Source organism: Kosakonia sp. Marseille-Q7440 (assembly GCF_965119485.1).
The window spans coordinates 344,421-805,793 of the sequence record NZ_CBCPLT010000001.1 but is presented as its reverse complement, the minus strand read 5'-3'; the positions used below and the strand labels follow the sequence as shown (position 1 = coordinate 805,793).

Below are 461,373 nucleotides of genomic sequence, written 5' to 3'. Positions count from 1 at the left end.
ATCGAAAAATAAATATTCATCAAATCGCTTATGAAATATGTAATTAGGAAAATTAACCTCACGCTTTATCACATTTTCAAGTAGGGTAATCTCATTATCATATCCATCAGTCACGGTATCACTCTCCCGGGAAACATAGTTTAACTATGATTTTATATTTATTTATACGGCGGCTGATGGCCCCTGGATCCAGAAGAACGCCACAGCTTCAATCCTCAATAAAGGCCTTTCAAACCACCAAACTTATCGGCATATTGTTCACCAATATCTATAAACTTTTTTGCTGAGTATCTCAAACTGATATGCCATAAGCATGCGCATTATCTTATAGCAACAACCGACTACGGGAGCTTTACCTGAGCCCTGATTTATGTAACGAATTCTTCAATCGATATACACTAGTTGATATTCGTTCAAATTCCCCTGAGGCCACCATATTACTCAAAGCATCCTCAATTTTATTTTCATTATTGAGTGGAAAACCACGTCAATATGAAGCATAGCGTTCTTTAAGTCTCACCATAGAGCGTTCTATTGTCTCTTTATTTTCTGGATTCTCAGTTATATAACTATCCGTTATGCCCTGCATTAACTCAACAAATTTCTGAGGTGAAATCGTCGAACTTTCATAGTCACCAAGGATAAAACAAGCACCATCAAACTCGCTTGGATCATCTAGATCTTGATCTAATACGTATTCTACCCCTTCAGAGACAACACTGCCTATTCCTCTTGATGCATCATAAATAAATTGTTGGAAGTTCATTTTTTGTTCTTTATACATCACCTCTAATAAGCAATATAAATCTTCAGCCCCATCATTTAGGAGGCGCTGTTCTACTTTTTTTAACCAAGCTAAATCGTCTATCATTTACTGTTCCTTGGGGGTAAAGTAATGAAAGCATTACTGACTTGCCCTGTTTTAGTATCTTTAGTCACTCTGAACCAATAACCATTAACTTTGACGTCATGAAGATTCTTTGAAGGGTTCGCTTTAAAGTAATCTTGCAGGCTTTGCGTTTAACGTTCGCATATATTTCTGTTAAGGTAGTGAATTTTTGGCCACTAATATCAATTACAATCTCTTGCCGAATTCCCGCATGTCAATTCTCCGCACGCTGGATCGCTTGCTTATAAACATTATTTATCAGCCAAATCTGATTAGCCGCAATGTTATTTTTTTTCACTTCAACAATGCAAACATTTCCCTGACATCAGTCTGGACGAACGCCACCTTTCGTGCAGTAGGGAACCTCTTTGCTGACTTTGAAACTTACTTGTTCGCGCCATCCATCACCGCCCCATTAAATAATGGCTTGTATCGATTATTGTAACTTCCGCTTTAGGGATGAATGCCTGGTTGAACATTAGTTCCGCGTTCTCGCCCATGCCAGGAAAGTCACTAATGACCGACGGAAGAACTATAAATTATGTCGGCCTCATTACTAAGTGAATTATCTGACACCAGCGGAGTTTACAGCGGACTGGCGAATTAAAAAAAAGAAGGTAAACAAACCAGCATTACAAACTGACTATTATTTAATACTGGGGGTAAGTCAGGTGCAGTTAGCTTGTCCGCTCCGTGCCAAATGCAGATATTGATAACATGCTGATAAGATAAGTTTTCACCTGCACTTTTGCCAGCAAGACGTTGACTAAGGTAAGCTCCATAATTCCTGCCATGATGTTATTTTTACCAATTCCATTGGCGATATACGACACCGCATCCTTTGCAAGCGCAGCGTTAAAATTTCCCCCATGCTAGTCCACTGACCGCAGTAGTGGCCGCGGTGATAATCGCTGTACATCACTGCCAGTAAGATCATACAACTTTCAGCAATTAATATCGGTTTACTTACTGCTAACCTCCCGTTTCACTACAACACAGCAAACGTTAGATGGCATCCGACTATTCAGTCTGAATATTGGCGATACTACTTATATTCCTCTATCACCAGTCAACAGCGATTTCTCTGGCCGGAAATTTATCTGTACCTGCTCTCGATCACAATTTGCCAGAACGCGTTTAAATAAAAACTCATAAAAATCTTTTGCATAAAAAACTTCCTCTCCAGAAGGTAATTTGAGATACAAAGGGCACTCTTGTCCATCAATTTTTAAATAATCAAAATAGAATGTTTCGCCAAAATCAGTTTGACTAACAACGATTTGATAACTTTTATTCAACCCACTTTTAAAATCATTTAGATATTGATATACAATATCTCCCCCCCGCGTACTTGATCAAATTCAATCCCGTAAATACTAAATATTTCTTCTCCGCCAACCTCACCACCTGTATAATTTTTCAAAAACCACACATACGATGGAGTTAGCTTGACTCCGAGAGTACTCTCTGCCTTTCTTATCCAATCGTCATCTACTACATTCTCAGAAGTGCCAAAATTCACGATGTCACTGTGAGCATTGAACAGTTCAACAACGTCTGCAGCTGTGATATTTTTCAATTGACTATTTCCCATAATTTTTAGCTCTCTTTTCCCGCTAAAATTTGCCGTAACTTCTCATCACTTACTTTCATTCTTTTCTTCCCCCTGAATGATTTTGTCTTGTAACTTTTTCAGTTTTTCATACCTTACTCCATATTGATCCTTCGCTTTCGTAAGAAGAATAATAATTGGTTTCCAGAAGCGATTAGTTTAATCCTGGTGACCTGCCCCAGTTTTTACCTCAAGGGCAACTGACTGGAAAAGGCGGGGTTTGTGACCGATACACCAGTTACCGTAACGGTTGAGCACGGGCAACTGGTGATCCGGCCTGTAAATGAATGACAGAGAACAATCCCAAGTTGGCGATCGTCTAAACGATTACCGTTAAATATGGTGGGAATTGCACAACATTATTGAAAATATGAAAAATCAATAAAAGATTCTATTTTAAAAAATTAGAATCTTTTTTGTTAATTCATAGGAAATGTTAATTTTCATTCAACTGGTCTTAATGAAACAGCCATTTCTAAAGCTGTTTTTGAATAATTTATACTCCCATCAAAATCTGGTTGTGCTTTCATTTCATCCAAAGCATAAACAATACTTGCCATATATCCCACTTTAAAAAGATTGGCATCTATTTCTTTATTAGTATAAATACCAACAGACTGAGTGGTTCCATCATCAAGTAGTAAATCAATGGTATTATTGAAATCAGAAGGGTCTTGCCCTGCCACATAAGCTCTTTTTATTATTCCAGACTGGAACAATAAAGGCATTTTTCCTTTTTTGATACTATCCCACCATTCCTGAGAACCGAAAAGCCCATGAATACCTTTAAGACCCATCATTGGTTTTGATGAGTTTAAAGTTAGAGCTTGTGTCAGAGCCACTCGCCCGGGATTCATTTTTAATTCTTCTGATAACAAAAAAACCATTTTCATTGGTATTTTTGTTTCTTCCAAATTTAATAGCATAACTTTTCCTTTCATTTAACTTGTTCGAAATGGACAATATTATTATTGAATATTTCCATACCTTTACCTTGTCCAAGCTGAGTTGTCATCTGTCCACCTTCAACCTTAAATCGGGCATTAGTATCCATCCATTTCCCTGTCTGAGTTGACATGTTAGGTAACTCTTTTGCTGCTGCAGAATTTGCTGCAATGCCTATCTTTTCAAGCTCTGAGAATGTGCCAGGCTTAACCACTATTTTTACAGTCACTCCATCATATTTTGACGAATATCCCAATACCGGAGAAACAGAGGTCTCAGTTGTGGCTGGCATAACACCGGTTTCCCTGAATATTTGGTATTGTTTTTCAGACATAGTGCGATAAACAATTTCATTTCCGTGAGCATCATATTGTTGTACTGGATTTAGCGGATTTTTAGACTGAGTTGCAGGTACACCTATTGTTTGTTTCCCTGTCTGAGCCGTTCCCTTTCCGGCAACAATATCATCAATAGCATTCTTATTATTTGACAAATAAGCCAAATCATCCTTATTCGGCGCATCAGGAATCGGTGTAACCGTAGTACTTCCACCTGTACCAGGCGCATCGCTATTATTACCTGTATTATTCGGTCCGGTGTTTACTTGACTACCGTTTCCGGTGTTGTTCGGCCCGGTATCTGGCTGGCCATCATGATTGCCTGTATCGGTAGGCCCTGGATTGGCTGGATCAGTATTCCCTGTATGTCCCGGCCCGCGGGTTCCATCACGGCTCGGATCGCGTACTGCACACTGCTCACGCGTACCCTCACAACTCCCACCGGCATTCCAGTCATCGTCGTTTGCCGAGCCTTTGCTTCCGTTTCCGGTCGCTCCGGCTACTACGGCTGCTGTATTCGCTGCTGCTTCCGCAGCAGCTCCCATCATGCCTAGAGCATTATTCTCAACCGTCGTTTTCCCGGCCTGCGCCGCGGCAACCACACTTGCGCTGCTGTCGCCCACCAGGCCGCCAGCAAGGCCGGATGCCAGAGTTGCCAGTGCAGAAACGGTCTGTTTCTCTTCCTCGCTCAGTTCACCAACGGTTTTATGGTACGCGTCAACGGCAATTATCCCTGCCAGTTCGCCGGTGGCGGCCCCTGCCGCTGCAGTGGTCACATCTTTTTTGCTCGCCGCCGCCAGCGCGGCATTCACCACGGCGTGCGCCAGCACGCGTGCTTGCCAATCTTCTTTGGGAATTAACCTGGCAATCTCATTCGCCAGGTAAGGTGCGGCGCCACCAGCAATCGCTGATTGGTGGAAGTTGCACAACATTATTGACAGTATGAAAATTAATAAAAGATCCTAGTTTAAAAATTTAGGATCCTCTTTGTTAATTCATAAGAACCATTAATTTTCATTCAACTGGTTTTAATGAAACAGCCATTTCTAAAGCGATTTTATTATATTTTTGACCAAAGTTAAGCATTGCCTTTGGTTTAAGCTCATCAAGAACATAGACAATACTTGCCCTATGTCCCTTTTCGAAAAAAATTAAATCTTCATCTTTATTAGTATAAATACCAACGGATTGGATGGTTCCATCATCAAGTAATAAATCGATAGTATTATTAAAATCAGAAGGGTCTTACCCTGCTACATAAGCTTTTTTTATTACCCCAGACAGTGATAGCAACGGCATTTTACCTTGAGTGATACTCTCCCACCATTCTTGTGACCCAAAAAGACCATAAGTTCCATTCAACCCTACATAGGGCCTTGATTTATCTAATGTTAAGGCTTGAGTCAAGGAAACATATTCAGGATCAGCTTTTAGCTCTTCAGAAAGAAGATATACCAGTTTCATGGGGGTTTGTGTGTTTTCTAACGTTTTTCCGGGAGCGCTTGTACACCGGCGATCTGCCGATGTACAAGCGCGGGAACGGGAGTTTTGCCTGATGGTTGACAGCACGATCCCGGCCATTCAGACCGGGCTTTCTTTTAACCGGTATAATTTATCCGATATTTTCTCTAATTCACCTGAGATAACCATATTATTTAAAAACACCTCAAGCTGGTTTTCATCATCAAGCGAAAAGTACTGTAGTAATCGCCATGTATCAGCCAATTCAGGACAACTTATATTATTATGTACATCAACCACTTTATCAATGTGTGATCCTTCCATAAAGAACCTGATTCCCTTTCCATGTTTGGAAAAATTCCATATATCTCCATTAATATGGACACATCCATTTTTTGGAAAATCTAATAACCACTCAATGTCTTTTGCCATTGGATAAGCTTTAAATAAGGCTTTAACCAGCTCATTCTGAAGTAGAAAAAATTGGATAATTTCATCTTTATCAAAAACATTATTCATTTCAGTACCTCGCCCTTGCCTCAGCAGCTTCACGCAGTAATTGATCACCTTGTTCTTTTGTAACAGGGTGAACTCTGACTGGGATATCTTTAATGCCTGCCTTTTTTGCTGCCTCGGCTCTATGATGACCATCGATAATGATCATTTTGCCGTTTACAATAGCGACATCAACAGGCTCATCGGTTTTATAGCCATTTGCTTTCATATCTTTTGCAATGCGTTTTACTTGAGAACCTGACATTTCATTACTATTCTGCCTGCTTATTAATGAGCTTGGATTAACATTTTTAGTAACCACCTGATTAGCATTCACTTTACCAGATGAGTTATTTCCAGCTTTAGAGCCAATAACGCCCATAGCTGTTTCTATCAACATCATATTCCGCTGATCTTCCTTGACTTTCTGAGCCGCGTCTTCCGATGAAAATCCTTGATTTACCAGTTCCTTTTCCCGAAGCTCAGCGTTGAAGAACCCGGACAGAGGGCCGCCACCATTACCCAGCCAGCTCATATATTCAGAGCGACCGACTTTATCGTTATCCACTCTCCCGCCAAAAGCTAACTCTTTGGCTAAATCATGGTTGATAAACGCCAGTTCTTCCCGGCTCAGCTCCCCGTTCAGCGCCATTTGTTTCAGGGTTTCAATGGTCTTGTCGCTGGCTTGTCGGTATTCCTGCCAGACGGTCTGTTTACAGCTGTCATCCTGACAGGCGGCAAGCTTATCGCGCATATCTTCAACAGAAGGCAGATTCTTATCGAGAATTTTCTGGCTTAATTCTTTGGCTTTACCGCAGGCTTCCGCTGACATCGTCCGGCAATTAGCGAGGTCACGGGATGCCAAAGCATTATTCTCAACCGTCGTTTTCCCGGCCTGCGCCGCGGCCACCACGCTTGCGCTGCTGTCGCCCACCAGGCCGCCGGCAAGGCCGGATGCCAGAGTTGCCAGCGCGGAAACGGTCTGTTTCTCTTCCTCGCTCAGTTCACCAACGGTTTTATGGTACGCGTCAACGGCAATTATCCCTGCCAGTTCGCCAGTGGCGGCTCCTGCCGCTGCGGTCGCTGCATCTTTTTTGCTCGCCGCCGCCAGCGCGGCATTCACCACAGCGTGCGCCAGCACGCGTGCTTGCCAATCAGTTTCGGGGATTAACCTGGCAATCTCATTCGCCAGGTAAGGCGCTGCGCCACCCGCAATCGCTGATTTGAGATCGCCTCCCGCCAGCGCCTGCACTGCGGCGGTTGTGGCGGTAATGGCACGCTGAACGCTGCCGCCCGTGCCCTGCTGTGTTTTCGCAAATTCACGGTTATAGAAGGTCTGGTACATCTGGTCACTGATAGCCTCATCAGTAACCGGCTTACCTGCCTTCTGCAGCACGCTGATGGCTGCCGCGCGGTCTTTCTCATCCGCGTGTTGCATGCTGGCTTTGGCGTTTTCCGTCGCGGTGATCTTCGCGTCGGTGCGCACAACATCCGAGACCTGGCTGCCAATCTCGCCAATAAGCTGTGCCGTTTGCAGGCGCCGTTGCTCTTTTTCCTTGTTGAATATCGGGTCGATGCTGCCGTTGGCATGTTCCGTGTCGCGGCTCAGCGTACCGACATCCTGCTGCTGATTCGCGGTATCGCGCACGATCACCGTACCGTCAGCCACCGCTGATTGCGTGGTGCCTTCGGCATGCCCGCTACCGCCGAGCCCGGTCAGCATGTTGCTCGCCATATTGCCGATCACGTTGCCGGCAATGCTTCCCCCGGTGCTGAACCCACCGCCGACGTGTTCGACTTTGTAATCCGCTTTGTTGGCGATATCTGTGAAGCCAAGCGTACCGGTGTCGAGTCGGTTTTTGTCGGCCTCTGCGCGGCTGGCAAGCACTGCGCCATCCAGCTGCGTATGGTTGCCGACCGTGACATCGAAACCACCTTTGCCAGCGAAGATACCCGTCTGCTCCTGCACCGAGTCGTAGTTGCTCTTCATCTTGTCGCGGCTGTAGCTGAAGCTGCCACCCGCTCCGCTGCCGAAGGTGTAATTCAGCCCGCCGCTGACGCTCTGCTGCTTGCTGTTGTAGTTATCGCTGTCCTGCAGGCTGCTCAGCGTCAGGTCACGGCCAACATCCGCCGTCACCTTGTCACCATTAACCTGCGCGCCCTGCAACAGGGTGTCGCGCCCGCTGCTCAGGCTGACATTTTGCCCGGCATCCAGCGTGCTCTCCTTCCAGGTGGTGCCGTTACCTTTCTCGCCGCCCTTCGCGGCGTTGCCGCTGGCGGAAACCGTAAACCCTGCGCCATCTTTTCCGGCAGTAATGCCAACACCAAGGGAGCCGCCCTTGCTGGAGTTGCTGCCGGTGGTTTTCTGGGTATCTGCCGCGCCCGTTAGGGTGATATCCCGCGCGGCATCGAGAGTGAGATCTTTCCCGGCTTTCAGCTGGCTGCCCGCAATAGCAATATCGCCGCTGTTCGCCGCCTGCCCTTTGCCGCTGGCGGTAATAGTGAGATCGTTCCCGGCGTTAAGCGTGCTGCCGGTATTGGTCTCCTGCTCCGAGTGGGAGGTGGATTTCGACGACTGCCCGCCGATGGAGGCCATCACGCCGAACGCACCGTTCTTCGTCATGTCGCCGCCGCTGACAGCGTCCGCCAGGCGGCTCGCCTGCCCCGCCTGAATGCCGGAAAGCGCCGCTTTGGTGGCCTGCAATGCGGCCAGTCGTCCGTCGCTCTGATCTTTGGCTTCCATGGCGGTGGTCGCCGCCGTGTTCACCGCATCGCCGACCGCGCCGGAGAGTGCTACCGTCAGACCGCTGCTCTTCTGCCTGAACGTCTGGTCACTGACGCGTTTGTCACGGCCAGGTTCGACAACCACGCTGTCGCCGGAAAGGGAGAGATCCTTTTTCGCCACCAGATCTGCGCCGCCCACGTGCAGTTGCTCGCCGGCGTTAATCGCGACGTTGCCACCGTTGCTGCCAATGGTGCTCATGCTCTGGCTCTGGGTGGTGCCCTTCTCTTTCAGATCCTGCGTGGTTTTGCTGGTGCCGATGGTGAAACCAATCCCGCCGGAGCCCATCAGGCCGCTCTTTTTCTTCTCTTTAAACTGCCAGTTGGAATCCGTGTTGGTGGCGGCCTCAATATTGACATCGTGACCGGCACTCAGCGCCACATTGCCATCACCCACCACATTCGAGCCTTTCACCAGCAGGTCATTGCCGGATTTGAGGGTGATGTTATCGCCGCTCAGCAATGTGCCGGACTCGCGCGTTGCGCTCTGCTCAGAGATAGTGTGCGTGGTGGTTTTTTTCAGGAACCCTTTCTTGGTTTTGGTTTGTTCCTGGTAGTGGTAATCGCTCTCGGTGGCGGTCGTCAGGTTGATGTCACGCCCGGCCTGCACGCCGATATCGCCCTGCGCTGTCACCTGCGCCGCTTCGGCATTCATATCGCGCCCGGCGATAATCGTCGTGCCCGTGCCGCTGGCAATCTCCGTACCCTGCTGGAGTACCTGTTCGTTAATAACGGTTTTTTTGCGGGCTTTATAACTGTCGCCCTGCGTCGTCTCTGCGGCTTGTAGATCGACATCGCGACCGGCCTGCATCCCGACCTGCTGCTCTGCTGCCAGCCCGGCGGCCTGGGAATGAATATCCTGCCCGGCGGTGAGGATCAGGTTACCGCCCGCGCTGACGGTGGTGCGATCAAGCCCGGTGCTGTGATTTTCGCTGTTGCCGTTACGGCTGTTCTGGCTGGTCTGCTGCGCATTCAGGTTGAGATCATTGCCTGCGGCAAGCGAAGCATCTTTTCCTGCGCGAACATCACTTGCGGTCAGCGTTAAATCTTCGCCTGCCTGCATGGAAAGCGAACCGCCCGCCGTGATGCCGCTGCCCTGATAGCTCACGGTGGACCGGCTGGTCGGCGTTTGCCGCCGGAAGCCGGACTGACCGTAAGCATCGTTAATTTCAATGGCGTTGACGGCAATATTGCCGCCCGCGTCCATCAGCAGGTCGCCGCCTGCCGCCAGGGTAGAGCCGGTGAGCGCGATATCTTTTCCGGCCGTCAGCGATAAGCCATCCAGCGCCGTGATACTGGCGATGCTACCAAGGGTGGTGTCCTTCAGGCTTATTGTGCCGCCCTTGCCCTGCGCGTTGAGCGCAAACTGGTCGGCCAGAGTGATGTTGTTGATGCTGCCGTCGAGGCTCTCAAGCGCTACCGTTTTGCCACTGATGGCAGAGCTGATGTTGTTGATATCGCCAACGGCGCTGAGATCGACATTGCCGCCCGCTTTCAGCAATGCATCGTTAGTGTTGATAATCTGCGAGGCGCTGTTAACGCTGAGATCGTTGCGCGCCAGCAGCGTGCTGCCGCTGTTGGTGACCTTGCCGCCATTGATGGTGACGTTATTCCCGGCAATAACGCTGCCGTTATTAACGGTGACATCTTTTGGCGAGAGGTAAAGTTTCGGGATCATCACCGTTTCGCCGCCAATGGTCGCGCGCTCCCACCAGAGGATGCTGTGGTCCAGCGCTGCAATCTGATCGGCGGTGAGCGCGATACCAAACTGCAGCCCCAGGGATTGCTTCGCGTTGGCGGCGTTATCCATCAGGTAGCGCATCTGCTCCAGATCGGAGCCGATACCGTTCAGGTAGCGGTTACCGGTCTGGTTCAGCATGGCATTGCTGACATAACGCGTATCAAATGCGGCATCACCGAGGAAACGGTAGTCGTAATCCGGTTTCAGGTTGATGCGATCCAGCATGTAGGCTGAACCGAGGAACAGCTTCTCGTCGGTATACTTTGGATTGGTCTCGCGCGGCGCAACCAGTGTGGTCATGCCAGCCTGTACGAAGAGCGGGTTGCCTGCCAAATCAGGCGTTGATACGCCAGCCCCGGCGATACCACCTGGCGCACTGACAAGCTTTACGCCCTCGGACGGCGTCATTCCCTGCGGTAGCGACGGGCCATTTACCTGGCTGACTGGCGTAATGCCGCCAGGTAACCCGGAAGAGTTCTGCCCGGCGGGCTTCGCCGCAGGGTTAACCCCGGCCGGCAGGTTCGCGGCGTTATAACCGGGCGCGGAGGCCGAAGGTGACAGCCCCAGCAATGCATTCAGGTCGCCGAACAGCGCTGGATCTAAATCACCCAGCCCGTCCAGTTTTGGGTTGAGGGTAATGAGATAGGGGCTTTTCGGGTTAGCCGACACCACGAAGTAGCCATTATTACCCGTTGGCAGCGGATAGGCGCTGGTATCAACGGTTTTCCCCTGGTGCTGACCGGGGCCGCTGTTAGCGATATTTTTCAGCGCGGCCTGGGTAACATTGGCACTGGCCAGGCTTCCTGCATTACCGAGGCTGGCGCTGCCTTTCTGCTGACCGCTGACGGTGCTCAGCGCCGTTCCGGCCGTTGTGCCATTATCCAGTGAACCGCCGCCGTTAATCTGCTGCAGCGCGTTTTGTAGCTGATCCTGCCACTGCGGAGAGTTGACGGACGCAGAGCCTGCGGCAAGCGCCTGTTTTGCCACGCTACCGCCAATACCCTGGTTGCTCAGGGTATTCAATGCAGGAGCGGTAATCGTACCACTCACGCCACCCGCGTTGGAGGTGGTAGTTTCGTTACTGATATTGCTACTAAAGTTAGCGGTTACATTACCACCGGCCTGGATAACGGCGCGATAGAGATTGCCATTCTCCTGGGTGGTGACTGGAACTCCGTCCAGACTATAATCAATGCTACGGTCAGATGCTTTATGGGAAGATAAAAAACCAGCAAGACTGTTATTTTTCGGGATGGCCTGTAAGCCATCAACGCACTGCTTGCCGCAATCGTATTTGTATTTCTGCGTCGTTAGCGTCTTACCTGCCTGTACTGATTTATTGTTTAAGCTATTGCCCGAAAGGTTTATATTCTTATCAGACAAGATTGAACTGGTAATATTATCCAGAGTATTAGCGGATATATTAATACTACCTTTTGCATAGAGCCTTGCCACATTCCCGGTTGCGAAAACAATAACTTCACTTTCGCTAAGCTTTATATTTTTAATGTCAGTCTTGAACAGAGGAGAAATGTTAGTGTAATTTCTGCAGGTTACACCACTCCCATTAGCGCCCCCTGAAACAGAACAACTGCGCCCTGATGCATAGCCAATTTCACTTTTGTCGAAACTTGACAGCAAGAAAGATATTATGGGTTCAGCCTTAGTACGATATGTATTCTGATTTGTTGTAACGCTAAAACCATCTCGCTGATTTAAAAAATGCCCGGTTCTGATGGTGATATCACCACTCTGCGTCTCAATATTCCCTGACGTGTTAACCACTTCACTATTCGCATTCCCCGCCGCATCACGCTGCATCGACAGGTTATTCCCCGCCAGCATATCGCCGCGCTGGTTGGTGATACTGTTCGCATAGAGCGCCAGGTTATTCGCCGCGTAGAGCAGCGCGGTGTTAACAATGCTTCCCGGCGCGCTGAGCGTCAGGCTGCCGCGGGTGCCGGTAAAGCCGTTTACCGCGATCGCGCCGCGGCTTGACAGCGTCACATCACCGCCGCCCTGCAGAGAGCCATTACCATTCAGCACAATCGTGCTGCCGCTTAGGGTGCTGCTGCCGTTGCCAGTGGTTATTTGCCCGTTGTTCGTCAGCTGCCCCCCTGCGCTCAGGTTGACCGCCTGGCCCTGCATCACAGACTGGTTATCAATTGCGCCATTGCTGCTGATGTTCAGATTCCTGCCCGCCGCCAGCGCCGTTTTACCGGTAAAGGCATCGGCGAGTTGCAGCGTCAGATTTCCCAGCGCAACCACCTGCCCCAGCGCATTCATGCCGGTTGCGCCAACAAACAGATCGCCGCCGCTGAAGAGCTTGCCGCTGGCGGACTGATTCACTTGTGAGGCATTGACCGTCAGTTGGCTGTTGCCCAGCAGCGTGCCGTTGTTAGTGAGTTGGGCGTAATTCAGCGCCAGGTTGTTGGCCTGGGTGGTGCCCTGATTGGTAAAGGTGTTGCCGGTCAGCGTCATCTGGTCGGCAAGCAGCGTCCCGGTGCCAGCGTTATTGGCCGCATTGAGGATCAGATTGGTGGCCTGTAACCAGCCCGCGCCGCTGTATTGCGGGGTGGTTAAGGTCAGACGCGCGCCGGAGAGGAGTTTGCCCGCATTTATTGCCTGTGCGGTGCTCTCAATGCGGGTTTCGCCCGCCCCCTGAATCAGCCCGTAGTTGAACAGTGACGGTGCGGTCAGCGTTAGCCCCCTGGCGCTCACCAGTTCGGCACCCGCATTGTTGGTCAGCGAGTTTGCCGTAAGCGTAAGATCACCACCCTGGATTTTGCCCTGATTCCCCACGGTTGCGGCAGTCAGCCCCAGCGCACCGTTGCTGGCGAATGTGCCTCGCGCTTGCTGGGTGAATGCGCCGTTGAGCGTCGCGGTCGCGCCGTCGCGCCCGCTGATGGCACCGCTGTTATCGAGGGTATTCCCCTTCAGCGTAAGGGTGGCTGCCGCCCACTGCCCCTGGTTAGTGAGCGAGAGCGCCTGCAATGCCGCCGCGCCCATGGCGGTAATTTTACTGCCCGCCGTGGAGTTGAGATTGCCCGTAAGCGTCAAGTTCAGCGCCCCGGCGCTCTGCACCGCGCCGCCATTCTCCAGCGACTGAGCCGCCAAAATCACCCGGTTCCCTTGCCAGCTCCCGGCATTACGCACCGTCCCGGCGGTAATATCGAGCGTGCCCTGAGTGAGTAGCGATCCCGTCGCGCCGTTGCTCAGCTCAAGCGCCGGTGCCACCAGCGCCATGCGCGCCAGTGTGGTGACAGCGGGTTGACGGTTATCCAGTTGCAGGCCTTTCAGCCCGATCAGTTTGCCGGTGTTGGTAATACGGCTCTCATGTGCAGCCAGGCTGTTGCCCTGAAGCATGCCGGTGTTGGTCAGCGACTGGCCGCTCAGCGTGATATCACCGGCGCTCAGCATCTGCCCGTCGTTATTCAGCGTCTGAGCACGTACATTCATTCCACCCTGGCTGGTTAACGAGCCGGACAAGGCCAGCGTATTGCCAACCCTGGCCGTCAGTTCACCCTGGCTCAACAGCGAGCCGCCGAGCGTCCAGTTATCGGCGGCCACATTGACCCGGCTGCCCTGCAACGTCCCAAGCGTGGTGAGCGATCCGCCATCCAGCGTCAACATGCCGCCGCTCAGGGTGCGCGATCCTGCGCCGGTAGTCAGCGTGTCACCGCTCACCGCCAGGCCATTATTGCCTTGCCATAAGCCGTTGTTGTGCAGGCTTGGGCCCGTTAACGTCAGGGTATTGCCGGTGATGCGTCCGCTGTTCGTCAGGGTTTGTGCGCGTAAATCGGTCGCACCGCCGCTGACCAGTTGCCCGTCATTGATGAGATCTGCGCCGTAAACCCCGGTCAGCCCCTGCAGGCCGTTAACCAGACCGCGGTTGTTCAGGCTCGAACCGTTTAACGAGACGGTGCCACCCTGCACTGTTCCGCCATTTTCCATCTTGCCCGCATTGAGCGTCATGGCATCGCCGGAGAGCAAACGGCCGCCCGCAGTATTGATTAGCGTGTCCGCCGTGGCTTGCAGCCCGTGCGTTCCCTGCATCAGCCCGCTGTTGCTGAGCGCTCTGCCCTCAAGGGTCAGTGACTGAGCGGCGATGTCACCGCTGTTGGTCTGGGTATCGCCACGCAGCACCGCGTCCTGATGGGCAAGCAGAGTTCCGCTGTTGGTCAGCGTGCCGCGCAGTGTGGCGTCGAGAGCGTCAGACTCCACGCTGCCCCCGTTAACCAGCGTGAGCGCATTCAGGGTCAGCCCGCCGTTAACATAGAGCTGCCCCTGGTTCTCCAGCCGATCCAGATTCAGCGCCAGCGCTTTGCCGCTGACCAGTTGACCTTTGCTGCCATTCAGTAGATTAAGGGTGCTGAGTGTCAGGGCGTCGTTGCCCTGCAACAGGCCAGAGTTGGTCAGTTCAGGTGCGGTAAGCCGCAGTACTTTTGCCGCCAGTTTGCCGCCGTTTTGGGTTTGCGCAGTGCGGATATCCGCCGCGCCCTGGCTCAGCATCTGCCCCTGGTTATCCAGCTTGCCGCTTAGCGTGGCGTTAAGATCGTCCTGCGCCTGCAGGGTGCCGCCGTTGTGCAAACTGTCGGCGGTTGCGGTAACGGTGCGGCCCTGCATCTGCCCCTGGTTATCCAGCGTGCTGCCATTAAGCGTAAGGCCGTTGCCGCTCAGCATCTGCCCACTGGCCGCATTCACCAGCGAGGTTCCATTCCAGGCGAGCGTGTCACTGCCCTGAATCAACCCGCTGTTGCGCACATCACCGTGCAGAGCGAGCGCTTTAGCCATCAGCGTGCCGTCATTCTCGCTGCCTGCCGCCTGGAGCGTCATTGCCTGCTGGCTGATGATGCGCCCCTGGTTTTCCAGTTTGCCGCTAACTTCGGCATTCAGACCATTTTTGCCCAGTGCGGTGCCGCTGTTGAGCCACTCGCCGGTGGCTAAGTCCAGCGTATCGCCCTGCAACTGCCCGGCATTGACCAGGCGACCATTTTTCACGGTGACGGCGCCATTGCTCAGCACGACGCCGCGCTGCTCATTGGTCAGGCTGGTGCCGGTTGCCGTCAGGCCGTTTGTGCCCTGCAACGTTCCACTGTTGGTGATATCGCCCTGCTTCAACGTCAGGGTGTTACCCGCCATCAGGCCGCGGTTAAGCAGCGTCGGTGCGCTGAGCGTCAGGCCGCTCTCGCCGATAATGCGCCCGTTATCGTGGTTTATCGCCTGCCGCGTGAGCGTCAGCAGCAGCGAGGTGGCAGTCAGCTCACCGCGGTTCTCCAGGCTCTCCGCCGTCACGCTGCCGGTATCTGCCGAGACAAGCCCATCGTTCACGATATTGGCTGAATTAAAGGTGAGGTTTTTGTCGGCCAGCAGACGCCCGCTGGCGGCGTTGGTCAGGTTTCGGTAATCACTGGAGAGGCTGACGCCATTGATCTCGCCGTCGTTCACCAGCGTGTTGCCACCAATATGCAGATCGCCATCGGTGGTGATGAGACCGCTGTTGGTTAATTCAGGGATGGCGAGAGTGAAGCCCTGCGTGGAGTAGATCGTCCCGCCGGAGAGGTTATCCAGCTTACCGGCCTGAAGATCGAGCACGCGGGTGCCCTGCAACAGGCCGCTGTTGCGGATCTGCCCGCCGTTCATTGCGAGGGTGTCGGCAACCAGCGTGCCGCTATTCTCAAGCGCAGTTTGCCCATTTAAATTGATGCCAGCGGCGCTGGACTTGCCGCCGTGGCTCAGCGAATTGGCTTTAACATCCAGCGTGCCTTTTACCGCCTGCGTCCCGTTTAGCGTGACGCTGTCCGCATCGAGGGTCATATCGCCCCCGCTCTGCAACTGCGCCTGTTGCTGGCTATTCAGCGTCCCGGCGTGAACAGTAAGCGCACCGCCAGCGTTAACCTGCCCGTCGAGATCGGCCCGCGTTTGTGCACGCAGCGCCACATTTCCGATACCGGTAATGGTGGAGCCCGCGCTGCTGGCGAGCGTTCCGGCCTGTACGCGCAGTGCGCCATCGGATGCCAGCGTGCCGCTGTTTTGCACCCGATCGCCAGTGAGATCAAGGGTCTGTCCCTGTACCGTACCGGTGTTAGTAAGCGCCGTGACAGTGGTGGTGAGCTGGCCTTTTGCCGCCACCGCACCGCTGTTTGTTACCTCTCCGCCGCGGATCTGCGCCGCGCCCGCTGCGTTCAGCGTGCCGCTGTTTTGTAGGGTATCTCCGCCGATATCCAGCGTCTGCCCCTGCAACGTGCCGCTGTTGATAAGCGTCTGGCTATTGGCCGTTAGCTGGCCTTTTGCCGCCATCATTGCGCGGTTATCCAGTAGCCCGGCGCGAAGCTGCGTATCACCCGCAGACAAGGTTGAGCCGCTGTTGCGCAGCGTATCAGCGGCGATCGCCAGCGTCTGGCCTTCAAGCGCGCCGCTGTTATCAAGCGTTGCGCCTTCGGTGGTTAAGCGCCCTTTTGCGGTGATCGCGCCGTGGTTATCGAGCGTGTTGGCGCGCAGCAGCGCGTCGGAAGTAAAGGTCAACTCACCGTCGTTGCGTAACGTATCGCCGGTGAAGCCCAGGGAGAGCGCCTGAATGGTGCCGAGGTTATTGAGATGAGGAATATTTAACAGCAGGCCCTGCACCGAATAGATCGAGCCGCCGGTCTCGTTATCCAGTTGCCCGGTGTTCAGGTTCAGCGCCTGGGTGCCCTGGAGCAGGCCACGGTTGGCGATCTGCCGTGCGTTCAGCGCCAGGCTATCCGAAATCAGCGTGCCGCTGTTGGTCAGCCCATCCTGCGCGGTGAGTGCGATACTTCCCGCGCTCGTTCTGCCGCCGTGGTTCAGGGTGTTGGCCTTCACCTCCAGCGTCCCTTTCGCCCACTGCGCGCCGTTAAGCGTGGCGCTGTCGGCGGCGATCGCCATCTTGCCGCCGCTTTGCAGCTGAGCGGTGCTGGTCAGCGTGCCTGCATCAACCTCCAGCGATTTGTCGGCGTTGAGCTGCCCTTGCAGCGAGGCGTCACGTTTTGCTGAAAGCTGAAGGTCACCTTTGCTGTTGAGCGTGGAGTCAGCGGTTGTCGTCACGGAACCGGCATCAATACGCAGCGCGTCATCCGCGACCAGCATGCCGCTGTTGCGCACCTGATCGCCGCGCATATCGAGGGTTTTGCCTTGCAGCGTTCCGCTGTTTTCCAGCAAGTCACCTGCAATGCCGAGCGTCAGCCCCTGCATCATTCCCTGGTTGTTCAAGCGGCCGGCACTGGCGTTCAGGGCACCTTTTGCCGCCACGTTGCCGCGGTTTTCCAGTTGCTGCGCGTTTAGCGACAGACCGGTATCGGCAAGCAGCTTGCCCTCGTTTTGCAGCACATCGCTGGTGGCATTAAGCGACAGCCCCTGGATGGTGCCGCTGTTGTGCAGTTGCGGAGTGTTGAGGATCAGATCCTGAGCGGTGTAGATCGTGCCGGTCGCCTGGTTCTCCAGCCGATCCGCCTGCAAATTGAGAGCCTGCGTCCCCTGAACCTGCGCGGTGTTGTTAATCTGCGCGGCATGTAGCGCGAGATTATCGGCGATCAGCTTCCCGCTATTGTTGATATTATCTTTCGCCGTCAGGGCGACAGCGGCTCCGCTCATCTCTCCGCTGTTGTTGATGCTATCTGTCGCCGTCAGAGTGACAGCCGCCGCACTGGTCTGCCCGCTGTGGTCGAGCGTTTTCGCCTTCACGTTCAGCGCGTCCTGCGCGATTTGCGTCCCGCTCAGCGTCGCGTCATCCGCGCTGAGATCCATGCGGCTCTTGCTTTCCAGACGTCCGGCGTTGCTGAGCCGGATAGCGTTAGCGCTTAACTGGCCTTTTGCAGCAATGTTACCCCGGTTGTCGAGCTGCCCGGCTCTCAGCCAGAGGCCGGTATCGGCAAGCAGCGTGCCCTCGTTTTGCAGCACATCGCCCGTCGTGCTGAGCGACAGCCCCTGGATGGTGCCGCTGTTGTGCAACTGCGGAATATTGAGGATCAGATCGCGGGCGGTGTAGATCGTGCTGGTCGCCTGGTTATCCAGCCGATCCGCCTGCAAATTGAGCGCCTGGGTGCCCTGAATCTGCGCGGTGTTGTTAATCTGCGCGGCATGCAGCGCGAGGTTATTCGCCACCAGCGACCCGCTGTTGTTGATGCTATCTGACGCCGTCAGGGCAACATCAGCCGCGCTGGTCTGCCCGCTGTGGTTAAGGGTTTTCGCCGTCACGCTCAGCGCGTCCTGCGCGATTTGCGATCCGCCAAGCGTCGCGTTATCCGCGCTGAGATCGACACGCCCCTTGCTTTCCAGACGCCCGAGGTTATTAAGCTCAGTCGCGCTGGCGGTGAGCTGGCCTTTCGCCGCGATGCTGCCCTGGTTTTCCAGTTGCCGTGCCTTCAGCCACAGGCCGGTATCGGCAAGCAGCGTGCCCTCATTTTTCAGCACGTCGCCGGTGATACGCAGCGACAGCCCCTGCACCGTGCCCTGATTGTTCAGCTGTGGCAGGGTGAAGGTGAGATCTTTTGTTGAATAGAGGGTGCCGCTGGCCTGGTTATCCAACTGGCTGGTATTCAGGTTCAACGCGTCGGTGCCCTGAACCTGCCCGCTGTTGCTGATGTGCGCCGCGCCGAGAGTCAGGTTATTCGCCACCAGCGAACCACTGTTGGTCAGAGTGTCACGGGCATTGAGGTTGATCGCGCTGGCGCTGGATTTGCCGGTGTGATCGAGCGTGTTTGCCGTAACCTCCAGCGCCCCGTTCGCCTGCTGAGTGCCATTCAGCACTGCATTATCAGCGCCGAGCCGGATATTACCGTTGCTTTGCAACTGCCCACTCTTGCCATTGTTCAGCCAGCTGGTTTCGGCGGTGAGTTGCTGTTTTGCTGCGATGGTTCCCTGGTTATCCAGTTGCCCGATCTTCAGTTGCGTATTGCTTTGCGACAGCAACGTGCCGCTGTTGTGCAGCACATCGCCGGTCAGGTTGAGTGAGCGCCCCTGCACCGTGCCCTGGTTGTTGAGTTGCGGCAGCGTAAGAGAAAGATCCTGTGCGGAGTAAAGCGTACCGCTCGCCAGGTTATCCAGCTGGCTGGTGTTGAGATTCAGAGCCTGAGTGCCCTGAAGTTTCCCGCTGTTGGTAATGTGCGACGCGCCCAGCGCCAGCTCTTCCGCCACCAACGAGCCGCTGTTGGTAAGCGTCTGCTGGCCGGTCAGCGCGATGCGATTCGCCGTTGAGGTTCCGCTGTGGGTGAGGCTTTTTGCTTTAACGTCCAGCGTCTCTTTTGCCACCTGAGTGCCATTCAACGCCACCGCCTGCGTTCCGGCGATGACCATGTTGCCGCCCGTCTGGTGGCTGCCGTTCAGCGTCACACTCTCGCCGCTCGCGGTTAACGATCCGCTGGCGACACTCTCCCGGATGACCATTTTCCCGTTGGCATCAAGCCGGATATCGCCCTGCCGCGCGGCCAGGTTGCCGAGGTTCACCCCGACGCCTTTTTCGGTCGACACCAGATGAATACGGTTGGCATACATGCCGCCGAGCGCGCCGGTATCCACCGCCACGACCGGGGCCGCGCCTTCGCCAGCAATCGGTGTCGCGTTTCCGCTGGCATCGACGCGGTTAGCGCCTGCGGTTACCGTTAACGCTTTCGCATGGATCGCGGCGTTCACTTCAGTCGCGCGGGAGATCAGCGACAGGGCATCGCTCGCGCTGGCGTCCAGCCCCTTCCCTTCCACCGTAATGGTGCCTTTTGTCACCTCCAGCGCAGAGAGATTGCCCGCCGCGTCAAACTGCGGTTTACCGGTTGTCAGCGTTGCATTCGGCGTGTTGATAAAGCCGCAGCCATTACAGGTGATGCCATACGGGTTGGCGACCATGACATTCGCCGCTTTCCCGGCTACTTCGGTATAACCCTGCAACTGGGAACGGCTGCCGCCGGTGACTTCGTTGATAATGCCGCGCGCTTCCTGGCCTGCGCGCAGGTTCGGGTTGTTCTGGACAAGCCCGCCCAGCTGCGTCTGCGTAAGCTGACCGGTGGCGTTATTGAGGATTAACCCCTCGGCACCGACGTTGTAATCTTTGAACTGGTTATGGGAAATACCCGCGCCGTTAGGCGTGGCGATATTAACCACCGGCACGCCATTGGCGGCCTTGTCCATGGTGGCCGGGCCATTCGGCGTGATGGCCGCGGCAAAGGAAGGCGCAACGGGCTGCCAGACCAGCAGGCTGATAATCAGCCAGCTCAGCGCGCGTTGTGAGAAACGAACAGGTTTGACAGTATCCATTGCCTTCTTCCTTAAAATGTCACCGCAACACGCCAGTTAAGTGTCAGATGATCCGGCCCCAGCCAGTCGGGATAGGCGAGTGGCGTCCCTACTGTGATTTGACTTGCGAACCAGCGCCCGGCGCTGCTAAGCGATGCCGCCGTTCCCCACAGCGTGCCCGAGGCGAACTTGTCGAACCGATCCTTTTCCAGCCAGCCGCCGTCCAGCGCGACGGTGGCGCTGATCTGCCCGAGCACCGGCAGGGTAAACAGCGGGTAGTTGAGTTCGTTGCGCCAGTAGCCCCCGTTATCGCCGGAGAGATACTGCTCTTTGAAGCCGCGAACGGAGCTTTCGCCACCGAGGGTCAGCCGTTCGCTGCCATAAAGCCGGTCCGGCGACCACTGCCCGTACAGGCTGGTAAGCCACATAAGATCATTAGTTACCGGGCGCTGGAAACTGGCGTTCAGGTTCCATTTACGGAACTCTGCGCGCGGCACATCACCGATCTTCTCTTCATCGGTTTCAGCGTTAAACCACGGCATACCGTGGCTATAACCGGGATTGAACGTTGCCACACCGCCGAACATTTTCTGTGTGTGGTTAATACCAAGCTGAAGGCTGGAGAGGTTGCGGGTGCTGCTTTTCAGCGGCGCGTCGTTAAGCCAGTTACGGCTGGAGCGCTGGGTTACGCCCGCCGAGAGCGCGGTTTTGATATCGCCATTACGAAACACTACCCATGAACCATTCAGCCGATGGGTTTTCGTATCCCCCGTCGATATCCATGGAAAACCCTGATTCATAATGGTAGTGCGGTAGTTACTCCAGGCGTAGCTGTAATCCAGCAGGCCGTAGCCATAAGGCACGCTGACGCCGGTCTGGAAACTTTGCGCATCATATCCGGTGGCAAAGTCACTGCTGCGCCCACCGCTGACAAACCATTTTTCCGCCAGCCCCAGCAGGTTATTTCCACTCAGTGAACCGTTTAACTGCTCCTCGCCAGTGCTCTTCTGCCCGCTATTATCGAGCGAGAGAGAACCACTTAACGGAAATTCCGGCGTGGCGGTGAGGTTAACGATGGAATATCCCGGCTCGGTATCCGGCACTATTTCTATCTGCACAGGGTTGCTGCGCAAACGGTTTATTTGCTCCATCCCCTGCTCAATATCCCGCAGGTTTAATACCTTGCCTTCCAGACCGGGGAAAACCATTTTCAGCATGCGCGGCGATTCACCGTCGAGGCGGATATGGCTTAATTTCCCTTCCATTACCACCAGGCGTAATTCACCCTGCGACAGATCTTGCTCAGTAAGAAATGCGCGGCTGGTGATATAGCCACGGCTGATATACCAGTCTGAAATGGCGGTGGTTAATTCGGTGATTTTTGCCATATCCAGGCATTGATTCAGCCAGGGAGAGATCAGTTTCTGCTGCGCTTTCGCGCTGATAAGCGTGACGCCTGAAAGGGTGATGGTGTGGATGGTAAAACAGGGGCCCTGAGTTTTGCCGTCGGGCGTACGCACGTCCTGACGCGGCAGCGGCGTGCTTCGCTCCAGCTCATCGCGCTGTTGCTGGCTCTGGCGCAGCAGCTGTTCCTGCTGCTGACGCACCGCATCGCGATCAGCCGGCGATAATGGCGCAGCCTGTGCGGCAGAGATAAATAATATAAACAGCAAGAAATAACGCACTTCTCTCATCCCTGAACAAAACATAGGTCACCCGACCAATATAATTTTGGTTAAGTTGCTTTTAATAATGATTTCTAAGTATTTTCTTATGGATTAATTAAAAAGGCAATACTCGATGAGGCAAATAGATAATGCACTTTTTAATTTAACTTTAGTTCAGGATATATTCTGGAGAAGGTTGAAGTGTGTCGCAGTAGATATAAAAGTTCAGTGATATGGCTGGGTTGATTAATAACATGGTATTAGCATTGGTTATTTGTCGTCATTTGGCTACTTGAATTAGTAGGTTTATATAAAAAAGATATATCAAATATCGCTTTTCTTTATTGGATGTGCTTCTGGTTCATGTCCATTGAGGTAAACGCTTAAGACTGAATTGAAGATTGGGGTTATGAAGGCACGGCTGATGCTTTGCCAGGCAAGGAGAAGTGCAAAAATTGAGCAGCACCGCTCAGTAAATAAGCTCGAGATTGTGCTGGGTGTTGGATTTTTGATTAACAGATTGCGTATAGCTCACAACATGTTTGTAGTTAGCTGCATCCATGTTGGCGCGCAGTTTGTCTGCGGCCTTCCAGAATTTGTTATCCAGTTCGTTCAGGAGCTGTTGCTCAGCGTTGTTCATGAAAATCCTTTACGTTGATCGCAGCGACAGTGCAAAACAACCCTATCGCAAATTCGGTTTTGGAATCTATCTCGCAAAATGATACTCCGAACAAATAGGATTAAAAACGACGCGGCACAAAGAAATTTGCATTTGTTTGGCGAATAATAGGAAACTAGACCGCCGTTCTGTTGGCTTACATCAGCCTTTTCACCTCCATTCGCAGCCGCCACTCGAGCAGCAGAGGCTGTTCTGCAATATAGAAACGAAAAATGGATGGATGTTAAGAGTAAGAAGTTGCAGATAAATTTTGATTAAAGGTAATCAAAATGTGGTCGATGGTTATTTAATCGTATCTTTTTTTTAATATTTTACAGGTGAAACTATGTCCTGGCTTAATTCCATTTTATTGTCACTAACTTCTGTGCAGCCTCATATGGTGCCAATAACTGTTATCGGCTTCGTCATTACCGCTTTCATCCTGTTTATTATCTTTTATTTATCCAGGTCGGTTAAAATTGTTAACCGCTTGAAAAAATACACATACGAAATTAATAACATTGCAAATGATAAGCTTGAGAACCAGCGTGAACTGCTAAAAAATTTATTGGTTCAGCCCGAGTTTAAGCACGCCTGGAGTGAGTTTTCCGAATCCTTGCATCCCCAGAGTGAACTGGTCGGCAGCGAAGAAAAAATTGTTAAAATTCGCGCAACTGCTCCGAGCGCCAGCTTTTTCTCTGAACAACAATTGGTGGATATTCCTCTTAATACCGAATTCTTTAAGCATCTACCCGGAATTCTCACTGGTGTGGGTATTATAGGGACATTTTATGGGCTGATGATTGGCCTGAACCACTTTGACCCCAGCACGCCAGAGCAAGTCACCAGCAGCGTCAATAATCTTCTGCACGATGTGCTTTACGCCTTCCTCGGCTCTGCCTTCGCCATTTTCTTCTCGATCGTTATTACCTGGCTGGAAAAGTTCTCTATTGCAAGTTGCTATAAAAATCTCGAAAAATTCACCGCGGCACTAGATTCCCTCTATGACAGCGGCGTAAGTGCGGAGTACCTTGCCTCGCTAGTAAAATCCAGTAATGAAAGCGCAACCCAGGCACGTCACCTGAAAGAGAGCCTGGTCACCGATCTTCGCGACATGTTGCTACATCTCGCCGAAAGTCAGAAAGTTGAAAATGAACGTCTCGCGAATACATTGAGTAACACTTATCGCGAATCAGGCGCACAGTTTGCCGACCAGGTGAGCGGCGCAATTGAAAATAGCCTGAAGTCACCGCTGGATAAAATTGCGGGTGCAGTTCAGACCGCCAGCGGCGATCAAAGTGGCATGGTACAGAACATGCTGCAGGATGTGCTGACCGCGTTTATGGCGAAGCTTGATACCACCTTTGGTCAGCAGTTTACCAATCTCAACGAAATGATGGGGCAAACCGTCGGTGCGATCCAGACGATGCAAAGCGGGTTCTCCGCCCTGCTACAGGATATGCGTCAGGTCAGCGACGATTCCCGCCAGGGTAGCGCACAGTTAATTGAACAACTTCTCTCTGAAATGAAATCAGGCCAACAGGCCATGCAGGCTGGCATGAATGACATGCTTACCAGCTTACAGTCCTCTGTCGCCAAAATTGGTGCTGAAGGCGAAGGCGCTGGCGAACGCATGGCGCGCCAGCTTGAGAAAATGTTTGCCGACAGCGAGGCGCGTGAAAAAGCCCAGGCAGAACACATGTCTGCCTTTATTGAAGCCATCCAGAATTCAGTGCAGCAGGGCCAAAGTGCAACAATGGAGAAAATGGCGACTTCTGTCGAAGCACTGGGTGAGCAGTTGGGCAGTCTGTTTGGTCAAATTGATAAGGGTCAGCAACAGATATCTGCAAATCAGCAAGCGAACCAGCAGTCTCTACACGAACAGACGCAGCGAGTGATGAGTGAAGTGGACGATCAGATTAAACAGCTGATTGAGACTGTTGCTATGCAGCATCAAGGGATGACGGAAACGCTCAACAAGCTCGCAGAGCAAACTAACCGGCAGATGCAGGATATGCAAAACGGCGCGGACAAAATGCGCCTTGCAGCCGAACGCTTTGAACACGCAGGTGATGAAGTCTCAAAAGCCAATCACCTTACTGCTGACGTACTCAATAAAGCACAATCGGCGGGTTCATCGCTCTCCCTTGCCTCCAGTGAACTGACCTCGGTAGTTGCCGATTACAGAAACAACAGGGAAGCCGTCAGCAAATCCATCGCCATGCTGGAATTGCTCGCAGCTAATACCCAGTCTGAACAGACTACCCGCAGTCAGTTCATTACCGATCTCAAGCAGCATGGTGAGCGGTTACAGAGCTATAATCGGGAAGCGCAGACTTTCATGGAAAATGTCAGCGACGTGCTCGGAAAAGGTTTTGAAGACTTTTCAGAAGGTGTTTCACGCAGCCTGGATAAAACACTGGGCAAACTGGACGTTGAAATGGCGAAAGCCTCAAATCTGCTTGCAGGCTCTGTCGAACAGATCGGAGAAAGCGTCAGTGAGCTTGACGATGTTCTGTCACGCGTTCGTGCCTGAGGGGTGACTGCTGATGTTTGGAAATGCATTTGGCGTTAAAAAGCGCCGCAGTGATGAAGCAGAAAAACCATTCTGGATCTCCTATGCCGACCTGATGACCGCCATGATGGTGTTATTCCTGGTGGTTATGGTGGCATCGTTAAGTTCCGTTACCCAGCGCATTCAGCGTGCGGAGCAAGGAGAAAAAGTCAGAGGACAGGATATTGCCAAGTTATGTGAGCGCCTGGAGCTTCATGCCCGCACTGTGAACAAAACCATCGTGGTAGATTGCCATGATAACCGTATTAGCTTTGGTGAAGCCGGGCGTTTTGACCACAACCGTTTTTTTCTGAATGCTGAAGGGCAAAAAGCACTGCAGGATGTTGTTCCGCTGGTGCTGGAAGCTTCCGACAGTGAAGAGGGCAAAAAGTGGTTTAAGCAGATCGTCATTGAAGGGTTCACCGACACTGATGGCTCTTATCTCTACAATCTACATCTCTCTCTCCAGCGATCTGAATGGGTTATGTGCAGTTTGCTCGATAGCCGCAGCCCTCTGCAAAAAAACATTTCTACAGAGCAACAGATACAAATCCGTAAGCTTTTCCTTGCTGGTGGTGTCTCATTTAATAATGCGAAAGAGAGCAAAGAAGCCAGCCGCCGCGTGGAATTGCGCATGCAGTTCTTCGGGCTTAAGGATAAACGTAATGGGGCCGAAGAGGTGGATTTTCCTCCGGTCGTTAATAAAGAAGTTTGCCAGCTGGTAATGCCACAATGACACCCGCACTGAAGTCTTTATCTCAGCGTATTGCAGCGAAGCTATCTTCCAGCCAACAGGGTGATGATTATCTGCGTAATGATTTTGACGCGCTAGCTTCTGCTGGCCGCGATATGGAAAAGCGTTTTGAAAAAACAGATAGAATCCCTGCACCTCCACATGAAATGCGCCTGGCAGCCCTGCGTCGTTTTCGTCTTGCAGAAAAGTTGAACGAACGTGAGTGGCGGATGGTGTTTTATGGCCTCGCCGATAATGACCCGCTATACCCCGACCGGCCAGTATTACTGGAGGATGATACATTCTTCCCCCTTGTAGACAGTGCTATAAAAAAACAGATTGAGTCTAAAAAATTGAAGCGCAAGGACTGGGCGGCACTCTGCTCAAGTTATTTTGCTTACAGGCACGAGTCTCCTGAAAAAAACCCGCACTGGTGTGTGCTGCGTAGTCATATTGCCCAAGGTTACTCAGTGGTAAAAGCCACCATCCGCAGAGAAAAGTCGTGGATGAAAACCATAGAGTTTTATCACGACATTTTTACGCCTCAGGCTGGCGGCGTGATATCCCAGCAGCTACTTTCCGGTGAAAGCAATTCCCTGTCATCATTAGAAAAAATAGCGCAAATTCCTGATAGCAGCTGGTTGTGGAAGCGTATTTTCACGGTGCTGCTGGCGCAGCTTGATACTCTGGACGATCCTCAATATCTGGAGAAAATCAGTTGGCTATTGGGCCTTGCCGCACAGTGGGTACGTTTTCGCGATGACATCATGACGGCAATACTGACCCGTTACTATCACTCCACTTATCGGGATCAGGCTCATTCAGCTTTAAAACAAGCTGCACTGGAATACTGGGATAACCCGCAACTGAAAAGCCAGCAGAATAAGTGGCATCAATATGTTTCAGAAGCCGTCGCAGCAATGGTGCGAGGCTGGCTGGCTAAACAGGATTTGATGCATTTCTTCGAGCTATTGCGTGGCAATGGTGATGTCGATCAGGCACGACTCCACTATTGGCTGCGTTTCGCCAACCAAATGGGATTCACCCGCATCGTGATGGGGCCTGATGCCTTGCACGATCGTAGCAGCGATTTTGTGAAATTCCGCGACGAGAATAAAGGGCGGTTGAGCCATTTACGTAGTGGTCGTAGTTTTGATAACGCCATGATCATGCAGATTAACGATTATATTTTTGTGGAGTTTTCTGGAACAGGTAACGCGATGTATGCATATCGTGTGGGCCAAGCTCCATTTAATCCAGAGTCGCAATCATTGGATATTAATATCCAGTTAAAAGATAAATACCGTAATGTTCTTCGCCTTCCCCATACCCCACGAGCCGAAGGATACAACAAGATCCGGATCACCGGCTGGATGCTGAAATACGAAGATGAACTGCGCAAGCTGGGTATTCGCTGGATGGCGGAAGAACCGGTCAAATTTGTTGATAAACAAGCGCCCTCTCCCGCCTCTGTATCTAATATAAAAATCATCAATCCATTGCGTGATACGGCAATACAGCGGCTGGTAGAAAACACTTCATGCACCGTCAGCGATAATCGCCCAAAAGGTGGGGGTTTATCTATACAGCTCAAATCTCCCAACGACACAGTGGAAAAAGAGTTGCTAAGACTCGGATTCACCCCTGTGGCTAAAGAACAGCATCGTTACTGGATCAAATAATGCTTAAACGTCTGCTAAGTAAACTGACGGGAAACCGTCAGCAGATAGAACGCCATCTGAAGAATCAGTACCAAATCGAGGAGAGTGGACTCAGCTTCCCACTGTCATTAGTTGAAGACTCACAGCTTTGGGCGCTGGCATCCTGGCTGGAGCAACTGGCTGAAGAAGACTATCTGATATCGCTTACAGACAGATGGTTATTAAGTTGGGAAGCGATGTATCGCCTGCTCGATGATGAAGAACATGCCAGTAGCTTGCCTCTTATTGGGGTACCTGATGTACTGCCTTTACGAGCAAGCCTGTGTTCACGTGGAGCATTAAGCGATAATGACTTTCGTGTCTGGATTGCTGAATGGGCCACGCTTCCTGCCCTTCGCCCCATCCATTTCAGTCGGACTGGTGCCATTTTTACCTACGAAAATCAGCAGCATTTGTTATCGCGGGAGAACTGGGCGCTATTACAAGCAACAGAACAACTTAATGCCCAACAAACCCAGGCTCCTGGTGAAACTACTAACCAGTTGGGATGGGCTACTATCCGCAAATGTGCAAAAAAAGCAGCCGCAAAATTTGATGATTATTTAGATAAAACGCGAGTCGTTAAACCCACCTCATTGTCATTACGTCTGCGTAAAGCAACGGTTGCCGATACTACTGTTATTGAAATTGAACCTCATTTTGATGATCAGCCAGATAACTGGCTAGGCAGTTTCGACAAGAATTCGCAGGTACACAATAGCTACCGCATCCCCGGAGCAAATGGCGAACTCAGCCATGTCATCATCACTCCCGAAGTGAAAGAAGTCCTGAATTCAATACATTCAATTCCCGGTCGTCGAGTAGCGGGAAGCGAAGCGCTTTCCTTTGTTCGCAATCCCTATACCTTTTTGGGCGAAGATGCCGCGGATGTTATCGCTCCGGAAGAACATGAGCAGGCACTGTTTGATGCGAGAATCTTCTTTCATCATTTCAGGTTAATACCCCAGCAGAGTGCTGAGAATAAGATCTCGGAAGTTATGCTGATACTTGAACCTATTTCACCGATTCCGCAGCCTGAGGTCACATTTGTATTCTCCGCCCCCTGGGAGCTTGAAAAATTTCTACAGCAACTCGGTATCAGCGTCGCAGCAAAGATGCCAGCAGGCGCCTGGCAAGGTTACGAACTGGAATTAAGCCAATTTACTGAACAGCAGTGGCACGATTGCCAGGCCTTACTCACTCGCTGGCAGCAAGAGATTGAAGGAAAAGAATTTAGCGATGTGCTGGATATTGCTAAGTATGGCGATCGGGTGATTGGTATTGGTGAATTTGAAAAAATATCCTCGCCCTGGCTGACCAAAGCGCAAAGTGAAAACTGGCTGCCCGATGACATCGATTTCTCGAAATTTTCAGTCGAAACACTGGCTGGTTGGCAACGTGAAAATCTCCATCATCTCGATCAACTACAGCAAAGAATTACTCAGGCAGAAATTGCTGGTGAAGCACAGATCATCGCCCCATGGAATGATAAACCACTGCCGCTTGAAGCAGCCAAAACGTTTATTAAGAATTGGCAAAAGCAAGAGAACACTGTGGATGACTCTCAAAATAACGTTGCAGATAAAACGACGCGGGCCGTACTCAAAATTGAGCAGAATATTGAAGAAGCGGCCTATATCAAACAGCGTCGCGATTCGCTCCTCAATGCCCGTCATGCAGAACCTGAAATTCCGTTGTGCCTTAAAGAGAAAATCCAACTCAAAGATCATCAACGTGAGGGTGTGGCCTGGCTTCAACAACTCTTCCTGCGCTCTCCAGAGGAAACTGCAGGCTGCCTGCTGGCGGATGATATGGGGCTGGGGAAAACGCTGCAAATTCTAAGCTTCCTCGTATGGTTCATTGAAAAATTTCCCCACGAGCCACCAAGTCTCATTGTTGCCCCTGTCTCACTATTAGATAACTGGGAACGTGAGCTGGAAAACTTCTTCTATACCTCAGGAATACAGGTGCTGAAGTTGTATGGCGAGACCATTAAAGCGGTGAAATATCCCAAACAGGCTATTCCTGTTCATCTGCAATCCCAAGGGATCAAAAATCTGCTTAAACCTGGCTGGCAAGGTGAGGCAAAAATCATACTGACAACCTACGAAACGCTTCGCGATCAAGAGTTTTCTCTGGCACGCCAACCCTGGTCCATCATGGTATGCGACGAGGCGCAAAAAATAAAAAATCCTGCTGCGTTAATCACACATGCCGCCAACGCAGTTCAAGCCAGGTTCAAAGTAGCTTGTACAGGTACTCCTGTCGAAAACACCCTTGTAGATTTGTGGAGCCTGTTTGATTTCGCACAACCGGGCTTATTAGGGGCGCTCAATGAATTTGGCAAATATTATGTTCGCCCTATCGAAAACGAAGCGGGCCGTGATACGGAACGACTAGAAAGTTTACGAGCGTTGATTGAACCTCAAACATTGCGCAGAACTAAAGAAGAGGTAGCACGGGATTTGCCGCAAAAAATTGAAGTGGCCGATTGTAAGCGACTCCCTCTTTCCGCACCTCAAAAGCAACTGTATCTCTCTTCGGTTGCCAACTGGCAGCAACAACAGGCCCTGAGCGAGGGAATGCAGCAGGCAGGGGCGGGGATGCTGGGGTTATTACAGCGGTTAAAACTCATTTGTGCACATCCGGCAGTCGTTAGTCCCGAGCCACGCTATCGAGAAAGCTCACCGAAGCTTAACTGGATGCTGAATAAGCTGGATGAAATAAAACATACCAGTAAAGACAAAGTGATTATTTTTACAGAGCTTCGCAATCTGCAACGAGAAATTCAGCATGCTATTCAGCAGCGATTCGGTTTACGTCCGGTAATTATTAATGGTGATACCAGTACCAAAAGCCAGAGCCAGAATAGCCGCCAGCGGTTGATTGATGATTTTCAGGCTCAACCGGGCTTTGGCGTGATTATTCTTTCCACAGTAGCAGTTGGCTTCGGAATTAATGTCCAGAAAGCCAATCACGTTATTCATTTCACTCGCTGTTGGAATCCGGCGAAGGAAGATCAGGCGACCGATCGCGCCTATCGTATTGGGCAGACAAAAGATGTGTATGTGTATTATCCGACGGTCACGGACAACGATGTCACAACGTTTGAAGAAACGTTGGATGCTTTACTCAACCGCAGGCGCGCACTTGCGCGAGATATGCTTTGTGCTTCCCCAGATTTAAGCGGTGCCGATTTCGAAGAAATGTTCAAAGGAGCATGAATAAGATATCAACACCATTACATTTCGCGCTGGCGTAAACATATTAGAAACCTCAGCATACGGGCTTAGGTTGATTTCGGTAGACCGGGAAAGTTTTGAAGTGGTGCCGATAATAGGAGTCGAACCTACGACCTTCGCATTACGAATGCGCTGCTCTACCAACTGAGCTATATCGGCCCTGCGAGGTGTTCACGAGCGTGAATCACGGGTTAGAAGGTTAAAACTAAGCGGGTGATGCGTCAATGCCCCTGTGAATCAAACGGCTACTTTTGCATCACCCGACTTTATTTACGCACGAATGGTATCGTCACCAAAACCGATCCACTTATAAGTGGTCAGTGCTTCGAGACCCATCGGGCCGCGCGCGTGCAGCTTCTGCGTGCTGACCGCCACTTCCGCGCCGAGGCCAAACTGGCCGCCGTCGGTAAAGCGCGTCGAGGCGTTCACGTACACCGCTGAGGAGTCGACCTCGTTGATAAAGCGGTTGGCGTTGCGCAGGGTGCGGGTGAGGATCGCATCAGAGTGCTGCGTGCCATGCTGGCGAATATGACCGATCGCATCATCGAGATCGGCGACGATCTTCACATTCAGATCCAGTGACAGAAACTCATCGTCATACTGCTCCGACTTTACCGCTTCAACCTTCGCCGGGCCGCTTTGCAACAGGGCGAGCGACTGCTCGTCCGCATGCAGCGTCACGCCGCTCTCCGCCATCTGCTGGCTGAGCGCTGGCAAAAAGGTGCTGGCAATGCCCTGATGCACCAGCACCGTCTCGACGGTGTTACAGGTGCTCGGGCGCTGGGTTTTAGCGTTGACGATAATCTTCAGCGCCGGGGCGATCTCTGCCGTCTCGTCGACCAGAATATGGCAGACGCCGATACCGCCGGTGATAACCGGGATCGTTGACTGCTCGCGGCAGAGCTTATGCAGCCCTGCCCCGCCGCGCGGGATCAGCATGTCGATGTACTTATCCATGCGCAGCATCTCATTGACCAGCGCGCGATCCGGGCTCTCAATCGCCTGTACCGCGCCCGCCGGTAAACCGCACTCCTCCAGCGCCTGCTGAATCACTTTCACCGTCGCGGCGTTGGTGCGCCAGGTCTCTTTCCCGCCGCGCAGGATCGCGGCGTTGCCGGTTTTCAGGCACAGAGAGGCGACATCCACGGTGACGTTCGGGCGCGCTTCATAAATCACGCCGATTACGCCGAGCGGCACGCGGCGTCGCTCGATGCGCAGCCCGCTGTCCAGCACGCCGCCATCAATCACCTGGCCGACCGGATCAGCGAGTTTGCACACCTGGCGCACATCGTCGGCAATGCTTTTTAAGCGCGCCGGGTTGAGCGCCAGGCGGTCGAGCAGCGCCTCGCTAAGACCATTGCCGCGCGCTTCCTGCAGATCCTGCTCGTTAGCCAGCAAAATCGCCTCGGACTGCGCCTCTAAATAGTCGGCAATCTTCTCCAGCACGCGGTTTTTTTCCTGGCTTGTGAGCAACGCCAGCTTGTACGACGCAGCTTTCGCCGCGATGCCCATCTGTTCCAGCATACCTCTGCTCCTTAACGGGTGATCATATCGTCGCGGTGCACCGCGACAGGGCCATACTCATAGCCCAGAATCTCATCAATCTGCTGCGAGTGGTGGCCGGCAATCCGGCGCAGCGCATCGCTGTTGTAACGGCTTACGCCGTGGGCGATATCGCGCCCCTGCAGATTACAAATGCGGATCACTTCCCCACGGGAGAAGTTGCCTGTCACGCTCTTGATCCCTTTCGGCAGCAGCGAGCTACCACGCTCAAGAATGGCGGCGGTTGCCCCTTCATCAACGGAGATCTCACCGGCAGGCGGTGCGCCGAAGATCCAGCGTTTACGGTTCTCCAGCGGCGAAGTCTGGGCATGAAAACGTGTGCCGACCGGCGTGCCGCTCACCACATCGGCAATCACGCCAGGCTTGCCGCCTGCGGCAATAATCGTCTCGATACCAGCGCGGCAGGCAACGTCGGCGGCCTGTAACTTGGTGCCCATGCCGCCGGTGCCGAGGCCGGAAACGCTGTCGCCCGCAATAGCGCGCAGCGCGTCATCAATGCCGTAGACATCTTTAATCAGCTCCGCCTGCGGGTTGTTGCGCGGATCGGCGGTAAACAACCCCTGTTGATCGGTCAGCAAAAGCAGCTTATCGGCTCCGGCCAGAATCGCCGCCAGCGCCGAGAGGTTATCGTTATCGCCGACTTTAATCTCCGTGGTCGCCACGGCGTCGTTCTCGTTAATCACCGGCACGATGTTGTTATCAAGCAGCGCGCGCAGCGTGTCGCGGGCGTTGAGGAAGCGTTCGCGGTCTTCCATATCGGCGCGGGTCAGCAACATCTGACCAATATGAATACCGTAAATGGAGAAGAGCTGCTCCCAGAGCTGAATCAAACGGCTCTGGCCAACGGCCGCCAGCAGCTGTTTTGAGGCGATGGTGGCGGGCAGTTCCGGGTAGCCCAGGTGCTCACGCCCGGCGGCGATAGCGCCGGAGGTAACGATTACTATGCGATGCCCGGCGGCGTGCTGCTGCGCGCACTGGCGCACCAGCTCCACAATATGGGCGCGGTTCAGGCGACGGGAACCGCCTGTTAAAACACTGGTGCCGAGTTTTACCACCAGCGTCTGGCTGTCACTCATGATTCTCTGCCGTTTTTAGAAAAAATAAGAAGTTTATTAGTAATCAGACGTTGTAACAGGAGTGAGCGCGCTTGCCAACCGCCAGCGTGAATCGACCACTTTTTTGTTGCGCGGGATCAGCAAGCGTAGCGGCAGAGTTTGACAATTTTATGGCAAACACAAAAAAACATAACTTTTTCAAATTACTCTTACTTTGTCATAAATCTTTCATTTCAGAGCGTTACAACCCTTCCTGTTTTTCACGGGGCGAGAGCCCAGCGAATAGTGGCGCGTTAGTTCAATCAGGAATTCAAAATGAAAAAGAGCACTCTGGCATTAATGGTACTGGGCGTTGTTGCATCGGCTTCTTCTGTTCACGCGGCGGAAGTCTATAACAAGAATGGCAACAAACTGGACGTGTACGGCAAAGTGAAAGCCATGCACTACTTCAGTGATGACAACAGCAACGACGGTGACAAAACCTACGTGCGTTTCGGCTTCAAAGGTGAAACCCAGATTAACGACCAGCTGACCGGTTTTGGCCGTTGGGAATCTGAATTCGCCGGTAACAACGACGAAACCACCTCGGGCCAGAAGACCCGTCTGGCCTTTGCCGGTCTGAAAATCAAAGATTTTGGTTCTATCGATTACGGTCGTAACCTCGGCGTGCTCTACGACGTGGCCTCCGTGACCGATATGTTCCCGGAGTTCGGCGGCGACTCGCTGGCCCGTACCGATAACTTTATGACCAAGCGCACCACTGGCGTGGCGACCTACCGCAACACCGACTTCTTCGGCATGGTGGATGGCCTGGACATGACCCTGCAATACCAGGGTAAAAACGAAAATGGCCGTAACAGCATCATCAAGCAGAACGGCGACGGCTGGGGCACCTCTCTGGCCTACGATTTCGGCGGCAGCCCGGTCACGATTATTGGTGCTTACGCCAACTCTGACCGTACTAACGCGCAGAACACCGCACTGGCGCTGGGCCGTGGTCAGAATGCCGAAGCCTGGGCGACCGGCGTGAAATATGACGCCAACAACGTCTACCTGGCGACTTTCTACTCCGTCTCATACAACATGACGCCGGTCTCCTCTTCGCTGGGCTTTGCCAACAAAGCGCAGAACTTTGAAGCCGTCGCGCAGTACCAGTTCGACTTCGGCCTGCGTCCGTCCGTGGGCTACGTGCTGACCAAAGGCAAAGATATGGAAAACGGTATCGGCGGCGAAGATCTGGTGAACTACATCGACGTTGGCGCCACCTACTACTTCAACAAAAACTTCTCGGCGATGGTCGATTACAAAATCAACCAGATCAAAGACGATAACAAACTGGGCATTGCTGACGACGACATCGTTGCAGTTGGCGTGACCTACCAGTTCTAAACCCTGTAGTGACCCTCGTTATATGAAATGCCCTCGGTTGAGGGCATTTTTTTCCCGTCTGATGGGAGAAAGCAGGCCAGTGCCTGTTCATGCCCGGCGTGCGAAGAGCAGCCGGGCATTTTTTATCGGGGGCGTTATGCGGGGAGTTTTAACTTCTCTTTGAAGTCATCGGCAGGTTCAAGCTTCAGCTCAAGGGAGGCTAACAGCGTACGCGCGCGCTCGTGGAAGTCGCGCAGCGTTTTTTCCAGACGGTCGACCACTTCCTGGTCTTTGATAGCGGTGGGTTTCCAGTGCCCCTCTTTGTCGAAGAGCCCAAAGTGGTAGCGGTAGGTAAAGCGCTTCTCCTGCGCTTCCATTTCCATCCACCATCCCCAAAACTCGCGTTTTTCCGGCGCGGGTTTCACATTCACGCAAACTGCCAGGCAATCAAAGAAAAAACGGTTTTCTTCGCACTGCTCTTCGCGGATATAAGGTCCTAGCGCAGTAAACTTTTTAATCAACCTGCTTCTCGGATGTCCACTTGGTAACGTCATTGCGATCTCCTTTTGTGATGCAACTGTTTTACCAAATCAATGGAAATTCTCAAAGTATTAACCGAACTGATGGTTGATCCAGTCAACAATCTTTCTCAGCGCAGCGTCAAAATTGCGATAAACCGGGTTAAACGGGATGTCGAGCAGCTTTCCATTACTGGATGAAGAGGTGATTAAGCGCGACTCCGCCTCCGGGCTGAAGGGATCGTTTTGCCAGAAACCGGACAGAATCGGCGTCGGGCAGCGGCGGCCGAGTAACCCCTGCGTTTTTAATGAATAGCGGTTAAGTTCAACGCGCAGCGCCTCATCGGAAGCGTCATGCATGCCTAAGCGGCTGGCGAGCACATCGAGATACATCTCCGGCACATCGCCCTGGCGCAGCGGCTCGCTAAGCAGGGAATGCACCACCGGCCCGAGGCAGGCCACCGCTTTCAGGCGCGACGCTTCGAGATAGGCCAGTCGCACCGCCACGTTGGCACCAAAGCGAAAACCAAATGCTGCCACGCGGGTGTGATCGACCCACGGAATGTTCGGCAATGCCTGGAGCGCATGCTGATGCAGCAGGCTGGAGTCCTGGGTCAGCTTCCATTTAGTAGAGAAGCCCACCGAGGGCATATCGAGCGTCAGCATGGCAATGCCTTTCGGGGCCAGGTAGCGCTCATAGAGGGTGTAGTAATCAATCTGCAAACCATCCAGCCCGCCGCACATCAGCACCGTCGGGAAGGGGCCTTCGCCTTCCGGCATATGCAGAAAGCCGGTAACCGGCGCGCCGCCGGGAATGGCGAACTCCAGCTCTTTAATGCTACCCGGCAGGCGCTGCGCGGCCTCTTCATAGGCGCGGTTAGCCAGCGCCTGCGCCTGCTCGGCCAGGCTATCGCCTTTAATGTGGGGATAGGCCGCGATGCTATATAAGTTGGAGGCGTGCAGCCAGTGGCGGCCGCTCAGCGCACTGTCCGTCTCCTGCATCGCTTTTTGCTGCCAGCTCATCGCCTGCGCGGACCATTCATAGATCCAGTTGCCGTTGCGGTAGCCGACCACCGTATCGAGCAGTTCCGCGTCGGTGCGCTCGGCCTGGCTCATCACGATGCGCGCCTGCACTTCGAGGATCTCGCGCGCGTCGATGCCGCGCCAGATCCACATCAGCCGGTTGATCATCCGGTACCACTGCGGCACGTTTTTGCCATCCAGCGCGGACTGCACGGGCGGCTGCACGCCAGGGTTAAAGCGGCGCACCAGCGTCGAGGTCTCAGGGTATTTAAAGCGGGGTTTGAACAGCGTTTCGCTAAGATTTGACTGGGGCATGGCGCGCAGCTCCTTAAAATTCACCGGAGGGCATTGTAACCCGTGACGCGCCAAAAAGAACAACGCCCGGCAGAACCGGGCGTGTGTACAACAGGAGGGATTAACGGCCGCTGATTGGCGGAACGAAGGCTACGCCCATATCCCACGGCTGTTCAATCCAGGTATCCTGCGGGATATCAATCACATAATCGTTCACCAGCGGGCGACCGGCCGGCTTGGCGAAGATAGTGACAAAATGTGCTTTCGGATACATTTCGCGGATCGCTACGGCGGTGCCGCCGGTATCCACCAGATCGTCAATCACGATAAAGCCTTCGCCGTCGCCTTCCGCGCGCTTCAGTACTTTCAGTTCGCGCTGGTTGTCGTGGTCATAGCTGGAGATACAAACGGTATCGACATGACGAATACCCAGTTCACGCGCCAGCAGCGCGCCTGGAACCAGACCGCCACGGCTTACGGCGATAATGCCTTTCCACTGTTCTGAAGGCATTAAACGGGCAGCAAGTTTGCGGGCGTGAATCTGCAACATGTCCCAGGTGACGACGTATTTTTCGCTCATGTGAAGTGTCCCAGCCTGTGTTTTACGGCTTAAAAAGTGTTCGAGGGGGAAATAGGTTGCGCGAGATTATAGAGATCTGACGCGCTAAAAACCAGTGTTACCCGGCATCGCCGCCGCTTTTTCCCCAATCCCGTGCTCGCGCTGTCGCCATAAAGTGGTATTCTCAACCGCATCTCGCAAGAGGGTCTTGCGATTCGTTTATCTAACCCGCGACCTGCACGCAACCTGTTCGCAGGCGCTTTTAAGGAGACTCATCGTGTCTGAACTGTCTCAACTATCTCCGCAGCCGCTGTGGGATATTTTTGCCAAAATCTGCTCTATTCCGCACCCGTCTTACCATGAAGAACAGCTCGCCGAACACATTATGGGCTGGGCGAAAGAGCAAGGCCTGCACGCAGAGCGCGACCAGGTGGGCAATATCCTGATCCGCAAACCGGCCACCGCCGGGATGGAAAACCGCAAGCCGGTCGTGCTGCAGGCGCACCTCGATATGGTGCCGCAGAAAAACAACGACACAGAACACGACTTCACCAAAGACCCGATTCGCCCCTATGTTGACGGCGAGTGGGTAAAAGCGCGCGGCACCACGCTTGGCGCGGATAACGGCATCGGTATGGCCTCTGCGCTGGCGGTGCTGGCAGATTCCACCGTGCAACACGGTCCGCTGGAAGTGCTGCTGACCATGACCGAAGAAGCGGGCATGGATGGCGCATTCGGTCTGCAACCCAACTGGTTACAGGCAGATATCCTGATCAACACCGACTCTGAAGAAGAGGGTGAGATCTATATGGGCTGCGCGGGCGGTATCGATTTCATCACTACCCTGCCCCTGACCCGCGAAGCGGTGCCTGCCGGTTTTGAAACCGTCAAACTGACGCTGAAAGGGCTGAAAGGCGGCCACTCCGGTGCCGATATCCATTTAGGTCTGGGCAACGCCAACAAACTGCTGGCGCGCTTCCTCGCCGCGCACGCCGCCGAGCTGGATCTGCGTCTGCTCGACTTCACCGGCGGTACGCTGCGTAACGCCATTCCGCGCGAAGCGTTCGCCGTGATCGCCCTGCCGGCGGATAAAGCCGCACAGCTGAAAACCCTGGCGGATGAGTACCAGGCGATCCTGAAAAACGAGCTGGAAGCGAAAGAGAAGAATCTGGTGGTGCTGGTCGATAGCGTAAGCAGCGACAAAGCGGCGCTGACCGCGCAGTCGCGCGATGCCTTTGTTCGCCTGCTGAACGCCACGCCGAACGGCGTGATCCGCAACTCCGACGTCGCCAAAGGCGTAGTGGAAACCTCGCTGAACGTCGGCGTGGTCACGTTGCAGGATGAGAGCGCGGAGATCATCTGCCTGATCCGCTCGCTGATCGATAGCGGTAAAGATTACGTGGTAAGCATGCTGGAATCGCTGGGTGCGCTGGCCGGTGCGAAAACTGCGCCGAAGGGCGGCTACCCGGGCTGGCAGCCGGATGCCCAGTCGCCGGTGATGGCGCTGGTGCGTGAAACCTATCAGCGTCTGTTCAACAAGATGCCGAACATTCAGATTATCCACGCCGGTCTGGAGTGTGGTCTGTTCAAAAAACCCTATCCAGAGATGGATATGGTGTCGATTGGGCCGACCATTACCGGCCCGCACTCGCCGGATGAGCAAGTGCATATCGAAAGCGTGGGCCACTACTGGACCCTGCTGACCGAACTGCTGAAATCTATCCCGGCTAAATAAGCCTGCTGTCCGCGCCGCCCGGCGCGGACATTTTCCTTCTTTTACTGCGCTTTAAACCCTGGCCCCTTAAAGGTGCGTACCGGGTTGCCGCGCTCTATCTGATGATGAAACAGCCTGCGTTCCGACTTAAGCGCCGCGCGCTCGTCATCCTGCGCCTGCTCCAGACGGTGTGAAATCAGCAGCATCGCCAGCCGCTTATTCGCATGCTGGCTGCGCTCCGACTGCACTTTTACGCTAATGCCGGTGGCAATATGCGTGGCGCGCACAGCGGAATCGGTTTTATTCACGTGCTGGCCGCCCGGCCCGGATGAGCGCAGCGTCTCAAAGCGAATCGCACTATCCTGCAACGCCGTCTGCGGAATGAACTCCGCCACGCCGATAAACCAGTTCTTCCGTGCATGATTGGTGCGATAGGGGCTCGGGCAGATCCACTGCACCGTGCCGCACCAGCGCGCACTCAGCGCCTGCGCGTTTTCGCCATCGAGTGAGACCAGCACCGAGCGGTAGGCGCCCGGCTGGCGCGCCGCTTCCGTTTCGATCACCGCCAGCGACACCTTTTGCGCCTCAGCCTCTTCCATCAGCCGCGCTAACGCTTTACCCACTGCCAGGCAGCACTCATCAGGCCCCTGCGCGGAGGAGAGTTGCAACAGTCTCATTCGCCCGCCCCTCCGCTCACTTTCAGGGTTAACACCGGGCGCAAGCGCGCAACCGGCGTCACTAAATCGGCATCGACCAGGCACTCAAGCACGCTCTCAACCGACTTATACGCCTGTGGCGCTTCTTCATAGATCAGCTGACGATCGCGGCAAATCACCCGGCTGCCGAGCGGCGTGCGCGCCAGCTGTGCCGGGGTGAATTTCCCGGACAGACGCCCTTTGCACTCGGTGCGCATCCATTTGCGTCCCGCGCCGTGCGCCAGCGAATAGAGGCTCACCTCGCTCACTTTTGGCATCACCAGCCAGCTGTGATCGCCACGTGAACCGGGGATCACCACCAGGCCCTGCCCGTCCGGCGTCGCCCCTTTGCGATGCAGCCAACCGGCTTCACCGCCCACGGTGCAGGCTTCAACAAAGTTGTGCGCCACATCGAGCAGCGCTTCGCCATCGGCGTTGAGATGATCGAGAATGCGCCGCACAATCAGCGCCCGGTTGATGCGGGCAAAGTTGAGCGCGTCATCGTGCTCGGCAAGATAGTGGCGAGCCGCGTCGCTCCCCTCCACCAGCCCGGCGTGCGAGAAGGCGTCGACGTGGCGGCGCAAAATCTGCTGCCCCAGTCCGCGTGAACCGCTGTGGGCCAGTAACAGCAGGCGCTGCTCATCGAAACCGCTTTGCGCGAACAGCGCCGCATCGGTCACGCTATCGACCTGTTGCAGCTCGGCAAAGTGGTTGCCACCGCCAATCGATCCCAGCGCGGCGCGCCAGGGGTGGTTTTGCCACGCATCCGGCACCGCTTCATCCAGCCAGTCGGCAGAGGCGCTATCGCCCAGCGCGCTGAGGCGTTTTTCGACCTTATCGGCGTTATATTTGCGCCGTACCAGGTCGGTCTGCCACAGCGCCATGCCGCAGCCGATATCGTTCCCGACCAGCGCCGGGTAGAAGCGCCCGGTGGAGAAAAAGGCCGCGCCAATCGGGTAGCCACGGCCGGGGTGAAGATCCGGCATGCCGACGACGCGCGTCATACCCGGCAGAGCCGCAGTGGTGTGTAATTGTTGGATCGCTGAACCTTCGATCCACAGGTTTTCCGACGCAATATAGGAGATCGCGTCTGAGATATGACAAACAGAGTTGCCCATATACCAATCCATATGTAGAGAAATAAAAGGAATTGGCAGACGAAACCAGGGGCAAGTTTTTGAAGAATTAAGCCTGGAGAGGTCTGCAAAGAGAAATCAGGGCATGGTGTGTCATGGTGAACCTCCTTTGCAGTTAATAGGGAATGAATAAACGCCGGGGATAATAAAGAAGCGGGCGGGAAATTACCACCGCAAATTCTGGTAGGGTTACAGCCCGAGCACCAGCTGGCGCTCAAGCTGCGGATCGAGCAGTGTGACGTGCAGGCCAACCAGCCGCACGCCACGCCCGCCGCGTCGCTCATCCCACGCCTGACGCGCGGTGGCGAGCAGATCCTCTTTATTCAGACACGGCCAGACATGCTCCTGGGTGGTCTGCTGAAAGTCGTTGAACTTCAGTTTCACCCCCTGGCGGGCGATGCGCAGATCTGGTTTCACCACCGAAAGCCGCCGCTCAAGCTCCGGGTAGAGCCGCTCGATAATCGCTTCGCACTCCTCCCACTGATGAATATCCTCCACCAGCGTGCGCTCAACACCGACCGATTTTCGCAGCCGCTCGCTGCTGATCTCCCGCTCATCGATCCCCTGGCTGCGCTCCCACAACACGCGGCCAAACTTGCCAAACCGCTTAAGCAGCATGGCGAGATCGCTCCTCTGCACATCTTCACAGGTGCGCAGCCCAAGGGTTTCAAGCTTGGCCGCCGACACTTTGCCGACGCCGGGAATTTTGCTTAGCGGCAGGGTGCGCAGAAAGGCCGGCACCTCCGCCGGGGTAATCACATATTGCCCGTCGGGCTTGTTGAGATCGGAGGCGATTTTGGCGAGGAACTTCACCGGCGCGATGCCCGCCGAGGCGGTAAGCTGCGTCTCATTAAAGATGGTCTGGCGGATCTCCTGCGCCATCAGCGTCGCGGAGCCGTAGCAGTGCGGGCTGTCGGTCACATCAAGATAGGCTTCATCCAGCGACAGGGGTTCAATCAGTGAGGTGTAGCGCGAGAAGATGTCGCGGATCTGGCGGGAGGCTTCTTTATAGGCGTCGAAACGGCCGGGTAACAGCGTGAGGTGCGGGCAGAGTTTCAGCGCCATCCCGGTCGGCATCGCGCTGCGCACGCCATATTTACGCGCCGGGTAGTTGGCGGTGCTGATGACGCCGCGCTGCACGCGGCTGCCGCCAATGGCAATCGGAATGTCGCGCAGGGCCGGGTTGTCGCGCATCTCTACCGCCGCGAAAAAGCAGTCCATATCGACATGTATGATTTTGCGCATGCGTACACCCTCACAGAACACTGGATAAGTATACAGCACGTTTCAGGCAAATGAGAAGCCAGCCGAGAAACCGCTGAAAAGAGGGCAATCTGCTGTTTAATTCTCAGCATTTACTTTCATAATAACCGTCGCCAAATTGCGCAGGTGGTTGAAAGGCAAAACAGAACACTTTTTGCGCGATGGCGAAAAGACAACCAACAGGATCGACAGGCGCGGAATCACCGCTATTCGGGGCTTGCGAAAAAATGTCGGAGTGCTAATGTGAGCGCTCAAAACAGAATTGTCCGAATTCTGGGCATCTTTTGCCGTTCTGGCAAAGTCGTATCCGTTTTATCAAGGAAACACGTTGTATGCGCAAAATCGCATTGTTCATTGCGATGCTTCTGATCCCGTGCGTCTCCTTTGCTGGCCTGGTTGGCAGCAACAGTGCCACTAAGCCGGTAAGCAAAGATTTTAAACAGCAGTTGATGGGGTCGCCGGTCTATATCCAGATCTTTAAAGAAGAGCGCACCCTTGATCTCTACGTCAAGATGGGCGAACAGTATCAGCTGCTCGACAGCTATAAAATCTGCAACTACTCCGGCGGCCTTGGGCCTAAACGCCGTCAGGGCGATTTTAAAAGCCCGGAGGGGTTCTATTCGGTGCAGCGCAGCCAGCTTAAGCCGGACAGCCGTTTCTATAAGGCGATCAATATTGGCTTTCCGAACAACTTTGACCGCGCCCACGGTTATGAAGGCAAATACCTGATGATTCACGGTGCCTGCGTCTCCATCGGCTGCTACGCCATGACGGATACCGGCATTGATGAGATCTTCCAGTTTGTTACCGCGGCGCTGATTTTCGGCCAGCCGAGCGTGCAGGTGAATATCTATCCGTTCCGCATGACCGATGCCAATATGCAGCGTCACAAATATTCGACCTACGCGGATTTCTGGAAGCAGTTAAAGCCGGGGTATGACTACTTCGCGGCCACCCACCAGCCGCCGATTGTCGCCGTGGTGGATGGACGCTACGTGGTCAGCAAGCCGCTGGCTACCTCCGTGCAGCCACAGCTGGCGTCAAACTATACGCTCACCGAGGCAAAATAACGCCCACTCGCCTGGCATAATCTTGTGCCAGGTTTCGTTTGCCGTTAACGGCTGCGTCGCAATCACGGTGACCACATCATTCGGTGTGGTCTCACGCTGAAAATCGATCTCCACATCCTGATCCAGCAGCTTCGCCACGCCAAACGGCGCGCGCCGGGTAATGCAGAAGAGATTGGTGGAGCAGAACGCCATCACATAGCGCCCGTCCGACAGCAGCATATTGAACACGCCCTTCTCACGCAGCTCCAGCGCAAGCGTCGCAATGTACTTAAACACTGCCCCCATATTGCCCGGCGTGCGCGGGTAGCGCTGCGTCAGCTTGTGCAGCATCCAGCAGAACGCTTTTTCGCTATCCGTTTCCCCCACCGGGCGGAAGTTGCCGGTCTGCAAAGATTTATAGCCCGTTAACTGACCGTTGTGGGCATACGTCCAGTTGCAGCCCCACAGTTCGCGGGTAAAGGGATGGGTATTTTCCAGCGCCACTTCGCCGCGGTTCGCCTGGCGAATATGGGCTATCACCGAGCAGGACTTGATCGGGTACTCCTGCACCAGCTTAGCGACAGGCGAGTTATAGCTTGGTTGCGGATCTTTGAAGGTGCGACAGCCTTTGCCTTCGTAGAAGGTGATACCCCAGCCATCTTTATGCGGTCCGGTTCCCCCGCCGCGCTGGACGAGACCGGTAAAACTAAAGCAGATATCGGTCGGCACGTTAGCGCTCATCCCGAGCAGTTCGCACATAGTCACCTCCACAACCGCCTCAATCTGAGAAGGCGTTATTGTTGCAGCCCGTCAGATACGGGCAGCGCCGCGATGACCGCGCCTGAGCGCAGGAACGTTGAGCACTGCCCGGCTTGAACAGGGCAAATAAAAAGCCTGCTTTATGCCTTAACCATCTCTTTTTCGATAAGCTGAATCAGGATATGGATCACTTTGATATGGATCTCCTGAATGCGATCGGCATAGCCAAAGTGCGGAACGCGAATTTCGATATCCGCGGTGCCGGCCATTTTGCCGCCATCTTTACCGGTCAGGGTGATCACTTTCATCCCCTTCTCACGCGCTGCGGCAATCGCTTTGATCACGTTGCCAGAGTTACCGGAGGTGGAGATCCCCAGCAGCACGTCGCCCTCACGGCCAACGGCTTCTACATAGCGGGAGAATACATAGTCGTAACCGAAGTCGTTGCTGACGCAGGAGATATGGCTGACGTCAGAAATGGCGATTGCCGGGTAGCCAGGACGGTTTTCACGGTAGCGCCCGGTTAACTCCTCTGCGAAGTGCATCGCATCGCAGTGCGAGCCGCCGTTACCGCAGGACAACACTTTGCCACCGGCTTTAAAGCTGTCGGCCAGCAGCACCGCCGCGCGCTGAATAGCGTGAATATTGGCTTCATCTTTCAAGAAATTCGCCAGCGTTTCCGCCGCTTCGTTCAGTTCGTTACGAATAAGATCCTGGTACATGAGGATATCCTTCAGCATAAATGTAAATAACACTGCGCAGTGTACCGGATAGGCTTTCAGCCGAGAAGCTAAAGCCGCCGCTCCCGCCGCCGTTTTCATTTTCCGTGCGCAAAACGACCTCAACAATGTGAACCAGGTTGTAATTATTTTGTAAACACATTGCTAAAAGAAATGACATCCACTACAAACAATACATCACAAGTGGTCAGACCTCCTACAAGAAGGGAGCTTTTCGTTATGATGATTTTGAGTATTGTCGCAACGCTCGTTCTGCTCGGTGTGCTCTTCTATCACCGCGTTAATCTGCTGCTCAGCAGCGTGATCCTGCTGGCATGGACCGCAGCCCTTGGGCTGGCGGGCATCTGGTCTCTCTGGATGCTGGTGCCGGTGGCGCTTATCCTCCTGCCGTTGAACTTCACGCCGATGCGTAAATCCTTTATTTCCGCACCGGTGTTCCGCGGTTTCCGCAAAGTGATGCCGCCGATGTCGCGCACGGAAAAAGAGGCCATCGACGCAGGTACCACCTGGTGGGAAGGCGATCTGTTTCGCGGTAACCCGGACTGGAAAAAGCTGCACAACTACCCGCAGCCGCGCCTGACCGCAGAAGAGCAGGCCTTTATCGACGGCCCGGTTGAAGAAGCGTGCCGCATGGCGAACGACTTCCAGATCACCCATGAGATGGCCGATCTGCCGCCGGAGCTGTGGGCTTATCTTAAAGAGCACCGCTTCTTCGCGATGATCATCAAAAAAGAGTACGGCGGGCTGGAGTTCTCTGCTTATGCGCAATCTCGTGTGCTGCAAAAACTCTCCGGCGTCTCCGGCATTCTGTCGATCACCGTCGGCGTGCCTAACTCCTTAGGCCCGGGCGAACTGCTGCAACACTACGGCACGCAGGAGCAGAAAGATCACTACCTGCCACGCCTTGCGCGTGGGCAAGAGATCCCCTGCTTTGCGCTGACCAGCCCGGAAGCGGGTTCCGATGCGGGTGCTATTCCCGATACCGGCGTGGTCTGCATGGGCGAGTGGCAGGGCGAGCAGGTGCTCGGCATGCGTCTCACCTGGAACAAGCGTTACATTACGCTGGCGCCGATTGCCACCGTGCTTGGCCTGGCGTTTAAACTCTCCGACCCGGACAAACTGCTGGGCGGCGCGGAAGAGCTGGGCATTACCTGTGCGCTGATCCCGACCTCGACGCCGGGCGTGGAGATTGGTCGTCGTCACTTCCCGCTTAACGTTCCGTTCCAGAACGGCCCGACGCGCGGGAAAGATATCTTTGTACCGATTGATTACATCATCGGTGGCCCGAAAATGGCCGGTCAGGGCTGGCGTATGCTGGTCGAGTGTCTCTCCGTTGGTCGCGGCATCACCCTGCCCTCCAACTCAACGGGCGGCGTGAAATCGGTCGCGCTGGGCATTGGTGCTTACGCCCACATTCGCCGTCAGTTCAAAGTGGCGATTGGCAAGATGGAAGGTATCGAAGAGCCGTTGGCGCGTATTGCCGGTAACGCCTATGTGATGGACGCCGCGGCGTCGCTGATCACCTACGGCATTATGCTCGGCGAAAAACCGGCGGTGCTGTCGGCGATTGTGAAATATCACTGTACCCACCGTGGTCAGCAGGCAATCATTGATGCGATGGATATTGCCGGCGGTAAAGGCATTATGCTCGGCGAAGGTAACTTCCTTGCCCGTGCTTACCAGGGCGCGCCGATCGCCATCACCGTTGAGGGCGCTAACATCCTCACCCGTACGATGATGATCTTCGGTCAGGGGGCAATTCGCTGCCATCCGTATGTGCTGGAAGAGATGGCCGCCGCACAAAACAACGACGTTGATGCATTCGATAAGCTGCTGTTTAAACATATCGGCCATGTCGGCAGTAATGAGATGCGCAGCCTGTGGCTCGGCCTGACGCGCGGTTTAACCAGCGCCTCACCGACCGGGGATGCCACTAAACGTTACTACCAACACCTGAACCGCCTGAGTGCCAACCTGGCGCTGCTCTCGGATATCTCAATGGCAGTGCTCGGCGGTAGCCTGAAACGCCGCGAACGCATCTCCGCTCGTCTGGGTGATGTGTTAAGCCAGCTGTTCCTCGCCTCGGCGGTGCTGAAGCGCTACGACGATGAAGGTCGCCAGGAAGCGGATCTGCCGCTGGTGCACTGGGGCGTGCAGGATGCGCTCTATCAGGCTGAGCAAGCGATGGTCGACCTGCTGGAGAACTTCCCGAACCGTTTCGTCGCGGGCATGCTGAGCTTTGTCATCTTCCCGACCGGCCGCCACTACCGTGCGCCGTCCGACAGGCTTGACCATAAAGTGGCGAAGATCCTGCAAACGCCAAACGCTACCCGTTCGCGCATCGGTCGCGGTCAATACCTGACCCCGAGCGAGCACAACCCGGTCGGGCTGCTGGAAGAGGCGCTGGTTGATGTAATGGCCGCCGACCCGATCCATCAGCGCATCTGTAAGTCGCTGGGTAAAAACCTGCCGTTTACCCGCCTGGACGATCTGGCTAACCAGGCGCTGGCGAGCGGGCTAATTAACCAGGACGAAGCGGCGCTGCTGATTAAAGCGGAAGCGAGCCGTCTGCGCACCATCAACGTCGATGACTTTGAACCGGATGCGCTGGCGACCCAACCGGTGATCCACACGCCGGAAAAGCTGCGCAAGCCCGAAGCCGCCTAAGCGCCTGACGGCTCCCTCCTCCTTCGACAAAACCCGCAACCCTGCGGGTTTTTTTCGTTTTTTGGCGTGCTACAGTGTGCCGATGCTGTCTGAAGGGGAGTCGCGATTGTGCCTGGATTAAAAATTACGCTGTTACAACAACCGCTGGCGTGGATGGATGGCCCGGCGAACCTGCGCCATTTTGATGTGCAACTGGAAGGGATTAGCGGGCGCGATGTGATTGTCCTGCCGGAGATGTTCACCACCGGCTTTGCGATGGAAGCCGCCACGCGGTCGTTATCGCAGGAAGAGGTGGTGAGCTGGATGCGCGATAAGGCGCGGCAGACTAACGCCCTGATCGCTGGCAGCGCAGCGCTGCAAACGGATCGCGGGGCGGTGAACCGCTTTTTGCTGGTCGAGCCGCAGGGCGAGGTGCATTTTTACGATAAGCGCCATCTCTTTCGCATGGCGGATGAGCATCACCACTATCAGCCGGGTGAGACGCGCGTGATATTCGAGTGGCGCGGCTGGCGCATAATGCCGCTGGTCTGTTATGACCTGCGTTTTCCGGTCTGGTCGCGTAACCGCGATGAGTACGATCTGCTGCTCTATGTCGCTAACTGGCCTGCGCCGCGCTCCCTGCACTGGCAGTCGCTGCTGCTGGCCCGCGCGATTGAGAACCAGGCTTGGGTAGCAGGCTGTAACCGCGTTGGCAGCGACGGGAATGGTCACCACTATCGCGGCGACAGCCGGGTGATTAGCCCGCAAGGGGAGATCGTCGCCAGCGCCGACGCGCACCTTGCAACGCGCATCGACGCCGAGATGTCACTCACCGCGCTGAAAGAGTACCGCACCCAATTCCCCGCCTGGCAGGACGCCGATCCCTTCACTCTGGAATAATTCGTAGGCCGGATAAGGCGCAGCCGCCATCCGGCAATGAGCAACAATGAAAATGCCGGATGGCGCGTACGCTTATCCGGCCTACAAAACCGCAGTTCCAGCGATACCGGTTTCGCTTTTATCTGCAATATGAAAGCGAGGGGTTGTGTCCCCGCTGAAATCGGCGAACCGAAGCGTGAATGACAAGGTCTGGACGCCATGGATGGCGGACAGAGGCGAACCGAGACAGGATGTCGAGTCGAGCCGGCCGCAGTCAGGCACGCGGGAGGTGAGCGTAGTGCGCAGCACCGATTTCCTTGCGGGGCCGCGGGGATTGACAAGGGGAGCGCGGCCGCTTCCCTTGTCCCGTTCACCGCACAAGAGATTAATGAAACTCTCTAACGTTTGGTGAACGGGACTCTTCCACCAATGCCCCATGCAAGCCCCATTGCCGGATGGCGCTCACGCTTATCCGGCCTACGGGAGCGGAGCCCCCTTAACTCACCAATGCCTGCCCATCTTTGCGGCTCTCGGTGGCGGCAACATACTGCCCCTCCGGCATCCGGTAAATCACCTGCGCGCCGCCGAAATTGTACCCCGCCTGCGGATCCTCAACGGTAATCTGATGCCCGCGATCGCGCAGCGCAGCGATCACATTGTGTGAGAAGGTCGACTCAACAATAACCTCCCGTCCGCGCACCACGCGCCAGCGCGGAGCGTCAATCGCCGCCTGCGGATTCTGGCCGTGCTGCATAATGCGCAGCGCCATCTGCATATGCCCCTGCGCCTGCATCGGCCCGCCCATCACGCCAAAAGACATCAGCGGCTTGCCGTCTGCGCCCATCGCAAAACCGGGAATAATGGTGTGGAACGGACGCTTACTGCCCGCCAGCGCATTCGGGTGTTTCGGATCGAGCACAAAGCCGCAGCCGCGGTTTTGCAGGCTGATACCGGTCTCCGGCACCACCACACCCGAGCCAAAGCCCATAAAGTTGGACTGAATAAACGACACCATCATGCCGTTTGCATCCGCCGTTGAGAGATAGACCGTGCCGCTCTGCGTCGGCGAACCGTAGACAAAATCGGAGGCTTTATCAGGGTCGATCAGCGCCGCGCGGGTTTTCAGGTAGCTGTCGCTGAGCAGCAGGTCAGCGGCAAACTCGAGGTGATCTTCATCGGCGATATAGCGATCGAGATCCGCCAGCGCCAGCTTCATCGCCTCAATAGACAGATGCAGCGACTGCACCGAATCGGGATCGTAGCGGCCAATATCGCACTGTTCGAGAATGCCGAGGGCAATCAGCGTCGCAATCCCTTGCCCGTTCGGCGGCAGCTCCTGCACCGATCCACCGGCAAAATCACGCGACAGCAGCGAGACCCAGTTGGCTTCGTGATTCGCCAGATCCGCTTCGCTCAGGTGCGCGCCGTGCTGCTTTGCAAAGGCGGCAATCTTCTGCGCCAGCTCGCCGCGGTAGAAGGCTTCACCATTAGTCTCGGCAATCAGCTCCAGCGTGCGCGCCTGCGCCGGGTTACGGAAGATCTCGCCGATTTTCGGCGCACGGCCTTCAGGGGCAAAGCACTCGCTAAAGCCCGGCTGATCTTTCAGCTTGTTATAACCGCGCTGCCAGAGATGGCCAATCAGCGGCGAGACGGGAAAACCGTTACGGGCATACTCAATTGCCGGTTGCGCGAGCGTGGTGAGCGGCAGCGTGCCGAAGCGCTCTGCCAGCGCCACCCAGCCGGAGACCGCGCCGGGCACCGTCACCGCGTCCCAGCCAATCTCCGGCACCGCGTCAAGACCGGCAAAGAGATCCGCATGCCAGCTGGCGGGCGAGCGGCCAGAAGCGTTCAGCCCGTGCAGCTCTTTGCCATCCCAGACGATGGCAAAGGCATCGCTGCCGATACCGCAGCCGGTCGGCTCTACCACCGTCAGCGCCATCGCCGCGGCAATCGCCGCATCCACCGCGTTACCGCCCTGCTGCAACATACGCATTCCGGCCTGTGCCGCCAGCGGCTGCGACGTTGCCACCGCGTTTTGGCCAATCATCGGCGCGCGGTGTGAGGCGTAACCGACGCTAAAATCAATCGCTTTAGTCATGCAAACTCCTTAGTCGTGGCGCGGATCGAGCGCGTCGCGCAGCCCGTCGCCGAGTAAATTGAATCCCTGCACGGTGAGGAAGATCGCCACACCGGGAAAAATCGACATCCACGGCGCCTGCTCGAGGAACCCTTTTGCCGTGTTAAGCATGGCGCCCCACGAGGGGTATGGCGGCTGCTGCCCGAGGCCGAGAAACGAGAGGCTCGCCTCCGTAATGATCGCCGAGGCGATGGCGAGCGTGGCCTGCACCAGAATCGGCGACATCACGTTGGGCAGTACGTAGCGCACAATGATCCAGCGGTCCGGCAGACCGATGGCGCGCGCGCCGTCGATATACTCTTCATTGCGAATAGCGATCACCTGGCCGCGCGTCAGGCGGGCAAAGATCGGCATCGCCGAGAGGCCAATGGCGATCATCGCGTTGGTCAGGCTTGGGCCGAGAAACGCGCCGAGGGCAATCGCCATAATCAGAAACGGACAGGCGAGCAGCGCTTCGATAAAGCGCGAAATCACCCCGTCCCACATCCCCTGAAAATAGCCGGCCAGCAGGCCGAGCGGCACGCCAATCACCACGGCGATCACCACCGAGACGCAGCCCGCCAGCAGCGAGGTGCGTGCCCCCCACACCATGCGCGAGAGAATGTCGCGCCCCAGCTCATCGGTGCCAAACCAGTGGAGCACCGAGGGGGCTTTACGCACCGCCAGAAAATCGGCTTTGACCGGATCAAACGGTGCGATCCACGGTGCCAGCAGCGCGATAAGCACAAAGATGCCGACAATCACCGCGCCAAGCACCGCGCTTTTGTTGGCGAGAAATTTCTTCAGTACCCGGTTTTCATTGCGCGGCAGCGTAGCCGCCGCACCGACAGAGGTGAGTTCCGCCATTATTCGCTCCGCATTTTCGGGTTGATCAACACATACAGCACGTCGGCCAGCAGATTGAGGGCGAGAAAACCGATCGCCACCACCAGCACCACGCCCTGCACCACCGCGTAGTCGCGGTTGAAGACGGAATCGACAATCATCTTGCCGAAGCCGGGAATGGTAAACACCTGTTCGGTGAGCACCGCGCCGCCGAGTAATTCGCCGAACAGCAGCGTTGTCAGGGTGATCACCGGCACCAGCGCGTTACGAAAGGCGTGCTTCATGATCACCGCTTTCGGTAACAGTCCTTTGGCACGCGCGGTGCGGATGTAATCGGCTTTCAGCACCGCAATCATCGACGCGCGGGTGTGGCGCATCAGCGTCGCCGCAAGGCCGGTGCCGAGCACCAGTGACGGCAGCAGCAGCGTGCGCAGGTTTTGCAGCGGATCTTCCGCAAAGGGCACAAAGCCGGAAGCGGGCAGCCACTGCAAATTGACCGAGAAGATAAGGATCAGCAGAATCCCCAGCCAGAAGTGCGGCACCGAAATCCCCGAGATGGCGACGAAGTTGGTGCCGTGATCGATCCAGCTGTTCTTATTCACCGCCGCAAGGATGCCCATGCTGATACCGACCAGCAGCGCGATGATCATCGCCAGCAGCGACATCTCCAGCGTCACCGGCAGCTTGGCGGCAATCAGATGGGTCACCGGCTCCTGCGTGCGTAAAGAGACGCCAAGATCCCCCTGCAACGCGCGGGTCAACCAGTGGAAATATTGCACCGGAATCGGTGCATCCAGGTTCAGCTCCGCGCGCAGATGAGCGATCACCGCCGGATCGCGCTCCTCGCCGAGCATGGCGGTGATCGGATCGCCGGGCAGCAGCTTCTGCAACCCGAACACCATCATGCTCACCAGCAGCAGGGTTGGCACCGCGAGCATCAGGCGTTTGCAAATGAGTTCCAGCATGGTCTCTCCTTACGGCTGACGGGTTATTTGGCGAAGCTCAGACCCGCCAGACGCACAATGCCGTCCGGGTAAGGGGTAAAGCCCTGCACTTTTTTGTTCAGCCCGAACAGGCGCGGCTCAAAGTAGAGGTAGGCAATCGGCATATCCGTTTGCAGCTGTTTCACCACTTTTTCATACAGCGCCTGGCGGGTGGCGGGATCGTTCTGCGTCCGCGCTTCGGTCAGCCATGTGTCGACCTGAGCATTGCTGTAACGGCCATCGTTGAGCGCGCCTTTGCTGTGTACAAAGCCAAAGATGCTGCCATCGGGGTCCGGGCGGCCGGACCAGCCGGAGAAGCTGAGCTGATAATCACCGCTCTGCTGTCTGTCAAGCAGGGTGGCGAATTCCGTCATTTGCAGGTTGATGTTAAAGCCCGCTTCGGCGGTCATCGCTTGCAGCACCTGGCCCACCTGCTGCGAAGTGGGGTTATTCGGCACCAGCAGCGAGACGGTCAGCGGCGTTTTCACCCCGGCGGCCTGCAACAGCGCTTTTGCTTTCTCCACATCACGCGGCGCAACCGGCAGCTTGACGTGATACGGGCTGACCGGCGAGAAGGCCTGGTTTGCCGGGGTATAAAGCCCCTCGAATACCACCTGGTTGAGCGCCTCGCGGTCAATAGCCAGCGAGAAGGCTTCGCGCACGCGCGCATCTTTAAACGGATCGTTGGCCGGCACTTTGCCGTTATTGATATTAAACGTGATGCCCTGATAACCGAGGCCGGTCACCTTCGCCAGTTGCAGCTTGCTGTCGCCCTGCACGGTTTTCACGTCGCTGGCGGCAACGCCTTCCGTCAGATCGAGATCGCCCGCACGCAGGTTGGCCAGCCGCACGGAGGCATCCGGGATTGGCAGATAGACCACTTTGTCGAAGTGGTACGCGCCTTTGTTCCAGTAGTTATCGAAGCGGGTCAGCACAATGCGATCCTGCGCGACGCGGCTGTCGAATTTATAGGGGCCAGAGCAGACCGGGTGTGCGGCGAAATTGGCTTTCTTCGCCGCTTCCGGTGCCAGCATCGCGCCGGCGCGGTCGGTGAGCTGCATCAGCAGTGCCGAGTCCGGCGTTTTCAGGTGCAGGGCGATCTGCATCGGCCCGGTTACTTCAACAGATTCCACCGACGAGAGCTCGCTTTTACGCAGTGAGCCTGGCAGCGTCAGGGCGCGATCGAGGCTGAATTTCGCCGCCGCGGCATCAAACTTCTCGCCGTCGTGGAAGGTGACCCCTTCGCGCAGGGTCATGGTCAGGGTTTTGCCATCTTCGCTCCATGTCCACGCCGTGGCGAGGCCCGGCACTACCTTCAGGTTGGCGTCGACATCCACCAGCCGGTCGCAGAGCGAGGCAAAGACAAAACGCCCGTAGTAGGTACGCGCCAGATGCGGATCGAGCATATCGGGATCGGCGCCGAGGCCCACTTTCAGCACACTTTCAGCGTGGGTCGGCAGCGCCGCGCCCAGCAACATAACGCTTCCCAGAACGGTCAACAGAGAATTTCGCACAATCATTATTGTTTCCTTTAACGGGACGAGTGAGAGGCTGCCTGTTCAAACAGCGCGCGGCGGCGCAGGAAGGCGGCAGAAGGCGGAGCAATCTGGATAACGCTGCGATCGCGGTTAATCTCCTGCCAGCGATGGCAGGCCACCTGACGGCCGCCGTCGAGCAGCTGGTTAATCGGCTCAAGCTGGCGGCACTCATCGCTGACATAGGGGCAGCGGGTGTGAAAACGGCAGCCCTGCGGCGGGTTGGCCGGGTTAGGCAGGTCGCCCTGCAACAGCGGCGTTTGCCGCTCAAGGCCTGGCTGCGTCTGCGGCGCAGAAGCGATCAGCGCCTGGGTATAGGGGTGCAACGGGGCGTCGAAGATCTCTTCAACAGTTGCCATCTCAACAATCTGCCCGAGATACATCACCGCCACACGGTCGCTCATATGGCGGATCACCGCCAGACCGTGGGCGACGATAATCATCGTCAGGCCAAACTGCTGCTTGAGGTTCTCCAGCAGGTTAACCACCTGCGCCTGCACCGAGACATCGAGCGCCGACACCGGCTCATCGCCGAGCAGCAGTTTCGGCCCCGAGGCCAGCGCGCGGGCAATGCCGATACGCTGGCGCTGGCCGCCGGAGAACTCGTGGGGGTAACGGCGCGCCCAGGCGGCGGGCAGCCCGACGGTGGAGAGCAGTTCCGCCACGCGCAGTTGGCGATCGCTTTTGCCCATCTTCTGGTGCAGCCACAGCGGCTCGCCGACGATCTGCTCGACGGTCATGCGCGGGTTGAGGGAGGCAAAGGGGTCCTGAAAGATAATTTGCAGCTCGCGGCGCAGCTGGTTAACGCGCGCGCCGCTGGCATGGGTGATCGCCTCGCCCTGGTAATACACCTCGCCTTCGGAAGCGGCGAGCAGGCGCAGCAACAGGCGGCCGAGGGTCGATTTACCGGAGCCGGACTCGCCGACAATCGCCAGCGTTTCGCCGGGGTAAACCGTCAGCGAGACGCGATCGACGGCGGTGACATACCGTTTTGGCGCAAAGAGGCGCGACGGCCCGGCAAAGCGTTTGCTGAGATCGTGGGCTTCAAGAATCGGTGTGCTCATGCGGTTTCTCCCAGCGCGATATGCTGTTCAAGGGGCGCGCGGAAACAGGCCACCAGGTGGCCTGGCCCCTGCGGCTGTAAGGTCGGTTTTTCCTGATGGCAGCGCGTCTGCGCAAAGGGACATCGGGTGGCGAAGCGGCACCCTTTCGGCATCGCTTCCGGCAGCGGCACCGCGCCTGGAATGGTGGAGAGCGGGCCTTTGCGTGCGCCGAGGGAGGGGATCGAGCCCATCAGGCCGATGGTGTAAGGATGCTGCGGATCGGCAAAAATCGCCTCGACGCTCCCCTGTTCCACCACCTGACCGGCGTACATCACCGCCACCTGCTGCGCCACTTCTGCCACCACGCCAAGATCGTGGGTGATCATCAACACCGCTGTGCCGGTCTCGGCCTTCAGGGTGTTGAGCAGAGCGAGGATCTGCGCCTGAATGGTGACATCCAGCGCGGTGGTCGGTTCGTCGGCAATCAGCAGCCTGGGGTTATTAATCAGCGCCATGGCGATCATCACGCGCTGGCGCATACCGCCGGAGAGCTGGTGCGGGTAGGCTTTCAGGCGCATCTCCGGGGCGGGGATCTGCACTTTTTCGAGTATTTGTAGCGCCGCCGCCATCGCCTGGCTGCGCGAGACGTTCTGGTGGCGCATCACCGCTTCACTGAGCTGATCGCCTAACGTGAATGCCGGGTTGAGGGAGGTCATCGGCTCCTGAAAAATCATCGCCAGCGCGTTGCCGCGCAGGTCGGCGTAGTCACGCGGAGCAAGCTGGCGCAGATCCTGGTCGCGAAAGTGCATCTCGCCGCTGACAATCTGCGCGCTGGTGGGCAGCAGCCCCATTAACGCCAGCGAGGTAATACTTTTCCCGCAGCCCGATTCGCCCACCAGCGCCAGCGTCTCACCGCGTTTTACGCTCAGAGAGATACCATCTAATACGCTGACCGGCGATCCGGCAAACTGCACCTTCAGGTTGGTTATCCGCAGCACCGGCGCGGGATCGTGAAACGGGATCGTCGTCATGGCATATCGTCCTCAATGTGGATGGCCTGGATCAGGGCGTATTGCAGATCGAGCAGGTGTTCGCGCATCGCCATGGCGGCCGCGGCCGGCTTGCGATCGCGGATCGCCTGCATAATGCGGTGATGATGATCGTTGTAGCGGTCGACCTTCGCCGGGGTACGCGCCAGCTCGCGCAGGTGGTGCCAGGCGGGTTCGCGGCGCACGGCGTCGAGGGTGTCGAACAGGCCAAGCAGCAGGCGGTTGCCCGCCGCTTCGGCAATCGCCCGGTGAAAGGCGCTGTCCCACAGTTCATTGAGGTCCGGATCTTCGGCGCTGACGTTATCGATACGCTCAAGCATGCGCTGCATCAGCGCCAGCTGCTCCGGGCTTGCGCGCAGTGCCGCCAGCCGCGCCAGGCCTGGCTCAATTTGTAAGCGCGACTCCATCACTTCCAGCATATTGGTCTGCTGAACCAGCCCTTGTAGCGCAACGGGCGAGGCAGGCGCGGTGGGGCCGGTAAAGGTCCCTTTGCCCTGCTTGCGCCAGATGCGCCCCTCCTCCTCCAGCACGTCGAGGGCGCGGCGGATCTCGCGCCGCCCGACGCCAAACATTTCAGCCAGCTCGCGCTCTGTCGGCAGAGGAGTCCCTGGTGTTGACTCATACTCGTGGATAAGGCCACGAAGCTGTTCGAGCGCTGTACTGGAGTTCGCCAGATAGCGTGAGGGTTTTTCCATATTGGTTCATCCGCGTTCGCGTTATCTTTTTATTTCATAACAGCAAGTTATGGTTTTTATGCCTGCTGCCGCTCAGGGTTTATTAAGCAATTTGCGAACCAATAGATCATTGGTTCAGTTATATTTTTGAAATATTTGTTAATACATTGATTTAAAGATGTTTATTTTTTTCCAGAAATGGCGGGAAAAGCAGCACCTGCGGGGATGAAAAAGGGACGATGCACGGTTTTTGTGCAAATAGCGCACCAAAAAAGAGCGAAACGTTCACAAATGCACCGCCCGATGGCGCGGTGCCTGCGAGGGGTGCGGGAGTTTGTATTGCCCGATGGCGCTGCGCTTATCGGGCCTACGGGTGCGGTGCCTGCGAGGGGTGTTGTAGGCCTGATAAGGCGCAGCCGCCATCAGGCAACGGCTGACGGGCGAGCGATAAGCTGCCCGACCGCGAGGCTAAAGGCGCGCAGCGCCTGGGCGACATCGTCCTCCGCCACGCTCTCCGCCGGATGGTGGCTGATGCCGCCCGCACAGCGCACAAAGAGCATCGCCGACGGCCAGCGTTCGGCAATGGCAATCGCGTCATGCCCGGCACCGCTCGGCAACAACATCGTGCGCCCCTGCACTTCCCGCACCGCGTCGGTTAACTGCGCACGCAGGGCTTCATCGCAGGGCGTGGCGGCAATGGTATAAAAAATCTCATGGCTAAAACTCACGCCGCGCCGCGTGGCAATCACCTCCGCCTGCGCCAGCAGGCGTTGCAGCAGCGCGTCGCGCGCCTCATCCTGCGGGCTGCGAATATCGAGCGTCAGGCTTACCGCGCCAGGGATCACATTCACCGCGCCGGGCTCGCACTGCAAGGTGCCGACGGTGGCGACAATATCCGGCGCGAAGGCCTGGGTGGTCTGCTCAATAAACAGCAGCCATTCGGCGGCGGCGGCCAGCGCATCGCGGCGATGGCGCATCGGCACCGTCCCGGCATGGCCCGCTTCACCGGTAAAACGAGCGTGCAGACGGTGCGCGCCATTAATCGCGCTCACTACGCCAAGGGCGAGATCCTCCTGCTCCAGCACCGGCCCCTGCTCAATATGCAACTCGAGGTAGGCCGAGAAATCCGCCACCGGGCGCTGGGCAGCAAAAATCGCATCGGCGCTCAGCCCGGCAAGGGCTAACGCCTGCGCCACGCTGACCCCCTGCGCATCCTCGCAGGCGAGCCACGACGCGGGCCAGCTGCCGGTCAGTCCACGGCTGCCGAGCAGGGCGATGTTAAAGCGCGTTCCCTCCTCATCAGCAAAGCCGATAATCTCAATCGCCTGCGCCCCGCGAAGCCCGGCGCGATTCAGCGCATCGACTACTTCAATCGCCGCCAGCACGCCGAACATGCCGTCGTAGCGCCCGGCGTTGCGCACCGTATCGAGATGCGAGCCGAGCAGCAGCGCCTGTGCGCCCGGCAGCGCGGCCTCATAGCGCCCGCAGATATTGCCGACCGCATCCTGCCAGGTGGTCATGCCCGCCTGCTGCATCCACTGCGCGACCAGCGCGTTGGCCTGCAAATGCTCCGACGAGAGATAAACGCGGGTCAGCCCCTCGCTGCTTTCACTTAATTGCGCCAGCGCGTCGCAGCGCGCCATTACCCGACCGGCGGCGCAGGCGGCCTCCTCCTGATTCATCATGCGCGCGCTCCTTCATACACATCCCAGGCTGCCTGCATCGCCGCGCCCTGCACGGTACGAAAGCCGAGGCGATTGAGTACCGCTTCCAGCGCGGTGAGGGTTTGCAGGACGCAATCTTTGCGCGCGTTATAGCCCATGGTGCCGATGCGCCAGATCTTGCCCTGTAGCGGGCCGAAGGAGGTGCCAATCTCAATATGGAAATCGTTCAGCAGGCGCTGGCGCACCTCTTCACCGTGTACCTCAGGCGGGATCACCACCCCGAGCACGTTATTCATCTTGTGGCGGATGTCGCCAAACACGCCAAGCCCCATTCCCTGGATACCGGCGAGCAGCGCGCGGCCGTGCAGTTCGTGGCGGGCAATCAGGTTATCCATCCCCTCCTCCAGCATAATGCGCGCGCATTCGCGGGCGGCGAAGAGCATGCTGGTGGCTTCGGTGTGGTGGTTCAGGCGCTCCGGCCCCCAGTAATCCATCACCATGCCGAGATCGAAATAGTTGGAGTAGATCATCTCCTCGCTGCCATCTTCGTGGGCCTCGGTGCGGATCCCCTGCTCAACGCAACGACGGGCGCGGATCGCCGCCTCCATGCGCGGGCTTAAGGTGACCGGCGCGCTGCCGGACGGCCCGCCAAGACACTTCTGCAACCCGGCAGAGACCGCATCCAGCCCCCAGGCATCGCTCTCCAGCGCGTTACCGCCGAGTGACGCCGTGGCATCGGTGTAGAACAGCACATCGTGGCGGCGGCAGATCTCGCCCAGTTGATCGAGGGGTTGCAGCATCGTTGTCGAGGTGTCGCCCTGCACTGTCAGCAGCAGGCGCGGCTTAACGCGCTTGATCGCCTCTTCAATCTGATCCGGGGTAAAGACTTCGCCCCACGGCACCTCAATGGTATGCACCTCGGCGCGGCAGCGGCGGGCGATTTCACAGAGCAGGTGACCGAAGCGGCCGAACACCGGCACCAGCACGCGGTCACCGGGGCGAATGGCGGAGACGAGGATCGCCTCAATACCGGCGCGCGAGGTGCCATCCACCAGCATCGTCCAGCGGTTTTCGGTGCGAAAGACGCCGCGATAGAGCGCCATCACCTCATTCATGTAGCCGGTCATCACCGGATCGTACTGGCCGATAAGCTGGCTCGCCATCGCGCGCAGCACGCGCGGATCGGCATTGATCGGCCCTGGCCCCATCAGCAGGCGTTGAGGCGGGTTGATTTGTGAACTGTGGGAGAGATCAAACATTGGCACGTCCTTCATCCGGTCAATGAAACAAAAGGTTCTTATCTGTTATTTCTGCAACTAATGTGCCATAGACGGAGGGGGCGGGACTGCGTGCTAATCCACAAAATCGGGGGCACAGCGTGCCCCGTGAGGTGTCATCAGCGTGGTGCGAAAGCACCAAAAAAGTGCATCAGCGCGGTTCGAGTTCGTCGAGATCTTGATAGAGCGCAGCGATAGTGTGAATGCGCTGGCGCCCTTCGCTAAGCGTGGTGTGCAGCAGCGCGTTGGCGAGGAGATTCACCAGGCTCATGGCGCTGCTGTAGCTGTCGAAGGCCGAGACGCTCTCCAGCGGCAGGCCGATATGCCAGCGGCTAACGGCTTTCAGCCCGCTGGCCTGCGCTTCACTCAGCACCAGCACCGGCACGCCGCGGCTTTGCAGCGTCTCCAGCAGCGGGCGCACGCCGCGCGGACGGCGGCGAAACGCCACCATCACCACCATATCCTCCTCAGTGAGATCGACAATCTCCTCCGCCAGCGTCTGCCCCGGCTGCGGCATCACCGCCACCTGCCCGCGGCTTTGCAATAACTGCTGGCGCAGATGCAGCGCCACCGGCGCGCTGTTGCGAAAGCCGATAATCACCACCCGCCGGGCGGCGCTCAGGGCCGCAATAACGGCGGCAAACTGTTCCGCATCGAGGCTGTTGATCCACTGGGTCAGGTTTGCCATCTCCTGCTTATAGTGGCGCGCCAGCAGCGTGTTGCCCTGCACCGCCTCGCGGCTTTCCGCCAGCGGCATCCCGCTCTGGCGCAGGGTGCGCAACTCATCGCGCATCGCTTTGAAGTTGTCGTAACCGAGCCGGCGAAACAGGCGGCTGACGGTCGCTTTCGACACGCCGCTTAAGCGGGCAAGCTCCGCGCTGTTGTAGCTCACCAGGTCGTCGAAGTGGTCGAGAATAAAGGCGGCCACCCGCTGCTCCTGCGGCGAGAGGTGGTCGTAACACGCGCGCAAGCGCATATCGAGCTGCTGCATAACGCCTCCTGCAACTTTTGTTTCAGCTAAAGCTGACACAGTGAAACGTATCGCGTCAATCTGGAACAGCTCTTGCTTAGCACTCTGCTATACCCGCAAAAAAGGAAGCGTGACGATGCAGAGTAATATGGCCCCCTCCGGTATGGCGGTAACGCCCCACCACCTTGCCAGCGAGTCGGCGCTCTCGGTGCTGCGCCACGGCGGTGACGCCATTGAAGCGATGGTCGCGGCGGCGGCCACCATTGCGGTGGTCTATCCGCATATGAACGGCATTGGCGGCGACGGCTTCTGGCTGATCGTGCCGCCGAACGGCGAACCGCTGGCGATCGATGCCAGCGGCGCGGCGGGCCAGCACGCGACCACCGCCTTTTATGACGGGCATGCGCATATTCCCCATCGCGGTCCGCTGGCGGCGTTAACCGTGCCCGGCACATTGAGCGGCTGGGAGGAGGCGCTGGCATTCTCCACCTCACTCGGCGGCGGGCAGCTTCCGCTTTCGCGCCTGCTGGCAGATGCCATTCGCTATGCCGCCGACGGTATTCCCGTTACCCAGTCGCAGGCCAGCGCCACCCAGGCGAAGTACGCTGAACTGGTCGATGTCCCCGGTTTTGCCGACACCTTTTTACCTGATGGCAACGCGCCTTTGGCGGGGAGCCGCTTTTGCCAGCCGAAACTGGCGCGCACCCTGACCCGGCTTGCCACCGAGGGGTTAGACAGTTTTTATCGCGGCCCGCTGGCAACCATTATCGCCGCTGAAATGGCGGCCTTAGGCCTGCCGGTGACCGCGCAGGATCTCGCCGCTCATCGCGCCCAGCGCCGCGTGCCGCTGCGCCTCGCGCACAGCCAGGGCGAGGTGTTCAACATGACGCCGCCCACTCAGGGGCTGGTGTCGCTGGCGATCCTCGGCATTACCGACCACCTGGCGATGGAACAGGCCAGCGAAGTGCAGACCATCCACCGAATTGTCGAAGCGACCAAAAAAGCCTTTGGCCTGCGCGACCGCTATATCACCGATCCGCGCCACGTCACGCTGCCAGTGCAGAGCCTGCTGGAGCAGGCACCGCTGGAACAGCTCGCTGCCAGCATTGATGAGCAGCGCGCTGCCCCCTGGGGGCCAGGCAAAGGACCGGGCGATACGGTGTGGATGGGCGTGGTGGATAAAAACGGGCTGGCGGTGTCGTTTATCCAGAGCATCTATCACGAGTTTGGCAGCGGCGTAGTGCTGCCGGAGAGCGGCGTGCTGCTGCAAAACCGCGGCGCGGCCTTCAGCCTCGACCCGCAACACCTGCTGGCGCTGATGCCAGGCAAACAGCCATTCCACACCTTAAACCCGGCGGCGGCGCGGCTTAACGATGGCCGCACCATGGTCTACGGCACAATGGGCGGCGACGGGCAGCCGCAGACCCAGGCGGCGATCTTTACCCGCCATGTGTTGCAGGGAATGGGATTGCAGGAGGCGGTCTGCGCCCCGCGCTGGCTGCTCGGGCGCACCTGGGGGCAGACCTCCGACAGCCTGAAGCTGGAGAACCGTTTTAGCGAAGAGACGGCGCAGGCACTGCGCGCTATGGGGCATGAGGTGGAGTGGCTGCCCGGCTTAAGCGAAGCGACCGGCCATGCCGGTGCGATTGTGCGCCATGCCAACGGCATGCTGGAGGGGGCATTTGATCCGCGCAGCAACGGCAGCGCGGCGGGTTTCTAAGGAGCGATGATGAACAACGACGCAACAGACTGGCCGGCGTGGATCCGGCTGATGGAGCAGATACTTGAGATGCCGCTTGATGACGCGCGCCGCGCGGAGCTTGAGGTGCAGCTGGCGCGCATCGCGGCGATGGCGCAGCCGTTAATGCAGTTTCCCCTGCCCCCTCGTCAGGAAGGGGCGGGAGAGTACCGCTTATGAATCTGTCGATTGAGGATATTCAGCGCGGGCTGCGCGAGAAGTGGTTCAGCGCGCACGAACTGGCGCAGCAGACGTTATCGCGCATCGATCAGCTTAACCTCGGCATTAATGCCTTTACTGAAGTCACCGCCCCGCGCCTGCTTGCCGAGGCGGCGCAGATTGATCGCCGGATCGCGCAGGGCGAGACGCTGCCGCCGCTGGCGGGCGTGCCGTTTGCGGTGAAAAACCTGTTTGATATTGCGGGCGTGACGACGCTGGCTGGTGCGGAGCTGTTCAGCCACGATCCGCCCGCCGCGCAGGATGCCTTTGCTCTGCGCCAGCTCCATCGCGCCGGCGCGCTGCTGGCCGGGGCACTCAATATGGACGCTTATGCCTATGGCTTCACCACCGAGAACAGCCATTACGGCGCGACGCGCAACCCGCGCGATCGCACGCGCGTAGCGGGCGGCTCCTCCGGCGGTTCAGCGGCGGCGGTCGCGGCGGGGATGGTCAATTTCGCCCTCGGCACCGACACCAACGGCTCGATCCGCGTGCCTGCTTCTCTCTGCGGTGTGAATGGCCTGAAACCGACCTTCGGACGTTTGTCGCGCAGCGGCAGCCACCCCTTTGTGCCGAGCCTCGATCATATCGGCCCGCTGGCGCGCACCGTCGACGATCTGACGCGGGTGTATGACGCCATGCAGGGGCACGATCCGGACGATCGCGCCCAGGCGGATCGCCCGACCGAGGCGGCGCTTACGCAGCTTACTCATGACGATCCGCTGCGCTGTGCGGTGCTGGAGGGGTTCTTCACCACCTGGTGCGATAACGATGCCCGCGATGCCTTAAACCAGGTGGCACGCTCGCTGGCAGCGGATCGCGCGATGACGCTGCCGCAGGCGGAGCTGGCGCGTTCGGCGGCGTTTGTGCTGACCGCTGCCGAAGGGGGAAATGCGTACCTGCCCGCCCTGCGCACAGCGGCGGATAAGTTTGAGCCGAACTCGCGCGAGCGCCTGCTGGCAGGTGCGATGACGCCGTCGGCGTGGTATACGCAGGCGCAGCGCTTCCGGGCCTGGTTTCGTGATGAGACGCTGGCGCTGTTTAAGGATGTCGATCTGCTGCTCGCTCCCGCTACGCCGTGCAGCGCCACGCAGATTGGGGACGCGACAATGCGTATCAACGGCTGTGACCTGCCGGTCAAAGCGAGCATGGGGATGCTGACGCAGCCGATTTCGTTTCTCGGCCTGCCGGTGGTAACCGTAGCGCTGAAGAGCGAACGCGGGCTGCCGATTGGCGTGCAGATTATTGGCGCGCCGTGGCAGGAGGCGCGCTGTTTACAGGCAGCATGGCGGCTGGAGCAGGCCGGGCTTCTTTATCCGCAGGAGGGAGCATGAATCGGGACAATATTGATCGCCCGCTGATCCTCAATGAGGTGACGGCGGCGTTTTATCGCTATGAGCAGGCGTTGATCAGTAATGATGTGGCGGTGCTGGATGAGCTGTTCTGGGATGACGGGCGCACGGTGCGTTATGGGGCGACGGAGAATCTTTACGGCATGGCGGCGATCCGCGATTTTCGCCAGGCGCGCCCGTCGGCCGGGTTAGAAAGAGTGTTACGCAATACCACCATCACCACCTTTGGCGATGAGATGGCGGTGGCGAGCACCGAGTTTACCCGCGAAAACAGCGAGCGCATCGGCCGCCAGATGCAGACATGGGTGAAGTTCCCGTTCGGATGGCGGATTGTCGCCGCCCATGTCAGTGTGATGCAGTAAGTGGTGCGGTTTGATTGCCGGATGGCGGCTGCGCCTTATCCGGCCTACAACACCAGGATCTTCATCGTAGGCCGGATAAGCGTTAGCACCATCCGGTAGCGTGATGCGGTGCGGCCCAATTGTACAAAAACCACGGTCATTATTCGTAGGCCGGATAAGCATTAGCGCCATCCGGCAGTGTGATGCGGTGCGGCCCAATTGTATAAAAACCGGGGTCATTATTCGTAGGCCGGATAAGCGTCAGCGCCATCCGGCAGTGTGATGCGGTGCGGCCCAATTGTACAAAAACCACGGTCATTATTCGTAGGCCGGATAAGCGTCAGTGCCATCCGGCAGTGTGATGCGGTGCGGCACGAGTGTTACAAAAACCGCGGTCGTTATTCGTAGGCCGGATAAGCGTTAGCGCCATCCGGCAGTGTGATGCGATGCGGCCCGAGGGTTACAAAAACCGCGGTCATTATTCGTAGGCCGGATAAGCGTCAGCGCCATCCGGCAGTGTGATGCGGTGTGGCCCGAGTGTTACAAAAACCGCGGTCGTTATTCGTAGGCCGGATAAGCGTCAGCGCCATCCGGCAGTGTGATGCGGTGTGGCCCAATTGTACAAAAACCGCGGTCGTTATTCGTAGGCCGGATAAGCGCCAGCGCCATCCGGCAGTGTGATGCCATCAGCCGATGCGGCCTGTTTGCCGGATGGCGGCTACGCCTTATCCGGCCTACAACAGCTGCAAAATCGCGGTGGCCATCCGGCAACGTCTGAAGAGTTACCCTTCGTGCAGCCCGCATTCGCGTTTCAGGCCGAAGAAGCGCGTCTCCTCTTCTGCCATGCCCGGCTCCCACTTGCGGGTGGTATGGGTATCGCCCACCGAGAGATAGCCCTGATCCCACAGCGGATGGTACTTAAGCCCCTGCTTTTGCAGATACTGGTACACCGTGCGGTTATCCCAGTCGATGATCGGCAGCACTTTGAACACGCCGCGCTGAATGCCCAGCACCGGCAGCGCTGCGCGGCTCCCGGATTGCTCGCGGCGCAGCCCGGCGAACCAGGTTTGCGCATTGAGATCTGCCAGCGCCCGGTTCATCGGCTCGACTTTGTTAATCTGGTTGTACTTCTCAATCCCCTCCACGCCCTGCTCCCACAGCTTGCCGTAGCGCGCTTCCTGCCAGGCCGGGCTCTGCTCGGCGCGATAGACCTTAAGGTTTAAGTTGAGCTTCTCTGTCAGCTCATCAATAAACTGGTAGGTCTCCGGGAAGAGATAACCGGTATCGGTCAGGATCACCGGGATATTCGGGCACACCTGGTTGACCAGGTGCAGGCTGACCGCTGCCTGAATACCAAAGCTGGATGAGAGCACATACTCACCCGGCAGGTTCTCCAGCGCCCACGCCACGCGCGCTTCGGCGGTGAAGGTTTCAAGCTGGGCGTTGGTGTCGGCCAGCTGCTGGTCGCGTTCCTCTTTCGCCAGCGCGTTGAGCGCGTTCAGATCGAGTATGGACATAGGTTCCTCACAGTGTTGTTGCCGGGTGGCGTGTTCAATGCCGGATGGCGGCTTCGCCTTATCCGGCCTGCAACGCTTATTCCCAAAAATCGCGCGCCGGATCTAATACCGGGCGGATAATGCCGCTGCGCACGGTGAAATCGCCGAAACCTTCACCCGCTTCGCGCTCCTGCGCCCAGCGACCAACGAGGGTGTCGATCTCGCCTAAGATCTCCGGCTCGGTAATGTTTTCACGGTACATGCGCGGAATACGCGTGCCGCTGCGGTTGCCGCCCAGATGCAGGTTGTAGCGACCCGGCGCTTTACCCACCAGGCCAATCTCCGCCAACATTGCGCGGCCACAGCCGTTCGGGCAGCCGGTGACGCGCAGCACGATATGCTCGTCGCCGACGCCATGTTTCACCATCAGCTCTTCCACTTTATCGACGAAGGAAGGCAGGAAACGCTCCGCTTCCGCCATCGCCAGCGGGCAGGTCGGGAAGGAGACGCAGGCCATCGAGTTTTCGCGCTGCGGCGTTACCGCATCCATCAGGCCGTGACTGCGCGCCAGCTGCTCGATCGCCGCTTTCTGGCTCTCCGGCACGCTGGCAATGATCAGATTCTGGTTGGCGGTAATGCGGAACTCGCCCTGGTGGATCTTCGCGATCTCCAGCAGGCCGGTTTTCAGCGGGCGTCCCGGATAATCCAGGATGCGGCCGTTTTCAATAAACAGCGTCAGGTGCCAGTTGTTGTCGATCCCTTTGACCCAACCGATGCGATCGCCGCGCCCGGTAAACTCATACGGGCGGATCGGCTCAAACTTGATCCCCGCGCGGCGTTCCACTTCCGCTTTGAAGGTCTCAACGCCGACGCGCTCAAGGGTATATTTGGTTTTGGCGTTTTTACGATCGGTACGGTTGCCCCAGTCGCGCTGGGTAGTGACTACCGCTTCCGCCACCGCCAGCGTATGCTCCAGCGGCAGGTAGCCAAACTCGCTCGCCGTGCGGGCATAGGTTTTCTTGTTGCCGTGCTCAATGGAGAGCCCGCCGCCAACCAGCAGGTTAAAGCCGACCAGCTTGCCATTCTCGGCAATCGCCACAAAGTTCATGTCGTTGGCGTGCAGATCAATATCGTTCTGCGGCGGGATCACCACCGTGGTTTTGAACTTACGCGGCAGATAGGTCTGGCCAAGGATCGGCTCTTCATCGGTAGTGGCGACCTTCTCCTGATCGAGCCAGATCTCCGCATAGGCGCGGGTGCGCGGCAGCAGATGCTCGGAGATCTTCTTCGCCCACTCGTACGCTTCGGCGTGCAGCTGCGATTCAAACGGATTTGAGGTGCAGAGCACGTTACGGTTCATGTCGTTGGCGGTCGCCAGCGCATCCAGCCCGACGGAGTGCAGCATCTGGTGCACCGGCTTCACGTTCTTCTTCAGAATGCCGTGAAACTGGAAGGTCTGGCGGTTAGTCAGACGAATGCTGCCGTAAATGGTGTTGTCATGGGCGAACTTATCGATCGCCTGCCACTGTTTAGTGGTGATGACACCGCCCGGCAGACGGCAGCGCAGCAGCATTGCGTGGCGCGGTTCGAGCTTTTGCTCGGCGCGCTCGGCGCGAATGTCGCGGTCATCCTGCTGGTACATGCCGTGGAAACGGATCAGCAGGAAGTTGTCGCCGGTGAAGCCACCGGTCAGACCGTTATTTAAATCTTCGGCGATGGTGCCGCGCAGATAGTTACTCTCAAGCTTCATGCGCTCGGCATCGGCCAGTTTGCCTTCGACCACCAGAGGGCCGGGATGTTTTTCACTCATTAGTAGACATCTCGCTGATAACGGCGCTCAACGCGCAGCTCACTTAAAAATTCATCCGCCGCTTCGGTATCCATGCCACCGAATTCGGCAATCACGTCCAGTAAAGCCTGCTCAACGTCTTTCGCCATGCGATTGGCGTCGCCGCAGACATAAATGTGGGCACCCTCATTGATCCAGCGCCACAGCTCTGCGCCCTGTTCGCGCAGTTTGTCTTGTACGTATATTTTCTCTTTTTGATCCCGCGACCAGGCGAGATCGATACGGCTCAGCACGCCCTCTTTCACATAGCGCTGCCACTCCACCTGGTAGAGGAAATCCTCGGTAAAGTGCGGGTTGCCAAAGAAGAGCCAGTTTTTGCCCGGCGCTTCATCGGCGGCGCGCTGCTGCATAAAGGCGCGGAACGGCGCGATGCCGGTGCCCGGGCCAATCATAATGACCGGCGTTTCCGGGTTGGCCGGCAGGCGGAAGTGCTCGTTATGCTCGATAAAGACGCGCACTTCACCCTCCTCTTCCACGCGATCGGCGAGGAAGCTCGAGGCACCACCGGCACGCGGACGGCCTTCAATCTCGTAACGCACCACGCCAACGGTGACGTGCACTTCGCTCTCCACTTCTGCCTGCGCAGAGGCGATGGAATAGAGGCGCGGCGTCAGCGGGCGCAGCAGGCCAATCAGCGCATCGGCATCGAGCTGCGCCGGGGAGAAGCGCACCATATCGACAATCGGCGTGGTCGCGGCGTAGTGCTGCAACTTCGCTTTATCGCCCACCAGCGGCAGCAGCGATTCGCTGCGCGTCAGAGTGGCGTAGTTCTCAACGATATTGGCGGTGTTAACGGTCAGCTCGAAATGCCACTGTAAAGCTTCAGCCAGCGGCAGGGTTTTGCCGTCTACCATTACCGGCTCGTCGCCCTTCAGCCACAGCAGCTCCACCAGTTCTTTGACCAGCGCCGGATCGTTCTGATACCAGACACCAAGCGCGTCGCCAGGCTGGTAGCGCAGGCCAGAGTCGCCAAGATCGATTTCGATATGGCGGACATCTTTTTCCGAGTTACGCCCGGTAATTTTCTGGTTAACGGAGAGGGTCGCGGCGAGCGGCGCTTCTTTAGTGTAGGGGCTGGAGGTGACTTCATTCACCGCGCCGCTGGTGCTGGCTGCGGTCTGCGCAGGCGTAGCCGCCGGGGCGCGGGCTTTCAGTACTTCGACCACGCGCGCGCGCCACTCGGCGGCGGCGGCCTGGTACTCAACGTCAGCATCGACGCGATCGAGCAGACGCTCGGCGCCAAGCTCCGCCAGCTTGCTGTCGAAATCTTTCCCCGCCTGGCAGAAGAACTCATAAGAGCTGTCGCCAAGGCCAAACACCGCAAAGGCGGTATCGGTAAATTTCGGCGCTTTTTTCGAAAACAGGAATTTATGCAGTGCTACCGCTTCTTCCGGCGCATCCCCCTCGCCCTGCGTCGAGGCAACAATTACCAGCAGCTTCTCGTTGGCAATCTGTTTGAATTTGTAGTCGCCCGCGTTGACCAGGTTGACGCTCAGTTTCGCCGCCAGCAGATCGTCGCGCAGCGCTTCAGCGACGCGGCGCGCATTGCCGGTCTGCGAGGCGGAGATCAGAGTAATCGATGGGGTTTCGGCAACGGGTGCGGCGGTGGCAACGGCCGCCGCGCCGGGCTGCTGATTGAGCACGCCCCAGAAATAGCCGGAAACCCAGGCGAGCTGGGTGGGAGTCAAATCGGTGGTGGCCGCCTGGAGGCGCGCCAGTTGCTCCGGGTTTAACGGGAGCAACGCGGAAGATGGGGCCTGGGTTGTCATGCGTCGTTATGTTCCAGTAGCAAAGCTGTTTTTATGTTTTGAAAAACAGAAGAGAAAGTAAGGTTAACGGCGGGGATAATAACAATTAAAGAAAGGTTGGAAATAATAAATAACCAAAAGGACTAACCTGTTTTAGCTATCATCGTTAACAGTAAAACAGGTTGAATAAGTGACTGAATTTTATTGATAAATCGACTGCAATGTTAAGCATGTGCGGCGGTAATCGTTTTTAGCGGTTTTAGTTAATGCTAAAAAAGGTCATTTCCGCTACCATTCGGCGGTTTTTGTAGCCTGAGAGTGCATTATGTCGACCACCTTGTTTAAAGATTTCACCTTCGAAGCCGCGCACCACCTGCCCCATGTTCCTGAGGGACATAAGTGCGGCCGCCTGCATGGCCACTCCTTTATGGTGCGCCTGGAGATCACCGGCGAGGTGGACCCTTATACCGGCTGGATTATGGATTTCGCCGAGCTGAAAGCGGCGTTTAAACCGCTCTACGACAGACTGGATCACTACTATCTGAATGAGATCCCGGGGCTGGAAAACCCGACCAGCGAAGTGCTGGCGAAATGGATTTGGGATCAGATGAAGCCGGTTGTGCCGCTGCTGAGTGCGGTGATGGTGAAAGAGACCTGTACCGCCGGATGCGTCTACCGCGGCTGATCCTCTGCGTAAAACAACAAACCCGCCGCTGGCGGGTTTTGTTTTTTCAGGCGATGTTGAGATATTTGTGCGTCTGCATCGACAGCCGCCAGTTGCGTGCAATGCAGGTTTCAATGCACAGACGCGTGGCGTCCTCTTTCTGGCTGATCGGCTGCAGGGCGATAACCCGCTGCTTCTGATCGTGCAGCTGCGCCAGCAGTTCATCCAGCGCTTCGATATCGCGCATGCGCCCGACCGGGTGCTTGATCTCATCGGCCCGTTCCAGCGCCTGCTGCAGCACATCATACCCGCCGCGCATATTCACCTTCGGCGAAACCGTTACCCAGGTAGAGTGGGAGGTGCGCACTTCGTGGGTGCCGCTGGTTTCGATCTGGCAGCTAAAGCCATGCTTCTCCAGCAGCGCGGTGAGCGGGATAAGATCGTGAATGCAGGGTTCGCCGCCGGTGATCACCACGTGGCGCGCCGTCCAGCCCTGGCGCTCAATAATGGCGAGCAGATCTTCGCTGCTGGCCGCGCCCCACTTGTCGCTCTCTTTGGTCTTGGCAAGAATGCTGTAGAGCGACACCTCCCGATCCGCGAGCTTATCCCAGGTGTGTTTGGTGTCGCACCAGGCGCAACCAACCGGGCATCCCTGTAAACGAACAAAAATGGCGGGAACGCCGGTGAAGTAACCCTCGCCTTGCAGGGTCTGGAACATCTCGTTAATCGGGTACTGCATGCTGGCTCTTTATCGAAGTGAAAAAAGGGATTATTGCAGATAACACGCCGCCGATCATGTGCCATTTGCGCTTTGCCGCAACATCTCCGGCGGCTACTACGCCATTTATGGCGAATTGTCAGCGGTGAAAGAGTGCCGCTATGATGTGGCGAATCTACCCCAGCCCTGCAAGGAAGTTGCTTTATGGCACGCGTAGTCACCTTATTGCTGCTGTTCGTGAGCATGACGTTTCAGGCTCACGCACTCCCGGTTCCGTCGATGCGCGGCTTCGTCAACGATCCGCACGCCCTGTTTGCGACCGAGGATAAGTTGTCGCTTCTTAGCGAGGTCGCGGAGATTAACAGGCGAACCGGCGCGCAGGTCGCCGTGCTGGTATTGCCCTCCCTTGAGGGGGAGGACCTCGAAACGTTTGCCACGCAAACCTTTAATGAGTGGCGGCTGGGCAGTGCGCAGCGCAATGACGGCGTGCTGATCCTTGTGGCATGGCAGGATCGCCGGGTGCGCGTGGAGGTCGGCCGCGGTCTTGAAACCACCATCAGCGATGCGCTGGCAAGCCAGGTGATCAAAGAGCAGATGCTGCCCTACTTCCGGGAGGGGGATCTGTTCTCCGGCTTACAGCATGGGCTGAAAGGGATTGATGCGTTGCTGAGCGGGCAACCGTTGCCGTCGCCCGCTTCCGCCTCGTGGGCATGGGTGCGCGGAAAGCTGGTTAACTTCTCTTACTGGCAAGGGTTGCCTTTTCTCGCCGTCGGCCTCTTTTTACTGATCCTCAAGCGTAAAAAGAGAACGGTGCGGGTGATCTTTTTTGGCTCTCTGTTGCTGACCCCGGCGCTCGCTATTACCTCTGAGTTTGTCTCCTGGGTAATGCCTTTTGTCTGGCTCAGCTTCTCTATCCCTTTTATCAGCATCTTTTCGGGATTGTTCTTCCTGTGGCTCTACCCGCAGCGCTTGCTGGCTGTCGGCGGCGGCACGGTGCGCGATGACAGCGCCACCTGGACCTCGACCAGCACCAGCCATCTTCACCACCATTCAGGCGGTGATAGCGGCAGCCACAGCAGCAGTGATAGCTCAAGCTCCGGCGACGGCGGCTCCAGCGACGGCGGCGGCTCGTCAGATAGCTGGTGATCTTATTGCGTCGGTAAAACGGCGCGTAATCTGCTGTGGTCGGGTGATGGCACCACCCACGACCACCGCATGGGCACCGAGCGCCAGGCAGCGCGCCGCGCGCTCCGGGGTATCAACATTCCCTTCGGCAATGACCGGAATGGCAACGGCTGCCAGCACTGCTTTGAGCAGGGCAAAATCGCTCTCCGGCAGCGTATGGCCTTTTGTCTGCGGCGTATAACCGTAGAGCGTGGTGCCGACGCAGTCGAAACCAAGCTGCTCTGATATCACCGCCTCTTCAACGCTTGCGATATCCGCCATTAATAACAGTGCGGGCCAGCGGGCGCTGATCCCGGCGACCAGCTGTGCGAGGGTTTCACCACCGGGGCGCGGGCGCTGGGTGGCATCGAGCGCAATCATCTCTGGCGCGGCGGCTATTAACTCTTCCACTTCGCGCAGCGTGGGCGTAATAAACACCTCGCTGTCGGGGTAGTCGCGCTTGATAAGGCCAATCACCGGCAGCGCGACCTGCTGCCTGATGGCCTCAATATCAACCACGCTATTAGCCCGAATTCCCGCCGCGCCTCCCTCTGCGGCTGCCAGCGCCATCTTCGCCATAATAAACGGGCTGTGTAGCGGCTCATTTTCCAGCGCCTGGCATGAGACCACCAGCTTGCCTTTGATTTGCTCTAACATCGTCGGACTCCCTCTGACTTTTTAATGTTATGTTTATTATTGTCGTTAAAAGCGAAAATGCCTGCCCGTTATTAGCGCATGCGAATCGTCTAATCTGCTTTTTAAAAGGGGAAAAAGGATGTAAGCAGAGATTATTTATTTTACATATAGAAATAATTTACACTTTTATTTCACGCTGCTGAAAGGCAATTAAAAATAAATAAAATCAGCGATATAGATAATTTATTTATCTTATCTGGATTTTTTCCCCGGCTTCGCTGTCCTATAAAAATCCCCCGCGACACTTTCCTTAAATTAAGCTTAATTTTTGCTTTTTCACGCCGCGTGTTTATTTATCTGGCGTTTACTTTTCTGCTCCTACAATCCGCCCATTCAACAATAATGGGATAGCATGTATGACCACACTATTAATAACGGGCGCAACGGGTTTTCTGGGCGGAGCAGTATTAGAAAAAATCCTGCAGCGTAATGGAAAGGTCAATTTACTGTTGCTGGTGCGCGCCGCCGATCGCGAAAGTGGGCTGGCGCGCATTGTTAGCAATATGCGCAAATTTAATCTTAGCGAGGTGCAGCTTGCCGCCCTCACCGCCGGGCAGATCCTCTGCGGTGATTTGGGCGAGCCGGAGAGCTTTCTCGACGATCCGCGCCTTGAGCAGGTTACCCATGTGATCAACTGCGCGGCGGTGGCCTCATTTGGCAGCAATCCGCTGATCTGGAAAGTGAACGTCGAAGGTACGCTCGCCTTCGCGCGCCGGATGGCGCAGGTAACGGGCTTGCAGCGTTTTCTGCATGTCGGCACGGCGATGTCCTGTACTCCGGAGCCGGATTCGCTGGTGGCGGAAAATGCAGAGTTCCGTGAAAACGCGGAGCACCTTGTGGCGTATACCCACTCCAAATCGACCATTGAACAGCTGATGCGCCAGCACTGCCCGCAGCTGCCGCTGGTTATCGCCCGTCCCTCTATTGTGGTTGGACACACTTGCCACGGCTGCCAGCCGTCGACCAGTATTTTCTGGGTCTTCAGTATGGGGCTGATGCTGCAAAAATTTATGTGCTCGCTGGAGGATCGCGTGGATGTGATCCCGGTTGATTACTGTGCGGATGCCCTGCTGATGCTGCTGGAAAAAGAGATGGCGCACGGGGAAGTGGTGCATATCTCCGCCGGGGAGGAGAACAGCGTGCGCTTTGCGGATATCGACAGCGCGATGGCGCAGGCGCTGGAGAAAGCCCCGATTGCCGATAACTACGCGCAGGTGAGCTATGAAACGCTGGTGAAGATGCGCCGCGAGCTGAAGGATATCTTCGGGCCGTGCAATGAGCGGCTGATGCTGAAAGCGATGCGGTTATATGGCGCCTTCGCCACGCTTAACGTGCGTTTCAGTAATGATAAGCTGCTGAGCCTCGGCATGCCGAAGCCGCCGCGCTTTACCGACTATATCGCCCGCTGTGTGCAGACGACGCGCGGTTTGACCATTCCGCAGCAGATGGAAGTCGATTTTAAGTAAAAAAAATGCCAGTCATTCGACTGGCATTTCTCTAAGACAAACGCGCAGGGATTATGCCTGGCCTTTGATCTCTTTACGACCGTTGTACGGTGCTTTTTCACCCAGCGCTTCTTCGATACGAATCAGCTGGTTGTACTTAGCAACACGGTCAGAACGGCTCATGGAACCGGTTTTGATCTGGCCAGCCGCAGTACCTACCGCCAGGTCAGCGATGGTTGCGTCTTCAGTTTCGCCAGAGCGGTGAGAGATAACTGCAGTGTAGCCCGCATCTTTCGCCATCTTGATTGCAGCCAGAGTTTCGGTCAGGGAACCGATCTGGTTGAATTTGATCAGGATGGAGTTAGCGATACCTTTGTCGATACCTTCTTTCAGGATCTTGGTGTTGGTTACGAACAGGTCGTCGCCCACCAGCTGGATTTTGTCGCCCAGCACTTTGGTCTGGTATGCAAAGCCGTCCCAGTCAGATTCGTCCAGGCCATCTTCGATGGAGACGATCGGGTACTGTTTGGTCAGCTCTTCCAGGAAGTGAGTGAACTCTTCAGAAGAGAAGGCTTTGTTGCCTTCGCCAGCCAGTACATATTTGCCGTCTTTGTAGAATTCAGATGCTGCGCAGTCCATCGCCAGGGTGATGTCTTTGCCCAGTTCGTAGCCTGCTGCTTTTACCGCTTCAGCGATAACAGCCAGTGCTTCGGCGTTGGAACCCAGGTTCGGCGCGTAGCCACCTTCGTCACCCACAGCGGTGTTCATGCCTTTAGACTTCAGCACTTTCGCCAGGTGATGGAACACTTCAGAACCCATGCGGATCGCTTCTTTAACGCTGGAAGCGCCAACCGGCTGGATCATGAATTCCTGGATGTCGACGTTGTTGTCAGCGTGCTCGCCGCCGTTGATGATGTTCATCATCGGAACCGGCATGGAGTATTTGCCCGGGGTGCCGTTCAGTTCAGCGATGTGCTCGTACAGCGGCTGGCCTTTAGAGGCAGCAGCAGCTTTCGCAGCAGCCAGGGAGACCGCGAGGATGGCGTTCGCGCCGAAGTTAGATTTGTTCTCAGTACCGTCCAGATCGATCATGATCTTATCGATGCCAGCCTGGTCTTTGGCATCTTTGCCAAGCAGCGCCTGAGCAATCGGGCCGTTAACTGCGCCAACTGCTTTGGTTACGCCTTTACCCAGGAAACGGGATTTGTCGCCATCGCGCAGTTCCAGCGCTTCGCGGGAACCAGTGGAAGCACCTGACGGAGCGGCAGCCAGACCAACGAAACCACCTTCCAGGTGAACTTCTGCTTCAACAGTCGGGTTACCACGGGAGTCGATGATTTCACGACCGATGACTTTAACGATTTTGGACATTAGGTTTTCCTCAGTACAAGTTAAACTAAAACTCCAGACAACAATGCACCCGTCGGGTGCACTGTCTTTGTATATTTTACTTCGCCTGGCGCTTTTGATACTCGCTGGCGGCTTTCACAAAGCCGGCAAACAGCGGATGTCCGTCACGCGGCGTAGAAGTAAACTCCGGGTGGAACTGGCAAGCGACAAACCACGGATGGTTCGGCACTTCGATGATCTCGACCAACTGATCATCCCCGGAACGGCCCGCAACGCGCAGGCCCGCAGCTTCAATCTGTTTCAACAGCATATTGTTGACTTCGTAGCGATGGCGATGGCGCTCAACAATCGTTTCTGAGCCATACAGCTGGCGAACCAGGCTCTCATCGCTAAGCTGGCACTGCTGCGCACCAAGGCGCATGGTGCCGCCGAGATCGCTCTTCTCAGAACGCTGCTCAACGTTGCCCTCTTCGTCACGCCACTCGGTGATCAGCGCCACAACCGGGTACTTACAGTCTGGCACAAATTCCGTGGAGTTGGCGTTCTCCATCCCGACAACGTGGCGCGCATACTCAATCAACGCAACCTGCATACCCAGGCAGATGCCGAGGTAAGGAATATTGTTTTCACGCGCAAAACGCGCGGTGGCGATCTTGCCTTCTACGCCGCGGTAGCCGAAGCCGCCCGGGATCAAAATGGCATCGAGGCCTTTGAGGATCTCAACGCCGCGCGTCTCAACATCCTGCGAATCAATCAGCTTGATGTTGACGGTTACGCGGTTTTTCAGACCACCATGTTTCAGCGCTTCAATCACCGATTTATAGGCATCCGGCAGCTCAATGTACTTGCCGACCATACCAATCGTGACTTCACCCGACGGATTCGCTTCCTGGTAAATCACCTGCTCCCATTCGGCGAGATTCGCTTCCGGGCAGGCTAAGCTGAATCGTTTACAAATATAATCGTCCAGACCCTGGGATTTCAACAGGCCCGGGATTTTATAAATGGAATCGACATCTTTCAGAGAAATCACTGCTTTTTCTGGAACGTTACAGAACAAAGCAATTTTGGCTCTTTCGTTGGCCGGAACGGCGCGATCGGAGCGGCAAATCAGGATATCTGGCTGAATACCGATGGAGAGCAGCTCTTTCACAGAGTGCTGAGTCGGCTTGGTTTTCACTTCACCGGAAGCGGCCATGTATGGCACCAGCGTCAGATGCATGTAGAGAGTGCGCTCGCGGCCCACTTCTACCGCCATCTGGCGGATCGCTTCGAGGAATGGCAGGGATTCGATATCACCGACAGTACCGCCGATCTCAACCAGCGCAACGTCGTGGCCTTCGCCGCCAGCAATAATGCGCTCTTTGATGGCATTGGTGATATGGGGGATAACCTGCACGGTCGCACCGAGATAGTCGCCGCGGCGCTCTTTACGCAGCACCTCGGAGTAGATACGGCCGGTGGTGAAGTTGTTGCGACGGGTCATCTTGGTGCGGATGAAACGCTCGTAGTGACCCAAATCAAGATCGGTTTCTGCGCCATCTTCGGTAACGAACACTTCACCATGCTGGATAGGGCTCATTGTGCCCGGATCGACGTTGATGTACGGATCCAGTTTCATCATGGTGACCTTGAGGCCACGGGCTTCAAGAATAGCTGCCAGGGAGGCTGCGGCAATGCCTTTACCCAGAGAGGATACGACCCCGCCGGTCACAAAAATATAGTTCGTTGTCATGCTGAACCTGAGAAGTTAGGTTTAAAAGACGGTGGAATAACCAGGACGGGAAAGCAGTATACCGGATGATGAGTTGCGCCACAAACTTTCATTCCCCCTCCCCTTCTCTCTTCAGGCCGCATTAGCGTTAGCTCTCTTGGCTGACGCCGCTTGTACAACAATTCTGAACGTTTACTGATTCGTGCTGTTGCCGCCCGGAAGCCCTAAGGATAAGCCGAAGCGGCGTTAGCGGAAACGTTTCAACAAACGTAATGAGTGTGAAAATAGCCCCTTTCCAGCAAATGTTTTTGACGCAAATCAAGCGCTTGCTATTTAAAAAATCACACAAATCGCGCTTGTTACCACAAATGCCTTAAAGATCATGTTCCTGGCGCTTTACCTGCTGCCAGATAGTTTCCATTGTTTCCAGATCTACGCCGGTCATTTCCAGGCCGCGCTCCTGAACCAGCCTTTCAACTTCGCGGAAGCGGCGCTCAAATTTGAGGTTCGCTTTTTGCAGCGCCACTTCCGCTTTAACGCCCAGATGGCGGGAAAGATTAACCGTCGCGAAAAGCAGATCGCCCATCTCCTCTTCTACCCGCGCCTGGTCGACAACCGCCTGTTTGGCTTCGTCCATCACTTCGTCGATCTCTTCATACACTTTGTCGAGCACCGGGCCGATGGTGGTCCAGTCAAAGCCCACGGTTGAGCAGCGCTTCTGGATTTTGTGGGCGCGCATCAGCGCCGGTAGGCTGTGGGGAATATCATCCAGCGCCGAGTGCTGCGCTTTCTCCGCCCGCTCGGCGGTTTTGATCTGCTCCCAGCGCTCAAGCACTTCCGCGCTGTTACCCGCCTGCGCGTCGCCAAAGATATGCGGATGGCGGCGCTCCAGCTTGTCGCTGATGGCAGCACAAATATCGTTGAAATCAAAACGCCCCTCTTCCTGCGCCATCTGCGCGTAGAAGACCACCTGGAAGAGCAGATCGCCCAGCTCGCCGCGCAGATCGTCGAAGTCTTCGCGCGAAATGGCGTCCAGCACTTCGTAAGTCTCTTCCAGTGTGTAGGGCGCGATGGTGGCGTAAGTCTGCTCTTTGTCCCACGGGCAGCCGGTTTGCGGGTCGCGCAGCCGTTGCATGATCCCGAGCAGACGATCGATTTGTGTCATGAAAAATCCTTGCTAAAAAGCGATCCTCCCAGGAGATGGGAGGATCGGGTGAAGAGACGATCAGCCGCCGTGCAGGCGACGGGCGTCGATAACGTCAGGCACCTGATTCAGTTTGCCAAGCACGCGGCCCAGCACCTGCAGGTTGTAGATTTCGATATTCATATCGATGGTCGCCAGCTGCTCGCGGGTGTCGCTGCGGCTGGCAACGCCCAGCACGTTGACCTTTTCATTTGCGAGAATGGTGGTGATATCACGCAGCAGCCCGCTGCGATCGTTCGCCGTGACGCGCACCACCAGCGAGTAGCCCGCCGAGTAGCTTTCGCCCCAGACGGCATCCACGATGCGCTCCGGCGCGACGTTGCGCAGCTCTTCCAGCTGATCGCAGTCGGCGCGGTGAATCGAGATGCCGCGCCCCTGGGTGATAAAGCCGACGATTTCGTCGCCCGGGATCGGCTGGCAGCAGCGCGCAATATGGTGCATCAGGTTGCCGACCCCTTCCACCACCACGCGCCCGTTGTCTTTGCTGCGGTTTTGCGGTGCGTAGGTCTTCTGCTGCAACTGCTTGAGCGCAGCGGCATCCTGCTCCTCGGCGCTCGGCTTGTTGAACTGCGCCTGCAGGAAGTTGACCATCTGGTTGAGGCGAATGTCGCCGCCGCCAATCGCCGCCAGCAGCTCGTCCAGCTCGTTGAAGTTATAGCGCGGCAGCAGGTGCTTCTCCGCCTCTTTCAGGCTGATGCCGAGGTGCGCCAGCTCGTCGTCGAGGATCTGGCGGCCGGCAAGAATGTTCTTGTCGCGATCCTGCTTGCGGAACCAGGCGTGGATCTTCGAGCGCCCGCGGCTGGTGGTGACATAGCCGAGGTTCGGGTTGAGCCAGTCACGGCTCGGGTTCGGCTGTTTCTGGGTGATGATCTCAATCTGATCGCCCATCTGCAGCTGATAGGTAAAGGGCACGATGCGGCCACTGATTTTCGCGCCGATGCAGCGGTGACCGACATCGCTGTGAATATGGTAAGCGAAGTCCAGCGGCGTGGAGCCAGCGGGCAGATCCACCACATCCCCTTTTGGCGTAAAGACGTAGACCCGGTCGTCGAAGACCTGGCTGCGCACTTCGTCGAGCATCTCGCCGGAGTCCGCCATCTCTTCCTGCCAGGCAATCAGCTTACGCAGCCAGGCAATGCGATCTTCATGGGCGGAACGCGCGCCGGTCGCCGTCGCGGTGCCCTCTTTGTACTTCCAGTGCGCGGCAACGCCCAGCTCGGCATCTTCGTGCATCTGGCGGGTACGGATCTGGATCTCAACGGTTTTACCGCCCGGCCCGAGCACCACCGTATGGATGGACTGGTAACCGTTCGGTTTCGGGTTGGCGACGTAGTCGTCGAACTCATCCGGCAGGTGGCGATAGTGGGTATGCACAATCCCCAGCGCGGCGTAGCAATCCTGCAACCGTTCGGCGACGATGCGCACGGCGCGGACATCAAACAGTTCGTCGAACGCGAGATGCTTTTTCTGCATCTTGCGCCAGATGCTGTAGATATGTTTCGGGCGGCCATAGACTTCGGCTTTGACGCCTTCGGTCTTCATCTCGGCGCGCAGGTGGCCAACAAACTCATCAATGTAGTGTTCGCGATCGATACGGCGCTCGTGCAGCAGCTTAGCGATGCGTTTGTACTCTTCCGGGTGCAGGTAGCGGAAGCAGTAATCCTCCAGCTCCCACTTCAGCTGGCCGATACCTAAGCGGTTCGCCAGCGGCGCATAGATGTTGGTACACTCTTTCGCCGCCAGCACGCGCTCGTCTTCCGGCGCATCTTTCACTTCGCGCAGATGGGCGATACGTTCAGCAAGCTTGATGACTACGCAGCGGAAATCATCCACCATCGCCAGCAGCATGCGGCGGACGTTATCCACCTGTTCGGAGGAGACGGAATCGGTATGGGTCGCTTTTAACTGGCGGATGGCGGCCATGTCGCGCACGCCGTGGATCAGCTCAACCACCGCCGCCCCGACGTTTTCGCGCAGCACCTCTTCGCTGACCACTTCCGCGTCGGCGAGCGGGAAGAGCAGCGCGGCGCGCAGTGTGTCGGTGTCCATACTCAGCATCGAGAGGATCTCCACCATCTCGATACCGCGTGAAAGCAGGATCTCCGCCTGCGGATGCCCTTGAGTTTGACGCAGACAATAAGCCCAGGTTTCGGTTAAGCGTTCACACGACGGCTGACTGGTAATGCCCAGACTGGCGATCCATTTGGCCGGATCGAATTCACCCGCTTTGTTCAAATGCGCACTGCGTACCGCAACCATTGTCCTCTCCTTTCAGGGACCGGGCCTGCCGAATTCGGCAAGCCGAAATTAATCATTTGTGTTTCACAAACAACACCATCGATTCCAGGTGGCCAGTGTGCGGGAACATGTCCAGCATCGCCAGCCGCTCAATCTGGTATCCCGCACTCAGCAGCGCTTCACTGTCGCGCGCAAGCGTGGCGGGATTACAGGAGACGTAGACCACCCGGCCCGGCGACAATTTTATAATATGCTGCATGACACCCGCCGCGCCCGCGCGCGCAGGGTCGAGTAAAACTTTGTCAAACCCCCGGCTCGCCCACGGCTGTTTTGTAACATCTTCCTCCAGATTTTCGTGAAAGAATGTCACATTGTGCAAACCATTCTGTTGCGCGTTCTCCTGCCCTTTCGCCACCAGCTCAGCAACGCCCTCCACGCCAACCACTTCCGCCGCGCGTTTCGCCAGCGGCAGCGTGAAATTTCCCATCCCACAAAAGAGATCGAGAATGCGGTCCTGCGGCTGCACATCGAGCCACTCCAGCGCACGGGCGACCATCTGCTGATTTACGCCATCATTGACCTGGATAAAATCCCGCGGGCTGAAGTGTAAGGGTAGCCCGTCAGAAGCGTAGCAGGGAGTCTGACCAGTGATCTGCTCAACAATATCGCTTTGCGGCGCGAGATAAAGCGCCAGATGATGGGAATGCGAAAAGCGTTCCAGTTTTGCTCTGTCGGCGGCGTTTAACGGTGCCGTATGGCGCAGCACCATCAGCGGGCCATTATCCGCCTCGACCAGCTCGACATGCCCAAGCTGGCGAGCGCCGCTTAATTCTGCCAGGCAGTCGCGCAGCGGCGTGAGCAGTGCTTCAAGACGGGGCACCAGCACCGGGCATTGTGTGACATTGACGATATCGCTGTCGCCCGCTTTGCGAAAACCCATCTCCAGACGCTGCGCTTTCGGCTGCCAGCTCAGGCTTAAGCGCGCGCGGCGGCGGTAACCCCACGGCTCACCGGCGATCACATCGTCGACATCCTGCTTCATCAGGCGTGCCAGCGCGGCGCGTTTGCTGCGCTGTTGCAGCTCAACGCTGGCATGCTGCTGCTGGCAGCCGCCGCAGACGCCAAAGTGCGGGCAGCGCGGCGCTACGCGCTCCGGGCTGTCGTTCAGCCGACGGCTCACTTCGCCGCGGGCAAACTGGCGTTTATCCTCTTTAAGGATAATCTCCGCCGACTCTGCGGGTAACAAACCGGGAATAAACAGCGCTTTACCATTATGACGCGCCACCCCCTGCCCAAACGGGTCAAGGTCGTTTACTGTTACGGTTATTTTTTGACGAGTCGTCACTCGTCGTTTTGCAGAGTAGAATTGCGCCATTGCGGTGAAAAATCTCAATTACTGATCAATGGCCCCATTCTCCCATAACGGAATTCCATGACCAACTACAGCTTGCGCGCACGCATGATGATTCTGATTCTGGCGCCCACCGTACTTATCGGTGTGCTGCTCAGCGTCTTTTTTGTCGTCCATCGCTATAACGATTTACAGCGTCAACTGGAAGACGCCGGAGCCAGCATTATTGAGCCGCTGGCGGTCTCCAGCGAATACAGCATGACGTTGCAGGATAAAGACGCTATCGGCCAGCTGATTAGCGTCCTGCACCGCCGCCACTCCGATATCGTGCGGGCCATCTCGATCTACGACAATAAGAACGCGCTCTTCGTCTCGTCGAACCTGCAACTCGAGGGCGATTCCCTCAAGCTGCCCGCCAATCAGCCCTTCCCGCGCAAGCTGAGCGTCACCCGGCGCGGCGATGTGATGATCCTGCGCACGCCAATCCTCACCGAAGGGTTTGCGCCCGCCAGCTCCTCGCTGCCGGCGGATAAGATCACCGGCAATCTGCTCGGCTATGTGGCGCTGGAGCTGGATCTCAAATCGGTGCGTTTGCAGCAGTACAAAGAGATATTTATCTCCAGCCTGATGATCCTCTTCTGTATCGGCATCGCGCTGATTTTCGGCTGGCGGCTGATGCGCGATGTCACCAGCCCCATTCGCAATATGGTCAATACCGTCGACCGCATTCGCCGCGGCCAGCTCGATAGCCGCGTCGAAGGCTTTATGCTTGGCGAACTGGATATGTTGAAAAACGGCATTAACTCGATGGCGATGTCGCTGGCGGCCTATCACGAAGAGATGCAGCACAATATCGACCAGTCCACCTCCGATCTGCGCGAAACGCTGGAGCAGATGGAGATCCAGAACGTCGAGTTGGATCTGGCGAAAAAGCGCGCCCAGGAAGCGGCGCGCATCAAATCCGAGTTCCTCGCCAATATGTCCCACGAGCTGCGGACGCCGCTTAATGGCGTGATTGGCTTTACCCGCTTGACGCTGAAATCGGAGCTTAATCCCACCCAGCGCGACCACCTGCTGACCATTGAGCGCTCAGCCAATAACCTGCTGGCGATCATCAATGACGTGCTCGACTTCTCCAAACTGGAAGCGGGCAAGCTGATTCTGGAAAGCATCCCCTTCCCGCTGCGCAGCACGCTGGATGAGGTGGTGACGCTGCTGGCGCACTCGGCCCACGATAAGGGCCTGGAGCTGACGCTAAGTATCAAAAATGATGTGCCGGATAACGTGATTGGCGATCCGCTGCGTTTGCAGCAGGTGATCACCAATCTGGTCGGCAATGCGATCAAGTTTACGGAAAACGGCAATATCGACGTGGTGGTGGAGAAGCGCGCCATCAGCAATAACAAAGTGCAGGTGGAGATGCAGATCCGCGATACCGGCATAGGCATTCCCGAGCGCGATCAGTCGCGGCTCTTCCAGGCATTTCGTCAGGCGGACGCCAGTATTTCGCGTCGCCACGGCGGCACCGGGCTGGGGCTGGTGATCACCCAGCGGCTGGTCAATGAGATGGGCGGCGATATCTCCTTCCACAGCCAGCCTAATCGCGGCTCGACCTTCTGGTTCCATATCAATCTCGATCTTAACCCGAACGCTATCAGCGAGATGCAGCCAACCCGCTGTCTGGTCGGCAAACGCCTGGCCTACGTGGAGCCAAATGCAACGGCGGCGCAGTGTACGCTCGATGTGCTGAGCGAAACGCCGCTGGAGGTGATCTACAGCCCGTCGTTTTCCGCGCTACCGCAGGCACACTACGACATGCTGTTGATGGCGATCCCGGTAACCGTGCGCGAGCCGCTGAGTATGCAGCATGATCGCCTGGCGCGTGCCGCGGCAATGACCGATTACCTGCTGCTGGCGCTGCCGTGCCATGCGCAGGTTGACGCCGAATCGCTTAAACAAGATGGCGCGGCGGCCTGTCTGCTGAAACCGCTCACCTCGACGCGCCTGCTGCCTGCGTTAACGGAATATTGCCGCATCACGCGGCTGGCGGAACTGCCCGCGCCGGATGAGAGCAAATTGCCGATGTCGGTAATGGCGGTGGATGATAACCCCGCCAACCTGAAGCTGATTGGCGCGCTGCTTGAGGATCAGGTTCAGCAGGTGGAGCTGTGCGAAAGTGGTCAGCAAGCCCTTGAGCGGGCGAAGCAGATGCAGTTCGATCTGGTGCTGATGGATATTCAGATGCCGGAGATGGACGGGATTCGCGCCTGCGAATTGATCCGCCAGTTGCCGCACCAGCAGCAGACGCCGGTGGTCGCCGTCACCGCCCATGCGATGGCCGGGCAGAAAGAGAAGCTGCTCAGCGCCGGGATGAACGACTACCTGGCGAAGCCGATTGAAGAGGAGAAGCTGCGTAACTTGCTGCTGCGCTATAAGCCCGGCCACAGTGTCGGCCCATGGCTGACGCCGCTGGAGCCGGAAGCGGATCAGACGCCGCCGGTTATTACCGTGGATGATGAAACGACGCTCGACTGGCAGTTAGCGCTGCGTCAGGCTGCGGGGAAATCGGATTTGGCGCGCGATATGCTGCATATGCTGGTCGAGTTCCTGCCGGAGATCCGCAATATGGTTGAAGAGCAGTTAGTCGGTGAAGCGCCCGCCGGGCTGGCGGAGGGGATCCATAAATTGCACGGCAGCTGCGGTTATAGCGGCGTACCACGCCTGAAAAAGCTCTGTCATTTGCTTGAGCACCAGTTGCGCAGCGGCGTGCGCGCCGAAGATCTGGAGCCGGAGCTTCTCGAATTGCTCGACGAGATGGATAACGTAGCGCGCGAAGCGCACCGGTTGATTGGTTAAGCGCGATCCCATTGCCGGATGGCGCGTAAACGCTTATCCGGCCTACGCGGTTTCAGCAGCTTCGTGACCGTAGGCCGGATAAGGCGCAGCCGCCATCCGGCAAACCCAAAACCCCCGGCATACCGCACCCGTAGGCCGGATAAGGCGCAGCCGCCATCCGGCACAACCAACCATCAGGCATTCGGCAATCCTTACCGTAACCCCTGCCCCGCTTTTAATACCGCCGCCACGTTGCGGGCGGTGAGGCGCACATTCTCCCCGGCGTTGGCTAATGCCTCGTCGAGGGAACAAATGGTGTATATCACGCTGAACACCGCGTCGATACCGTGATCGTGCACCACGCCGACATCGGCGGTCAGGCTGCCGGCAATGCCGATCACCGGAATATCATACCGTTTGGCGACCTTCGCCACGCCGACCGGCACTTTGCCATGCACGGTCTGACTGTCGATTCGCCCTTCGCCGGTGATCACTAGATCCGCATCGGCCACGTGCTTATCCAGCGCCAGCGCATCGGTCACAATCTCAATCCCCTGGCGCAGCTCTGCCCCGCAAAAAGCGTACAACGCCGCGCCCATGCCACCCGCCGCGCCTCCGCCGGAGAGTGTTAACACATCGCAATCGAGATCGCGGGCAATAATCTGCGCGTAGTGCGCCAGCGCCTTATCCAGCCGCGCGATCATCTCCGGCGTCGCCCCTTTTTGCGGACCAAACACCGCCGAGGCCCCCTCTTTACCGGTAAGCGGATTGGTGACATCGCAGGCCACATCAATCCGGCACTGCGCCAGGCGACGATCCAGCTCGCTAATATCTATGCGCGCCAGGCGCTCCAGCGCCGCACCGCCTGCGCCGATCTGCTCCCCCTGCTCATCAAGCAGCTTTGCGCCCAGCGCCTGCACCATGCCCGCGCCGCCATCGTTGGTCGCGCTGCCGCCAATGCCGATAATGATCTGTTTCACGCCCGCATCCAGCGCATGGCGGATCAGCTCCCCGGTCCCCCATGAGGTGGTGATTAACGGATCGCGCTTCGCCGTTGGCACGCGCTCCAGCCCGCTTGCCGCCGCCATTTCGATAAACGCCGATTGCTCATCGCCGGAGAGGCCATAAAAGGCGTCGGCCTCCTCGCCGAGCGGCCCTTTAACCGTCACCTTCACCACCCGCCCCTGGGTGGCGGCGACCATCGCTTCTACCGTCCCTTCCCCGCCGTCCGCCACCGGGATTTTCACGTACTCAGCGTTGGGGTACACCTCGCTAAACCCCGCTTCAATGGCGGTCGCCACCTCCAGGGCCGTTAAACTCTCTTTGTAGGAGTCCGGTGCGATGACAATTTTCATAAGCCGTCCTTACGCATATTCACCACGGTAAGCATACACCTTGCGGGCAGCGGGAAATGCCAGCCCCCGCAAGGAGTGGCAATTTCATTAACGCACCATGCAGGGACGCTTGTTATCAAATTTCCAGTCGGGGATCAGGTACTGCATGCCCATCGCATCGTCGCGCGCACCAAGCCCATGCTTTTGGTACAACGCGTTGGCCTTCATCACCTGATCCATATCCAGCTCAACGCCGAGACCCGGCGTAGTTGGCACCTGCACCATCCCGCCTTTGATTTCAAACGGCGCTTTGGTCAGGCGCTGGTTACCCTCCTGCCAGATCCAGTGGGTGTCGATGGCGGTGATCTTACCCGGCGCAGCGGCGGCGACATGGGTGAACATCGCCAGCGAAATATCGAAGTGGTTATTGGAGTGCGAACCCCAGGTGAGGCCAAACTCATGGCACATCTGCGCCACGCGCACCGAGCCCTGCATGGTCCAGAAGTGCGGGTCGGCCAGCGGAATATCGACCGATTGCAGCGAAAGGGTGTGGCCCATCTGCCGCCAGTCGGTGGCGATCATATTGGTGGCGGTCGGCAGACCGGTGGCGCGGCGGAACTCCGCCATCACTTCACGCCCGGAGAAGCCCTGTTCAGCCCCGCACGGATCTTCGGCGTAGGCGAGCACGCCTTTCAGCTGCTTGCCGATGGCGATCGCCTCATCGAGCGACCACGCGCCGTTCGGATCGAGGGTCACGCGCGCCTGCGGGAAGCGTTTTGCCAGCGCGGCAATCGCTTCTGCCTCTTCCATACCGGCCAGCACGCCGCCCTTCAGTTTGAAATCGTTAAAGCCATACTTCTCCCAGGCCGCTTCTGCCAGGCGCACCACGCGATCCGGCGTCATCGCCTCTTCATGGCGAATGCGATACCAGTCGCACGCATCGTCGGGCTGGCTCTGGTAAGGCAGCGGCGTCTTTTTGGCATCGCCGATAAAGAAGAGGTAACCGAGCATCTCCACTTCGCTGCGCTGCTGGCCTTCGCCGAGCAGGGAAGCGACGTTCACGCCAAGATGCTGACCGAGCAGATCGAGCATCGCCGCTTCGATACCGGTGACCACGTGAATAGTGGTGCGCAGATCGAAGGTTTGCAGCCCGCGCCCGCTGGCATCGCGGTCGGCAAAGGTGTTGCGCACGCTGTTGAGCACATTTTTGTACTCGCCCAGCGTCTTACCGACCACCAGCGCAGCGGCCTCCTCCAGCGTCTGGCGGATCTTCTCCCCGCCGGGGATTTCGCCGACCCCGGTATGACCAGCGTTATCTTTAATGATGACGATATTGCGGGTGAAGAAAGGCGCGTGCGCCCCGCTCAGGTTCATCAACATGCTGTCGTGACCGGCAACGGGAATAACCTGCATCGATGCCACAACGGGCGTGGAACTATAAGTACTCATAATGGTGTCCTTTTGCTCTTTTAATGCCGTCCAAAAACGGGGCGTTTTTTATCAAACGTCCAGCCAGGAATGAGGTACTGCATCGGGCCGGCGTCGTTGCGCGCGCCGCCCGGCAAGGTTTTATAGATCGCGTGCGCTTTCTCAATTTGCGCCCAGTCCAGCTCAACGCCAAGACCCGGTGCGTCCGGCACGGTGATTTTTCCCTCGCGGATCTCTAAAGGCTGCTTCGTCAGGCGCGCGTCGCCCTCCTGCCAGATCCAGTGGGTATCGATCGCCGTTGGCGTGCCTGGTGCTGCGGCGGCGACATGGGTAAACATCGCCAGCGAGATATCGAAATGGTTGTTGGAGTGGCAGCCCCAGGTTAAGCCCCAGTCGTCGCACAACTGCGCGACGCGCACCGCACCGGAGAGGGTCCAGAAGTGCGGATCGGCAAGCGGAATATCGACCGCGTTGAGCATCACCGCGTGGCCCATCTCCCGCCAGTTGGTGGCGATCATATTGGTGGCGACCGGCAGACCGGTGGCGCGGCGAAACTCCGCCATCACTTCGCGCCCGGAGAAGCCCTGCTCCGCGCCGCAGGGATCTTCCGCGTAGGTCAGCACATCGTTCAGCCCTTTACAGAGGCGAATAGCTTCGTCGAGCAGCCACGCGCCGTTGGGATCGACGGTAATGCGTGCATCGGGGAAGCGTTTTTTCAGCGCGCGCACGGTATCGATCTCCTGCTCGCCCGGCAGCACGCCGCCCTTCAGTTTGAAATCTTTAAAGCCGTAACGATCCTGCGACGCTTCGGCCAGGCGCACCACCGCTTCGCTGCTCATCGCCTCCTGATGGCGCAGCCGGTACCACTCGTGGCTGCCCGGCGTCGCGTCCAGATAGGGCAAGTCAGTTTTTGTGCGATCGCCGACATAGAAGAGATAACCCAGTACGGTAACGGCATCGCGCTGTTTGCCCGGCCCCAGCAGTTCGCACACCGGGACATTGAGGGTTTTGCCAAGCAGATCGAGCAGCGCTGCTTCCAGTGCCGCCACGGCGTTAACGCGCAGTTCAAAGGTCCACGCGCCGTTGCCGAAGGTGTCGAAATCCGCCGCCTGGTTGCCTTTGTGCACCCGCTGCACCACTTTGTTCAGCCGGGCGATCTCTTGTCCCACCACCATTGGCGTGGCATCAACCAATGTTTGATAAATCACCTCGCCACCCGGCGCTTCACCCACGCCGGTGTGCCCGGCACTGTCCGTCAGCACCACGATATTGCGGGTGAAGTAAGCGTTATGCGCGCCGCCGATATTCATCAGCATGCTGTCGTGCCCGGCAACCGGGATCACCTTCATGTCGGTGATGACGGGCGTGGCTTGTGTATTCATCATTCGCGTCCTGTTACGGGTTTAAGTTCGATGCGTTTGATATTGCCCACCAGCACCAGGTAACTGAGCACCGCCACCAGTGCATGAACGCCAACGTAAATCAGCGCGCCGTTAAACGAGCCGGTGGTGCCAACGATGTAGCCAATCGCAATCGGCGTGACGATGCCGGAGATATTGCCGAACATATTAAACAGGCCGCCGCTCAGGCCGCTGATCTCTTTCGGCGCGGTATCCGCCATCACCGCCCAGCCGAGCGCACCGATGCCTTTGCCGAAGAAGGCCAGCGCCATAAAGGCGATAATCAGAGTTTCCGAATCGGTGTAGTTACAGAACACCATACTCATCGAGAGCAGCATGCCCAGCACGATCGGCGTCTTACGCGCCACGTTCAGCGATCCGTAGCGGCGCATTAACCAGTCGGAAATAACGCCGCCAAGCACGCCGCCGACAAAGCCGCAGATCGCCGGGATCGAGGCGACAAAGCCCGCTTTCAGGATCGACATGCCGCGCGCCTGCACCAGATAGACCGGGAACCAGGTGATAAAGAAGTAGGTTAAGGCGTTAATGCAGTACTGCCCGAGATAAACGCCGATCATCATGCGCGAGGCGAGCAGCTGTTTGACCTGGCCCCACTTCTGCGAAAAGGGCACTTTCTGCTGGGGGTTCTTCTGATCCATATTGATCAGCGCGCCGCCCTCGGCGATGTACTCCAGCTCCTTTTTGTTGACGCCCGGATGCTGGTTCGGCTCGTGGATCATTTTCAGCCACAGGAAGCTGATGAAGATCCCAAGCCCGCCCATAAAGAAGAAGACGTGCGACCAGCCTACTTCATGGGTTAGCCAGCCCATAATCGGCGCGAAGATCACCGTGGCGAAGTACTGCGCCGAGTTGAAGATGGCGACCGCCGTGCCGCGCTCCTGCGCCGGGAACCAGGCAGCCACTATGCGGCTGTTGCCCGGGAAAGAGGGGGCTTCTGCCAGGCCGACCATAAAGCGCAGGGTAAAGAGCGCGATGATGATGCCAAAGCCGCTGAAGAGATCGACGAACCCTTGCAGCAGGGTAAAGAGCGACCAGGTGAAGATGGACCAGAAGTAGACGCGTTTCGAGCCGAAGCGGTCAAGCAGCCAGCCGCCCGGGATCTGGCCAATCACATAGGCCCAGGAGAAGGCGGAGAAGACATAGCCCATACCGACAGGATCAAGGCCGATGGCCTTGGACATTTCCGAGCCAGCAATCGATAGCGTAGCGCGATCGCCGTAGTTGAAGGATGTGACGATAAATAGCATCACCACGATCCAGTAGCGGGCATTTGTGCGCTTTTCAGCGCCGCTCGCCGCCTGGCTTAATGCACTCATGGTTGTACTCCCGAAGCATAGATGTTCTTTTCAACATGCATCCTGTACGGCGCAACCTGTAGGGGTAGACAGAACGCTGTCGCTCTTTTTATGCCGCGGCCCGTCGCGGTTTTGCTCCACGGCGGGCGGCTTTATTAACTGGCTCAAGGAGTATAAAAAGCGGCCTGGTAACTCTCACCGTGCATCAACACAACATTCGGCGGCAGCTCAGCGCGGGTTTGGGGCATTAGCCCAGGACGATGGGGGGTATTTCACGAAAATTGAAACAGACGATAAACGGCGGGGTAAAAGCGCGGGTCAGGTGCGAAGAGTGTGAATAGCGTCGCTTGACGGTTAATAAAAAGAGGCTAACCCTCCCGGCGAGCGGGAGGGAAACGGACTTATTTCAGCAGGCTTGCCCACTGCTCAACCCACGGATTGGAGACGCTTTCCGGCTCCGGAGCTTCGCTGGCGTCAATCAGCAGTACTTCGCCGATGCGCTGCGCGCCCTGCTCCTGCAACAGCGCATCAAATTTTTTCCCGCCGCCGCAGAAGTGGCTGTAGGTGCTGTCGCCCAGCGCAATCACGCCGTAGCGCAGCTCGGGCTGATAGCCGACGGTGTCGCGCAGGTAGTGAAACAGCGGCGCGATGCTGTCCGGCAGATCGCCCTGGCCAGTAGTGGAGGTGACGACCAGCGCGTAGTTGCCTTTGTTGCTCTCCCACTGCGCCGCCTCAGGATCTTCATACACCTTTGCCGTGTGGCCCTGGGCTTCTAAAATCGCCTGGGCTTCTTCCGCTACCAGCAGCGAATTGCCGTACATCGTGCCGACAAAAATGCCTATATTCGCCATGCTTATCACTCCTTGCGTGATTCCAGATTGCCCTCATCCTGACCGCTGAGGCCGCTAAACTCAACCCTTTCATTCTCAGGGAGAAGGCCCCGCCAGCCGAACTGATCCAGCGCCTGCATCCACACCGCATCGAAGCCGGCGCGCAGGGTCAGCGCCTCGCCGGTAAACGGGTGCGTAAGGCTTAACTGGCTGGCGTGCAGCATCAGGCGGTTAAGGCCAAAATGCGCTGACGCGCTGCGGTTTTGCCGCAGATCGCCATGCTTGCTGTCGCCAATAATCGGGTGGCGCAGATGGGAGAGATGGCGGCGAAGCTGGTGTTTGCGCCCGGTTTTAGGCTCCAGCTCGACCAGCCCATAGCGCGTAGAGGGAAACTTACCGATCGCGACCGGTAATTCGGTCGTTGCAAGACCGCGATAGTGAGTCACCGCAGGCTGCGGATCTTTGTCGGTGCGGGCGAATTTATCCGCCACTTTGTCCAGCTCCTCGACCAACGGATAGTCGAGCAATGCCTCCTCCATCAGCCAGCCGCGCACGATGGCGTGGTAGCGCTTCTGCATCTGGTGCTGCTCAAACTGCTGGGATAAACGCCGCCCCGCTTCGCTGGAGAGCCCCATCAGCAGAACGCCGGAAGTCGGCCTGTCGAGACGATGGGCGGTAAAAACATGCTGACCAATCTGGTCGCGCACGGTCTGCATCACCACCACTTTTTCATCGCGGTCGAGCCAGCTGCGATGCACCAGCCAGCCGGAGGGTTTATTGACGGCAACCAGCCACTCATCCTGGTAGATTATCTCCAGCATCAGCGGCTTTCGTCGCTAAACAGCGCGTCAAGCTGCTGGAGATGAACCAGCATCGCATCGCGGGAGGGGTGAGTTGCATCAAGGGCCATTTCGTAATAAGGCGCGATAGCAAAAGCCTGCGGCAGCGCCTGTTTGCTGTCGAGCAGCGCATGCATGCGTGGGATCAGCACCCATTGCAGCCACTCAAAGGGTGCCAGGGTGTCCATGCAGAAGGGTTGCGTGCTCTCAAAAGCGCTCAGCGCCGGGGCAGTGGTTTGCCAGAGATCGTGCTCGCGCAGCTGCGCTTCAATCAGCTGAAGCTGCTGGCGCACGCGTTGATGTTGAGTCATAAAAGCCCCCGTTTAATCAGACTGGCGCGCAGCATAGCAAAGAGCGGGAGAAATAAAAAAAGGGAGCACTGTAAAAACAGTGCTCCCGGTTCGTTTCGCAGCTATCCGGCTACCCGTGTGCTCCCTGCTCATCCATGAAAACTTTTCCTGCGGTCTCCTGACCCGTTCATCCTTAAACAACGCATCATGCTCACACCACCCCGATGTGACCTGGCCTTATCCTTAAAGCGTGTCCTGGATCCTCCTGATCTACCGTCCATCCTGACCGGCTCTCATTCTCCGTCCTGGAGGTGTCCTTTAACGCACTCCGGCGATATCCTCTCACTTCGTCCTGAAGTCTGTCCGTGAAGCACCTTCCCGGTGTGTCCAGAAACAACATCATCCTGATGTACGTCTCTTAGTCAGACTCCGTGTCGACAAGAGATAGAATTACGTATTACGGCCGGTCTTACAAGGAGACTTAACGACAAAGCTCTGCCGTAGTACGCCATTGACCCCAGGGATTATCGTATTAACATCATGATTTCTAATTGTTTAAATAAAGATAACTCACGTGAGTTATAGAATACGAACAGCCGATCTCCTACAGGCTCTGTAAGAGATCTCTCACACGGGATGTAGGCGATGGGCTTACACGACGGGTTCAAGTTGGGTGAGGAAAGCGGGCAGATCGCTGGCCAGACGCGTGCGTTTACGTGTCCCGAGCGTCTCCTGCATCACCTCGCCGCTCAGGTTACAGACTGAGATGACATCCAGCTCGCTATCGAGCGTGGCAATAAAAAGTGTAGGCGATAATTTGAGCCTTTTCTGCGTCACCAGGTGCCCAATCAGATTTTCCTGTACCCGGACAAAATCCGCTTCGCTCCAGGTTTGCAGCAGCGTCAGGCTGATATTGCCCAGCCGCGCGGTCATATCACCGGCAAACTGCGTGGTATAAAACGCATGAACCGGCGGTTGTACCACAATCTCCATCGCCTGTTCAACGGGGTGAACGTTCTGCTGCGCCGTAAAGGGCTGCGGCTGCCAGAAAACAGCCTCCTCGGTAGAAGAGATGATGCAGGGCGAAGGGACGCCATACAGATCTTCACTCTGTGGCCAACTGCCGTGCGCCGCATGCCACGCATCGCAATAACGTTCCGTAAAGGCTTTCAGCGCCTGAGCCGTCTCTTTTTCCACCGATTTCTCTCTTTACTTAAGCCAGGATAAACTTGCGCCATAGTTTACCTGCAAAATGGCGATGAAACATGTCTTCTTATGATAACCACCAGGCGCTTTCGGGCCTGACGCTGGGCAAAACCACCGACTACCGCGATACCTATGACGCTAGCCTGCTGCAAGGCGTGCCGCGCTCGCTCAACCGCGATCCCCTTGGGCTGAAGGCTGATAACCTCCCCTTTCACGGCGCGGATATCTGGACGCTGTATGAGCTCTCCTGGCTCAATGCCAACGGGCTGCCGCAGGTCGCGGTCGGCCAGGTGGAACTGGATTACGCCAGCCTCAATCTGGTGGAGTCTAAAAGTTTTAAACTCTATCTCAACAGCTTTAACCAGACCCGTTTCGCCAGTTGGGATGAAGTACGCAGCACCTTGCAACGCGATCTCAGCGCCTGCGCGCAGGGTGCGGTAAGCGTCACGCTCTACCGCGTCGATGAGCTGGAAGGCCAGCCGGTTGCCCACTTTGCTGGCCTCTGCATCGACGATCAGGATATCGCTATTGATAACTATGAGTTTGATGCCGCGCTGTTGACCGACGCCGCGCACGGCGAAGTGGTGGAAGAGACACTGGTTAGCCATCTGCTGAAATCGAACTGCCTGATCACCCACCAGCCGGACTGGGGCTCGGTGCAGATCCAGTATCGCGGGGCGCAAATCGACCGGGAAAAACTGCTGCGCTATCTGGTCTCGTTCCGCCATCACAATGAGTTTCACGAGCAGTGCGTTGAGCGCATCTTTACGGATATTCAGCGCTTCTGCCAGCCGGAATCCCTCAGCGTGTACGCGCGCTACACCAGACGCGGCGGCCTCGATATCAACCCGTGGCGCAGCAATACAGACTTCGTTCCGGCAACCGGGCGGCTGGCGCGCCAGTAAAACATGCGTTGGCAGGTTGTTAAACGTCATAAGCCAGGGCTATTGTAATCAGCAGGGAAGATAAAATTTTCGTCCCGTAAGGAGTTCACTTGATTACACATATTAGCCCGCTTGGCTCGATGGATATGTTGTCGCAGCTGGAAGTCGATATGCTTAAACGCACGGCCAGCAGCGACCTGTATCAACTGTTTCGCAACTGTTCGCTCGCTGTACTGAACTCAGGGAGCCAGACCGACAGCAGCAAAGAGCTGCTCTCCCGTAACGAAAGTTTTGATATCAACGTCTTGCGCCGTGAACGCGGCGTCAAGCTGGAGTTGATCAACCCACCGGAAGAAGCGTTTGTCGACGGGCGTCTGATCCGCGCGCTACAGGCCAACCTGTTTGCCGTGCTGCGCGATATTCTGTTTGTGAACGGCCAGATCCATAACGCCAGTCGTTTTCAGCATCTTGATGTGGAGAGTTCGACCCATATCACCAACCTGGTCTTCTCAATTCTGCGTAACGCCCGTGCCCTGCACGTCGGCGAAGCGCCGAGTATGGTGGTCTGCTGGGGCGGTCACTCAATCAACGAAACCGAGTACCTCTACGCACGCCGCGTCGGCACCCAGCTTGGCCTGCGTGAGCTGAATATCTGTACCGGCTGCGGGCCGGGAGCAATGGAAGCGCCGATGAAGGGCGCAGCGGTCGGCCACGCGCAGCAGCGTTATAAAGAGGGGCGTTTTATCGGCATGACCGAACCATCGATCATCGCCGCAGAGCCGCCAAACCCGCTGGTTAACGAGCTGATTATCATGCCGGACATTGAAAAGCGTCTGGAAGCGTTTGTGCGTATCGCCCACGGCATCATTATCTTCCCGGGCGGCGTCGGTACGGCGGAAGAGCTGCTCTACCTGCTGGGTATTCTGATGAACCCGGCGAACAAAAATCAGGTGCTGCCGCTGATCCTCACCGGGCCGAAAGAGAGCGCCGACTACTTCCGCGTGCTGGATGAGTTTATCGTCAACACGCTGGGCGAAGCCGCGCGCCGTCACTACACCATCATCATCAACGATGCGGCCGAAGTGGCGCGCCAGATGAAAAAGGCGATGCCGCAGGTGAAAGAGAATCGTCGCGAAACCGGCGATGCCTACAGCTTCAACTGGTCGATTCGCATTGCGCCAGATCTGCAGGTGCCGTTCGAGCCGACCCATGAAAATATGGCCAACCTGAAGCTCTACCCGGATCAGCCCGTCGAAGTGCTGGCGGCGGATCTGCGTCGCGCCTTCTCCGGCATTGTGGCGGGTAACGTTAAAGAGCACGGCATTCGTGCGATTGAAGCGTACGGCCCGTACAAAATTCATGGCGACAGCGACATGATGCGCCGCATGGACGATCTGTTGCAGGGCTTCGTCGCCCAGCACCGCATGAAACTCCCCGGATCGGCCTATATCCCCTGCTACGAAATCTGCGCCTAATTCTTGCTTCTTACCGGGCGGCCATAAGCCGCCCTTATACCTTCCCGCCTTTCCCGCCGTAATTCCCCTACCCTGCACAAGGTAATGATCCACTCCAGTTGGCTTAAAAGTCGATAAATCACTGCTAATCGGATGATCCACAGCGCTTTTATCGTCTTTCACCGCTGTGAGTTTGATCGCATATCTGGCGGGTGATAGCCTTCGCGCCCATAAATCTCAGATGATTTTTGATAAACAGACAGATGGTCTAAATATGCCCACTTAATAAGTGGATTATTGCAATTGCGATCCTGATCACTGATAGAGTCATAACATACATGTATCTTTCCGCCGCAAATAATTGCGGTAAGAAATTATAAAAATAGCCGCAATCAACCGGATAAAATATTACCGCTGGCGTGGATGGCAAACGATTTGTCTAAATGGCAGCTTTTTGATTTTCCCAGGAGATTTACCAATGGAAACGACTCAAACCAGTAATCTGGCTTCAACCGGAACGCGGAGCGCATGGCGTAAGACCGACACCATGTGGATGCTAGGCCTCTACGGTACCGCGATTGGCGCTGGCGTACTGTTCCTGCCCATCAACGCTGGCGTAGGCGGACTGATTCCGCTGATCATCATGGCCATTCTTGCCTTCCCAATGACCTACTTCGCGCACCGCGGTCTGACCCGCTTTGTGCTCTCCGGTAAAAATCCCGGCGAAGATATCACCGAAGTGGTGGAAGAACATTTTGGTATCGGCGCAGGCAAACTGATTACCCTGCTCTACTTCTTCGCCATCTACCCGATTCTGCTGGTTTATAGCGTAGCGATCACCAACACCGTCGACAGCTTTATGACCCACCAGTTGGGCATGACGCCGCCGCCGCGTGCGATCCTCTCCCTGATTCTGATCGTGGGTATGATGACCATCGTGCGCTTCGGCGAGCAGATGATCGTTAAAGCGATGAGCATCCTGGTGTTCCCGTTTGTTATCGCCCTGATGCTGCTGGCGCTCTACCTGATCCCGCAGTGGAACGGCGCGGTGCTGGAAACCCTCTCCTTCAACAGCGCGTCTGCGACCGGCAATGGCCTGTGGATGACCCTGTGGCTGGCGATCCCGGTGATGGTCTTCTCCTTTAACCACTCGCCGATCATCTCCTCCTTCGCCGTGGCGAAACGTGAAGAGTACGGCGCAGAAGCAGAACGTAAATGCTCGCGCATTCTGGCCTTCGCCCACATCATGATGGTGCTGACGGTGATGTTCTTCGTCTTCAGCTGCGTGCTGAGCCTGGCACCGGCCGATCTGGCCTCGGCGAAAGAGCAGAACATCTCGATTCTCTCCTACCTGGCTAACCACTTTAATGCGCCGGTCATCGCCTGGATGGCACCGATCATCGCGATGATCGCCATCACCAAATCCTTCCTCGGCCACTACCTCGGCGCGCGTGAAGGTTTCAACGGTATGGTGATTAAATCCCTGCGTGGCAAAGGCAAAACCATCGAAATCAACAAGCTGAACCGCATTACCGCGCTGTTCATGCTGCTGACCACCTGGGCGGTTGCCACCTGGAACCCGAGCATCCTCGGCATGATCGAAACGCTGGGCGGCCCGATTATCGCCATGATCCTCTTCCTGATGCCGATGTACGCCATTGCCCGCGTTCCGGCGATGCGTAAATACAGCGGCCACATCAGCAACGTCTTCATTGTGATTATGGGTCTTATCGCTATCTCCGCGATTTTCTACTCCCTGTTCAGCTAATCTCTGCGCGCCGTCCAGCCGGGCGGCGCAATCCCTCTTTGTCATGGATAACGCGTTATGATCAGCGTATTCGATATTTTTAAGATCGGTATCGGTCCCTCCAGCTCGCACACCGTCGGCCCTATGAAAGCCGGCAAACAGTTCACCGATGATTTGATTGCCTGCGGCCTGCTGCACGATGTCACCCGCGTGGTGGTCGACGTTTATGGCTCGCTCTCCCTGACCGGCAAAGGCCACCATACGGATATCGCCATTATTATGGGGCTGGCCGGCAACCTGCCGGATAGCGTCGATATTGATGCGATCCCGGGCTTTATTCAGGATGTGAATACGCACGGCCGCCTGCTGCTGGCGAACGGTGAGCACGAAGTGGAGTTCCCGGTCGATCGCTGCATGAATTTCCATGCCGATAATCTCTCGCTGCATGAGAACGGCATGCGCATCACCGCGCTGGCGGGCGAAACGGTGCTCTACAGCCAGACCTACTACTCGATTGGCGGCGGCTTTATTGTCGACGAAGCGCACTTCGGCCAGACCACCAGCGCGCCGGTTGAGGTGCCTTACCCCTATAAAAACGCGGCCGATTTGCAGCGTCACTGCCAGGAAAGCGGGCTTTCCCTCTCCGGCCTGATGATGAAAAATGAGCTGGCGCTGCACAGCAAAGAGGAGCTGGAGCAGCACCTGGCGCGTGTCTGGGAAGTGATGCACGGCGGCATTGAGCGTGGCATCAACACCGAAGGCGTGCTGCCGGGCCGACTGCGCGTGCCGCGTCGTGCCGCCGCGCTGCGCCGCATGCTGGTCAGCAGTGATAAAACCACCACCGATCCGATGGCGGTTGTCGACTGGATCAATATGTTCGCGCTGGCGGTCAATGAAGAGAACGCCGCCGGTGGCCGCGTAGTGACCGCACCGACCAACGGTGCCTGCGGTATCGTCCCGGCGGTGCTGGCCTATTACGACAAGTTTATCCGCGAAGTGAACGCTAACTCGCTGGCGCGCTATCTGTTGGTCGCCAGCGCCATCGGTTCGCTCTATAAGATGAACGCCTCAATTTCCGGCGCGGAAGTGGGCTGCCAGGGCGAAGTGGGCGTCGCCTGCTCGATGGCAGCTGCGGGTCTGGCTGAACTGCTCGGCGCCAGCCCGGCGCAGGTATGCATTGCGGCGGAAATCGGTATGGAGCACAACCTCGGTCTGACCTGCGATCCCGTCGCCGGCCAGGTACAGGTGCCCTGCATTGAGCGTAATGCCATTGCCTCGGTTAAAGCGGTCAACGCCGCGCGTATGGCGCTGCGCCGCACCAGCGAGCCGCGCGTCTGCCTCGATAAAGTGATCGAGACGATGTACGAAACCGGGAAAGATATGAACGTCAAGTACCGCGAAACCTCCCGCGGCGGGCTGGCGATGAAGGTCGTTACCTGCGATTAACCTGCCTGACAGATGCCTCGTTTTGCGAGGCATCTTCCTGAATAGTCACCGTTTCATAGCCTCATAAAGCGGGCAATGTTACCCTTAGCGCTCGCTTACAAGGAGGGTATCCGTGGCTCATCTGCTTATTGTCGACGCACTCAATCTTATCCGCCGTATTCATGCGGTGCAGGGTTCGCCCTGCGCGGAGACCTGCCTGCACGCGCTGGAGCAGTTGATTGTGCACAGCCAGCCGACCCACGCAGTGGCGGTGTTCGATGATGAAGCGCGCAATCAGGGCTGGCGTCACCAGCTGCTGCCGGACTATAAAGCGGGCCGACCGCCCATGCCGGAGCCGCTGCATCAGGAGATGCCCGCCCTGCGCGTGGCATTTGAGCAGCGCGGCATTCGCTGCTGGGCGACGCCGGGCAATGAAGCCGACGATCTCGCCGCCACGCTGGCGGTGAAAATGGCGCAGGCGGGGCAAGAGGCCACGATTGTCTCGACGGACAAAGGCTACTGCCAGTTGCTCTCACCCACCATCCGCATCCGCGACTACTTTCAGAAACGCTGGCTCGATGCGCCGTTTATTGACCAGGAGTATGGCGTCACGCCGCAGCAGCTGCCGGACTACTGGGGGCTGGCGGGCATCAGCAGTTCAAAAGTGCCGGGCGTCGCCGGGATCGGGCCGAAAAGCGCTACCCAGTTGCTCAGCACTTTTCCCACGCTGGAAGCGCTGTATGACAATCTTGCCGAGGTGCCTGAGAAGTGGCGACAGAAGCTGGAAGCGCACCGCGAAATGGCCTTTATCTGCCGGGATGTGGCGCGTCTGCAAACGGATCTACAGCTTGATGGCAACCTGCAGCAACTGCGCCTGACGCGCTAACCCTCGCCCGCGCATTGGCGGGCAGCAGGCCGGTTACGCTTTATAGGGGTGATGTTTCAGCCAGTGCTCGGCGATCTCCTGGCGGCGGCAGATCCACACCTTGTCGTGGCTCTGCACGTAATCAAGAAAACGTTGCAGGGCACGAAACCGCCCCGGTCGGCCCAGCAGGCGGCAGTGCATGCCGATCGACATCATCTTCGGTGCCGTTTCGCCTTCGGCATAGAGCACATCGAAGCTATCTTTCAGGTAGGTATAAAACTGCTCGGCGGTGTTAAAGCCCTGCGCGGTGGCAAAGCGCATGTCGTTGGCATCCAGCGTGTAGGGCACAATCAGATGCGGTTTCTCACCGACGGTGGTCCAGAAGGGCAGATCGTCGCCGTAGTAGTCGCTGTCATAGAGAAAATCACCCTGCTCCACCACCAGCGCGCGAGTATTTGGGCTGTCGCGCCCGGTATACCAGCCGAGCGGGCGTTTACCGAACAGCGTTTGCAGGATCTCAATCGCCTGCTGCATATGCTGGCGCTCGGTCTGGATATCGAGATCCTGATAGTGGATCCAGCGCCAGCCGTGGCTCACCACGTCATAATCCGCCGCCTTGATCGCCTCGACAATCGCCGGGTTGCGCGCCAGCGCCATCGCCACGCCAAACACCGTTAACGGCAGGCCGCGCTGCTGAAACTCCTGATGGATACGCCAGAAACCGGCGCGCGAACCGTACTCATAGAGGGAGTCCATCGACATATGGCGCGCCGGGTAGCTGGCCGCGCCGATGATGTCGGAGAGAAACTGCTCCGAGCCGCTGTCGCCGTGAAGAACATGGTTCTCGCCGCCCTCTTCAAAATTAAGCACAAACTGCACGGCAATGCGCGCGCCGCCCGGCCACTGTGCGTGCGGCGGCTTGCCAGCGTAGCCCGCCATATCGCGCGGGTAATCGGCAGTAAAGTGCCAGAAGGGAGTCTCGGTTGCTGCTTGCATGCTGATTCGACCTCTTAACCGGGGCCGCTTTCAGCTGAGCATATCGAAGCATCCTGAAAGCGGCTTTTTATTGGGATACGCGAGATCGCCATATTTACTGGTGCCAAAACCGAGGGCGAGCAGGGATTCCACCATCTTAACCGCCGCCGTTACGCCGTCGATCACCGGGATGCCCAACTCCTGCGTCAGCTCACTGGCAAGATTCGCCATACCGCCGCACCCCAGCACAATCGCCCCGCTTCCATCCTCACGTTTGGCTTGTATACAACGCTCGCGTACCTTTTGCTGAGCAAAACCCGTGCCATCTTCCAGCGCCAGCACCGGTAAATCGATGGCGTGCAGCGCGGCGCAGTGATGTTCAAAGCCATACTGGCGCAGTAAATGGCGGGCGATGATCACCGTGCGCGGCAGCGTGGTGACTATCGAGAAGCGTGTCGCCACCAGCGTCGCCATATGCATCGCCGCTTCGGCAATGCCGATAACCGGGCCGCTCGCCAGCTCGCGCGCCGCCAGCAGTCCCGGGTCGCCAAAGCAGGCGATCACGTGACCCTGCGCGCCCTGCGCTTTGCCCTGCTTTACCTGCTCCAGCACGCCGATGGCGGCAATCGCCTCGTCGAAATGCCCCTCAATCGACTCCACGCCCTGCGTCGGGCAGCTGGCGAGAATGGTTGTGCCCGGCGAGGCGATGCGGCGCGCGGCGCTGGCAATGGTTTCGGTCATCTCCGGGCTGGTGTTGGGGTTGATGACTTGTATACAAAATGCGCTCATTGCGGCTCTCCTCGGGTGCCAAACAGGCGGGTAAAATCGGGCAGCGTTTCGCCGCTGCGCTCAAAGCGCAGGCTGGAAACAATGTGGTCGAAGTGGTGCGCCATGGCATGCTCAAGGCCCGCCAGGTCTTTGTTACGTAAGAGTTCGATTAACGCATCGTGATCGTGACAGCGGCAGCCCTGCTGCCACGGCGCGCCCCAGGCGGCAATCACCAGCGAGGAGCGCTGCGTCAGGGTGGTGATAATATCGGTCACCACCGCATTGCCCGATATCGCCTGTAATTGAATGTGGAAAGCCGCCGAGTGGCGAATGGCCGCCGCGCCGTCATGCTGCTGGTGCGCCGCTTCCTCCTCGGCAATGATCGCCTCCAGCGCCGCCAGATGCGGCGGTTGCAGATGTGCCAGCACCTGCGGCAGGTTGGCACACTCGATCATTTTGCGCGTGGCGAAGATCTCTTTTGACTCGTCGATGCCAGGATTAGCGACAAATGCACCGCGCCTGGGCGCGATAGTGATCATTTGCACCGTTGCAAGGCGTGTGAGCACTTTACGAATGCCAGTGCGGCTAACGCCAAATACCTCCGCCAGCGCCTCTTCCGGCAGCTTACTGCCCGGCGGCAACTGATGCTCAACAATGGCCGTTAACAGCGATTGCCAGATGAAATGCTCTCTCTCTTCCCGATCCGCAGGCGCCTGTAGCCCGGTGTAATGATTCATAACCTGATTCCTGTGTGACGCAGCATTGCCTTTTTTGTATACGTTTTTTATCCATCTTGTATACAAGAAATCCAAACCTGGCCTGGTTAATGCAATAGCCGATAGCAGACCTGTGAACGCTATCGCTATTTAAAGGAGCAGATTCCATGCCAAACCCTGAACCGCAGTACGATGCTCGTTATAGCCCAAGATTGACCAATGAGGACCTTGCCCCGACTCGCCAGCAAAACTGGACCTGGTACAACATCTTTTCGTTCTGGATGTCCGATGTGCACAGCATGGGCGGCTATGTGGTTGCCGCCAGCTTCTTTGCCTTAGGGCTCGCCAGCTGGCAGGTGCTGCTCTGCCTGTTGGTAGGGATCTGTATTGTGCAGCTCTGTGCAAACCTGGTGGCGAAGCCGAGCCAGATGACCGGCGTGCCCTATGCGGTGATTTGCCGTCAGGCATTTGGCGTATTCGGCGCCAATATTCCGGCGGTGATCCGCGGACTTATCGCCTTCGCCTGGTACGGGATTCAAACCTATCTCGCCGCCAACGCCCTGATGCTGGTGGCGCTGAAATTCTGGCCTTCGCTGGGCGCGCTGACAAGCAGCCACTTTCTGGGGCTGTCGGCGCTGGGCTGGATCTGCTTCGGCATTATGTGGGCGCTGCAGGCACTGGTGTTCTGGCACGGAATGAACGCGATCAAACGCTTTATTGATGTCGCCGGACCGGCGGTGTATGTAGTGATGATGGCGCTGGCGGGCTGGATCCTCTACCAGACCGGGTTTGACGGCATCTCCTTTACCCTTGCCAGTAAGGCGCTGACGCCGGGTGAGCAAGCGTGGCAGATGATCACCGCCACGGCGCTGGTGGTCTCCTACTTCTCCGGCCCGCTGCTCAACTTTGGTGACTTCTCCCGCTACGGCAAAAGCATGCAGGCGATCCGCCGCGGCAACCGCTGGGGACTGCCCTTTAACTTCCTGCTCTTCTCGATTGTGACGGTGGTGATTGTCTCGGGAACGCAATCGCTGTTTGGCAAAATGATCACCGACCCGATTGAAACCGTCAGCCACGTGGGCAGCGATCTGGCGATGGCAATTGGCCTGCTGACCATGATTACTGCGACTATCGGCATTAATATCGTGGCGAACTTCGTCTCACCGGCGTTTGATTTCTCTAACTGCGCGCCGCAGAAGATCAGCTTCCGTACCGGGGGGATGATTGCGGCGGTCGGCTCGGTGCTGCTGACGCCGTGGAACCTGTTCCAGTCGCCGGAGTTAATCCACTACACGCTGGATGTGCTCGGTGCCTGCATCGGCCCGCTGTTTGGCATTCTGCTGGCAGACTTCTACCTGATTAAACGCGGCCAGGTGTTTGTCGACGATCTCTTTACCGTCTCCCCGAACGGGCGTTACTGGTACAAAAACGGCTTTAACCCCAAAGCGATTGCCGCGCTGCTGCCGTCGGTGATGGTGGGCCTGGTAATCAGCTTTATTCCGGCGCTGCATGAAGTGGCAAACTTTAGCTGGTTTATCGGCGTCTTTCTCGGGGCGGGCTGCTACTGCTGGCTGGCGCGTCATGAGCGTGCGGGCGTGGAGAGCGGATTTATCGCGCAGCGCGCGGTGGTGAAGGAGTAGAAACGACGAAGGCCTGAATCATTGCTGATTCAGGCCTTCTGAATAGTGGCGGAACGGACGGGACTCGAACCCGCGACCCCCTGCGTGACAGGCAGGTATTCTAACCGACTGAACTACCGCTCCGCGTTGTGTTCCTGTTAGGGAACGAGGCGCATATTACGTATTGCGTCTGGTGCCGTCAACGCTTTTTCTCTTGTTTTGAATCGTTTGCTGCAAAAATCGCCCACGGGCTGATTTTTCACGGTTAATAAATGAATTTAGCCGCGCCAGAGGCAACTTCCGCCCTTTTTCTGTACTAAATCGAGGCGCGATTCATGGGCCATCAGCTCTTCATCACTGGCTAAAACAACGCGCAGTTTGTTTGCCTGGCGCACAACGCGCTGGATCCCCGCTTCGCCTGACTGATTCTGACTCTCGCCCTCCATCGAAAATTTTATCGATGTCTGGCCGCCGGTCATCATCAGATAGACGTCGGCAAGAATTTGGGAGTCGAGAAGTGCGCCGTGCAGCGTTCGCTTGCTGTTATCGATTTCGTAACGCGAGCAGAGCGCATCGAGGCTGTTACGCTTGCCCGGAAACATCCTGCGCGCCAGCGCCAGGCTGTCGGTAATTTTGCAGAAGGTTTCGGTTTTCGGAATTCCACGGTTCAGCTTGCTGAACTCATAATCCATAAAGCCGATATCAAACGAGGCGTTATGGATCACCAGCTCCGCGCCGCGGATATAGTCGATAAACTCATCGGCAATATCGCCGAAGGTCGGCTTATCCAGCAGGAACTCGTCGGCGATGCCGTGAACGCCAAACGCTTCCGGGTCCACCAGCCGATCGGGCTTCAGGTAGACGTGATAGTTATTGCCGGTCAGGCGGCGGTTTATCACCTCAACCGCACCGATCTCAATGATCTTATGCCCTTCGTAGTGCGCACCGATTTGGTTCATACCGGTGGTTTCGGTATCGAGGACGATCTGTCGTGTAATTGCAGTGCTCATAGCGGCCATTTATGTCAGACTTGTCGTTTTCAACTCAGGAAGTCTACCAGAGATGCTCAAACAGGTAGAAATTTTCACCGACGGATCGTGCCTCGGCAATCCGGGACCGGGTGGATATGGCGCCATTTTACGTTATCGCGGACATGAACGGACCTTCAGCGAAGGCTATCGTTTAACCACCAACAATCGCATGGAGCTGATGGCGGCGATTGTCTCCCTTGAAGCGCTGAAAGAGCACTGCGAAGTGGTGCTCAGCACCGACAGCCAGTATGTGCGCCAGGGCATTACCCAGTGGATCCACAACTGGAAAAAACGCGGCTGGAAAACGGCGGATAAGAAGCCGGTTAAAAATGTCGACCTGTGGAAGCGGCTCGATGCAGCGCTCAGCCAGCATCAAATCCGCTGGGAGTGGGTGAAAGGCCACGCCGGGCATCCGGAAAACGAACGCTGCGATGAGCTGGCGCGCGCGGCGGCGATGAATCCCACCCAGGAAGATGTCGGTTACCAGCCGGAAACGCTGGCTTAAGACTGCCGTGTCGCGCCAACGGCCTGCGGCACGCGCGCCCGTGAGCGGCTCTGCTTTAACGGGTTGAGCGTCAGCGGAATGGTGCGTTTGCGGGCCACAATCAGCTGCATACAGCCCAACGCCGGCAGATGCGCGCTCAGCAGCTTTCCGCCCTGCTTCGTCCAGGGCAACACGCGAAAGCGGCTATAATGAAGCACTTCAAAATTGAGCAGCGCGAGCCAGTCAAACTGGCGCGTGAGGGTGAACATTCGGCTTTTGACCGCCGGTGAGCGGCGCGCAAACGGCACCGCTTTGCAGACGCCTAACAGGCTAACGGGATTAAACCCGCTCATTACCAGCCAGCCGTCGTCAATCAGCACGCGATCGACCTCCTGCAACAGCCGGTGAGGATCGGGGCACCAGGGCAGCGTATGGGCCAGCAGGCAGGCATCGACGGACTTCTCTGCAAACGGCAAAGAGAGCGGATCCGCGCGTACCTGCGCCGGTTCGCCTGCCAGCGAGACATTAACCTGGTGGGAGATCGCGCAGCTTTCAAGGTTGATTTCCGCGCTGAGGTTGCCAATCTTAAGCAGGTGAAAACCATACATTTTCGCCAGCCACGGCTTGAGCTCCTCCTCCAGCGCCTGGCGGTAATAAGCACCTTTTGGGAGTGCGCCCCAGCTTACGGGCGCGACGAGTTTTCGGGGAGTCCTTGCCGGCTTCATTACAACCTTCCGCTACGCTTTGAGAGGTAATTTATGAATCTTAACAGTATTCCCGCGTTTCAGGACAACTACATCTGGGTGTTGAGCGAGGATGACGGGCGCTGCCTGATCGTCGATCCGGGCGAGGCCGCTCCGGTGCTGCACGCCATTGAAGAGCACCAGTGGCAACCCGAAGCTATTCTGCTGACGCATCACCATAACGATCATGTCGGCGGTGTGCAGGCTCTGCGTGACGCTTTCCCTGATGTAGTGGTTTATGGGCCAGCGGAGACACAACATAAGGGCACGACCCAGGTTGTGGCCGAAGGCGATACGGTCACCGTTTTGGGCCATGATTTCTCGGTCTTCGCCACCCCAGGTCACACTTTAGGACATATCTGTTTCTTCAGTTTCCCTTACCTTTTTTGCGGCGATACGCTCTTCTCTGGCGGCTGTGGAAGATTATTCGAAGGGACGGCAACGCAGATGTATCAATCCTTCTGTAAAATTAACGCCCTTCCCGACGACACGCTGATTTGTTGCGCACATGAATACACTTTAGGGAATATGAAGTTTGCCGTCAGCGTGCTGCCTGAAGATGCAGAGGTTCAGGAATACTATAAGAAAGTGAGTGAGTTACGTGCTAAAAAAGAAAAAACACTCCCTGTAATTCTGAAAAATGAGCGCAAAATAAATTTATTTTTACGTACGGAAGATGCTGATTTAATTGAAGTAATAAATCAAGAGAAGGTATTGCAACATCCAGAGGAGCGTTTCGCCTGGTTACGGGCAAAGAAAGATGCTTTCTGACATTGCGGGTTGCCTTTTGAAAACATCGCCGTTATCATCGCTCGTCTTTTAAGCAACTACTATTGACACACACATGAAGGCAAAAGCGATATTATTCGCCTCTGTCCTGCTCGTGGGGTGCCAGGCGTCGCAGCGCGACGGTTCGGTACAACAGCACGCACAGAGCCTTTCTGCAGCTGGTCAAGGGGAAGCTGGGAAGTTCACAAGTCAGGCACGCTGGATGGACGACGGAACACTCGCCGACCAAACGGATAGCAACTTGTGGACCTCCATAAGCGACGAGCTAAAGATGGGAATTCCGGAAAACAGCCGGATTCGCGAACAGAAACTTAAGTATTTAAACAATAAGAGCTATCTCCACGATGTAACTTTACGGGCAGAGCCGTATATGTACTGGATAGCTGGGCAAGTTAAAAAACGTAACATGCCCATGGAACTGGTACTACTACCCATAGTGGAGAGCGCTTTTAACCCGCACGCAACGTCTGGTGCCAATGCCGCAGGCATTTGGCAAATCATTCCGAGCACAGGGCGAAATTATGGTTTAAAACAGACACGCAGCTACGATGCGCGTCGTGACATTGTGGCCTCTACCACGGCCGCGCTCGACATGATGCAGCGTCTTAACCGTATGTTTGACGGCGACTGGTTACTGACCGTTGCCGCCTATAACAGCGGTGAAGGCCGCGTGCTGAAGGCAATTAAAGCGAACAAAGCGCAGGGGAAACCCACCGATTTTTGGTCGCTCTCATTGCCTTATGAAACAAAGATTTATGTGCCTAAGATGCTGGCGTTGAGCGATCTTCTCAAAAACAGCAAACGCTATGGCATTAATCTGCCGACGCCGGACGAAAGCCGTGCGCTGGCGCGCGTCAGGCTGAGTAGCCCGGTAGAAGTGAATCAGCTGGCTGAAATGGCGGGAATTTCCGTCAACAAACTGAAGGCGTTTAACGCAGGCGTTAAAGGTTCGACGTTGGGCTCAGCCGGTCCGCAGTACGTGATGGTGCCGAAGAAACATGCAGATCAGCTGCGTGAGTCGCTGGCATCCGGCGAAATCGCCGCCGTACAGCCGACGCTGGTTGCGGATAACACCCCGCTCTCCAGCAAGAGCTACAAGGTTCGCTCAGGTGATACGATCTCAGGCATCGCGTCACGCCTCGGCGTAAGCGCGAAGGATCTGAAGCAGTGGAATAATCTGCGCGGCGCGAACCTGAAGGTGGGTCAAAACCTGACGGTTGGTGCAGGCAGCAGCGCACAACGTCTTGCCAGCAACAGCGATAGCATTACCTATCGCGTGCGCAAAGGTGATTCGTTGTCGAGTATCGCGAAACGTCACGGCGTGAACATCAAAGATGTGATGCGCTGGAACACCGATACCTCCAATCTGCGGCCGGGCGATCAAATCACGCTCTTCGTGAAGAACAGCGCGACGCCGGACTCCTGACCTGAAGCAATAAAAAAAGCACCGTTTCCCCACGGTGCTTTTTTTTATCTTTTTTTCGCCCTACTTGCCGGAAGGGAGCGGGCTGAACTCTACCAGCAGCGGATTGTGATCCGATGCGCGGGTCACCAGCACCGACGCCTCATCAACGTTTAAGCCACGATAGAAGACAAAATCGAGCGGTCGGCCAAAGGCTCGCCTGCGGTTATCGTCGGTGAATCGCACCTGCCGCAGCGCCATTTCGCGTGCGAAACGGTAGAGCGCGTTCATACGCGGGCGGCTCCAGGCGTTAAAATCGCCGGCCATAATTACCGGGCCATCGTGGCGGCCAATCTGATCGCCAATCGGCAGCAACTGCTTACTGTAGACATCGACACCGAGACTGAAGTTGACCGCATGCACATTCACCACCATCAGATTACGGCTGTCCGGCAGCGGGTAGACCGTCACCAGCGCTGACTTTGCCAGCCGCAGAATCGGCTCACGCTCGCGCAGAGGGCAGCAATAGACCGGATGGGCAGAAGAGAGCGTCATCACGCCTGAGGGGTGCTGAGGCAGCACAAAGGCGGGTACCTGATCGGCGGCAAGATAGTTGCTGGTCGCGAAGCTCACCAGCTCAGGCGTCGTCTGCGCTTCCTGCAACAGAACCAGGTGCGCATCTTTGCCGAAGCTTTGCAGCACCGAGAGCCATTCTGCCCGCTGCTGCTTGAAGATGTTCCATACCAGCACGCGGATCTTTTCATCCTGGCTGAGTGGAACGCCGGCAGGTAAAGCCTGACCAATACTGGCGAACGATCCCGGCGGTAAAATGCGCTCCGCAGGTTGTCCGGCAACATATCGCATAGCGTAAGTATTTTTCGCCACTTCGGCTTTAAACCTCTTCGATTTCCGCGCCCGAAAAAGGGGCGTCATTCAGTTATAGGGATTGTAGACCATAGTTTCAACGAATAATCACCAGAAAAGAGCCAGCTTGTATAGGTGCCATTGACCTTAAGGCCGCGCGATGGCGTTGCGACACGCGGCGTGGTTAAATACACGCGCATGAATAATCTCGTTGAAATGTTGCTACAGAGGCAATAATGAAAACCACCTCGGAAGAACTCGCCATTTTTGTCGCGGTCGTGGAGAGCGGCAGTTTTAGCCGTGCGGCTGAACGTCTTGGTCAGGCTAACTCTGCCATTAGCCGGGCGGTGAAGAAGCTGGAGAATAAGCTCGGCGTTAACCTGCTCAATCGCACGACTCGCCAGCTTAGCCTCACTGAAGAGGGCGAGCGCTATTTTCGGCGCGTACAAACGGTGCTGCAGGAGATGGCGGCGGCAGAAAACGAGGTGATGGAGAATAAATCGGTGCCGCGCGGCACGCTGCGCATCGATGCCGCCACACCGGTGGTGCTGCACTTTTTAATGCCGCTGATTAAGCCGTTTCGTGAACGTTACCCGGAGATCAGCCTGTCGCTGGTCTCGAGCGAAACCTTTATCAACCTGATTGAACGAAAAGTCGATGTCGCTATTCGCGTCGGCAAGCTGACAGATTCCAGCCTGCGCGCGCGTCCGCTCTTTAAGAGCTACCGCAAAATTATCGCTTCGCCCGAATACCTTGCCCGTTACGGTACACCCGAAACGGTTGAGGATTTGCAAAATCATGTCTGCCTCGGCTTTACGGAGCCGGTATCGCTGAATACCTGGCCGGTAGCGGCAGCAGACGGTCAACTGCTGGAGGTAACACCCACGCTCGCTTCTAACAGCGGTGAAACCCTTAAACACCTCTGTCTGAGCGGCAACGGTATCGCCAGCCTGTCGGATTATATGATTGATAAAGAGCTGGCGAGCGGTGAACTGGTTGCGCTGATGTCAGACAAACTGCTGCCGGTAGAGATGCCCTTCAGCGCCGTCTACTACAGCGATCGGGCGGTGAGCACCCGTATTCGCGCCTTTATCGACTTTGTCAGCGAGCATGTGCCGCAGACGGGCAGATAAAAAAACGGGAGCCAGGCTCCCGTCACGTTGCTGATTAATCCCACTCAGGCGCAAGCCCTTCCGGGCTGACCAGCCGGTCGTTGCAATCCAGCGCGGCGATGGCGGCTCTGTCATCCGCATCCAGTTCGAGCGTCTTCGCTTGCAGGTTGCTCGCCAGGTTCTCGCGTTTGGTTGAGGATGGGATCACTGCGTATCCCTCCCCCATCGCCCATGCCAGGATCACCTGCGCTGGCGTTGCGCTGTGCTTCTGCGCGATGCGGGCAATCGTGGCATCTTTCAGTGCCTTACCATACGCCAGCGTCATATATGAGGTGATGTGGATCCCGTGCTCTTTTGCCCACTGTGTCACTTTACGGTTTTGCAGATAGGGAGAGAGCTCAATCTGGTTAGTGGCAATGTTTTCCGCCCCTACAGCCGCAATCGCCTGTTCCATTAACTCAATCGTGAAGTTGGAGACGCCAATCTGGCGCGTTAGCCCCTGCGCTTTGGCGTTCATCAACTGCTGCATCGACTCGGCAACCGGCACTGCTGCGCCCGGCGACGGCCAGTGAATCAGCGTCAAATCAACATAGTCAGTGCCTAACTTCTTCAGGCTCTCTTGCAGGCTTGGGATCAGCTGCCCTTCGCCCAGGTTTTCTGTCCAGATTTTGGTGGTGATAAACAGTGATTCCCGTGCGACGCCGCTCTGGGCAAGCGCTTCGCCAATGGCGGCTTCATTGCCATAAATCTGCGCGGTATCAATTACGCGATAGCCCAGTTCAAGGGCGGTCTTCACCGAGGCGATTACCGCCTCATCGGTTAAACGGAAGGTCCCCAGACCAAATGCAGGGATAGACATATCAATTCCTCTCTCATTATTTCTTAACGATGGCGTGATTATGGTGAGTTGAGTACGGGGAAAAAGAGGCGGGAATGCAGAGGATATTTGCCGCAGCGGCAATAGTGCTAAAAGTAGTGACTTGCATATTGAAAGTCACTATGTCACTTTGGTGCGGCATGTTTACTACAGCAGATACCACCATGAAAAATGAAGCGCTTTACCAGGCTCCCTGCCCTATTGCCCGAAGTCTGGGACGCATTGGTGATAGCTGGAGCATGATTATCCTGCGCGACGCCTTCGCAGGGTTTACCCGTTTTGATGAGTTCCAGAAAAACGCCAATATTGCGCCGAACATTCTCTCCCGGCGCCTGAAGGAGCTGGTTGAAGAGGGGTTGCTTGAAAAGGTGAGCTACAGCACAACCCCGCCGCGCTATGAATATCACCTCACGCCGCTAGGCTATGATTTTCGTCCAGTCATCATCGCGCTGGCGCAGTGGGGAAACCGCCATTTCTCACCTGAAGGCCCACAGATGATGCTGGTTGAGCGGGAAACCGCGCGCCCGGTTGAAGCGATCCTCGTCGATAAGGCCACCGGCGAAGCCATAACCCCTGAAAAGTACGCCATGGTGCCAGGCCCGGCAGCGTCGCCGGTTCTCCACTATCGTCATCAATATTTGCAACGTAAGCAGGCCGGAGAGACGTCGCTGAAATATGCGCCACAATTACAGATGAATAAGGAGGAGTGAATATGAGCATTTCGCAAAAGCGCGTCGTTATAACCGGTATGGGTATTGTCAGCCCGCTGGGCTGCGGCCTTTCCCACGTCTGGTCATCATTGGTTGAGGGCAAATCGGGTATTTCCCGCCTCGACGATGAAATGGTCGACGATATTGCCTGTAAAGTGGCAGGCCAGGTCCCTTCGATTGAAGAGGATCCGCATCACGGGTTTGATCCCTTAAGCACGATCCCGGCGAAAGAGCGTAAAAAGATGGATCGTTTTATTGAGTTTGCACTGGTGGCAGCGAAAGAAGCGCTGACGCAGGCGAACTGGTTCCCGCAAGAGGAGGCGCAGCGCGATCGAACCGCAACGGTTATTGCCACCGGGATCGGCGGCTTCAGTGAGATCACCAACGCGGTGCGCACCACAGATTCGCGCGGGCCACGTAAACTCTCCCCGTTTACCGTTCCCTCTTTCCTCGCCAACCTCGCAGCTGGCCATGTCTCAATCAACTATGGTTTTCGTGGCCCGATCGGTGCGCCCGTTTCGGCATGTGCGGCTGGCGCGCAGGCAATTGGTGATGCCGCGCGGTTGATACGCAGCGGCGAGGCAGATATCGCCTTATGCGGCGGCAGTGAAGCGGCGATCCATCGGGTCAGCCTTGCCGGATTTGCAGCGGCACGCGCGCTGTCGAGCGGTTTTAACGATCAACCGACGACGGCTTCACGCCCATTTGATCGCGATCGTGATGGATTTGTGATGGGTGAAGGTGCCGGGCTGCTGGTGATTGAATCGCTCGAACATGCGATGGCGCGCGGCGCGACGCCGCTGGCGGAACTGGTAGGGTATGGAACAAGCGCGGATGCGCATCATCTCACTGCCGGCCCGGAAGATGGTAACGGTGCCGCACGGGCGATGGAAGCCGCGATCCGGCAGGCGGGCATTTCAGTCTCCGACATTCAGCATATTAACGCTCATGCGACATCTACTCCGGTTGGCGATAAGGGCGAACTGGCAGCAATAAAGCGTGTGTTTGGTGCGAACAGTACGGTAGCAATCACTTCCACTAAGTCAGCGACGGGGCATCTTTTAGGCGCGGCGGGCGGTATTGAGGCGATCTTCACGGTTCAGGCGTTGCGTGAACAGATTGCTCCACCGACGCTCAATTTACATCACCCGGATGAGAAGGCCGATGGGTTAAACCTGGTGGCGCTTACCGCGCGGCCGCTTGAGATTCGTTACGCGATGTCGAATGGGTTTGGCTTCGGCGGGGTGAATGCCAGTTTGCTGTTAAAGCGCTGGGAAAAGTAAATAACAGGGGCCGTTTGGCCCTTTTTTCACAAATTGCAGACGAAAAAAAACCGTATCTCGTGAGAGATACGGTTCTTAAAATAAGTGGCGGAACGGACGGGACTCGAACCCGCGACCCCCTGCGTGACAGGCAGGTATTCTAACCGACTGAACTACCGCTCCACCGAATTTTTCCACAACCACCGGTTTGTTGCCCCGGTTTACTGCTTAATTTGATGCCTGGCAGTTCCCTACTCTCGCATGGGGAGACCCCACACTACCATCGGCGCTACGGCGTTTCACTTCTGAGTTCGGCATGGGGTCAGGTGGGACCACCGCGCTAGTGCCGCCAGGCAAATTCTTTGTGCCCGGAACGTCTCTTTTACCCTGATGCGGCGTTGGCTGCGCTCGTAAAGTCAGTCACATACTTCAGTATGCTCCTTCCTTTCCGTCACTTGCCGCCTTGCCTCAGCGCAAAAGCGTTCGTTCCTTCAAATCTGGTATCAGCTGAAAATCTGTCTCTCATCGCCAAAACATCTTCGGCGTTGTAAGGTTAAGCCTCACGGTTCATTAGTACCGGTTAGCTCAACGCATCGCTGCGCTTACACACCCGGCCTATCAACGTCGTCGTCTTCAACGTTCCTTCAGGAGACTTAAAGTCTCAGGGAGAACTCATCTCGGGGCAAGTTTCGTGCTTAGATGCTTTCAGCACTTATCTCTTCCGCATTTAGCTACCGGGCAGTGCCATTGGCATGACAACCCGAACACCAGTGATGCGTCCACTCCGGTCCTCTCGTACTAGGAGCAGCCCCCCTCAATTCTCCAGCGCCCACGGCAGATAGGGACCGAACTGTCTCACGACGTTCTAAACCCAGCTCGCGTACCACTTTAAATGGCGAACAGCCATACCCTTGGGACCTACTTCAGCCCCAGGATGTGATGAGCCGACATCGAGGTGCCAAACACCGCCGTCGATATGAACTCTTGGGCGGTATCAGCCTGTTATCCCCGGAGTACCTTTTATCCGTTGAGCGATGGCCCTTCCATTCAGAACCACCGGATCACTATGACCTGCTTTCGCACCTGCTCGCGCCGTCACGCTCGCAGTCAAGCCAGCTTATGCCATTGCACTAACCTCCTGATGTCCGACCAGGATTAGCTGACCTTCGTGCTCCTCCGTTACGCTTTAGGAGGAGACCGCCCCAGTCAAACTACCCACCAGACACTGTCCGCAACCCGGATCACGGGTCCACGTTAGAACATCAAACATTAAAGGGTGGTATTTCAAGGTTGGCTCCACGCAGACTGGCGTCCACGCTTCAAAGCCTCCCACCTATCCTACACATCAAGGCTCAATGTTCAGTGTCAAGCTATAGTAAAGGTTCACGGGGTCTTTCCGTCTTGCCGCGGGTACACTGCATCTTCACAGCGAGTTCAATTTCACTGAGTCTCGGGTGGAGACAGCCTGGCCATCATTACGCCATTCGTGCAGGTCGGAACTTACCCGACAAGGAATTTCGCTACCTTAGGACCGTTATAGTTACGGCCGCCGTTTACCGGGGCTTCGATCAAGAGCTTCACCTTGCGGTTGACCCCATCAATTAACCTTCCGGCACCGGGCAGGCGTCACACCGTATACGTCCACTTTCGTGTTTGCACAGTGCTGTGTTTTTAATAAACAGTTGCAGCCAGCTGGTATCTTCGACTGGTTTCAGCTCCGTGAGCAAGTCACTTCACCTACACACCAGCGTGCCTTCTCCCGAAGTTACGGCACCATTTTGCCTAGTTCCTTCACCCGAGTTCTCTCAAGCGCCTTGGTATTCTCTACCTGACCACCTGTGTCGGTTTGGGGTACGATTTCGTGTTACCTGATGCTTAGAGGCTTTTCCTGGAAGCAGGGCATTTGTCACTTCAGCACCGTAGTGCCTCGTCATCACGCCTCAGTGTTAAAGTGAACCGGATTTACCTGGAACACACACCTACACGCTTAAACCGGGACAACCGTCGCCCGGCCGACATAGCCTTCTCCGTCCCCCCTTCGCAGTAACACCAAGTACAGGAATATTAACCTGTTTCCCATCGACTACGCCTTTCGGCCTCGCCTTAGGGGTCGACTCACCCTGCCCCGATTAACGTTGGACAGGAACCCTTGGTCTTCCGGCGAGCGGGCTTTTCACCCGCTTTATCGTTACTTATGTCAGCATTCGCACTTCTGATACCTCCAGCATGCCTCACAGCACACCTTCGACGGCTTACAGAACGCTCCCCTACCCAACAACACATAGTGTCGCTGCCGCAGCTTCGGTGCATGGTTTAGCCCCGTTACATCTTCCGCGCAGGCCGACTCGACCAGTGAGCTATTACGCTTTCTTTAAATGATGGCTGCTTCTAAGCCAACATCCTGGCTGTCTGGGCCTTCCCACATCGTTTCCCACTTAACCATGACTTTGGGACCTTAGCTGGCGGTCTGGGTTGTTTCCCTCTTCACGACGGACGTTAGCACCCGCCGTGTGTCTCCCGTGATAACATTCTCCGGTATTCGTAGTTTGCATCGGGTTGGTAAGCCGGGATGGCCCCCTAGCCGAAACAGTGCTCTACCCCCGGAGATGAATTCACGAGGCGCTACCTAAATAGCTTTCGGGGAGAACCAGCTATCTCCCGGTTTGATTGGCCTTTCACCCCCAGCCACAGGTCATCCGCTAATTTTTCAACATTAGTCGGTTCGGTCCTCCAGTTAGTGTTACCCAACCTTCAACCTGCCCATGGCTAGATCACCGGGTTTCGGGTCTATACCCTGCAACTTAACGCCCAGTTAAGACTCGGTTTCCCTGCGGCTCCCCTATACGGTTAACCTTGCTACAGAATATAAGTCGCTGACCCATTATACAAAAGGTACGCAGTCACCCCATAAAAGAGGCTCCCACTGCTTGTACGTACACGGTTTCAGGTTCTGTTTCACTCCCCTCGCCGGGGTTCTTTTCGCCTTTCCCTCACGGTACTGGTTCACTATCGGTCAGTCAGGAGTATTTAGCCTTGGAGGATGGTCCCCCCATATTCAGACAGGATACCACGTGTCCCGCCCTACTCATCGAGCTCACAGCCAGAGTGCTTTTGTGTACGGGGCTGTCACCCTGTATCGCGCGACTTTCCAGACGCTTCCACTAACACTCAGGCTGATTCAGGCTCTGGGCTGTTCCCCGTTCGCTCGCCGCTACTGGGGGAATCTCGGTTGATTTCTTTTCCTCGGGGTACTTAGATGTTTCAGTTCCCCCGGTTCGCCTCACAGCACTATGTATTCATGCTGTGATAGTGCAACGGATTGCACTGGGTTTCCCCATTCGGACATCGCCGGCTGTAACGGTTCATATCACCTTACCGGCGCTTTTCGCAGATTAGCACGTCCTTCATCGCCTCTGACTGCCAGGGCATCCACCGTGTACGCTTAGTCGCTTAACCTCACAACCCGAAGATGTTTCGTAAAACACCATCAGTTGCGAAAATTTGAGAGACTCACGGAACAATTCGCATTGTTCTGTGTTTCAATTTTCAGCTTGATCCAGATTTTTAAAGAGCAAAACTTCGCAGCACACACAGAATGTGTACTCTGAAGTTTTTAGTGACGAACAGTGAGGATGGTGGAGCTATGCGGGATCGAACCGCAGACCTCCTGCGTGCAAAGCAGGCGCTCTCCCAGCTGAGCTATAGCCCCATCGTAGTTAAACTCTGTTACCTTGAATTCGTTTCCGGGCGCGGCGTGATGGAGCGAAGCATACGTAACGTATGTGAGCTTCAGCACAACAAAGCACGGGAGCGAATTTGGTAGGCCTGAGTGGACTTGAACCACCGACCTCACCCTTATCAGGGGTGCGCTCTAACCACCTGAGCTACAAGCCTGCAGAGATTTTCACTGCTCGTTATTTTTCATCAGACAATCTGTGTGGACACTGCAGGGAAAGGTTCTTTAAGGTAAGGAGGTGATCCAACCGCAGGTTCCCCTACGGTTACCTTGTTACGACTTCACCCCAGTCATGAATCACAAAGTGGTAAGCGCCCTCCCGAAGGTTAAGCTACCTACTTCTTTTGCAACCCACTCCCATGGTGTGACGGGCGGTGTGTACAAGGCCCGGGAACGTATTCACCGTGACATTCTGATTCACGATTACTAGCGATTCCGACTTCATGGAGTCGAGTTGCAGACTCCAATCCGGACTACGACGCACTTTATGAGGTCCGCTAGCTCTCGCGAGATTGCTTCTCTTTGTATGCGCCATTGTAGCACGTGTGTAGCCCTGGTCGTAAGGGCCATGATGACTTGACGTCATCCCCACCTTCCTCCAGTTTATCACTGGCAGTCTCCTTTGAGTTCCCGGCCTAACCGCTGGCAACAAAGGATAAGGGTTGCGCTCGTTGCGGGACTTAACCCAACATTTCACAACACGAGCTGACGACAGCCATGCAGCACCTGTCTCACAGTTCCCGAAGGCACCAATCCATCTCTGGAAAGTTCTGTGGATGTCAAGACCAGGTAAGGTTCTTCGCGTTGCATCGAATTAAACCACATGCTCCACCGCTTGTGCGGGCCCCCGTCAATTCATTTGAGTTTTAACCTTGCGGCCGTACTCCCCAGGCGGTCGACTTAACGCGTTAGCTCCGGAAGCCACGCCTCAAGGGCACAACCTCCAAGTCGACATCGTTTACGGCGTGGACTACCAGGGTATCTAATCCTGTTTGCTCCCCACGCTTTCGCACCTGAGCGTCAGTCTTCGTCCAGGGGGCCGCCTTCGCCACCGGTATTCCTCCAGATCTCTACGCATTTCACCGCTACACCTGGAATTCTACCCCCCTCTACGAGACTCAAGCCTGCCAGTTTCGGATGCAGTTCCCAGGTTGAGCCCGGGGATTTCACATCCGACTTGACAGACCGCCTGCGTGCGCTTTACGCCCAGTAATTCCGATTAACGCTTGCACCCTCCGTATTACCGCGGCTGCTGGCACGGAGTTAGCCGGTGCTTCTTCTGCGGGTAACGTCAATCGACATGGTTATTAACCACATCGCCTTCCTCCCCGCTGAAAGTACTTTACAACCCGAAGGCCTTCTTCATACACGCGGCATGGCTGCATCAGGCTTGCGCCCATTGTGCAATATTCCCCACTGCTGCCTCCCGTAGGAGTCTGGACCGTGTCTCAGTTCCAGTGTGGCTGGTCATCCTCTCAGACCAGCTAGGGATCGTCGCCTAGGTGAGCCGTTACCCCACCTACTAGCTAATCCCATCTGGGCACATCTGATGGCAAGAGGCCCGAAGGTCCCCCTCTTTGGTCTTGCGACGTTATGCGGTATTAGCTACCGTTTCCAGTAGTTATCCCCCTCCATCAGGCAGTTTCCCAGACATTACTCACCCGTCCGCCACTCGTCAGCGAAGCAGCAAGCTGCTTCCTGTTACCGTTCGACTTGCATGTGTTAGGCCTGCCGCCAGCGTTCAATCTGAGCCATGATCAAACTCTTCAATTTAAAGTTTGATGCTCATCGAATTAAACCGTAATGAATTACGTGTTCACCCGTGAGACTTGGTATTCATTTATCGTCCGAGGACGTTAAGAATCCATGTCACCTGAGTGCCCACACAGATTGTCTGATAAATTGTTAAAGAGCAGTTGCGACGCGCTTCAGCGCTCTGTCGCGAGGTGGCGTATATTACGCTTTCCTCTTTCAGAGTCAACCCTGAATTTCAGGATTTTTTCTCTTCCGACTTAACGTCGCTGCAAGCTGTTGTTTGCTTAGCGCCGTGTCGATGGAGGCGCATTATAGGGAGCCTACGAGGAATGACAAGCGGAAAAATGCATTTTTATTTCAACCGCTCATCTTTTCAACATAACGGCTATTTTTGGTGCTTTTTAATCGCTGCAGGCAGCTCCGCAAGGCTATTTAGCACCCAATCTGCACTTTTTTCAGCCTCTGGCGTTACTGGCTTACCGGTACGCACCAGCACTTTCGTGCCGACGTTCGCTGCCGCACCCGCCTGCATATCTTCCATTTTGTCGCCCACTATATAAGAAGCGGCCATATCAATGTGCAGGAAGTCGCGCGCAGAGATCAGCATCCCCGGCTGCGGCTTACGGCAATCACACTCCTGGCGATACTCTTCTACGCTCGCTTCAGGATGATGCGGGCAATAGTAGATACCATCAAAATCGACATCGCGATCGGCAAGAGACCAGTCCATCCATTCGGTCAGCGTCTCAAATTGCGCTTCACTATATAAGCCACGCGCAATACCAGACTGGTTGGTGACGAGCACCAGCGCATAGCCCATCGCTTTTAATTCACGCATGGCATCAATGACGCCATCGATAAACTCGAAGTTATCAATCTCATGAACATAACCGTGATCGATGTTAATCGTGCCGTCACGATCGAGAAAAATAGCGGGTACTAAAGTTGCCAAAGGTTTACTCCTGATAAAGGCCGTGTTGCGCCGTAGTATCTCATGTTTCGCTACGCAGGAAAGTGCTCATCATAACAGCGCGACATTGATTTAGACGTCTGGATGCCTTACCATCCGCTCTGTTTACGGCTATTTCCCGTAACCGGCAGAACAAAATGCCACGGCTCACTCTTATACGATAAAAATAATCTAATGATTAAACTTTCGAATATCACCAAGGTGTTCCAGCAGGGAAACCGCAAAATTCAGGCGTTAAACAACGTCAGTCTGCATGTGCCTGCTGGCCAAATATATGGCGTGATTGGCGCATCTGGCGCAGGGAAAAGTACGCTGATTCGCTGCGTAAACCTGCTTGAGCGCCCGTCACAAGGTAGCGTGCTGGTCGACGGTCAGGATCTGACCCAGCTCTCTGAAGCGGAATTAACCAAAGCGCGCCGCCAAATCGGCATGATCTTCCAGCACTTCAACCTGCTCGCTTCCCGCACGGTGTTCGGCAACGTGGCGCTGCCGCTGGAGCTGGATAACACCCCGCGCGAAGAGATTAACCGCCGCGTTAAAGAGCTGCTCGATCTGGTCGGCCTCGGCGATAAGCACGACAGCTACCCGGCCAACCTCTCCGGCGGTCAGAAGCAGCGAGTCGCCATCGCCCGTGCGTTAGCCAGCAATCCAAAGGTGCTGCTGTGCGATGAAGCCACCAGCGCCCTCGATCCGGCAACCACCCGCTCGATTCTTGAATTATTGAAAGACATTAACCGTCGCCTTGGGCTGACCATTCTGTTGATCACCCATGAGATGGACGTGGTGAAGCGCATCTGCGACTGCGTGGCGGTGATCAGCAACGGCGAATTGATTGAGCAGGATACCGTCAGCGAGGTCTTCTCTCACCCGAAAACGCCGCTGGCGCAGCAGTTTATTCAGTCGACCCTGCATCTGGACATCCCGGAAGACTATCTACAGCGTTTGCAGCCTGAGCCGCAGGCGGATAGCGTACCGATGCTGCGCATGGAGTTTACCGGCCAGTCAGTAGACGCACCGCTGCTGTCGGAAACTGCCCGTCGTTTCAATGTGAATAACAATATTATCAGCGCGCAGATGGATTACGCTGGCGGCGTGAAGTTCGGCATTATGCTGACCGAGATGCACGGCACCGCGCAGGATACGCAGGCGGCCATCGCCTGGCTGCAAGAACACCATGTAAAAGTAGAGGTACTCGGTTATGTCTGAGGCAATGATTTGGCTCTTCGCCCGCAGCATCTGGGAAACGTTGTTTATGACCTTTGCCTCCGGCCTGCTCGGTTTTGCCGTCGGCCTGCCGTTCGGTGTATTACTTTACGTGACCCGCCCCGGCCAGATTATGCAGAACCTCACGCTCTATAGCGCGATTTCTGCAACGGTCAATATCTTCCGCTCCATCCCCTTCATTATTCTGCTGGTGTGGATGATCCCTTTTACCCGCGTCATCGTTGGCACCTCGATCGGCCTTTACGCGGTGATCGTGCCGCTGACCGTTGGCGCAGCGCCGTTTATCGCCCGTATGGTGGAGAATGCCCTGCTTGAACTGCCGGCAGGTCTGATTGAAGCCTCACGCGCAATGGGCGCCACGCCGATGCAGATCATCCGTAAGGTATTGCTGCCGGAAGCGCTGCCGGGGCTGATCAATGCTGCCACCATTACGCTTATCACGCTGGTCGGTTACTCGGCGATGGGCGGTGCTGTTGGCGCGGGCGGTCTTGGCCAGTTAGGTATTCAGTACGGCTATGTCACCTACAACCCGTTAGTGATGAACACGGTTTTAGTATTGCTTGTAGTTTTGGTTTACTTAATTCAATTCGCGGGCGATCGTATCGTCCGGGCTGTGACGCACAAATAACGTTACACAACATAACGACTCTGACAGTAAGGAATAACTGATGGCTTTTAACTTTAAGACCTTTGCCGCCGTTGGCGCGCTGATCGGCTCCCTGGCGCTGGTCGGCTGCGGCCCGGATGAAAAAGATCCGAATCACATCAAAGTTGGTGTGATTGTTGGCGCTGAGCAGCAAGTTGCCGAAGTGGCGCAGAAAGTAGCAAAAGAGAAGTATGGCCTCGATGTTGAGCTGGTCACCTTTAACGACTACGTGCTGCCGAACGAAGCGCTGAGCAAAGGCGATATCGACGTTAACGCCTTCCAGCATAAGCCGTACCTCGATCAGCAGATCAAAGACCGCGGCTTCAAACTGGTGCCGGTCGGCAACAGCTTTGTCTACCCTATCGCTGGCTACTCGAAAAAAATCAAAGCGATCTCCGAGCTGCAGGATGGCTCTCAGGTTGCCGTTCCTAACGATCCGACCAACCTTGGCCGTGCCCTGCTGCTGCTGCAGAAAGAGGGTCTGATCAAACTGAAAGATGGCGTTGGCCTGATGCCGACGGTGCTGGACGTCACTGAAAACCCGAAAAACCTGAAGATCGTTGAGCTGGAAGCCCCGCAGCTGCCGCGCTCACTGGACGATGCGCAGATCGCGCTGGCGGTGATCAACACCACTTACGCCAGCCAGATTGGCCTGACCCCGGAAAAAGATGGCATCTTTGTTGAAGACAAAGACTCCCCGTACGTGAACCTGATCGTCGCGCGTGAAGATAATAAAGACGCGGAAAACGTGAAGAAATTTGTGCAGGCGTTCCACTCTGACGAAGTCAGCGAGGCTGCCAACAAAGTCTTTAACGGCGGCGCGGTGAAAGGCTGGTAATCTCATCAGTCTGTAATATCATTCAGGGCGGGCGAAAGCCCGCCTTGTCATTTGGGCACGCCCTTGTTTCAATACGGCGTTAAGAAAATTTTTGTGAGGATACTTTTATGCGTGCTTTCCCGATCTGTCTATTAGCACTCACGCTGAGCGGCTGTTCGTTGCTAAGCAGATCACCTGTCGAACCCGTGCAGAGTAACGCAGCGGAACCCAAAGCAGAGCCGCAAAAAGCGAAAGTCTCGCGCGCCGCTCCCGTTCGCATCATTACTAACGCAGAAGAGCTGGTCGGCAAGCCGTTCCGCGATCTCGGTGAAGTGACCGGCGAATCATGCCAGGCCAGCAACCAGGATTCACCGCCGAACATCCCTACCGCCCGTAAACGCCTGCAGATCAACGCCTCGAAAAAAGCCAAAGCGAATGCCGTCCTGCTGCATAACTGCGAAGTTACCAGCGGCACGCCAGGCTGCTACCGCCAGGCGCTCTGCGTCGGCTCTGCCCTGAATATCTCGGACAAATGAGTCATTTTGCTTTCGAGCAAATCGGCGTTATTCGCTCACCCTATAAAGAGAAGTTTGCTGTCCCGCGCCAGCCAGGTCTGGTGAAACACGGCGGCGGCGAACTTCACTTGCTGACGCCTTACAACCAGCCCGATGCGGTTCGCGGTCTGGAGGCGTTCAGCCACCTTTGGGTGCTGTTTGTTTTTCATCAGACGATGGAAGGCGGCTGGCGTCCGACGGTGCGGCCCCCGCGCCTCGGCGGCAACGCCCGCATGGGCGTCTTTGCCACCCGCTCGACGTTTCGCCCCAACCCAATCGGCATGTCGCTGGTTGAGCTGAAGGGCATCCACTGCCATAAAGATCAGGTGATCCTGCAACTCGGCAGCCTCGATCTGGTTGATGGTACGCCGGTGGTCGATATCAAACCCTATCTCCCCTTTGCAGAAGCGCTGCCCGATGCGCAGGCAAGCTATGCGCAGCACGCCCCCGCCGCGACTGTCGTCGTGACCTTTACAGCTGAGCTTGCACCGTCGCTCGCCCTGCTGGAGAAACGCTATCCGCACTTTGCCGCGTTTGTGCAGGAGGTGCTGTCACAGGATCCGCGCCCGGCCTACCGCAAAGAGGAGGAGCCGGGGAAAACCTACGCCGTCTGGCTGCATGATGTGAATGTCCGCTGGCGCGTTGTCGACGGCGGTTTTGAAGTGTTTGCCCTTGAACCACGCTAATTTTGAGCCCCTCTCTTTTGGCATCTCTGCCGGGCTGATAAACTAAACCACTTTTTTGTGTCAGGCCGCCTCCGGCCTGCTCCAATTGTCCAAATGGAACCGTAACAACATGCGTACTAGCCAATACTTGCTCTCTACTCTGAAAGAGACGCCTGCCGACGCCGAAGTGATCAGCCACCAGCTGATGCTACGCGCCGGGATGATCCGCAAACTGGCCTCCGGGTTGTATACCTGGTTGCCGACCGGTCTGCGCGTCCTGAAAAAAGTCGAAAACATCGTGCGTGAAGAGATGAACAACGCCGGTGCGATTGAGGTGTCCATGCCGGTCGTGCAGCCAGCCGACCTGTGGCAAGAGAGCGGTCGCTGGGAGCAGTACGGTCCGGAACTGCTGCGTTTTGTCGATCGCGGCGAACGCCCGTTCGTGCTCGGCCCGACCCACGAAGAGGTGATCACCGATCTGATCCGCAACGAGCTGAACTCCTACAAACAGCTGCCGCTGAACTTCTTCCAGATCCAGACCAAGTTCCGCGATGAAGTGCGCCCGCGTTTCGGCGTGATGCGCTCGCGCGAGTTCCTGATGAAAGATGCTTACTCTTTCCATACCTCTCAGGAGTCGCTGCAAGAGACTTATGACGCGATGTACGCCGCGTACAGCAAAATCTTCAGCCGTATGGATCTCGATTTCCGCGCGGTGCAGGCGGATACCGGCTCCATCGGCGGTAGCGCATCCCATGAGTTTCAGGTGCTGGCGCAGAGCGGCGAAGATGATGTGATCTTCTCTGACTCCTCCGATTTCGCCGCCAACATTGAGTTTGCCGAAGCGCTGGCACCGAAAGCGCCACGCGCGGCTGCAACGCAGGAGATGACGCTGGTCGATACGCCGAATGCGAAGACCATCGCCGAGCTGGTAGAGCAGTTCAACCTGCCGATTGAGAAGACCGTTAAAACCCTGCTGGTGAAAGCCGAAGAGGGTGCCAGCGCGCCGCTGATTGCGCTACTGGTGCGTGGCGATCACGAGCTGAACGAAGTGAAAGCGGAAAAACTGCCGCAGGTTGCCAGCCCGCTGACCTTTGCCACCGAAGAAGAGATCCGCGCGCTGGTCAACGCTGGCCCGGGTTCGCTCGGCCCGGTTAACCTGCCGATCCCGGTAGTGATTGACCGCACCGTTGCCGCCATGAGCGACTTCTCTGCGGGCGCGAACATTGATGGCAAACACTACTTTGGCATCAACTGGGATCGCGACGTGGCGACGCCGGAAGTGGCGGACATCCGCAACGTGGTAGCGGGCGATCCGAGCCCGGACGGCAAAGGCACCCTGCTGATCAAGCGCGGTATCGAAGTGGGACATATCTTCCAGCTCGGCACCAAATACTCTGAGGCGCTGAACGCCGCCGTGCAGGGTGAAGATGGCCGCAACCAGATCCTGACCATGGGCTGCTACGGTATCGGCGTGACGCGCGTTGTCGCGGCTGCCATTGAGCAGAACCACGACGATCGCGGCATCATCTGGCCGGACGCTATCGCCCCGTTCCAGGTTGCCATTCTGCCGATGAATATGCACAAGTCCTACCGTGTGCAGGAGCTGGCGGAAAAACTCTATGCCGATCTGCGCGCGCAGGGTATTGAAGTGCTGATGGACGACCGTAAAGAGCGTCCGGGCGTGATGTTTGCTGATATGGAACTGATCGGCATTCCGCACACCGTGGTGATTGGCGATCGCAACCTCGACAATGACGATATCGAATACAAATATCGTCGCAGCGGCGAGAAGCAGATGATCAAAACCGGCGATGTGCTGGATTACCTGGTAAAAGCCATCAAAGGCTAAGCCAATAAAAAAGCCCCGTTAAACGGGGCTTTTTTTATGTTATCAACGGTTACTCATCGCAGCCTTTATCCGCGCTGAATTTGCCTTTGTTATTCGTCACCAGCACTTTCTGCGCCGCACCGGTATCCGGGTTCGGCTCCAGCGCAAAATGCCCCTCCACCACCAGCAGAATCGGCTTCAGTTCCGTGCCGCGCGCCGCCGCATAATCGCGCTCAAGCTGCGCGTTGCTGGCGACCGCCACCTCTTTTCCGGTCGCGCAATCGGTAAAGACCGCCGCATCCGCCATATATTTGTACATGCCGCGCATCGCCATCGGCGTGGTTGGCAGTGGCGCTTTCACCGGTTGCAGGGTGTAGTTGAGCGACGACTTAATCGGGTTGCCCTCCTGATCCAGCATCTCCAGCGCTTCACCCTTCGCACGGAAATAGGTCTTTTCGCCATGGCTATCGGTGAGGACTAATTTGTCCGCCGTGCGCGCCCAGTTACCATAGGCACCGAAGACCGATGGCGCTTTCCCGCCCTGGTAACGCTGGTTCATTACCCAGCTGCCATCTTTTTGCAGAAACAGTGAGGTTTCAATACCTTCACAATCCGCGCAGGGCAACACACCGCGCCAGCTCTGCTGCATCGGCTTCAGCTCTTCGACCTGGGTCGGCTGCACCATTTCCGTCTCGTTACGGTTATTACAGCCGAAAAGGGCAAAGAGGGTACACCCTGCCGCGACGGCTAAAATCGCTCTGTTCACACTCGTTTCCTTATGCTTGTTTCCGTTGTCTTTATCCGCCGTCATGACGACGGACCTTGCCACGTAGCGCTTTGACCGTCGACTTTTGTGACTTAGTCGATAACCGCCGCTCTTTCGAGGCGCGGGTCGGGCGCGTGGCCCGGCGGCTTTTCTGCACTACGGTTAACTCTTTAATCAGCGCCACCAGGCGGGCTATCGCCGCTTCGCGATTCATCTCCTGGCTGCGGTACTCCTGCGCTTTGATAACGATCCAGCCATCCTGGCTTATCAAATGGTGCGACGCCTCCAGCAGGCGCGCCTTGTAATACTCTGGCAGGCTGGAGGCGCGAATGTCAAAACGCAGATGAATAGCGGTTGAGCTTTTGTTGACGTGCTGGCCGCCCGCACCCTGCGAGCGCACGGCGGTGATATCCAGCTCATCCTCAGGCAGCGAGACGGAGCGGGAGATCTCAATCATGGTTGCTGCCAGGTTTCAAAATGGAACTCCACGTTTTGCGTGGCATCAGAGAGCCAGATTGCGCCATCCTGCAGCGTCGCCTGCAGATTCATAGTGCGATCGTCGGCAAATGCGCTGAGCGCTGCCAGCTGTGCGTCATCCAGATACCAGATACTTAAATTGCTGAAGGCTGCGCAGCGCGCCTGGTTTTGCTGCCACCAGATATTCGCCGCCCGTGAGTTATAGGTAAAGAGCGCCACCTCTTTTGCCTGGTTGCACGCCTTCTTTAACCGCTTTTCATCAGGCAGGCCAAGCTCAATCCACAGATCGATCCCCAGGTAGTCGTTGCGCAGCCACGCTTCCGGCTCATCATCAGCGCTCAACCCGCGCGTAAACTGCAAACGCTCGTCGGCATACTTTATCCAGGCCAGCAGGCGCAGCATCATGCGCTCCTGCGTTTCGGAAGGATGACGGGCCAGCGTCAGGGCGGCGTCTAAAAACTGGTTCCGATCCAGATCGGCCACATTTACCGTCGCCTTATAAATTGTCGCTTTTAACGCCATTACATCCTCCTTCATAAAATGGCCGCCATTGTAGCGAAAATAAGCATAAAGCGCTGTTATCTCTTGCCGCGAGCGTTATTCATCACTCTGATAATGGTAAACAAGCTATGGTATAGTCACCTTGCTAAAGAGAGGTTAACTTCGTAGGCTTAGTGTTATCTCACAGTAAAGCCGGGAGACTGGCAGGAGGTGATGTGGATAATTATTGTGAGCTAGTGCGCAAACGTTATGCGGAAATCGCCAGCGGAGATGTAGGGTATATCCCGGACGCGCTGGGGTGCGTATTGAAGGTCTTGAATGAAATGGCGTCGGATGACACCCTTTCAGAGTCGGTCAGGGATAAGGCAGCTTATGCTGCCGCGAACTTACTGGTGAGCGATTATGTCAATAAATGATGCCTATCAACCCATCAATTGTGATGATTATGACAATCTTGAACTCGCCTGCCAGCATCATCTTTTATTGAAGCTGGAAATGAAAGATGGCGAGGTCCTCAGCGCCAAAGCGAACGATCTGCTGTTACGTAAAAACGTTGAGTATCTGGTGATTGACGCCGCCGGGGAGACCCGTGAACTGCGTCTGGACAGAATCGCCAGCTTCAGCCATCCCGAAATCGGCACCGTTGTGGTGAGCGAGTCCTGAACACCGCGGGCAGCATTGCTGCCCGTTACCTTCTCCAAACCAGACGCACGCCCGTTTGCCCCGCCTCTTTTTCCCCTTCCCGCGTTACAAACCGATCGGCCGCCGCAATCAGCGTATCGCCATAAAAGAGCAGCGGCGTGGCATCGCGCTGCCACGGGGGAACGCCCAGCTCCTGCCACAGTTTTTTCAGCTTCCGCCCGCCGTGACGACCAACAATATGGATCAGGCCGGGTGCCTGAAAGCGCACGGAAACCGCTTCATCGATAGCGGGCGCGCGTAAATCACCGCCAGAGGCCAACGACAGAGATCCCAATCCCTGCGGCAAAGTGAGCGTGGCAAAAGGCGCAGGCCAGGCAAGCTCGGCATCACGCGGATGCGCGGTGCGTTTCACCCACCATAAACACCCCTGATAGCGCCGCACCTCATCGTCGCCAACGCGCAGGCACGGCACCGCATCTTCCCGGGCGAGCGCCACCTCCTGCCACAGGCGATCGAGCATCGCCCGCGAAGGCATCATCGCCCCGCGCTGCGCCAGCCAGCGGCGCAAAAGTGCTCGCCGCCGCGCATCACTGTAACCGGTGAGAGGCGCAATCGTCAGCGCCCCCTCTGCGGTGGTCACTGTTGATAACGACTCCGCCAGCAGTTCATCGAGTAACTGTTCCTGTTCGCCGCAAAGCGCGGCACTGCGCGCCGCCGCATCGGCAAAGTGCGGCCAGCGGGCGTTTAACAGAGGAAGAATTGCCTTGCGCAGGAAGTTGCGATCGAAGCGTGTGTCGGCGTTGCTCTCATCCTCGATCCAACTGAGATAATGATCGCGCGCCCACTGCTCAAGCGACGCCCGGCTCTGATTGAGAAACGGGCGGATCAGCTGCGTATCGCCAAATGGCAAACTCTGTGGCATCGCGGCCAGCCCTGCCGGCCCGCTGCCGCGTTTAAGCGCTAATAGCACCGTTTCAGATTGATCGTCGAGATGCTGCGCGGTGACAAGCACTTCACCCGGAAGCAGCGCATCACGAAACGCCTGATAGCGTGCGGTACGCGCCTGCGCCTCAATCCCCTTCCCCTCATCCACCAGCGTGACACGAACAATTGATAGCGGGATCTGCCAGCGCTCACACAGCGATTCGCAGTGCGCCGCCCAGCGATCGGCATTCGGGCTTAAGCCATGGTGCACATGAATTGCGCGCAGCTGCACGTCGGGGTGATCCTCACGCCAGAGCCGCAGTTGATGCAGCAAAACGGTGGAGTCTAACCCGCCGCTGAACGCCACCAGAAACTGGCGTGATTCGGTCGGCAACGAGAGAAGCAGTGGCGTGGTCATAATGAGTGTTAATACGGGAACAATGCCCGGCACGTTACCGGGCATTCACAGAAGTGGCAAGCCTTACTGCTGGTAAAGCTCCAGCGGCAGGCCGTCGGGATCGTTAAAAAAGGTGAAGCGTTTATCGGTGCAAGGGTCGATGCGAATCTCTTCACACGCCACGCCGTGCGCGGTGAGGTGCGCAACCGCCTGATCAATATCATCAACGCTGAACGCCAGGTGGCGCAGCCCACAGGCTTCCGGCCGGCTGGGGCGCGCGGGCGGAAACGGAAAGGAGAAAAGCTCGATAACGTACTGCCCGTTAAGCGCCAGATCGCCTTTCCAGGAGTCGCGCGCTTCGCGATAGACTTCACTGAGCAGCGTAAAGCCGAGGATGTCGCAGTAGAAGGCTTTGCTCTTCGCATAATCCGTCGCAATGATGGCGATATGGTGAACCTGTTTTAAACCCAGCATAATCTCTCCTTTTTTTGATGCCAGAACGTTACGCCCGCCGCGAAACGCCCGCAACCATTCAGCGCGTTTTTAGGACTCTGACGTAATAACACCCCTCTTCGTCCCGTTTTGCACCGTGAATATCCGTTTCGAAACCCGGATAGTGGCGTCCAATGGCGCAGAGCATCAGTAGGAAGTCGAGCACTGCCCGGCTCTGCTCGGTGATCATCTCGCCCGGCATTACCAGCGGCACGCCCGGCGGATAGGGCAGGATCATATTGGCGGAAACACGGCCGATTAACGCTTCCAGCGCCACCGTTTCGACATCGCCACGCACCTGTCGCTGCCACGCCTGATGCGGCGTTAGCTTCATCTCCGGCAACACGTCGAAGGCCTGCAACATCAGACGCGGCAGATCGTGCTGGCGGATCAACTTATGGATCCCCTGCGCCAGATCCTGAATGCGCATATTGCGGTAGAAGTCCGGATCTTCTGCGTAGAGATCCGGCAGCATATTGCGTACCCGCAGGTTGAGATCGTAGGCGCGCTTAAACTCCATCAGGCCGCGCAGCAGGCCCATCGCCCGCGTTTTATCAATACCGATACTGAAGAGAAACAGCAGATTATAGGGCCCGGTTTTCTCCACCACTACGCCGCGCTCATCAAGGAACTTCGCCACCAGCGCTGCCGGGATCCCTTCGTCGCCCATATTGCCGACCTCATCCATACCCGGCGTCAGGATCGTTACCTTCACCGGATCGAGGAACATATGATCCTCGTCGGCTTCGCGAAAACCGTGCCAATCCGCACCGGGTGCCACCGGCCAGCACTCCGCTTCATCAATCTCTTCCGGCTGCCAGATATCAAAGAACCAGCCATCGGCCTCCTCTTTCAGCCGCTGTACCTCTTTGCGGAAGTGGAGCGCGCGCTCTACGGAGCGGTTAATCAGCCGCTTGCCGGGGTTACCGCGCAGCATCGCTGCCGCCGTTTCGATGGAGGCGACCAGCGGGTAACTTGGCGAGGTGGTGGTATGCATCATAAAGGCTTCGTTGAAGGCATCTTCGTCATACTCACCTTTGATATGAATCAGCGATGCCTGCGAGAAAGCGGCCAACATTTTGTGCGTCGACTGGGTTTCATAAAAGACTTTCCCCGGTACGCGCTCGCCGCTCATGCCGCTCTTACCGGCGTAGATCGGATGGAAGTTGGTATAGGGAACCCAGGCGGAGTCGAAGTGAATCGACGGCACATCCAGCGTCTTCTTGATCCAGTCGGTGTTGTAGAGCAGGCCGTCATAGGTGGAGTTAGTGATCACCGCATGCACCGGCCAGCTTGCGCCTGGCGTGGCAACGATCTTCTGCTCAATACTGGCTGAGGTAAACTCGCGGCGCGGAATACCGCCAAGAATGCCCAGCGCGTTGCGCCCCGGTTTCAGCCACAGCGGCGTGACATCGCTCATCATCAGCAGGTGAGCCAGGGATTTGTGGCAGTTACGGTCGATAAGCAGCGTACTGCCGGTCGGTGCGGCGTACATGCCGACAATCTTATTCGAGGTGGAGGTGCCGTTCGTCACCATATAGCTCTGCTCGGCACCAAAGGTGCGGGCGATATACTCTTCCGCCTCAAGATGCGGGCCGGTGTGATCGAGCAGCGATCCGAGTTCCGTCACCGAGATCGAGACATCCGCTTTCAGCGTATTGCCGCCGAAGAAGTCATAGAAGAGACAGCCGACCGGGCTTTTCTGATAAGCGGTGCCCGCCATATGCCCTGGCGTACAGAAGGTGTACTTCCCCTCCTTTACGTAGGTAAACAGCGCCCGGGTAAAGGGCGGGGTAATGTTTTCGAGATACTCTTTGGTGTATTGCGCGATGCGCGTCGCAATATCATCCGCCACGCTCAGCGCATATTCGAAGAACCACAGCGCCATGCGCATATCCTGGGCACTAACATCCATCGTCGAGTGGGTGTTGATAAAACCGTAGAGCGGGAGGTATTCGTTAAGCTGGTTGATCTCGCAGCACAGGTCGAGGTTGTACTCGTCCCAGTCAAAGATCACGCCGCAGATGCGGGGGTTGTGTTCGATAAATTTCAGTAAGTCGGTACTGTTTCTCGGCCAGATGATCTGAAAGCCCTGTGCCTGTAAGGCCTGTTCCAGCTCCTTAATCGGCTCATCTTTGTAGAAAACGCCATGGGGTCCCATGATGGCAATAATATTCACAACTACCTCCGTTAAAAACCTTAGCTAAGCATAGTTGAGGTAAACAGCAGGTATAAAAAAAGCCGCACCCGGGGTGCGGCTCATTATCGCGTTTTACACAGCGTTTCGCTATCAGGCGTAGCCGTAGCTCATCAGACGCTGGTAACGACGGTTGCGCAGATCGTCTTTGCTCAACCCTTCCAGATCCGCCAGATCTGCCAGCAGCTGCGCTTTCAGCGAAGCGGCAATGGCTTCCGGGTTGCGGTGTGCGCCACCCAGCGGTTCCGGAATGATAGAGTCGATCAGTTTCAGCTCTTTCAGACGCGGTGCAATGATGCCCATTGCATCGGCCGCCAGCGGTGCTTTGTCCGCGCTTTTCCACAGGATCGAGGCACACCCTTCCGGGGAGATCACCGAGTAGGTGCTGTACTGCAGCATATTGACCTTGTCGCCAACGCCAATCGCCAGCGCGCCGCCGGAGCCGCCTTCGCCAATCACGGTGCAGATAACCGGCACGCTCAGGCGAGACATTTCACGCAGGTTGCGGGCAATCGCTTCCGACTGGCCACGCTCTTCCGCGCCAACGCCCGGATAGGCACCCGGCGTGTCGATGAAGGTAATGATCGGCATGTTAAAGCGTTCCGCCATCTCCATCAGGCGCAGCGCTTTACGATACCCTTCCGGCGCTGGCATACCGAAGTTGCGGCGGATCTTCTCTTTCGTTTCACGGCCTTTCTGATGACCAATGATCATCACCGGGCGACCATCCAGACGCGCGATGCCGCCAACGATAGCTTTATCGTCAGCATAGGCGCGGTCGCCGGCCAGCTCGTCAAATTCGTCGAACGCCAGGCGGACATAATCCAGGGTGTATGGACGCAGCGGATGGCGGGCTAACTGTGCAACCTGCCAGGCACCGAGATCGGCAAAGATTTTACGTGTCAGCTCTACGCTCTTTTCACGTAGACGATGCACCTCTTCGTCGATGTTAATATCCAGTTTTTCATCCTGACGGCCAACGGCGGTCAGAGAATCGATTTTCGCTTCCAGCTCAGCAATCGGCTGTTCGAAATCAAGGAAATTCAGACTCATAGTATTCCTGTATTAGTCAAACTCCAGTTCCACCTGCTCCGAACCAATGAGGCCACGCAGATCGTTAAGTAAACGATCGCTCGGAGAGACACGCCAGGTTGCGCCGAAGCGTAACCGCGCGCGCGCATCCGTCCTCTGGTAATAGAGATGTACTGGAATGGTTCCCGAACGGTGGGGTTCCAGAGACTGACGGAGTCGGTTTAAAAGCTGGTCATCAATTTGCCTGTCCGTCAGCGATATAGCAAGCCCGCGGGCATATTTTTCACGGGCCTCGTCAATGTCCATGACTTCACGGGCGGTCATTTTAAGCCCACCGCTGAAGTCATCAAAGCTGACCTGTCCGCTGACGATGAGTATGCGGTCTTTTTCCAGCAGCTGCTGGTATTTATCCAGCGCGTCAGTGAACAACATCACTTCAAGACGCCCGGAACGGTCATCCAACGTACAGATGCCGATACGATTGCCGCGCTTGGTGACCATAACCCGCGCAGCAATGACGAGCCCGGCCGCCGTGGTGACCTTCCCACGTTCGGTCGGATGCATGTCTTTCAGCCTGTAGCCTCCGACATAGCGCTCTATCTCTTTTAAATACTGGTTGATCGGGTGCCCCGTCAGGTAAAGCCCTAGCGTCTCCCGCTCGCCCTCAAGCTGAACCTGCTCCGGCCACGGCTGGCAGCTGGCGTAGGATTGCTCAATCTGCTCAGGCTCTTCCGCCAGCACACCGAACATATCCGCCTGGCCGATCGCTTCCGCTTTCGCGTGCTGATCGGCGGCTTTCAGCGCATCGCCCAGCGAGTTCATCAGCGCCGCGCGGTGCGGGCCAAGGCGGTCGAACGCCCCGGACATAATCAGCTTTTCCAGCACCCGGCGGTTGAGCTTTTTGATATCGGTGCGCGCGCAGAGATCGAACAGCTCACGGAAATAGCCGCCGTTGTTACGCGCTTCGATGATCGCTTCAATCGGCCCTTCGCCCACGCCTTTGATCGCACCAATGCCGTAGACGATCTCGCCATCGTCGTTGACGTGGAAGTGGTAGAGCCCGGAGTTAATGTCCGGCGGCAGGATCTTCAGCCCCATGCGCCAGCACTCATCCACCAGCCCGACCACTTTCTCGGTGTTGTCCATATCGGCAGTCATTACCGCCGCCATAAACTCGGCCGGATAGTGCGCTTTCAGCCACAGGGTCTGATAGGAAACCAAAGCATAGGCGGCGGAGTGCGATTTGTTAAATCCATACCCGGCGAATTTCTCTACCAGGTCAAAGATTTTAATCGCCAGCTCGCCATCGATACCGTTTTTCTTCGCGCCATCTTCAAAAATGGAGCGCTGCTTGGCCATCTCTTCCGGCTTCTTCTTACCCATCGCACGACGCAGCATATCCGCGCCGCCGAGTGTATAACCGGAGAGCACCTGAGCAATCTGCATTACCTGTTCCTGATACAGGATAATGCCGTAGGTCGGCTCCAGCACCGGCTTCAGGCTCTCGTGCTGCCACTGCACGTCCGGGTAGGAGATCTCTTCGCGTCCGTGCTTACGGTCGATAAAGTTATCTACCATGCCCGACTGCAGCGGGCCCGGGCGGAATAGCGCCACCAGTGCGATCATATCTTCGAAGCAGTCCGGCTGCAGACGCTTAATCAGATCCTTCATGCCGCGAGATTCAAGCTGGAAGACCGCCGTGGTCTCCGAGCGTTGCAGCATGTCGAAGCTCTTCTTGTCTTCAAGCGGAATGGCGGCGATATCCAGCGGCGGCTCGCCCTGCTTCTCGCGCCGGGCGTTGATCATCTCCAGCGCCCAGTTGATGATGGTTAGCGTACGTAGGCCGAGGAAGTCGAACTTCACCAGGCCCGCGTATTCCACATCGTTCTTATCAAACTGAGTAACCGGATGCTGGCCGGCTTCATCGCAGTAAAGTGGTGCAAAGTCAGTAATTTTGGTTGGCGCAATCACCACGCCACCGGCGTGTTTACCGGCGTTACGCGTCACCCCTTCCAGCTTGCGCGCCATGTCGATCAGCGCCCGCACCTCTTCATCGGCTTCGTAGATCTCCGGCAGCTGCGGTTCCGCTTCAAAGGCTTTTGCCAGCGTCATGCCCGGATCGGGCGGCACCAGCTTGGAGATACGGTCAACAAAGCCATAGGGGTGGCCCAGCACGCGGCCAACGTCGCGGATAACCGCTTTCGCCGCCATGGTACCGAAGGTGATGATCTGCGACACCGCGTCGCGGCCATACATATCTGCTACGTGTTCGATTACCTGGTCACGTTTCTCCATGCAGAAATCGACGTCGAAGTCGGGCATTGAGACACGTTCCGGGTTAAGGAAACGTTCGAACAGCAGGTCAAACTCCAGCGGATCGAGATCGGTGATCTTCAGCGCATAGGCGACCAGCGAACCGGCACCGGAACCACGGCCAGGCCCAACGGGCACGCCGTTATCTTTCGACCACTGGATAAACTCCATAACGATCAGGAAGTAGCCCGGGAAGCCCATCTGGTTAATAACCTGGAGCTCAATGTCGAGGCGCTCGTCGTAAGGCGGGCGTTTCTCGGCGCGCACTGCCGGATCGGGGAAGAGGAATTCGAGTCGCTCTTCCAGCCCCTCTTTCGATTTCACAACCAGGAAATCTTCAGTGGTCATATCCCCGGTCGGGAACTGCGGCAGGAAGTACTCGCCGAGGCGCACGGTAACGTTACAGCGTTTAGCAATTTCGACGCTGTTTTCCAGCGCTTCCGGAATATCGGAGAAGAGTTCGCACATCTCCTCTTCGTTGCGCATGTATTGCTGCGGCGAGTAGTTACGCGGGCGTTTGGGATCGTCGAGGGTAAAGCCGTCGTGGATGGCGACGCGAATTTCATGGGCGTCAAAGTCGTCCTCTTCGAGGAAGCGGACATCGTTGGTGGCGACAACCGGCAACCCCTGCGCTTCCGCCAGCGCGACAGCCGCGTGCAGGTAGTTCTCTTCGTCCTGACGACCGGTGCGGATCAGCTCCAGATAGTAGCGATCCGGGAAATGGGTTTTATAGAAATCGAGGCACTGCTCCACCAGCGCGCTGTTACCGCGCAGCAGGCTTTTGCCGACGTCGCCCATTCGCGCGCCGGAAAGCAGGATCAGCCCTTCGTTAAGCTCGATTAGCCAGTCGCGATCGATATAAGGGCCCGCCGCGCCGTAGCCGCGCTGGTAGGCGCGAGAAATCAGCAGCGTCAGGTTCTGGTAGCCGGTATTGTTGGCGGCGAGGACGGTAAGCTGCGTCAGCTCGTCACCAATCAGATCGCACTGCACGTGGAAGTCAGCGCCGACGATGGGCTTGATCCCGGCGCCGTGCGCCGTTCCGTAGAACTTCACCAGACCGCAGAGGTTGGTAAAATCGGTGATCGCCAGCGCGGGCGAGCCAAGGGCGGCCGCCTTCTTCACCAGCGGCCCGGTTTTCGCCAGCCCGTCAATCATGGAGTAGTCGCTATGCACCCGCAGGTGTACGAAACGTGGTTCAGCCATTATTCAATTCCAGCCTGTAGTTTCACGTTCTTAAGAGTCAGGAGACGACGCCCAACGCGCGCCTGACCGGCGCAAAGCTGCGTCGGTGATGCTCGGTTGCGCCATGCTCCGTCAGCTTTTCCAGATGAAAAGCCGTGGGATAGCCTTTATGTTGTGCAAAGCCATACTGCGGGAAGATCGCATCCAGCGCGGCCATTTCGGCATCGCGCGTGACTTTGGCGATAATCGACGCCGCGCTGATTTCCGCCACGCGGCTGTCGCCTTTCACCACCGCCATGGATGGCATGGCAAGCGCCGGGCAACGGTTGCCGTCAATCAGCACATACTCTGGCGTGATAGCAAGCCCGGCGACTGCGCGCTGCATCGCCAGCATCGTGGCGTGCAGGATATTAAGCTCATCGATCTCGTGCGGCTCCGCGCGGCCGAGACTCCAGGCCAGCGCTTTCTCTTTAATCTCATCAAAGAGCGACAAACGGCGTTTTTCGGAGAGTTTTTTGGAGTCGTTGAGACCCACAATTGGCCGTGCAGGATCGAGGATCACCGCTGCCGTCACGACCGCGCCAACCAGCGGGCCGCGCCCTACTTCATCCACACCCGCAACAAGATGCGTGTGCGGATAAACAAACTCAATCATTTTGCTAACTCCAGTACCGCGTCCGCCGCCTGCTCATCGGCATTACAGCGGATGCGCTGATGCAGCTCGCGAAACAGGTCATGCATTTCATGGCGGGTTTCACTGTTCGCCAGCAGCGGTTCCAGTGCGGCTGCCAACGCCTGCGGCTGACACTCTTCCTGCAACAGCTCTTTAACCACTTCGCGCCCGGCAAGCAGGTTTGGCAGGGAAACATAGGGCGTTTTCACCAGCCGTTTCGCCAGCCAGAAGGTGAAGGGCTTCATACGGTAGCCGACCACCATCGGGCATTTCGCCAGCATGCACTCCAGCGCCGCAGTGCCGGAGGCCAGCAGCGCGGCGTCGGAGGCGATCATCGCTTCCCGCGCCTGGCCATCAAGCAGATGCACCGTCAAATCAGGCGCGACTTGCGCTTTGATCTGCTCAAACTGCTCGCGGCGTTTCGCATTGACCAGCGGAACCACCACTTCCAGCTCCGGGTAGCGCTCACGCAGCAGCTGCGCGGTACGCAAAAAGTCGGCGCTGAGCATCTCGACTTCTGCACCACGGCTGCCGGGCAGCAGCGCCAGGCAGCGCGCCTGCGGGCTAATCCCCAGGTGCGCGCGCGCCGCATTTTTATCGGGATCAAGCGGCATCGCATCGGCCATGGTGTGCCCGATAAAGCGGCATGGGACATTAAACCGGTCATAAAACGCTTTTTCGAAAGGGAGAAACGCCAGTACCAGATCGGTGGCTTTACCAATTTTGAAAACGCGCTTTTGTCGCCACGCCCAAACTGACGGGCTGACGTAGTGAATCGTTTTGATGCCGCTTTTTTTTAAATTACCCTCAAGGGTAATGTTAAAGTCCGGCGCATCAATCCCGACAAACACATCGGGTTGCAGTTCGCTGAATCGACGGGTCAAATCAGCGCGGATATGCAGCAGGCGACGCAGACGGCCAAGCACTTCGACGATACCCATCACCGCCAGCTCTTCCATCTCATACCAGGCTTCACACCCTTCAGCCTGCATGCGCGGGCCGGCAACGCCGACAAATCGGGCGTTGGGCACGCGCGTTCTCAGTGCGCGGATAAGACCGGCACCAAGAATATCGCCGGAGGTTTCTCCGGCGACAAGGGCTATCGTAAGCGGACGCTTGTCGACCATTAACGGATCAGGCCACGCGTCGAGCGCTCAAAGAACTGCATAAACGCATCAACTTCCGGGTGCTTCGCGGCAAGCTCGGCAATTTCCGGTTTTGCTTCGTCGAGCGTTTTACCGCTGCGATAGAGCAATTTGTACGCGTTACGGATAGCCACAAGCGCTTCGCGGCTGAAGCCACGGCGTTTCAGGCCTTCGATGTTCACGCCATACGGCGTGGCATGGTTGCCCTGAGCAATGACATAAGGAGGTACGTCCTGCGCGACGCCGGAGCAGCCGCCAACCATTACGTGCTCGCCAATAATGCAGAACTGGTGAACCGCCGTCATGCCGCCGATGATCGCAAAATCACCGATTGTGACGTGGCCGCCCAGCGTTGCATTATTCGCGAGGATGCAGCGGTTACCGATAATGCAGTCATGCGCAACGTGCGAGTTGATCATCAGTAAGTTATCGCTGCCCACCTTCGTCAGTCCAGCGTCCTGTACTGTGCCACGATGGATGGTGACGCTTTCGCGAATGCGGTTGCGATCGCCAATTTCCACACGGGTCGGCTCGCCAGCATATTTAAGATCCTGGTTCACTTCACCGATGGAGGCGAACTGATAAATCTCGTTATCACGACCGATTTTGGTGTGGCCGTTAACAACAACGTGAGATTTCAGTACGGTACCTTCGCCGATTTCGACGTGAGGTCCCACAATACAAAACGGGCCAATATGAACGTTGGCGCCAATGACGGCACCCTCTTCAACAATGGCGGTAGGATGAATAAAGGCGGTTTTATCAATCACGTATCAGGCCTCCCGGCTACGTGCACACATCATAGTAGCTTCACAAACAACTTTACCGTCAACCATAGCAACCCCTTTAAAGCGGGTCACGCCACGGCGCGTTTTCTCGAAAGTGACTTCCATGATCATCTGATCGCCAGGCACAACCGGGCGCTTAAAGCGCGCTTCGTCGATGCCGGCGAAGTAGTACAGCTCACCCGGTTCCAGTTTACCAACGCTTTTAAACGCCAGAATACCGGTTGCCTGCGCCATTGCTTCGAGGATCAGCACGCCCGGGAAAATCGGTTTGCCAGGGAAGTGGCCCTGGAAAAACGGTTCGTTTACCGTAACATTTTTGACTGCGCGCAGAAAACGACCCTCTTCAAAATCCAGCACACGATCTACCAGTAAGAACGGGTAGCGGTGCGGCAGAAGCTCCAGGATCTCTTCAATGTGCAGAGTATGAGTGTCAGTAGTCAAAATACTCTTCCTGTCTAAATATACAAAAAAGCAATAATAACACGGCCCGCGGCATTCCTGAGAACGCCAACAGGCCGGGGAGTATATACACTTTATGCGTCGAGTTGCAGAGGCGTTTTGTCGCTTTTTCTGTTAACCCAAACGCTTTTGTGTACAAGCGTCAGGTAAATGAATCACTCGTCTTGTTGAGTTAACTTGCGCTCGACAGCTTTCAAACGCTTACTCATCTCGTCGATATTCATTACCAGGGCTGCGGTTTTTCGCCACGTTTTATTGGGTTGTAACGGAATGCCGGAAGAATAAATGCCTGGCTCAGTGATAGGACGCATCACCATACCCATCCCCGTTACCGTAACCTTGTCGCAAATTTCCATATGCCCGTTGATTACGCTGGCTCCGCCAATCATGCAGTAGCGGCCAATTTTCAGGCTGCCTGCCATGATGACGCCACCGGCAACGGCGGTATTGTCGCCAATCACAACGTTATGTGCAATCTGACACTGGTTATCAATAATTACGCCATTACCGATACGGGTGTCGTCAAGCGCGCCGCGGTCGATGGTGGTACATGCGCCAATCTCGACGTTATTGCCGATAATTACGCGACCAAGTTGTGGGATTTTCACCCAATTTCCGCGATCGTTAGCATAACCAAAGCCGTCCGAACCTATTACCGTCCCCGATTGAACCAGGCAGTTCTCACCGATTTCAATCTCATGGTAAATAGATACGTTGGCCCAAAGACGCGATCCTGCGCCAATTTTCGTATTTTTCCCCACGAAGCAGCCCGGGCCGATCACGACGTTGTCGCCGAGGGTCACCCCGGATTCAATTACCGCATTCGCGCCGATAGAGACATTGCTGCCCAGCGTCGCGGTCGGATCGATAACGGCTCCCGGCGCGATGTTCTGCGCAGGCTGCGGCGTGGTATCAAGAATTTGTGCCATACGCGCGTAGGTCAGATAAGGGTTCTTCACGACCAGTGCGGCGCTGTGGGCAAAAGGAAGATCGTCCTGCGTCATTACAACGGCAGAGGCCTGGCATGCGGCCAGGTGTTCACGGTATTTAGGATTTACCATGAAAGTGATGTGACCTGCTTCGGCAGATTGCATGGACGCAACGCCGGTGATGACGATATCGCCATCACCGTGTAATTCTGCATCCAACTGCTGAGCTAAATCAGCGAGTCGAATTGAAGGCATTACTTATTTAACCTGTTTCAGTACATCAGCGGTGATGTCTTTTACATCATTGCTGTTGTAAATAACGGCATTGGCAGGGATAACCAGATCCACATCCTGATCGGCAGCGACTTTCTTCACTGCGGACTGGATGCGGGTGACCAGCTTGCCGCGCTCTTCGTTAGAGCGGCGAGCCTGATCCTGCTCAAAAGCCTGCGCTTTCTGAGCGAATGCCTGGCGACCGGAATTGATGTCTTTTTCCAGCTTGCTGCGCTCGCTCGCTTTCATGGTAGAACCGTCACGCTGCAAACGCTGTGCTTTTGCTTGCAGGTCGGACTCCATGCTCTGCAGTTCGTTGGCACGGCCGCCGAATTCGTTTTTCATGGTCTGAGAAACGCCGGAAGTCTGTGCGACCTGCTGTAACAGGTTACCCATATCAACAATCGCAATTTTGTCAGCAGCCTGAGCCGACGCGGCCATTGCCAGACTTAAACCTGCAGCTAATAACAACTTTTTCACAATTAACTCCTTACCATCCCGTTTGTACCCGGAGGTACAGCTCTTTGCGAGGCTGGGCTTCTTCGAAGCCGCAGCCATCACTACACTGCTTGCGCATTCCTTTGCAATGCGGCGTTACCAGGTTTTACCGATGTTAAACTGGAACTGCTCCGCTTTGTCTCCATCGTACTTTTTAAACGGCTGGGCGTAGGAGAAGACCAACGGCCCCAATGGGGACATCCATTGTAGTGCGATACCGGCAGACATGCGGATATTGCTCGGATCGCTATAATCCGGAATACCCAGCGCTTTCATCTCCGCGGTATTTTGCCAGTTCGTATCCCAAACGCTGCCCGCATCCCAGAAGAAGGAGGTGCGTACAGAGTTAGCATACTTCTCGCTGATAAACGGCGTTGGCGTGATCAGCTCGGCGCTGACAACGCCCATTGCGTTACCGCCCACCGCATCGTCAGACTTACAGAATTTCGACGTGGTAGTGTTACAGTTTTCCAGACCGCTGCCGCCGTAGTAGACCGCTTTCGGACCAATGTTATTGGACTGGAAGCCGCGCACGGTGCTGGAACCACCTGCATAGAAGTTCTCATAGAACGGCATTTCTTTGCTACCGATACCGTCGCCATAGCCCCAACGTGTACGACCCAGCATCACCCATTTGTGATCGTCGTCAATCGGGAAGTAGGACGCAGTGTCGACAGTGACTTTATAGAACTCGTTATCGGAGCCCGGAATTGTCACTTTACCGTTCAGGTTGACGCGTGAACCTTTCGTCGGGAAGTAACCGCGGTCAAGGTTGTTATACGTCCAGCCATAGTTGAAGGTGAAGTCATCCGCCGAGTAGCCGTTGCTGTCATCCCTGGTGCTGGCATTCTGCCCCACTGAGTCGAGATAACGCCACATCGCAATCTGCGGCTGCATCTTCGACAGGCTGTTGTGCACATAGCCTAAGCCGGTGCGCAGCGTGTTGTATTCGTTAATCGGGAACCCGAGCGTGCCATCCAGACCATAACTTTTGTTGGTGTAGGAGGAGAGATCCGCGTCGTCCGCTTTAAAGTCGTTGTAGAACAGACGACCGCCGAGGCTCACGCCATCAACCGTGAAGTACGGGTTGGTGACCGAGAGTTCCGAGTAGGTCTGGTAGTCGTTCTTGGTGCCGCTGATGCCGACAGAGTAACCGGTACCTAACCAGTTATCCTGCTGCACGCCGACCTGGAAGCTAACGCCGCTTTCCGTGCCGTAACCAACACCGAAGTTGAAGCTACCGGTGTTACGCTCTTTGACTTTGTAGACCACATCAACCTGATCCGGGCTGCCCGGAACGCGCTGCGTTTCGCTATCAACGGTTTCAAAGTAGCCGAGACGGTTCAGACGCTCTTTACCCTGATCGACCAGATCGCTGCCGAGCCATGCCCCTTCCATCTGGCGCATTTCGCGACGCAGAACGGTATCTTTCGAGGTGTCATTGCCTTCAAAGCGGATCTTACGCACGTAGAAACGGTTACCCGCATCGACGTTGATATGCAGCTTAACGGTCTTATCGGCGTCATTAATCTCAGGCTGAGACTGTACGCGCGGATAGGCATAACCATAGCGACCCAGAAGCTTTTTAATATCGTCTTCCATTTTGGTCACTTTGGTGCCGTTGTAGAGCTCGCCCGGCTGAATTTTGGTCAGGCCTTCAATTTCCGCTGAGTGGCCCGCCAGATTACCGGCAACCTGCACGCCAGAAAGCTTGTACTGATCGCCTTCGGTGACGTTAACGGTAATGTAGATGCCTTTTTTGTCCGGCGTCAGGCTGACCTGCGTCGAATCAATGTTGAAACGGGCATAACCGCGATCCAGGTAGTAGCTGCGCAGGGTTTCAAGATCGCCCGCCAGCTTCTGCTTCTGGTATTTACGATCGCCGACCACGTTCCACCATGGCACTTCATCGCGCAGCTGGAAGTTAGAGATCAGTTGTTCGGTCGAGAACGCGTGGTTACCGACGATGTTGATCTGCTGGATCTGCGCGGAGACGCCCTCCTGGAAGACCAGCTTAAGATCGACGCGGTTACGCGGCAGCGGCGTGACGACAGCTTTTACGCTGGCGCTGTATTTACCGACGCTGTAGTAGAAATCTTCCAGCCCTTTTTCAATATCGGAGAGGGTGGTGCGATCCAGTGATTCGCCAACACGCACGCCAGAAGCCTCGAGGTTCTGTTTCAGCATGTCATCTTTTACCGACTTGTTGCCGGAGAAGGTGATGCTGGCGATTGTCGGGCGTTCTTTCACCTGAACGAGAAGGGTATCGCCATCACGCAGGACACGAACATCCTCAAAGTTGCCAGTGGCAAACAGTGCGCGAATGGTGTTACTGATGTCTTCATCATTCACCGTATCGCCTGGACGTACTGGCATACTGAGGAGGGCCGCACCAACGGCGACACGCTGTAGGCCTTCGAAATGAATATCCTTCACTACGAACCCCTCAGCACCGTATACGGTGGCGCTGCTAAACAGCAGCGACGCTATGAGCAACTTTTTCATCGCCATCGTTATTATGCGTTCTTCCTAACAAACTCTCTTACAAGCGAGAGAAATCATTGAAAAGTGCAAGCCCCATTAACAACACCAGCAAAATAGAGCCAATGCGATAACTAAAGTCTTGAACTCGCTCGGATACCGGTCCGCCTTTCAGCTTCTCAATCGCTAAAAACAGCAGATGTCCGCCGTCTAAAACGGGGAGCGGGAACAGGTTGATAATGCCTAAGTTCACGCTTATCAAAGCGAGGAACATCAGGTAGTAAATCAACCCGAACTCTGCTGACATCCCAGCCCCCTGGGCGATAGAGATCGGCCCACTGAGGTTGTTCAGTTTTACATCACCGGTGATCAATTTCCCCAACATACTGACCGTCAGCTTCATCAACTGCCAGGTTTTACCCGTGGCTTCGGCGATGGCGCTGAAAGGCCCGTACTGGCGTACTGTCTTATATTCATCCGGCAGCGGGATAATTTTGGGCACCACGCCCGCAAAACCCTCTGCCTTGTTACCGGGTTTCGTATCCGGTACCAGTGTTACGGACAAGGGAGTCCCCTGCCTGTCCACTTCTAATGCTAACGCCTTACCGGGGTTGTCCCGCACCAGCGTGACAAAGGTCGTCCACTGCGTTAACTGCTGACCCTCGACTTTAACGATCCTGTCGCCTGCTTGCAAACCTGCTTTGCTGGCGGCGGAACCGCTCTGGACTTCAGCGAGCACCGGTTCCAGCTGCGCAGTGCGCGGCCGAATCCCCAGCGACATCACCGGATCGTCCTTGTCAGGCGCAAAGGTCCAGTGGCGCAGGTCCAGCACTTTATCCTGTCGATTGTTACTGCCGAAAGGTGCCACGCTGACGGTCGTCTGACTGTCACCGATTTTTGACACCAGCTGTAAGCGCACTGCATCCCAATCAGGCGTTTCGATACCATCAATGGCTTTAAGTTCCGTGCCGGGTGCAATTTGCGCGCTTGCAGCGATAGAGTTGGGCGTTATTTCACCAATTACCGGGCGAACGCCAGGGACGCCGATGATAAACACCAGCCAGTAAGCGAAGATAGCGAAGATGAAGTTGGCGATGGGACCCGCCGCGATCACCGCGGCGCGCTGGCCGACGGTTTTATTGTTAAACGCGAAGTGGCGCATCTCCGGGACGACCGGCTCGACGCGCTCATCGAGCATTTTGACGTAGCCGCCCAGCGGGATCAGGGCGATAACAAATTCGGTGCCCTGTTTATCAAAGCGGCGCCAGAGCGCTTTCCCAAAACCAATGGAGAAGCGCTCGACGCGGACACCGCAACGGCGAGCAACCCAGAAATGGCCAAATTCATGCACCGTGATCAAAACACCAAGCGCAATAATGAACGCCGCCAGATTCCAGAGAATGCTCAGCATAAAACCTTCCGTCAAATCGTCCTGAAAACCAGCAGTAACAGACAGGCAAATACGGGAACCGCCGCCGTCAGGCTGTCAATGCGATCCAGTATACCGCCGTGGCCTGGAATAAGATGACCACTATCTTTAATGCCGGCTTCGCGCTTGAACATGCTCTCGGTTAAATCGCCCAGTACCGAAGCAAGCGCGGCCACCACAGAGCAGATCAGCAGCGTCGAGTGCGCCACTTCAAGGTTCGCCCATGCGCCGTAGCCCCAGGAGATGATCCCTGCGGTCAGCAGCCCGCCGAGGAAGCCCTGCCAGGTTTTACCGGGCGACACTTTCGGTGCCAGCTTATGTTTGCCAAACAGTTTGCCAAACATATAAGCACCCGAGTCAGCGCCCCAGACCAGAATCATGACGTAGAGCAACCAGATTGCGCCGCTGTAGGGGTTGACCTCATAGTGCCAGACCCGCAGCGCCAACATGCCCCAGAAGAAGGGAATGATGGTGAGAACGCCAAACAGCAGACGCAGCGCCTTAGAGTTGCGCCATAGCGCCGCAGAGGCCGGATAACCCAGCACCAGCCCCAGTGCAGCAAGCCACCACACCAGAGAGGCCCAAAGCGAGCCTTCAACCAGCGGCTGGTGAACGTTGTGATGATACTCCGGCAGCGTAAACAGCATCAGCGCTAACAGCAGCCCACAGAGCACCGCCAGCCAGACGCGCTGTGTGCGCGAGGTTAAGCCGCTCAGCTGACCCCATTCCCACGCGGCGAGCATGCAGACGGCGAGAGTGATAATCGCAAATCCCACAGGAGGCAGCAAAAAAAGCGCCGCGATAACAATGGGTATCAATACAAACGCAGAAATCAGGCGATACTTCAGCAAAAGCAACCCCCATCAGGCTTTGTCGCCACCAGGCTCGGTACCACCGAAACGACGCTCTCGATTAGCAAAGGCATTCAGCGCACCTTCAAAGTCTTGTTCATCAAAATCAGGCCAAAGAACATCAGTAAAGTAAAGTTCGGCATAGGCAATTTGCCAAAGTAAAAAGTTACTTATGCGATGTTCGCCGCCCGTCCTAATCACTAAATCAACGGGAGCCAGCTCATGCATGCAGACTTGCTTATTCAGCGTCTCTTCATCTATTTCGTCCGGGCGCAACAGCCCTTCCTGCACTTGCTCAGCTAAATGCCGAACTCCCTGAACGATATCCCAGCGCCCACCGTAGTTGGCGGCGATATTTAGCGTTAGCCCGCTGTTCTGGGCGGTTAACGCTTCCGCTTTGCGGATTCGCTCCTGCAAACGCGCATTAAACCGGCTGGTATCGCCAATAATGCGTAAACGAACATTATGGCGGTGCAGGCTTTTTACTTCGCTATCCAGCGCCCACACAAACAGTTCCATCAGCGCGCTCACTTCCTGCGCCGGACGGTTCCAGTTTTCGCTACTAAAAGCATACAGCGTCAGCGCGTCGATACCATTGTTGGCGGCAAAAGAGACTGCGCGGCGAACGGATTTCGCTCCCGCTCTGTGTCCAAAGGCACGGAGTTTTCCCTGCCTTTTTGCCCAGCGACCATTGCCATCCATAATTATCGCTACATGGCGGCAGCCATGCGTTGGCAAATTTTCGCTTATCGGTTGGTTAGCAGACAACATAACGCGTTTTAGTCCCTGAAAAGGATTTAGCGGTACTCAGGAATACAAAAGCCTTCACACAAAAAAGCCGCGCAAACCACGGCTTACACAATTCGCCATAATAAAAAGCGGCAATTTTGTGGCGCAGACTATATCACTGAAGCCCTACGCTAACAAATAGCACCGTCACTCCGGACAGCATTATCACTAGCTTGCGAAGCGCATCACTTGTTTTTGCGCAATCTCTCGTGCCAGTACATCGACGGCCAGAACGTCATCAATACTCTGCGGTTCGCGTAAATCCATCTGTTCCAGCACAGAGAGATTGAGAGCGGCAATATCAGTGAAACGAATAGCGGATGCCAGGAAAGCCGAAACGGCCACCTCATTAGCTGCGTTCAGCGCAGTTGTCGCCGCCTGACCCTCGCTGGAGGCGTCAATCGCCAGCTTCAGACAGGGATAACGATCGAAATCGGGGGCGGCAAAAGTCAATGCGCTCAGCTTGCAGAAATCAAGGGCGTTGACACCTGACGACACACGCTCCGGCCAGGCCATCGTGTGTGCGATGGGTGTTCGCATATCCGGCTCACCCAACTGCGCCAACACACTGCCATCCTGATAACGCACCATGGAGTGGATCACCGATTGCGGGTGAATCAGCACTTCCATCTGGCGGGCAGCGGCATTAAACAACCAGCGTGCTTCAATGTATTCCAGACCTTTATTCATCATGGTGGCGGAATCAACGGAGATTTTACGCCCCATCGACCAGTTCGGATGGCGACAAGCCTGATCCGGCGTCATCAGCGCCAGATCCGCCATCGGCGTCTCCCGGAATGGGCCACCAGACCCGGTAAGCAGAATAGACGATACGCCATTCTGTTCGAGATCAGCGTACCCCAGGTTATGCTGGATTGGTTCCGGCAAACTCTGAAAAATCGCATTATGTTCGCTGTCGACCGGCAGCAGCTGCGCCCTGCTCTCTTTCACCGCCTCCATAAACAGGCGGCCGCAGGTGACAAGTGACTCTTTATTGGCAAGCAGTACGCTTTTACCGGCGCGAATAGCCGCAAGCGTTGGCAATAATCCGGCCGCGCCGACGATAGCGGCCATCACCTGATCGACCTCATCAAGCGCCGCCATCTCACAGGCGGCCTGCTGCCCGCTCAGCACTTCCGTGCGGCTGCCATGCTCGCTCAGGGTGCGCTGTAACTGCTGCGCGCTGTCAGCGTCATCCATCACCGCATAGCGCGGAGAGAACTCGAGGCACTGCTCAACCATGCGCGCGACATTTTTTCCCGCGACCAGCGCGGTGACGGTGAAACGATCGGGATTATGACGAACCACAGCAAGCGTGCTGCAACCTATAGAACCCGTTGAGCCCAGAAGAGTTAAATGCTTCATGAAACGCTCGCAACGTTGCAAGGGGGAAAAGCAAAAACGCCGTCAGCAAGCCGCTTGCACGGCTCTCTGGACGGCGTTTTAGTCGTTTTTTATCGAATCAGAACTGCATCAGTTCCGCTTCTTTATCCGCCAGCGCCGCGTCAACTTTCTTGATCGCAGCGTCGGTCAGCTTCTGCACGTCATCCTGAGAACGGCGGTCATCATCTTCGCTGATCTCTTTGTCTTTCAGCAGCGCTTTTACTTTATCGTTGGCATCACGGCGCACGTTGCGCACGGCAACACGAGCCTGCTCAGCTTCACCGCGCACCACTTTGATCAGATCTTTACGACGCTCTTCGGTCAGTGCTGGCAGCGGAACGCGGATATCGCTACCCGCAGAGCTTGGGTTCAAACCCAGATCGGAGGTGAGGATCGCTTTTTCAACGGCCGGGCTCATCGAGCGATCGAAGACGTTGATTTTCAGAGTACGGGAGTCTTCTACCGTTACGCTGGCCAGCTGACGCAGCGGCGTCGGCGTACCGTAATATTCAACAACGATGCCGTCCAGCAGGCTCGGAGAAGCGCGGCCGGTACGGACTTTGCTGATTTGGGTTTTGAAGGATTCTACGCATTTTTCCATGCGTACTTCAGCATCTTTTCTGATATCGCTAATCACGTTACGGATCCTTGAAATCTTGTCGCAGACAGGCCATACGGCGGTTGTGCTAAGTATAGCCTTGTTCCCATGATGGCATCGTAAAGATGCCGGAACGCTCTGCTGGATAAATTAAAGCGGAATCTTACCTTTATTTATTGCTTACGGGAATTATTCCGTAATCAATGTGCCCTCTTTTTCGCCCATTACCACGCGGCGTAGCGCGCCTGGTTTGTTCATATTGAACACGCGAATCGGTAATTTATGGTCGCGAGCGAGGGTAAAGGCGGCCAGATCCATCACTTTCAGTTCTTTATCAAGCACTTCAGTATAGGAGAGGCGCTCGCAGAGCGTGGCGGTCGGATCCAGTACCGGATCGGCCGTATAGACGCCGTCAACTTTGGTCGCTTTCAGCACCACATCGGCTTCGATTTCGATACCGCGCAGGCAGGCTGCGGAGTCGGTGGTGAAGAATGGGTTACCGGTACCGGCGCTAAAAATCACTACGCGGTTATTACGCAGCAGGCTAATTGCTTCTGCCCAGCTGTAGTTGTCACACACGCCGTTTAACGGGAATGCGGACATCAGGCGCGCGTTCACATAGGCACGATGCAGAGCATCACGCATTGCCAGGCCGTTCATCACTGTTGCCAGCATACCCATGTGATCGCCCACAACACGGTTCATGCCCGCTTTCGCCAGGCCCGCACCACGGAACAGGTTACCCCCGCCAATGACTACGCCAACCTGAATACCCAGTTCAACCAGTTCTTTAATTTCCTGCGCCATACGGTCAAGAATGCTTGCGTCGATACCGAAACCTTCAGAGCCCTGAAGCGCCTCGCCACTCAGCTTAAGCAGAATGCGTTTGTAGATGGGTTTTGCATTGGTAGCCATGTTTCTTTCCTGAGACTGTGAACAATTAGACGGGTTTAATCTGGCGCTATGATACGTCGCCTGTCAGCGCTAACACTAGTGTGCCGGCTGTTTTTCAGATGAAGGACATAAAAAGAAGCCGCCCTCAGGCGGCTCCTTTTATTGATTAAGACTGCTTGGACATGGCAGCAACTTCTGCTGCGAAGTCAGTCTCAACTTTCTCGATGCCTTCGCCCACTTCGAAGCGGATGAAGCCAGTCACGTCAGCGTTGTGCTCTTTCAGCAGCTGGCCAACGGTTTTGCTCGGGTCCATTACGAAAGGCTGGCCGGTCAGAGAAACTTCGCCGGTGAATTTCTTCATGCGGCCTTCAACCATTTTCTCTGCGATCTCTTTCGGCTTGCCAGACTGCATGGCGATGTCCAGCTGAACCTGGTACTCTTTCTCAACAACTTCAGCAGACACGTCTTCCGGCTTAACGAATTCCGGCTTGCTTGCAGCAACGTGCATAGCCAGCTGCTTAACCAGCTCCTGATCTGCGCCTTTAGCCGCAACCAGAACACCGATACGCGCGCCGTGCTGGTAAGAGCCCAGTACTTCGCCTTCCAGGGAAGAAACGCGACGGATGTTGATGTTCTCACCGATTTTAGCAACCAGTGCAACGCGCTCTTCTTCGAACTGCGTTTTCAGAACTTCAACGTCGGTGATTTTGCCAGCAACAGCAGCGTCCAGAACTTTGTTAGCAAATGCCTGGAAACCAGCATCTTTAGCAACGAAGTCAGTCTGGCAGTTAACTTCCAGAATGATGCCGTAGGTGCCGTCGATTTTGGTGATGATCACGCCGTCAGCAGCAACGTTGCCCGCTTTTTTCGCCGCTTTGATCGCACCGGACTTACGCATGTTCTCGATTGCCAGCTCGATGTCGCCGCTTGCTTCGGTCAGCGCTTTTTTACAGTCCATCATGCCTGCGCCAGTACGTTCACGCAGCTCTTTTACCAGGGATGCGGTAATTTCAGCCATTCTTTAATCCTCGGGAGAGATATGACCTGCCCGGTTCCAGGAACCAAACAGGCTTGAAAGTGAAAAAGGGGGCCATAAACAGGCCCCCTAACCAAACTCGGTACTACCTGCTCAATAAGGGGCTCAGAGAGCGTGCCTTATTACTCAGCTTCTACGAAGCTTTCTTCCGCCTGAGTAGCCAGATCAGAAGAACGGCCTTCACGAACGGTAGCAGCAACGGCATTCAGGTACAGGCTAACAGCACGGATTGCATCGTCGTTACCCGGGATAACGAAGTCAACGCCGTCCGGATCGGAGTTGGTATCAACGATAGCAAATACCGGGATACCCAGGTTGTTTGCTTCTTTGATTGCGATGTGCTCGTGGTCAGCGTCGATAACAAACAGTGCGTCCGGCAGGCCGCCCATGTCTTTGATACCGCCCAGGCTGTTTTCCAGCTTGTCCAGCTCACGAGTGCGCATCAGCGCTTCTTTCTTGGTCAGCTTGTCGAAGGTGCCGTCCTGAGACTGAGTTTCCAGGTCTTTCAGACGTTTGATGGACTGACGAACGGTTTTCCAGTTAGTCAGCATGCCGCCCAGCCAGCGATGGTTCACGAAGAACTGATCGCAATTCTGAGCTGCTTCTTTCACCGCTTCGCTTGCAGCGCGTTTAGTACCAACGATCAGGATCTTGCCTTTACGAGCAGAGATCTTGTTCAGCTCAGCCAGGGCTTCGTTGAACATCGGTACAGTCTTCTCAAGGTTGATGATGTGAACTTTGTTACGCGCGCCGAAGATGAAAGGCTTCATTTTCGGGTTCCAGTAACGGGTCTGGTGACCAAAGTGAACACCAGCCTTGAGCATGTCGCGCATGGAAACAGTTGCCATGATTAAAACCTCTATATAAAAGTTGGGGTTATGCCTCCACGTATCCCATATTACCGACCCCGAAGGGCACCCCGGAATATGTGCCGATACGTGTGTGTTATTACACAAAGTGAGATTTGTGGCTCCCATTCCAAAACAGGAACGGAAGTCCGGCGCGCTTTATATCACAAAAGCGAACAGGACACCAATAGTTGTTACCGCAGAGTGCTGTTAACGATTCTCAATTTGGCACAACGCTTGCCCGACTGTTACCATTGACAGCACTACTCCTGGTATAGTCGAAAAAATCGACACTGATGGACACTTCTCATGGCTATCTCTATTAAAACACCCGAAGAAATTGAAAAAATGCGCGTTGCCGGCCGTCTCGCCGCCGAAGTGCTTGAAATGATCGAACCGCACATTAAACCCGGCGTCAGCACCGGCGAACTGGACCGCATCTGTAACGATTACATCGTCAATGAGCAACACGCCGTTTCGGCCTGCCTGGGCTATCACGGCTTCCCGAAATCGGTCTGTATCTCAATTAATGAAGTGGTTTGCCACGGTATTCCGGATGACGAAAAACTGCTGAAAGATGGCGATGTGGTCAATATCGACGTCACAGTCATTAAAGATGAGTATCACGGCGACACCTCGAAGATGTTTATCGTCGGTAAACCGACCATTCTGGGCGAGCGCCTCTGCCGCGTTACCCAGGATAGCCTTTACCTGGCGCTGCGCATGGTGAAACCGGGTATTCGCCTGCGTACCCTCGGTGCGGCGATCCAGAAATATGTTGAAGGCGAAGGCTTCTCCGTGGTGCGCGAATATTGCGGTCACGGCATTGGTCGCGGCTTCCACGAAGAGCCGCAGGTGCTGCATTACGACGCTGATGACGGCGGCGTGGTGCTGAAAGCGGGTATGACCTTTACCATCGAGCCGATGGTTAATGCCGGTGATTACCGCATTCGTACCATGAAAGATGGCTGGACGGTGAAAACCAAAGATCGCAGCCTCTCTGCGCAGTATGAGCATACGATTGTTGTCACTGAAACCGGCTGTGAGATCCTCACGTTGCGTAAAGATGACACCATCGAGGCTGTGCTGACCGCCGCCTGATAGCGCCTCTCTGCCAGCTATAACGGTCCGCTTCGCGGGCCGTTTTTTTTGCCCGCTTCCCGGCCGGGTCATACATATAAACGACTTTTCATTTCCATCCATCTCTTTTACTTTGTTTTGCAGTGGATCCGCACGCCAACTGGGTGGCTAATCATGAGCAATATCTCTTCCGAACAATTTGTCAGCAGCGTTCAGCCCACCCTTCCCGGCCAGCCTGAACATCCCGGAGTGTGGCCCGCAGAGGAGCTGCACTGCGCCACCATCAAAGCGCGCATTGATGCTTTTCAGCAGTGGCTGGGGCAGGTGTTTGACGCCGGGATCTCGGCCGAGCAGTTAATTGAGGCGCGCACCGAATTTATCGATCAGCTGTTGCAGCGCTTGTGGCTGCAATATGGCTTTGGCGATGCGGGCGATACCGCGCTGGTGGCCGTTGGCGGTTATGGCCGCGGCGAGCTGCATCCCTTATCCGATATCGATCTGCTGATCCTCAGCCGCAATAAGCTGCCGGATGAGCAGGCGCAAAAGATCGGCGAACTGCTGACCCTGCTTTGGGATGTGAAGCTGGAGGTGGGTCACAGCGTGCGTACGCTGGATGAGTGTCTGCAGGAGGGGTTATCGGATCTTACTGTCGCCACTAACCTTATCGAATCACGCCTGCTGGTCGGCGATGTCGCGCTGTTTCTGGAACTGCAAAAACATATCTTCAGCGACAGTTTCTGGCCGTCGGAGACCTTCTTCCCGGCGAAAGTGGTGGAGCAGAACGAGCGCCATCAGCGCTATCACGGCACCAGCTATAACCTCGAGCCCGATATTAAAAGCAGCCCGGGCGGCCTGCGCGATATTCATACCTTACAGTGGGTCGCGCGCCGCCATTTTGGGGCCACCTCGCTTAATGAGATGGTCGGCTTCGGCTTTCTGACCGAAGCGGAACGCAACGAGCTGAATGAGTGCCTGCATCTGCTGTGGCGCATTCGCTTCGCCCTGCATCTGGAAGTGACGCGCTACGATAACCGCCTGCTATTCGATCGCCAGCTCAGCGTGGCGCAGCGTCTCAACTATGTCGGCGACGGCAATCAGCCCGTTGAGCATATGATGAAGGATTTCTTCCGGGTCACGCGCCGCGTGTCGGAACTTAACCATATGCTGCTGCAACTCTTTGATGAGGCGATTCTGGCCCTGACGCCTGATGAAAAGCCGCGCCCAATCGATGATGAGTTTCAGCTGCGCGGTACGCTTATCGATCTGCGCGATGAGACGCTGTTTATCCGCGAGCCGCAGGCAATTTTACGCATGTTCTCGATTATGGTGCGTAACAGCGCCATTACCGGCATCTACTCCACCACCCTGCGTCACCTGCGCCATGCGCGCCGACATTTAACCCAGCCGCTCTGCTACATTCCGGAAGCGCGCACAATTTTCCTCAGCATGCTGCGCCATCCGGGCGCGGTAAGCCGTGGTCTGTTGCCGATGCACCGCCACAGCGTGTTGTGGGCCTATATGCCGCAGTGGTCGCATATTGTCGGCCAGATGCAGTTCGACCTTTTTCATGCCTATACCGTCGATGAGCACACCATTCGCGTATTGCTGAAGCTGGAGAGTTTTGCTAAAGAGGAGACGCGCAGCAAGCACCCGCTCTGCGTAGAGCTCTGGCCGCGCCTGACGCACCCGGAGCTGATTCTGATTGCGGCGTTGTTTCACGATATCGCCAAAGGGCGCGGCGGCGACCACTCGGTGCTGGGCGCGCAGGATGTGCTGAAGTTCGCTGAACTTCACGGCCTGAATTCGCGCGAAACGCAGCTGGTCGCCTGGCTGGTGCGCCACCATCTGCTGATGTCGGTCACCGCCCAGCGCCGTGATATTCAGGATCCGGAGGTGATTAAGCAGTTTGCCGAAGAGGTGCAAACAGAGAACCGCCTGCGCTTCCTGGTCTGCCTGACGGTTGCCGATATCTGCGCGACCAATGAAACGTTATGGAATAGCTGGAAGCAGAGCCTGTTGCGCGAACTCTATTTCGCCACTGAAAAACAGCTGCGCCGTGGGATGCAGAACACGCCGGATATGCGCGAGCGCGTGCGCCACCACCAGTTGCAGGCGCTGGCGCTGCTGCGCATGGACAATATTAATGAGGAGCGGCTGCACCAGATTTGGGCGCGCTGTCGTGCTAACTACTTTGTCCGCCACAGCCCAAACCAGCTCGCCTGGCACGCGCGCCATCTGCTGCAACACGATCTGACCAAGCCGCTGATCCTGTTGAGCCCGCAGGCGACGCGCGGCGGAACCGAGATCTTTATCTGGAGCCCGGACCGCCCCTATCTCTTTGCCGCCGTCTGCGCCGAGCTGGATCGCCGCAATCTCAGCGTCCATGACGCGCAGGTCTTTACCACCCGCGACGGCATGGCGATGGATACCTTTATTGTGCTGGAGCCGGACGGCAGCCCGCTCTCTGCCGATCGCCACGAGGCGATCTGCTTCGGGCTGAAGCAGGCGATCACCCAGCATACCTGGCAGCCGCCGCAGCCGCGTCGTCAACCGGCCAAGCTGCGCCACTTTACCGTCGATACCGAAGTGAACTTCCTGCCGACCCATACGGACAGAAAATCGTTCCTGGAGTTGATTGCCCTTGACCAGCCAGGGCTGCTGGCGCGGGTCGGGCAGATTTTTGCCGACCTTGGAATTTCGCTGCACGGCGCAAGAATTACAACCATTGGCGAGCGAGTAGAAGATTTATTCATAATCGCTACCGCCGACCGGCGTGGCCTTAATAATGCGCTGCAAAAGGAGGTACAACAACGGTTGACAGAGGCCCTCAATCCAAACGATAAAGGGTGATTATTTTTTTACACAAGATGGAAAGAGTTTAACAATGCAGCAGTTACAGAACGTTATTGAAGCCGCTTTCGAGCGCCGCGCAGAAATTACCCCGGCCAATGTCGATACCGTGACCCGTGAAGCGGTCAACCAGGTTATCGCCCTGCTTGACTCCGGCGCGCTGCGTGTCGCAGAAAAAATCGACGGCCAGTGGGTCACCCACCAGTGGCTGAAAAAAGCGGTTCTGCTCTCTTTCCGCATTAACGATAACCAGGTTATCGACGGTGCGGAGAGCCGCTACTTCGATAAAGTGCCGATGAAGTTCGCTGATTACGACGAAGCGCGTTTCCAGAAAGAGGGTTTCCGCGTGGTGCCGCCAGCGGCAGTGCGCCAGGGCGCGTATATCGCTCGTAACACGGTATTGATGCCTTCTTATGTGAATATCGGCGCTTACGTTGATGAAGGCTCTATGGTTGATACCTGGGCAACCGTCGGCTCCTGCGCGCAGATCGGTAAAAACGTTCACCTCTCCGGCGGCGTGGGTATCGGCGGCGTACTGGAACCACTGCAGGCAAATCCGACTATTATTGAAGATAACTGTTTCATCGGCGCGCGCTCCGAAGTGGTTGAGGGCGTGATCGTTGAAGAGGGTTCGGTTATCTCGATGGGTGTTTATATTGGTCAAAGCACCCGTATTTACGACCGCGAAACGGGCGAAGTGCATTATGGCCGCGTACCGGCAGGCTCAGTGGTGGTTTCAGGTAACCTGCCGTCGAAAGATGGTAAATACAGCCTCTACTGTGCGGTTATCGTGAAAAAAGTAGATGCGAAAACCCGCGGCAAAGTCGGCATTAACGAACTGCTGCGCACCATCGACTAAGCCTTTTCCCTCTCCCGGTTCGGGAGAGGGTGATATATCCCGCCTTTTTTGCATACGTCAGTGGCGAAAATAGATTTTTTCGTTAATTATTCATAGGTTATGTTGAGCTTAAGGGTCCGCTATGTACGACAATCTTAAAAGTTTAGGCATTACCAATCCAGATGAAATCGATCGCTATAGCCTCCGCCAGGAAGCGAATAACGACATCCTGAAAATCTATTTTCATAAAGACCGGGGCGAGTTCTTCGCCAAGAGCGTCAAGTTCAAATATCCGCGTCAGCGCAAAACCGTGGTCGCCGATGGCGTAGGCCAGGGTTACAAAGAGGTGCAGGAGATCAGCCCTAACCTGCGTTACGTGATTGATGAGCTGGATCAAATCTGCCAGCGCGATCGCACTGAAGTGGATTTGAAGCGTAAGATCCTTGACGATCTGCGCCATCTCGAAAGCGTTGTGACCAACAAGATCAGTGAAATCGAATCGGATCTTGAGAAGCTGACGCGCGGGAAATAAGTTTTTTCAGCCGCCATCTGGCCTGTTAAGCCTGATGGCGGCTTTGCCCCGTTACTGAGCCATCCCAAACCGGCACGATCATGTAGGCCGGATAAGCGCAGCGCCATCCGGCAAAAAAGCAGCGCGTAGGCCAGACAAGCGCCTCACCCATATCAAACCGGCACGATCGCGTAGGCCGGATAAGCGCAGCGCCATCCGGCAAAAAGCAGCGCCCAGGCCAGATAAGCACCTCACCCCTATCAAACCGGCACGAGCGCGTAGGCCGGATAAGCGCAGCGTCATCCGGCACAAAAACCACGATTAATGCTGCTCATCCAGCTGCAACGCCACATAGAGCAACAGCCTGTCGTCAAAATTCCCCAAATCCAGCCCGGTCAGCTCCGAAATACGATTCAGGCGATACTCCAGCGTATTGCGATGGATAAATAGCGCCTTTGACGTCGCCAGCGGCTGCACATTGTGGCGAAACCACGCCGTCAGCGTGCGGCGCAGCAAACCATTATTATCCATCGCTTTCAGCCGCGTTAACGGGCGCGCCAGCTCATTGGCCTGCCAGCCGCCGCGCAGGCTGTCGAGCAGCACCGGCAGCATCAAATCCTGATAGAAATAGCTGCGGCTCTCCGGCATCCGCTGTTTACCCACCATCATGGTAGTTCGCGCCGTGCGATAAGAGCGCGCAATGCTGCCGGGGCCGGTAAAGTAGTTGCCCAACGCGACGCGAAAACGCAGCTGACCATTCTCTTTCATCCGCGTAATCAGCTGCTCGACGCGCTTGCGGTGATCTTCTGCATCCCAGCGGCCAAACGGGTTCAGCGCCGGTTTCAGCACCACCATTTCGGTCAGCGAGACGATGGCGATAAGATTATTGCGCTCCGGCGTGGTCAGGGCGTTTTGTAGCTGCTGAAGTTCCGCCATTGCGCTGTCGACGCCCAGCTGGCCGCTATCGACCTCCACCACCGCCACCACGCGCGGCTGATTAAGATCGATACCTAAACGCTGCGCCCATTCGGTCAGCGCTGGCGTGTGCTCCTCTGCCTGAATCAGGTTCATCACCAGCTCTTCGCGCAGGCGGCTATCCTGCGCCAGCAGATGCATCAGCCGCGACTGCTCCAGCATCATCTCCGCCGTCATACAGACCAGCTCGCCATATTTACGCAACGTTTCGGGCTCGCCAGTCAGGCCGATGACGCCGACAATCTCCCCTTCGAGGCGCAGTGGCAAGTTGATGCCCTGGCGCACGCCGTGCAGATGGCGCGCCACCGCATCGTCGATATCCACCACCCGTCCCTGCGACAGCACCAGCAGCGCGCCTTCGTGCAATTCACCAATACGCTCACGATCGCCGCTGCCAATAATCCGCCCACGCGCATCCATCACGTTAATGTTTGTATCGATGATACGCATGGTACGCGCCACGATATCCTGTGCCATTTTGGTATCAAGATGCCAGCCAGCCATGTAACCCTCCCCGGTGCAGAGGCCAAGCATATGGCAGAAAATTGACCCGCGCATTGTGCGGATGCACAAAGCGGCAGCGAGAAGTGTGGAGTTGTGGAAGGGTTCACAAAAAGGGCGGGAAGCCCCTCTTCCCCGCTGCGGAGAAGAGGGTTTTACAGAGGATTACTGCATCAGCAGGTAGATAGAGGTGTCGCCGCGCTGGATGTTCAGCGCCAGCACCGACGGTTTGCTGTCGAGAATTTTGCGCAGTTCAGCAATGTTTTTCACCGGCTGCTGGTTCGCGCCGAGGATCACATCACCTTTTTTCAGGCCGATTTGTGCCGCCGGGCTATTCGGTTTCACCGCATTCACCACCACGCCGCCATCTTTGCCTTTGTTGCTCATCTCCGCCCCTTCGATACCGCTGAAGATGGTGCTGGATTCAACCTGGTTCTGGCTGCTCTGCTGCAGTTCAAGGGTCACGTTGACCGGTTTGCCGTCGCGCAGCATCCCCAGCGCCACTTTGCTGCCAATCGGCATTGAGCCGACTTCTGCGCGCAGCGCCGCAAAGCTGCTGATCGGTTTACCGTTGAGGGTGGTAATCACGTCACCCGCTTTGACGCCCGCTTTCGCAGCGGCAGAGTTCGGCATTACCTGGCTGACAAATGCCCCGCGCTGGGCATCGACTTTCATCGCTTTCGCCAGCTCAGAGTTCAGCTCGGTGCCCATAATACCCAGTTCGCCACGGCGCACCTGGCCGTACTGCACCATCTGGCTGGTGAGGTTTTTCACCATATTGCTCGGGATAGCAAAGCCGATACCGATGTTGCCGCCGTCCGGCGCGAGAATGGCGGTGTTAATCCCAATCAGCTCGCCGTTGAGGTTAACCAGCGCGCCGCCGGAGTTACCGCGGTTAATGGCGGCATCGGTCTGAATAAAGTTTTCATAGTTTTCCGCGTTCAGGCCGCTTCGGCCAAGCGCCGAGACAATCCCGGAGGTGACGGTTTCGCCAAGGCCAAACGGGTTACCAATCGCCACCGTGTAGTCGCCGACGCGCAGCGCATCGGAGTCTGCAAGCTTAATGGCGGTAAGGTTTTTCGGATCCTGAATCTGGATCAGCGCGATATCGGAGCGCGGATCTTTGCCCACCACTTTGGCGTCAAATTTGCGCCCGTCGCTGAGCTGCACTTTGATGGTGCTGGCATTGTCGACCACGTGGTTGTTGGTGACGACGTAGCCTTTCGCTGCGTCAATGATTACGCCAGAGCCCAGCGCCATAAATTTTTGCTGCTGGCCGCCGCCACCCTGCCCATCCGGGCCACCGCCGCCCTGGCAGAAGGGGGAGCTCTGGAACGGCGAACCATCCTGGCAGAAGGGTGAGTTATCACCAAAGAATTGCTGGAAGTTGCGCGGCATGCGCGGTGTATTCACCGTGGTGCTGCCTTCAACGTTAATACTTACGACTGACGGCATAACCTTTTCCAGCATCGGTGCGAGGCTTGGCATCTGCTGCGATGTTGCGGTGGTTGACGAGGCTGTTTCTGCTGCCGTCGCAGACAGAGGAGACAGCGCAAAACTTAAACTTAAAGCCAGTGCACTCATTGCTAACGTCGTTTTTTTCATCTCTCTCAATCTCTTTTCTGATTAACGCGAACTGCTGTGTATGTGTCACTCAGAGTCGATTTATAGCGTGAAGTTCAGGCCTTAAGCCTCTGGAAAAAGTAAAAAAATATTGTCGTTCTTTACAATTCAGCGGGATTATTCCACCGCCATTAAACGACGATATTCATCCCATGAATAAAGATCCGTCATTCCGCTAATATAGTCCTGAATTAATCGACAACGGTGATAATACTCCAGCACCGAATAGTCTTCGTCATCGGGCAATAATTTGCTTACCGCTTCGACGTAGGCTAACCGGTGGCGCGTCGACAGTTTCTGAAACAGGCGCGATTCAATTGGGAAACGGCGCAGACGCTCTTTTTCCACCAGCTCGGTAAAGTCCGCCAGCGATAATTGCAACAAGGGTCGATAAATTTCCAGCAGCCCACTGATAACGCGGTAGCCCTGTAACTCCAGCTGCTCCACGTCGGGGTGGCTGAATACCTGTTTAATGGCGACGTTTTTATATAATTCAAGCAGCTGGCTGAAACTGCTGTCATCTTCCAGCAGCGCGTGGTTGAATTCACCGCTAAAGATTTGCGGCAGGTTGTCAATAAAGCGCTGAGCGGCATAGGGCACCAGCTTATTAAGCGTGTTGACGCGCAAATACATAAAGAATTGATCTTCGGCGCTGCGGCTCATCGAATTAGCGCGCGATTTATCCCACGCATTTTCGACAACCTGAGCAAACAGCGATCCCTTTTCATGCTCGCCCCACGCCTCATAAAGATGCTGATAAAGCTGCTCGGCGGAAAATATTCGCTTCTCAACCGCATCTTCGAGATCGGCCACGCAGTAGGAGATGTCATCCGCGGCTTCCATTATCCAGGTCAATGGAAAACGGCTATAGGTATCGAGGTTTAACTCTTTACGCAGCCGCTCAACGTACGCCTCTTCGGAGAAATAGTAGCCGGGCTTTTTCATTAAATAGCTGTGGGAGGCGGGCGGGTCACCGACCCACCACGCAGGACGGGTATATTTTAAAATACAGCCGACCTGCGCCCAGGTCAGATTCATACGCATCAAGGTATGCACCATGCGAATACCCTGCGCGTTCCCTTCGAAGTGGCTTAAGTCGTGGCGCACTTTACTGCGCAGCGCGTTGAGCGTCCCCTCCCCTTCACGCAGGCGCAGAGCCATCACTTCGCAGCGATCTTCAGCCAGAGGCTCGCCGAGGGCATCATCCGGTGCCAGGCGCTGGCGGAACCAGTCATTAATCGCCGCTTCACCAAAGTGGCCGAACGGCGGGTTGCCGATGTCGTGCATCAGGCAGGCCATTTCGACAATGCTCTCAAATGGCCCGGTTAACTCATCCAGGCCATACTTTTCCAGCAGGCGCTGCTCTTTCAGGCGGCTTAAAATCTCTTTGGCGATATAGCGCCCGACCTGCTGAACTTCCATAGAGTGCGTTAAACGGGTGCGAACCGCCGCGTTACGCTCAAGAGGAAAGACCTGGGTTTTCTGCTGCAAACGCCGGATGGCGGCGGAGTTGATGATACGTCCGCGATCGCTTTCGAAGATGCGCAGGATCTCATGTTCGGTTTTCACGCCCTGCGGCGAGCGATACCGGCGATGCCAGTTGATCTTGTTGCGAAAATCGATGTCGTCCATTTCCTCTCCTCTACGCAGGCGCACGGGGTGTCATGCAATTGTGTATGCCATGATAGACTATGCCCTGTAAACCTATTCCTGCCTTATCACATTAGCGAGTATCTCCATGAAAATTGGCATCATTGGTGCAATGGAAGAAGAAGTTACGCTGTTGCGTGACAAAATCGAAAACCGTCAGACGCTGAATATTGGCGGAAGCGAAATTTACACCGGTACGCTGAATGGCACAGACGTGGCCCTGCTCAAGTCCGGCATTGGCAAAGTTGCCGCCGCGATGGGTGCCACCCTGCTGCTGGAGCACTGCAAGCCGGATGTGATTATCAATACCGGCTCCGCAGGCGGCCTGGCACCGACCCTGAAAGTGGGCGATATCGTGGTCTCTGATGAAGCGCGTTATCACGATGCCGACGTCACCGCTTTTGGCTATGAGTATGGTCAGTTGCCGGGCTGCCCGGCGGGCTTTAAAGCCGATGAGAAGCTGGTGCTGGCGGCAGAAGCCTGCATCGGTGAGCTGAACCTGAACGCGGTGCGTGGGCTGATTGTCAGCGGCGATGCGTTCATCAACGGCTCCGTTGGCCTGGCAAAAATTCGCCACAACTTCCCGCAGGCGGTTGCCGTTGAGATGGAAGCGACCGCTATCGCTCACGTTTGCCACAACTTTGGCGTGCCGTTTGTGGTGGTTCGCGCCATCTCCGACGTGGCGGACCAGCAGTCTCACCTGAGCTTTGATGAGTTCCTGGTGGTGGCGGCAAAACAGTCCAGCCTGATGGTTGAAACCCTGGTGCAGAAACTGGCACGTGGGTAATCCCCTTTTCAGGGCTCTCGCCGCCCTGCTTCTATTTCTGCCGGCGTGGCTCTTCGCTGCGCCGCGCGTTATTTCGCTCTCTCCGGCCAATACCGAACTGGCTTTCGCCGCCGGAATCACACCCGTCGCCGTCAGCAGTTACTCAGATTATCCCCCCGCCGCCGCGCAGATTGAGCAGGTTGCCAGCTGGCAAGGGATAAACCTCGAACGCATCCTCGCCCTGAAGCCTGACGTGGTGCTGGCCTGGCGCGGAGGTAACCCGGAGCGTCAGGTCGATCAGCTGAAAAAGTTTGGTATCCGCGTGATGTGGATCGATGCCATCTCCATTGAAGAGGTCGCGCAGACGCTGCGCCAGCTTGCCCCTTATAGCCCGCAGCCCGCGCAGGCTGAGCAGGCTGCGCAACAGTTGATGAGCGCGTATGAGACGTTAAAGTCCCGCTACGCAGCACAGCCGAAAAAACGCGTCTTTATGCAGTTTGGCACGCAGCCGCTCTTTACCAGCGGCAAAGGTTCGATTCAACACCAGGTGGTGGAGTTGTGCGGCGGGGAGAATATCTTTGCCGAAAGCCGCGTGCCCTGGCCGCAGGTGAGCCGTGAACAGGTGCTGGCACGCCATCCGCAGGCAATTATCCTCGCAGGTGAAGAGAAGGCGCAAACGCGCGTGAAACAGTTCTGGGGCGACCAGCTGAATGTGCCAATTATTTCTCTGCATGATGACTGGTTTGAACGGGCGAGCCCGCGTATTATCCTCGCCGCTCAACAACTCTGTTCTGCCCTTGCGCAGGTGAAATAACCGGGGAATGAACCATGCTGGTCTACTGGCTGGATATTATCGGCACCGCCGTTTTCGCCATCTCAGGCGTTCTGCTTGCCGGAAAGTTGCGGATGGACCCTTTCGGTGTGCTGGTGCTGGGCGTGGTGACCGCGGTCGGCGGTGGCACTATTCGCGATATGGCGCTGGCGCACGGGCCGGTCTTCTGGGTGAAAGATCCCACCGATCTGGTGGTGGCGATGGTCACCTGCATGTTAACCATTATTTTAGTGCGCCAGCCGCGCCGTTTACCGAAGTGGATATTGCCGGTGCTGGATGCGGTTGGCCTGGCGGTGTTTGTCGGTATTGGCGTCAATAAAGCGTTTCTCGCCGGCACCGGGCCGCTGGTGGCGATCTGTATGGGCGTGGTAACGGGCGTCGGCGGCGGCATTATTCGTGATGTGCTGGCGCGTGAAATACCGATGATCCTGCGCACGGAAATTTACGCCACGGCCTGTATTGCGGGTGGCATCGTCCATGCTACGGCGTTCTACGTTTTTGCCGTGCCGCTGGAGTCAGCGAGTATGGTGGGAATGGTCGTCACGCTGGTGATTCGCCTGGCGGCGATCCGCTGGCACCTGAAGCTGCCAACCTTTGCGCTGGATGAAGCGGGGCGTTAAAAGCAGCGTAAATGCCGGGATCGCCCGGCATTTCACGTAATCAGATGCTGAACGACGAACCGCAGCCGCAGGTGCTGGTCGCGTTCGGGTTAGTCACCACGAAGCGGGAACCTTCCAGACCTTCGGTGTAATCCACCGAACCGCCCACCAGGTATTGCAGGCTCATCGGGTCAACCACCAGGCCAACGCCCTGCTTCTCAATGGTCATATCGCCGTCGTTAATCTGATCGTCAAAGGTAAAACCGTACTGGAAGCCGCTGCAACCACCACCGGTGATGTAGACACGCAGTTTCAGATTAGGGTTCTCTTCGTCCGCGATCAGGCTTTTTACTTTATTGGCTGCTGCGTCGGTAAACTGCAGCGGCAGCGCTACGTCATCACTCATGTCTTGCTCCCGTTAATACGTCGACCTGGGCAAATATTGACCCGATCATGGCGGCTATTATCCATTAGGGTAGTAAATCGTTCAAGTATTCTCCCGCGGCAGCGCACGGTCAGCGGCGGCCTCCTGCCTGGCAAGTGTACGTGCCAGGATGGCGGAATAGAGCGGTTTACCGCCCAAAAACTGGGCTAACAGTGTCGCACCAAGGCAGGTAATGATCATTGGCAAAATAAGCTGATAATTGTCAGTCATTTCCAAAACTAGCACAATTCCGGTCAATGGCGCGCGCAGCGAAGCGGCAAGTAACGCCCCCATTCCGGCAACGGCAAAGGTCGCTGCATCAAGCTGATAATGGGGAAAAATCGCCATGCTCGCCGCGCCGAAAGCCATGCCGAGCACCGTACCTAACGACAGCATCGGCGCAAAAATCCCGCCCGGCGCGCCGGAGCTAAAGCAGAGCAGCGTCATCGCCACGCGGATCAGAAAAATAAACAGCAGCGCGCTAACACCATAATTCCCGGCAGACGCGATAGGGATCAGCGCAAAACCGCCGCCGGAGAGCGCGGGTGCCATCAGGCCGAGCACGCCGCAGGTTCCACCAATCAGGCCACCTATCAGCACCCATTTTCCGGTCTTCCCGCCGTGCAGGCGCTGAAACAGATCCTGGGTACGCAGCACCAGCGTGTTAAACAGCGGGCCGATACAGCCAAACACCATACCCAGCAGCAGATAGAGCCACAGGGTGTTTACCGGCGCGTTACTCAACTTACCGACATCAATCACCGCCGCTTCGCCGTTGAACAGGCGAAAGACGATGCTCGACATAATGACGCCGGTAAAGACGGCTTTGATGGAGATAAGGTTGTAGTGAAACTGCGAGCGCATCTCCTCAATGATAAAGAGAATGCCCGCCAGCGGCGCGTTAAAGGCCGCAGAGAGCCCCGCCGCCGCGCCGGTCGCCAGCAGAGTGTGGCGCGCTTCGCCACTGCGTAGACGGAAGAGATCGCACACCATCCGCCCGACGTTGCCACCAATCTGCACCGTTGGCCCTTCACGCCCGAGCACCATGCCCGCGCCCAGCGTGCCCATGCCGCCGAAAAACTTCACCGGCAGCACGCGCCACCAGCGCACCGGGCGCAGATCTTCCAGCGCGCCTTCGATCTCCGGAATCCCGGAGCCGCCCGCTTCCGGCGCGAAGCGGCGTACCAGAAAGTAGCCAATCATCGCCAGCAGTGCCGAGGCGATAAACGCCAGCGGCCAGACGACAGCGCTGTTCGCCACCTGCGCCAGCGCACCAATGCGCAGGTTGATCACCGCGTTAACCGCCTTTTCAAAGGCGACGCCAACCAGCCCGGTAAGCGTTCCCGCCACGGCCGCCACCACAAGGATCGCCAGCGGCGTTTTATCACGTTGCAGCATGCGGCGCAGAATATCTCTGCGTCGGCGTCGTTCAACCTGCTGCTGTTCAAATGAGGGAGTGTTTTCTGACATTGGCTCTGATACGTCATACAAAAGGAGTATTGTAGCCACCCGTTGCCGCCGCGTCGCGGGCAAAATCCCTGCAAAATATGTCGTTCTTCCCGGCAAAACTTTCATCCGCTTCCGGTAATCACATAGAATGAGCGGCAACGATTTTTTCCAGCAACCAGGAATGAAAGCATGAGTAAGTCTGAAAACCTCTTTAATACAGCGCGACAGCTTATCCCTGGCGGGGTCAATTCACCGGTACGCGCCTTCACCGGCGTTGGCGGTACGCCGCTGTTTATCGAGCGGGCTGACGGAGCTTATCTGTACGATGCCGACGGCAAAGCCTATATCGACTACGTCGGCTCCTGGGGACCGATGGTGCTGGGCCACAACCATCCGGCGATCCGCAATGCGGTGATTGAAGCGGCCAGCCGCGGCCTGAGCTTCGGCGCGCCGACCGAGATGGAAGTGAAAATGGCGGAGCTGGTGACCGAACTGGTTCCGACCATGGATATGGTGCGTATGGTTAACTCCGGCACCGAAGCGACGATGAGCGCCATCCGCCTTGCGCGCGGTTTTACCCATCGCGACAAAATCATCAAATTTGAGGGCTGCTATCACGGCCACGCCGACTGCCTGCTGGTGAAAGCGGGCTCCGGCGCGTTAACCCTCGGTCAGCCGAACTCACCCGGTGTACCGGCGGATTTCGCTAAACACACCCTCACCTGCACCTATAACGATCTCGACTCGGTGCGCGCGGCGTTCGAGCAGTATCCGCAGGATATCGCCTGTATCATCGTTGAGCCGGTCGCAGGCAACATGAACTGTGTACCGCCGCTGCCGGAGTTCCTGCCGGGCCTGCGTGCGCTATGCGATGAGTTTGGCGCGCTGCTGATTATCGATGAAGTGATGACCGGTTTCCGCGTCGCGCTGGCGGGCGCACAGGCTTACTACGATGTGGTACCGGATCTGACCTGCCTTGGCAAAATCATCGGTGGTGGGATGCCGGTAGGTGCCTTCGGCGGTCGCCGCGACGTGATGGAAGCGCTGGCACCGACCGGGCCGGTCTACCAGGCGGGCACCCTCTCCGGTAACCCGATTGCGATGGCCGCGGGCTTCGCCTGTCTGAACGAAGTGGCGCAGCCGGGCATTCACTCTACCCTGACCGATCTGACGACTCGCCTGGCGGAAGGTCTGCTGAACGCCGCGCAGGAAGCGGGTATTGGGCTGGTGGTGAACCATGTCGGCGGGATGTTCGGTCTCTTCTTTACCGACGCGCAGAGCGTGACCAGCTATCAGGATGTGGTGAAGTGCGACGTTGAGCGCTTTAAGCGCTTCTTCCACCTGATGCTGGAGGAAGGGGTTTACCTGGCACCGTCCGCGTTTGAAGCGGGCTTTATGTCCGTTGCCCACAGCGTTGAAGATATCGATAACACCATCGACGCCGCAAAGCGCGCTTTCGCGAAGCTGTAATGCCCTGCTGATATCGAGGAAATGCCGGATGGCGTTACGCTTATCCGGCCTACAAAATCGGGTTCTCAGCCTTCGTAGGCCCGGTAAGCGCTAGCGCCACCGGGCATTTTTTTAGCGGCTCTGCTTTCTCAGCAGGTAGATAAAGTACGGCGCGCCGATAAAGGTTGAGAGCAGCCCCGCAGGGATCTGGAACGGAAACAGCACCATCCGCCCGCACCAGTCGGCAAACACCAGCAATACGCCCCCCACCAGCGAGGAGATGACCATATGCGGCATCGTGCGGCGAAAGCCCATCATCCGCGCGATATGCGGAGCCATCAGCCCGACAAAGCTGAGCGGCCCGATGGTCATCGTCGCCGCTGCCGTCAGTGCTGCCGCCAACAGCAGCAGCACCACACGCGACGAGGTCAGGGCCATCCCTACCGAGCGCGCACTCTCCCCGCCGAGCGGCAGGATCATCAGCCAGCGGCGACACAGCGGGGTTAACGCCAGCAGCACTACCATCACCACCGCGCTGCGCACCACCAGTTCACCAGAAGCGTTATAGGTACTGCCGGAGATCCAGGTCAGGATTGTCGCCATGCGCGGATCGCCGCTCGCCTGTAGCATCATCAGCAGCATGGTAAAGGCGGTACTGAGCGCCATCCCGGCCAGCAGCATGCGGTGCGGAGAAAAGCCACCGCGCCCGGCGGCGAGCATAATGATCAACAGCGTCGCCGCCGCGCCCAGACTCCCGGCAGGCAGCAGCCAGCCAAAGGCGTTGCCCGGCACAAAGAAGAGCATCAACACCACGCCAAATGCCGCGCCGGAGCTGATGCCCAACACTTCCGGGCTGGCCATCGGGTTACCGGTCAGGCGCTGGATAATGCATCCGGCCACCGCCAGCATCATCCCGGCGGTCAGCGCGGCAATAATACGCGGCCAGCGCCAGGGCAGCAGTTGATCCAGCAGCGCGCCGCTGGCCCACTGCCAGCCGTGCGCGTCGCGGCCAAAACTGAGCGCCGCCCACATCGCCAGCAGCAGTAACAGCACGCCGCCCAGCGCAAACCACATCACATGCCCGCGCTCGGGGCGGATCTTATCCCCGCCGTCCATCGCCGGTGCGCTCATACTCCGCAGGCGCGGCAGCAGCCACAGCAGCAGCGGTGCGCCAATCAGCGCCGTCATTGAGCCGGTGGAGACCTCCATCCAGACGCGCGTCAGCCAGAGGATCACCTGATCGGAGAGCCAGAGGATCAGCGCACCAATCAGCGGGGCCAGTATCAGGCGCGTCAGTAGACGCCGCGCACCGAGCATCTTCGCCAGCAGCGGCGCGAACAGGCCAATAAAACCAATAATGCCGACGGCGTTAACCAGCAGCGCGCTGAGTGCAATCGCCAGCGTTAACGCCGCCAGCCGCGCCAGCGACAGCGCCAGCCCAAGGTTGCGCGCCACGCCATCATCCAGCCCCATTAAGGTCAGCGGGCGCAGCAGCAGTAGCGTTAACACCGTGCCGCCGAGCAGCTGCGGCCAGAGACGCTGCACCACGCTCCAGTCGGTCTGCGTCAGCGTGCCGGTGCTCCACAAAAACATGCTTTGCAGCTGATCGTGGTGAAACAGCGCCAAAAGCTGGTTGATCGCCCCGCAGTAGAGGCTCACCACCAGGCCCGCAAGAATCAGGGTTACCGGAGAGAGCCGTTTTCCCCATGCCACGCCAAACACCAGCGCGCCGACGCCGCATGCACCGAGCAGCGCCGCAAATTGCGAGGCCATTACGCCCGGGATCGCCCACAGCGTGGTGATAGTAATCCCCAATTGCGCGCCGGTCGCCACGCCAAGGGTGGTCGGCTCCGCCAGCGGGTTACGCAACACCTGCTGGAACAGCACGCCCACCAGCCCAAGCCCGGCGCCGACCAGCAGCGAGATCGCCAGACGCGGCAGCAGGCTGTAGTGAAACAGCATCTGATCGATACGATCGATATTCGGCGTAAACAGCGCCTGCCCCCACTGGGCGCGCGGCAGCGCAAGAGTCAGGTTGTACCAGGTTAGCCCGGCCGCAAGGGTAAACAGCACCGCCAGCAGCAGCGCAGATGAGAGGGAGAAGCGACGGATCATGCCCGGCCTCCCAGCGCGTTATCCAGCACGCGGGTGAAATGCATGGCGGAGAGCGTCGCGCCATAGAACCAGACCGCCGGCACGCGCTGAAAACGCCCCTGGCGCACAAATGGCATCGCCTGCCAGAGCGGTGTCGCCATCACTTTTTGCATATCCTGTTCATTATTGTGATCAAAGCAGATCACATCCGCATCTTTGTAGGCGGCAAGCCGATCGATGCCGACCGCCACGCTGCCCCAGAAGGTCTGCTCGCCCTGCCAGGCGTTACGAATACCGAAATCATCAAGCACTTCCTGGAACAGGCAGTTGGCACCAAAGACCAGCACATGGCGCGGATCGAGCAATGTAATCATCAGCAGCGGGCGATCGCCGCGCCGGGCAAAGCGCGGCTTAGTAGCGCTCATCAGGGCATCGAACTGCGCAAGATGCTGTTTCGCTTGTGGCTCTTTGTTGAGCAACTGCGCCATCTCGTTCAGCGAGCGTCGGGCCATCGCCAGCGGCTTTTTGCCGTCGCTAAAGGTAAACCCGCGCCCCGGCGCAATGGTCGCCAGCTTCGCTTCGGAAGGGCCATAGCCCGCCGACCAGACCAGCAGCGAGGGCTTCATCTGCGTCAGCAGTTCGAGGTTCGGTTCAATACGCAGGCCAACATCAATCACCGACGCTGGCAGCGACGGTTCGTTGACCCAGGTATTGTAATTTTGCACATCGGCGACGCCGTAGGGCATCACGCCCAGCGCCAGCAGCAGCTCAACCGGCAGCCACTCCAGCGCCACCACGCGCTGCGGATCGACGCTGGCGGCCTTCGCACCGCGCATCTGCCAGAGTAGCGGCGAGAGCGCCATTGCCGTCAGTAAACGCCGACGGCTGATTGCAGGTATAGCGGCCATCAGTAGACGAAGCTCACGGGCGCGGCACCGGCCGGGTGTGGCAGGATCCCCATCGGGATACCGTAAATCTGCTCCAGCGTTTCGGCGCGCATTAAGGCTTCCGGCGCACCTTCGGCGATCATCTCGCCGCCGCGCAGCGCCACCAGATAGTCACAGTAGCGCGCCGCCATATTGATATCGTGCAGCACGGCAATCACCGTCAAGCCGCGCTGCTGGCTTAAGCGGTGCACCAGCGCCAGCACATCGACCTGATGGGCGATATCAAGCGCGGAGGTCGGCTCATCAAGCAGCAGGCAGCGGCTATCCTGCGCCACCAGCATGGCAATCCACGCACGCTGACGTTCGCCACCGGAGAGGCTATCCACCAGCCGGTGCGCCAGCGGTTTTAAACCGACCAGCGCAATCGCCTCTTCCACTTTCTCGCGGTCAGCCACACCAAAACGCCCCAGCGCCCCATGCCACGGATAACGCCCAATCGCCACCAGTTCACGCACGGTCATCCCTTCCGCCTGCGGCAGCTGCTGCGGCAGATAGGCGACTTTGCGGGCAAAGGATTTGCTGCTCCAGCTCTCCAGCGGCTGCCCGTCGAGCAGAATATCGCCCTCAGAGGGTGCCTGATGGCGGCCAAGCATCTTCAGCAGCGTCGATTTACCCGAGCCGTTATGACCAATCAGGCCGGTCACTTTCCCGCTCGGGAAGGTCAACGACAGCGGATGCAGCAGCGTGCGTCCCGGCACGCGAAAGGTGACATCGTTCAGTTGAAAGGTGGTATCGGGAAGCGTTTTGTTTTCCTGCATGGTTGCCAACTTGTCAGTGGGCACGGCGAACCGTGCCCGAAGAGAAAAATTAGAAGCGGAAGGTTGCGGTTGCCGTCACCTGACGTTCAGCGCCCCAGAAGCAGCCGTAGCTGTTAAAGCAGCTGGCGACATATTCGCGATCGAACAGGTTATTGACGTGCAGGGCGACATTGGAGCCCGCCATACCGAAGCGCGCCAGATCGTAACGCACCAGCGCATCCACCACGGTGGCGCTACCGACTTTAAAGGAGTTCGCCGGATCGCCGAAGCTTGAGCCGGTGAAGCGCGCGCCGGTACCGAGCGTCAGGCCGGAGAGCGCGCCATCATAGAAGGTGTAATCACCCCACAGCGAAGCCATATGTTTTGGCACCTGAGGCGGGGTATTACCTTTCAGTTTGGTATCGGTGGTGTATTCCGCTTGCGTATAGGTGTAGGAGCCGACCACGTTCAGGTTGGCGGAGAGCGCCGCTTTGGCTTCAAGCTCCACGCCGCGTGAACGCACTTTGCCGCCCTCGACTGACCAGACCGATCCCGCAGGGTCGGCCATCAGGTTGTTGCTCTTGGTCAGCTGATAGAGAGCGCCGGTCAGCACAATCGGCCGATCGCTCGGGCTGTATTTCACCCCGGCTTCGTACTGCTTGCCTTTGGATGGCGCGAAGAGCGCACCGCTCTCGCCAGCGGTGGCCGACGGTTCGAAAGATTCGCTGTAGCTGAAGTAAGGCGTGACGCCATTATCAAACAGATAGTTAACGCCGCCGCGCCAGCTGAACTGGTTATCGTCACGGGTTGTGGTGATGCCAGTCTCGCGGTTAAACGCGCTCTGCTTCGCCCAGTCGTAACGGCCGCCCAGCGTAACCAGCACCTTCTCCCACTGCGCCTGATCCTGCGCATAGAGGCCGGTCTGTTTCTGGCGGTTAAGAATGCGGTAAGCGCCAGACGGGCCAGAGTGGGCAGCGAAATCAAAATCGCCGCGATCGAGGTTATAGATATCCGATGGCGCAACCGATCCCGCATAGCCAAACCACGAGTCGATGTCGTTACGCATACGCATAAAGTCGACGCCGGTCAGCAGCGTATGGTCGACAGAACCAGTGGCAAAGGTGCTCTGCAACTGCGTATCGACCGAGAAGTTCTGCAACTTCTCGTTATCAATCACATACTGGCGCGTCAGGTAGTGGTTCCACTGCGACGGCGCGATGCTGGCACAAGGGCTGTTTTTTGCATCGGCGGTGTAGAGCGGGTCAGAGCACATACCGTAGCCGTAGACGCTGTTTTGCGAGGTTTTGTTTTCGGCGTAGCGCAGGTTCTGGCGCACGGTAAAGGTATCGTCGAAGGCGTGCTCAAAGCTGTAACCGACCATCTTCTGGTTACGGGAGTAAGTGTTGTTCTTCGCGCCTTCGTTGAAGCTGGTCGGCAGGCGTTTGCCGTTCGGTAGCGGTTCAACGGTCCCCTCTTTCGGCAACCAGCCGTAATAGCCGGTGTCAGGCTCATTCTGGAAATAGGAGAGGAAGGTGAAGTTGGTTTTATCATCCGGCCGCCAGCTAAAAGAGGGGGCGATGGTATAACGCTGCTCTTTTTTCCCGTCCTGCTGCGCATTGGCAGAGCGGGCCAGGCCGGTCAGGCGATAGGAGTAAACACCGTCGTCATCCAGCGCGTCGCTGAAATCAAACCCGGTCTGAAACAGGCTATCGGTGCCGGCTTTAAACTGGATTTCGTGCAGCGGCATGGTGGTCGGGCGCTTGCTGACCATATTCATCAGGCCGCCGGGGCTGCTTTTTCCGTAGAGCACGGAGGTTGGCCCGCGCAGCAACTCTACGCGTTCCAGCATATAGGGATCGATCACCGCGTCGTTATAGAAGTTGCCCTGTAACTTCAGGCCGTCGAGGTAGTTATTCTGGCTTTGGTTATCAGCGGCAAAACCGCGGATGATCAGCTGATCGTAAGTATTGGAAGCCCCACGCGTGCCCACGCTGACGCCCGGCGTGTAGCTCAGGGCCTCTTTTGCCGATTTCGGCTGGTGCAGCGCGATCTCTTCGGCGGTGACGACGGAAATGGACTGCGGCGTTTTTTCCAGCGGCATATCCGTTTTTGTCGCGGTCGCGGTATGTTTCGCCGCGATGGTCGCCGCCGGCCCCCACGCATTCTCTTGCGGCGCGGCGGTGGTGACGGTGATGGTTTCTTCTTTTGAGGTGGTGGCAGCCTGTGCATAAACAGACATGCCGCTAACCGCTGTGGCTACTACGACTGCGAGAGTACGCAGCGTAAAAGTGACTGGCTGAGCAGTTGTTGGACGCGCCATGAGTGTATCTCTGATTCAGTAAGTGAACGTTAACGTAAACGAGAATTATTATTATGACCGCAGAATAATATGCGAAGCGCTCAGTGCATAGCAAGCGCAATGCCGCCCGGCGGGGCTTAACAGCAAAGAATTAGTCGCTGTAAAAGCAGGATGTTAATTGCATGAAGAAAGGAATTTAACGCGGCGTTATTTGAATGTATCAGAAAGGACAAAATAAAAACCCCGGTCTGCTGAACCGGGGTTTTTTGTGGCTAGTTACTGCCGAACATATCTTTAATCCAGCCCGCTACGCCGTCGCTCTTCTGCTCCTGCTGCGGCTGCTGTTGCTGCGGCTGTTGCTGCTGTTGCGGTTGCGTAGACTGATCGAACGGGTTGCCCGTTTGCGGCTGCATCATCTGGCTTTGCTGGCACAGCGCGTCCGGATTGGTGGTCCAGACCGGCAGCTGGCGTACGCCACCGCCGCCGCAGATAAAGTTACCCATATCATCAACGCCGATGTTGGTGATATCCTCCGGCGGCGTCAGATCCAGCGGGATCGGCGACTGATTTTGCAGATAACGCTGGTAAATCGCCATTGCGCCGCTGGCACCATACAGCTTGGTCGGCTGGTTATTATCGCGGCCAACCCAGGTGATGGTCACTTCACGCCCGTCGATGCCGGCAAACCAGGTATCAACGTTATTGTTGGTAGTACCGGTTTTCCCCGCCAGGTGCAGGCCCGGATACTTCGCGCCAAGCTGGCGACCCGTTCCGCGCTGAACCACCTGCTGCATAGTCCACAGCGTCATGTAGGCCGCCTGAGCAGGCACCACACGTTCCGCCTGCGGGTAGCTCTGATAAAGCACCGTGCCATCTTCAGCAATCACCGAACGCAGCGCGGAAAGTTGCGCGCGGTTACCGCCGCTGGCGATGGTCTGGAAGGCCTGCGCCACTTCAATCGGCGTCAGGTTGAGCGCACCCAGCAACATTGACGGCATGCCGTTCAGCTGATTTTTTGGCGCACCGAGTTTCTCCCAGGTATCCGTCACCGCCGGTAAGCCTACCGCCATGCCGAGGTTAACGGTCGGCACGTTCATCGAGCGCGTCAGCGCATCCACCAGCATCACCTGACCGCTGAAGCGGCGATCATCGTTCTGCGGCGACCACACCTGGCCGTTGGAGAGGCGCAGCGAAATCGGCGCATCGGCAATCCAGGTATTCAGGCGATAGGTGTTTGGCTGGCTCAGCGCCGTCAGGTAGGTCGCCGGTTTCGCCAGCGAGCCGATAGAGCGACGCGCCTGCATCGCACGGTTATAACCGGCAAACTGCGGTGTCGCACCGCCCACCATTGCGCGGACTTCACCGGTGTAGCGATCGACCACCACCATCGCGGTTTCCAGATCCGACAGCTTGCGCTGTTTGATCAGCAGCGGAATGCCCTCCACCGCCGCTTTTTCGGCGGCATCCTGCGCCACCGAGTCAAAGGTGGTGAAGATCTTCACGCCGGAGAGATCTTTTACCTTATCGCCGAGTTTGCTCTGCAACTCCTGGCGCACCATCTGCATAAAGGCTGGCTGAGGCGAGATCACCCCACCGCGCGGCTGCACGCCGAGCGGACGGGCGCTGAGCATGTCATACAGCTCCTGGTCAATCACGCTCTGCTGTTGCAGCAGGCGCAGCACCAGGTTACGACGCTCAAGGGCCAGTTTCGGGTTACGCCACGGGTTGTAAATCGACGCCCCTTTTACCATCCCCACCAGCAGCGCCTGCTGATCGAGGCTCAGCTCTTCAACCGGGCGGCCAAAGTAGTAGAGGCTCGCCAGCGGGAAACCGCGGATTTCGTTATCGCCGCTCTGACCGAGGTAGACCTCGTTCATATAGAGCTCAAGGATGCGATCCTTGCTGTAACGGGCATCCATGATCAGCGCCATATAGGCTTCGTTGGCTTTACGCCAGTAGGAGCGCTCGCTGCTCAGGAAGAGGTTTTTCACCAGCTGCTGGGTCAGCGTACTCGCCCCCTGCACCGTGCGACCTGCGGTGAGGTTCGCCAGCACCGCACGGCCAATAGAGTAGAAGCTGATGCCGTCATGCTCGTAGAAGTGGCGGTCTTCCGTCGCCAGCAGTGTATCGACCAGCAGATCCGGGAAGCCGTTACGCGCAACAAACAGGCGCTGCTCGCCGTTCGGCGAAGAGAGCATGGTGATCAGGCGCGGATCGAGCCGGAAGAAACCGAACTGGCGGTTGCTGTCCATATTCTCGATCGTCTCCAGGCGATCGCCGTCAAAGGTCAGACGCGCGCGCACCTGGCCCTCTTTGCTGTCCGGGAAATCAAACGGACGGCGGATCATCTCGATGCTTTTCGCCTGCACGGTGAACTCACCGGGGCGCGTCATCTTGGTCACTTCGCGGTACTGCGTCGCCTCCAGCAGCTTGACCATCTCATTTTTGCTGATGGCCATATCCGGCTCGAGGTTGACCATACGGCCATAGACGGCGGCAGGCAGCTGCCACACTTTACCGTCGATACGGGCGCGGATTTTCTGATCCAGGTAGACGCCATAAATGGCAAATAGCACTGCGCAAACAATGAAAATTTTCAGCAGCAGCCAGAACCAGCCGCGTTTACCGCGGGGCTTCTTGCCTCTGCCTCTTCCCTTTTTCGGCACTGCGTTTTCCTCTTCATCATCGTATTCGTCATACTCTTCATCACGAACGCGACGACGACTGATTTTCTCTTTTGCCGGGCGCGCAGGTTTCCCCTTGCGTCCAATTGGCTCGCGGTCATTCCCCGCCATGCTTTACTCTCCGCAACGTTCAGGCGCAAGGGCCCGATTCTCAGCTCTTCGGCCTACAGGCAGAAGAAGAACTCTCTCAATTTATACCACTGCTGAATGACGCTATACGCATCAGCACTATGAATACTTTTTCGTTCGCCGCGTCGGTGCGGTGTTCGCCGGATCGTCCGGCCAGACATGTTTGGGGTAGCGCCCCTTCATCTCTTTTTGCACCTCGCGGTAGGTTCCGGCCCAGAACGCGCCTAAATCACGCGTAATTTGCAGCGGCCGCTGGGCAGGCGAAAGCAGCTCCAGCACCAGCGCCACGCGCTCCTGCGCAATCGTCGGGGTGGTGGCTTCACCGAACATCTCCTGCATCCGCACCGCCAGCGCAGGCGGGTTATCTTCATGATATCGGATGGCTATCCGGCTTCCGGTCGGCACAGTGTAATGCCCAGGCAGCTCACTATCCAGCCGTTGACGCAACGACCACGGCAGCGCCTGCTGCAACGCCTGCCCCACATCAAGGGTCTGTAAATCGCGCAGCGAACGAATGCCGCCCATCTGCGGTAGCAGCCACGTCTCAAGGGTATCGAGCAGCGAGGCGTCATCAACGGCGGGCCAGTCAAACTCCGGCAGCCACTTCGCGGCGCAGAGTAAGCGTAAACGATACTGCGCCGCTTCGCTTGTCCAGTTCAGCACCCGCAGCCCCTTTTCGCGAATGCCGTTTAGCATCGCCTGGTGCAGCTCCTCCTCAGAGGGCTTCGCCAGCGGCTGTGCGCTCAGCGTCAGTTGCCCAATCTGCCGACGGCGAAATGCTTTCAGCGTACCGAGCGTTTCATCCCACTCGACGCTGTCGGACTGGGTAATCAACTGCGGACTGTGGGCAACAAGCGCATCAATATCCAGCGGCAGCGCCAGCAAAATACGCGCATCCGGTGACTGGCTCCCCTGCAACAGCAGCGGCGCGAGCAGCCATTCGTGACGGTTTAGCGCGTCATCGGCATCCAGCGTTGCGCCCAGGCCGTTCGCCAGCTGATAGCGCCCCTGCTGACCACGTCGACGGGCGATACGATCGGCGAACGCGCAGGCGAGAAGCGGTGCCAGAGCGCTGTTATCCGGCTCGCCGCCGCTGCTCTTCAGCCTGCGTGCCAGCTGCCGCGCGCGTTGTTGCCAGTTCCCCTGCTGGCGCGAGAAGGCCGCGCTCAAATCACTATTACTGCCGCGCGGCGGCTCTTCGAGGATCGCCGCAAGCTTTGCGGCGGTGGCAATCTCATCATCGCCCTGCGCACTTGCCAGCATTGCTGCCAGACGTGGATCGTTGCCGAGCGCCGCCATTTTCATGCCAAACGGCGTTAAACGCCCCTCTTCCAGCGCGCGCAGTTGTGTCAGCAGCCTGCGCGCCGCCGCCAGGTTAGCCTCAGGCGGTAGATCCAGCCAATTAAGCTGCGTAGCATCCTGGCAGCCCCACTGCAATAACTCCATCAACAGGCCGGAGAGATCGCTATTAACGATCTCCGGGCTGCTTTGCGCCGCCGCACGCTCCGCCTGCTCTTTGGCGATCAGATGCAGGCAGATGCCCGGCTCCAGACGCCCGGCGCGTCCGGCGCGCTGGGTCATCGACGCCACGCTGATGCGCTGGGTAATCAGGCGCGTTAAGCCGCTGCGGGCATCAAAACGGGCAACGCGCTCCTGGGCGCTGTCCACCACCAGCCGGATCCCTTCAATGGTCAGGCTGGTTTCGGCAATATTGGTCGCCAGCACCACTTTTCGCTTGCCGACGGGCGCAGGCAGAATCGCTTTACGCTGTTCGCTTAACGGCAGCGCGCCATAAAGGGGGCAGAGCAGCACATCGCTGCCGACCCGCGACGCAAGCTGCTCCTGCACGCGCTGGATCTCGCCGACGCCTGGCAAAAAGAGCAGCAGCGAACCCGGTTCGGTGCGCAGCAGTTCAGCCGTGGCCTGTGCCACCGCTTCATCAAAGCGCTGATGGGCGGGCAGCGACTGGTAGCGCTGTTCAACCGGGAATGCGCGCCCTTCGGAGACGATCACCGGCGCATCGGGCAACAGCGAGTGTAGACGCTCATTATCCAGCGTCGCGGACATAATCAGCACTTTCAGATCGTCCCGCAGTCCCTGCTGCACATCGAGCAGCAGCGCCAGCGCCAGATCCGCCTGTAAACTGCGCTCGTGGAATTCATCGAGGATCACCAGCCCGACGCCATTTAGCTCCGGATCGTTTTGGATCAGGCGCGTAAGGATCCCTTCAGTGACCACTTCAAGTCGGGTGTTCGGGCCGACGCAGGTGTCGGCGCGCATGCGGTAACCCACGGTGTCGCCAGGTTGCTCATTGAGAAGCTCCGCCAGCCGCTGCGCAACGTTGCGCGCCGCCAGACGTCGTGGCTCCAGCAGCAAAATTTTCCCTTCAACTACATTCTGTTGCAGCAGTTGCAGCGGCAACCAGGTCGATTTCCCGGCCCCGGTCGGGGCGCTCAGTAGCACCTGGGGCGCATTTTTCAGCGCAGAGAGAAGATCGGGCAGAACGGCGGCAACCGGCAGTAAGGACACAAACGCTCCAGGGGTTAACAGAAGAGGAGCAGCAGTATACCATCCCCACATATTCTTGACCTCGAGCACACTATGCCCGCATCAAAAAGGCTCTTTTTTGCCATTGAACTGCCCGCCGATATCCAGCAGCAACTTGTGCAGTGGCGCGCGCAACACTTCGCGCCGGAAGCGGGACGGCCAATCGCCGCCGCCAATTTACATCTGACGCTGGCCTTTCTGGGTGAGATCAGCGCCGAGAAACAGAAGGCGCTGGAGACGCTGGCCGGGCGCATTCGCCAGCCGGGTTTTACGCTGACGCTGGATGATGCCGGGCAGTGGCTGCGCTCGCGCGTGGTGTGGCTCGGGTCGCGCCAGCCGCCGCGCGGATTACTGCAACTGGCGGATATGCTGCGCGCGCAGGCAGCACGCAGCGGCTGCTATCAAAGCCCGCAGCCTTTTCACCCGCATATCACGCTGCTGCGCGACGCCAGCCACGCGGTTTCGCTCCCGCCGCCGGGTTTTCGCTGGTCGTTTCCGGTCACTGAGTTTGCGCTCTATGAGTCGCAGTTTCTTAATGGGCGTACCCGTTACACCGCCCTGAAGCGCTGGCCGCTTAGCGGCGAGTAAACATTTCGGCGCGTCTTGAGCCACGAACATATTAAGGAAGAGGTATGGAATTCACCCCGCCGTTACAATCCGCCACGCTTGTGACGCGCTATAAACGCTTTCTGGCGGATGTGGTGACGCCCGAAGGCGAAACCCTGACGCTGCACTGCCCTAACACCGGCGCGATGACCGGTTGCGCGACGCCTGGCGATCGGGTCTGGTATTCCACCTCAACAAATCTGAAGCGTAAATATGCCCACACCTGGGAATTAACTGAAACGCAACAGGGCGCGTTTATTTGCGTTAATACTCAGCGGGCAAATATGTTAACGAAAGAGGCGATTATCGCTGAGCGCCTGCCTGAGTTAACGGGATATAGCGTGCTGAAAAGCGAAGTGAAATATGGTGCGGAGCGCAGCAGAATTGATTTTCTGTTACAGGCGGAGGATCGCCGCAACTGCTATATTGAAGTGAAATCGGTCACGCTCGCCGAGCAGCAGTCAGGCTATTTCCCGGATGCGGTCACACTGCGCGGGCAGAAGCATTTACGGGAGTTGATGAGCGTTGCGGCCAATGGTGACCGTGCGGTGATCTTGTTTGCCATTCTGCACTCCGCCGTTGAACATTTCGCACCCGCGCGCCATATTGATGGGGAATACGCACGATTATTGAGTGAAGCGCAACAAAATGGGGTGGAAGTTATTGCTTATAAAGCGGAACTTTCTGCCGATAATATGAGTCTTAGCTTGCCGCTACCGTTCTCGCTTTAAGGCAAGCGCCTGACGAATAAGTGATTTGGTCGCGTGCGCAAATACGCTTTTCTTCACAGGGTTGTCAAGTGTTACGTATGGATATTTGCCATCCGTAAAAGCATCTGCTATTTATAGCGGCCTGATTTTTCCCCCGTACGGGGATCGATAGTGCGTGTTAAGGAGAAGCAACATGCAAGAAGGGCAAAACCGTAAAACATCGTCCCTGAGTATTCTCGCCATCGCTGGGGTGGAGCCGTATCAAGAGAAGCCGGGCGAAGAGTATATGAACGAAGCCCAGCTGGCGCACTTCAAGCGGATTCTTGAAGCCTGGCGCAATCAACTTAGGGATGAAGTCGATCGCACCGTTACGCACATGCAGGACGAAGCGGCTAACTTCCCGGACCCGGTTGACCGTGCTGCTCAGGAAGAGGAGTTCAGCCTCGAACTGCGTAACCGCGATCGCGAGCGCAAGCTGATTAAGAAGATCGAAAAAACGCTGAAAAAAGTAGAAGACGAAGATTTCGGTTTCTGCGAATCCTGCGGCGTTGAAATTGGTATCCGTCGTCTGGAAGCGCGTCCGACTGCCGACCTGTGCATCGACTGCAAAACCCTGGCGGAAATCCGCGAAAAACAGATGGCGGGCTAACCCCGGCATTCCCCAAGACGCCCCGCTGATGCGGGGCGTCTCTTATACGGCGGCGAACGCGCCCGCCCTGTACTTTTTTGCCTGTCGATATGCCTGAATCACACTATATCGGGCGCTTTGCGCCATCCCCATCCGGTGAACTGCATTTTGGTTCGTTAATTGCCGCCCTCGGCAGCTATCTGCAAGCCCGTGCTCAGCATGGTATCTGGCGCGTGCGGATTGAAGATATCGATCCTCCCCGCGAAGTGCCCGGCGCGGCAGAGACAATTTTGCGTCGGCTGGAACACTACGGCCTGCACTGGGACGGTGAGGTGCTGTGGCAATCCCGGCGGCATGAGGCTTATCGGGAAGTGCTGGCACGGCTGCACCGTGAAGGGTTGAGCTACTTCTGCACCTGCACGCGGGCGCGCATTCAAAGCGTCGGCGGTTTCTATGATGGTCACTGCCGTACCCTGAATCATGGCCCGGAAAACGCCGCAGTCCGCCTGCTGCAACGCCAGCCGGTGCTGGAATTTACCGACCGCCTGCGCGGGCGCATCGTTGCCGAAGAGAAACTGGCGCGCGAAGATTTTATTATTCACCGCCGCGATGGATTATTTGCTTATAACCTCGCCGTGGTGGTCGATGACCATTTTCAGGGTGTGACGGAGATCGTGCGCGGCGCGGATCTGATTGCACCGACGGTGCGGCACCTCTCCCTTTATCAACAATTAGGCTGGCCGGCACCTGAGTATGTTCATCTGCCATTAGCCCTTAATGAACAAGGGGATAAGCTCTCCAAGCAGAACCATGCGCCTGCCCTGCCGGAGGGCGATCCGCGTCCTGTGTTGATCCGTGCTTTACAATTTATGAACCAGGATGTAACAAAAGAGTGGCAGGATCTCTCGCTGGAGGATCTGCTGGAAAAGGCGGTGGCGAACTGGTCGCTTTCACGCGTACCTGTAACAGGCGATGCGAATACAGCATTCTCAAATGCTTCGCGCTGAGCTATGATTAGCCGCTATTTTTTTGTCCCGATGACGTCTGACACTACCGAGGTGTACTATTTTTACCCGAGTCGCTAATTTTTGCCGCAAGGTGCTAAGCCGCGAAGAGAGCATGGCCGTTGAGGCAATGGCCAAACCGCAAATGGCGGTTATCCCGCGTGAGCAGCACGCTATTTCCCGCAAAGATATCAGCGAAAATGCGCTCAAAGTGCTCTATCGTCTGAATAAAGCGGGCTATGAAGCTTACCTGGTAGGCGGCGGTGTGCGCGACTTGTTGCTGGGCAAAAAACCAAAAGATTTTGATGTCACCACCAACGCCACGCCGGATCAGGTGCGTAAGCTGTTCCGCAACTGTCGCCTGGTGGGTCGCCGTTTCCGCCTCGCACACGTGATGTTCGGGCCGGAGATTATCGAAGTGGCGACCTTCCGTGGTCATCATGACGATCAACAAACCGATCGCACCATCTCCCAGCGCGGCCAGAACGGCATGCTGCTGCGCGACAACATCTTTGGCTCAATTGAAGAAGATGCCCAGCGTCGTGACTTCACCATTAACAGCCTCTATTACAGCGTTGCTGACTTTACCGTACGTGATTACGTCGGCGGCATGCGCGATCTGCAAGAGGGCACCATCCGCCTGATCGGCAACCCGGAAACCCGCTACCGCGAAGATCCGGTGCGCATGCTGCGCGCGGTGCGTTTCGCCGCCAAGCTGGGCATGCAGATCAGCGAAGAGACCGCCGAGCCGATCCCGCGTCTGGCAACCTTAATTAACGACGTGCCGCCGGCGCGTCTGTTTGAAGAGTCCCTGAAGCTGCTGCAGGCCGGTTACGGTTACGATACCTACCAGCTGCTGCGCGAATATGGCCTCTTCCAGCCGCTCTTCCCGATCATCACCCGCTGCTTTACCGAGCACGGCGACAGCCCGATGGAGCGCATTATTGCCCAGGTGCTGAAGAACACCGATAACCGCATTCACAACGATATGCGCGTTAACCCGGCGTTTCTGTTTGCCGCTATGTTCTGGTATCCGCTGCTGGAGAACGCACAGCGTATCACCCAGGAGGGCGGGCTGGCCTACTACGACGCCTTCGCGCTGGCGATGAACGACGTGCTCGACGAAGCGTGCCGCTCGCTGGCGATCCCGAAACGCATCACCACGCTGGTTCGCGATATCTGGCAGCTGCAGCTGCGCATGTCCCGTCGCCAGGGCAAACGCGCCTGGAAACTGATGGAGCATCCGAAATTCCGCGCCTCTTACGATCTGCTGGCGCTGCGCGCCGACGCGGAGAATAACGCTGAACTGCAGCGCCTGACAAAATGGTGGGGCGAGTTCCAGGTCTCTGCGCCGCCAGCGCAAAAACATATGCTTGATGATTTAGGTGAAGAGCCGGCCGAGCGCCGTCGTCATCGCCGTCCACGCAAGCGCGCGCCGCGCCGTGAGGGCAGTGCGTGACGCTGGCCTTTATCGCGCTGGGCAGCAACCTCGCCTCGCCGCTCGATCAAGTTAACGCCGCGATAGCCGCGCTGGGGGAGATCCCCGACAGCCGGATCGTGGCGTGCTCCTCGCTTTACCGCACTCCCCCGCTCGGCCCGCCGGATCAGCCTGACTATCTCAACGCCGCCGTGGCGCTGGAAACGACGCTCGCGCCGGAAGCCCTTCTCGATCATACGCAGCGCATTGAGTTGCAACAGGGGCGCGTGCGTAAAGCCGAGCGCTGGGGGCCGCGCACGCTTGACCTCGATATTATGCTGTTTGGCGAGATGACGGTGCAGACCGCGCGCCTGACCATTCCCCACTACGACATGAAAAACCGTGGCTTTATGCTGTGGCCGCTGTTTGAGATCGCCCCTGATCTGCACTTTCCCGATGGCGAATCATTACAGGCCGTGCTGACGCGGCTGAACGCGCCAAAACCTCACGCCTGGTAACTCCGCCTGAAAAGGTGACCTGCATCAACGGGTTGCCTAAAGTCATTGCCCCCCTGAATGTTGCTGCTTAGAATGCGCCAGATTCGCCTTCGACTATCAGGAAACGCTATGAAACCGACGACCCTCTCGTGGCTGCTGAAATGTAAGCAGGAGAAGCGCCGCTTCGCCACCATCACCGCCTATGACTACAGCTTCGCCAAACTCTTTGCCGAAGAGGGGATCAACGTGATGCTGGTCGGCGATTCGTTAGGCATGACGGTACAAGGGCACGACTCCACGCTGCCGGTAACGGTGGCCGATATCGCTTATCACACTCAGGCCGTTCGCCGCGGCGCACCCGCCTGCCTGCTGCTCGCCGATCTGCCGTTTATGGCCTATGCCACCCCCGAACAGGCGTTTGAGAACGCGGCTGCGGTGATGCGCGCCGGTGCCAATATGGTGAAAATCGAAGGCGGCCGCTGGCTGGCGCCAACGGTGAAAATGCTCACCGAACGCGCAGTGCCGGTGTGCGGTCATCTCGGTTTAACTCCGCAATCGGTCAACATCTTCGGCGGTTATAAAGTGCAGGGGCGCGGCGATGCGGCGCAGGGCCTGTATGAAGATGCGCTGGCGCTGGAAGCGGCAGGCGCGCAGCTGCTGGTGCTGGAGTGCGTGCCGGTTGAACTGGCACAGCGCATTACTGAGGCGTTAACCATTCCGGTTATTGGCATTGGCGCAGGCAATGTGACCGACGGACAGATTCTGGTGATGCATGATGCCTTCGGCATTACCGGTGGACATATTCCAAAATTCGCTAAAAATTTCCTCAATGAAGCAGGCGACATGCGTGCCGCGGTCAGGCAGTATGTGGCTGAAGTCGAGTCCGGAGCCTATCCGGGCGAAGAACACAGTTTCCATTAAGGAGCCTTGTTGTGTTGATTATTGAAACCCTGCCGCTGCTGCGCCAGCATATTCGCCGCCTGCGTCAGGAAGGAAAACGCATTGCGCTGGTGCCGACCATGGGCAACCTGCACGATGGTCATATGAAGCTGGTCGAGGAAGCGAAACTGCGCGCCGATGTGGTGGTGGTGAGCATCTTTGTGAACCCGATGCAGTTTGACCGCCAGGATGACCTGGTGCGCTACCCGCGCACGTTGCAGGAAGATTGTGAAAAGCTGAACAAACGCAAAGTCGATTTCGTCTTTGCCCCGGCGCCTGCGGATATCTACCCGCAGGGTACGGAAGGCCAGACCTACGTTGACGTTCCGGGCATCTCGACGATGCTGGAAGGTGCCAGCCGTCCTGGTCATTTCCGCGGCGTCTCCACCATCGTCAGCAAGCTGTTTAACCTGGTCCAGCCCGACATCGCCTGCTTCGGCGAGAAGGATTACCAGCAGTTGCAGCTGATCCGCAAAATGGTGGCGGATATGGGTTACGACATTGAGATTGTCGGCGTACCGACCGTGCGGGCGAAAGATGGCCTGGCACTCAGCTCACGCAACGGCTATCTCACCGCTGACCAGCGCAAAATCGCGCCGGGAATGAGCAAAGTGATGAACGCCATCGCCGATAAATTACAGGCGGGCGAGCGCGATACCGAAGAGCTGGTGGCGCTGGCGGAGCAGCAGGTTAACGAAGCCGGTTTCCGCGCTGACGATATTCAGATCCGCGATGCGGACACGCTGCTTGAAGTGACAGAGAGCAGCCAGCGCGCGGTAATTCTGATGGCGGCATGGCTCGGCCAGGCGCGGCTTATCGACAACAAAGTGGTTGAATTGACCCAGAAATAATCTGGCAGAACGCTGCGCCGGTTAAGGCGCGGCAACAACAGACGGGGTTAAGCAGGGAGCCGTCTCCCCGTTTCGGCTTTACTCTCAGTAACGAAGGTTCAACTTATGATTCGCACTATGCTGCAAGGCAAGCTCCACCGCGTCAAAGTGACGCAGGCCGACCTGCATTACGAAGGCTCCTGCGCCATCGACCAGGATTTCCTGGAAGCGGCAGGTATCCTTGAATACGAAGCCATTGATATCTACAACGTCACCAACGGTAAGCGCTTCTCTACCTATGCGATTGCCGGTGAGCGCGGCTCGCGCATTATCTCCGTTAACGGCGCGGCGGCGCACTGTGCGGATGTCGGCGATATTCTGATTATCGCCAGCTACGTCACCATGCCCGATGAAGCGGCCCGCAGCTGGCAGCCGAAAGTGGCCTATTTTGACGGCGACAACGAGATGAAACGCACCGCGAAAGCCGTGCCGGTTCAGGTTGCCTGATGCCCTACCCCTGCGGCTGATTGCTGATCAGCCGCGACATCGTTTCCAGCGAATCCGTCCGTAAGATATAGAGCCGTTTTAACAAGAACGGATTATCCCCCGGCTTCACCTTCCCGCGCACCGTGGTTACCGCCATATGGAAACCGGCGTCATTTGCCGCTTTCACCGCTTTATCGTCATAGCCGCCAAACGGATAGGAGAGATAGAGCACATGCGGGTTGAACTGCGCCAGCGCGCGGCGCGAACGTTTAAAATCAAACAGAATGTTGTGATAGCTGCGGCTAAAGAGGATCGGATGACGCGCGTCGTCAACCCGGTGCAGAAAGTGGGTGTGCGACTGCACATCAAACACGTCACGAATGCCGTTAAGCTCCGACACGCTCATAAATTGCAGCGATTTTGGGTCCCACTTCTGCGGCTTCAGCTTGATACGTGACGAGATAATAAATGCCGTCGCTTTAAAACCATACTGGCGCAGGATCGGGTAGGCGTAGCGGCTGACGGACTTCAGCCCATCATCAAAAGTGATCACCACCGCGCGCGCGGGCAGATTCATGCGATTACGCACATACCCTTCCAGTTGATACATCGACAGCGTGGCGTAACCCTGGTCGCGCAGCCAGGTCATCTGGTTGGTAAAGGCGCGTACCGAGGTGGTGGTCGAGGTGTGGCGAAAGCGGGTGTTCTCTTCGTCATGCAAAATATGGTGGTAGGTCAGCACCGGCAGGCCGTTATCTTCCTGCGCATCGAGGCTGCTGACCCACGCCAGCCGGTTGCCAATGCGGATCTGAAACCAGGTCTGGTTCAGGCGATCTTTGAGCTTATCGATAATCGGGTAGCGCAGGTTTTGCGCCAGCGTGCCGAACTGCGGGCTGGTTTTATCCGGCGCGTTGTAGAGCGGCGTATCCTGCCAGGTGATGAGATTCTGGTTGCTGAGCGGCTTATTAAGATCGCCGAGACTATCCTGCACGCGCTTGTTGCCCGTTACCGTGCCGAGATGGCCTTTATCAATAAATCCCGAGCCAAAACCGAAGCGAAAGGCGTAGTAATCCTCCTCGCCCGGCACCACGCCGATGATCTGCCCGGCGCGAATATTACCGACGGTAATGACCTTATCGCCCACCTGCGCCCAGATGTCGGCATCTTCGGTGGTTTGCAGATAGCGTGCAGGAACAGCTTGTTCGCTGATAATGGCGGCAGAGGCGCTACCGGCCAGCAACAGAAAGAGAAAGGCAATCAAACGAGACATGAGACGAACCGCGTTAGGAAAGTGGCGTGATTGTAACAAAACCTGAGAGATTTAATGGCTTTGTTTAGGTCAAAAAGTGGGCTAACTCGGCGGATTGCCTTCTGGGCAGATGACGTCTGGCGTGGAATGCTCATCTTCTGTTCAAATTTTGCCTTTCCATTTCCGTGGTGTATTTTATTTGTGCAGTTGCACCTTAATAATGGACTAAGGAAATATTATGAACATGGATAAAGCTATCATTCTCGCTCTGCTTTTAGGTTTTTCATCCGCTTCAGGCGCGGCTTTCGCGGGTCAATGCCCGGCAAAAGGAAGCATAACGTCAACGGGAGTGGAAACGGACACGGATGGGATTTCAAGCATGGTTTATTGCTCGCCATCCGCCACTAATTGTAAATGGAAAGGATTCGACCCGATGGCCATCATAGGCAGCAAAGTGAAAGAGCTCTTAAATGCGATGAATCAGCCCACCAGAAACAATGGGCTCACTTATTGTGATTACCGATTAGAGACGGGCGATCAAATAAGAATGTCTTTAAAACAGGATTAATTGCTGTTCATGCATAACAATAAGATCGCCGAAGCGATCTTATTGTTTTTTAAGGTAATGCTGAAAATAGCCGGATAACCGTTAGCTACGTAGCCCGCGCCCGCGCTGAATCAAATACCAGCAGGTCAAATAAAAGCCGAGAATAAAGACTACCAGCACGCCGACCGTGGTGACCAGCGGCACATCGCTGATTCCGAGGAAGCCGAAGCGGAAGCCGCTGATCATATAGACGATCGGGTTCAGGTGCGACAGCGCCTGCCAGAACGGTGGCAGCAGCGTCAGGGAGTAGAAGACGCCGCCGAGATAGGTCAGCGGGGTCAACACAAAGGTCGGGATCAGGCTGATATCGTCAAAGGTTTTGGCGAACACCGCATTCAACAGACCGGCCAGCGAGAAGAGCACTGCGGTGAGCAGCAGCGTCAACCCGACAAACAGCCATGAGTGCACCTGGAAAGGCACGAAGAAGAGCGATACCGCCGTTACCAGCACACCAACGCACAGGCCGCGCGCCACGCCGCCGCCAACATAGCCGACAATAATCACATGCGTCGGCACCGGTGCCACCAGCAGCTCCTCAATGTTGCGCTGGAACTTGGCGCTAAAGAAGGAGGAGGCGACGTTGGCATAGCCGTTGGTGATCACGGCCATCATGATCAGACCCGGAACGATAAACTGCATATAGGTGAAGCCGTGCATTTCACCGATACGCGAACCGATCAGGTTGCCGAAAATAATAAAGTAGAGGGTCATGGTGATCACCGGCGGCACCAGTGTCTGCACCCAGATACGCATAAAACGCTGGATCTCTTTGTACCAGATACTCTTCAGCGCCACCCAATAAAGCTGCATCATGCGCCCTCTCCTTTCCTGTCATGCACCAACGTAACGAACAGCTCTTCAAGGCGGTTGGCTTTGTTACGCATACTCAATACCTGGATCCCCTGCGCGCTCAGTTGGCTAAAGACGCTGTTAATCCCCTGCTCGCGCAGCACTTCAACTTCAAGCGTTGAAGTATCCACCAGGCGATATTGATACCCTTCCAGCTTCGGCAGCGCGCTTTTCGCCGCTAAATCGAGGATAAAGGTCTCCGATTTGAGCTTGGAGAGCAGCGACTTCATCGAGGTGTTCTCCACCAGTTCACCATGCTGGATGATGCCGATATTGCGGCACAGCATCTCCGCCTCTTCCAGATAGTGGGTGGTGAGAATAATGGTGGTGCCTTTGTCGTTCAGATCCTTCAAAAAGCCCCACATTGAGCGGCGCAGTTCGATGTCGACACCCGCCGTTGGCTCATCAAGGATCAGCAGTTTTGGCTCGTGCATTAGCGCGCGGGCAATCATCAAACGGCGCTTCATTCCGCCGGAGAGCATGCGCGCACGTTCGTTACGTTTACCCCACAGATCGAGCTGGTTGAGGTACTTTTCGCTGCGCACTAACGCATCTTTGCGATCGACACCGTAGTAGCCCGCCTGGTTGACGACAATCTGCTGTACGGTTTCAAACGGGTTGAAGTTGAACTCCTGCGGCACCAGCCCAAGCTGGCGTTTGGCGTTCACTACATCTTTTTCCAGGTCATAGCCAAAGACGCTGACCCGGCCAGAGGTTTTATTCACCAGCGAACTGATAATGCCGATGGTGGTCGACTTGCCCGCGCCGTTCGGCCCAAGCAGGGCGTAGAAGTCTCCCGCCTCGACTTGCAGATCGATTCCGCGCAGCGCCTGAACGCCGCCCGGATAGGTTTTTTTAAGCTGCTCAAGCTCCAGTGCAATGGTCATGAATTATCACTTACCTATTTTCTTACACTCGATGTGTGGTTTTAAAAGAGAAAGAGTTGACCTATATTAGGCCTCGCACTTATTTTGCTTACAGGTCGCAAAGCGCTATGAAAGACATAGATACACTCATCAGCAACAACGCACTATGGTCAAAAATGCTGGTCGAGGAAGATCCAGGATTTTTTGCAACGCTGGCGCAGGCACAAAAGCCGCGCTTTCTGTGGATTGGCTGTTCAGACTCACGCGTTCCGGCTGAGCGCCTGACTGGCCTTGAACCCGGCGAGCTGTTTGTTCACCGTAACGTGGCCAACCTGGTCATCCATACCGACTTAAACTGCCTCTCCGTTGTGCAATACGCCGTTGATGTGCTGGAAGTTGAACACATCATCATCTGCGGCCACTACGGCTGCGGCGGTGTTCAGGCAGCGGTTGAAAACCCGGAACTGGGTCTTATCAACAACTGGCTGCTGCACATTCGCGACATCTGGTTTAAACATAGCTCGCTGCTCGGCGAAATGCCGCCAGAACGTCGTCTCGATACGCTTTGCGAATTGAACGTCATGGAGCAGGTTTATAACCTTGGCCACTCAACGATTATGCAATCCGCCTGGAAACGCGGCCAGAACGTGACGATTCACGGCTGGGCTTACGGCATCCACGATGGCCTGCTGCGCGATCTGGAAGTGACTGCCACCAACCGCGAAACGCTGGAACAGCGTTACCGCACAGGTGTACAGAACATCAGCCAGAAGCACATTAATCACAAATAACAATCGGGGCCCGTCGGCCCCGATTTTTTTATTCGTCCAGCATTACCACTTTGCCGACATAGGGCAAATGGCGATAGCGCTGAGCGTAGTCAATTCCGTAACCCACCACAAACTCATCCGGAATCGAGAAACCGACATACTCAACGGTGACATCCACTTCGCGTCGCGAGGGCTTATCCAGCAGGGTGCAGATCGCCAGCGATTTCGGCTCACGCAGGCTCAGGATCTCGCGCACTTTCGACAGCGTGTTGCCAGAATCGATAATGTCTTCAACAATCAATACATCTTTGCCGCGAATATCTTCATCCAGATCTTTGAGGATTTTCACATCACGGGTCGATGACATGCCGCTGCCGTAGCTGGAGGCGGTCATAAAATCGACTTCATGGGAGACCTGCACTTCACGGCAGAGATCGGCCATAAACATAAACGAGCCGCGCAGCAGCCCCACCAGCACCATCTCGCTGCCGCTATCTTTGTAACGTTCAGTGATTTGACGACCCAGTTCGGCGACGCGTGCTTTGATCTCCGCTTCCGGGATCATCACTTCAACTTTGTGTTTCATATTAACTAACCATATGATTTTAGAAGCAAATAATTCAACACCAATCGCTTAAACCGGTGATTGAAACGCAAGCCGTGAAGTATACCAGCAAAACCAATTCAGGTGGGCATGCATCGAGAAAGCTCGATTTGTGATGACGATCACACTTGTTAACACTTATAATTAGTTGCTATCAAAAATTTAACAAACTGATGAGTATTCCTTTTATGGCAGAAACAAAATCGCAACGGTCGCGGCTATTGATAATGCTGACGACGATCTTTGCAGCCTTCTGCGGGCTGTATCTTTTAATCGGTGGTGTCTGGCTGGTCTCCATCGGCGGCTCCTGGTACTACCCCATCGCTGGCCTGGTGATGCTCGGCGTAACCTGGCTGCTGTGGAAAGGGAAGCGTTCCGCGCTCTGGCTTTATGCGGTCCTGCTGCTTGCCACCATGCTGTGGGGCGTTTGGGAAGTCGGCTTCGACTTCTGGGCGCTGACCCCACGTAGCGATATTCTTGTCTTCTTCGGTATCTGGCTGATTCTGCCATTTGTCTGGCGTCGCCTGATTATTCCTGCCCGTGGCGCGGTTGCTGCTCTGTTAGCGGTACTGCTGATTAGCGGCGGCATTCTGACCTGGGCCGGTTTTAACGACCCGCAGGAGATCAACGGCACCCTGAGCGCTGACTCGACGCCTGCTGCACCGATCTCTAACGTTGCTGATAGCGACTGGCCGGCTTATGGCCGTAACCAGGAAGGCCAGCGTTACTCCCCGCTGAAGCAGATTAACGCGGATAACGTGAAGAACCTGAAGGAAGCCTGGGTATTCCGCACCGGCGACCTGAAGCTGCCGAACGATCCGGGTGAAATCACCAACGAAGTGACGCCGATTAAAGTGGGCGACACCCTGTTCCTCTGCACCGCTCACCAGCGTCTGTTCGCACTTGATGCTGCAAGCGGTAAAGAGAAGTGGCACTTCGATCCGCAGCTGAACGCGGACCCGTCCTTCCAGCATGTCACCTGCCGTGGTGTCTCTTACCACGAAGCGACAGCGGAAAACGCCAGCCCGGAAGTCGTGGCTAACTGCCCGCGCCGCATTATTCTGCCGGTCAACGACGGTCGCCTGTTCGCGGTGAACGCCGATAACGGCAAGCTGTGTGACACCTTTGCTAACAAAGGTATCCTCAACCTGCAAACCAACATGCCGGTTACCACGCCGGGGATGTATGAGCCGACTTCACCGCCGATCGTCACCGATAAAGTGATTATCATTGCCGGTGCGGTAACGGATAACTTCTCTACCCGTGAGCCGTCTGGTGTGATTCGTGGTTTCGATATCAACACTGGTAAGCTGCTGTGGGCCTTCGATCCGGGCGCGAAAGATCCGAATGCAATCCCGGCGGATGAACACCACTTCACCCTTAACTCGCCGAACTCCTGGGCCCCTGCGGCCTATGACGCGAAGCTGGATATGGTCTACCTGCCGATGGGCGTTACCACGCCAGATATCTGGGGCGGTAACCGCACGCCGGAGCAGGAGCGTTACGCCAGTTCCATTGTTGCGCTGAATGCGACCACCGGTAAGCTGGTGTGGAGCTATCAGACCGTACACCACGATCTGTGGGATATGGATATGCCGTCCCAGCCAACGCTGGCGGATATCGATGTGAACGGTAAGAAAGTGCCGGTCGTTTATGCTCCGGCGAAAACCGGTAACATCTTCGTGCTGGATCGTCGTAACGGCGAACTGGTTGTGCCGGCACCGGAAAAACCGGTTCCGCAGGGCGCAGCGAAAGGCGATTACGTCACCAAAACCCAACCCTTCTCCGATCTGAGCTTCCGTCCGAAGAGAGATTTGAGCGGTGCGGATATGTGGGGCGCCACCATGTTCGACCAACTGGTGTGCCGTGTGATGTTCCACCAGATGCGTTATGAAGGCATTTTCACCCCGCCGTCCGAGCAGGGTACGCTGGTCTTCCCGGGTAACCTTGGCATGTTTGAGTGGGGCGGTATCTCCGTCGATCCAAACCGCCAGGTGGCTATTGCTAACCCGATGGCGCTGCCGTTTGTCTCTAAGCTGATCCCGCGTGGTCCAAACAACCCGATGGAGCCGCCGAAGGATGCGAAAGGCACTGGTTCGGAATCTGGTATTCAGCCGCAGTATGGCGTGCCGTTTGGCGTCACGCTGAACCCGTTCCTCTCGCCGTTTGGCCTGCCGTGCAAACAGCCAGCCTGGGGTTATATCTCTGCGCTGGATCTGAAAACCAACCAGGTAGCATGGAAAAAACGTATCGGTACGCCGCAGGATAGCCTGCCGTTCCCGATGCCGATTAAAGTGCCGTTTACCCTCGGTATGCCGATGCTTGGTGGCCCGATCTCTACTGCCGGTAACGTGCTGTTTATCGCCGGTACAGCGGATAACTACCTGCGCGCGTACAACATGACCAACGGTGACAAACTGTGGGAAGGTCGTCTGCCAGCGGGTGGTCAGGCAACGCCGATGACCTATGAAGTGAATGGCAAGCAATACGTTGTCATCTCCGCAGGCGGTCACGGTTCGTTCGGTACCAAGATGGGTGATTACATCGTGGCGTTTGCTCTGCCGGATGACGCGAAGTAATTAGCCCCCTGCTGTAGTGTTGCCGGATGGCGGCTGGCGCTTTATCCGGCCTACAAAACAAAGCCCGGCACGCATTGCGCTGCCGGGCTTTTTTATTGTCAAATCTGAACGCATTGCCGGATGGCGGCTGGCGCCTTATCCGGCCTACAAAACCCCGAAACCGATCGCAGAACCGTAGGCCTGATAAGCGCAGCGCCATCAGGCATTTTTGCCGGGCGCAGTTTACGCGACGGTAAAGCCGAGCATCATGCCGGTATCTTCATGCTCCAGCAGATGGCAGTGCGCCATATAGGCAAACTCTTTCGCTGCCGCATGATCAAAGCGCACCAGCACTTCACTGCGCGCACCGTACACATTGACCGTATCCTTCCAGCCTGCGCGATGCGCCGCGGGCGGCTTGCCGTTTTCAGAGAGGATGCGGAACTGCGTACCGTGAATATGGAACGGATGCAACATCATGTCCCCCTCCCCGGAGATCGCCCAGCGTTCAAACTGCCCTTTTTGCACTGCAAATTGCGGCGTCACCATATCAAATGCTTTGCCGTTGATACGGTTGGCATTGTGGAAATCAAACCCCTGGCTGCCGTGATCCATATGGCCATGATCCATCTGCATCCCGTGCATATCGCCGTGATGCATCCCCATGCCCGCCATCGCGCCGTCGCCATACTTCTGCTGTAGCGCCTGCATGCCCATCATATCGAGCATTGGATCCATCGACAGTTGCAGGGTGCGCTGAGTTAAGCCCTCAAGCGCAGGCAGTGCGGGCAGCGAAGCAAGCGTATCCGGCAGATCGCCCGAGGCGGTCACCTGCAACGGTTGAATACGCAGCACCGGTACCGGCTGGTCAAACGGCGCGACGGTCATGCCCATCTGCTTAACTGGCAGCGTCACCAGATCGAAAGTCTTACCATCGCTGATATCCACCAGTACCTCGAACCGTTCGCCCATCAACATCGGCAGTTCAGTCACCTTAACCGGCTCACTTAGCAAACCGCCGTCGCTGGCGATGACATAAAGCGGGCGCTTATCGCTGGTGGCAAAATTGAGCGAGCGCGCATTACACCCGTTGAGCAGGCGCAGGCGCAGCCAGCCGCGCGGAGCCGCATGCTGCGGGTAGACGGCACCGTTGGCGAGCAGCGTATCGCCAAACCAGCCCACCGCCGCGCTCATCACATCGAGCTGGTAATCAATCTGCCCCTGCGCGGTCAATTTTTTGTCCTGCACGATCACCGGCACATCATCGATGCCCCACTGCTGCGGCAGGCGCAGTTTGCGGCTGTTCTCATCTTCGATTAGCACCAGCCCGGCGAGCCCCATCGCCACCTGACGCCCGGTTTTGCCATGCTGATGAGGGTGGAACCAGCAGGTGGCAGCCTGCTGCGTGGGCGTGAAGGTTACCGTCCGGCTACCGCCCGCCTTAATCACGCCCTGCGGCCCGCCGTCGACCTCCCCCGGCACTTCGAGACCGTGCCAGTGCACAGTGGTCTCTTCAGCAAGCTGATTGCGGATATCCACCGTCACCGCTTTTCCCTGGCGCAGCTGAATAGCTGGCCCCAGCAACGCGCCGTTATACCCCCAGGTTGTCGCGCTTTTCTGTGCAAACTGGCTCTCCCCTGCCTGCACCGTTAAGACAATGCGGCTCTCTGCATCCGGGGCAAGCAGCGGTGGAATGGGTAACGTGGGCCGGGTGGCGGCGAAGAGCGAGCGGCTCCAGAGCGGCAGCGCGCTGGCAGCCCCCAGGAGCGCGGAATATTTAAGGAAATCTCGACGTTGCATGGGTATATCCTTATCAAGAGTCGGCGATGCATTAAGCGTAAACCTTTCCCCTGCCGGAAGGTCAAGAAAGCAGACGATAATAAATATCGTCGCGTTAACTGGACTGTGCTAACGTTTAATTTCCGTTACGCCGTGGTAGAGAGAATGAAAACGTTTTTCAGAAGTATCATCCTTGGCAGCCTGCTCGCTGTCTCCGCCAATAGTTATGCCCTGAGTGAATCTGAAGCTGAAGACATGGCCGATCTGACGGCGGTGTTTGTTTTTCTGAAAAATGACTGCGGTTATAACAACTTACCTAACGGGCAGATCCGCCGTGCGCTGGTCTTTTTTGCCCAGCAAAATCAGTGGGATCTCAGCAACTACGATAGCTGGAACATGAAAGCGCTGGGCGAAGAGAGCTACCGCGATCTGAGCGGCATCGGCATTCCAACGGCGAAAAAGTGCAAAGCTCTTGCCCGTGACTCGTTGAGTCTGCTCGCCTACGTAAAATAGCGCTTATCTTTTGACCGTGCATCGTTCGCCAGAGTTGGCTATCATGTTGCGCCCGTTTTTCACGGATGTTAACAAAGGAGCGACGAATGGCCGACAACACCATTTGGCAAGAAACGCTGCACGACAACTTTGGTCAGTACTTTGCCGTTGATAAGGTGCTTTACCACGAGAAGACCGATCATCAGGATCTGATTATCTTCGAAAATGCCGCCTTTGGCCGCGTGATGGCGCTGGATGGCGTGGTACAAACCACCGAACGCGATGAGTTTATCTATCACGAGATGATGACTCACGTTCCGCTGCTGGCGCACGGTCACGCAAAGCATGTGCTGATCATTGGCGGCGGCGACGGCGCGATGCTGCGCGAAGTCTCCCGCCACAAAAATATTGAAACCATCACCATGGTAGAGATCGACGCAGGCGTCGTCTCTTTCTGCCGCCAGTACCTGCCCAAACACAACGCCGGTGCCTACGACGACCCGCGCTTTGAGCTGGTGATTGATGATGGCGTCAACTTCGTCAACCACACGCAAAAAACCTTCGATGTGATTATCTCTGACTGTACCGATCCTGTCGGTCCGGGCGAGAGCCTCTTCACCTCGGCGTTTTATGAAGGGTGCAAGCGCTGCCTTAATCCCGGCGGGATTTTTGTCGCGCAGAACGGCGTCTGCTTCTTACAGCAGGAGGAAGCCGTTGGCAGCCATCGCAAACTGGGCCACTACTTTGCCGATGTCAGCTTCTACCAGGCGGCAATCCCGACCTATTACGGCGGCATTATGACCTTTGCCTGGGCGACGGATAACGAAGCGTTGCGCTCGCTCTCCACGGAGATTATCGCCGCGCGTTTCCACACCGCCGCACTGACCTGCCGTTACTACAATCCGGCAATCCATACGGCAGCATTCGCTCTGCCACAATATCTACACGATGCACTGTCTGCACAGTGACGCTAAGGGGGTGAGAAAAATTGAAAAAGCTTAAACTACATGGCTTTAACAACCTGACCAAAAGCCTGAGTTTTTGTATCTACGATATCTGCTACGCCAAAACCGCCGAAGAGCGCGACGGCTATATTGCCTATATTGATGAACTCTATAACGCCAACCGCCTGACGGAGATCCTGACGGAGACCTGTAACATCATTGGCGCCAACATTTTGAATATTGCCCGCCAGGACTACGAGCCACAGGGTGCGAGCGTGACGATCCTGGTGAGCGAAGAGCCAGTCGACCCGCACCTGATCGATAAAACCGAACATCCGGGGCCGCTGCCGGAAGCGGTTGTCGCGCATCTGGATAAGAGCCATATCTGCGTGCACACCTACCCGGAGAGCCACCCCGAAGGCGGGCTGTGCACCTTCCGCGCTGACATTGAAGTCTCAACCTGCGGGGTGATTTCGCCGCTGAAAGCGCTGAACTACCTGATCCATCAGCTTGAGTCGGATATCGTGACCGTCGACTACCGCGTGCGCGGCTTTACGCGCGACGTGAATGGCATGAAGCACTTCATCGACCACGAGATTAATTCGATCCAGAACTTTATGTCTGACGATATGAAATCGCTGTATGACATGATGGATGTGAATGTTTACCAGGAAAACATCTTCCATACCAAAATGTTGCTTAAGGAGTTCGATCTTAAGCACTACATGTTCCATACCAAACCGGAAGATTTGACGCCGCAGGAGCGGAAAGAGATCACGGAAGCGCTGTGGAAAGAGATGCGCGAGATCTACTACGGCCGTAACATCCCGGCCGTGTAAATGCGCAGCGGGAGCAGGGACGCTCCCCGATTAGCGCTGCTTGAGAAATTGCCGGTAAGCGGCCACCACCTGAAGAAAATCTTCCACGCCGCAGAGGGATAAACTCTCCTCATCGTAGTAGTTCATCCCCTCTTCCATCTCGTCGCCGGTAAACTCCAGCAGATTGGCGCGGATCATCACCTCTTCACCATCCAGCCACAGCGTATACTCATGGCCGACGCGCTGCCACGAGCGCTCGCTGCCCTTCACCGTTTGCGCCGCCTGCTCCACTTCATCCAGTAGGGCGAGGTTCTCTTTCACCTCTTCGTTAAACCAGTGGCCGATCACTTCGTGCCCCATCGACATGCGCACTTTGACGCCGCCGGTGACATCGCGCAGAAATTCGTAATCCATCATTGCTCCTCATGGGGGCCAGAGAGCCGCCAGTGCTTTAATTATCGCAGCACCATACAGGAAAAAAAGCGCGGGGACGGGAAGGAAGGAAAAAAAAGCCACTCCGAAGAGTGGCTTTTTTATTTAGACGGCGGTCTGGAATATCACGCCTTCAGCTTTATCGGTGTATTGATCAAGCTTGTCAAAGTTGAGGTAGCGGTAAGTATCCACGGCGGTTTTATCCACCTGATCCATAAAGGTCAGATACTCTTGCGGCGTCGGCAGCTTGCCGATCAGCGCCGAGACGGCTGCCAGCTCAGCAGAGGCCAGGAAGACGTTCGCGCCGGTACCTAAACGGTTCGGGAAGTTACGGGTCGACGTTGAAACGACGGTCGCACCGTCTGCCACGCGTGCCTGGTTACCCATGCACAGGGAGCAGCCCGGGATTTCGATACGCGCACCGCTCTTACCAAAGACGCTGTAGTAGCCCTCTTCGGTCAGCTGTGCGGCGTCCATACGCGTCGGCGGCGCAACCCACAGGCGGGTCGGCAGCTGGCCTTTGTGGCTATCCAGCAGCTTACCGGCGGCGCGGAAGTGGCCGATGTTGGTCATACAGGAACCGATGAACACCTCATCAATGCTTTCGCCCTGCACATCAGAGAGCAGACGCGCATCGTCCGGATCGTTCGGCGCGCAGAGGATCGGCTCTTTGATTTCGGCCAGATCGATATCGATCACCGCCGCGTAATCTGCGTCCGCATCCGCTTCAAGCAGCTGCGGATCCGCCAGCCATTTCTCCATGCCCTGGATACGGCGCTCCAGCGTACGGCGATCGCCATAGCCTTCAGCAATCATCCACTTCAGCAGCACGATGTTGGAGGTCAGGTACTCGATAATCGGCTCTTTGTTCAGCTTGATGGTGCAACCCGCAGCAGAACGCTCAGCAGAGGCATCGGTCAGCTCGAACGCCTGCTCGACTTTCAGATCCGGCAAGCCTTCAATTTCCAGGATACGGCCGGAGAAGATGTTTTTCTTACCCTTCTTCTCAACGGTCAGCAGACCCTGTTTGATAGCGTACAGCGGAATGGCGTGAACCAGATCGCGCAGGGTGATGCCCGGCTGCATTTGGCCTTTAAAGCGCACCAGCACTGATTCCGGCATATCCAGCGGCATCACGCCGGTCGCGGCAGCAAACGCCACCAGACCAGAGCCCGCCGGGAAGGAGATACCAATCGGGAAACGGGTGTGGGAGTCACCGCCGGTGCCAACAGTATCCGGCAGCAGCATGCGGTTCAGCCAGGAGTGGATAACGCCATCGCCCGGACGCAGCGACACGCCGCCACGGTTCATAATGAAGTCCGGCAGCGTATGGTGGGTGGTGACATCAACCGGCTTCGGATAGGCCGCAGTGTGGCAGAAGGACTGCATTACCAGATCGGCAGAGAAGCCGAGGCACGCCAGGTCTTTCAGCTCATCACGGGTCATCGGACCGGTGGTGTCCTGCGAGCCAACAGAGGTCATCTTCGGTTCGCAGTACGCGCCTGGACGAACACCGTCGACCCCACAGGCGCGGCCGACCATTTTCTGCGCCAGCGAGTAGCCGCGGCTGCTTTCCGCCACGTCTTTCGCCTGACGGAAGATCTCGCTTGGCGGCAGACCCAGCGCTTCACGCGCTTTGGTGGTCAGGCCACGGCCGATAATCAGCGGGATACGGCCACCGGCGCGCACTTCATCAATCAGCACGTCGGTTTTCAGTTCAAAGGTCGCCAGCAGTTCGCCGGTTTCGTGGTTGCGCACTTCGCCTTTGAACGGGTAAACGTCAATCACGTCGCCCATGTTCAGGTCAGAGACGTCGACTTCAATTGGCAGCGCACCGGCATCTTCCATGGTGTTGAAGAAGATAGGGGCGATTTTGCCGCCAAGCACCAGACCGCCGCCGCGCTTGTTCGGCACGTTCGGAATGTCGTCGCCCATAAACCACAGCACCGAGTTGGTGGCGGATTTACGCGAAGAGCCGGTACCAACGACGTCGCCGACGTAGGCCAACGGGAAGCCTTTCTGCGCCAGCGCCTCGATCTGTTTGATCGGGCCAACGCTGCCCGGCTGATCCGGCTCGATCCCTTCACGGGCGTTTTTCAGCATCGCCAGCGCGTGCAGCGGAATATCCGGGCGCGACCAGGCATCCGGTGCCGGTGAAAGGTCATCGGTGTTGGTTTCGCCGGTCACTTTAAAGACGGTAACGGTGATCTTCTCGGCCAGCGGCGGACGGCTCTGGAACCATTCAGCATCAGCCCAGGATTGCATCACCTGTTTGGCGTAGGCGTTGCCCGCTTTCGCTTTCTCTTCCACGTCGTAGAAGTTATCGAACATCAGCAGGGTATGGGAGAGGGCTTTGGCAGCAATCGGTGCCAGCGCGTCGTTATCCAGGGCTTCAATCAGCGGATGGATGTTGTAGCCGCCCTGCATGGTACCCAGCAGTTCAACGGCTTTTTCAGGGCTAACCAGTGGGGAGGTTGCGTCGCCTTTGGCGACCGCTGCAAGGAAACCCGCTTTTACATAGGCAGCTTCATCAACACCGGGCGGGACACGGTTAGCCAGCAGGTCTAACAGGAATTCTTCTTCGCCAGCAGGCGGACTCTTCAGCAGCTCGACAAGCGCGGCCATTTGGGTTGCATCTAATGGTTTTGGCGCAATCCCCTCAGCAGCACGTTCAGCTACGTGCTTACGGTATTCTTCTAGCACGACGGTTCTCCTCGCTCTCATTGTCATAATGCGGCAGGCGTTTCTCTTCACGCTCCTGTGAGACAGCAGTTTGTAGGGTAAATCCGCGAACCGCGCCGGGCAGCATAGCAGGAATTTCAGGGGGTGTTAATCTGTTTACAAAAAAGCAACATTAAATCCCGGCTGAATCGTTACAGATGGCATAAAGCCGACGGCAGAGGGGTTTAGCGAAAAATAATCCTCGAACCGCCGAGAAAACAAACGGCTCCGCAGAGCCGTTACGTTAAGACGATGTTAAAGCTTGCCGAGAATGTCCAGCCCCCAGCTACGGCTATATTTCTCCGGGTTCAGGTTCTCATCAACCAGTTTGCCCAGCAGGTACTTTTTCACCGTTTCACGGTTATCTACTTGCTGATGGTGCTGAACGTTAGCCAGTTGGCCGCGTCCATTGTAGTTGAGCGTGGTGCTGTTCTCCTCGCTGTTTTCGACCACATGGTAGAAGTAGCTTTGTGAGGATTTCTGCGTGCCCAACGCCAGCGGAATCGACGGATCGATCGCCTGGTGCCATGCGGCGCTCAGGTTGCTTCGCGTCGTCTGTTTCACGCTCTTAGTGCTGTCGCTATGGGAATTGGCTTCCGTTGACTGCGAGGCGGTGTAGGCAAAGCGATCTTTCTCCTGCAACTTCGCCGGGTTGACCGACTTCTCCGTCTGCGTCAGCGAGAGCGAGAAATCATTCAAACCGCTCAGCTGTGACGCGCCGTTATCGCCGATGCGGATCGCATTGGTCGCCACGACAGGCATTGTTTCGGCGCTGGTATTGCTGTTAAGCGCCCGGAAGACCGCCTTCATCGCTGCCATCTGGTCATAATTGCCCTGCCCGGCAGTGCGCGCTTTATCGAACTTGCTATCCCACGCGCTTAAGGCGATTTGCTGCTGCGCGGCGTTGCCGGCAAAGGCAGAGTGCGCCATATCGCTGCTCATTTTCAGCGAGAACTCGCCATCTTCATAAGCCGTGGAACGCGTTTTGTTATCCGAATGGAAATTGAGCGACTGCAACGACTTATCGTCGTTACGCAGGTCGGTTTTCAGATCCACCGATTTCAGCAGGCGCGTATCAAACTGGGTTAAGCCGCTGATGTCCAGCTGCGGTTGCTGCTTGCCGAGGCCGCTCAGGGTCTCCCCCAGCGCTTTACCGAGGCCCGCGATGGCGGCCGCTTCGTCGTCATTAAGCGCTTCGCCATCGGTTTTCAGCTGAACGGTCATGCCGTCATCCTGCTGGCTCATCACCAGCTGCACTTTCGTGCCGGACTGGGTGACGATATCCATGCTGATGGCGGAATTATTTGCCGCGCGGGCAATGCCCATATCCGCACCGCGCAGCGTCTGCACGACATCGCCACGGTTATCATTGAGGTTACTCAGCAGCGTGCTGCCAAGCGTGGCGAAAGCGGAGATGGAGGTGCCGCCAGAAGCCAGCCCCATCAGCCCCTGAATCTGGCTATGCTGCTGCTCGGCAATCGCCGGGTTCACTTTCTTAGGGATCAGCGAATAGACGGCGGCGATCTCTGGCGTCTGGCTGCCGAACATCACTTTTGTCGAGGCATCATCCACGGGAGATGCTTTGTTTACAGATGCGGGTGCGGCAATGCCGACTCGCGCCGGGGTACTGACCCGCGCGGCTGATGGCAGTAGCGCAGTAAGGTTAATGCCGTTAATCATGGCGATGAAACTCCCTCTCACCGAAATGGTAAATAAGTAACATCGGCAGCGTGCGGCGAAGGTTTATCGCTTTTGCCTGAAAAGCAGGCATCCGTCACTTTTACGTATAAAAAAAGCGGACCAGTTGCCCGAGCCCGCTTTTTAAGATGTCAGCAATCAACTTACATGATGTTGGCGACAGATTTTGCCAGCTGCGCTTCGAGAGCCGGTTTCGCCTCTTCGAATTTCAGGTTTACTTTGTTGGCGTTAGAGACCACGCGGGTCTGGTATTTCGCGCGGTTACCCTCTTCGGTGCTGGTCTGCAGCTTGATACCGGAGGTGCCCTGACGCAGTGCAGCGATATTATCGGTGGTCACTTTCGCTTTGCTACGCTCGGAGATCTGCAGGTCGGTGATCATAGTGAAGTTCACATCTTCCACCATCGCGTCTGCTGCGAGGCCAATCAGGCCAGCCGCCAGACCCACGCCCAGCGCGGCGCCGGAGGAGTTGCTGTTATAGGCGGTGATACCGGCACCCAGACCGGCACCAATCGCCGCGCCTTCGTAACCGCTTTTCAGGTAGCCCTGAGTTTCACGCAGATCCATTTTGTCCGCTTTCAGCACGTTCGCCTGGATCCAGTAATAGGCCGTATCCGGAGAGGAGGTGACTTTATAGCCTTTATCGCTCAGCTCTTTCGCCAGCAGGGTCTGCAAATTACTCATGTCTTTATCAGAGGTATTTTTCACCTGAATAAACACCGTTTTCTCAGAAGCCGGCTCCAGCCAGATGGTCTGGCTCATCTGGGTTTTCACATCCAGATTGCGTTTTTTGATAGCCGTCGTCATCGCGCCACAGCCGGAGAGGGTAAACGCTGCCAGAACCATACCGACAACAGCGAGTTTTTTAATAGACATTAACGATTCCTTTATATTTCGAACACCAGAAGAACAACAAATGCGGCAAAGGCAGGACGGGAGCGATGAAACGCGGATAAGAGACAAAGTCCATGTCATGACGACGCCAGGCCACCCGCCTGAGGCGAGCGTGCCAACACTATTCTTAAGTGAGTTATCGGCTTCGTTATCAATTGGTTGAGAGGGAATTACCTACTAAATGTGGTGGTTTTCGCCAGGCATAAAAAAAGCAGCCATAAAGGCTGCTTTATTGTCGAACGCACAAGCGGCGTGAAGAGAGTTATTTCTTCTTCGCTTTCGGGTTCGGCAGGTCGGTGATGCTGCCTTCGAACACTTCTGCGGCCAGGCCAACAGATTCGTGCAGCGTCGGGTGCGCGTGGATGGTCAGCGCGATATCTTCTGCATCACAGCCCATTTCGATCGCCAGACCGATTTCACCCAGCAGCTCGCCGCCGTTGGTGCCGACAACCGCGCCACCGATAACACGGTGCGTCTCTTTGTCGAAAATCAGTTTGGTCATACCGTCTGCGCAATCGGAAGCGATAGCACGGCCAGAAGCTGCCCACGGGAAGGTGGCGGTTTCGTAGCTGATGCCTTTCTCTTTCGCTTCTTTCTCGGTCAGACCTACCCATGCCACCTCTGGCTCGGTATAGGCGATAGACGGGATCACTTTCGGATCGAAGTAGTGTTTCTTACCGGCGATAACTTCTGCGGCAACGTGGCCTTCATGCACGCCTTTATGCGCCAGCATCGGCTGACCGACGATGTCGCCGATAGCGAAGATGTGCGGCACGTTGGTGCGCAGCTGTTTGTCGACGCGGATAAAGCCACGGTCGTCCACTTCCACGCCCGCTTTACCAGCGTCGAGGTTTTTACCGTTCGGCACACGGCCGATGGCGACCAGCACGGCGTCGTAACGCTGCGGTTCAGCCGGGGCTTTTTTGCCTTCCATCGTAACGTAGATACCGTCTTCTTTCGCTTCAACGGCGGTCACTTTGGTTTCCAGCATCAGGTTGAACTTCTTGCTGATGCGTTTGGTGAAGACTTTCACCACGTCTTTGTCGGCAGCCGGGATCACCTGGTCGAACATCTCAACCACGTCAATCTCTGAACCCAGCGCATGGTATACGGTGCCCATTTCCAGACCGATGATGCCGCCACCCATAACCAGCATACGCTTCGGTACGGATTTCAGCTCAAGCGCGCCGGTGGAGTCCCACACGCGCGGATCTTCATGCGGAATGAACGGCAGTTCAATCGGACGGGACCCCGCCGCGATGATGGCGTTGTCGAAGTTGATCACGGTTTTGCCGTTTTCGCCTTCCACTTCCAGGGTGTTCGCCCCGGTAAATTTACCCAGACCGTTAACCACTTTGACCTTACGGCCTTTTGCCATACCTGCGAGGCCGCCGGTCAGCTGGTTAATCACTTTATCTTTCCAGGTGCGGATTTTGTCGATGTCGGTCTGCGGTTCGCCGAAGACGATGCCGTGCTCGGCCAGCGCTTTAGCTTCTTCAATCACTTTCGCGACGTGCAGCAGCGCTTTAGAAGGGATACAACCTACATTCAGACAAACACCGCCGAGGGTGTTGTAGCGTTCAACGATGACGGTTTCCAGACCTAAATCAGCGCAACGGAAGGCAGCAGAGTAACCTGCCGGGCCTGCCCCAAGTACGACGACCTGAGTTTTGATTTCAGTACTCATCATGACCTCTTATTGATTTCCGGCGGTCAGGGGTACTTCATGTCGCCCTTCATCCACCGGGACGTTCTATCCGCCCGCAGTTTACAAAATTGTTAACATTTTTGAAACAACAAACGGCTAACGAATTGTCCTTTGCCCCTGATAACCCCAAAAGCGCTATGAGATTAGCAGAAAAAAGCCGGCCGTCAGGCCGGCTTTTCGATTACATCACCAGACGGCGAATGTCGGACAGCATGTTATTGATGATGGTGATAAAGCGCGCCCCATCAGCACCGTCAATCACGCGGTGGTCGAAGGAGAGCGAAATCGGCATCATCAGACGCGGAACGAACTCTTTACCGTTCCACACCGGTTCCATCGCGGACTTGGAGACGCCCAGGATAGCCACTTCCGGCGCGTTCACAATCGGCGCGAAGTGGGTCGTACCCAGGCCGCCGATGCTGGAGATGGTGAAGCAGCCGCCCTGCATTTCGCCGGCAGTCAGTTTACCATCACGCGCTTTCTTGGAGATCACGGTCAGTTCGCGGGACAGCTCGGTCACGCTCTTCTTGTTCACGTCTTTAAAGACCGGAACCACCAGGCCATTCGGGGTATCAACCGCCACACCGATGTTGATGTATTTTTTCAGCGTCAGACGCTGACCATCTTCGGACAGCGAGCTGTTGAAACGTGGCATCTGCTCAAGGGCCGCAGCAACGGCTTTCATGATGAAGACCACTGGGGTGAATTTCACGTCCAGTTTACGTTTCTCGGCTTCGGCGTTCTGCTGTTTACGGAACGCTTCCAGATCGGTGATATCGGTTTTGTCGAAGTGGGTAACGTGCGGGATCATCACCCAGTTACGGCTCAGGTTAGCACCAGAGATTTTCTGGATACGGCCCAGTTCCACTTCTTCGATTTCGCCGAACTTGCTGAAGTCCACTTTCGGCCACGGCAGCATGCCTGGCAGACCACCGCCGGTAGCGGCAGCAGGTGCGGATTCGGCGCGTTTCACCGCGTCTTTCACGTAAGCCTGAACGTCTTCGCGCAGGATACGGCCTTTACGACCGGAGCCCTTCACTTTCGCCAGGTTAACGCCGAATTCGCGCGCCAGGCGGCGGATCAGCGGAGTCGCGTGGACGTAAGCGTCGTTCTCTGCGAAGTCAGATTTGCCTTCTGCTTTAGCCGGAGCCGCAGCAGCTGGTTTCTCAGCTTTTGCAGCCGGTGCCGGAGCCGCTTCCTGTTTCGCTGCCGGAGCAGCGGCAGGCGCAGCGCCTTCCACTTCGAAGACCATGATCAGCGAGCCGGTGGAGACTTTGTCGCCCACATTCACTTTCAGCTCTTTCACCACGCCCGCGAACGGTGCCGGGACTTCCATCGAGGCTTTGTCGCCTTCAACGGTGATCAGAGACTGTTCAGCAGAGACTTTATCGCCGACTTTGACCATCACTTCGGTCACTTCAACTTCGTCACCGCCGATATCCGGTACGTTAACGTCTTTCGCGCCCGCAGCCGCTGCCGGAGCAGAAGCCGCTTCTTCTTTGACCTGCGGTTTCGCGTCAGCAGCCGGTGCAGCACCTGCCACTTCGAAGACCATAATCAGAGAGCCGGTGGAGACTTTGTCGCCGGTGTTGACTTTGATCTCTTTCACGGTGCCAGCGAACGGAGCCGGAACTTCCATGGAGGCTTTGTCGCCTTCCACGGTGATCAGGGACTGCTCAGCGGTCACGCTGTCGCCCACTTTCACCAGAATTTCGGTCACTTCGACTTCATCACCGCCGATATCCGGCACGTGAACGTCTTTTGCGCTTGCAGCAGCCGGTGCGGTAGCTGCCGGAGCGGCTTCTTTCTTCTCTTCTGCCTGAGCAGGTGCAGCGTCAGCTGCACCGTCGGCGGAATCGAAAATCATGATCAGTTTACCGGTCTCGGTTTTGTCGCCGACAGAGACTTTAATCTCTTTCACGACGCCAGCCTGCGGAGACGGAACTTCCATAGAGGCTTTGTCGCCCTCTACGGTGATCAGCGACTGTTCTGCTTCAACTTTGTCGCCCACTTTGACCAGAATCTCGGTGATTTCTACTTCATCAGACCCGATGTCCGGTACGTTGATTTCGATAGCCATTGTCTCTTTACCTCTTACGCCAGACGCGGGTTAACTTTATCTGCATCGATGTTGAATTTGGTGATCGCTTCCGCCACCACTTTCTTGTCGATTTCGCCACGTTTAGCCAGTTCGCCCAGGGCTGCTACAACCACGTAAGAAGCATCAACTTCGAAGTGGTGACGCAGGTTTTCACGGCTGTCGGAACGACCGAAGCCATCGGTACCCAGTACGCGGTAATCATCAGCCGGTACATAAGTACGAACCTGTTCGGCGAACAGTTTCATATAGTCAGTAGATGCTACAGCCGGAGCGTCGTTCATCACCTGAGCGATGTACGGAACGCGCGGAGTTTCCAGCGGGTGCAGCATGTTCCAGCGTTCACAATCCTGGCCATCACGCGCCAGTTCAGTGAAGGAGGTGACGCTATAAACGTCAGAACCTACGCCGTAGTCGTTAGCCAGGATCTGCGCTGCTTCACGAACGTGACGCAGGATAGAACCGGAGCCCAGCAGCTGAACTTTACCTTTGTTACCCGCAACGGTTTCGAGTTTGTAGATACCTTTACGGATACCTTCCTCGGCACCTTCCGGCATTGCCGGCATGTGGTAGTTTTCGTTCAGCGTGGTGATGTAGTAGTAAACGTTCTCTTGTTTCTCACCGTACATGCGCTGCAGACCGTCATGCATGATGACCGCAACTTCGTAAGCGTAAGACGGATCGTAAGAGATACAGTTCGGGATAGTCAGCGACTGAATGTGGCTATGACCATCTTCGTGCTGCAGACCTTCACCGTTCAGCGTTGTACGACCAGAAGTACCGCCTACCAGGAAGCCGCGAGCCTGCTGGTCGCCTGCCTGCCAGCACAGATCACCGATACGCTGGAAACCGAACATCGAGTAGTAGATGTAGAACGGAATCATCGGCAGGTTGTTGGTGCTGTAAGAGGTCGCAGCCGCCAGCCAGGATGCGCCAGCACCCAGTTCGTTGATACCTTCCTGCAGGATCTGGCCTTTCTCGTCTTCTTTGTAGTAAGCAACCTGCTCACGGTCCTGCGGGGTGTACTGCTGGCCGTTCGGGCTGTAAATACCAATCTGACGGAACAGACCTTCCATACCAAAGGTACGCGCTTCGTCGGCGATGATCGGAACCAGGCGATCTTTGATCGACTTGTTCTTCAGCATCACGTTCAGGGCACGAACGAAAGCGATAGTGGTGGAGATCTCTTTGTTCTGCTCTTCCAGCAGCTGAGAGAAGTCTTCCAGCGCAGGCAGATCCAGTTTTTCGGTGAAGTTCGGCTGACGTGACGGCAGGTAGCCTTTCAGCGCCTGGCGACGTTCGTGCAGATATTTGTGCTCTTCAGAGCCTTCAGCGAAGGTGAGGTAAGAGAGTTTTTCAACTTGCTCATCGGTCACCGGAACATTGAAGCGGTCGCGGATATAACGCACGCCGTCCATGTTCATTTTCTTCACCTGGTGGGCGATGTTTTTACCTTCGGCGGTGTCGCCCATGCCATAACCTTTAACGGTGTGGGCCAGGATGACAGTTGCTTTGCCTTTGGTTTCCTGCGCTTTTTTCAGTGCAGCGTAGATTTTCTTCGGATCGTGACCACCGCGGTTCAGTGCCCAGATCTGCTCGTCGCTCCAGTCTGCAACCAGTGCGGCGGTTTCCGGGTATTTACCGAAGAAGTGTTCGCGAACGTACGCACCATCTTTCGATTTGAAGGTCTGGTAGTCGCCGTCAACGGTTTCGTTCATCAGCTGGATCAGTTTACCGCTGGTGTCTTTACGCAGCAGCTCGTCCCAACGAGAACCCCACATCACCTTGATTACGTTCCAGCCAGCACCTGCGAAGATGCCTTCCAGTTCGTTGATGATTTTGCCGTTACCGGTGACCGGGCCATCAAGACGCTGCAGGTTACAGTTGATGATGAAGCAGAGGTTGTCCAGTTTCTCACGGGTCGCGATAGTGATCGCGCCTTTGGATTCCGGCTCATCCATCTCGCCATCGCCGAGGAAGGCGTAAACGGTCTGTTCAGAGGTATCTTTCAGACCACGGTGTTCCAGATATTTCAGGAACTTCGCCTGATAGATCGCACCAATCGGGCCCAGACCCATGGAAACGGTCGGGAACTGCCAGAATTCCGGCATCAGTTTCGGGTGCGGATAAGAAGAGAGGCCTTTACCGTGAACTTCCTGACGGAAGTTGTTCATCTGCTCTTCAGTCAGACGACCTTCAACAAATGCACGTGCGTACACGCCCGGAGAGATGTGGCCCTGGAAGTACACCAGATCGCCGCCGTCTTTCTCGTTACGAGCGCGGAAGAAGTGGTTGAAGCAGACTTCGTAAATGGTTGCGGAAGACTGGAAGGAGGCCATGTGACCGCCCAGCTCGAGGTCTTTTTTAGACGCACGCAGAACCGTCATGATTGCGTTCCAGCGGATAGCTGAACGAATACGGCGTTCCAGTTCCAGATTGCCCGGGTATTCCGGTTCATCTTCAACGGCAATAGTGTTTACGTAGTTGCTCGCCCCTGTGCCAGCTGCCACTTTCACACCGCCTTTGCGGGCTTCAGAAAGGAGCTGGTCAATCAGATACTGAGCACGCTCAACACCTTCTTCACGGATGACCGATTCGATCGCCTGTAGCCAGTCGCGAGTTTCGATCGGATCCACGTCATTTTGTAAACGTTCTGACATGGGGGGTATTCCTTATCTATCTAATCGTTGATTGTCTGGAACCTGTCCCATTGCACTCTGACCGCCTGTAAAGGTTCGTAAAAATGCAATAAGACAGGTTCTGCGTTTAGTTGCCGCGCTCTAAAAGTTGGCGCTGTTGTTACAACTCTTCCAGCACAATTTGCGCCAGAAAATTCTAATTCTTGCGCTGCTCCAGCCGACGCAGAGAGCGTTCACGACGACTCTGTTCACGGCTGCGATCCAGCAAAATCTCTTCGATAAACGCCAGATGGCGGTGCGACGCTTCACGCGCCTCTTCCGGTTTGCCAGCCATGATCGCGGCGAAGATACTCGCGCGATGGTTGCTGACCAGAGGTAGCATCTCGCGGCGGGCGTAGAGCAGTTCGAAGTTTTGACGAACGTTCTGCGCCAGCATCGGCTCCATGCAGCGTAGCAGATGAAGCAGGACTACATTATGTGCCGCTTCCGTTACGGCGATTTGATACTGCACGACCGCGCTCGACTCCGCGTCCAGATCGCCCGACTGTTGAGCCAGCTCGATAGCGCGATGCAGCTCGCCAATCCGCACTTTGTCTTCGTCGGTGCTGCGAAGCGCCGCGTAATAAGCAGCGATACCTTCCAGTGCATGGCGCGTTTCGAGAAGATCAAATTGGGATTCGGGATGATCGGTCAGAAGCTCGACCAGCGGATCGCTGAAGCTCTGCCACAGACTGCTTTGGACAAAGGTCCCGCCACCCTGGCGACGTAGGAGCAGGCCTTTCGCTTCGAGACGCTGGATGGCCTCGCGCAGTGAAGGACGAGAAACGTCGAACTGTTTGGCCAGTTCGCGCTCTGGAGGAAGTTTTTCACCGGGACGGAGTGTGCCCTCGAGAATTAAAAACTCCAGTTGCTGCTCAATCACATCGGAAAGTTTAGGTTGGCGGATTTTGCTGTAGGCCATTGTTCCCTGTCTCTGCCACTCGCCCGGAGTAAATTGGTCTTACCAATTTCATAGTGTTGACGCTAAAGTAACAAAGTATTCACCTTCTGTCCATACAGGTTTTGATTGAAATCAGGAAAGCACGCACATTTTAACAACCAAACAGAAATGGCGTTTCAAAGATGTAACCTTACGCAAATGACTCGTTTACCCCTTAAGAGTGAGTTTTAACTTTCCCGAAACGCAAATTGCTGAATTTGAACCGATTCAGTTGTTCAATAGATGATTTTTTATTCACTTCTTATGAATAAAAAGAGGGATGTTTTCCGATGAGGGGGTAAGAGGGTTATTTGCCGGCGCTCTTTTTTTCGTCAGCTCGTCATGTCCGCGTCATAAAGCAGATGCATTCCCTTTCGCTTACCACTATTCTTTGGCATGCGAAAGGTCTTAACTCAAAATTACCCTGCCGCTTCGTAAAGCAAAAAATACATATAAATGGAACTTATTCATTACACGCTCAAACATAGCGTAAACATAATAACCACACACGAGGTTTCATAATGGAAGGTCAACAGCACGGCGATCAGCTAAAGCGCGGCCTTAAGAACCGCCATATACAGCTTATCGCGCTGGGCGGTGCTATTGGGACTGGGCTGTTTCTGGGCAGCGCGTCAGTCATCCAGTCGGCCGGTCCCGGCATTATTCTCGGCTACGCCATTGCCGGTTTTATCGCGTTTCTGATTATGCGCCAGCTCGGTGAGATGGTGGTCGAAGAGCCCGTTGCCGGCTCCTTCAGCCATTTCGCTTACAAATACTGGGGCAGTTTTGCCGGTTTCGCCTCCGGCTGGAACTACTGGGTGCTCTACGTGCTGGTCGCCATGGCCGAACTGACGGCGGTCGGTAAATATGTCCAGTTCTGGTGGCCGGAAATTCCTACCTGGGCTTCCGCTGCCGTCTTCTTTGTCGTTATCAACGCCATCAACCTGACCAACGTAAAAGTGTTCGGCGAGATGGAGTTCTGGTTTGCCATTATCAAAGTGGTGGCCGTGGTGGCGATGATCCTCTTCGGCGGCTGGCTGCTGTTTAGCGACAGCGCAGGCCCGCAGGCGACGGTTCGCAACTTATGGGAACAGGGCGGCTTCCTGCCGCACGGCATCGGCGGCCTGGTAATGATGATGGCGATCATCATGTTCTCCTTCGGCGGGCTGGAGCTGGTCGGTATCACCGCGGCGGAAGCGGATAACCCGGAGCAGAGCATTCCCAAAGCAACCAACCAGGTTATCTACCGCATCCTGATCTTCTATATCGGCTCGCTGGCGGTGCTGCTCTCCCTGCTGCCGTGGACCCGCGTAACGGCTGACACCAGCCCGTTTGTACTGATCTTCCATGAACTTGGCGATTCCTTTGTAGCCAATGCGCTGAATATCGTGGTGCTGACGGCGGCGCTGTCGGTCTACAACAGCTGCGTTTACTGCAACAGCCGCATGCTGTTTGGCCTGGCAAAACAGGGCAACGCGCCGAAAATGCTGCAAAAAACCGACAAGCGCGGCGTGCCGGTAAACACCATCCTCGTCTCTGCACTCTTCACCGCGCTCTGCGTGCTGATTAACTACCTCGCACCGGAATCCGCCTTTGGGCTGCTGATGGCGCTGGTGGTCTCCGCGCTGGTGATTAACTGGGCGATGATCAGCCTCGCGCACATGCGTTTTCGTCGTGCGAAGCAGCAACAGGGCGTGAAACCGCGCTTCCCGGCGCTCTTCTACCCGCTGGGGAACTGGATCTGCCTGATCTTTATGGCGGCGGTGCTGGTTATCATGGTGATGACGCCGGGTATGGCGATCTCCGTGTGGCTTATCCCGGTGTGGATTGCCATTCTTGGCGTCGGCTACCTGGTACGACAGAAAAATGCAAAAGCGGTGAAAGCACACTAATCCCCTTCTGCCCTCCCCTCTCCCGCCCGGGAGAGGGTTGTTAAACCAATGTTATCTTCCTCACACTTTCCTTTACGTAGCCATTTTGTCCATCTCTGCGGCGTGATCCTGCTACGCAAATAAAAATTTACGGGCGAATAATCGAACTCATACCTCAGAGGGAGACCCGTCGATGGACACCAATAAACTGTCTGTTAAAGAGAAGATTGGTTATGGCATGGGCGACGCCGGATGCAACATCATCTTTGGCGCTATCATGCTGTTTGTGAACTATTTTTACACCGATATCTTCGGTCTGGCTCCCGCGCTGGTCGGCGTGCTGCTGCTGTCGATTCGCGTTATTGATGCCATCACCGACCCGTTAATGGGCGCGCTGGCCGACCGCACGCAAAGCAAATATGGCCGTTTTCGCCCGTGGCTACTGTGGATTGCGGTGCCTTACGCGGTCTTTAGCGTGCTGATGTTTACCACGCCGGAGTGGACCTACAGCAGCAAAGTTATCTATGCCTTTGTCACCTACTTCCTGCTCTCCCTCACCTATACCGCCATCAATATTCCCTACTGCTCACTGGGTGGCGTTATCACCAACGATCCGAAAGAGCGCGTGGCCTGCCAGTCTTACCGCTTTGTGATGGTTGGTATCGCGACGCTGCTGCTGTCGCTGACGCTGCTGCCAATGGCGGAGTGGTTCGGCGGCGCGGATAAAGCCAAGGGCTACCAGATGGCGATGACGGTGCTGGCATTTATCGGCATGTGTATGTTCCTGTACTGCTTTGCTACTGTGCGCGAGCGTGTGCGCCCGGCGGTGCCGACCAATGACGATCTGAAGAAAGATTTCAAGGACGTATGGAAGAACGATCAGTGGGTGCGCATTCTGCTGCTGACGCTGTGCAACGTCTGCCCCGGCTTTATCCGTATGGCCGCCACCATGTACTACGTCACCTGGGTGATGCAGGAGAGCACCCACTTCGCCACGCTGTTTATCAGCCTCGGCGTGGTCGGCATGATGTTCGGTAGCATGCTGGCAAAAGTGCTGACCGACCGCTGGTGCAAACTGAAAGTCTTCTTCTGGACCAATATCGCGCTGGCGATTTTTTCCTGCGGCTTCTACTTCCTCGACCCGCGCGCGACGGTGATGATTGCGGTGCTCTACTTCCTGCTCAACATCCTGCACCAGATCCCCTCCCCGCTGCACTGGTCGCTGATGGCCGATGTCGATGATTACGGCGAGTGGAAAACCGGCAAACGTATCACCGGCATCAGCTTTTCCGGCAACCTCTTCTTCCTGAAAGTCGGGCTGGCGGTAGCGGGCGCGATGGTTGGTTTCCTGCTCTCCTGGTATGGCTACGATGCCGGTGCCAAACAGCAGAGCGCCAGCGCCATCAACGGCATTATGCTGCTGTTTACGGTGATCCCGGGCGTCGGATATCTCATCACCGCAGGCGTGGTTCGTCTGCTGAAAGTAGACCGTGAATTGATGAAACAGATCCAGGCGGATCTGGAAAAACGCCGCATTAACTACCACGAACTGAGCGACAGCCAGAGCGTACCGGCGGCGAAAAACGTAAGGAATGCATAATGAAAACCTGGCCGAACCCCTTTATTGAACAGCGCGCAGACCCGTTTATTCTGCGCCATCAGGACCACTACTACTTTGTCGCCTCGGTGCCGGAGTACGACCGCCTCGAGATCCGCCGCGCCGCCACGCTTGACGGGCTGCGCAGCGCCGAAGGGGCGGTCGTGTGGCGTAAACCGCAAAGCGGGCCGATGAGCGAGCTTATCTGGGCGCCGGAGCTGCATCATATTGAAGGCAAATGGTATTTATACTTTGCCGCCGCTGGAACAAAGGCGCTCGATAAGCTGAATATGTTCCAGCACCGCATGTTTGTGCTCGAGTGCGCCGATGCCGATCCGCTCAGCGGAAAATGGGTTGAGAAAGGCCAGGTTAAGACGCCGTTCGACACCTTTGCGCTGGATGCCACCACCTTTGTCCATCAGGGCAAGCGCTGGTATCTCTGGGCGCAAAAAGCGCCGGATATTGCGGGCAACTCCAATCTCTATCTGGCGGAGATGGAAAACCCGTGGACGCTGAAAGGCGAGCCGGTGATGTTAAGCAAACCGGAGTTCGCGTGGGAGTGCCGCGGCTTTCTGGTTAACGAAGGCCCGGCGGTGCTGTTTCACAACGATAAGCTCTTTATCAGCTACTCTGCCAGCGCGACGGACGAGAACTACTGCATGGGGCTGCTGTGGATCGATCTCGACGCCAACCCACTTGAGCCGCAAAACTGGCATAAATCGCCAGAGCCGGTGTTTAAAACCAGTTATGAAAACCGCCAGTATGGCCCGGGACACAATAGCTTTACGCAGACGCCGGAGGGGGAAGATGTGCTGGTCTATCACGCGCGTAACTACACCGAAATTGAGGGCGATCCGCTCTACGATCCCAACCGCCATACGCGCCTGAAAACGATTCGCTGGCAGGAAAACGGGATGCCTGACTTCGGCATCCCGGCGGCGGATAATCAGTAAACCGGCGGCACGCGGTTACATCAGCGTGCCGTAAATCGTCAGTACCGCCACCACCACGACCACGGCAAACGAGGTCTTCTTCGCCATCGACACCGCCGCTTTCGGCGTGGCGACCTTATCATGATGCGACTCGCGCGCCAGCGAGAACTGCGCCAGCCGCGTTAACACATGATATTGCGAGGTATGGGTATCGCCGAGCGAGGCAAACCAGGCCGGCAGCGCTTTCTCACCATGGCCGATCAGCGCATAGACCACGCCCGCAAGGCGCACCGGTATCCAGTCCAGCAGATGTAAAATCGCGTCGATGCCCGATTGCTGCCGCTCGGTCGGCGTCTGAAAGCGCGCCAGCCAGTATTGCCATGCGCGCAAAAAGGCGTATCCGACCAGCAATACCGGCCCCCAGGGGCCACCCACCACAAACCAGAACAGCGGCGCGAGGTAGAAGCGGAAGTTGATCCACAGCAGCGCATTCTGCAATTCGCGCAGGAACTCTCGCTCGTCGCATCCGGGCGGCACACCGTGAATCAACGTCAGCTCGCTGGCCATCGCCATATGGGCGCGGCTGTCGTTGCGCGCCGCCGCTTTCAGATAGGCGTGGTAGTGCAACCGCACTTTGCCCGCGCCGATGCACAGCAGGCCAATCAGGATCCACACCACCAGCAGCGGGACGTTGAAAAACATCCCCAGCAGCGCGCGCAGAATCAGGAAGGTCACCAGCATGGCTAACGCCGTCATTAACAGCGTTCTCAGCATCGAATAGCGCTTGATGCGCCGGAACAGCACCTCCAGCCGGTGGTCCAGCTGCCAGTGCTCTCCCAGTTTAAACAGCCGCTCCGCTGCCAGTACCAGCAGCATGGTGAATAACGTCATGGCATCTCCTTTTCTGACAACGCGGCGACCAGGGCGCGAAATTTGGCCCAGTCAAACGCAGGGCCGGGGTCGGTCTTACGTTCAGGCGCGATATCGCTATGTCCGGTCATATTGTCGGCAATCGCCGGGTAAAGCTCAATCACCGTTCGTGTCACCGCCGCCAGCTGGCGGTACTGCGCGTCGGTATACGCCAGGTCGTCCGTTCCCTCAAGCTCAATACCGATTGAGAAATCGTTACAGCGCTCGCGCCCCTGATAAGAGGAGACGCCCGCATGCCAGGCGCGCTTATCGAAAGGCACATATTGCACTATTTCTCCGTCGCGGCGAATCAGACAGTGCGCAGAAACGCGAAGATGAGCAATGCCGGCAAAATAGGGATCGGCGCTGGGGTCCAGCGTGCCGGTAAAGAGCGCGTCAATCCACGGGCCGCCAAACTCGCCTGGAGGCAGGCTGATATTATGTACCACCAACAGTGATGGCGACTCATCGTCCGGGCGGCAATCATAATGCGGAGAGGGCACATGCCGCGCCTCCACCAGCCAACCCTTGCGTAACTGCATAAGGAACTCCTTATAGAGGATGGTGCTGAAACACGCTTCAGAGTAGCATGCTTAGGCCGCCTCCCATAATGCCGGAGCTGCACAACCAAACGCTAACTTTGTGATTCGTTACACTTTTTGGAGCCTATCATGCCGCCTCGCCGCTACAACCCCGACCTTCGCCGTGACGCGTTGCTAAAACGCATCGAACTGGATATTCCTGCCGCCGTCGCACTGGCGCTGCGCGAAGATCTGGGTGGAGAAGTCGATGCGAATAACGACATTACCGCGCAATTATTACCGCCAGAGAATCGCTCCCATGCGGTAGTGATCACCCGTGAAGAGGGGGTGTTCTGCGGTAAACGCTGGGTTGAAGAGGTGTTTATACAGCTGGCGGGCGACGACGTGACGCTCACCTGGCACGTTGCGGATGGCGACACGGTGCACGCCGATCAGCCGCTGTTTGAGCTGGATGGCCCTTCGCGCGTGCTGCTCACCGGTGAACGTACGGCGCTCAACTTCGTGCAGACGCTCTCCGGCGTCGCCAGCGCGGTGCGCAACTATGTTGCCCTGCTGGAGGGCACCAAAACACAACTGCTTGATACGCGCAAAACCCTGCCCGGCCTGCGCACGGCGCTGAAATATGCGGTGCTCTGCGGCGGTGGCGCGAATCATCGTCTCGGGCTTTCCGATGCGTTTCTGATCAAAGAGAACCACATTATCGCCGCAGGCTCAGTGCGCAACGCGGTAGAGAAAGCCTTCTGGCTGCACCCCGATGTGCCGGTTGAGGTTGAAGTCGAGACGCTGGAAGAGTTCGATGATGCGCTGAAGGCGGGTGCCGATATCATCATGCTGGATAACTTCGCACCCGAGCAGATGCGCGAAGCGGTAAAACGGGCCAACGGTCAGGCAAAACTGGAAGTCTCCGGCAATGTTACCGAACAGACGCTGCGCGAATTTGCGCAAACCGGCGTCGATTACATCTCTGTCGGCGCACTGACAAAACACGTCCGCGCCCTCGATCTCTCGATGCGTTTTCGCTGATCCGCCGCCACTCTTACGGGCCGCTGGCCCGTTTTTTGCGGCTTATCTCGCAACAACACTGTCCTGTTATGCAACAGCAGTAAAAACGCCGGAAGCCACTTTCCGGGCTGCTCTTTTGCCGCTCGCACCGCTTTTCACCCCCTGACACAGTAACGGCTCTGCATAAGGAGCCGTCTATGAACAGACAACACGGATTTACCCTCATTGAGCTGATGGTGGTGATTGGCATTGTCGCCATTCTGAGCGCCATCGGCATTCCCGCCTATCAAAACTACCTGCGCAAAGCGGCGCTAACGGACATGCTGCAAACCTTTGTCCCCTACCGCACCGCCGTCGAGCTCTGCGCGCTGGAGCGCGGCGGCGTCGATAGCTGCGACGCCAGCAGTAATGGCATCCCCTCTCCAACGACGACGCGTTATGTCGCCGCGCTCAGCGTTGCCAAAGGCGTGGTCTCGCTCACCGGCCAGGAGAGTCTTAACGGTTTAAGCGTGGTGATGACACCGCAATGGAGCAGCGCAAATGGCATTCAGGGATGGACGCGCAGCTGTAATACCGAGGCAGACGGTGCGCTGCAGCAGGCGTGCGAAGACGTTTTCCGTACCGGTCGATAAGGATATCTGATGAAAGAGAACAAACTCGAGGCGCTGTGCCGCCGCCATAACGCGGCATTACTGAGCAAAGATGATGAAGCGCTGGTTATCGCGGTTGTAGGCAGCCCGAGCATGGAGCTAATGGAGTCACTCAGTTTCGTTGCCCAGCAGCGTGTTGATATCCGCTGCTGGACGCAGGATGAAATGGAAAAGCATCAACAGCTCGCCGCGCAGTCACTACCTGCGGCAAGTGCCGCACTCACCGAGGAGAGCGGCTCGGCGGTTGAGATCATCAACCATACGCTGCAACAAGCGCTGATGCTGCGCGCATCGGATATCCATTTCGAGCCGGGCGAGATGCACTACGCGATCCGCCTGCGGGTGGATGGCGTGCTCCATCCGCTGTCGCCCCTGCCCTGCACCCTCTCCGATACCCTGACCGCCCGGTTAAAAGTAATGGGCAATCTGGATATCGCCGAGCGGCGACTGCCGCAGGATGGGCAGTTTACCGTCACCCTCGCCGATCAGCCGGTATCGTTTCGTATTGCTACACTGCCCTGCCGTCACGGCGAGAAAGTGGTGCTGCGGCTGCTGCACCAGGTAAACCAGGCGCTGGCGCTGCCCGCGCTCGGCATGACTGACGCGCAGCTGGCACAGTTCAACGCCGCGCTGGCGCAGCCGCAAGGTTTACTGCTGGTAACCGGTCCCACGGGCAGCGGAAAAACCGTCACGCTCTACAGCGCATTGCAGGCGCGTAATAAGCCGGAGGTTAATCTTTGTAGCGTGGAAGATCCGGTCGAGATCCCGCTGGCGGGTCTGAATCAAACCCAGATAGCTCCACGCGCCGGGCTCACTTTTCAGAGTGTGCTGCGCGCCCTGCTACGCCAGGATCCCGACGTCATTATGGTCGGCGAGATCCGCGATGGTGAAACCGCCGAGATTGCCATCAAGGCTGCGCAGACGGGTCACCTGGTGCTGTCGACGCTGCATACTAACTCCACCAGCGAAACATTGGTGCGGATTGAACAGATGGGGGTGGCCCGCTGGATGATCTCTTCGGCGTTATCGCTGGTGGTTGCCCAGCGGCTGGTGCGTAAGCTCTGCCCCCACTGCCGCAAGCTGGCGACAGAGAGCATTCATCTGCCTGCTAACGTCTGGTCACGCCCGCTGCCACGCTGGCGCGCTCAGGGGTGTGAAGCCTGTTATCACGGTTTCTACGGCCGGGTGGCGCTGTTTGAGATCCTCAACATCACACCGCCGATACGCCAGGCGATTGCCAGCGGCATGAGCGTGAACGAGATTGAGCAGTGTGCGCGTGAAGAGGGCATGACAACGCTCTTTCACCATGGTTGCCAGGCGGTTGAACAGGGGCTGACGACCTTTGAGGAGCTGGTGCGGATACTGGGTTACCCGCATGGCGAGTAGGCAACTCTGGCAATGGTCGGGGCTGGATGATAGCGGTGAACTGCAAGCGGGGCTGCTCTGGAGTGAAAGCCGCGCGGCGGCGGCATTGTGCCTGCTACAGCAACAATGTCATCCGCTGACGCTGAAACGTCGACCGGTGCGCGCGCGTTTGTGGAGCCCCGAGCAGAGTACGCCGCTACTCAACCAGCTTGCCACCCTGCTTAAGGCCGGGCTGACACTGCCGGAAGGGCTACAGCTGATGGCGGAGCAGCATCCGGCCAGACAGTGGCAGGCGCTGCTGCGCAGCCTGTCAGCGGCACTCGAAGAAGGGGAAACCTTCTCTGCGGCGCTGCGTCAGTGGCCGGAGGTCTTTCCGCCCCTCTGGCAGGCGATGATCCGCACCGGAGAACTGACCGGCAAGCTGGACGAGTGCTGCTTCAGGCTCGCTGCGCAGCAAAAAGCGCAGCATGAACTGAAGCTGAAGGTGAAAAAAGCGCTGCGCTACCCGCTGATTATTCTGTCGCTAACCGCGGCGGTGGTGCTGGCAATGATCTATCTGGTGCTGCCGGAGTTCGCCGCCATCTACCAGACCTTCAATACGCCGCTGCCGGCATTAACGCGTGGGGTGATTGCGGGTGCCGGCATAGTGAAACAGTGCGCGCTGCCTTTAATGCTGGTTAGCATGCTGGCAGGCGCGCTGCTACTGCGGCTACGTAATAACGATAACTGGCTTCGTGCCTGTCAGCGGTTGCTGCTTGCCAGCCCGGTCATCGGGTCGCTGGTGCGCGGGCAGCGCCTGAGCCAGATCTTTACCGTCTTGTCGCTCACCCAGCGTGCCGGTATCGCCTTTTTACAGGGGCTGGAGAGCGTGGCCGAAACGGTGGTCTGCCCCTACTGGCGGGATCTGTTAGTGCGCGCGCAGCAGGAGATAACCGAAGGCGCGCCGATATTTGCCGCGTTAAAAGCGAGCGGTGAGTTTCCACCGCTTTGCATACAGCTGGTGCGAACCGGCGAACTGTCAGGCGCGCTCGACAGCATGCTGGATAATCTGGCGCAGTATCACAGTGAACAGACGCAGCGTCAGGCCGACGGGCTGGCGGCGGTGCTGGAGCCGTTGATGCTGGTGGTGACAGGGATAATCATTGGTGTACTGGTGGTGGCGATGTACCTGCCCATCTTTCATCTTGGCGATGCGATGGGCGGTACAGGCTGATGGCGGTACAACGCGTTACACCGCGTTTACCGCAAGCCAGTTACAGGCTGTTGAAAACGCGGTTTTCCTGCTCCTGAACGCGAATAAAGGTGGTGCGTTTGGTCAGCTCTTTCAGACGCGAGGCGCCGACGTAAGTGCAGGCGGAACGTAAACCACCGAGGATATCGCGAGCGGTGTTCTCAACCGGGCCACGCAGAGGAAGCTTAACGGTTTTGCCTTCAGCGGCGCGGTAGCCTGCCACACCACCAACGTGACGGTTCATCGCGGACTCAGAACTCATGCCGTAGAAGAGCATAAACTTCTCGCCGTTCTCTTCCATCAGCGTGCCGCCGCTCTCTTCATGGCCTGCCAGCATACCGCCGAGCATCACGAAGTCTGCGCCGCCGCCAAACGCTTTGGCAACATCGCCCGGCACAGTGCAACCGCCGTCGCTGACGATCTGGCCGCCGAGGCCGTGCGCCGCATCGGCACACTCAATAACCGCCGAGAGCTGCGGGTAACCGACGCCGGTTTTCACGCGCGTCGTGCAGACAGAGCCAGGGCCAATGCCCACTTTGACGATATCGGCGCCGGAGAGGATCAGCTCTTCGCACATTTCGCCGGTTACGACGTTGCCCGCGCAGATGGTTTTGTCCGGCCAGGCTTCACGGGCCTTAGCCAAAAACTGCACGAAGTGTTCGGAGTAGCCGTTAGCAACGTCAATGCAGACGAAATTGAGTGACGGATGCAGCGCGAGGATCTGTTTGGTTTTTTCGAAATCGGCATCGGATGTGCCGGTTGAAACCATCACATGGCGCAGCACAGAGTCGGCCTGCGCCTGCACAAATGCTCGCCACTCTTCAACGGAGTAGTGCTTGTGGACGGCAGTCAGGATATCGAACGAGGCCAGCGCTTTCGCCATGGCGAATGTCCCTACGGTATCCATATTGGCAGCGATAACCGGTACGCCGGACCAGCGCATTCCTGAGTGCTTGAAAGTGAATTCGCGTTCCAGTTCAACATCGGAACGGCTTTTGAGAGTGGAACGTTTAGGGCGGATAAGAACGTCTTTGAAACCTAACTTCAAATCTTCTTCGATACGCATGTAGGGATTCCTGGGGTTAATGGCGCTAAGACAAACTCACAACTCCAGTGACGCTATCATACGCACTAATAAGGACCGCGCAAGACTGCGAAAATCTCTTTTTTTACGCTACAATCCTATAAATTTACCTGGTGAATATGCCAGTTTCAGTTAATTGATTTCTTTATTGTCTGATTGATTTTCAACTTACTGATTCCTATAAATAAAAAAAGAGTGGCTTTGCTTTTTTTCACGCTAAGTCTGCTGCGGTTTCGTTGTGATGAGTGGCGAAAATAACAGCAGAGAATGAGTCTGGCAGCCCCTTACAGGATTAAGCGTTATGAAGTATAAGGTCGCGTTAACGGGCGGTATTGGCAGCGGTAAAAGTACCGTGGCGGACGCGTTCGCCAAACAGGGCGTTAACGTTATCGATGCGGACGTGATTGCCCGCCAGGTCGTGGAGCCTGGCACCCCTGCGCTACGCGCTATTGCCGAAAAGTTCGGCGATGAAATGATCCTCGCGGACGGCTCACTCAATCGTCGCTTACTCCGCGAACATATTTTTGCCTCTGACGTTGATAAGCGCTGGCTCAACGGCTTGCTGCACCCGCTTATTCAGCAAGAGACCGAGCGTCAGATGGCCCGGGCGACATCACCGTATGTGCTGTGGGTCGTTCCACTGCTGGTGGAGAACCAGCTTTACCACAAAGCCGATCGGGTATTAGTCATTGACGTTCCGGTTGAGACGCAAATTTTACGCACCATGCGCCGTGACGGCGTGACCCGCGAACATGCTGAACAGATCCTCGCCGCGCAGGCTACGCGCGATGCGCGGCTTGCGGTCGCGGATGATGTCATTGACAATAATGGCGCACCAGATGCAATCGCATCGGATGTTGCCCGCCTGCATGCGCACTATCTCGCTCTCGCCGCGCAGGCCGTATCACAGGAAAAACCGTAATGCACACCCACATCCTTTTTGAACATCCGCTGAATGAAAAAATGCGCACCTGGCTGCGTGTCGAGTTCTTACTGCAACAACTCTCCGTCCATTTGCCCGTCAGCGACCACGCTGGCGCGCTGCACTTCTTCCGTAATGTGGGCGATCTGCTGGATGTGTTCGAGCGCGGTGATACCCGTACTGAATTGTTGAAAGAGCTGGAGCGCCAGCAACGTAAACTGCAAGCCTGGAGCGAAGTGCCGGGCGTCGATCCCAACCGTATTGAAGAGATCCGCCAACAGCTGAAAGGGAGCGGTGCCGTGCTGATGAATGCGCCGCGTATTGGTCAGATGTTACGTGAAGATCGGTTGATAGCATTGGTACGCCAGCGCTTAAGCATTCCCGGCGGCTGCTGTAGCTTCGATCTGCCGACGCTGCATATGTGGTTACACTTACCGCAGGAGCAGCGCGATGCGCAGGTCAACTACTGGCTGGAGAGCCTGGAACCGCTGCGCGCTACCCTGACATTAATCCTCGATCTGATCCGCAACGCCGCCCCGTATCGTCGCCAGACCAGCCTGAACGGTTTCTACCAGGATAACGGTGATGATGCCGATCTGCTGCGTCTGCAACTGCCGCTCGAGGCGCGGCTTTACCCGCAAATCTCCGGCCATAAAAGCCGCTTTGCCATTCGTTTTATGCCCCTCGACAGCGAACACGGCACGGTGCCGGAGCGGCTCGATTTTGAATTAGCCTGCTGTTAAGGAACCCTGATGACTGATAAGACAATTGTGAATTGCCCGACCTGCGGCAAACCTGTGGTATGGGGCGAAGCCAGCCCGTATCGCCCTTTTTGCTGTAAACGCTGCCAGCTGATTGACCTCGGCGAATGGGCTGCGGAAGAGAAACGCATCCCAAGCTCGGGCGATCTCTCTGACAGCGATGAGTGGAGCGAAGAGCAACAGTAATCCCGGGCTGCCCGCTGGCTGAAGGTCAGCGGGTCTTGCTCAGCGCAATCAGTTTTGTAATGACCGGTTCGTTAGCCGGGGGAAAATCTTCCGCTTTCAGCGCGCTCTGCGCAATCCACTCGCCCGGCTGCCCCTCTTTCCCCCACGGTTCGCCCTGCCATTTATCCACCAGCCAGAACCAGAGCGTGATATGGCGGTCGGGAAATTCATACTCCAGCTTATCGAACAGCGTGGCGCTTTGCGTGGTGATGCCCACCTCTTCCTGAAGCTCACGGATCATCGCCTGCTCAGGTGTTTCACCCGCTTCGATTTTGCCGCCGGGAAACTCGCGCATGTTTGCCATATGCGCATCGGCCGCGCGCCGGGTAATAAAGATTTCGCCCTGCGGATTACGAATAATGCCGACGGCGATATTGAGTATCTTCATGTTGCTGACTCCATAAAAAAGGCGCAGATCTCTGCGCCTTTTCATCTGTTAATTAGCCGTTATGCGAGACGGCCATGGCACTGTTTATATTTCTTACCGGAACCGCACGGGCAAGGATCGTTCCGGCCGACTTTGCGCTCGCCAGATTGATCGGCAAGTGCAGCGGCAGCCGCAGCTTCATCATCCTGATGGCTCAACTGCTGCATCTGTGCCAGACGCTCCGCCTCTTCGCGGCGCTGCTGCTCCATCGCTTCCACCTCTTCCGGCATGCGCACTTGTACCTTGCTCAGGGTGCTGATCACTTCATACTTCAGTGATTCCAGCATCGCGGCAAACATGGCGAAGGATTCACGCTTGTACTCCTGCTTCGGATCTTTTTGCGCGTAGCCGCGCAGATGGATCCCCTGACGCAGATAATCCATCGCCGCCAGGTGCTCTTTCCACAGGGAGTCGAGGGTTTGCAGCATGACGCCTTTCTCGAAGTGACGCATCATCTCCGCGCCAACCACTTCCTCTTTACGCTGGTAGGTCTCTACCGCGCTCTGCAGAATACGCTCACGCAGCGTCTCTTCATGCAGGTTCGGCTCTTTATCCAGCCACTCTGCGATCGGCAGGTCGAGGTCGAAATCATTTTTCAGACGCTCCTGCAGGCCCGGAATATCCCACATCTCTTCCAGAGACTGCGGCGGAATGTGCCCGTCGATGGTCGCTTTGAAGACATCTTCACGAATGCTGTTGATGGTTTCGCTTACGTCGGTCACATCCAGCAGTTCGTTACGCTGAGTGTAGATTGCGCGACGCTGATCGTTCGCCACATCATCATATTCCAGCAGTTGCTTACGGATATCGAAGTTGCGGCTTTCCACTTTACGCTGCGCGTTGGCAATCGCTTTTGTCACCCATGGGTGCTCAATCGCTTCGCCCGGCTTCATACCAAGCTTACGCATCATGCCGGAAACGCGATCGGAGGCGAAAATACGCATCAGCGCATCTTCCATCGAGAGGTAGAAACGGGAAGAGCCCGCATCGCCCTGACGACCGGAACGGCCACGCAGCTGGTTATCGATACGGCGCGATTCATGGCGCTCGGTACCGATGATGTGCAGACCGCCCGACGCCAGCACCGCGTCATGGCGTTTCTGCCACTCGGCTTTCAGCTCTGCAACCTGTTCAGGCGTCGGATCGACAAGCTCGGCCAGTTCAGACTGCCAGCTGCCGCCCAGCACGATATCGGTACCACGGCCCGCCATGTTGGTGGCGATAGTGACCGCGCCCGGATAACCGGCCTGCGCCACGATATCTGCTTCTTTGGCGTGGAACTTGGCGTTCAGAACGTTATGTTTGATGCCCGCTTTGGTTAACTCATTCGATACCACTTCTGATTTTTCAATCGAGATGGTACCGACCAGCACCGGCTGACCGTTGGCGGTACGCTCTTTGATATCTTCGATGATCGCCTGGATTTTTTCCGCTTCGGTCATATAGACCAGATCCGCCATATCTTTACGGATCATCGGGCGGTTAGTCGGCACAACCACGGTATCGAGTTTGTAAATGGAGCTGAATTCGAACGCTTCGGTATCTGCAGTACCGGTCATACCGGCCAGTTTTTCATACAGACGGAAGTAGTTCTGGAAGGTGATGGAAGCCAGCGTCTGGTTTTCGTTCTGGATCTCAACGCCTTCTTTGGCTTCAACGGCCTGGTGCAGGCCATCGGACCAGCGGCGGCCCTGCATCGTACGACCGGTGTGCTCATCAACAATGATCACTTCGCCATCTTTTACGATGTAATCAACATCGCGGGTAAAGAGCACATGGGCGCGCAGCGCGGCGGTAACGTGATGCATCAGCATGATGTTGGTCGGGGAGTAAAGCGACTCACCCTCCTCCATGATGCCCTCTTTCACCAGCAGCTCTTCAATCAGTACCAGACCGCGCTCGGTCAGGGTAACCTGACGCGCTTTCTCGTCGACAGAGAAATGGCCTTCGCCCTGGAAGGTGTCAGAGTCCTCTTTCTCCTGGCGCACCAGGTGAGGAATGATTTTGTTCACTTTTTTGTAGAGGTCGGAGCTATCTTCCGCCGGACCGGAGATGATAAGCGGCGTACGCGCTTCATCGATCAGGATGGAGTCCACCTCATCCACCAGCGCATAGTGCAGCTTACGCTGAACGCGCTCTTCCGGGCTGAACGCCATGTTGTCGCGCAGGTAGTCGAAGCCATATTCGTTGTTGGTGCCATAGGTGATATCCGCGGCATAAGCTTCGCGTTTCGCGACAGATGGCATGCCAGGCAGGTTGATACCGACGGTCAGGCCGAGGAACTCGAACAGCGGACGGTTGTTTTCGGCGTCACGCTGCGCCAGATAGTCGTTGACGGTCACCACGTGCACGCCTTTGCCGCTCAGCGCGTTGAGGTAGGCCGGCAGGGTTGCGGTCAGGGTTTTACCTTCACCGGTGCGCATCTCGGCGATGCAGCGATCGTTCAGCACCATGCCGCCTAGCAGCTGCACATCAAAGTGGCGCATGCCGAAGACGCGTTTACTGGCTTCGCGTACTACCGCGAAAGCTTCCGGCAACAAAGAGTCAACGCTTTCGCCCTTCTCAAGACGCGCACGGAACTCTACCGTCTTGCCTTTCAGCTCGTCATCGCTGAGCTTCTCAAGAGCCGGTTCCATGGCATTGATCTGGTTGACGGTTTTACGCATACGACGCAGCGTACGATCGTTGCGGCTACCGAATACTTTTGTTAACAAATTTAGCATGATAAAAAATCTCTGATACTCCGCTCAGCGAAGCGAAAAAAATGGATGAATAGGGCTTTTTTAGCTGAGGGAGTATGGTCCGGCGCGGATACCCTGCGCCTGGCTAATCCAGTTCGAGACACTGAACGTCGCGAACGGTGTAAAAGAGAGGCGATCCGCAAGGCGTACAATCGCCGGCTGCTTGCTTTCAACGTTAAGCAGCGCGCTTAGCGTATCGAGCAGGGCAAGATGATGTGCCTGAATCGGCAAAGGCTCTTCCGTTGCGGCGGCCAGCGTTTGCGGCGCCATGGCGAACGAAAGATGACGAATAACGGTGCGGATGGCGTGCTGATGCCAGTAATCAACGGTGAAGTTTGGACGGCGTTTCGCTTCCAGCAGCGCGAGGCTGGTAAAATTCGCCGTGGTCGCCGAAGCGTGATTGCGCGTCGTTTCGCGCGTGGCATGGGTTTCGGTATTACTGGCAAGCGCGGGCAAGCCAAAACTCGCCGCGACCATCCCTAATAAGAGATGCGGCCAGAAATAGCGTCTGCCAAATTGTCGCCAACGCGTCAGTATTCCGCTCACTTGCTCCACCAAAAAAGACGCGTCCATGATGTTGCGTCTATGAAAGTCGATTGCGCCCAAATCTTATCACTAATGCCGCCGCCACACAGCAGGAAACAGGCCTGACGCGCGTGAAAACTGGCGAGGAAAGCAGCAATCAAACGCAGGATCGCAGCGTTGAAAAGATTTCCGGAAAGATTAGTCGTAAAGAGAGGGTTTTGCGGCGCGCAAAAAGAAAAACGACTGGTTCCCCTGACCGGAGAGAGTGCCAGGTTAACCAGTCGATTTTTTAGGTTATGGCGTTATGCCAGAACCATTGAAGGTGCTTTGAATGCCAGCGGCAGTTCAGCTTCGTCTTCGAAGGTCACATATTCCCATGCTTCCTGTTTTGCCAGAACAGCCTGCAGAAGTTTGTTGTTCAGCGCATGACCGGATTTATAAGCGGTAAACGCACCGATAATGTTGTGACCACACATAAAGAGGTCGCCGATTGCATCGAGCATTTTGTGGCGCACGAATTCATCTTCGAAACGCAGGCCGTCTTCGTTCAATACGCGATAATCGTCAACTACGATGGCACAATCGAAGCTTCCGCCCAGGCACAGGCCGCGGGACTGAAGGTATTCGATATCACGCATGAAACCGAAAGTACGCGCGCGGCTAATCTGGCGCATAAATGCATCGGCAGAGAAGTTCATCGCGTAACGTTGCGTGCTAGCATCAATCGCCGGGTGGTTGAAGTCGATGGTGAAATCGAGCGTAAAACCGTTATGCGGTTTGAACTCGGCCCACTTATCGCCATCTTCAACGCGCACCGTCTCTTTGATGCGAACGAATTTCTTGGCGCTGTTCAGCTCCTCGACCCCTGCGTCAAGCAACAGGTATACGAACGGTGCTGCACTGCCATCCATAATTGGAATTTCCGGTGCATCGACTTCGACAATGATGTTGTCGATACCCAGCCCCGCCAGAGCCGCATTTAAGTGCTCAACGGTGGAAATCCGCACGTCATGCTCGTTGACCAGACAAGTACAGAGCATAGTATCACGCACAGATTTAGCATCAGCCGGAAAGTCTACCGGTGGATTTAAGTCAGTGCGACGATAGATGACCCCGGTATTTGCCGGCGCAGGGCGCAACGTCAGTGTGACTTTCTTGCCGGTATGTAAACCGACACCAGTCGCCTGAACGATACGTTTAAGAGTCCTTTGTTTGATCATCGTATAATCTCGCCTTATTACCAATCCAACCAAATTGTATAACACAATGGGTGGGCCAGTTTAGCACAAAGAGCGAACATGCCCAACTTCCAGTAAATTCTTAGTCCGCCTGCTTACGCAGAAACGCCGGAATATCCAGATAATCGGGCTCTTTGGTGGTCTGCGGCGTATTGTCGTTAACCACTTTCGCCGGCTTCTGCTCCTGCTGCATCGGCTGCATGCCGTGCTGCTGGTAGCGATCCATAACCGGCTGCTGCGCCTGTTTGTTAGTTACCAGAGTAATCTCAGGACGCTTGTCCATACCGATACCGGTGGCAACAACGGTCACACGCAGTTCGTCGTTCATATCCGGGTCGAGAGAGGTACCGATAACCACCGTCGCGTTGTCAGAAGCGAACGCACGAATGGTGTTACCGACGGTCTCGAACTCATCCAGACGCAGGTCGAAGCCGGCAGTGATGTTAACCAGCACACCACGCGCGCCAGAAAGATCGATATCTTCCAGCAGCGGGCTGGAGATCGCCATTTCTGCCGCTTCTTCCGCACGATCTTCACCGCTTGCCACGCCAGAGCCCATCATCGCGTAGCCCATTTCGGACATCACGGTGCGCACGTCGGCGAAGTCAACGTTCATTAGACCCGGACGGGTAATCAGCTCGGCGATACCCTGCACCGCGCCTTTCAGCACGTCGTTTGCCGCGCCGAACGCGTCAAGCAGAGAGATACCGCGACCCAGCACTTTCAGCAGCTTGTCGTTCGGGATAGTGATCAGGGAATCGACATGTTTTGAGAGCTCGGTAATACCCTGCTCTGCAAAGGCCATGCGCTTCTTGCCTTCAAAGTTGAACGGCTTAGTCACCACCGCAACGGTCAGAATGCCTAAGTCTTTAGCAACTTCAGCTACCACAGGCGCCGCACCGGTACCGGTACCGCCACCCATGCCCGCTGCGATAAAGACCATGTCAGCGCCTTCCAGCGCAGCGCGCAACGCTTCACGATCCTCTTCAGCCGCATTACGACCGACTTCAGGGTTAGCCCCTGCGCCCAGACCTTTGGTAATACCGCCACCGATCTGGATGGTCTGCCCTACCGCCGTCTTACGCAACGCCTGAGCGTCGGTATTCACCGCGAAGAACTCAACCCCTTCGATGCGCTCGCGCACCATATGCTCCACGGCATTACCGCCGCCGCCACCGACGCCGATGACTTTAATCACCGCGTCGTTGGTTAATTCCATTGGTTCAAACATAATCTCTCTCCGTCTTTACGCCTCATCCACCGGGCAGCCCGTGGGCCGCTTATCAGGATTGGCGTATGTGCCTGTCGCCTGAAACCGCTAATTTTCTACGGTCTCTGAAAAAAATTAAAACTCTTTTCGCAGCCAGCTGTTGATTCGTTTGAACCACGAACCGACTGACGTCCGCTTTTCCACTTCTGCTTCACCACTTAAATGGGTCTCTTTCCCGTAGTGCAGCAACCCAACCGCCGTAGAGTAATACGGCTCCTGGGCGTAATCAGTTAAGCCAGTAATATTGAGCGGTGCACCAATACGCACCTGCGTATGGAACACACGTTGCGCGCAGGCCGCCAGACCTTCAATCTGCGCCGCGCCGCCGGTTAATACAATCCCCGCCGCAAGATGATGTTTCACACCCTGCTGGCGAAGCTGCTCCTGCAACTGCAATATCTCGTCGTTGACCAGGTTGAGCAGCTCGGTATAGCGCGGCTCAATCACATCTGCCAGCGTCTGGCGCTGCAGGCTGCGCGGCGGTCGACCGCCCACGCTCGGCACTTCAACGCTCTCATCTTTACCGACCAGCGATCCCAGCGCGCAACCGTGGCGAACTTTAATCGCTTCCGCATCGCTCGGCGGGGTGCCGAAGGCGTAGGCGATATCGCTGGTTACCACATTCCCCGCATAAGGGATCACTTTGGTGTGGCGCAGCGCGCCGCCAGTATAAACGGCCATGTCCATTGTACCACCGCCGATGTCAACGACGCAGACGCCCAGTTCGCGTTCATCTTCCGTCAACACCGAATAGCTGGAGGCCAGCCCGGCAAAGATAAGTTGGTCAACTTTCAAACCACATCGTTCAACGGCTTTAACGATGTTTTTCGCCATATCGTTATGGCAAGTAATCAGGTGTACTTTCGCCTGCATGCGCACGCCGGAAAGGCCTACCGGGTTTTTAATACCCTCCTGGTAGTCAATGGCGTACTCCTGCGGAATCACGTGCAGTACGCGGTGTTCATCACGTACGCGGACTGATTTCGCGGTATGCACCACGTTTTCCACATCTTCCAGCGTCACTTCTTCTTCTGAAATCGGCACCATACCAATTTCGTTCTGGCAACTAATGTGTTTCCCCGAGAGCGCAAGGTAGACCGAGGAGATCTGGCAATCGGCCATCAGTTCGGCCTGATCGATGGCGCGCTGTACGCACTTCACCACCGACTCCAGATCGTTCACCCCGCCTTTGTCCATCCCACGGGATGGGCAACTGCCTACGCCAATGATATTAACAATACCGTCGGGCAGAACTTCCCCTACTAAAGCGGCGACCTTCGCGGTGCCAATCTCCAGTCCAACTACCAGTTTTCTGTCCGTCGCCTTGATCATTGTTGCTCTGCCTGTGCCTGATTCTGTTGTGCCTGATTTTGCTGCTGATCCGCTTGTTCCTGTACAGGGGCAGGCTTCCAGCCTACCGCCGCGCCTGAGTCATAGCGCAAATCCACGTAGCTTATCTCTTTGCCGTCCGTCTGGGCCTGCTGCTGCAGCACCGGATAGAGTTCAACAAAGCGCGCCAGACGTTTCATCGTATCGCCACGGCCCAGGTTGAGCTTGATATCATTGCTCAGCGTGACCTGCCAGGAGCGCCGCGCGGTCATCGCCGCTTCTTTCAGCGTGAACTTATCCTTTGCCAGCACCTGTCCCATATCGCGGTAACCCTGCAGCACTTCATTTTCGCTGCCTTCCGGGCCATACAGCATCGGCAATATCTGCTTGCTGGTGCGTTCCGCCGGTACGCTAAAGGCGTTGCCGTCCGCATCAACCATATGCTGGTCATTCCACCGCGCTATGGGCACATATTCAACCAGATGAATCTTCAATTCGTCCGGCCACTGCTTTCTTACGCTCGCCTGCTTGATCCACGGCAGGCGCTCAATCTGGCTCTGAATGATATTGACGTCCTGGGACATAAAGGTCCCGGGTGCGCCAAGCGCCAGAATGGACTGGCGAATATCATCATTGCGCGTGTAGTGACGATCGCCGGTTAACACCAGCTTCGACAGCGGTAACCGCTGCGCGTCATCCATCCAGCCGAGCACAATCCAGCCACTCACCAACACGGTGCACAGTACCGTCAACAGGAACACAATGCCGGCAAGGCGCGTTCCATTGTTGCGGCGGGAGGTCGTTACCGCCTCCGCTTCGCGATTTCGCGTGTTCAGCGCAGCCTGAGACATATCACTCCGCCAGTTCCAGAATACGAACAACAAGCTGGGTAAAGCTCAGCCCCGCCTGACGCGCCGCCATCGGCACCAGGCTGTGGCTGGTCATACCCGGCGAGGTATTCGCTTCCAGCAAGTAAAATTGACCATCGCTGTCGAGCATGGCATCGATTCGCCCCCAGCCGCGGCAGCCTAAAACCTGCCACGCTTTGGCGATCAGCGCCTGTAAAGCCGCTTCCCGCTCTGCTTCCAGACCTGATGGGCAGAAATACTGCGTCTCATCAGAGAGATACTTCGCCTCATAATCATAGAAGATTCCCGCCGGTTGAATGCGAATCGACGGTAAAATTTCATTTCCAAGCAACGCGACGGTAAATTCCGGGCCACTGAGCCATTTTTCGATCAGAACTTCATCATCGTGTTGAAAAGCAAGCGCTAAAGCCGCCTGCAGATCGCTACTTTCGTTGACCTTTGACATCCCGACGCTGGAGCCTTCACGGCTTGGCTTAACGATCAGGGGCAAGCCCAACGCTTCAATACTTTGAATATCAGACACTTGCAGGCCTGATTCAAACTCGCCGCGCGTCAGCGCAACCCACTGCGCAACCGGTAAACCCGCGCCCTGCCACAGCAATTTGCTGCGCAGTTTATCCATTGAAATCGCAGAGGCCATCACGCCGCTGCCGGTGTAGGGAACGCCGGTCAGCTCCAGCAGACCCTGCAGCGTGCCATCTTCACCGCCGCGGCCGTGCAGCGCGATAAACGCTTTACTGAAGCCCATCTCTTTCAGGCGGGTTACATCAACCTCGCGCGGATCAATGGCATGGGCGTCAACACCACCTTCACGCAGCCCGGCAAGCACAGCCGCGCCTGAATTAAGCGACACATCGCGCTCGGCAGAGGTGCCACCCAGCAGAACGGCAACTTTTTCAGCCACGCTGCACCTCCTCGCTCTGCGGCACCAGTTTGCACTGCGCGAGGCTGCGGGCGATCTTGCCGATATTACCTGCGCCCTGAATCAGGATCAGATCGTTACCGGTCAGCACCGGGGCCAGCATCGCTGCTACCTGATCCGGATCGGAGACCAGGATCGGGTCGATCTTGCCGCGACCGCGGATCGTGCGGCACAGCGAACGGCTGTCAGCACCCGGGATCGCCGTTTCGCCCGCGGCATAAACTTCCAGCATCAGCAGCTTATCCACCTGCGTCAGCACGTTGGCGAAATCGTCATAGAGATCGCGGGTACGCGTATAGCGGTGCGGCTGGAAAATCATCACCAGATTTTTATCCGGCCAGCCGGCGCGCGCGGCTTTAATCGTTGCGTCCACTTCCGTTGGATGGTGACCGTAATCATCAACCAGCATCGCGCTGCCGCTGTTGCCATTCACCGCTTCCAGCGGAAACTCGCCGAGGAAATCAAAACGGCGACCGGTGCCCTGGAAGCTCTCCAGCGCGCGCAGAATCGCCTCGTCGTCAATCCCCTCTTCCGTCGCCACGGCCACCGCCGCTGCGGCGTTAAGCGCATTGTGGCGACCCGGCGCATTGAGCGTTACGCGCAGCGCCGGTTTATCCTGGCGCACCAGCGTAAAGTGGCCCTGCGGCCCCTGCTGGCGGTACTCTTCAATGCGCACATCGGCGTCGTCGCTAAATCCATAGGTGGTAATTTGACGCCCGACGCGCGGCAGCAGCTCGCGGATCACCGGGTCATCAACACACATCACCGCACGGCCATAAAACGGCAGGTTGTGCAGGAAGTTGATAAACGTCGTTTTCAAATTCTCGAAGTCGCCGTGGTACGTATCCATATGGTCGGCTTCGATATTGGTCACAATCGCCACCATCGGTTGCAGGTGCAGGAAGGAGGCGTCGCTCTCATCCGCTTCGGCAATCAGATAACGGCTATGGCCCAGGCGCGCATGCACCCCGGCCGCTTTTACCAGCCCGCCATTCACGAAGGTCGGATCCAGACCCGCTTCCGCGTAGATACTGGAGACCATGGCGGTGGTGGTCGTTTTTCCGTGCGTCCCGGCGATAGCGATGCCGTGACGAAAACGCATTAATTCAGCCAGCATCTCCGCGCGGCGGATCACCGGGATACGCGCTTCCTGCGCGGCAACGATCTCCGGGTTATCGGCAGAGATGGCGCTGGAGACCACAACAACGCTCGCATCAAGCACATTTTCCGGGCGATGGTTGAAGTAGATGGTGGCGCCAAGAGACGTCAGCTGCTGCGTCACCGGGTTTGGCGCTAAATCAGAACCGCTAATCTGGTAGCCTTCGTTGGCCAGCACTTCGGCAATACCGCCCATGCCAGCACCGCCGATGCCAACGAAGTGAATGTGCCGGACGCGACGCATCTCGGGCACGATTAAACGCAGTTTCGCAAGTTCTTGTGTATTCATTTTCTAAACGCCATCAACTTCTAAAAAATTGGCGCGACGCAAACAGGCGTCGCCACGATTTAACCTTGAGCCGCAAGGCTCACTTCATGCGCCACCCGCTCGGTGGCGTCGGGGATGGCTGCCGCGCGTGCGCGTTCCGCCATCTCTCTTAATGCTTCACGATCCCAGCCCGCAAGCGTTGCTGCCACGGCATCAACGGTAAACTGCGGCTGTTCGAGGATCTTCGCCGCGCCCACTTTCTCCAGCGGCAGGGCATTCCAGTACTGCTGTCTGTCTTTGTGCTGGAACGGCACAAACAGCGCCGGCAGACCGGCAGCGGCGATTTCGCTCACCGTCAGCGCGCCGGAGCGGCAAACGACCACATCCGCCCACGCATAGGCTTTAGCCATATCGTCAATAAATTCAGTAACTTTATGCTGCGCCTGCCCGGAAGTGGCATACGCCTGCTCAACATCCTGCTGCGCGCCTTTCCCGCTCTGATGCCAGATGGTGACCGCCGCGCCCAGTTTAGCCGCCACCTGCGGCATGGTCTGGTTCAGCACGCGCGCGCCCTGAGAGCCGCCAACCACCAGCACGCGGATTGGCCCTTCGCGGCCCGGCAGACGCATCTGCGGCAGCGGCAGCGCCAGCACATCAACGCGCACCGGGTTCCCCACCACTTCCGCTTTCGGAAATGCGCCGGGGAATGCCTGCATCACTTTGGTGGCAATCTTCGCCAGCCACTTGTTGGTCAACCCGGCAATACCGTTCTGCTCATGCAGGACAACCGGGATACCGAGCGACCAGGCGGCAAGACCGCCGGGGCCGGAGACATACCCGCCCATGCCCAGCACCACGTCCGGTTTGAAGCGCTTCATAATGTCGCGCGCCTGACGCCAGGCGTTAAAGATACGCACCGGCGCGAGCAGCAGCGCTTTCAGCCCTTTGCCGCGCAGGCCGGAGATGCGGATGAAGTCGATATCGATGCCATGTTTCGGCACCAGGTCAGCCTCCATACGATCGGCGGTTCCGAGCCAGCGTACTTGCCAGCCCTGATCCATCAAATGGTGCGCCACGGCGAGACCGGGGAAAACATGCCCGCCGGTTCCGCCTGCCATCACCATTAACCGCTTAGGTTGACCACTCATCACACACCTCGTGTAAACGCCTGAGCTTTCTTCAGACGCGTTTCATAATCTATCCGTAGCAACAGCGTAATCGCCGTCGACATAATCAATAAACTGGAGCCGCCGTAACTGATCAGCGGCAGGGTTAAACCTTTGGTCGGCAGCATACCGGCTGCCGCACCGACGTTAACCAGCGCCTGGAAGCTAAACCAGATACCTATGGAGCAAGCAAGGAAACCGGAGAAGCGGTGGTCAATCTCCAGCGCTTTTCTGCCAATGGACATGGCGCGGAAAGCGACGAAGAATACCATTAAAAGTGCGGCTACCACACCGATATAACCGAGTTCTTCGCCGATGATGGAGAAGATAAAGTCGGTATGCGCTTCCGGCAGATACTCCAGCTTCTGTACCGAGTTGCCGAGCCCCTGCCCCCACAGCTCGCCGCGGCCAAACGCCATCAGCGACTGGGTTAACTGATATCCGCTGCCAAACGGATCTTCCCACGGGTTCCAGAAGGAAGTTACGCGGCGAATACGATAGGGTTCGGCGAGGATCAGCAGTATCACAGCCGAGATACCCATGCCGATAATGGCGATGAACTGCCACAGCTTCGCGCCTGCAAGGAACAGCATCGCCAGCGTGGTAATAAACAGCACTACCACCGTACCGAGGTCCGGCTGCGCCAGCAGCAGGATCGCCAGCACGAGGATCACGCCCATCGGTTTTAAGAAACCGCGCAGGTTGTTACGCACTTCATCCACTTTGCGCACCAGGTAGTTAGCCAGATAGCAGAAGAGCGACAGCTTGGTGAACTCCGCAGGCTGGAAGCGCATGATGCCAAGGTCGATCCAGCGCGACGCACCGTTGATCGAGCTGCCCACCACCAGCACCACTAACAGCATAATGATCGCCGCGATCAGCATCACCGAGCTGTACTTCTGCCAGAACTCCATCGGCAGGCGCAGCGTGATCATCGCCATACAGAACGACAGGAACAGGTAAAGCCCGTGGCGTTTGGCGAAGAAGAAGGGATCGTCCGTCAGTCGCTGACCGACCGGCATTGACGCCGAGGTCACCATAATGAAGCCGATCGCCGCCAGGCCCAGCGTCAACCACAGCAAGGTGCGGTCGTACATCACCAGGCTGTCGGTATCTTTCTGTCGCGAACCCATGACCCAGCCTTTCAATGCCGCAAACAGCCACGCCAGGATCCCATAACCTGGCAGACGCGGCATTCTCGGGCGGGGAAGCGTTAAACGCATTAGCCTAACTCCTGCGCCAGACGGGTGAACTGGTCGCCCCGTTGTTCAAAATTCTTAAACTGATCGAGGCTGGCACAGGCCGGCGACAACAGCACCATATCGCCCGGCTGCACACGTGCGGCAATTAAGCGCATCGCCTGATCCATAGTTTCTGTCTGCTCAGCCACTTCCGGGCGCAGCGCAGCCAGTTCAGCGCCATCGCGCCCGAAGCAGTAGAGGCGAATACGATCGCCGCTGAGGTAGCGCTTCAGCGGCGAGAAGTCCGCCGATTTGCCATCGCCGCCGAGCAGCAGATGCAGCGTACCTTCCACCTGCAGGCCATTAAGCGCCGCTTCGGTGCTGCCGACGTTGGTCGCTTTCGAGTCGTTGATCCAGCGCACGCCGTTATGCTCAAACGCCAGCTGGAAGCGGTGCGCCAGCCCGCCAAAGGTGGTCAGCGCCTTCAGGCTGCTGGCGCGCGGTAAACCTGCCGCGTCCGCCAGCGCCAGCGCTGCCAGCGCGTTGGTGTAGTTGTGCTGGCCGCTCAGTTTCATCTCTTTGACGTTCAGCACCTTCTCACCTTTTACCCGCAGCCAGATTTCGCCCTGCTGGCGGTTGAGGTGATAGTCACCGACGTCAACGCCAAAGCTGACGCAGCGCTCATCGGCACCGCGAACCGGCATGGTCAGTGCGTCATCAGCATTCACCACGCACACTTTGGCATTTTCATAGATACGCAGTTTGGCCGCACGGTACTGTTGCAGGCCAAACGGGTAGCGATCCATATGATCTTCAGTAACGTTGAGAATGGTTGCCGCCACAGCGTGCAGGCTGGAGGTGGTTTCCAGCTGGAAGCTGGAGAGCTCCAGCACATAGAGCTCGCGCGCTTCGTCCAGCAGCATCAGCGCAGGCAGGCCGATATTGCCGCCGACGCCAACATTTTTACCGGCTGCTTCTGCCATTTCACCGACCAGTTTGGTAACGGTACTTTTGCCGTTCGAACCGGTAATGGCGATGATCGGTGCCTGCGCTTCACGGCAGAAGAGCTCGATATCGCCGACAATCTCGACGCCCGCGTCCGCAGCGGCGCTCAGCGACGGATGCGCCAGCGCCATACCGGGGCTGGCGACAATCAGATCGGCGCTCTGCAACCAGTTATCGTTAAGACTACCAAGATGGCGCTCGACCGTTTCCGGCAGCTTATCCAGCCCCGGCGGCGACGTACGGGTATCCATCACCTTAGGCGTGACGCCGCGCGCGAGGAAAAAGTCCACGCAGGAAAGGCCCGTCAGGCCTAAACCGATAATGACGACTTTTTTACCCTGGTAATCTGCCATGATTAACGTACCTTCAGCGTTGCCAGGCCAATCAGCACCAGCATCAGCGAAATAATCCAGAAGCGCACAATCACGCGCGGCTCCGGCCAGCCTTTCAATTCATAGTGGTGGTGAATCGGTGCCATACGGAAAATGCGCTGGCCGCGCAGTTTGAACGAGCCAACCTGCAAAATCACCGACAGCGTTTCCACCACAAAGACGCCGCCCATGATCACCAGCAGGAACTCCTGGCGCAGCAGCACGGCGATAATGCCGAGCGCGCCGCCGAGCGCCAGCGATCCGACATCGCCCATAAAGACCTGCGCCGGATAGGTGTTAAACCACAGGAAACCGAGCCCGGCACCGACAATCGCCGTACATACAATCACCAGCTCACCCGCGTGACGCAGATAAGGGATGTGCAGGTAGTTGGCGAAGTTCATGTTACCGGTCGCCCACGCCACAAGCGCGAAACCGCCTGCAACAAAGACGGTCGGCATAATCGCCAGGCCATCGAGGCCATCCGTCAGGTTGACGGCGTTACCGGTGCCGACAATCACAAAGTAAGCGAGCAGCACATAGAACAGACCGAGCTGTGGCATTACATCTTTAAAGAACGGCACCACCAGTTCGGTGGCGGGGGTATCTTTTCCGGCAAGGTAGAGCGCAAACGCGACGCCCAGCGCAATCACCGACATCCAGAAGTACTTCCAGCGGGCGATAAGCCCCTTGGTATCTTTGCGCACCACTTTGCGGTAATCATCGACAAAGCCGATGATGCCGTAGCCCACCAGCACCACCAGTACGCACCAGACGTAGGGGTTGGAGGGGTAAGCCCACAGCAACACCGAGACGACGATCGCAGTGAGGATCATAATCCCGCCCATCGTCGGCGTACCGCGTTTGCTGAAGTGCGATTCCGGGCCGTCGTTACGCACAACCTGGCCAAAAGAGAGTTTCTGCAAGCGGGCGATCATGCGCGGCCCCATCCACAAGGAGATGAAGAGCGCGGTCAGCAGGCTGACAATGGCGCGAAACGTCAGATAGGAAAAGACGTTAAAGCCGGAATAATATTTGACCAAATGCTCGGCCAGCCAAACTAACATGTCCCGTTCTCCTGTAAGTCGCGTACCACCTCTTCCATGGCGGAGCTACGTGAACCTTTCACTAAAATGGTAATCATTGGGTGCTCGGCAATCAGCGCTGTTAAACGCGCCGTGGCCGCAGCTTTATCGTTGAAATGCTCGCCAACGCCGCTGGCGTCGCTGAGCGCTTTACTTAATGTGCCGACGCTCAGCACTTTGTCGATACCGACGGCTTTCGCCGCTTCGCCGACCTGAACGTGGCAGGCTTCGCTCTCGTCGCCCAGCTCCGCCATATCGCCCACCACCATCACGCGGTAGCCGGGCATCTCTGCCAGCACGTGCGCTGCGGCGGTCATCGACCCGACGTTGGCGTTGTAGGTGTCATCCAGCAGCAGCTGGTTTTCACCGAGGCGCACCGGGAAGAGACGGCCCGGCACTGCTTTCAGCTTCGCCAGGCCCTGTTTTACCGCATCGAGAGATGCGCCCACCGCCATTGCCAGCGCGGTCGCTGCCAGCGCGTTAGCAATGTTGTGACGTCCCGGCAGGGGTAAAGTCACCTCTGCATTGCCGGTCGGCGTTTGCAGCGTGAACTCGGTACCGTGCGAGGTGATATGCACATTGGTGGCGGTAAAATCACTGTTCGCCGCGTTGGGCGAGAAGCGCCACACTTTGCGATCGCCGATAATGCTCTGCCAGTTCAGCCAGTCATTATTATCGGCATTGAGGATGGCGATGCCGTTGGCTGGCAGGCCGGTGTAGATTTCACCTTTCGCCTTCGCCACGCCCGCCAGCGATCCGAAGCCTTCCAGATGCGCGGCGGCCAGGTTGTTAACCAGCGCCGCTTCCGGGCGGGTCAAACTAACGGTCCAGGCGATTTCACCCTGGTGGTTAGCACCCAGTTCAATCACCGCGTACTGATGCTCTTTGGTCAGACGCAGCAGAGTCATCGGCACGCCGATATCATTGTTCAGGTTGCCCGCGGTGTAGAGGGTGTTGCCGCACTCGCCAAGAATGGCGGCGGTCATCTCTTTCACCGAGGTTTTACCGGAGGAGCCGGTCAGCGCAACGACGCGCGTCGGCACCTGCTGACGCACCCATGCCGCCAGTTCGCCAAAGGCCTGGCGGGTATCACTCACCACCAGTTGCGGCAGATCGGTATCCAGCTTGCGGCTCACCAGCAGCGCGCCCGCGCCGCCCGCTTTGGCTTGATCGGCAAAGTCGTGGGCGTCAAAACGTTCGCCTTTCAGCGCCACAAACAGGCAGCCCGGCGTCAGTTTGCGGGTATCGCTGGTCACGGCGTCAATTGTGACGTCCTGACCTAAAAGTTCACCGTGCAGCGTGCCGGCAAGCTGGCTGAGCGTTACGCTAATCATGCTACTACCCCCAGCAGACGCGCGGCGGTGACACGGTCTGAGTAATCGAGACGGTGGGTGCCGACAATCTGATAATCTTCATGGCCTTTACCTGCCAGCAGCACCACATCGTTCTCTTTGGCCTGCATAATGGCGTTGGTCACCGCTTCGGCACGGCCCTCCACCACATGCGCACGACCGGCGTCGAGCATACCGGCGAGAATGTCATTAATGATGGCGCGCGGCTCTTCGGTGCGCGGGTTGTCATCAGTGACGACCGGCACATCGGCAAACTCTTCGGCAATCGCGCCCATCAGCGGACGTTTGCCCTTGTCGCGATCGCCGCCGCAGCCAAAGACGCACCACAGTTTTCCGGTGCAGTGCAGGCGCGCGGCCTGCAGCGCTTTTTCCAGCGCATCCGGCGTGTGGGCATAATCCACCACCACCGTCGGTTTGCCCGGCGCGCTGAACACTTCCATCCGGCCACAAACGGGTTGCAGGCGGGAAGCGGTTTTAAGCAGTTCGCTGAGCGGATAGCCGAGCGCCAGCAGGGTTGCCAGCGCCAGCAGCAGGTTGCTGACGTTAAACGCGCCCATCAGGCGGCTTTCGATTTCGCCTTCGCCCCAGCTGGAGTCGAAGCGAATGGTCGCCCCGCTGTCGTGGTAATCGACGCTCAGGGTTTTCAGCCAGCGCCCGTGGCAGTCCGGGTTGATATGGCCTTCCATCGACACGGCAACCGCATCCGGCAGGTTTGCCAGCCAGCGGCGGCCCACTTCGTCATCGGCGTTGATGATCGCCTGACCATAGTGGTGTGAGGAGAAGAGCAGCCATTTGGCGGCTTCGTAATGGGTCATATCGCCGTGATAATCGAGATGATCGCGGCTTAAATTGGTGAACACCGAGGCGGCGAATTTCAGCGCCGCCACGCGATGCTGTACCAAACCGTGGGAGGAGACCTCCATCGCAGCAAGGGTAGCGCCCTGCTCCGCGAGACCGGCAATCACATGCTGGACATCAACCGCGGAACCGGTGGTGTTCTCTGTTGGAATCACTTTACCGAGCAGGCCGTTGCCGACCGTGCCCATCACTGCACTGGTTTCACCCAGCAGCTGGCTCCACTGAGCGAGCAGCTGCGTAGTAGTGGTTTTACCGTTGGTACCGGTGACGCCGATCAGGCGCAGCTGGTCTGACGGCTCGCCGTAAAAACGGCTCGCCAGCGCAGAGAGGCGCTCGTTCAGCTGGCTTAAGTAAACCACCGGCACGCCGTGCATTTCACGAATTTCACCGTCATTTGCCTCGTCTTTCGCTTCAGCAATAATGGCAGCAACACCTTGCGCAATCGCCTGCGGGATATAACGACGCCCGTCCGCCTGATGACCGACCACCGCCACGAAGAGATCGCCCGACGCAGCCACACGGCTGTCGAGTGTCATCTCTCGTAGTGCTCGCGCAGGTAGCATTGGTACCCACGGAGCGAGAAGGTCGCGCAAATTACGATCTGCCACCTGATCCCTCGCCTTGATTAATTACAAACTCACTTTTTTCGCCCGTGGTCAGCGCATCCGGCTCAATGTTCATGGTGCGCAGTACGCCGCCCATGATGGCACCGAAGACCGGCGCAGAGACCGCGCCACCGTAGTATTTGCCCGCTTGCGGATCGTTAATGACCACCACCAGCGCAAAGCGCGGCCGGCTGGCAGGCGCGACGCCCGCAGTGTATGCAATGTATTTATTGATGTAGCGCCCATCCGGCCCGACTTTTTTCGCGGTACCGGTTTTGATCGCGATGCGATAGCCCTTGATGGCCGCTTTTACCCCGCCGCCGCCCGGCAGCGCCACGCTCTCCATCATGTGCACCACGGTGCGGACAATGGATTCGTTGAAGACGCGCTCACCCGGTACGGGCGGGTCGACTTTGGTAATCGACAGCGGGCGATAGATGCCATAGCTGCCAATGGTTGCGTAGACTCGCGCTAACTGTAACGGCGTTACCATTAGCCCGTAGCCGAAAGAGAAGGTGGCCCTCTCTATGTCAGACCACCGTTGTTTTTGAGGAAATAAGCCACTGCGTTCCCCGACCATCCCCAAATTGGTCGTTTTTCCCAGTCCAAAACGTGAGTAAGTATCTACTAACGCTGAGGAGGGCATCGCTAACGCCAGCTTGGATACGCCAACGTTACTCGACTTCTGCAGCACCCCGGTGAGGGTCAATTCGCTATAGCGCGCCACGTCTTTGATTTCGTGGCCGTTAATTCGGTAAGGCACGGTGTTAAGCACCGTATTCGGATTAACCACGCCGCGTTGCAGCGCGGTCATCACCACCATCGGTTTCACCGTCGAACCCGGTTCGAAAACGTCGGTGATAGCGCGGTTACGCATCGCGTCTTTGGCAGTGCCGGAGAAGTTATTCGGGTTATAGGAGGGGCTATTCGCCATCGCCAGCACTTCGCCGGTGTTGACATCCACCAGCACGGCGCTGCCGGATTCGGCTTTGTTAAACGCCACGGCGTTGTTCAGCTCGCGGTAAACCAGCGCCTGCAGACGTTCGTCAATGCTCAGCGCGAGGTTGTGCGCCGCCTGGCTGTCGGTCGAGGAGATATCCTCAATCACGCGGCCATAGCGATCTTTACGCACGATGCGCTCGCCCGGCTGGCCGGTAAGCCACTTATCAAAGCTCTTTTCGACCCCTTCAATCCCCTGGCTGTCGACGTTAGTAAAGCCGATCAGGTGAGCGGTCACTTCCCCGGACGGGTAGTAGCGGCGCGACTCTTCGCGCAGATGAATGCCGGGAAGCTTGAGTTTTTTGATGTAATCCCCCAGATCCGGGTTGACCTGACGGGCAAGATAGATAAAGCGCATCTTCGGGTTGGCGTTGATGCGCGAGGCCAGCTGATCGAGCGGCATGTTGAGCGCATCGGAGAGCGCTTTCCAGCGGTTATCCAGCGTTACGCCGCCCGCGTCATGCAGCTCTTTCGGATCGGCCCAGATCGCTTTTACCGGCACGCTGACCGCCAGCGGACGCCCGGAGCGGTCGGTGATCATCCCGCGCGAGGTCGCCACTTCCTGCACGCGCAGTGAGCGCATATCGCCCTGGCGCACCAGCATATCGGGATTGATGATTTGCAGATACGCGACGCGGCCAATCAGGAAGCCGAGCGCCAATAAAATACAGCCGCAAAGCAACGCAAAACGCCAACTTATAAAGTTGGCCTGCTCTTCCTGGCGTTTCGCTTTCACCATCTTCGCCGCGGCTTTCATGCGCTGGGTTGTTCCTTTTTCATCGCTATTTCTGCACCACAATATTTTCCTGTGAAGGATCGACGTGCTGCATCTGCAGTTTCTCGGTAGCAATCCGCTCCACCCGGCTATGATCGCCGAGGGCGTTCTCTTCAAGAATCAGGTTGCGCCATTCGATATCCAGCGCGTCGCGCTCAATCACCAGTTGTTCACGCTGTGCGGTTAACAAACGGGTATGGTGCGCAGTGGTGACGACCGTGATGGCCGTCATGATGATGCAAATGAACAGGCAGAGTGGCAGTTTCCCGAACCGCAAAAGATCGTCGCCGATCACGCCAGGCAAGGCATGGCGCTCGCTGCTTCCTAACGATCCCTTAACTTTGCTGAGGGTCTCTGTCACTCTGCCGATCATGCGTTCGTCCTCTCTGCAATACGCAGAACTGAACTACGGGCACGTGGGTTTTCCGCCACTTCTTCTTCGCCCGGCATCATTTTTCCTAAGGCTCGCAGTTGACGGCCACCCAGCTTGCTGAGTTGCGCTTCGGTCATCGGCAGCCCGGCAGGAACCTGCGGCCCCCGGCTTTGCTCACGCATAAAGCGCTTCACAATGCGGTCTTCCAGCGAGTGGAAGCTGATGACAGAAAGCCGGCCTCCCGGGGCCAGCACATCGAGCGAGTTTTTTAGCGCCTGCTCTATCTCCTCCAGTTCACTGTTCACCCAGATGCGCACCGCCTGGAAGGTACGGGTCGCGGGATGTTTAAACTTATCTTTTATCGGCGTCGCCGCTGCCACCACTTCCGCCAGCGCTTTGGTGCGGGTCATCGGATCGAGGCGATTACGCTCGACGATGGCGCGGGCGATGCGTTTAGCAAAGCGCTCTTCACCAAAGGTTTTCAGCACCCAGGCAATATCCGCTTCGTCTGCGGTTTGCAGCCACTGGGCGGCAGACTGGCCGCGCGTCGGATCCATACGCATATCCAGCGGGCCGTCTCGCATAAAGGAGAAGCCGCGCTCCGGATCGTCAAGCTGCGGTGAAGAGACGCCAAGATCGAGAAGAATGCCATCGATCTTGCCAATAAGATCGCGCTCGCTGACATAATCAGCGAGCGCGGAAAAGGGTCCATGAATGATGGAGAAGCGCGGGTCATTAATGGTCTTCGCAACTTCAATTGCCTGCGGATCGCGATCGATTGCCAGCAAGCGGCCTTCCGCCCCCAGTTGGGAGAGGATCAGGCGCGAGTGTCCACCGCGACCAAAAGTGCCATCAATGTAAATGCCATCAGGACGAATATTCAGGCCGTTAACGGCCTCATCCAGCAGCACCGTTGTGTGTTTAAAATTTTCCATCATCATTAAAGAGACAAATCCTGCAACCGATCCGAAAGTCCTTCGGAACCGGATTGCTCAGCGTCAATATCTTCCCTGACCTGTTGATACCAGGTCGTTTCATCCCACAGCTCAAATTTATTGAACTGTCCGACCAGCATCACTTCTTTGGTTAGCCCGGCGTGCTGCCGTAAGACAGGCGCAATTAAGATGCGACCGGCGCTATCCATCTGGCACTCGCTGGCATGCCCCAGCAATAAACGTTGTACGCGCCGCTCAAGCGGGTTCATGCTCGACAGCCGCGACAGTTTTTGCTCGATAATTTCCCATTCGGGCAGAGGGTAAAGCAGCAGGCATGTGTGGCGAATATCAATGGTACAGACCATCTGGCCGGAGGCACTCTCCTGCAGCGAATCCCGATAACGGGTCGGAACGGATAACCGCCCTTTGCTGTCGAGATTGACTAACGTCGCGCCACGGAACATGTCCGGTTTACCCCCGCATGATCATTTCCACCACTTTATCCCACAAAACCCCACCGAGGGAGTTTACGGAGCGGAGGAAAAGCTTGTCAAGCCAGCGCAAAGGCCAACAAGAACAAAAGATCCCTTATTCGTAATGAATATCAGCGTCGGTGAAATAGTGCTCAGCTTACGAGGCAAATTAACGTCATGAATATTTGCAAGAAAAAAGGGGGGAATATAGGGCCCGGGGTTTCAGACCATTCCGTTTCTGTACGCGAAATATAAAGTGTCAGTTTGCGACGCGGGCGGCATTTTAAGGCATAACGGCGCGACTTAACAGCGCCAGATGCAGGAGCTGGCGCTAACTTAGCCCCGGTTTCGCTAAGGGAATGCCTCGCTCAACAAAAGTGGTTGTTAATTAATCGAAAGCGATCAGGAGATGTAACAATTCAATACAGAAATCATCATCAGTAACTTCTTAACGGGCAGTGAGAAATCGGAAGTAAAGAAACTTAAAGAAATAATAAATCAGAGCATCTTCGTAAATTAAGGATTTATCTGAGGAGTTAAATAGCACTATTTCGATTAAGGCGAAATGTTGAAAAGGAAAAAGGCAGCGGGCGCTGCCTTAATTGCGTTTATTTATACCCGGCTTAATATGCCGCGTCGATAGAGATTACGTCGAATACGGCTTAACCCCGGCTTCGGCTTGCGCGGTTCATCCAGGCTTGCCAGCACAATCTCGAGCACCCGCTCGGCGACGTCGCGGTGACGCTGCGCCACAGCCAGCACCGGGCATTGCAGGAAATCGAGCAGTTCATGATCGCCAAAGGTGGCTATCGACAGATTGGAAGGCAGCTTACCGTCGCGGCGCAGCGTTACATCCAGCACGCCCTGCAGCAGCGCGAAAGAGGTGATAAACATCGCTTCCGGCATCTCGTTCGTTTCCAGCCACTTTTCAAATAACTGGGCGGCGGCTTCGCGTTCATAGCCATTGGCGTAGAGGTACTTCACCTCGCGGGGATCGTCTTTCCAGGCGCTGCGGAAACCCTGCTCGCGCAGGAAGCTTACCGAGAGTTCCGGCAGCGCGCCTAAATAGAGCACGCGCTCCGCCGGCATTTTACGCAACTCCGCCGCCAGCATCTCTGAATCCTCCTGGTCGGCACCCACTACGCTGGTGAAGTGTTCACGATCCAGCGCGCGATCGAGCGCGACAATCGGGAAGGCGTCATTTGCCCAGCGCTGATAGAAGGGATGCTCCGGCGGAAGCGAGGTCGAGACGATAATGGCATCAACCTGCCGTTGCAGCAGATGTTCGATGCAGCGCATCTCATTATCGGGCTGATCTTCAGAGCAGGCGATCAGCAGCTGGTAGCCACGCTGGCGCGCCTGGCGCTCCAGATAGTTTGCAATACGGGTATAGCTTGTGTTTTCCAGATCGGGAATGACCAGCCCAATCGATCGTGTGCGTCCTGCTCGTAACCCAGCCGCCACCGCGTTCGGGTGGTAGTTATGCTCACGAACGACCGCCATAACTTTCTCAACGGTTTTATCGCTGACACGATACTGCTTCGCCTTTCCGTTGATGACGTAGCTTGCCGTGGTTCGTGAGACGCCGGCGAGCCGGGCGATTTCATCCAGTTTCACAATTGCCCCTTAAAATGATGCGCACCATAACCTTTTTAGGGATATAGGTTAATTTCCATAACATCTAAGCGCAGAAAGGTAACTGCGGCAACCGCTTTTCTCTCTGCTTCCGGCTGATTTCGCAAAAAAAAGCCCGGCATAATCAGCCGGGCTTAAAAATGTGGAACCTTGCTCGCATTAGCGCATGATTTTATCGCCGCGTGATAAACCGACCACGCCGGAGCGCGCCACTTCAACAATCTTCGCTACATCACGAATTGTGGCGAGGAACGCATCCAGCTTGTCGCTGGTGCCGGCGAGCTGAACCGTGTAAATCGACGGTGTGACGTCAATGATCTGCCCGCGGAAGATCTCCGCGTTGCGTTTAACCTCTTCACGGCCATAGCCGCTGGCCTGAATCTTCACCAGCATGATCTCGCGCTCAACATACGCTCCCTGCCCCAGTTCGTTTACGCGCAGCACGTCCACCAGTTTGTGCAGCTGCTTCTCGATCTGTTCAAGGACCTTTTGATCGCCCACGGTCTGGATGGTCATCCGCGACAGGGTGGGATCATCCGTTGGTGCGACCGTCAGGCTCTCGATGTTATAGCCGCGCTGTGAGAAGAGGCCGATGACGCGTGATAACGCGCCCGATTCGTTTTCCAGTAAGACAGACAGTATCCGGCGCATAATCAGGTTCTCTCCGTTTTGCTTAACCACATCTCATCCATGCCGCCGCCGCGGATCTGCATCGGATAAACGTGTTCACTTCCGTCAACGGTCACATCAACAAAGACCAGACGATTGTTTTTCACCTGCTCCAGCGCCTCGGCGAGCTTCGCCTCCAGCTCTTCCGGGCGGGTAATGCGGATGCCAACATGCCCGTACGCTTCGGCGAGACGGGCAAAATCCGGTAAAGACTCCATGTAGGATTGCGAGTGGCGACCGGAATAGATCATGTCCTGCCACTGCTTCACCATGCCGAGGTAGCGGTTGTTGAGGTTGAGAACCAGCACCGGCAGTTCATATTGCAGCGCCGTGGAAAGCTCCTGAATATTCATCTGGATACTGCCATCGCCGGTGACGCAAATCACCGTTTCGTCCGGCAGCGCCATTTTTACGCCCAGCGCGGCAGGTAAGCCGAAGCCCATCGTGCCGAGGCCGCCGGAGTTGATCCAGCGGCGCGGTTTATCAAAGCGATAATAGAGCGCGGCAAACATCTGGTGCTGACCAACATCGGAGGTGACATAAGCATCGCCATTGGTCAGACGCCAGACGGCCTCAATCACCGCCTGCGGTTTGATGCTTTCACTTTGCGTGTCATATTTCAGGCACTGGCGCGCGCGCCACTGTTCAATGCGCAGCCACCAGTCGCGGATCTCATCGTGCGGCTGCGACGCGCGCTCCTGCTCCAGCAACTCCAGCATCTGCTCCAGCACCTGGCGCGCATCGCCAACAATCGGCACATCTGCCTGTACGGTTTTAGAAATAGAGGTGGGATCGATATCGATATGCAGCACCGTCGCGTCGGGGCAGTACTTGAGCAAGTTATTAGTAGTGCGATCGTCAAAACGTACGCCGACGGCAAAGATCACGTCAGCGTGGTGCATCGTCATATTCGCTTCATAGGTGCCGTGCATCCCGAGCATGCCGAGGGACTGACGATGGGAAGCCGGGAATACGCCCAGCCCCATTAATGAGGAGACCACCGGCGCATTCAGCGTTTCAGCCAGCTGGCGCAGCGGCGCGTCGCAGGCAGAAGTAATTGCCCCACCGCCGACATAGAAGACCGGCTTTTTCGCGGCAACCAGGGTTTGCAGCGCGCGTTTAATCTGCCCTTTGTGCCCCTGCGTGGTTGGGTTATAGGAGCGCATGCTGACCGACTCCGGCCAGAGATAGGGCAGCTTGTTCGCGGGGTTCATAATATCTTTCGGCAGATCCACCACTACCGGCCCCGGGCGTCCGCTGGCAGCGAGCCAGAACGCCTTTTTCAATACGCCGGGAATATCTTCCGTCTGCTTCACCAGAAAGCTGTGTTTTACCACCGGGCGGGAGATGCCCACCATGTCGCACTCCTGGAAGGCGTCGTAACCAATCAGCGAGGTCGCTACCTGACCGGAGAGCACCACCAGTGGAATGGAGTCCATATAAGCTGTCGCAATACCGGTGATGGCGTTCGTCGCGCCGGGGCCGGAAGTCACCAGCACCACCCCCACTTCGCCTGTCGCACGCGCCAGCCCGTCTGCCATGTGAACGGCCGCCTGCTCGTGCCGCACCAGTACATGCTCGATGCCACCGACGGTATGCAGGGCGTCGTAGATATCAAGTACCGCCCCTCCGGGGTAGCCGAATACCTTCTTTACGCCTTGATCGATGAGCGATCGGACGACCATCTCGGCTCCAGACAACATCTCCATGCTTTGCCTCCAGGCTTACGTTTGTCGACTGACGGCAGAACTCATTTCCGCACTGTCGCTCTGTTCAGAACAGGACATCCTGCTTTCTGATTATGAATGGCAGTTACCATAACCGCTCAAAATCTGGCAGGCAATCCGACCTCCGGCGAGGAAAAGCCGCGCTAAAAGCAGAAATACGACGTCTTAAATGAAGAGCTGGTGAAAACGTCTGTAATAAGCCGCGACGATGACCATTGATCGCTGTGATAAGGGAATGTTCAGTAATTCATGCATTTTTAACGTCGTGCAGAGATTCGTAGTCGGGGCAAATCAGAATAAAATAGTAGTTCGTTCGATAAATGCAGAATAAACCGGAAGTTTGCAACCCGGTTTATTCTGCACGCCGCTTAGTGGCTACAGACCGACACCAGCAGCTCCTCCATCCACTGATGCCCCTTATCGCGACCGGCGGATTCGTGCCACGAGAGACAGCAGGTACGGCTGTTGAGCGTAAGCGGCAACGGCAGCGTATGCAGCGCCAGCCCGCTGGCAAAGCGCTCCACCAGCCAGCGCGGCGCAATGGCAACCAGATGGGTTTGAGAGACAACGTTTAATACGCTGGGCAGCGCCATTCCCTGATAGGCAATGCGGTTGCGCTTTTCAACCGTGTCGTACCAGGGCTGGCTGAAAGAGGCGTAGCGCTCCAGCGAAACAACGGCGTGCTGCTCGTTAAACAGGCTGTTTTCCGTCGTCAGTTCAGCGATGCGCGGATGTTGTTGGCTCACCGCCAGCACCATTTCATCTTTAAACAGCGGGACGCAGGAAAACTCCGGACGACGAAATTCTTCATAGCCGATCACAAATTCTATTTCCTGATAGCGCAACTGATGTTCGGTACTGTGATTTAGATCAGATTTAAATATCAGTTTTATATTTGGTGCGACGGCTTTCACATTATTGTAAATAACCGAAGTCAAGAAATTATCGAGTGGACTGCATACGCAAAGATTAAAAATACGCTCGCTGCTTTGTGGATCAAAACCGGAGCCAGGCAGTTCATTTTGTACCAACTGAAGAGCCTGTCTTATCGCACCAAAAAGCTGATACGAACGCGCGGTAGGTTGAATGCCCCGACCATAACGAACAAAAAGTTCGTCATTAAACATCACTTTAAGACGCGCAACGGCATTACTGACGGCGGGTTGAGACATGCCCAACGCATGGGCTGCACGCGTAATGTTTTGCTCCTGCATAACGGCATCAAAAACGGTCAGCAAATTGAGATCTACTGAACGTAACTGTGGTTTCTCGCCGTCATTAACTTTTTGATTATAAAGACTTTCCCCGGGAAAATTGCAATCCGTCGTCATGATAAACTCCCTTGACTTGTGTAATAATAATATTCAGGAAGATGATTTATCACGCATATAGCATTATTAGAAGCGCAGTGTGAAAATTTAGGAATATATAAAGCTTACATTTAATTTCCTGGATGAAATTAAAAAAAGCATTACTTAGCCCTGTAATATAAATTATTTTTTAACATTTTCACTTCCATAGCTGTTTTGTAACGATAATCATAAGTCGATCGCCCTACCCACCATTTTCTTTAACATCTTGCCGAAAAGGATTATTAATTCTCTGCGCCTTGCCTTCGCTTTTTCTTACGAAAAGTCTTATGAACACAAAAAGCAAGAATGTCGCAATCACGCTAATTAGACAGCAGATTAAACTAAAGCGCGGGGCGATGATTTGCGCTTCAACATAGCCAGTTTTCGCCGGGGGGTTGACATCAAAGTGCGTATCCAGTACCACTAAAAGCATATCGATTTTAACGGGAGCAAGATTCATGATTCGTCACGTTCGTTTCGCTGGTCTACTACTACTAAACGCATCAACTGTGCGCGGTAGACCGGTGGACGACACTCAGAACTGAATCGTCTTCCTGTTAAGACTAAGAACCCGCGCCTTGGCGCGGGTTTTTTTATGCTCGTAGCGAGGCGGCCAAAGCGAACAAGGATCTAAACCATGAGCCAGCAGCAAGTCGTAATTTTCGATACCACCTTACGTGACGGTGAACAGGCATTGCAGGCAAGCCTGAGTGTGAAAGAGAAGCTGCAGATCGCCCTGGCGCTGGAGCGCATGGGTGTTGATGTGATGGAAGTCGGTTTTCCGGTCTCGTCGCCGGGCGATTTTGAGTCCGTGCAGACCATCGCCCGCCAGGTAAAAAACAGCCGTGTCTGCGCCCTGGCACGCTGCGTAGAAAAAGATATTGATGTCGCCGCAGAGTCGCTGAAAGTGGCTGAAGCGTTCCGTATTCACACCTTTATCGCCACCTCGCCGATGCATATCGCTACCAAGCTGCGCAGCACGCTGGATGAAGTGATTGAGCGCGCGATCTATATGGTGAAACGTGCGCGTAACTACACCGATGACGTGGAGTTTTCCTGTGAAGATGCCGGGCGTACGCCGATTGAAGACCTGGCGCGCGTTGTCGAAGCGGCAATCAATGCCGGGGCGAAAACCATCAATATCCCGGACACCGTGGGCTACACCATGCCGTTCGAGTTTGCCAATATCATCACCGGCCTGTATGACCGCGTTCCAAACATCGATAAAGCCATTATCTCTGTCCACACCCATGATGACTTAGGCCTGGCCGTCGGTAATTCGATTGCCGCTGTGCATGCCGGTGCGCGCCAGGTAGAAGGTGCCATGAACGGCATCGGCGAACGTGCCGGTAACTGTTCACTGGAAGAGGTGATCATGGCGATTAAAGTGCGCAAAGACATTATGAATGTGCACACCCGCATCAATCATCAGGAGATCTGGCGCACCAGCCAGACCGTGGCTCAGATCTGCAATATGCCGATCCCGGCCAACAAAGCGATCGTCGGCACCGGCGCCTTCGCTCACTCCTCCGGCATCCATCAGGATGGCGTGCTGAAAAACCGCGAAAACTACGAAATCATGACGCCGGAATCGATTGGCCTGAACCAGGTGCAGCTGAACCTGACTTCACGCTCCGGTCGTGCAGCGGTCAAACATCGTATGGAAGAGATGGGCTATCAGGAGAGCGATTACAACCTGGATAACCTGTATGACGCCTTCCTGAAGCTGGCGGATAAAAAGGGTCAGGTCTTTGATTACGATCTGGAAGCGCTGGCCTTTATCAACAAACAGCAGGAAGAGCCGGAGCATTTCCGCCTGGAGTACTTCAATGTGCAGTCCGGCTCGAACGATATCGCCACCGCCTCGGTGAAACTGGCCTGCGGCGAGGAGATCAAAGCCGAAGCCGCCAACGGCAACGGGCCGGTTGACGCAGTCTACCAGGCAATTAACCGCGTCACCGAATATGACATTGAGCTGGTGAAATACAGCCTGACGGCGAAAGGCCACGGGAAAGATGCGCTGGGCCAGGTTGATATCGTCGTCAATTACAACAACCGCCGCTTCCACGGCATCGGCCTGGCGACGGATATCGTTGAGTCCTCGGTCAAAGCGATGGTCAACGTGCTGAACACCATCTGGCGCGCCGCGGAAGTGGAAAAAGAGTTGCAACGTAAAGCGCAGAACAAAGAAAACAACAAGGAAACCGTGTGATGTCGAAAAGTTACCATATTGCCGTGCTGCCGGGAGACGGCATTGGCCCGGAAGTGATGGCGCAAGCCCTGAAAGTACTGGAAGCCGTGCGCAGCCGTTTCGCAATGCGAATTACCACCAGCCATTACGACGTTGGCGGTATCGCCATCGACCGCCACGGCAATCCGCTGCCGCAGGCGACGGTCGAAGGCTGCGAGCAGGCCGATGCGATTCTGTTTGGCTCCGTCGGCGGCCCGAAATGGGAAAACCTGCCGCCGGCACAGCAGCCGGAGCGCGGCGCGCTGCTGCCGCTGCGTAAACACTTCAAGCTGTTCAGCAACCTGCGCCCTGCCAAACTCTATGCTGGCCTGGAAGCCTTCTGCCCGCTGCGCGAAGATATCGCCGCCAACGGTTTCGATATCCTGTGCGTACGCGAACTGACCGGCGGCATCTACTTCGGCCAACCGAAAGGGCGCGAAGGCAGCGGCCAGCACGAGAAAGCTTACGACACCGAAATTTATCACCGCTTTGAAATCGAGCGCATTGCGCGTATCGCTTTCGAGTCGGCGCGCAAACGCGGCAAAAAAGTCCACTCCATCGATAAAGCCAACGTGCTGCAAACTTCGCTGCTGTGGCGTGAAATCGTCAATGAGATCGCGGGCGAGTATCCGGACATTGAGCTGGCGCATATGTATATCGATAACGCCACCATGCAGCTGATTAAAGATCCGTCCCAGTTCGACGTGCTGCTCTGCTCCAACCTGTTCGGCGATATCCTCTCCGACGAGTGCGCGATGATCACCGGCTCAATGGGCATGCTGCCCTCTGCCAGCCTGAATGAGCAGGGCTTTGGCCTGTACGAACCGGCGGGCGGCTCCGCGCCGGATATCGCGGGCAAAAATATTGCCAACCCGATCGCGCAGATCCTCTCGCTGGCGCTGCTGCTGCGCTACAGCCTGAATGCAGACGAGGCGGCAACGGCCATTGAACAGGCCATTAACCGGGCTTTAGAAGAGGGCGTGCGCACCGGCGATTTAGCGCGTGGCGCGTCCGCAGTCAGTACCGATGAGATGGGCGATATCATCGCCCGTTATGTCGCAGAAGGGGTGTAATCATGGCTAAGAGTTTGTACGAAAAGTTATTTGATGCCCATGTGGTCTATGAAGCACCGAACGAAACCCCGCTGCTCTATATCGACCGCCATCTGGTGCATGAAGTGACCTCGCCGCAGGCGTTTGATGGCCTGCGCGCACACAATCGCCCGGTGCGTCAGCCGGGCAAAACCTTCGCCACGATGGATCACAACGTCTCGACGCAGACCAAAGATATCAACGCCTCCGGCGAAATGGCGCGTATTCAGATGCAGGAGCTGATTAAGAACTGCAACGAATTCGGCGTCGAGCTGTATGACCTGAACCACCCCTATCAGGGCATCGTGCACGTGATGGGGCCGGAACAGGGCATCACCCTGCCGGGGATGACCATCGTCTGCGGCGACTCCCACACCGCCACACACGGCGCATTTGGCGCGCTGGCGTTTGGCATCGGCACTTCAGAAGTGGAACATGTGCTGGCGACGCAGACCCTGAAGCAGGGGCGCGCCAAAACCATGAAGATTGAAGTTAACGGCACCGCCGCGCCGGGCATCACTGCCAAAGATATCGTGCTGGCGATCATCGGCAAAACCGGCAGCGCTGGCGGTACGGGTCACGTGGTGGAGTTCTGCGGCGATGCCATTCGCGCGCTCAGCATGGAAGGCCGCATGACGCTGTGCAATATGGCAATTGAGATGGGTGCGAAAGCAGGCCTGGTCGCGCCGGATGAGACCACCTTTAACTACGTGCAGGGTCGCCTGCATGCGCCGAAGGGCAAAGATTTCGACGAAGCGGTTGCTTACTGGAAGACGCTGCAAACCGATGAAGGCGCCCACTTTAACCGCGTAGTCACCCTGCAGGCAGAAGATATTGCCCCGCAGGTCACCTGGGGCACTAACCCGGGCCAGGTGATCTCGGTCACCGAGATCATTCCCGATCCGGCCTCCTTCGCCGATCCGGTTGAGCGTGCCTCGGCGGAAAAAGCACTGGCCTATATGGGGCTGAAACCAGGCGTACCGCTGACCGACGTGGCGATCGATAAAGTCTTTATCGGCTCCTGCACCAACTCGCGCATTGAAGATTTGCGCGCGGCGGCGGCAATTGCCAAAGGGCGTAAAGTGGCGCCGGGCGTACAGGCGCTGGTGGTTCCAGGCTCCGGCCCGGTGAAAGCACAGGCGGAAGCGGAAGGGCTGGATAAGATCTTTATCGAAGCCGGTTTTGAGTGGCGTCTGCCGGGCTGCTCGATGTGCCTGGCGATGAACAACGACCGCCTGAACCCGGGCGAGCGCTGCGCCTCTACCAGTAACCGTAACTTTGAAGGGCGTCAGGGTCGCGGCGGGCGTACCCATCTGGTCAGCCCGGCAATGGCCGCCGCTGCGGCAGTAACCGGTCATTTCGCTGATATTCGTCATTTGCAGGCTTAAGGAGATCACCATGGCAGAGAAATTTACCCAACATACCGGGCTGGTGGTTCCGCTGGATGCCGCTAACGTCGATACCGACGCCATTATCCCGAAACAGTTTTTGCAGAAGGTAACGCGCACCGGTTTTGGCGCGCATCTGTTTAACGACTGGCGATTCCTCGATGATAAGGGCGAGCAGCCGAACCCGGAGTTTGTGCTCAACTTTCCCGAGTACAAAGGGGCGTCGATTTTGCTGGCGCGGGAGAACTTTGGCTGTGGATCCTCGCGCGAGCATGCGCCGTGGGCGCTGACGGATTACGGCTTCAAAGTGGTGATTGCGCCGAGCTTCGCCGACATCTTCTATGGCAACAGCTTTAACAACCAGCTGCTGCCGGTGACGCTGAGCGACGAAGAGGTGGATGAGCTGTTTGCGCTGGTGCAGAGCAACCCGGGCATTACCTTTGAGGTGGATCTGCAGGCGCAGGTGGTGAAGGCGGGCGGCAAGTCCTACAGCTTTACGCTCGACGCCTTCCGCCGCCACTGCATGCTGAACGGTCTGGACAGCATTGGCCTGACGCTGCAACACGACGACGCTATTGCCGCCTACGAAGCAAAACAACCCGCCTTTATGGGGTGACAGCCTGATGCTCATTGCCGGATGGTTATCCGGCAGTCGGCACGGTGCAGGTTTGTTTGCCGGATGGCGGCGTTGCCTTATCCGGCCTACAGGTAACAATGCAGATGTGAAGACAACCCGCCTTTATGGGGTGACAGCCTGATGCTCATTGCCGGATGGTTATCCGGCAATCGGCATCGTGCGGGTTTGTTTGCCGGATGGCGGCGTTGCCTTATCCGGCCTACGGGTAACAATGCAAATGTGAAGAGTAGGCCGGATAAGCGTTAGCGCCATCCGGCAATTGAACCGCCGCACCGCGCCTTACACATCCTTCACCCGGCTGGTGAGGAGCAGCGTCACCACCGACAGCCCGGCAATTCCCCAATACACCGAGCCGTGACCAAAATATTGCGCCAGCGCGCCCTGGATAACGCCTGCCAGAATCACGCCGGTGGAGATACTGTTGGTAAACAGCGTGGTTGCTGAACCGGCTCGCCCAGGCATCAAATCCTGGAACCACAGCATGCCGATCCCGGCGACAATACCGATAAACACCGCATTGAAAAACTGCAAAAGCAGCAGCGCCGTCTGGCTATAGAAAAAGAGCAGGCCGATATAGAACAGCACGCCGGCTGCAACGGCGATCAGCATCATCAACCGCTTACCGAAACGCTTCACGAAATAGCCCGCGAGGATCATCGCCGGGATCTCCAGGCCTGCGGCAGTACCCATCAAAATGCCCGCCAGCTTATCCGGCAGCCCCAGATCGAGGCTGATCCACAGCGGCATATCAATGATGTACATGGTGTTGCAGGTCCACATCAGCGTCGAGGCGATAAACAGCATGCGCACATTGCTGTCGCGCCAGCCGCTCACCTGCGTAACGGCCACGTCAGCGGGCTGCTCAACCCGCGGCACCGACGGTAGCCAGAAGGCAATCAGCACCAGGCTGACAATAAACAGCCCGGCGGCGATAGAGAACATGGCGACAAAGCCATAATTGAGCGCCAGCATAAACGCCAGCGGTGGGCCGATAACCCACGCCAGCGAGAGCTGCGCACGCATGATCGAACTGAACATCACCACTTCCCGCGCCGAGCTGTCGGCGTACTCACGCGCCAGCGCGAAAAGCTGCGGCATCGCGGTGCTGGCAAGCGAAGCCAGCAGCACGCCGCAGGTGATCAAGGTCAGATAGTGACGGTTAAACGCGAACAGCAGCGCGTTACCCACCGCCATCAGGCAGCAAAAGAGGATCAGCTTGCGCCGGTCGCCCTGGCTGTCGGATCGTTTTGCCAGCGCAAGGCTGACGAGGATCCCGGCAATGGCGTTAACGGTGTAGAACAGCCCGATCCAGAAGGGCTCTGCGCCCACTTCGCGGCTGAGGAACAGGCTCAGCGTCGGTGCCTGTACCGCACCGGCAACACCCATCATAAAGGCGACGATCATAAACGCGACGTAGACGCCATTCATGCGGCGTCCCATCGTCATCAACCAGAGCATGGCATTTCCTTGTTGAAAGCGGAAAACAGCGACGCAAGCTTAAACGAAAAAAGCCAGCAAAAACATTTTGCTGGCGGGTGCATTCGCACTTAATACTCAGTCACACATGATTCGGGCGAGTCAGTTTTTCCACACGCGTCGTCATTCCCCACTCCGCTATGCGCCTCCTCGCTTTCATCGCAGAGAAGTATCGGCTTAATATAGGGATAAATAAATTGCTGAGTTTTTGCCGGGAGTTCCTCTTTTATGTCCTCTGGTCGCCTGCAACAACAGTTCATCCGTCTGTGGCAATGCTGCGATGGAAAATCTCAGGAAACTACGCTTAACGAGCTGGCGGAGCTGCTCAACTGCTCCCGCCGCCATATGCGCACCCTGCTCAACACCATGCAGACGCGCGGCTGGCTCACCTGGGAGGCGGAAGCCGGGCGCGGTAAACGCTCGCGCCTCACCTTCCTCTACACCGGCCTGGCGTTGCAACAGCAGCGGGCGGAAGATCTGCTTGAGCAGGATCGCATCGACCAGCTGGTGCAACTGGTGGGCGATAAAGCCGCCGTGCGCCAGATGCTGGTGTCGCATCTTGGCCGCAGTTTTCGCCAGGGGCGACATATCCTGCGCGTGCTCTACTACCGCCCGCTGCGCAATCTGCTGCCCGGCTCGCCGCTGCGCCGCTCCGAAACCCATATGGCGCGGCAAATCTTCAGCACCCTGACGCGCATAAATGAGGAAAACGGGGAACTGGAAGCCGATATTGCTCACCACTGGAAAGCGATCTCTCCCCTGCACTGGCGCTTCTACTTACGCCCCGGCATCCACTTTCACCATGGTCGCGAGCTGGAGATGGCGGATGTTATCGCCTCCTTACAGCGCGCCAGCGCCCTGCCGCTCTACTCCCACATCCGCGATATCGTTTCACCCACGCCGTGGACGCTCGACATTCATCTCTCGCAGCCCGACAGCTGGCTGCCGTGGCTGATGGGCCACGTGCCGGCGATGATCCTGCCGCAGGAGTGGGAAACGCTGGCGAACTTTGCCAGCCAGCCGATCGGCACCGGCCCTTACGCGGTGATGCGCAACACCCGCAACCAGTTAAAAATCCACGCCTTTGAGGATTACTTCGGTTTTCGCGCGCTGATTGATGAAGTGAATGTCTGGGTGCTGCCGGATGTCGGGGATGAGACCACCTGCGGCCTGACGCTCGAAGGGCCAACGGAGGGCGAAAAAGCGGTGGAGAGCCGTCTTGAAGAGGGCTGCTACTACCTGCTGTTTGACGCGCGATCCAGCCGCGGTGCGAACCCGGCGGTGCGCGAGTGGGTAAGCCGGATCCTTTCGCCAACCAATCTGCTGTGGCACGCCAGCGAACAGAATCAGCGCTACTGGTTTCCCGCCTATGGATTGCTGCCGCGCTGGCATCATGCGCGCCCCGGCAGCGGTGAAAAGCCCGCCGGGCTGGAGACGCTGACGCTCACCTTCTACCGCGAGCACAACGAGCACCAGGCGATCGCCCACACCATGAGCACGCTGCTCGCAGAGCACGGCGTTAAGTTACTGATTCAGGAGGTCGATTATGATGCCTGGCATCGCGGCGAAACAGAGAGCGATATCTGGCTTAACAGCGCCAACTTCACCCTGCCGCTCGATTTTTCGGTCTTCGCCAACCTCTATGAAGTACCGTTGCTGCAAAACTGCATTCCGCGCGACTGGCAGGCAGACGCCGCGCGCTGGCGCGCCGGGGAGATGAATCTGGCGATGTGGTCGCAGCAGTTGCTAGCGAGCAAAGCGATTGTGCCGTTGATCCACCACTGGCTGCGCATCCAGGGGCAGCGCACCATGCGCGGGCTGCGCATGAATACCCTCGGCTGGTTTGACTTTAAATCGGCCTGGTTTGCGCCGCCGGATCCGTAATGCTTTCAGATTGTTTACCAAATCATTACAATAGCGCCGTTCTCAACGGGGTGCTGCGCTTCACGCGCGTGCTGAGAAAATACCCGTCGAACCTGATCCGGATAACGCCGGCGAAGGGATTTGAGGCTCTCTCAAAATCCTTTGCCACCCATTTATGAGGTGCAAAGTGTTAAAAAAATCGTTGTCACTGCTGCTGCTTATTGCCGCGCCCGTTTTCGCTAAACCCGTCCTGACCGTTTATACCTACGACTCCTTCGCCGCCGAATGGGGCCCAGGTCCTGCGGTAAAAAAAGCCTTTGAAGCCGACTGCAACTGCGAACTGAAGTTCGTGGCGCTGGAAGATGGCGTCTCGCTGCTCAACCGTCTGCGCATGGAGGGCAAAAAGAGCAAAGCTGACGTCGTGCTCGGTCTTGATAACAACCTGCTGGAAGCCGCGACCCAGACAAAACTCTTCGCCAAAAGCGGCGTGCCGGATAATGCGGTGAAGGTGCCGGGCGGCTGGAGCAATGACACCTTTGTGCCGTTCGATTACGGCTGGTTCGCCTTTGTTTATGACAAAACCAAACTGAAAAACCCGCCGAAGAGCCTGAAAGAGCTGGTCGAGAGCGATAAGAAGTGGCGCGTGATTTATGAAGATCCGCGCACCAGCACGCCAGGGCTCGGCCTGCTGCTGTGGATGCAGAAAGTCTATGGCGATAAAGCCCCCGAAGCCTGGCAAAAGCTGGCAGGCAAAACCGTTACCGTCACCAAAGGGTGGAGCGAAGCCTACGGCCTCTTTTTGAAAGGCGAAAGCGATCTGGTACTGAGCTACACCACCTCGCCTGCCTACCACATCATCGAAGAGAAGAAAGAGAACTACGCGGCGGCGAACTTCAGCGAAGGCCACTATTTGCAGGTTGAAGTCGCGGCGCGCACCACCGCCAGCAAACAGCCGGAGCTGGCAGAAAAATTCCTTAAATTTATGGTTTCACCGGCCTTCCAGAGCGCCATCCCAACGGGCAACTGGATGTACCCGGTGAGCAACGTCACGCTGCCCGCCGGTTTTGACCAGCTTGAGAAACCACAAACCTCGCTGCAATTCTCGCCGCAAGAGGTGGCAGCCCAGCGCGCAGCATGGATAGCCTCGTGGCAACGCGCCGTCAGCCGCTAATTCCCGGCTGGCTGCTTCCTGGCCTCACCGCCGCCACGCTGATGGTGGCGGTGGCGCTGGCGGCCTTTTTTGCGCTGTGGCAAAACGCACCTGTCGAAGGGCTCTCCGACTTCTTGTCAGATAGCTACCTGTGGCACGTGGTGCGTTTCTCCTTCTGGCAGGCTTTTCTCTCCGCCCTGCTCTCCGTGGTGCCCGCCATTTTCCTTGCCCGTGCGCTCTACCGCCGCCGTTTTCCTGGCCGCCAGTTGCTGCTGCGCTTATGCGCGATGACGCTGATCCTGCCGGTGCTGGTGGCGGTGTTTGGCATTCTCAGCGTCTATGGTCGTCAGGGGTGGCTCGCCACGCTCTGCCAGACGCTCGGCATTGAGTGGACCTTTTCGCCCTACGGCTTGCAGGGCATTCTGCTGGCGCACCTCTTTTTTAACCTGCCGATGGCCTCGCGCCTGCTGCTACAGGCGCTGGAGCAGATCCCCGGTGAACAGCGCCAGCTGGCAGCCCAGCTTGGCATGCGTGGCTGGGCCTTCTTCCGCTTTGTCGAGTGGCCCTGGCTGCGCCGCCAGATCCCGCCGGTGGCAGCGCTGATCTTTATGCTCTGCTTCGCCAGTTTCGCCACCGTGCTGTCGCTGGGCGGCGGCCCGCAGGCAACCACCATTGAGCTTGCCATCTACCAGGCGCTTAGCTTTGACTTCGATCCCGCCCGCGCGGCGATACTGGCGCTGATCCAGATGATCTGCTGCCTCGGGCTGGTGCTGTTAAGCCAGCGGATGAGTAAAGCCTTCGCCGTCGGCAGCCATCATATTCAGGGCTGGCGCGACCCGGAAACGCGCTGGTTTAGCCGCCTCGCCGATACGCTGTTAATCGTGCTGGCGCTGCTGCTCCTGCTGCCACCGCTGCTGGCGGTGATTGTCGACGGGCTTAATGTGAGTTTACTGAAAGTGCTGGCAGAGCCGGTGCTGTGGCAGGCGGTGTGGACCTCGCTGCGCATCGCGCTGGTCGCCGGACTGCTCTGCGTGGTGCTGACCATGATGCTGCTGTGGAGCAGCCGTGAACTGCGCGCGCGCCACCGCACAGCGGCCGGGCAGACGCTCGAACTGAGCGGCATGCTGATTCTGGCGATGCCGGGGATTGTGCTGGCGACCGGCTTTTTCCTGCTGCTCAATAACACCATCGGCCTGCCTGAATCCGCCGATGGCATCGTGATATTCACCAACGCGCTGATGGCGATCCCTTATGCCTTAAAGGTGCTGGAAAACCCGATGCGCGATCTCACCGCGCGGTATGCCCTGCTCTGCCAGTCGCTCGACATTGCCGGTTTTCGCCGCCTGTGGGTGGTGGAGTTACGCGCGCTGAAACGCCCGATTGCGCAGGCGCTGGCCTTTGCCTGCGTGCTGTCGATTGGTGATTTCGGCGTGGTGGCGCTGTTCGGTAATGATGATTTCCGCACCCTGCCCTTCTATCTCTATCAGCAAATTGGCTCTTACCGCAGCCAGGATGGAGCCGTCACCGCGCTGATCCTGCTGCTGCTCTGCTTTTTACTCTTCACTGTGATTGAAAAACTACCGGGCCGCCATGCTAAGACTGATTGATGTCACCTGGCTTTACGAGCATCTGCCGATGCGCTTTACCCTCGCAGCCGAACGGGGTGAGCAGATTGCCATTCTCGGCCCCAGTGGCGCAGGCAAGAGCACGCTGCTGAACCTGATTGCCGGGTTTATTCCCCCTGCCAGCGGCACGATTTTACTTGGCGATGAGGATCACACCCGCACGCCGCCCGCGCGCCGTCCGGTGTCGATGCTGTTTCAGGAGAACAACCTCTTCACCCACCTGACGGTGCGGCAGAATATTGGCCTGGGTTTACATCCGGGGTTGAAGCTGAATGCCGCGCAGCGGGAGAAGCTTAATGAGATTGCCGCCACCATGGGACTGGAGGCACTGCTGGAGCGGCTGCCGGATCAGCTCTCCGGCGGCCAGCGCCAGCGCGTGGCGTTAGCCCGCTGCCTGGTGCGCGAGCAGCCGCTGCTGCTGCTGGATGAGCCCTTTTCCGCGCTCGATCCCGCCCTGCGCCAGGAGATGCTCGCGCTGGTGCAGAGCGTCTGCCGTCGCCAACAGTTAACATTGCTGATGGTGTCGCACAGCGTGGAGGATGCCGCGCGCATTGCCGAACGCGCGCTGGTGGTCGCCGAAGGACGTATCGCCTGGGATGGCGCAACCGACACGCTGCTTAGCGGCAACGCGCCGGTCTCCGCCCTGCTGGGCATTCAGGCTCAGTGACCGCGGATCACTTTGCTGAGAATATCGAGATAGATCGGCATCAGCGGGTGTTTTGCCAGCATCACTACTGAGGCAATAGCAATCATCATCGTGCCCGGTGCCAGCCAGAGCAGGCGCTGGCGCGGCAGGTACGCCGTTAAGCGATCGCTGCCCGATTTGCCCGCGCGCCACAGACGCCAGCAGAGCCAACAGGCCAGCCAGAGCACAATCGCCGTCAGCAGCAGCAGCCATTTAAAACTGCTGCTCTGCATATCGGCAGGGATATCGATCGCCGCACCGGCAAGAATCCCCGGCAGGAAGTAGAAGGGCGGCCACAGCAGGCAGCCAATGATATTCGGCGGTAAAAATTTGCGGATCGGCAGATCGAGCATTCCGGCGACCATTGGCACCAGCGGGCGCGTCGGGCCGACAAAGCGCCCCACCAGAATGGTAAACAGGCTGTGCTCATGCAGCGCGTGTTCGGTTTTATCGAGCAGCGCTTTGTGCTTTTTCAGGAAAGACCAGCGGTGCAGCGGTTTCTTAAAGCGCCAGCCGAGCCAGAAGGAGATCCAGTCACCGAGCAGGCAGCCGACAATGCCCGCCAGCCACGCATGCCAGAAATTAACTTCCCCGCTGCCAATCAGCGCGCCCAGCGCCGCCATCATCACCGTGCCGGGGAGGATCAGCCCCACCAGCGCCAGCGACTCAAAAAAAGCGACCAGCGCAATCGCCACCAGCGAGTACATGGCTGACTGGGTAATAAAGTGTTCCAGCAATGCTTCCATAAAGGGTCCTGTTCAGATTGAACGGCGGATTCTGCGGAGCGCCTCCGCCACCGTCAAGCTTTCAATTATCTGAATCTTTACCACTTATGTCAGATTGAAGAACAGATTATTTCCATTCTTTACGCTTCATTCACATCCTGCACGAAACTCGCTCGGGCTGGCACCGGTGCATTTTTTAAACACCCGGGAAAAGTAGAGCTGATCGTCAAAGCCGACGTTGCGCCCGACGCTGGCAATCGGCATCCGCGTGGTGCTGAGCAGCAGTTTTGCCTGGCTGATGCGCTGATCTTCGCGCCAGCTCAGCACGCTGACGCCCAGTTGCTGGCGAAAGAGATGCGACAGGCGCGACGGCGAGAGGCAGACATGCTGCGCGACGCTGGCAATATCAAAATGGTTATCGGAAAGGTGATCGCTGATGTACTGACAGGCGTCACGCACGCGGTTATCGAGCGGCGGATTGAGGGATTCGTTGATCGCCTCCATGCGCCGCAGCAGCAGCTGTTCGAGCAGGTTGATCGCCAGATGTTCGGCGTAGCGCCCGGCGCTCTGCCCGGCATCGATAATTTGCGCGAAAAGGTCACGAAAACGATCCATATGCGCATCATCAGGGCGGTAAAAACCGGTTTGTGCGAAGAGCGTCGGCCAGTTTAGCCACTCCTGCCAGTAGGCGCGCGGACGGAAATAGACCCACTGGTGATACCACGCCTCGGCGTCAGGATGGCGGCCATAGTGGTGAATCTCGCCGGGGGGAAAAAGGAGAATATCGCCGGGTCGGCAGACAAACTGTTTGCCCTGGTTCATCACCACGCCTTCGCCGCGCACCGTCAGGTTGAGGATATAGCCCTTCATCCCCATCGGTCGGTCAACAAAAAAGTCGAGATAGCTTTCCGATTCAATCGGCGTCAGACCCGCCACCAGGTGCGCGTTAAACGAGTACCCGGGCAGCAGTGGATCATTTTGAGATTCGGCCATAAAACGCATTACTCCCCTACCCGACAAGGAAACCAATTGTCCATATTGTCATTCCCGTTATTTCCCGGCTAATGGCGGGCAAAGCGCGTCAATACTGCTATCACGCGATGCCGCAAGACAAAAGCGATAAGCCCTTTTTAACGCCTTAAAGCAGGGTCAAAACGGATAACGGAAGTGTCTATAAAGGCGACAGAAATGTCCACATCGAATTTTTGCACGGCGTCACACTTTGCGATGCCATAGCAATTTCGTCCATAAGATTAGCGAATCCTGCCTGACGGTTTTCGCCGCCGATCTCTATCGTTTTTCTAACGGTTATTCTTATGGAGCACTAAGCATGGCAATCACGATTGGCCTCGATTTCGGCAGCGATTCAGTACGTGCGCTGGCGGTAGACTGCACATCCGGGGCGGAGATCGCCACCAGCGTCGAGTGGTATCCGCGCTGGCAGGAGGGCCGTTATTGCGACGCGCCGCATAACCAGTTTCGCCATCATCCGCGCGATTACATTGAATCGATGGAAGCGGCGCTCAAAAGCGTGCTGGCAGAGTTAAGCGACGCCCAGCGCGCAGAGATCAAAGGCATTGGCGTAGACAGCACCGGCTCCACCCCTGCGCCGATTGATGCCGAAGGCCGCGTGCTGGCGCTGCGCCCGGAGTTTGCCGACAACCCGAACGCCATGTTCGTACTGTGGAAAGATCACACCGCCGTGGAAGAGGCGGAAGCCATCACCCGCTTGTGCCACACCTCCGGTAAAACCGACTACTCGCGCTACATTGGCGGCATCTACTCCAGCGAATGGTTCTGGGCGAAGATCCTGCACGTGACCCGCGCCGACAGCGCCGTGGCGCAGGCCGCCGCCTCGTGGATAGAGCTGTGCGACTGGGTGCCAGCCCTGCTCTCCGGCACCACGCGCCCGGAAGCGATTCGCCGCGGGCGTTGCAGCGCCGGGCATAAATCCCTGTGGCATGAAAGCTGGGGCGGCCTGCCGCCTGCCGCCTTCTTTGATGAACTCGATCCGATTATCAATAAACACCTGCGCTGGCCGCTCTTTACCGAAACCTTTACCGCCGACCGTCCGGTGGGCACGCTGACCGCCGAGTGGGCGCAGCGCCTGGGGCTGTCGGAATCGGTGGTGATCTCCGGCGGCGCGTTCGACTGCCATATGGGTGCCGTCGGCGCGGGCGCACAGCCTAATACGCTGGTGAAAGTGATCGGCACCTCCACCTGCGACATTCTCATCGCCGATAAAGAGAGCGTTGGCGACCGCGCGGTGAAAGGCATCTGCGGCCAGGTTGATGGCAGCGTAGTGCCGGACTTTATCGGCCTCGAAGCGGGGCAATCCGCCTTCGGCGATATCTACGCCTGGTTTGGCCGCATCCTCGGCTGGCCGCTGGAACAGCTGGCCCAGCAGCACCCGGAACTGAAAGAGCAGATCAAAGCCAGCCAGAAACAGCTCCTGCCAGCGCTTACAGATGCCTGGGTGAAAAACCCCTCTCTCGATCACCTGCCGGTGGTGCTCGACTGGTTCAACGGTCGCCGCACGCCAAACGCTAACCAGCGCCTGAAAGGGGTGATCACCGATCTGAATCTTGCCACCGACGCCCCGGCGCTGTTCGGCGGGCTGATTGCCGCCACCGCCTTCGGTGCCCGCGCGATTATGGAGTGCTTTACCGAACAGGGTATTGCCGTTGACAACGTGATGGCGCTTGGCGGCATCGCACGTAAAAACCTCGGCGTAATGCAGGCCTGCTGCGATGTGCTCAACCGCCCGTTGCAGGTTGTCGCCTCTGAGCAGTGCTGTGCGCTGGGCGCGGCCATCTTCGCCGCCGTCGCCGCAGAAGTACACGCCGATATCCCGGCTGCGCAGCAGAAGATGGCGAGCGCCATCGAGAAAACGCTCCAGCCTTCGGCACAGGCGCAGCAGTTTGAACGGCTCTATCGCCGCTATCAGCAGTGGGCCGTCAGCGCCGAGCAGCACTATCTCCCTTCAGCCGCGACAGTTTCGCCGGCCGCGTTAACCCATTAAGGACACGATCATGACTATTTTCGACAAGTATGAAATTTGGTTCGTTATTGGCAGCCAGCACCTGTACGGGCCGGAAGCCCTGAAGCAGGTGACGCATCATGCCGAGCAGGTGGTTAACGCCCTCAACGCAGAAGCGAAACTGCCCTGCAAACTGACGCTGAAGCCGCTGGGAACGACGCCGGATGAGATCACCGCCATCTGCCGCGATGCCAACTATGACGAGAAGTGCGCCGGGCTGGTGGTGTGGCTGCACACCTTCTCGCCGGCGAAAATGTGGATCAACGGCCTGTCGATCCTCAACAAGCCACTGCTGCAATTCCATACCCAGTTCAATGCCTCCCTGCCGTGGGACAGCATCGATATGGACTTTATGAACCTCAACCAGACCGCGCACGGCGGCCGCGAATTTGGCTTTATCGGCGCGCGTATGCGTCAGCAGCACAGCGTGGTAACCGGTCACTGGCAGGATAAACAGGCTCATTCCCGCATCGGTGCGTGGATGCGCCAGGCGGTGTCGAAACAGGATACCCGCCACCTGAAAGTGGTGCGCTTTGGCGACAACATGCGCGAAGTGGCGGTAACCGACGGCGATAAAGTGGCCGCGCAGATCAAGTTTGGCTTCTCGGTGAATACCTGGGGCGTCGGCGATTTGGTGCAGGTAGTGAATGCGGTGAGCGACGGCGATATCAATGCGCTGGTCGATGAGTATGAGAGCAGCTACCGCCTGACCGCAGCGGCACAGGTGAACGGCGATAAACGCCAGAATGTGATTGATGCCGCGCGTATTGAGCTTGGCCTGAAACGCTTCTTAGAGGAGGGCGGCTTCCACGCCTTCACCACCACTTTTGAAGATCTGCACGGCCTGAAACAGCTGCCGGGTCTGGCGGTACAGCGCCTGATGCAGCAGGGCTACGGCTTTGCCGGCGAAGGCGACTGGAAGACCGCAGCGCTGCTGCGCATTATGAAGGTGATGTCCGGCGGCCTGAACGGCGGCACCTCCTTTATGGAGGATTACACCTACCACTTTGAGAATGGCAACGACCTGGTGCTCGGCTCGCATATGCTGGAAGTGTGCCCCTCTATCGCCATCGACGAAAAACCGACGCTGGACGTGCAGTATCTCGGTATCGGCGGCAAGGCCGATCCGGCACGACTGATCTTCTCCACCAAAACGGGTCCGGCGATCAACGCCAGCCTGATCGATCTCGGGGATCGCTTCCGCCTGCTGGTGAACTGTGTTGAAGCGGTGAAAACGCCGCACGATCTGCCGAATCTGCCGGTGGCGAATGCCCTGTGGAAAGCGCTGCCGGATCTCAACACCGCCTCCGAAGCGTGGATCCTCGCCGGTGGCGCGCACCATACCGTCTTCAGCCAGGCGCTGACCCTTGACGATATGCGCCAGTTCAGCGAGCTGCACGGCATTGAGCTGACGGTGATCGATGAAGATACCCGCCTGCCAGCGTTTAAAGATGCGCTGCGCTGGAACGAGCTCTATTACGGCTCTAAGCGCTAAGCCGATGCCCGGTGGCACTGCGTTTACCGGGCCTACAAAACCCATATGCCGGATAGATGCAGCGCCATCCGGCAATACAGACAAAACGAACCCGTAGGCCGGATAAGCAACGCGCCATCCGGCAATAGAGACAAAACGAACCCGTAGGCCGGATAAGCAACGCGCCATCCGGCAATACAGGCAAAACAAACCCGTAGGCCGGATAAGCGCAGCGCCATCCGGCAATACAGACGAAACGAACCCGTAGGCCGGATAAGCCACGCGCCATCCGGCAATACAGGAGAAACCGATGCTCGACGATCTCAAACGGCAGGTGCTGGAAGCCAACCTGGCACTGCCAAAACATAATCTGGTCACCCTGACCTGGGGCAACGTCAGCGCCGTCGACCGCACCCGCGGCGTGCTGGTGATCAAACCCTCCGGCGTCGACTACACCGTGATGACCGCCGAGGATATGGTGGTGGTCGATATCGCCACCGGCGAAGTGGTTGAAGGGACGAAAAAGCCCTCTTCCGATACCCCCACCCACCGCTTGCTCTACCAGGCGTTTCCGACCATTGGCGGCATTGTCCATACCCATTCGCGCCACGCCACCATCTGGGCGCAGGCCGGGCAACCCATTCCGGCGACCGGCACCACCCACGCCGACTACTTCTATGGCGAGATCCCCTGCACCCGCAAAATGCACGATGAGGAGATCAACGGTGAATATGAGTGGGAAACCGGCAATGTGATTGTCGAAACCTTCGAGAAAAACGGGATCGACGCGGCGCAAATGCCCGGCGTGCTGGTGCACTCCCACGGGCCGTTTGCCTGGGGTAAAAATGCCGATGACGCGGTGCATAACGCCATTGTGCTGGAAGAGGTGGCCTATATGGGCATCTTCAGCCGCCAGCTCAATCCACAACTGCCCGCCATGCAGCAAACGCTGCTGGATAAGCACTATTTACGTAAACACGGCGCGAAAGCCTATTACGGGCAATAGCTGTATAAAACCACAGCATCACCTGCCGAACCAGGCTATAATCTCGCCTGGTTTTGGTTGAGTGAGAGCAAACTGTGGCGCAGGCGCAAGAAGGCTTTATTTTAACCCGTCACTGGCGGGATACGCCCAACGGGACGGAGATCGAACTCTGGCTTGCCACGGATAACGGCCCGCTGCGCGTGGTGTTGCCGCCGCAGGAGTCGGTTGCCTTTATTCCCGCTGAGCAGGCCGACAAAGCCCGCGCGCTGCTGCGCGATGAGCACAACTGGCGCTTAACGCCGCTCTCCCTCAACGATTTTCACCGCCGTCCCGTAATGGGTCTCTACTGTCGCGCCCACCGTCAATTAATGCGTTTTGAAAAGCTGCTGCGCGAAGGCGGCGTTACCGTCTATGAAGGCGATGTCCGCCCGCCGGAGCGCTATCTGATGGAACGCTTTATCACCGCCCCGGTGTGGGTCGATGGCGAACCGCACGGCAACGCGCTGGTCAATGCGCGCCTGAAACCGAGCCCGCACTATCGCCCACCGCTGAAGTGGGTGTCGCTCGATATTGAAACCACCCGCCACGGCGAGCTTTACTGCATCGGCCTTGAGGGCTGCGGCCAGCGCACGGTCTATATGCTTGGCCCGGAAAATGGCGATGCGCAGGGGCTCGATTTCGATCTTATCTATGTCGCCAGCCGCCCGCAGCTGCTGGAAAAACTTAACGCCTGGTTTGCCGAGCACGATCCCGATGTGCTGATTGGCTGGAACGTGGTGCAGTTTGATTTGAAAGTGCTGCAAAAGAGCGCCGAGCGCTACCGCGTGCCGCTAACCCTCGGGCGCAATGGCAGTGAGCTGGAGTGGCGCGAGCACGGCTTTAAAAACGGCGTCTTCTTTGCCCAGGCACCGGGCCGCCTGATAATCGACGGCATCGACGCGCTGAAGTCCGCCTTCTGGAGCTTCTCCTCCTTCTCACTGGAATCGGTATCGCGCGAACTGCTCGGCGAGGGGAAAGCGATCGACAACCCGTGGGATCGCATGGATGAGATCAACCGCCGCTTCGCCGAAGATAAGCCGGCGCTCGCTACCTATAACCTGAAGGATTGCGAGCTGGTGACGCGTATCTTCCACAAAACGGAGATCATGCCCTTTTTGCTGGAGCGCGCGACGGTCAACGGCCTGCCCGCCGACCGCCACGGCGGCTCGGTTGCCGCCTTTAGCCACCTCTACTTTCCGCGCATGCACCGCGCCGGTTACGTGGCACCCAATCTCGGCGATGTCGCACCGCAGGCCAGCCCCGGCGGCTATGTGATGGACTCACGTCCTGGCCTCTATGATTCGGTGCTGGTGCTCGATTACAAAAGCCTCTACCCGTCGATCATCCGCACCTTTCTTATCGATCCCGTCGGCCTGATTGAGGGGCTGGCGCAGCCGGATGCGGCGCACAGCACGGAAGGTTTTCTCGGCGCGTGGTTTTCGCGCGAGAAGCACTGCCTGCCGGAGATTGTCGGGCAGATCTGGCACGGGCGCGATGAGGCCAAACGGCAGGGCAATAAGCCGCTGTCGCAGGCGCTGAAGATCATCATGAACGCCTTCTACGGCGTGCTCGGCACCACCGCCTGCCGCTTTTTCGATCCGAGGCTCGCCTCGTCGATCACCATGCGTGGGCATCAGATCATGCTGCAAACCAAAGCGCTGATCGAAGCCGAAGGCTATGACGTGATCTATGGCGATACGGACTCTACTTTCGTCTGGCTTAAGCATCAGCACAGCGAAGAGGCGGCGGCGAAAATTGGCCAGCATCTGGTCGAAACAGTTAACCGCTGGTGGACGGCGCACATGCAACAGCAGGGGCTGGAGAGCGCGCTGGAGCTGGAGTTCGAAACCCATTTTTGCCGCTTCCTGATGCCGACCATTCGCGGTACGGATCAGGGGAGTAAAAAGCGCTACGCCGGGATGATTCAGGAGGGCGATACGCAGCGCATGGTGTTTAAAGGCCTTGAGACGGTGCGTACCGACTGGACGCCGCTGGCGCAGCAGTTCCAGCAGTCGCTCTATCTGCGTATCTTTCGCAACGAGCCGTACCAGGATTATATCCGCGAGACCATCGCCAGCCTGATGGCGGGCGAGCTGGATGCGCAGCTGGTCTACCGCAAACGCCTGCGCCGCCCGCTGGCGGAGTATGAGCGCAATGTGCCGCCACACGTGCGTGCCGCGCGGCTTGCCGACGAAGAGAACCAGAAGCGCGGGCGCGCGCCGCAGTACCAGAACCGCGGCACCATTAAGTATCTCTGGACCACCAGTGGCCCGGAACCGGTCGATTACCAGCGCTCGCCGCTCGATTACGATCACTATTTAACGAAGCAGTTGCAGCCGGTCGCCGATGGGATCCTCCCTTTCCTTGACGATGACTTTGCTACACTGATGGCAGGGCAGCTGGGACTATTCTGACCGTGATGCTACACGAATCGGTCTATACGAACGAAGTTGGTTCCAGTACCATAGCGCCCTTCCTTTTTCTGGCCCCAAATTTATCCGCCCGCCTGTCGCCAGGCGGTGACGAACTATTGCCTGCAATTAGAGATTAGAGTTCATTTATGCCCTTTACACTTGGTCAACGCTGGATCAGCGATACGGAAAGCGAGCTTGGACTTGGTACTGTCGTTGCGATGGACGCGCGCACGGTCACCCTGCTTTTCCCCGCCACCGGTGAAAATCGCTTGTATGCCCGCAGCGACTCTCCCGTCACGCGCGTCATGTTCAATCCCGGTGACACCATCACCAGTCACGACGGCTGGCAGCTCACCATCGATGAAGTCAACGAAGAGAACGGTCTGCTCGCCTATACCGGTACGCGTCTTGATACCGGGGAGAACAACGTGGTGCTGCGTGAAGTGCTGCTCGACAGCAAGCTGGTGTTCAGCAAGCCGCAGGATCGTCTTTTCGCCGGGCAGATTGATCGCATGGACCGTTTCGCGCTGCGCTTCCGCGCGCGGAAATACCAGAGTGAGCAGTACCGCATGCCGTGGAGCGGCCTGCGCGGGCAGCGTACGAACCTGATTCCGCACCAGCTGCACATTGCCCACGACGTGGGCCGTCGCCATGCGCCGCGCGTGCTGCTGGCCGATGAAGTGGGGCTGGGCAAAACCATTGAAGCCGGGATGATCCTGCATCAGCAGCTGCTGGCGGGTGCCGCCGAGCGTGTGCTGATCGTGGTGCCGGAAACCCTGCAACACCAGTGGCTGGTTGAGATGCTGCGCCGCTTCAACCTGCGCTTTGCGCTGTTTGATGACGATCGTTACGCCGAAGCGCAGCACGATAGCGATAACCCGTTCGAGACCGAACAGCTGGTGATCTGCTCCCTTGATTTCGTGCGCCGCAGCAAGCAGCGTCTCGAACACCTGTGCGATGCCGAGTGGGATCTGCTGGTGGTCGATGAAGCGCACCATCTGGTGTGGAGCGAAAAAGAGGCGAGCCGCGAATATCTCGCCATTGAACAGCTGGCCGAGCGCGTGCCGGGCATTCTGCTGCTGACCGCAACGCCGGAACAGCTCGGTATGGAGAGCCACTTTGCACGTCTGCGCCTGCTCGACCCTAACCGTTTCCATGATTTCGCCCAGTTTGTTGAAGAGCAGCAGAACTACCGCCCGGTGGCCGACGCCGTCGCGCTGCTGCTGGCGGGCGAACGCCTGAGCAATGACGATCTCAATATGCTGAGCGAGCTGGTGGGCGAGCAGGATATCGAGCCGCTGCTGCAAACCGCGAACAGCGATCGCGACGGCGCGGCCGATGCGCGCCAGGAGCTGATCGCCATGCTGATGGATCGCCACGGCACCAGCCGCGTGCTGTTCCGTAACACCCGTAATGGGGTGAAAGGCTTCCCGAAACGCGAACTGCACACGGTGAAACTGCCGCTGCCGACCCAGTACCAGACGGCGATTAAAGTCTCCGGCATTATGGGTGCGCGCAAAAGCCAGGAAGAGCGCGCCCGCGACATGCTCTACCCGGAGCAGATTTATCAGGAGTTTGAAGGCGACAGCGGCACCTGGTGGAACTTCGATCCGCGCGTCGAGTGGCTGATGGGCTACCTTACCAGCCACCGCTCGCAGAAGGTGCTGGTGATCTGCGCCAAAGCGGCGACCGCGCTGCAACTGGAGCAGGTTCTGCGCGAGCGCGAAGGTATCCGCGCAGCGGTGTTCCATGAAGGGATGTCGATTATTGAACGCGACCGCGCGGCGGCCTGGTTCTCAGAAGAGGATAGCGGCGCGCAGGTGCTGCTCTGCTCCGAAATCGGTTCTGAAGGGCGTAACTTCCAGTTCGCCAGCCATCTGGTGATGTTCGATCTTCCCTTCAACCCGGATCTGCTCGAGCAGCGTATTGGCCGTCTGGATCGTATTGGCCAGGCGCACGACATTCAGATCCACGTGCCTTATCTCGAAAAAACCGCGCAGTCGGTGCTGGTGCGCTGGTATCACGAAGGGCTGGACGCGTTTGAACACACCTGCCCGACCGGCCGCGCCATCTACGACAGCGTGCACGGCGAGCTGATTAACTACCTGGCCGCACCGGAAAATACCGACGGTTTTGACGATCTGATTAAAACCTGCCGCGCGCAGCATGATGAGCTGAAAGCGCAGCTGGAGCAGGGCCGCGACCGCCTGCTGGAGATCCACTCCAACGGCGGCGAGAAAGCGCAGGCGCTGGCTGACAGCATCGCCGAGCAGGATGATGACACCGCGCTTATCGCCTTCGCCATGAACCTGTTTGATATCGTCGGCATTAACCAGGACGATCGCGGCGAGAACATGATCGTGCTGACGCCGTCAGATCATATGCTGGTACCGGACTTCCCGGGCTTGCCGGAAGATGGCTGCACCATCACCTTTGAGCGTGATGTGGCGCTGTCGCGCGAAGATGCGCAGTTTGTCACCTGGGAGCACCCGATCATCCGTAACGGCCTGGATCTGATCCTCTCCGGCGACACCGGCAGCAGCACCATTTCGCTGCTGAAGAACAAAGCCTTGCCGGTCGGCACGCTGCTGGTAGAACTGATCTACGTAGTTGAAGCGCAGGCACCGAAACAGTTGCAGCTTAACCGCTTCCTGCCGTCGACGCCGATCCGTCTGCTGGTGGATAAAAACGGTAACAACCTTGCCGCACAGGTGGAGTTTGAGACCTTTAACCGTCAGCTGAGCGCGGTCAACCGCCATACCGGCAGCAAACTGGTCAACGCCGTACAGCAGGAGGTGCATACCATCCTGCAAAAAGGTGAAGCCCAGGTGGCTGATGCCGCGAAGGCACTGATTGAAGCTGCGCGCCGCGAAGCCGATGAGAAGCTCTCTGCGGAGCTGGCGCGTCTCGAAGCGCTGAAAGCCGTCAACCCGAACATTCGTGATGACGAACTGGAAGCGATCGAGAGCAACCGGCTGCAGGTGATGGAGAGCCTGGCGCAGGCCAGCTGGCGTCTGGACGCGCTGCGTCTGATTGTCGTCACGCATCAATAACGGAGCCCGCAATGGTGATGGAGCCCTACAACCCGCCGCAGGATCCCTGGCTGGTCATTCTCTATCAGGATGAGCACATTATGGTCGTCAACAAGCCCAGCGGCTTGTTGTCGGTGCCGGGCCGTCTTGATGAGCACAAAGACAGCGTGATGACGCGCATTCAGCGCGATTATCCGCTGGCGGAATCGGTGCATCGGCTGGATATGGCCACCAGCGGCGTGATAGTGGTGGCGCTCACCAAAGCGGCCGAGCGCGAATTAAAGCGCCAGTTTCGTGAACGCGAGCCGAAAAAGCAGTACCTGGCGCGCGTCTGGGGTCACCCGGAAAAAGCGGAAGGGCTGGTGGATCTGCCGCTGATTTGCGACTGGCCGAACCGACCAAAGCAGAAGGTCTGTTTTGAAACCGGCAAGGCGGCGCAGACGGAGTATGAAGTGCTGTCGTATGACGAAGATGGTAGCGCGCGGGTGCGCCTGAAGCCGATCACCGGCCGCTCGCACCAGCTGCGGGTGCATATGCTGGCGCTGGGTCATCCGATCCTCGGCGACCGCTTTTATGCGACGCCGGAAGCGCTGGCGATGGCACCGCGTTTACAGCTCCATGCCGAAATCTTGACGATTACCCATCCGGCGTTTGGCAACAGCATGACGTTTAAGGCACCGGTGGATTTTTGAGAACGCGCCCCGATCTTGCGGTCGGGGACGTTTTTATTAGCGAAACCCTTTCTGTTCGCGAATCAGTTCGTAGGCTTTCTGGATGTCCTGCGCTTTCTGCTTCGCCATCTCCATCATCTCCGGCGGTAATCCTTTCGCCACCAGCTTGTCCGGGTGATGCTCGCCCATTAAGCGGCGATAAGCGCGTTTAATGGTTGTCGCATCGTCGGTGGCTTTCACCCCCAGCACGTTGCAGGCATCTTCCAGCGTTGGGCCGCGTTGCGACTGCTGCCATCCGCCACCGCCCGCCTGCTGCTGCGAGTTGTTAAAGCCGCCGCCAAACTGCGCCCCGCCCTGCATCATCAGCAGGAACTGATCGAACTGCTGGCGAGAGATGCCCAGCTCTTCGGCGATGACGTAAAGCACCTGGCGTTCGCTCGGGTGGAGCGTACCGTCAGCAAACGCTGCCTGGATTTGAATTTCCAGAAACATCCTAATCAAATCAAAGCGGCCGAAACAGACGCTGCGAAACTGCCGCATCTTGTCGCGTAACGGGTAGTTATCCGTTTTGCCGACGCGGAAAGCGTGCTGCGCCGCGGTGCGCGACTCGCCGTGCAGGTTCAGACGATCCATAAACAGGGTGGCGACCTGAATATCCGCTTCCGTCACGCGCCCCTTCGATTTGGTTAAATGCCCCATCACCTCAAAGGTGGTGGCAAAAAAGAGCGTCTGGCGCTCGCGCTGGTTGGCAAACCACGCCATTTTACGGCTGCGCGATTTGTCAAAAAGATGCCCAATAATCAGCCCCAGCACGGCGCCCCAAAAGCCGCCGCCTACGAAAAGGGCAACGACCACTCCAACCACTTTCCCCCAATACTGCATATACTCCCCAAATCGTCATGCCGTCGGCTAAAATTTGCTTTATCATACCCGTCATTCTATGCCGTGCACAGGCGCAGGCTCTCCTTCTGGCTCGAACGCGGGCAGGATTAAAACTAGCGTTGCAAAGGCGAGTAAGTTAGTCTCAGACCGTTTGCCAGCGTAAAGCCACAGATGACGGAACAACACATAAAACGTATGAAAAAACGTATCCCCACCCTCCTGGCCACCATGATTGGCTACGCCCTTTACAGTCAGCAGGGGATGGCAGCCGATCTTGCCTCGCAGTGTATGCTTGGCGTTCCCAGCTATAACCGCCCCCTGATTAAAGGCGATACCAATAACTTACCGGTAACGATCAACGCCGATCATGCTAAAGGCAACTACCCTGACGACGCCATGTTTACCGGTAATGTCGATATTAATCAGGGTAATAGCCGCATGCAGGCCGATGAGGTTCAGGTTCATCAACAGCAACCGGAAGGTCAGACGGAACCTGTACGAACGGTGGATGCGCTCGGTAATGTGCACTATGACGACAATCAGGTCATCCTGAAAGGTCCGAAAGGTTGGGCTAACCTCAACACCAAAGACACCAATATCTGGGACGGTAACTACCAGATGGTTGACCGCCAGGGTCGCGGTACTGCCGATGTGATGAAACAGCGCGGCCAGAACCGTTATACCATCCTGGATAACGGTACCTTTACCTCCTGCTTGCCCGGCTCCAATACCTGGAGCGTTGTCGGCAGCGAGGTGATTCAGGATCGCGAAGAGCAGGTTGCTGAGATCTGGAACGCCCGCCTTAAGCTTGGCCCGGTTCCGGTCTTCTATAGCCCCTATTTGCAGTTGCCGATTGGTGATAAGCGCCGCTCAGGTTTCCTGATCCCGAACGCCAAGTACTCAACCAGCAACTATTTCGAATTCTATCTGCCCTACTACTGGAACATCGCGCCCAATATGGATGCGACGATCACGCCGCACTATATCCATAAGCGCGGCAACACCCAGTGGCAGAATGAGTTCCGTTATCTGTCGCAGGCGGGCGAAGGCCTGATTGAGTTCGATTATCTGCCTTCTGATAAAGTCTACGAAGATGAGCACCCAACCGAGGGCGATCGCCATCGCTGGCTCTTCTTCTGGCAGCATACGGGCGTGCTGGACAAAGTGTGGCGTTTTAACGCCAACTACACCAAAGTCAGCGATCCGAACTACTTTAACGACTTTTCGTCAAAATATGGTTCCAGTACCGATGGTTACGCCACGCAGATCCTCAGCGTTGGTTATGCGATCGAAAACTTTGACGCCACGGTCTCGACCAAACAGTTCCAGGTGTTTAACCGTAACAACAGTAACTCCTACTCTGCGCAGCCGCAGGTGGATGTGAACTGGTACCACAACGATCTCGGTCCGTTCGATTTCCGCGTGTATGGCCAGGCGGTTAACTTTGTTAACACCAACAAAAACAACCCAGAGGCGACGCGTCTGCATCTGGAGCCAACCTTAAGTCTGCCGGTATCCAATGACTGGAGCAGCCTCAATACTGAAGTCAAACTGTTGGCGACCCATTACCAGCAGACCAATATCGATACCTTTAACGCGGCGAACGCCAACGCGCAGACGGGTCGTTCGTATGACGCGAACGTCAACCGCGTCATGCCGCAGTTTAAAGCCGACGGCAAGCTGGTCTTCGAGCGCGATATGGACTGGGCGGCTGGCTATACCCAGACGCTGGAGCCGCGCGCGCAGTATCTCTATGTGCCGTACCGCGATCAGAGCCATATCAACAACTACGACTCCTCCCTGTTGCAGTCGGACTACAGCGGCCTGTTCCGCGACCGCACCTATGGCGGCCTCGACCGCATCGCGTCAGCGAACCAGGTTACCACCGGTCTCACCACGCGTATTTTTGATAATGCGGCGGTTGAACGTTTTAACGTTTCTGTTGGTCAAATCTACTATTTCACCGAGTCCCGTACCGGTGATGACAATATCAACTGGGAGAAAGACAACAAAACCGGTTCGCTGGTATGGGCGGGCGATACCTACTGGCGTATCTCCGACCGTTGGGGCCTGCGCGGCGGGGTTCAGTACGATACGCGTCTGAATAACATCGCCAACAGCAGCTCCGCGCTGGAGTATCGCCGTGATGAAAACCGTCTGCTGCAGCTGAGCTATCGTTATGCGAGCCCGGAGTATATTCAGGCAACGCTGCCGGAATTCGCGGCGGCAGATCAGTTTAAAAAAGGGATTTCGCAGGTGGGCACCGCCGCAAGCTGGCCGATTGCCGATCGCTGGTCTCTTGTTGGCGCGTACTATCTTGATACCAATACCAAAAAACCTGCGGACCAGATGGTTGGTGTGCAGTACAACTCCTGCTGTTATGCGATTCGCCTCGGTTGGGAACGCAAACTTAACGGCTGGGAGAACGATCAGAGCAAGTATGAAAAAGTTATCGGTTTCAACATTGAGCTTCGCGGCCTGAGCTCCAACTATGGCCTGGGTACGCAAGAGATGCTGCGCTCGAACATCCTGCCGTACCGTAGCTCACTGTGATCTGTTTGATTTGCAACGTAATCCGCACTGCGGTTAATTGAAATGGAAAAGGTATGAAGAACTGGAAAACGCTGCTTCTCGGTATCGCTATGGTTGCGAATACCAGTTTTGCCGCGCCTCAGGTTGTCGATAAAGTCGCCGCCGTGGTGAATAACGGCGTCGTGCTCGAAAGTGACGTTGATGGTTTGATGCAGTCCGTCAAAGCGAATGCTGGCCAGGCGGGTCAACAGTTGCCGGATGACAAGACCCTGCGCCATCAGATCCTGGAGCGTCTGATCATGGATCAGATCATTTTGCAGATGGGCACGAAAATGGGCGTCAAAGTGACTGACGAACAGCTCGATGCCGCTATCGCGGATATTGCGAAACAGAACAACATGACGATGGATCAGATGCGCAGCCGTCTGGCCTACGACGGGATGAATTTCAGCACCTATCGTAACCAGATCCGCAAAGAGATGATCATCTCCGAAGTGCGTAACAGCGAAGTGCGTCGCCGCGTGACCGTGCTGCCGCAGGAAGTGGAGTCGCTGGCACAGCAGGTTGGCAATCAGAACGATGCCAGCACCGAGCTGAACCTGAGCCACATCCTGATCCCGCTGTCAGAAAACCCGACCTCCGCACAGGTTAACGAAGCAGAAGCCCAGGCGCGCTCGATTATCGAGCAGGCGCGTAACGGCGCTGACTTTGGCAAGCTGGCGATCACCTACTCTGCTGACCAGCAGGCGCTGAAAGGCGGCCAGATGGGCTGGGGCCGTATTCAGGAGCTGCCGAGCGTCTTCGCTCAGGCGCTGAGCACGGCGAAAAAAGGCGACGTGCTGGGCCCAATTCGCTCCGGTGTCGGTTTCCACATTCTTAAAGTGAACGATCTGCGCGGTCAGTCGAAGAGCATCTCCGTGACCGAGGTGCATGCCCGTCACATCCTGCTGAAACCGTCGCCGATCATGACCGATGATCAGGCGCGTACCAAGCTGGAAGAGATTGCTGCCGATATTAAGAGCGGTCGCACCACGTTTGCTAATGCGGCGAAAGAGTTCTCTCAGGATCCGGGTTCAGCCAACCAGGGCGGCGACCTCGGCTGGGCGGCAGCGGATATCTACGATCCCGCTTTCCGCGATGCGCTGATGAAGCTGAAACGCGGCCAGATGAGCGGCCCGGTGCACTCCTCCTTCGGCTGGCACCTGATCGAAATGCTCGATTCGCGCAACGTCGACAAAACCGATGCCGCGCAGAAAGATCGCGCCTACCGGATGTTGATGAACCGCAAGTTCTCTGAAGAGGCGGCAACCTGGATGCAGGAACAACGCGCCAGCGCTTACGTCAAAATTCTGAGCAACTGATGAACACGCAGCGCATCGTTATCACTCCCGGCGAACCCGCCGGGATTGGCCCGGATCTGGTGGTGCAGCTCGCCCAGCGCGACTGGCCGGTTGAACTGGTAATCTGTGGCGATGCGACGCTGTTAACCGACCGGGCAGCCCTGCTCGGTCTGCCGCTTACGCTTCGGGAGTACGCTCCCGGGCATGCAGCGGCGCCGCAACAGGCCGGAACCCTTACCCTGCTGCCCGTTGCGCTCAACGCGCCGGTTGTCGCTGGTCGTCTTAATCCGCAAAACGGTGCTTACGTCGTCTCTACCCTTGCCCGCGCCTGCGATGGTTGCCTGAACGGCGAATTCGCCGCGCTGGTCACCGGCCCGGTGCATAAAGGGGTGATCAACGATTCGGGTACGCCCTTTACCGGGCACACGGAGTTTTTCGAGCAGCGCGCTCACGCCGACAAAGTGGTGATGATGCTGGCAACGGAGACGCTGCGCGTGGCGCTAGCGACGACGCACCTGCCGCTCCGGGAGGTTGCAGATGCCATCACGCCCGATCTTCTGCGTGAAGTTATCACCATCCTGCACGGCGATTTACGGCAGAAGTTTGGTATTGCCTCTCCGCATATTCTGGTCTGCGGCCTCAACCCCCACGCGGGTGAAGGCGGCCATATGGGCACGGAAGAGATCGATACCATCATTCCGCTGCTGGAAGCGATGCGTCACGAAGGCATGAACTTGAGCGGTCCGCTCCCGGCAGACACGCTGTTTCAGCCGAAATACCTCGATAACGCCGACGCGGTGCTGGCGATGTACCACGATCAAGGCCTGCCCGTGCTAAAATACCAGGGTTTTGGCCGCGGGGTGAATATTACCCTCGGTTTACCTTTTATTCGCACCTCCGTCGACCACGGTACCGCCCTTGAACTGGCGGGAAAGGGAACCGCGGAGGTCGGCAGTTTTATTACGGCGCTTAATCTCGCCATCAAGATGATTGTTAATACTCAATGAATACTCGCGTCCATCAGGGCCACTTAGCCCGCAAGCGCTTCGGGCAAAACTTCCTCCACGACCAGTTCGTGATCGACAGCATCGTTTCCGCCATCAACCCGCAAAAGGGTCAGGCCATGGTCGAAATCGGCCCGGGTCTTGGCGCGCTGACCGAGCCGGTCGGCGATCGTCTGGATAAAATGACGGTGATCGAGCTTGACCGCGATCTGGCGGCTCGTCTGCAAACGCATCCGTTCCTCGCGCCAAAGCTGACGATTTATCAGCAGGATGCGATGACCATGAACTTCGGCGAGCTGTCGCAAACCCTCGGCCAGCCGCTGCGCGTTTTCGGCAACCTGCCCTACAACATCTCAACACCGTTGATGTTTCATCTGTTTAGCTATACTGATGCCATTGCCGACATGCACTTTATGTTGCAAAAAGAGGTGGTAAACCGCCTGGTTGCAGGGCCGAACAGTAAGGCGTATGGAAGACTGAGCGTGATGGCGCAGTACTATTGCCAGGTGATCCCGGTGCTTGAAGTGCCGCCGACCGCCTTCGCGCCGCCGCCAAAAGTCGATTCCGCCGTGGTGCGCCTGGTGCCGCATACCACTATGCCGCACCCGGTAAAAGAGGTTCGCACCCTGAGCCGCATTACCACCGAAGCGTTCAACCAGCGCCGTAAGACCATTCGTAACAGTCTCGGCAATGTGTTTACCGTCGACGTGCTTTCATCGTTGGGTATCGATCCGACGATGCGCGCAGAAAATATCTCTGTTGCGCAATATTGTCAGTTAGCCAACTACCTGACGGATAATGCGCCGCCGAAGGAGAGTTAACCCATGATCAATTCGCCCCGCGTCTCTGTGCAGGTTCAAAGCCTCTATATCGAGTCACAGTCGCAACCCGACCATGAACGCTATGTCTTTGCTTACACCGTCACCATCCGGAACCTGGGGCGAAGCGCCGTCCAGTTGCTCAGTCGCTACTGGTTGATCACCAATGGAAATGGCCGCGAAACGGAAGTTCAGGGCGAAGGTGTGGTCGGCGAACAGCCCCATATCGAGCCAGGCGGCGAATTTCAGTACACCAGCGGCGCGGTGATCGAAACGCCGCTGGGCACCATGCAGGGCCATTACGATATGATCGATGCGCAGGGCAACCCCTTCCGCGTCGCTATCCCGGTCTTCCGACTCGCCGTTCCAATAGTGATCCATTAATCAATGTCTACATACTTTATTGGCGACGTTCACGGTTGCTTTGATGAACTGATCGCGCTGTTAAACCAGGTGCAGTTTTCACAGGAAAAAGACACCGTATGGCTGACCGGCGACCTCGTGGCGCGCGGCCCTGGCTCGCTCGACGTGCTGCGCTACGTCAAATCTCTTGGCGACAGCGCACGCATTGTGCTCGGCAACCACGATCTGCATCTGCTGGCGGTCTTTGCCGGTATCAGCCGCAATAAGCCAAAAGATCGGCTTAACCTGCTGCTGGAAGCGCCCGACGCCGACGACCTGATTAACTGGCTGCGTCGCCAGCCGCTGCTGCAAGTCGATGAAGAGAAAAAGGTGGTGATGGCCCACGCCGGGATCACGCCACAGTGGGATCTCGACACGGCGAAAAGCTGCGCCCGCGATGTCGAAGCGGTGCTGGCGAGTGACTCCTATCCGCTGTTCCTCGATGCGATGTATGGCGATCTGCCAAACCACTGGTCGCCAGAGCTGAGCGGTCTCGCTCGTCTGCGCTTTATCACCAACGCGTTTACGCGGATGCGTTACTGCTTCCCGAACGGGCAGCTGGATATGTACTGCAAAGATACGCCGCAGAACGCACCGGCACCGCTGAAACCCTGGTTCTCAATTCCGGGTCCGGTCGCGCAGGAGTACAGCATCGTCTTTGGCCACTGGGCATCGCTGGAAGGCGAAGGCACGCCGGAGGGGATTTACGCGCTGGATACCGGCTGCTGTTGGGGCGGGGATCTCACCTGCCTGCGCTGGGAAGATAAGCAGATCTTCACGCAGCCATCGAATCGCCAGATGGATCTGGGTGACGGGGAAGCCATCGCCTCCTGAAATGAAAATCCCCGGCATGCCGGGGATTTTGCTATTAGCGACGCTCGAGAATTTCGAAGCAGTAGCTGTGTGAATTCTGCGCGTCCGCGTCGTGGAATTCACTGAAGACCGAGTCCCACTCGTCCGGATCGTAATCCGGGAAATGGGTATCGCCCTCCACTTCCGCATCAATGTGCGTCAGGTAGAGGCGCTGCGCTTTTGGCAGGAACTGCTCGTAGACGCGGCCGCCACCGATCACCATGATCTCCTGCGCATCGCCGCACGCCGCCAGCGCATCCTCAACGGATTTCACCCACTCAACGCGATCGTCGGTGCCCGGCTGGCTGCTGATGACAATGTTTTTACGCCCCGGCAGCGGGCGACCGATGGATTCCCATGTCAGGCGGCCCATCACAACAGGTTTGTTTAAGGTGTTGCGCTTAAACCAGGCGAGATCGGCAGGGAGATCCCACGGCATGGCATTCTCCATACCGATGACGCGATCCACTGCTAACGCCGCAATCAGACTGATCATTCATTCATTTCCTGGATGCAAAAAATTGTCGCCACTATACGGAAAGCACAATCTTTCGTCGACGGTGCGCAAGGTAAAGAAGAAGAAAAATTTCTGTTCTGCTGGCGGTGACCCTGCACATCTTCGCACCGCCAGCTTTCCATGCCTGATCTATCAAGCCGTTAGCCGTCAAGCAGCCTTAACAGACCACGCGATCAGGGCTGCGGTTTCACCGCGGGTTCATCTGCCGGATCGTCCGTATGCCTTCCCTCTTCCGTCCCCTGCCAGCCATGGCGCTGCGTGACGGAGAGATGCGCACGATCTTCGGCGATAATCTCCGTCAGCATGGCGCTGGTGCGTTTAAACACCGCAACGCGCCCCTGGCCGCCATCTTCCGCATTTGCCATCTCTTCAATCATGTCGTGATTAAAGCGGCGGAAGCGATCGGCGCGCTCCCGCGCCTCATAGGCCCCCAGCCCCAGCCCTTCGAGTGCCTGACGCCCGGTTTTCAGCGCCGCTTCGAAGGTCTCACGTTCAGGATCCTCAACGCCCATCTGACGCAGGCGAATGTAGTGATCGACATCGCGGGCGCGGGCAATAATGCGCAGGTGCGGGAAGTGCTCTTTCGCCAGCTCCGTTAAGTGCAGGCTGGCTTCGGGATCATCAATTGCGTTGATCAATACTTCCGCCCGCGCTGCGCCCGCTGACTCCAGCAGATCGACGCGGGTCGCGTCACCGTAGAAGACTTTCATGCCAAACTTACGCAGCGTCTCGATATGGTCGGGATCGTGATCGAGGATCACCATCTTCACGCCGCTGGAGAGCAACAAGCGCCCTGAAATCTGCCCGAAGCGGCCAAAGCCGGCGACAATCACCCGCGCCTCCTCTTCATCGATCGCATCGGCTTCCTGCTCACGATCGCCGCCGCCCGCCTCCAGACGCGCGAGCAGCACCAGCAGCAGCGGCGTTGCCGCCATCGACAGCGCCACGGTGAGGGTTAAGGCTTTCGCCCATTCGCTGTCCAACACCTGCGCCGTCTGCGCTGCGCCAAATACCACGAAGGCGAACTCACTCCCCTGCCCCAGCAGCGCCGCAAACCACCAGCGCTGCTTACGCGGCACCGTTAAAGGACGCGCGATCAGCCACAGCACGCCGGTTTTAATCACCAGGAACCCGCCCAGCAGCAGCAGAATGCGCAGCGGATGGCTTGCCAGCGTGCCGAAATCAATCGACATACCAACGCCGATAAAGAAGAGCCCGAGCAGCAGACCTTTAAACGGCTCGATATCGCTCTCCAGCGCGTGGCGATACTCGGAGCTGGCAAGCAGCACCCCGGCGAGGAACGCGCCCATCGCCATCGATAACCCGGCCTCTTCCAGCAGTAAACCGAAGCCGAAGACCAGCAGCAGCGCCACGGCGCAGAAGACTTCCCGCAGGCCGGAGCGGGCGACAAAGCGCAGCGCCGGGCGCGCGACATAGCGCCCAATCAGCACCACCAGCGTCAGCGCCGCCACCACTTTCAATGCGGATAATAAAAAGGCGCTGAGGGTCATCGCCCCGCCGCTGGCGGCCAGCAGCGGGATCATCGCCACCAGCGGAATGGCGGCGATATCCTGGAACAGCAGCACTGAAAAGGCGCTGCGCCCCATCTGCGAGGCGGTCAGGTTCCGCTCATTCATCGCCTGCATGGCAATAGCGGTTGATGAAAGTCCCAGCGTCAGGCCAATCAGCAGCGCTACCGGCCACGGCAGCCCGAGCAGCAGACAGAAGCCGCCGAGCAACAGGCCACAGCTGCCCATCTGCAACGCGCCGCCGCCAAACACCGAGGCGCGCAATTTCCATAACCGCTGCGGATCCAGCTCCAGACCGATGATAAACAGCATCAATACCACGCCAATTTCGGCGAAGTGCAGAATAGACTCCGCATCGGTGACCAGCCGTAACCCCCACGGGCCGATAATCCCGCCAGCAATCAGGTAGCCGAGCACTGAACCGAGCCCGAGGCGCATAGCGATGGGTACCACCAGCGCCGCCGCGCCCAGGTAGATCAACGCCTGAATCATTGAGTGACTATCCACGCTGCACCTCCAGCCATGTCTGCAAACGCTGTTTATATTGCCGTGCCTGCGCCTGCAAGGTTTCGTCATCACAAACAAAAGTGCGGTGAATGGCAAAAGGCGGCAGCCACGTCAGGCCGCAGTAGAGCGCCGTGGCCTGCAAAGGCTGAGCCAGCACCTCAAAACCAGGGTGCTCACCCAGATCAAAATGGTGTTCGCCGCCGCCGGTGGTCACCGCCCACATAATGCTTTTGCCGCGCAGCGCGGTGCCGCCATGACCATATGCCCAGCCGTGAGCCAGCACTTTATCGATCCAGAGTTTGAGTAACGGCGTGACGCTATACCACTGCATCGGGTGTTGCCAGATGATGAGATCGGCACGCGCCAGCGCCTGCTGCTCGGCGGCAATGTCGATATTGAAATCGGGATAGAGGTCATAAAGGGAGCGGATCTCCACCTCATCCATCGTCTCAACCTGCTCAAGCATGCGCTTATTAGCATGGGAGTGTTGCGGATAGGGGTGGGCGTAAATAATGAGGATCATCGATTACCTGTTTCACTGATATTTTCAGAGAGTGTAGTCAGTTAATCGATTGGCTAACAGTAGCAATCTGTAGGGGAATTCAGAGGGGGTCGTGCGGCGGCGAAAGCCACCGCACGCTAAGCGTGGCGAATTAGTTATTCAGCTCGCTCATGCCTTTAACCTGGTCACGGTTGATCTGCTGCGTTTTACCGGTTTCGGCATTTTTAATCGAGACCATGCCGGTATCTTTGTCTACCTGCGGTTTGCCGTCGGTGACGATGGTTTTACCATCGGTGGTCTCTACAGCCTGGTTTGAAGAACAACCGGCAACGGTGAACAGCGCAGCGGCAGTCATTACGGATGTGAGCAGAAGTTTAGTTTTCATGGTTCTCTCCCTGTTTTGCAGTCAATTTTAAGCTTCTTGGGAGTAAGTGTAGGGTAACTCGCTGAGGGATGAGGAAAATACAGAACACTCTGAAGGTGGGTAAATGCAGGTAGGATCGCGTAGGCCTGATAAGCGAAGCGCCATCAGGCATTATTGCCGGATGGCGGCAACGCCTTATCCGGCCTACAAACAAATAGTGCAAATACAAAAAATTCGGGCCGGTAAACCGGCCCGCTCTGTTACTTATTGATCTGCGCGTGCATCTCCTGCACGGAGGTCACCTTCTCGGTGGCGTCGGCATTCAGCGCCATCGCGGTGGCGAAGCCGCCGTTCAGGGTGGTGTCGTAATGCACCTTGTACTGCAGCGCGCTGCGGCGAATCAGTTTTGAATCCTCAATCGCCTGGCGGCCTGCGGTGGTGTTGATGATGTAGGTATATTCGCCATTCTTAATACGATCCTGAATGTGCGGACGCCCTTCATGCACCTTGTTCACCAGACGCGGGTTGATGCCCGCTTCGCCGAGCACAATCGCCGTGCCGTGGGTGGCATCCAGCTCAAAGCCCTGCTTCAGCAGCTTGGCGGCGAGGTCGACAACGCGCTCTTTATCCCCTTCACGCACCGACAGCAGCGCACGTCCGCGCTTCTGCATGGTGGAGTTGCTGCCGAGCTGCGCTTTAGCGAACGCTTCAGCAAAGGTGCGACCGACGCCCATCACTTCCCCGGTCGAGCGCATTTCCGGCCCTAACAGTGGGTCAACGCCCGGGAATTTGTTGAACGGCAGCACCACCTCTTTCACCGAGTAGTACGGCGGGATAATTTCGCTGGTGTGGCCCTGCGCAGCCAGAGTCTGGCCGGTCATCACGCGCGCCGCCACTTTCGCCAGCGGAACGCCCGTCGCTTTCGAGACAAACGGCACGGTACGCGCCGCACGCGGGTTCACTTCAATCAGGTAGACGTCGTTATCTTTTACTGCGAACTGTACGTTCATCAGACCGCGCACCTGCAACTCAAACGCCAGTTTCTGCACCTGCTGGCGCATCACATCCTGAATCTCCTGGCTGAGCGTATAGGCCGGCAGCGAACAGGCGGAGTCACCGGAGTGAACACCTGCCTGCTCGATATGCTCCATGATGCCGCCAATCAGCACGCTTTCGCCGTCGCAAATCGCGTCGACGTCCACTTCTACTGCGTCATCGAGGAACTTATCCAGCAGCACCGGCGCATCGTTCGAGACGCTGACCGCGGTCATAAAGTAGCGACGCAGGTCGACTTCGTCGTAGACAATCTCCATTGCGCGGCCGCCCAGCACATAGGAGGGACGCACCACCAGCGGATAGGTGATCTCTTTGGCTTTCTCAACCGCCTGCTCCAGAGCCGTGACCGTGGCGTTGGCCGGTTGCAGCAGCTTCAGGCGCTCTACCGCCTGCTGGAAACGCTCGCGGTCTTCCGCGCGGTCAATCGCATCCGGGCTGGTACCGATAATCGGTACACCCGCCGCTTCCAGTTCGCGCGCCAGTTTCAGCGGCGTCTGGCCGCCGTACTGGACGATCACGCCCTTCGGCTTCTCGATACGCACGATTTCCAGCACATCTTCCAGCGTTACCGGCTCGAAGTAGAGGCGGTCGGAGGTATCGTAATCGGTGGAGACGGTCTCCGGGTTACAGTTGACCATAATGGTCTCGTAACCATCTTCACGCAGCGCCAGCGAGGCGTGGACGCAGCAGTAGTCGAACTCAATACCCTGGCCGATACGGTTTGGACCCCCGCCGAGCACCATGATTTTTTCGCGATCCTGGTTCGGATTGGCTTCGCACTCCTCTTCATAGGTGGAGTACATATACGCGGTATCGGTAGCGAACTCCGCGGCGCAGGTATCAACGCGTTTATAGACCGGATGCAGGTTGTACTGGTCGCGCAGCTTGCGGATCTCCGCTTCGCGTACGCCAACCAGCGTCGCCAGACGCGCATCGGCGAAGCCTTTGCGTTTCAGCTGGCGCAGGAAGTCGGCGTTCAGGCCGTTAATGCCCTGAGCGGCAACCTGCTCTTCCAGACGCACCAGCTCCTCAATCTGCACCAGGAACCAGCGGTCGATATTGGTCAGGTTGAAGACGCCATCAACGGAAAGGCCAGCGCGGAAAGCGTCAGCGATGTACCAGATACGATCCGCGCCCGCGTCTTTCAGCTCGCGGCGGATTTTGGTCAGCGCTTCCGGATCTTCAAGGCTTACTTTCGGGTCGAAGCCGGTGGCGCCCACTTCGAGGCCGCGCAGCGCTTTTTGCAGCGACTCCTGCTGGGTGCGGCCAATCGCCATCACTTCACCAACGGATTTCATCTGCGTGGTCAGGCGGTCGTTAGCACCGACAAATTTTTCGAAGTTGAAGCGCGGAATCTTGGTGACGACATAGTCGATAGAGGGTTCGAACGACGCCGGGGTACGCCCGCCGGTGATATCGTTCATCAGCTCATCCAGCGTGTAACCTACCGCCAGTTTCGCCGCCACTTTCGCAATCGGGAAGCCGGTCGCTTTCGAGGCCAGCGCCGAGGAGCGTGACACGCGCGGGTTCATTTCGATAACAATCAGACGACCGTTTTTCGGGTTGACCGCGAACTGCACGTTGGAGCCGCCGGTCTCAACACCGATTTCACGCAGCACCGCCATCGAGGCGTTACGCATGATTTGGTACTCTTTGTCGGTCAGGGTCTGCGCCGGGGCCACGGTGATGGAGTCACCGGTGTGAATGCCCATGGCGTCGAAGTTTTCAATCGAGCAGACGATGATGCAGTTGTCGTTCTTATCGCGCACCACCTCCATCTCATACTCTTTCCAGCCAATCAGCGACTCATCAATCAGCAGCTCTTTAGTCGGAGAGAGGTCGAGGCCGCGGGCGCAAATCTCTTCAAACTCTTCGCGGTTATAGGCGATGCCGCCGCCGGTGCCGCCCATGGTAAAGGAGGGGCGGATAATGCACGGGTAGCCGACGTCAGCCGCCACGGCCAGCGCTTCGTCCATAGTGTGCGCAATGCCGGAACGCGCGGTATCGAGGCCAATTTTCTTCATCGCGATATCGAAACGGCGGCGATCTTCCGCTTTATCAATCGCATCTGCGGTGGCACCAATCATCGTCACGCCGAACTCTTCCAGCACGCCCTGACGCTCAAGCTCCAGCGCGCAGTTGAGCGCCGTCTGGCCGCCCATTGTCGGCAGCACTGCATCCGGGCGCTCTTTTTCGATGATCTTACGCACCACTTCCCAGTGGATCGGCTCGATATAGGTGGCGTCCGCCATTTCCGGGTCGGTCATGATGGTTGCCGGGTTGGAGTTTACCAGGATTACGCGGTAACCCTCTTCGCGCAGCGCTTTACACGCCTGCGCGCCGGAGTAGTCGAATTCACACGCCTGGCCGATAACAATCGGGCCAGCGCCAAGGATCAGGATGCTTTTTAGGTCTGTACGTTTTGGCATGGCTCTTTTTCTCCTGATTATTTGGCGGTATGACGATACTGCTCAATCAATTCAATAAAGTGGTCAAACAGCGGCGCGGCGTCGTGCGGGCCAGGGCTGGCTTCCGGGTGACCCTGGAAGCTGAAGGCCGGCTTATCGGTGCGGTGAATGCCCTGCAGCGTGCCGTCGAACAGCGATTTGTGCGTGACGCGCAGGTTAGCAGGCATGGAAGCCTCGTCGACGGCAAAGCCGTGGTTCTGCGCGGTGATCATCACCCTATTGTTGTCGATATCTTTTACCGGGTGGTTGCCGCCGTGGTGACCAAACTTCATCTTCACGGTTTTCGCACCGCTCGCCAGCGCCAGCAGCTGGTGGCCGAGGCAGATGCCGAACACCGGAATATCGGTTTCGAGGAAAGCTTTAATGGCGTCGATAGCGTAGTCGCACGGTGCCGGGTCGCCGGGACCGTTAGAGAGGAAGATGCCGTCTGGATTCATTTTCAGCACCTCTGCGGCCGGGGTTTGCGCCGGGACTACCGTCAGGCGGCAGCCGCGATCCACCAGCATGCGCAGGATGTTGCGTTTTGCGCCGTAATCATAGGCCACAACGTGGTAAGGCAGTTCGCTCTCTTGTTTCGCTTCCGGCAGTTCGTCCGCCAGCGTCCAGCTACCCTGCGTCCAGCTGTAGCTCTCCTGGGTCGTCACCTCTTTCGCCAGATCCATCCCGTTCAGCCCCGGGAAGGCTTTCGCTTTCTCCAGCGCCACGGTCTCGTCGAGGTTTTCGCCCGCGATGATGCAGCCGTTCTGTGCGCCTTTTTCGCGCAGCAGGCGGGTCAGCTTGCGGGTATCAATATCGGCAATCGCCACGATGTTATGGCGTTTCAGGTAGGAAGAGAGATCTTCAGTGCTGCGGTAGTTGCTGGCAATCAGCGGAAGGTCACGAATGACCAGACCCTGCGCATGCACCTGAGAGGACTCTTCGTCAGCCGCGTTGGTGCCGACATTGCCGATATGAGGATAAGTAAGAGTGACGATTTGGCGGGAATAGGAAGGATCAGTGAGGATTTCTTGATAACCGGTCATTGAAGTATTGAAAACGACTTCCCCAACCGCCGTGCCCGTTGCCCCTATGGCCCGACCGTAAAACTGGGTTCCGTCTTCCAGAACCAATAGCGCTGACTTAATCAAAACACCCTCCAGAGAATATTCACTCACTTTATTTGCATATTAATTCATATCAGGATGATGAATCAATGCAAATTTGCTGGCCGTGGATTTTTGGCAAACGGCGGCATTCTGGAGAGATGTGGGATAAAAGTCAACTTATGACGCCTATTTTTCTTTCTCTTTTACGCCACTGCCTGCTTTTACAGGGTTTAAGAGATAAAAAAAGAAGATAAGCAGAGCGGGGAAAACGCTTGCGCGGTAAGAAAATTGTATCTCAGTAGCGATCTGGGTGAAAAACCAGACCAGATGGTCAAAATTTACATTTTAGAAACAAAAAATGGCTTATAAAGTATCTATTTCACCGCTTTAAGCTTAAAAATCATTTTTAGAAGGCAAAATAAAAGGGCAATAAATTATTGCCCTTTGCAATCAATCCATTATGACTGCAACAACCACATCACGAAGGGTAAAAATGCTTACAGATTGTTGAGATCGAGGACATCACGCATGTCAAAAAGGCCTCTTTCTTTGTCTTTAAGCCATGAAGCGGATCGCACCGCGCCATTAGCGAAGGTCATGCGGCTTGATGCTTTATGCGTAATCTCGACACGTTCGCCAATATCGGCGAACATCGCCGTATGTTCGCCGACGATATCCCCGGCGCGAACCGTAGCAAAGCCAATAGTGCCGGGAACGCGCTCGCCGGTATGGCCTTCACGTGAATAAACCGCACACTCTTTTAACTCTTTATTCAGTGAGCTGGCGATCGCTTCACCCATCGCCAGCGCCGTGCCTGACGGGGCATCCACTTTATAGCGGTGGTGGGCTTCGATAATTTCGATATCGGTGTAGTCGCCCATCACCTTTGCCGCTTTCTCCAGCAACTTCAGCATGACGTTCACGCCAACGCTAAAGTTGGCGGCAAAGACGATGGCAATCTCCTGCGCCGCATCGCTGATCGCCTGCTTGCCCGCGTCATCAAAACCGGTTGTTCCAATCACCATAGCTTTATGGTGCTGACGGCAAAACGCGAGATGGTGAAGCGTCCCTTCCGGGCGGGTGAAATCGATAAAGACATCGAAATCCTCTTTTACCGCCTCAAGGCTGCTCTGCACCGTGACGCCGCTTTTACCCGCGCCTGCGAGTTCGCCCGCATCGCTTCCCAGCAGAGAGGAACCCTCCCGCTCCAGCGCTGCACCAAGGGCCACGCCCTCCATAGCCAGCGCCGCCTGAATCAGCTGTCGGCCCATTCGACCGCCAGCGCCCGCGATGGCTACGCGGATTGCTGCATCATGCATAGTTGTGCTCTTTTGTTAATTAAATGCGTAAAAATCGTTTCCAGATTAACCAGCCCATCGCTGAGCCACCAGCCGAAAACGCCAATAATTAGAAATTAATGATATACACCAGCAAATATCAGTAAAAGGCATGACAAGAGCCTGGCTTCGTTATTAAGGTGCCAGCGCCAGCACGTCGGCGAACCATGCACGAAAGCCCTCAACATCCATCTCCAGTGCCACCTGCGCATTGGCGGGCAAGCCCAGCTTGCCGTCAATATCCACTACCGTCGCACCCGTGGTGAACTGCCCCTGCGTCTCAACCGCCACAAAGCAGGGTTTTAGGGTAAAGAGATCCGGGCGGACCAGGTAAGCGATAGCGCAGAGATCGTGCATGCGCTGCCCGGTGGCCATGCTGCCGCTGCGATAGTGGCTGAAAAGCGCATGCAACATTTTTCCGGTGCGGTTAAGGGTGGGAAGCGTCGCCAGAAACGCGGGCGCAAGGGTCGCGCGGTTGGTGACATCCAGGCCGCACATGACGATATCCAGCCCGCTGGCAAAAACGCGCGCCGCGGCGTCGGGATCGACGGCGATATTAAATTCGGCGCTCGGCGTAAAGTTACCGCGCCCGGCGGAGCCGCCCATCATCACCAGCCGACGGATGTTGAACTGGCACTCCGGGTAGTGGGTAAGCAGTAGCGCGATATTGGTCAGCGGGCCGATGGTCACCAGCGTAATGGGTTCAGGCGAGGCGAGCAGCATGTCGCGGATTGCCTGAAAAGCCGGGATCGCCAGCGGCTGGCGTGCATGTTCAATAAAGTCGTAGCCATCCAGCCCCGACTCGCCATGCACATCTGCCGCGTTATAAAGCGGGCGCAGCAGGGGCGTGGCGGCGCCCTGCGCTAGCGGGACATCCGCGTTCCAGAAGTGAAGCAGTTGCAGCGCGTTGCGGGTGGTTTTCTCCAGCGAAACATTACCGGCAACGGTGGTGATCAGTTTCAGATCGCACTCAGGCGCGAACAGCGCGGCGGCAATCGCCACGGCGTCGTCAATACCGGGATCGGTGTCGAGAATGATTGGCAGACCCATAGCCCCTCCACGAAAAATGGTCAAAAAAAATGCCAGACTCAGTCTGGCATCTTCGCATAACCCTCGGGAAAAGGGTTACTCGACTTCGCGAACCTCGACCCGCAGCTCTTTTGGCACTTCGAAGACGATATTCTCTTCGCGCCCTTCAAGCGGGATGGCGTCGCCGCCGCCCAGCTCCTGCAGGCGGGCAATCACGTTCTGCACCAGAATATCCGGTGCGGAAGCGCCAGCGGTGACGCCGACACAGGCAATACCCTGAACCCAGCTCTCCTGGATATCAGAGGCATCATCAATCAGATAGGCCGCTTTACCCATCCGCTGCGCCAGCTCGGCGAGGCGGTTGGAGTTGGAGGAGTTTTTCGACCCGACTACCAGCACCACTTCCGCCTGCTCAGCCAGCGCACGCACCGCTTCCTGGCGGTTGGTGGTGGCGTAGCAGATATCATCTTTACGCGGCCCGACGATCTGCGGGAAACGCACGCGCAGAGCGTCAATGACGTCAGAGGTATCGTCGACGGAGAGCGTAGTCTGGGTCATGAAGGAGAGTTTGCCCGGATCTTTGATCTCAAGCGTCGCAACATCATCCGGCGACTCAACCAGGTACATGCCCCCTTTCGGGTTGCTGTACTGACCCATAGTGCCTTCCACTTCCGGGTGACCGGCGTGACCAATCAGGATCGCCTCTTCGCCACGACGGCTGGCGCGCGCCACTTCCATATGTACTTTCGTGACCAGCGGGCAGGTGGCGTCGAAGACCGTTAAATCGCGGCTTTTCGCTTCGTTGCGCACCGCTTGTGAAACGCCGTGCGCCGAGAAGATCAGGATCGCGCCGTCCGGCACTTCGCTTATCTGCTCAATAAAGATGGCACCGCGCTCGCGCAGGCTGTCGACCACGTAGCGGTTATGCACCACTTCGTGACGCACGTAAATCGGCGCGCCGTAGATCGCCAGCGCGTTTTCAACAATGCTGATAGCGCGGTCAACGCCAGCGCAAAAACCGCGCGGGTTAGCCAACAGGATCTGCATCTGTCTCCTCCAGTGCCGGATCGACTTCCAGCACATCGATATCAAAGTGGACGGTTCTGCCCGCCAGCGGATGGTTGAAATCGACGGTAATCGAATCGCCGTTGATTTCACGGATCACGCCCGGCATTTCGCTGCCATCCATTGCGGTAAAGAGCATAATCGCGCCGATTTCAGGCTCGCCGGCGTCCATAAATTCACGGCGCGAGAAGTACTGGATCAGATCCGGGCTCGGCGTGCCGAAGGCAGCATCTGGCTCAAGGGAAAAGACTTTTTTCTCCCCGGCCTTCAGGCCAAGCAGATGTTGCTCCAGCCCTTCGGAAAGGGAACCGTCGCCAAGGCGAAACAGCGCCGGCTTACCGTTGTTGCGAGTGGATTCGGCAAGTGAACCATCTTCGAGCTTGAGCGTGAAGTGCACCAGCACTGCGCTGTCGCTCTGTACGGATTTAGACATGCAGGTTGCTCTTATGTGATAGCGAATGTAGGGCCCGGGCGCGTACTGCATGCCGGATGGCGCTACGCTTATCCGGCTTACCAACCGGGCCTACATCGCTTTATGGCTTACGCCTGTTTTTTCACTGCGGCGGAGGGTAAAAACCCTTCCAGCACGATCAGCGCCGCGCCGATACAGATTGCGGTATCAGCAAGGTTAAAGGTAGCAAAATGCCAGTCGCCCACATAAAAATCGATCATATCGACGACAAAGCCATGCCACAGACGGTCGAACAAGTTACCCAACGCGCCGCCAATAATCAGCGCATAGGCGATGTTATTCAGCTTTTGCGACGCTTTGGCGCGGTACATCAGCACCGTCAGCACCACGCAGATACCGATAGCGATACCTGCGAAGAACCAGCGTTGCCAGCCGCCGCTGTCGGCGAGGAAGCTGAACGCCGCCCCATAGTTACGCGCATAGTGCAGGTTTAGCGACGGGAACAGAGAGACCGTCTCCCCCAGAGCGAAGTTCTGGAGGATCAGGTATTTACTGCCCAGATCGATAATCAGCACCGCCACGACCAGCCATAGCCAGCGCAGCCCTGTTGAAAAGATCGGTTTACTCATCAGGCAAACTTACGTTTTTCGCCGTCACCGGCGACGTTGCTAACACAGCGTCCGCAAATTTCTGCGTGTTCCGCCACCTGACCGACATCATGGGTGTAATGCCAGCAACGCGGGCACTTCTCACCATCGGCTTTACTCAGCGCTACTTTCAGCCCTTTGAGCAGTTCGCTCTGCTGCGCATCCGCAGAAGCGCTGGCATAATCCGCAACCTGCGCGCCTGAGGTCAACAGGACAAATCGCAATTCATCGCCCAGCGCCGTCAGTTTCGCCGCCAGCTCTGGCTGTGCGAACAGCGTAACCGTCGCTTCAAGGGATCCGCCCACTTTCTTATCAGCACGCGCCTGCTCAATCACCTTGTTGACTTCGCCACGCACTTTCAGCAGCTCGGCCCAGTAGGCGTCGTTCATCGCTTCGCTGTCCGCCAGGCCAAACAGGCCTTCGTACCACTCGCCGGTGAAGACATACTTCTCGCGATCGCCTGGCAGGTAGCCCCAGATCTCATCAGCGGTGAAGGACATGATCGGTGCCATCCAGCGCACCAGCGCTTCACAGATGTGATAGAGCGCGGTCTGACAGCTGCGACGCGCGCGGCTCTCCGCTTTCGCGGTGTACTGGCGGTCTTTAATGATGTCGAGGTAGAAGGAGCCCATTTCCACGGAGCAGAAACGCATCAGGCGCTGCACCACTTCATGGAAGTCATAGGATTCGTAGGCTTTCAGGATATCTTCCTGCGCCGCTTGCGCGCAGCCAACGGCCCAGCGATCCAGCACCACCATCTCTTCCGGTTTCACCATATCTTTTGCCGGATCGAAACCGTTAAGGTTCGCCAGCAGGAAGCGCGCGGTGTTACGGATACGACGATAGCTGTCGGCGGCACGCTTCAGGATCTCGTCGGAAACGGCCATTTCACCGGTGTAATCGGTTGATGCCACCCACAGACGCAGGATATCCGCGCCGAGTTTGTTCATCACATCCTGCGGCGAAACGGTGTTGCCGATCGATTTCGACATCTTGCGGCCCTGACCGTCGACGGTGAAACCGTGGGTCAGCACCTGACGATAAGGCGCTTTGCCCTTCATCGCCGTGGAGATCATCAGGGATGACATAAACCAGCCGCGATGCTGATCCGAGCCTTCCAGATACATGTCTGCCGCGTGGCCTGCGAACTCCGGGCGTACGTCGACAACGGAAGCGTGGGTTGAACCGGAGTCAAACCAGACGTCCAGCGTATCCGGCACTTTGACATAGCTGTCAGCGTCATCGCCGAGGATGTCGCGCGGGTCGAGATCCCACCAGGCCTGAATACCGTCAACTTCGACGCGTTTTGCCACCTCTTCCATCAGCTCCAGCGTACGCGGGTGCAGCTCTTCGGTATCTTTATGGACGAACAGCGACATCGGCACGCCCCAGGTGCGCTGACGGGAGATACACCAGTCAGGACGGTTAGCGACCATCGATTCGATACGCGCCTGGCCCCAGTCCGGGATCCACTGCACGCCTTTGATCTCTTGCAGCGACTGCGAGCGCAGCCCTTTTTGATCCATGCTGACGAACCACTGCGGCGTGGCGCGGAAGATGATCGGCGACTTGTGACGCCAGCAGCACGGATAGCTGTGCTGCATCTTCTCGACGTGCAGCAGCGCGCCTTTTTCGGTCAGCAGCGCTACGATGATGTCGTTCGCTTTGAAGACGTTGATGCCATCAAGTGTCGGGTAGGTGCCCGGCAGATAGCGACCGTCCGGGCCAACCGGGTTGGCAATTTCCAGACCGTACTTCTGGCTGATGGTGTAGTCGTCCGGGCCGTGACCGCCAGCGGTATGCACCGCACCGGTACCCGCTTCCAGCGTAACGTGATCGCCGAGGATCGCCGGAACATCGAAATCGAGGAACGGGTGTTTAAAGTGCATCAGCTCAAGCTCAGCGCCGTTGACCGTAGCCAGCACGCGATAATCGCTGATGCCGGTGCGTTTCATCACGCTCTCAACCAGATCTTTTGCCAGGATCACCGCCTGACCGTCAACCTGTACCAGCACGTACTCAAACTCCGGAGAGAGGGAGATAGCGCGGTTAGCAGGGAGGGTCCACGGCGTGGTGGTCCAGATAACCAGCGAAACCGGGCCGTTAAAAGAATCAACGCCGAATTTCGCTTTCACCGCCTGCTGATCGGCAGCCTGGAAGGCGACGTCGATAGAAGGTGAGGTTTTGTCGTAATACTCAACTTCCGCTTCCGCCAGCGCGGAACGGCAGTCGACGCACCAGTGCACCGGTTTTGCCCCTTTCAGCAGGTGGCCGTTACCGATGATTTTGCCCAGTGCGCGGATGATATTGGCTTCGGTTTTGAAGTCCATGGTCAGGTAGGGGTGCGACCAGTCGCCGAGCACGCCCAGACGGATAAAGTCTTTGCGCTGCCCGTCTACCTGCGTGGCGGCATATTCACGGCACTTGGCGCGGAACTCGGCGGCGGTGAACTTCTCGCCCGGTTTGCCGTACTCCTGCTCGACTTTCAGTTCGATCGGCAGACCGTGGCAATCCCAACCCGGAACGTAAGGCGAGTCATAACCTGCGAGCCCTTTGGACTTCACAATAATGTCTTTCAGAATCTTGTTAACCGAGTGACCAATATGAATGCTGCCATTCGCATATGGAGGGCCATCATGCAGAATGAAGGTTTTTTTGCCTTTTTTCGCCGCACGGATGATGCCGTAGAGGTCATCATCAGTCCAACGCGCCAGCATTCCCGGTTCGCGTTTGGCGAGATCGCCACGCATTGGGAACCCTGTTTCCGGCAAATTCAGGGTAGATTTATAGTCACTCATTAGATTCTCGGTTCCGTATTTCGGTTTGATTAATACCACCAGGCCTTAAGAAGCCGGTTTAGATAGCCCAAAAAACTCACGGGCCGCTACCTCATCTCGGGCGATTTGCGCCTTCAGTTCATCGAGGGAAGCAAAGCGCTGTTCGTTACGTATTTTTTTACGCAGTACTACGTCTATATGGCGACCATAAAGGTCCATTGCAACATCCAGCAGGTGCACTTCCAGCTGCTGGCGAATACCTGCCACCGTCGGGCGGGTACCAATATTGGCGACGCCCGGCAGCAGCGTGTCGCCGAGGCCCGCCACTTCAACCGCGTAGACCCCTTTTACCGGGGAGACCTGGCGGCGCAGCGGCACATTCGCCGTCGGAAAACCGATGGTGCGCCCCAGCGCATCGCCGTGGACAACGCGCCCGGAGATGCTGAACGGGCGGCCAAGCAGATTCTCGGCAAGCGCCAGGTCGTCGTTCGCCAGCGCCTGGCGAATCGCGGTGCTGCTCACCCGCACGCCGCCTTCGCAGAAGGTTTGCGTACTGGTGACGTCAAAGCCATATTTCTCGCCGGCCTTCTGTAATAACAAGAAATCCCCCTGGCGACCAGCGCCAAAACGGAAATCGTCACCGACTGCGAGAAATTTCACACCGAGGCGGTCGACCAGCAGGTCGCTGACAAAGGTTTGTGCGGTCAGCGCCGCAAAACGCCTGTCGAAGCGCAGGCAGAGAACATACTCCACGCCGCACTCGGCCAGCCAGCGAAGCTTCTCGCGCAGACGCGTCAGCCGCGCGGGGGATTTTTCCCCGGCGAACAGCTCCAGCGGCTGCGGTTCAAAAATCATCACCACCACCGGCAGGCCGCGCGCGCGCCCTTCTGCGCCCAGCCCCTGTAGCAACGCCTGATGACCGCGATGTACGCCGTCGAAATTACCAATAGTCAGCACACACCCGTGCGGTGCATGACTGAGGTTATGTATGCCGCGTATCAGCTTCATGTCTGGCTCAAAACAGTGAAAATCGTCGGATTATACCTTGTACAGCGGGCAACGTTAACCGGCGATTGCCTTATCGCGCCAGAAAGGAGAGGCTTTTCATCAGGCTGCCGCTGGCTGTGGTGAGAATCTGCCGTTATGCACGATTTTTCTGGTGGAAAAGCTGTATTCGCGACACGCAAGCTGTTAGAATCCTGCGCCATCACTACGTAACGAGCGTCGTTGCTTAACGGCGCTTATTTGCACAAATCCATTGACAAAAGAAGGCTAAAAGGGCATATTCCCCGGCCTTTGAATTGTCCATAAAGATCATATTTGGGAGTTGGACCTTGGCTAATATCAAATCAGCTAAGAAGCGCGCCGTTCAGTCTGAAAAGGCTCGCAAGCACAACGCTAGCCGTCGCTCAATGATGCGTACTTTCGTTAAGAAAGTATACGCAGCTATTGAAGCTGGCGACAAAGCCGCTGCGCAGAATGCATTTAACGAAATGCAACCGATCGTGGATCGTCAGGCCGCTAAAGGTCTGATCCACAAAAACAAAGCAGCGCGTCATAAGGCTAACCTGACCGCGCGTATCAACAGCCTGGCTTAATCGCTTCGCTGTTCGCTTTGTAAAAAAAACCCGCTTCGGCGGGTTTTTTCATTTCTGATGAAGCGCGAAGAGCGCCGAGTAGTCGCGATTGCAGATGCGCTGCACCGCCGGGTGCTGGATCATACGTTCAGCAAAAATCGCGTGATACTCCTCCTGCACATTGTCGAGCCTGCCGATCTCTACCATTCGCGCATCGGCATAGAAGTCGTCGCCATACGAGGTCGGCGCAACAAAGATGGCGTCATGTTTTGCGCCAAAGGCCTTCATCAGCGCGGCATCATCAAACTCGCCGAGGATCTCCACCTGCAGGTTTTGCACATGAAACCAGTTCATCAGCTTGCGGCCAAGCATTGAGCGGCGACCGGGAATTAATAACCGACGCGTTTCAAGGCAGGCGGGAAACGGCAGCTCCGGTGCCGGGCCGCTGCTCCAGAAGCTGACGCTGCATTCGCCAATCTTCACCGAAAAGAGCCCCTCCTGCTGCGCAGAGTCGATGGGGCAATCAGAGATAATCATATCGAGCTTATGCTGGCTTAACTGCTCCAGCAGCAGCTCGTGCGTCGATTCAAAGCAGCGCAGGTGAATCGGCTCGCCTTCCTGCACGGCAGCATCAAGAATGCCGCTCACCAGCCGCTTTGAGAGCGCATCCGCCACGCCAACATCAAACAGCAGGTTCGCCTCTTTGCGGTAGTTGATGATATCGAGCATCTCCTGGCTTAAGGCGAACATCTTATCCGCATAGCGAAACACCAGTTGCCCCAGTTCGGTGGCTTCCAGCCCTCGCCCTTTGCGTTTAAAGAGCTTGCCCTGCAGCCGCTCCTCCAGCGCTTTGATCTGCCCGGTGATGGTCTGCGGCGTTAAGTAAAGCGCCTCCGCCGCGCCAACGACGGAGCCTTCACGGTAGACATGCCAGAAGTAGTACAGATGGTTGTAATTGATATATGACATGGCGCTCTACCTTTGCGTTACTGCGCCGGGCGGATAATGCGCGTACGCAGCAGGCAGTAACCCGCCACGGCCGAGATAACCGAGCCGGTGAGAATGCCCAGTTTGCTCCAGGCGATCATATCGGCATGAGCGTCGCCAAAGGCGAGCGACGAGATAAAGATCGACATGGTAAAGCCGATACCGCACAGCACGCCGACCGCCATAATCTGTTTGAACACCGCACCATGCGGCAGCTTCGCCAGTTTCAAACGCAGCGCCAGCCAGCAGAAGAGCGAAATGCCGAGCGGCTTACCGATCACCAGACCGGCAATAATCCCCAGCGGCAGCACATCTGTCAGACCAGCAAGGGACATACCGTTCAGGGAAACCCCGGCGTTAGCAAAGGCAAACAGCGGCAGAATAAGCCAGGCGACCCACGGGCTAATGGCATCGCTCAGCTGATGTAACGGCGACACGCCGTTCTCTTTCTTCAACGGCACAAAGAAACCGACGATAACGCCCGCAAGCGTGGCATGAACCCCGGATTTCAGCACCGCCGTCCACAGCACGACGCCCACTAACATATAGAGACCGATGCGGCGCACATTGAGCGCGTTCATGATTGCCAGCACAGCGATAGCGGTCGCGGCAACGCCCAGCGCCAGAGTCGAGAGATCGCTGGTGTAGAACAGTGCGATAATCACAATCGCGCCGAGATCGTCGATGATCGCCAGCGCCATCAGAAACACTTTCAGTACCGGCGGGACGCGATTACCTAACAGCGCCAGTACGCCAAGGGCAAAGGCAATATCGGTCGCGGTAGGAATGGCCCAACCGTGGCTTGCCAGCGGGTTATGACCATTAAACAGCAGGAAGATCAGCGCCGGTGCGACCATCCCACCCAGCGCGGCAATCACCGGGAACACTGCCTGCTGACGGCTGGCGAGCGTTCCCTCAACCAGTTCATATTTCACTTCCAGACCGACCATCAGGAAAAAGATCGCCATCAGCGCATCGTTAATCCACAACAGCATGTCTTTATTAATTTCAAGCGCCCCGACTTTCAGCTGGACCGGGGTCTGTAAAAACGAGCTGTAAATCTCCTGCGTCGCGCCGAGGTTCGCGCAGAGCATGGCCAGCGCGGCGGCACAAATCAGCACGATGCCACCTGAGGCATCGCTATTTAAAAAACGGTGCAAAAACTTCATCGGATTCTCCCACTCCCTGTAACGTCGTGGCGGCTATCTTACTCCTCGCTACTCTTCGTTAAAAACAGATTATTATTGCTTATCAGTTCTGTTTTCCCGAGGTATGCCTGCGGACAAAAAAAACCCGGCAGCGCCGGGTTGATAAAGAGAGGTGATGCGGGACGCTTAGCGCGTCAGGTCATCGAAGAATTTTTTGACGCCGTCGAAGAAGCTTTTGGAGCGCGGGCTGTTGTTTTCCCCCGTCGGGCCACCAAAGCTGTCCTGCAGATCCTGCAGCAGCTGCTTCTGCTTCTCGTTCAGGCCGACCGGCGTCTCTACGACCACACGGCACAGCAGATCGCCCTGTGCGCCACCGCGCACGGATTTCACGCCTTTACCGCGCATGCGGAACAGCTTGCCGGTCTGGGTTTCGCTCGGCACTTTCAGCTTCACGCGACCATCCAGCGTCGGCACTTCGATTTCGCCGCCCAGCGCCGCCATGGCAAAGTTGATCGGCACTTCGCAATAGAGGTTATTGCCTTCGCGCTCGAAGATCGGGTGCTGTTTCACCTGCACCTGAACGTAGAGATCGCCTGCCGGCGCGCCATGCTCGCCCGCTTCGCCTTCGCCACTCAGACGAATACGATCGCCGGTATCCACCCCTGCCGGGATCTTCACGGAGAGGGTTTTGGATTTCTCAACGCGACCGTGGCCGTGACATTTGTTGCACGGATCTTTAATCAGCGTACCGCGGCCCTGACAGTGCGGACAGGTCTGCTGTACGGCAAAGAAGCCCTGGCGCATCTGCACCTGGCCGGAGCCATGACAGGTCGGACAGGTCTGCGGCTGGGTACCCGCTTTTGCGCCGCTGCCGTGGCAGATGTCGCACTCTTCCAGCGTCGGGATGCGGATCTCTTTCGTGACGCCGCGTACCGCTTCTTCCAGCGTCAGCTCCATGGTGTAACGCAGATCGGAACCACGCGCCGCGCGCTGACGGCCACGACCGCCGCCGAAGATGTCGCCAAAGACATCGCCAAAGATGTCGCTGAAGTCGGCACCGCCGCCAAAGCCGCCGCCACCGTATCCACCGCCACCGCCGCCCTGCTCAAAGGCTGCATGGCCGTACTGATCGTACGCCGCGCGTTTCTGGGGATCGGTCAGGACCTTATAGGCTTCGTTGATCTCTTTGAATTTGCTTTCGGCCTCTTTATCGCCCTGGTTGCGGTCCGGGTGAAATTTCATGGCCAGGCGTCGGTACGCCTTTTTGATTTCAGACTCTTCGGCCGTTTTCGACACGCCGAGAATCTCGTAATAATCTTGCTTCGCCATCGGTTTATCTGCCCCTTAACATACGAGCACGGGCGTGGAGAAAACTCCGACGCCCGTGCTGGTTATCTACCCTGCATAAGGGCGATTACTTTTTGTCTTTAACTTCTTCGAACTCGGCGTCAACCACGTCGTCATCTTTCGCCGTGTTGGCGTTGTTCGCAGAAGCATCAGCGCCGCCCGCCTGCTGCTGTGCGTGCTGCTGCTGGGCGATTTCCATCAGTTTCTGGGAAACCTGTGCCAGCGCCTGCATTTTGGCGTCGATGGCTGCTTTATCTTCGCCTTTCAGCGCAGTTTCCAGCTCGCTCAGCGCGGACTCGATTGCAGTTTTGTCTTCAGCCGGCAGTTGGTCGCCTGCTTCTTCAACCTGCTTACGGGTGCTGTGCAGCAGATGATCGCCCTGGTTACGGGTTTGGACCAGCTCTTCGAACTTACGGTCAGACTCGGCGTTCGCTTCCGCGTCACGCACCATTTTCTGGATTTCATCCTCGTTCAGACCAGAAGAAGCCTTGATGGTGATCTTCTGCTCACGGTTGGTATTCTTGTCTTTCGCAGAGACGTGCAGAATACCATCGGCGTCGATATCGAAGGTGACTTCGATCTGCGGCATGCCGCGCGGCGCCGGGTTAATACCATCGAGATTGAACTGGCCCAGCGATTTGTTATCGGAGGCGCGTTTACGCTCACCCTGCAGCACGTGGATGGTTACCGCAGACTGGTTGTCTTCCGCAGTAGAGAACACCTGGCTGTGCTTGGTCGGGATGGTGGTGTTTTTGTTGATCAGCGGAGTCATCACGCCGCCCATGGTTTCGATACCCAGCGACAGCGGGGTAACGTCCAGCAGCAGAACGTCTTTAACTTCACCGGTCAGAACGCCGCCCTGAACCGCAGCACCGATAGCTACTGCTTCATCCGGGTTCACGTCTTTACGCGGATCTTTACCGAAGAACTCAGCCACTTTTTTCTGCACCATCGGCATACGGGTCTGGCCACCGACCAGGATCACGTCGTTGATGTCAGAAACGGAGAGGCCCGCATCCTGCAGCGCAACTTTCAGCGGCTCGATAGAACGGCTTACCAGGTCTTCGACCAGGCTTTCCAGTTTCGCGCGAGTCACTTTGATGTTCATGTGTTTCGGACCGGTCGCGTCTGCGGTGATGTACGGCAGGTTCACGTCGGTCTGCTGTGCAGAAGAGAGCTCGATTTTCGCTTTCTCTGCCGCTTCTTTCAGGCGCTGCATTGCCAGCGGATCGTTGCGCAGATCGATACCCTGATCTTTCTTGAACTCTTCCACCAGGTAGTTGATCAGACGGCTGTCGAAGTCTTCACCACCGAGGTGGGTATCACCGTTGGTCGCCAGTACTTCGAAGGTTTTTTCGCCGTCAACATCGTCGATTTCGATGATGGAGATATCGAAGGTACCGCCGCCCAGGTCGTATACCGCGATAGTGCGGTTACCGGTCTCTTTATCCAGACCGTAAGCCAGCGCAGCCGCTGTCGGTTCGTTGATAATACGTTTTACTTCCAGGCCCGCGATACGGCCGGCGTCTTTGGTCGCCTGACGCTGCGCATCGTTAAAGTAAGCCGGAACAGTGATAACCGCTTCAGTTACCGGTTCACCCAGGTAATCTTCCGCCGTTTTCTTCATTTTTTTCAGCACTTCTGCAGAGATCTGCGGCGGTGCCATTTTGTTGCCTTTCACATCAATCCAGGCGTCGCCGTTGTCGGCTGCCATGATTTTGTAAGGCATGATAGATACGTCACGCTGGACTTCTTCGTCCTGGAAGCGACGGCCAATCAGGCGCTTGATCGCAAACAGCGTGTTTTGCGGGTTCGTCACTGCCTGACGTTTAGCCGGCTGACCTACCAGAGTCTCGCCATCCTGTGTGTACGCAATTACGGAAGGCGTGGTGCGATCGCCCTCGGCGTTCTCAAGCACGCGTGCCGAAGCGCCATCCATGATGGCTACACAAGAGTTGGTTGTCCCAAGGTCGATACCAATAATTTTACCCATCTAAACGTCTCCACTAAAAATTCGTCATCAGCTGGTTGTGAACCTGTAATAAGGGCAAACCTCACGGTTTCAACTGCCCTGTATTGATTTTTTTGCAAGCCCACAAAATGCGGTTGACTACAAGATGGGGTCGCCGCGCCGCGCATCAAGGGGGAGACAATAAAAAAATTTTTAATTTCCACCTGTTCAGATCATAGACAGGCCCGGTAGCGCTATTTATGATGCCGCGCCCCGCTTGCAGAAAACGCCCGCGGGGTAATTATTTCTCCCCTTTATCAATTGATTCTTTTGAGGAATTATGGGCAACACTAAGTTGGCTAATCCGGCTCCGCTGGGCTTAATGGGCTTCGGCATGACCACTATTCTGCTTAACCTGCACAATATTGGTCTATTCCCGATGGATGTCATTATCCTGGCCATGGGCATTTTCTATGGTGGTATCGCACAAATTTTTGCCGGCCTGCTTGAGTACAAAAAAGGCAACACCTTCGGCTTAACAGCCTTTACCTCTTACGGTTCTTTCTGGTTGACGCTGGTAGCGATTCTGCTGTTCCCGAAAATGGGGCTGACAGAGGCGACCAACGGCCACTTCCTCGGCGTCTATTTAGCCATCTGGGGCGTCTTTACCCTGTTCATGTTCTTCGGCACGCTGAAAAGCGCGCGCATGCTGCAGTTTGTCTTCCTGAGCCTGACGGTGCTGTTTGCGCTACTGGCGGTGGGACACCTGGCGGATAACGAAAACATCGTTCATATCGCAGGCTGGATTGGCCTCGTCTGCGGTGCCAGCGCGATCTACCTGGCGATGGGCGAAGTGCTGAACGAGCAGTTTGGCCGCACCGTGCTGCCGATTGGCGAAAAACACTGATTCGTTCAGGTGCCAGTATAAAAAAACGGAGCCTGAAGGCTCCGTTTTTTTATAAGGATTCGAGCGGGGTGTCGACCACGCTATCGGCATGATGCAGATCCTGGCGCAGCCAGATGCCTAAGCCAAACCCCATCAGGGAGAGCGCCAGCACGTACCAGGCCGGAGCCATCGGCGAGACGCTCATCAGCATCGTCACCGCAATTGGCGTCAGCCCGCCGAAAATGGCATAGGAGACGTTGTAAGAGAAAGAGATGCCGGTAAAACGCACTTCCGCCGGAAAGGCGCGCACCATCACATAAGGCACAGCACCCACAACGCCGACGCACAACCCGACCAGGCCATAGAGCATAAAGAGTTGTTCCGGGTGGCTGCCAACGCGGTGATAGAAGAGCCAACTGGCGGCGGCGAGTAGCAGACTGCCGACGATAAAGGTGCGGCTGGCACCAAAGCGATCGACTAACAGCCCGGCCGCCAGACAACCGAAGCAGAGCATGATCGTGGCAATGCTATTTGCCTGTAAGGTCAGAGCGGGCGCGAAGCCATACTGCTTTTGCAGCCAGACCGGCGACATCAGAATGACCACCACAATTCCGGCCGAGAGCAGCCAGGTCAGCAGCATCGAAACCACCACTGCTTTTTTGTGCTTCAACACCACAGCTTTTACCGGCAGCTCCTGCGCCAGCGCTTTGCGCTGCTGCATCTCCAGGAAAATGGGCGTCTCACGCAGCCAACGGCGTAAATACATTGCCACCAGCCCGAATGCGCCACCAAGCAGGAAGGGGATACGCCAGCCGCCATCGTGGATCGCCTGCTGCGTCATGCTGGTGTTGACCAGCGTGGCAACCACCGATCCCAGCAGGATGCCAACCGTTAAGCCCGCCGTCAGCGTGCCGCAGGCAATACCGATGCGGCGCGCCGGGACATGCTCAGCGACAAACACCCATGCGCCCGGCACTTCGCCACCAATCGCTGCGCCCTGCAACACGCGCATTAACAGCAGCAGCAGCGGTGCAACAATGCCCATTGAGGCATAGGTCGGCAGCAGGCCAATCGCCAGCGTTGGCAGCGCCATCAGCAGAATGCTAAGGGTGAACATCTTCTTGCGCCCGACCAGATCGCCGAAGTGCGCCATCACAATACCGCCCAGCGGGCGCGCCAGATAACCGGCGGCGAAAATCCCAAAGGTCTGCACCTGACGGAGCCACTCGGGGATATCGGCCGGGAAGAAGAGCTCCCCGACCACGGCGGCGAAAAAGACGAAGATAATGAAATCGTAAAACTCCAGCGCCCCGCCGAGGGCGGCGAGGGTCAGGGTTTTATAATCCTGTTTATTCAGAGGGCGTGTGTAATGTGACATAGCGAACCGTTGATAAGAGTGAACGATTATATTCTTACGGGTTATGTAAAGTAAAAATGACTATACCGTAAAAATATCAATACGCCACTGTCGGGATCGCATATGTCAGAAAAGCGTTACTTTCAGGATAAAGTTTCGCGCCTTGCGCTTTTAGGACGAAAAGCTGCTACGACCTGCGGATCCGTTTCCACATAGGGGCCATCAAGAAGCTGTACACAATACGGTACACTAGCAAAAATCCCCGCAACTTTTACTTCACCGTTTTCGCTTTTCAGCCCTTCGAGGGTCTCTTTAATCGATTTCGGCTGGCCTGGCAGGTTAAGGATCAGCGCCTGTTTACGGATCACGCCCACCTGGCGCGAGAGAATGGCCGTCGGTACAAAGTTGAGGCTGATCTGGCGCATCTGCTCGCCAAAACCGGGCATCTCACGATCGGCAACGGCAAGGGTGGCATCAGGCGTCACGTCGCGACGTGCCGGGCCGGTTCCGCCGGTGGTCAGCACCAGATGACAGCTCATCTCATCCACCAGTTCACACAGGGTCTGCTCAATGATGGTCTGCTCGTCAGGGATCAGGCGCGTTTCGATATGAAAAGGGGTGGTTAAGGCCGATGCCAGCCATGCTTCGAGCGCGGGTAAGCCCTTGTCTTCATAAACGCCGCTGGAGGCGCGATCGGAAACCGAAACTAAACCAATGCGTAGTGTGTCCATAATTATTCCGTTGCATAAAACCGTTTACGGAATGATACACGCTGAGGGGAGAGGCAAACAGAGTGGAGAGAAGAAGCGTGACCGGGAGCCCGGCCACGCCTGATGATTACAGCAGATCGCCGATCATTTTTTCCAGTTTTTCCTGGTCAACGGCAAACTTGCGGATACCGTCAGCCAGTTTATCAACCGCCATCGGATCCTGGTTGTGCTGCCACAGGAATTCCGCTTCGCTGATGCGCTCCGGACGCGCTTTTACTTCGCCGGTATACGACAGTTTACGCTCCAGCGCGCCTTCGCTTTCTGAAAGCTCTTTCAGCAGCGCCGGGGCGATGGTCAGACGGTCGCAGCCAGCCAGCTCAATGATTTCGCCGGTGTTACGGAAGCTTGCGCCCATCACCACGGTTTCATACCCGTGCTCTTTGTAATACTGGTAGATTTCGCTCACGGAAACCACGCCCGGATCTTCTGCCGGTGCGTACTCTTTCTTGTCGGTATTAGCTTTGTACCAGTCAAGAATACGGCCTACGAACGGGGAGATCAGGTAGACGCCCGCTTCGGCACAGGCACGCGCCTGGGCGAAGGAGAAGAGCAGCGTCAGGTTACAGTTGATGCCCTCTTTTTCCAGCTGTTCTGCTGCGCGAATGCCCTGCCAGGTGGAAGCCAGCTTGATCAGGATACGATCGTTGCTGATGCCCGCATCGTTATACATTTTGATCAGGCGTTTGGCTTTGGCGATGGAGCCTTCGGTGTCGTAAGAGAGGCGCGCGTCAACTTCAGTAGAGATACGGCCCGGGATCAGTTTGAGAATTTCCAGACCGATGTTAACGGCCAGGCGGTCAGACGCATCAACCACTTGCTGCGCGCGATCGCTGCTCTGGCTGCGCGCCCAGGTCACAGCTTCGTCAATCAGTTTACGGTATTCCGGGATTTGGGCTGCCCCAAGGATCAGAGAAGGGTTGGTTGTAGCATCCTGCGGCTGATAGAGCTTCATTGCCGCGATATCTCCGGTATCAGCCACGACTGTTGTGTACTGACGCAGGGAGGTCAATTTATCCGTCATGATAATGTTTCTCTTTAAACGATACCCTGAATAAATCACGTCGAGACCGATGACGCCTTTATGGCTTGTCGGGCGCAAAGGCTGCCAGCGCACCTGAACGAGAAGTATGACGAGTATACTTGTTAGGGGGATGTAACCGGTCTGGCAAGATGATAACACGACGCCCTGTCAGCGCAACCGCAGACAATGCAGGTGGCATTGTATGATAAACTCCCTGATTAATTGCCTGCGAAGGGATAAGCCCGTTGTACACGCGCCGTCGCAGGTTACCTCCCCCGGCATCGACAAGAGGGTCGTTAATGCCAGAATTCTTCTCTTTTATCAGTGAGATCCTGTGGGGATCGCTGATGGTATACCTGCTGGCAGCGGCGGGTATCTGGTTTGCATTTCGCAGCCTGTTTGTTCCGTTTCGTTTTTTCCGCGACTTTGGCAAAAGTCTGAAAAGCTGCCGCAGCGTGCCGCCCGGTGCCCTCACCTCGTGGCAGGCGCTCTGCCTGAGCCTGGCGACGCGTTTAGGCAGCGGCAACCTGGCGGGTGTGGCGTTTGCGCTCACTGCTGGCGGTCCGGGCGCGATCTTCTGGATGTGGATCGCAGCGCTTATCAGCATGGCGACCAGCTTTGCCGAGTGCGCGCTGGCCCAGCTCTATAAAGAGCGCGATGCTAATAACCAACTGCGCGGCGGCCCGGCCTGGTATATGGCGCGCGGCCTCGGTATGCGCTGGATGGGCGTGCTCTTCTCCATTTTCCTGCTCCTCGCTTATGGGCTGGTGTTTAACACCATTCAATCCAGCGTGGTGACGCGCGCCGTTCACTTCGCCTGGCAGGTGCCGGGTACGCTGACCGGGCTGGTGCTGGCGGTGGGCTGCCTGCTGTTTATGACCCGCGGCCTGGCGGTGCTCTCCCGTCTGATGCAGTGGATGGTGCCGCTGATTGCGCTGGCATGGATTGCGGTGAGTTTCAGCATCAGCCTCTGGCATGCCAGCCTGTTACCGGAAGTATTCGAAACCATTTTTAAAAGTGCCTTTGGCTGGCAAGAGGCGGCGACCGGCACCATGGCATGGACGCTGAGCCAGGCGATGACCAGCGGCTTTCAGCGCAGCATGTCGACTAACGAAGCCGGAATGGGCTCTTCACCGAATGCCGCGGCGATGGCAGCCTCCTCTCCGCCCCACCCCGTTGCGCAAGGCATTGTGCAGATGATTGGTGTGCTGACGGATACCTTTCTGGTCTGCACCGCCAGCGCGATGATGCTGCTGCTGGCTGGTAACGGGTCGGCAGAGAGCAGCCTTATTGGCATCCAGTTGATGCAGCAGGCGATGGTCTCTCTTGCAGGCGGCTGGAGCGCCGGGTTTCTCGCGCTGGTGGTGGTGCTGTTCGCCTTTACCTCGATCCTCGCCAACTACCTCTATGCCGAGAACAACCTGATCTTTTTAGGCCGTAACAGCCGTGGCAACCTGATGCTGCTGCGGGGCGTGGTGGTGTTAATGGTGCTGTGCGGTTCACTGGTCAGCGTACCGCTGATTTGGCATATTGCCGATGTGGTGATGGCGCTGATGGCGATGATTAATCTGACCGCCATCCTGCTGCTGTCACCGGTGGTTAAGCTGCTGGCGGGGGACTATCTGCGCCAGCGTAAACTCGGCGTTGAGCCGGTGTTTAACCCGCAGCGTTATCCGGAGATTCAGCGTCAGCTGGCGCCAGGCAGTTGGGACTCGCTTCCCCCTTCGTCTCGCTAATCGCAACTATCGATCAAGCCAGGTGATTTTTTTGTTAAAGTCAGCGGAAATTTCTCACACAGCAAGGAGTGAGCATGCTGATTTTGATTTCACCTGCCAAGACGCTCGATTACCAGAGCCCGCTGGCAACCGAGCGTTTCACCCAGCCAGCGCTGCTGGAGCACTCTCAACAGCTGATTAAGACCGCCCGCACGCTTTCCGCGCCGCAGATTAAAAAGCTGATGGGGATCAGCGACAAGCTCGCCGACCTCAACGCCACCCGTTTTCACGACTGGCAGCCCGATTTTACTCCGGAAAACGCCCGTCAGGCGCTGCTGGCGTTTAAAGGCGATGTTTATACCGGTCTGCAGGCGGAGACCTTCAGCGATACAGATTTTGACTTCGCCCAAAAACATCTGCGCATGTTATCCGGCCTGTATGGCGTGCTGCGTCCGCTCGATTTGATGCAGCCCTATCGTCTGGAGATGGGCATTCGTTTTGAGAATGAGAGAGGCAAAGATCTCTACCAGTTCTGGGGCGATATCATCACCGATACGCTAAATGAGGCGCTGGCCCAACAGGGCGATGAGATTGTTGTGAACCTGGCGTCCGATGAGTATTTCCGCGCCGTGAAGCCGAAAAAGCTCAATGCGCGCATCATCAAACCGGTGTTTCTCGATGAGAAAAACGGCAAGTTTAAGGTCATCAGCTTCTACGCCAAAAAAGCGCGCGGCCTGATGAGCCGCTACATCATCGAGCAGCGTCTGACGAAGCCGGAGCAGCTAACGGGCTTTAACCACGAAGGGTACTTTTTTGATGAGGCGGCCTCAACGCCAGACGAACTGGTGTTCAAGCGCCACGAACAGTAAGCGGAAAAGCGTCCCTCACCCGCAGGTGAAGGACGCTTGAGATTACGCTTTTTGCATCATCAGCTGGCGTAATGCCGCAAAATCCGCAGGCAGGGAGTGGGAGAGCAGCGGCAGATCCGCGCGGTCAGCCAGCTCTTTCGGTAGCGGCAGCGTTTCGCCAAGGATCGCTTCTACGCTCTCTTTGAACTTCGCCGGATGCGCAGTGCCGAGGAATAGGCCATATTCACCCGGATGAAGCTGATCGCGCAGGGCGCGGTAAGCAATCGCGGCGTGAGGCTCTGAGACGTAGCCCTTCGCCTTCAGCTCAACGATCGTCGCTTTGGTGGTTTCATCATCCACCGCCGCGTAACCCAGCTCATTCAGACGCCAGATTTTACGCCGGAACAGCTCCTCTACGCGCGGCCAGTTGTTCGGCTGGCTGACATCCATCGCGTTTGACAGCGTCGCCTGCGTCGCTTTTGGCTGCCACTCGCCCTCTTTCAGAAAACGCGGCACGGTGTCGTTGGCGTTGGTGGCGGCGATAAAACGCTTCACCGGCAGGCCGAGTGATTTCGCCAGCAGGCCCGCAGTCAGATCGCCAAAGTTGCCGCTTGGCACCGACACCACCAGCTGGTTGCGCGCCTCTTGCGGCAGCTGCGCCACCGCTTCGAAGTAGTAGCACACCTGCGCCAGCAGACGGCTGATGTTAATCGAGTTGGCGGAGTTAAGGCCCAGCGCGCTTTTCAGCTCTTCATCGTCGAAAGCCTGTTTGACCAGCGCCTGGCAGGCGTCGAAGTCCGCATCAATGGCCACCGTTTCGATATTCCCGCCCAGCGTGCAGAAGAGCTTCTCCTGCAACGGGCTGATTTTGCCCTGCGGATAGAGGATCACTACGCGCACATTCTTCATGCCGTAGAAGGCATGAGCAACGGCCGCGCCGGTGTCGCCGGAGGTCGCAGTCAGAATGGTGACCGGTTTGTCGCCGCTGATGGCGCTCAGCATCTGCGCCATAAAGCGCCCGCCGAAATCTTTAAACGCCAGCGTCGGCCCGTGGAACAGCTCAAGGCAGCCGATATCGTTTTCGACCGGTTTTACCGGTGCAGGAAAGGCAAACGCAGCACGCACGCGGGCTTCCAGCGCTTCCTGCGGGATCTCATCGCCGATAAAGGCGGAAAGGATCTTCGCGCTGCGGCTGACAAAGTCCTGCTCCAGCATCTCGTCGATTTCCGTCAGGTTGAATTCCGGCAGATCGTGCGGGAAGAAGAGCCCCTGATTTTTACCCAGCCCTTGTGTGACGGCCTGCGCGAAGCTGACCTGCTCATTGTGATCTTTTAAGTTGTAGAGTTTCATTGGTTATCCCACTACCCTTGCGCCCGCCGTGTCCAGCCGGCAAATATGAACGAAGCCTTCCTGATTTTGCAGATAATGTTTGCCGAGCCAGTCGGCCACGCGCTGCGCGGTATCCGGCTTGTCGCACAACGCAAACAGCGTTGGACCCGAACCGGAGATGCCGCAGGCCTGCGCGCCAATATCCGCCACCGCCTGACGCGCCTGCTCAAAGCCTGGCAGCAACTTCATGCGATAGGGTTCGGCAATCACATCTTTCATCAATTTCGCCGCCAGCGCGGGCTGGCGCGAATAACAGGCATGAATAAATCCAGCCAGGTGACGCCCGTGAGCAATACACTCCTGACGGCGATACTGCGCCGGTAAAATGGCTCGCGCTTCTGCCGTCGAGACTTTAATACCCGGGTAGGCAAGCACCCATAACCACTCATCAAAGCATGGCACCTGCTGGCTGATAATGCCGCCTTCCTCGATCATCAACTGCATGCCGCCGAGATAACAAGGCGCGACGTTGTCGTAATGCACGCTACCGGAGATACGCCCTTCCAGCTCGCCCATCAGCGCCAGCATGCGCGTCTCATCGAGGGGTTTACCGCAAAACTCGTTCATCGCCACCAGCGCCGCCACGACAGAACAGGCGCTGGAGCCGAGACCGGAGCCGATCGGCATGTTTTTTTCCAGCGTCATCGCCACCGGCACCTGCTTGCCAATCTCCTGGCAGAAGAGCTCCCAGCATTGATAGACGATATTCTCCCGCGCTTCGCTCGGTAATTTACTGGCGAAACGCCCTCTGTTTTGCAGACTAAAGTGGTCGGCGGCTTCCACCGACACCGTGTCCCCTAACAGCGTGCCATCGACCGGCGTTACCGCCGCGCCGAGGACATCAAACCCTACGCTCATATTGGCGCTAGACGCCGGCGCATACACCTTCACCATCTCAGACCCCTAACTTCCACGAAAGCGTACGCAGCAGGTCGGCAAACACGCCTGCCGCCGTAACATCATTACCCGCGCCGTAACCGCGCAGCACCAGCGGCAACGGCTGGTAATAGTGGCTGTAAAACGCCAGCGCGTTCTCGCCGTTTTTCACTTTATACAACGGATCGTTGCCGTCGACTTCAGCGATCTTCACCCGGCAGGTGCCATCCTCTTCAATGTTGCCAACATAACGCAGCACATTGCCAGCGTCACGGGCCTTCGCCACGCGGCTGGCAAACTCATCATCCAGCGAGGGCAGACGCGCCATAAAGCTGTCGACATCGCCAGAATCATCGAAGCTTGCTGGCAGCACCGGCTCGATCACGATATCCGTCAGTTCCAGCTCGCGCCCGGTTTCCCGCGCGAGGATCAATAACTTACGCGCAACATCCATGCCTGAGAGATCGTCACGCGGGTCCGGCTCGGTGTAGCCCATTTCGCGCGCCACTTTTGTCGCTTCCGACAGGCTCATCCCTTCGTCGAGCTTACCGAAAATAAAGGATAAAGAGCCGGAGAGGATCCCCGAGAAACGTTGCAGTTCATCACCGGCGTTAAGCAGGTTTTGCAGGTTTTCAATCACCGGCAGGCCTGCGCCAACGTTGGTGTCATAGAGGAATTTGCGGCGCGATTTCTCTGCGGCGCGGCGCAACTGATGGTAGTAATCCATCGACGAGGTGTTCGCTTTTTTGTTCGGCGTGACGACGTGGAAACCTTCGCGCAGGAAGTCGGCATACTGATCGGCGACCGCCTGGTTGGAGGTGCAGTCGACGATTACCGGGTTCAGCAGGTGATACTCCTTGACCAGACGAATCAATCGACCCAAGTTGAACGGCTCCTTCGCTTCGGCAAGCTCGGCCTGCCAGTTGTCCAGGTTCAGCCCGTGAACATTGGTCAGCAACGCTCTCGAGTTAGCAACGCCGCAGACACGCAGATCGATATGCTTATTCTTCAGCCACGTTTGCTGACGCTTCAGCTGTTCCAGCAATGCGCCGCCGACGCCGCCGACGCCGATCACAAAGACTTCAATCACCTGATCGGTATTGAACAACATCTGGTGAGTGACGCGCACACCGGTGGTGGCATCGTCATTGCTCACCACAACAGAGATAGAGCGCTCAGAAGAGCCCTGGGCAATTGCCACGATATTGATATTAGCGCGTGCCAGTGCGGCAAAGAATTTCGCCGAGATGCCGCGTAAGGTGCGCATGCCATCGCCGACAACGGAGATGATTGCCAAGCGCTCCATCACGGCGAGCGGCTCCAGTAACCCCTCTTTCAGTTCAAGATAGAACTCTTCACTCATCGCGCGCTGCGCACGGGCGCAGTCGGACTGCGGCACGCAGAAGCTGATGCTGTACTCGGATGAAGATTGGGTGATAAGCACGACGGAGATGCCGTTGCGCGACATGGTGGCGAAAACGCGGGCGGCCATGCCGACCATCCCTTTCATTCCCGGGCCGGAAACGCTGAACATCGCCATATTGTTAAGATTGGAGATGCCCTTAACCGGCAATGCATCGTCATCCGAAGTGGCGCCAATCAGCGTACCTGGTGCTTGCGGGTTGCCGGTGTTTTTAATCAGGCATGGGATCTGGAACTGGGCGATGGGGGTAATGGTGCGGGGGTGAAGAACTTTAGCGCCGAAGTAGGAGAGCTCCATGGCTTCCTGATAGGACATCGACTTCAGCAGCCTGGCGTCCGGCACATGGCGCGGGTCGCAGGTATATACGCCGTCAACATCCGTCCAGATCTCACAGCAGTCGGCGCGTAAACATGCGGCCAGCACGGCGGCGGAGTAATCGGAGCCGTTACGCCCGAGCACCACCAGTTCGCCCTTCTCATTGCCCGCGGTGAAACCGGCCATCAGCACCATGTGATCCTGCGGAATACGGCTGGCTTCGATACGGCGCGTGGATTCAGCGATATCGACCGTTGATTCGAGATAGTGCCCGACCGCGAGCAGTTTTTCGACCGGATCGATAACCGTCACTTTATGACCGCGCGCTTCCAGCAGCCCGGCCATAATCGCGATAGAGAGTTTTTCCCCCCGGCAGATAAGCGCAGCATTAATGCTGTCCGGGCACTGGCCCAACAGACTAATGCCGTGCAGAACATGTTTGATCTGCGCGAACTCGGCATCAACGACGGTTTTAAGTTGTGCGAGCGGAAAACCGGGCTGGGCATCTGCAAGCCCCTGCAGCAGTTCGGAGAAAATACGCTCCGCATCGCTAATGTTGGGAATTGCATCCTGTCCGGAGATGGTTTTTTCAATCATCGCGACAAGATGGTTGGTAATTTTTGCGGGAGCAGAGAGTACGGTTGCGACTTGCCCCTGCCTGGCATTACTTTCCAAAATATCGGCAACACGCAGAAAACGCTCCGCATTTGCCACTGATGTACCGCCGAACTTCAACACTCTCATGCTTTACCCCTTGATTTTTGCTCGAAAAAAAAGCCCGCACTGTTCAGGTGCGGGCTTTTTTCAGTATTTCCTGTACGCGTCAGCCCGCACCGTTACCTGTGGTAATGGTGATGGTTGTAATAGTGGTAATCGTGCAGATGCGTGCCATGGATGTTGTGCTCTGTATTATTATCTGTCTGTGCTGTATGCCTATATTGGTTAAAGTATCTGCCTGCTTAAGTCAATTTATTTTTTAATTATGCAGAATTTATTCAATTCCCGTCTGCGCTAAAAGCGGAGCCGTTTACAGCCCGATCAGGGCGATGAGAAATCGATATCGCAGCATCTTCAGCTATAAAAGAATCTTATTACAGCGCGTTACTCGATAAGCTTTTTTTCGATATCGTGAAGCAAACGGTGCAACATGGCGGTGTCGCGCTGCTCCAGCAAGCCAAGCCGCTGATCCAGCCAGTCGACCATTTTCATATCATCAACCACGTCTAATTTTTTGAGTAAATTATGTGCCCGTAAACGCAGTGCGCTTAACTGGTTATTATCAACCTGAGAAATAGTTTGCGGCGCACTTTGCATTAACGCAGATAATTGATAGCAAAATACCATTACCGCCTGGCCGAGATTAAGCGAAGGGTAATCTGCCGCCATCGGTACCCCGGTCAGAATATCCGCCAGCGCTAGTTCATCATTGGTCAGCCCGGAATCCTCGCGCCCAAAAACCAACGCCGCGCCGCTAAGCCAGGCGCTTTTCTCCTCTAATAACGGCACAAGCTGCTCAGGCGTTGCGTAATAGTGGAATTTCGCCCGACTGCGCGCGGTAGTGGCAATACTGAAAGGAATATCGGCCAGCGCATCAGCAAGCGTAGCGTAGTGCTTCGCGTTATCCAGGATGTCGCCCGAGCCGTGCGCGACGCGCCTTGCGGCTTCCTGTAAATGAGCCTCGCTGTCGACAATACGTAAATCAGTAAAGCCCATCGTTTTCATGGCACGCGCCGCTGCGCCGACGTTTTCCGCTCGCGCGGGGGAGACAAGAACTATTGCCAGTTGCATCGAAACCTTCTTTTTTCATGCCCGCTGAAAAATGTGACACCAATCAACATATTACGCGGAGCGAATTTACAATTAGATAACACCAATCGCCGATCTGACCCATCTCTACGCTTAAAAAAAGCTAAACTGTTTATCAGCAATATTACCTGTTAAGATGTTAACAGAACGGGCATATCCCTCTGTTTCTTCTTGGCATTTTAATACAGAAATGTCTGCCTGTGTTGGATTCAGGCTATTTATCAATTAGCGCACGCAACTACTTGGTTTATTGAAAATTTGTAATAGAAGCTAGCAGCTGGCTATCAGAATTTCGCTAAAGTGTTAACGTGCTACAATTGAACTTGATATATGTCAACGAAGCGTAGTTTTATTGGGTGTCATTTGCGTCTTAGCCTGTTATGTTGCTGTTAAAATGGTTAGGATGACAGCCGTTTTTGACACTGTCGGGTTCAGAGGGAAAGTGCCCACGACCAAGCTAATGATGTTGTTGACGTTGATGGAAAGTGCATCAAGAACGCAATTACGTACTTTAGTCATGTTATGCCGTCATGTTAATTTTCGACATGCACCAGGCTGGTCAGGGACTTTTGTACTTCCTGTTTCGATTTAGTTGGCAATTTAGGTAGCAAACATGCAGATCCCGCACATTCTTATTGTTGAAGACGAGTTGGTAACACGCAACACGTTGAAAAGCATTTTCGAAGCAGAAGGCTACGATGTCTTTGAAGCGACTGATGGCGCTGAAATGCATCAGATCCTTTCTGAACACGATGTAAACCTGGTGATTATGGATATCAATCTGCCGGGTAAAAACGGTCTTTTACTGGCGCGTGAGCTGCGTGAGCAGGCAAATGTCGCGCTGATGTTCCTGACCGGTCGCGACAACGAGGTCGATAAAATTCTCGGTCTTGAGATTGGCGCTGACGATTACATCACCAAGCCCTTTAACCCGCGTGAATTGACTATCCGCGCGCGCAACCTGCTGTCCCGTACCATGAATCTCGGTACCATCAGCGAAGAGCGCCGCAGCGTCGATAGCTACAAATTCAATGGCTGGGAGCTGGATATCAACAGTCGTTCGCTGATTAGCCCGAACGGCGAGCAGTATAAGCTGCCGCGCAGTGAGTTCCGCGCGATGCTGCACTTCTGCGAAAACCCGGGCAAGATTCAGTCGCGTGCTGAGCTGCTGAAAAAAATGACCGGGCGTGAGTTGAAACCGCACGATCGTACCGTGGATGTCACCATCCGCCGTATCCGTAAGCACTTTGAATCAACGCCGGATACGCCAGAAATTATCGCCACCATTCATGGCGAAGGTTACCGCTTCTGCGGCGATCTGCAGGAATAAACGAACGCAAACGAAAAAGCGGCGCAGTGCGCCGCTTTTTTTATTTCCAGATCCTTAACTCATCTTCCGTCGCAGGCTCCGCTGCGATCCGTTTTATCCCTGCCGCTGACAATGCATACCAGTCAAATTTACGTGTCAGGAACATTACCGCAGTCAGTGCCACAAACAGCACGCCGGTTCCCAGTAAGAGCGCATTATCCTCAGAGTTGAGCAGCCCCCACATCACCGCATCAAGCAGCAGTAGCGCGGCGGTAAAGCCCAGACTGGCGCGCCAGCTCTTCATCACGCCCTGCAGATAGAAGCCGTTCAACAGCGCGCCGAGCAGGCTGGCGACAATCCACGCGGCGGTAAATCCGGTATGTTCAGAAAGCGCCAGTAATACCAGATAAAACATCACCAGCGACAAGCCAACCAGCAGATATTGCATCGGGTGCATCTGCCGCGCGGTGAGGCTTTCAAACACGAAGAAGGCGAGGAAAGTCAGCACGATCAGCAGGATGGCATACTTTATCGCTCGGTCGGTTAGCTGATATTGATCAGCCTGGGTAACGATATTGACGCTGAATGCCGGCAGTTCCCAGTTGTTCTTACTGGCGAGCACGGCGGTATCGCGCACCTTGCTGTCCAGATTGTTGGCAAACCAGCTACTCTGCCAGTGCGCCTGGAATCCGCTCTCGCTCACTTCACGTTTTTCCGGCAGGAAATCGCCCATAAAACCCGGGTGCGGCCAGTCACCCTTCAGCGCCATCTCGCTATTGCGGCCAAGCGGCACAACGGAAAACTCACCGGTTCCACTCAGGTTGAACGACATCGCCAGCTTGAGTGTTTTTTGCAGGCTCTCCATCGCCAGCGGCATATGAACACCCTGCAGATCGCTCATTAATCCCGTCCCCGGCTCGACGCGCAGCGCTTCGCCGTTCACGCTTGTGCTGCGCACCAGGCCAATGCCGCGAGAATCGCTCACTGCCAGCACGATAAACGGCTCGCCAAGCGTCACATTTTCACTCGGTTTGATATCCAGCCGTTTCGGATCGAACTCGGCGTTAATATCGATGTTGTTATGCCAGAGCTGCCCGTCATAGATACCGATTTTGCGCGTTTCAACCTGCTGATTACCGTTGACCATCAGGGATTCCGGCAACCATAAGCGGATGAAACTCTGCTTGCGGCGTATCTCTTTTGGCGGTTCGTTTTCGCCGCTGCTCTCCAGCGACACCGTGGTTTCCGTCACCGGAATGGCGATCAGTGGGCCAATCAATTTTTGCGAGCCGGCGCTGCTCTGGCGCAGCGTATCGGTCACTTCATGTCGATAATCGGCGCGCTCGCCAATCAGGCTGCTGAGCATGGTCAGCGGGATCAGTAATACACACAGGCAACTTGCCAGCGTAACCATTTTCCAGAACAGGGGGGATTTCAACATAGCCTTCTCCTTAGTGATGCGTGCAGCATAACGAGGCTATGTGTGAAGCATTTGAAGTTATGTGAAGTGAGGGTGAAGTGTCAGACGGGCTTCGCAGCCCCCTTCCGCACGGTTCGACACCGTGACAGCGCCGTGATGCAAACGCGCCACTTCCTGGACAAAGGCCAGCCCTAATCCGCTGCTCTTCTGCCCGTTCCCGCGCGGCAGGGAGTAGAAGCGCTCAAAGATACGCGGCAGCGCGTAATCAGGGATGCCGGTGCCGCTATCGCTCACCCTAATCACCACCTTGCCAGCTTCCTCTGCGGCGCGCAGGACAATATTGCCGCCAGCAGGTGTAAAGTCGATGGCATTATCCAGCAGGTTTCCCACCGCCTGCGCCAGCAGCTCTTTATCACCAGCCACCACCGTATCGTTAGCCTCACAAACCATGTTCAGCGCCTTTGCCGCCGCAACTGCGCTCCGCTCCTCATAAAGCTGGTGAAACAGCTCAGCCATCTCTACAGGCACAAAGGCAATCTCCAGACGGTTCTCCAGCTTCGCCTGATGCAGCAGCTTCTCAACCAGGCGCTGCATACGGCTATTCTGCGCAAGGATATTCTCCGTGAAGCGGGTCGCGACTGGCTGGGGAGGATGTTCACGCAGGATCTCCGCTGCGCCGCGGATCGCCGCCAGCGGACTTTTCAATTCATGGGTCAGGGCGTAAACATACTGCTCGATGTAGTTTTTGCCCTCTAGTTTGACGCGCATGCTCTCCAGCGCCTGCGCCAGTTTGCGCAGCTCACTGCTGCCCAGCTCGGGCAGTGGCACCGGGCGGTCTTCGGTTACCGAATCCGCATAGCGGGCGAGCTTGCCGATCGCACGGTTGATCCACCATACCATCACGCCGCCAATCAGCAGCGCAATGCCAAGCAGCGCGCCGCCGGCCCACAAAATGCGCCGCTCGCTGCGTTTTATCACCGGATCCATGGCACTGTTGGGTTTACCGACACTCACCACGCCAATGATCCGCCCCGCCTCTTTCACCGGCGCGGCGACATACATCACCGTACTTTGCGGATCGCCCGCCACCAATGGTGAGCTACGCGCGCCATACTGCCCGCGCAGCGTTAACCAGACATCGTTCCAGCGCGAATAGTCCTCGCCCAACGCCTTGCCCGTCGAATCGAATACCACGCGCCCGCTCGCGTCCGTCATATAGACATGGTACTCATTGCGCACTTTGTGAATGCCGTTGATATGGGCGTTAATCGGGTGCTGATGAAGGGTGGCAAAGGCCTGCGCCAGCCGCCCATCCTGTGCATGCCCGCTGCGCAGATCTTCGCGGGCAAACTCTGCCAGCAATGTCGCGGTATCAATCAGCGTGCCTTCCGTTGCGCGCCGCACCCCGGGTTTGATCTCCTGCACAAAGATAAACAGCACAAACCAGGCGGCCACTGCCACGATCAGAAAGTAGCCCAGCAGCAGGCGCATACCGATACGCATCAGCGCAGCCCCAGGCTGTAACCCATGCCGCGATGGGTGTTGATCGGCGTTAGTTCAGGATTGATTGCGCGCAGCTTGGCACGCAGCGTTTTGATATGGGTGTCGACCGTACGATCGAAGCTCTCTTGCCCATCGCACCACACCTGGTCCATCAACTGCTGGCGCGAGAAGATCCTGCCCGGTGCCTGCAATAGTGTTTTCATTAACAGGAATTCATACCGCGTCAGATTCAGCGTTTCGCCGCACCAGAGGATAATCGCCGCGGTTTCATCCAGTTCAAACTCGCCGACGCGAATACGGTCGCTGTGCAACGAGGCTTTCTGCATTCTGCGCAGCACGGTGCGCACGCGGGCGCACACTTCACGCGGCGAGAAGGGTTTGGCGATATAGTCATCCGCGCCCATCTCCAGCCCCAGCAGCTTGTCCACCTCCTCGCTGCGCGCGGTCAGAAACAGCACCGGCAGCGCGGGTGCGCGTGCCAGTAGACGCCGACACAACTCAAAGCCGCTGATATCCGGCAGGCCGACATCAAGGATGACCAATTCGGGCAACCGCTGCGCCGCTGCATCCAGTACCGGCAAACCCCGCTCAAATGCGGTGACGGCAAACCCATCCTGTTGCAGCATATAGATTAAGGTTTCAGCGATACTGGCTTCATCTTCTACCAGCCAAATCAGCGGTTGCGGCATAGACACGTTGCTTATTTACCCCACGGCATGATCGGCACAGCGCTGATAGCGTTCTTCGGTGAACCTTCGACCACTTTATCGGAGTAGGCTAAATAGGCCAGCGCGTTACGTTTGGCGTCGTAGAAACGAACCACCTGTAACTTTTTGAAAACTAATGAGGTGCGCTTCTGGAAAACGACGTCGCCCTGCGCTTTGCCGTTCTTGATTTTATCGCTCAGCTCCACCGGCCCTACCTGCTGGCAGGAGATCGCCGCATCGGAGGTATCCTCCGCTAACCCTAACCCGCCTTTGATGCCGCCGGTTTTTGCCCGGCTGATATAACAGGTCACATTCTTCACATCGGGATCGTCGAATGCTTCCACCACAATTTTGTGATCAGGGCCGAAAATCTTGAACACCGTATCCACCGATCCAATCTGCTCCGCCTGTGCGGAAGCCAGTGAGGTCAACAGGAGAGCAGGAATAACAAACTTTGTATATTTCATATTGTTACCATTTTTGAATATTACGTTACGCAACTATTCAGTTTTCATATGAGAAACTGTTTGCAGATCACCCATTTACAAAATTTATGATTAAAATCAGTCACAATGCGCGGGCAAGCACAAAAAAAACACTGCATGCTAAACCCCTTAAAACCCGCTATTATCCCTCCCCTGATATCAAGCGTTCACCGCTGCTGTGCTATGGAAGAGGATATTTTATGGATCAGGCTGGCATCATTCGCGACTTACTTGCCTGGCTGGAAGGCCATCTCGATCAGCCGCTGTCGTTAGATAATGTGGCGGCAAAAGCGGGCTATTCCAAGTGGCATTTGCAAAGGATGTTCAAGGATGTCACAGGCCACGCTATCGGCGCCTATATTCGCGCCCGCCGTCTGTCGAAATCCGCCGTTGCGCTGCGCCTCACCGCCCGCCCGATTCTTGATATCGCGCTACAGTATCGCTTCGATTCCCAACAAACCTTCACCCGCGCGTTTAAAAAACAGTTTGCCGTTACCCCAGCGCTCTATCGCCGTTCACCTGACTGGAACTCGTTTGGCATCCGGCCGCCGCTGCGTCTGGGCGAGTTCGCCTTACCGACGCACAACTTTGTCTCGCTGCCACCGATGAAGCTTATCGGCACTACGCAAAACTACACCTGCGCGCTGGAGGAGATCTCCGATTTTCGTAACCAGATGCGTATCCAGTTCTGGCGCGAGTTTTTAAGCAATGCGCCAACCATTCCGGATGAGCTGTACGGCCTGCACGAGCCGCGGCCGAGCCAGGAAAAAGATGACGAGCAGGAAGTCTTTTACACCACCGCCCTGACGCCGGAGCAGGCGAATGGTTACCTGAACAACGCTCAGCCGGTCGAACTGGAAGGGGGAGACTATGTTGCCTTCTCCTATGATGGCGCACCGGAAGGGTTACAGGAGTTTATCCTGACCGTCTACGGCACCTGCATGCCGATGCTTCAGCTGACGCGCCGTAAAGGCCAGGATATCGAACACTTCTACCCGCAGCGTAACGCCACCAACGATCGTGAACCGCCAACGCACATCCGCTGCGAGTATCTGATCCCTATCCGCCGTTAACGCTGCATCTCATCCAGCGCAGGAGCGTCCAGATGCGAGACGTCGCCTGCGGTTTCCACCACCCAGCCTGACGCCAGCCATGGGCTCTGCTGATAGTCGATGCGGGAGATGGAGCAGTTGCGCAGGCGCAAACGGCGCTCAGCGTAAGCTGGCAGACCAAGAATAGTGCTCACCAGACACCCCAGCGCCATGCCGTGGCTCACCAGCAGCGGGCGGCTGCCCTGTGGCAGTTCGAGACAGGCTGCCAGCGCGGCATGCATACGGTCGCTCAGCTCCTGCATCGACTCCCCTTCAGGAATGCGGCCATCTGCGGTGCCGTTGACTAACTGACGACGCCAGCCCTCTTCCTCTTCGGTTAAAGAGTCAAGGGGGCGTCGCTCCAGCACGCCCATGTCGAGCTCGCGCAGGCGCGGTTCCAGCGTCACGTCGCAGCCGCAAATATCCGCGATAATCTCCGCCGTGCGGCGCGTACGCCCCAGGTCGCTGGTGATAATGTGGGTGATGCCCAGTGCTTTTGCGCGTTCCGCCACCTGTCGGGCTTGTGTTTCGCCCTTGTCGGTTAACGGACTGTCAGACTGGCCTTGAATACGACGCTCGGCGTTCCAAAGGGTTTCACCGTGGCGAACAAGGTATACCTGTAACATGTATTGTTATCCATTATACTGCGATGAATTTATTTCTCTGAGGAAGGCTCAAGTCCGCACGGGAAAAGCACTTTCCTCTCGGACATGCCTTAGATGATTATGCACCAAGTTGTCTGCGCTACCACCAATCCCGCCAAAATTCGGGCGATTCTGCACGCTTTTAACCAGATTTTCGGCGAAGGATGCTGCCATATTGACTCTATTTCCGTCGAGAGCGGCGTTCCGGAGCAACCCTTCGGCAGTGAAGAAACGCGAGCTGGCGCACGAAACCGCGTGCGAAACGCGCGCGTGGCGCAGCCGAACGCCGATTTTTGGGTCGCGATCGAAGCGGGTATTGATGAAGGGAGCACCTTCAGTTGGGTGGTGATTGAAAATGGCGAGTTAACCGGCGAATCGCGCTCGGCAACGCTGCCGCTGCCGGAAGTGATCCTGCGCGATGTTAACGCTGGCGAAGCGCTGGGGCCGGTGATGTCACGCTATACCGGCATTGATGAGATTGGCCGCAAAGAGGGAGCCATCGGCGTCTTTACCGCCGGGGCGCTGACCCGCGAAAGCGTCTATCACCAGGCGGTGATTTTAGCGCTCAGCCCGTTCCATAACGCCGTTTATCGCTGAGCGTTAAGTAACGCTTTTTCCAGCCACAGACGTAAATCCGTCGGCGCGGCTTTCAGGCTGTTGGAGCCGCGCGTGATGGTCGCAATGCCCGCGCCAAGCTCATTTTTCAGCTCGCGCTGGCTCATCTCGCCGCGCAACAGCTCTTCGATAATACGCACCCGCGTACCCAGCGCTTCACGCTCGTCCGGCGTAAGCATCAGGTTAAGCAACGGGATATGCAGTTCGTTGTCGTACGCCTGCCTGAGCAGATCAACAAAGCGTTGCCACTCCTGCTCGCGCTGTTCGGCCATCGCCGCTGAATAGGGGGATTGCTGAGTCATAGTTTGTCGCCGTGTTAGGGATTTTTATGCTGCGTACTCGTGCATGAGTACGCAGCATAGCATAAACCACACTAATCAGTAACGGCGCTGCCATTCAGCGTCACTGAGGATGGTCGCTTTCTCGTCCTGCAGGAAGTAACGGTAGTAGGCATCATAGGCCAGCACGTTTTTCACATAACCGCGCGTTTCCGAGAAAGGAATGCTCTCAATAAACGCCACCGCATCCAGCTTGCCGCCGCTGTTATTAAGCCAGCTACGCACCCTTCCCGGCCCGGCGTTATAAGCCGCCGAGGCGAAAATACGGTTATCGCCAAACTGCTGGTAGACATACTGCAGATAGCTGGTGCCGATCTTGATGTTGGTTTCCGGATCGAAGAGCTGGCTGGCATTGCTGTAGCCGGGGATCGAGAACATCTTCACCGTATGCGTGGCGGTGGCAGGCATAATCTGCATCAGCCCGCTCGCGCCGACCGGCGAGCGCGCCGTCGGGTTCCAGGCGCTCTCCTGGCGGGAGATCGCCATCGCATAACTCGGCGAAATCTCTTTATCGCCGGTATAGCGCGTATAGAGATCGCGATACGCCAGCGGGAAACGCTCCTCTAACTGATCCCACAGCTTGCCGCTGATCGTCGCCTGCACGCTCAGATCCCACCACTGCTGCTCAAAGGCATAACGCGCCAGCTGCGCCTGCTGCTGCTGGCTACGGCTGGAGACCAGATTCGCCCACTCGCCGCGCGCAGTGTTATCCATCTTCCAGTACATCAACTCGCGCACGCGCGCCATCTCTGCGCTCTGCAACAGGGTTGAATCAACATTGCCATCAGCCTTATCTATCTTTAACTGATACGCTTCGCCCAGACGCTGCGCGGCAGCCATCGGGTAGAAGCCGCGCTGCTGCATCAGCGCATGGAGGATCTCTTTGGCGTCGTTTTCACGCCCGCGCTCCAGCAGCAGATCGGCCTGCCAGTAGCGCCACTCATCTTTCTCTTTCGCCTCCATCGGCAGGCGCGAAAGCCAGGTGTTCAGCCCGCGGCGGTCGCCATTGCTGAGCGCCATGCGTACGCGCCGCTCCAGCAGTGAAACGGATTGCGAACGCATAATCGTATCGTCGCGCCAGCGCGCCTGCTCGCTGGTGACATCATTGCCCATCAGTCGCCACGCAACCGTCTCGCGCAGCTGCTGCGTCTGCTCTTCATTGAGTTTTTGCGCCTGCGCCAGCGACGGGATCATCAACCGGGCATTTTCCACATCCTGCCGCGCCACGCTTTCAAACGCTTCTGCCGCCATCTGGCGCGTAAAGTCCGTCGCCCCGGTGGTAGTGGCAAAACTCATCACCGTCATCGGATCGTTGGCGAGCGTCACGATCGCCGACGAGATGGTCTGGTAATCGGGCGGCATCTGGCTCGCCAGCAGCGTGACAAGCCGCGTATTGCCGGCCTTCATCGCCAGACGAATACGTTCCAGGTAAGCGAGCGGATCCTGTTTGCCCGACGCACGCCATGCGCCAAACAGCTGATCGCAGGCGTTGGGCTGGCTTTTGCCGCTCAGCCAGAGATCTTTCGCACCCGCCCAGGCCTCATCTGCCTGGCCGCTGTTCCATTTGGCGAAGTAGTAGTTACACTGCGCCTCGGTGGTCGTGGGTTTGTCCGGGCTAAAGGCCAACAAACCCTGCCAGTCCTGACGCCGCGCCAGCTCATTCACAAAGCGGTTTTTCAGCGTGCGCGCGGCGGGCAACGTCGGATACTGCTGCACAAACTGGGTGACAGTGAGCGCCGGTTCGCTCATCAAATCGTCGGTGATCTGCCGGTATTGCAGATAGGGGTAAAGGGGATAGGTTTGCAGCGTCGGCATTAGCTGCTGCACAACGTCCATCTGGTTGTTGTCCCAGGCGCTTTTGATTTGCGCATACCGATCGCGTTGTTCATCCAGTGAGTCCGCCCGCGCTGCATTGCTGAAGGACAGCAAACACACGCAGGCCGCCGCTAACCGCCAGGCGGCATGTTTAGCTCTCTGCACAGCTCTTTCCTCTTATCTGTCACATTTTTACAGCATCATGCCGCATACAGGGGTTAATGCTAACCGGGCATCCCGTAACGCGCCACGTTACGCACACTTTTTTACCTTTCTGGTGTGATTTAACAGTGTGAGCGTCGCTGGCTGGGATTAGCGCGCGAAAACGGCTACACTCCGCTGTTAAATGCACTACTCATAACAAAGAGGCGAAGTCCACCGTGGCTCAATTCGTATATACCATGCACCGTGTCGGCAAAGTTGTTCCGCCGAAACGTCATATTCTGAAAAATATCTCCCTCAGTTTCTTCCCCGGCGCAAAGATCGGCGTACTCGGCCTTAACGGTGCCGGTAAATCGACGCTGCTGCGCATCATGGCCGGTATTGATACCGACATCGAAGGGGAAGCGCGCGCGCAACCGGGTATTAAAATCGGTTACCTGCCGCAGGAGCCGCAGCTCAATCCTGAGCAGACGGTTCGTGAATCGGTTGAAGAAGCCCTTTCTGAAGTGGTTAACGCGCTGAAACGTCTGGATGAAGTTTACGCCCTCTACGCTGAGCCGGAGGCGGATTTCGACAAGCTCGCCGCTGAGCAGGGCAAGCTGGAAGAGATTATCCAGGCGCACGACGGTCACAACCTGAACGTGCAGCTTGAGCGCGCCGCCGATGCGCTGCGTCTGCCGGACTGGGATGCGAAAATCGCCAATCTCTCCGGGGGTGAACGCCGCCGCGTCGCGCTGTGCCGTCTGCTGCTGGAAAAGCCGGACATGCTGCTGCTCGACGAACCTACCAACCACCTGGATGCCGAATCCGTTGCCTGGCTGGAACGCTTCCTGCACGACTTCGAAGGTACCGTAGTGGCGATTACCCACGACCGTTACTTCCTCGATAACGTTGCGGGCTGGATCCTGGAGCTTGACCGCGGTGAAGGTATTCCGTGGGAAGGCAACTACTCCTCGTGGCTGGAGCAGAAAGATCAGCGTCTGGCGCAGGAAGCCTCTCAGGAAGCGGCTCGCCGTAAATCCATTGAGAAAGAGCTGGAGTGGGTTCGCCAGGGCGCGAAAGGCCGTCAGTCGAAGGGCAAAGCCCGTCTGGCTCGCTTTGAAGAACTTAACAGCACCGAGTACCAGAAACGTAACGAGACCAACGAACTCTTTATTCCGCCAGGCGCACGTCTGGGCGATAAAGTGGTTGAAGTCAGCAACCTGTGCAAAGCCTACGGCGATCGCCAGCTGATCGATAACCTCTCCTTCTCCGTACCGAAAGGGGCCATCGTTGGCATCATCGGCCCGAACGGCGCCGGTAAATCGACGCTGTTCCGCATGATGTCCGGTCAGGAGCAGCCTGATGCCGGTACGATCACCCTCGGTGAAACGGTGAAACTGGCCTCTGTTGACCAGTTCCGTGACGCAATGGATAACAACAAGACCGTCTGGGAAGAAGTCTCCGGCGGGCTGGATATCATGCGTATCGGCAACACCGAAATGCCAAGCCGCGCCTACGTTGGCCGCTTTAACTTCAAAGGCACCGACCAGGGCAAACGCGTTGGCGAACTCTCCGGCGGTGAGCGCGGTCGTCTGCATCTGGCGAAGCTGCTGCAGGTTGGCGGCAACATGCTGCTGCTCGATGAACCGACCAACGACCTGGATATCGAAACCCTGCGCGCGCTGGAAAACGCCCTGCTGGAGTTCCCGGGCTGCGCGATGGTTATCTCGCATGACCGCTGGTTCCTTGACCGTATCGCCACCCACATTCTGGATTACCAGGATGAGGGCAACGTGGAGTTCTTCGAAGGTAACTTCACCGAATACGAAGAGTACAAGAAACGCACGCTGGGCGCCGAAGCGCTGGAGCCGAAGCGTATCAAGTACAAACGTATTACCAAGTAATAAGCAGAGCGAATGGGGAAACCCATTCGCTCACTTTTTTCCGCAAACCCTCAGCAAATTCCTCTTTTTTCCCACGCTAAAAAAGTATTTTTGTTTTTCTATTATTCCGGTCGAATAAGCTACCTCGTTATATTCGCCATAGAAATAAAATAAAAACAAACTGCATCAAACAGAACTAATCGACAGCAGAAATAACTGCGCAATAAATATCGGCAGAATATCTGTTTTAGCCTTTGCTAAAAAAGCCGCATCTTGAATAACGCTACAGCCAGTCGCTACCATTTTGCTTCCTCGCAACAGGCAGTAAACGGAGCCCTCTCATGCACATCATTACGGACGATCGCTTCCTGGCATGCGGTCTGCGGGCGCTGTTTGATCAGGGGCTATTTAATCTTGCCGAAGAGGACGTTATCGTCGATTTTGATAATCACTTTCTGATTATTACCACGCTGCCGACGTTAAAAACGATTATGTCTGGCGACCAGTGCTTCGAGCATTTTTTATTACAGCCCTTTTATAAAATTGAAAAGCGCATCGCCATAAAAGCGTTACCGCTTCAGCTGAAATACCGACCCTGGCGGCAGCGCAAATATACGCCGCCATCACTGCCTCTCACGCGCAAAGAGCGGGCGCTGCTGACGTATGTGATGAACAGTGAATATCAAAACGGGATTTTTGATTATGGCGAACTGGGTAGCAAGACCCTGAGCACTCACAAATACAATCTGCTGCGGAAGGTGAACCTGCGCTCGATTGCCGCGCTGGCGCAGGTGCATATGCGCTGGAAAACGCTCTCTCATCTGCGCTGTTTCTGGCCGGAGAGCGCATGCGCCAGACCGGCCAGAGAGAGCGCTCTACGCGCCCATCAGCTGTTTTACCAGGTCAACACATTGCAGGAAGCGTGAGTCATAATCGGCCTCTTCAACACGAACATAGTCGATATTATTCGCTTCCAGCATCGAGACCAGCAGATCCTGAAACTCACGGCGATCGACAGAGCTGCCGAGGCTGCGCAAGCCGTCGTTGATCCACGGCGTGTTGTTTTCCAGCAGGATCACCAGATCGAAGCGATACTCATCGATCAGCGCCTGCACAAAGGGGTGCTCGCGCCCCTCATACTTTTTACAGAAAGCCTGCGTGGTGACAAAGTCGGTATCGATAAAGGCAACTTTATTGGCGTACTTCACCGCGAAATCAATGTATTGCGCATGGCCGAGGGCGATTTTGTCGTAGTCGGAATATTGCAGCGCAATCTCATCCCCGCCGAGATGGGAGAAGACGTAATCACGGCCAAACTCCCAGGCGCTGGTGGTGTTGAAGATATTGGCAAGCTTGTTCACCAGCGTCGACTTCCCGCTCGACTCCCCGCCAAGGATCGCCACGGTGCGCACAAAGAAGGGCTTCACTTCCGTCGGAATGTACTCCCAGTAGCGGAACGGGTTTTCACGAATTTGTGAACCGCTGATGTTCATAAAGGTGCGCTCGGGATCGACCAGCACCGCTTCCGTGCCGAGATGCTGCAAATATTGCGGCGCATCCGCGGCCTCAGAGGTGTAGATCCAGTTCGGCGTAATGCCCTTTTCCGCCATAAAGGCTTTGATGCCATTGCTCCAGACGTCCCAACCGTGAGGATAGGGCTCCATCCCCTCTTCATTGAACGCATGGATGCGGATATTTTTCTGGTACTTAAAGGTTTGCAGCAGCCAGCGCAGGCGGTCGCTCACCGTCGGCTGCTGCGACATCGCGCTCTCTTCAAACAGCGCGCGGTCGCGGGTTTCATCATAACCGAGGATGATATGCAGCTCGTCAACCTGGCTACAGGCGCGCTGGATCAGGTAGATATGGCCGGTGTGCAGCGGGTAAAACTTGCCGAACACCACGCCGATATTTTTCTCGCGACGCGGAAAATCCAGCCCGAGGAAACGGTGCAGCGCCTCCAGCTTTTGCGCGCTGGGGCTTTTGATTTTGGCATTCAGCAGCTGGCTTAAGTAGCCTTTGGTCATGCCGCTGGCATCCGCGACCTGCTGCAACGTGCAGCCCTTCTGGCGAATGGCGGTTTTTAAGTAGTCGAATGACGACATCGTTGCCTCCTGCAAATGTGATAAGCCAATTATAAGTCGTCAAAGACGCTTAGCGCATCGGCGAGCTTCTTCACGCCAAAGATCTGCATGCCTTCCGGCGCCTTTTTCGGCACGTTTGCCGCCGGAACAATCGCCCGGCGAAAACCGTGCTTCGCCGCCTCCGAGATACGCTCCTGGCCGCTTGGCACCGGGCGGATCTCACCGGCCAGCCCGACTTCGCCGAACACCACCAAATCCTGCGGCAGCGGGCGATCGCGCAGGCTGGAGACCATCGCCAGCAGCAGCGCTAAGTCGGCGCTGGTTTCCGTCACTTTCACCCCGCCGACCACATTGACAAACACATCCTGGTCCGACATCTGCAAACCGCCGTGGCGGTGCAGGACTGCCAGTAAAATCGCCAGCCGGTTCTGCTCAAGCCCTACCGCCACGCGGCGCGGGTTCGACATCATGGAGTGATCGACCAGTGCCTGGATCTCCACCAGCAGCGGGCGCGTTCCTTCCCAGACCACCATCACCGAACTGCCGGAGGTTACTTCATCCCCACGGCTAAGGAAGATGGCCGACGGGTTGCTCACTTCGCGCAGCCCCTGCTCGGTCATGGCGAAAACGCCCAGTTCATTCACCGCGCCGAAGCGGTTCTTATGGCTGCGCAGCGTGCGGAAGCGGGAGTCGGCATCGCCATCGAGCAGTACCGAACAGTCAATACAGTGCTCCAGCACTTTCGGCCCCGCCAGCGAACCATCTTTCGTCACGTGGCCAACCATCACAATCGCCACGTCGCGGGTTTTGGCAAAGCGGGTGAGATACGCCGCGGTTTCGCGCACCTGCGCGACGCTGCCGGGCGAGGACTGGATATCCGCCATATGCATTACCTGGATGGAGTCGATCACCATCAGGCGCGGCTTCTCCTCTTCAGCAATCATGCAGATCTGCTCGATGCTGGTCTCGGAGAGCATATTCAGGTTAGTGGTCGGCAGCCCTAAACGGTGGGCGCGCATCGCCACCTGCTGCAGTGACTCTTCGCCGGTGACATAGAGGGTTTTCATCTGCTCGGCGAGCTTGCAGAGCGTCTGTAACAGCAGCGTCGATTTCCCCGCGCCGGGGTTACCGCCAATCAGAATGGCGCTGCCGGGCACCACGCCGCCGCCGAGGACGCGGTCAAACTCTTTAAAACCGGTGGAGAAACGCGGCAGCGCTTCGAGGCTGATGTCGGAGAGCTTTTGCACCTTCGACACGCCTGCGCTGCCCGCATAGCCGGAGAGGCGCTCGTTGCGCGCAACGGTTGGCGAAGCGGCCACGCGCACTTCGGTAATGGTGTTCCAGGCGTGACAGGCGCTGCATTGCCCCTGCCAGCGCGGATAATCAGCGCCGCACTCATTACAGACAAACGCACGTTTTGGAGCTTTCGCCACATTCACCTCTACTTCTTATTAATACTGCCGGAAAGGATACAAAATACGCCCATCAGGTCGGCGTGACGAATGGTCACTTCCGCCTTCTCATTCACGGTCGGTTTGGCGTGGAACGCGATGCCAAGGCCAGCGGATTTAATCATCGGAAGATCGTTGGCGCCATCGCCAATCGCCACGGTCTGATCCGGGGCGATCTCATACTCTTCCGCCAGCAGCTTCAGCGTTTTCGCTTTGTACTGCGCATCGACGATATCGCCCAGCACCTGGCCGGTAAATTTCCCGTCGACGATCTCCAGCTGATTCGCTACCGCTGCCGTCAGATGCAGCTTGTCGCGCAGGTAGTCGGCAAAGAAGGTAAAGCCGCCGGAGGCGATCGCCACTTTCCAGCCGAGAGTTTCCAGTTTTAACACCAACTGCACCAGACCCGGCATCAGCGGCAGATTTTCGCGCACCTGATGCAGGATAGCAGCATCCGCGCCTTTTAAGGTAGCCACGCGGCTGCGCAGGCTGGCGGTGAAATCGAGTTCACCGCGCATTGCGCGCTCGGTCACTTCAGCAACCTGTTCGCCGGTGCCGGCCAGTTTGGCGATCTCATCAATGCACTCAATCTGGATTGCGGTGGAGTCCATATCCATCACCAGCAGCCCTGGCGAGCGCAGGTGTGGGATTTTACCGAGCGGCGCGACATCCATACCCTCATCGTGCGCCAGGCGCGTTGCGCGCGGTGTCAACGAGCCTGCCAGGCGAATCACCTGATACTCATCCACGCTCCAGGCTGAAACAATCACCATCGCGGCACCCAGCTTGCGCTGATAGGTGGTCAGACGCTGCTTATCAAGGCTCCGGCTATAGAGCAACCAGCCGCTGCGACCAGCGTGATAATCCAGAGGCATCACCTCATCACCACTGAGAGAGAGCGGCAATCCCGGCCACTGAGAAACATCATCGGGCAGGTCGCACCAGGTCAGACTGTTAGGCATTAAAGCTCCTGTAAAAACGTTCGCGCCAGAAAGCACCGGAGGGGAAAATAACGCAAGAGGCTACCTTGTAATCAACGCTTCTGGCAACATTAAGCATCAAATTTACAACAGGTGACACATGAGTCGCGCAAAACTTAAATTTCGGCTGCATCGCGCCGTGATTGTCCTTATCTGTCTGGCGCTGTTGGTCGCGCTGATGCAGGGTGCTTCCTGGTTCAGCCAGAAGCATCAGCGCCAGCGAAATCCGCAGTTTGAAGAGCTGGCAAGAACCCTGGCGCGCCAGGTGACGATCAATCTCACCCCGCTGATGCGCACCGAAACACCCGATGAAAAACGTATAGCCGCCATCTTAGGCCCGCTGACGGAAGAGAGCCGCATTCTCGATGCCGGCGTCTACGATGCGCAGGGCGACCTGGTGGCGCGCGCCGGTGAAGGTATTGAAGTACGTGACCGGCTGGCGCTGGATGGCAAAAAGGCGGGGGCTTACTTCAACCAGCAGATCGTCGAGCCGATCCAGGGCAAAAGTGGCCCGCTGGGTTACCTGCGCTTAACGCTGGATACCCACACGCTGGCGACGGAAGCTAAACAGGTAGATAACACCACCAATATTCTTCGTCTGATGCTGCTGCTCTCCCTGGCGATCGGCGTGGTGCTGACGCGCACCCTGTTGCAGGGTAAACGCACCCGCTGGCAGCAGTCCCCCTTCCTGCTGACGGCCAATAAAGCGGTGCCGGAAGAGGATGAGCAGGAAAAGCGAGAGTAGCCGCAGCGGCTTCCCGTACGCCCCCTGATTTTTTAGCAAGGATATCGCCTATGTCGACGCTTCGTCTTCTTATCTCCGACTCTTACGATCCGTGGTTTAACCTGGCGGTTGAGGAGTCGATTTTCCGCCAGATGCCCGCTACACAGCGGGTGCTGTTTCTCTGGCGCAACGCCGATACGGTGGTGATTGGCCGGGCGCAGAATCCGTGGAAGGAGTGCAACACGCGCCGCATGGAAGAGGACAACGTGCGGCTGGCAAGGCGCAGCAGCGGTGGCGGCGCGGTGTTCCACGATCTCGGCAATACCTGTTTTACCTTTATGGCTGGCAAGCCGGAGTATGACAAAACCGTCTCCACCAACATTGTGCTCAATGCGCTACAGGCGCTGGGCATTAACGCGGAAGCCTCCGGGCGCAACGACCTGGTGGTGAAGACCGCCGAGGGAGATCGTAAAATCTCCGGCTCGGCCTACCGCGAAACGCCGGATCGCGGCTTTCACCACGGGACGCTGCTGCTCAACGCCGATCTCAGCCGTCTGGCGAACTATCTCAACCCGGATAAGAAGAAGTTGCAGGCCAAAGGCATCACCTCCGTGCGCGGTCGGGTGGCGAATCTGGTCGATCTGCTGCCTGGCATCACCCATGAGCAGATTTGCGCCGCCGTTACCGAAGCCTTCTTTGAGCACTATGGCGAACGTGTCGAAGCAGAGATTATCTCGCCGGACAAAACTCCGGACCTGCCAAACTTTGCTGAAACCTTTGCCCGCCAGAGCAGCTGGGAGTGGAACTTTGGCCAGGCTCCGGCCTTCAGCCATTTGCTGGATGAGCGTTTTACCTGGGGTGGTGTGGAGCTACACTTTGATGTCGAAAAGGGACACATCACCCGCGCGCAGATCTTTACCGACAGCCTGAACCCGGCACCGCTGGAAGCGCTGGCGGCACGTTTGCAGGGCTGCCTCTATCGCGCTGATATGCTGGCGCAGGCGTGCGATGCGCTACTGGTGGATTTCCCGCAGCAGCAACAGGAGCTGCGCGAACTGTCAGCGTGGATTGTGCAGGCAGTGCGATAAAGCAATACGCCAGATGGCGCTGCGCTTATCAGGTCTGATACGCGTAGCGCCAGAGAGCTCACGCCATACGGTCTACGCTGCGGGCTGCCTGTTCAACCTTCCCTCTCATATCCCATGCAATTCGACGGAAGCCATCGCTGATGCGCAGATCGTCCGCCACAGCCTGCCAGAACTGGTTTGCCAGCGGGATAGCAACATCCCAGGCCTCTTTCTTCACCTGCGTGTCGACAACCAGATCAACGGCCTCTTGCCGCATCATACCAGCGGTTGCAGGAGCAAAGGCCATCGGTAACATATCGTAGACCGGGGTCAGTTTCATCGGTGGTGTTGAGAGAAAAAAGGAGAGATTACCAGCATGCATATCACTATTAGCAATCAGCCGCCCAAATGCCCAAATCTGCTCCGTGAGTGTTAACGATTCGGCATCTGTTTGCCGCTGTTTCACTAACTCGGCGACAACTTTTGGCCATGCGCCCGGGGAAGAAACAAATTCACTTTGCAGTGACTCCAGGGAGACGATAGCGCGGCGGCCTTCTGTACCAACACAATCAAAGCGGCGCGTTTCGAGAAATACTTGCCGGTTTTCGCCCATCAACGCAACGGAATGCGTGCTTTCAATTCCGGCGTTCGCCAGGGCAGCAAGCGCGAGGGATTCTGCAATCAATAAATCCCCCCAGCGCACGGCAGCTTCAGTGGTCTGCGGAGCGGTAAACTTAACCAGCCGGTGAGCATATTCTGCACCGGTTTGCGCATAACACATAAATTTTGGCTGTTCACCTCCAGCGGAGGAGCCGATGATTTCTCCTTGAAGCGCCTGGAAAGCAAGCTCGGCATAGCAGTTTAGCTTCTCATCTTCTGTTATTGCCGCAGGTGGAGAAGCCGCGATCCATTTTTGATAGCCTGCCTCGCCAATTAACCAGCCGCCGCTCTGCTCGTTCGCACTCATGGCGAGCGCAAAAAGCACATCTTCTTCCTGCCACAGGCGAATATCTTCCGGGAGTTCAAATTGTTGAGCAATGTTGCGTCCCCACGCTCGCCCTAAAAATCCCTGCGGACGTAAATCGGTCAGGTACCAGGGGATGCCATCAAACCATTGCCAGCTACCGTCCTCCATACTCACCAGACAACTTCCCTGCGGCCAGCAGGGGCGTAATTCTCCCCATTTACAGGCCCGCCCATTTTCATCAATACGCCACAACGGGAATAGCTCAATACCGCGAACAGGGCGCAATAAGGCATAACGCGTCGCGCGCGCTTTGCCGAATTGCAGAATATGAGGCTCCGCCGCCGTAAGACGTGAAAACGTCGCCTGGCTGATCTTTAAGGTGCTGCGCAAATCAGCGGCTGTGCGGGGACCCTGTAGTAATGCATCCGAAAGAAGCGACATAGTGAATAGATACCTGAATAGATACTTGAATAGATTTATATCACTATTTTTATGATTTGAAAGGGGAAAAAATGAAAATGAAAAAATTGGTGAATAGATAGTGAGGGGTAAAATGCCGGGCAAGCTTACCGCTGCCCGGCAGGAAAATTACGCGTTGTCGCCCAGCAGGACAGATTCCAGCGCGATTTTGATCATGTCGTTGAACGTAGTTTGACGCTCATCGGAGGTGGTCTGCTCATGGGTGCGGATATGGTCGGAAACGGTGCAGATAGTCAGCGCTTTCGCACCGAACTCTGCCGCAACGCCATAGATACCCGCCGCTTCCATCTCAACACCGAGGATGCCGTACTTCTCCATCACGTCGAACATCTCGCCATCCGGGGAGTAGAAGAGATCGGCAGAGAAGAGGTTACCCACGCGCGCATCGACGCCAAGGTTTTTCGCCGCGTCAACCGCGTTACGCACCATGTCGAAATCCGCGATCGCTGCGAAGTCGTGATCCTTGAAACGCATACGGTTCACTTTGGAGTCGGTGCAGGCACCCATACCGATGACGATGTCACGCAGTTTCACATCCATACGCACGGCGCCACAGGAGCCGACGCGGATGATCTTTTTAACGCCAAAATCGGTGATCAGCTCTTTGGTGTAGATGGAGCAGGAGGGAATACCCATACCGTGACCCATTACAGAGATTTTGCGGCCTTTATAGGTGCCGGTGTAGCCCAGCATGCCGCGCACGTTGTTCACTTCACGATAATCTTCGAGGAACGTTTCGGCGATGTGCTTTGCACGCAGCGGGTCGCCCGGCATCAGTACGACGTCCGCGAAATCGCCCATTTCTGCATTGATATGTGGGGTTGCCATCGTTGCTTCCTTTGACTTGTTAGAAAATGGAGGGCGGGAAAGACCCCGCCCAAAAAGATCAGAACATGGCTTTGCCATACTCCATATCAGAGACGCCGAAGTAGCGGGCGATCGTCTGACCAATATCAGCGAAGGTCTCGCGGTGTCCCAGCGAGCCTGCTTTTACTTTCGGGCCGTAGATCAGTACCGGAATGTGTTCGCGGGTATGATCGGTGCCTTTCCAGGTCGGATCGCAGCCGTGGTCGGCGGTAAGGATCAGGATATCATCTTCACCCACCAGCTCCATCAGCTCCGGCAGACGGCGGTCGAACAGCTCCAGCCCGCCCGCATAACCGGCGACATCGCGACGATGGCCCCAGGATGAGTCAAAATCGACGAAGTTGGTGAAGACGATGGTCTTATCACCCGCTTCTTTCATCTCGGTAATGGTGGCATCAAACAGTGCGTCAAGGCCGGTTGCCTTCACTTTTTTAGTGATACCACAGTTGGCATAGATATCGGCGATTTTACCGACGGAGACCACCTGCCCATCCTTCTCCTCGACCAGTTTTTGCAGCACCGTCGCGGACGGCGGCTCAACGGCCAGATCGTGACGGTTGCCGGTACGCTGGAAGTTACCCGCTTTGTCGCCCACAAACGGACGCGCGATAACGCGGCCAATGTTGTAGCCGCCTTCGGTCAGCTCTTCACGGGCAATTTCGCACAGCTCATAGAGCTTATCGAGACCAAAGGTCTCTTCGTGGCAGGCAATCTGGAACACCGAGTCGGCAGAGGTATAGAAAATCGGCTTGCCGGTTTTCATATGCTCTTCGCCGAGCTGGTCAAGAATGACCGTCCCGGAGGAGTGGCAGTTGCCGAGATAACCCGGCAGGTTAGCGCGCTCGACCAGCTTATCCAGCAGCTCCTGCGGAAAACTGTTTTCGGTATCGCTGAAGTAGCCCCAGTCGAACAGCACCGGTACACCGGCGATTTCCCAGTGTCCTGACGGCGTATCTTTCCCGGAAGAGAGTTCATGCGCCCAGGCATACGCGCCAATGATCTCGGCGTTGCCATCCATACCGGCAGGGATCGCGCCGGTTGCGCCTTCGTGGGCTTTCGCAAGCCCGAGGCGAGTGAGATTCGGTAGATTAAGCGGACCTTTGCGCCCGGTATCTGCTTCACCTTTCGCACAGGCTTCAGCGATGTGGCCGAGAGTGTCGGAACCCGCGTCGCCGAAGCGGTCCGCGTCTTCTGTCGCGCCGATGCCGAAAGAGTCCAGCACCATGATAAATGCACGTTTCATATGTTCTCCGTACCTTGTGCTTTGAAAAAAAGCGATCAGATCAGTATACCGCTATTCAGTAATGCGGCGATAGACCGTCGGTGTCTCTTTTGGTGCGCGGTCGCTCACACTTATTGCCGCTTTCACCACCTGTGCGGCGCTCTGCCAGCTGGCTTCATCTTTGGCGTGAATAATGGCGAGCGGGCGTTGGCCATCAACCTGTTCACCGAGGCGCACCATATCGGTTAAGCCAACGCTGTAATCAATGGTATCGGATGCCTGACGACGACCGCCGCCCAGCGAGACCACCGCCATACCCAGCTCGCGGGTATCCATTGCGCTGACAAACCCTTCATCCTCGGCGTACACCGCTTTGCTCAGGGTTGCCGTTGGTAAATAGCGATCGTAGTTCTCAACAAAATCATGGGGGCCTTTCTGCGCGGCGACCATGCGCCCGAAAATCTCGGCCGCTTTACCGTTATCCAGCACCGCCTGCAATTTGGCGCGCGCGTCAGCGTCATCTTTCGCCAGTTTGCCGGAGATGAGCATTTCGGCGCTGAGCGCCATCGTCACCTCAAACAGACGCGGATTGCGGTATTCGCCCGTCAGGAACTGCACCGCTTCGCGCACTTCGACCGCGTTACCGGCGCTGGAGGCCAGCACCTGATTCATATCGGTCAGCAGCGCGGTCGTGCGCACGCCTGCACCATTGGCAACGCCTACAATCGCTTCCGCCAGCTGTTCGGAACGCTCATAGGTCGGCATAAACGCCCCGCTGCCGACCTTCACATCCATCACCAGCGCATCAAGCCCTTCCGCCAGTTTTTTGGCGAGGATCGAGGCGGTAATTAGCGGGATGGAGTCAACGGTGGCGCTAATATCGCGGGTGGCGTAGAAGCGCTTATCCGCCGGTGCCAGCGAGTTGGTCTGGCCGATAATCGCCACGCCCACCTCTTTGATGATGTCGCGAAAACGCTGGTCGGAGGGGAAAATATCAAAGCCCGGAATCGCTTCCAGCTTATCGAGCGTGCCGCCCGTATGGCCGAGGCCGCGTCCGGAGATCATCGGAATATAGCCGCCGCAGGCCGCCACCATCGGGCCGAGCATCAACGATGTCACATCGCCAACGCCGCCGGTGGAGTGTTTATCAACTACCGGGCCATTAAGATCGAGGCTTTTCCAGTCAAGCACGGTTCCGGAATCACGCATCGCCATGGTCAGCGAGACGCGCTCTGGCATGGTCATATCGTGGAAGAAAATGGTCATCGCCAGCGCGGCGATTTGCCCTTCAGAAACGGTGTTATCGCGAATTCCGTTGATAAAGAAACGGATTTCTTCATCACTCAGCGCGATGCCATCGCGTTTTTTACGAATAATTTCTTGAGCGAGAAACAAGGTAACCCCCTGAGGATAGAGAGGGCCGGGCAACAGGTACAGCCCGGCAATATGGCTAATGATGGCGCAGCGCCATCAGGCAATCATCAGTAAGCGCTGCCGCTTTTGCCGTCGCCGTGACCGAGCGCTTTCAGCAGGCTCGCCAGCAGGCTGGACGCGCCAAAGCGGTAGTGACGCGCATCAGCCCAGTCGGCGCCAAACAGCTCATTGGCAATTGCCAGGTACTGCTGCGCATCTTCCGCCGTGCGCACGCCGCCCGCCGGTTTAAAACCAACGCTTTTTTCCACGCCCATATCGCGGATCACTTCCAGCATGATGCGCGCGCTCTCAGGGGTGGCGTTGACCGGCACTTTACCGGTGGACGTTTTAATAAAATCAGCCCCGGCTTTGATGGAGATTTCAGAAGCTTTGCGGATTAATGCTTCCTCTTTCAGCTCACCGGTTTCGATGATCACTTTCAGCAGCACATTTGCCGCCGCACAGGCCTCTTTACACGCTTTCACCAGATCGAAACCGACCTGCTCGTTACCGGCGATCAGTGCGCGGTATGGGAAAACGACGTCCACTTCGTCCGCGCCGTAGGCGATGGCCGCGCGGGTTTCCGCCAGCGCAATCCCGATATCGTCATTACCGTGCGGGAAGTTGGTGACGGTAGCGATGCGGATCTCTGGCGTCCCCTGCTCGTTCAGGGTCTTACGCGCAATCGGGATAAAACGCGGATAGATGCAGATCGCGGCAGTGTTGCCGACCGGGGTTTTCGCCTGATGGCACAGCGCAATGACTTTCTCATTGGTGTCGTCATCATTCAGGGTGGTCAGGTCCATCAGTTTCAGCGCGCGCAGGCTGCTGGCAGTTAAATCAGTCATATTCTCTCCGACGGCATAATGCCGGTTTCTGTTCGGTTTTGTGAGTATTCTAACATTCACCCACAATTACACTTCGACACGCATCACAGTTAGCAAAAAGTTTGTTCACGCTTGCATAACCACAACGCGACATTGATCAAATTATTTTGCCGCAGAAGAGCGGACACGCGTGAAGGCAATCGCAGCAAGCCCACGCCATTTGAATGTGAGAATTTTAACACAGGAGAGTGTGCCTGCCGATGAAAAAGCGTTACAGCTACTAATCAGGCAGAGCGAAGAGCCGTTGGGTATTGTGAAACAGCGCGTTAGCAATCACATCCGGCGCTTCCGGGCGCAGCTCGCAGAGAGTTGCAAAAACCTTTGCTGCCCGCTCCGGGCGGTTGGGCTGCCCCTGAAAACCGTTCAGCGGCATATCGGGCGCGTCTGTTTCAAGCAGCAGCGAGGCGAGCGGTAGTTGCGCCATCACATCGCGGGTTTTACTGGCGCGCGGATAGGTAATCGTGCCGCCAACGCCGATGCAGTAGCCAAGATCGATAAAGCGCTGCGCCTGTTGCAGGCTACCGGCAAAGCCGTGCACCACGCCGGTTCGCGGCAGGTTATGCTTTTTCAGCTGCATCGCCAGCTTGTCATGGGTGCGGCGGGAGTGAAGAAGCACTGGCAAATCATAGCGCTTCGCCATTTTTAGCTGCGCATCAAGCAACTCCTGCTGGCGTTCAAACTGCGGATTATCGCGATAAAGGTCGAGGCCGATTTCGCCGATGGCTATCACCTTCTCAGGCCGGGTGGCGAGCAGCGCATCCAGCTCTTCCAGACTCTGCTGTGTATGCTCCTCCACCACAATCGGGTGCAGGCCCAGCGCGCCATAGAGGGCATGATGCTGCTGTGCAAGCTTGCAGACGCGGTCAAAATATTGGGTGGCGATGGCGGGCACAATAATGCGCTCGACGCCCGCCTCTGCCGCGCGGGCGATACTGGCCGCTTCATCGCCTTTGAAGGGTGCAAAATCGAAATGGCAGTGGGTATCGATAAAGCGAAAACTCACGCGCTGTCCTCGTTATTGAGCGAAATATCATTGGCCTCCGGCGCGGTCACCAGCGGCAGATCAAGCGCGTCATTCGCCACCTCGGCGGGCGGCACCACGCGCGTTGTCGGCGCAACCACCGGCGTATAGCGCAGCAGCGGCGGCGTCTCGGCAAGCAATTTGCCCACCGTTGCCAGGAAGTAGCGCCCGCATAAGCGTCCAATTTTATAATCTTCCCGCAGCGCCGGTAAACGGCTGCCGAGCGCCATGCTTTTTAACAGCTTCGGCGGGTAGATCTCGATAATGCGCAGCTTGCCCGGCGGCGTTTCGATAAACCGCTGCGTGGCGAGATAACTCTTCTCATGATGCTGCACCAGGTTGACCAGCGACTGCAGGCTGCTTTCGCCGAGCCAGCGCTCCATACGCTTAAACCACTGCGGCGTGTAGTACATCTGCGACGGCACGGTGCGGATCACCACGATGGTGTCGGCTCCGCGCCGCGCCGCTTCCTGCACGGGTATGGCGTCGCTAACGCCGCCATCAAGGTAGTTCACGCCGCTCAGCGCCACGCCGGTGCGATAAAAGCCCGGAATGGCGCTTGAGGCGCGGATCAGATCGAGCCATGTCTGGTGATTGGGTAAAAAATACTCCGCCGAATAATCATCCTGGCGGCAGGCGCACATATAAAAGGCTTTGCCGGCGTCAAAAGCGCGTACGCCATGATCCATTGCCAGTGGCATCTCCGTCGCGGTGGCGTTAACCAGCCAGTCAAGATCGATAAGGTTGCCCCCGCGCACAAAGCGCAGCGGGTCGAAAAATTCCCGTCGCGTGGTGTAGCGCATAATCACTTTACGCGCGTAACCCGGCTGGTTACAGACATAGGCCGACAGGTTCTGCGCTCCGGCAGAGGTGCCAAAGAAGAGATCGAAAGGGTTAAAGTCGGCGCGCATAAACTCATCCAGCACGCCCGCGGTAAAAATGCCGCGCTGGCCGCCGCCTTCGCACACCAGTGCCAGACGTCCCGGTCGAAACGGTTTCAGCGCCAGCGGCGCAATATTGCCGAGCGTGATGGGAATATGTTGCCCCACTTCGTTTTCCTTTTAAGCAATTGTCACAACAAAGTAGCGCAATATTTAAGACCCTGAAACAGCAAAGCCAGTCACGAGGACTGGCTTTAATGTAACCGAAGTTTAAGCGTGTTAAACGCTACGGGCGCCGACGACCCATGAACAGGCTGACCAGGAACAGAACGATACCAACGATGAAGACGATTTTCGCCGCACCGGCTGCTGTACCTGCCAATCCACCAAAGCCCAGAGCGGCGGCAATTAACGCGATAACCAGAAAAATAATGCCCCAACGAAACATAAAACTCTCCTTAACCATAGTTAATGTCGACCGCAAGCGATGGGCTCTCAGATGCCCATCCGCGATATTTCCTGCCAAGTATCTATCGCGCCCGGACATCGCCAGGCGCGGATTTTCTCACGTACTCTTATTTAACTTTCAGGTCGTTCTTCACGCTTTTCACGCCATCAACTGCTTTGGCGATGCTTTCAGCGCGCTCACTTTGAGCCTTGGATTCCACCGTACCGGATAACTGAACAACGCCGTCAGTGGTTTCCACTTTCACCATACGGGACGGGACGTTTTCATCGGCCAGCAGCTTCGCTTTGATTTCGCTGGTGGTGGCGGTATCACCCGCGTAACCTTTTGCAGTGCTCTCTTTCGCATCGCGAACGTGCAGTTTGTCGCTTACAGAAGCTACACCTTCTACACCTTTCGCCACGGAAACCGCCTCTTCAGCCTGTTTCTGGCTTTCGACGAAACCGCTCAGGGTTACCACTTTTTTGTCCGTTTTCACGGAGATATCGGTGCTTTTAATGCTTTCATGATCGACCAGCGCCGCTTTAACTTTTGCAGTAATGGTACTGTCGTCCATGAATCCACCGACTTTATTCATAGAGCTATCAATTTTGTCCCCTGCACTGGACGCGGTGCTTTGCGCTTTATCAGTGGTGGTTTCCGCCGCCAGGGCAGAACCCGTGGTCAGAACAGAGCCCAGCGTAATAGCCAGCAGGGTTTTAGAAAGAGTCAGCTTTGTCATAGTCATCGATGTTATTCCTGTATGTTTGCCCACCATTTGGGCTGAAGCAGCAAGAAGCTGCCAACTGCTGCGGTGAAACTCACCGTATCAACGTCAATGGTTGCGATCACATTCCGGCAAATCGCTGCGCTGATGCAGTTGTTAATGTTATCTTGTGATTAGTTGAGTGGATAAAAGACCATTAAACACGCATTGAGCAGGACTTTCAGCCACACACCTTGTCATCACTTTGTTAAATATAGATCACTCTCGACAAAGATCCTGTTGGAGTGCGTAAAAAGCGAGCAACAGACAGAAAAAGCGAGGGTTTTAAGAACTTTCCGCAAGAAACGGCAGGGTGGAAAAGAGGCCGGAGCGCGGCTTCTGCCGCGCTCCGTAGAGGGATTAGTGTTCGCGGGTTTTGTGGAAGGTCACTTCCGGGTAACGCTCTTGTGTCAGGTTGAGGTTAACCATGGTCGGGGCGATATAGGTCAGGTTATCGCCGCCATCGAGCGCCAGCTGGATCTCGTTCTTACGCTTGAACTCTTCGAACTTCTTCACATCGCTGCTCTCTACCCAACGCGCGGTTGCCACGTTGACGGACTCATAGACCGCTTCGACGTTGTATTCGCTCTTCAGACGCGCTACTACCACATCAAACTGCAGCACGCCGACCGCGCCGACAATCAGATCGTTGTTGGCAATCGGGCGGAAGACCTGCACCGCGCCCTCTTCTGAAAGCTGAACCAGGCCTTTAAGCAGCTGTTTCTGCTTCAGCGGATCGCGCAGGCGAATACGGCGGAAGAGTTCCGGGGCAAAGTTCGGGATGCCGGTGAATTTCATCATTTCACCCTGCGTGAAGGTATCGCCAATCTGAATGGTGCCGTGGTTGTGCAGACCGATGATGTCGCCCGGGTAGGCTTCTTCAACGTGAGAGCGGTCGCCAGCCATAAAGGTCAGCGCGTCGGAGATCACCACATCTTTGCCGGTACGCACCTGGCGCAGCTTCATCCCTTTTTCGTAGCGCCCGGAAACCACGCGCATAAAGGCAACGCGGTCACGGTGCTTCGGATCCATGTTGGCCTGGATCTTAAAGACAAAGCCGGTGAACTTCTCGTCGTCCGCTTTCACTTCGCGCACGTCGGTTTTACGCGGCATCGGCGGCGGTGCCCATTCAACCAGGCCATCCAGCATATGATCGACGCCAAAGTTACCGAGCGCGGTGCCGAAGAAGACCGGCGTCAGCGCGCCGCTCAGGAAGAGATCCTGGTCGAACTCGTTGGAGGCACCCTGCACCAGCTCAAGCTCATCGCGCAGCTGCTGGGCCAGATCCTCGCCAACGGCGGCATCCAGCTCCGGGTTATCAAGCCCTTTGACGATGCGGACTTCCTGGATGGTGTGGCCTTTACCGGTCTGATAAAGGTAGGTTTCATCTTTATAGAGGTGGTAAACCCCTTTGAACAGCTTGCCGCAGCCAATCGGCCAGGTGATCGGCGCGCAGGCGATCTTCAGCTCGCTCTCTACTTCATCCAGCAGCTCCATCGGATCGCGGATGTCACGGTCGAGTTTGTTCATAAAGGTGAGGATCGGCGTATCGCGCAGACGGGTCACTTCCATCAGCTTACGGGTACGATCTTCGACGCCCTTCGCCGCATCGATCACCATCAGGCAGCAGTCAACGGCGGTTAAGGTGCGGTAGGTATCTTCGGAGAAGTCTTCGTGCCCCGGGGTGTCGAGCAGGTTGATCAGGTTCTCGCGGTACGGGAACTGCATCACGGACGTGGTAATGGAGATACCACGCTGCTTTTCCATCTCCATCCAGTCAGATTTTGCATGCTGGTTGGAGCCACGGCCTTTTACAGTCCCGGCGGTCTGGATCGCCTGCCCGAACAGCAGCACCTTTTCGGTGATGGTAGTTTTACCGGCATCGGGGTGCGAGATGATAGCGAACGTGCGGCGCTTCGCCACCTCTTGGTAATAAGGAGACAACGTCATAATTGAGTTCTTCTGTGTAATTGCGCGGCACTGAGCCCCGCGTTAAAGACGAAAAATGCGGCTATTGTACTCAACGGTTGAGTGCAGACAATCAATGTTTACACAGGAGTTGCTCCAGTTCGTTCAGGGACGTTACCGTCCAGGTCGGGTTGATACCTTCAGGCAGCGCGCGGTTGTGGGCATTCAACCAGCAGGTCGAGAGCCCCGCGTTGATGCCGCCCAGAATATCTGACTCCGCCGTGTCGCCAACCATTAAGACGCGATCGCGGGATGGGTTACCGGCCTGCTTCAGTGCGTACTCAAAGATACGCGGATCCGGTTTAGCCACGCCAACCTGTTCAGAAATCACTAACAGATCAAAATAGTCGCGCAGGCCGGTGCGTTCCAGGCGAATTTGCTGCAAGGCGGTAAAACCATTGGTGATGATGCCGATTTTCACTTTGCCCTTCAGGCTGTCGAGCAGCGACACCGCGCCCGGCAGCGGCGCGCAGATTTCCGCCATCGCATTAAGAAACGCCTCATTAAGCATGCCCGGCGGCACATCCAGCCGCTCGGACCAGCTCTGGAAACGCTTATGCTGCAACTGCAGCGCGGTGATCGCGCCGTTCTGGTAATCGACCCATAAAGGTTTATTAACAGATTGATATTCTGCGAAATCCTGATCGGTGAATGTCACGCTATAGTCAAGAAACATCCGTTGTAAGCCGCCAAACGAGTCGAAGGTGAAGAGCGTTTCGTCAGCGTCAAAGAGTATCCAGTCCCATTTCATTACATCACCTTTATTCAATTACAGAGGAAGCGCCATGATGATGGCATCCTCACGCCCGTGGGTCGTGGGATAGTAGTTGCGCCTGATAGTCGCTTCGTTAAAACCTAAACTTTCATATAGGGCAATGGCGGGCTGGTTAGAGGCGCGAACCTCCAGCCACAGCGTCAACACATCGCGCTTTTCCAGCTCGCTGATCAGATGTTCAAGCAACTGGCGGCCCAGCCCCTGGCGCTGCCAGGCGGGATCGACGGCGATATTGAACAGCGTGGCTTCATCAAGCACCACCTGCGTGATGGCGAAAGCGGCCATCTCGTCGCCCACCATCAGCCGACAGTTGAGGTAGCGCTCCCCCTGATTGCTGGCGAGCGTTTTTTCGCTCCAGGGAAAGGCGTGCGCCCGGGTTTCTATTTCGTAAGCGCGGGGCAGATCAGTCGTGCTGAGGGAAGAAATCGTGTTCATGTTCGCAGATTTGTTGCCATAACGCGGCGCGTGCCGCAGGGTTTGCGCGTAGCTCATCAACAGCGGGCGTCGAGACTTGCGCGCCCGACAGCGGCAGCGGCGCATCAATGCCCAGCAGCCAGCTGTTACAATGGCTCTCAGGCGGCAGCATCGCCACGCGATCCGGGGTGAGTTGCAGTACCTGATCTGCCGTTACGGTCAGGGCACGCAGCACGTCGGTGACAAGCGGATCGTTTAATGCAGGCAGCGCCGGCGAGACCATTACCAGACGAATATGCGCGGGCAGCGAAATGGCGATCTCGCCCTGTAACGCCGTCGGGCGGCGCAGGGTCCACTGGGTAATGCCCAGCTGCTGTAATTGCCAGTCGCGTCGGGAAGTCATCGTGAAACACTCCTGTATCAGGCGCGCAAATATAACAAACTCGTCGAAAATGCGCCATCAACACGCGGCGTATAGGGATAAAGACGCAGCCAACAAAGAGGCAGTGCCAAGGATAACGTGTTACACAAAATCATTCGTGTTGCGTCGAGGCGGCAAGGATGAATATCCCCAGGAGCTTACAAGAGTAAGTGACTGGGGTATGAAGACGCAGCCAACAAAGAGGCAGCGCGAAGGATAACGTGTATAATCGCCGGTTCAGTTTAAAGAGGAACACGTAATGTCTGCTTTTACCCCGGCAAGTGAAGTCTTGCTGCGCCACAGTGATGATTTCGAATCTAACCATATTCTTTTTGCCGGTGATCTGCAGGATGACCTGCCTGCTCGTCTGGAGAGTGCCGGGAGCCGTGCCTGGACACAACAGTTCCACCAGTGGCAAACCCTGAGCCAGCAGATGGGCGAGCGCGCCAGTTTTAGCCTGGTGGCGGATAGCGCGATGATTGGCGAGAGCGATACGCTTATCTACTACTGGCCGAAAAATAAGCCGGAAGCGCTGTTCCAGCTGATGAATTTGCTTTCGCTGCTGCCGGTGGGAACGGATATTTTTGTGGTTGGCGAAAACCGCAGCGGCGTGCGCAGCGCCGAGCAGATGCTGGCTGAGTATTGCACGCTGAATAAAGTCGACAGCGCGCGTCGCTGCGGGCTTTATCATGGCCGCCTCGATAAGAATCCTGCCTTTGATCCTGACGGTTTCTGGGGCGAGTACGCGCTGGACTCACTGACCATTAAAACCATGCCGGGCGTCTTTAGCCGCGATGGGCTGGATGTGGGCAGCCAGTTGCTGCTCTCCACGCTGACGCCGCATACCAAAGGCAAAGTGCTGGATGTTGGCTGCGGCACCGGCGTGCTGGCGGCGGCGCTGGCAAGCCATTCGCCGAAAGTACGTTTGACCCTGTGTGATGTTTCGGCCCCGGCGATCGAAGCCAGCCGCGCGACGCTTGCGGCGAACGGGCTTGAGGGCGAGGTTTTCGCCAGTAATGTCTTCTCTGAAGTGACCGGTCGCTTCGATATGATCATATCCAACCCGCCGTTCCATGATGGGTTGCAGACCAGCCTCGAAGCGGCACAAACACTGATTCGCGGCGCGGTTCGTCACCTCAACAGCGGCGGCGAGTTGCGTATTGTGGCGAACGCCTTCCTGCCCTATCCGGACGTGCTGGATCAAACCTTCGGTTTCCATGAAGTGATCGCGCAGACCGGACGCTTTAAGGTTTACCGCACCGTGATGACGCGCCAGGCGCTGAAGAAATAAGTCCTCTCCCCGGCGGGCCTGCTCGCCGGGTGAATTTCCCCACCTGTTAGCCGACGCCCATTTTTGCAGCAATCGACGACTCTGCGCGCAATTAACTGTTGACGAAAAGTTGAAAACATCTAGAATGCGCCTCCGTGGTAACGATACTTCTGGTATCGATGGTATGCGAAGGTGGCGGAATTGGTAGACGCGCTAGCTTCAGGTGTTAGTGTCCTTACGGACGTGGGGGTTCAAGTCCCCCCCCTCGCACCATAAACCACGCAGATATCGCTCGCACTGTGCGAAGGTGGCGGAATTGGTAGACGCGCTAGCTTCAGGTGTTAGTGTTCTTACGGACGTGGGGGTTCAAGTCCCCCCCCTCGCACCAACGAGGCGATATCTACAAGTAAGATGACTGTGCGAAGGTGGCGGAATTGGTAGACGCGCTAGCTTCAGGTGTTAGTGTCCTTACGGACGTGGGGGTTCAAGTCCCCCCCCTCGCACCAGATATCTTGCTCACCCCTCTTCTCTCCCCCCCTGTTACATCATCATTTTCAAATTCAGCAGCATCAAAATGACTCCGCCAATCAGAGCAATGCTTGATGGCAGCAAAACGTAATGACGTAACCTTTTGTGGTAAAGCATTACTGGCGTCAATAACAAACCCAGTAAAATTACCGCGCGCCAGCTGTTGACCGACAGGTCTGCCAGCACTAATGCGGCCACAATCATGCCCGGAAAAACGATCCCCCAACGACTTCCCAACGCGCGCTGCAGCATGGTTTCATCTCTTCAATCACGAATGATAACCAATATCATATGATAGAATTTCTCATTTGTCAGCGAGGTCGTACTGTCTGAAGATTCTGCATCTTCTAATGACAGCCATTCAGTAAGGTGATAAATTAAGCACCGCTTAAATAAAAATTCTTATTACTAATATTTCGCGATGACGATTTCATTGCGTAACTTTATTTTACGACTCATAACGCACTGAAAAACTGCGGATAAATACGACTTATAGGTATGACATCACAAACATGGCAATCTCTTTGTAATAAGAGATATCGATTGTCCCTACGTCTCTTTTTACTGCTCAACGCCATTTCAGCACTCTTTTCTATGATGGTGCCGCTCTACAATCTGCACGCTGTGACCGTGCCGGTTAGCGCGATCTTCACGCTCAGCGCGGTGTTGCCCGCGTGGCACAAATTTTACCCCAGAAGCAAAATCAACATCACACTGATCTCACTGCTGTTTGGCTGCCTTTGGGCGTGGCATGTAGTTCTTAAAGCGAAACTGATAGGAGATGATGCTTCGGCCTATCTGTTAATCGCGCTGCTCAGCGTTCTGTTTATTGGCACTATCGCTTTCTCCAATAATGTCATCGCCTTCCTGCTCCACTCCCTACCGCTTTTTGTGACCTGTTTGTGGCTGAATGAATCTGAAAGCTGCATGCGCCTCATCTATAGCTTCTCTCTACCCGTTATTGGGATTGCTATTCAGCATGCGATTCAGAAGCGTAACGATAGTTTCGCCCGCGCTTTGATGCAGCGCCTGATGCAGGAGCGGAAAACGCTTAACGACCTGAGCATGCTCGACCCGCTCACCGGTCTCTATAACCGCCGCGGATTGCAGCATAAACTCGATAATCTGCTTGCTGTCGATGACAGCAGCCGTTTTGTCCTGCTGTTGGATATCGATCACTTCAAAGCCTATAACGACCATTACGGGCACATGATGGGCGACCAGGCGCTTATCCGCGTCTCTGCTGCGCTGCGCGACGCGGTGCGCTCACGGGATATCGTGGCGCGCTTCGGTGGCGAAGAGTTCATGATTTTGTTGAATAACATCGACCAGGATCAGGCGCGGATGGCCGCAGAGCATATCCGCCAGCGGGTCTACGACCTGAAGATCCCCCATATGTTTAATGAAAGCGTCGCCACCAATGTCACCGTCAGTATCGGCATTGCGCCGTTGCAGAATAACGATATTGATGCCGCGCTGACGCAGGCGGATAAAGCGCTGTATGAAGCCAAGCACTTAGGCCGTAACAGTATTCTGGTCAGCGGAGATTTACAGATCGCCTGATGTGCGCTGGCGCTAACTTTACGATAAACATCTTGCTATCGGTTTCGCCTCTGGATAGGATTGGCAATCATTATCATTTAGATTCCTTCTCCAGCTGGGGCTATGGCATACCGTACCGCATCGATTACGCAACATGTTATCTGGCAAAGCCCGCTTCATGATGAGCGCGACTCGCTGGCGACTGCCATGCGGGACGCCATTGCCAGCACGCGGGCCCATCTGCTCGATTTCCTTCGCCTTAATGAAGATGCGCCTCATCAAGCGATGACCCTGGCGGAGTGGTCGCGCCCGACGGCGTTAAGCTCGCTTATCGCCACCTACTCCGACCATATTTACCGTAACAATCCTACTCAGCCGCGTGAAAGCAAACCGCTGCTCTCGCTGTGGGCGCAATGGTATCTCGGGCTGATGGTGCCGCCACTGTTGCTGACGCTGTTAACGCAAAAAAACGCGCTGGATTTAGATCCCGATAACTTCCACGTCGAATTTCATGAAAGCGGGCGTGCCGCCTGCTTCTGGATTGATGTTCAGCAGGATCATAGCCTGACGCTGAAGAATGATGCCGAACGTATTGCCGCCCTGGTCAACCAGACCATTCAACCGGTAATAAAGGCGCTGGAAGCGACGGGCGATATCAACGGCAAACTTATCTGGAGCAACACCGGTTACCTGATTAACTGGTATCTGGGCGAGATGATGCCGCTTATCGGCGAAGCCCGGCTGGCCGCCCTGCGCCAGATCTGCTTTTTCGAAAAATCGCTTGCTGACGGCAGCGACAACCCGCTGTGGCGCACGGTCGTGCTGCGCGACGGCGCGCTGGTTCGCCGGACGTGCTGCCAGCGCTATCGCCTGCCGGATGTTCAGCAGTGCGGCGACTGCACGCTGAAATAGCGTCGTACGCTGGAATAACAAAGGGGCGATGATTCGCCCCTTTGTTGTATCAGGCAACCTGCCGATTTTCCTCTTCTGCGCGGCGCGCCTCTTCCGCCTCCTGCTCCAGCAGCTGCTTCTCATACACCTTGAAGAAGGGGTAGTAGATAACCGCCGAGATCGCGGCGAGGAGCAGAACCAGCACAGCGGCACGGAAATCCCAGCCTAGTGCCCACGCGGCACCAATCGGCGCGGGTGCGGTCCACGGCACAACCGAAATAACGCGGCCAATCAGATCCATCTTCATCACCGCCCAGGCAATGATCGCGTTGAGCGTCGGTGCCAGCAGGAAGGGGATAAAGAACACCGGATTCATCACAATCGGCGTGCCGAAAATCACCGGTTCATTAATGTTAAACAGGCTTGGCACAACGCTGAGACGGCCAATCGATCGTAGATGGACCGAGCGGCTACGCAGGTAGCAGAACACCAGCCCCATGGTTGCGCCCGACCCGCCGATGACAATAAAGAAGGTCCAGAACGCCTCCATAAAGATGTGCGGCAGCGGCGCGCTTTGCGCCAGCGCGCTCTGGTTGATACCCAGGTTGGTCAGCCAGAACATTTGCAGCATGCCGGAGACAATCGCTGCGCCGTGGATACCGGCAAACCAGAGCAGATGACCAATGATCACCGCCAGCAGGATCGCAGGCAGAGAGTCTGCCGCCGACACAAGCGGTTTAAACAGCGCCATGATCGCCTGCGGGATCAGCATATTGAACTGGGACTGAATCAGCAGGCTGAGCGGATAGAGCGTCAGTACCACCACCAGCACCGGGATCAGCAGATCGAAGGAGTTCTTAATCATCGGCGGCACCTGGTCCGGCAAGCGGATGCCGATATTGTGCGCCTTCAGAAACCGCATCATCTCCACGCAGTAGATTGCCACCAGGATCGCGGTGAAAATCCCGGTGCCGCCAAGGCTATCCACCGGCAGCGTGCCGCTGGTTTTCGGCGCGGCAACCAGTAAAAACGCCATCAGCGAGAGCATTGCGCACATAAAGGGATCAAGCTGATATGACTTCGCGTAGTGCTTGCCGAGGTTGTAGGCGATAGCGGCGCAAATGTAGATCGACATGATCCCCATCGTCATATCAAACGGTGTGAGGATCCGCCCTTCATACTGCTTCGCCAGATCCAGCCAGCCGCGGGCAAAACTCCATGTGGTATCCGGCGAAAAAGGCGGGTAAGCAAACACCAGTAAAAATGAGCCGACGATCATGAAAGGCATCGCGGAGATAAAGCCGTCGCGGATCGCCATAACGTGACGCTGGGAAGAGATACGCCCGGCTATCGGGCTGACGTAGTTTTCAATAAACCGAAAGATAAGGTTAAACGCAGCATGGTTAGCAGACATCGTCGATCTCCTGTCAGAGTTGCAAGGTAATGGCAACAGCAGCGGTGCAGCCGTGCCGCGATCGGTTTCGGATGGTTGAAACCATGCTGATTGTCAGGCCAGCATTACAACTGAGTAGGGTAGGTTTCATAAGAGGCTCTTTTTATTTTAGGGTCAGGGGGAGTGACAAAATGAGTATTAACCTGCCCTGACAACACTGCAACTGGTTCATGTAACCGGTTTCCGCGATTGTGAAGGGGATCGAGAAACGTAATGTAAGCGGTTTGTCATGAAGGATTATTTACAGAGATAACTCGCTTGTGACAGATTAGCTGCGGTCTTTCGCAGGAGAACATCATGAGTTTGCAGTCCGTGCGGCAATTCTTTGCCGATAACGCCCCCGATATCGATATTATTGAACTCAATCAAAGCACGGCAACCGTTGCGCTGGCTGCGGCGGCCCATCGCGTCGAGCCGGGACAGATCGCCAAGACGCTGTCGCTCAAGGTGAAAAACGAGGTCATTCTGGTTGTCGCGAAAGGGGACGCCCGGCTTGATAATAAAAAACTGAAAGATACCTTTGGTGCCAAAGCGCGGATGTTGAGCAGTGATGAAGTGGTCACCATTACCGGCCATCCGGTTGGTGGCGTCTGCCCTTTTGGGCTGGAAACTCCGCTGGCGGTCTATTGCGATGTTTCACTCAGGCAGTACCCGGAAGTGTTGCCGGCGGCGGGCGCTATTCATAGCGCGGTCCGTATCTCACCGGAACGCATGGCGGCACTGACCTCTGCAAAGTGGATTGACGTTTGCCTGTAGTGTTTCTGCGCCAGGCCCGGTCCTGGCGCTTATGCGCAATGTGGCGAGCGTTACATCAGCTCTGATGCCGCCCGGGTACTGGGCGGAATCCAGGTCAGAATATCCGCGGCATCAAGTAAACCGACATCGGATGTCACGCCCAATTTTGTCATGGCATTAAATTTGTGCGCGCGGATGGTTTTCACATTGCGGTCCAGCTGCGAGGCAATCTCTGCAATGGAAAAGCCCCGCGTCATATAGTGCAAAATCTCCCTTTCAGTTGGGCTCAGCATACGAAACTGGCTGACGTAGCCATGATTAATCATGTTTTCGTTAACCCGCCGGGTTTCGCCAAGCAGCGTGGTGAGTTGTTCGAGCAGCATCGGCAGTTCTGATGATTTACTTAAAATGCCGTGCAGGCGCGACGGAGAGAGGTGCCCCACCAGCCGCGCTTCTCTGTCATCTCCCGCCAGCACAATGCGCTGAACGCCCGGGCAGGAGAGCGAGAGCAGATGCAGACACATCAGGCATTCGCGCCGCTCTTTACGCTGACCAAAAAGCGAATAGATGACCGAGAAATAGGCAGACTTTTTTAATGCCTGCCGAAAGGCAATATGATCCTTAAAAAAATGAAAAGAGTAGTTTGCAAAAACGGGCTCGCTGAATAAACTCTGCAACCCTTCCCGACTCATCATGCATTTTTCAATGATGGCTACATGTCCCGCTTGGCTAATGTTTTCCATTCATTATGGTCTCCATATGCTGATCCTAAATTCAGCTCTTTCATACCCTGATGGCTATTAATCCACGTGTACAAATCTGCATTACTGCGCAGCGATAAACGTCGCATTGCGCTATTTTTCTGCGCGCTGACGGTTTTGTTGCTTTTTTTGAGCAACATGGCGATTTGGTTTATTCCCCACCCCTTTCCAAGAAGGCGTAACACTTTCCGTTCGGAAAAGGTGAGTAATTTTCGCGGCGCTGGCGACTCTGCACAGTGCTGCCGTACCGCAGAAAGTAGCGTCGGACTCACTTTAGGAGCGTTTTCATCTCCGCCGCGTAGGGCATTAACCACACTTTCGATCGGCTCAATATCGGCGAGCAGCATGGTTTGCGGCTGGATTAAAAAGTCCACCGCATCAGGATAAAATTCTGGGGAAATAAAGAAGAGCCAGCGCGTTTTATCGCACTGCGAGATTAAGGTGTAGTAGTGTTCACAGCGCTGCTGCGCAGACCGCAACCCACCGGAGAAATCAATGATAACCAAGCCGCTACCCGCTAATTGCGGCAGCGTGACCTCCTCTATCGTGGCGTAATGCGTTACCGGATACTCAGGAAAATGATGCTCAAATATGCTGCCAATACCGGCCCTAAGTACGGGAGCCTGGCTAATAATAATCCCGTGATTGCCGCCTGGTGATAGCATAAAAACCTCCGCTTCCATTTGCGCTCTCTATCAATCCTCGTAATGAGTATTTACTCAATCGGTACCAATATTGCGTAAATAGCAATAATGTTCCGAACCAGCCGTTATAAGAATTGTTGGAGTTTATGATTAGCTATTTAATATAAATATTTAAAATCATAATATTGCCAACGTGCGTGACAACATAGCACAAGGACTCTTCAAATACTTAGTGCCTTATTAAAAATAAAATAATTAAAAGAATACAATCAAATTGTATATAGTTAATAAAAGATCAATAACCTTAATAAATATTTAAGCGCCCGTGCAAAGTAAGAATATTAACGCTTACCAGGATTATCCGTAATATGTCGCCGTAATTTATATGGCCTTTGTAATAATATTCTTAGGTCTATTGATATGGCAAATAATTAAAGGGAACTCATTACCAGAATTTATTGCACACTTCTTGATCTGCGTTAGCGCCAGCCTCACCCGCTCTTGTGCTAAAAAGAGGTGTTCCGTTCCCCCTTTGCGAGCGGTGTGACCAGATAACCAGGGCAAGCATGCAAACAGACCACTCAACGCAGCGAACCATTACGCGCTTGTGTATTCAGTGCGGCCTTTTTTTGTTACAGCATGGCGCAGAGAGCGCGCTGGTGGAGGAGCTGTCGACGCGCCTGGGGAAAGCCCTCGGTATGGACAGCGTCGAGAGCCTGATCTCCTCAAATGCCATTGTGTTAACCACCATTAAAGAGGGCCACTGTCTCACCTCAACGCGCAAAAGCAGCGATCGCGGCATCAATATGCATATGGTGACGGAGGTGCAACATATCGTCATTCTCGCCGAGCATAAGCTGCTGGATCTTCAGGATGTTGAGAAACGCTTCGCCCAGCTAAAACCGCTGCGCTATCCGCGCTGGTTGGTGACGCTAATGGTCGGGCTCTCCTGCGCCTGTTTCTGCAAACTCAATCGCGGCGGCTGGGACGGTGCGTTTATCACTTTTTGCGCCAGCAGCATCGCAATGTATGTCCGCCTGCTGCTGGCAGGAAGGCATATGCATCCGCAAATCAACTTTTGTATTACCGCTTTTGTCGCCACCACCGTTTCCGGGCTGCTGCTCACCCTGCCCGCTTTTCTGCACTCCTCAACGGTGGCGATGGCCGCCAGCGTGCTGCTGTTGGTGCCGGGTTTTCCGCTGATTAACTCTGTGGCCGACATGTTTAAAGGGCATATTAATACCGGGCTGGCGCGCTGGGCGATTGCCAGCCTGTTAACACTCGCGACCTGTATCGGCGTGGTGATGGCGATGACACTCTGGGGGCTGCGCGGATGGATATAATGTCGTTCTTCTACGCACTGGCACAAGATATGCTCCTGGCCGCCATTCCGGCGGTCGGGTTTGCGATGGTGTTTAACGTCCCTCACCGCGCGCTGCGCTGGTGCGCGCTGCTGGGTGCTATCGGTCACGGATCGCGTTTCGCCATGATGCACTGGGGTTTTAATATCGAATGGTCGACATTCGTCGCCTCAATGCTGGTAGGCTGCATTGGGATCCGCTGGTCGCGATGGTATCTGGCGCACCCCAAGGTCTTTACTGTGGCAGCGGTCATTCCCATGTTTCCGGGAATTTCAGCCTATACGGCGATGATCTCGGCGGTAAAAATTAGCCACGTCGGCTACAGTGAAGCATTAATGATCCTGCTGTTGACCAACTTCCTGAAGGCCTGCTCGATCGTTGGCGCGCTGTCGATCGGTTTATCCCTGCCGGGGTTGTGGATCTACCGCAGACGGCCGCGCGTTTAAGTTGCCTAAAAAATAACTTGCAATTAAATCGTGCGCTACCTATATTTAAAACCATGAAGAAAAACTTAACTTCCACCGCGAACGAGCAGCTCGCGTTAGATAACCAGTTTTGTTTTGCGCTCTACTCAACAAACCTGGCGCTGCATAAGCTTTATCGGCAGTTGTTAACGCCGATGAACCTGACCTATCCGCAGTATCTGGTCATGCTGGTGCTGTGGGAGAAGGACGATCTTACGGTGTCGGAGATTGGCGAGCGTCTGTTCCTCGACTCTGCCACGCTGACGCCGCTGTTAAAACGTCTGCAAAGCGCCGGGCTGATTGATCGCCAGCGTTCACGGCATGATGAACGCCAGGTGGTTATCACCCTGAGCGAAAGCGGCCGTGAGTTACAGCAGCAGGCAAAAGCCATCCCCGAAGCGATACGCTGCGCGGTGGCCTGCGATGATGCAACGCTGCGCGATGTCAAAAAGCAGCTGGAGCAGTTTCGCCAACAGTTTCACCAGGCATAAATTCCCTTTCGGGTATTTATGCTGATATATAAATCGCACGCTATTTTATAGCAAACACTCAAGATAATAAGGAACCTGTCATGTCTTTAGAAAAAGTTGTTTACACTGCCAAAGCCAAAGCAACCGGAGGCCGTGACGGCCGCGCAACCTCTTCTGACGGCGTTCTCGACGTCAAACTGGGTGTGCCGAAAGAGATGGGCGGCGCAGGCGGTGAAGTGACCAACCCGGAGCAGCTGTTTGCCGCTGGCTACTCTGCCTGCTTCCTCGGCGCGATGAAGTTCGTGGCTGGCCGCGACAAAATCAGCATGCCGAAAGAGGCCTTTATCGAAGGTGAAGTGGGTATCGGCTCGTTGCCGACCGGTTTTGGTATTGAAGCCAAACTGAACATTCACCTGCCGGGGATGGATGCAGACGAAGCCAAAAAACTGGTCGACGCCGCACACATCGTCTGCCCTTACTCCAATGCCACCCGTGGCAACATCGACGTTACGCTGAACATCATCGCGTAACGCGTTTTTTAGCCAGCACGTTTGGGAAATGACAAAGCCGGGGCAACCCGGCTTTTTTCGTGCTGTGATCCCCTTTCCGCGCGCTGTGTTACTATGTGCCTTTCTGTCGGCGGCCTGCACTGTGCCCGCCACTCTTTCTGTCGTTACCCTGTTTGAGAACGTGTTATGTCTTCCAGAATCCTGACGTCGAATGTTATCGGCATTGATGAATTTATGCGCGATAACGCCGCGATACTGGCGCGCGCGGAAGGCGGTACCGTCGCCGTATTTGCAAATAACAGCCCCGCGTTTTACGCGCTCACCGCCGAACGCCTTGAACAGCTACTGGCGCTGGAAGCGCAGCTTTCGCGCCCGCCAAGCGACGTGTCGCTTGATGCGCAATTCTATGAAGAGCCCACCGCCACGCCGGTAAGCGTGCCGATGGGAAAATTCGCTATGTATCCGGGCTGGCAGCCAGACGCCGATTTTCAGCGCCTGGCCGCGCTGTGGGGCATCGCCCTCTCCCAGCCAGCCACGCCGGAAGAGCTGGCGTCATTCGTCGCTTACTGGCAGGCGGAAGGCAAAGTCTTCCACCACGTGCAGTGGCAGCAGAAGCTGGCGCGCAGCCTGCAAATCGGGCGCAGCAGCCAGAGCGGCGCGGCGAAGCGCGATATCAACACGCTCTCTGAACCGGACAACCACATTCCACCTGGCTTTCGAGGTTAGCGATGAAAAACGTTGGCGAATTGATGAAGCGGCTGCAAAAGATGATCCCGGCTCACGTCGAACCGGCGTTCAAAAACAGCGAAGAGTTGATGGCCTGGCAAAAGCAGCAGGGCGAACTGCGTTCCGCGGCGCTGGAGCGTGAAAACCGCGCCATGAAGATGCAGCGCACCTTTAACCGTTCCGGCATCCGTCCTCTGCATCAAAACTGCTCTTTTGATAATTATCGCGTCGAGACGGAAGGACAGATGCGCGCCCTCAGCCAGGCGCGGCAGTATGTCGAAGAGTTTGATGGCAACATTGCCAGCTTTATCTTCTCCGGCAAGCCGGGCACCGGCAAAAATCATCTTGCCGCCGCCATCTGCAACGAACTGCTGCTGCGCGGTAAATCGGTGCTGATTATCACCGTGGCGGATATCATGTCGGCAATGAAAGAGACCTTCGGCAACCGCGAAAGCAGCGAAGAGCAGCTGCTGAACGATTTAAGCAGCGTCGATCTGCTGGTGATCGACGAAATTGGTATGCAGACCGAGTCGCGCTACGAAAAAGTGATCATCAATCAGATTGTCGATCGCCGCTCCTCCTCTAAGCGCCCGACCGGCATGCTAACCAACAGCAATATGGATGAGATGAATAAGCTGCTCGGCGAACGCGTGATGGATCGCATGCGCCTCGGCAACAGTTTGTGGGTCATCTTCAACTGGGACAGCTACCGCAGCCGCGTCACCGGTAAAGAGTACTAGAATCAGCCGCTTCAACGCCGTGTTACCTCCAACGCGGCGTTTTCCTCCTTTTCTTGCTGTGCGATAGCGATCACCTTTCCCGCTTTCTAAACCAATTCTGAATAAACCGCCGATAAGATGACACTACAATTGCAGGTGTGTGACATCGTCATTAAATTATGCTTCCTGTTACAAATATTCATGACCAGTAATATCTCTGGCACTTTTGAGGAATAACGGTTGTCCGGATTGCTCTCCCTTGCCCTGTTTATCGCCTCGGTGGCGATTTATGCTACGAAAGCGGGCCGCAATAAGTGGTGGTTTAGCGCCACGCTTCTCGTATTAGGCCTGTTTGTTCTATTAAACATCACCCTTTATGCCAGCAACTACTTTACCGGCGACGGTATTAACGATGCGGTAATTTATACCCTCACCAACAGTCTGACCGGCGCGGGTGTCGGCAAATATCTGCTGCCCGGTGCAGGCTTAGTGCTGGCACTGGTCGCTCTGTTTTGCGCGCTCGGCTGGGTGCTGCGCCGTCGCCGCCATATGCCCCACCATTTCGGTTACAGCCTGCTGGCGCTGGCGCTGGCCTTAGGATCGGTGGATGCCAGCCCGGCGTTTCGGCAGATAACTGAGTTAGTAAAATCGCAAACCCGCGAAAGCGATCCCGATTTTGCCGCCTGGTACAAAGTGCCGGCAAAACAGATCCCCAACCCCCAGCTGAACCTGGTCTATATCTACGGCGAAAGTCTGGAGCGCACCTACTTTAATGAGGATGCTTTTCCCGGATTGACGCCGGAGCTTGGCGCGCTGAAAGCCGAAAGCCTCGATTTCAGCCATACCGAACAACTTCCCGGCACCGATTACACCATCGCAGGCATGGTCTCTTCCCAGTGCGGCATTCCGCTCTTCGCGCCGTTCGAAGGCAACGCCTCCGCCTCAGTCTCCAGCTTCTTTCCGCAAAACCTCTGCCTCGGCGATATCCTGAAAAACTCCGGGTATGAGAACCACTTTTTACAAGGGGCGAACCTGCGTTTTGCCGGTAAAGATGTGTTCCTCAAATCCCACGGTTTTGACCATCTGATTGGTGCCGAGGAGCTGAAAAACCAGGTCGCCGATCCCGGTTACCGCAATGACTGGGGCTTTTACGACGATACGGTGCTCGACACCGTCTGGCAGCAGTATGAATCTCTCTCCCGCGCCGGTAAGCGCTTCTCTCTGTTTGCGCTGACGGTGGACACCCACCACCCGGACGGCTTTATCTCCCGCAGTTGCGAGCGCAAAAGCTACCGTTATGACGATAAAGTGAACCAGTCATTCAGCGCGGTGACCTGCAGCCAGCAGAATATCGCCAGGTTGATTAACCGCATCAAAGCGTCGCCGTGGTTTAAAGATACGGTCATTGTGGTCTCGTCCGATCATCTTGCGATGAACAACAGCGCCTGGAAGTACCTGAACAAGCAGGATCGCAGCAATCTCTTCTTCGTCCTGCGCGGCGACCAGCCGCAGCAGGATCTCTCCGGCATTAAGCGCAGCACGCTGGATAATGGCGCGACCGTGCTCGATATTCTCGGCGGCGACAACTTCCTCGGCCTCGGTCGCAGCAGCCTCTCCGGTCAGTCGCTCTCCGGCGTCTTCCTCAACATGAAGCAGAAGGTGCTTGCATGGAAGCCGGATATCATCCGCCTGTGGAACTTCCCCAAAGAGATGAAAGATTTCACCGTCGATGGCGAAAAAGAGACCATCACCTTCTCCGGCAGCCAGTTCCGCCTGCCGCTGCTGGTGCGCGTGTCGGAGAAAATCGAGCCGCTGCCGGAGAGTGAATACTCCGCGCCGCTGCGTTTCCAGCTGGCGGATTTCGCGCCGCGCGACAACTTTGTCTGGGTCGATCGCTGCTACAAAATGGCGCGGCTCTGGGCACCTGAACTCGCCCTTTCAACCGACTGGTGCGTCTCGCAGGGTCAACTGGGCGGTGAACAGCAGGTGCAGCGCGTCGATAAACCGCAGTGGCAGGGTAAAACGGCGTTTAAACAGTCGGTTATCGATACCGATCGCTATCAGAAGAGCGTCGAGACGCTGAAGATCCTTGATAATGACATTCGCTACAAAGCGGACAGCTTTATCTTTAATGTCGCGGGCGCGCCGGAAGAGGTGAAACAGTTTAACGGCATCTCCCGCCCGGAAAGCTGGGGGCGCTGGTCAAATGCGCAGCTCGGCAAAGAGGTAGCTATCGAGTACCAGCAGCCGCTACCGGCGCAGTTCGATCTGGTGATCACCGCGAAAGCCTTTGGTGATAATGCCAATCGTCCGATTCCGGTACGTGTCGGCAATGAAGAGCAGATGCTGACGCTAAGTCATGAGGTGAGCACCACCACGCTCCATTTCACCAATAGCGCAGGCAGTAACAAGCTGGTAATTGTGCCGCCGGATCCGCAGTCGACCAACGAAGGGAATATCCTCGGTCATGCGCCGCGTCAGCTGGGGATTGGTCTGGTAGAGATAAAAGTGGTGAAACGCGAAGGGTAAAAGCGCGCCCTGCAGAGCAGGGCGCAGCGGGAAATCAGAAGGTTTCCCAGTTTTCGCCAGAGGTGGTCGCTACCGCTTTACGCGGCAGTACCGCCGGCGCGGCTTTGTTACCACCGGATGTTTTCGCAGCAGCACGCTGCTCGTTCATCAGGCGGAACACGGCAACCGCTTCGGTCAGACGGCTGGCCTGCTCTTCCAGCGCGGCCGCCGCCGCGGCAGACTCTTCCACCAGCGAGGCGTTCTGCTGTGTCACGCGATCCATCTCGGCAACGGCAAGGCCAACCTGGTCGATACCGCGGCTCTGCTCATCAGAAGCAGAGGCGATTTCGCCCATGATATCGGTCACGCGTGTAACGGCGTTAACGATCTCATCCATCGTTTCACCGGCACTCTCTACCAGCGTGGAACCCACTTCAACGCGTCCAACAGAGTCTTCAATCAGGCTCTTAATCTCACGCGCTGCCTGGGCACTGCGCTGGGCAAGGTTACGCACTTCACCGGCAACCACGGCAAAACCACGGCCCTGTTCACCGGCACGCGCCGCTTCCACCGCCGCGTTGAGCGCCAGGATGTTGGTCTGGAAGGCAATCCCATCAATCACGCTAATAATGTCAGCGATTTTCTGCGAACTGGCGGTGATATCACGCATGGTCTGCACCACGTTATCCACCACTTTGCCGCCTTTCTGCGCCGTTTCCGACGCGCTCAGCGCGAGATTGCTCGCCTGACGGGCGTTTTCGGCGTTCTGTTTCACCGTCGCAGTCAGCTCTTCCATGCTGGCAGCGGTCTCTTCCAGAGAAGCGGCCTGCTGTTCAGTACGTGAAGAGAGATCGTTGTTACCCACGGAGATTTCGCTGGCACCGCTGTAAATCGCGTTAGCGCCATTACGCACATCGCTGACGGTGCGCACCAGTTCGCCCTGCATGTGACGCAGGCTGTCAGCCAGCACGCCCATTTCGTTGGAGCCCTGCACTTCAATGCGCTGGCCCAGATCGCCACCGGCGATATGGCGAATGTTGTCGATCAGGTGGTTCAGCGGTGCGATCAGCGCACGTTTGATACCGACCCACACGGCGATGATCACCAGCAGCACCACCAGCAGCACGCTGATAATGATCCAGATGGCAGAACCGTAGGAGCTCTCACTGTCAGCCACGGCGGCGTCATACAGACGATCGTTCTGCTGTAAGTAGGAGACATACTGCTTCTCGAAGCCATCCTGGTAGCTTTGCGTCGGCTGATCGAAGAACTCGTTGATCTTGCCTGCGCCAAGTAACTGGATCAGATCCGCCAGCGCGTTGTGGTAGATATCGTAATTACGCTTGATCTCCGCCGCCGCCTCTTCGCTCTGACGCGGATCGCGCGGCAATGCCTGGTAGGCATTCCAGTTCACTTCCGCCTGTTTCAACGAGGTGCTGGCAATCTGCATCAGTTCCGGAACGGTCGCGCCGCTGCCGATATTGTTCTGATCCATCATGTAGCGGATACCCGCGCGGTTCAGGGTATTACGGGTTTGCAGCAGCGCAACCCAGCTGCCGTTAAGCGTGGATTGTTGCTGACGAATGGTTTGAAGGACGGTGAAGTTTTCTTTGTCTTGCTTTAGCGAATTAAAGAACAATCCGCCGGAGGTGAGTTGTAAAAGGCCAAATAATCCGAGTACCAGTAACAAGCTGGTCACGATTTTGATGCGCGTTAACATATCATTCTCTTTCCTTATAGATAGTAAGTAGATTTTCGGCCTGGCGGGGAAAAACTTTATGGCTAAATGCACTATTTTGTAGGGATATTATTAGCGCCATCAGCTTGTTACGTTGGCTAAACTGTGGCGATCTTACGTGATCTTGCTCACATAATTTTTCGGAATAGTTGCAGTGTAAAACCTCTTAGACCCACTTCGATACCGCTCACCGCGCTTATATAACCGCTCGGCAAAATCGCCCCCTTTCGCGCGCGTGATTTGCCATCATGGCGGGCAGCATTTGTCCTGTTTAACACCACACACGTCTCTTCCCTATTTCTGATAAAAACCAGGTCTGCTATGGATACAAAAAAACTCTTTAAGCACGTTCCGTGGGTCATCCTTGGGGTCATCGGTGCTTTTTGTCTGTCGGTCGTCGCGTTACGCAGGGGTGAGCATGTCAGCGCCCTGTGGATCGTGGTCGCCTCCGTCTCTGTTTATCTTGTTGCTTATCGTTACTACAGCCTCTACATCGCCCAGAAGGTGATGAAACTCGATCCAACCCGCGCCACACCTGCGGTGATTAATAACGACGGTCTTAACTACGTACCAACCAACCGCTACGTGCTGTTTGGTCACCACTTTGCCGCTATCGCCGGGGCCGGTCCGCTGGTTGGCCCGGTGCTTGCTGCGCAGATGGGCTATCTGCCCGGCACGCTCTGGCTGCTGGCAGGCGTAGTTCTGGCGGGAGCGGTGCAGGACTTTATGGTGCTGTTTATCTCGTCACGGCGTAACGGCGCGTCGCTGGGCGAGATGGTGAAAGAGGAGATGGGCCGCGTACCGGGCACCATTGCCCTCTTCGGCTGCTTCCTGATCATGATTATCATCCTGGCGGTGCTGGCGCTGATCGTGGTGAAAGCGCTGGCAGAGAGCCCGTGGGGCGTCTTTACCGTCTGCTCAACGGTGCCGATTGCGCTGTTTATGGGCATCTATATGCGCTTCCTGCGCCCGGGCCGCGTCGGCGAAGTGTCGGTGATCGGCATTGTGCTGCTGGTAGCGTCGATCTGGATGGGCGGCGTGATTTCGCAAGACCCTTACTGGGGCCCGGCGCTGACCTTTAAAGATACCACCATCACCTTTGCGCTGATTGGCTATGCCTTTATCTCTGCCCTGCTGCCGGTGTGGCTGATCCTCGCCCCGCGCGACTACCTGGCAACGTTCCTGAAAATCGGCGTTATCGTCGGCCTGGCGCTGGGGATTGTGATCCTCAACCCGGAACTGAAGATGCCTGCGGTAACGCAGTATATCGACGGCACCGGCCCGCTGTGGAAAGGCGCGCTCTTCCCGTTCCTGTTTATTACCATCGCCTGCGGCGCGGTCTCCGGCTTCCATGCGCTGATCGCCTCCGGTACCACGCCGAAACTGCTGGCCAATGAGACCGACGCGCGCTTTATCGGTTATGGCGCGATGCTGATGGAGTCCTTTGTGGCGGTGATGGCGCTGGTGGCAGCCTCCATTATCGAACCGGGCCTCTATTTCGCCATGAACACGCCGCCTGCGGGCCTTGGCATCACCATGCCAAACCTGCATGAGCTGGGCACGGAGCATGCGCCGATGATCATGGCGCAGTTGCAGGATGTCACTGCGCACGCCGCGGCGACGGTCAGCTCCTGGGGCTTTGTGATTTCGCCAGAGCAGATCCTGCAAACCGCGAAAGATATCGGTGAACCCTCCGTGCTCAACCGTGCGGGCGGCGCGCCAACGCTGGCCGTCGGTATCGCCCACGTGTTCCACAAAATCATCCCGATGGCGGATATGGGTTTCTGGTATCACTTCGGCATTCTGTTTGAAGCGCTGTTTATTCTGACCGCGCTGGATGCGGGCACCCGCGCAGGCCGCTTTATGCTGCAGGATCTGCTGGGTAACTTCGTGCCGTTCCTGAAGAAAACCGACTCGCTGGTCGCCGGTGTAGTGGGTACTGCCGGTTGCGTTGGTCTGTGGGGTTACCTGCTCTATCAGGGCGTGGTCGATCCGTTAGGCGGCGTGAAGAGCCTGTGGCCGCTGTTCGGTATCTCTAACCAGATGCTGGCCGCCGTGGCCCTGCTGCTCGGCACCGTGATCCTGGTGAAGATGCAGCGCACCAAATACATTTGGGTAACGGTCGTTCCGGCCACCTGGCTGCTGATCTGCACCACCTGGGCGCTCGGCCTGAAACTCTTTAGCAGCAACCCGCAACTGGAAGGCTTCCTCTACATGGCTAACCAGTACAAAGCGAAGATTGCCGCGGGCGGCAGCGAACTGAGCGCAGAGCAGATTGCCAACATGAACCATATCGTGGTGAACAACTACACCAACGCCGGGTTAAGCATTCTGTTCCTCGTGGTGGTTTACAGCATCATCTTCTACGGCATCAAAACGTGGCTCCAGGTACGCAATAACACCACGCGTACCGATAAAGAGACGCCGTATGTGCCGGTGCCGGAAGGCGGCGTCAAAACCTCTTCGCACCACTAATCTCAACCCTGTGCCGGAGCGGGCTCGCCCCTCTCCGGCATTACCAATATCTGGATGCGCGAATGTTTGGTAACTTAGGCCAGGCTAAAAAGTACCTCGGGCAGGCGGCAAAAATGCTGATTGGTATTCCGGACTATGACAACTATGTTGATCATATGAAAACCAACCATCCCGATACGCCCTATATGACCTACGAAGAGTTTTTCCGCGAGCGTCAACAGGCGCGTTACGGCGGCGATGGCAAAGGCGGCGTCCGCTGTTGTTAAAGGAGAGTCCATGACACCTGTTGCAGTTACCCTGCTGACCGGCTTTCTCGGTGCCGGCAAAACCACCCTCTTGCGCCACATCCTTAATGCACAACACGGCTATCAGATTGCGGTTATCGAAAATGAATTCGGCGAGGTCTCCGTTGACGATCAGCTGATTGGCGATCGCGCCACGCAGATCAAAACGCTGACTAATGGCTGCATCTGCTGTAGCCGCTCGAATGAGCTGGAAGATGCGCTGTTGGATCTGCTCGACGGTCTCGATCGCGGCGATCTCCATTTTGATCGGTTAGTGATCGAGTGCACCGGCATGGCCGATCCCGGCCCGATCATTCAGACCTTCTTCTCTCATGAGATCCTCTGCCAGCGCTACCTGCTCGACGGCGTGATTGCGCTGGTCGATGCGGTGCACGCCGATGGGCAGATGAACCAGTTCACGCTGGCGCAATCGCAGGTCGGTTACGCGGATCGTATTCTGCTGACCAAAACCGATGTCGCGCCGGATAACGCGCCGCTGCGCGAACGGCTGGCCCGCATCAACGCCCGCGCACCCATCTACACCGTGACCCACGGCGATATCGATCTGGCGCTGCTGTTTAATACCAGCGGTTTTATGCTCGAAGAGAATGTGGTTACCGCTAAACCGCGCTTCCACTTTATGGCCGATAAGCAGAACGATATCAGCTCAATTGTGGTGGAGCTCGATTATCCGGTGGATATCAGCGAGGTGTCGCGGGTGATGGAAAACCTGCTGCTGAGCTTTGCGGAGAAGCTGCTGCGCTACAAAGGGATGCTGTGGATCAATGGCGAGCCGAACCGCCTGTTATTCCAGGGCGTGCAGCGCCTCTACAGCGCGGACTGGGATCGCCCGTGGGGCGACGAAAAGCCGCACAGTACGCTGGTGTTTATCGGCGTGCAGCTGCCGGAGGAAGAGATCAGAGCGGCGTTTGCCGGGCTGAAAAAGTAACTGCCTGATGGCGCTACGCTTATCAGGCCTACAAAAGCGCACCAGCACGTATGTAGGCCGGATAAAGCAAAGCCGCCATCCGGCAAAACCGAATGGCGGCCCAAAATGGATATGAGGTCGTGCGTAGGCCGGATAAGCGCAAGCGCCATCCGGCAAGCGATGCCAGCTACGGCTACTGACGCACCACTACCAGCTTCTGGTTCACAAACTCTTTGATCCCCAGATCCGACAGCTCACGCCCAAAGCCCGAGCGTTTCACCCCGCCGAACGGCAACTCCGCCGCGGTATCGGTCAGCCAGTTGATGTATACCATCCCGGTTTCAATCCGCGACGCCATCTCTTTCGCGCGCTCAATATCGCGGCTGAAGATTGCCCCGCCGAGCCCATAATGGGAGTCGTTCGCCAGGCGTACCGCCTCATCATCGTCCTGCACCACATAAATCTGCGCCACCGGGCCGAAGAACTCTTCTAAATACGCCGGGTTGTCGCGGGTAATATGGGTCAGAATCGTCGGCTCAAAGAAGTTGCCTTCGCTGTTCACCGGTTTACCGCCGAAGTGGAGTTTTGCCCCCTTCTGCACCGCTTCGCTCACCTGTTTGCTGAGGGTTTCCAGCGCATCTTTCGACGACAATGGCCCAAGCGTGGTGCTCTCATCAAGCGGATCGCCCATCTTCACCTGCTGGAAAGCGTCAGTGAACTGGCGCAGGAACTGATCCGCCACCTTCTGGTGCACAATAAAGCGTTTCGCCGCCGTACAGACCTGCCCGGCGTTAGCCAGACGCGCCTGCACCCCGGTTTTCACTGCCTTCTCCAGGTCGGCATCATCCAGCACGATAAAGACATCGTTACCGCCCAGTTCGAGGGTCGATTTTTTGATGTGCTTCGCCGCCTGCGAAGCGACCGCGCTACCCGCTTTTTCCGAGCCGGTCAGGGCTGCGCCCTGCACGCGCGGGTCAGCGATAATCGCCGAGACCTGATCGGAAGAGATAAACAGGTTAGTCCATGCCCCTTCCGGCGCACCCGCTTCACGCACCAGATGGGCGAAGGCTTCGGCGCAGTGCGGCACGATGCTGGCGTGCTTACAAATTACCGGGTTACCGGCGGCAAGGTTCGGGGCCAGCACGCGAATGAGCTGGTAGTAAGGGAAGTTCCACGGCTCGACCGCCATGATGATGCCGATCGGATGGTGCTCAACCCAGGCATCGCCCAGTTCGGTGTCATATTTCACCGGGGCGAGGAATTTTTTCGCGTTGTCCGCATAGTAACGGGCGATCTGCGCGCAGATTTGCACCTCGCTGCGGCTCTGGGCAATCAGTTTCCCCATCTCCTGGGTGGCGATTTTCGCCAGCTCCTCCTGATGGCTCTCCAGCAGGTCAGCCAGTTTATGCAGTACCGGCAGCCGCTGGTCGATGCTCCCTTTTGCCCACTCAGAGTGGTAAAGGGCGTCAGCCTGGCGCAGCGTCGCCTCAATATCGGCATCGCTATGGTTCGGATACTCTTTAATCAGCTGATTGTTGAAAGGATTCACTGTCTGGTAAGCCATATGGGTCTCCTTAATTTACCGCTTAGGGTAATAAGGGTAGTAAAGCGTCGGCAGACCTGAAGTAAAGTTGAGTATATCCGGAGTGTTCTTATGTTTCATTTAACGTGATATTTTTATCACCCTGAAATATAAACCAAGTATAAATTATTAAAATCAATAACTTACATTAAAGACCAAGTAACATAATCTTTATTTACCCCTGGAATATCTCTGGATAAATAAATAAACGTGCCTGACTGTCACTTTTTGTTCAAATAATCCTTCCTTAACGCCGATTTATTTCCACCTCATCTCCTTCCGCTATGCTTAATACCACACAACTTACAGGAGGAAATATGCAGCAGAGCGTTCGCGGAATTGATCATATTGGTATTACCGTGCCGGATATAAAAGCCGCTACCCGTTTTCTTACCGAGGCATTGGGCGCGGAGCTGATTTACCAGTCCGTCGCACCGGAAGATGAGGATATCGATAGCGAAGCGCAGCAAAAGACGCTGCGGCTGGTGCCGGGCACGGTGATCAAAGCAGTCAGCATGCTCAAGCTGCAACACGGGCCGGGTATTGAACTGTTTGAAATGCAGGGGCCGTCACAGCGTGAACCGCTGCGGGCAAATGACTTTGGCCTGCAACACTTTGCGGTCTATGTCGACGATATCGACGCCGCGCTGAAACAATTTTCTGATGCGGGCGGGGAGGTCTTTACCGAGCCGCAGCCGCTCGGTTTCCCGACCGAGAAGGGCGAGGGCAACTGCTTTTGCTATGGCCGCACGCCGTGGGGCAGCATCGTTGAATTTATCGCTTACCCAACGCCGATGCCCTACGAGCGCGACACGCCGCTGCGCCGCTGGAAACCGTGACCATTAGTCCGAAGCCCCACCCAATGTAGCGGCTTCTGCACAACGCGTTTCGCGATCCCAGGCGCGCTGTGTTATACCGGAAAACCGCCCCCGACCGAGGTGATGAATGGCCGTAACCCGCGATATCGCACAAACCTTTTTCCGCTCCGATGCGCTGCCCGGCGTGGAGCTGCGCAGCACCCGCAACAGCACGCAGGCCTATAAACGTCACCGCCACGCGGAGCTCTCCATCGGCGCGATTATCGACGGCCAGACCCGCTGCGTCTGCCACCAGCAGGAGCACCTGCTGCGCCCAGGCGATCTGATTGTGATTCCAGCCCTGACGCCGCACAGCTGCAACCCGCTTGCCGGGCAGCCGCGCAGCTACCATATGCTCTACCTGGCAGATGAAAACCGCGCCCGGCAGGTGATTCGCGATCCGCAGTTGTTTGAACACTTCCTGCATATTGTCGCGCTGATGGAGAATAACCAGACTCAGGCATTGCAAGGAGCCATCCAGACTCTGCTCGCAGCCCTGCCGCAGGTGCCTGATGATGAACCGCTCCGCGCGATTAGCGAGCAGGTGCAGATGGCATTGCAGGAGAATTTGCAGCAGCCACCGACGCTGGATACGCTGGCCCACGCCTTTTCACTGCGCAAAGAGACGCTGATCCGCACCTTCAAGCGTGACACCGGCTTAACCCCCGGCAGCTTTCTTAACCTCGCCCGCGTTGAGTTTGCCAAAAGCCGGCTGCGCGCCGGGGATAAGCTGGCAGATGTCGGCTACCAGAGCGGTTTTGCCGACCAGAGCCACTTTCATAAAACCTTTGTCAGCTATACCGCCGCCACGCCGCGCCAGTATGCGCTCGGATCAATATCAGACAATAAATAGCGCCGCGCAGCGGCTATGGTGACCGCAATGTTTATGCGAGGTCACTATGGATACCTTTCCCGCCGCTTTTCCCGCCCTGGCACTGGCGCATTTTGTCGCGCTGCTCAGCCCCGGCCCGGACTTTTTCCTGCTGATAGGTTACGCCATCCGCTACCGCCTGCGCGGCAGCGCCGGGCTCTGCCTCGGCATCGCTTTTGGTAACGCGCTCTATATTCTGCTGGTGATTATCGGGGCCAGCGCGCTGCGCCACTTCAGCGGGCTGTTTACCGCCATCGAACTGCTCGGCGCGCTTTATCTGCTGTGGATTGGCTCACACCTGGTGCGCAGCCGCCCGCAAACGCTGGCGCTGGATGAGACGCGTCAGCGCTGCCCCGGCATCGGTAAACAGTTTTTACTTGGCCTCGGCTCGGCGCTGCTTAACCCGAAAAACGCCCTCTTCTACCTGGCGTTAATGACCGCCCTGCTCGGCCCGGATGTGACGCTACTGCAACAATCGGTCAGCGGTGTCTGGATGGTGATGGTAGTACTGCTGTGGGATTTAGCGCTGGTCAGCCTGATTGGCCTGCCTGCGCTGCAACGGCGTCTGAGCCGCAGCATCTGCTGGATAGAGCGCATCGCGGGCGTAGTGCTGATGGTATTTGGCGGGTGGATTGTGTGGACACTGCTGCGCAATCTACTTATCTATTAACCCTTTGCATGAACTCACCGTTGAGTTCTATGCTTATCAGATGGAAAAATTAGCTGAACTGAAGCGCGCCAAACGACTGGCGCTGTCGCTGCTGCTGGTCGCCGCCGCGGTATTTGTTACCACTCTCTTTCTGCCGCCGAACTTCTGGGTGAGCGGGGTCAAAGCCATTGCCGAAGCGGCGATGGTCGGCGCGCTGGCCGACTGGTTTGCGGTGGTGGCGCTGTTTCGCCGCGTACCGCTGCCGTTTATCTCTCGCCATACGGCGATTATTCCGCGCAATAAAGACCGGATTGGCGACAATCTCGGTCAATTTGTGCAGGAGAAGTTTCTTGATACCCAATCGCTGGTGGCGCTGATCCAGCGGCATCAGCCCGCGCAGATGATCGGCGTCTGGTTCAGCCAGCCGGAGAACGCGCAGCGCGTCGGCACGCATCTGTTGCAAGTGATGAGCGGCTTTCTCGAGATGACCGATGACAGCCGTATTCAGCGGCTGATCCGCCGGGCGGTGCATAAAGCGATCGATAAAGTCGACTTAACGCAAACCAGCGCCCTGATGCTGGAGAGCCTGACGCGTAACAACCGCCACCAGAAGTTGCTGGACACGTTAATTACTCAACTGATTGCGCTGTTACAGCGGGAAAGTACGCGCACCTTTATCGCCCGCCAGGTGGTGCACTGGCTGGAGACCGACCATCCGGTGAAGGCGAAAGTGCTGCCGAAAGAGTGGCTGGGTGAGCAGAGCGCAGCGCTGGTCTCCGATGCCGTCAACTCTCTGCTGGATGATATCAATGCCGATCGCACGCACCAGATCCGCCAGGCGTTTGATCGCGCGACGATGAAACTGATCGCTAACCTGAAAAGCGATCCGGAGATGGCGGAGCGGGCGGAAAACATCAAAGAGTATCTGAAGAACGATGAGGCCTTTAACCGCTACGTCGGCGAGATGTGGGGCGATCTGCGCAACTGGATGAAAGCGGATATGCAGTCTGACGATTCAAAGATGCAAAAGCGCATCAGCGAAGCCGGGCTGTGGTTTGGCGAAACGCTGCTGGCGGACGGCGCGCTGCGCGCCTCGCTTAACGAGCACCTTGAGCAGGCGGCCCATCGCGTAGCACCGGAGTTTTCGGCTTTCCTGACACGTCATATCAGTGACACGGTGAAGAGCTGGGATGCGCGGGATATGTCTTACCAGGTGGAGCTGAACATCGGCAAGGATCTGCAATTTATCCGTATTAACGGCACGCTGGTCGGCGGCTGTATCGGCCTGATTTTGTACCTCTTGTCGCAGATCCCGGCGCTCTTAAACCTCTCTGCCCTGTGAGTTGCCGGATGGCGGCTTACGCCTTATCCGGCCTACAAAAGCGCGCTGCACGCGAATCGTAGGCCAGTGCCATACGGCAATTAATCACCTCGCACGGCCAACGACATCACCACACCGTAGGCCGGATAAGCGCAGCGCCATCCGGCAGTGAACTCACTCCTCAATCACAAACCGTGTCGCTTCAAAGCGGTTCAAAATCAGGTGCACGAGATAAACCATCGTAAGCGTCGCCACCAGCGAGACGGTGACGGAGACAATGCGGTACAAATCACTGAACACCAGGTCGGTGTCCGGGTGCAGGTTCTGGCCAAACATAATGCCGATGGTGGTGACGCTGGCGAAACCGACGCCTGCCCCCACCTTCTCCATCACATGCAGCCGCGCGCTAAACGCCAGCCCCAGGCCGATCAGCGGCATCATCAACAACATATGGCTGCTGTGGTTATAGAGAATCAGTTGCACCAGCAAAATGTAGAGACATGCCAGCACCACGCCGACTACGCGCCACAAAGAACTGAGCACCGAGCCGCGATAGTGCATCGGAAAGAGGATCAAAATCCCCGCCATCAATGCCGAAAGCGAATCGCTCAAATCGCTCATCTGGAAGACAACAAAAATCATCGTCGCCACCGTGCCGGAGAGCAGCGATTCATGGCGCACCCGCGCAGCGTTTTTCTCAATCAGCGGCGGGCGGGTACGCGGCTCGACGTCCGGCAGCAGAAAGTGCATCAGCGCGCTAAGGGCGACGGCCATAATACTGGCCTCAATATTGGAAAAGAGCAGTGTGTGCCAGTCGCTTGACGGGTAGCTCATAAAGTTGAGCATCGTGCTCTGGCACACCACGCCTGTAGAACCAAAGAGAAACAGCGGGCCTTTGCTCATAAAGCGAAAACGCATCACATAGAGCCCAAACACCACCAGCGTCATGATCACCGGCCACTGCATCAGATAGCCGATAATAAACACCATTTCGACGCAGTTAATCACCGCGCTGAACACAAACTGTTTGGCGACATGGCGGTTAAAGACCGGCACCAGCGACAGCAGCATCACCGGGTAGATAACATAGAAGACGCCATACTGCGTGTTGTAAAAGCTCGACACGCTCAGGGCGATCATCCCGGAGAAAACGATGCGCAGCGTCTGGCGAAAATCATTCGCCGTGTAGACGATATTGCCGTGCGGCGTAAAGACGCGGGCCAGCGTGTTAATAGACATAGTGCAGCAGGCTTACCAGGCGGATTTGCAGCCCGGAGAAGAAGCGGGCGAAGATCCCTTCGCTGTTATAGAGCTGCACCGTGGCGCGCGCGCCGGTCGGCAGCTCTTTTGGCAACGGCTCATCCAGCGCTACATGAATGCGCATGCGCTGCGCATCGCGCACCCAGCGGTTGGAGGTCTCCGGCTCCGAAAGCTGACCGTTTACCGCTTCCTGCCCGGCGAGGGTGCCCGCGTCGCTGCTGGTGACATGCGCGTGGAACACCTGGCCCGGCAGCGCATCAAACACTACCGCCGCATCGGTGCCAACATGGGTATGGCGCAGGCTCTTTTCACGAAAATCGGCGACGATATCGCTCTTCTCATGCACCAGCGCCAGCGACGCGCCGCCCGCCTGGGCATAAAAACCTGGGCTCAACTGCAGGTTGCTGACCGTGCCGTCTGCTTCGGCGCGCACCTGCGTCCAGCCAAGGTTGAGCTGCGCCTGTTGCAGGGCGTTGCGATATTTTTGCAGCGTGACGTTATGCGCCTCATTACGTTCACCGCGCTGAATGCGCAGCGCTTCAATGCTGGCGTTAAGGTTCGTCACCGACTGCTCGCTCCCCTGCCAGGTGGTGCGCACGTTATCGAGATCGGACTGCGAGACACTCTGCATTTTGCCGAGGCGCTGATAGCGCTCAAAGGTGACGCGATTATTCTGCGCCGTCAGCTGCGCCGTTTTCAGGCTCGCCTGCGCGGCAGCGATCTGCGCGTCGAGCTGTTGATTGGTCAGACGCGCCTGCGCCAGCGCAATCTCCGCGGCTTCCACCTGGTTTTCAAAGGGAGTGGCGTCGAGTCTGTAGAGCAGATCCCCGCGCTTCACCCGGCTGTTGTTCTGCACGTAAACCTCAGAAACATAGCCAGAGACGCGGGCAGAAACCGGCGTCACTACGCGCATCACGGTGGAGTCCGGCGTCAGCGGGATCCAGATATCGGCGACAATAAAATAGACAAACATCAGCAGGAAAGAGGCAATACTGACCCTTACCCAGCGGGCAAATTTTTGTTCAGGCGTCATCATTTTCTTATTCGGTTTTATTATCTTCTTCGCGCATCACGCGCAGATTACAGGCGAGTTGGCTCAGCGTGGCACTGAACTTTTGCAGATCTTCCGCCGGGATACTCTCCGTAGCCCGTAGCTGGCAGGCTTCAATCACTTGCGTGATTTTCTCCAGCAGAGCACACCCTTTGGCGGTCAATTTCAGCAGGCGGATGCGCTTGTCGTACGGCGATGTCGTACGCGCAATCAGCCCCTGCGTCTCCAGTTGGGCGAGCGTGCGCATCAGCGGCGGCAGCTCAATGCCCTGCACTTCCGCCAGCTCGCTGACCGAAATATTGTCCCCCAGTTGCTGCAACTGCATCAGCACCGTCCAGCTCGACTGGGTGATGCCGGTGTCGCGCAGGGCATGATCAATGGTCGCTCGCCACTGGCGCACTACCATTGCCATGCGCATTCCCAGCGGTCGGCGGGCAAACAGTTCATCTTCGGTCATTACGTCCCCTCACATTAGCGGAGGGGCACGATAAAGGTTATCAGGGTAACTATCAAGAAACGGCGGGGCAAAGAGCATGGATTGTGAAAGGCGAGGAGGTCAATCAAAAAACACCATTCCCTTATAGGGCTTCGCGCGACAAGCCGCCAGACGCTGCGCCAGATCGCCGACGTGTGCTTCCAGCTTGTGACCGTCCGGGTCAAGGAAGTAGTACGACGCCCCTTCGCTTTTGTTCACCTTCCAGCTCACCACGCCCGCCTGCTCCAGCCGCGTGATAAACGCCGCCAGTTCGCCCTGGTCAATGCTAAACGCGTAATGGGTGTAATCGCTTTGATCGGCAGGCGTAACCCGGCGCGCCTCATCGACGGAGAGGCAAATCCAGATATCGCCGCAGGTAAGGTACGCGCCGTTATCCCAGCGCGCATGCAGCTTCAGGCCGAGCAACTGATGGTAGAAATCAACGCTGCGCGCCAGGTCGCTGACCGCAAGCGTGAGGTGGTTAAGGGTAGTTAGCACGGTCCCGCTCTCCATTAAAAGTTAAACGCCGAAGCCATTCTTTCCTGCTCGCTACGCGCGATGCCCAGCGTTTCAGCATGGCTGCGCCACTGGCTTACGCTGCTTAGTACTTCTTGTTTAATCGTGTGCGCTTGTGCACGACTCAACTGGAAAAAATCGATAACTGACATCGCCAGTTCAAAATCGAGGCTGCTATCGCTATCGCTGATATTGAGATGCAACCCCTGCGCATCCGGCACCGGGTTAATGTCATAAGCAGGCGACAATCTCCAGCCGCCCGGCTGATAGATGAAACCGTGGTTACGCAGGTGATCGTCGTTATTAGAAACGGCGATATTGAAAACGATGCGTCGCCACAGCTGGGCTAAATCGTCGCGGCTGCGGGCACCTTTCTCCGTCAGGAACTGCGCCAGCTCAAGGTAGGACGCCTCGTAATCACCGTCGTAATAACCAAGCTGCGTCATTGCAGAGGTAAAGTGCAGCCGGGAATTGGCCGTTCTGTCAAAACGCTTAGTCAGAAAGGTATGGTACTCGCGGTCGAAACGCTCAATACGGCATTCAGCCATATCGATTCCCGCATTACGCGCCAGTTGCCAGGTCAGAAACTCCCACGCCGCGATATCGTAATCATCGTAGCGGCTGGGAAATTTGGCGATCCATAAATGATCGTCTTCATCACGCACGCTGGCTTTAGGCCGCGCGCCGCCCAGCGAGGAGCCCGGTGACATCAGCATTTCCAGCCATTTTAGATATTCAGCATCGTCACGCTCGTCATGACGTTCGACCTGCGCTGCCGCATATGCCAGTTCTCTTAACGAGGTCAATGGCGGGGCCGCTAACCGGTGATTATCGTCAAGAAAAGTGCCGTCAGGATCGCGTTTGAAGCGCAGCGCGCCCTGGCGGTGAAAATCATGCACTCCCAGCAGAAAATCGATTTCGCCCAGTTGCCGTGGACGGCGCGCTTCATGCCGGGCAAGAATGGCCTCCCGCCGTTTCATCAGTAGCCGCCCCCAGCGATCCGGGCAGGAGTCGAGAAAAACGCGAAAATTCCGTGATGCCTGGCTGTGCTGCTCGCCGGAGTAGAGTTCCAGGTCGGGATCGACTTTCTGCGCGAAGGGCGAAATTAGCCACTCATCGTCATAGCGAAAACTAAAATGCTCGCCATTGCGTATTCTGTCCGCACGCAGCAAGCCAACCCGCGCAGGCTCGGCAAAATCTTGCCAGTCGGCATACACCCAAACATCCGTTGTCATTAACGCGGCTCTCCTCTCTTCCTTAAAAGCTCAATATCCTGCAACTTGCGTCCCAGTTCATCATCACTGGCAAGCAGCAGAAAATCATCGACCAGCCCGAGTACGCCAAGCACAGCCACATAGTGCCCAAGCGAAACTTTTGGGTCACCCTGCTCGATTTTCCGCAAGGTAAGACGGCTCAACCCCGTTCGTTCCGAGAGCATAGTCTGAGTGAGTTTTCGGCGTTTGCGGGCAAGTTTGATGTTCTCACCAAACTGCGTTAGCACTTGCTGATGGCGGGGAAAGATAACCGCGCTGCGTTTATCTCTTGATGTCATGGTCACTATACTTACCATTAATGTTGAATTTGGTAAGTATAGTGACCATTAAACCGAAGGTAAAGTATATAAAATGAACACCGCCGCGCTTCACGCAACCTGTCGCGGCGGTGCTCAGAGGGTTATTTCGCGGCTTTCACCTCGGCGACAAACTCGGGGAGCTCCCAGGCACCGCCCGCGCGAATGCCGCGGCACAGGCCGGTAGTGCTTCCGCTGCTCTTACGAAACGCTTCGCCGTCCCACACCCACTCGGTTGATGCCCAGCAGTCGCCAATCCCGCGCCCGCGCTGAGCAAGCGTGATGGCACCGTCGCTGTAATCCGTTCCCGAGCTGGTGATGAACTGCGGTTTCTCTTTCAGGGCGTTATCAACCACCCAGTAGCCGTAACCTTCGTTGTAGGCAGCACGCCAGCAGAGTGTGGATACCAGGCCATGTTTTGCGTCCAGCGGCGTCAGGGTGAGATCATTTTCACCTTTGATCACCTCCTCTTCCGGGCTGGAGAGCCGGCCACAGTCATCATCTTTAGCGATGGCCGCCAGCAGCCGGGGCGTGAGTTCTTTTGCTTCAGCGGCGCTAAGGGCGCGCGCGTTATCCTTGCTGACCGGCGCGGCCTGGATCACCGGGGCGGGGATCGCAGCGGTAACCGAGCTTTCGGGCTTATTGCCTTTTTTACTCAGTGCGCCTGGCGTGCCGACGCGCCCCTGCACATCGTCAATCTTCAGCAGCGCGGCAGACGCGCCGTCGCCTGAGAGCACAAACGGTTTCGCACCGCCTTTAAAGACCACCTTGCCGCTGCCCTTCACCGCAGCAATCATCTGCGCTGCCTGCTCGTCCGTCAGACGCCAGGTGTCGTTATCGCCGGGGGTTAACGCGCCGAGGGATTTACCGTTAATCCACAGCGCCAGCTTCGGCGGCGGTTCACTGCCATCCATATCTGCCAGCACCACCTGCACGGAAACCGGCGTCTGCGGCCCCGCTTTACGGGTGATTAACACCGAGCCGGAGGCATCCCCTTCCGTGCTGTAGCCCGCAGCGCGGCAGGTCAGGGTGTTATCGCACACCACTTGCCAGTCTTTATGTTCGAACGAGACGCTGGCAGGTGCCGCCAGCACGGGAAGGCTCAGGGTCGCTGCGGTTATCAGCGCCGCGGTGATACTTTTTTTCATGCCATCACTCCATTGAGAAAGGCGTCAGGGGTGCGAAACAGAATCAGGAAAATGATGAGGCGAGAGAGTTCCCGCCTCAGAAAAGCACAGTCGATTAGTCGAGGTTGAGATCGGCGTAGGAGTTGACCACGCGGGAGACAATGCCGTAATCCATCGCCTCTTTGGTGTTCATCCAGAAGTTGCGATCGGTGTCCTGCTTCACTTTCTCCACCGGCTGGCCGGTCGCGTCAGCAATCATGCGGTTGACGCGCTCAAGGGTGCGGATAATCTCTTTGGCTTCGATTTCGATATCGCTCGCCTGACCACGCACGCCGCCCAGCGGCTGGTGGATCATAAAGCGGGTGTTCGGCAGCGAGTAGCGATGCTCTTTTTTCGCCGCGAGGAAGATGGTGATCCCGGCGCTGGCGACCCAGCCGGTGCCGATGATGTGCACTTCCGGAGTGATAAATTTGATCATGTCGTGGATGGTATCTGCCGCTTCGACATGGCCGCCCTGGCTGTTGAGATAGATTTTGATCGGCGCATCGCTGATGCCCTGTAACAGCAGAAGCTGGGTTACCACTTTCTCTGTCAGCGCCTGGTTGATCTCACCGGAGATGATGATCGAACGCGCATCCAGCAGTTTCTGCTGCATCAGCTGGCTGGCATTGCCCGCTTCTTTCTCTTTTTTGTCGTCATCATCGTGGTTAGTAATAAAATGCATGGGCTCTCTCCCTTCAGGTTATGGAGCTAAGCATAGCCCAACGCAGGGTGGGCGGGAACCACCAGATATTTCCAGCGCCCTTTTCGCCTTCAGCTTATATCGCTGCGTCGTAGTCCCATATCTTTTAACTGTTCGTCACTCAGCCTGCGCAGTTCGCGTCGGGTTTTCGCCAACAGGTGCCAGCGCCGCAGCTGGCGCCAGAGTAAAACAAACCCGGAAAACGGGCGCCGTGGTCGATTTTCGAAAAATTCCATGTTTCTCTCCTCGCCTGAAAAGAGCTCTATCTTCGCTGCGATCGCCCTGCACAATACAGACTCAGAAAATAGTTTTCTTTACCATACAGATGCCGTAAAAAGGGATCTGCACGCCGCTTTCTCGCCCGATCTGTACTGTTTTTCTCAACTGTATGGTGACTTTTTAGGATACAGCATGACCCGCTACCAACATCTGGCCACCTTGCTGGCAGAGCGCATTGAACACGGCTTATATCGCCACGGTGAAAAATTGCCTTCAGTGCGCAGCCTGAGCCAGGAGCATGGCGTCAGTATCAGCACCGTACAGCAGGCTTATCAGGTACTGGAGACGTTGCAGTTAATCACCCCGCAGCCGCGCTCCGGCTACTTTGTCGCGCCGCGCAAAGCCAAACCGCCGGTGCCAGCGATGTCGCGCCCGGTACAGCGCCCGGTTGACGTCACACAGTGGGATGAAGTGCTAACTCTGCTTGATGCGCGCACGGATAAAGAGATTGTCGCTTTCGGCGGCGGCGCACCGGACCTTAACCAGCCGACCCTCAAACCGCTGTGGAAAGAGATGAGCCGCATCGCGCAGCACCAGGTGATGGATGCACTCAGCTATGACCCCCTGCCCGGCCAGCAGGAACTGCGTGAACAGATCGCCCGCCTGATGCTTGATGGCGGCACGTCGTTAAATGCCGAAGAGATTGTTATCACCGCTGGCTGCCACCCGGCGCTGTCGCTGGCGCTGATGGCGGTCTGCGACCCGGGCGATATTGTCGCCGTCGAGTCGCCCTGCTTCTACGGCACCATGCAGCTGCTGCGCGGGCTGGATATCAAAGCGATTGAAATTCCGACCGATCCGGAAACCGGGATCAGCATTGAAGCGCTGGAGCTGGCGCTGGAGCAGTGGCCGATCAAAGGAGTGATCCTGGTGCCCAACTGCCAGAACCCGCTCGGGTTTGTGATGCCGGAAGCACGCAAAAAAGCGGCGCTGTCGCTGGCCCAGCGCCACGATATTGTCATTTTCGAAGATGATATTTATGGCGAGCTGGCCACCGATTATCCGCGCCCGAGCACCATCAAATCCTGTGATATTGATGGCCGCGTGCTGCTGTGCAGTTCACTGACCAAAACAGTGGCGCCGGGCCTGCGCATTGGCTGGATCGCGCCGGGGCGCTATCTGGATCGGGTGATCCATAAAAAATATGCCGCCATCGGCACCAACGTCCCTTCCACCCAACTGGCGGTGGCGGCGTTTATCCGTGACGGGCACTATCACCGCCATGTACGCCGGATGCGCCAGGTCTACCAGCAGCGGCTGGCGATCTACACCTGTTGGGTACGACAATATTTTCCATGCAATATCTGCGTAACGCGCCCACAGGGGGGATTTCTGCTGTGGGTCGAACTGCCGGAAAGCGTTGATATGGTCTGCGTTTCACGCCAGCTATGCCGGTTAAAAATCCAGATCGCACCCGGGTCGCTCTTCTCGGCTTCCGGCAAGTATCGCAACTGCCTGCGCCTCAACTGCGCTCTGCCGCCGGATGAAGAGAGACGGGAGGCAATCAAACAGCTGGGCGCGGCGATCCACCATGCGCTGGAGGAGTAGCCTCAGAGAATCGCCTCGTTAGTCAGAATACGCCGCGCGCCGAGGTAGTGATCCTGCCAGTAATCATTGGTCAGGTTACTGATACGGATCTTCAGCCCGCTGCGCGGTGCTTCGATAAAGGTATTGTTGCCAAGATAGACGCCAACGTGATCTGCCGGGCCGCGCGTTTTACTGCGAAAGAAGACCAGATCGCCGCGGCGAAGTTTTTGGCGGGCTACTTTTTTCAGCCCCTTATCCCTGAACATCGCACGGGTGGTGCGCGGCAGCTTTCGATCCAGCACTTTGTTATAGGCGTAGACCACCAGCCCGCTACAGTCGAACCCCCGCTGCGGTGAGACGCCGCCGCGCACGTAAGGTTTACCGAGCTGTTTCTCCAGACGGTTCATCACCGTAAGTAACGATGCACGAACGCGCGCTTTTCGCTGCGCCTGCTGATGCGCGGCAGTTGTCTGCGCATTCGTCTCAGACGCGGTTGATACTGGCGTCGCCGTACGCGAGGGGGTTTGCACACACCCGGTTGCCAGCGACAGCACAAGAAGAGTAAAAAAAAGCCCCAAAAACCCTCGGAGCAAGCTCCGACTGGGGGCGACGATGGATGACAAAATCACAGCTTTCACAAGAACAACACATTTAAACCAACGAGTTAAACGTAAGCACCGGCTACAGCCAGCACCGCGGATAGCGCGTTTATTGACGAGTAAACGCCTGAACCTTCTGGGCAATCACTTTATTAAGCTGGCAAACACGCGCTTCCGATACGCCGATCACCTGCGCAATCTCTTTCAGGCTCAGTTCATGCTGGTAATAGAGCGCGAGGATCAGCTGCTCACGCTTGTCGAGGCTGGCTACCGCGCTGCGTAACGTGTAGGCGGGAAGCAGTTCATCCTCGAGCTGGCGGCTATAGAGCGCGCTGGCGTGCAGATCGCTCTCCAGCAGGTTATCCAGGCTCTCCAGCGCACTGGCCGAGTGCAGCAGCAGATATTGCTGCCAGGCTTCCGGTGTCACCGACAGCCGTTCACTCAGCTCCTCAAAGCGCGGCTCATACCCCAACTCACGGGTGATCTCGCGGATGGCATCCGTCAGCTTATGCGTCTGTTGACGCAGCCTGCGCGGCCGCCAGTCCTGCTGGCGTAACTCATCCAGCACCGCGCCGCGAATACGCTGAATGGCGTAACCGGCAAACTGCGCGTCCGGCGGGCCATAGCGGCGCAGCGAGGCCAGCAACCCCATCAGGGCAATCTGCCGCATATCCTCTTTGCTCATTACGCTGCTGGTCTGCCAGCTGAACTGTTTGACGACTTTATGTACCAGCGGCAAATAATCACTGATATAACGCGCTTCATCAGCGGGATTTAAGGTTTTTGCGGCAGTTAAATTCATCATTTACATTACGTATGAGGAACAGCGGATAAAACAATTAATAAAAAGTTTCGGCAACACCTAATTAACAAAATGAGAAGAGAAGTAGCGAATAACTCACAAAAGCGCTCCTCAACGGCGTCAAACAATACACCACAAAGGCGTTTTTTAATCCTTTGAAAAGCGGCAACTAATGAAATCACATGTAATTTACCCTTAGCCTTCCGTATTATTAACGCCACAAACCGGTGAACTACGAATATTTATTCTGTTATTTATCCGATTCAGCCGACGACATTATTTCTTGTGATATGCCTCTGCCGGATTGGCCTCAATCGTTAACCTTTTATGAATAAAACCAATTGCACCGTGAATAACTGGGTCATCGTTCCCGCCTCAGGCGCGATCCACCATGTGGTGACCGGCGAGGAGAGACGGTTGGGAACGCACCCGCTCAGACTGCTGGCTGTTTTGCAGCAACACCCCGGCGAGATCCTCTCCCATGAGGCGTTGACTGCGCAGGTGTGGGAAGATCGCGCAGTCAGCAGCCATAGTCTGCCCAACGCTATTCACACGCTGCGTACCGCCCTGGCGGATAACGGCAAGCAGCAGCGAATTATTCGCACCATCCCGAAACAGGGCTACGTGCTGGAGGCAAAATATTGCCGCCCTCTGGTCAGTGGGCCGCCGCCAGACCCGCGCTCTGTAACGCCTGAAATCGATATTCCCCCGCAGGAGACGCCACCTGCCGCGCCTGCGTTACCCGCACCAACCCGGCAACAGACGCCTGTTGCTGCACAACCTTTTCCCTATATAAAGGCCCTGCTTATTATGCTGATCTTTATATTCAGCACTCTCTGTAGCGGCTATCTGGCGCTCACCTGTAACAACAAAATAGTGGCAAAAGAGGTGGCGAAAAATATCTACAGCCATCTGCGTATTTTTGCACTTCTGGCACCGGGCGAGAGAATGAAAGAGCCGACGGCTATTTATGATCGATTAAAAGAGAGCTATACCCGGCTTAATCAGCAGGCAAAGCAGAAGGCGCTGCGTATTGCTATTTACTATCGAAGCCAGAACCAAACTCTGAATTATACCTTCCGCATACATACTCCCTGCGAGCAGCGGGTACTGGTGATGCAAATTGACCACTGGCGCTCCGACACGGCGTTATTAAATAAGCTGATCATGAGTGAGACACGGAGAAAAATGGATGAGATGGCACTTTGTCACCGCCAATAAACAGTCGCTATTACTGCTTGCCGTCACTCTGGCGGCGCTGGCCTGCGGCATCGTTTTTCAGCGCGAACAGCGCGCCCTTTATCAGACGGGGGAGATCGTACAGCAGGTGGGGTTTTATGATTTGATGCTGCACCAACAGGAGATCTACGATTCGCGCATCAGCACGGCGGGCAATATTATTGTCAGCACGCTCAGCAACCCGCACGATGCGGCCTTTATGCTCAAAAGTAACTTTGTCCACACGCGCCAGCGCTATGGTAAACACTATTTTGCCTACGCGCCGGTGCTGTTCAACCCGGCAAAAGGTAACCGCATGGTGACCAACAATGTTGATCTGCTGACCTATTCAGAGAACGCCATGCAGCAGATTGCACCCGACGGTGTGCCGCTGGTCTGTCAGCAAAATGGCATGATTCTTCGCTATCAGCTGGAGCGGGATTAAGCAAAAACCCAGGGATTAAGTTTGCGGCGACGGTGGTCGTTTTAGGTAGCCAGATAGCCGCCAAACGTTAACCGCCCTCTGTGAGACGCACATCATGACAGCGCCCCCATTTTCTGACGCGACCCTCTTTTTACTTAATCAGGCGCAGGCCGACCTTGATCAATTGCCGGAGGTTGACCAGCCTAAGATCGAACGCCTTCGCGCAGCGCTTAACGCTGGCGAACTTGAGCACGATCCGGATGCGCTGGTGCAGGCCATTTTCACTTTTCATCAGCGCTGACGCGCCGCTTAATGATGACTTATGCGCAGCATGAGCAGCGTCACACTCTCGTTTCGCGCCCCGTGTAAGAATAAATTATTCTTAAATCGATAGTTATGAATAATATATTATTCCTTTTTCGGTTGCCGGGGCCGCGCAGCGGCAGGCAGAAAGTCATAACGCAGAGTGAAGTGAGACGTGATGAACATTGATCTATCCACATTGACGACCGAAGGCCGCAACAGCGCCAGTGCCAATATCGACATGCTTGATACCGAGGCGATGTTACGGGTGATTAACCGTGAGGATCAGAAGGTCGCGCTGGCGGTTGAGCAGGTGATCCCGGCGATTACGCAGGCGGTCGATGCGATTGTCAGCGCCTTTAAAAAGGGCGGACGTCTGATTTACTGCGGCGCGGGCACTTCCGGGCGTTTAGGCATTCTGGATGCCAGCGAATGCCCGCCCACTTACGGCACGCCACGTGAGCAGGTTGTCGGCCTCATTGCCGGCGGCCATCGCGCCATTTTGCAGGCGGTGGAGAATGCCGAAGATAGCCTGACGCTCGGCGTCGACGATCTTAAATCCCTCAATTTCAATGCCAATGACGTGCTGGTCGGCATCGCCGCCAGCGGGCGCACGCCCTATGTGATTGCCGCCATGGAGTACGTCAAAAGCCTGCACGCCACCACCATATCGCTGACCTGCAACGCCGGTAGCCCGATGACGCAGATTGCCGATATCGCCATTACGCCGGTGGTCGGCGCAGAAGTGGTTACCGGCTCCTCACGCATGAAAGCGGGCACGGCGCAAAAACTGGTGCTCAATATGCTCACCACCGGGGCGATGATCCGCAGCGGCAAAGTCTACGGCAACTTGATGGTGGACGTGGAAGCGACGAACCAGAAGCTGGTGCAGCGCCAGGTCAACATTGTGATGGAAGCCACCGGTTGCGACAGCGATGAGGCGAAGCATGCGCTACAGGCCAGCAACGGCCACTGTAAAACCGCCATCCTGATGGTGCTGGCGCAGGTTGACGCCGAAGAGGCCGTGCGTTTGCTCGCGGATAACGGCGGGTTTATTCGCCAGGCGCTGGCCCACGCAGGAGTGAAGTGATGGCCAAAATCACGCCGGAACTGATCGCCTCCATCCTGCAACGGGTCGGTGGCGAAGCAAATATCAAAAGCTGCGGCAACTGCATGACGCGCTTGCGCCTGGCGCTGCATGACGATGCGCTTGTCGACAAGGCCGGGCTACAGGCATTGCCGGGCGTACTCGGCGTGGTAAACAGCGACGATCAGTTGCAAATCATCGTTGGCCCCGGCAAAGCGCAAACCGCGGCTGAGATGATGAGTCTCTTAATCAGCCGTGACAATGCGCCCGCAGAATCGGCCTCGCTTAAAGAGGTCGCCCGCGACACCAAACAGCAGATGAAGGCGAAGCAGACCAGCGGCCTGCATCAGTTTCTGGCGAAATTCGCCACCATTTTCACACCGCTTATCCCCGGCTTTATCGCCGCCGGGATGCTGCTCGGCTTCGCCACGCTGATTGAGCAGAGCCTGCTGGTTGGCGCGCAGGATAAGAGCAGCGCGCTCGCGCACGTCGTCGGTTATATGAAAGTGTTCGGCAAAGGGTTGTTCACCTTCCTGCCAATCCTGATCGGCTACAATGCGCAAAAAGCCTTTGGCGGCAGCGGCGTCAACGGCGCAATTATCGCCGCGCTGTTTGTGCTCGGCTACGATGCGAAAGCGACGGTCGGCTACTTCTCCGGGATCGATAACTTCTTCGGCATGAGCATCGATCCGCGCGGCAATATTATCGGCGTGCTGATCGCCACGATCCTCGGCGCATGGATCGAGCGGCAGATCCGCCGGTTTGTGCCTGACAATCTCGATATGATCCTCACCTCGCTGCTGACGCTGCTGATCACCGGCGCGCTCACCTTCACATTGATCATGCCGATCGGCGGCGAGCTGTTTAAAGGGATGTCGTGGCTGTTTCTGCACCTGAACGGCAACCCGTTTGGCTGCGCGGTACTGGCAGGCCTGTTCCTGATTGCGGTGGTGTTTGGCGTGCATCAGGGCTTTATTCCGGTCTACTTCGCCCTGATGGATGCGCAGGGTTTCAACTCGCTCTTTCCGATTCTGGCGATGGCGGGCGGCGGCCAGGTGGGCGCAGCGCTGGCGCTTTACTTCCGCGCGGCGCGTGAATCGACGATCCGCAACCAGATCCGCGGGGCGATCATTCCCGGCCTGCTCGGCGTTGGCGAACCGCTGATCTACGCTGTGACCCTGCCGCGCGTCAAACCCTTTGTTACCGCCTGTATTGGCGGTGCCTGCGGCGGATTTTTTATGGGTGCGGTGGCGTGGCTTGGCTTACCGGTCGGGTTGAATACGGTGTTTGGCCCTTCCGGGCTGGTGGCGTTGCCGCTGATGACGTCCGATCACGGCATCTATGCCGGGATGGCGGTCTATGCGGCGGGCGTGGTGGTGGCCTATCTCGGCGGGTTTATCGTCACCTGGCTCTTCGGCCATAAAGGCGTCGATCTCAGCTAAGAAAAAACCCGGCGCAGCGGCCGGGTTTTTCACATCAGAATGCGTAAGAGAGGCTGCCGACGATGCTGCGCTCGGCGCCAAAGTAGCAGTAATTAGCAGAGTTACACGAGGCGACATAGCGCTTGTCGGTGAGGTTATTCACGTTCACCTGCGCGCTCAGCCCTTTCAGCCCGACATTCGACAGATCGTAGCCGACGGCCAGATCCACCAGCGTGTAGGAGGGCAGCGTGTGGGTATTCTCACGATCGGAGGTGATGCCGTTAACATACCGCACGCCGGAACCGAGAGTCAGGCCATTTAGCGCACCCGCTTTCACGTCATAGCTCAGCCAGGCGCTGGCCTGGTTACGCGGGGCGTAAACCGCGCGTTTCCCCTGCTCCTCGGGGCTGCTTTTCTTATAACGAATGTCGTTATAGGTGTAAGCCGCCTGTAAGCGCAGGTTATCCGTCAGCTGACCCACCGCTTCCAGCTCCACCCCTTCCGATTCAATCTCGCCGATAGCGCGGTAGGGATCGGTCGGCTCCACTTTGGTGGCGATATTGTTCTGGTTGATGCGGTAGACCGAGGCGCTGTACATGGTCTGCGACCCCTCCGGCTGGAACTTCAGCCCCGCTTCCCACTGCTTGCCCTTCATCGGTTGCAGGATCTTGCCGTTCTCATCGGTAAAGCTGGTCGGCGTAAAAGCTGTCGAATAGCTGACGTAGGGCGCAAATCCGCTGTCGAAGAGGTACATCAGCGCCGCACGGCTGCTGATATGATCTTTCTCCAGCGTATCGTGAGTGTCACCGATCTTATTGCTGTTGGTGATCTTCACCTGATCGTGACGGCCGCCAAGGGTCAGACGCCAGCGATCGAGTGACATCTGATCCTGCACATAGATCCCGGTCTGCTCAAGCTTATGCTTTTCGCGGCCATACACGGAAATTGAGAGCGGATCGGCACCGTAGATCGGGTTAAAGGCATCGATCGCCGGGAAGCTGCCATAGGACGAGGTGACATTATTATTGCGATGCTGATAATCGACGCCCACCAGCAGACGGTGGTTAATGGCACCGGTATCGACGCTGCCATCAAGCTGGTTATCCAGCGTCACCGCCGAGAGGGACTCATCCGAGCCGGAGTAACCGCGGTTCAGCTCGGTCTCATTCAGCCAGCCCGAGGCATAAACCTGATTGAGATCGACTTTGGTACGCAGATAGCGCAGCTTCTGGCGCACCGACCAGCCGCTCTCAAACATATGCTCAAAGTTATAGCCGACCATATTTTCACGGCGTTTGTACTTGTCGTACTGATCTTCGCCCTCAAAGAAGGTGTTGGAGATTTTGCCCCCGGCGTGCGGCACCACGGTGCCTTCATAGGGCAGGCCAGAGTGGCTGCCGCCTTCCGGATCGCGATGCAGATAGGCCATCACATCGAGGCGCGTGCTGTCGGTAATACGCCAGGTGACGCTCGGCGCGATGGCGTAACGCTGCTCTTTCAGGTGATCAAACTGGGAGTCGGCATAGCGGGTCATACCGGTTAAACGCACCGCCACGCGATCGTTATCATCCACCGGCCCGGTCACATCAAACGCCGCGCCGCGCTGGTTGTTATTGCCCGCGAAGAGTTTCACTTCACCGCCCGGATCGAACGACGGTTTGCGCGAGTTCAGCGCCACAATGCCGCCCGGCGACGAGCGGCCATAGAGCACGGATGCCGGGCCGCGCACCACTTCCACGCTGTCTAAAAACCACGGGTCGATCACCAGCGAGCTATGGGAGTTGGTATCGCCCATCATCTTCAGGCCGTCGAGATAGACGTTATCGAGGCTGCCGTCGGAAAAGCCGCGCAGCACGATGTAATCAAAGCGGTTAGAAGCACCGATTTGGTTGCTGTAGACGCCCGGTGTGTAGCTGACGGCCTGGCGCACGCTGGTTGCGCCCTGCTCTTCATACTGCTGGCGCGTGACGATCGAGACCGCCTGCGGCGTTTCGATATCCGGCGTCTCCAGCTTGGTCGCGCCGCTCTGCACCTGCGACGTTACCACCACGGTATCTTTAGCGTTTTCCTGCGCCAGCGCCGAAACGCTCATCCCACCGGTTATGCAGCCAATCATCAATGCCAGTCGCGTTTTTGCGAACATGAAACTCTCCAGAAGCGGTTATTATTGTAAATAAGAATTATTACCCTTTTGGATTCGCCAATAGCTATGCGCAATGACAATTCACATATGCGCGGTGACAAAATGGCGCGCAGGGCGAGAGAAAAGGTCTACGGGGAGGCGATCGGCTGGCGCGCTTCACTCGGCGCAATGCCATACCGGCGGCGAAAGGCGGTAGAAAAGTTGGTGGCGTGTTGATAGCCCGACATCCAGGCCGCCTGCTGCACGCTGTAACCTTGTACGAGGTAGCGCCGCGCCAGCGCGAGGCGGCAGTCGCGCAGATAGTCAAACACCGAGTGGCCATACGCCTGGCGGAACTTCACCCGCAGGCTGCTGGTGCTCATCGCCGCCAGCTGCGCCAGCGAATTCAGGGTGTACTCTTTTTCCGGCTGCTGCTCGAGCAAACGGCGCACCGACTCAAGCCGCTGCCCCTCACCGCCGCAGGCGCGCGTACAGCGCTCAACGCCCGCCATCCGCTGTGACAGCGCGTGCCCGACCAGTTGCAGCATTACCCCTTCGAGGATCAGTTCGCGCGACAGTGCGGGCAGCGTTGATAGCTGGCTCTGTTGTAAGCCGGAGAGCAGAAACTCGGGCACCTGCCATAAAAAGGTTGGCGCGCCGTGGGATTCCCACTGCTCCAGCAGTGCGGTAAGCAGCGGCGAGCGCTGGCAGCTGGCCGGATCGACGCCGAGCGACAGCGTGCGCAGGGAGTTATCCGCCAGATGACGGGCGTTCATCACCTGCTGCTCGCTCAGGCGCGACGTAAAGGCCATGCCGGAACGGACGATAAACTCCTCGCCGTTAAGGCGCAGCATTACGCTGCCTTCAAGCACCACCAGCATATAGAGCGGGCAGCTGTGCAGGGAGGTGGTTTCATAGGGTTGCAGAACGCGAATGTCGGAGCGGGTCAGGTTCAGGCCGCTGGAGAAGCGCATCTCCTGCACATCGCCCTGAATCACGATGCGCCGCTCTTCGCTCAGCGAGCGGCAGGAAGCCAGCGCCGGAAAGCGGTAATCGATGCCGTAGCGCTCGCCAAAGCCGATAAAATCTTCAACGGAAAAGTCTCTTTTTTGCATAACCGGCAGCCGTTCGTTCTCGGTCAAACCCAGGCCCCACGCCGGGCGAAACGGCTTACACCTTACCATCCGCACCCGGCTGCTTCAATGCTATTGAGAACGATTCTCATAAAACAGGTAAGAGGGCGTTGCGGGCATCATGGGCAAGAATTGCTCACCCTGTCGGCCTATAACGTCAAATAAGAGTGCCTCCTTTATATCGGGCAATATCACTCTGCCGGGACCCGTTTTATCTCTTTGCAACCTCTCACATTGCCATCACATTAGCTCCGCACTTTCACGCTAATATATCCCTCAATCTTTCCTGCTTATTTTTTCTTTATTTCTCCACATTATGAAATTTCGTAAAACGGACCTATTTATAAATAAAATATTTACCCAAACAACATAATTTCAATTAATGTACTGCGTAATGAGAATGTTCATTCTCATACTTATTTAACCGGGGGTCGCGATGTCGCAAAAAGCACTACAGGAGCAACGCCATCAGCAGCGTAAAGACGAGATCATTGCGGCTGCCCGGCGGCGTTTTCGCATCAGTGGCTTTCATGCCGCCAGCATGTCGCAAATCGCCCTCGAAGCGCAGCTGAGCGTCGGTCAGATTTACCGCTACTTCATCAATAAAGACGCCATTATTGAAGAGATGATTTGCCGCATTATCGACTACCGCATCGCCGAAATGGAGAGCAAAGCCGAGACTACGCATCTACCGGAAATGCTGGCCTGGCGGCACACGCTCAGCCCGGATGACGATGCGTTAATGCTGGAGATGTCCGCGGAAGCGACGCGCAACCCGCAGGTGCAGGCGATGATGATTGAAGCCGATGCCCGCATGTTCAATACCGCCTGCCAGCACTTGCACAACAGCCACCCTCACCTGTCGCAAGAGCGCATACGGTGCTGCGTGGAATTATTGGCAGTGTTAATGGAAGGCAGCACATTTCGCCGCCTGACGCCGCAAAAATGCGACCCGGCACAATTACAGCAGCTCTATCAGGAAATTACCGCGATGTTATTTGCGAAGAAATAAGAAGCCGTAGATGAAAAAGAGCCGGCGATATTTTTAGGGCCGCAGAAATAACGTATTCACTCGCCTGCGCCACACTCCTGTTAATCAAAACGGGCAGGCTTCGCTCATGCCAGGAAAACTGAAATGAAGTTAATAAAAACAACCCTGTTGGCCGCGATCGCTCTTGTCGGTTGCGATAACGCCACGCCACCTGCACAACACCCGCCCCAGGAAGTGGGAATTGTCACCTTAAAAAGCCAGCCGCTGGACGTTACCAGTCAGCTTACCGGGCGCATATCCGCCGCGCAGTCGGCAGAGGTTCGCCCTCAGGTGGGCGGCATCATTCAAAAACGGCTCTTTACGGAGGGCGATACGGTAAAGGCCGGGCAGGCGCTTTACCAGATCGACCCTTCCAGCTATCGCGCCGCCTTTGATGAAGCCAGCGCCGCACTAAAACAGGCGCAGGCGCTGGTCGTTTCCGACTGCCAGAAAGCCACGCGCTATGCGCAACTGGTGAAAGAGGAGGGTGTTTCGCGCCAGGATGCGGAGGATGCGCAATCCACCTGCGCGCAGGACAGAGCCAGCGTAGCGTCGAAAAAAGCCGCGCTGGAGAGTGCGCGCATCAATCTCAACTGGACCACTATTACCGCACCGATTGCCGGGCGCATCGGTATCTCCTCCGTCACGCCCGGCGCGCTGGTGACGGCTGAGCAAACCACCGCGCTTGCCACGATTCGAGGGCTGGAGAGCATGTATGTTGATCTCACGCGATCCAGCGTTGATCTCCTGCGCCTGCGCAAGCAAGCGCTTACCAGCGACGGCAATACGCTGGGGGTGATGTTAACGCTTGAAGATGGCAGCACCTACAGCGAAAAAGGCCGCCTGGCGCTGACGGAAGTCGCCGTTGATGAGTCCACCGGATCCGTTACGTTACGCGCGGTCTTCCCGAACCCGCAGCACCAGCTGTTACCGGGGATGTTTGTCCGCGCGCGCGTCGATGAAGGGGTAATGGCTGATGCCATTCTCGCGCCGCAGCAGGGAATTACGCGCGATGCAAAAGGCAATGCCGTCGCGCTGGTAGTAAACGCGCAGAACAAAGTGGAGCAGCGCACGGTTGAAACCGGCGACACTTACGGCGACAAATGGCTGGTGGTAAAAGGCCTCACCAGCGGCGATAAGCTTATTGTCGAAGGCGCTGACAAAGTAAGCGCTGGCGCAACGGTGAAAGCGGTGCAGGTGCAGGAAGCCGACGGAGGGAAAGCCTGATGTTCTCGCGCTTTTTTGTCCGCCGCCCGGTCTTTGCCTGGGTTATCGCCATTCTTATCATGATGGCCGGTATTCTGGCGATCCGCTCGCTGCCTGTTGCCCAGTACCCGGATGTCGCTCCACCTGCTGTCAAGATCACCGCCACCTATACCGGCGCATCGGCGCAGACGCTGGAAAACAGCGTCACCCAGGTGATTGAACAACAGCTCACCGGGCTGGATAACCTGCTCTACTTCACCTCCACCAGCAGCTCCGACGGCCAGGCGACCATCACCGTCACGTTTGAGCAGGGCACTGACCCGGATACCGCGCAGGTTCAGGTGCAGAATAAAGTCCAGCAGGCAGAGTCGCGCCTGCCAACGGAAGTCACGCAATCGGGCGTCACGGTAGTGAAATCCCAAAGCAACTTCTTGTTGATCATGGGCTTATACGATAAGACCGACCGCGCCAGCAGCTCCGACATTGCCGACTGGCTGGTGAGCAACATGCAGGATTCGCTGGCGCGCGTAAACGGTGTCGGCAGCCTGCAAGTCTTCGGCGGTGAATACGCGATGCGTATCTGGCTGGATGCAGACAAGCTCAAATCCTTCTCGCTGATGCCGTCTGATGTGCAATCGGCCATCGAAGCGCAGAACATCCAGGTCTCCGCCGGTAAAATCGGCGCCCTGCCCGCGTCCGATAAACAGCAGTTAACCGCCACCGTGCGCGCCCAGTCGCGCCTGCAAACCGTGGCACAATTTCGCGACATCATCGTCAAAAGCGAAACGGACGGAGCCGTGGTGCGCGTTAAGGATGTGGCACGCGTGGAGATGGGCAGCGAAGACTACAGCGCTCAGGCAAAGCTGAACGGCCACCCGGCGGCGGGCCTGGCGGTGATGCTGGCACCCGGCGCGAATGCGCTGGACACCGCCACGCTGGTCAAAAACAAGATCAATGAGTACCGCAATAACATGCCGCAGGGCTACGACGTGGCCTACCCGAAAGACAGCACCGATTTTATTAAGATCTCCATTGAAGATGTGGTGAAGACGCTGATTGAAGCCATCATCCTGGTGGTCTGCGTCATGTACTTGTTTTTGCAAAATATCCGCGCGACGCTGATCCCGGCACTGGCGGTGCCGGTGGTGCTGCTCGGCACCTTCGGCGTGCTGGCGCTGTTTGGTTACTCCATCAATACCTTAACGCTGTTTGCCATGGTGCTGGCGATAGGGCTTTTAGTCGATGATGCGATTGTGGTGGTGGAAAACGTCGAGCGCATAATGCGCGACGAAGGCCTGCCTGCCCGCGAAGCAACGGAGAAATCGATGGGCGAAATCTCCGGCGCGCTGGTGGCCATCGCGCTGGTGTTGTCTGCCGTATTTCTGCCAATGGCCTTCTTTGGCGGCTCGACCGGGGTCATTTACCGGCAGTTCTCCGTCACCATTATTTCAGCGATGGTGCTCTCGGTGGTGGTCGCGCTGACGCTCACCCCGGCTCTGTGCGGCGCAGTATTAAAACATAGCGCGCCCCATAAAAAGGGCTTCTTCGGCGCCTTTAACCGCTTTTACAACAACACGGAACAGAAATATCAGCATGGCGTAGTGCGGGTACTGCGCCGCGCGCTATCCGTGCTGGGAATCTATGCCGTGCTGTGTGGCGCGATGGCGCTGGTGATGTGGCGCTTGCCGGGCAGTTTCCTGCCGACGGAGGATCAGGGTTCGATTATGGTGCAGTTCACCCTGCCCGCCGGGGCCACGGCAACGCGTACCGATGCGGTGGCGAAAAAGGTCACGGAGTGGTTCCTCAACAATGAAAAATCCAATACCGATGCCATTTTTACCGTTACCGGTTTTAGCTTTAGCGGCAGCGGGCAGAACGCAGGGATGGCCTTCGTCTCGTTGAAAAACTGGTCTGAACGCGACGGTGCGCAGAACACCGCCCAGGCGATTGCCCAGCGCGCCAGCCAGCAGTTAGCCACCATCCGCGATGCCACCATCTTCGCGATGACGCCACCGTCGGTTGATGGCCTCGGCCAGAGCAACGGTTTCACCTTTGAGCTGCTTGCCAGCGGCAGCACCGATCGCGATCGGCTCCTCACGCTGCGTAACCAGTTGCTGGCCAATGCCAATCAGCGTGCTGAGTTGCAGGCGGTTCGCGCCAACGATCTGCCGCAGATGCCGCAGTTGCAGGTCGATATCGACAGCAACAAAGCCGTGGCGCAGGGGCTCTCCCTGAGCGATGTGAGTGATACGCTCTCCAGCGCCTGGGGCGGCACCTACGTTAATGACTTTACCGATCGCGGCCGGGTGAAAAAGGTCTATATCCAGGGCGATAGCGACTTCCGCGCGTCCCCTTCCGACCTGCAAAAATGGTACGTGCGCGGCAGCGATAACAGCATGACGCCGTTTTCAGCCTTTGCCACCACCCGCTGGGAGTATGGCCCGGAGAGCCTGGTGCGTTACAACGGTTCGGCGGCGTATGAGATTCAGGGCGAGAATGCCAGCGGCTTTAGCTCCGGCGCGGCAATGACCGAAATGGAACACCTCGCCGACAATCTGCCCGCGGGTACCACCTGGGCGTGGAGCGGCCTGTCATTGCAGGAGAAGCTCGCCAGCGGCCAGGCGATGAGCCTCTACGCCATCTCCATCATGGTGGTGTTTTTGTGCCTTGCCGCGCTGTATGAGAGCTGGTCGGTGCCGATCTCGGTGATTTTAGTCATCCCGCTCGGCCTGCTCGGCGCGGCGCTGGCGGCATGGATGCGCGGGCTAAGCAACGACGTTTACTTCCAGGTCGCGCTGCTCACCACCATCGGTTTGTCGTCGAAAAACGCCATTTTGATTGTTGAATTCGCCGAAGCCGCGGTTCAGGAGGGACAGTCACTCTCCCGCGCGGCCCTGCGCGCTGCGCGTACCCGCCTGCGCCCAATCATGATGACCTCGCTGGCGTTTATAGCCGGGGTTGCGCCACTGGCGATTGCCACCGGGGCCGGGGCCAACAGCCGCATCGCCATCGGTACCGGCATTATCGGCGGTACGCTGACGGCAACACTGCTGGCGATTTTCTTTGTTCCCCTTTTCTTTGTGCTGGTGAAAAAACTCGTCACCGGTAAACGCGCGCGTCAGGAGTAATTATGTTGCGTATAAGTGTTCTGTTTCTTGCCCTGCTGAGCGCTGGCTGTGTCTCCCTCGATCCGACTTATCAGCGCCCGCAGGCTCCGGTTCCGGCAACCTTGCCGGGCAGCAGCGGCCAGGCGCAGGCCGTCGCCACAGAGTGGCAGCAGATTGTGAATGATGGTCGCCTCAAACAGGTGGTCAGCAATACGCTGACGCAAAACCGTGATGTTCAAAAAGCGATTGCCGATATCGACACGGCGCGGGCGCTGTACGCTGAAGATCGCGCCGCGCTCTTCCCGGCGGTCAATGCCGAATTGAGCAACACCCGTAGCCGCACCGTGGCGGGCGGGTTAACCAGCAGCGCGGAAGCCGACGGCGCGGTCTCCAGCTTTGAACTCGATCTCTTTGGCCGCAATCAGAGCCTCGCCCGCGCCGAGCGCGAAACCTGGCTTGCCAGTGAATATACCGCGCAAAATACCCGGCTAAGCCTGGTGGGGGAAATCACTACCGCCTGGGTGACGCTGGCGGCAGATAACAGCAACCTTGCCCTCGCCAGGCAGACGATGGAGAGCGCGCAAAATTCGCTGAACATTGCCAAACGCAGGCAGGCGATCGGCGTCGCGGCCGCAGGGGATACCGCGCAAGCGATGGCGGTATTTCAGCAGGCGCGCGCCAGCGTTGCCAGCTATCAGACGCAAGTGATGCAGGATAAAAACGCGCTCAATCTGCTGGCGGGCGACACGGTGCCGGAAGCGCTGTTGCCGGGTACGCTGGAGAGCCTGGCGGATAACAGCATTACGCTGACCCCGGCGGGCGTCTCCTCCTCCGTGCTGCTGCGCCGCCCCGATATTCAGGAAGCGGAGCATAATCTGAAGAGCGCGAATGCCAATATCGGCGCCGCGCGGGCAAACTTCTTCCCGACCATTTCACTCACTGCCAGCGCGGGCGTTGGCAGCAGCTCACTTTCGTCCCTCTTCAGCCATGGCATGAAGGTGTGGTCATTTGCGCCGTCCATCACGCTGCCGCTCTTTACCGGCGGGAAAAATATGGCGCAATTGCGCTACGCCGAGGCGGAGAAAAAGGGGCTGATTGCCACCTATGAGAAGACGATTCAGAGCGCGTTTAAAGATGTTGCCGATGCGCTGGCGCGCCGCGAAACGCTCACCGAGCAGCTGGATGCTCAGCGTGAATATGTGGCAGCCGAGCAAAAAGCGCTGGATATCGCCCAGCGCCAGTACAAAGCGGGAACCGGTGATTATCTCTCGGTTCTGACAGCCCAGCGCTCGCTCTGGTCGGCGCAGGAGTCATTGATTTCACTGCAACAAACCGACCTGCAAAACCGCATCACGCTCTGGCAATCCCTCGGCGGCGGCGTCAGTTGATCCTCTCACCCCTTTTTACCGCCCGGCTTTAAACCCCGGTGAAACTCATTAATGCGTTTCACCGTTTTAATCGCCCGCTGCGAATTGGCTGACGCTACCGACAGGACAATCATCTCCAGGCAGAGCAACACCGTGCCGTGCAGCGGGATTTTGCCTTTCTCGCCGCCGCGCGGGACATGGATCACCACATCCGCTTGCTGGCTGAAGCGCGAGTCGACGGCGTTGGTCAGCAGGATCACCGGAATGCCGAGCCGCCGCGCCTCTTTCAGGGTGGTAAGCCCTTCGCGGTGCGCCGATTTCTGCGCCATCATCATCAGCACATCGCCGCGCTGTAACCCAATCAGCTGCTCGGAGAGAGCGATGCCGGTGCGGTTAAGTTCAATAGCGGGTAAGCCGATGCGGTTGAAAAGCCGCGCGCTGTACTCCGCCAGGATCCCCGATGCGCCAATGCCGAAAATCGCCACCTGGCGGGCATCGACCAGCAGTGCCACTGCCTGCGCGATAGCGTAACGATTGGCGGGCGCGGAGAGCACCTCGCAGGTGTGTTGATGCCCTTCGAGGACAAAATCGATGCCTGAATTGACGTCGCAGGCGAGCGCATTCACCGTGGTGCTCATCTTCTCAGCCGACGACGCCGCCGGGCCAAACCACTGCTCCAGCGTCTGCTTCAGATCGCGTAACCCGGCAAAGCCCAGCGCCTGAATCGCCCGCACCACGGTGGCGTCAGAGGTGTGGGTGGCGGCAGCAATCTCCATCGCCGTCTGCTCCAGCACCGCTTCGCGATGATCGTGGATATAACGCGCCACCGCCTGCAAACGCGGTGACAGCGTCTGCACCCGCGCGCGAAAACGCTCGCCGTACACATCCACCCGGCTTCTGGCCCGCTTTGCGTTCTGCATGTTTATTTCCCTTGTTGTGCCGCTGGCAGCGGTCGCCCGGCAATCTGCGACTGCACCTGCGCCACCATCAGGCTTAACGAGGCAAAGGAGTTTGAGATCGCCTCTTCCCGTGAAATCAGTACATAGCGTCCGTTGTGACAGGCGGTGAGGAAATCGCACCAGCCGGGCATCACCGCGTTCATGGCAGCCATCTCATCCTGCGGCGTGCCGCCGGTATCGCCGCGCCATGTCGCAAAGACAAAGTCCGCATCCAGCTCCGGTAGCCGCTCGGCGCTGACATCCATCCGCCCGCCTTCGGGGATGCTGTCGATAAGCGGCGGGAAGCGAAAACCGGCATCCCGCAGTACGCGGCCCAGCGAGTGATAGCTGTGCAGGACGTTGATTTTGCCGTTGTTCGCCTGGATAACCGACACCGTTATCTTGCGGGTATCGATGGTCTTTTTCAGCGCCGCAATCTGCTCCTGATAGCGCCGCATCAGGATCGCCAGCCGCGCCTGCGTGCCGGTCAGCTGCGCCAGCTTGCGGTAGATCTCCGGCGCGCCACCCTGCAGGTGATCGATGCTCACGGTTGGGGCGATCTTCTCCAGTTGCTCTACAGGCGTATTACGGCTGGGCTCGGTAATGATCAAATCGGGCTTCGCCGCAGCAACGGCTTCCATATCGATATCGGCGGAACCAATAAAGCGAATGTCAGAGTTATCAAAGTCGACGCCGGTTAACAGCGCGCCGGAGCGTAAAACGTGGCGGCCATCCGCCTGCGTGCGCCCGTGGCTGGCGACCGGCGGTACGCCAAGCTCAATCAGCGGAATGGTGATATCAAGATCGTGCAGCGAGACAATGCGTTTTGGGTGCTGCGGCACCTTGACCACGCGCCCTAAGTCGTCGGTAAAACTCTGCACAGGCTCTGCGGCGGCGGCGGTGAAACCGGCCAGCAGCAGCAGGGAGAAGAGGAAGCGCATAGAACTCCTTAAGGTTATAAGCGATCGCGCCGCTGCCAGAGCAACAGCAGGAAAAAGGGGCCGCCCACCAGCGCAATCACAATCCCGGCGGGAAGTTGCAGCGGCGCAAACGCCAGCCGCCCAATCGTATCGGCGGCGAGCACCAGCAAACCACCGAGCACTGCGCTGCCCGAGAGCAGCGCGCGCTCACCGCCGCGCAGCAGAAAGCGCGCCATATGCGGGGCGATCAGCCCGACAAAGCCGAGGCTGCCGACGCAGGAGACGCTGGCCGCGGTCAGCAACACCGGCGCGAACACCCGCAGGCCGTTAAGCAGCATCAGCCGCACGCCCAGCCCGGTTGCCGCCTGATTGCCAAGCTGCGCGACATCCGCCGCGCGGGCGGTGAACAGCAAAATAAGCGCCGCAGGCAGCGCCCAGCAGAGCGCCACGCCGAGCAGCGGCCAGCTGGCGGCCTGTAAACTGCCCGCCAGCCACAGCATCGCGGTCTGTACGTCGCGCACGTCAGCGGTGGTCATAAAGAGGCCGATACCGGCGGCGAAGGTCCAGGAGAGGCCAATACCCAGCAGCACAAAGCGCGGTCGGGAGACATCCCGCGCCAGCGCGATCACCAACCCGGCGGCAAGCAGGCCGCCCGCCATTCCCGCCAGCGGACGCCACATCACGCTTACCGCCGGAAAGCTAAACACCAGCGTTAACACCGCAACGCTGGCTCCCTCTTTCACACCAATTAAACCCGGATCCGCCAGCCCGTTGCGCGTCATGGATTGCATCGCCGCGCCCGCCATGCCAAGCATCGCTCCGCAGAGCAGCGCCATGCAGAGCCGCGGCAGGCGCAGATCCCATACCACATAGTGCTGCTCGCCGCTGAGCATCTGCGGCATAAACAGCGCCCGGGCAAGGCTTGATGTCGGCACAGGCAGCGATCCGTGCGAAACGCCGAACAGCAGCAGCCCCAGCGCCAGCAGCAGCAGGCCGCTCAGCCACAGCAGCGCACGCGGGCGCAGCAGGCGGGAGAAGCCGCCGATCCGAAATACACGCAGCCCGGCGCGATGCAGTTGGTGGCTCATTTGAAGAACCTCGCCGCCAGCAGCATAAACAGCGGCGCGCCGACCAGCGCAGTCATCACCCCGGTTGCCAGCTCCTGCGGCGACAGCAACGTTCGCGCGGCGATATCCGCCAGCAGCAACAGCGCCGCGCCGCCGAGCGCCGAGAGTGGGATCACTACGCGCAGATCGCTCCCCGCCAGGCGGCGCACCATATGCGGCACCACCAGCCCGACAAACCCGACCGGACCGGCAATGGCCACCGCCGTACCGCACAGCAGCGCAATGGCGAATAAGGAGAGCAGGCGAATTCGCGTCAGCGAGACGCCAAGGCCGCGCGCTAGCGTATCGCCAAGCGCCAGCATATTCAGTGCAGGTGCCAGCCCAATCGCCAGCGCCAAGCCCGCGGTGGCAGCCATCGCCGCAGGGGTGATTTGCGCCCAGCTCAGCCCGGCAAGATCGCCCGCCAGCCAGGTGCGCATGCTCAGCAAGGTCTGCTCATCAAGGATCAGGATCGCGGCGGTGATTGACGAGGCAAAGGCCGACAGCGCCACGCCGCAGAGCGTCACCTTCATCGGCGTGAAGCCAGCGCGCCCGGCCGAACAGAGCAGCATCACCAGGGAAAAGAGGATAGCCGCGCCGGTGGCGGCAATCAGCGGTCGGCTAACGGCGACATCGCCCACCGTGATGCCAAGCGCAGCCGTCGCCACCACCGCCAGCGCGGCTCCGGCATTCAAACCGAGGATGTGCGGCTCGCCTAAGGGGTTGCGAATAACCGACTGCAAGAGTGCTCCGGCAACGCCCAACGCGCCGCCGGTAAAGAGCGCGGCGACGAGGCGCAGCAAGCGCAGGCTGATTATCACCCGGTGATCGAAATTGTGCGGATCAAAGGCGATCAGCGCCTGCACTACCGTCGGCGGTGCGATGTAGCGCGCGCCAAGTCCCAGGTGTGCAATGGCTGCAATTATCACCAATAGCAGCAGGCCAAGCGCGGCGATACTCACGCGCGCAGATTGACGAACGCTCATGCGTTACTACCGCCCGGTTTGCGAAAGGGCATAAAGAAGGGTTTGCCGGTCAACGGGTTAACCGACATCTGCACATCGACATCGAACACGCGTTTGATCAGCTCCGGCGTGCAGGCTTCGCCTTCGTTGATCACCCCCTGCAAACTCCCCTGCTTGAGGAAGATCAGCGTGTCGGCGTAATTCACCGCGAAGTTAAGATCGTGCAGCACCACAATCACCGTGCGGCCATGATCGCGGGTTAAGGTGTGCAGCAGTTCGAGGATCTCCACCTGATAGCGAAGATCGAGGAAGGTGGTCGGCTCATCAAGCAGGATCACCGGCGTTTGCTGCGCCAGCGCCATCGCAATCCAGCAGCGCTGCCGCTGGCCGCCGGAGAGACTATCCACGGATTGATGGGCAAACCCGGCGGTGCCGGTCATCTCCAGCGCCTGCTGCACTGCGTTTTCATCCTCCTGGGACCACTGGCGCATAAAGCTCTGCCAGGGAAAACGCCCGCGCGAGACCAGCTCAAATACCGTCAGCCCTTCCGGCACGACTGGCGACTGCGGCAGGATGCCCAACTGGCGGGAAACAGTTTTTGTCGGCTGCTGGTGAATCGCTTTGCCATCCAGCAGCACGCTGCCGCCAAGCGGTTTAAGCATGCGGGCAATGGTGCTAAGCAGGGTGGATTTTCCGGAGCCGTTTGCGCCCACCAGCACACTCATTTTGCCGAGGGGAATGGTCAGGCTGATCTCATCGATAATCAGCTGCTTGTGATAGCCCGCCGACAGACGGTCGAGCACGATACCTTGCCCGCTTTCAGGTTGTTCCACGTGTTGTGGCATGTTGACTCCTGCGCCGCAACAGCGTGGCTACCCGCGCGTGCGTTAGCATCAAATAAAAATAAATCTCATTCTCTTTTGAAATTTTGCAGTTTGCCGCTGTAGTAGTCAAGTATCCTAATCAGCTACTGCACTTACCGGACCTCGCAGATTACGTCCACATATTTGAAAAACAGAATGAGCCATTAAGTTATTTATTTTTAATAATTTAATCAACTAAACCTACTGCACGAACTGCCCTCTTATCGCTGCGCTTCTGCTGTAGTGAATATCTCACTTTTATCATTTACTACTACATAAGCCCATGATTGAATGATTATCAATTACAAATCCGAAGCCGCGCACTACGGCTAACGGATACGCTTTATCCACCAGCAATAACCATAAAAAAACGTTCATGCCTGCCGGTAACGCAGGCACGCTTTGGGAAAGAAGAAGACATGGCAGATTTAACGGGTTGTTATACTTGGCAAAAAGGGCGCGCGCGCCTCTCTGCGCTCATTTTAGGCGCGCTCGTTTCACCGCTCACGCACGCCGCAGATAACAAAGAGGGCGACACCGTAACGGTGGTGGCAGGTGCCGCCGCCGATAAACCGGCGACCTCCGGGTATCAGCCGCTCAGCTCCTCCACCGCCACCCTGACCTCAATGCCGCTGCTGGATATTCCGCAAGTGGTGAACACCGTCAGCGACCAGGTGCTGGAAGATCAACACGCCACTACGCTTGATGAAGCCCTCTATAACGTCAGCAACGTGGTGCAGACCAACACGCTTGGCGGCACGCAGGATGCATTTGTGCGCCGTGGTTTTGGTGCCAACCGCGACGGCTCGGTGATGACCAACGGCCTGCGCACCGTGGTGCCGCGCAGTTTTAACGCCGATGTCTCCAGGGTGGAAGTGCTGAAAGGCCCGGCCTCAACGCTGTATGGCATTCTCGATCCCGGCGGGCTTATCAACGTGGTGACCAAACGCCCGGAAACCACCTTTGGTGGCTCCGTTTCCGCCACCTCGAGCAGCTTTGGCGGCGGCACCGGTGAGTTTGACGTTACCGGCCCGATTGAGGGTACGCGGCTGGCCTGGCGCCTGATTGGCGAATACCAGAATGAAGATTACTGGCGTAATTTCGGCAAGCAGAAAAGCACCTTTATCGCCCCCTCGCTGAGTTGGTTTGGCGATAACGCGACGATCAACGTGCTCTATTCCCATCGTGATTATCAGATGCCGTTCGATCGCGGCACGATCTTCGATCTTGCGACCAAAAAACCGGTCAATGTCGACCGTAAAACCCGCTTTGATGAGCCGTTTAATATTACTGACGGTGAATCTGACATCGCGCAGCTCAACGCCGAATACCGCTTTAACAGCCAGTGGACCGGAAAGCTGGAGTACGGTTTCAGCCAGGATAAATACAGCGATAACCAGTCGCGGGTGATGGCCTATAACGCCGCCACCGGCGGGCTGACGCGCCGAGTGGATGCCACGCAGGGATCGACCCAGCGTATGCACACCACGCGCGCCGATCTGCAGGGCAACGTGACGCTCGGCGGCTTTTATAACGAGATCCTTACCGGCGTCGCGTATGAAAATTACGATCTGCTGCGCACCGATATGATCCGCTGTAAAAACGTGAAAGATTTCAATATTTACAACCCCAGCTACGGTCGTGCGAGCAAATGTACAACCGTCTCGGCCTCCGACAGCGATCAGCGCATCCAGCAAGAGAGCTACTCGGCGTACGCCCAGGATGCGCTCTACCTGACGGACAACTGGATCACCGTCGCCGGGATGCGCTACCAGTATTACACCCAGTATGCGGGCAAGGGCCGTCCGTTTAAGGTCAACACCGACAGCAGCGATGAGCAGTGGACGCCGAAATTTGGCCTCGTCTATAAACTCACGCCATCGATCTCGCTGTTCGGTAACGTGGCGAAAGCCTTTATGCCGCAGTCGTCGATTGCCAGCTATATCGGCGACCTGCCGCCAGAAACGTCGACCTCCTATGAAGTGGGTGCCAAATTCGACCTCTTCGACGGTGTTACCGCCAATATCACGGCGTTTGATATTCACAAACGTAACGTGCTGTATAACGAAATCGTCGGCGATGAGACGGTAGCGAAAACCGCCGGGCGCGTGCGCTCCCAGGGCGTTGAGATGGATGTGGCAGGTGCGCTGACGCCGAATATGAACGTGATTGCCAGCTACAGCTATACCGCAGCGAAAGTGCTGGAAGATCCGGACTACGCCGGGAAACCGCTGCCGAACGTGCCGCGTCACACCGGTTCGCTGTTCCTGACCTATGACATTCACAATGTTTACGCCGGTAATACGCTGACCCTTGGCGGCGGTGGGCACGGCGTCAGCCGCCGCTCGGCCACCAACGGCGCGGATTATTACCTGCCTGGCTATGTCGTCGCGGATGCCTTTGCCGCTTACAAAATGCAGCTGCGCTACCCGGTGACGCTGCAGCTGAACCTGAAAAACCTGTTTGATAAGACCTATTACACCTCATCGATGGGCACCAATAATCTGGGTAACCAGATTGGCGATCCGCGTGAAGTGCAGTTCACGGTGAAGATGGATTTTTAAGGTTTAACCGGTAACCCTTCTGCATTGCCCGATGGCGCTTCGCTTATCGGGCCTACAAAACCATCATCGCTGCGCTTATCGGTCTGAGGCCGTTCTTTTCGTAGGCCGGGTAAGGCGTAGCCGCCACCCGGCACCTCCCCGCATTGCCCGATGGCGCTTACGCTTATCGGGCCTACGTGTTGATGCCTCGCTTTTCGTAGGCCGGGTAAGGCGCAGCCGCCACCCGGCACCTTCCCCGTACTTCCGGTTCATTAAACAGTCACCTGCACGCCATGCTTTTGCAGCATTGGTTTCACACAATGCCCGCTTTCGAAACCCGTGACGTTTTTTTCAGGCAACTATGAAAAAGTACTGGCTTCCCTGGCTTATCCTCTCGCCGTCGCTGCTCTTCCTGGCGCTGTTCACCTACTTTCCCCTGCTGCGCTCGGTCTACGACAGCCTGTTTGATACGCGCATGGCGAGCGACAACCCACCCTTTGTCGGCGCGGCTAACTTTACGCGCCTGCTGGAAGACAGCGTCTTCTGGCAATCGCTGCTTAATAACCTGCTCTATATCCTGCTGACGGTGATCCCGGGCGTCGCGCTGGCGCTGCTGCTGGCCGTCGCGCTATGGGAAAACCACCGCATAAACCGCTGGCTGCGCACCGCCTTTTTCTTTCCGATGATTATCCCGATGGTCAGCGCCGCCGCGCTGTGGCTGTTTATCTTTATGCCCGGCCTCGGCATGCTCGATCACTACCTGGCCACCCTTTTTGGCCCGATGAATAACAACTGGCTCGGTCGCAGCAACAGCGCCCTGTTTGCGCTGGCGCTGATTGGCGTATGGAAATTCGCCGGCTACTACATGCTCTTCTTTCTCGCCGGTTTGCAGGGCATTCCCGCTTCCACGCGCGAAGCGGCGGTGATGGAAGGCGCAACGCCGACCCAGGTTTTCTTCAAGGTCACGCTGCCGCTGCTGCGCCCGACCCTGAGCTTTGTGCTCACCACGGCGCTGATCTACTCCGTAACGCAGATCGATCACGTTGCGGTGATGACTCACGGCGGGCCGGACAACGCCACCACCGTGCTGCTCTACTACATCCAGAATCTCGCCTGGGAGACGCACGATCTCGGTAAAGCGTCGGCGGCCACCTTTTTAACGCTGGTCGGCCTGTTCATCTTTTCGCTGGTTAACCTGAAATTACTGGAAAGAGGAGCGCACTATGAGCGTTGAGATCTCGCCTGCCCTCAACTCGACGGCCGCCGCTGCCCGCCCGCGCTGGCTGCGTCTGCGCCACTCCCGTTCGTTTACCCTCGCGCTGCTGATGAGCTGCCTGGCGCTGCTGTGGGTCAGCCCGTTTATCTGGATGCTGTCGTCCGCCTTCAGCACCACCACCTTCGGCGAAGAGATGGCCTCGATCCTGCCGCGCTTCCCGCTGACGCTGGATAACTTCCGCGAGGCGTGGAACAGCGCCGACTGGCTGAGCCTCTATGGCAACACGCTGATTTTCGCCTTCGGCACCTTCTTCGTGCAGCTTTTTACCATCACGACCGCCGGATATGTCTTCGCCTGCCACGAGTTTCGCGGCAAGCAGACGCTGTTCGTCCTCTTTCTGGTGCAGCTGATGATCATGCCGGTGGTGATGATGATCCCCAATATGCTGACGCTGAAAACCTTCGGCCTGCTCAACACCTTAACCGGCGTGATGATGCCCTACTTCACCTCGGCGTTTGGCGTGTTCCTGATGCGCCAGGCCTTTCTCGCCATCCCGAAAGAGATCGAAGAGGCGGCGCTGATGGAGGGCTGCCGCTGGTGGCAGGTGCTGTTCCGCGTGATGTTGCCGATGTCGTGGCCGTCGCTGCTCGCCTTCGCCACCGTCAGCATTACCTATCACTGGAACGAGTATTTATGGCCGCTAATGATGCTCAACGATCCCGATAAGCAGGTGCTGACGGTCGGGCTGGTCTCCTTCGCCATGGGCGCGGAGTCCGGCGGGCAGTGGGGGGTGATCAGCGCCGGAACGTTGATGGTGTGCCTGCCGCTGATGGTCGCCTTTATCGCGTTTCAGAAACAGTTTCTTCGAAGCTTTGGCTTCTCCGGCATTAAATAAGGAGTGCAGTGATGTTTTTAGCGCAAATTTCCGACCCCCACTTTCGTAGCCAGCATCAGAAGCTGTACGGGTTTATTGACGTCAATGCCGGTAACGCCGATGTGGTGTGCCAGCTAAACGCCCTGCGCGAGCGCCCGGACGCGGTGGTCATCAGCGGCGATATCGTCAACTGCGGCCAGCCGGAAGAGTACCGCGTGGCGCGCCAGGTGCTCGGCAGCCTCGACTATCCGCTGTTTGTCATTCCCGGCAATCACGACGACAAAGCGCACTTTCTCGAGTATATGCACCCGCTCTGCCCACAGCTGGGCAGCGATCCGCACAATATGCGTTACGCGATTGATGAATTCCCCACTCGCCTGCTGTTTATTGACTCCAGTCTCGCCGGGGAGTCAAAAGGCTGGCTGACACCGGAGACGCTGAACTGGCTGGAAGCGCAGCTTACACAGAGTAGAGATCGGCCTACCGCGCTTTTTATGCACCACCCGCCGCTGCAGCTCGGCAATGCGCAGATGGATCGCATCGCCTGCGAAAACGGCCATCTGCTGTTAAATCTGGTTGAGCGTTTCCCGGCGCTGACGCGCATCTTCTGCGGCCATAACCACAGCCTGACCATGACCCAGTATCGCCAGGCGACGATTGCCACCATTCCCGCCACCGTGCACCAGGTGCCGTACTGCCACGAAGATACCCGCCCCTATTACGATATGTCGCCGCCCGCCTGCCTGATGCACCGCCAGATCGGCGAGCAGTGGGTCAGCTACCTGCATTCGCTCTCGCACTACCCTGGCCCGTGGCTCTACAACCCGCAGATCAGCTGCCCGGTGGATGAGCGCTAAGAACATGTTAAGACTCAATCAGGTAAGTAAAAGTTTTGAGGGCAATGCGGCACTGAACGCGGTCTCGCTGGAGATTGCCGACGGCGAATTTGTCGTGCTGGTAGGGCCTTCCGGCTGCGGCAAAAGCACGCTGCTGCGGCTGATCGCCGGATTAGAGAGCGTCAGCAGCGGGGAGATCTGGCTCGATAATCAGCAGATCACCGCCCTTTCGCCGCGCGATCGCAACTTTGCGATGATCTTCCAGAACTACGCCCTCTTTCCGCATCTTTCAGTGCGCGACAACATTACCTTCGGCATGAAGGTGCGCAATGAGGAGCGAGCAAGCTGGCAGCCGCGGCTGGAGCGCGTGGCGCAGATGCTGGAACTCGATACGCTGCTGGAGAGAAAACCGGCGAAGCTCTCCGGCGGCCAGCGTCAGCGCGTGGCGATGGCGCGCGCCATCGTGCGCAACCCGAAGCTCTTTTTGATGGATGAACCGCTCTCCAACCTCGATGCCCGCCTGCGCAGCGACGTGCGCGACAGCATTATGGCGATGCACCAGCAATTACAGATAAGCACCATCTACGTCACCCACGATCAGACCGAAGCGATGTCGATGGCCGACCGCATCGTAGTGATGAACGGCGGGCATGTGCAGCAGGTGGGCCGCCCGGAAGAGCTCTATGCGCACCCGGTGAACCTGTTTGTCGCTGGCTTTATCGGCTCGCCGGCGATGAACCTGCAACGGTTGCCCTGCGCTGCGGGCGATGTGCTGCTGGGCGAGCAGCGCCTGCCGCTGCCGGCTCACGCCCGCCATCATGCTGAGGTGTGGCTCGGCATTCGCCCGGAACATATCTCTGATGTGCCAGAAGCAGGCCATCTGATGCTGCCTGCCACCGTTACTCAGCGCGAACTGATGGGCGCGGATTACCAGCTGCATGTCACCACGCCCATCGGCAACCTGCGCTACATCCGCCGTCACCGGGGTGATGTTCCCAACAAAGGGGACACGCTCAGCGTCGGTTTTTCACCGTTTGATTGCCACCTTTTTGCTGCCGATACGCAGCGTAATTTACACCAGGAGAGAGACCATGCATAAGCTGATGCGAGCGCTTACTTACGGTATAACCCTTGCGATAAGTGCCAATGCGGCGGCGCAGGAGAAGATCGACTTTATGTTTCCGGCCCCCGTCGACGGCAAGCTGACGATGGAGATGACGCGCATCATCAAAGCCTTCAACGACTCGCAAAAAGAGGTTGAGGTGCGCGGCATTTTTACCGGCAACTACGACACTACCAAAATGAAAGCCGAGTCTGCGCAGAAGGCGGGCCAGCCGCCTGCGCTGGTGATCATGTCCGCCAACTTCACCACCGATCTGGCGTTAAAAGATGAAATTCTGCCGATGGATGAGCTGTTTAAATATGGCGATAAAAAAGCGGGCGATTTCCTGCAAAGCGCCTTCTGGCCTGCAATGCATAAGAATGCACAGGTGATGGGCGTCACTTATGCCATCCCGTTCCACAACTCGACGCCGATCCTCTACTACAACAAAACGCTGTTTGCGCAGGCGGGCATCACGCAACCGCCGCAGGACTGGAAAACGCTGCTGGAGGATGCGAAAAAGCTGACGGACCAGAGCAAAGGCCAGTGGGGCATTATGCTCCCCTCCACCAACGACGATTACGGCGGCTGGATCTTCTCCTCGCTGGTACGCGCCAACGGTGGCAACTACTTCAACGAGAACTTCCCCGGCGAGGTCTATTACAACGCGCCGACCACCATTGGCGCGCTGCGCTTCTGGCAGGATCTGATCTACAAAGAGAAAGTGATGCCCTCCGGCGTGCTGAACTCAAAACAGATCAGCGCCGCCTTCTTCTCCGGCAAGGTCGGCATGACAATGCTGAGCACCGGCGCGCTTGGTTTTATGCGTGAGAACAGCAAAGGGTTTGAGCTGGGCGTAGCGATGATGCCTGCCCAGTTGCAGCGCGCGGTGCCGATTGGCGGGGCCAGCCTGGTGAGTTTTAAAGGTATCTCAGACGCGCAGAAAAAAGCGGCTTATACGTTTATGACCTACCTCATTAGCCCTGAGGTTAACGGCGCATGGAGCCGCTTTACCGGCTACTTCTCGCCGCTGAAAGCGACCTACGACACGCCGGAGATGAAGGCTTATCTCAAGCAGGATCCGCGCGCGGCGACTGCGCTGGAGCAGTTGCAATATGCGCACCCGTGGTATTCCACTTATGAAACCGTCGCCGTGCGCAAAGCGATGGAGAACCAGCTCGCCGCGGTGGTGAACGATGAGAAAGTGACGCCAGAAGCAGCGGCCGCCGCCGCACAAAAAGAGGCGGATACGCTGATGAAGCCCTACGTCGATAAAACGGCCCTACAGCCGGTGAAATAGGGAATGTGTCGCCCCGCAGGGAGGCGGGGGCAGATTTATCCAGTAAGTACTCACTAACGCAGCAGTATCATGCTTAGCGTCGCCTCGCGGGTTTGCGCATCGTAAGAGAGTGAAAAGGTCTCTGCTGCGGGGTCGCCGGGTTTTCGCCACTCTTCTGCACTGGTTATCGGGTACGGATCGCGCTTATAGCCGAGGCGTTGAACGTACTGCCGCAGCGCCTCGATACTCTCTTTGCTGGCATTCTCGAAAATAATGCTGTTGATGGAGGGATAACCGTCACCATTATGAAATTCCAAATGATACGTCGCAGTGATACGCGGAGCCTGCGCAATCGCCTTTTCAGTCAACGTATTGTAATCCCACAGATTACGCTCGGTGTAGACCGTGGTTTCCCCCAGCCCGGAGAGCAGCAGCCAGAGCAGAAAGAAGAGCACCAGCGCGAGTGAAACCACCAACAGGCTGCCCCACTTCACTATGCGGAAGATTAACGCGGTGGCTGCGTGGGGCTTGTGCATCATTATTTTTTATCCTGCACCGTAGTTTGACGCGTCGCTCTTTGCCTACTCTTCGCGCGCCATAATCTTTTCGATAAACGCATCAAGCTGGTGGCGTTGCAGATAGGTTTTCACCTGACGCTCCCAGCCGGAGCCATCACCGAGCACCGCGCGGCTGTGCGTTGGGGCGTAGAGATAACGCGTGTCGTAAAGGTTCATCAGCGACTGGTTCATCGCATCGATATTGGCCGGGGTTTTCTTGCTTCTCTCTTGCTGAATAGCCAGCGAACGCAGGACTTTTTCCCGCGACGCTTCATTGGGCGTCCACGACTGCTCGCTCAGTTCGCTCAGCACCAGGAACTGCGGCTGATACTCCTCCGCCAGCGCGGCCTGCAACCGATCGTGGCCGTCAAGGATCACAAACGACGCCAGCCCGGCGATATACCACACCAGAATCGGCGGCAGCGCGTTTTCGCGGCACTTCTTGCGCCACCACTTCACGCGACCGGATTCGGCGTCCACCGGATAGCGGCTGAGCAGCAGATGACCGCCCCACCACCAGTCGACCCACTTCACCTTCTCCGGGTTTTGCAGATCGGGAAAATCTTCACTGTAGAGCGACCAGTTCACGCCGATATAGGTGCTGTAGTCGGGCGTCTCAAAACGCCACTCCTCGCGCGGCACTTTGCGGTCACAAACATAGGGTGCCTTCGGCTTTGCCGCCAGCATCGGGCGCAGCAGCCAGCGACGCGGCGGCAACAGCGGAACGGGCGCTTCCATCAATTCACGGGCAAAGTAGCGGCACCAGTGACTGATCCAGTTCTCTTCGCCCGCCCGTTTGGCGCTCTCCACCTCCGCCGAGTTGATGGCAGGCAGCAGCAGATCCTGGCCGGGGTGCTCGGCGTTAAACACCAGCCAGACGCCGGAGTGGTCGTTTAGCATCGTCGCCCAGAAGAGGGGTTCGCCATTGACTTGCAACGCCATGCGGCCGTTGTTGCCGCTCTGCATCTCCATCGCCTGGCCGTTGCCTTCGCGCACCACCAGCTCCAGCCCCTGCCAGCGATCCTGACGATCGTGCAGATCTTTCCACCAGTACTCACTCATCCTCTTCTCCTTACGTCGTGACCCGCAGAGTGTAAGGCAAAGTTGCCGCAGGGATAACTACCAGAATGTCTTAAACCATGGCTGAGATTAAAGGAAAGGGATCTCCCTGCCGTTTATTACATCTCATTACTTTGTGAAAGGAACCACAATGTTACATGCCATTTTGAACAGCAAAGCGCGGCGCGTGGATGTGAGCGATAAGGCTGCGCAAAGCTGGCGGTCGGTATTTCAAAACTATGAAGATCTCTTAACCGCCGCATTCTGGGGGCGAATAAGCTACCTCTCTCAGGACGCCATACAGGCTTTACTCTCCTCACTGCTCGCAACCGATATACGTCCGTGGGGAAAGTTTGAATCCCTTACGTTCTGGCCTAAATACCCCTTTCCTGACGAACTGGATAGCGCTGTCGCGCCGTGGATCAATGAGCATGATAAGTATGCCGAGCCCGATGTTATCCTGACCTTCGAGCACGCCACGCTGATGGTGGAAGTAAAACCGCCCGAGGGCGGCCAGCAGTATCAGCAGCAGTGGTGTAAAGAGATCTATGCCTGGAAAAACAGCGAAGAAGCCCAGCAGGCGCTGCATTTTCTGGCGATCGGCAACTTACCGAAGCACGCTAACGCTCTGTTTTGCGATTTGCAGAATCTCTTCGATGGCGTGAAGTTCTACGGCTTAGAGTGGCGCGACGTTCGCGCCAAAATGGAGCACCCCACCAGCGGCTGGTCGACAGAGCAGGATCAACGCATTATCGCCGATTGCCTGCGCGCCCTTGAGCTATATGGTATTCGCGCGCCGTTGTTGCCGTGGCAGCCCTTTCTTACGTTTATTCAGCATGCCGACCTGTCGGCTGGCTTCCCCTCTTTACAAGGAAAATCCTGATGTCCGATCCCTTTAGCGTTGTTCGCCAGGCGCACCGGATTTGTGCTGCCTACTATCAGCAGATCCTGCCGCTCATCAATAAAACCGCCTCTCGCCTCGAGGCAGAGTTCTTTCGCCGCGATCACTGGAGCTTCAGCCCACCGCCGCAGCGCAACAGCAACCCCTTTACCTGCTGGGAGTGGGATTTTCTGCCGCTGATGGATGCTTCCTTCGTTTTCGCGCACCAGCAGACCGCCACCAGCAAAATGGGGAGTGAGGATTTCGTTGTTGATTTCCGCCTGGTGACTGACAGCGAACTGGCCTGGGAGCAGCGCAACGAACAGTATGGCGAAGATGAAAAACCGCTCGCCAGTGCGTTGAAAACAGCGCCAGAAAATGCAGCAAGCTTCCTTGAAATTTACCTTTTCGCCGCTTGCAAAAAGGGGATCTACGATTCGCCCTATACGCTGTGGAATAGCTACAGCGGTTATCCGGAAACAGACGGTACGGTCACGCTTGCAGAAGGTGAACCCATCAAAGCGATCGGTTTCAGGGTTCAACTCCACGAGCTGGCGCATGACGGCAGCGTTGAGGAGCTTGTTAAACGCATCGAGACTCATCTGGCAATACTTCGAGCGGATAAAACAGCATAATCCCCGCCAGCAGCGGGATCGCCAGCCGAACCGCTGCTGACACGCCTGCATTACCACTGCGATATTTATCGCGTGAAACATCCGAAAAGAAACCATTTACCTTGAAGCCCCTCCCCCCTTTGCTAATTCTTAAAAATTACCTTCGTACCCCCGTTCGTTTCTCCATCTTTTTGAGCGACCACCTCTTTCATCTTTCAGGCGTAAGATGATGATTATCAGGGGCTTACCATGTCCGACTACGATATTCTTCCTAAAAATATGCCCGACACCACAAGCGAACTGGCCGATCGTTTTGATACGGCGCTGCCGGAGGCATCATTTGAAAATGATTATTCACAGCTTACCGCTGATATTTATGAGCTTTTTCTCGACCCGGCGGATATTACGCACCAGCCCTCAGGCCGCCCGGCAAACAACAGCACCCCGCCTGATGAAAATAAAAAACAACAGCTGAGAGATTTCATTGAAGAGGCGTTAAATAAAAAACTGCCTCAGCTGATGGAATTTCACAGGAAGGGTTATAACCCCGTCAGCCTGGACAGAAACGCACTGCAGAAACTTCAGGATATTCTGCACAATGAACGGCTGAATATCCCTGAATCGCTGCGTCAACCCGCCCGGCGATTTGTCGACACCCTGAATGCCGTGGCCGGTTCAGAAGCGGCGCTCTCCCCTGACCTGCTCCAGGCTTCAGACACCGTTCTTCAGCACCTGCGCGCCGCGCTGGATGACCTCAGCGCCACCCGGAAAATCAGCAAGCTGAACTGGGAGGAGGAAGCTGAACAGACGGCGCGCGAAGCGCGCGGGCAACTGGTCACCCGCGCGGCTGAACGGCTTTTCCCGCAGCAGGGCCAAGCCGCAGAGCGCGAGAAAAGCCGCCAGACACTCGACAGTTTACTCTTCGCACAAAGCAGTGCGCTCAGCGCGGAGTACAAAAAATTCAGCCTGCTGAAAGCCTCGCTGGTCGCGGAAAGCCGCCTGACCCGCCAGCGGCTGGCAGCCCATTTGCAGACCCGGGCACACGCATTAATTCAGGGCGCACGCGAAGCACGCCGTGCAGCACTGGATATGCTGCTCACAGAGTCCGGTACCGGGCAGATGCACCCGGAGCAGCTTATGCACTGGAGCCAGGGATATCAGCAGTATGCCGGCTATCTGCGGGCTGTGGATGCCCGGCCGGACACCGGCGCTGTCGAAGGAAACCCGCTGATTACCGCTGTAAACAGGGCGGCCCGTCAGGGCAAATCGGTGCGCGCCAGGCTTGCCGGCAGCATGGTACCGCTGGCGGATGCGCTGGGCTCGGTTGCCGTGCATCTTTTACAGGAGAAGCAGCGCACGGAACCCGCCCCCGCCGATCCTCAGCCCGGACAGAAGAAAACATTAACGGAGAGAATAAAAAACGTTGTCTGGGACAAGGGGCGTAAAAAGGGGCGTGCGGTCAGGGCAACCTCCGCGTGGCTGGCACAGTCTGCCGGGGGGACAGTCAGCCGCGCAGCCTTTCGCACAAAGCATACCCTGCAGCGGACGCCGCCCCTCAGCGAAGGCACCCGCCAGGCCATCAGCAATACCGCCCTGCTTCTGCTTGATGAGATTCAGCAGGCAGAGCGGCGTCTCAGACTCCTGCCGGGCTATGCCTGGGTACGCCAGGAGGCGGTACAGCAGCAACTGCTGCTCAGCCGGGAGATCGCCGATCCCCATGAATCAGCGTTAATGGATGAAGTGGTTTCCCGGCGACTTGCCCTGGAGAGCGACCACTGGCAGCAGATCGCGGATAATGCCGCCCGACAAATAGAAGCGCTGCTCTCTCCCCTCACCCGCCTCGCGGAAACGACGTGGTTCAATGAATTTTACTTTGCTCTGAGCGATGAGTTGCGGGCCCGCCCGACGCCTGGAAGCGCTGAAGCAATTTCGCGCATGGATGAAACAGTGATCCAGGCCACCGAACAGCTGGCCGGTCTCGGGCGTCAGCTGAACGCCGCCGCCGTGCGGCTGAGCGGCCACGGGCATGAAGGCGGAAAAGCATTGCAGGAAAAGGCCGGGCACTGGCTGATGACGCTGAAAACCCTGAAGAGCCAGGTCAAAACGCAGGCCATTCAGCTCACCGGCCAGGCACCGGATAACTTCTCCCGCAGCGGCATGCTGGCCCGCGGCATCGCAGAGTGGGCGCAGACGCTCCGCCAGGATTATCTTGCGGGCCTGACGGGCGATGAACGCACCCGCGCGAACGTACTCTTCGATCAACTACTCACTGAGCTGCTCAGCGGGCACCGCCAGCACTTTGCAGGACCTGACGATCCGCAGGCAGAGAGCCTGCTGAAACGCGTCGCCATTGCGTTAAAACATACCGCAGAAGGGACAACGGTCTATCCGCCGACGGCGGAGGAGATCCTGGCGGGAACCCGCACTATCTCCGCAGATGTCCAGCACTGGGCGGAGAAAAAGATCCTCACCGGTGCGCTGTCAGCGGCGATTTCAGGCGGCCTGAAACTGCTGACCGGGCCGGTTTCCCTGCCCGTACGCATCGCTCTGCGCGGCGCGAAAACCGGCTGGACGCTGAACAGAAACTTCCGGGCGATGAACCGGGTGCGGCTCGGTGAAGGGCCGGCAAGCGAGCGTGTGAAAAACCGGCTGTTTCATCAGGAGATGTCGAAGCTGGCCTTTCGGCTGACACTCTCGTTATCCCCGGCCGGGGGCTATGGCGTGGCCGCCACGCTTGTCGGTAGCCAGATGATTAAGGGCCAAAAAACCTATGCCCAGGCGCTGGCAAAAAAAGTGGTGGTCGACCTGCCGCAGGAAGCACTGTGGTACGGACTTGCGTATGGTGGCTACGCCGGAGTCAACGCCGTGGTGCGGGCCAGCGCGGAGCGCGCGATGCAGAAAGCCCTGGAGCAGGCGGCTCATGCGCGACGCGAGAGAATTAACCACCTGATACAGCAGTTCAGCCTGATGGATGTACAGGAAGAAGAGGTTTCAGAGTCAGAGGAATTAGCAGACGACACCGAAACTGAATTAAGCGCAGAAACCGTTGACGAGGCCATCACCGAAGACAGAGATGCCAGTGAAGAGAAGGCGGTAGAAACAACCGCCGCAGAAGGTGAAACGCCTGCGACTGCCACCATCGATCAGGCCACGAAAAATAAGAAAAAAGTGCCGTTATTATCCCGCAGCAGCCGGGTAAAAAGATTTGCGCCTGGCGGCGTCCCCCCCAAAGCGGGTATCCCGTCAACCTCCACCTCTGTTACGCCAGATAATAAAATCCTCGCATCTCAGGCTTCAGACAGTCTAAAAGATCTCGTCAATAAAGTGACTACCAGACGTGGATTCTGGAATCCCAATCTTAAAAATGGAGAGGAAGGGGCGGTTTATAGTACAGGCAGCCAATTCTATATTTATATAAATGGAAATTATTGGCCAATTCATTTCAAAGACAATCAACGAGGTGTCGTCACTATTAATCCCTATGCAAAAGAAAATGAAATTAAAATTGAAGTTCATCTCGAGAAAAAAATCTGGTTAGCAACTGCAACAGAAAATGCAAAAAATAATTACCCGCCTCTCCCCATAGAGCCAGTAACATTGGTATCTGAAGGAGATAAAGCCGTTACGGACCCGGACAAAACTGCCAGCCAAAAGGCAACCTCCTCGATAAAATTATCTGGCAGCACAGCATCATCTGAACTTTATCAACAGGCAAATACATGGCCAATAGACGGTGCTTTTTTTTACAGCAATATGATTCGCGGCAAAGAGGCTCAAATTTATAGGGATAGCGAAAGTCAAAAAAATTATATTTATTTAAATAGTTTATACTGGCCAGTAATTTTAACCGGTAACTCAACAGCGACTATCGTACTGAATAATAATGACCCGCAACAGAAAAAAATCATCAACCTAAGAAAAATCAATCAACAATGGGGACTGGCGCAGCCATTCAACTCAAGCCCACTGCCAGTAAAAACAATGGGTAATTTTAGTATAGAAGCCTATATCAACGCTTTTTTCGATATTAAAAGGGCCGCCAAGGTCACATCTGAACAATTACAAAATTCAGACGATGGGTTATTTCTCGATAAATCTACCAGTCAACATTACATACAGGCAAACGGATATTACTGGTATGTCAACTCTATAGACCTTCGTGGCGCTGAAGAGCTGGACACCTGGAAAATACATGAAGCGGGAGGGCGTGAGCACTTAAACATAATTTTTAATGACGCACTTGGTGCATGGATCCCGCTGCAAACAACGGAAGACGAGTATGAAACAGACAACAATATAACACCTAATGTATTATCGGCAGATATAATTGACGAGATGAAAAAATGGGATCTTGATTCATCTGTGCGTCCAGTAAATTCCGGCCCCGGGGAAGAAGGCAAAGTTTATCAAGATAAAACCGGCAACTATTATATTTATTTGCAAAACCGATACTGGCATTTCAGCTGGTTAAAAATTAATGTAGGCGGTGTAACCATCACCACCAGTGGCGTGCGTAAATTTATCATCTTGAGGAAATATGATAATGAATGGCAATATTTTGACGAAGAAAACATAAAAGAAAGCTTCAACCTTGGCGGCTTGCTAGATGATATCAGCGATGCTTTTGTTGATAAAGAGACAGAAGCCGCTCTGGATTCACTATTATGGAGTTCTGGCTTCATCTCGCTGGACAACTTCCTCCAGGACTTACAGAAAATACTTGAGAATGCATTTTATCGGCTCTATGAACAACCGAGCAGTGATGAACTCCGTAATATTATCTTACTAAGTAACAGCGTGTCTGACTTACAAAAGTCTCTTGCTTATTATTCCCCGGACAATGCCGATGAAAAAAATATTTATAAGTGGAATGAAGATCTTCTCGCGCTTTATACTGAAGAATTTTCAGGCAAGGAAGAGCAGAGCAGCTATATTTATGCCGCACGGCAGGCTCGTGTTGCAGCAGAAGAAGCAAAAAAGAGGGTTGCACAATCCGGCACTGAAAAAATCGATCAGCAGCTTAAAGAAAACATCGATGAACTCGCTAAGCTAAAAGATAAGTGGTTTTACTGGGCTACGTTACCAGAAACGCTTTCATTGGATTATAATGTTCAAATAGCCCAATCACATTTAGATTCATTGAAGCCGTTAATCGATGCACTTGAAATTAAAATTAAACAACTTAACACATTAAAAAAGCAATTATCAGAGAGTAGAACTGAGTATCAAAAAGCCATAGACAATTATGAAAAAAACTATCGACTTATAAATAATGGGATCGATTTAGCTAAAAGCTTACTCGCAAATGAGCGGAAAAATGCAGGAATCAATGACAACCTAAAAATAAAAAAATCAGTAATGATTTATCTCACCTTGCAAAAAATTGCCATCAGGAATTCGGCTGTAGACGCTTATACAGAAGTTGAACGCGATCAGTTAAAGATATTGAGCGTAGCACAAACAATGATAAATCAACTCATCGAACGTCAGTCTTTGAGTGAGGAATTAATAGAAAAAATACACGAATCATCAGTTAGGTTTCCTCCTCTGAAGCACAGCTATCAGGATATAGAATGGAGTAATACCGAAGCAGAGAGGATTTATAATGAAAAATTCCCAGCCGATGATAATGAAGAAGCGAACCAACTGTTAGCTCCTTTACTCTATTGGTTACTAAAAAACAAAAGAGATTACAACGCACTGAGAGCGGAAGATATTGATACTATTATTGACGCTTACTACACAGACGCCTATTCATTAAACCCGCTCAAGCAAATTAAAAAAATGCCTCCAGGTTATACACCATTGGCACATTTATTAGGTCGCGAATACTTCACCTCAGATAGTGATTATTACCAGCAATTTATCGACTACAAAGAAAACTTTAGCACTTATGAAGCCAGTGAGAATGCTAAAAATTTACTTTTAGCATCCGATCTTTCTTTAAATGAAATATCATCCAAAGTCAAAAAACGTTTCTATTTTAACGTACTCCAATCCACCGATGTTTATGACACACACGAAGGCGGGATTTTATTTATTGAACTAGATGATGGCCGCTGGGTATTCTTCTCTCTTTTCCCTGAGTCTCTTTTTAGCCGGATATTCTCTCGTGAAGAGATGATGGCAAATATCTGGTTAAAAACCATAGCCACCCTTACTCCAGAACAAACACACTATCACGGCATACAGTCCGTTTTCCTGGAATCTTTTTTTATTAAAAACTTCGACCCTAAGAATAAGAATATATTAACAGGCAAATACCACAAAATTGAAGCAAGGAAGAAGAAAGAATTTGAAGATTTCATCGTTAATACTTTATACAAAAGTAGCGATGATATTACTTACACCAACCCTTTTAAAGATCGCGCATACTATGGATTGACCTATGATTTTTCACTTAATTCTGAGCAGCCACAGGAAACGCTATTAGAGACTCTGAATAAAGCTTTCCGTGATGTACTTAATCGCTCCGCTACTAATCGTAAAACAGCGTTATACCAATCGACAATGTTTCAGAAAATAGCTGATATAGTGGTTCCATTTTATGCGGAGATACGGGGGGCAATAAATGACCCTGAATATAATGTTAACGCTACGTCCATTATGTTAGATGTCATTGGGGTATGCTTTGTCGCATCTCAGGCGGGAACTAAAGCTTCAGCATTGCTTAAAAATGCAAAACAGATTGGGCAAATCATTGGTGAAGGCACAAAAAAAGGTTTCGCGGGAAGAGGGTTACAAAAATATGTCATTAAAGAGATGGGAAAAGAGGGACTTATCAACGCAGCACAGTTGTCAAAAATAAGCGTCAACGCTCTCCTGGATCTTGTCTTACCGATTAATGTCGAAAGTTTATTAAAAAAATCGGCACCCAAAAAGAACTTACTGTCAGCTTTTGACAAAATCCTCGGCACCACGACGCCTGAAAAAACAACGAGAAGAGGGATTGATAGTAAATACATTAATAAAGAAATATCTTTTGACGATTTAACGCCGACTACAGAACACGGTGTCAATGTTTATATATCCCGGGCAAATGGCGAGGGTAAAGATAATTACTATATTAAATCCGATGAAAACATTTATCAGATTCGCTGGGATGATTATGCGCAAACATGGCGAACCGTTGATCCCAAAAACCCGGGTCGATTTAGTTATGGTGAACCGATTGTCTTTGAGGATGGAAAATGGGTGATAAATAAAAATTACGGTGGGTTGCGCGGGGGAGGAATAACGGATCCAGATATCATTATGGGTGAAATGCCGCAGAGAGAAGATTTTCCACTGGAGAAAGTCAAAGAGAATCTTATCAGCACGGGTGATGTTGATGCTCAGGCACACCTTAATGAACTCAAGAAAGACAGAGAGTTGAACAGCGCAATTCTATCGCCTAATGAAAAATGTGAATCCGTTATTTATCCCGTTGGCAAATATATGGAGGAAAAAGGGTTTACTGATATTCGCTGCCGGGCTATGGCCTTTTATGTAAACGGCATGGATGACAGGCCCGGCAACCATTTCCTTCTTATCGGCACTAAAAAAGGCAGAGATTATGCCTTTGACATCACCGCCGGACAATTTCAAGGTCAATTTGAAGAATTAAACGGCCCTATTATCATGCCAGAAGATCTGTGGGCGCAAAAATATGGCAATGTCACATCTGAAAGAAAGCTGCTTATCTATGCTGACTATCCCTTTAAAGATATATCGGACGCAAAAAATGATTTTAGTGCCTATAGCAAATATTTGTCTCAAGGGCCAAATTGCCGGGTACCTAATGCAAAAGTCATTAAACGCCCCGTCTGGTATTACTCTAAAAAACCTGTCGACGACTTTCCTGCCGCTGCGCCAAATAAGAAAGCAGGCGGGACACCCCGATTCAATCCAGTACGCCAGGCCGCAAGACGCAGTGTGCTCACTACACAAAATGCGAGTGTTAGCTGGGACTATGCCACTGAAATACTTGAGAATGCAGAATTACTGGCTAAAGGACCAGCGGCAACACTTCGCACCGGGCTTCGTCAGGCATCCAGGTACCAGCGAGATGCTGCCTCATCTTCTGGCGCTGTCGATGACCTGTTTTCCAGCAGCCAGGTAATTACCAGCCAGGAAAACCTGCTGCATGTGAAACAGGGTGAAATCCTCGTCTTTATGGAAGTTGCTCCCGATTTAGCAAGCAAGGGGCCACGCCCGATTCATGTGATGGTGAGCCTCGGAAACGGGCGCTTCGCCGGAGTGAAAAATGGCGTGCTTAACAGCAGCCTTGGTGATGGCAAAAAAATATTAACCGCAGAGCAGTTGGGAGAATTTCAGAATGGCACCTTCAAACGCAGGGGAAATGCGCAGTTGCCGGACTTACAGATTATTGCCGGCAGGCCGAAAGGACTGCTGCTCGAGTATCCTTCGCTGAAATCGCTGGCTGAAAATGCCTCGTTAACGGCCACTGACGACATTGATATTGCGGCCACTACCGCCGACATACTCAGCCAATCGGGGGAACTGGCAGCGGAACAGGCTAGCGCGTTTAAAAACGCGCTGGCGCCCATGCTGTCAACCACCGGAACCAGCATTGCTCACCCATCTATAACAACCTTAATGACGGATGCCGTCTCTGTTAACACGCAACAGCTGAAAAACCTGCCCAGGGGGCAACTGGTTATTTTCGATAAAACCTCTGAAGCCTCATCAACAAGACATGTGATGTACAGCCTGGGTGACGGTGAGTTTTTTATGGTTAATCCCAGCCATCTTGATTCAGCCCTGCCTGCGGATAAAGCCATTGTCAACGCAGAGCAATTCTCTGAGGAGATATTTAAAAATCGCAAAGTCTATGCCGGTAAAATTTCACTCACTCATCTTCGAATGAGGTCACTGCTGGGTCAGGACGCCAGTTTTATTATCAGCGGCAGTAAGTTAACCGTCACCGCACATGGTGCTGCATCGAACGTAAATGCAATGGATGCCTCTGAGCTTGCAGAGGTGATTCGGGGTCTGGGACTGCGTGAAGTATCTAAAGTAGAGTGGTCAAAAATTAAAGAGATCGAGCTTAAATCCTGTTTTGGCGCATTTGGTTCATTACCCACCGGGAAAGTTCTGGCAAATCTCCTGAATAAAAAAGTGACGGCTTACCCTTTTTACTTCAGTGAAAAAATGCGTGATACAAGGAATATTTTTACCCGAGCCAGAATATATATGCCGACGGACTTATCAACGATAGACCTGGAGAAGATCGCTAAACAACAAAGTCGCAATCACAATTTATGGGTGAAGTTACTGCGTCTACCGAGAAAACAACCAGCGAAGCGGGTAGTTCGCAGCGCCGATCTTTTTGATAATACACTTGAAGGTATTGTAAAACTGGCCAATGGCGACACGACGGTTGGGCAGTTCCTGAAAGATTACCCTGAGTACAAAACCGGGCTAAGCGTGACAGAGAATGAACTCAATGACCTTGTCAGCGAAACTATTCCTGATGATGAAACATTTGCCATGCGGTGCTGGGATATTCTCATGCTCAGCACCTATACCGCGAATCTGGTGGATACATATCTTGAAGGCTAGTTAGCGGGTGGACGTCTCGCTGACAGAAAGATGCCCTGCGCTGTCGGTTGAGAGGGTAAATTGAGCGGTGATCATACGCAATCCCTGCGGGGTATGAATATCCCAGGCCACACTATATTCGTTGCCATATTCAAAGGTGGCACCAAATAGCGGTAAACAGTGACCTTGCGGAACAGAGAGGGGTTTATCGTAGAACCGCATTAAAAGAGGTTTATCTTTACTGCTGTAGATCTCTACTGCCGTCAACGTTTCACCCGGTTTCATTATGGATAATGCGCAAACGCTATTACCTTTTAAAACGACCGTTGTAGCGGTGCGTGGTGTAAATCTGTCGCCAGACCCAGGACAACCGGCAAGCAAAAAAACCATTGATAATAAAAGATATTTATTCATTTATTCCCTCTCACAATAACAGCGCAAGATTATCAATAAATCTCTTCACCGCTGCGCAGAGGGAATAAGCAGAAAACAAAAATTCAGATTATTTTTTATATGAACATGTAGAAGGGGTAATTAAGTTACCCCTTCGCGTTAATTGCCGGAATCTTATTTACCGCGCTTTGCTGAAGCATGATCCTGCGCCCAACTTCGCTCGGGATGCGGCACAAAATCTTTGACCTGTTTTGCAAGCTCTGCGCTGTGATACATGTCGATGCATTTCATCAGATTGAGTTTTACATCGCTGCCCTGATGGGAGTGATATTGTCCTGCAAGATAGCGGTCGGCCAGTTCGCCCATCTTCCCGGCGCCCTTTTCGGCATCATACTCGCTCCAGTTATCAAAACCGCCAGCGCTGGCTGATGCGTCTTTACTGGCAGCGGGTTCACTGGCGTACGCTTTCGCTACACAGAGTGCCAGTGCGGCATCTTTGTAATTCTGTGCATAGGTGCGGCTTGCGGCGTCAGGTTGCTGGGCTGCTGTCACAGCAGCGCTAAAGAATAAAATGGCAAATAAAACAGTAGATGATCCTTTCATGATAAAGCCCAAAAGTTAGCATGTTCTGTCTTGTAGTTGACGCCCGGTTCATTGAAATAACAATGATCATAGCATTGAAGACCATTCCACAATGTTGCATGCCCAGTTGCATCACCCCAACCTGATATTTCAAATAAAATTAATCCTTTCTTGCCGGCCAGATCACCCCCTCCAGCAGGAGGATAACGAGTGATGATATCGGGTTTTCCCCAACTCTGACGCAAAAAATGGATAACATCGGCCACATAATGAAAATACCAGCGGCCATCTGCGCCCGAGACTGTTTTGTTGGCAATAAACGGTATCGTAGTTCCCGTTTGATTGAGGATGTAGCTTATACGCACAGCACATGTGTTTACCCAGGCTCCACGCGGCGCAATATTCATTGCAACTTTGCCACCAATAACCTGAGCAACTTTAGCGCCTGAGTCTGCGGGATCGTAAATCCGCATTGCTGCGGCCCATGCTGCTGAAAAAGTAGGTTTTGCCATTTCATCCTTTCCCTATATATGACTAAAAAAAAGACATTAGCAAAACGTGACTGCGCGTACATTAACAATGCGCCCCGTCTACCAAAATTGAGGATTACGTCAATAAAAATGAGAAATAGAAAGCATGCCGACAATGGGTTAAGTTGCGTTACCAAAAAAACGAGGCATTTAGTATGCCCCGTTTAATGTCAGCAATATAAAACGATTAGCTGAGCTTAAATACCGCTACCGCCTCTTCAAGCAGCTGAGACTGCTCTTTCAGCGAGTAAGCTGCGGCAGAGGCTTCTTCAACCAGCGCGGCGTTCTGCTGGGTCACGGTATCCATCTGCGCCACCGCGAGGTTGATCTGATCGATCCCGCGGCTCTGCTCACCGGTAGAGAGCGCAATTTCCGACATCAGTTCGGAAACCTGCTTCACCGAGTTGATAATACGCTGCATGCTCTCGCCCGCGCTGGTGACGCGATCGCTGCCCACCAGCACCTGACGACCAGAGAGCTCAATAAGCTCTTTGATCTCTTTCGCCGCCACGGAGGAGCGCTGCGCGAGGTTGCGCACTTCGGTTGCTACCACGGCAAAACCACGGCCCTGCTCGCCTGCGCGCGCCGCTTCGACGGCGGCGTTGAGCGCCAGAATGTTGGTCTGGAAAGCAATATCTTCGATAATGCCGATAATGGTGCCAATCTTTCCGGAGCTGGTTTCAATCTCCTTCATCGACACTACGGCTTCTTCAACAATCGCATTCCCCTCTTGCGCCGCGCTGCGCATATTCCCCGCCAGGCTGTTGGCCTGCTGGGTGTTTTCAGAGGTGTGCTTCACGGTAGAGGTCAGCTCTTCCATGCTGGCAGCGGTCTGCCCCAGCGAAGCGGCCTGCTCTTCGGTACGCGCCGACAGATCGGTGTTACCCGCAGCGATCTCTTCTGCGGCGTAAGCCACGCTCTGACTGGAGTTACGCACCTGAGAGATGATCTGCACCAGCGAGAGACGCATCTGCTCCAGCGCGCTCATCATGCCGCCAATCTCATCTTTGGAGTTGGAGACAACCGGCAGATTTAGCTCGCCCGCCGCCATTTTCTGGCAGTGCAGACGCGCGGCATCCAGCGGCGACAGCACACGGCGACGCAGCAGGATAAAGATCCCCACAATGATCAGCGTAAACAGCAGCGCAAAGACGCCGAGGGTCACCATGCTGTTCACGAAGCGGTTCTGCGCCTCCGTGTTCAGCTGCTGGGCATACTTTTCACGGAACGCCAGCAGGTTATCAAGGGTGATCTCGAACTGGCGATCCAACTGAGGAATAGTAGTGCTGACCAACTGGTTAAAGCGCGCGGTGTCGTTGTTTTTCGCCGCATCCATCAGCGGACGCAAACCGTTATCAACATAGTTCTGCCAGGCCTGGCGATAGGGCGTGGCAAGCGCATCTTCACCAGCAACGCGCGGTGCGGCAAGATAGTTGTTAAACGCCGCCGAGGCTTTTTGCATCACCTCGTTGGCGCTCTCAAGGGAGGCCTGCGTTTTCTGGCTATCGCCCAGCGAGGCGTTAATCATCGCCTCCATCAGGCGTACGCGCAGGGTACGGCTATGGTTAATCGGATCGATGACCGACAGCACCACGCGGATCTCTTTGTTTACGTTATCCAGCGAGTCGTTACTGCGGGTAAGCGACCAGAGGTTAGATGCGGAGCTGATAAGGAAGATAGAGAGTAACAGACCAAAAACGAGCAATGAAAAACGCCTGACTGACATAGTGATCCCTTGGGTGATAGAGCGACAAAACGATGTGGCACCGCATAAAATGCGAATTGCCTTAACAGTGTTATCGACCAAAAGGGAGCGAAATTTAAATTAAATAATCATATTTACACTAAATATGGATCCTCAAAAATTCATTCATAAAACAAATTTGAGCCCATCGCGCAAAGAAGATCTCGCATTCGTAATAGGATTCATTATCATTGCGAAACTATTTCGATGATCCCATAAATCACCATAATGTTAATGAAGGATAGTGTTGAATGAAGAAGGTTCTCTGCGCGCTGGGGCTGGCGCTTGCCTCATTAAGTTCTGCTTATGCCACCACATATCCCCTCACCCTTGAAAACTGCGGCTACAAAGAGACCTTCAACAAAGCCCCTGAGCATGTGGTCGCGCTGGGGCAAAACACCGCCGAGATCCTGCTGCTGCTTGGCTTAGAGGATAAAATCGCCGCCACCGCCTTCTGGCCGACCAAAGTCCTGCCGCAGCTGGCTGAAAAAAACGCGAAGATTAAAACCCTGACGGTAGAGATCCCGACGCTGGAGTCTGTGCTGGCGCAAACCCCGGATTTCGTAGCTGCGCAATCGCCGTTGCTGCTGGGGCCGGAGAGCAAAGTGGCGAAGCGCGAAGATCTCGCCACCGTCGGCGTTAACAGCTATATGTCGCCAGGCATGTGCGCCACCAAAAAGGGCACCGGCGATATGTACGGCAGCCGCCAGAAGCTGTGGGACATGACCTATCTCTACCAGGAGATCGAAGATTTCGCGAAGATCTTTAACGTTGAAGATCGCGGCCAGGCGCTGGTTGCCGACTTCAAAAAACGCGAAGCCGATCTGCGTAAAGAGTTTGGTAAAAACAAAAAAGATCTCTCCTTCGTCTTCTGGTTCTCCAGCTCATCCCCTTCCGCTGACGCCTACGTCGGCGGCAAAAACAGCGCCTCCGGCTTTATCGCCAATGTGCTCGGCGGCCATAACGCCATCACTACCGAAACCGAGTGGCCGACCGTTGGCTGGGAGAGCATCATTGCCGCTAACCCGGATGTGATCGTCGTCTCCAGCCTCGACCGCAATCGCTGGGCGCTGGATAACGCCCAGGAGAAGATTAAGTTCCTGAAGAGCGATCCTGCCGTCAGCCAGCTTGAGGCGGTGAAAAAAGGCCATATCGTGGTGATGGATGGCCAGGCGATGAACCCCACCATTCGCACCATTTATGGCGCAGAGCAGGTTGCTGAACAGCTGAGAAAGATGGGGCTTAATTGATGGCAGCGTTGCACCCAACGCGACAAACGTTGTGGTTAAGTAGTGCCGCGCTGCTTGCCGTTGTGCTGCTGGTGGTGGTGATTGCGGTAGGAGCCAGCGTCGGCGAACTGGCGATCCCGTTACCCAGCGTTTTCTATGCGATTGGCAATAAGCTTGGGCTCACCGCCGAGCCGCTCAATCGCATCTATGAAAGCGTGATCTGGGATTTCCGCCTCAGCCGCTCGCTGGTCGCCGCCTGCTGTGGCGCCGGGCTGGCGATTTGCGGCGCGGTGCTGCAAAGCCTGCTGAAAAACGCGCTTGCCGAGCCGTATGTGCTCGGCGTCTCGGCGGGCGCATCGACCGGTGCGGTCTCGGTAGTGGTGCTGGGTCTCGGCGCGGGTGCGGTATCGCTCTCGGCGGGCGCCTTTGCCGGAGCCTTCGCCGCCTTTGCGTTCGTGGCATTTCTCACCAACGGCGCGCGCGGCGGCAACGAGCGCACCATCTTAGCCGGGGTGGCCGCTTCGCAGCTCTTTAACGCCGTCACGGCATATACCATCAGCACCTCCGCCAGCGCCCAGCAAGCGCGCGACGTAATGTTCTGGCTGCTGGGCAGCTTTAGCGGCGTGCGCTGGCCGGAGTTCCAGCTGGTGCTGATCGTGGTGCTGATTGGTCTGGCGGTCTGCCTCTACTACTCGCGGGCGCTGGATGCCTTCACCTTCGGTGATGATGCGGCGGCCTCGTTAGGCATCGCCGTGCCGTGGGTGCGCCTCGCACTGTTTACCACCACGGCGCTCATAACCGCCACCATTGTCAGCATGGCTGGCTCCATCGGATTTGTCGGGCTGGTAGTGCCGCATATGATGCGCTTCTTCTTTGGGCCGCTGCACCGCAGGCTGCTGGTGGCCTGTGCGCTGGCGGGCGCGATTTTGATGGTGCTGGCGGATATCGCCTCACGCATGCTGATTGCCCCGCAGAGCCTGCCGGTAGGCGTCGTCACCGCGCTGGTCGGCGTGCCGTTCTTCGCGTTTATTATTTACCGTTCAAGGAATCGCTAATGAGCATCGCCGCTGAAAACATCACCTGGAAGGTGGGTAAAAAAGTGATCGTCAACGATGTCTCACTGGCGGTTGCGCGTGGCGAAACGGTGGGCCTGCTGGGGCCGAACGGCTCAGGGAAATCCTCCCTGTTGCGCGTGCTGGCGGGGCTGCGTCGCCCGCATAAAGGACGCGTATTGCTCGACGAGCAGAACCTTCACCGGCTGCCCAAAAAGCAGCTCGCCCGCCGGGTGGCGTTCGTTGAGCAGCACGGTATGACCGATGCCAATATGCGCGTGCGCGACGTGGTGAAACTGGGGCGTATTCCGCACCACTCCCCTTTCTCCAGCTGGAGCACGGAGGATGATGAGACCATCTCCGCGGCGCTGGCACGTGTCGACATGCTGGAGAAAAGCCAGCAGGGCTGGCTGACGCTCTCGGGCGGCGAGCGGCAACGCGTCCACATTGCCCGCGCGCTGGCGCAGATGCCGTCAGAGATCCTGCTTGATGAGCCGACCAACCATCTCGACATTCACCACCAGCTCCAGCTGATGAAGCTTATCAGCGAGCTACCGGTGACCAGCATCGTTGCCATTCACGATCTCAATCATGCGCTGATGTTTTGCGACAGCCTGATTGTAATGCAGCACGGTACTGTGGTGGCGAGCGGTACGCCGCAGGCGATCCTTACCGAAGATCTGCTATGGGAGGTGTTTCGCGTGAAGGCGAAAATCACGCCATCGCCCTGTCATGACAAAAACCATATCCACTTCATCGCCTGACGTCAGGATTTTCGCATGTCTTTTCCCCACCTGCGGCCAGCGAAACAGCTCTGGCCGCCTGTTTTACTCGGTAGCCAGTTTGTTTTTAATATCGGCTTCTACGCCGTGGTGCCCTTCCTGGCGATCTTCCTGCGCGATGATTTACTGCTCTCCGGCGGGCTGATCGGCCTGGTGCTCGGGCTGCGCACTTTCTCCCAGCAGGGGATGTTCTTTATCGGCGGCGCGTTATCGGACCGCTTTGGCGCGCGCGTGATTATCCTCTGCGGCTGCATTATCCGCGTCGCGGGCTATCTGATGCTGGCCTTTGGTCACTCGCTGGGGCCGATTATTGTCGGAGCCTGCCTGACCGGGATCGGCGGCGCGCTCTTCTCCCCCTCGATTGAAGCGCTACTGGCGCGCGCCGGTGCCCACAGCGAGAGCCAGGGCAAGCGCAGCCGCGCCGAGTGGTTTGCGCTTTTTGCCGTCTGCGGCGAGCTCGGCGCGGTGCTTGGCCCGGTAGCGGGCGCGCTGATGACCGGCCTCGGCTTTCGCCAGGTGGCGTTAGCAGGTGCGGGCGTGTTTGTCGTGGCGCTGATAGTACTCTTCTTCTGCCTGCCGCCCGCGCCGCCAAAACGCCAGACGCTGGCGGTCACGCCGTGGTGGACCACCTTTCGCCAGCCGCGCTTTGTCGCCTTTATCATCGCCTACAGTTCGTGGTTATTAAGCTACAACCAGCTTTACCTGGCGCTGCCGGTTGAGATCCAGCGCGCGGGCGGCAGCGAAAAAGATCTCGGGCCGCTCTTTATGCTGGCCTCGGTGCTGATTATCACCCTGCAACTGCCCCTCGCCCGCCTGACGCGCCGCATTGGTGCCGCGCGCATGCTGCCGGTGGGCTTTTTGCTCATCTCCGCAAGCTTTGCCAGCGTCGCGCTCTGCGCCGCCAGCACGCCGCCTGCGGGCTGGATGCGGCTGCTGCCCGCCATCAGCTTCGTCTCGTTATTAACCCTCGGGCAGATGCTGCTGGTGCCTGCGGCGAAAGATATGGTGCCGTGGTTCGCCGACGACGCCACGCTCGGCGCGCACTATGGCGCGCTGGCGACGGCGGGCGGTTTTGCCGTGCTGGCGGGCAACCTGCTGTTTGGTAGCCAACTCGACCGGGCATTAACCCCCTCGGTTGAGGCGATCTACCCCTGGTTGCAGCTGGCTATCTTCCCGCTCTGTAGCGCGGTGGCCTTAATCTTTATCTGCCGCCCGATGCGCAGGGGCTAAGCGGGCGCTCAGTTGCAGCACCAGGCTGAACGCGGCGGGTAACACCGTCAGCGTCACCAGCGTTGCCACCAGCAGGCCGCCGATAATGGCGTAAGCCATCGGCCCCCAGAACACCTGATGGGAGATGGGGATCATGCCGAGGATCGCGGCGCAGGCGGTCAGCATAATCGGCCGCGCGCGGTGCTCCGACGCGGCGATAATCGCCTCATCAGGCTGCATCCCAAGTTGCAGGTTACTGTCCACTTCGCTAATCAGGATCACCGCGTTGCGGATGATCATCCCCGCCAGCGCAATCACCCCCAGCAGCGCGACAAACCCCATCGGCGTGCCGGTCGGCAGCATCGCCAGCACAATCCCCGGCAGGCCAAACGGTGCCATGGTGACGGCCAGCAGCATGCGCGAGAAGCGCTGAAGCTGAACCATCAACAGCAGCAGCATAATAATCAGCGTCACCGGCAGCACGGCATACACCGAGCCGTTGCCCTTATCCGACTCGGCAACGGTGCCGCCCTCCTCAATGCGATACCCTGCAGGCAGCTGAGCACGCAGTTTATCCACCGTCGGGCGCAGGCCGGACGATACCGCTTCCGCGCGCAGGCCGGGCGCGAGATCCGTCTGCACGGTGATAAAGGGCAGCCGCTGATGACGCCAGATCACCGGGTCGTCCAGCCCCCACTCTGGCGTCGCCACTTCGCTCAGCGGAATTTTTGTGCCGTTAGACGTCGGCAACATCAATGTGCCGAGCGTACCGATATCGAGCCGCTCGCGATCGTTACCGCGCAGCACCACATCCACCAGCCGATCGTTGTCCCGCACCGTGGTCAGCGTCGCGCCGGACCAGACGGTATTAAGCATCTGGGCGATGCTTTCCGAGGAGACGCCCGCCGCGCGCGCGGCGGTCTGATTAACCTGTAAGCGGATCATCCGCTCCGGCTCTCCGGCGGTCAGGTTCACTTCCCGGGTCAGCGGCGAGCCGCCAATCTGCGCCGCCAGTTGATGAGCCAGCGTCTGCACTTTTGCATAATCCGGCCCGCTCACGCGGTAGCGCACTGGCCAGCCCACCGGCGGCCCCAATTCCAGCGGCGACACGCGTGAGGTAATCGCGCTGAACTGGCTTGCCAGCAGGGTCTCCAGCCGTTGACGCAGCCGGTCGCGAGCGGCGAGATCTTTTGCCACCACCACCAGTTGCGCGGTGTTCTCGTTGTCCTGCAAAACATCCATCGGCAGATAAAAACGCACCGCGCCGGAGCCGACGTAGCTGCTGTAGCGATCGAGATCCTTATTACCGGTCAGCGCCCGCTCCAGGCGCTCAACCTGCTTTTGCGTCTCGGTCTGCGAGGCATTAGCGGGCAGTGAGAGCGTCACCAGCAGTTCCGGGCGATCGGAGGCGGGGAAAAACTCCCCCTGCAAATAGGTGGTGCCGACCAGCGACAACCCCAGCGCCAGCAGCGCCAGTGCCAGCGTGGTCAACCGCCAGCGCAGCGCGAGGCGCAGCAGCGCCTGATAGCCGCGCTTCAGCCTGCCGACGCGATCGCCGTGCTTATCGATGCGCGCGGGCAGCAGCCAGGTGCCGGTGAGCGGGGAGAAGAGGATTGCCACCACCCACGAGCAGAGCAGCGCGATCAGCACCACGGCAAACAGCGAGTAGCAGTACTCCCCGGCGCTGGAGGCGGCGAAGCCGACGGGAATAAACCCGGCGATCATCACCAGCGTGCCGGTAAGCATGGGAAAGGCGGTGGTTTTGAAGGCATAGGTGGCGGCCTGCCTGCGCGACTCCCCCGCTTCGAGGCGCGCGACCATGGTTTCAACGGTGATCATTGCGTCATCCACCAGCAGCCCGAGCGCGATAATCAGCGCGCCGAGGGAGATGCGTTGCAGGCCGATCCCGGCGAGCATCATCCCGGCGAAGGTCATCGCCAGCACCAGAGGAATGGCGGCAGCCACCACCAGACCTGCGCGCAGGCCCAGCGAGACAAAGGAGACGGCGAGCACAATCACCACTGCCTCCACCAGCACGCGGACAAAACCGCTCACCGCCCCGCTCACCACCTGCGATTGATCGGCCACTTTCACCATCTCAATGCCGTGCGGCAGTTGCGCCTGGATCTGCGCCATGCGCGCATCCAGCGCCTTGCCAAAGCGCAGCATATTCCCGGTCGAAGCCATTGAGATCGCCAGCCCCAGCGCCGGTTGCCCGTTGACGCGAAACTGCGGCGCGGGTGGCTCTGCGGCCTGGCGGGTGACGGTGGCGATATCGGTGAGCGGAATATAGCGATCGTTGATATGCAGCGTCACCGCCCGCAGGCTCGCTTCGCTGCTTAACGCGCCGCTGACGCGCAGCGCCACATTATCCTCGCCGGTGCGGATCGTACCGGCAGGCGCGATGGCGTTTTGCGCCTTCAGCGCTGCGCTGATCTGCTCAATATCCAGCCCCATTCCCGCCAGCTGACGCGGGGAGAAGGCGATAACAATCTGCTCCTGCTGATCGCCTATCAGGCTGATTTTGCCGATATCGTGCAGCGACATCAGGCTGCGGCGGATGGTCTCCAGCCGATCGCGCAGCTCACGCGGCGAGTAACCGTCGGCGGTAAAGCCATAGATGGTGCCGAAGGTGTCATCAAACTCATCGTTGACCTGCGGCCCCTGCGCGCCCTGCGGCAGATCGGCGGCGCTATCCTGCATCTTTTTCCGCACCTGGTACCAGATGCCGGGCACCGCTTTTGGCGGTGTGTCATCGCGCAGGTTGACGTTGATAATCGTGCTGCCAGCGCGGGTTTCGCTCTCAATAAAATCGAGATGCGGAACCTCCTGTAACTTCTTCTCCAGCACATCGGTGACCAGCTGTGTTGTCTCTTCGACGCTGGCACCCGGCCACTGAGCGGTGACGACCGCCGTTTTGATGGTGAACGCCGGATCTTCATTACGCGGCAGCTGCTGATAGCAGAGCACGCCCATCACTATCACCAGCAGCATAAAAAAGGTGACCAGCTGCTGATGTTCCAGCGCCCAGGCCGAGAGGTTAAAGCGCGAGCGTTTCATGGCTGTAACTCCCCGGCGATCACCTGCTCACCGGCGCGCAATTTGCTGACGCCCGCGGTAATCACTCTGTCACCGGGACGCAGGCCGGAACGGATAAACACCGATGAGGCGCTATAGCCGCCCAGCGTCACCGCGCGCGGCTGCGCCCGGTTTTTCTCATCAATCACAAACAGCGCCGGTTGTTGACCAAGGCGGCTTAACGCCGGGGCAGGTACCGCGAAGCCTGCGGATGCTGATTCCGGCAGCGCAATGGTGGCGCTTGCTCCGAGCGCCATTGCCGCAGGCGGGTTTGCCAGCGCCAGCCGCACCTGCCAGGTGCGCGTCTGCGGATCGGCCTGCGGGCTAATATCGCGCAGGCTGCCGCTCGCCTTCACCGACGGATCCGCCAGCAGCGCAACGGTGAAAGTTGCGTTTGATGCCAGCTGGCGCGGGTCGGCAACCGCAAACACCACGTCGCGCGCCTCGCTGGTGGCGAGGGTAAAGACCGCCTGCCCGGCGCTGACCACCTGCCCGGCAGAGGCGTTAACGCGCGTGATGATGCCGTCTGCCGGGGCGACCAGTTGCGTCCAGCTCAGATTCTGCTCGGCGTTGCGTAATGCCGCAGTGCTGCTTTTCAGTTTTGATGCTGCCGACTGCCAGTCGGCGCGGGCGCTGTCGAGCTGCGTGCGGGCAATCGCCCCGGAGGGCATTAACGCCTGCATCCGTTTCAGATTCAGCGCTGCCACCTGCTCAGCCGCGCGAGCGCTCTCCACATCGGCGCGCGCGCTGGCGAGCTGGTTTTTGCCGGTTTCGCTCTCAAGGAAGGCCAGCACCTGCCCGGCATGCACCCGCGCGCCAATATCCACCTCACGGGAAATCATGCGGCCATCCAGCCGGAAGGCCAGCGTGGTCTCATCATGGGCGCGGATCTCGCCGGTGCGCACCGTTTGCGGGTTTGCCGCGCTATTAGCGACGACCAGGTAACGCACCGGACGCGGCGGGGCCGGTTTGTCGGTTTTTTTCTCGCCACAGCCGGTCGCAGCCAGCGCCAGCAATAGCAGCAGAGGAAGCCCGCGGACAGCGTGCAAAAGCCTGTGCGCGAGCGGGTGTGCGTAATGAATAAACTGTTCTGACATAGCGCCACTCCGGATCGGTAATGGCGCTATTACAGGCGTGACGCGTCGAGATTCAGCCCACGTTTCGTCAAGGTTTTATCAAGGCTGCAACTTTTCTTGCGCCATGGCAGCGTGGGGAAGGTGAAGGGTGATTGCCAGCCCGCCCGCTTCCGGCAGCGCGGCGCTGATGCTGCCGCCGTGGGCATGGACAATCGCCTGGGCGATGGATAACCCAAGGCCGCTGCCGCCCGAATGGCGCGCGCGCGAGGTCTCGGCCCGCGTAAAGCGGTCAAACATCAGCGGCAGAAAATCAGCCTCCACGCCGGGGCCATCATCGGTGAAATCAATCAGGTAGCCGCTCGCCTGCGATGTGAGGGTGATAAACAGATGACCGCCCTGCCGCCCGTAACGCACCGCATTCTCCATCAGCACGGTAAAGACCTGCCCTAAGCGGAAAGCGTCGCCCTCCAGCGGCGCGGGCGTTGGCGCTGTAAGTGTAAAGGTGAACCCGGCGGCGTCGGCCTGCGGCTTCATCCACGCCGCGCGTTCGCGCAGCAGATCGTCCAGGAGCAGCGGCTGGCAGTTGAGCATCAGTTGCCCGGCGTCGGCCAGCGAGAGCAGGTGCAGCTCATCCGTTAAGCGGCGCAGCAGTTGTAATTGCTTCATCACCATCGACATCTGCGCAGGGCTTGGCTCAAACACGCCATCCAGCATCCCCTGCAGGCGACCAATCGCGGCGGTAAGCGGCGAGCGCAGTTCGTGAGCCATCGCCACGTGGGAGGCGCGCAGTTCACGCTCATAGCGCGCCAACTGGCGGGTCATGCCGTTAAAGTCGCTGGCGAAGCGCACCATTTCGGCGGGAGCTTCTTTTACCAGCTCGGCCTGTGCGCCGAATGTTCCCTGCGTCACCTCTTCGGCGGCGTCGCGCAGACGGCTAAATTGCAGGGTCAGCGGGCGGGCATAGCGCAGCCCCATAAAGACGATAAAGGGGATCATCACCAGCACCAGCACGCTGACCAGGATCCAGTCCGTCGAGGCGATAGAGGGGGTGGAGTAACTCAGCCCCCACCAGGTATCGACAATTTCGTGAAAGCGCGTCGGGTTGATCTCCGGGTTCTCTTTTAACAGCAGAAACTCGGCGCGCACCGGCGCAGGCATGGCATGCAGGATCCAGACATTCTGCACGGCGTAGCGCAGCCACATACAGAGCGCGATGATGATCACCGTACCGATCGCCAGCGCGAGGATGCGCACGCAGATCCAGCGCCAGAGCGACTGTTGAACTGAATTTTTCATGGTTGAGCGAACCTGTAACCGACGCCGCGCACGTTGCTTAACACGCCGCTGACGCCCGCGTTTTCCAGCTTTTTACGCAGGTTGTAGACGTGTGTATCGACAACGCGCTCCAGCGCTTCGCTTTCGGGCAGACAGTGTTCCAGCAGATGCTGGCGGGAGAAGGCGCGGGTGGGATGGCGCATCAGTGTCGTAAGCAGGGAGAATTCCGTCGGCGTCAGCTCCAGCGCGCGCGTCTGGTTATCTTCTTGCGTCACGGTCACGCTAATGGCGACGGTATCGACCGCGAGGTTGTGCCAGCGCAGCACCTCTTCCTGGGTTTCCGCGCGCTGCGTGCGCCGCAGTACCGCCTGTACGCGCGCCACCACTTCGCCGGGGTGATAGGGCTTCACCACATAATCATCCGCGCCGTAACGCAGCGCGCCAATGCGATCCGGCGCATCTCCGAGCGCCGTCACCATGATCACCGGCACATCGCTTTTGCGCCGCAGCGCCGCCAGCACTTCGCTGCCGTTCATGCCGGGCAGCATCACATCGAGCAGGATCAGATCGGGCTTGCAGCGCTGCGCCAGCTCCAGCCCGGCCAGGCCGTCGCTTGCCAGCGTCACCTCATAATTTTCACGGCGCAGATAGGCTTCCAGCACGCCCGCCGCATCCGCGTCATCCTCAATCACCAGCACTCTTTTCGCCACCATTTCCCCACCTTGACCGTTTCTTAACACTTTGCTGACGGTTTATTGATACGACCTGTCTATGTTCCCTTTCAGCGCTTGCGCACACCCTTTCCCACCGACGAGATGTGACGATGATAACCAGAAAACGTACGTTGTATAGCCTCTGCGCCCTGCTGGCGACCACCGCCTCTGCGGCGCACGCCGATGATGATCCATCGGCACAAAATGGCGTCACTGTAGGCATCGGCGCACAGTCTGCGCCGCGTTACAGCGGTTCAGACAAGCAGCGCCTGCAATTCGTTCCGCTGATCCAAGCGCGCGATAACGCCCTCTTCATTGATTCGCAAAAGGGCATCGGTTACGACCTGCAAAGCGAGAACGGCTTCTATCTCGAACATACGCTCGGCTATGGCCTCGGCCGCGATGACAGTAACTCCTCCTGGCGCGATGGCGCGGATAACCTGAAGGGGATGGGGAAAATCGATGCCACGATGAATACGGCGTTTGCCGTCGGCTGGTCGATCACGCCGTGGCTCTCTGTTGAAGGCAAAGCGACGCTGCCGCTGACCGACAGCCAGGGCGTGCAGTATCAAACCTCGGTGACGCTACTGCCGGTGCAGAGCGCCAGCGATACCGTTGCACTCCAGTCTGCCGCCCTGTTTGGCGACAGCCGCTACATCAACACCTTTTATGGCGTCAGCGCGAGGCAGAGCCAGCGCAGCGGTTTTCGCCCCTATGATCGCGCGGGCGGTTTCTACGGCGTCAACAGTTCGCTCACCTGGAGCCATCAGTTCGACGAACACTGGGGAACGCTGCTGAGCGCGGGCTACACCTGGCTTGGCGATCGCGCGGGCGACAGCCCGATTGTCGCGCAACGCAATGAGGGCACCGGCACGGTAGCCGTGACCTGGACCTTCTGAACAGGGGGAGATGGTGAAAAAAGAGGATTATCAGCTGGTGGGGAAGATCTGGTTTGGCTGCTTACTGGTTTACCTCGGCGCCTATCTGACATATATCTCTTTGTAATGATTGCCAACAAAACAGCGATGAGATGAATAAAGACGCCCACACTAAAGCCCTTTGCCTCGACACGCCACGGCTGGTCTGCACGCAAATCGAGGAACTGGATCGCGATTTTTTTAGCCGCCTGATGGCCAGCAATGAGGTGCAGCATTACATCTCGGATGAGCGCGCGCCAGAGGAGATCGAGGAGGCTTTCACCGCCCGCTTGCCGCCCTGGCAGCCGGGCAGCGCGCACTGGCTCTGCCTGGTGGTGCGCGACAGAGCGAGCGGTGAAAGGCTCGGCGTCACCGGCTATATCCATCGCGAAGCGGACTGCGCGGAAGTGGGCTTTCTCTTTGCTCCCGAGGCGCAGGGAAAAGGCTATGCGCGCGAGTCGTTACAGGCGGTGTGCGATTTCGCCTTCCATAAAGGCGGCATCCGGCGGCTGACGGCGATGGTCACCGCCGGCAATCACCCCTCTCGCCGCCTGCTGGAAAAGGTGGGGTTTGTGCTGGAGGGCGAGCTGCGCGAGAGCTACTGGCTGCATAACCGCTGGCACAATGACTGGCTGTTTGGCCTGCTGCGCCAGGATTATCTCCATCAATAACGAGGGTGTTATGACGCTGAACATCACCACCATTACCCCGGCAGTTGACGGTTTTCAGCCGCTAAAACAGGCGAGCGTGGCGGAAGGATTTAATATGCTGCGCAGGCTTGAGGAGAACTGGCTCAATCAGCACAACCGCTTTGATAAGCCAGGCGAAATGCTGCTGGGCGCATTGATTGGCGGCAAACTGGTCGGCGTTTGCGGGCTCAATATCGACCCGTTTGTGCAGGGAGATCGCGCAGGCCGGGTGCGCCACCTCTATGTTGCCGCAGCCTATCGCAGCCAGGCAGTGGGCAGCCTGCTTTTGAGGGAGATTGTCGCCCAGGCCGCGCAGAGCTTTGACAATCTCTACACGCATGCACCGCAGGCGGCGTTCCGCTTTTACCAACGCGCAGGCTTTGTGCCAACGGAAGGGATTGAGCGGGTGACGCACTGCCTGCGGTTGGGGCAAAACTAGCCGGTAAGAGTGCCCTACCGGCTGCTGGCGTTACGCGCGCATCGGCTCGCCGCGCACCGGGCGGTCGCCCGCCACGAAGTAGTCGGCATTGCTGCGCGGCAGCGGGGTGCGGCCACGGATATTATCGGCAATCTTCTCGCCAATCATAATGGTGGTGGCGTTGAGGTTACCGGTGATGATCAGCGGCATAATCGAGGCATCGACCACGCGCAGCCCTTGCAGGCCGTGCACGCGCCCTTCCCCGTCCACTACTGCCATCTCGTCGCTGCCCATTTTGCAGGTGCCGCACGGATGGTAGGCGGTTTCGCCGTGGTTACGCACAAACTCATCCAGCTGTTCGTCGGTCTGGCACTCAATACCGGGGCTAATCTCACGCCCGCGATACTTATCCAGCGCCGGCTGGTTGATGATCTGGCGCGTAATGCGGATCGCATCGCGGAACTCCTGCCAGTCCTGCTCGTGAGCCATGTAGTTAAACTGAATGGCCGGGTGCATACGCGGATCGCGCGATTTCAGGCGCACAAAGCCGCGGCTCGGCGAGCGCATGGAGCCAACGTGGCACTGGAAGCCGTGGGCTTCAACCGCGTTGCTGCCATTGTAGTTAATCGCCACCGGCAGGAAGTGGTACTGAATGTTCGGCCAGGCGAACTCTTCCCGGCTGCGGATAAAGCCGCCGCCTTCAAACTGGTTGCTGGCGCCGATACCGGTGCCGTTAAACAGCCACTCCGCGCCGATTTTCGGCTGGTTCCACCACTTCAGCGCCGGGTAGAGCGACACCGGTTCTTTGCACTCGTACTGCAGGTACATTTCGAGGTGATCTTGCAGGTTTTCACCGACGCCCGGCAGATCGTGCACCACGGGAATATCGAACTTCTTCAGCAGATCCGCTGCGCCGACGCCGGAGCGTTGCAGGATCTGCGGCGAAGCGATGGCACCCGCGCAGAGCAGCACTTCGCGGCGCGCATGCACCTGCTGCGGCGTGTTGCTGGCACCGTGCAGATACTCAACGCCCACCGCCCGCTTGCCGTCGAACAGAATGCGATCGGTGGTGGCATGGGTGATGATCGTCAGGTTGGCGCGCTTCTTCGCGGTATCAAGATAGCCGCGCGCGGTGCTTGAGCGACGTCCGTTCGGCGTCACGAAGCGATCCATCGGGCCAAAGCCCTCTTGCTGATAGCCGTTGAGATCCTCGGTGCGCGGATAACCCGCCTGCACGCCCGCTTCGATCATCGCCGAAAACAGCGGGTTGTTGCCCGGTTTGCAGGTGGTGATGCTGACCGGGCCTTCGCCGCCGTGGTAGTCATTTGCGCCGATATCGCGCGTTTCCGATTTGCGGTAGTAAGGCAGGCAGTCGAGGTAGGTCCAGCGCTCAAGCCCCGGTTCCTGTGCCCAGTTATCGAGATCCATTGCGTTGCCGCGCACGTAGCACATGCCGTTGATCAATGACGATCCGCCCAGCCCTTTGCCGCGCCCGCACTCCATGCGGCGGTTGTTCATGTGCGGCTCGGGCTCGGTTTCATACGCCCAGTTATAGCGTTTGCCCTGCAACGGGTAAGCCAGCGCCGCAGGCATCTGCGTGCGGAAATCAAAACGGTAATCGGGACCGCCCGCTTCAAGCAGCAGCACGTTGACGTCGCTATCTTCGGTCAGTCTTGTTGCCAATACGTTCCCTGCGGATCCGGCTCCGATGATGATGTAATCAAATTCCATTAGTCGCTCCTCAGGTTAAAATTCACTCAAAATACAGACTGGAAACGGGTCATTTCGAGCTGCACAGACTTCACCTGGGTGTAGTTTTGCAGCGTCATCAGGCCGTTTTCACGCCCGACACCGGAGTGCTTGTAGCCACCCACCGGCATTTCGGCAGCGGATTCGCCCCAGGTGTTGATCCAGCAGATCCCCGCTTCAATCTGATGAATAACGCGGTGCGCGCGGTTGAGATCCTGCGTCACTACACCAGCAGCCAGACCGAAATCAGTGGCATTGGCGCGGCGCACCACTTCCTCTTCGCTTTCATAGGTGAGGATCGCCATCACCGGCCCGAAGATCTCTTCGCGCACGATGGTCATCTCGTCGCGGCAATCGGTAAAGACCGTCGGCGCAACCCAGGCACCGTTATCGAACTCGCCGCCAGTCAGACGTTTGCCGCCGCAGAGCAGGCGCGCGCCTTCACTGATGCCGGATTCGATATAGCGCATCACGTTGTCGCGGTGCGGGAAGCTCACCAGCGGCCCGAAGTTGATGGCCGGATCGTTTGGATCGCCCGCTTTAATACGCGCCACGCGATCGGCGATCTTCACTTCAAACTCGGCCTGCCATTTCGCCGGAACAAACACGCGCGTGCCGTTGGTGCAGACCTGGCCGGAGCTATAGAAGTTGGCCATCATCGCGATATCGGCAGCGAGATCGAGATCCGCATCTTCAAAGATGATCAGCGGCGATTTACCGCCCAGCTCCATGGTGACCTCTTTCAGAGTCGAACCGGCGGCGTTTGCCATCACTTTTTTACCGCTGGCCACACCACCGGTGAAGGAGACTTTGTCGATACCCGGATGCTCGGTCAGCAGCTGGCCGGTGACCGCGCCGCTGCCCGGCAGAACGTTAAAGACGCCGTCCGGCAGGCCCGCTTCAGTGTAGATTTCCGCCAGTTTCAATGCGGTGAGCGGTGTGACTTCGCTCGGTTTGAAGATCATTGCGTTGCCCGCAGCCAGCGCCGGTGCGGATTTCCACAGCGCGATCTGGATCGGGTAGTTCCACGCGCCGATACCGGCGACCACGCCAAGCGGCTCGCGGCGGGTATAGACGAAGGAGGTGTCGCGCAGCGGGATCTGCTGCCCTTCCAGCGACGGGATCAGCCCGGCGTAGTACTCCAGCACATCGGCACCGGTGACAATATCAACTGCCTGGGTTTCGCTCAGCGGCTTACCGGTGTCGAGGGTTTCCAGCGCGGCCAGCTCGTCATTGCGCTCGCGCAGAATATCGACCGCGCGACGCAGGATGCGTGAACGCTCCATCGCCGTCATCGCGGCCCAGATTTTCTGGCCTTTACGCGCGCTTTCTACCGCGCGATCGACATCGGCCTGCACCGCTTCGTGCACTTCGGCTAATACTTCGCCGTTGGCCGGGTTGATGGTCTGGAATGTTTTTCCAGCCGCGGCGGGAACGTATTGACCATCAATATAGAGCTGCTGTTCTGCGAATCGGGACATGATTCCTCCTTCCTCAGGGATTCTCTGCGCCAGCCAACTGCTGGCGGATGAATTGGGTGGTGAGCGTTCGGGCAACGTCCGGGTTGAACGGTTTGCCGCTCAGGGCTGCGCGCAGCCACAGGCCATCAATTAATGAGGCCAGGCCGTGTGCTGCAAGCCGGGCCTTTTCGCGCGGCAATTCGCGGCGAAACTCCGCCGTCAGGCTGGAGAAGAGGCGTCGGCTGCTGACGCGCTCGAGGCGGCCCAGCTGCGGTTGATGCATGCTGCTGGCCCAGAAGTCGAGCCAGGCTTTCATCGCCGCGCTATGCACCTGGGTCTCATCGAAGTTACCGTCGACAATCGCCAGTAAACGCGCTTCGGTCGTGGCCTGCGCTAACGGTTGCAGGCGTACCGCCACCGCATCGCGTAGCTGGCGCGTGATGTCGCGCATGGTGGCTTCCAGCAGGCCGTTTTTGTCCTTGAAGTAGTGGCTGATGATGCCGGTCGATACCCCGGCCCGGCGCGCAATCTGCGCAATGGTGGCGTCGTTGATCCCGACGTCGTTGATCGTATCCAGGGTCGCATCAATCAGTTGCCGACGGCGTATCGGCTGCATTCCCACCTTTGGCATGACTCCCTCTTCCACCGCAAAGTAAGGGCTCTATTTAATCTTTTTTTGATTGCACGTTCAATATAAAAAAAGAATTTGTTAAGGTAATGTACCTGCGCTGTTACAAAAACGAAGCGGCTGTGTGTAAGCTGTAGCAGGCTCAATCCGTACCAAAAATGAGGGAAAAACAACAAGAAAAGAGGCAGCACGTTGCAAGTAATCTTTTGATTTATTTACAGGAAATTAACCAGAGGTAACCGATGATTAATCCACCTGCCAGTGAAAAAGACAGAATCAATCCTGTGGTGTTCTACACCTCCGCCGGACTGATTCTGACATTTTCACTTGTCACCATTCTCTATAGCGATCTCGCCGCGGCGTGGATCCAGACCACCGTCAACTGGGTGTCGTCCACCTTTGGCTGGTACTACATGCTGGCCGCCACGCTCTATATCGTCTTTGTCATCTATATGGCCTGTTCCCGCTACGGTGCCATCAAACTCGGGCCAGAGCAGTCAAAACCGGAATTTAGCCTGTTAAGCTGGTCGGCGATGCTGTTTGCCGCCGGGATCGGCATCGATCTGATGTTCTTCTCCGTGGCTGAACCGGTGACGCAGTATATGCAGCCGCCGGAAGGTGCCGGGCAGACGATGGAGGCCGCGCGCCAGGCGATGGTCTGGACGCTGTTCCACTACGGCTTAACCGGCTGGTCGATGTACGCCCTGATGGGGATTGCGCTCGGCTACTTCAGCTACCGCTACAACCTGCCGCTGACCATCCGCTCGGCGCTCTATCCGATTTTTGGTAAACGCATTAATGGCCCGATTGGCCACACGGTGGATATCGCGGCGGTGATCGGCACCATTTTCGGTATCGCCACCACGCTCGGCATTGGCGTTGTGCAGCTTAACTACGGCCTGAAGGTGCTGTTTGATGTGCCGGAAGGATTAACCGCGCAGATGGCGCTGATTGTGCTGTCGGTAGTTATCGCCACCATTTCGGTCACCTCCGGCGTCGATAAAGGTATTCGCATCCTTTCTGAACTGAATGTCGCGCTGGCGCTCGGGCTGATCCTGTTTGTGCTGTTTATGGGCAAAACGGATTTCCTGCTCAACGCGCTGGTGCTGAACGTGGGCGATTACATCAACCGCTTTATGGGCATGACGTTGAACACCTTTGCCTTTGACCGCCCGACGCAGTGGATGAACAGCTGGACGCTCTTCTTCTGGGCCTGGTGGGTGGCGTGGTCGCCGTTTGTCGGCCTGTTCCTTGCGCGTATCTCCCGCGGTCGTACCATCCGCGAGTTCGTGCTCGGTACGCTGATCATTCCGTTTACCTTCACCCTGCTGTGGTTGTCGGTGTTTGGCAACGCCGCACTGTATGAGATCATTCACGGCGATGCCGGTTTTGCCCAGGAAGTGATGGCGCATGCTGAACGCGGCTTCTACAGTCTGCTGGCGCAGTACCCGGCGTTTAAACTGAGCGCCTCGGTTGCCACTATTACCGGCCTGCTCTTTTATGTCACCTCGGCGGACTCCGGCTCGCTGGTGCTGGGTAACTTCACCTCGAAGCTGAAAGATATCAACAGCGATGCGCCGAACTGGCTGCGTATCTTCTGGTCGGTGGCGATTGGCGTGCTGACGATGGGGATGCTGATGACCAACGGCATTTCAGCCCTGCAAAACACCACGGTGATCATGGGTCTGCCGTTCAGCTTTGTGATCTTCTTTGTGATGGCGGGGCTTTATAAGTCGCTGAAGGTGGAAGATCACCGCCGCGCCAGCGCCAGCCGTGAAACCGCGCCCTATATTCCGGCGAGCAACGATCGCCTGAGCTGGAAAAAGCGTCTCTCGCGCCTGATGAACTACCCGGGCACGCGCTATACCCAGCAGATGATGGAGACGGTGATTTACCCGGCGATGCAGGATGTGGCGAAAGAGCTGGAGCTGCGCGGCGCTCGCGTCACGCTGGAGAGTGTGCCTGCGGAGGAGGATAAACCGCTCGGCCACCTCGATTTGCGTGTGCACCTCGGCGAGGAGCAGAACTTTGTTTACCAGGTCTGGCCGCAGCAGTACTCCGTTCCCGGCTTTACCTACCGCGCGCGCAGCGGTAAGTCACACTACTTCCGTCTGGAGACCTTCCTGCTAGAGGGCAGCCAGGGGAATGACCTGATGGATTACAACAAAGAGCAGGTGATTATCGATATTCTCGATCAATATGAACGTCACCTGAACTTTATCCATCTGCACCGCGAAGCGCCCGGCGCAAATATTGTTTATCCGCAGACGTAATGTCATAAGGCCACGTGAGTGGCCTTATTTTTTTCAGGAAGATGAATTTGCGCTAAGGGACAGTGTTTTTAGGAAAAATCTGCAAATACGACTCAGCTTTTCAATTTCATGCGTTGCGCTCTGTATCTGGAGATGTCGATCTGTAAAATGACTTCTTTCATGGAATGGTTGCGGATTGACGTTGCAGGGTAAGGTTGGATATGGATATATTTTTAAAAGCCTTTTATTACCTTTTTGTTGGCGTTGCAGCGACGGCCATCTGTATTACAACTGTCAAAAATTTTATTGATAAAAAAACAGCCAAAAAGATTATGACAGATCCCTGCTATGTTGATGCAACCATTACGGAAATTATGCCGGGCACACCAAGCAGCTATGGGCTCGTCAATATCACGGTCGATTACTCATTTACAGCCATAAACAGCGAGATTTACACGAAAAAAAACGTCCTGAGCGGAATTAAAACGATGGACCTGCCGAAATTCAATGTGGGCTTCACCATCCCCGTTGTTTACCTTAGAAACGATCCGTCAAAAAACATGCTTAATATGAGAAATGCGATAGAGGATCACACGCGGTTTAAATGGAAAAAGAAATTCTGATATTACTGCATAACCAGCTTTCAACTAAAATAATAAGGATTGAAATACAAAATGATGGAATTACTCTCTTATATAATGCCTAAACTTGCATGGATTATACCGCTGGTAATGCTATGCTTCGTTATTTATGTTGCCAGCAACATTAGAGAGCGTCGTATATATGACGAATATATTAAAGAGAATGGTGTTGACGTTGAAGCTATAATGACTGAAGTCACTTACGATCAATACCAACGAATCAACAATCACCTGGTGGCAATACTCACGCTGGAATATAGTTATGAGGGTAAAAAGATCACCTCAAAACGAGGGGTTGTTTTTTGGGTTACTGACCGAGAGAAATTCGTTCCTGGTACGCCAATCAAGATCAGAATCAACCCTGAAAAACCCACTGATTTTTATTACCTGGAATACGAAACCCGTTGATCATTAATAAATTCATGCAAACAAAAAAATATTTTCATTAAAAAAATGAATGATATACTGTACGTGAAAGTTTTTACCATAAACTAAACTTTAAAAGATTATATGGACAATTACCTAAAAGCGATCCCCATAATCCTGGTAACGGTACTAGTTATTGCTATCGTTTACTCGATTATAAGAAGCATATTTGATGGGTTCACTAAAAAGAAAATACTTAGCAACCCTTGTTATATCGATGCAACCATTACGCAGATTATACCGCGTACACCATCGAACCTCGGCATAGTTAGCATCTATGTTGATTACCAATTTACCGCAGAAATGGAGTGAAATATGAGAATAAGAATGTACTCATAAATATCAAAACCATGGATCTTTATAATTACAAGCAGGGTTCAACCATTCCTGTGGTCTATCTTAAAACTGATCCCACTAAAAACATACTCAATATGCGCGATGCAATGCTGGATTATAAAAGACGATAGCCACTATATCTCACAGAATAAGTATCTGTAATACTGGAGAAACAGAACTATCATGATGGAATTTTTATCGACCATTTCACCAAAGTTAGGCTGGATTATCACTGGCGGCATGCTGCTTGTTTTCGTTTATATCGGCATAACTAACTGGCGGAGCCAGTCAAAAGATGCAAAAACAAAACGGAACTGACCTTAAGGCAAATATCGTTGATTTAAAACTTGATGAGCGCCAGGGCCTTAATAATCACCTTACAGCAGCCGTGACGGTGAAATATATTTTTAAGGAAGAGGAAGTTATCGCCAAACGTGGTATTGCTTTCCCGTTTATTGAAAAGGATCAGTTTTTTCCTGGTGCCGAAGTCAATATCCGTGTCGACAATGAGACGGGGAAACACTTCTATTTTAGCGATTACAAAACCTATTAACTCGGTGGTATTGCGGGGCAACTGCCCTCCTGTTTGCTACACACTTTCACCAGCACCTGATGCAACTGCCCGATGGAGAGATCGCGCACCACGGGCTCTGGCTCGCCGCGCAACCAGCGAAAAAAATAGCAGATGCCGAGTAGATCGAGACCTTCGCTTGTAAAGAGGTACTCGTTCTCCTTTAACGAGAAAAGCGAGCGGAAATCTTCTTCCTCCGTTTCAAAACGGACAGCAAAAAACTTCTCTGCTTCTTCAAGAAGCTCAACGCCGTCATCGCCGCAAATACCCAGATCATCTTCCAGCAGCGTGCTTTCATCGATCGCTTTGCGCGTACATCCCGAAAACTCACGCACAAAAGCAATCACCTCTTCTACGCTCGGGCTCACTGTTGCACTCCTCTCGCCCGGCTTTATGGCGCCGGGCGTAATGACTACTGACCTTCAAAGCCGTAATACTGCACCGGATAGCGCTGACCGTTGATCTCCAGATCGCGCCAGGGTTTGCTGACGGTTTTCGGCATACTTTCGCGCAGCGCTTTTTCGGCGTTTTGCGACAGCGTGACGCTGCCCGCCTGACGCCACTCATTGCCCTGATGGGTATAGACCGAGATCCCGGCGTCGTTGCGGTTATAGAGCAGCACTTCCGGCGTGCCGTCGTTGTTCAGATCCTGCATCCAGATCAGGCAGGCGCTGCTATCCACCATGCAGGTGCTCAGCGTGTGATCGACATACTGCGTTTGCGCCTGCCACCAGCTCTCCGGCGGCGCTTCGCTGCCCGCGCGCAGCGGGATGCTTTTCTGTAAGGCGCTAATGTCTTTCTTCGTGCCTTCGTGATAGCCGCCGAGGATTTGCATCAGCATCGCTTGCTGCTGCACCGGATCTTTAAGCCACTGCGGATGCGCCTTCAGCCTCTGCAACGCTTGTTTGCCACGACGCCCGGCGTTGCTTAGCGTGTAGAGATCGCCCTCATCCGCTTTTGCTTTGCCCTCGGCGTATCGCGCCAGCTGATTGTTAACGGTGATGCGCAGCGGATCGACAACCGGCGTATGCAACAAAAACCAGCCGCAGGCTGTTAGTGCCAGCATCAGAACGATAAAGCTGTTCATGTTAGCCGCGCCCTGCGTCCAGGCCCGGCGCTGATAGCGGATCAGCAGCAGAGACCCGATCAACGCAAGAAGCGTAAGGGCCACGCCGTAAACGCGATCCACCGTCCAGCCATATTCGGCGATGCGCAGCCACAGCGCCCAGCCCGCCAGTGCTGCGAGCAGTGGCGTGATCCACTGCGCCACCAGCACCAGACGCGCAATCACCCGCGGCGAACGCGAAGCAGCTGGCGCTTTTTCGCCAACCATGGCGCTGAACGCCAGCATCAGCAGCGTCATGGTCAGCAGCAGTGTCGCGGCGGAGACAGAGGCCGGGATAATCGCCAGCCCGGTAAAGGGCAAGCAGGCCAGAAACAGCAGAGAGATTACCGCATGCAGCGGCAGCAGGACGCTGACCGCAAGCGTCAGCAGGTTACGGAACAGCCCGGCAGCGCCCGGCAGGCGTCGGCAAAAAACGATGCCAGCGGCGACGGCAGCACCCGTCGCCATCGGCGGGAAAAAAGGGGTATCAAAAAAGAGGAGCTCGAACAGCGTGATGCCAATCATGCTGAAGAGTTTGCTCCACAGCAGCAGCACCAGCCAGAACAGCCCGGTCATTACTGCGGTCACGCCCAGGGTGAAGGTGTTGTTCCATAGCGCGCCGGTGATAAAGGCATGTTTATCCGCTTTCTGCCCGGGCGGCGAGCAGAAAGCCGCCAGAAACGGCATCACCAGAGTAAGCAGAAATGTCGATGCACCGAAGTTTGTGCCGTGAAAATCATCGTTCGGCAGCCCGGGGAAGTTCCAGCGCAGCCAGCCGGTCATCAGCGCGATAAACGGCAGCGTCAGCAGCGCGCAGAGCCACGGCTTAACGTCTTTGACGCGATAAAGCGTGAAGGCGAGCACGCTGGCAAACGCGATGGCAAGCGGCGACAGATAAATTGAGTAGTTATCATGCAGCTTAAGCGCGTCCGGCAACGCCCATAGCAGCCCGGCGAGCGTGCCAATGGCGATAATCACCCACCTGGTTTTTGCCGGAAAATCCTCTTTTTGCAACATCGCGGTTCCTTTGCTGTTTGGCTGTGTGAAACGTAGTTATACGCTTATTTTTTCGTCAAAAACCACTACGGGTTTTCGCTGGCTCTTTTCTTGCTCTGCTTTGTACGGCGCACGATCAGGCATTGTCCATGCCAGGGAGAGGAGCGCAATCACTTGTTTGGGTGGGGGTACTCAACAGGATTGCGATAAGCGTGGCCGCAAGGCCACCGCTTACCGGTAAGTTAAGGTAAATGTCGCAGTTGCACTGGCGACACCTGCGCTGACGCGGGGTGACGTCTGGTAATAGCGAGCTTTAAACTGGACGGTCTCGGTGCCGCCGCCGGGCGAGGTGTAGTAAATCCTGCGCTGCCCAAAGCGCACCGCCCGATCGTCGGGCGCGAAATAGAGTTGCACACCGACGCCCGTTGCCGCGATATCGCCGGGCGCGCTGTCCAGCTTCATCACGCCAGGCACGTTTGAGGGATGCTGTTCCGCATCGACCTGAACGTAGATACGGGCGTCTTTATCGCACTCCAGCTCAATCCAGAAATCTTTCCATTCGGTATAGGCGCTGGGGCCATAAAAGTTCGATTTTTCATGGTCGCCCAGCAGCACATAGAGCTCCGGTGTCAGGATCGTGCAGGCCGTGGTGGTAACCGTGTTGGTGCCGCCCAGCATGACATTGGCAAAATAGAAGCGGCTGGCGATTGAGGCGCGAGCCAGCACGCCCGGGGTCAATGTTCCTGGCGTTATCGCGCCGGTTTTGATTAATTCCGCTTTCATACCGGCACCGATATAAACACTGGTATTCGGCGGCACGCGCTGATCGTATGGCAGCTGTTTTCGGGATCCGATATTGGTTAAGCGAATCCCCACACCGGGCAAATTCGTTGCATAAATTCTGTTTCCGATGGCGCTCTGAGTGCGGCACTGGCTCATCTCCCAGCGGTAAATCCAGCTCTCAGTACATCCGGCGATGTTGTTCCCGCCGTTATAGGCACTCGTAACTGCCGTCGCAATCACGATACCGACAGGCGTATCACGTTGTACCGAGACGTTGCCGAAGCTGATGGCATTCCCGATCTCACCCGCCAGATTACTGGCAAAACCGCAGGCGGCCTTCGCGCCGCCGGAGAGGCACCAGAGCGCCAGCAGGCCGGAGAGTGATTTTACGAACCGCGTCATGCCAGACACTCCTGTTCTGTTTCAATTACCGGGCTGTTGCCGACGTTGTCCGGCAGCCGAAAATGGACTTCACACTGCTGATCCGCGTTCCATTTCACTTTGAGTTTTCCCTCCTCCGGCACGCCCGCGAGATAGACCACGCCGTCGTCGCCGACGATGCCGCTGCTCCCCTCTTTAAGCGTTGCCTGAGCGCCGAACGGCACAGGCCGTCCCAGATAAGAGAGCTTCATCAACACGCGCCACCCGACACGGGTGTTGAAGTTCGCCATCACCACGGCACCTTGCGTCGGGGTAACGGTTTGCACTGCGCTCTCGATATCCACCTCATCGCCAAGGGTAGTGGTATCGAGCACCAGGCGGTTTTTCCGGTACGGCGTGACATAAGGCACAACCGCATAGCCACGCCGGTCGGTGTAGAGACCGGTATTGTTCTGCACTTTCGCATCACGAGCGTCCGGCGCTTTCAGCACGGCCAGCGTCTGGCCCAGCGGCTGGGAGAGAGTTATGCCGTGCGGATGAGCGACAACGCCGCCTTTCAGGCCGTAGTTAATCTGTTGATAGTGCGCGTCATAGTTGTAGCCGCCGCTTATCTCCCCCTGCCCGCCTTTGTAACCGGCGCTGAGACTCCCCGCACTGCCCGTGCCGTGATGCGTGTGGCTCTGCTGGATGCTATAGCTCAGATTGTTGTCGGCAAGGGTCGTGCCGCTAAGCCCCACCTGCTGGCGGGTGTCGCCGTGCCGTGCACTGTTCAGGCTGTAGCTCGCCCACGCGTTGGGCAGAAAACGGCTGAGCGGCACCTGAACGCTGAAGGCCAGCTGTTGTTCTGCGGGCTGTACGCGAGCCGGATAGGTGTTATAGCTGTAGGCGAGGTTGTAACTGATGCCACTGAAATTACCGCTCCAGCCGGTGCTGAGCGTGCGTTCGTAGCCCTCCTCCTGCCAGAAACTCTGCTGATAACCGGAGAGATAAAGCGAGCCGTAATCGCCCACGCTCTGGCTGAGATCGAGCTGAAGCTTCTGCCGCTTATTGTGGCCCTCCACGCGCCGATCGTTCGCCTCCTGAAAGGTGTAAAACCCGGCGGTTGAGTAGCGGTACGCCGCAAGGGTGAAGCGGGTATCGGTGGCCTGAAAATCCTTTGCATATTGCAGCCGGTAGGAGTGGCCGTGGTGAGCGTCGTTGCGGCTCAACCTGCTCTGGGCAACCGACATATCGGCGGACAACGAGCCGAGATCGCCAAGCCCAAAACCGAGCCCCGCCGCCCCGGCGTGGTAATTTTGCGCTGCGATCGCGCCGCCAAAAAGGGTAACGGCGCGCGGCAAGCCGTAGATGGCTGTCGCCTGACCGAAGGCTGGCTCATCGCTGCTTCTGTTGCCGCTGCGATACTTCCCGGCAGTCAGGGCATACTTCAGGCGACCTTCGCGCTGCATAATCGGCACTGCCGAGAAGGGCTGGGTAAAAGTGCGTTCGCTGCCGTCCGCCTCTTTGATGGTGACAGTGAGATCGCCGCTGCCGGAAGTGGGATAGAGATCGCGGATAACAAACGCCCCGGGCGCGACGTAGCTCTGGTAGATGATGTAGTCATTCTGCCTGATGGTCACTTGCGCACTGGAGTGGGCGATGCCGCGGATCACCGGGGCAAAGCCGCGCAGGCTGTCCGGCAGCATGTTGTCGTCAGAGGCAAGCTGCGCACCGCGAAACTGCACGCTGTCGAAGATCTCCGACGATGTGTAGCTGTCGCCGAGGGTCAGTTGCCCTTTCAGCGTTTTGATGTTGCGTTGCAGATAGGTGTTAATCGACGCCCAGCGGCTGCCGTGGTCGCTGGCGTAATGCCCGGTCGAGTCGTTACGCAGCCGCCACGCCCCGAGATTGACCCCGCTTTGCAGGCTGGCGTAGTAGCTGTCGCGCGAGCCCTTGCCCACGTCAAGCCAGCGATGGCTGCCGCTGAGGTTGTAGTTCAGCAGCGCGGCAGTGACTCCCTCGTCCCACTCGGTGGGATCGACATCGCCTCTGGCGCGCGCATCCATCGCCGCCTGCGGCAGGCTGACGTTTAGCCTTAACTGGCTGAACCGCAGTTCGGCGGCGGCCATCGGGATGTAATGGCCGATATCCTCAAGCGGTGCCTCCGGCGACAGCGCCGCCAGCTCGGGAAAGGCGTCGGTTTTCACTCCCCAGCTTCGCAGCATCGCGGGCGTGATCTGCGCATGCAGACGCTTGTCCGCACCCGCGATAAAAGCAATATCCTGCGCCTCCCCCTGCTTTTCACCATTCACATAGACGGTCACGCGGTAGGTACCCGGAAGCTGACCGTCCGGTTCAGCAAAGAAGGCGAGATCGGCCACCGGCTGGCCTGGGTTATCAAGCTCCAGCGCATGAAGATTAAACATCTCGCGCGCGTCCGCATGGCGCAGGTAGCCGGGCAGCAGCAGCACTATCGGCACCAGCGCCGGTAAAAACGCCCGCTGCCGCGAAGTCGGCATTTTCATTACCTTCCCCTCAGAGCGGCCGATGTTCAACCCGGCTGACGCCGCCGTAATCGCTGATCGCCTGCCAGCTGACGCGCGATACCACTGCCGAGGGCAGCGTAAAGCTGGCGTTGCCCAGGGGCGGCACCATATCAACGTCCTTAACCTCGGTTCCGTCCACTTTCAGGGTGAAGAGCGTGACGTAATAGGGCGTGGGATTGGTGACGGTCAGGCGATTGCCGCGGTGCGTGAACCGCAGATTTTGATAAGCGCTTCCCGGCTCGCCCGGCAGCCCGCCGGGGCGGTAGAAAAGCTTGATGCGCGATTTGATCACCACCTGCAACATGTTGGTGCGCGCAACGCTGTCATCCATGGCGGGAATCGATTTAACGTTCAGCCAGAACACCGATTCGCGATCCTGCGCCAGCGCGCCGCCGGTGCGGATGATGCGCAGCAGGTTCTCTTCATCCGCGTTGATGCGAAACAGCGGCGGCGTGACGATAAAGGGCGCTTTGCGACCCTGCTCACCGCTATCGACCCAGCTCTGCACCAGATAGACATTTGATTTATTCGGGTTGCGGATGGAGAGCGAGGCCTCTTTTTTATCACCGTTATAAATAACGCGCGTCCCACCAATCACGATCCCGGCCTCTGCCGACCCGCAAAGCAGAGCCAGCAGCAACGCCAGCACAACATGCAGATGCCTGTTCATCTTCTTCTCTCCGGAGACAACATCCTTGTTATGCGGAGATACACCGTTAATGTGTATCTCCGCGTCAGTCGGGCATTAGCGGTAGTTCAGGGTGAACTGCGAGGTGGCGTTAGCCGTACCGGTGGTGACCGTCGTGCCGGTCGAGACATAGCGAGCGGTGAAGTCCAGCGTGTTGCTGCCTTCATCGAGGGTGTAATCGCCCGAGGCCGAGTAGAGCGGAATGGCAGAGCCATTTTTATCGGCGATTTCGATCCCGACGCCGCTCGCAACGTTACTTCCGCTGTCCAGCGACAACAGGCGCTGATTTACGGCATGCGCGGTGCCGTCGAATTTCACTTTCAGCGCGGTGACGGTGTCGGGGCAATCATTGAGCGTAATGCTGAAGTGTGTCGGGGCCGCTTTCAACCCGGCAGAGCCGTTGAGCGTTGTCACGGAGACTTTGCCTAAATCAACGTTCATGCTTTGCGAACCGCTGTCGACCGCACAGGTCTGGTCAGTGATGCTGCCGGTGAAGTAGATGGTGCCGTCTGCGGCCTGCGCCGTGCCGGCAAGCCCTATCCAGACGATAAAAGCCGTGTTTGCTAACCGCATTTTCATTTTCTTCTCCTTGATAAAAATGACGCAGAGCTATGCCCTGCTCTACAACGGCGGCGAAAAAATCTGCTTCAGACTTTCCCGTTAGTGCCAGAGTGGTGAGTTCAGCGGAAGATTTTTAAAAACAGAGGAAGGCAGCATAAAACGTCAGGGAACGCGCTTTTTGGCAAGATAAGAGAGATAAAATAACGGGACGTTGAGAAGATAACACTGGCAACGTGAACAACTGGATCACGTTGCCAGTAAAGGTTAATGCATTATTACGACGTGCTTGCAAAAAATAACGATTTAAAAACAGCAAGATAACGTCTTGCCTGAAGAGGCATCAGAAAAATTTTGACTCTACCCTAAATTTTTCTGATACTACTTTGCGTTTTGGCACTAAATGGTTGATTTTGCGAAACATCTCCCCAGACATTCAAAAACCGCTGCGTGTTGGTGGCCGTGTAGATCACCGTATGCCGGATGTTCCGGTGCCCGAGATAATCCTGTATCAGACGCGTATCACGCCCCAAATCCGCCAGCGCGTAACCGCATCCGTGCCGCAACATGTGCGGATGAGCGGAGATGCTGATTCCCCCCAGTTCGCCATAGCGTTTAAGCAGCAACCGCACCTGATGACGCGAGAGCGGCCCGCCTTTTTGCGAGAGGAAGAGCCAGTCGCTGTCCGCGTCCCGCCAGCGGCGACGCTCGTTCAGCCAGCGCGTCAGCGCAGGCAGTTCGGTATCAAACAGCGGATGCTGCGTGGAGAGGCTGTTCTTGAGCCGCCGGACGTAGACCGACCGCCCGACCAGATCGATATCGGATAAGCGCATATCGCACAGTTCGCTGACGCGCAGCCCGTGTAAAAAACACATCTGGATGAGGCAGTAATCCCGTGCAAAGTGCAGCCCCCGGTCTGTTGCCAGCAATATTTGCCTCACCTCGTGGCGAGTCAGGTGTTTTCTCTTAACTGACATTGTCTTACTCCTTACTTAAAAAAGGGGAATAAAATCAGGCCAGTACCGTGAATGTAGCCCGGCCTGAATCCAGCGACAGGATAGCATTTTGAAAAGGGGGAGTTGGGGAGGAATTTTTTTGTGGGGGGCCGCCAAGAACAAACATTAAATTCAAACGCAAAGAGAAAGTACAGTCTGTGGTGACTTATGCAGAGCTACGTCTCTCGTCAGGCTGGATAATAATAAATTGATGAATGACACCCACCAGCGTGGTAACAAAGATCTGAGTAATAGCCCAGGCAAACGGTGTTTCAGCAAGGCTCCAACACTTTGAAGCCTTACAATAACCTTCATGTCATTAGCGCATTAGATTCAATTGCTACTGTTTTTACTGTCAACGACGGCTCATGCATGCCCTGCAACTTAAACTCATACTGTGGTTCCAGCCCTGCCTGAGCAGGATAAATCAGTTGCACATGGGGAACGTTATAGCGCCCGGCATAAGCATAAAGTTGATAGATATCGGTATTGGAAACACCAAGCTTGCGATCTTTTTGACTTAATAATTTCCATTTAGTATCGGCGATCAGTTGAGGGACCTCGTTATCATCAACGAAAGCGATATCAGGCCTTAACTGGAATTGTGGAAGATCGCCCTCACGCATTGCCAGGTATCTGCGCGGCCCCTGAGTACGAAGGTGCCATCCCTGCTGGTGAGCCCAGGGTTTTAATTTTTCCGCAACCCACGCTTCAAACAGCCGGTTCATATCAAATAACAAGGAGAATAATGGGGTTCTACCAGCTAATATATCCGGCTTTATCGCAGTGATAAATAGTCGGCACTGCTCAAGTACAGGTTGGAATCTTTGGCTAATGCGATCGCATTTAAGTAAGTTAAACAATTGCAAAGTAATAGGTACATCACGAACACCATCGAAATGCATTAGCAAATCATTAATTTGCTTCCTGACTCTGCCAGAGCGAGTCAAGGGCGCAAGCAGCTTCAGAGTAAAGCGGAGAATTTGATTTAACAGTATGTCTTCACTGAACTCATCGAAACGGCAATAGAGCCGCTCTTTATGAAATACGTTATGCCGTATATGCTGTGGAATAATCAAGCGTCCACGCATAACCGAGATATTCTCTTCTTGCTCAATATAATTGCGTAATTTTCCCTGAAGTATCTGCGCATGAAGATCTTGGCAAAAGTGTTGAATAAAGATATCCAACAGCTCCATACGGTGTGTATTGACGCCAGTCTGAGCACCTTTATATGTGCGTATCAGCCGCGCGGAATATAACATTTGAACTAATGCTGCCCTACAGGATTCTGGTTTGTCTTCTTTGCCATGAATTTTTGGCAAGATCTCCAGTGTCAGATCATCCAACTGAATTACGCCACAAAATTGAGCGAAGCGAACCGATTGATGTCCCCAGCTAAATGTACCAGTAGGAAGCTCAGAGGATAATTTTTCCAGCAATTGGGCATGATGTATGCCCAATGCTCGCTGCTTAATGGCTCTTTCCGCAATAATTGGCAGAGCACTATGCTCAATCACCGATAAGATCTCACCCACAGCTTAATCCTCGTAGATTTTGCGTAGCGAGTCGGGAGTAATTTCTGGTGCTGATGACACCCTGTATTCAACGACCTCTTCAAAATCATCATGGGTAAAACCAAATACGTTCGCACTTGTCAATCTGACATGCTTTATTAACGGCGCTTCTACCAGCTTGCCTGTAGCGTCAACATCCCTAAAAACAAGCTGAATTCTATGCCAGTCCTCGTAAAAGTACTCCTGCAGCAAGGGAATAAACTGATTCAGGAAGACTGCTTTAAGCTGAGTAAGATTAGTTACCGGACAAAGGTAAGCATGACCAAGCATAAGGTCACGACTTAGAAGGAAACGAATACGATGATTCATGGCATCCAGTAGCTTACGCAGATTAACAGGGCGACCATCGTCATCAACAATATTACCTTCGCCATCAGTACCCGCAATTTTGCTGCTATCAGGCATAAGTTCTTTAAAACGGAAACGGCGACGTAAAGCAGTATCCAGCAGGGCAATTGAACGATCCGCGGTGTTCATGGTGCCGTAGATATCCAGATTGGCGGGTACCCCAAAAGCTTCTCGGGAATACGGCAACGTAATGCGCATTCCTTTATCACCGTTAATACGTTTGTCAGGTTCTATCAGAGTAATTAACTCCCCGAAGATTTTTGCAACATTGCCACGATTGATTTCATCGATAAAAATGGCATAGCGGTGTGCAGGATCGGCTTCAGCACGTTGGCAGATACGACGAAATACGCCATCCTGTGGTGAATAACTTAACTCACCACTCTCTTCATCCAGCTCAGGCCGAATCCCCTCCACAAAATCCTCATAGCTGTATGCCTGATGAAAAGTGACAAATTCGTAGCGGCTGATCGCTTTATTACTACCTGCTTGCTTTTCTAATGATGAAACGAGCGCAACAAGCTCAGCACACTCTTCTCGAGCTTCAGCAAGTAGAAACCATGTGCTGTCGCTATTCTTATCGAAAAGATAAGGAGCCGTACGGCGTTCAAACTTTACAGTTTTGGAATCAGGCGCTGCATGATTTTGCAGCGTGGACCATATTGTCTGATGTAAATTCCTGCTTCTTTCAAGCGCAGCTGCTTTAGTTTGAACAAACTCATGCTCGCGGATAGCCGACACTTTCGCCCTGCCATTTAAATCCACAAGCGCCATAAATATGACATCACACCAGGACTTATCGGCGAGTTGCTCAGTTAGCCACTGTTCGCGTGTGAGAGCCTGAGCCTGACTGACATACTTCGTTTTTAATGCGTTTAATTCGTAGGTTTTCCCCGTGCCTGGAGGGCCAAAAAGAATTAAATTCAGCGGCTCAGGAATGTCAGGTTGCGAAATAACTTCATCGATCGGCGCTTTTTGGGTGGGTAGTGCAATTGGGTCTGCGTTTACCTGCCAGATTTCAGATAAAGGAGGAACATAAAAATCGAGATTCTGGCTTTGCTGCTTTTCTTCTTGCTCATGCCTTATTTCAAGCAATACTTTGTCCATCGTCACCGCTGAAAAATCACCCTTATGCTGTGGTTTAAAAGCGCGAATAATGGTTCTGCGATCGTTATTGCTAAATATGCGTTCAAAAGATTCCGGGAAAAGCATAAATAACAGCATATGTCGGAACTGACGGCTGGCATTTTCAGGGATAGCAGTTAGCCACTCTGCAAAGGCGAAACCATCACTCAAGCGTGCTTCACGTTCCGAAGATGGCATTGCTAACAGCGACTTAAGGACATTTGTAAGGTAAGCAAACTCTCGTGCGCGAAAAGTGTTAAATCCTGTACCTGCGCTACCGACCCCATTAAGCACATCATCCTGAAGCAAAGGGTGAGCATCATTTAGCGGTTCACCGGAAAGTGACCAAACAGCCAGGATTTGCTCACGTTTGGTTCTAATACTGATATTGCTGGGGCAAAGAAAGAGCAGCCAGAGCATTTCCGCGGTAAGCTGTTTTGCTTCTGGTGAGATGCTGGCTAACTGCTCCGTTAAACGGTGCATAAAGTTGCCTTCCAGCTCTAGTTGGCTGTTTACAACATCATTTTCGATTTCGGCCAGGTACTGGCTCTTCCAGAGGTTTTTATCACTAAAAATCGAACCACTATTTATAAGGCAACGTTGCCGCCACACATTGGCAGCGTTCAAAATATGCTCTGATTTATCTTCACCGGTGTAGCGGCTCATCCTTGTTACCTCTTATCTGATCATAAAGTAATTAAAAGCTTACTAACCTATGTCGTCCAAACCCCATAACATGAACCTACTTATAAAGCTGCGAATACACTTATTCACTTCTGAAAGCTAAAACATACTCAATTATGCACTATGCGCTTCGTTCAGAATGGAGATGAGTCAACTTACTGATAATTTTGCTTGAACTAGCGTGGACAATCCAGACACTTCCAGGTCTACCTACAGCTGTAAACGCCTCTGCCCTGTCGTTTGCGCAGAGAATGATCTTGTTGGCACATTAACTTTGCATGGAAATGGTATTACGCAACTTTAGCGATAACGTCTCTTTCCAGTTAGGAAATATGGCACTGGCCTGTCAGAAAGAGAATGTTGCCAATAATGAAGAGAGCTGGGCCACGGATGTGCTGTTGGAGGTGATCGCTTCCTGATGGACTGCTCCCGGTGCTGTACCGGGAGCAGTTCTGCATTCAGGCGACTTTCTGTTTACCGGAAATCACGCCTATAAACTCCTGCACCTGCTTCTGTTTCCGCGCTGAAAGCTTGCAGGCCCGGCGCAGCGACTGCATCAGTTCGCTCTCTTGAGGAGCGGGTTGCCGGGCGGTGAGCACAATACAGCCATCCATTACTTTCACATCGACTCCCGTACCGCTGTTAAAACCGGCGGCTTCCAGCCACTGCCCTTTCATAATGATGGCGGGAATACGGCTGTAATCCGGATAGCGGCTCGCATAAGTTACGGTCAGTTGACGGTTATTTGCCGGGGAGACTTCAGGTTCAAACGGTTGTGCAATAGAATGCGTGTCAGTCATGATTGCTATTCTCTGTAAATAGTGATTGTGATGAGCGGTGCGGGTGTGTTGCAGCACATCCGCATCGCGCTAAAAACCTGAACATATCACCAATAAACAGAAATAAAGTCCAGACAAAAACAGGATAAAATAAGAAGATTCTGAAGCTATTTAAATATTAAGAAGTGAGATTTATTTTTTGAGAAATAATAAAAAGCGCATCTGAAAGATGCGCCATAAAAATACTAATCAGGATTTTTTACGCGAGCCTTTTTTATCCCCGCTGGCTGCGCGTTCAGCTTTGATTTTCTCCAGCAACGCGGCGGCGCTGTTTTCTCCGCTGATTAAATCCGGGTTTTCGGCCCGCCATTGGGCGGTAAGTTCACCACGGAACGCTTTTGCCAGAATGGATTGCGTCAGGTTATTGACGCGGGCTAAGGCGTTGTTGACCTGTTTTTCTATGGCGTCGGCGTAGGCGAAGAGTTGCTCGACACGGCGAACGATTTCGGTTTGTTCTTTTACTGGAGGTAATAAAACAACTTGGGATTTGATATCTTTTCCTGAAATACCTTTTTGACCAGAAGTTGTTTTCACGCAGTTCATCATTGCATTTCGTGCTGAGGGGGATGAAAAAAATATTTCGATATATTCTGGTAAAGCATCTTTGGTTAATCGAGCTCGAATAAGTTTATCGGGATATAGCAAATTTTGATGTTGTAATTTTTTCAACAACCCACAAACACCAACAAATTCTAAACTTCCGTTATAGCGAGTAAATAAAAGATCTCCATCTTGTAATTTGTGGCGGTTTAGTTCAGTTTCTGAACATTCTAGAAACCGAATATCGTTTTGATCTACATGGCCAGCACGTACAGAACTAATGCGTAGTATTGGATGACCAACACCACTTTCATTTGGCTTTGATGAAAGACCATTACGTAATTCAGTTAAGATAGATTCAAAGTTTAACTTCTTAAATACAGAATGTTGCGGCTCAAAATTACGCCATTTTTCTGTCAATTTTCCATTAACTGCGACCCCCAATACCGCCTGACGAAAACGTTTCAGGATTTGTGGGATTTGCTCAAGACGTGCTTTCGTGCTGTCTACCTGCGCCAGCAGCGTATCGAGTTTTTCAGCGATGATTTTTTGTTCGGCAAGTGGCGGAAGTGGCATTTTAAGAGCTGAGTACTCTTTGAATTTAAGATTCCTCAAATTGTTACTCCCACTTTGATATTTTGTAACTTCACCAGAGTTATAAAAAAACTCCAAATAACGATTAACAAAAACAGCGTTAATATTATTGCTTAGCCTAACCAATCGTAGGAAATTTGTACAAACCAGCGGTAGCTTATGTTGGCTAAAGACTTTTTCATCTATCAACACAGTTCGACCGACTGGCTGATCAGGGCCTCCCCCAGATATTTCGATTAAAATATCATTTTTCAATAATTTACGATTTGAGAGGCTAGAGCATTTTACTTTTCTGATAACAGCAGTTTTACCGAAATCTCTTTTCCAGTTTTTGAATTCAGCACCACGTATACAGGCTACAGATTCGTATTCCTGGTCAATGAAATCTGGATCTTTACCCCAATCTCCACCAATGATGTGAATTGATACTATTTCCAAAGACGCATTGCCCCAGTCCGAGGGATACAATGTTGATTTCATTCCTTCACCCCACCAAATGCTTCTTGCAGCAACTGACGCTGCGCATCCGCCTCATCGCTCGCCCCCAGTTCACGCATCAGCGCATCCAGTTCACCCATTGCCTGTACCAGTTCGCCCATCGCTTCTGCTGCTAACACATCCGGTTCCGGCAGGCTGTCGGCGTCGATGCTGTCTTTATCTTTCAGCCAGGAGATATCCAGTGAATCGGATTTCGCGGTGCGGATCCATTCTCGGCTGAACTTGC

The 461,373-nt window shown here is 56.4% G+C and carries 386 protein-coding genes, 8 tRNA genes, 3 rRNA genes, 1 pseudogene, 1 riboswitch and 1 other annotated feature (2 of these 400 running past the window's edge); of the genes and pseudogenes, 155 read left to right on the top strand and 243 right to left on the bottom strand.

The window, feature by feature from the left end; genetic code table 11:
- The 5 genes from ACWPW2_RS03530 to ACWPW2_RS03510 form a co-directional block, all read right to left on the bottom strand.
- Positions 1 to 114 carry the start of a hypothetical protein gene (locus ACWPW2_RS03530; RefSeq protein ID WP_454121651.1) on the bottom strand. 444 nt of this gene lie to the left of the window's left edge, so only the first 114 of its 558 coding nucleotides appear in the window; it begins with the start codon at positions 112 to 114; the stop codon falls past the left edge of the window.
- Positions 115 to 487: 373 nt separating this feature from the next.
- Complete coding sequence (locus ACWPW2_RS03525) at positions 488 to 871, bottom strand: hypothetical protein (protein WP_454121650.1); 384 nt, start codon at positions 869 to 871, stop codon at positions 488 to 490.
- Between the two features lie 695 nt (positions 872 to 1,566).
- Positions 1,567 to 1,722: a hypothetical protein gene (locus tag ACWPW2_RS03520; RefSeq protein WP_454121649.1), complete on the bottom strand. Its 156-nt coding sequence runs from the start codon at positions 1,720 to 1,722 to the stop codon at positions 1,567 to 1,569.
- Positions 1,723 to 1,938: 216 nt separating this feature from the next.
- Entirely contained in the window at positions 1,939 to 2,187 is a 249-nt protein-coding gene (locus ACWPW2_RS03515; protein WP_454121648.1) for a hypothetical protein, read from the bottom strand.
- 17 nt (positions 2,188 to 2,204) lie between these two features.
- Positions 2,205 to 2,483, bottom strand: a complete 279-nt coding sequence (locus tag ACWPW2_RS03510) for an SMI1/KNR4 family protein (protein WP_454121647.1) — start codon at positions 2,481 to 2,483, stop codon at positions 2,205 to 2,207.
- 222 nt (positions 2,484 to 2,705) lie between these two features.
- Here ACWPW2_RS03510 and ACWPW2_RS03505 point away from each other — a divergent pair, with 222 nt between their 5' ends.
- Positions 2,706 to 2,792 carry a SymE family type I addiction module toxin gene (locus ACWPW2_RS03505; RefSeq protein ID WP_376748763.1) on the top strand — a complete coding sequence of 29 codons (87 nt, stop codon included), beginning with the start codon at positions 2,706 to 2,708 and terminating at the stop codon, positions 2,790 to 2,792.
- 152 nt (positions 2,793 to 2,944) lie between these two features.
- On the opposite strand, the gene ACWPW2_RS03500 is transcribed toward ACWPW2_RS03505, so the two are convergent.
- The 7 genes from ACWPW2_RS03500 to ACWPW2_RS03470 all read right to left on the bottom strand — a co-directional run bounded on the left by ACWPW2_RS03500 (position 2,945) and on the right by ACWPW2_RS03470 (position 22,811).
- Positions 2,945 to 3,427 (bottom strand): hypothetical protein, encoded by a 483-nt coding sequence (locus ACWPW2_RS03500; RefSeq protein WP_124969569.1) that lies wholly within the window; start codon positions 3,425 to 3,427, stop codon positions 2,945 to 2,947.
- Between the two features lie 11 nt (positions 3,428 to 3,438).
- The gene (locus tag ACWPW2_RS03495) at positions 3,439 to 4,716 is read right to left on the bottom strand and encodes a VENN motif pre-toxin domain-containing protein (RefSeq protein WP_454121646.1); all 1,278 of its coding nucleotides are present in this window, start codon (positions 4,714 to 4,716) and stop codon (positions 3,439 to 3,441) included.
- 313 nt (positions 4,717 to 5,029) lie between these two features.
- Positions 5,030 to 5,248: a hypothetical protein gene (locus ACWPW2_RS03490; RefSeq protein ID WP_454121644.1), complete on the bottom strand. Its 219-nt coding sequence runs from the start codon at positions 5,246 to 5,248 to the stop codon at positions 5,030 to 5,032.
- 117 nt (positions 5,249 to 5,365) lie between these two features.
- Positions 5,366 to 5,764: a DUF6896 domain-containing protein gene (locus ACWPW2_RS03485; protein WP_312122242.1), complete on the bottom strand. Its 399-nt coding sequence runs from the start codon at positions 5,762 to 5,764 to the stop codon at positions 5,366 to 5,368.
- A 1-nt stretch (position 5,765) separates the two neighbouring features.
- Entirely contained in the window at positions 5,766 to 20,525 is a 14,760-nt protein-coding gene (locus tag ACWPW2_RS03480; protein ID WP_454121643.1) for a hemagglutinin repeat-containing protein, read from the bottom strand.
- A gap of 11 nt (positions 20,526 to 20,536) precedes the next feature.
- On the bottom strand, positions 20,537 to 22,189 hold the full coding sequence (locus ACWPW2_RS03475) for a ShlB/FhaC/HecB family hemolysin secretion/activation protein (RefSeq protein WP_454121642.1): 1,653 nt from the start codon (positions 22,187 to 22,189) through the stop codon (positions 20,537 to 20,539).
- 451 nt (positions 22,190 to 22,640) lie between these two features.
- A complete protein-coding gene (locus tag ACWPW2_RS03470) occupies positions 22,641 to 22,811 on the bottom strand; it encodes a hypothetical protein (RefSeq protein WP_279792743.1) in 171 nt (56 codons plus the stop codon).
- A 364-nt stretch (positions 22,812 to 23,175) separates the two neighbouring features.
- On the opposite strand from ACWPW2_RS03470, the gene zorA1 reads away from it, so the two are divergent.
- Genes zorA1 through zorD form a run of 4 tightly spaced genes read left to right on the top strand, consistent with a single transcriptional unit; the run spans position 23,176 to position 31,040 of the window.
- On the top strand, positions 23,176 to 25,365 hold the full coding sequence (gene zorA1 / locus ACWPW2_RS03465) for a type I Zorya anti-phage system protein ZorA1 (RefSeq protein ID WP_279792621.1): 2,190 nt from the start codon (positions 23,176 to 23,178) through the stop codon (positions 25,363 to 25,365).
- Positions 25,366 to 25,378: 13 nt separating this feature from the next.
- Complete coding sequence (gene zorB1, locus ACWPW2_RS03460; protein ID WP_279792622.1) at positions 25,379 to 26,119, top strand: type I Zorya anti-phage system protein ZorB1; 741 nt, start codon at positions 25,379 to 25,381, stop codon at positions 26,117 to 26,119.
- Entirely contained in the window at positions 26,116 to 27,798 is a 1,683-nt protein-coding gene (gene zorC, locus ACWPW2_RS03455) for a type I Zorya anti-phage system protein ZorC (protein WP_454121641.1), read from the top strand. The genes zorB1 and zorC overlap by 4 nt, the downstream gene beginning before the upstream one ends.
- A complete protein-coding gene (gene zorD, locus ACWPW2_RS03450) occupies positions 27,798 to 31,040 on the top strand; it encodes a type I Zorya anti-phage system protein ZorD (RefSeq protein WP_454121639.1) in 3,243 nt (1,080 codons plus the stop codon). The genes zorC and zorD overlap by 1 nt, the downstream gene beginning before the upstream one ends.
- Before the next feature lie 101 nt (positions 31,041 to 31,141).
- On the opposite strand, the gene ACWPW2_RS03445 is transcribed toward zorD, so the two are convergent.
- The 3 genes from ACWPW2_RS03445 to proB all read right to left on the bottom strand — a co-directional run bounded on the left by ACWPW2_RS03445 (position 31,142) and on the right by proB (position 33,697).
- Positions 31,142 to 31,217, bottom strand: a tRNA-Thr gene (locus ACWPW2_RS03445).
- A gap of 111 nt (positions 31,218 to 31,328) precedes the next feature.
- Complete coding sequence (proA, locus tag ACWPW2_RS03440) at positions 31,329 to 32,582, bottom strand: glutamate-5-semialdehyde dehydrogenase (RefSeq protein ID WP_454121638.1); 1,254 nt, start codon at positions 32,580 to 32,582, stop codon at positions 31,329 to 31,331.
- Positions 32,583 to 32,593: 11 nt separating this feature from the next.
- A complete protein-coding gene (proB, locus tag ACWPW2_RS03435) occupies positions 32,594 to 33,697 on the bottom strand; it encodes a glutamate 5-kinase (RefSeq protein ID WP_023479003.1) in 1,104 nt (367 codons plus the stop codon).
- Positions 33,698 to 33,991: 294 nt separating this feature from the next.
- Here proB and phoE point away from each other — a divergent pair, with 294 nt between their 5' ends.
- On the top strand, positions 33,992 to 35,065 hold the full coding sequence (phoE, locus tag ACWPW2_RS03430; RefSeq protein WP_454121637.1) for a phosphoporin PhoE: 1,074 nt from the start codon (positions 33,992 to 33,994) through the stop codon (positions 35,063 to 35,065).
- A 134-nt stretch (positions 35,066 to 35,199) separates the two neighbouring features.
- On the opposite strand, the gene crl is transcribed toward phoE, so the two are convergent.
- The 3 genes from crl to gpt all read right to left on the bottom strand — a co-directional run bounded on the left by crl (position 35,200) and on the right by gpt (position 37,459).
- On the bottom strand, positions 35,200 to 35,598 hold the full coding sequence (crl, locus tag ACWPW2_RS03425; RefSeq protein ID WP_023479000.1) for a sigma factor-binding protein Crl: 399 nt from the start codon (positions 35,596 to 35,598) through the stop codon (positions 35,200 to 35,202).
- A 57-nt stretch (positions 35,599 to 35,655) separates the two neighbouring features.
- A complete protein-coding gene (gene frsA, locus ACWPW2_RS03420) occupies positions 35,656 to 36,900 on the bottom strand; it encodes an esterase FrsA (protein WP_454121636.1) in 1,245 nt (414 codons plus the stop codon).
- A 100-nt stretch (positions 36,901 to 37,000) separates the two neighbouring features.
- Complete coding sequence (gene gpt, locus ACWPW2_RS03415; protein WP_023478997.1) at positions 37,001 to 37,459, bottom strand: xanthine phosphoribosyltransferase; 459 nt, start codon at positions 37,457 to 37,459, stop codon at positions 37,001 to 37,003.
- A gap of 256 nt (positions 37,460 to 37,715) precedes the next feature.
- Here gpt and pepD point away from each other — a divergent pair, with 256 nt between their 5' ends.
- Positions 37,716 to 39,173, top strand: coding sequence for a cytosol nonspecific dipeptidase (gene pepD / locus ACWPW2_RS03410; RefSeq protein WP_454121634.1), 1,458 nt, complete (start codon positions 37,716 to 37,718; stop codon positions 39,171 to 39,173).
- Positions 39,174 to 39,214: 41 nt separating this feature from the next.
- Here the strand turns inward: pepD and prfH are convergent, their stop codons facing one another.
- From prfH to dinB, 3 genes are all read right to left on the bottom strand, one after another.
- On the bottom strand, positions 39,215 to 39,829 hold the full coding sequence (gene prfH / locus ACWPW2_RS03405) for a peptide chain release factor H (RefSeq protein WP_454121632.1): 615 nt from the start codon (positions 39,827 to 39,829) through the stop codon (positions 39,215 to 39,217).
- On the bottom strand, positions 39,826 to 40,965 hold the full coding sequence (locus ACWPW2_RS03400; protein ID WP_454121630.1) for an RNA ligase RtcB family protein: 1,140 nt from the start codon (positions 40,963 to 40,965) through the stop codon (positions 39,826 to 39,828). Before ACWPW2_RS03400 ends, prfH begins: the two co-directional genes overlap by 4 nt.
- A gap of 207 nt (positions 40,966 to 41,172) precedes the next feature.
- Positions 41,173 to 42,228, bottom strand: coding sequence for a DNA polymerase IV (gene dinB, locus ACWPW2_RS03395; RefSeq protein WP_054804049.1), 1,056 nt, complete (start codon positions 42,226 to 42,228; stop codon positions 41,173 to 41,175).
- A 350-nt stretch (positions 42,229 to 42,578) separates the two neighbouring features.
- Between dinB and dpaA the strand changes: the two genes are divergently transcribed.
- Positions 42,579 to 43,316, top strand: a complete 738-nt coding sequence (gene dpaA, locus ACWPW2_RS03390) for a peptidoglycan meso-diaminopimelic acid protein amidase (RefSeq protein ID WP_023479016.1) — start codon at positions 42,579 to 42,581, stop codon at positions 43,314 to 43,316.
- Here the strand turns inward: dpaA and ACWPW2_RS03385 are convergent.
- Together ACWPW2_RS03385 and lpcA are read right to left on the bottom strand one after the other, a co-directional pair.
- Complete coding sequence (locus tag ACWPW2_RS03385; protein ID WP_454121628.1) at positions 43,287 to 44,054, bottom strand: class II glutamine amidotransferase; 768 nt, start codon at positions 44,052 to 44,054, stop codon at positions 43,287 to 43,289. The genes dpaA and ACWPW2_RS03385 overlap by 30 nt on opposite strands.
- A gap of 140 nt (positions 44,055 to 44,194) precedes the next feature.
- On the bottom strand, positions 44,195 to 44,776 hold the full coding sequence (gene lpcA / locus ACWPW2_RS03380; RefSeq protein WP_023479022.1) for a D-sedoheptulose 7-phosphate isomerase: 582 nt from the start codon (positions 44,774 to 44,776) through the stop codon (positions 44,195 to 44,197).
- 237 nt (positions 44,777 to 45,013) lie between these two features.
- Between lpcA and fadE the strand changes: the two genes are divergently transcribed.
- Together fadE and ACWPW2_RS03370 are read left to right on the top strand one after the other, a co-directional pair.
- The gene (fadE, locus tag ACWPW2_RS03375; protein ID WP_454121626.1) at positions 45,014 to 47,461 is read left to right on the top strand and encodes an acyl-CoA dehydrogenase FadE; all 2,448 of its coding nucleotides are present in this window, start codon (positions 45,014 to 45,016) and stop codon (positions 47,459 to 47,461) included.
- 108 nt (positions 47,462 to 47,569) lie between these two features.
- Entirely contained in the window at positions 47,570 to 48,340 is a 771-nt protein-coding gene (locus ACWPW2_RS03370) for an amidohydrolase (RefSeq protein ID WP_023478982.1), read from the top strand.
- A gap of 475 nt (positions 48,341 to 48,815) precedes the next feature.
- Here the strand turns inward: ACWPW2_RS03370 and ACWPW2_RS03365 are convergent, their stop codons facing one another.
- From ACWPW2_RS03365 to ACWPW2_RS03320, 10 genes are all read right to left on the bottom strand, one after another.
- Positions 48,816 to 50,417, bottom strand: coding sequence for a gamma-glutamyltransferase family protein (locus ACWPW2_RS03365; protein ID WP_454121624.1), 1,602 nt, complete (start codon positions 50,415 to 50,417; stop codon positions 48,816 to 48,818).
- 9 nt (positions 50,418 to 50,426) lie between these two features.
- Positions 50,427 to 51,302 (bottom strand): ABC transporter permease, encoded by an 876-nt coding sequence (locus ACWPW2_RS03360; RefSeq protein WP_023479468.1) that lies wholly within the window; start codon positions 51,300 to 51,302, stop codon positions 50,427 to 50,429.
- On the bottom strand, positions 51,302 to 52,246 hold the full coding sequence (locus tag ACWPW2_RS03355) for an ABC transporter permease (RefSeq protein WP_023479449.1): 945 nt from the start codon (positions 52,244 to 52,246) through the stop codon (positions 51,302 to 51,304). Before ACWPW2_RS03355 ends, ACWPW2_RS03360 begins: the two co-directional genes overlap by 1 nt.
- A gap of 23 nt (positions 52,247 to 52,269) precedes the next feature.
- Positions 52,270 to 53,784 (bottom strand): ABC transporter substrate-binding protein, encoded by a 1,515-nt coding sequence (locus tag ACWPW2_RS03350; protein WP_192869613.1) that lies wholly within the window; start codon positions 53,782 to 53,784, stop codon positions 52,270 to 52,272.
- Between the two features lie 11 nt (positions 53,785 to 53,795).
- Positions 53,796 to 54,863, bottom strand: a complete 1,068-nt coding sequence (locus ACWPW2_RS03345) for an ABC transporter ATP-binding protein (RefSeq protein WP_023479459.1) — start codon at positions 54,861 to 54,863, stop codon at positions 53,796 to 53,798.
- Positions 54,860 to 55,873: an ABC transporter ATP-binding protein gene (locus ACWPW2_RS03340; protein WP_454121622.1), complete on the bottom strand. Its 1,014-nt coding sequence runs from the start codon at positions 55,871 to 55,873 to the stop codon at positions 54,860 to 54,862. Before ACWPW2_RS03340 ends, ACWPW2_RS03345 begins: the two co-directional genes overlap by 4 nt.
- Positions 55,870 to 56,586: a FadR/GntR family transcriptional regulator gene (locus ACWPW2_RS03335; protein WP_454121620.1), complete on the bottom strand. Its 717-nt coding sequence runs from the start codon at positions 56,584 to 56,586 to the stop codon at positions 55,870 to 55,872. Before ACWPW2_RS03335 ends, ACWPW2_RS03340 begins: the two co-directional genes overlap by 4 nt.
- Positions 56,587 to 56,987: 401 nt before the next feature.
- Positions 56,988 to 58,250 (bottom strand): allantoate amidohydrolase, encoded by a 1,263-nt coding sequence (gene hpxK / locus ACWPW2_RS03330; protein ID WP_454121619.1) that lies wholly within the window; start codon positions 58,248 to 58,250, stop codon positions 56,988 to 56,990.
- Positions 58,247 to 59,488: a pyridoxal-phosphate-dependent aminotransferase family protein gene (locus ACWPW2_RS03325; RefSeq protein WP_124969599.1), complete on the bottom strand. Its 1,242-nt coding sequence runs from the start codon at positions 59,486 to 59,488 to the stop codon at positions 58,247 to 58,249. The genes hpxK and ACWPW2_RS03325 overlap by 4 nt, the downstream gene beginning before the upstream one ends.
- Before the next feature lie 169 nt (positions 59,489 to 59,657).
- Complete coding sequence (locus ACWPW2_RS03320; protein WP_454121618.1) at positions 59,658 to 60,497, bottom strand: MurR/RpiR family transcriptional regulator; 840 nt, start codon at positions 60,495 to 60,497, stop codon at positions 59,658 to 59,660.
- A gap of 115 nt (positions 60,498 to 60,612) precedes the next feature.
- Here ACWPW2_RS03320 and ACWPW2_RS03315 point away from each other — a divergent pair, with 115 nt between their 5' ends.
- From ACWPW2_RS03315 to hpxZ, 4 genes are read left to right on the top strand one after another with little or no spacing between them, the layout of a single operon-like run.
- Positions 60,613 to 62,196: a gamma-glutamyltransferase family protein gene (locus ACWPW2_RS03315; protein WP_454121616.1), complete on the top strand. Its 1,584-nt coding sequence runs from the start codon at positions 60,613 to 60,615 to the stop codon at positions 62,194 to 62,196.
- A gap of 6 nt (positions 62,197 to 62,202) precedes the next feature.
- Positions 62,203 to 62,394 (top strand): oxalurate catabolism protein HpxX, encoded by a 192-nt coding sequence (hpxX, locus tag ACWPW2_RS03310; protein WP_454121615.1) that lies wholly within the window; start codon positions 62,203 to 62,205, stop codon positions 62,392 to 62,394.
- Positions 62,391 to 63,767: an AtzE family amidohydrolase gene (locus tag ACWPW2_RS03305; RefSeq protein WP_454121614.1), complete on the top strand. Its 1,377-nt coding sequence runs from the start codon at positions 62,391 to 62,393 to the stop codon at positions 63,765 to 63,767. The genes hpxX and ACWPW2_RS03305 overlap by 4 nt, the downstream gene beginning before the upstream one ends.
- Positions 63,764 to 64,147 carry an oxalurate catabolism protein HpxZ gene (hpxZ, locus tag ACWPW2_RS03300; RefSeq protein WP_094419427.1) on the top strand — a complete coding sequence of 128 codons (384 nt, stop codon included), beginning with the start codon at positions 63,764 to 63,766 and terminating at the stop codon, positions 64,145 to 64,147. Before ACWPW2_RS03305 ends, hpxZ begins: the two co-directional genes overlap by 4 nt.
- Before the next feature lie 761 nt (positions 64,148 to 64,908).
- Here hpxZ and cysH read toward each other — a convergent pair.
- The 3 genes from cysH to cysJ all read right to left on the bottom strand — a co-directional run bounded on the left by cysH (position 64,909) and on the right by cysJ (position 69,240).
- Positions 64,909 to 65,643, bottom strand: a complete 735-nt coding sequence (cysH, locus tag ACWPW2_RS03295) for a phosphoadenosine phosphosulfate reductase (RefSeq protein WP_094419426.1) — start codon at positions 65,641 to 65,643, stop codon at positions 64,909 to 64,911.
- Between the two features lie 76 nt (positions 65,644 to 65,719).
- Positions 65,720 to 67,432 carry an assimilatory sulfite reductase (NADPH) hemoprotein subunit gene (gene cysI / locus ACWPW2_RS03290; RefSeq protein WP_023479495.1) on the bottom strand — a complete coding sequence of 571 codons (1,713 nt, stop codon included), beginning with the start codon at positions 67,430 to 67,432 and terminating at the stop codon, positions 65,720 to 65,722.
- Complete coding sequence (gene cysJ / locus ACWPW2_RS03285; RefSeq protein WP_454121612.1) at positions 67,432 to 69,240, bottom strand: NADPH-dependent assimilatory sulfite reductase flavoprotein subunit; 1,809 nt, start codon at positions 69,238 to 69,240, stop codon at positions 67,432 to 67,434. The genes cysI and cysJ overlap by 1 nt, the downstream gene beginning before the upstream one ends.
- A gap of 304 nt (positions 69,241 to 69,544) precedes the next feature.
- Between cysJ and queD the strand changes: the two genes are divergently transcribed.
- Positions 69,545 to 69,904 (top strand): 6-carboxytetrahydropterin synthase QueD, encoded by a 360-nt coding sequence (queD, locus tag ACWPW2_RS03280; RefSeq protein WP_023479478.1) that lies wholly within the window; start codon positions 69,545 to 69,547, stop codon positions 69,902 to 69,904.
- A 46-nt stretch (positions 69,905 to 69,950) separates the two neighbouring features.
- Here queD and queE read toward each other — a convergent pair whose 3' ends face one another.
- Positions 69,951 to 70,622 (bottom strand): 7-carboxy-7-deazaguanine synthase QueE, encoded by a 672-nt coding sequence (queE, locus tag ACWPW2_RS03275; RefSeq protein WP_124969612.1) that lies wholly within the window; start codon positions 70,620 to 70,622, stop codon positions 69,951 to 69,953.
- 183 nt (positions 70,623 to 70,805) lie between these two features.
- Between queE and ACWPW2_RS03270 the strand changes: the two genes are divergently transcribed.
- Complete coding sequence (locus ACWPW2_RS03270) at positions 70,806 to 71,747, top strand: TPM domain-containing protein (protein ID WP_454121611.1); 942 nt, start codon at positions 70,806 to 70,808, stop codon at positions 71,745 to 71,747.
- On the opposite strand, the gene ACWPW2_RS03265 is transcribed toward ACWPW2_RS03270, so the two are convergent.
- Positions 71,733 to 72,422 (bottom strand): N-acetylmannosamine-6-phosphate 2-epimerase, encoded by a 690-nt coding sequence (locus ACWPW2_RS03265; RefSeq protein WP_454121610.1) that lies wholly within the window; start codon positions 72,420 to 72,422, stop codon positions 71,733 to 71,735. The genes ACWPW2_RS03270 and ACWPW2_RS03265 overlap by 15 nt on opposite strands.
- Positions 72,423 to 72,817: 395 nt before the next feature.
- Between ACWPW2_RS03265 and ACWPW2_RS03260 the strand changes: the two genes are divergently transcribed.
- Positions 72,818 to 73,927: an SDR family oxidoreductase gene (locus ACWPW2_RS03260; protein WP_454121609.1), complete on the top strand. Its 1,110-nt coding sequence runs from the start codon at positions 72,818 to 72,820 to the stop codon at positions 73,925 to 73,927.
- A 51-nt stretch (positions 73,928 to 73,978) separates the two neighbouring features.
- Here the strand turns inward: ACWPW2_RS03260 and eno are convergent, their stop codons facing one another.
- The 5 genes from eno to rlmD all read right to left on the bottom strand — a co-directional run bounded on the left by eno (position 73,979) and on the right by rlmD (position 81,787).
- Complete coding sequence (gene eno, locus ACWPW2_RS03255) at positions 73,979 to 75,277, bottom strand: phosphopyruvate hydratase (RefSeq protein WP_023479467.1); 1,299 nt, start codon at positions 75,275 to 75,277, stop codon at positions 73,979 to 73,981.
- Positions 75,278 to 75,353: 76 nt separating this feature from the next.
- The gene (gene pyrG / locus ACWPW2_RS03250) at positions 75,354 to 76,991 is read right to left on the bottom strand and encodes a glutamine hydrolyzing CTP synthase (protein WP_124969619.1); all 1,638 of its coding nucleotides are present in this window, start codon (positions 76,989 to 76,991) and stop codon (positions 75,354 to 75,356) included.
- A gap of 352 nt (positions 76,992 to 77,343) precedes the next feature.
- Entirely contained in the window at positions 77,344 to 78,135 is a 792-nt protein-coding gene (mazG, locus tag ACWPW2_RS03245; RefSeq protein ID WP_042717641.1) for a nucleoside triphosphate pyrophosphohydrolase, read from the bottom strand.
- A gap of 60 nt (positions 78,136 to 78,195) precedes the next feature.
- Entirely contained in the window at positions 78,196 to 80,433 is a 2,238-nt protein-coding gene (gene relA / locus ACWPW2_RS03240) for a GTP diphosphokinase (RefSeq protein WP_023479480.1), read from the bottom strand.
- Between the two features lie 52 nt (positions 80,434 to 80,485).
- Complete coding sequence (gene rlmD / locus ACWPW2_RS03235; RefSeq protein ID WP_454121607.1) at positions 80,486 to 81,787, bottom strand: 23S rRNA (uracil(1939)-C(5))-methyltransferase RlmD; 1,302 nt, start codon at positions 81,785 to 81,787, stop codon at positions 80,486 to 80,488.
- Positions 81,788 to 81,844: 57 nt separating this feature from the next.
- On the opposite strand from rlmD, the gene barA reads away from it, so the two are divergent.
- Positions 81,845 to 84,619, top strand: a complete 2,775-nt coding sequence (gene barA / locus ACWPW2_RS03230) for a two-component sensor histidine kinase BarA (RefSeq protein ID WP_454121605.1) — start codon at positions 81,845 to 81,847, stop codon at positions 84,617 to 84,619.
- A gap of 191 nt (positions 84,620 to 84,810) precedes the next feature.
- On the opposite strand, the gene ACWPW2_RS03225 is transcribed toward barA, so the two are convergent.
- The 8 genes from ACWPW2_RS03225 to syd all read right to left on the bottom strand — a co-directional run bounded on the left by ACWPW2_RS03225 (position 84,811) and on the right by syd (position 93,232).
- Positions 84,811 to 85,953, bottom strand: a complete 1,143-nt coding sequence (locus ACWPW2_RS03225) for a glycerate kinase (protein WP_454121604.1) — start codon at positions 85,951 to 85,953, stop codon at positions 84,811 to 84,813.
- 87 nt (positions 85,954 to 86,040) lie between these two features.
- The gene (gene gudD, locus ACWPW2_RS03220; RefSeq protein WP_454121602.1) at positions 86,041 to 87,381 is read right to left on the bottom strand and encodes a glucarate dehydratase; all 1,341 of its coding nucleotides are present in this window, start codon (positions 87,379 to 87,381) and stop codon (positions 86,041 to 86,043) included.
- Between the two features lie 20 nt (positions 87,382 to 87,401).
- Complete coding sequence (locus tag ACWPW2_RS03215; RefSeq protein ID WP_454123567.1) at positions 87,402 to 88,742, bottom strand: enolase C-terminal domain-like protein; 1,341 nt, start codon at positions 88,740 to 88,742, stop codon at positions 87,402 to 87,404.
- Complete coding sequence (locus tag ACWPW2_RS03210) at positions 88,742 to 90,097, bottom strand: MFS transporter (protein WP_023479481.1); 1,356 nt, start codon at positions 90,095 to 90,097, stop codon at positions 88,742 to 88,744. The genes ACWPW2_RS03215 and ACWPW2_RS03210 overlap by 1 nt, the downstream gene beginning before the upstream one ends.
- A gap of 380 nt (positions 90,098 to 90,477) precedes the next feature.
- Positions 90,478 to 90,927 (bottom strand): flavodoxin, encoded by a 450-nt coding sequence (locus tag ACWPW2_RS03205; RefSeq protein WP_454121600.1) that lies wholly within the window; start codon positions 90,925 to 90,927, stop codon positions 90,478 to 90,480.
- A 5-nt stretch (positions 90,928 to 90,932) separates the two neighbouring features.
- Positions 90,933 to 91,727: a tRNA pseudouridine(65) synthase TruC gene (gene truC / locus ACWPW2_RS03200; RefSeq protein ID WP_023479450.1), complete on the bottom strand. Its 795-nt coding sequence runs from the start codon at positions 91,725 to 91,727 to the stop codon at positions 90,933 to 90,935.
- Complete coding sequence (locus tag ACWPW2_RS03195; protein WP_454121599.1) at positions 91,727 to 92,056, bottom strand: YqcC family protein; 330 nt, start codon at positions 92,054 to 92,056, stop codon at positions 91,727 to 91,729. The genes truC and ACWPW2_RS03195 overlap by 1 nt, the downstream gene beginning before the upstream one ends.
- Before the next feature lie 630 nt (positions 92,057 to 92,686).
- A complete protein-coding gene (gene syd, locus ACWPW2_RS03190; protein WP_454121598.1) occupies positions 92,687 to 93,232 on the bottom strand; it encodes a SecY-interacting protein in 546 nt (181 codons plus the stop codon).
- A gap of 68 nt (positions 93,233 to 93,300) precedes the next feature.
- On the opposite strand from syd, the gene queF reads away from it, so the two are divergent.
- The 5 genes from queF (at position 93,301) to xni (ending at position 99,637) form a co-directional block, all read left to right on the top strand.
- A complete protein-coding gene (gene queF, locus ACWPW2_RS03185; RefSeq protein WP_288883621.1) occupies positions 93,301 to 94,146 on the top strand; it encodes an NADPH-dependent 7-cyano-7-deazaguanine reductase QueF in 846 nt (281 codons plus the stop codon).
- An 89-nt stretch (positions 94,147 to 94,235) separates the two neighbouring features.
- Positions 94,236 to 95,600, top strand: a complete 1,365-nt coding sequence (gene ppnN / locus ACWPW2_RS03180; protein WP_279792670.1) for a nucleotide 5'-monophosphate nucleosidase PpnN — start codon at positions 94,236 to 94,238, stop codon at positions 95,598 to 95,600.
- Positions 95,601 to 96,057: 457 nt separating this feature from the next.
- Positions 96,058 to 97,347, top strand: coding sequence for an HAAAP family serine/threonine permease (locus ACWPW2_RS03175; protein WP_279792671.1), 1,290 nt, complete (start codon positions 96,058 to 96,060; stop codon positions 97,345 to 97,347).
- Between the two features lie 57 nt (positions 97,348 to 97,404).
- Positions 97,405 to 98,772, top strand: coding sequence for an L-serine ammonia-lyase (locus ACWPW2_RS03170; protein WP_454121596.1), 1,368 nt, complete (start codon positions 97,405 to 97,407; stop codon positions 98,770 to 98,772).
- A 112-nt stretch (positions 98,773 to 98,884) separates the two neighbouring features.
- Entirely contained in the window at positions 98,885 to 99,637 is a 753-nt protein-coding gene (xni, locus tag ACWPW2_RS03165) for a flap endonuclease Xni (RefSeq protein ID WP_454121594.1), read from the top strand.
- Positions 99,638 to 99,670: 33 nt separating this feature from the next.
- On the opposite strand, the gene puuE is transcribed toward xni, so the two are convergent.
- Genes puuE through ACWPW2_RS03150 form a run of 3 tightly spaced genes read right to left on the bottom strand, consistent with a single transcriptional unit; the run spans position 99,671 to position 102,096 of the window.
- Positions 99,671 to 100,612: an allantoinase PuuE gene (gene puuE / locus ACWPW2_RS03160; RefSeq protein WP_076769420.1), complete on the bottom strand. Its 942-nt coding sequence runs from the start codon at positions 100,610 to 100,612 to the stop codon at positions 99,671 to 99,673.
- A gap of 30 nt (positions 100,613 to 100,642) precedes the next feature.
- Complete coding sequence (locus tag ACWPW2_RS03155) at positions 100,643 to 101,380, bottom strand: aspartate/glutamate racemase family protein (RefSeq protein WP_454121592.1); 738 nt, start codon at positions 101,378 to 101,380, stop codon at positions 100,643 to 100,645.
- Positions 101,377 to 102,096, bottom strand: a complete 720-nt coding sequence (locus ACWPW2_RS03150) for a GntR family transcriptional regulator (RefSeq protein WP_288883615.1) — start codon at positions 102,094 to 102,096, stop codon at positions 101,377 to 101,379. Before ACWPW2_RS03150 ends, ACWPW2_RS03155 begins: the two co-directional genes overlap by 4 nt.
- A gap of 146 nt (positions 102,097 to 102,242) precedes the next feature.
- Here ACWPW2_RS03150 and ACWPW2_RS03145 point away from each other — a divergent pair, with 146 nt between their 5' ends.
- Positions 102,243 to 103,715: an NCS1 family nucleobase:cation symporter-1 gene (locus ACWPW2_RS03145; RefSeq protein ID WP_076769419.1), complete on the top strand. Its 1,473-nt coding sequence runs from the start codon at positions 102,243 to 102,245 to the stop codon at positions 103,713 to 103,715.
- Positions 103,716 to 103,761: 46 nt separating this feature from the next.
- On the opposite strand, the gene ACWPW2_RS03140 is transcribed toward ACWPW2_RS03145, so the two are convergent.
- Together ACWPW2_RS03140 and dnaQ are read right to left on the bottom strand one after the other, a co-directional pair.
- A tRNA-Asp gene (locus tag ACWPW2_RS03140) sits at positions 103,762 to 103,838 on the bottom strand.
- 134 nt (positions 103,839 to 103,972) lie between these two features.
- Positions 103,973 to 104,704, bottom strand: coding sequence for a DNA polymerase III subunit epsilon (gene dnaQ / locus ACWPW2_RS03135; protein WP_023479454.1), 732 nt, complete (start codon positions 104,702 to 104,704; stop codon positions 103,973 to 103,975).
- On the opposite strand from dnaQ, the gene rnhA reads away from it, so the two are divergent.
- Positions 104,658 to 105,230, top strand: a complete 573-nt coding sequence (gene rnhA / locus ACWPW2_RS03130) for a ribonuclease HI (RefSeq protein WP_161629337.1) — start codon at positions 104,658 to 104,660, stop codon at positions 105,228 to 105,230. The genes dnaQ and rnhA overlap by 47 nt on opposite strands.
- Here the strand turns inward: rnhA and ACWPW2_RS03125 are convergent.
- Positions 105,227 to 105,934, bottom strand: coding sequence for a class I SAM-dependent methyltransferase (locus ACWPW2_RS03125; protein ID WP_270222316.1), 708 nt, complete (start codon positions 105,932 to 105,934; stop codon positions 105,227 to 105,229). The genes rnhA and ACWPW2_RS03125 overlap by 4 nt on opposite strands.
- Before the next feature lie 33 nt (positions 105,935 to 105,967).
- Between ACWPW2_RS03125 and gloB the strand changes: the two genes are divergently transcribed.
- Both gloB and mltD read left to right on the top strand, forming a co-directional pair.
- Positions 105,968 to 106,723 (top strand): hydroxyacylglutathione hydrolase, encoded by a 756-nt coding sequence (gene gloB / locus ACWPW2_RS03120; protein WP_454121590.1) that lies wholly within the window; start codon positions 105,968 to 105,970, stop codon positions 106,721 to 106,723.
- Positions 106,724 to 106,796: 73 nt separating this feature from the next.
- On the top strand, positions 106,797 to 108,167 hold the full coding sequence (gene mltD, locus ACWPW2_RS03115) for a murein transglycosylase D (RefSeq protein WP_454121588.1): 1,371 nt from the start codon (positions 106,797 to 106,799) through the stop codon (positions 108,165 to 108,167).
- 60 nt (positions 108,168 to 108,227) lie between these two features.
- Here mltD and ACWPW2_RS03110 read toward each other — a convergent pair whose 3' ends face one another.
- Complete coding sequence (locus ACWPW2_RS03110; RefSeq protein WP_071789488.1) at positions 108,228 to 109,028, bottom strand: endonuclease/exonuclease/phosphatase family protein; 801 nt, start codon at positions 109,026 to 109,028, stop codon at positions 108,228 to 108,230.
- Positions 109,029 to 109,243: 215 nt separating this feature from the next.
- On the opposite strand from ACWPW2_RS03110, the gene yafC reads away from it, so the two are divergent.
- Positions 109,244 to 110,140 (top strand): DNA-binding transcriptional regulator YafC, encoded by an 897-nt coding sequence (gene yafC / locus ACWPW2_RS03105; RefSeq protein WP_042717373.1) that lies wholly within the window; start codon positions 109,244 to 109,246, stop codon positions 110,138 to 110,140.
- A gap of 34 nt (positions 110,141 to 110,174) precedes the next feature.
- Here the strand turns inward: yafC and dkgB are convergent, their stop codons facing one another.
- Complete coding sequence (dkgB, locus tag ACWPW2_RS03100; protein ID WP_454121587.1) at positions 110,175 to 110,978, bottom strand: 2,5-didehydrogluconate reductase DkgB; 804 nt, start codon at positions 110,976 to 110,978, stop codon at positions 110,175 to 110,177.
- Between the two features lie 182 nt (positions 110,979 to 111,160).
- Between dkgB and ACWPW2_RS03095 the strand changes: the two genes are divergently transcribed.
- Positions 111,161 to 111,706 carry a winged helix-turn-helix transcriptional regulator gene (locus tag ACWPW2_RS03095; RefSeq protein ID WP_054804267.1) on the top strand — a complete coding sequence of 182 codons (546 nt, stop codon included), beginning with the start codon at positions 111,161 to 111,163 and terminating at the stop codon, positions 111,704 to 111,706.
- A 2-nt stretch (positions 111,707 to 111,708) separates the two neighbouring features.
- Entirely contained in the window at positions 111,709 to 112,989 is a 1,281-nt protein-coding gene (gene fabF / locus ACWPW2_RS03090; RefSeq protein ID WP_454121586.1) for a beta-ketoacyl-ACP synthase II, read from the top strand.
- Positions 112,990 to 113,074: 85 nt separating this feature from the next.
- Here the strand turns inward: fabF and ACWPW2_RS03085 are convergent.
- The 7 genes from ACWPW2_RS03085 to gmhB all read right to left on the bottom strand — a co-directional run bounded on the left by ACWPW2_RS03085 (position 113,075) and on the right by gmhB (position 119,411).
- Positions 113,075 to 113,151 (bottom strand) — tRNA-Asp (locus ACWPW2_RS03085).
- Between the two features lie 55 nt (positions 113,152 to 113,206).
- Positions 113,207 to 113,322, bottom strand: a 5S ribosomal RNA gene (rrf, locus tag ACWPW2_RS03080).
- A 195-nt stretch (positions 113,323 to 113,517) separates the two neighbouring features.
- Positions 113,518 to 116,424, bottom strand: a 23S ribosomal RNA gene (locus ACWPW2_RS03075).
- A gap of 177 nt (positions 116,425 to 116,601) precedes the next feature.
- A tRNA-Ala gene (locus ACWPW2_RS03070) sits at positions 116,602 to 116,677 on the bottom strand.
- 108 nt (positions 116,678 to 116,785) lie between these two features.
- Positions 116,786 to 116,862, bottom strand: a tRNA-Ile gene (locus ACWPW2_RS03065).
- A gap of 73 nt (positions 116,863 to 116,935) precedes the next feature.
- Positions 116,936 to 118,477: ribosomal RNA gene (locus ACWPW2_RS03060) — 16S ribosomal RNA — on the bottom strand.
- The 16S, 23S and 5S rRNA genes sit together here with 3 tRNA genes alongside, the layout of an rRNA operon.
- A gap of 367 nt (positions 118,478 to 118,844) precedes the next feature.
- Complete coding sequence (gmhB, locus tag ACWPW2_RS03055; RefSeq protein WP_023480388.1) at positions 118,845 to 119,411, bottom strand: D-glycero-beta-D-manno-heptose 1,7-bisphosphate 7-phosphatase; 567 nt, start codon at positions 119,409 to 119,411, stop codon at positions 118,845 to 118,847.
- A 192-nt stretch (positions 119,412 to 119,603) separates the two neighbouring features.
- On the opposite strand from gmhB, the gene metN reads away from it, so the two are divergent.
- The 6 genes from metN to proS all read left to right on the top strand — a co-directional run bounded on the left by metN (position 119,604) and on the right by proS (position 125,184).
- Positions 119,604 to 120,635, top strand: coding sequence for a methionine ABC transporter ATP-binding protein MetN (gene metN / locus ACWPW2_RS03050; protein ID WP_023480497.1), 1,032 nt, complete (start codon positions 119,604 to 119,606; stop codon positions 120,633 to 120,635).
- A complete protein-coding gene (metI, locus tag ACWPW2_RS03045; protein WP_023480461.1) occupies positions 120,628 to 121,281 on the top strand; it encodes a methionine ABC transporter permease MetI in 654 nt (217 codons plus the stop codon). Before metN ends, metI begins: the two co-directional genes overlap by 8 nt.
- Positions 121,282 to 121,321: 40 nt before the next feature.
- Positions 121,322 to 122,137, top strand: coding sequence for a MetQ/NlpA family lipoprotein (locus ACWPW2_RS03040; protein ID WP_023480346.1), 816 nt, complete (start codon positions 121,322 to 121,324; stop codon positions 122,135 to 122,137).
- A 107-nt stretch (positions 122,138 to 122,244) separates the two neighbouring features.
- Complete coding sequence (gene rcsF / locus ACWPW2_RS03035; RefSeq protein WP_023480206.1) at positions 122,245 to 122,652, top strand: Rcs stress response system protein RcsF; 408 nt, start codon at positions 122,245 to 122,247, stop codon at positions 122,650 to 122,652.
- Positions 122,649 to 123,356, top strand: a complete 708-nt coding sequence (gene tsaA / locus ACWPW2_RS03030; RefSeq protein ID WP_454121582.1) for a tRNA (N6-threonylcarbamoyladenosine(37)-N6)-methyltransferase TrmO — start codon at positions 122,649 to 122,651, stop codon at positions 123,354 to 123,356. The genes rcsF and tsaA overlap by 4 nt, the downstream gene beginning before the upstream one ends.
- 109 nt (positions 123,357 to 123,465) lie before the next feature.
- The gene (gene proS, locus ACWPW2_RS03025; protein WP_042713892.1) at positions 123,466 to 125,184 is read left to right on the top strand and encodes a proline--tRNA ligase; all 1,719 of its coding nucleotides are present in this window, start codon (positions 123,466 to 123,468) and stop codon (positions 125,182 to 125,184) included.
- 49 nt (positions 125,185 to 125,233) lie between these two features.
- Here the strand turns inward: proS and nlpE are convergent, their stop codons facing one another.
- The 3 genes from nlpE to ACWPW2_RS03010 are packed head-to-tail and all read right to left on the bottom strand — an operon-like array spanning position 125,234 to position 126,928.
- Positions 125,234 to 125,929, bottom strand: a complete 696-nt coding sequence (nlpE, locus tag ACWPW2_RS03020) for an envelope stress response activation lipoprotein NlpE (RefSeq protein WP_023480453.1) — start codon at positions 125,927 to 125,929, stop codon at positions 125,234 to 125,236.
- Positions 125,930 to 125,960: 31 nt separating this feature from the next.
- Positions 125,961 to 126,386, bottom strand: a complete 426-nt coding sequence (arfB, locus tag ACWPW2_RS03015; RefSeq protein ID WP_124969670.1) for an alternative ribosome rescue aminoacyl-tRNA hydrolase ArfB — start codon at positions 126,384 to 126,386, stop codon at positions 125,961 to 125,963.
- Complete coding sequence (locus tag ACWPW2_RS03010; protein ID WP_454121579.1) at positions 126,383 to 126,928, bottom strand: YaeQ family protein; 546 nt, start codon at positions 126,926 to 126,928, stop codon at positions 126,383 to 126,385. Before ACWPW2_RS03010 ends, arfB begins: the two co-directional genes overlap by 4 nt.
- Positions 126,929 to 127,122: 194 nt before the next feature.
- On the opposite strand from ACWPW2_RS03010, the gene ACWPW2_RS03005 reads away from it, so the two are divergent.
- Both ACWPW2_RS03005 and rof read left to right on the top strand, forming a co-directional pair.
- A complete protein-coding gene (locus ACWPW2_RS03005) occupies positions 127,123 to 127,323 on the top strand; it encodes a YaeP family protein (RefSeq protein ID WP_023480353.1) in 201 nt (66 codons plus the stop codon).
- Positions 127,310 to 127,570: a Rho-binding antiterminator gene (gene rof / locus ACWPW2_RS03000; protein WP_023480196.1), complete on the top strand. Its 261-nt coding sequence runs from the start codon at positions 127,310 to 127,312 to the stop codon at positions 127,568 to 127,570. The genes ACWPW2_RS03005 and rof overlap by 14 nt, the downstream gene beginning before the upstream one ends.
- Positions 127,571 to 127,595: 25 nt before the next feature.
- On the opposite strand, the gene tilS is transcribed toward rof, so the two are convergent.
- The 20 genes from tilS to rpsB form a co-directional block, all read right to left on the bottom strand.
- The gene (tilS, locus tag ACWPW2_RS02995; RefSeq protein ID WP_454121577.1) at positions 127,596 to 128,891 is read right to left on the bottom strand and encodes a tRNA lysidine(34) synthetase TilS; all 1,296 of its coding nucleotides are present in this window, start codon (positions 128,889 to 128,891) and stop codon (positions 127,596 to 127,598) included.
- Between the two features lie 63 nt (positions 128,892 to 128,954).
- Entirely contained in the window at positions 128,955 to 129,344 is a 390-nt protein-coding gene (locus tag ACWPW2_RS02990; RefSeq protein WP_023480267.1) for a VOC family protein, read from the bottom strand.
- A gap of 58 nt (positions 129,345 to 129,402) precedes the next feature.
- Positions 129,403 to 131,541 carry a lysine decarboxylase LdcC gene (locus tag ACWPW2_RS02985; protein ID WP_094419398.1) on the bottom strand — a complete coding sequence of 713 codons (2,139 nt, stop codon included), beginning with the start codon at positions 131,539 to 131,541 and terminating at the stop codon, positions 129,403 to 129,405.
- 111 nt (positions 131,542 to 131,652) lie between these two features.
- On the bottom strand, positions 131,653 to 132,612 hold the full coding sequence (accA, locus tag ACWPW2_RS02980; RefSeq protein ID WP_023480513.1) for an acetyl-CoA carboxylase carboxyl transferase subunit alpha: 960 nt from the start codon (positions 132,610 to 132,612) through the stop codon (positions 131,653 to 131,655).
- A 12-nt stretch (positions 132,613 to 132,624) separates the two neighbouring features.
- A complete protein-coding gene (dnaE, locus tag ACWPW2_RS02975; RefSeq protein ID WP_454121576.1) occupies positions 132,625 to 136,107 on the bottom strand; it encodes a DNA polymerase III subunit alpha in 3,483 nt (1,160 codons plus the stop codon).
- A gap of 37 nt (positions 136,108 to 136,144) precedes the next feature.
- On the bottom strand, positions 136,145 to 136,741 hold the full coding sequence (rnhB, locus tag ACWPW2_RS02970) for a ribonuclease HII (protein WP_042712004.1): 597 nt from the start codon (positions 136,739 to 136,741) through the stop codon (positions 136,145 to 136,147).
- A complete protein-coding gene (gene lpxB / locus ACWPW2_RS02965; RefSeq protein WP_454121575.1) occupies positions 136,738 to 137,886 on the bottom strand; it encodes a lipid-A-disaccharide synthase in 1,149 nt (382 codons plus the stop codon). The genes rnhB and lpxB overlap by 4 nt, the downstream gene beginning before the upstream one ends.
- The gene (gene lpxA, locus ACWPW2_RS02960) at positions 137,886 to 138,674 is read right to left on the bottom strand and encodes an acyl-ACP--UDP-N-acetylglucosamine O-acyltransferase (RefSeq protein ID WP_054802825.1); all 789 of its coding nucleotides are present in this window, start codon (positions 138,672 to 138,674) and stop codon (positions 137,886 to 137,888) included. Before lpxA ends, lpxB begins: the two co-directional genes overlap by 1 nt.
- A 3-nt stretch (positions 138,675 to 138,677) precedes the next feature.
- Positions 138,678 to 139,133, bottom strand: coding sequence for a 3-hydroxyacyl-ACP dehydratase FabZ (gene fabZ / locus ACWPW2_RS02955; protein WP_023480493.1), 456 nt, complete (start codon positions 139,131 to 139,133; stop codon positions 138,678 to 138,680).
- A gap of 173 nt (positions 139,134 to 139,306) precedes the next feature.
- The gene (gene lpxD / locus ACWPW2_RS02950) at positions 139,307 to 140,335 is read right to left on the bottom strand and encodes a UDP-3-O-(3-hydroxymyristoyl)glucosamine N-acyltransferase (RefSeq protein ID WP_187801374.1); all 1,029 of its coding nucleotides are present in this window, start codon (positions 140,333 to 140,335) and stop codon (positions 139,307 to 139,309) included.
- A 3-nt stretch (positions 140,336 to 140,338) separates the two neighbouring features.
- Positions 140,339 to 140,833 carry a molecular chaperone Skp gene (gene skp, locus ACWPW2_RS02945; RefSeq protein WP_454121573.1) on the bottom strand — a complete coding sequence of 165 codons (495 nt, stop codon included), beginning with the start codon at positions 140,831 to 140,833 and terminating at the stop codon, positions 140,339 to 140,341.
- A gap of 114 nt (positions 140,834 to 140,947) precedes the next feature.
- Positions 140,948 to 143,362: an outer membrane protein assembly factor BamA gene (gene bamA, locus ACWPW2_RS02940; RefSeq protein ID WP_023480329.1), complete on the bottom strand. Its 2,415-nt coding sequence runs from the start codon at positions 143,360 to 143,362 to the stop codon at positions 140,948 to 140,950.
- Between the two features lie 31 nt (positions 143,363 to 143,393).
- Positions 143,394 to 144,743 carry a sigma E protease regulator RseP gene (rseP, locus tag ACWPW2_RS02935; protein ID WP_454121571.1) on the bottom strand — a complete coding sequence of 450 codons (1,350 nt, stop codon included), beginning with the start codon at positions 144,741 to 144,743 and terminating at the stop codon, positions 143,394 to 143,396.
- A gap of 11 nt (positions 144,744 to 144,754) precedes the next feature.
- Entirely contained in the window at positions 144,755 to 145,612 is an 858-nt protein-coding gene (gene cdsA / locus ACWPW2_RS02930) for a phosphatidate cytidylyltransferase (RefSeq protein WP_076768871.1), read from the bottom strand.
- Between the two features lie 12 nt (positions 145,613 to 145,624).
- Positions 145,625 to 146,383: a (2E,6E)-farnesyl-diphosphate-specific ditrans,polycis-undecaprenyl-diphosphate synthase gene (ispU, locus tag ACWPW2_RS02925; protein WP_023480217.1), complete on the bottom strand. Its 759-nt coding sequence runs from the start codon at positions 146,381 to 146,383 to the stop codon at positions 145,625 to 145,627.
- Positions 146,384 to 146,569: 186 nt separating this feature from the next.
- Positions 146,570 to 147,766 carry a 1-deoxy-D-xylulose-5-phosphate reductoisomerase gene (gene ispC / locus ACWPW2_RS02920; protein ID WP_023480337.1) on the bottom strand — a complete coding sequence of 399 codons (1,197 nt, stop codon included), beginning with the start codon at positions 147,764 to 147,766 and terminating at the stop codon, positions 146,570 to 146,572.
- 97 nt (positions 147,767 to 147,863) lie between these two features.
- On the bottom strand, positions 147,864 to 148,421 hold the full coding sequence (gene frr, locus ACWPW2_RS02915) for a ribosome recycling factor (protein WP_023480286.1): 558 nt from the start codon (positions 148,419 to 148,421) through the stop codon (positions 147,864 to 147,866).
- A 150-nt stretch (positions 148,422 to 148,571) separates the two neighbouring features.
- The gene (pyrH, locus tag ACWPW2_RS02910) at positions 148,572 to 149,297 is read right to left on the bottom strand and encodes a UMP kinase (protein ID WP_023480331.1); all 726 of its coding nucleotides are present in this window, start codon (positions 149,295 to 149,297) and stop codon (positions 148,572 to 148,574) included.
- Positions 149,298 to 149,442: 145 nt separating this feature from the next.
- Positions 149,443 to 150,294, bottom strand: a complete 852-nt coding sequence (tsf, locus tag ACWPW2_RS02905) for a translation elongation factor Ts (RefSeq protein ID WP_023480457.1) — start codon at positions 150,292 to 150,294, stop codon at positions 149,443 to 149,445.
- A gap of 140 nt (positions 150,295 to 150,434) precedes the next feature.
- Positions 150,435 to 151,160, bottom strand: a complete 726-nt coding sequence (rpsB, locus tag ACWPW2_RS02900; RefSeq protein ID WP_023480483.1) for a 30S ribosomal protein S2 — start codon at positions 151,158 to 151,160, stop codon at positions 150,435 to 150,437.
- A 309-nt stretch (positions 151,161 to 151,469) separates the two neighbouring features.
- Between rpsB and map the strand changes: the two genes are divergently transcribed.
- The 4 genes from map to ACWPW2_RS02880 all read left to right on the top strand — a co-directional run bounded on the left by map (position 151,470) and on the right by ACWPW2_RS02880 (position 156,460).
- Entirely contained in the window at positions 151,470 to 152,261 is a 792-nt protein-coding gene (map, locus tag ACWPW2_RS02895) for a type I methionyl aminopeptidase (RefSeq protein WP_023480350.1), read from the top strand.
- A gap of 153 nt (positions 152,262 to 152,414) precedes the next feature.
- Entirely contained in the window at positions 152,415 to 155,090 is a 2,676-nt protein-coding gene (gene glnD, locus ACWPW2_RS02890; protein ID WP_454121567.1) for a bifunctional uridylyltransferase/uridylyl-removing protein GlnD, read from the top strand.
- A 34-nt stretch (positions 155,091 to 155,124) separates the two neighbouring features.
- Positions 155,125 to 155,949, top strand: coding sequence for a 2,3,4,5-tetrahydropyridine-2,6-dicarboxylate N-succinyltransferase (gene dapD, locus ACWPW2_RS02885; RefSeq protein ID WP_023480482.1), 825 nt, complete (start codon positions 155,125 to 155,127; stop codon positions 155,947 to 155,949).
- A gap of 121 nt (positions 155,950 to 156,070) precedes the next feature.
- On the top strand, positions 156,071 to 156,460 hold the full coding sequence (locus ACWPW2_RS02880) for a DUF3461 family protein (protein WP_023480393.1): 390 nt from the start codon (positions 156,071 to 156,073) through the stop codon (positions 156,458 to 156,460).
- Between the two features lie 300 nt (positions 156,461 to 156,760).
- Here ACWPW2_RS02880 and cdaR read toward each other — a convergent pair whose 3' ends face one another.
- The 3 genes from cdaR to dgt all read right to left on the bottom strand — a co-directional run bounded on the left by cdaR (position 156,761) and on the right by dgt (position 161,170).
- Positions 156,761 to 157,918: a DNA-binding transcriptional regulator CdaR gene (gene cdaR, locus ACWPW2_RS02875; protein ID WP_023480257.1), complete on the bottom strand. Its 1,158-nt coding sequence runs from the start codon at positions 157,916 to 157,918 to the stop codon at positions 156,761 to 156,763.
- Positions 157,919 to 158,080: 162 nt separating this feature from the next.
- Positions 158,081 to 159,520: a serine endoprotease DegP gene (gene degP / locus ACWPW2_RS02870; protein WP_023480254.1), complete on the bottom strand. Its 1,440-nt coding sequence runs from the start codon at positions 159,518 to 159,520 to the stop codon at positions 158,081 to 158,083.
- A gap of 135 nt (positions 159,521 to 159,655) precedes the next feature.
- Complete coding sequence (gene dgt / locus ACWPW2_RS02865) at positions 159,656 to 161,170, bottom strand: dGTPase (protein ID WP_454121566.1); 1,515 nt, start codon at positions 161,168 to 161,170, stop codon at positions 159,656 to 159,658.
- A gap of 106 nt (positions 161,171 to 161,276) precedes the next feature.
- Between dgt and mtnN the strand changes: the two genes are divergently transcribed.
- The 3 genes from mtnN to ACWPW2_RS02850 are packed head-to-tail and all read left to right on the top strand — an operon-like array spanning position 161,277 to position 163,406.
- A complete protein-coding gene (gene mtnN, locus ACWPW2_RS02860; RefSeq protein WP_042711574.1) occupies positions 161,277 to 161,975 on the top strand; it encodes a 5'-methylthioadenosine/S-adenosylhomocysteine nucleosidase in 699 nt (232 codons plus the stop codon).
- Positions 161,968 to 162,768, top strand: a complete 801-nt coding sequence (gene btuF / locus ACWPW2_RS02855) for a vitamin B12 ABC transporter substrate-binding protein BtuF (protein ID WP_270221331.1) — start codon at positions 161,968 to 161,970, stop codon at positions 162,766 to 162,768. Before mtnN ends, btuF begins: the two co-directional genes overlap by 8 nt.
- Before the next feature lie 14 nt (positions 162,769 to 162,782).
- A complete protein-coding gene (locus ACWPW2_RS02850) occupies positions 162,783 to 163,406 on the top strand; it encodes a TRIC cation channel family protein (protein WP_023480298.1) in 624 nt (207 codons plus the stop codon).
- A gap of 40 nt (positions 163,407 to 163,446) precedes the next feature.
- Here the strand turns inward: ACWPW2_RS02850 and erpA are convergent, their stop codons facing one another.
- Both erpA and clcA read right to left on the bottom strand, forming a co-directional pair.
- Entirely contained in the window at positions 163,447 to 163,791 is a 345-nt protein-coding gene (gene erpA, locus ACWPW2_RS02845; RefSeq protein ID WP_023480429.1) for an iron-sulfur cluster insertion protein ErpA, read from the bottom strand.
- Between the two features lie 81 nt (positions 163,792 to 163,872).
- Positions 163,873 to 165,279 (bottom strand): H(+)/Cl(-) exchange transporter ClcA, encoded by a 1,407-nt coding sequence (gene clcA / locus ACWPW2_RS02840; RefSeq protein WP_454121565.1) that lies wholly within the window; start codon positions 165,277 to 165,279, stop codon positions 163,873 to 163,875.
- 168 nt (positions 165,280 to 165,447) lie between these two features.
- On the opposite strand from clcA, the gene hemL reads away from it, so the two are divergent.
- Entirely contained in the window at positions 165,448 to 166,728 is a 1,281-nt protein-coding gene (gene hemL, locus ACWPW2_RS02835; protein WP_042711954.1) for a glutamate-1-semialdehyde 2,1-aminomutase, read from the top strand.
- 111 nt (positions 166,729 to 166,839) lie between these two features.
- On the opposite strand, the gene fhuB is transcribed toward hemL, so the two are convergent.
- The 6 genes from fhuB to hrpB all read right to left on the bottom strand — a co-directional run bounded on the left by fhuB (position 166,840) and on the right by hrpB (position 178,126).
- Positions 166,840 to 168,822, bottom strand: coding sequence for a Fe(3+)-hydroxamate ABC transporter permease FhuB (gene fhuB / locus ACWPW2_RS02830; protein WP_454121563.1), 1,983 nt, complete (start codon positions 168,820 to 168,822; stop codon positions 166,840 to 166,842).
- Positions 168,819 to 169,709 (bottom strand): Fe(3+)-hydroxamate ABC transporter substrate-binding protein FhuD, encoded by an 891-nt coding sequence (fhuD, locus tag ACWPW2_RS02825; RefSeq protein ID WP_454121562.1) that lies wholly within the window; start codon positions 169,707 to 169,709, stop codon positions 168,819 to 168,821. The genes fhuB and fhuD overlap by 4 nt, the downstream gene beginning before the upstream one ends.
- Entirely contained in the window at positions 169,709 to 170,506 is a 798-nt protein-coding gene (gene fhuC, locus ACWPW2_RS02820; protein WP_023480201.1) for a Fe3+-hydroxamate ABC transporter ATP-binding protein FhuC, read from the bottom strand. The genes fhuD and fhuC overlap by 1 nt, the downstream gene beginning before the upstream one ends.
- Positions 170,507 to 170,555: 49 nt before the next feature.
- Positions 170,556 to 172,805, bottom strand: a complete 2,250-nt coding sequence (fhuA, locus tag ACWPW2_RS02815) for a ferrichrome porin FhuA (protein WP_454121561.1) — start codon at positions 172,803 to 172,805, stop codon at positions 170,556 to 170,558.
- Between the two features lie 251 nt (positions 172,806 to 173,056).
- On the bottom strand, positions 173,057 to 175,579 hold the full coding sequence (mrcB, locus tag ACWPW2_RS02810; RefSeq protein ID WP_023480502.1) for a bifunctional glycosyl transferase/transpeptidase: 2,523 nt from the start codon (positions 175,577 to 175,579) through the stop codon (positions 173,057 to 173,059).
- Positions 175,580 to 175,696: 117 nt separating this feature from the next.
- A complete protein-coding gene (gene hrpB, locus ACWPW2_RS02805; protein ID WP_454121560.1) occupies positions 175,697 to 178,126 on the bottom strand; it encodes an ATP-dependent helicase HrpB in 2,430 nt (809 codons plus the stop codon).
- Between the two features lie 72 nt (positions 178,127 to 178,198).
- Between hrpB and thpR the strand changes: the two genes are divergently transcribed.
- The 9 genes from thpR to panD all read left to right on the top strand — a co-directional run bounded on the left by thpR (position 178,199) and on the right by panD (position 185,282).
- Positions 178,199 to 178,732 carry an RNA 2',3'-cyclic phosphodiesterase gene (gene thpR, locus ACWPW2_RS02800; RefSeq protein ID WP_312119270.1) on the top strand — a complete coding sequence of 178 codons (534 nt, stop codon included), beginning with the start codon at positions 178,199 to 178,201 and terminating at the stop codon, positions 178,730 to 178,732.
- A 44-nt stretch (positions 178,733 to 178,776) separates the two neighbouring features.
- The gene (sfsA, locus tag ACWPW2_RS02795) at positions 178,777 to 179,481 is read left to right on the top strand and encodes a DNA/RNA nuclease SfsA (protein ID WP_124969732.1); all 705 of its coding nucleotides are present in this window, start codon (positions 178,777 to 178,779) and stop codon (positions 179,479 to 179,481) included.
- Positions 179,482 to 179,653: 172 nt separating this feature from the next.
- The gene (gene dksA, locus ACWPW2_RS02790) at positions 179,654 to 180,109 is read left to right on the top strand and encodes an RNA polymerase-binding protein DksA (protein WP_007373199.1); all 456 of its coding nucleotides are present in this window, start codon (positions 179,654 to 179,656) and stop codon (positions 180,107 to 180,109) included.
- 89 nt (positions 180,110 to 180,198) lie between these two features.
- A complete protein-coding gene (gene gluQRS / locus ACWPW2_RS02785) occupies positions 180,199 to 181,095 on the top strand; it encodes a tRNA glutamyl-Q(34) synthetase GluQRS (protein ID WP_312479795.1) in 897 nt (298 codons plus the stop codon).
- 58 nt (positions 181,096 to 181,153) lie between these two features.
- The gene (gene pcnB / locus ACWPW2_RS02780; protein WP_279793863.1) at positions 181,154 to 182,551 is read left to right on the top strand and encodes a polynucleotide adenylyltransferase PcnB; all 1,398 of its coding nucleotides are present in this window, start codon (positions 181,154 to 181,156) and stop codon (positions 182,549 to 182,551) included.
- Positions 182,548 to 183,027, top strand: coding sequence for a 2-amino-4-hydroxy-6-hydroxymethyldihydropteridine diphosphokinase (gene folK / locus ACWPW2_RS02775; protein WP_054802815.1), 480 nt, complete (start codon positions 182,548 to 182,550; stop codon positions 183,025 to 183,027). Before pcnB ends, folK begins: the two co-directional genes overlap by 4 nt.
- Positions 183,028 to 183,135: 108 nt before the next feature.
- Positions 183,136 to 183,927 carry a 3-methyl-2-oxobutanoate hydroxymethyltransferase gene (gene panB, locus ACWPW2_RS02770; RefSeq protein WP_023480251.1) on the top strand — a complete coding sequence of 264 codons (792 nt, stop codon included), beginning with the start codon at positions 183,136 to 183,138 and terminating at the stop codon, positions 183,925 to 183,927.
- 11 nt (positions 183,928 to 183,938) lie between these two features.
- Positions 183,939 to 184,796, top strand: coding sequence for a pantoate--beta-alanine ligase (gene panC / locus ACWPW2_RS02765; protein ID WP_454121558.1), 858 nt, complete (start codon positions 183,939 to 183,941; stop codon positions 184,794 to 184,796).
- Between the two features lie 105 nt (positions 184,797 to 184,901).
- The gene (gene panD / locus ACWPW2_RS02760) at positions 184,902 to 185,282 is read left to right on the top strand and encodes an aspartate 1-decarboxylase (RefSeq protein ID WP_313354080.1); all 381 of its coding nucleotides are present in this window, start codon (positions 184,902 to 184,904) and stop codon (positions 185,280 to 185,282) included.
- A 4-nt stretch (positions 185,283 to 185,286) separates the two neighbouring features.
- On the opposite strand, the gene ACWPW2_RS02755 is transcribed toward panD, so the two are convergent.
- Positions 185,287 to 186,531, bottom strand: a complete 1,245-nt coding sequence (locus tag ACWPW2_RS02755; RefSeq protein WP_023480477.1) for a polysaccharide deacetylase family protein — start codon at positions 186,529 to 186,531, stop codon at positions 185,287 to 185,289.
- A 217-nt stretch (positions 186,532 to 186,748) separates the two neighbouring features.
- On the opposite strand from ACWPW2_RS02755, the gene ACWPW2_RS02750 reads away from it, so the two are divergent.
- Complete coding sequence (locus tag ACWPW2_RS02750) at positions 186,749 to 187,078, top strand: hypothetical protein (RefSeq protein WP_312479796.1); 330 nt, start codon at positions 186,749 to 186,751, stop codon at positions 187,076 to 187,078.
- Between the two features lie 81 nt (positions 187,079 to 187,159).
- Here the strand turns inward: ACWPW2_RS02750 and ACWPW2_RS02745 are convergent, their stop codons facing one another.
- Positions 187,160 to 187,930, bottom strand: coding sequence for an ABC transporter permease (locus ACWPW2_RS02745; RefSeq protein WP_034813337.1), 771 nt, complete (start codon positions 187,928 to 187,930; stop codon positions 187,160 to 187,162).
- The gene (locus ACWPW2_RS02740; RefSeq protein ID WP_023480271.1) at positions 187,927 to 188,853 is read right to left on the bottom strand and encodes an ABC transporter ATP-binding protein; all 927 of its coding nucleotides are present in this window, start codon (positions 188,851 to 188,853) and stop codon (positions 187,927 to 187,929) included. Before ACWPW2_RS02740 ends, ACWPW2_RS02745 begins: the two co-directional genes overlap by 4 nt.
- A 107-nt stretch (positions 188,854 to 188,960) precedes the next feature.
- On the opposite strand from ACWPW2_RS02740, the gene can reads away from it, so the two are divergent.
- A complete protein-coding gene (gene can, locus ACWPW2_RS02735; RefSeq protein ID WP_023480421.1) occupies positions 188,961 to 189,623 on the top strand; it encodes a carbonate dehydratase in 663 nt (220 codons plus the stop codon).
- A gap of 28 nt (positions 189,624 to 189,651) precedes the next feature.
- On the opposite strand, the gene hpt is transcribed toward can, so the two are convergent.
- Positions 189,652 to 190,188, bottom strand: coding sequence for a hypoxanthine phosphoribosyltransferase (gene hpt, locus ACWPW2_RS02730; RefSeq protein WP_023480399.1), 537 nt, complete (start codon positions 190,186 to 190,188; stop codon positions 189,652 to 189,654).
- Positions 190,189 to 190,394: 206 nt separating this feature from the next.
- Here hpt and ACWPW2_RS02725 point away from each other — a divergent pair, with 206 nt between their 5' ends.
- Complete coding sequence (locus tag ACWPW2_RS02725; protein ID WP_454121555.1) at positions 190,395 to 192,785, top strand: glucose/quinate/shikimate family membrane-bound PQQ-dependent dehydrogenase; 2,391 nt, start codon at positions 190,395 to 190,397, stop codon at positions 192,783 to 192,785.
- A gap of 222 nt (positions 192,786 to 193,007) precedes the next feature.
- Here ACWPW2_RS02725 and cueO read toward each other — a convergent pair whose 3' ends face one another.
- The gene (gene cueO / locus ACWPW2_RS02720; protein WP_454121553.1) at positions 193,008 to 194,564 is read right to left on the bottom strand and encodes a multicopper oxidase CueO; all 1,557 of its coding nucleotides are present in this window, start codon (positions 194,562 to 194,564) and stop codon (positions 193,008 to 193,010) included.
- 144 nt (positions 194,565 to 194,708) lie between these two features.
- Here cueO and ACWPW2_RS02715 point away from each other — a divergent pair, with 144 nt between their 5' ends.
- The 3 genes from ACWPW2_RS02715 to speD all read left to right on the top strand — a co-directional run bounded on the left by ACWPW2_RS02715 (position 194,709) and on the right by speD (position 196,818).
- Positions 194,709 to 195,056 carry a YacC family pilotin-like protein gene (locus tag ACWPW2_RS02715; protein ID WP_023480277.1) on the top strand — a complete coding sequence of 116 codons (348 nt, stop codon included), beginning with the start codon at positions 194,709 to 194,711 and terminating at the stop codon, positions 195,054 to 195,056.
- Between the two features lie 86 nt (positions 195,057 to 195,142).
- On the top strand, positions 195,143 to 196,003 hold the full coding sequence (gene speE, locus ACWPW2_RS02710; protein WP_023480226.1) for a polyamine aminopropyltransferase: 861 nt from the start codon (positions 195,143 to 195,145) through the stop codon (positions 196,001 to 196,003).
- A 20-nt stretch (positions 196,004 to 196,023) separates the two neighbouring features.
- Positions 196,024 to 196,818 (top strand): adenosylmethionine decarboxylase, encoded by a 795-nt coding sequence (speD, locus tag ACWPW2_RS02705; protein WP_023480253.1) that lies wholly within the window; start codon positions 196,024 to 196,026, stop codon positions 196,816 to 196,818.
- Positions 196,819 to 196,848: 30 nt separating this feature from the next.
- Here the strand turns inward: speD and yacL are convergent, their stop codons facing one another.
- The 8 genes from yacL to pdhR all read right to left on the bottom strand — a co-directional run bounded on the left by yacL (position 196,849) and on the right by pdhR (position 209,947).
- Positions 196,849 to 197,211, bottom strand: a complete 363-nt coding sequence (gene yacL, locus ACWPW2_RS02700; protein ID WP_023480494.1) for a protein YacL — start codon at positions 197,209 to 197,211, stop codon at positions 196,849 to 196,851.
- 123 nt (positions 197,212 to 197,334) lie between these two features.
- The gene (acnB, locus tag ACWPW2_RS02695) at positions 197,335 to 199,932 is read right to left on the bottom strand and encodes a bifunctional aconitate hydratase 2/2-methylisocitrate dehydratase (RefSeq protein ID WP_454121551.1); all 2,598 of its coding nucleotides are present in this window, start codon (positions 199,930 to 199,932) and stop codon (positions 197,335 to 197,337) included.
- A gap of 273 nt (positions 199,933 to 200,205) precedes the next feature.
- Positions 200,206 to 201,630 (bottom strand): hypothetical protein, encoded by a 1,425-nt coding sequence (locus ACWPW2_RS02690; RefSeq protein ID WP_454121550.1) that lies wholly within the window; start codon positions 201,628 to 201,630, stop codon positions 200,206 to 200,208.
- Between the two features lie 161 nt (positions 201,631 to 201,791).
- Positions 201,792 to 202,523 carry a conjugal transfer complement resistance protein TraT gene (traT, locus tag ACWPW2_RS02685; RefSeq protein WP_023480291.1) on the bottom strand — a complete coding sequence of 244 codons (732 nt, stop codon included), beginning with the start codon at positions 202,521 to 202,523 and terminating at the stop codon, positions 201,792 to 201,794.
- A gap of 280 nt (positions 202,524 to 202,803) precedes the next feature.
- Entirely contained in the window at positions 202,804 to 204,228 is a 1,425-nt protein-coding gene (gene lpdA, locus ACWPW2_RS02680; protein WP_023480442.1) for a dihydrolipoyl dehydrogenase, read from the bottom strand.
- A gap of 202 nt (positions 204,229 to 204,430) precedes the next feature.
- Positions 204,431 to 206,329, bottom strand: a complete 1,899-nt coding sequence (gene aceF, locus ACWPW2_RS02675) for a pyruvate dehydrogenase complex dihydrolipoyllysine-residue acetyltransferase (RefSeq protein WP_279793599.1) — start codon at positions 206,327 to 206,329, stop codon at positions 204,431 to 204,433.
- A gap of 14 nt (positions 206,330 to 206,343) precedes the next feature.
- Positions 206,344 to 209,007: a pyruvate dehydrogenase (acetyl-transferring), homodimeric type gene (aceE, locus tag ACWPW2_RS02670; protein WP_023480311.1), complete on the bottom strand. Its 2,664-nt coding sequence runs from the start codon at positions 209,005 to 209,007 to the stop codon at positions 206,344 to 206,346.
- 175 nt (positions 209,008 to 209,182) lie between these two features.
- Positions 209,183 to 209,947, bottom strand: coding sequence for a pyruvate dehydrogenase complex transcriptional repressor PdhR (gene pdhR / locus ACWPW2_RS02665; protein WP_023480248.1), 765 nt, complete (start codon positions 209,945 to 209,947; stop codon positions 209,183 to 209,185).
- Positions 209,948 to 210,486: 539 nt separating this feature from the next.
- On the opposite strand from pdhR, the gene aroP reads away from it, so the two are divergent.
- The 3 genes from aroP to ACWPW2_RS02650 all read left to right on the top strand — a co-directional run bounded on the left by aroP (position 210,487) and on the right by ACWPW2_RS02650 (position 214,386).
- Positions 210,487 to 211,857 carry an aromatic amino acid transporter AroP gene (aroP, locus tag ACWPW2_RS02660; RefSeq protein ID WP_076768886.1) on the top strand — a complete coding sequence of 457 codons (1,371 nt, stop codon included), beginning with the start codon at positions 210,487 to 210,489 and terminating at the stop codon, positions 211,855 to 211,857.
- A gap of 172 nt (positions 211,858 to 212,029) precedes the next feature.
- Positions 212,030 to 213,436 (top strand): glycoside-pentoside-hexuronide (GPH):cation symporter, encoded by a 1,407-nt coding sequence (locus ACWPW2_RS02655; protein ID WP_454121548.1) that lies wholly within the window; start codon positions 212,030 to 212,032, stop codon positions 213,434 to 213,436.
- Entirely contained in the window at positions 213,436 to 214,386 is a 951-nt protein-coding gene (locus tag ACWPW2_RS02650; RefSeq protein WP_454121547.1) for a glycoside hydrolase family 43 protein, read from the top strand. Before ACWPW2_RS02655 ends, ACWPW2_RS02650 begins: the two co-directional genes overlap by 1 nt.
- A 15-nt stretch (positions 214,387 to 214,401) precedes the next feature.
- Here ACWPW2_RS02650 and ampE read toward each other — a convergent pair whose 3' ends face one another.
- Together ampE and ampD are read right to left on the bottom strand one after the other, a co-directional pair.
- Positions 214,402 to 215,256, bottom strand: a complete 855-nt coding sequence (gene ampE / locus ACWPW2_RS02645; RefSeq protein ID WP_454121546.1) for a beta-lactamase regulator AmpE — start codon at positions 215,254 to 215,256, stop codon at positions 214,402 to 214,404.
- A complete protein-coding gene (gene ampD, locus ACWPW2_RS02640; protein ID WP_023480445.1) occupies positions 215,253 to 215,816 on the bottom strand; it encodes a 1,6-anhydro-N-acetylmuramyl-L-alanine amidase AmpD in 564 nt (187 codons plus the stop codon). The genes ampE and ampD overlap by 4 nt, the downstream gene beginning before the upstream one ends.
- A gap of 129 nt (positions 215,817 to 215,945) precedes the next feature.
- On the opposite strand from ampD, the gene nadC reads away from it, so the two are divergent.
- The 4 genes from nadC (at position 215,946) to hofC (ending at position 220,046) form a co-directional block, all read left to right on the top strand.
- Positions 215,946 to 216,839, top strand: a complete 894-nt coding sequence (gene nadC, locus ACWPW2_RS02635) for a carboxylating nicotinate-nucleotide diphosphorylase (RefSeq protein WP_270221313.1) — start codon at positions 215,946 to 215,948, stop codon at positions 216,837 to 216,839.
- A gap of 176 nt (positions 216,840 to 217,015) precedes the next feature.
- Complete coding sequence (gene ppdD / locus ACWPW2_RS02630) at positions 217,016 to 217,450, top strand: prepilin peptidase-dependent pilin (protein WP_454121545.1); 435 nt, start codon at positions 217,016 to 217,018, stop codon at positions 217,448 to 217,450.
- A gap of 9 nt (positions 217,451 to 217,459) precedes the next feature.
- A complete protein-coding gene (gspE, locus tag ACWPW2_RS02625) occupies positions 217,460 to 218,854 on the top strand; it encodes a type II secretion system protein GspE (protein ID WP_454121544.1) in 1,395 nt (464 codons plus the stop codon).
- On the top strand, positions 218,844 to 220,046 hold the full coding sequence (gene hofC / locus ACWPW2_RS02620; RefSeq protein WP_454121543.1) for a protein transport protein HofC: 1,203 nt from the start codon (positions 218,844 to 218,846) through the stop codon (positions 220,044 to 220,046). Before gspE ends, hofC begins: the two co-directional genes overlap by 11 nt.
- A gap of 40 nt (positions 220,047 to 220,086) precedes the next feature.
- Here the strand turns inward: hofC and ACWPW2_RS02615 are convergent, their stop codons facing one another.
- Entirely contained in the window at positions 220,087 to 221,130 is a 1,044-nt protein-coding gene (locus tag ACWPW2_RS02615; RefSeq protein ID WP_023480391.1) for a GMP reductase, read from the bottom strand.
- Positions 221,131 to 221,449: 319 nt separating this feature from the next.
- On the opposite strand from ACWPW2_RS02615, the gene coaE reads away from it, so the two are divergent.
- From coaE to yacG, 3 genes are read left to right on the top strand one after another with little or no spacing between them, the layout of a single operon-like run.
- Positions 221,450 to 222,070 carry a dephospho-CoA kinase gene (coaE, locus tag ACWPW2_RS02610; RefSeq protein WP_023480460.1) on the top strand — a complete coding sequence of 207 codons (621 nt, stop codon included), beginning with the start codon at positions 221,450 to 221,452 and terminating at the stop codon, positions 222,068 to 222,070.
- Positions 222,070 to 222,813, top strand: a complete 744-nt coding sequence (gene zapD / locus ACWPW2_RS02605) for a cell division protein ZapD (RefSeq protein ID WP_312119231.1) — start codon at positions 222,070 to 222,072, stop codon at positions 222,811 to 222,813. Before coaE ends, zapD begins: the two co-directional genes overlap by 1 nt.
- 9 nt (positions 222,814 to 222,822) lie before the next feature.
- Positions 222,823 to 223,017: a DNA gyrase inhibitor YacG gene (gene yacG / locus ACWPW2_RS02600; RefSeq protein WP_023480199.1), complete on the top strand. Its 195-nt coding sequence runs from the start codon at positions 222,823 to 222,825 to the stop codon at positions 223,015 to 223,017.
- Between the two features lie 25 nt (positions 223,018 to 223,042).
- Here yacG and mutT read toward each other — a convergent pair whose 3' ends face one another.
- The 24 genes from mutT to ACWPW2_RS02480 all read right to left on the bottom strand — a co-directional run bounded on the left by mutT (position 223,043) and on the right by ACWPW2_RS02480 (position 250,824).
- Positions 223,043 to 223,444, bottom strand: a complete 402-nt coding sequence (gene mutT / locus ACWPW2_RS02595; RefSeq protein WP_270221309.1) for an 8-oxo-dGTP diphosphatase MutT — start codon at positions 223,442 to 223,444, stop codon at positions 223,043 to 223,045.
- Positions 223,445 to 223,503: 59 nt separating this feature from the next.
- On the bottom strand, positions 223,504 to 226,209 hold the full coding sequence (secA, locus tag ACWPW2_RS02590; protein ID WP_034813344.1) for a preprotein translocase subunit SecA: 2,706 nt from the start codon (positions 226,207 to 226,209) through the stop codon (positions 223,504 to 223,506).
- 57 nt (positions 226,210 to 226,266) lie between these two features.
- A complete protein-coding gene (gene secM, locus ACWPW2_RS02585) occupies positions 226,267 to 226,770 on the bottom strand; it encodes a secA translation cis-regulator SecM (RefSeq protein WP_454121541.1) in 504 nt (167 codons plus the stop codon).
- A gap of 281 nt (positions 226,771 to 227,051) precedes the next feature.
- Positions 227,052 to 227,969 (bottom strand): UDP-3-O-acyl-N-acetylglucosamine deacetylase, encoded by a 918-nt coding sequence (gene lpxC / locus ACWPW2_RS02580; RefSeq protein WP_023480366.1) that lies wholly within the window; start codon positions 227,967 to 227,969, stop codon positions 227,052 to 227,054.
- A 100-nt stretch (positions 227,970 to 228,069) separates the two neighbouring features.
- Positions 228,070 to 229,218 (bottom strand): cell division protein FtsZ, encoded by a 1,149-nt coding sequence (ftsZ, locus tag ACWPW2_RS02575; RefSeq protein ID WP_007373153.1) that lies wholly within the window; start codon positions 229,216 to 229,218, stop codon positions 228,070 to 228,072.
- Between the two features lie 114 nt (positions 229,219 to 229,332).
- Complete coding sequence (gene ftsA, locus ACWPW2_RS02570; protein ID WP_023480191.1) at positions 229,333 to 230,589, bottom strand: cell division protein FtsA; 1,257 nt, start codon at positions 230,587 to 230,589, stop codon at positions 229,333 to 229,335.
- Positions 230,586 to 231,437 (bottom strand): cell division protein FtsQ, encoded by an 852-nt coding sequence (gene ftsQ / locus ACWPW2_RS02565; protein WP_042718391.1) that lies wholly within the window; start codon positions 231,435 to 231,437, stop codon positions 230,586 to 230,588. Before ftsQ ends, ftsA begins: the two co-directional genes overlap by 4 nt.
- A gap of 1 nt (position 231,438) precedes the next feature.
- Complete coding sequence (locus ACWPW2_RS02560; protein ID WP_454121539.1) at positions 231,439 to 232,359, bottom strand: D-alanine--D-alanine ligase; 921 nt, start codon at positions 232,357 to 232,359, stop codon at positions 231,439 to 231,441.
- On the bottom strand, positions 232,352 to 233,824 hold the full coding sequence (gene murC, locus ACWPW2_RS02555) for a UDP-N-acetylmuramate--L-alanine ligase (RefSeq protein WP_454121537.1): 1,473 nt from the start codon (positions 233,822 to 233,824) through the stop codon (positions 232,352 to 232,354). Before murC ends, ACWPW2_RS02560 begins: the two co-directional genes overlap by 8 nt.
- Positions 233,825 to 233,883: 59 nt before the next feature.
- Positions 233,884 to 234,951 carry an undecaprenyldiphospho-muramoylpentapeptide beta-N-acetylglucosaminyltransferase gene (gene murG, locus ACWPW2_RS02550; RefSeq protein ID WP_270221305.1) on the bottom strand — a complete coding sequence of 356 codons (1,068 nt, stop codon included), beginning with the start codon at positions 234,949 to 234,951 and terminating at the stop codon, positions 233,884 to 233,886.
- Positions 234,951 to 236,192, bottom strand: coding sequence for a cell division protein FtsW (gene ftsW, locus ACWPW2_RS02545; protein WP_023480426.1), 1,242 nt, complete (start codon positions 236,190 to 236,192; stop codon positions 234,951 to 234,953). Before ftsW ends, murG begins: the two co-directional genes overlap by 1 nt.
- Complete coding sequence (gene murD / locus ACWPW2_RS02540; RefSeq protein ID WP_454121535.1) at positions 236,192 to 237,508, bottom strand: UDP-N-acetylmuramoyl-L-alanine--D-glutamate ligase; 1,317 nt, start codon at positions 237,506 to 237,508, stop codon at positions 236,192 to 236,194. Before murD ends, ftsW begins: the two co-directional genes overlap by 1 nt.
- Positions 237,509 to 237,510: 2 nt before the next feature.
- A complete protein-coding gene (mraY, locus tag ACWPW2_RS02535) occupies positions 237,511 to 238,593 on the bottom strand; it encodes a phospho-N-acetylmuramoyl-pentapeptide-transferase (protein ID WP_023480302.1) in 1,083 nt (360 codons plus the stop codon).
- Positions 238,587 to 239,945: a UDP-N-acetylmuramoyl-tripeptide--D-alanyl-D-alanine ligase gene (murF, locus tag ACWPW2_RS02530; RefSeq protein ID WP_242389991.1), complete on the bottom strand. Its 1,359-nt coding sequence runs from the start codon at positions 239,943 to 239,945 to the stop codon at positions 238,587 to 238,589. The genes mraY and murF overlap by 7 nt, the downstream gene beginning before the upstream one ends.
- The gene (gene murE, locus ACWPW2_RS02525) at positions 239,942 to 241,429 is read right to left on the bottom strand and encodes a UDP-N-acetylmuramoyl-L-alanyl-D-glutamate--2,6-diaminopimelate ligase (RefSeq protein ID WP_454121534.1); all 1,488 of its coding nucleotides are present in this window, start codon (positions 241,427 to 241,429) and stop codon (positions 239,942 to 239,944) included. The genes murF and murE overlap by 4 nt, the downstream gene beginning before the upstream one ends.
- On the bottom strand, positions 241,416 to 243,182 hold the full coding sequence (locus ACWPW2_RS02520; RefSeq protein WP_023480405.1) for a peptidoglycan glycosyltransferase FtsI: 1,767 nt from the start codon (positions 243,180 to 243,182) through the stop codon (positions 241,416 to 241,418). The genes murE and ACWPW2_RS02520 overlap by 14 nt, the downstream gene beginning before the upstream one ends.
- Before the next feature lie 25 nt (positions 243,183 to 243,207).
- Positions 243,208 to 243,573: a cell division protein FtsL gene (gene ftsL, locus ACWPW2_RS02515; protein ID WP_023480380.1), complete on the bottom strand. Its 366-nt coding sequence runs from the start codon at positions 243,571 to 243,573 to the stop codon at positions 243,208 to 243,210.
- Positions 243,570 to 244,511 carry a 16S rRNA (cytosine(1402)-N(4))-methyltransferase RsmH gene (rsmH, locus tag ACWPW2_RS02510; protein WP_023480357.1) on the bottom strand — a complete coding sequence of 314 codons (942 nt, stop codon included), beginning with the start codon at positions 244,509 to 244,511 and terminating at the stop codon, positions 243,570 to 243,572. Before rsmH ends, ftsL begins: the two co-directional genes overlap by 4 nt.
- A 2-nt stretch (positions 244,512 to 244,513) precedes the next feature.
- Positions 244,514 to 244,972 (bottom strand): division/cell wall cluster transcriptional repressor MraZ, encoded by a 459-nt coding sequence (gene mraZ, locus ACWPW2_RS02505; protein WP_023480198.1) that lies wholly within the window; start codon positions 244,970 to 244,972, stop codon positions 244,514 to 244,516.
- 621 nt (positions 244,973 to 245,593) lie between these two features.
- Positions 245,594 to 246,598: a catabolite repressor/activator gene (cra, locus tag ACWPW2_RS02500; protein WP_023480463.1), complete on the bottom strand. Its 1,005-nt coding sequence runs from the start codon at positions 246,596 to 246,598 to the stop codon at positions 245,594 to 245,596.
- Between the two features lie 177 nt (positions 246,599 to 246,775).
- On the bottom strand, positions 246,776 to 247,267 hold the full coding sequence (gene ilvN / locus ACWPW2_RS02495; protein ID WP_007373137.1) for an acetolactate synthase small subunit: 492 nt from the start codon (positions 247,265 to 247,267) through the stop codon (positions 246,776 to 246,778).
- 2 nt (positions 247,268 to 247,269) lie between these two features.
- Positions 247,270 to 248,994 (bottom strand): acetolactate synthase 3 large subunit, encoded by a 1,725-nt coding sequence (gene ilvI, locus ACWPW2_RS02490; protein WP_279793614.1) that lies wholly within the window; start codon positions 248,992 to 248,994, stop codon positions 247,270 to 247,272.
- A gap of 386 nt (positions 248,995 to 249,380) precedes the next feature.
- Complete coding sequence (gene leuO / locus ACWPW2_RS02485) at positions 249,381 to 250,343, bottom strand: transcriptional regulator LeuO (RefSeq protein WP_023480261.1); 963 nt, start codon at positions 250,341 to 250,343, stop codon at positions 249,381 to 249,383.
- Positions 250,344 to 250,566: 223 nt separating this feature from the next.
- On the bottom strand, positions 250,567 to 250,824 hold the full coding sequence (locus ACWPW2_RS02480; RefSeq protein ID WP_023480356.1) for a hypothetical protein: 258 nt from the start codon (positions 250,822 to 250,824) through the stop codon (positions 250,567 to 250,569).
- On the opposite strand from ACWPW2_RS02480, the gene leuL reads away from it, so the two are divergent.
- The 5 genes from leuL (at position 250,823) to leuD (ending at position 255,689) form a co-directional block, all read left to right on the top strand.
- Positions 250,823 to 250,909, top strand: coding sequence for a leu operon leader peptide (leuL, locus tag ACWPW2_RS02475; protein WP_128484107.1), 87 nt, complete (start codon positions 250,823 to 250,825; stop codon positions 250,907 to 250,909). The two genes, ACWPW2_RS02480 and leuL, sit on opposite strands and share 2 nt — an antisense overlap.
- A 92-nt stretch (positions 250,910 to 251,001) precedes the next feature.
- A complete protein-coding gene (gene leuA, locus ACWPW2_RS02470; protein WP_023480193.1) occupies positions 251,002 to 252,576 on the top strand; it encodes a 2-isopropylmalate synthase in 1,575 nt (524 codons plus the stop codon).
- On the top strand, positions 252,576 to 253,667 hold the full coding sequence (gene leuB / locus ACWPW2_RS02465; RefSeq protein ID WP_023480275.1) for a 3-isopropylmalate dehydrogenase: 1,092 nt from the start codon (positions 252,576 to 252,578) through the stop codon (positions 253,665 to 253,667). The genes leuA and leuB overlap by 1 nt, the downstream gene beginning before the upstream one ends.
- 2 nt (positions 253,668 to 253,669) lie before the next feature.
- Positions 253,670 to 255,073 carry a 3-isopropylmalate dehydratase large subunit gene (gene leuC / locus ACWPW2_RS02460; protein WP_454121532.1) on the top strand — a complete coding sequence of 468 codons (1,404 nt, stop codon included), beginning with the start codon at positions 253,670 to 253,672 and terminating at the stop codon, positions 255,071 to 255,073.
- A 10-nt stretch (positions 255,074 to 255,083) separates the two neighbouring features.
- Positions 255,084 to 255,689: a 3-isopropylmalate dehydratase small subunit gene (gene leuD / locus ACWPW2_RS02455; protein ID WP_042718363.1), complete on the top strand. Its 606-nt coding sequence runs from the start codon at positions 255,084 to 255,086 to the stop codon at positions 255,687 to 255,689.
- 300 nt (positions 255,690 to 255,989) lie between these two features.
- Here leuD and ACWPW2_RS02450 read toward each other — a convergent pair whose 3' ends face one another.
- Positions 255,990 to 257,168 (bottom strand): sugar efflux transporter, encoded by a 1,179-nt coding sequence (locus ACWPW2_RS02450; protein WP_454121530.1) that lies wholly within the window; start codon positions 257,166 to 257,168, stop codon positions 255,990 to 255,992.
- A gap of 246 nt (positions 257,169 to 257,414) precedes the next feature.
- On the opposite strand from ACWPW2_RS02450, the gene sgrR reads away from it, so the two are divergent.
- The 4 genes from sgrR (at position 257,415) to thiQ (ending at position 262,491) form a co-directional block, all read left to right on the top strand.
- Positions 257,415 to 259,070: an HTH-type transcriptional regulator SgrR gene (gene sgrR, locus ACWPW2_RS02445; protein ID WP_454121529.1), complete on the top strand. Its 1,656-nt coding sequence runs from the start codon at positions 257,415 to 257,417 to the stop codon at positions 259,068 to 259,070.
- Between the two features lie 36 nt (positions 259,071 to 259,106).
- Positions 259,107 to 259,207: riboswitch (TPP riboswitch) on the top strand.
- A gap of 29 nt (positions 259,208 to 259,236) precedes the next feature.
- A complete protein-coding gene (gene thiB / locus ACWPW2_RS02440) occupies positions 259,237 to 260,220 on the top strand; it encodes a thiamine ABC transporter substrate binding subunit (protein WP_454121528.1) in 984 nt (327 codons plus the stop codon).
- Positions 260,196 to 261,806 (top strand): thiamine/thiamine pyrophosphate ABC transporter permease ThiP, encoded by a 1,611-nt coding sequence (thiP, locus tag ACWPW2_RS02435; RefSeq protein ID WP_454121527.1) that lies wholly within the window; start codon positions 260,196 to 260,198, stop codon positions 261,804 to 261,806. The genes thiB and thiP overlap by 25 nt, the downstream gene beginning before the upstream one ends.
- On the top strand, positions 261,790 to 262,491 hold the full coding sequence (gene thiQ / locus ACWPW2_RS02430; RefSeq protein WP_454121526.1) for a thiamine ABC transporter ATP-binding protein ThiQ: 702 nt from the start codon (positions 261,790 to 261,792) through the stop codon (positions 262,489 to 262,491). The genes thiP and thiQ overlap by 17 nt, the downstream gene beginning before the upstream one ends.
- Here thiQ and ACWPW2_RS02425 read toward each other — a convergent pair.
- Both ACWPW2_RS02425 and araC read right to left on the bottom strand, forming a co-directional pair.
- Positions 262,485 to 263,255 carry a DedA family protein gene (locus ACWPW2_RS02425; RefSeq protein ID WP_454121524.1) on the bottom strand — a complete coding sequence of 257 codons (771 nt, stop codon included), beginning with the start codon at positions 263,253 to 263,255 and terminating at the stop codon, positions 262,485 to 262,487. The two genes, thiQ and ACWPW2_RS02425, sit on opposite strands and share 7 nt — an antisense overlap.
- 126 nt (positions 263,256 to 263,381) lie before the next feature.
- A complete protein-coding gene (gene araC, locus ACWPW2_RS02420; RefSeq protein WP_023480364.1) occupies positions 263,382 to 264,227 on the bottom strand; it encodes an arabinose operon transcriptional regulator AraC in 846 nt (281 codons plus the stop codon).
- A 337-nt stretch (positions 264,228 to 264,564) separates the two neighbouring features.
- Here araC and araB point away from each other — a divergent pair, with 337 nt between their 5' ends.
- The 6 genes from araB to rluA all read left to right on the top strand — a co-directional run bounded on the left by araB (position 264,565) and on the right by rluA (position 274,910).
- A complete protein-coding gene (gene araB, locus ACWPW2_RS02415) occupies positions 264,565 to 266,256 on the top strand; it encodes a ribulokinase (RefSeq protein ID WP_454121523.1) in 1,692 nt (563 codons plus the stop codon).
- A 10-nt stretch (positions 266,257 to 266,266) separates the two neighbouring features.
- Positions 266,267 to 267,769 (top strand): L-arabinose isomerase, encoded by a 1,503-nt coding sequence (gene araA / locus ACWPW2_RS02410; RefSeq protein WP_312119207.1) that lies wholly within the window; start codon positions 266,267 to 266,269, stop codon positions 267,767 to 267,769.
- Between the two features lie 289 nt (positions 267,770 to 268,058).
- Positions 268,059 to 268,754 (top strand): L-ribulose-5-phosphate 4-epimerase, encoded by a 696-nt coding sequence (gene araD / locus ACWPW2_RS02405; protein WP_326902385.1) that lies wholly within the window; start codon positions 268,059 to 268,061, stop codon positions 268,752 to 268,754.
- A gap of 74 nt (positions 268,755 to 268,828) precedes the next feature.
- Complete coding sequence (gene polB / locus ACWPW2_RS02400; RefSeq protein WP_454121522.1) at positions 268,829 to 271,186, top strand: DNA polymerase II; 2,358 nt, start codon at positions 268,829 to 268,831, stop codon at positions 271,184 to 271,186.
- 146 nt (positions 271,187 to 271,332) lie between these two features.
- Positions 271,333 to 274,239, top strand: a complete 2,907-nt coding sequence (gene rapA, locus ACWPW2_RS02395) for an RNA polymerase-associated protein RapA (protein WP_454121521.1) — start codon at positions 271,333 to 271,335, stop codon at positions 274,237 to 274,239.
- A gap of 11 nt (positions 274,240 to 274,250) precedes the next feature.
- Positions 274,251 to 274,910 (top strand): bifunctional tRNA pseudouridine(32) synthase/23S rRNA pseudouridine(746) synthase RluA, encoded by a 660-nt coding sequence (rluA, locus tag ACWPW2_RS02390; RefSeq protein WP_094419342.1) that lies wholly within the window; start codon positions 274,251 to 274,253, stop codon positions 274,908 to 274,910.
- 36 nt (positions 274,911 to 274,946) lie between these two features.
- Here the strand turns inward: rluA and djlA are convergent, their stop codons facing one another.
- Positions 274,947 to 275,771, bottom strand: coding sequence for a co-chaperone DjlA (gene djlA / locus ACWPW2_RS02385; protein WP_124969843.1), 825 nt, complete (start codon positions 275,769 to 275,771; stop codon positions 274,947 to 274,949).
- A gap of 195 nt (positions 275,772 to 275,966) precedes the next feature.
- Here djlA and lptD point away from each other — a divergent pair, with 195 nt between their 5' ends.
- The 6 genes from lptD to apaH are packed head-to-tail and all read left to right on the top strand — an operon-like array spanning position 275,967 to position 282,701.
- On the top strand, positions 275,967 to 278,324 hold the full coding sequence (gene lptD, locus ACWPW2_RS02380; protein ID WP_454121519.1) for an LPS assembly protein LptD: 2,358 nt from the start codon (positions 275,967 to 275,969) through the stop codon (positions 278,322 to 278,324).
- Between the two features lie 53 nt (positions 278,325 to 278,377).
- Complete coding sequence (surA, locus tag ACWPW2_RS02375) at positions 278,378 to 279,664, top strand: peptidylprolyl isomerase SurA (protein ID WP_023480474.1); 1,287 nt, start codon at positions 278,378 to 278,380, stop codon at positions 279,662 to 279,664.
- Positions 279,661 to 280,650 carry a 4-hydroxythreonine-4-phosphate dehydrogenase PdxA gene (gene pdxA, locus ACWPW2_RS02370; protein WP_128483656.1) on the top strand — a complete coding sequence of 330 codons (990 nt, stop codon included), beginning with the start codon at positions 279,661 to 279,663 and terminating at the stop codon, positions 280,648 to 280,650. The genes surA and pdxA overlap by 4 nt, the downstream gene beginning before the upstream one ends.
- Positions 280,647 to 281,468 carry a 16S rRNA (adenine(1518)-N(6)/adenine(1519)-N(6))-dimethyltransferase RsmA gene (rsmA, locus tag ACWPW2_RS02365; RefSeq protein WP_023480359.1) on the top strand — a complete coding sequence of 274 codons (822 nt, stop codon included), beginning with the start codon at positions 280,647 to 280,649 and terminating at the stop codon, positions 281,466 to 281,468. The genes pdxA and rsmA overlap by 4 nt, the downstream gene beginning before the upstream one ends.
- Before the next feature lie 3 nt (positions 281,469 to 281,471).
- Positions 281,472 to 281,849 (top strand): Co2+/Mg2+ efflux protein ApaG, encoded by a 378-nt coding sequence (gene apaG / locus ACWPW2_RS02360; RefSeq protein WP_454121517.1) that lies wholly within the window; start codon positions 281,472 to 281,474, stop codon positions 281,847 to 281,849.
- Positions 281,850 to 281,852: 3 nt separating this feature from the next.
- Complete coding sequence (apaH, locus tag ACWPW2_RS02355; RefSeq protein WP_454121516.1) at positions 281,853 to 282,701, top strand: bis(5'-nucleosyl)-tetraphosphatase (symmetrical) ApaH; 849 nt, start codon at positions 281,853 to 281,855, stop codon at positions 282,699 to 282,701.
- A gap of 34 nt (positions 282,702 to 282,735) precedes the next feature.
- Here apaH and folA read toward each other — a convergent pair whose 3' ends face one another.
- The 14 genes and pseudogenes from folA to ACWPW2_RS02285 all read right to left on the bottom strand — a co-directional run bounded on the left by folA (position 282,736) and on the right by ACWPW2_RS02285 (position 299,259).
- Positions 282,736 to 283,215 carry a type 3 dihydrofolate reductase gene (gene folA / locus ACWPW2_RS02350; RefSeq protein ID WP_023480281.1) on the bottom strand — a complete coding sequence of 160 codons (480 nt, stop codon included), beginning with the start codon at positions 283,213 to 283,215 and terminating at the stop codon, positions 282,736 to 282,738.
- Between the two features lie 194 nt (positions 283,216 to 283,409).
- Positions 283,410 to 285,272 (bottom strand): glutathione-regulated potassium-efflux system protein KefC, encoded by a 1,863-nt coding sequence (gene kefC / locus ACWPW2_RS02345; protein WP_454121515.1) that lies wholly within the window; start codon positions 285,270 to 285,272, stop codon positions 283,410 to 283,412.
- Positions 285,265 to 285,795 (bottom strand): glutathione-regulated potassium-efflux system oxidoreductase KefF, encoded by a 531-nt coding sequence (kefF, locus tag ACWPW2_RS02340; protein ID WP_454121513.1) that lies wholly within the window; start codon positions 285,793 to 285,795, stop codon positions 285,265 to 285,267. The genes kefC and kefF overlap by 8 nt, the downstream gene beginning before the upstream one ends.
- 130 nt (positions 285,796 to 285,925) lie before the next feature.
- The gene (locus tag ACWPW2_RS02335; protein ID WP_023480333.1) at positions 285,926 to 286,159 is read right to left on the bottom strand and encodes a YgdI/YgdR family lipoprotein; all 234 of its coding nucleotides are present in this window, start codon (positions 286,157 to 286,159) and stop codon (positions 285,926 to 285,928) included.
- A gap of 239 nt (positions 286,160 to 286,398) precedes the next feature.
- Entirely contained in the window at positions 286,399 to 289,623 is a 3,225-nt protein-coding gene (gene carB, locus ACWPW2_RS02330; protein WP_094419334.1) for a carbamoyl-phosphate synthase large subunit, read from the bottom strand.
- 17 nt (positions 289,624 to 289,640) lie between these two features.
- On the bottom strand, positions 289,641 to 290,789 hold the full coding sequence (gene carA / locus ACWPW2_RS02325; protein WP_454121511.1) for a glutamine-hydrolyzing carbamoyl-phosphate synthase small subunit: 1,149 nt from the start codon (positions 290,787 to 290,789) through the stop codon (positions 289,641 to 289,643).
- 455 nt (positions 290,790 to 291,244) lie between these two features.
- Positions 291,245 to 292,066 carry a 4-hydroxy-tetrahydrodipicolinate reductase gene (dapB, locus tag ACWPW2_RS02320; RefSeq protein ID WP_454121509.1) on the bottom strand — a complete coding sequence of 274 codons (822 nt, stop codon included), beginning with the start codon at positions 292,064 to 292,066 and terminating at the stop codon, positions 291,245 to 291,247.
- 153 nt (positions 292,067 to 292,219) lie between these two features.
- Complete coding sequence (gene rihC / locus ACWPW2_RS02315; RefSeq protein WP_454121507.1) at positions 292,220 to 293,134, bottom strand: ribonucleoside hydrolase RihC; 915 nt, start codon at positions 293,132 to 293,134, stop codon at positions 292,220 to 292,222.
- A 75-nt stretch (positions 293,135 to 293,209) separates the two neighbouring features.
- A complete protein-coding gene (ispH, locus tag ACWPW2_RS02310) occupies positions 293,210 to 294,160 on the bottom strand; it encodes a 4-hydroxy-3-methylbut-2-enyl diphosphate reductase (RefSeq protein WP_454121505.1) in 951 nt (316 codons plus the stop codon).
- Positions 294,141 to 294,611, bottom strand: coding sequence for an FKBP-type peptidyl-prolyl cis-trans isomerase (gene fkpB / locus ACWPW2_RS02305; protein WP_054802788.1), 471 nt, complete (start codon positions 294,609 to 294,611; stop codon positions 294,141 to 294,143). Before fkpB ends, ispH begins: the two co-directional genes overlap by 20 nt.
- A gap of 107 nt (positions 294,612 to 294,718) precedes the next feature.
- Entirely contained in the window at positions 294,719 to 295,219 is a 501-nt protein-coding gene (gene lspA / locus ACWPW2_RS02300) for a signal peptidase II (RefSeq protein ID WP_023480416.1), read from the bottom strand.
- Positions 295,219 to 298,035 (bottom strand): isoleucine--tRNA ligase, encoded by a 2,817-nt coding sequence (gene ileS / locus ACWPW2_RS02295; protein ID WP_454121504.1) that lies wholly within the window; start codon positions 298,033 to 298,035, stop codon positions 295,219 to 295,221. The genes lspA and ileS overlap by 1 nt, the downstream gene beginning before the upstream one ends.
- A 45-nt stretch (positions 298,036 to 298,080) precedes the next feature.
- On the bottom strand, positions 298,081 to 299,022 hold the full coding sequence (gene ribF, locus ACWPW2_RS02290; protein WP_023480490.1) for a bifunctional riboflavin kinase/FAD synthetase: 942 nt from the start codon (positions 299,020 to 299,022) through the stop codon (positions 298,081 to 298,083).
- 7 nt (positions 299,023 to 299,029) lie between these two features.
- Positions 299,030 to 299,259 (bottom strand): annotated as a pseudogene (locus tag ACWPW2_RS02285) (DUF2575 domain-containing protein).
- An 89-nt stretch (positions 299,260 to 299,348) separates the two neighbouring features.
- Between ACWPW2_RS02285 and rpsT the strand changes: the two are divergent.
- Positions 299,349 to 299,612 carry a 30S ribosomal protein S20 gene (gene rpsT / locus ACWPW2_RS02280; protein WP_023480327.1) on the top strand — a complete coding sequence of 88 codons (264 nt, stop codon included), beginning with the start codon at positions 299,349 to 299,351 and terminating at the stop codon, positions 299,610 to 299,612.
- 48 nt (positions 299,613 to 299,660) lie between these two features.
- On the opposite strand, the gene nhaR is transcribed toward rpsT, so the two are convergent.
- From nhaR to dnaK, 4 genes are all read right to left on the bottom strand, one after another.
- Positions 299,661 to 300,560, bottom strand: coding sequence for a transcriptional activator NhaR (gene nhaR, locus ACWPW2_RS02275; RefSeq protein WP_124969886.1), 900 nt, complete (start codon positions 300,558 to 300,560; stop codon positions 299,661 to 299,663).
- A gap of 17 nt (positions 300,561 to 300,577) precedes the next feature.
- Positions 300,578 to 301,747 (bottom strand): Na+/H+ antiporter NhaA, encoded by a 1,170-nt coding sequence (gene nhaA / locus ACWPW2_RS02270; RefSeq protein ID WP_023480240.1) that lies wholly within the window; start codon positions 301,745 to 301,747, stop codon positions 300,578 to 300,580.
- Between the two features lie 165 nt (positions 301,748 to 301,912).
- On the bottom strand, positions 301,913 to 303,055 hold the full coding sequence (gene dnaJ / locus ACWPW2_RS02265) for a molecular chaperone DnaJ (protein ID WP_023480326.1): 1,143 nt from the start codon (positions 303,053 to 303,055) through the stop codon (positions 301,913 to 301,915).
- An 85-nt stretch (positions 303,056 to 303,140) separates the two neighbouring features.
- On the bottom strand, positions 303,141 to 305,066 hold the full coding sequence (gene dnaK / locus ACWPW2_RS02260) for a molecular chaperone DnaK (protein WP_023480354.1): 1,926 nt from the start codon (positions 305,064 to 305,066) through the stop codon (positions 303,141 to 303,143).
- A gap of 298 nt (positions 305,067 to 305,364) precedes the next feature.
- Here dnaK and satP point away from each other — a divergent pair, with 298 nt between their 5' ends.
- Entirely contained in the window at positions 305,365 to 305,931 is a 567-nt protein-coding gene (satP, locus tag ACWPW2_RS02255) for an acetate uptake transporter (RefSeq protein ID WP_042715340.1), read from the top strand.
- Positions 305,932 to 305,980: 49 nt separating this feature from the next.
- On the opposite strand, the gene ACWPW2_RS02250 is transcribed toward satP, so the two are convergent.
- The 3 genes from ACWPW2_RS02250 to tal all read right to left on the bottom strand — a co-directional run bounded on the left by ACWPW2_RS02250 (position 305,981) and on the right by tal (position 309,058).
- Complete coding sequence (locus ACWPW2_RS02250) at positions 305,981 to 307,288, bottom strand: MFS transporter (protein WP_454121501.1); 1,308 nt, start codon at positions 307,286 to 307,288, stop codon at positions 305,981 to 305,983.
- Positions 307,289 to 307,410: 122 nt separating this feature from the next.
- Entirely contained in the window at positions 307,411 to 307,998 is a 588-nt protein-coding gene (gene mog / locus ACWPW2_RS02245; RefSeq protein ID WP_200579864.1) for a molybdopterin adenylyltransferase, read from the bottom strand.
- 106 nt (positions 307,999 to 308,104) lie between these two features.
- Positions 308,105 to 309,058: a transaldolase gene (tal, locus tag ACWPW2_RS02240; protein WP_023480402.1), complete on the bottom strand. Its 954-nt coding sequence runs from the start codon at positions 309,056 to 309,058 to the stop codon at positions 308,105 to 308,107.
- Positions 309,059 to 309,357: 299 nt separating this feature from the next.
- Here tal and ACWPW2_RS02235 point away from each other — a divergent pair, with 299 nt between their 5' ends.
- Together ACWPW2_RS02235 and yaaA are read left to right on the top strand one after the other, a co-directional pair.
- Positions 309,358 to 310,794, top strand: coding sequence for an alanine/glycine:cation symporter family protein (locus ACWPW2_RS02235; protein ID WP_454121499.1), 1,437 nt, complete (start codon positions 309,358 to 309,360; stop codon positions 310,792 to 310,794).
- Between the two features lie 74 nt (positions 310,795 to 310,868).
- Positions 310,869 to 311,642: a peroxide stress protein YaaA gene (gene yaaA, locus ACWPW2_RS02230; protein ID WP_454121498.1), complete on the top strand. Its 774-nt coding sequence runs from the start codon at positions 310,869 to 310,871 to the stop codon at positions 311,640 to 311,642.
- Positions 311,643 to 311,684: 42 nt separating this feature from the next.
- Here the strand turns inward: yaaA and thrC are convergent, their stop codons facing one another.
- The 6 genes from thrC to yjjY form a co-directional block, all read right to left on the bottom strand.
- Positions 311,685 to 312,971: a threonine synthase gene (gene thrC, locus ACWPW2_RS02225; RefSeq protein ID WP_076768928.1), complete on the bottom strand. Its 1,287-nt coding sequence runs from the start codon at positions 312,969 to 312,971 to the stop codon at positions 311,685 to 311,687.
- Positions 312,972 to 312,974: 3 nt separating this feature from the next.
- Entirely contained in the window at positions 312,975 to 313,904 is a 930-nt protein-coding gene (gene thrB / locus ACWPW2_RS02220) for a homoserine kinase (protein WP_124969908.1), read from the bottom strand.
- 1 nt (position 313,905) lies between these two features.
- Positions 313,906 to 316,368 (bottom strand): bifunctional aspartate kinase/homoserine dehydrogenase I, encoded by a 2,463-nt coding sequence (thrA, locus tag ACWPW2_RS02215; protein WP_454121496.1) that lies wholly within the window; start codon positions 316,366 to 316,368, stop codon positions 313,906 to 313,908.
- Between the two features lie 23 nt (positions 316,369 to 316,391).
- Positions 316,392 to 316,509 (bottom strand) — a sequence feature (Thr leader region).
- On the bottom strand, positions 316,448 to 316,516 hold the full coding sequence (thrL, locus tag ACWPW2_RS02210; RefSeq protein ID WP_124971581.1) for a thr operon leader peptide: 69 nt from the start codon (positions 316,514 to 316,516) through the stop codon (positions 316,448 to 316,450). It overlaps the preceding feature by 62 nt.
- A 209-nt stretch (positions 316,517 to 316,725) precedes the next feature.
- A complete protein-coding gene (locus tag ACWPW2_RS02205; protein ID WP_279793641.1) occupies positions 316,726 to 317,412 on the bottom strand; it encodes a tRNA/rRNA methyltransferase in 687 nt (228 codons plus the stop codon).
- A 396-nt stretch (positions 317,413 to 317,808) separates the two neighbouring features.
- The gene (yjjY, locus tag ACWPW2_RS02200; RefSeq protein WP_086870418.1) at positions 317,809 to 317,949 is read right to left on the bottom strand and encodes a YjjY family protein; all 141 of its coding nucleotides are present in this window, start codon (positions 317,947 to 317,949) and stop codon (positions 317,809 to 317,811) included.
- Between the two features lie 94 nt (positions 317,950 to 318,043).
- On the opposite strand from yjjY, the gene arcA reads away from it, so the two are divergent.
- Positions 318,044 to 318,760, top strand: a complete 717-nt coding sequence (arcA, locus tag ACWPW2_RS02195) for a two-component system response regulator ArcA (RefSeq protein ID WP_023480336.1) — start codon at positions 318,044 to 318,046, stop codon at positions 318,758 to 318,760.
- 40 nt (positions 318,761 to 318,800) lie between these two features.
- Here arcA and creD read toward each other — a convergent pair whose 3' ends face one another.
- From creD to creA, 4 genes are read right to left on the bottom strand one after another with little or no spacing between them, the layout of a single operon-like run.
- Entirely contained in the window at positions 318,801 to 320,180 is a 1,380-nt protein-coding gene (gene creD / locus ACWPW2_RS02190; protein ID WP_454121494.1) for a cell envelope integrity protein CreD, read from the bottom strand.
- A 57-nt stretch (positions 320,181 to 320,237) separates the two neighbouring features.
- Complete coding sequence (creC, locus tag ACWPW2_RS02185; protein ID WP_454121492.1) at positions 320,238 to 321,662, bottom strand: two-component system sensor histidine kinase CreC; 1,425 nt, start codon at positions 321,660 to 321,662, stop codon at positions 320,238 to 320,240.
- Positions 321,662 to 322,351, bottom strand: coding sequence for a two-component system response regulator CreB (creB, locus tag ACWPW2_RS02180; protein WP_270221275.1), 690 nt, complete (start codon positions 322,349 to 322,351; stop codon positions 321,662 to 321,664). The genes creC and creB overlap by 1 nt, the downstream gene beginning before the upstream one ends.
- Positions 322,352 to 322,362: 11 nt before the next feature.
- On the bottom strand, positions 322,363 to 322,836 hold the full coding sequence (gene creA / locus ACWPW2_RS02175) for a protein CreA (RefSeq protein WP_023480363.1): 474 nt from the start codon (positions 322,834 to 322,836) through the stop codon (positions 322,363 to 322,365).
- A gap of 218 nt (positions 322,837 to 323,054) precedes the next feature.
- Between creA and robA the strand changes: the two genes are divergently transcribed.
- A complete protein-coding gene (gene robA, locus ACWPW2_RS02170; RefSeq protein WP_454121491.1) occupies positions 323,055 to 323,927 on the top strand; it encodes an MDR efflux pump AcrAB transcriptional activator RobA in 873 nt (290 codons plus the stop codon).
- Here the strand turns inward: robA and gpmB are convergent.
- The gene (gpmB, locus tag ACWPW2_RS02165) at positions 323,924 to 324,571 is read right to left on the bottom strand and encodes a 2,3-diphosphoglycerate-dependent phosphoglycerate mutase GpmB (protein ID WP_454121489.1); all 648 of its coding nucleotides are present in this window, start codon (positions 324,569 to 324,571) and stop codon (positions 323,924 to 323,926) included. The two genes, robA and gpmB, sit on opposite strands and share 4 nt — an antisense overlap.
- A gap of 99 nt (positions 324,572 to 324,670) precedes the next feature.
- Between gpmB and yjjX the strand changes: the two genes are divergently transcribed.
- Positions 324,671 to 325,186 (top strand): inosine/xanthosine triphosphatase, encoded by a 516-nt coding sequence (gene yjjX, locus ACWPW2_RS02160; RefSeq protein WP_023480394.1) that lies wholly within the window; start codon positions 324,671 to 324,673, stop codon positions 325,184 to 325,186.
- On the opposite strand, the gene trpR is transcribed toward yjjX, so the two are convergent.
- Positions 325,177 to 325,506 carry a trp operon repressor gene (gene trpR, locus ACWPW2_RS02155; protein ID WP_023480369.1) on the bottom strand — a complete coding sequence of 110 codons (330 nt, stop codon included), beginning with the start codon at positions 325,504 to 325,506 and terminating at the stop codon, positions 325,177 to 325,179. The two genes, yjjX and trpR, sit on opposite strands and share 10 nt — an antisense overlap.
- A 75-nt stretch (positions 325,507 to 325,581) precedes the next feature.
- Positions 325,582 to 327,522: a murein transglycosylase gene (gene sltY / locus ACWPW2_RS02150; RefSeq protein ID WP_454121487.1), complete on the bottom strand. Its 1,941-nt coding sequence runs from the start codon at positions 327,520 to 327,522 to the stop codon at positions 325,582 to 325,584.
- A 215-nt stretch (positions 327,523 to 327,737) separates the two neighbouring features.
- On the opposite strand from sltY, the gene ettA reads away from it, so the two are divergent.
- Together ettA and ACWPW2_RS02140 are read left to right on the top strand one after the other, a co-directional pair.
- The gene (gene ettA, locus ACWPW2_RS02145) at positions 327,738 to 329,405 is read left to right on the top strand and encodes an energy-dependent translational throttle protein EttA (protein WP_279793646.1); all 1,668 of its coding nucleotides are present in this window, start codon (positions 327,738 to 327,740) and stop codon (positions 329,403 to 329,405) included.
- A gap of 320 nt (positions 329,406 to 329,725) precedes the next feature.
- On the top strand, positions 329,726 to 330,310 hold the full coding sequence (locus ACWPW2_RS02140) for a LuxR C-terminal-related transcriptional regulator (protein ID WP_023480289.1): 585 nt from the start codon (positions 329,726 to 329,728) through the stop codon (positions 330,308 to 330,310).
- Here the strand turns inward: ACWPW2_RS02140 and nadR are convergent.
- Genes nadR through serB form a run of 3 tightly spaced genes read right to left on the bottom strand, consistent with a single transcriptional unit; the run spans position 330,260 to position 333,878 of the window.
- Positions 330,260 to 331,486 carry a multifunctional transcriptional regulator/nicotinamide-nucleotide adenylyltransferase/ribosylnicotinamide kinase NadR gene (gene nadR / locus ACWPW2_RS02135; protein ID WP_023480307.1) on the bottom strand — a complete coding sequence of 409 codons (1,227 nt, stop codon included), beginning with the start codon at positions 331,484 to 331,486 and terminating at the stop codon, positions 330,260 to 330,262. The genes ACWPW2_RS02140 and nadR overlap by 51 nt on opposite strands.
- 29 nt (positions 331,487 to 331,515) lie before the next feature.
- Positions 331,516 to 332,898 carry a DNA repair protein RadA gene (radA, locus tag ACWPW2_RS02130; protein ID WP_023480209.1) on the bottom strand — a complete coding sequence of 461 codons (1,383 nt, stop codon included), beginning with the start codon at positions 332,896 to 332,898 and terminating at the stop codon, positions 331,516 to 331,518.
- Between the two features lie 8 nt (positions 332,899 to 332,906).
- Entirely contained in the window at positions 332,907 to 333,878 is a 972-nt protein-coding gene (serB, locus tag ACWPW2_RS02125; RefSeq protein WP_042716000.1) for a phosphoserine phosphatase, read from the bottom strand.
- Positions 333,879 to 333,996: 118 nt separating this feature from the next.
- On the opposite strand from serB, the gene ACWPW2_RS02120 reads away from it, so the two are divergent.
- Positions 333,997 to 334,641 carry a YtjB family periplasmic protein gene (locus ACWPW2_RS02120; RefSeq protein ID WP_023480449.1) on the top strand — a complete coding sequence of 215 codons (645 nt, stop codon included), beginning with the start codon at positions 333,997 to 333,999 and terminating at the stop codon, positions 334,639 to 334,641.
- A 50-nt stretch (positions 334,642 to 334,691) separates the two neighbouring features.
- Complete coding sequence (gene lplA, locus ACWPW2_RS02115) at positions 334,692 to 335,708, top strand: lipoate--protein ligase LplA (RefSeq protein ID WP_454121485.1); 1,017 nt, start codon at positions 334,692 to 334,694, stop codon at positions 335,706 to 335,708.
- Positions 335,709 to 335,766: 58 nt separating this feature from the next.
- Here lplA and yjjJ read toward each other — a convergent pair whose 3' ends face one another.
- The 13 genes from yjjJ to ACWPW2_RS02050 form a co-directional block, all read right to left on the bottom strand.
- Complete coding sequence (yjjJ, locus tag ACWPW2_RS02110; protein ID WP_454121484.1) at positions 335,767 to 337,095, bottom strand: type II toxin-antitoxin system HipA family toxin YjjJ; 1,329 nt, start codon at positions 337,093 to 337,095, stop codon at positions 335,767 to 335,769.
- 147 nt (positions 337,096 to 337,242) lie between these two features.
- Complete coding sequence (gene deoD, locus ACWPW2_RS02105) at positions 337,243 to 337,962, bottom strand: purine-nucleoside phosphorylase (protein ID WP_023480392.1); 720 nt, start codon at positions 337,960 to 337,962, stop codon at positions 337,243 to 337,245.
- Positions 337,963 to 338,020: 58 nt separating this feature from the next.
- A complete protein-coding gene (gene deoB / locus ACWPW2_RS02100; protein ID WP_076768937.1) occupies positions 338,021 to 339,244 on the bottom strand; it encodes a phosphopentomutase in 1,224 nt (407 codons plus the stop codon).
- A gap of 51 nt (positions 339,245 to 339,295) precedes the next feature.
- Positions 339,296 to 340,618: a thymidine phosphorylase gene (gene deoA / locus ACWPW2_RS02095; RefSeq protein ID WP_454121481.1), complete on the bottom strand. Its 1,323-nt coding sequence runs from the start codon at positions 340,616 to 340,618 to the stop codon at positions 339,296 to 339,298.
- Between the two features lie 86 nt (positions 340,619 to 340,704).
- Positions 340,705 to 341,484, bottom strand: a complete 780-nt coding sequence (gene deoC / locus ACWPW2_RS02090) for a deoxyribose-phosphate aldolase (protein WP_454121480.1) — start codon at positions 341,482 to 341,484, stop codon at positions 340,705 to 340,707.
- A 259-nt stretch (positions 341,485 to 341,743) separates the two neighbouring features.
- Positions 341,744 to 342,526 carry a TatD family hydrolase gene (locus ACWPW2_RS02085; protein WP_454121478.1) on the bottom strand — a complete coding sequence of 261 codons (783 nt, stop codon included), beginning with the start codon at positions 342,524 to 342,526 and terminating at the stop codon, positions 341,744 to 341,746.
- Positions 342,523 to 343,593 (bottom strand): patatin-like phospholipase family protein, encoded by a 1,071-nt coding sequence (locus tag ACWPW2_RS02080; RefSeq protein ID WP_042716021.1) that lies wholly within the window; start codon positions 343,591 to 343,593, stop codon positions 342,523 to 342,525. The genes ACWPW2_RS02085 and ACWPW2_RS02080 overlap by 4 nt, the downstream gene beginning before the upstream one ends.
- Positions 343,594 to 343,711: 118 nt before the next feature.
- The gene (locus tag ACWPW2_RS02075; RefSeq protein WP_023480205.1) at positions 343,712 to 343,873 is read right to left on the bottom strand and encodes a DUF1328 domain-containing protein; all 162 of its coding nucleotides are present in this window, start codon (positions 343,871 to 343,873) and stop codon (positions 343,712 to 343,714) included.
- A gap of 127 nt (positions 343,874 to 344,000) precedes the next feature.
- A complete protein-coding gene (gene osmY, locus ACWPW2_RS02070; protein WP_023480446.1) occupies positions 344,001 to 344,618 on the bottom strand; it encodes a molecular chaperone OsmY in 618 nt (205 codons plus the stop codon).
- Positions 344,619 to 344,996: 378 nt separating this feature from the next.
- Positions 344,997 to 346,586 (bottom strand): peptide chain release factor 3, encoded by a 1,590-nt coding sequence (gene prfC, locus ACWPW2_RS02065; RefSeq protein ID WP_279793652.1) that lies wholly within the window; start codon positions 346,584 to 346,586, stop codon positions 344,997 to 344,999.
- Between the two features lie 91 nt (positions 346,587 to 346,677).
- Positions 346,678 to 347,355, bottom strand: a complete 678-nt coding sequence (gene yjjG, locus ACWPW2_RS02060) for a pyrimidine 5'-nucleotidase (protein ID WP_054802771.1) — start codon at positions 347,353 to 347,355, stop codon at positions 346,678 to 346,680.
- A gap of 18 nt (positions 347,356 to 347,373) precedes the next feature.
- Positions 347,374 to 347,814, bottom strand: coding sequence for a ribosomal protein S18-alanine N-acetyltransferase (gene rimI / locus ACWPW2_RS02055; RefSeq protein ID WP_454121476.1), 441 nt, complete (start codon positions 347,812 to 347,814; stop codon positions 347,374 to 347,376).
- A complete protein-coding gene (locus tag ACWPW2_RS02050; protein ID WP_042716030.1) occupies positions 347,783 to 348,196 on the bottom strand; it encodes a DNA polymerase III subunit psi in 414 nt (137 codons plus the stop codon). The genes rimI and ACWPW2_RS02050 overlap by 32 nt, the downstream gene beginning before the upstream one ends.
- 277 nt (positions 348,197 to 348,473) lie before the next feature.
- On the opposite strand from ACWPW2_RS02050, the gene rsmC reads away from it, so the two are divergent.
- The 4 genes from rsmC (at position 348,474) to ACWPW2_RS02030 (ending at position 349,990) form a co-directional block, all read left to right on the top strand.
- Positions 348,474 to 349,505: a 16S rRNA (guanine(1207)-N(2))-methyltransferase RsmC gene (gene rsmC, locus ACWPW2_RS02045; RefSeq protein WP_454121474.1), complete on the top strand. Its 1,032-nt coding sequence runs from the start codon at positions 348,474 to 348,476 to the stop codon at positions 349,503 to 349,505.
- A gap of 165 nt (positions 349,506 to 349,670) precedes the next feature.
- Positions 349,671 to 349,757: transfer RNA gene (locus ACWPW2_RS02040), tRNA-Leu, on the top strand.
- 28 nt (positions 349,758 to 349,785) lie between these two features.
- Positions 349,786 to 349,872: transfer RNA gene (locus ACWPW2_RS02035), tRNA-Leu, on the top strand.
- Between the two features lie 31 nt (positions 349,873 to 349,903).
- A tRNA-Leu gene (locus ACWPW2_RS02030) sits at positions 349,904 to 349,990 on the top strand.
- A 34-nt stretch (positions 349,991 to 350,024) separates the two neighbouring features.
- On the opposite strand, the gene ACWPW2_RS02025 is transcribed toward ACWPW2_RS02030, so the two are convergent.
- Entirely contained in the window at positions 350,025 to 350,264 is a 240-nt protein-coding gene (locus tag ACWPW2_RS02025) for a DUF1435 domain-containing protein (protein WP_023480310.1), read from the bottom strand.
- Between the two features lie 246 nt (positions 350,265 to 350,510).
- On the opposite strand from ACWPW2_RS02025, the gene ACWPW2_RS02020 reads away from it, so the two are divergent.
- Together ACWPW2_RS02020 and fhuF are read left to right on the top strand one after the other, a co-directional pair.
- Positions 350,511 to 351,575: a GGDEF domain-containing protein gene (locus ACWPW2_RS02020; RefSeq protein WP_034813367.1), complete on the top strand. Its 1,065-nt coding sequence runs from the start codon at positions 350,511 to 350,513 to the stop codon at positions 351,573 to 351,575.
- A gap of 102 nt (positions 351,576 to 351,677) precedes the next feature.
- Positions 351,678 to 352,466 carry a siderophore-iron reductase FhuF gene (fhuF, locus tag ACWPW2_RS02015; RefSeq protein WP_454121472.1) on the top strand — a complete coding sequence of 263 codons (789 nt, stop codon included), beginning with the start codon at positions 351,678 to 351,680 and terminating at the stop codon, positions 352,464 to 352,466.
- Positions 352,467 to 352,515: 49 nt separating this feature from the next.
- Here fhuF and ACWPW2_RS02010 read toward each other — a convergent pair whose 3' ends face one another.
- A complete protein-coding gene (locus ACWPW2_RS02010) occupies positions 352,516 to 353,859 on the bottom strand; it encodes a PTS sugar transporter subunit IIC (RefSeq protein ID WP_454121471.1) in 1,344 nt (447 codons plus the stop codon).
- Between the two features lie 336 nt (positions 353,860 to 354,195).
- On the opposite strand from ACWPW2_RS02010, the gene ACWPW2_RS02005 reads away from it, so the two are divergent.
- Positions 354,196 to 354,654 carry a YbaK/EbsC family protein gene (locus tag ACWPW2_RS02005; RefSeq protein ID WP_023480424.1) on the top strand — a complete coding sequence of 153 codons (459 nt, stop codon included), beginning with the start codon at positions 354,196 to 354,198 and terminating at the stop codon, positions 354,652 to 354,654.
- Between the two features lie 50 nt (positions 354,655 to 354,704).
- Here ACWPW2_RS02005 and bglJ read toward each other — a convergent pair whose 3' ends face one another.
- Positions 354,705 to 355,325 (bottom strand): DNA-binding transcriptional activator BglJ, encoded by a 621-nt coding sequence (bglJ, locus tag ACWPW2_RS02000; RefSeq protein WP_454123562.1) that lies wholly within the window; start codon positions 355,323 to 355,325, stop codon positions 354,705 to 354,707.
- Positions 355,326 to 355,345: 20 nt separating this feature from the next.
- Complete coding sequence (locus ACWPW2_RS01995; RefSeq protein ID WP_124971593.1) at positions 355,346 to 356,059, bottom strand: LuxR C-terminal-related transcriptional regulator; 714 nt, start codon at positions 356,057 to 356,059, stop codon at positions 355,346 to 355,348.
- 545 nt (positions 356,060 to 356,604) lie between these two features.
- Here ACWPW2_RS01995 and ACWPW2_RS01990 point away from each other — a divergent pair.
- From ACWPW2_RS01990 to opgB, 7 genes are all read left to right on the top strand, one after another.
- The gene (locus tag ACWPW2_RS01990; protein WP_023480465.1) at positions 356,605 to 357,381 is read left to right on the top strand and encodes a threonine/serine exporter family protein; all 777 of its coding nucleotides are present in this window, start codon (positions 356,605 to 356,607) and stop codon (positions 357,379 to 357,381) included.
- Entirely contained in the window at positions 357,372 to 357,845 is a 474-nt protein-coding gene (locus tag ACWPW2_RS01985; protein ID WP_034813370.1) for a threonine/serine exporter, read from the top strand. Before ACWPW2_RS01990 ends, ACWPW2_RS01985 begins: the two co-directional genes overlap by 10 nt.
- A 53-nt stretch (positions 357,846 to 357,898) precedes the next feature.
- Positions 357,899 to 358,354 (top strand): MarR family winged helix-turn-helix transcriptional regulator, encoded by a 456-nt coding sequence (locus tag ACWPW2_RS01980; RefSeq protein ID WP_454121469.1) that lies wholly within the window; start codon positions 357,899 to 357,901, stop codon positions 358,352 to 358,354.
- An 80-nt stretch (positions 358,355 to 358,434) separates the two neighbouring features.
- Positions 358,435 to 358,863 (top strand): organic hydroperoxide resistance protein, encoded by a 429-nt coding sequence (locus ACWPW2_RS01975; protein WP_454121467.1) that lies wholly within the window; start codon positions 358,435 to 358,437, stop codon positions 358,861 to 358,863.
- Between the two features lie 165 nt (positions 358,864 to 359,028).
- On the top strand, positions 359,029 to 359,568 hold the full coding sequence (dnaT, locus tag ACWPW2_RS01970; RefSeq protein ID WP_454121466.1) for a primosomal protein DnaT: 540 nt from the start codon (positions 359,029 to 359,031) through the stop codon (positions 359,566 to 359,568).
- Between the two features lie 2 nt (positions 359,569 to 359,570).
- Positions 359,571 to 360,308: a DNA replication protein DnaC gene (gene dnaC / locus ACWPW2_RS01965; protein WP_023480325.1), complete on the top strand. Its 738-nt coding sequence runs from the start codon at positions 359,571 to 359,573 to the stop codon at positions 360,306 to 360,308.
- Positions 360,309 to 360,527: 219 nt separating this feature from the next.
- Positions 360,528 to 362,816 (top strand): phosphatidylglycerol--membrane-oligosaccharide glycerophosphotransferase, encoded by a 2,289-nt coding sequence (opgB, locus tag ACWPW2_RS01960; RefSeq protein WP_454121464.1) that lies wholly within the window; start codon positions 360,528 to 360,530, stop codon positions 362,814 to 362,816.
- A gap of 34 nt (positions 362,817 to 362,850) precedes the next feature.
- On the opposite strand, the gene tsr is transcribed toward opgB, so the two are convergent.
- Entirely contained in the window at positions 362,851 to 364,515 is a 1,665-nt protein-coding gene (gene tsr, locus ACWPW2_RS01955; protein ID WP_023480317.1) for a methyl-accepting chemotaxis protein, read from the bottom strand.
- A 339-nt stretch (positions 364,516 to 364,854) separates the two neighbouring features.
- Here tsr and ACWPW2_RS01950 point away from each other — a divergent pair, with 339 nt between their 5' ends.
- The 3 genes from ACWPW2_RS01950 (at position 364,855) to yjiA (ending at position 368,241) form a co-directional block, all read left to right on the top strand.
- On the top strand, positions 364,855 to 367,008 hold the full coding sequence (locus tag ACWPW2_RS01950) for a carbon starvation CstA family protein (protein WP_094419297.1): 2,154 nt from the start codon (positions 364,855 to 364,857) through the stop codon (positions 367,006 to 367,008).
- A gap of 62 nt (positions 367,009 to 367,070) precedes the next feature.
- Positions 367,071 to 367,274, top strand: coding sequence for a YbdD/YjiX family protein (locus ACWPW2_RS01945; RefSeq protein WP_054802764.1), 204 nt, complete (start codon positions 367,071 to 367,073; stop codon positions 367,272 to 367,274).
- A 10-nt stretch (positions 367,275 to 367,284) separates the two neighbouring features.
- Positions 367,285 to 368,241, top strand: coding sequence for a GTPase (gene yjiA, locus ACWPW2_RS01940; RefSeq protein ID WP_454121463.1), 957 nt, complete (start codon positions 367,285 to 367,287; stop codon positions 368,239 to 368,241).
- Positions 368,242 to 368,413: 172 nt separating this feature from the next.
- On the opposite strand, the gene ACWPW2_RS01935 is transcribed toward yjiA, so the two are convergent.
- Positions 368,414 to 369,784 carry an NAD-dependent succinate-semialdehyde dehydrogenase gene (locus ACWPW2_RS01935; protein WP_454121462.1) on the bottom strand — a complete coding sequence of 457 codons (1,371 nt, stop codon included), beginning with the start codon at positions 369,782 to 369,784 and terminating at the stop codon, positions 368,414 to 368,416.
- Between the two features lie 335 nt (positions 369,785 to 370,119).
- Here ACWPW2_RS01935 and ACWPW2_RS01930 point away from each other — a divergent pair, with 335 nt between their 5' ends.
- From ACWPW2_RS01930 to ACWPW2_RS01915, 4 genes are all read left to right on the top strand, one after another.
- Positions 370,120 to 370,641 carry a VOC family protein gene (locus ACWPW2_RS01930; protein ID WP_454121461.1) on the top strand — a complete coding sequence of 174 codons (522 nt, stop codon included), beginning with the start codon at positions 370,120 to 370,122 and terminating at the stop codon, positions 370,639 to 370,641.
- Between the two features lie 106 nt (positions 370,642 to 370,747).
- Entirely contained in the window at positions 370,748 to 371,512 is a 765-nt protein-coding gene (locus ACWPW2_RS01925) for a helix-turn-helix domain-containing protein (RefSeq protein WP_454121460.1), read from the top strand.
- Between the two features lie 46 nt (positions 371,513 to 371,558).
- Positions 371,559 to 372,200 carry a LysE family translocator gene (locus ACWPW2_RS01920; protein ID WP_454121458.1) on the top strand — a complete coding sequence of 214 codons (642 nt, stop codon included), beginning with the start codon at positions 371,559 to 371,561 and terminating at the stop codon, positions 372,198 to 372,200.
- 40 nt (positions 372,201 to 372,240) lie between these two features.
- Complete coding sequence (locus ACWPW2_RS01915; protein ID WP_023480496.1) at positions 372,241 to 373,521, top strand: DUF445 domain-containing protein; 1,281 nt, start codon at positions 372,241 to 372,243, stop codon at positions 373,519 to 373,521.
- A gap of 153 nt (positions 373,522 to 373,674) precedes the next feature.
- On the opposite strand, the gene ACWPW2_RS01910 is transcribed toward ACWPW2_RS01915, so the two are convergent.
- From ACWPW2_RS01910 to ACWPW2_RS01870, 9 genes are all read right to left on the bottom strand, one after another.
- Entirely contained in the window at positions 373,675 to 374,739 is a 1,065-nt protein-coding gene (locus ACWPW2_RS01910) for a DUF2955 domain-containing protein (RefSeq protein ID WP_042714560.1), read from the bottom strand.
- A complete protein-coding gene (locus tag ACWPW2_RS01905; RefSeq protein WP_454121457.1) occupies positions 374,729 to 375,796 on the bottom strand; it encodes an HlyD family secretion protein in 1,068 nt (355 codons plus the stop codon). The genes ACWPW2_RS01910 and ACWPW2_RS01905 overlap by 11 nt, the downstream gene beginning before the upstream one ends.
- 4 nt (positions 375,797 to 375,800) lie before the next feature.
- Positions 375,801 to 376,268, bottom strand: a complete 468-nt coding sequence (locus ACWPW2_RS01900) for a MarR family transcriptional regulator (protein WP_454121456.1) — start codon at positions 376,266 to 376,268, stop codon at positions 375,801 to 375,803.
- 99 nt (positions 376,269 to 376,367) lie between these two features.
- Positions 376,368 to 376,784 (bottom strand): FosA family fosfomycin resistance glutathione transferase, encoded by a 417-nt coding sequence (locus tag ACWPW2_RS01895; RefSeq protein ID WP_454121454.1) that lies wholly within the window; start codon positions 376,782 to 376,784, stop codon positions 376,368 to 376,370.
- A gap of 14 nt (positions 376,785 to 376,798) precedes the next feature.
- Positions 376,799 to 378,037 carry a type II toxin-antitoxin system HipA family toxin gene (locus tag ACWPW2_RS01890; protein ID WP_454121453.1) on the bottom strand — a complete coding sequence of 413 codons (1,239 nt, stop codon included), beginning with the start codon at positions 378,035 to 378,037 and terminating at the stop codon, positions 376,799 to 376,801.
- On the bottom strand, positions 378,037 to 378,354 hold the full coding sequence (locus tag ACWPW2_RS01885; protein WP_454121452.1) for a helix-turn-helix domain-containing protein: 318 nt from the start codon (positions 378,352 to 378,354) through the stop codon (positions 378,037 to 378,039). The genes ACWPW2_RS01890 and ACWPW2_RS01885 overlap by 1 nt, the downstream gene beginning before the upstream one ends.
- 122 nt (positions 378,355 to 378,476) lie before the next feature.
- Complete coding sequence (locus ACWPW2_RS01880) at positions 378,477 to 379,520, bottom strand: DUF1176 domain-containing protein (protein WP_454121450.1); 1,044 nt, start codon at positions 379,518 to 379,520, stop codon at positions 378,477 to 378,479.
- Between the two features lie 94 nt (positions 379,521 to 379,614).
- Entirely contained in the window at positions 379,615 to 380,223 is a 609-nt protein-coding gene (locus ACWPW2_RS01875) for an ATP-dependent Clp protease proteolytic subunit (RefSeq protein WP_023480386.1), read from the bottom strand.
- Between the two features lie 89 nt (positions 380,224 to 380,312).
- Entirely contained in the window at positions 380,313 to 380,477 is a 165-nt protein-coding gene (locus ACWPW2_RS01870) for a DUF1127 domain-containing protein (RefSeq protein ID WP_312120758.1), read from the bottom strand.
- Between the two features lie 175 nt (positions 380,478 to 380,652).
- Here ACWPW2_RS01870 and ACWPW2_RS01865 point away from each other — a divergent pair, with 175 nt between their 5' ends.
- The gene (locus ACWPW2_RS01865) at positions 380,653 to 382,068 is read left to right on the top strand and encodes an aminotransferase-like domain-containing protein (protein WP_454121449.1); all 1,416 of its coding nucleotides are present in this window, start codon (positions 380,653 to 380,655) and stop codon (positions 382,066 to 382,068) included.
- Between the two features lie 2 nt (positions 382,069 to 382,070).
- On the opposite strand, the gene ACWPW2_RS01860 is transcribed toward ACWPW2_RS01865, so the two are convergent.
- Complete coding sequence (locus ACWPW2_RS01860; protein ID WP_454121447.1) at positions 382,071 to 382,577, bottom strand: C40 family peptidase; 507 nt, start codon at positions 382,575 to 382,577, stop codon at positions 382,071 to 382,073.
- A 178-nt stretch (positions 382,578 to 382,755) separates the two neighbouring features.
- Positions 382,756 to 383,448 carry a FliA/WhiG family RNA polymerase sigma factor gene (locus ACWPW2_RS01855; RefSeq protein ID WP_370277290.1) on the bottom strand — a complete coding sequence of 231 codons (693 nt, stop codon included), beginning with the start codon at positions 383,446 to 383,448 and terminating at the stop codon, positions 382,756 to 382,758.
- A gap of 327 nt (positions 383,449 to 383,775) precedes the next feature.
- On the opposite strand from ACWPW2_RS01855, the gene ACWPW2_RS01850 reads away from it, so the two are divergent.
- The 5 genes from ACWPW2_RS01850 (at position 383,776) to murP (ending at position 387,922) form a co-directional block, all read left to right on the top strand.
- Complete coding sequence (locus ACWPW2_RS01850) at positions 383,776 to 384,669, top strand: winged helix-turn-helix domain-containing protein (RefSeq protein ID WP_454121445.1); 894 nt, start codon at positions 383,776 to 383,778, stop codon at positions 384,667 to 384,669.
- Entirely contained in the window at positions 384,641 to 385,111 is a 471-nt protein-coding gene (locus ACWPW2_RS01845; protein ID WP_454121444.1) for a hypothetical protein, read from the top strand. The genes ACWPW2_RS01850 and ACWPW2_RS01845 overlap by 29 nt, the downstream gene beginning before the upstream one ends.
- Before the next feature lie 94 nt (positions 385,112 to 385,205).
- Entirely contained in the window at positions 385,206 to 385,391 is a 186-nt protein-coding gene (locus ACWPW2_RS01840) for a flagellar biosynthesis anti-sigma factor FlgM (protein WP_454121443.1), read from the top strand.
- A gap of 180 nt (positions 385,392 to 385,571) precedes the next feature.
- Positions 385,572 to 386,483 (top strand): N-acetylmuramic acid 6-phosphate etherase, encoded by a 912-nt coding sequence (gene murQ / locus ACWPW2_RS01835; protein WP_454121441.1) that lies wholly within the window; start codon positions 385,572 to 385,574, stop codon positions 386,481 to 386,483.
- Positions 386,483 to 387,922 carry a PTS N-acetylmuramic acid transporter subunit IIBC gene (murP, locus tag ACWPW2_RS01830; RefSeq protein WP_429177286.1) on the top strand — a complete coding sequence of 480 codons (1,440 nt, stop codon included), beginning with the start codon at positions 386,483 to 386,485 and terminating at the stop codon, positions 387,920 to 387,922. The genes murQ and murP overlap by 1 nt, the downstream gene beginning before the upstream one ends.
- 34 nt (positions 387,923 to 387,956) lie before the next feature.
- Here murP and foxA read toward each other — a convergent pair whose 3' ends face one another.
- Both foxA and ACWPW2_RS01820 read right to left on the bottom strand, forming a co-directional pair.
- Positions 387,957 to 390,044, bottom strand: coding sequence for a ferrioxamine B receptor FoxA (foxA, locus tag ACWPW2_RS01825; RefSeq protein ID WP_454121439.1), 2,088 nt, complete (start codon positions 390,042 to 390,044; stop codon positions 387,957 to 387,959).
- 128 nt (positions 390,045 to 390,172) lie between these two features.
- Positions 390,173 to 391,138 (bottom strand): helix-turn-helix transcriptional regulator, encoded by a 966-nt coding sequence (locus ACWPW2_RS01820; RefSeq protein WP_454121438.1) that lies wholly within the window; start codon positions 391,136 to 391,138, stop codon positions 390,173 to 390,175.
- A gap of 454 nt (positions 391,139 to 391,592) precedes the next feature.
- Here ACWPW2_RS01820 and ACWPW2_RS01815 point away from each other — a divergent pair, with 454 nt between their 5' ends.
- From ACWPW2_RS01815 to ACWPW2_RS01800, 4 genes are all read left to right on the top strand, one after another.
- On the top strand, positions 391,593 to 392,168 hold the full coding sequence (locus ACWPW2_RS01815) for a TetR/AcrR family transcriptional regulator (protein WP_124970067.1): 576 nt from the start codon (positions 391,593 to 391,595) through the stop codon (positions 392,166 to 392,168).
- Positions 392,169 to 392,291: 123 nt separating this feature from the next.
- Positions 392,292 to 393,413: an efflux RND transporter periplasmic adaptor subunit gene (locus ACWPW2_RS01810; RefSeq protein ID WP_454121435.1), complete on the top strand. Its 1,122-nt coding sequence runs from the start codon at positions 392,292 to 392,294 to the stop codon at positions 393,411 to 393,413.
- Positions 393,413 to 396,520 carry an efflux RND transporter permease subunit gene (locus ACWPW2_RS01805; RefSeq protein WP_454121434.1) on the top strand — a complete coding sequence of 1,036 codons (3,108 nt, stop codon included), beginning with the start codon at positions 393,413 to 393,415 and terminating at the stop codon, positions 396,518 to 396,520. The genes ACWPW2_RS01810 and ACWPW2_RS01805 overlap by 1 nt, the downstream gene beginning before the upstream one ends.
- Before the next feature lie 2 nt (positions 396,521 to 396,522).
- Positions 396,523 to 397,887: an efflux transporter outer membrane subunit gene (locus ACWPW2_RS01800; RefSeq protein WP_454121432.1), complete on the top strand. Its 1,365-nt coding sequence runs from the start codon at positions 396,523 to 396,525 to the stop codon at positions 397,885 to 397,887.
- 5 nt (positions 397,888 to 397,892) lie between these two features.
- Here the strand turns inward: ACWPW2_RS01800 and ACWPW2_RS01795 are convergent, their stop codons facing one another.
- The 5 genes from ACWPW2_RS01795 to ACWPW2_RS01775 are packed head-to-tail and all read right to left on the bottom strand — an operon-like array spanning position 397,893 to position 402,640.
- Positions 397,893 to 398,786 (bottom strand): MurR/RpiR family transcriptional regulator, encoded by an 894-nt coding sequence (locus tag ACWPW2_RS01795; protein ID WP_454121430.1) that lies wholly within the window; start codon positions 398,784 to 398,786, stop codon positions 397,893 to 397,895.
- 2 nt (positions 398,787 to 398,788) lie between these two features.
- Complete coding sequence (locus ACWPW2_RS01790; RefSeq protein WP_454121428.1) at positions 398,789 to 399,745, bottom strand: iron-siderophore ABC transporter substrate-binding protein; 957 nt, start codon at positions 399,743 to 399,745, stop codon at positions 398,789 to 398,791.
- Positions 399,746 to 399,759: 14 nt separating this feature from the next.
- Positions 399,760 to 400,812, bottom strand: coding sequence for a FecCD family ABC transporter permease (locus ACWPW2_RS01785; RefSeq protein ID WP_454121427.1), 1,053 nt, complete (start codon positions 400,810 to 400,812; stop codon positions 399,760 to 399,762).
- Entirely contained in the window at positions 400,809 to 401,816 is a 1,008-nt protein-coding gene (locus tag ACWPW2_RS01780) for a FecCD family ABC transporter permease (protein ID WP_454121426.1), read from the bottom strand. Before ACWPW2_RS01780 ends, ACWPW2_RS01785 begins: the two co-directional genes overlap by 4 nt.
- Complete coding sequence (locus ACWPW2_RS01775) at positions 401,813 to 402,640, bottom strand: ABC transporter ATP-binding protein (protein WP_454121424.1); 828 nt, start codon at positions 402,638 to 402,640, stop codon at positions 401,813 to 401,815. Before ACWPW2_RS01775 ends, ACWPW2_RS01780 begins: the two co-directional genes overlap by 4 nt.
- 437 nt (positions 402,641 to 403,077) lie before the next feature.
- Here ACWPW2_RS01775 and ACWPW2_RS01770 point away from each other — a divergent pair, with 437 nt between their 5' ends.
- From ACWPW2_RS01770 to ACWPW2_RS01745, 6 genes are all read left to right on the top strand, one after another.
- A complete protein-coding gene (locus ACWPW2_RS01770; protein ID WP_454121423.1) occupies positions 403,078 to 405,222 on the top strand; it encodes a TonB-dependent siderophore receptor in 2,145 nt (714 codons plus the stop codon).
- Between the two features lie 340 nt (positions 405,223 to 405,562).
- The gene (locus ACWPW2_RS01765; RefSeq protein WP_312120725.1) at positions 405,563 to 406,435 is read left to right on the top strand and encodes a carbohydrate ABC transporter permease; all 873 of its coding nucleotides are present in this window, start codon (positions 405,563 to 405,565) and stop codon (positions 406,433 to 406,435) included.
- A complete protein-coding gene (locus ACWPW2_RS01760) occupies positions 406,425 to 407,312 on the top strand; it encodes a carbohydrate ABC transporter permease (RefSeq protein ID WP_270221239.1) in 888 nt (295 codons plus the stop codon). The genes ACWPW2_RS01765 and ACWPW2_RS01760 overlap by 11 nt, the downstream gene beginning before the upstream one ends.
- A gap of 11 nt (positions 407,313 to 407,323) precedes the next feature.
- Positions 407,324 to 408,148 carry a phosphodiesterase gene (locus tag ACWPW2_RS01755; RefSeq protein WP_454121422.1) on the top strand — a complete coding sequence of 275 codons (825 nt, stop codon included), beginning with the start codon at positions 407,324 to 407,326 and terminating at the stop codon, positions 408,146 to 408,148.
- A 4-nt stretch (positions 408,149 to 408,152) separates the two neighbouring features.
- Positions 408,153 to 409,226 carry an ABC transporter ATP-binding protein gene (locus ACWPW2_RS01750; RefSeq protein ID WP_454121421.1) on the top strand — a complete coding sequence of 358 codons (1,074 nt, stop codon included), beginning with the start codon at positions 408,153 to 408,155 and terminating at the stop codon, positions 409,224 to 409,226.
- Positions 409,219 to 410,529 carry an ABC transporter substrate-binding protein gene (locus ACWPW2_RS01745; protein ID WP_454121420.1) on the top strand — a complete coding sequence of 437 codons (1,311 nt, stop codon included), beginning with the start codon at positions 409,219 to 409,221 and terminating at the stop codon, positions 410,527 to 410,529. Before ACWPW2_RS01750 ends, ACWPW2_RS01745 begins: the two co-directional genes overlap by 8 nt.
- Positions 410,530 to 410,582: 53 nt before the next feature.
- On the opposite strand, the gene ACWPW2_RS01740 is transcribed toward ACWPW2_RS01745, so the two are convergent.
- Together ACWPW2_RS01740 and ACWPW2_RS01735 are read right to left on the bottom strand one after the other, a co-directional pair.
- Complete coding sequence (locus tag ACWPW2_RS01740; protein ID WP_454121419.1) at positions 410,583 to 411,047, bottom strand: hypothetical protein; 465 nt, start codon at positions 411,045 to 411,047, stop codon at positions 410,583 to 410,585.
- A 42-nt stretch (positions 411,048 to 411,089) separates the two neighbouring features.
- The gene (locus ACWPW2_RS01735; RefSeq protein WP_454121418.1) at positions 411,090 to 412,127 is read right to left on the bottom strand and encodes a hypothetical protein; all 1,038 of its coding nucleotides are present in this window, start codon (positions 412,125 to 412,127) and stop codon (positions 411,090 to 411,092) included.
- Positions 412,128 to 412,275: 148 nt separating this feature from the next.
- On the opposite strand from ACWPW2_RS01735, the gene ACWPW2_RS01730 reads away from it, so the two are divergent.
- From ACWPW2_RS01730 to ACWPW2_RS01720, 3 genes are all read left to right on the top strand, one after another.
- Positions 412,276 to 413,007 carry a hypothetical protein gene (locus ACWPW2_RS01730; protein ID WP_454121417.1) on the top strand — a complete coding sequence of 244 codons (732 nt, stop codon included), beginning with the start codon at positions 412,276 to 412,278 and terminating at the stop codon, positions 413,005 to 413,007.
- Positions 413,007 to 413,639, top strand: coding sequence for a hypothetical protein (locus ACWPW2_RS01725; RefSeq protein WP_454121416.1), 633 nt, complete (start codon positions 413,007 to 413,009; stop codon positions 413,637 to 413,639). Before ACWPW2_RS01730 ends, ACWPW2_RS01725 begins: the two co-directional genes overlap by 1 nt.
- Positions 413,640 to 413,867: 228 nt before the next feature.
- Positions 413,868 to 423,182, top strand: coding sequence for a hypothetical protein (locus tag ACWPW2_RS01720; protein ID WP_454121415.1), 9,315 nt, complete (start codon positions 413,868 to 413,870; stop codon positions 423,180 to 423,182).
- Here ACWPW2_RS01720 and ACWPW2_RS01715 read toward each other — a convergent pair whose 3' ends face one another.
- The 4 genes from ACWPW2_RS01715 to ACWPW2_RS01700 form a co-directional block, all read right to left on the bottom strand.
- A complete protein-coding gene (locus tag ACWPW2_RS01715; protein WP_454121414.1) occupies positions 423,183 to 423,575 on the bottom strand; it encodes a putative T6SS immunity periplasmic lipoprotein in 393 nt (130 codons plus the stop codon). It abuts the gene before it with no gap.
- Positions 423,576 to 423,728: 153 nt separating this feature from the next.
- Complete coding sequence (locus ACWPW2_RS01710) at positions 423,729 to 424,157, bottom strand: T6SS amidase immunity protein Tai4 family protein (protein WP_454121413.1); 429 nt, start codon at positions 424,155 to 424,157, stop codon at positions 423,729 to 423,731.
- On the bottom strand, positions 424,154 to 424,648 hold the full coding sequence (locus ACWPW2_RS01705) for a type VI secretion system amidase effector protein Tae4 (RefSeq protein ID WP_454121412.1): 495 nt from the start codon (positions 424,646 to 424,648) through the stop codon (positions 424,154 to 424,156). The genes ACWPW2_RS01710 and ACWPW2_RS01705 overlap by 4 nt, the downstream gene beginning before the upstream one ends.
- A gap of 205 nt (positions 424,649 to 424,853) precedes the next feature.
- The gene (locus ACWPW2_RS01700; protein ID WP_023480373.1) at positions 424,854 to 426,392 is read right to left on the bottom strand and encodes a methyl-accepting chemotaxis protein; all 1,539 of its coding nucleotides are present in this window, start codon (positions 426,390 to 426,392) and stop codon (positions 424,854 to 424,856) included.
- 269 nt (positions 426,393 to 426,661) lie between these two features.
- On the opposite strand from ACWPW2_RS01700, the gene ACWPW2_RS01695 reads away from it, so the two are divergent.
- From ACWPW2_RS01695 to ACWPW2_RS01680, 4 genes are read left to right on the top strand one after another with little or no spacing between them, the layout of a single operon-like run.
- Positions 426,662 to 427,660, top strand: a complete 999-nt coding sequence (locus tag ACWPW2_RS01695; protein WP_128483729.1) for a siderophore ABC transporter substrate-binding protein EitA — start codon at positions 426,662 to 426,664, stop codon at positions 427,658 to 427,660.
- On the top strand, positions 427,660 to 428,694 hold the full coding sequence (locus ACWPW2_RS01690) for a FecCD family ABC transporter permease (protein WP_042713937.1): 1,035 nt from the start codon (positions 427,660 to 427,662) through the stop codon (positions 428,692 to 428,694). Before ACWPW2_RS01695 ends, ACWPW2_RS01690 begins: the two co-directional genes overlap by 1 nt.
- Positions 428,694 to 429,455, top strand: coding sequence for an ABC transporter ATP-binding protein (locus ACWPW2_RS01685; RefSeq protein ID WP_454121409.1), 762 nt, complete (start codon positions 428,694 to 428,696; stop codon positions 429,453 to 429,455). Before ACWPW2_RS01690 ends, ACWPW2_RS01685 begins: the two co-directional genes overlap by 1 nt.
- A gap of 15 nt (positions 429,456 to 429,470) precedes the next feature.
- Positions 429,471 to 430,703, top strand: coding sequence for an MDR family MFS transporter (locus tag ACWPW2_RS01680; RefSeq protein ID WP_454121407.1), 1,233 nt, complete (start codon positions 429,471 to 429,473; stop codon positions 430,701 to 430,703).
- On the opposite strand, the gene ACWPW2_RS01675 is transcribed toward ACWPW2_RS01680, so the two are convergent.
- From ACWPW2_RS01675 to ACWPW2_RS01660, 4 genes are all read right to left on the bottom strand, one after another.
- Positions 430,668 to 433,742, bottom strand: a complete 3,075-nt coding sequence (locus ACWPW2_RS01675) for an efflux RND transporter permease subunit (protein WP_454121406.1) — start codon at positions 433,740 to 433,742, stop codon at positions 430,668 to 430,670. The genes ACWPW2_RS01680 and ACWPW2_RS01675 overlap by 36 nt on opposite strands.
- Positions 433,739 to 434,857, bottom strand: a complete 1,119-nt coding sequence (locus ACWPW2_RS01670) for an efflux RND transporter periplasmic adaptor subunit (RefSeq protein WP_454121405.1) — start codon at positions 434,855 to 434,857, stop codon at positions 433,739 to 433,741. Before ACWPW2_RS01670 ends, ACWPW2_RS01675 begins: the two co-directional genes overlap by 4 nt.
- Before the next feature lie 78 nt (positions 434,858 to 434,935).
- Complete coding sequence (locus tag ACWPW2_RS01665) at positions 434,936 to 436,132, bottom strand: sensor histidine kinase (RefSeq protein WP_454121403.1); 1,197 nt, start codon at positions 436,130 to 436,132, stop codon at positions 434,936 to 434,938.
- A complete protein-coding gene (locus tag ACWPW2_RS01660; protein ID WP_312120672.1) occupies positions 436,129 to 436,824 on the bottom strand; it encodes a response regulator in 696 nt (231 codons plus the stop codon). The genes ACWPW2_RS01665 and ACWPW2_RS01660 overlap by 4 nt, the downstream gene beginning before the upstream one ends.
- Positions 436,825 to 436,934: 110 nt before the next feature.
- Between ACWPW2_RS01660 and ACWPW2_RS01655 the strand changes: the two genes are divergently transcribed.
- The 3 genes from ACWPW2_RS01655 (at position 436,935) to ACWPW2_RS01645 (ending at position 438,869) form a co-directional block, all read left to right on the top strand.
- A complete protein-coding gene (locus ACWPW2_RS01655) occupies positions 436,935 to 437,723 on the top strand; it encodes a MipA/OmpV family protein (protein WP_454121402.1) in 789 nt (262 codons plus the stop codon).
- 131 nt (positions 437,724 to 437,854) lie between these two features.
- Positions 437,855 to 438,412: a GNAT family N-acetyltransferase gene (locus ACWPW2_RS01650; protein WP_454121401.1), complete on the top strand. Its 558-nt coding sequence runs from the start codon at positions 437,855 to 437,857 to the stop codon at positions 438,410 to 438,412.
- 10 nt (positions 438,413 to 438,422) lie between these two features.
- Positions 438,423 to 438,869 carry a GNAT family N-acetyltransferase gene (locus ACWPW2_RS01645; protein WP_454121399.1) on the top strand — a complete coding sequence of 149 codons (447 nt, stop codon included), beginning with the start codon at positions 438,423 to 438,425 and terminating at the stop codon, positions 438,867 to 438,869.
- A gap of 30 nt (positions 438,870 to 438,899) precedes the next feature.
- On the opposite strand, the gene betA is transcribed toward ACWPW2_RS01645, so the two are convergent.
- The 3 genes from betA to betI are packed head-to-tail and all read right to left on the bottom strand — an operon-like array spanning position 438,900 to position 442,688.
- A complete protein-coding gene (gene betA, locus ACWPW2_RS01640; protein ID WP_454121397.1) occupies positions 438,900 to 440,579 on the bottom strand; it encodes a choline dehydrogenase in 1,680 nt (559 codons plus the stop codon).
- A gap of 26 nt (positions 440,580 to 440,605) precedes the next feature.
- Positions 440,606 to 442,078: a betaine-aldehyde dehydrogenase gene (gene betB / locus ACWPW2_RS01635; protein ID WP_454121395.1), complete on the bottom strand. Its 1,473-nt coding sequence runs from the start codon at positions 442,076 to 442,078 to the stop codon at positions 440,606 to 440,608.
- Positions 442,079 to 442,091: 13 nt separating this feature from the next.
- Positions 442,092 to 442,688: a transcriptional regulator BetI gene (betI, locus tag ACWPW2_RS01630; RefSeq protein ID WP_454121393.1), complete on the bottom strand. Its 597-nt coding sequence runs from the start codon at positions 442,686 to 442,688 to the stop codon at positions 442,092 to 442,094.
- 239 nt (positions 442,689 to 442,927) lie between these two features.
- Between betI and ACWPW2_RS01625 the strand changes: the two genes are divergently transcribed.
- The 4 genes from ACWPW2_RS01625 (at position 442,928) to ACWPW2_RS01610 (ending at position 446,893) form a co-directional block, all read left to right on the top strand.
- On the top strand, positions 442,928 to 444,958 hold the full coding sequence (locus tag ACWPW2_RS01625; protein WP_023480491.1) for a choline transporter: 2,031 nt from the start codon (positions 442,928 to 442,930) through the stop codon (positions 444,956 to 444,958).
- 200 nt (positions 444,959 to 445,158) lie between these two features.
- Positions 445,159 to 445,560: a hypothetical protein gene (locus ACWPW2_RS01620; protein WP_454121392.1), complete on the top strand. Its 402-nt coding sequence runs from the start codon at positions 445,159 to 445,161 to the stop codon at positions 445,558 to 445,560.
- A gap of 51 nt (positions 445,561 to 445,611) precedes the next feature.
- A complete protein-coding gene (locus tag ACWPW2_RS01615) occupies positions 445,612 to 445,986 on the top strand; it encodes a hypothetical protein (protein WP_454121390.1) in 375 nt (124 codons plus the stop codon).
- Positions 445,987 to 446,635: 649 nt separating this feature from the next.
- On the top strand, positions 446,636 to 446,893 hold the full coding sequence (locus ACWPW2_RS01610) for a hypothetical protein (protein ID WP_454121389.1): 258 nt from the start codon (positions 446,636 to 446,638) through the stop codon (positions 446,891 to 446,893).
- Here the strand turns inward: ACWPW2_RS01610 and ACWPW2_RS01605 are convergent.
- The 9 genes from ACWPW2_RS01605 to ACWPW2_RS01565 form a co-directional block, all read right to left on the bottom strand.
- Positions 446,890 to 447,279 (bottom strand): hypothetical protein, encoded by a 390-nt coding sequence (locus ACWPW2_RS01605; RefSeq protein ID WP_454121387.1) that lies wholly within the window; start codon positions 447,277 to 447,279, stop codon positions 446,890 to 446,892. The two genes, ACWPW2_RS01610 and ACWPW2_RS01605, sit on opposite strands and share 4 nt — an antisense overlap.
- A gap of 44 nt (positions 447,280 to 447,323) precedes the next feature.
- Entirely contained in the window at positions 447,324 to 449,033 is a 1,710-nt protein-coding gene (locus ACWPW2_RS01600; protein ID WP_454121386.1) for a DUF4153 domain-containing protein, read from the bottom strand.
- Positions 449,034 to 449,243: 210 nt separating this feature from the next.
- Positions 449,244 to 450,197 carry a fimbrial protein gene (locus tag ACWPW2_RS01595; RefSeq protein ID WP_454121385.1) on the bottom strand — a complete coding sequence of 318 codons (954 nt, stop codon included), beginning with the start codon at positions 450,195 to 450,197 and terminating at the stop codon, positions 449,244 to 449,246.
- The gene (locus tag ACWPW2_RS01590; protein ID WP_454121384.1) at positions 450,194 to 452,680 is read right to left on the bottom strand and encodes a fimbria/pilus outer membrane usher protein; all 2,487 of its coding nucleotides are present in this window, start codon (positions 452,678 to 452,680) and stop codon (positions 450,194 to 450,196) included. Before ACWPW2_RS01590 ends, ACWPW2_RS01595 begins: the two co-directional genes overlap by 4 nt.
- A gap of 10 nt (positions 452,681 to 452,690) precedes the next feature.
- On the bottom strand, positions 452,691 to 453,371 hold the full coding sequence (locus ACWPW2_RS01585; RefSeq protein ID WP_454121383.1) for a fimbrial biogenesis chaperone: 681 nt from the start codon (positions 453,369 to 453,371) through the stop codon (positions 452,691 to 452,693).
- Positions 453,372 to 453,446: 75 nt separating this feature from the next.
- A complete protein-coding gene (locus ACWPW2_RS01580) occupies positions 453,447 to 453,968 on the bottom strand; it encodes a fimbrial protein (protein WP_413311719.1) in 522 nt (173 codons plus the stop codon).
- A 344-nt stretch (positions 453,969 to 454,312) separates the two neighbouring features.
- The gene (locus tag ACWPW2_RS01575; RefSeq protein WP_042713977.1) at positions 454,313 to 454,924 is read right to left on the bottom strand and encodes a tyrosine-type DNA invertase; all 612 of its coding nucleotides are present in this window, start codon (positions 454,922 to 454,924) and stop codon (positions 454,313 to 454,315) included.
- A 329-nt stretch (positions 454,925 to 455,253) separates the two neighbouring features.
- Positions 455,254 to 456,480 carry an McrC family protein gene (locus ACWPW2_RS01570; RefSeq protein WP_454121382.1) on the bottom strand — a complete coding sequence of 409 codons (1,227 nt, stop codon included), beginning with the start codon at positions 456,478 to 456,480 and terminating at the stop codon, positions 455,254 to 455,256.
- Positions 456,481 to 456,483: 3 nt separating this feature from the next.
- Positions 456,484 to 458,658, bottom strand: a complete 2,175-nt coding sequence (locus tag ACWPW2_RS01565) for an AAA family ATPase (protein WP_454121380.1) — start codon at positions 458,656 to 458,658, stop codon at positions 456,484 to 456,486.
- A 296-nt stretch (positions 458,659 to 458,954) separates the two neighbouring features.
- On the opposite strand from ACWPW2_RS01565, the gene ACWPW2_RS01560 reads away from it, so the two are divergent.
- Positions 458,955 to 459,095: a hypothetical protein gene (locus ACWPW2_RS01560; RefSeq protein WP_454123668.1), complete on the top strand. Its 141-nt coding sequence runs from the start codon at positions 458,955 to 458,957 to the stop codon at positions 459,093 to 459,095.
- Between the two features lie 39 nt (positions 459,096 to 459,134).
- Here the strand turns inward: ACWPW2_RS01560 and symE are convergent, their stop codons facing one another.
- The 3 genes from symE to hsdM all read right to left on the bottom strand — a co-directional run.
- Entirely contained in the window at positions 459,135 to 459,476 is a 342-nt protein-coding gene (symE, locus tag ACWPW2_RS01555; RefSeq protein ID WP_319551384.1) for an endoribonuclease SymE, read from the bottom strand.
- 228 nt (positions 459,477 to 459,704) lie between these two features.
- Positions 459,705 to 461,129 (bottom strand): restriction endonuclease subunit S, encoded by a 1,425-nt coding sequence (locus tag ACWPW2_RS01550; protein WP_454121378.1) that lies wholly within the window; start codon positions 461,127 to 461,129, stop codon positions 459,705 to 459,707.
- A protein-coding gene (hsdM, locus tag ACWPW2_RS01545; protein WP_454121377.1) for a type I restriction-modification system methyltransferase crosses the window boundary here: on the bottom strand, positions 461,126 to 461,373 show its 3' portion. 1,342 nt of this gene lie beyond the right edge of the window; 248 of the gene's 1,590 nt are visible here — the last part of the coding sequence; its start codon lies off the right edge, out of view; it ends in the stop codon at positions 461,126 to 461,128. Before hsdM ends, ACWPW2_RS01550 begins: the two co-directional genes overlap by 4 nt.

Coding starts and splice junctions, on each gene's coding strand:
- ACWPW2_RS03525 (WP_454121650.1), bottom strand. CDS start 871: ATGATAGACGATTTAGCTTGGTTAAAAAAAGTAGAACAGCGCCTCCTA.
- ACWPW2_RS03510 (WP_454121647.1), bottom strand. CDS start 2,483: ATGGGAAATAGTCAATTGAAAAATATCACAGCTGCAGACGTTGTTGAA.
- ACWPW2_RS03500 (WP_124969569.1), bottom strand. CDS start 3,427: ATGCTATTAAATTTGGAAGAAACAAAAATACCAATGAAAATGGTTTTT.
- ACWPW2_RS03495 (WP_454121646.1), bottom strand. CDS start 4,716: ATGTTGTGCAACTTCCACCAATCAGCGATTGCTGGTGGCGCCGCACCT.
- ACWPW2_RS03490 (WP_454121644.1), bottom strand. CDS start 5,248: ATGAAACTGGTATATCTTCTTTCTGAAGAGCTAAAAGCTGATCCTGAA.
- ACWPW2_RS03485 (WP_312122242.1), bottom strand. CDS start 5,764: ATGAATAATGTTTTTGATAAAGATGAAATTATCCAATTTTTTCTACTT.
- ACWPW2_RS03480 (WP_454121643.1), bottom strand. CDS start 20,525: ATGGATACTGTCAAACCTGTTCGTTTCTCACAACGCGCGCTGAGCTGG.
- ACWPW2_RS03470 (WP_279792743.1), bottom strand. CDS start 22,811: ATGAACAACGCTGAGCAACAGCTCCTGAACGAACTGGATAACAAATTC.
- zorA1 (WP_279792621.1), top strand. CDS start 23,176: ATGTCCTGGCTTAATTCCATTTTATTGTCACTAACTTCTGTGCAGCCT.
- zorB1 (WP_279792622.1), top strand. CDS start 25,379: ATGTTTGGAAATGCATTTGGCGTTAAAAAGCGCCGCAGTGATGAAGCA.
- zorC (WP_454121641.1), top strand. CDS start 26,116: ATGACACCCGCACTGAAGTCTTTATCTCAGCGTATTGCAGCGAAGCTA.
- zorD (WP_454121639.1), top strand. CDS start 27,798: ATGCTTAAACGTCTGCTAAGTAAACTGACGGGAAACCGTCAGCAGATA.
- proA (WP_454121638.1), bottom strand. CDS start 32,582: ATGCTGGAACAGATGGGCATCGCGGCGAAAGCTGCGTCGTACAAGCTG.
- proB (WP_023479003.1), bottom strand. CDS start 33,697: ATGAGTGACAGCCAGACGCTGGTGGTAAAACTCGGCACCAGTGTTTTA.
- phoE (WP_454121637.1), top strand. CDS start 33,992: ATGAAAAAGAGCACTCTGGCATTAATGGTACTGGGCGTTGTTGCATCG.
- crl (WP_023479000.1), bottom strand. CDS start 35,598: ATGACGTTACCAAGTGGACATCCGAGAAGCAGGTTGATTAAAAAGTTT.
- frsA (WP_454121636.1), bottom strand. CDS start 36,900: ATGCCCCAGTCAAATCTTAGCGAAACGCTGTTCAAACCCCGCTTTAAA.
- gpt (WP_023478997.1), bottom strand. CDS start 37,459: ATGAGCGAAAAATACGTCGTCACCTGGGACATGTTGCAGATTCACGCC.
- prfH (WP_454121632.1), bottom strand. CDS start 39,829: ATGAGACTGTTGCAACTCTCCTCCGCGCAGGGGCCTGATGAGTGCTGC.
- ACWPW2_RS03400 (WP_454121630.1), bottom strand. CDS start 40,965: ATGGGCAACTCTGTTTGTCATATCTCAGACGCGATCTCCTATATTGCG.
- dinB (WP_054804049.1), bottom strand. CDS start 42,228: ATGCGCAAAATCATACATGTCGATATGGACTGCTTTTTCGCGGCGGTA.
- dpaA (WP_023479016.1), top strand. CDS start 42,579: ATGCGCAAAATCGCATTGTTCATTGCGATGCTTCTGATCCCGTGCGTC.
- ACWPW2_RS03385 (WP_454121628.1), bottom strand. CDS start 44,054: ATGTGCGAACTGCTCGGGATGAGCGCTAACGTGCCGACCGATATCTGC.
- lpcA (WP_023479022.1), bottom strand. CDS start 44,776: ATGTACCAGGATCTTATTCGTAACGAACTGAACGAAGCGGCGGAAACG.
- fadE (WP_454121626.1), top strand. CDS start 45,014: ATGATGATTTTGAGTATTGTCGCAACGCTCGTTCTGCTCGGTGTGCTC.
- ACWPW2_RS03365 (WP_454121624.1), bottom strand. CDS start 50,417: ATGACTAAAGCGATTGATTTTAGCGTCGGTTACGCCTCACACCGCGCG.
- ACWPW2_RS03360 (WP_023479468.1), bottom strand. CDS start 51,302: ATGGCGGAACTCACCTCTGTCGGTGCGGCGGCTACGCTGCCGCGCAAT.
- ACWPW2_RS03355 (WP_023479449.1), bottom strand. CDS start 52,246: ATGCTGGAACTCATTTGCAAACGCCTGATGCTCGCGGTGCCAACCCTG.
- ACWPW2_RS03350 (WP_192869613.1), bottom strand. CDS start 53,784: ATGATTGTGCGAAATTCTCTGTTGACCGTTCTGGGAAGCGTTATGTTG.
- ACWPW2_RS03345 (WP_023479459.1), bottom strand. CDS start 54,863: ATGAGCACACCGATTCTTGAAGCCCACGATCTCAGCAAACGCTTTGCC.
- ACWPW2_RS03340 (WP_454121622.1), bottom strand. CDS start 55,873: ATGACGACGATCCCGTTTCACGATCCCGCGCCGGTGCTGCGGATAACC.
- ACWPW2_RS03335 (WP_454121620.1), bottom strand. CDS start 56,586: ATGGAAAAACCCTCACGCTATCTGGCGAACTCCAGTACAGCGCTCGAA.
- hpxK (WP_454121619.1), bottom strand. CDS start 58,250: ATGATGAATCAGGAGGAGGCCGCCTGCGCCGCCGGTCGGGTAATGGCG.
- ACWPW2_RS03325 (WP_124969599.1), bottom strand. CDS start 59,488: ATGTTTGATCTCTCCCACAGTTCACAAATCAACCCGCCTCAACGCCTG.
- ACWPW2_RS03320 (WP_454121618.1), bottom strand. CDS start 60,497: ATGCAGCAGCTCGATATGCGCTTGCGCGCGTGTTACGACCACCTCTCG.
- ACWPW2_RS03315 (WP_454121616.1), top strand. CDS start 60,613: ATGCAGAGTAATATGGCCCCCTCCGGTATGGCGGTAACGCCCCACCAC.
- hpxX (WP_454121615.1), top strand. CDS start 62,203: ATGATGAACAACGACGCAACAGACTGGCCGGCGTGGATCCGGCTGATG.
- ACWPW2_RS03305 (WP_454121614.1), top strand. CDS start 62,391: ATGAATCTGTCGATTGAGGATATTCAGCGCGGGCTGCGCGAGAAGTGG.
- hpxZ (WP_094419427.1), top strand. CDS start 63,764: ATGAATCGGGACAATATTGATCGCCCGCTGATCCTCAATGAGGTGACG.
- cysH (WP_094419426.1), bottom strand. CDS start 65,643: ATGTCCATACTCGATCTGAACGCGCTCAACGCGCTGGCGAAAGAGGAA.
- cysI (WP_023479495.1), bottom strand. CDS start 67,432: ATGAGTGAAAAACATCCCGGCCCTCTGGTGGTCGAAGGCAAACTGGCC.
- cysJ (WP_454121612.1), bottom strand. CDS start 69,240: ATGACAACCCAGGCCCCATCTTCCGCGTTGCTCCCGTTAAACCCGGAG.
- queD (WP_023479478.1), top strand. CDS start 69,545: ATGTCGACCACCTTGTTTAAAGATTTCACCTTCGAAGCCGCGCACCAC.
- queE (WP_124969612.1), bottom strand. CDS start 70,622: ATGCAGTACCCGATTAACGAGATGTTCCAGACCCTGCAAGGCGAGGGT.
- ACWPW2_RS03270 (WP_454121611.1), top strand. CDS start 70,806: ATGGCACGCGTAGTCACCTTATTGCTGCTGTTCGTGAGCATGACGTTT.
- ACWPW2_RS03265 (WP_454121610.1), bottom strand. CDS start 72,422: ATGTTAGAGCAAATCAAAGGCAAGCTGGTGGTCTCATGCCAGGCGCTG.
- ACWPW2_RS03260 (WP_454121609.1), top strand. CDS start 72,818: ATGACCACACTATTAATAACGGGCGCAACGGGTTTTCTGGGCGGAGCA.
- eno (WP_023479467.1), bottom strand. CDS start 75,277: ATGTCCAAAATCGTTAAAGTCATCGGTCGTGAAATCATCGACTCCCGT.
- pyrG (WP_124969619.1), bottom strand. CDS start 76,991: ATGACAACGAACTATATTTTTGTGACCGGCGGGGTCGTATCCTCTCTG.
- mazG (WP_042717641.1), bottom strand. CDS start 78,135: ATGACACAAATCGATCGTCTGCTCGGGATCATGCAACGGCTGCGCGAC.
- relA (WP_023479480.1), bottom strand. CDS start 80,433: ATGGTTGCGGTACGCAGTGCGCATTTGAACAAAGCGGGTGAATTCGAT.
- rlmD (WP_454121607.1), bottom strand. CDS start 81,787: ATGGCGCAATTCTACTCTGCAAAACGACGAGTGACGACTCGTCAAAAA.
- barA (WP_454121605.1), top strand. CDS start 81,845: ATGACCAACTACAGCTTGCGCGCACGCATGATGATTCTGATTCTGGCG.
- ACWPW2_RS03225 (WP_454121604.1), bottom strand. CDS start 85,953: ATGAAAATTGTCATCGCACCGGACTCCTACAAAGAGAGTTTAACGGCC.
- gudD (WP_454121602.1), bottom strand. CDS start 87,381: ATGAGTACTTATAGTTCCACGCCCGTTGTGGCATCGATGCAGGTTATT.
- ACWPW2_RS03215 (WP_454123567.1), bottom strand. CDS start 88,742: ATGAATACACAAGCCACGCCCGTCATCACCGACATGAAGGTGATCCCG.
- ACWPW2_RS03210 (WP_023479481.1), bottom strand. CDS start 90,097: ATGAGTGCATTAAGCCAGGCGGCGAGCGGCGCTGAAAAGCGCACAAAT.
- ACWPW2_RS03205 (WP_454121600.1), bottom strand. CDS start 90,927: ATGGCGAATATAGGCATTTTTGTCGGCACGATGTACGGCAATTCGCTG.
- truC (WP_023479450.1), bottom strand. CDS start 91,727: ATGCTGGAGATAATCTACCAGGATGAGTGGCTGGTTGCCGTCAATAAA.
- ACWPW2_RS03195 (WP_454121599.1), bottom strand. CDS start 92,056: ATGACTCAACATCAACGCGTGCGCCAGCAGCTTCAGCTGATTGAAGCG.
- queF (WP_288883621.1), top strand. CDS start 93,301: ATGTCTTCTTATGATAACCACCAGGCGCTTTCGGGCCTGACGCTGGGC.
- ACWPW2_RS03175 (WP_279792671.1), top strand. CDS start 96,058: ATGGAAACGACTCAAACCAGTAATCTGGCTTCAACCGGAACGCGGAGC.
- ACWPW2_RS03170 (WP_454121596.1), top strand. CDS start 97,405: ATGATCAGCGTATTCGATATTTTTAAGATCGGTATCGGTCCCTCCAGC.
- puuE (WP_076769420.1), bottom strand. CDS start 100,612: ATGCAAGCAGCAACCGAGACTCCCTTCTGGCACTTTACTGCCGATTAC.
- ACWPW2_RS03155 (WP_454121592.1), bottom strand. CDS start 101,380: ATGAGCGCATTTTGTATACAAGTCATCAACCCCAACACCAGCCCGGAG.
- ACWPW2_RS03150 (WP_288883615.1), bottom strand. CDS start 102,096: ATGAATCATTACACCGGGCTACAGGCGCCTGCGGATCGGGAAGAGAGA.
- ACWPW2_RS03145 (WP_076769419.1), top strand. CDS start 102,243: ATGCCAAACCCTGAACCGCAGTACGATGCTCGTTATAGCCCAAGATTG.
- dnaQ (WP_023479454.1), bottom strand. CDS start 104,704: ATGAGCACTGCAATTACACGACAGATCGTCCTCGATACCGAAACCACC.
- ACWPW2_RS03125 (WP_270222316.1), bottom strand. CDS start 105,934: ATGAAGCCGGCAAGGACTCCCCGAAAACTCGTCGCGCCCGTAAGCTGG.
- gloB (WP_454121590.1), top strand. CDS start 105,968: ATGAATCTTAACAGTATTCCCGCGTTTCAGGACAACTACATCTGGGTG.
- mltD (WP_454121588.1), top strand. CDS start 106,797: ATGAAGGCAAAAGCGATATTATTCGCCTCTGTCCTGCTCGTGGGGTGC.
- yafC (WP_042717373.1), top strand. CDS start 109,244: ATGAAAACCACCTCGGAAGAACTCGCCATTTTTGTCGCGGTCGTGGAG.
- dkgB (WP_454121587.1), bottom strand. CDS start 110,978: ATGTCTATCCCTGCATTTGGTCTGGGGACCTTCCGTTTAACCGATGAG.
- ACWPW2_RS03095 (WP_054804267.1), top strand. CDS start 111,161: ATGAAAAATGAAGCGCTTTACCAGGCTCCCTGCCCTATTGCCCGAAGT.
- fabF (WP_454121586.1), top strand. CDS start 111,709: ATGAGCATTTCGCAAAAGCGCGTCGTTATAACCGGTATGGGTATTGTC.
- metN (WP_023480497.1), top strand. CDS start 119,604: ATGATTAAACTTTCGAATATCACCAAGGTGTTCCAGCAGGGAAACCGC.
- metI (WP_023480461.1), top strand. CDS start 120,628: ATGTCTGAGGCAATGATTTGGCTCTTCGCCCGCAGCATCTGGGAAACG.
- ACWPW2_RS03040 (WP_023480346.1), top strand. CDS start 121,322: ATGGCTTTTAACTTTAAGACCTTTGCCGCCGTTGGCGCGCTGATCGGC.
- rcsF (WP_023480206.1), top strand. CDS start 122,245: ATGCGTGCTTTCCCGATCTGTCTATTAGCACTCACGCTGAGCGGCTGT.
- tsaA (WP_454121582.1), top strand. CDS start 122,649: ATGAGTCATTTTGCTTTCGAGCAAATCGGCGTTATTCGCTCACCCTAT.
- proS (WP_042713892.1), top strand. CDS start 123,466: ATGCGTACTAGCCAATACTTGCTCTCTACTCTGAAAGAGACGCCTGCC.
- arfB (WP_124969670.1), bottom strand. CDS start 126,386: ATGATTGAGATCTCCCGCTCCGTCTCGCTGCCTGAGGATGAGCTGGAT.
- ACWPW2_RS03010 (WP_454121579.1), bottom strand. CDS start 126,928: ATGGCGTTAAAAGCGACAATTTATAAGGCGACGGTAAATGTGGCCGAT.
- rof (WP_023480196.1), top strand. CDS start 127,310: ATGTCAATAAATGATGCCTATCAACCCATCAATTGTGATGATTATGAC.
- tilS (WP_454121577.1), bottom strand. CDS start 128,891: ATGACCACGCCACTGCTTCTCTCGTTGCCGACCGAATCACGCCAGTTT.
- ACWPW2_RS02990 (WP_023480267.1), bottom strand. CDS start 129,344: ATGCTGGGTTTAAAACAGGTTCACCATATCGCCATCATTGCGACGGAT.
- accA (WP_023480513.1), bottom strand. CDS start 132,612: ATGAGTCTGAATTTCCTTGATTTCGAACAGCCGATTGCTGAGCTGGAA.
- dnaE (WP_454121576.1), bottom strand. CDS start 136,107: ATGGCTGAACCACGTTTCGTACACCTGCGGGTGCATAGCGACTACTCC.
- rnhB (WP_042712004.1), bottom strand. CDS start 136,741: ATGATTGAGTTTGTTTATCCGCACACGCATCTTGTTGCGGGTGTGGAT.
- lpxB (WP_454121575.1), bottom strand. CDS start 137,886: ATGGTCGACAAGCGTCCGCTTACGATAGCCCTTGTCGCCGGAGAAACC.
- lpxD (WP_187801374.1), bottom strand. CDS start 140,335: ATGCCTTCAATTCGACTCGCTGATTTAGCTCAGCAGTTGGATGCAGAA.
- bamA (WP_023480329.1), bottom strand. CDS start 143,362: ATGGCGATGAAAAAGTTGCTCATAGCGTCGCTGCTGTTTAGCAGCGCC.
- rseP (WP_454121571.1), bottom strand. CDS start 144,743: ATGCTGAGCATTCTCTGGAATCTGGCGGCGTTCATTATTGCGCTTGGT.
- ispU (WP_023480217.1), bottom strand. CDS start 146,383: ATGTTGTCTGCTAACCAACCGATAAGCGAAAATTTGCCAACGCATGGC.
- ispC (WP_023480337.1), bottom strand. CDS start 147,766: ATGAAGCATTTAACTCTTCTGGGCTCAACGGGTTCTATAGGTTGCAGC.
- pyrH (WP_023480331.1), bottom strand. CDS start 149,297: ATGGCTACCAATGCAAAACCCATCTACAAACGCATTCTGCTTAAGCTG.
- tsf (WP_023480457.1), bottom strand. CDS start 150,294: ATGGCTGAAATTACCGCATCCCTGGTAAAAGAGCTGCGTGAACGTACT.
- rpsB (WP_023480483.1), bottom strand. CDS start 151,160: ATGGCAACTGTTTCCATGCGCGACATGCTCAAGGCTGGTGTTCACTTT.
- map (WP_023480350.1), top strand. CDS start 151,470: ATGGCTATCTCTATTAAAACACCCGAAGAAATTGAAAAAATGCGCGTT.
- glnD (WP_454121567.1), top strand. CDS start 152,415: ATGAGCAATATCTCTTCCGAACAATTTGTCAGCAGCGTTCAGCCCACC.
- dapD (WP_023480482.1), top strand. CDS start 155,125: ATGCAGCAGTTACAGAACGTTATTGAAGCCGCTTTCGAGCGCCGCGCA.
- ACWPW2_RS02880 (WP_023480393.1), top strand. CDS start 156,071: ATGTACGACAATCTTAAAAGTTTAGGCATTACCAATCCAGATGAAATC.
- cdaR (WP_023480257.1), bottom strand. CDS start 157,918: ATGGCTGGCTGGCATCTTGATACCAAAATGGCACAGGATATCGTGGCG.
- degP (WP_023480254.1), bottom strand. CDS start 159,520: ATGAAAAAAACGACGTTAGCAATGAGTGCACTGGCTTTAAGTTTAAGT.
- dgt (WP_454121566.1), bottom strand. CDS start 161,170: ATGGACGACATCGATTTTCGCAACAAGATCAACTGGCATCGCCGGTAT.
- mtnN (WP_042711574.1), top strand. CDS start 161,277: ATGAAAATTGGCATCATTGGTGCAATGGAAGAAGAAGTTACGCTGTTG.
- ACWPW2_RS02850 (WP_023480298.1), top strand. CDS start 162,783: ATGCTGGTCTACTGGCTGGATATTATCGGCACCGCCGTTTTCGCCATC.
- erpA (WP_023480429.1), bottom strand. CDS start 163,791: ATGAGTGATGACGTAGCGCTGCCGCTGCAGTTTACCGACGCAGCAGCC.
- clcA (WP_454121565.1), bottom strand. CDS start 165,279: ATGTCAGAAAACACTCCCTCATTTGAACAGCAGCAGGTTGAACGACGC.
- hemL (WP_042711954.1), top strand. CDS start 165,448: ATGAGTAAGTCTGAAAACCTCTTTAATACAGCGCGACAGCTTATCCCT.
- fhuB (WP_454121563.1), bottom strand. CDS start 168,822: ATGATCCGTCGCTTCTCCCTCTCATCTGCGCTGCTGCTGGCGGTGCTG.
- fhuD (WP_454121562.1), bottom strand. CDS start 169,709: ATGGCCGCTATACCTGCAATCAGCCGTCGGCGTTTACTGACGGCAATG.
- fhuC (WP_023480201.1), bottom strand. CDS start 170,506: ATGCAGGAAAACAAAACGCTTCCCGATACCACCTTTCAACTGAACGAT.
- fhuA (WP_454121561.1), bottom strand. CDS start 172,805: ATGGCGCGTCCAACAACTGCTCAGCCAGTCACTTTTACGCTGCGTACT.
- mrcB (WP_023480502.1), bottom strand. CDS start 175,579: ATGGCGGGGAATGACCGCGAGCCAATTGGACGCAAGGGGAAACCTGCG.
- thpR (WP_312119270.1), top strand. CDS start 178,199: ATGCCCGCATCAAAAAGGCTCTTTTTTGCCATTGAACTGCCCGCCGAT.
- sfsA (WP_124969732.1), top strand. CDS start 178,777: ATGGAATTCACCCCGCCGTTACAATCCGCCACGCTTGTGACGCGCTAT.
- dksA (WP_007373199.1), top strand. CDS start 179,654: ATGCAAGAAGGGCAAAACCGTAAAACATCGTCCCTGAGTATTCTCGCC.
- gluQRS (WP_312479795.1), top strand. CDS start 180,199: ATGCCTGAATCACACTATATCGGGCGCTTTGCGCCATCCCCATCCGGT.
- panB (WP_023480251.1), top strand. CDS start 183,136: ATGAAACCGACGACCCTCTCGTGGCTGCTGAAATGTAAGCAGGAGAAG.
- panD (WP_313354080.1), top strand. CDS start 184,902: ATGATTCGCACTATGCTGCAAGGCAAGCTCCACCGCGTCAAAGTGACG.
- ACWPW2_RS02755 (WP_023480477.1), bottom strand. CDS start 186,531: ATGTCTCGTTTGATTGCCTTTCTCTTTCTGTTGCTGGCCGGTAGCGCC.
- ACWPW2_RS02750 (WP_312479796.1), top strand. CDS start 186,749: ATGAACATGGATAAAGCTATCATTCTCGCTCTGCTTTTAGGTTTTTCA.
- ACWPW2_RS02745 (WP_034813337.1), bottom strand. CDS start 187,930: ATGATGCAGCTTTATTGGGTGGCGCTGAAGAGTATCTGGTACAAAGAG.
- ACWPW2_RS02740 (WP_023480271.1), bottom strand. CDS start 188,853: ATGACCATTGCACTGGAGCTTGAGCAGCTTAAAAAAACCTATCCGGGC.
- can (WP_023480421.1), top strand. CDS start 188,961: ATGAAAGACATAGATACACTCATCAGCAACAACGCACTATGGTCAAAA.
- hpt (WP_023480399.1), bottom strand. CDS start 190,188: ATGAAACACAAAGTTGAAGTGATGATCCCGGAAGCGGAGATCAAAGCA.
- ACWPW2_RS02725 (WP_454121555.1), top strand. CDS start 190,395: ATGGCAGAAACAAAATCGCAACGGTCGCGGCTATTGATAATGCTGACG.
- cueO (WP_454121553.1), bottom strand. CDS start 194,564: ATGCAACGTCGAGATTTCCTTAAATATTCCGCGCTCCTGGGGGCTGCC.
- ACWPW2_RS02715 (WP_023480277.1), top strand. CDS start 194,709: ATGAAAACGTTTTTCAGAAGTATCATCCTTGGCAGCCTGCTCGCTGTC.
- speE (WP_023480226.1), top strand. CDS start 195,143: ATGGCCGACAACACCATTTGGCAAGAAACGCTGCACGACAACTTTGGT.
- yacL (WP_023480494.1), bottom strand. CDS start 197,211: ATGGATTACGAATTTCTGCGCGATGTCACCGGCGGCGTCAAAGTGCGC.
- ACWPW2_RS02690 (WP_454121550.1), bottom strand. CDS start 201,630: ATGATTAACGGCATTAACCTTACTGCGCTACTGCCATCAGCCGCGCGG.
- traT (WP_023480291.1), bottom strand. CDS start 202,523: ATGTCTATTAAAAAACTCGCTGTTGTCGGTATGGTTCTGGCAGCGTTT.
- lpdA (WP_023480442.1), bottom strand. CDS start 204,228: ATGAGTACTGAAATCAAAACTCAGGTCGTCGTACTTGGGGCAGGCCCG.
- aceF (WP_279793599.1), bottom strand. CDS start 206,329: ATGGCTATCGAAATCAACGTACCGGACATCGGGTCTGATGAAGTAGAA.
- aceE (WP_023480311.1), bottom strand. CDS start 209,007: ATGTCAGAACGTTTACAAAATGACGTGGATCCGATCGAAACTCGCGAC.
- pdhR (WP_023480248.1), bottom strand. CDS start 209,947: ATGGCCTACAGCAAAATCCGCCAACCTAAACTTTCCGATGTGATTGAG.
- aroP (WP_076768886.1), top strand. CDS start 210,487: ATGGAAGGTCAACAGCACGGCGATCAGCTAAAGCGCGGCCTTAAGAAC.
- ACWPW2_RS02655 (WP_454121548.1), top strand. CDS start 212,030: ATGGACACCAATAAACTGTCTGTTAAAGAGAAGATTGGTTATGGCATG.
- ACWPW2_RS02650 (WP_454121547.1), top strand. CDS start 213,436: ATGAAAACCTGGCCGAACCCCTTTATTGAACAGCGCGCAGACCCGTTT.
- ampE (WP_454121546.1), bottom strand. CDS start 215,256: ATGACGTTATTCACCATGCTGCTGGTACTGGCAGCGGAGCGGCTGTTT.
- ampD (WP_023480445.1), bottom strand. CDS start 215,816: ATGCAGTTACGCAAGGGTTGGCTGGTGGAGGCGCGGCATGTGCCCTCT.
- nadC (WP_270221313.1), top strand. CDS start 215,946: ATGCCGCCTCGCCGCTACAACCCCGACCTTCGCCGTGACGCGTTGCTA.
- ppdD (WP_454121545.1), top strand. CDS start 217,016: ATGAACAGACAACACGGATTTACCCTCATTGAGCTGATGGTGGTGATT.
- gspE (WP_454121544.1), top strand. CDS start 217,460: ATGAAAGAGAACAAACTCGAGGCGCTGTGCCGCCGCCATAACGCGGCA.
- hofC (WP_454121543.1), top strand. CDS start 218,844: ATGGCGAGTAGGCAACTCTGGCAATGGTCGGGGCTGGATGATAGCGGT.
- ACWPW2_RS02615 (WP_023480391.1), bottom strand. CDS start 221,130: ATGCGTATCGAAGAAGATTTGAAGTTAGGTTTCAAAGACGTTCTTATC.
- coaE (WP_023480460.1), top strand. CDS start 221,450: ATGAAGTATAAGGTCGCGTTAACGGGCGGTATTGGCAGCGGTAAAAGT.
- zapD (WP_312119231.1), top strand. CDS start 222,070: ATGCACACCCACATCCTTTTTGAACATCCGCTGAATGAAAAAATGCGC.
- yacG (WP_023480199.1), top strand. CDS start 222,823: ATGACTGATAAGACAATTGTGAATTGCCCGACCTGCGGCAAACCTGTG.
- mutT (WP_270221309.1), bottom strand. CDS start 223,444: ATGAAGATACTCAATATCGCCGTCGGCATTATTCGTAATCCGCAGGGC.
- lpxC (WP_023480366.1), bottom strand. CDS start 227,969: ATGATCAAACAAAGGACTCTTAAACGTATCGTTCAGGCGACTGGTGTC.
- ftsZ (WP_007373153.1), bottom strand. CDS start 229,218: ATGTTTGAACCAATGGAATTAACCAACGACGCGGTGATTAAAGTCATC.
- ftsA (WP_023480191.1), bottom strand. CDS start 230,589: ATGATCAAGGCGACGGACAGAAAACTGGTAGTTGGACTGGAGATTGGC.
- ftsQ (WP_042718391.1), bottom strand. CDS start 231,437: ATGTCTCAGGCTGCGCTGAACACGCGAAATCGCGAAGCGGAGGCGGTA.
- murC (WP_454121537.1), bottom strand. CDS start 233,824: ATGAATACACAAGAACTTGCGAAACTGCGTTTAATCGTGCCCGAGATG.
- murG (WP_270221305.1), bottom strand. CDS start 234,951: ATGAGTGGTCAACCTAAGCGGTTAATGGTGATGGCAGGCGGAACCGGC.
- ftsW (WP_023480426.1), bottom strand. CDS start 236,192: ATGCGTTTAACGCTTCCCCGCCCGAGAATGCCGCGTCTGCCAGGTTAT.
- murD (WP_454121535.1), bottom strand. CDS start 237,508: ATGGCAGATTACCAGGGTAAAAAAGTCGTCATTATCGGTTTAGGCCTG.
- mraY (WP_023480302.1), bottom strand. CDS start 238,593: ATGTTAGTTTGGCTGGCCGAGCATTTGGTCAAATATTATTCCGGCTTT.
- murF (WP_242389991.1), bottom strand. CDS start 239,945: ATGATTAGCGTAACGCTCAGCCAGCTTGCCGGCACGCTGCACGGTGAA.
- ACWPW2_RS02520 (WP_023480405.1), bottom strand. CDS start 243,182: ATGAAAGCCGCGGCGAAGATGGTGAAAGCGAAACGCCAGGAAGAGCAG.
- ftsL (WP_023480380.1), bottom strand. CDS start 243,573: ATGATCGGCAGAGTGACAGAGACCCTCAGCAAAGTTAAGGGATCGTTA.
- rsmH (WP_023480357.1), bottom strand. CDS start 244,511: ATGATGGAAAATTTTAAACACACAACGGTGCTGCTGGATGAGGCCGTT.
- mraZ (WP_023480198.1), bottom strand. CDS start 244,972: ATGTTCCGTGGCGCGACGTTAGTCAATCTCGACAGCAAAGGGCGGTTA.
- ilvN (WP_007373137.1), bottom strand. CDS start 247,267: ATGCGCCGGATACTGTCTGTCTTACTGGAAAACGAATCGGGCGCGTTA.
- ilvI (WP_279793614.1), bottom strand. CDS start 248,994: ATGGAGATGTTGTCTGGAGCCGAGATGGTCGTCCGATCGCTCATCGAT.
- leuO (WP_023480261.1), bottom strand. CDS start 250,343: ATGACGACGGATTGCAATTTTCCCGGGGAAAGTCTTTATAATCAAAAA.
- leuL (WP_128484107.1), top strand. CDS start 250,823: ATGATTCGTCACGTTCGTTTCGCTGGTCTACTACTACTAAACGCATCA.
- ACWPW2_RS02480 (WP_023480356.1), bottom strand. CDS start 250,824: ATGAATCTTGCTCCCGTTAAAATCGATATGCTTTTAGTGGTACTGGAT.
- leuA (WP_023480193.1), top strand. CDS start 251,002: ATGAGCCAGCAGCAAGTCGTAATTTTCGATACCACCTTACGTGACGGT.
- leuB (WP_023480275.1), top strand. CDS start 252,576: ATGTCGAAAAGTTACCATATTGCCGTGCTGCCGGGAGACGGCATTGGC.
- leuC (WP_454121532.1), top strand. CDS start 253,670: ATGGCTAAGAGTTTGTACGAAAAGTTATTTGATGCCCATGTGGTCTAT.
- leuD (WP_042718363.1), top strand. CDS start 255,084: ATGGCAGAGAAATTTACCCAACATACCGGGCTGGTGGTTCCGCTGGAT.
- ACWPW2_RS02450 (WP_454121530.1), bottom strand. CDS start 257,168: ATGCTCTGGTTGATGACGATGGGACGCCGCATGAATGGCGTCTACGTC.
- sgrR (WP_454121529.1), top strand. CDS start 257,415: ATGTCCTCTGGTCGCCTGCAACAACAGTTCATCCGTCTGTGGCAATGC.
- thiQ (WP_454121526.1), top strand. CDS start 261,790: ATGCTAAGACTGATTGATGTCACCTGGCTTTACGAGCATCTGCCGATG.
- ACWPW2_RS02425 (WP_454121524.1), bottom strand. CDS start 263,255: ATGGAAGCATTGCTGGAACACTTTATTACCCAGTCAGCCATGTACTCG.
- araC (WP_023480364.1), bottom strand. CDS start 264,227: ATGGCCGAATCTCAAAATGATCCACTGCTGCCCGGGTACTCGTTTAAC.
- araB (WP_454121523.1), top strand. CDS start 264,565: ATGGCAATCACGATTGGCCTCGATTTCGGCAGCGATTCAGTACGTGCG.
- araA (WP_312119207.1), top strand. CDS start 266,267: ATGACTATTTTCGACAAGTATGAAATTTGGTTCGTTATTGGCAGCCAG.
- araD (WP_326902385.1), top strand. CDS start 268,059: ATGCTCGACGATCTCAAACGGCAGGTGCTGGAAGCCAACCTGGCACTG.
- rapA (WP_454121521.1), top strand. CDS start 271,333: ATGCCCTTTACACTTGGTCAACGCTGGATCAGCGATACGGAAAGCGAG.
- rluA (WP_094419342.1), top strand. CDS start 274,251: ATGGTGATGGAGCCCTACAACCCGCCGCAGGATCCCTGGCTGGTCATT.
- djlA (WP_124969843.1), bottom strand. CDS start 275,771: ATGCAGTATTGGGGGAAAGTGGTTGGAGTGGTCGTTGCCCTTTTCGTA.
- lptD (WP_454121519.1), top strand. CDS start 275,967: ATGAAAAAACGTATCCCCACCCTCCTGGCCACCATGATTGGCTACGCC.
- surA (WP_023480474.1), top strand. CDS start 278,378: ATGAAGAACTGGAAAACGCTGCTTCTCGGTATCGCTATGGTTGCGAAT.
- rsmA (WP_023480359.1), top strand. CDS start 280,647: ATGAATACTCGCGTCCATCAGGGCCACTTAGCCCGCAAGCGCTTCGGG.
- apaG (WP_454121517.1), top strand. CDS start 281,472: ATGATCAATTCGCCCCGCGTCTCTGTGCAGGTTCAAAGCCTCTATATC.
- apaH (WP_454121516.1), top strand. CDS start 281,853: ATGTCTACATACTTTATTGGCGACGTTCACGGTTGCTTTGATGAACTG.
- folA (WP_023480281.1), bottom strand. CDS start 283,215: ATGATCAGTCTGATTGCGGCGTTAGCAGTGGATCGCGTCATCGGTATG.
- kefF (WP_454121513.1), bottom strand. CDS start 285,795: ATGATCCTCATTATTTACGCCCACCCCTATCCGCAACACTCCCATGCT.
- ACWPW2_RS02335 (WP_023480333.1), bottom strand. CDS start 286,159: ATGAAAACTAAACTTCTGCTCACATCCGTAATGACTGCCGCTGCGCTG.
- carB (WP_094419334.1), bottom strand. CDS start 289,623: ATGCCAAAACGTACAGACCTAAAAAGCATCCTGATCCTTGGCGCTGGC.
- dapB (WP_454121509.1), bottom strand. CDS start 292,066: ATGCATGATGCAGCAATCCGCGTAGCCATCGCGGGCGCTGGCGGTCGA.
- rihC (WP_454121507.1), bottom strand. CDS start 293,134: ATGGGTCTGCCAATCATTCTCGACACCGATCCCGGTATTGACGACGCC.
- ispH (WP_454121505.1), bottom strand. CDS start 294,160: ATGCAGATCCTGTTGGCTAACCCGCGCGGTTTTTGCGCTGGCGTTGAC.
- fkpB (WP_054802788.1), bottom strand. CDS start 294,611: ATGTCTAAATCCGTACAGAGCGACAGCGCAGTGCTGGTGCACTTCACG.
- lspA (WP_023480416.1), bottom strand. CDS start 295,219: ATGAGTAAACCGATCTTTTCAACAGGGCTGCGCTGGCTATGGCTGGTC.
- ileS (WP_454121504.1), bottom strand. CDS start 298,035: ATGAGTGACTATAAATCTACCCTGAATTTGCCGGAAACAGGGTTCCCA.
- ribF (WP_023480490.1), bottom strand. CDS start 299,022: ATGAAGCTGATACGCGGCATACATAACCTCAGTCATGCACCGCACGGG.
- nhaR (WP_124969886.1), bottom strand. CDS start 300,560: ATGTCATATATCAATTACAACCATCTGTACTACTTCTGGCATGTCTAC.
- nhaA (WP_023480240.1), bottom strand. CDS start 301,747: ATGAAGTTTTTGCACCGTTTTTTAAATAGCGATGCCTCAGGTGGCATC.
- dnaJ (WP_023480326.1), bottom strand. CDS start 303,055: ATGGCGAAGCAAGATTATTACGAGATTCTCGGCGTGTCGAAAACGGCC.
- dnaK (WP_023480354.1), bottom strand. CDS start 305,066: ATGGGTAAAATTATTGGTATCGACCTTGGGACAACCAACTCTTGTGTA.
- satP (WP_042715340.1), top strand. CDS start 305,365: ATGGGCAACACTAAGTTGGCTAATCCGGCTCCGCTGGGCTTAATGGGC.
- ACWPW2_RS02250 (WP_454121501.1), bottom strand. CDS start 307,288: ATGTCACATTACACACGCCCTCTGAATAAACAGGATTATAAAACCCTG.
- mog (WP_200579864.1), bottom strand. CDS start 307,998: ATGGACACACTACGCATTGGTTTAGTTTCGGTTTCCGATCGCGCCTCC.
- tal (WP_023480402.1), bottom strand. CDS start 309,058: ATGACGGATAAATTGACCTCCCTGCGTCAGTACACAACAGTCGTGGCT.
- ACWPW2_RS02235 (WP_454121499.1), top strand. CDS start 309,358: ATGCCAGAATTCTTCTCTTTTATCAGTGAGATCCTGTGGGGATCGCTG.
- yaaA (WP_454121498.1), top strand. CDS start 310,869: ATGCTGATTTTGATTTCACCTGCCAAGACGCTCGATTACCAGAGCCCG.
- thrC (WP_076768928.1), bottom strand. CDS start 312,971: ATGAAACTCTACAACTTAAAAGATCACAATGAGCAGGTCAGCTTCGCG.
- thrB (WP_124969908.1), bottom strand. CDS start 313,904: ATGGTGAAGGTGTATGCGCCGGCGTCTAGCGCCAATATGAGCGTAGGG.
- thrA (WP_454121496.1), bottom strand. CDS start 316,368: ATGAGAGTGTTGAAGTTCGGCGGTACATCAGTGGCAAATGCGGAGCGT.
- ACWPW2_RS02205 (WP_279793641.1), bottom strand. CDS start 317,412: ATGCAACTGGCAATAGTTCTTGTCTCCCCCGCGCGAGCGGAAAACGTC.
- yjjY (WP_086870418.1), bottom strand. CDS start 317,949: ATGACTAAAGTACGTAATTGCGTTCTTGATGCACTTTCCATCAACGTC.
- arcA (WP_023480336.1), top strand. CDS start 318,044: ATGCAGATCCCGCACATTCTTATTGTTGAAGACGAGTTGGTAACACGC.
- creD (WP_454121494.1), bottom strand. CDS start 320,180: ATGTTGAAATCCCCCCTGTTCTGGAAAATGGTTACGCTGGCAAGTTGC.
- creC (WP_454121492.1), bottom strand. CDS start 321,662: ATGCGTATCGGTATGCGCCTGCTGCTGGGCTACTTTCTGATCGTGGCA.
- creB (WP_270221275.1), bottom strand. CDS start 322,351: ATGCCGCAACCGCTGATTTGGCTGGTAGAAGATGAAGCCAGTATCGCT.
- creA (WP_023480363.1), bottom strand. CDS start 322,836: ATGAAATATACAAAGTTTGTTATTCCTGCTCTCCTGTTGACCTCACTG.
- robA (WP_454121491.1), top strand. CDS start 323,055: ATGGATCAGGCTGGCATCATTCGCGACTTACTTGCCTGGCTGGAAGGC.
- gpmB (WP_454121489.1), bottom strand. CDS start 324,571: ATGTTACAGGTATACCTTGTTCGCCACGGTGAAACCCTTTGGAACGCC.
- yjjX (WP_023480394.1), top strand. CDS start 324,671: ATGCACCAAGTTGTCTGCGCTACCACCAATCCCGCCAAAATTCGGGCG.
- trpR (WP_023480369.1), bottom strand. CDS start 325,506: ATGACTCAGCAATCCCCCTATTCAGCGGCGATGGCCGAACAGCGCGAG.
- ACWPW2_RS02140 (WP_023480289.1), top strand. CDS start 329,726: ATGCACATCATTACGGACGATCGCTTCCTGGCATGCGGTCTGCGGGCG.
- nadR (WP_023480307.1), bottom strand. CDS start 331,486: ATGTCGTCATTCGACTACTTAAAAACCGCCATTCGCCAGAAGGGCTGC.
- serB (WP_042716000.1), bottom strand. CDS start 333,878: ATGCCTAACAGTCTGACCTGGTGCGACCTGCCCGATGATGTTTCTCAG.
- ACWPW2_RS02120 (WP_023480449.1), top strand. CDS start 333,997: ATGAGTCGCGCAAAACTTAAATTTCGGCTGCATCGCGCCGTGATTGTC.
- lplA (WP_454121485.1), top strand. CDS start 334,692: ATGTCGACGCTTCGTCTTCTTATCTCCGACTCTTACGATCCGTGGTTT.
- yjjJ (WP_454121484.1), bottom strand. CDS start 337,095: ATGTCGCTTCTTTCGGATGCATTACTACAGGGTCCCCGCACAGCCGCT.
- deoD (WP_023480392.1), bottom strand. CDS start 337,962: ATGGCAACCCCACATATCAATGCAGAAATGGGCGATTTCGCGGACGTC.
- deoB (WP_076768937.1), bottom strand. CDS start 339,244: ATGAAACGTGCATTTATCATGGTGCTGGACTCTTTCGGCATCGGCGCG.
- deoC (WP_454121480.1), bottom strand. CDS start 341,484: ATGACTGATTTAACTGCCAGCAGCCTGCGCGCGCTGAAACTGATGGAC.
- ACWPW2_RS02075 (WP_023480205.1), bottom strand. CDS start 343,873: ATGTTTCGTTGGGGCATTATTTTTCTGGTTATCGCGTTAATTGCCGCC.
- osmY (WP_023480446.1), bottom strand. CDS start 344,618: ATGACTATGACAAAGCTGACTCTTTCTAAAACCCTGCTGGCTATTACG.
- prfC (WP_279793652.1), bottom strand. CDS start 346,586: ATGACGTTGTCTCCTTATTACCAAGAGGTGGCGAAGCGCCGCACGTTC.
- yjjG (WP_054802771.1), bottom strand. CDS start 347,355: ATGAAATGGGACTGGATACTCTTTGACGCTGACGAAACGCTCTTCACC.
- rimI (WP_454121476.1), bottom strand. CDS start 347,814: ATGAACACGATTTCTTCCCTCAGCACGACTGATCTGCCCCGCGCTTAC.
- ACWPW2_RS02050 (WP_042716030.1), bottom strand. CDS start 348,196: ATGACTTCCCGACGCGACTGGCAATTACAGCAGCTGGGCATTACCCAG.
- rsmC (WP_454121474.1), top strand. CDS start 348,474: ATGTCTGCTTTTACCCCGGCAAGTGAAGTCTTGCTGCGCCACAGTGAT.
- ACWPW2_RS02025 (WP_023480310.1), bottom strand. CDS start 350,264: ATGCTGCAGCGCGCGTTGGGAAGTCGTTGGGGGATCGTTTTTCCGGGC.
- ACWPW2_RS02020 (WP_034813367.1), top strand. CDS start 350,511: ATGACATCACAAACATGGCAATCTCTTTGTAATAAGAGATATCGATTG.
- fhuF (WP_454121472.1), top strand. CDS start 351,678: ATGGCATACCGTACCGCATCGATTACGCAACATGTTATCTGGCAAAGC.
- ACWPW2_RS02010 (WP_454121471.1), bottom strand. CDS start 353,859: ATGTCTGCTAACCATGCTGCGTTTAACCTTATCTTTCGGTTTATTGAA.
- ACWPW2_RS02005 (WP_023480424.1), top strand. CDS start 354,196: ATGAGTTTGCAGTCCGTGCGGCAATTCTTTGCCGATAACGCCCCCGAT.
- bglJ (WP_454123562.1), bottom strand. CDS start 355,325: ATGAGTCGGGAAGGGTTGCAGAGTTTATTCAGCGAGCCCGTTTTTGCA.
- ACWPW2_RS01995 (WP_124971593.1), bottom strand. CDS start 356,059: ATGCTATCACCAGGCGGCAATCACGGGATTATTATTAGCCAGGCTCCC.
- ACWPW2_RS01990 (WP_023480465.1), top strand. CDS start 356,605: ATGCAAACAGACCACTCAACGCAGCGAACCATTACGCGCTTGTGTATT.
- ACWPW2_RS01985 (WP_034813370.1), top strand. CDS start 357,372: ATGGATATAATGTCGTTCTTCTACGCACTGGCACAAGATATGCTCCTG.
- ACWPW2_RS01980 (WP_454121469.1), top strand. CDS start 357,899: ATGAAGAAAAACTTAACTTCCACCGCGAACGAGCAGCTCGCGTTAGAT.
- ACWPW2_RS01975 (WP_454121467.1), top strand. CDS start 358,435: ATGTCTTTAGAAAAAGTTGTTTACACTGCCAAAGCCAAAGCAACCGGA.
- dnaT (WP_454121466.1), top strand. CDS start 359,029: ATGTCTTCCAGAATCCTGACGTCGAATGTTATCGGCATTGATGAATTT.
- dnaC (WP_023480325.1), top strand. CDS start 359,571: ATGAAAAACGTTGGCGAATTGATGAAGCGGCTGCAAAAGATGATCCCG.
- tsr (WP_023480317.1), bottom strand. CDS start 364,515: ATGTTAACGCGCATCAAAATCGTGACCAGCTTGTTACTGGTACTCGGA.
- ACWPW2_RS01950 (WP_094419297.1), top strand. CDS start 364,855: ATGGATACAAAAAAACTCTTTAAGCACGTTCCGTGGGTCATCCTTGGG.
- ACWPW2_RS01945 (WP_054802764.1), top strand. CDS start 367,071: ATGTTTGGTAACTTAGGCCAGGCTAAAAAGTACCTCGGGCAGGCGGCA.
- yjiA (WP_454121463.1), top strand. CDS start 367,285: ATGACACCTGTTGCAGTTACCCTGCTGACCGGCTTTCTCGGTGCCGGC.
- ACWPW2_RS01935 (WP_454121462.1), bottom strand. CDS start 369,784: ATGGCTTACCAGACAGTGAATCCTTTCAACAATCAGCTGATTAAAGAG.
- ACWPW2_RS01930 (WP_454121461.1), top strand. CDS start 370,120: ATGCAGCAGAGCGTTCGCGGAATTGATCATATTGGTATTACCGTGCCG.
- ACWPW2_RS01925 (WP_454121460.1), top strand. CDS start 370,748: ATGGCCGTAACCCGCGATATCGCACAAACCTTTTTCCGCTCCGATGCG.
- ACWPW2_RS01920 (WP_454121458.1), top strand. CDS start 371,559: ATGGATACCTTTCCCGCCGCTTTTCCCGCCCTGGCACTGGCGCATTTT.
- ACWPW2_RS01915 (WP_023480496.1), top strand. CDS start 372,241: ATGGAAAAATTAGCTGAACTGAAGCGCGCCAAACGACTGGCGCTGTCG.
- ACWPW2_RS01910 (WP_042714560.1), bottom strand. CDS start 374,739: ATGTCTATTAACACGCTGGCCCGCGTCTTTACGCCGCACGGCAATATC.
- ACWPW2_RS01905 (WP_454121457.1), bottom strand. CDS start 375,796: ATGATGACGCCTGAACAAAAATTTGCCCGCTGGGTAAGGGTCAGTATT.
- ACWPW2_RS01900 (WP_454121456.1), bottom strand. CDS start 376,268: ATGACCGAAGATGAACTGTTTGCCCGCCGACCGCTGGGAATGCGCATG.
- ACWPW2_RS01890 (WP_454121453.1), bottom strand. CDS start 378,037: ATGACAACGGATGTTTGGGTGTATGCCGACTGGCAAGATTTTGCCGAG.
- ACWPW2_RS01885 (WP_454121452.1), bottom strand. CDS start 378,354: ATGACATCAAGAGATAAACGCAGCGCGGTTATCTTTCCCCGCCATCAG.
- ACWPW2_RS01880 (WP_454121450.1), bottom strand. CDS start 379,520: ATGAAAAAAAGTATCACCGCGGCGCTGATAACCGCAGCGACCCTGAGC.
- ACWPW2_RS01875 (WP_023480386.1), bottom strand. CDS start 380,223: ATGCATTTTATTACTAACCACGATGATGACGACAAAAAAGAGAAAGAA.
- ACWPW2_RS01870 (WP_312120758.1), bottom strand. CDS start 380,477: ATGGAATTTTTCGAAAATCGACCACGGCGCCCGTTTTCCGGGTTTGTT.
- ACWPW2_RS01865 (WP_454121449.1), top strand. CDS start 380,653: ATGACCCGCTACCAACATCTGGCCACCTTGCTGGCAGAGCGCATTGAA.
- ACWPW2_RS01855 (WP_370277290.1), bottom strand. CDS start 383,448: ATGAATTTAACTGCCGCAAAAACCTTAAATCCCGCTGATGAAGCGCGT.
- ACWPW2_RS01850 (WP_454121445.1), top strand. CDS start 383,776: ATGAATAAAACCAATTGCACCGTGAATAACTGGGTCATCGTTCCCGCC.
- ACWPW2_RS01845 (WP_454121444.1), top strand. CDS start 384,641: ATGAGATGGCACTTTGTCACCGCCAATAAACAGTCGCTATTACTGCTT.
- ACWPW2_RS01840 (WP_454121443.1), top strand. CDS start 385,206: ATGACAGCGCCCCCATTTTCTGACGCGACCCTCTTTTTACTTAATCAG.
- murQ (WP_454121441.1), top strand. CDS start 385,572: ATGAACATTGATCTATCCACATTGACGACCGAAGGCCGCAACAGCGCC.
- murP (WP_429177286.1), top strand. CDS start 386,483: ATGGCCAAAATCACGCCGGAACTGATCGCCTCCATCCTGCAACGGGTC.
- foxA (WP_454121439.1), bottom strand. CDS start 390,044: ATGTTCGCAAAAACGCGACTGGCATTGATGATTGGCTGCATAACCGGT.
- ACWPW2_RS01820 (WP_454121438.1), bottom strand. CDS start 391,138: ATGCAAAAAAGAGACTTTTCCGTTGAAGATTTTATCGGCTTTGGCGAG.
- ACWPW2_RS01815 (WP_124970067.1), top strand. CDS start 391,593: ATGTCGCAAAAAGCACTACAGGAGCAACGCCATCAGCAGCGTAAAGAC.
- ACWPW2_RS01810 (WP_454121435.1), top strand. CDS start 392,292: ATGAAGTTAATAAAAACAACCCTGTTGGCCGCGATCGCTCTTGTCGGT.
- ACWPW2_RS01805 (WP_454121434.1), top strand. CDS start 393,413: ATGTTCTCGCGCTTTTTTGTCCGCCGCCCGGTCTTTGCCTGGGTTATC.
- ACWPW2_RS01800 (WP_454121432.1), top strand. CDS start 396,523: ATGTTGCGTATAAGTGTTCTGTTTCTTGCCCTGCTGAGCGCTGGCTGT.
- ACWPW2_RS01795 (WP_454121430.1), bottom strand. CDS start 398,786: ATGCAGAACGCAAAGCGGGCCAGAAGCCGGGTGGATGTGTACGGCGAG.
- ACWPW2_RS01790 (WP_454121428.1), bottom strand. CDS start 399,745: ATGCGCTTCCTCTTCTCCCTGCTGCTGCTGGCCGGTTTCACCGCCGCC.
- ACWPW2_RS01785 (WP_454121427.1), bottom strand. CDS start 400,812: ATGAGCCACCAACTGCATCGCGCCGGGCTGCGTGTATTTCGGATCGGC.
- ACWPW2_RS01780 (WP_454121426.1), bottom strand. CDS start 401,816: ATGAGCGTTCGTCAATCTGCGCGCGTGAGTATCGCCGCGCTTGGCCTG.
- ACWPW2_RS01775 (WP_454121424.1), bottom strand. CDS start 402,640: ATGCCACAACACGTGGAACAACCTGAAAGCGGGCAAGGTATCGTGCTC.
- ACWPW2_RS01770 (WP_454121423.1), top strand. CDS start 403,078: ATGGCAGATTTAACGGGTTGTTATACTTGGCAAAAAGGGCGCGCGCGC.
- ACWPW2_RS01765 (WP_312120725.1), top strand. CDS start 405,563: ATGAAAAAGTACTGGCTTCCCTGGCTTATCCTCTCGCCGTCGCTGCTC.
- ACWPW2_RS01760 (WP_270221239.1), top strand. CDS start 406,425: ATGAGCGTTGAGATCTCGCCTGCCCTCAACTCGACGGCCGCCGCTGCC.
- ACWPW2_RS01755 (WP_454121422.1), top strand. CDS start 407,324: ATGTTTTTAGCGCAAATTTCCGACCCCCACTTTCGTAGCCAGCATCAG.
- ACWPW2_RS01750 (WP_454121421.1), top strand. CDS start 408,153: ATGTTAAGACTCAATCAGGTAAGTAAAAGTTTTGAGGGCAATGCGGCA.
- ACWPW2_RS01745 (WP_454121420.1), top strand. CDS start 409,219: ATGCATAAGCTGATGCGAGCGCTTACTTACGGTATAACCCTTGCGATA.
- ACWPW2_RS01740 (WP_454121419.1), bottom strand. CDS start 411,047: ATGATGCACAAGCCCCACGCAGCCACCGCGTTAATCTTCCGCATAGTG.
- ACWPW2_RS01735 (WP_454121418.1), bottom strand. CDS start 412,127: ATGAGTGAGTACTGGTGGAAAGATCTGCACGATCGTCAGGATCGCTGG.
- ACWPW2_RS01730 (WP_454121417.1), top strand. CDS start 412,276: ATGTTACATGCCATTTTGAACAGCAAAGCGCGGCGCGTGGATGTGAGC.
- ACWPW2_RS01725 (WP_454121416.1), top strand. CDS start 413,007: ATGTCCGATCCCTTTAGCGTTGTTCGCCAGGCGCACCGGATTTGTGCT.
- ACWPW2_RS01720 (WP_454121415.1), top strand. CDS start 413,868: ATGTCCGACTACGATATTCTTCCTAAAAATATGCCCGACACCACAAGC.
- ACWPW2_RS01715 (WP_454121414.1), bottom strand. CDS start 423,575: ATGAATAAATATCTTTTATTATCAATGGTTTTTTTGCTTGCCGGTTGT.
- ACWPW2_RS01710 (WP_454121413.1), bottom strand. CDS start 424,157: ATGAAAGGATCATCTACTGTTTTATTTGCCATTTTATTCTTTAGCGCT.
- ACWPW2_RS01705 (WP_454121412.1), bottom strand. CDS start 424,648: ATGGCAAAACCTACTTTTTCAGCAGCATGGGCCGCAGCAATGCGGATT.
- ACWPW2_RS01700 (WP_023480373.1), bottom strand. CDS start 426,392: ATGTCAGTCAGGCGTTTTTCATTGCTCGTTTTTGGTCTGTTACTCTCT.
- ACWPW2_RS01695 (WP_128483729.1), top strand. CDS start 426,662: ATGAAGAAGGTTCTCTGCGCGCTGGGGCTGGCGCTTGCCTCATTAAGT.
- ACWPW2_RS01690 (WP_042713937.1), top strand. CDS start 427,660: ATGGCAGCGTTGCACCCAACGCGACAAACGTTGTGGTTAAGTAGTGCC.
- ACWPW2_RS01685 (WP_454121409.1), top strand. CDS start 428,694: ATGAGCATCGCCGCTGAAAACATCACCTGGAAGGTGGGTAAAAAAGTG.
- ACWPW2_RS01680 (WP_454121407.1), top strand. CDS start 429,471: ATGTCTTTTCCCCACCTGCGGCCAGCGAAACAGCTCTGGCCGCCTGTT.
- ACWPW2_RS01675 (WP_454121406.1), bottom strand. CDS start 433,742: ATGAAACGCTCGCGCTTTAACCTCTCGGCCTGGGCGCTGGAACATCAG.
- ACWPW2_RS01670 (WP_454121405.1), bottom strand. CDS start 434,857: ATGTCAGAACAGTTTATTCATTACGCACACCCGCTCGCGCACAGGCTT.
- ACWPW2_RS01665 (WP_454121403.1), bottom strand. CDS start 436,132: ATGAAAAATTCAGTTCAACAGTCGCTCTGGCGCTGGATCTGCGTGCGC.
- ACWPW2_RS01660 (WP_312120672.1), bottom strand. CDS start 436,824: ATGGTGGCGAAAAGAGTGCTGGTGATTGAGGATGACGCGGATGCGGCG.
- ACWPW2_RS01655 (WP_454121402.1), top strand. CDS start 436,935: ATGATAACCAGAAAACGTACGTTGTATAGCCTCTGCGCCCTGCTGGCG.
- ACWPW2_RS01650 (WP_454121401.1), top strand. CDS start 437,855: ATGAATAAAGACGCCCACACTAAAGCCCTTTGCCTCGACACGCCACGG.
- ACWPW2_RS01645 (WP_454121399.1), top strand. CDS start 438,423: ATGACGCTGAACATCACCACCATTACCCCGGCAGTTGACGGTTTTCAG.
- betA (WP_454121397.1), bottom strand. CDS start 440,579: ATGGAATTTGATTACATCATCATCGGAGCCGGATCCGCAGGGAACGTA.
- betB (WP_454121395.1), bottom strand. CDS start 442,078: ATGTCCCGATTCGCAGAACAGCAGCTCTATATTGATGGTCAATACGTT.
- betI (WP_454121393.1), bottom strand. CDS start 442,688: ATGCCAAAGGTGGGAATGCAGCCGATACGCCGTCGGCAACTGATTGAT.
- ACWPW2_RS01625 (WP_023480491.1), top strand. CDS start 442,928: ATGATTAATCCACCTGCCAGTGAAAAAGACAGAATCAATCCTGTGGTG.
- ACWPW2_RS01620 (WP_454121392.1), top strand. CDS start 445,159: ATGGATATATTTTTAAAAGCCTTTTATTACCTTTTTGTTGGCGTTGCA.
- ACWPW2_RS01615 (WP_454121390.1), top strand. CDS start 445,612: ATGATGGAATTACTCTCTTATATAATGCCTAAACTTGCATGGATTATA.
- ACWPW2_RS01610 (WP_454121389.1), top strand. CDS start 446,636: ATGCAAAAACAAAACGGAACTGACCTTAAGGCAAATATCGTTGATTTA.
- ACWPW2_RS01600 (WP_454121386.1), bottom strand. CDS start 449,033: ATGTTGCAAAAAGAGGATTTTCCGGCAAAAACCAGGTGGGTGATTATC.
- ACWPW2_RS01595 (WP_454121385.1), bottom strand. CDS start 450,197: ATGACGCGGTTCGTAAAATCACTCTCCGGCCTGCTGGCGCTCTGGTGC.
- ACWPW2_RS01590 (WP_454121384.1), bottom strand. CDS start 452,680: ATGAAAATGCCGACTTCGCGGCAGCGGGCGTTTTTACCGGCGCTGGTG.
- ACWPW2_RS01585 (WP_454121383.1), bottom strand. CDS start 453,371: ATGAACAGGCATCTGCATGTTGTGCTGGCGTTGCTGCTGGCTCTGCTT.
- ACWPW2_RS01580 (WP_413311719.1), bottom strand. CDS start 453,968: ATGAAAATGCGGTTAGCAAACACGGCTTTTATCGTCTGGATAGGGCTT.
- ACWPW2_RS01575 (WP_042713977.1), bottom strand. CDS start 454,924: ATGTCAGTTAAGAGAAAACACCTGACTCGCCACGAGGTGAGGCAAATA.
- ACWPW2_RS01565 (WP_454121380.1), bottom strand. CDS start 458,658: ATGAGCCGCTACACCGGTGAAGATAAATCAGAGCATATTTTGAACGCT.
- ACWPW2_RS01560 (WP_454123668.1), top strand. CDS start 458,955: ATGGAAATGGTATTACGCAACTTTAGCGATAACGTCTCTTTCCAGTTA.
- symE (WP_319551384.1), bottom strand. CDS start 459,476: ATGACTGACACGCATTCTATTGCACAACCGTTTGAACCTGAAGTCTCC.
- ACWPW2_RS01550 (WP_454121378.1), bottom strand. CDS start 461,129: ATGAAATCAACATTGTATCCCTCGGACTGGGGCAATGCGTCTTTGGAA.